340 protein-coding genes and 2 riboswitches (1 of these 342 cut by a window edge) are annotated in these 377,482 nt (G+C 64.9%); of the genes, 177 read left to right on the forward strand and 163 right to left on the reverse strand.

The genetic code is table 11. The features are described from left to right. The 9 genes from msrA to ATF69_RS10410 all read left to right on the forward strand — a co-directional run. Window positions 1-183: the end of a peptide-methionine (S)-S-oxide reductase MsrA gene (gene msrA / locus ATF69_RS10370; protein ID WP_146870873.1), read on the forward strand. It extends 360 nt beyond the left edge of the window; only the last 183 of its 543 coding nucleotides appear in the window; its start codon lies off the left edge, out of view; the stop codon is at window positions 181-183. Between the two features lie 210 nt (window positions 184-393). Then, window positions 394-819 (forward strand): transcriptional repressor, encoded by a 426-nt coding sequence (locus tag ATF69_RS10375; RefSeq protein ID WP_146871106.1) that lies wholly within the window; start codon window positions 394-396, stop codon window positions 817-819. Continuing rightward, window positions 816-1,499, forward strand: a complete 684-nt coding sequence (locus ATF69_RS10380; protein ID WP_146870874.1) for an ABC transporter ATP-binding protein — start codon at window positions 816-818, stop codon at window positions 1,497-1,499. The genes ATF69_RS10375 and ATF69_RS10380 overlap by 4 nt, the downstream gene beginning before the upstream one ends. Next, entirely contained in the window at window positions 1,496-2,734 is a 1,239-nt protein-coding gene (locus ATF69_RS10385; RefSeq protein ID WP_146870875.1) for an FtsX-like permease family protein, read from the forward strand. Before ATF69_RS10380 ends, ATF69_RS10385 begins: the two co-directional genes overlap by 4 nt. A 61-nt stretch (window positions 2,735-2,795) precedes the next feature. Further along, window positions 2,796-3,047 (forward strand): hypothetical protein, encoded by a 252-nt coding sequence (locus ATF69_RS10390; protein WP_146870876.1) that lies wholly within the window; start codon window positions 2,796-2,798, stop codon window positions 3,045-3,047. A gap of 41 nt (window positions 3,048-3,088) precedes the next feature. Beyond that, window positions 3,089-3,718, forward strand: a complete 630-nt coding sequence (locus tag ATF69_RS10395; RefSeq protein WP_146870877.1) for a DUF3299 domain-containing protein — start codon at window positions 3,089-3,091, stop codon at window positions 3,716-3,718. Window positions 3,719-3,773: 55 nt separating this feature from the next. Beyond that, window positions 3,774-4,235, forward strand: a complete 462-nt coding sequence (locus ATF69_RS10400) for a hypothetical protein (protein ID WP_244303700.1) — start codon at window positions 3,774-3,776, stop codon at window positions 4,233-4,235. A 314-nt stretch (window positions 4,236-4,549) separates the two neighbouring features. Next, a complete protein-coding gene (locus tag ATF69_RS10405; protein ID WP_146870878.1) occupies window positions 4,550-6,661 on the forward strand; it encodes a TonB-dependent receptor domain-containing protein in 2,112 nt (703 codons plus the stop codon). 309 nt (window positions 6,662-6,970) lie between these two features. Next, a complete protein-coding gene (locus ATF69_RS10410) occupies window positions 6,971-8,593 on the forward strand; it encodes a sensor domain-containing diguanylate cyclase (protein WP_146870879.1) in 1,623 nt (540 codons plus the stop codon). Between the two features lie 63 nt (window positions 8,594-8,656). On the opposite strand, the gene modC is transcribed toward ATF69_RS10410, so the two are convergent. The 3 genes from modC to modA are packed head-to-tail and all read right to left on the reverse strand — an operon-like array spanning window position 8,657 to window position 11,232. Continuing rightward, window positions 8,657-9,745, reverse strand: coding sequence for a molybdenum ABC transporter ATP-binding protein (gene modC, locus ATF69_RS10415; protein WP_146870880.1), 1,089 nt, complete (start codon window positions 9,743-9,745; stop codon window positions 8,657-8,659). Then, window positions 9,742-10,425: a molybdate ABC transporter permease subunit gene (gene modB, locus ATF69_RS10420; protein ID WP_146870881.1), complete on the reverse strand. Its 684-nt coding sequence runs from the start codon at window positions 10,423-10,425 to the stop codon at window positions 9,742-9,744. The genes modC and modB overlap by 4 nt, the downstream gene beginning before the upstream one ends. Before the next feature lie 39 nt (window positions 10,426-10,464). Further along, a complete protein-coding gene (gene modA, locus ATF69_RS10425; protein WP_208758717.1) occupies window positions 10,465-11,232 on the reverse strand; it encodes a molybdate ABC transporter substrate-binding protein in 768 nt (255 codons plus the stop codon). 95 nt (window positions 11,233-11,327) lie between these two features. Between modA and ATF69_RS10430 the strand changes: the two genes are divergently transcribed. Further along, on the forward strand, window positions 11,328-12,080 hold the full coding sequence (locus tag ATF69_RS10430; RefSeq protein WP_099730281.1) for a TOBE-like domain-containing protein: 753 nt from the start codon (window positions 11,328-11,330) through the stop codon (window positions 12,078-12,080). A gap of 48 nt (window positions 12,081-12,128) precedes the next feature. Here ATF69_RS10430 and ATF69_RS10435 read toward each other — a convergent pair whose 3' ends face one another. Next, complete coding sequence (locus ATF69_RS10435; protein WP_233193749.1) at window positions 12,129-12,464, reverse strand: DUF2845 domain-containing protein; 336 nt, start codon at window positions 12,462-12,464, stop codon at window positions 12,129-12,131. A gap of 200 nt (window positions 12,465-12,664) precedes the next feature. Between ATF69_RS10435 and ATF69_RS10440 the strand changes: the two genes are divergently transcribed. From ATF69_RS10440 to ATF69_RS10460, 5 genes are all read left to right on the forward strand, one after another. Next, window positions 12,665-13,390: a response regulator transcription factor gene (locus ATF69_RS10440; protein WP_056744825.1), complete on the forward strand. Its 726-nt coding sequence runs from the start codon at window positions 12,665-12,667 to the stop codon at window positions 13,388-13,390. Window positions 13,391-13,446: 56 nt separating this feature from the next. Further along, entirely contained in the window at window positions 13,447-14,784 is a 1,338-nt protein-coding gene (locus ATF69_RS10445; protein WP_244303714.1) for a sensor histidine kinase, read from the forward strand. Window positions 14,785-14,961: 177 nt separating this feature from the next. After that, the gene (locus tag ATF69_RS10450; RefSeq protein ID WP_099730279.1) at window positions 14,962-16,047 is read left to right on the forward strand and encodes an ABC transporter ATP-binding protein; all 1,086 of its coding nucleotides are present in this window, start codon (window positions 14,962-14,964) and stop codon (window positions 16,045-16,047) included. 59 nt (window positions 16,048-16,106) lie between these two features. Next, window positions 16,107-16,814 (forward strand): HAD family hydrolase, encoded by a 708-nt coding sequence (locus tag ATF69_RS10455; RefSeq protein ID WP_146870883.1) that lies wholly within the window; start codon window positions 16,107-16,109, stop codon window positions 16,812-16,814. 149 nt (window positions 16,815-16,963) lie between these two features. Continuing rightward, the gene (locus ATF69_RS10460) at window positions 16,964-17,920 is read left to right on the forward strand and encodes an AEC family transporter (RefSeq protein WP_146870884.1); all 957 of its coding nucleotides are present in this window, start codon (window positions 16,964-16,966) and stop codon (window positions 17,918-17,920) included. A gap of 48 nt (window positions 17,921-17,968) precedes the next feature. Here ATF69_RS10460 and ATF69_RS10465 read toward each other — a convergent pair whose 3' ends face one another. Together ATF69_RS10465 and pdxH are read right to left on the reverse strand one after the other, a co-directional pair. Continuing rightward, a complete protein-coding gene (locus tag ATF69_RS10465) occupies window positions 17,969-18,394 on the reverse strand; it encodes a DUF7684 family protein (protein WP_146870885.1) in 426 nt (141 codons plus the stop codon). 41 nt (window positions 18,395-18,435) lie between these two features. Next, on the reverse strand, window positions 18,436-19,077 hold the full coding sequence (pdxH, locus tag ATF69_RS10470; RefSeq protein ID WP_146870886.1) for a pyridoxamine 5'-phosphate oxidase: 642 nt from the start codon (window positions 19,075-19,077) through the stop codon (window positions 18,436-18,438). 103 nt (window positions 19,078-19,180) lie between these two features. On the opposite strand from pdxH, the gene ATF69_RS10475 reads away from it, so the two are divergent. From ATF69_RS10475 to ATF69_RS10490, 4 genes are all read left to right on the forward strand, one after another. Continuing rightward, entirely contained in the window at window positions 19,181-19,753 is a 573-nt protein-coding gene (locus tag ATF69_RS10475; RefSeq protein WP_146870887.1) for a TetR/AcrR family transcriptional regulator, read from the forward strand. Window positions 19,754-19,899: 146 nt separating this feature from the next. Then, the gene (locus tag ATF69_RS10480) at window positions 19,900-20,361 is read left to right on the forward strand and encodes a (2Fe-2S)-binding protein (RefSeq protein ID WP_146870888.1); all 462 of its coding nucleotides are present in this window, start codon (window positions 19,900-19,902) and stop codon (window positions 20,359-20,361) included. Between the two features lie 105 nt (window positions 20,362-20,466). Continuing rightward, window positions 20,467-22,659 carry a xanthine dehydrogenase family protein molybdopterin-binding subunit gene (locus ATF69_RS10485; protein ID WP_425291772.1) on the forward strand — a complete coding sequence of 731 codons (2,193 nt, stop codon included), beginning with the start codon at window positions 20,467-20,469 and terminating at the stop codon, window positions 22,657-22,659. 638 nt (window positions 22,660-23,297) lie between these two features. After that, on the forward strand, window positions 23,298-23,888 hold the full coding sequence (locus ATF69_RS10490; protein ID WP_146870890.1) for a hypothetical protein: 591 nt from the start codon (window positions 23,298-23,300) through the stop codon (window positions 23,886-23,888). 301 nt (window positions 23,889-24,189) lie between these two features. Here the strand turns inward: ATF69_RS10490 and ATF69_RS10495 are convergent, their stop codons facing one another. Continuing rightward, entirely contained in the window at window positions 24,190-25,410 is a 1,221-nt protein-coding gene (locus ATF69_RS10495; RefSeq protein ID WP_146870891.1) for an MFS transporter, read from the reverse strand. A gap of 347 nt (window positions 25,411-25,757) precedes the next feature. After that, window positions 25,758-27,308, reverse strand: a complete 1,551-nt coding sequence (locus ATF69_RS10500) for a carboxylesterase family protein (protein ID WP_244303701.1) — start codon at window positions 27,306-27,308, stop codon at window positions 25,758-25,760. Window positions 27,309-27,629: 321 nt separating this feature from the next. Between ATF69_RS10500 and ATF69_RS10505 the strand changes: the two genes are divergently transcribed. After that, entirely contained in the window at window positions 27,630-28,568 is a 939-nt protein-coding gene (locus tag ATF69_RS10505) for a LysR substrate-binding domain-containing protein (RefSeq protein ID WP_146870892.1), read from the forward strand. A gap of 795 nt (window positions 28,569-29,363) precedes the next feature. Here ATF69_RS10505 and ATF69_RS10510 read toward each other — a convergent pair. From ATF69_RS10510 to ATF69_RS10520, 3 genes are all read right to left on the reverse strand, one after another. Beyond that, on the reverse strand, window positions 29,364-29,603 hold the full coding sequence (locus ATF69_RS10510; protein WP_342212240.1) for a hypothetical protein: 240 nt from the start codon (window positions 29,601-29,603) through the stop codon (window positions 29,364-29,366). A gap of 2 nt (window positions 29,604-29,605) precedes the next feature. Continuing rightward, window positions 29,606-30,019, reverse strand: coding sequence for a hypothetical protein (locus ATF69_RS10515; RefSeq protein ID WP_146870893.1), 414 nt, complete (start codon window positions 30,017-30,019; stop codon window positions 29,606-29,608). 448 nt (window positions 30,020-30,467) lie between these two features. Next, complete coding sequence (locus tag ATF69_RS10520; protein ID WP_146870894.1) at window positions 30,468-31,703, reverse strand: alpha-hydroxy acid oxidase; 1,236 nt, start codon at window positions 31,701-31,703, stop codon at window positions 30,468-30,470. A 119-nt stretch (window positions 31,704-31,822) separates the two neighbouring features. On the opposite strand from ATF69_RS10520, the gene ATF69_RS10525 reads away from it, so the two are divergent. Continuing rightward, complete coding sequence (locus ATF69_RS10525; protein WP_146870895.1) at window positions 31,823-32,722, forward strand: LysR family transcriptional regulator; 900 nt, start codon at window positions 31,823-31,825, stop codon at window positions 32,720-32,722. Window positions 32,723-32,877: 155 nt separating this feature from the next. Here the strand turns inward: ATF69_RS10525 and ATF69_RS10530 are convergent, their stop codons facing one another. Next, on the reverse strand, window positions 32,878-34,629 hold the full coding sequence (locus ATF69_RS10530) for an IPTL-CTERM sorting domain-containing protein (RefSeq protein ID WP_158641482.1): 1,752 nt from the start codon (window positions 34,627-34,629) through the stop codon (window positions 32,878-32,880). Window positions 34,630-34,873: 244 nt separating this feature from the next. On the opposite strand from ATF69_RS10530, the gene ATF69_RS10535 reads away from it, so the two are divergent. Further along, window positions 34,874-35,425, forward strand: coding sequence for a nucleotidyltransferase family protein (locus ATF69_RS10535; RefSeq protein ID WP_056744854.1), 552 nt, complete (start codon window positions 34,874-34,876; stop codon window positions 35,423-35,425). Window positions 35,426-35,442: 17 nt separating this feature from the next. Here the strand turns inward: ATF69_RS10535 and ATF69_RS10540 are convergent, their stop codons facing one another. Together ATF69_RS10540 and ATF69_RS10545 are read right to left on the reverse strand one after the other, a co-directional pair. Next, window positions 35,443-35,967: a superoxide dismutase family protein gene (locus tag ATF69_RS10540; protein WP_056744856.1), complete on the reverse strand. Its 525-nt coding sequence runs from the start codon at window positions 35,965-35,967 to the stop codon at window positions 35,443-35,445. Window positions 35,968-36,066: 99 nt separating this feature from the next. Continuing rightward, the gene (locus ATF69_RS10545; protein ID WP_056744859.1) at window positions 36,067-36,660 is read right to left on the reverse strand and encodes a gamma-glutamylcyclotransferase; all 594 of its coding nucleotides are present in this window, start codon (window positions 36,658-36,660) and stop codon (window positions 36,067-36,069) included. Window positions 36,661-36,767: 107 nt separating this feature from the next. On the opposite strand from ATF69_RS10545, the gene ATF69_RS10550 reads away from it, so the two are divergent. Next, a complete protein-coding gene (locus ATF69_RS10550) occupies window positions 36,768-37,292 on the forward strand; it encodes an OmpA family protein (RefSeq protein ID WP_108498628.1) in 525 nt (174 codons plus the stop codon). A 111-nt stretch (window positions 37,293-37,403) separates the two neighbouring features. Here the strand turns inward: ATF69_RS10550 and gloA are convergent, their stop codons facing one another. Next, complete coding sequence (gene gloA, locus ATF69_RS10555) at window positions 37,404-37,817, reverse strand: lactoylglutathione lyase (protein WP_146870897.1); 414 nt, start codon at window positions 37,815-37,817, stop codon at window positions 37,404-37,406. After that, entirely contained in the window at window positions 37,814-38,365 is a 552-nt protein-coding gene (locus ATF69_RS10560; protein WP_056062768.1) for a PaaI family thioesterase, read from the reverse strand. Before ATF69_RS10560 ends, gloA begins: the two co-directional genes overlap by 4 nt. 73 nt (window positions 38,366-38,438) lie before the next feature. Here ATF69_RS10560 and ATF69_RS10565 point away from each other — a divergent pair, with 73 nt between their 5' ends. Genes ATF69_RS10565 through ATF69_RS10580 form a run of 4 tightly spaced genes read left to right on the forward strand, consistent with a single transcriptional unit; the run spans window position 38,439 to window position 42,114 of the window. Further along, complete coding sequence (locus ATF69_RS10565) at window positions 38,439-38,918, forward strand: MarR family winged helix-turn-helix transcriptional regulator (RefSeq protein WP_099730267.1); 480 nt, start codon at window positions 38,439-38,441, stop codon at window positions 38,916-38,918. Further along, window positions 38,908-40,170, forward strand: coding sequence for an MFS transporter (locus ATF69_RS10570; RefSeq protein ID WP_146870898.1), 1,263 nt, complete (start codon window positions 38,908-38,910; stop codon window positions 40,168-40,170). The genes ATF69_RS10565 and ATF69_RS10570 overlap by 11 nt, the downstream gene beginning before the upstream one ends. Before the next feature lie 32 nt (window positions 40,171-40,202). Next, entirely contained in the window at window positions 40,203-40,706 is a 504-nt protein-coding gene (locus ATF69_RS10575) for a MaoC family dehydratase (RefSeq protein WP_146870899.1), read from the forward strand. Between the two features lie 31 nt (window positions 40,707-40,737). Continuing rightward, on the forward strand, window positions 40,738-42,114 hold the full coding sequence (locus tag ATF69_RS10580) for an MATE family efflux transporter (RefSeq protein ID WP_146871109.1): 1,377 nt from the start codon (window positions 40,738-40,740) through the stop codon (window positions 42,112-42,114). Window positions 42,115-42,189: 75 nt separating this feature from the next. Here the strand turns inward: ATF69_RS10580 and ATF69_RS10585 are convergent, their stop codons facing one another. Together ATF69_RS10585 and ATF69_RS10590 are read right to left on the reverse strand one after the other, a co-directional pair. Then, window positions 42,190-42,987: an SDR family NAD(P)-dependent oxidoreductase gene (locus tag ATF69_RS10585; protein ID WP_146870900.1), complete on the reverse strand. Its 798-nt coding sequence runs from the start codon at window positions 42,985-42,987 to the stop codon at window positions 42,190-42,192. A gap of 78 nt (window positions 42,988-43,065) precedes the next feature. Continuing rightward, a complete protein-coding gene (locus ATF69_RS10590) occupies window positions 43,066-43,440 on the reverse strand; it encodes a helix-turn-helix domain-containing protein (RefSeq protein ID WP_146870901.1) in 375 nt (124 codons plus the stop codon). 67 nt (window positions 43,441-43,507) lie between these two features. Here ATF69_RS10590 and ATF69_RS10595 point away from each other — a divergent pair, with 67 nt between their 5' ends. The 11 genes from ATF69_RS10595 to wecB all read left to right on the forward strand — a co-directional run bounded on the left by ATF69_RS10595 (window position 43,508) and on the right by wecB (window position 50,643). Then, the gene (locus ATF69_RS10595) at window positions 43,508-43,813 is read left to right on the forward strand and encodes a single-stranded DNA-binding protein (protein WP_146870902.1); all 306 of its coding nucleotides are present in this window, start codon (window positions 43,508-43,510) and stop codon (window positions 43,811-43,813) included. Window positions 43,814-43,830: 17 nt separating this feature from the next. Then, entirely contained in the window at window positions 43,831-44,013 is a 183-nt protein-coding gene (locus ATF69_RS10600) for a hypothetical protein (protein WP_146870903.1), read from the forward strand. Beyond that, window positions 44,010-44,165, forward strand: a complete 156-nt coding sequence (locus ATF69_RS23100) for a hypothetical protein (protein ID WP_158641483.1) — start codon at window positions 44,010-44,012, stop codon at window positions 44,163-44,165. The genes ATF69_RS10600 and ATF69_RS23100 overlap by 4 nt, the downstream gene beginning before the upstream one ends. Then, window positions 44,165-45,124, forward strand: a complete 960-nt coding sequence (locus ATF69_RS10605) for a rolling circle replication-associated protein (protein WP_146870904.1) — start codon at window positions 44,165-44,167, stop codon at window positions 45,122-45,124. The genes ATF69_RS23100 and ATF69_RS10605 overlap by 1 nt, the downstream gene beginning before the upstream one ends. Next, window positions 45,124-45,330 carry a hypothetical protein gene (locus ATF69_RS10610; protein WP_146870905.1) on the forward strand — a complete coding sequence of 69 codons (207 nt, stop codon included), beginning with the start codon at window positions 45,124-45,126 and terminating at the stop codon, window positions 45,328-45,330. Before ATF69_RS10605 ends, ATF69_RS10610 begins: the two co-directional genes overlap by 1 nt. After that, window positions 45,323-45,535, forward strand: a complete 213-nt coding sequence (locus tag ATF69_RS10615) for a hypothetical protein (protein ID WP_146870906.1) — start codon at window positions 45,323-45,325, stop codon at window positions 45,533-45,535. Before ATF69_RS10610 ends, ATF69_RS10615 begins: the two co-directional genes overlap by 8 nt. Before the next feature lies 1 nt (window position 45,536). Beyond that, a complete protein-coding gene (locus ATF69_RS10620) occupies window positions 45,537-45,740 on the forward strand; it encodes a major capsid protein (protein ID WP_146870907.1) in 204 nt (67 codons plus the stop codon). 122 nt (window positions 45,741-45,862) lie between these two features. Continuing rightward, the gene (locus tag ATF69_RS23105) at window positions 45,863-47,524 is read left to right on the forward strand and encodes a virulence factor TspB C-terminal domain-related protein (RefSeq protein WP_158641484.1); all 1,662 of its coding nucleotides are present in this window, start codon (window positions 45,863-45,865) and stop codon (window positions 47,522-47,524) included. 4 nt (window positions 47,525-47,528) lie between these two features. After that, complete coding sequence (locus ATF69_RS10635) at window positions 47,529-47,828, forward strand: DUF2523 domain-containing protein (RefSeq protein ID WP_146870910.1); 300 nt, start codon at window positions 47,529-47,531, stop codon at window positions 47,826-47,828. Beyond that, window positions 47,825-49,015: a zonular occludens toxin domain-containing protein gene (locus ATF69_RS10640; RefSeq protein WP_146870911.1), complete on the forward strand. Its 1,191-nt coding sequence runs from the start codon at window positions 47,825-47,827 to the stop codon at window positions 49,013-49,015. The genes ATF69_RS10635 and ATF69_RS10640 overlap by 4 nt, the downstream gene beginning before the upstream one ends. A 458-nt stretch (window positions 49,016-49,473) precedes the next feature. Further along, window positions 49,474-50,643: a non-hydrolyzing UDP-N-acetylglucosamine 2-epimerase gene (gene wecB, locus ATF69_RS10645; RefSeq protein WP_146870912.1), complete on the forward strand. Its 1,170-nt coding sequence runs from the start codon at window positions 49,474-49,476 to the stop codon at window positions 50,641-50,643. A 51-nt stretch (window positions 50,644-50,694) separates the two neighbouring features. Here wecB and glmM read toward each other — a convergent pair whose 3' ends face one another. After that, the gene (gene glmM / locus ATF69_RS10650; protein ID WP_244303702.1) at window positions 50,695-52,080 is read right to left on the reverse strand and encodes a phosphoglucosamine mutase; all 1,386 of its coding nucleotides are present in this window, start codon (window positions 52,078-52,080) and stop codon (window positions 50,695-50,697) included. A gap of 309 nt (window positions 52,081-52,389) precedes the next feature. On the opposite strand from glmM, the gene ATF69_RS10655 reads away from it, so the two are divergent. Next, window positions 52,390-53,319, forward strand: a complete 930-nt coding sequence (locus ATF69_RS10655) for a hypothetical protein (protein ID WP_146870913.1) — start codon at window positions 52,390-52,392, stop codon at window positions 53,317-53,319. Further along, entirely contained in the window at window positions 53,316-54,134 is an 819-nt protein-coding gene (locus ATF69_RS10660) for a YaiO family outer membrane beta-barrel protein (protein ID WP_146870914.1), read from the forward strand. Before ATF69_RS10655 ends, ATF69_RS10660 begins: the two co-directional genes overlap by 4 nt. Window positions 54,135-54,154: 20 nt before the next feature. Here ATF69_RS10660 and ATF69_RS10665 read toward each other — a convergent pair whose 3' ends face one another. The 10 genes from ATF69_RS10665 to ATF69_RS10710 form a co-directional block, all read right to left on the reverse strand. Beyond that, window positions 54,155-54,967, reverse strand: coding sequence for a Crp/Fnr family transcriptional regulator (locus ATF69_RS10665; protein ID WP_235511583.1), 813 nt, complete (start codon window positions 54,965-54,967; stop codon window positions 54,155-54,157). Then, window positions 54,964-55,935, reverse strand: a complete 972-nt coding sequence (locus tag ATF69_RS10670) for a hypothetical protein (RefSeq protein ID WP_244303703.1) — start codon at window positions 55,933-55,935, stop codon at window positions 54,964-54,966. Before ATF69_RS10670 ends, ATF69_RS10665 begins: the two co-directional genes overlap by 4 nt. A 332-nt stretch (window positions 55,936-56,267) precedes the next feature. Beyond that, window positions 56,268-56,792 (reverse strand): hypothetical protein, encoded by a 525-nt coding sequence (locus ATF69_RS10675; RefSeq protein ID WP_146870915.1) that lies wholly within the window; start codon window positions 56,790-56,792, stop codon window positions 56,268-56,270. A gap of 398 nt (window positions 56,793-57,190) precedes the next feature. Continuing rightward, entirely contained in the window at window positions 57,191-58,228 is a 1,038-nt protein-coding gene (locus ATF69_RS10680; RefSeq protein WP_146870916.1) for a bactofilin family protein, read from the reverse strand. Then, the gene (locus ATF69_RS10685) at window positions 58,225-59,475 is read right to left on the reverse strand and encodes a glycosyltransferase family 2 protein (RefSeq protein ID WP_056745184.1); all 1,251 of its coding nucleotides are present in this window, start codon (window positions 59,473-59,475) and stop codon (window positions 58,225-58,227) included. Before ATF69_RS10685 ends, ATF69_RS10680 begins: the two co-directional genes overlap by 4 nt. A 445-nt stretch (window positions 59,476-59,920) precedes the next feature. Further along, window positions 59,921-61,657, reverse strand: a complete 1,737-nt coding sequence (locus ATF69_RS10690) for a SulP family inorganic anion transporter (RefSeq protein WP_146870917.1) — start codon at window positions 61,655-61,657, stop codon at window positions 59,921-59,923. 16 nt (window positions 61,658-61,673) lie between these two features. Continuing rightward, on the reverse strand, window positions 61,674-62,030 hold the full coding sequence (locus ATF69_RS10695; protein ID WP_146870918.1) for a protein tyrosine phosphatase family protein: 357 nt from the start codon (window positions 62,028-62,030) through the stop codon (window positions 61,674-61,676). A gap of 1 nt (window position 62,031) precedes the next feature. Next, entirely contained in the window at window positions 62,032-62,481 is a 450-nt protein-coding gene (locus ATF69_RS10700) for a YeeE/YedE family protein (RefSeq protein ID WP_146870919.1), read from the reverse strand. A gap of 32 nt (window positions 62,482-62,513) precedes the next feature. Beyond that, on the reverse strand, window positions 62,514-62,945 hold the full coding sequence (locus ATF69_RS10705; protein ID WP_146870920.1) for a YeeE/YedE family protein: 432 nt from the start codon (window positions 62,943-62,945) through the stop codon (window positions 62,514-62,516). Then, window positions 62,939-63,274, reverse strand: coding sequence for an ArsR/SmtB family transcription factor (locus tag ATF69_RS10710; protein ID WP_060984746.1), 336 nt, complete (start codon window positions 63,272-63,274; stop codon window positions 62,939-62,941). Before ATF69_RS10710 ends, ATF69_RS10705 begins: the two co-directional genes overlap by 7 nt. A 100-nt stretch (window positions 63,275-63,374) precedes the next feature. Between ATF69_RS10710 and ATF69_RS10715 the strand changes: the two genes are divergently transcribed. The 7 genes from ATF69_RS10715 (at window position 63,375) to ATF69_RS10745 (ending at window position 70,343) form a co-directional block, all read left to right on the forward strand. Then, a complete protein-coding gene (locus ATF69_RS10715; protein WP_146870921.1) occupies window positions 63,375-64,235 on the forward strand; it encodes an MBL fold metallo-hydrolase in 861 nt (286 codons plus the stop codon). Between the two features lie 46 nt (window positions 64,236-64,281). After that, window positions 64,282-64,662, forward strand: a complete 381-nt coding sequence (locus ATF69_RS10720; RefSeq protein ID WP_146870922.1) for a rhodanese-like domain-containing protein — start codon at window positions 64,282-64,284, stop codon at window positions 64,660-64,662. Window positions 64,663-64,747: 85 nt separating this feature from the next. Beyond that, complete coding sequence (locus ATF69_RS10725; RefSeq protein ID WP_146870923.1) at window positions 64,748-64,939, forward strand: YgaP family membrane protein; 192 nt, start codon at window positions 64,748-64,750, stop codon at window positions 64,937-64,939. 65 nt (window positions 64,940-65,004) lie between these two features. Next, complete coding sequence (locus tag ATF69_RS10730) at window positions 65,005-65,370, forward strand: carboxymuconolactone decarboxylase family protein (RefSeq protein ID WP_015014125.1); 366 nt, start codon at window positions 65,005-65,007, stop codon at window positions 65,368-65,370. Window positions 65,371-65,509: 139 nt separating this feature from the next. Beyond that, window positions 65,510-66,046: a putative pterin-binding protein gene (locus ATF69_RS10735; protein ID WP_146870924.1), complete on the forward strand. Its 537-nt coding sequence runs from the start codon at window positions 65,510-65,512 to the stop codon at window positions 66,044-66,046. A gap of 27 nt (window positions 66,047-66,073) precedes the next feature. Beyond that, a complete protein-coding gene (locus ATF69_RS10740; RefSeq protein WP_146870925.1) occupies window positions 66,074-69,160 on the forward strand; it encodes a hybrid sensor histidine kinase/response regulator in 3,087 nt (1,028 codons plus the stop codon). Further along, window positions 69,153-70,343, forward strand: a complete 1,191-nt coding sequence (locus ATF69_RS10745) for a response regulator (RefSeq protein ID WP_146870926.1) — start codon at window positions 69,153-69,155, stop codon at window positions 70,341-70,343. The genes ATF69_RS10740 and ATF69_RS10745 overlap by 8 nt, the downstream gene beginning before the upstream one ends. Window positions 70,344-70,370: 27 nt before the next feature. Here ATF69_RS10745 and bioB read toward each other — a convergent pair whose 3' ends face one another. From bioB to scpA, 8 genes are all read right to left on the reverse strand, one after another. Next, window positions 70,371-71,414 carry a biotin synthase BioB gene (gene bioB / locus ATF69_RS10750; RefSeq protein ID WP_146870927.1) on the reverse strand — a complete coding sequence of 348 codons (1,044 nt, stop codon included), beginning with the start codon at window positions 71,412-71,414 and terminating at the stop codon, window positions 70,371-70,373. Window positions 71,415-71,768: 354 nt separating this feature from the next. Then, a complete protein-coding gene (locus tag ATF69_RS10755; RefSeq protein WP_146870928.1) occupies window positions 71,769-72,158 on the reverse strand; it encodes a phosphopantetheine adenylyltransferase in 390 nt (129 codons plus the stop codon). 90 nt (window positions 72,159-72,248) lie between these two features. Further along, on the reverse strand, window positions 72,249-72,626 hold the full coding sequence (locus ATF69_RS10760; RefSeq protein ID WP_146870929.1) for a hypothetical protein: 378 nt from the start codon (window positions 72,624-72,626) through the stop codon (window positions 72,249-72,251). Between the two features lie 21 nt (window positions 72,627-72,647). Then, window positions 72,648-73,118, reverse strand: coding sequence for a VOC family protein (locus ATF69_RS10765; RefSeq protein ID WP_056744910.1), 471 nt, complete (start codon window positions 73,116-73,118; stop codon window positions 72,648-72,650). A 110-nt stretch (window positions 73,119-73,228) separates the two neighbouring features. Next, window positions 73,229-75,277, reverse strand: coding sequence for an acetyl-CoA carboxylase biotin carboxylase subunit (locus ATF69_RS10770; protein ID WP_146870930.1), 2,049 nt, complete (start codon window positions 75,275-75,277; stop codon window positions 73,229-73,231). A 21-nt stretch (window positions 75,278-75,298) separates the two neighbouring features. After that, window positions 75,299-76,831, reverse strand: a complete 1,533-nt coding sequence (locus tag ATF69_RS10775; RefSeq protein ID WP_056062687.1) for an acyl-CoA carboxylase subunit beta — start codon at window positions 76,829-76,831, stop codon at window positions 75,299-75,301. A 35-nt stretch (window positions 76,832-76,866) separates the two neighbouring features. Then, complete coding sequence (gene meaB / locus ATF69_RS10780) at window positions 76,867-77,895, reverse strand: methylmalonyl Co-A mutase-associated GTPase MeaB (RefSeq protein ID WP_146870931.1); 1,029 nt, start codon at window positions 77,893-77,895, stop codon at window positions 76,867-76,869. Then, window positions 77,892-80,060, reverse strand: coding sequence for a methylmalonyl-CoA mutase (gene scpA, locus ATF69_RS10785; protein ID WP_056062678.1), 2,169 nt, complete (start codon window positions 80,058-80,060; stop codon window positions 77,892-77,894). Before scpA ends, meaB begins: the two co-directional genes overlap by 4 nt. Window positions 80,061-80,203: 143 nt before the next feature. On the opposite strand from scpA, the gene ATF69_RS10790 reads away from it, so the two are divergent. Then, window positions 80,204-80,839 (forward strand): GntR family transcriptional regulator, encoded by a 636-nt coding sequence (locus ATF69_RS10790; protein WP_108497501.1) that lies wholly within the window; start codon window positions 80,204-80,206, stop codon window positions 80,837-80,839. Window positions 80,840-81,023: 184 nt separating this feature from the next. Next, window positions 81,024-82,877: an AMP-dependent synthetase/ligase gene (locus ATF69_RS10795; RefSeq protein ID WP_146870932.1), complete on the forward strand. Its 1,854-nt coding sequence runs from the start codon at window positions 81,024-81,026 to the stop codon at window positions 82,875-82,877. A 22-nt stretch (window positions 82,878-82,899) separates the two neighbouring features. Here the strand turns inward: ATF69_RS10795 and ATF69_RS10800 are convergent, their stop codons facing one another. Next, window positions 82,900-84,021, reverse strand: a complete 1,122-nt coding sequence (locus ATF69_RS10800; RefSeq protein WP_146870933.1) for a saccharopine dehydrogenase family protein — start codon at window positions 84,019-84,021, stop codon at window positions 82,900-82,902. Between the two features lie 168 nt (window positions 84,022-84,189). Between ATF69_RS10800 and ATF69_RS10805 the strand changes: the two genes are divergently transcribed. Beyond that, on the forward strand, window positions 84,190-84,639 hold the full coding sequence (locus tag ATF69_RS10805; protein WP_146870934.1) for an Lrp/AsnC family transcriptional regulator: 450 nt from the start codon (window positions 84,190-84,192) through the stop codon (window positions 84,637-84,639). A 225-nt stretch (window positions 84,640-84,864) separates the two neighbouring features. Here the strand turns inward: ATF69_RS10805 and ATF69_RS10810 are convergent, their stop codons facing one another. Then, complete coding sequence (locus ATF69_RS10810) at window positions 84,865-85,452, reverse strand: lysophospholipid acyltransferase family protein (RefSeq protein WP_146870935.1); 588 nt, start codon at window positions 85,450-85,452, stop codon at window positions 84,865-84,867. Between the two features lie 322 nt (window positions 85,453-85,774). Between ATF69_RS10810 and ATF69_RS10815 the strand changes: the two genes are divergently transcribed. From ATF69_RS10815 to ATF69_RS10825, 3 genes are all read left to right on the forward strand, one after another. Next, window positions 85,775-86,944: an alkane 1-monooxygenase gene (locus tag ATF69_RS10815; RefSeq protein ID WP_146870936.1), complete on the forward strand. Its 1,170-nt coding sequence runs from the start codon at window positions 85,775-85,777 to the stop codon at window positions 86,942-86,944. A 283-nt stretch (window positions 86,945-87,227) separates the two neighbouring features. After that, window positions 87,228-88,229 (forward strand): tRNA dihydrouridine(20/20a) synthase DusA, encoded by a 1,002-nt coding sequence (gene dusA, locus ATF69_RS10820; protein ID WP_244303704.1) that lies wholly within the window; start codon window positions 87,228-87,230, stop codon window positions 88,227-88,229. 40 nt (window positions 88,230-88,269) lie between these two features. Next, the gene (locus ATF69_RS10825) at window positions 88,270-88,809 is read left to right on the forward strand and encodes a GNAT family N-acetyltransferase (RefSeq protein WP_146870938.1); all 540 of its coding nucleotides are present in this window, start codon (window positions 88,270-88,272) and stop codon (window positions 88,807-88,809) included. Window positions 88,810-88,860: 51 nt separating this feature from the next. On the opposite strand, the gene ATF69_RS23395 is transcribed toward ATF69_RS10825, so the two are convergent. Continuing rightward, window positions 88,861-91,707: a bifunctional diguanylate cyclase/phosphodiesterase gene (locus tag ATF69_RS23395; RefSeq protein WP_146870939.1), complete on the reverse strand. Its 2,847-nt coding sequence runs from the start codon at window positions 91,705-91,707 to the stop codon at window positions 88,861-88,863. Window positions 91,708-91,921: 214 nt separating this feature from the next. Here ATF69_RS23395 and ATF69_RS10835 point away from each other — a divergent pair, with 214 nt between their 5' ends. From ATF69_RS10835 to rsxB, 3 genes are all read left to right on the forward strand, one after another. After that, entirely contained in the window at window positions 91,922-93,010 is a 1,089-nt protein-coding gene (locus ATF69_RS10835; RefSeq protein WP_099730208.1) for a GTP pyrophosphokinase, read from the forward strand. 205 nt (window positions 93,011-93,215) lie between these two features. Then, a complete protein-coding gene (locus ATF69_RS10840) occupies window positions 93,216-94,829 on the forward strand; it encodes a polyhydroxyalkanoate depolymerase (protein WP_146870940.1) in 1,614 nt (537 codons plus the stop codon). After that, a complete protein-coding gene (rsxB, locus tag ATF69_RS10845; RefSeq protein ID WP_146870941.1) occupies window positions 94,826-95,533 on the forward strand; it encodes an electron transport complex subunit RsxB in 708 nt (235 codons plus the stop codon). The genes ATF69_RS10840 and rsxB overlap by 4 nt, the downstream gene beginning before the upstream one ends. A gap of 43 nt (window positions 95,534-95,576) precedes the next feature. Here rsxB and ATF69_RS10850 read toward each other — a convergent pair whose 3' ends face one another. After that, complete coding sequence (locus ATF69_RS10850; RefSeq protein WP_146870942.1) at window positions 95,577-97,064, reverse strand: methyl-accepting chemotaxis protein; 1,488 nt, start codon at window positions 97,062-97,064, stop codon at window positions 95,577-95,579. A gap of 181 nt (window positions 97,065-97,245) precedes the next feature. Between ATF69_RS10850 and dapC the strand changes: the two genes are divergently transcribed. From dapC to ATF69_RS10880, 6 genes are all read left to right on the forward strand, one after another. After that, window positions 97,246-98,451 (forward strand): succinyldiaminopimelate transaminase, encoded by a 1,206-nt coding sequence (gene dapC, locus ATF69_RS10855; protein ID WP_146870943.1) that lies wholly within the window; start codon window positions 97,246-97,248, stop codon window positions 98,449-98,451. A 16-nt stretch (window positions 98,452-98,467) separates the two neighbouring features. Further along, entirely contained in the window at window positions 98,468-99,301 is an 834-nt protein-coding gene (gene dapD / locus ATF69_RS10860; protein ID WP_146870944.1) for a 2,3,4,5-tetrahydropyridine-2,6-dicarboxylate N-succinyltransferase, read from the forward strand. A 71-nt stretch (window positions 99,302-99,372) separates the two neighbouring features. Beyond that, window positions 99,373-100,536, forward strand: a complete 1,164-nt coding sequence (locus tag ATF69_RS10865) for a PilT/PilU family type 4a pilus ATPase (RefSeq protein WP_056062628.1) — start codon at window positions 99,373-99,375, stop codon at window positions 100,534-100,536. Window positions 100,537-100,698: 162 nt separating this feature from the next. Continuing rightward, on the forward strand, window positions 100,699-101,892 hold the full coding sequence (gene dapE, locus ATF69_RS10870; RefSeq protein WP_146870945.1) for a succinyl-diaminopimelate desuccinylase: 1,194 nt from the start codon (window positions 100,699-100,701) through the stop codon (window positions 101,890-101,892). Then, window positions 101,889-102,830: a 50S ribosomal protein L3 N(5)-glutamine methyltransferase gene (gene prmB, locus ATF69_RS10875; RefSeq protein WP_146870946.1), complete on the forward strand. Its 942-nt coding sequence runs from the start codon at window positions 101,889-101,891 to the stop codon at window positions 102,828-102,830. The genes dapE and prmB overlap by 4 nt, the downstream gene beginning before the upstream one ends. A 115-nt stretch (window positions 102,831-102,945) precedes the next feature. Then, window positions 102,946-104,985, forward strand: coding sequence for an ABC-F family ATP-binding cassette domain-containing protein (locus ATF69_RS10880; protein ID WP_146870947.1), 2,040 nt, complete (start codon window positions 102,946-102,948; stop codon window positions 104,983-104,985). A 477-nt stretch (window positions 104,986-105,462) separates the two neighbouring features. Here the strand turns inward: ATF69_RS10880 and phbB are convergent, their stop codons facing one another. From phbB to ATF69_RS10905, 5 genes are all read right to left on the reverse strand, one after another. Then, window positions 105,463-106,200, reverse strand: coding sequence for an acetoacetyl-CoA reductase (gene phbB, locus ATF69_RS10885; protein WP_116749814.1), 738 nt, complete (start codon window positions 106,198-106,200; stop codon window positions 105,463-105,465). A 251-nt stretch (window positions 106,201-106,451) separates the two neighbouring features. Then, the gene (locus tag ATF69_RS10890; protein WP_146870948.1) at window positions 106,452-107,234 is read right to left on the reverse strand and encodes an EAL domain-containing protein; all 783 of its coding nucleotides are present in this window, start codon (window positions 107,232-107,234) and stop codon (window positions 106,452-106,454) included. An 81-nt stretch (window positions 107,235-107,315) separates the two neighbouring features. Further along, window positions 107,316-108,755, reverse strand: coding sequence for a methyl-accepting chemotaxis protein (locus tag ATF69_RS10895; RefSeq protein ID WP_244303705.1), 1,440 nt, complete (start codon window positions 108,753-108,755; stop codon window positions 107,316-107,318). A gap of 177 nt (window positions 108,756-108,932) precedes the next feature. Then, on the reverse strand, window positions 108,933-110,111 hold the full coding sequence (locus ATF69_RS10900) for an acetyl-CoA C-acetyltransferase (protein ID WP_099730200.1): 1,179 nt from the start codon (window positions 110,109-110,111) through the stop codon (window positions 108,933-108,935). A 70-nt stretch (window positions 110,112-110,181) separates the two neighbouring features. Next, window positions 110,182-111,882 (reverse strand): PHA/PHB synthase family protein, encoded by a 1,701-nt coding sequence (locus ATF69_RS10905; protein WP_146870949.1) that lies wholly within the window; start codon window positions 111,880-111,882, stop codon window positions 110,182-110,184. 123 nt (window positions 111,883-112,005) lie between these two features. On the opposite strand from ATF69_RS10905, the gene ATF69_RS10910 reads away from it, so the two are divergent. Continuing rightward, on the forward strand, window positions 112,006-112,347 hold the full coding sequence (locus tag ATF69_RS10910; protein WP_146870950.1) for a hypothetical protein: 342 nt from the start codon (window positions 112,006-112,008) through the stop codon (window positions 112,345-112,347). On the opposite strand, the gene ATF69_RS10915 is transcribed toward ATF69_RS10910, so the two are convergent. The 3 genes from ATF69_RS10915 to ATF69_RS10925 all read right to left on the reverse strand — a co-directional run bounded on the left by ATF69_RS10915 (window position 112,267) and on the right by ATF69_RS10925 (window position 114,404). After that, complete coding sequence (locus ATF69_RS10915) at window positions 112,267-113,172, reverse strand: purine nucleoside phosphorylase YfiH/LACC1 family protein (RefSeq protein ID WP_146870951.1); 906 nt, start codon at window positions 113,170-113,172, stop codon at window positions 112,267-112,269. The two genes, ATF69_RS10910 and ATF69_RS10915, sit on opposite strands and share 81 nt — an antisense overlap. Beyond that, on the reverse strand, window positions 113,169-113,837 hold the full coding sequence (gene maiA / locus ATF69_RS10920; protein WP_056062603.1) for a maleylacetoacetate isomerase: 669 nt from the start codon (window positions 113,835-113,837) through the stop codon (window positions 113,169-113,171). Before maiA ends, ATF69_RS10915 begins: the two co-directional genes overlap by 4 nt. Before the next feature lie 111 nt (window positions 113,838-113,948). After that, window positions 113,949-114,404, reverse strand: coding sequence for a MarR family winged helix-turn-helix transcriptional regulator (locus ATF69_RS10925; protein WP_146870952.1), 456 nt, complete (start codon window positions 114,402-114,404; stop codon window positions 113,949-113,951). Window positions 114,405-114,525: 121 nt separating this feature from the next. Between ATF69_RS10925 and ATF69_RS10930 the strand changes: the two genes are divergently transcribed. From ATF69_RS10930 to ATF69_RS10940, 3 genes are all read left to right on the forward strand, one after another. Beyond that, window positions 114,526-115,221 (forward strand): fumarylacetoacetate hydrolase family protein, encoded by a 696-nt coding sequence (locus tag ATF69_RS10930; protein WP_146870953.1) that lies wholly within the window; start codon window positions 114,526-114,528, stop codon window positions 115,219-115,221. Between the two features lie 117 nt (window positions 115,222-115,338). Beyond that, window positions 115,339-115,890: an NUDIX hydrolase gene (locus ATF69_RS10935; RefSeq protein WP_015014179.1), complete on the forward strand. Its 552-nt coding sequence runs from the start codon at window positions 115,339-115,341 to the stop codon at window positions 115,888-115,890. Window positions 115,891-115,898: 8 nt separating this feature from the next. Further along, complete coding sequence (locus ATF69_RS10940) at window positions 115,899-116,132, forward strand: DUF1737 domain-containing protein (RefSeq protein ID WP_146870954.1); 234 nt, start codon at window positions 115,899-115,901, stop codon at window positions 116,130-116,132. A 55-nt stretch (window positions 116,133-116,187) separates the two neighbouring features. On the opposite strand, the gene ATF69_RS10945 is transcribed toward ATF69_RS10940, so the two are convergent. From ATF69_RS10945 to ATF69_RS10975, 7 genes are all read right to left on the reverse strand, one after another. Next, entirely contained in the window at window positions 116,188-116,595 is a 408-nt protein-coding gene (locus ATF69_RS10945) for a collagen-like domain-containing protein (RefSeq protein WP_146870955.1), read from the reverse strand. A gap of 246 nt (window positions 116,596-116,841) precedes the next feature. After that, window positions 116,842-119,136 (reverse strand): penicillin-binding protein 1A, encoded by a 2,295-nt coding sequence (locus ATF69_RS10950; protein WP_146870956.1) that lies wholly within the window; start codon window positions 119,134-119,136, stop codon window positions 116,842-116,844. A 118-nt stretch (window positions 119,137-119,254) separates the two neighbouring features. Continuing rightward, complete coding sequence (gene ligA / locus ATF69_RS10955) at window positions 119,255-121,342, reverse strand: NAD-dependent DNA ligase LigA (protein WP_146870957.1); 2,088 nt, start codon at window positions 121,340-121,342, stop codon at window positions 119,255-119,257. 14 nt (window positions 121,343-121,356) lie between these two features. Next, entirely contained in the window at window positions 121,357-122,472 is a 1,116-nt protein-coding gene (locus ATF69_RS10960; protein WP_146870958.1) for a cell division protein FtsZ, read from the reverse strand. 16 nt (window positions 122,473-122,488) lie between these two features. After that, on the reverse strand, window positions 122,489-126,013 hold the full coding sequence (gene smc, locus ATF69_RS10965; RefSeq protein ID WP_146870959.1) for a chromosome segregation protein SMC: 3,525 nt from the start codon (window positions 126,011-126,013) through the stop codon (window positions 122,489-122,491). 261 nt (window positions 126,014-126,274) lie between these two features. Next, window positions 126,275-127,339, reverse strand: coding sequence for a GGDEF domain-containing protein (locus tag ATF69_RS10970; protein WP_108499451.1), 1,065 nt, complete (start codon window positions 127,337-127,339; stop codon window positions 126,275-126,277). Window positions 127,340-127,479: 140 nt separating this feature from the next. Then, window positions 127,480-130,575 carry a bifunctional diguanylate cyclase/phosphodiesterase gene (locus ATF69_RS10975; RefSeq protein ID WP_146870960.1) on the reverse strand — a complete coding sequence of 1,032 codons (3,096 nt, stop codon included), beginning with the start codon at window positions 130,573-130,575 and terminating at the stop codon, window positions 127,480-127,482. A 115-nt stretch (window positions 130,576-130,690) separates the two neighbouring features. Between ATF69_RS10975 and ATF69_RS23400 the strand changes: the two genes are divergently transcribed. Then, window positions 130,691-130,813 carry a hypothetical protein gene (locus ATF69_RS23400; RefSeq protein ID WP_255424908.1) on the forward strand — a complete coding sequence of 41 codons (123 nt, stop codon included), beginning with the start codon at window positions 130,691-130,693 and terminating at the stop codon, window positions 130,811-130,813. A gap of 33 nt (window positions 130,814-130,846) precedes the next feature. Here the strand turns inward: ATF69_RS23400 and ATF69_RS10980 are convergent, their stop codons facing one another. Continuing rightward, on the reverse strand, window positions 130,847-132,298 hold the full coding sequence (locus ATF69_RS10980) for a short-chain fatty acyl-CoA regulator family protein (RefSeq protein ID WP_146870961.1): 1,452 nt from the start codon (window positions 132,296-132,298) through the stop codon (window positions 130,847-130,849). Window positions 132,299-132,432: 134 nt separating this feature from the next. Between ATF69_RS10980 and ATF69_RS10985 the strand changes: the two genes are divergently transcribed. The 10 genes from ATF69_RS10985 (at window position 132,433) to ATF69_RS11030 (ending at window position 143,697) form a co-directional block, all read left to right on the forward strand. Continuing rightward, a complete protein-coding gene (locus tag ATF69_RS10985; RefSeq protein ID WP_146870962.1) occupies window positions 132,433-132,828 on the forward strand; it encodes an acyl-CoA thioesterase in 396 nt (131 codons plus the stop codon). Then, window positions 132,825-133,982 (forward strand): bifunctional 2-methylcitrate synthase/citrate synthase, encoded by a 1,158-nt coding sequence (gene prpC, locus ATF69_RS10990; protein WP_146870963.1) that lies wholly within the window; start codon window positions 132,825-132,827, stop codon window positions 133,980-133,982. The genes ATF69_RS10985 and prpC overlap by 4 nt, the downstream gene beginning before the upstream one ends. A 33-nt stretch (window positions 133,983-134,015) precedes the next feature. Then, window positions 134,016-136,652, forward strand: coding sequence for a Fe/S-dependent 2-methylisocitrate dehydratase AcnD (acnD, locus tag ATF69_RS10995; RefSeq protein ID WP_146870964.1), 2,637 nt, complete (start codon window positions 134,016-134,018; stop codon window positions 136,650-136,652). Window positions 136,653-136,693: 41 nt separating this feature from the next. Then, the gene (locus ATF69_RS11000; protein ID WP_370107398.1) at window positions 136,694-137,965 is read left to right on the forward strand and encodes a PrpF domain-containing protein; all 1,272 of its coding nucleotides are present in this window, start codon (window positions 136,694-136,696) and stop codon (window positions 137,963-137,965) included. 80 nt (window positions 137,966-138,045) lie between these two features. After that, entirely contained in the window at window positions 138,046-138,912 is an 867-nt protein-coding gene (locus ATF69_RS11005; protein WP_146870965.1) for an isocitrate lyase/PEP mutase family protein, read from the forward strand. 106 nt (window positions 138,913-139,018) lie between these two features. After that, window positions 139,019-140,386 (forward strand): sensor domain-containing protein, encoded by a 1,368-nt coding sequence (locus tag ATF69_RS11010; protein WP_121942976.1) that lies wholly within the window; start codon window positions 139,019-139,021, stop codon window positions 140,384-140,386. Window positions 140,387-140,407: 21 nt separating this feature from the next. Beyond that, the gene (locus ATF69_RS11015) at window positions 140,408-140,728 is read left to right on the forward strand and encodes a hypothetical protein (protein WP_133246252.1); all 321 of its coding nucleotides are present in this window, start codon (window positions 140,408-140,410) and stop codon (window positions 140,726-140,728) included. 135 nt (window positions 140,729-140,863) lie between these two features. Further along, window positions 140,864-141,331 carry a CopD family protein gene (locus ATF69_RS11020; protein ID WP_146870966.1) on the forward strand — a complete coding sequence of 156 codons (468 nt, stop codon included), beginning with the start codon at window positions 140,864-140,866 and terminating at the stop codon, window positions 141,329-141,331. Between the two features lie 77 nt (window positions 141,332-141,408). Further along, window positions 141,409-143,256: an ABC transporter ATP-binding protein gene (locus ATF69_RS11025; protein ID WP_146870967.1), complete on the forward strand. Its 1,848-nt coding sequence runs from the start codon at window positions 141,409-141,411 to the stop codon at window positions 143,254-143,256. Between the two features lie 114 nt (window positions 143,257-143,370). Then, window positions 143,371-143,697 (forward strand): EthD family reductase, encoded by a 327-nt coding sequence (locus tag ATF69_RS11030; protein WP_108497174.1) that lies wholly within the window; start codon window positions 143,371-143,373, stop codon window positions 143,695-143,697. Window positions 143,698-143,731: 34 nt separating this feature from the next. Here ATF69_RS11030 and ATF69_RS11035 read toward each other — a convergent pair whose 3' ends face one another. Next, window positions 143,732-145,768, reverse strand: a complete 2,037-nt coding sequence (locus ATF69_RS11035; RefSeq protein WP_146870968.1) for a tetratricopeptide repeat protein — start codon at window positions 145,766-145,768, stop codon at window positions 143,732-143,734. 228 nt (window positions 145,769-145,996) lie between these two features. On the opposite strand from ATF69_RS11035, the gene ATF69_RS11040 reads away from it, so the two are divergent. Continuing rightward, entirely contained in the window at window positions 145,997-146,320 is a 324-nt protein-coding gene (locus ATF69_RS11040; RefSeq protein WP_146870969.1) for a helix-turn-helix domain-containing protein, read from the forward strand. 69 nt (window positions 146,321-146,389) lie between these two features. Here ATF69_RS11040 and ATF69_RS11045 read toward each other — a convergent pair whose 3' ends face one another. Together ATF69_RS11045 and ATF69_RS11050 are read right to left on the reverse strand one after the other, a co-directional pair. Then, window positions 146,390-147,382, reverse strand: a complete 993-nt coding sequence (locus ATF69_RS11045) for a Bug family tripartite tricarboxylate transporter substrate binding protein (protein ID WP_056644750.1) — start codon at window positions 147,380-147,382, stop codon at window positions 146,390-146,392. Window positions 147,383-147,482: 100 nt separating this feature from the next. After that, complete coding sequence (locus tag ATF69_RS11050; RefSeq protein ID WP_146870970.1) at window positions 147,483-148,580, reverse strand: lactonase family protein; 1,098 nt, start codon at window positions 148,578-148,580, stop codon at window positions 147,483-147,485. Between the two features lie 382 nt (window positions 148,581-148,962). Between ATF69_RS11050 and ATF69_RS11055 the strand changes: the two genes are divergently transcribed. From ATF69_RS11055 to ATF69_RS11070, 4 genes are all read left to right on the forward strand, one after another. Next, window positions 148,963-149,934 carry a Bug family tripartite tricarboxylate transporter substrate binding protein gene (locus tag ATF69_RS11055; RefSeq protein ID WP_146870971.1) on the forward strand — a complete coding sequence of 324 codons (972 nt, stop codon included), beginning with the start codon at window positions 148,963-148,965 and terminating at the stop codon, window positions 149,932-149,934. 49 nt (window positions 149,935-149,983) lie between these two features. Continuing rightward, window positions 149,984-150,895 carry a 5-dehydro-4-deoxyglucarate dehydratase gene (gene kdgD, locus ATF69_RS11060; protein WP_146870972.1) on the forward strand — a complete coding sequence of 304 codons (912 nt, stop codon included), beginning with the start codon at window positions 149,984-149,986 and terminating at the stop codon, window positions 150,893-150,895. A gap of 153 nt (window positions 150,896-151,048) precedes the next feature. Next, window positions 151,049-151,513 (forward strand): nuclear transport factor 2 family protein, encoded by a 465-nt coding sequence (locus ATF69_RS11065; RefSeq protein WP_056062526.1) that lies wholly within the window; start codon window positions 151,049-151,051, stop codon window positions 151,511-151,513. 76 nt (window positions 151,514-151,589) lie between these two features. Continuing rightward, window positions 151,590-152,555, forward strand: a complete 966-nt coding sequence (locus tag ATF69_RS11070; RefSeq protein ID WP_146870973.1) for a 2-hydroxyacid dehydrogenase — start codon at window positions 151,590-151,592, stop codon at window positions 152,553-152,555. Window positions 152,556-152,620: 65 nt separating this feature from the next. Here ATF69_RS11070 and ATF69_RS11075 read toward each other — a convergent pair whose 3' ends face one another. Further along, a complete protein-coding gene (locus ATF69_RS11075; RefSeq protein WP_108497416.1) occupies window positions 152,621-153,922 on the reverse strand; it encodes a M20/M25/M40 family metallo-hydrolase in 1,302 nt (433 codons plus the stop codon). Window positions 153,923-154,032: 110 nt separating this feature from the next. After that, on the reverse strand, window positions 154,033-154,899 hold the full coding sequence (locus ATF69_RS11080) for a LysR family transcriptional regulator (RefSeq protein WP_146870974.1): 867 nt from the start codon (window positions 154,897-154,899) through the stop codon (window positions 154,033-154,035). A 97-nt stretch (window positions 154,900-154,996) separates the two neighbouring features. On the opposite strand from ATF69_RS11080, the gene ATF69_RS11085 reads away from it, so the two are divergent. Beyond that, window positions 154,997-155,428 carry a nuclear transport factor 2 family protein gene (locus ATF69_RS11085; protein ID WP_146870975.1) on the forward strand — a complete coding sequence of 144 codons (432 nt, stop codon included), beginning with the start codon at window positions 154,997-154,999 and terminating at the stop codon, window positions 155,426-155,428. On the opposite strand, the gene ATF69_RS11090 is transcribed toward ATF69_RS11085, so the two are convergent. Continuing rightward, window positions 155,406-156,344, reverse strand: a complete 939-nt coding sequence (locus tag ATF69_RS11090; protein WP_146870976.1) for a LysR family transcriptional regulator — start codon at window positions 156,342-156,344, stop codon at window positions 155,406-155,408. The two genes, ATF69_RS11085 and ATF69_RS11090, sit on opposite strands and share 23 nt — an antisense overlap. Window positions 156,345-156,452: 108 nt before the next feature. Here ATF69_RS11090 and metE point away from each other — a divergent pair, with 108 nt between their 5' ends. Next, a complete protein-coding gene (metE, locus tag ATF69_RS11095; RefSeq protein ID WP_146870977.1) occupies window positions 156,453-158,834 on the forward strand; it encodes a 5-methyltetrahydropteroyltriglutamate--homocysteine S-methyltransferase in 2,382 nt (793 codons plus the stop codon). Between the two features lie 11 nt (window positions 158,835-158,845). Here the strand turns inward: metE and ATF69_RS11100 are convergent, their stop codons facing one another. Beyond that, window positions 158,846-159,811 carry a ketopantoate reductase family protein gene (locus tag ATF69_RS11100; protein ID WP_146870978.1) on the reverse strand — a complete coding sequence of 322 codons (966 nt, stop codon included), beginning with the start codon at window positions 159,809-159,811 and terminating at the stop codon, window positions 158,846-158,848. A 330-nt stretch (window positions 159,812-160,141) separates the two neighbouring features. Between ATF69_RS11100 and ATF69_RS11105 the strand changes: the two genes are divergently transcribed. The 6 genes from ATF69_RS11105 (at window position 160,142) to ATF69_RS11130 (ending at window position 167,567) form a co-directional block, all read left to right on the forward strand. Continuing rightward, the gene (locus tag ATF69_RS11105) at window positions 160,142-160,675 is read left to right on the forward strand and encodes a MarR family winged helix-turn-helix transcriptional regulator (RefSeq protein ID WP_099730170.1); all 534 of its coding nucleotides are present in this window, start codon (window positions 160,142-160,144) and stop codon (window positions 160,673-160,675) included. Between the two features lie 34 nt (window positions 160,676-160,709). Further along, window positions 160,710-162,188: an efflux transporter outer membrane subunit gene (locus ATF69_RS11110; RefSeq protein WP_146870979.1), complete on the forward strand. Its 1,479-nt coding sequence runs from the start codon at window positions 160,710-160,712 to the stop codon at window positions 162,186-162,188. A 63-nt stretch (window positions 162,189-162,251) separates the two neighbouring features. Beyond that, window positions 162,252-163,577: an HlyD/EmrA/EmrK family protein gene (locus ATF69_RS11115; protein WP_146870980.1), complete on the forward strand. Its 1,326-nt coding sequence runs from the start codon at window positions 162,252-162,254 to the stop codon at window positions 163,575-163,577. Window positions 163,578-163,593: 16 nt separating this feature from the next. After that, window positions 163,594-165,237, forward strand: a complete 1,644-nt coding sequence (locus ATF69_RS11120; RefSeq protein ID WP_244303706.1) for a DHA2 family efflux MFS transporter permease subunit — start codon at window positions 163,594-163,596, stop codon at window positions 165,235-165,237. Between the two features lie 230 nt (window positions 165,238-165,467). Then, entirely contained in the window at window positions 165,468-165,626 is a 159-nt protein-coding gene (locus tag ATF69_RS11125; RefSeq protein WP_007856361.1) for a DUF3309 family protein, read from the forward strand. Between the two features lie 261 nt (window positions 165,627-165,887). Then, window positions 165,888-167,567: a sensor histidine kinase gene (locus tag ATF69_RS11130; protein WP_146870981.1), complete on the forward strand. Its 1,680-nt coding sequence runs from the start codon at window positions 165,888-165,890 to the stop codon at window positions 167,565-167,567. 75 nt (window positions 167,568-167,642) lie between these two features. Here ATF69_RS11130 and ATF69_RS11135 read toward each other — a convergent pair whose 3' ends face one another. From ATF69_RS11135 to ATF69_RS11145, 3 genes are all read right to left on the reverse strand, one after another. Continuing rightward, the gene (locus tag ATF69_RS11135; protein ID WP_146870982.1) at window positions 167,643-168,224 is read right to left on the reverse strand and encodes an EF-hand domain-containing protein; all 582 of its coding nucleotides are present in this window, start codon (window positions 168,222-168,224) and stop codon (window positions 167,643-167,645) included. A 187-nt stretch (window positions 168,225-168,411) separates the two neighbouring features. Continuing rightward, the gene (locus ATF69_RS11140; RefSeq protein ID WP_146870983.1) at window positions 168,412-169,227 is read right to left on the reverse strand and encodes a sensor histidine kinase; all 816 of its coding nucleotides are present in this window, start codon (window positions 169,225-169,227) and stop codon (window positions 168,412-168,414) included. A gap of 115 nt (window positions 169,228-169,342) precedes the next feature. Continuing rightward, window positions 169,343-170,161, reverse strand: coding sequence for a LuxR C-terminal-related transcriptional regulator (locus tag ATF69_RS11145; RefSeq protein WP_082522434.1), 819 nt, complete (start codon window positions 170,159-170,161; stop codon window positions 169,343-169,345). A 475-nt stretch (window positions 170,162-170,636) separates the two neighbouring features. Between ATF69_RS11145 and ATF69_RS11150 the strand changes: the two genes are divergently transcribed. The 4 genes from ATF69_RS11150 to ATF69_RS11165 all read left to right on the forward strand — a co-directional run bounded on the left by ATF69_RS11150 (window position 170,637) and on the right by ATF69_RS11165 (window position 174,813). Beyond that, window positions 170,637-171,110, forward strand: coding sequence for a hypothetical protein (locus tag ATF69_RS11150; RefSeq protein WP_056062488.1), 474 nt, complete (start codon window positions 170,637-170,639; stop codon window positions 171,108-171,110). 151 nt (window positions 171,111-171,261) lie between these two features. Beyond that, window positions 171,262-171,690, forward strand: a complete 429-nt coding sequence (locus tag ATF69_RS11155) for a hypothetical protein (RefSeq protein WP_146870984.1) — start codon at window positions 171,262-171,264, stop codon at window positions 171,688-171,690. Window positions 171,691-171,805: 115 nt separating this feature from the next. After that, the gene (locus tag ATF69_RS11160) at window positions 171,806-173,518 is read left to right on the forward strand and encodes a DUF4384 domain-containing protein (protein ID WP_146870985.1); all 1,713 of its coding nucleotides are present in this window, start codon (window positions 171,806-171,808) and stop codon (window positions 173,516-173,518) included. Between the two features lie 35 nt (window positions 173,519-173,553). Next, window positions 173,554-174,813 (forward strand): SEL1-like repeat protein, encoded by a 1,260-nt coding sequence (locus tag ATF69_RS11165; protein ID WP_146870986.1) that lies wholly within the window; start codon window positions 173,554-173,556, stop codon window positions 174,811-174,813. A 170-nt stretch (window positions 174,814-174,983) separates the two neighbouring features. Here ATF69_RS11165 and ATF69_RS11170 read toward each other — a convergent pair whose 3' ends face one another. Further along, complete coding sequence (locus ATF69_RS11170) at window positions 174,984-175,886, reverse strand: LysR family transcriptional regulator (protein ID WP_146870987.1); 903 nt, start codon at window positions 175,884-175,886, stop codon at window positions 174,984-174,986. A gap of 1,295 nt (window positions 175,887-177,181) precedes the next feature. On the opposite strand from ATF69_RS11170, the gene ATF69_RS11180 reads away from it, so the two are divergent. The 10 genes from ATF69_RS11180 (at window position 177,182) to mmsB (ending at window position 186,366) form a co-directional block, all read left to right on the forward strand. Then, window positions 177,182-178,033: an aspartyl/asparaginyl beta-hydroxylase domain-containing protein gene (locus ATF69_RS11180; protein ID WP_146870988.1), complete on the forward strand. Its 852-nt coding sequence runs from the start codon at window positions 177,182-177,184 to the stop codon at window positions 178,031-178,033. Then, window positions 178,021-179,037, forward strand: coding sequence for a hypothetical protein (locus ATF69_RS11185; RefSeq protein WP_056745956.1), 1,017 nt, complete (start codon window positions 178,021-178,023; stop codon window positions 179,035-179,037). Before ATF69_RS11180 ends, ATF69_RS11185 begins: the two co-directional genes overlap by 13 nt. Then, complete coding sequence (locus ATF69_RS11190; RefSeq protein ID WP_342212243.1) at window positions 179,034-180,224, forward strand: ABC transporter substrate-binding protein; 1,191 nt, start codon at window positions 179,034-179,036, stop codon at window positions 180,222-180,224. Before ATF69_RS11185 ends, ATF69_RS11190 begins: the two co-directional genes overlap by 4 nt. A gap of 30 nt (window positions 180,225-180,254) precedes the next feature. Further along, on the forward strand, window positions 180,255-180,785 hold the full coding sequence (locus ATF69_RS11195; RefSeq protein WP_244303707.1) for a phage tail protein: 531 nt from the start codon (window positions 180,255-180,257) through the stop codon (window positions 180,783-180,785). A 263-nt stretch (window positions 180,786-181,048) separates the two neighbouring features. After that, the gene (locus ATF69_RS11200) at window positions 181,049-182,572 is read left to right on the forward strand and encodes a CoA-acylating methylmalonate-semialdehyde dehydrogenase (RefSeq protein WP_146870990.1); all 1,524 of its coding nucleotides are present in this window, start codon (window positions 181,049-181,051) and stop codon (window positions 182,570-182,572) included. A 198-nt stretch (window positions 182,573-182,770) separates the two neighbouring features. Then, entirely contained in the window at window positions 182,771-183,151 is a 381-nt protein-coding gene (locus ATF69_RS11205) for a lysozyme inhibitor LprI family protein (RefSeq protein ID WP_208758718.1), read from the forward strand. Between the two features lie 42 nt (window positions 183,152-183,193). Next, window positions 183,194-184,360: an acyl-CoA dehydrogenase family protein gene (locus ATF69_RS11210; RefSeq protein ID WP_146870991.1), complete on the forward strand. Its 1,167-nt coding sequence runs from the start codon at window positions 183,194-183,196 to the stop codon at window positions 184,358-184,360. 63 nt (window positions 184,361-184,423) lie between these two features. Continuing rightward, complete coding sequence (locus ATF69_RS11215) at window positions 184,424-184,927, forward strand: TfoX/Sxy family protein (RefSeq protein ID WP_146870992.1); 504 nt, start codon at window positions 184,424-184,426, stop codon at window positions 184,925-184,927. A gap of 34 nt (window positions 184,928-184,961) precedes the next feature. Beyond that, the gene (locus ATF69_RS11220) at window positions 184,962-185,363 is read left to right on the forward strand and encodes a DUF488 domain-containing protein (RefSeq protein WP_146870993.1); all 402 of its coding nucleotides are present in this window, start codon (window positions 184,962-184,964) and stop codon (window positions 185,361-185,363) included. A gap of 76 nt (window positions 185,364-185,439) precedes the next feature. Next, complete coding sequence (mmsB, locus tag ATF69_RS11225) at window positions 185,440-186,366, forward strand: 3-hydroxyisobutyrate dehydrogenase (RefSeq protein WP_280179005.1); 927 nt, start codon at window positions 185,440-185,442, stop codon at window positions 186,364-186,366. A 120-nt stretch (window positions 186,367-186,486) separates the two neighbouring features. Here mmsB and ATF69_RS11230 read toward each other — a convergent pair whose 3' ends face one another. The 9 genes from ATF69_RS11230 to gstA all read right to left on the reverse strand — a co-directional run bounded on the left by ATF69_RS11230 (window position 186,487) and on the right by gstA (window position 196,664). Beyond that, the gene (locus ATF69_RS11230; protein ID WP_146870994.1) at window positions 186,487-190,119 is read right to left on the reverse strand and encodes an EAL domain-containing protein; all 3,633 of its coding nucleotides are present in this window, start codon (window positions 190,117-190,119) and stop codon (window positions 186,487-186,489) included. 18 nt (window positions 190,120-190,137) lie between these two features. After that, window positions 190,138-190,548 carry a response regulator gene (locus ATF69_RS11235; RefSeq protein ID WP_146870995.1) on the reverse strand — a complete coding sequence of 137 codons (411 nt, stop codon included), beginning with the start codon at window positions 190,546-190,548 and terminating at the stop codon, window positions 190,138-190,140. Further along, window positions 190,545-192,395: a PAS domain S-box protein gene (locus tag ATF69_RS11240; RefSeq protein ID WP_146870996.1), complete on the reverse strand. Its 1,851-nt coding sequence runs from the start codon at window positions 192,393-192,395 to the stop codon at window positions 190,545-190,547. Before ATF69_RS11240 ends, ATF69_RS11235 begins: the two co-directional genes overlap by 4 nt. Before the next feature lie 273 nt (window positions 192,396-192,668). Continuing rightward, the gene (locus ATF69_RS11245; RefSeq protein ID WP_146870997.1) at window positions 192,669-193,349 is read right to left on the reverse strand and encodes a DsbA family protein; all 681 of its coding nucleotides are present in this window, start codon (window positions 193,347-193,349) and stop codon (window positions 192,669-192,671) included. Further along, window positions 193,346-194,332, reverse strand: coding sequence for a catalase family peroxidase (locus ATF69_RS11250; RefSeq protein ID WP_146870998.1), 987 nt, complete (start codon window positions 194,330-194,332; stop codon window positions 193,346-193,348). Before ATF69_RS11250 ends, ATF69_RS11245 begins: the two co-directional genes overlap by 4 nt. A gap of 2 nt (window positions 194,333-194,334) precedes the next feature. Next, on the reverse strand, window positions 194,335-195,435 hold the full coding sequence (locus ATF69_RS11255; protein ID WP_208758719.1) for an MBL fold metallo-hydrolase: 1,101 nt from the start codon (window positions 195,433-195,435) through the stop codon (window positions 194,335-194,337). Between the two features lies 1 nt (window position 195,436). Continuing rightward, entirely contained in the window at window positions 195,437-195,817 is a 381-nt protein-coding gene (locus tag ATF69_RS11260) for a nuclear transport factor 2 family protein (protein ID WP_108499404.1), read from the reverse strand. Beyond that, on the reverse strand, window positions 195,814-196,032 hold the full coding sequence (locus ATF69_RS11265; protein ID WP_056062421.1) for a tautomerase family protein: 219 nt from the start codon (window positions 196,030-196,032) through the stop codon (window positions 195,814-195,816). Before ATF69_RS11265 ends, ATF69_RS11260 begins: the two co-directional genes overlap by 4 nt. 11 nt (window positions 196,033-196,043) lie before the next feature. Next, window positions 196,044-196,664 carry a glutathione transferase GstA gene (gene gstA / locus ATF69_RS11270; RefSeq protein WP_235511613.1) on the reverse strand — a complete coding sequence of 207 codons (621 nt, stop codon included), beginning with the start codon at window positions 196,662-196,664 and terminating at the stop codon, window positions 196,044-196,046. 106 nt (window positions 196,665-196,770) lie between these two features. Between gstA and ATF69_RS11275 the strand changes: the two genes are divergently transcribed. After that, complete coding sequence (locus ATF69_RS11275; protein ID WP_146871000.1) at window positions 196,771-197,682, forward strand: LysR family transcriptional regulator; 912 nt, start codon at window positions 196,771-196,773, stop codon at window positions 197,680-197,682. A gap of 92 nt (window positions 197,683-197,774) precedes the next feature. On the opposite strand, the gene icd is transcribed toward ATF69_RS11275, so the two are convergent. Further along, a complete protein-coding gene (gene icd, locus ATF69_RS11280) occupies window positions 197,775-199,034 on the reverse strand; it encodes an NADP-dependent isocitrate dehydrogenase (RefSeq protein WP_146871001.1) in 1,260 nt (419 codons plus the stop codon). Between the two features lie 225 nt (window positions 199,035-199,259). Between icd and ATF69_RS11285 the strand changes: the two genes are divergently transcribed. Both ATF69_RS11285 and ATF69_RS11290 read left to right on the forward strand, forming a co-directional pair. Next, window positions 199,260-199,463 carry a hypothetical protein gene (locus ATF69_RS11285; RefSeq protein WP_056644838.1) on the forward strand — a complete coding sequence of 68 codons (204 nt, stop codon included), beginning with the start codon at window positions 199,260-199,262 and terminating at the stop codon, window positions 199,461-199,463. Window positions 199,464-199,655: 192 nt separating this feature from the next. Beyond that, window positions 199,656-200,195, forward strand: a complete 540-nt coding sequence (locus ATF69_RS11290; protein WP_121943011.1) for a DUF192 domain-containing protein — start codon at window positions 199,656-199,658, stop codon at window positions 200,193-200,195. A gap of 167 nt (window positions 200,196-200,362) precedes the next feature. Here ATF69_RS11290 and ATF69_RS11295 read toward each other — a convergent pair whose 3' ends face one another. Continuing rightward, the gene (locus tag ATF69_RS11295) at window positions 200,363-200,944 is read right to left on the reverse strand and encodes a superoxide dismutase (protein ID WP_056062412.1); all 582 of its coding nucleotides are present in this window, start codon (window positions 200,942-200,944) and stop codon (window positions 200,363-200,365) included. A gap of 209 nt (window positions 200,945-201,153) precedes the next feature. Beyond that, window positions 201,154-202,479, reverse strand: coding sequence for an exodeoxyribonuclease VII large subunit (gene xseA / locus ATF69_RS11300; protein ID WP_146871002.1), 1,326 nt, complete (start codon window positions 202,477-202,479; stop codon window positions 201,154-201,156). A 352-nt stretch (window positions 202,480-202,831) separates the two neighbouring features. Between xseA and ATF69_RS11305 the strand changes: the two genes are divergently transcribed. The 6 genes from ATF69_RS11305 to adk all read left to right on the forward strand — a co-directional run bounded on the left by ATF69_RS11305 (window position 202,832) and on the right by adk (window position 206,977). After that, the gene (locus ATF69_RS11305; RefSeq protein WP_056062406.1) at window positions 202,832-203,479 is read left to right on the forward strand and encodes a MotA/TolQ/ExbB proton channel family protein; all 648 of its coding nucleotides are present in this window, start codon (window positions 202,832-202,834) and stop codon (window positions 203,477-203,479) included. Window positions 203,480-203,484: 5 nt separating this feature from the next. Beyond that, entirely contained in the window at window positions 203,485-203,919 is a 435-nt protein-coding gene (locus ATF69_RS11310) for an ExbD/TolR family protein (protein ID WP_056062402.1), read from the forward strand. A gap of 5 nt (window positions 203,920-203,924) precedes the next feature. Then, window positions 203,925-205,025, forward strand: a complete 1,101-nt coding sequence (gene lpxK, locus ATF69_RS11315; RefSeq protein WP_146871003.1) for a tetraacyldisaccharide 4'-kinase — start codon at window positions 203,925-203,927, stop codon at window positions 205,023-205,025. 28 nt (window positions 205,026-205,053) lie between these two features. Next, on the forward strand, window positions 205,054-205,236 hold the full coding sequence (locus ATF69_RS11320) for a Trm112 family protein (protein WP_056062396.1): 183 nt from the start codon (window positions 205,054-205,056) through the stop codon (window positions 205,234-205,236). Next, complete coding sequence (gene kdsB / locus ATF69_RS11325; RefSeq protein ID WP_146871004.1) at window positions 205,233-206,063, forward strand: 3-deoxy-manno-octulosonate cytidylyltransferase; 831 nt, start codon at window positions 205,233-205,235, stop codon at window positions 206,061-206,063. The genes ATF69_RS11320 and kdsB overlap by 4 nt, the downstream gene beginning before the upstream one ends. Before the next feature lie 257 nt (window positions 206,064-206,320). Next, window positions 206,321-206,977: an adenylate kinase gene (gene adk, locus ATF69_RS11330; protein ID WP_056062394.1), complete on the forward strand. Its 657-nt coding sequence runs from the start codon at window positions 206,321-206,323 to the stop codon at window positions 206,975-206,977. A gap of 152 nt (window positions 206,978-207,129) precedes the next feature. On the opposite strand, the gene ATF69_RS11335 is transcribed toward adk, so the two are convergent. From ATF69_RS11335 to ATF69_RS11345, 3 genes are read right to left on the reverse strand one after another with little or no spacing between them, the layout of a single operon-like run. Beyond that, entirely contained in the window at window positions 207,130-207,600 is a 471-nt protein-coding gene (locus ATF69_RS11335) for a DUF6152 family protein (RefSeq protein ID WP_146871005.1), read from the reverse strand. A 29-nt stretch (window positions 207,601-207,629) separates the two neighbouring features. Beyond that, window positions 207,630-208,049, reverse strand: coding sequence for a hypothetical protein (locus ATF69_RS11340; RefSeq protein ID WP_146871006.1), 420 nt, complete (start codon window positions 208,047-208,049; stop codon window positions 207,630-207,632). Window positions 208,050-208,068: 19 nt separating this feature from the next. Then, window positions 208,069-209,028 carry an asparaginase gene (locus ATF69_RS11345; protein ID WP_146871007.1) on the reverse strand — a complete coding sequence of 320 codons (960 nt, stop codon included), beginning with the start codon at window positions 209,026-209,028 and terminating at the stop codon, window positions 208,069-208,071. Between the two features lie 83 nt (window positions 209,029-209,111). Here ATF69_RS11345 and lexA point away from each other — a divergent pair, with 83 nt between their 5' ends. Beyond that, window positions 209,112-209,786 carry a transcriptional repressor LexA gene (gene lexA, locus ATF69_RS11350; protein WP_056062380.1) on the forward strand — a complete coding sequence of 225 codons (675 nt, stop codon included), beginning with the start codon at window positions 209,112-209,114 and terminating at the stop codon, window positions 209,784-209,786. 1,065 nt (window positions 209,787-210,851) lie between these two features. Further along, window positions 210,852-211,859, forward strand: a complete 1,008-nt coding sequence (locus tag ATF69_RS11360) for a D-2-hydroxyacid dehydrogenase family protein (RefSeq protein WP_056746014.1) — start codon at window positions 210,852-210,854, stop codon at window positions 211,857-211,859. Window positions 211,860-211,988: 129 nt separating this feature from the next. Here the strand turns inward: ATF69_RS11360 and ATF69_RS11365 are convergent, their stop codons facing one another. The 4 genes from ATF69_RS11365 to ATF69_RS11380 form a co-directional block, all read right to left on the reverse strand. Further along, window positions 211,989-213,116, reverse strand: coding sequence for a branched-chain amino acid ABC transporter substrate-binding protein (locus tag ATF69_RS11365; RefSeq protein WP_056062370.1), 1,128 nt, complete (start codon window positions 213,114-213,116; stop codon window positions 211,989-211,991). Window positions 213,117-213,247: 131 nt separating this feature from the next. Beyond that, window positions 213,248-213,448 carry a hypothetical protein gene (locus ATF69_RS23275; RefSeq protein WP_225581307.1) on the reverse strand — a complete coding sequence of 67 codons (201 nt, stop codon included), beginning with the start codon at window positions 213,446-213,448 and terminating at the stop codon, window positions 213,248-213,250. Window positions 213,449-213,840: 392 nt separating this feature from the next. Continuing rightward, window positions 213,841-214,275: a DNA polymerase III subunit chi gene (locus ATF69_RS11375; RefSeq protein ID WP_146871009.1), complete on the reverse strand. Its 435-nt coding sequence runs from the start codon at window positions 214,273-214,275 to the stop codon at window positions 213,841-213,843. Between the two features lie 6 nt (window positions 214,276-214,281). Beyond that, the gene (locus tag ATF69_RS11380) at window positions 214,282-215,838 is read right to left on the reverse strand and encodes a leucyl aminopeptidase (RefSeq protein ID WP_146871010.1); all 1,557 of its coding nucleotides are present in this window, start codon (window positions 215,836-215,838) and stop codon (window positions 214,282-214,284) included. Between the two features lie 23 nt (window positions 215,839-215,861). Between ATF69_RS11380 and lptF the strand changes: the two genes are divergently transcribed. The 5 genes from lptF (at window position 215,862) to ATF69_RS11405 (ending at window position 220,716) form a co-directional block, all read left to right on the forward strand. After that, the gene (lptF, locus tag ATF69_RS11385) at window positions 215,862-216,968 is read left to right on the forward strand and encodes an LPS export ABC transporter permease LptF (protein ID WP_146871011.1); all 1,107 of its coding nucleotides are present in this window, start codon (window positions 215,862-215,864) and stop codon (window positions 216,966-216,968) included. Continuing rightward, window positions 216,965-218,074, forward strand: a complete 1,110-nt coding sequence (gene lptG / locus ATF69_RS11390) for an LPS export ABC transporter permease LptG (RefSeq protein WP_146871012.1) — start codon at window positions 216,965-216,967, stop codon at window positions 218,072-218,074. Before lptF ends, lptG begins: the two co-directional genes overlap by 4 nt. Before the next feature lie 22 nt (window positions 218,075-218,096). Beyond that, window positions 218,097-218,468 (forward strand): sirohydrochlorin chelatase, encoded by a 372-nt coding sequence (locus tag ATF69_RS11395; protein WP_146871013.1) that lies wholly within the window; start codon window positions 218,097-218,099, stop codon window positions 218,466-218,468. Window positions 218,469-218,540: 72 nt separating this feature from the next. Further along, window positions 218,541-219,482, forward strand: coding sequence for a CysB family HTH-type transcriptional regulator (locus ATF69_RS11400; RefSeq protein WP_056062356.1), 942 nt, complete (start codon window positions 218,541-218,543; stop codon window positions 219,480-219,482). A gap of 67 nt (window positions 219,483-219,549) precedes the next feature. Beyond that, a complete protein-coding gene (locus ATF69_RS11405; RefSeq protein WP_146871014.1) occupies window positions 219,550-220,716 on the forward strand; it encodes a pyridoxal phosphate-dependent aminotransferase in 1,167 nt (388 codons plus the stop codon). Between the two features lie 22 nt (window positions 220,717-220,738). On the opposite strand, the gene ATF69_RS11410 is transcribed toward ATF69_RS11405, so the two are convergent. Beyond that, window positions 220,739-221,641 carry a DMT family transporter gene (locus ATF69_RS11410; RefSeq protein WP_146871015.1) on the reverse strand — a complete coding sequence of 301 codons (903 nt, stop codon included), beginning with the start codon at window positions 221,639-221,641 and terminating at the stop codon, window positions 220,739-220,741. Between the two features lie 491 nt (window positions 221,642-222,132). Between ATF69_RS11410 and kdpF the strand changes: the two genes are divergently transcribed. The 6 genes from kdpF (at window position 222,133) to ATF69_RS11440 (ending at window position 230,303) form a co-directional block, all read left to right on the forward strand. Continuing rightward, the gene (gene kdpF / locus ATF69_RS11415) at window positions 222,133-222,228 is read left to right on the forward strand and encodes a K(+)-transporting ATPase subunit F (RefSeq protein ID WP_010458774.1); all 96 of its coding nucleotides are present in this window, start codon (window positions 222,133-222,135) and stop codon (window positions 222,226-222,228) included. Further along, window positions 222,225-224,018: a potassium-transporting ATPase subunit KdpA gene (gene kdpA, locus ATF69_RS11420; protein WP_146871016.1), complete on the forward strand. Its 1,794-nt coding sequence runs from the start codon at window positions 222,225-222,227 to the stop codon at window positions 224,016-224,018. The genes kdpF and kdpA overlap by 4 nt, the downstream gene beginning before the upstream one ends. Window positions 224,019-224,038: 20 nt before the next feature. Then, a complete protein-coding gene (gene kdpB, locus ATF69_RS11425; RefSeq protein ID WP_146871017.1) occupies window positions 224,039-226,105 on the forward strand; it encodes a potassium-transporting ATPase subunit KdpB in 2,067 nt (688 codons plus the stop codon). 52 nt (window positions 226,106-226,157) lie between these two features. Then, window positions 226,158-226,775: a potassium-transporting ATPase subunit KdpC gene (gene kdpC / locus ATF69_RS11430; protein WP_056746034.1), complete on the forward strand. Its 618-nt coding sequence runs from the start codon at window positions 226,158-226,160 to the stop codon at window positions 226,773-226,775. 67 nt (window positions 226,776-226,842) lie between these two features. Then, complete coding sequence (locus tag ATF69_RS11435) at window positions 226,843-229,557, forward strand: sensor histidine kinase (protein ID WP_146871018.1); 2,715 nt, start codon at window positions 226,843-226,845, stop codon at window positions 229,555-229,557. Between the two features lie 23 nt (window positions 229,558-229,580). After that, on the forward strand, window positions 229,581-230,303 hold the full coding sequence (locus ATF69_RS11440; protein WP_146871019.1) for a response regulator: 723 nt from the start codon (window positions 229,581-229,583) through the stop codon (window positions 230,301-230,303). A gap of 7 nt (window positions 230,304-230,310) precedes the next feature. Here the strand turns inward: ATF69_RS11440 and ATF69_RS11445 are convergent, their stop codons facing one another. Then, window positions 230,311-231,276, reverse strand: a complete 966-nt coding sequence (locus ATF69_RS11445) for a helix-turn-helix transcriptional regulator (protein WP_146871020.1) — start codon at window positions 231,274-231,276, stop codon at window positions 230,311-230,313. 94 nt (window positions 231,277-231,370) lie between these two features. Here ATF69_RS11445 and ATF69_RS11450 point away from each other — a divergent pair, with 94 nt between their 5' ends. Next, window positions 231,371-231,979 carry a glutathione S-transferase family protein gene (locus ATF69_RS11450; RefSeq protein ID WP_146871021.1) on the forward strand — a complete coding sequence of 203 codons (609 nt, stop codon included), beginning with the start codon at window positions 231,371-231,373 and terminating at the stop codon, window positions 231,977-231,979. Window positions 231,980-232,165: 186 nt separating this feature from the next. Here the strand turns inward: ATF69_RS11450 and rng are convergent, their stop codons facing one another. From rng to ATF69_RS11485, 7 genes are all read right to left on the reverse strand, one after another. After that, entirely contained in the window at window positions 232,166-233,656 is a 1,491-nt protein-coding gene (gene rng, locus ATF69_RS11455; RefSeq protein ID WP_056062322.1) for a ribonuclease G, read from the reverse strand. Between the two features lie 30 nt (window positions 233,657-233,686). Further along, window positions 233,687-234,301, reverse strand: a complete 615-nt coding sequence (locus tag ATF69_RS11460; RefSeq protein ID WP_146871022.1) for a Maf family protein — start codon at window positions 234,299-234,301, stop codon at window positions 233,687-233,689. A 264-nt stretch (window positions 234,302-234,565) separates the two neighbouring features. Further along, window positions 234,566-235,033, reverse strand: coding sequence for a 23S rRNA (pseudouridine(1915)-N(3))-methyltransferase RlmH (rlmH, locus tag ATF69_RS11465; protein WP_007858784.1), 468 nt, complete (start codon window positions 235,031-235,033; stop codon window positions 234,566-234,568). A 73-nt stretch (window positions 235,034-235,106) separates the two neighbouring features. Then, a complete protein-coding gene (gene rsfS / locus ATF69_RS11470) occupies window positions 235,107-235,970 on the reverse strand; it encodes a ribosome silencing factor (RefSeq protein WP_056746041.1) in 864 nt (287 codons plus the stop codon). A 184-nt stretch (window positions 235,971-236,154) separates the two neighbouring features. Next, complete coding sequence (gene hemF / locus ATF69_RS11475) at window positions 236,155-237,144, reverse strand: oxygen-dependent coproporphyrinogen oxidase (protein WP_099730118.1); 990 nt, start codon at window positions 237,142-237,144, stop codon at window positions 236,155-236,157. Beyond that, window positions 237,144-238,424 (reverse strand): phosphoribosylamine--glycine ligase, encoded by a 1,281-nt coding sequence (purD, locus tag ATF69_RS11480; protein ID WP_056062310.1) that lies wholly within the window; start codon window positions 238,422-238,424, stop codon window positions 237,144-237,146. The genes hemF and purD overlap by 1 nt, the downstream gene beginning before the upstream one ends. A gap of 114 nt (window positions 238,425-238,538) precedes the next feature. Continuing rightward, a complete protein-coding gene (locus ATF69_RS11485; RefSeq protein WP_015014275.1) occupies window positions 238,539-239,258 on the reverse strand; it encodes a YebC/PmpR family DNA-binding transcriptional regulator in 720 nt (239 codons plus the stop codon). A 79-nt stretch (window positions 239,259-239,337) separates the two neighbouring features. Between ATF69_RS11485 and ATF69_RS11490 the strand changes: the two genes are divergently transcribed. From ATF69_RS11490 to ATF69_RS11535, 10 genes are all read left to right on the forward strand, one after another. After that, complete coding sequence (locus tag ATF69_RS11490) at window positions 239,338-240,876, forward strand: helicase HerA-like domain-containing protein (RefSeq protein WP_146871023.1); 1,539 nt, start codon at window positions 239,338-239,340, stop codon at window positions 240,874-240,876. A gap of 191 nt (window positions 240,877-241,067) precedes the next feature. Further along, window positions 241,068-241,880, forward strand: a complete 813-nt coding sequence (locus ATF69_RS11495; RefSeq protein ID WP_146871024.1) for a glycine-rich domain-containing protein — start codon at window positions 241,068-241,070, stop codon at window positions 241,878-241,880. Window positions 241,881-242,050: 170 nt separating this feature from the next. After that, complete coding sequence (locus ATF69_RS11500; RefSeq protein WP_146871025.1) at window positions 242,051-242,893, forward strand: enoyl-CoA hydratase-related protein; 843 nt, start codon at window positions 242,051-242,053, stop codon at window positions 242,891-242,893. 196 nt (window positions 242,894-243,089) lie between these two features. Then, complete coding sequence (locus ATF69_RS11505) at window positions 243,090-244,064, forward strand: threo-3-hydroxy-L-aspartate ammonia-lyase (RefSeq protein WP_146871026.1); 975 nt, start codon at window positions 243,090-243,092, stop codon at window positions 244,062-244,064. A gap of 83 nt (window positions 244,065-244,147) precedes the next feature. After that, window positions 244,148-244,777 carry a uracil phosphoribosyltransferase gene (gene upp / locus ATF69_RS11510; RefSeq protein WP_056062295.1) on the forward strand — a complete coding sequence of 210 codons (630 nt, stop codon included), beginning with the start codon at window positions 244,148-244,150 and terminating at the stop codon, window positions 244,775-244,777. A gap of 300 nt (window positions 244,778-245,077) precedes the next feature. Beyond that, complete coding sequence (locus ATF69_RS11515; protein WP_056062290.1) at window positions 245,078-246,088, forward strand: BMP family protein; 1,011 nt, start codon at window positions 245,078-245,080, stop codon at window positions 246,086-246,088. A gap of 122 nt (window positions 246,089-246,210) precedes the next feature. Next, on the forward strand, window positions 246,211-247,176 hold the full coding sequence (locus tag ATF69_RS11520; RefSeq protein ID WP_146871027.1) for a 5'-methylthioadenosine/S-adenosylhomocysteine nucleosidase: 966 nt from the start codon (window positions 246,211-246,213) through the stop codon (window positions 247,174-247,176). Further along, window positions 247,177-248,733: an ABC transporter ATP-binding protein gene (locus ATF69_RS11525; RefSeq protein WP_146871028.1), complete on the forward strand. Its 1,557-nt coding sequence runs from the start codon at window positions 247,177-247,179 to the stop codon at window positions 248,731-248,733. It begins immediately after the preceding gene. Window positions 248,734-248,758: 25 nt separating this feature from the next. Beyond that, window positions 248,759-249,820, forward strand: a complete 1,062-nt coding sequence (locus tag ATF69_RS11530; protein ID WP_146871029.1) for an ABC transporter permease — start codon at window positions 248,759-248,761, stop codon at window positions 249,818-249,820. Between the two features lie 114 nt (window positions 249,821-249,934). Next, window positions 249,935-250,858 (forward strand): ABC transporter permease, encoded by a 924-nt coding sequence (locus ATF69_RS11535; RefSeq protein WP_146871030.1) that lies wholly within the window; start codon window positions 249,935-249,937, stop codon window positions 250,856-250,858. A 34-nt stretch (window positions 250,859-250,892) separates the two neighbouring features. On the opposite strand, the gene ATF69_RS11540 is transcribed toward ATF69_RS11535, so the two are convergent. Beyond that, complete coding sequence (locus ATF69_RS11540) at window positions 250,893-251,252, reverse strand: VOC family protein (protein ID WP_056062279.1); 360 nt, start codon at window positions 251,250-251,252, stop codon at window positions 250,893-250,895. Window positions 251,253-251,323: 71 nt separating this feature from the next. Here ATF69_RS11540 and ATF69_RS11545 point away from each other — a divergent pair, with 71 nt between their 5' ends. Then, window positions 251,324-252,598, forward strand: a complete 1,275-nt coding sequence (locus ATF69_RS11545; protein WP_146871031.1) for an amidohydrolase family protein — start codon at window positions 251,324-251,326, stop codon at window positions 252,596-252,598. 66 nt (window positions 252,599-252,664) lie between these two features. Here ATF69_RS11545 and ATF69_RS11550 read toward each other — a convergent pair whose 3' ends face one another. From ATF69_RS11550 to ATF69_RS11600, 10 genes are all read right to left on the reverse strand, one after another. Beyond that, on the reverse strand, window positions 252,665-253,798 hold the full coding sequence (locus ATF69_RS11550) for an ABC transporter permease (RefSeq protein WP_146871032.1): 1,134 nt from the start codon (window positions 253,796-253,798) through the stop codon (window positions 252,665-252,667). A 1-nt stretch (window position 253,799) separates the two neighbouring features. Further along, on the reverse strand, window positions 253,800-256,604 hold the full coding sequence (gene rbbA / locus ATF69_RS11555) for a ribosome-associated ATPase/putative transporter RbbA (RefSeq protein WP_146871033.1): 2,805 nt from the start codon (window positions 256,602-256,604) through the stop codon (window positions 253,800-253,802). Next, a complete protein-coding gene (locus ATF69_RS11560; protein WP_146871034.1) occupies window positions 256,568-257,638 on the reverse strand; it encodes an HlyD family secretion protein in 1,071 nt (356 codons plus the stop codon). The genes rbbA and ATF69_RS11560 overlap by 37 nt, the downstream gene beginning before the upstream one ends. Window positions 257,639-257,866: 228 nt before the next feature. Then, entirely contained in the window at window positions 257,867-258,505 is a 639-nt protein-coding gene (locus ATF69_RS11565; RefSeq protein ID WP_244303709.1) for a DUF1569 domain-containing protein, read from the reverse strand. Window positions 258,506-258,669: 164 nt separating this feature from the next. Beyond that, window positions 258,670-259,896 (reverse strand): GGDEF domain-containing protein, encoded by a 1,227-nt coding sequence (locus tag ATF69_RS11570; protein WP_244303710.1) that lies wholly within the window; start codon window positions 259,894-259,896, stop codon window positions 258,670-258,672. Between the two features lie 220 nt (window positions 259,897-260,116). Next, window positions 260,117-261,409 (reverse strand): hypothetical protein, encoded by a 1,293-nt coding sequence (locus ATF69_RS11575; protein WP_146871037.1) that lies wholly within the window; start codon window positions 261,407-261,409, stop codon window positions 260,117-260,119. Between the two features lie 169 nt (window positions 261,410-261,578). Further along, entirely contained in the window at window positions 261,579-262,340 is a 762-nt protein-coding gene (locus ATF69_RS11585) for a hypothetical protein (RefSeq protein WP_146871039.1), read from the reverse strand. 5 nt (window positions 262,341-262,345) lie between these two features. Beyond that, on the reverse strand, window positions 262,346-262,921 hold the full coding sequence (locus ATF69_RS11590) for a hypothetical protein (RefSeq protein ID WP_056746082.1): 576 nt from the start codon (window positions 262,919-262,921) through the stop codon (window positions 262,346-262,348). Further along, entirely contained in the window at window positions 262,918-263,214 is a 297-nt protein-coding gene (locus ATF69_RS11595) for a DnaJ domain-containing protein (protein WP_015014301.1), read from the reverse strand. The genes ATF69_RS11590 and ATF69_RS11595 overlap by 4 nt, the downstream gene beginning before the upstream one ends. Before the next feature lie 84 nt (window positions 263,215-263,298). After that, complete coding sequence (locus ATF69_RS11600) at window positions 263,299-264,012, reverse strand: YebC/PmpR family DNA-binding transcriptional regulator (protein ID WP_056062254.1); 714 nt, start codon at window positions 264,010-264,012, stop codon at window positions 263,299-263,301. 277 nt (window positions 264,013-264,289) lie between these two features. On the opposite strand from ATF69_RS11600, the gene ATF69_RS11605 reads away from it, so the two are divergent. Then, window positions 264,290-265,519 carry a nucleoside recognition domain-containing protein gene (locus ATF69_RS11605; RefSeq protein ID WP_099730105.1) on the forward strand — a complete coding sequence of 410 codons (1,230 nt, stop codon included), beginning with the start codon at window positions 264,290-264,292 and terminating at the stop codon, window positions 265,517-265,519. A 63-nt stretch (window positions 265,520-265,582) separates the two neighbouring features. Here ATF69_RS11605 and ATF69_RS11610 read toward each other — a convergent pair whose 3' ends face one another. The 3 genes from ATF69_RS11610 to sbcB form a co-directional block, all read right to left on the reverse strand. After that, entirely contained in the window at window positions 265,583-266,911 is a 1,329-nt protein-coding gene (locus ATF69_RS11610; protein WP_056746086.1) for a protein kinase domain-containing protein, read from the reverse strand. Between the two features lie 37 nt (window positions 266,912-266,948). Next, window positions 266,949-268,196: a cystathionine gamma-synthase family protein gene (locus ATF69_RS11615; RefSeq protein ID WP_146871040.1), complete on the reverse strand. Its 1,248-nt coding sequence runs from the start codon at window positions 268,194-268,196 to the stop codon at window positions 266,949-266,951. Between the two features lie 149 nt (window positions 268,197-268,345). Continuing rightward, on the reverse strand, window positions 268,346-269,794 hold the full coding sequence (gene sbcB, locus ATF69_RS11620; protein ID WP_146871041.1) for an exodeoxyribonuclease I: 1,449 nt from the start codon (window positions 269,792-269,794) through the stop codon (window positions 268,346-268,348). A 173-nt stretch (window positions 269,795-269,967) separates the two neighbouring features. Between sbcB and ATF69_RS11625 the strand changes: the two genes are divergently transcribed. Together ATF69_RS11625 and ATF69_RS11630 are read left to right on the forward strand one after the other, a co-directional pair. Beyond that, a complete protein-coding gene (locus ATF69_RS11625; protein WP_244303711.1) occupies window positions 269,968-271,389 on the forward strand; it encodes a lytic murein transglycosylase in 1,422 nt (473 codons plus the stop codon). Between the two features lie 157 nt (window positions 271,390-271,546). After that, complete coding sequence (locus ATF69_RS11630) at window positions 271,547-272,116, forward strand: YdeI/OmpD-associated family protein (protein ID WP_146871042.1); 570 nt, start codon at window positions 271,547-271,549, stop codon at window positions 272,114-272,116. 72 nt (window positions 272,117-272,188) lie between these two features. Here ATF69_RS11630 and ATF69_RS11635 read toward each other — a convergent pair whose 3' ends face one another. The 4 genes from ATF69_RS11635 to ATF69_RS11650 form a co-directional block, all read right to left on the reverse strand. After that, window positions 272,189-275,452, reverse strand: a complete 3,264-nt coding sequence (locus ATF69_RS11635) for an error-prone DNA polymerase (protein WP_146871043.1) — start codon at window positions 275,450-275,452, stop codon at window positions 272,189-272,191. Between the two features lie 19 nt (window positions 275,453-275,471). Then, entirely contained in the window at window positions 275,472-277,073 is a 1,602-nt protein-coding gene (locus ATF69_RS11640) for a DNA polymerase Y subunit UmuC family protein (protein ID WP_146871044.1), read from the reverse strand. After that, window positions 277,036-277,962 carry a translesion DNA synthesis-associated protein ImuA gene (imuA, locus tag ATF69_RS11645; protein ID WP_146871045.1) on the reverse strand — a complete coding sequence of 309 codons (927 nt, stop codon included), beginning with the start codon at window positions 277,960-277,962 and terminating at the stop codon, window positions 277,036-277,038. The genes ATF69_RS11640 and imuA overlap by 38 nt, the downstream gene beginning before the upstream one ends. Window positions 277,963-278,187: 225 nt before the next feature. Beyond that, window positions 278,188-279,498 carry an HD-GYP domain-containing protein gene (locus ATF69_RS11650; RefSeq protein WP_146871046.1) on the reverse strand — a complete coding sequence of 437 codons (1,311 nt, stop codon included), beginning with the start codon at window positions 279,496-279,498 and terminating at the stop codon, window positions 278,188-278,190. Window positions 279,499-280,028: 530 nt separating this feature from the next. Here ATF69_RS11650 and ATF69_RS11655 point away from each other — a divergent pair. After that, the gene (locus ATF69_RS11655) at window positions 280,029-280,316 is read left to right on the forward strand and encodes a hypothetical protein (protein WP_056746105.1); all 288 of its coding nucleotides are present in this window, start codon (window positions 280,029-280,031) and stop codon (window positions 280,314-280,316) included. A gap of 89 nt (window positions 280,317-280,405) precedes the next feature. Further along, window positions 280,406-280,702, forward strand: coding sequence for a hypothetical protein (locus ATF69_RS11660; RefSeq protein WP_056062211.1), 297 nt, complete (start codon window positions 280,406-280,408; stop codon window positions 280,700-280,702). Window positions 280,703-280,828: 126 nt separating this feature from the next. On the opposite strand, the gene ATF69_RS11665 is transcribed toward ATF69_RS11660, so the two are convergent. Both ATF69_RS11665 and ATF69_RS11670 read right to left on the reverse strand, forming a co-directional pair. Next, window positions 280,829-281,470: a CoA transferase subunit B gene (locus ATF69_RS11665; protein ID WP_056746107.1), complete on the reverse strand. Its 642-nt coding sequence runs from the start codon at window positions 281,468-281,470 to the stop codon at window positions 280,829-280,831. 43 nt (window positions 281,471-281,513) lie between these two features. After that, entirely contained in the window at window positions 281,514-282,221 is a 708-nt protein-coding gene (locus ATF69_RS11670; RefSeq protein ID WP_146871047.1) for a CoA transferase subunit A, read from the reverse strand. Between the two features lie 75 nt (window positions 282,222-282,296). Between ATF69_RS11670 and ATF69_RS11675 the strand changes: the two genes are divergently transcribed. Then, window positions 282,297-282,842, forward strand: a complete 546-nt coding sequence (locus ATF69_RS11675) for a PAS and helix-turn-helix domain-containing protein (protein ID WP_056067748.1) — start codon at window positions 282,297-282,299, stop codon at window positions 282,840-282,842. Window positions 282,843-282,880: 38 nt separating this feature from the next. On the opposite strand, the gene pcaC is transcribed toward ATF69_RS11675, so the two are convergent. The 11 genes from pcaC to ATF69_RS11730 all read right to left on the reverse strand — a co-directional run bounded on the left by pcaC (window position 282,881) and on the right by ATF69_RS11730 (window position 294,421). Then, window positions 282,881-283,267, reverse strand: coding sequence for a 4-carboxymuconolactone decarboxylase (gene pcaC / locus ATF69_RS11680; RefSeq protein ID WP_082522567.1), 387 nt, complete (start codon window positions 283,265-283,267; stop codon window positions 282,881-282,883). Between the two features lie 179 nt (window positions 283,268-283,446). Continuing rightward, complete coding sequence (gene katG, locus ATF69_RS11685) at window positions 283,447-285,648, reverse strand: catalase/peroxidase HPI (protein ID WP_146871048.1); 2,202 nt, start codon at window positions 285,646-285,648, stop codon at window positions 283,447-283,449. Between the two features lie 175 nt (window positions 285,649-285,823). Further along, a complete protein-coding gene (locus ATF69_RS11690; RefSeq protein ID WP_146871049.1) occupies window positions 285,824-286,741 on the reverse strand; it encodes an SMP-30/gluconolactonase/LRE family protein in 918 nt (305 codons plus the stop codon). A 21-nt stretch (window positions 286,742-286,762) separates the two neighbouring features. Continuing rightward, on the reverse strand, window positions 286,763-287,671 hold the full coding sequence (locus ATF69_RS11695; protein ID WP_146871050.1) for an amidohydrolase family protein: 909 nt from the start codon (window positions 287,669-287,671) through the stop codon (window positions 286,763-286,765). A gap of 3 nt (window positions 287,672-287,674) precedes the next feature. After that, window positions 287,675-288,631, reverse strand: coding sequence for a tripartite tricarboxylate transporter substrate binding protein (locus ATF69_RS11700; protein ID WP_108499564.1), 957 nt, complete (start codon window positions 288,629-288,631; stop codon window positions 287,675-287,677). A 40-nt stretch (window positions 288,632-288,671) separates the two neighbouring features. Further along, window positions 288,672-289,679 carry a tripartite tricarboxylate transporter substrate binding protein gene (locus ATF69_RS11705; RefSeq protein ID WP_146871051.1) on the reverse strand — a complete coding sequence of 336 codons (1,008 nt, stop codon included), beginning with the start codon at window positions 289,677-289,679 and terminating at the stop codon, window positions 288,672-288,674. Window positions 289,680-289,742: 63 nt separating this feature from the next. After that, window positions 289,743-290,681: an NAD(P)-dependent oxidoreductase gene (locus tag ATF69_RS11710; protein WP_146871052.1), complete on the reverse strand. Its 939-nt coding sequence runs from the start codon at window positions 290,679-290,681 to the stop codon at window positions 289,743-289,745. After that, on the reverse strand, window positions 290,678-291,364 hold the full coding sequence (locus tag ATF69_RS11715; RefSeq protein WP_005792824.1) for an RraA family protein: 687 nt from the start codon (window positions 291,362-291,364) through the stop codon (window positions 290,678-290,680). The genes ATF69_RS11710 and ATF69_RS11715 overlap by 4 nt, the downstream gene beginning before the upstream one ends. 56 nt (window positions 291,365-291,420) lie before the next feature. Further along, the gene (locus tag ATF69_RS11720; protein ID WP_146871053.1) at window positions 291,421-292,440 is read right to left on the reverse strand and encodes a Bug family tripartite tricarboxylate transporter substrate binding protein; all 1,020 of its coding nucleotides are present in this window, start codon (window positions 292,438-292,440) and stop codon (window positions 291,421-291,423) included. A gap of 12 nt (window positions 292,441-292,452) precedes the next feature. After that, window positions 292,453-293,373, reverse strand: coding sequence for an amidohydrolase family protein (locus ATF69_RS11725; protein ID WP_146871054.1), 921 nt, complete (start codon window positions 293,371-293,373; stop codon window positions 292,453-292,455). Between the two features lie 40 nt (window positions 293,374-293,413). Next, a complete protein-coding gene (locus ATF69_RS11730; protein ID WP_056067729.1) occupies window positions 293,414-294,421 on the reverse strand; it encodes a Bug family tripartite tricarboxylate transporter substrate binding protein in 1,008 nt (335 codons plus the stop codon). A gap of 134 nt (window positions 294,422-294,555) precedes the next feature. On the opposite strand from ATF69_RS11730, the gene ATF69_RS11735 reads away from it, so the two are divergent. From ATF69_RS11735 to ATF69_RS11745, 3 genes are read left to right on the forward strand one after another with little or no spacing between them, the layout of a single operon-like run. After that, a complete protein-coding gene (locus tag ATF69_RS11735) occupies window positions 294,556-295,401 on the forward strand; it encodes an IclR family transcriptional regulator (RefSeq protein ID WP_099730087.1) in 846 nt (281 codons plus the stop codon). Window positions 295,402-295,447: 46 nt separating this feature from the next. After that, window positions 295,448-296,029, forward strand: a complete 582-nt coding sequence (locus tag ATF69_RS11740; RefSeq protein ID WP_015014330.1) for a peroxidase-related enzyme — start codon at window positions 295,448-295,450, stop codon at window positions 296,027-296,029. A gap of 8 nt (window positions 296,030-296,037) precedes the next feature. After that, entirely contained in the window at window positions 296,038-296,751 is a 714-nt protein-coding gene (locus ATF69_RS11745) for a hypothetical protein (protein ID WP_099730086.1), read from the forward strand. Window positions 296,752-296,838: 87 nt separating this feature from the next. On the opposite strand, the gene ATF69_RS11750 is transcribed toward ATF69_RS11745, so the two are convergent. The 3 genes from ATF69_RS11750 to ATF69_RS11760 form a co-directional block, all read right to left on the reverse strand. Continuing rightward, on the reverse strand, window positions 296,839-300,000 hold the full coding sequence (locus tag ATF69_RS11750) for an EAL domain-containing protein (RefSeq protein WP_099730085.1): 3,162 nt from the start codon (window positions 299,998-300,000) through the stop codon (window positions 296,839-296,841). Between the two features lie 411 nt (window positions 300,001-300,411). Continuing rightward, the gene (locus ATF69_RS11755) at window positions 300,412-300,837 is read right to left on the reverse strand and encodes an acyl-CoA thioesterase (RefSeq protein WP_146871055.1); all 426 of its coding nucleotides are present in this window, start codon (window positions 300,835-300,837) and stop codon (window positions 300,412-300,414) included. A 20-nt stretch (window positions 300,838-300,857) separates the two neighbouring features. Then, a complete protein-coding gene (locus ATF69_RS11760) occupies window positions 300,858-301,640 on the reverse strand; it encodes an SDR family oxidoreductase (protein WP_121943065.1) in 783 nt (260 codons plus the stop codon). Between the two features lie 139 nt (window positions 301,641-301,779). Here ATF69_RS11760 and ATF69_RS11765 point away from each other — a divergent pair, with 139 nt between their 5' ends. Then, window positions 301,780-303,480, forward strand: a complete 1,701-nt coding sequence (locus ATF69_RS11765; protein ID WP_099730083.1) for an electron transfer flavoprotein-ubiquinone oxidoreductase — start codon at window positions 301,780-301,782, stop codon at window positions 303,478-303,480. Between the two features lie 93 nt (window positions 303,481-303,573). Here ATF69_RS11765 and ATF69_RS11770 read toward each other — a convergent pair whose 3' ends face one another. From ATF69_RS11770 to ATF69_RS11815, 10 genes are all read right to left on the reverse strand, one after another. Next, window positions 303,574-305,247 (reverse strand): methyl-accepting chemotaxis protein, encoded by a 1,674-nt coding sequence (locus tag ATF69_RS11770; RefSeq protein WP_146871056.1) that lies wholly within the window; start codon window positions 305,245-305,247, stop codon window positions 303,574-303,576. Window positions 305,248-305,378: 131 nt separating this feature from the next. Then, entirely contained in the window at window positions 305,379-309,032 is a 3,654-nt protein-coding gene (locus tag ATF69_RS11775) for a hydantoinase B/oxoprolinase family protein (protein ID WP_208758720.1), read from the reverse strand. A 47-nt stretch (window positions 309,033-309,079) separates the two neighbouring features. After that, window positions 309,080-309,628, reverse strand: a complete 549-nt coding sequence (locus tag ATF69_RS11780) for a hypothetical protein (RefSeq protein ID WP_146871058.1) — start codon at window positions 309,626-309,628, stop codon at window positions 309,080-309,082. A gap of 31 nt (window positions 309,629-309,659) precedes the next feature. Beyond that, window positions 309,660-310,625 (reverse strand): TRAP transporter substrate-binding protein, encoded by a 966-nt coding sequence (locus ATF69_RS11785; protein WP_146871059.1) that lies wholly within the window; start codon window positions 310,623-310,625, stop codon window positions 309,660-309,662. A gap of 42 nt (window positions 310,626-310,667) precedes the next feature. Continuing rightward, on the reverse strand, window positions 310,668-311,966 hold the full coding sequence (locus tag ATF69_RS11790) for a TRAP transporter large permease (RefSeq protein WP_208758721.1): 1,299 nt from the start codon (window positions 311,964-311,966) through the stop codon (window positions 310,668-310,670). Window positions 311,967-311,987: 21 nt separating this feature from the next. Then, on the reverse strand, window positions 311,988-312,497 hold the full coding sequence (locus ATF69_RS11795) for a TRAP transporter small permease (protein WP_056067705.1): 510 nt from the start codon (window positions 312,495-312,497) through the stop codon (window positions 311,988-311,990). A 111-nt stretch (window positions 312,498-312,608) separates the two neighbouring features. Next, window positions 312,609-313,574: a TRAP transporter substrate-binding protein gene (locus ATF69_RS11800; RefSeq protein WP_146871061.1), complete on the reverse strand. Its 966-nt coding sequence runs from the start codon at window positions 313,572-313,574 to the stop codon at window positions 312,609-312,611. Window positions 313,575-313,599: 25 nt separating this feature from the next. Next, window positions 313,600-314,394 carry a putative hydro-lyase gene (locus tag ATF69_RS11805; RefSeq protein ID WP_146871116.1) on the reverse strand — a complete coding sequence of 265 codons (795 nt, stop codon included), beginning with the start codon at window positions 314,392-314,394 and terminating at the stop codon, window positions 313,600-313,602. A 305-nt stretch (window positions 314,395-314,699) separates the two neighbouring features. Continuing rightward, a complete protein-coding gene (locus tag ATF69_RS11810) occupies window positions 314,700-315,611 on the reverse strand; it encodes a LysR family transcriptional regulator (RefSeq protein WP_146871062.1) in 912 nt (303 codons plus the stop codon). A 253-nt stretch (window positions 315,612-315,864) separates the two neighbouring features. Beyond that, complete coding sequence (locus ATF69_RS11815) at window positions 315,865-316,323, reverse strand: Lrp/AsnC family transcriptional regulator (RefSeq protein ID WP_056067700.1); 459 nt, start codon at window positions 316,321-316,323, stop codon at window positions 315,865-315,867. 447 nt (window positions 316,324-316,770) lie between these two features. Between ATF69_RS11815 and ATF69_RS11820 the strand changes: the two genes are divergently transcribed. The 10 genes from ATF69_RS11820 (at window position 316,771) to ATF69_RS11865 (ending at window position 328,890) form a co-directional block, all read left to right on the forward strand. Further along, window positions 316,771-317,742 carry a TRAP transporter substrate-binding protein gene (locus ATF69_RS11820; protein ID WP_056067699.1) on the forward strand — a complete coding sequence of 324 codons (972 nt, stop codon included), beginning with the start codon at window positions 316,771-316,773 and terminating at the stop codon, window positions 317,740-317,742. Window positions 317,743-317,867: 125 nt separating this feature from the next. Next, entirely contained in the window at window positions 317,868-318,362 is a 495-nt protein-coding gene (locus ATF69_RS11825; RefSeq protein ID WP_056067696.1) for a TRAP transporter small permease, read from the forward strand. Further along, entirely contained in the window at window positions 318,359-319,636 is a 1,278-nt protein-coding gene (locus ATF69_RS11830; protein ID WP_146871063.1) for a TRAP transporter large permease, read from the forward strand. Before ATF69_RS11825 ends, ATF69_RS11830 begins: the two co-directional genes overlap by 4 nt. A 5-nt stretch (window positions 319,637-319,641) precedes the next feature. Further along, window positions 319,642-319,747, forward strand: a riboswitch (glycine riboswitch). Window positions 319,748-319,760: 13 nt separating this feature from the next. Further along, window positions 319,761-319,889, forward strand: a riboswitch (glycine riboswitch). Window positions 319,890-319,938: 49 nt separating this feature from the next. Further along, entirely contained in the window at window positions 319,939-321,081 is a 1,143-nt protein-coding gene (gcvT, locus tag ATF69_RS11835) for a glycine cleavage system aminomethyltransferase GcvT (RefSeq protein ID WP_108498204.1), read from the forward strand. An 87-nt stretch (window positions 321,082-321,168) separates the two neighbouring features. Continuing rightward, window positions 321,169-321,543 (forward strand): glycine cleavage system protein GcvH, encoded by a 375-nt coding sequence (gcvH, locus tag ATF69_RS11840; protein WP_056067689.1) that lies wholly within the window; start codon window positions 321,169-321,171, stop codon window positions 321,541-321,543. Between the two features lie 114 nt (window positions 321,544-321,657). Further along, window positions 321,658-324,546: an aminomethyl-transferring glycine dehydrogenase gene (gene gcvP, locus ATF69_RS11845; RefSeq protein ID WP_146871064.1), complete on the forward strand. Its 2,889-nt coding sequence runs from the start codon at window positions 321,658-321,660 to the stop codon at window positions 324,544-324,546. A gap of 169 nt (window positions 324,547-324,715) precedes the next feature. Then, window positions 324,716-325,123: an FKBP-type peptidyl-prolyl cis-trans isomerase gene (locus tag ATF69_RS11850; RefSeq protein ID WP_108499303.1), complete on the forward strand. Its 408-nt coding sequence runs from the start codon at window positions 324,716-324,718 to the stop codon at window positions 325,121-325,123. A gap of 4 nt (window positions 325,124-325,127) precedes the next feature. Next, window positions 325,128-326,171, forward strand: coding sequence for a MerR family transcriptional regulator (locus tag ATF69_RS11855; protein WP_146871065.1), 1,044 nt, complete (start codon window positions 325,128-325,130; stop codon window positions 326,169-326,171). Between the two features lie 78 nt (window positions 326,172-326,249). Then, window positions 326,250-327,530, forward strand: coding sequence for an acyltransferase family protein (locus ATF69_RS11860; RefSeq protein WP_146871066.1), 1,281 nt, complete (start codon window positions 326,250-326,252; stop codon window positions 327,528-327,530). Continuing rightward, complete coding sequence (locus ATF69_RS11865) at window positions 327,520-328,890, forward strand: MFS transporter (protein ID WP_280179004.1); 1,371 nt, start codon at window positions 327,520-327,522, stop codon at window positions 328,888-328,890. Before ATF69_RS11860 ends, ATF69_RS11865 begins: the two co-directional genes overlap by 11 nt. Before the next feature lie 63 nt (window positions 328,891-328,953). Here ATF69_RS11865 and ATF69_RS11870 read toward each other — a convergent pair whose 3' ends face one another. Then, the gene (locus ATF69_RS11870) at window positions 328,954-329,610 is read right to left on the reverse strand and encodes an NAD(P)H-dependent oxidoreductase (protein ID WP_146871067.1); all 657 of its coding nucleotides are present in this window, start codon (window positions 329,608-329,610) and stop codon (window positions 328,954-328,956) included. 249 nt (window positions 329,611-329,859) lie between these two features. On the opposite strand from ATF69_RS11870, the gene ATF69_RS11875 reads away from it, so the two are divergent. Beyond that, window positions 329,860-332,061 (forward strand): PAS domain-containing hybrid sensor histidine kinase/response regulator, encoded by a 2,202-nt coding sequence (locus tag ATF69_RS11875; RefSeq protein WP_146871068.1) that lies wholly within the window; start codon window positions 329,860-329,862, stop codon window positions 332,059-332,061. Beyond that, window positions 332,048-332,710, forward strand: a complete 663-nt coding sequence (locus tag ATF69_RS11880; protein WP_146871069.1) for an RluA family pseudouridine synthase — start codon at window positions 332,048-332,050, stop codon at window positions 332,708-332,710. Before ATF69_RS11875 ends, ATF69_RS11880 begins: the two co-directional genes overlap by 14 nt. A 72-nt stretch (window positions 332,711-332,782) precedes the next feature. Here ATF69_RS11880 and ATF69_RS11885 read toward each other — a convergent pair whose 3' ends face one another. Next, the gene (locus ATF69_RS11885; RefSeq protein WP_056067670.1) at window positions 332,783-333,688 is read right to left on the reverse strand and encodes an EamA family transporter; all 906 of its coding nucleotides are present in this window, start codon (window positions 333,686-333,688) and stop codon (window positions 332,783-332,785) included. A gap of 75 nt (window positions 333,689-333,763) precedes the next feature. Between ATF69_RS11885 and ATF69_RS11890 the strand changes: the two genes are divergently transcribed. From ATF69_RS11890 to ATF69_RS11905, 4 genes are all read left to right on the forward strand, one after another. Next, window positions 333,764-334,279, forward strand: a complete 516-nt coding sequence (locus ATF69_RS11890) for a MarR family winged helix-turn-helix transcriptional regulator (RefSeq protein ID WP_099730068.1) — start codon at window positions 333,764-333,766, stop codon at window positions 334,277-334,279. Between the two features lie 39 nt (window positions 334,280-334,318). Continuing rightward, window positions 334,319-335,080, forward strand: a complete 762-nt coding sequence (locus tag ATF69_RS11895; protein WP_146871070.1) for an SDR family NAD(P)-dependent oxidoreductase — start codon at window positions 334,319-334,321, stop codon at window positions 335,078-335,080. 91 nt (window positions 335,081-335,171) lie between these two features. Beyond that, the gene (gene bktB, locus ATF69_RS11900) at window positions 335,172-336,356 is read left to right on the forward strand and encodes a beta-ketothiolase BktB (RefSeq protein ID WP_146871071.1); all 1,185 of its coding nucleotides are present in this window, start codon (window positions 335,172-335,174) and stop codon (window positions 336,354-336,356) included. Window positions 336,357-336,544: 188 nt separating this feature from the next. After that, window positions 336,545-337,528, forward strand: a complete 984-nt coding sequence (locus tag ATF69_RS11905; RefSeq protein ID WP_146871072.1) for a tripartite tricarboxylate transporter substrate binding protein — start codon at window positions 336,545-336,547, stop codon at window positions 337,526-337,528. Between the two features lie 68 nt (window positions 337,529-337,596). Here the strand turns inward: ATF69_RS11905 and ATF69_RS11910 are convergent, their stop codons facing one another. The 4 genes from ATF69_RS11910 to ATF69_RS23405 all read right to left on the reverse strand — a co-directional run bounded on the left by ATF69_RS11910 (window position 337,597) and on the right by ATF69_RS23405 (window position 342,745). Then, the gene (locus ATF69_RS11910; protein ID WP_099730067.1) at window positions 337,597-338,034 is read right to left on the reverse strand and encodes a universal stress protein; all 438 of its coding nucleotides are present in this window, start codon (window positions 338,032-338,034) and stop codon (window positions 337,597-337,599) included. Window positions 338,035-338,157: 123 nt separating this feature from the next. After that, window positions 338,158-338,937: a 2OG-Fe dioxygenase family protein gene (locus ATF69_RS11915; protein ID WP_146871073.1), complete on the reverse strand. Its 780-nt coding sequence runs from the start codon at window positions 338,935-338,937 to the stop codon at window positions 338,158-338,160. 122 nt (window positions 338,938-339,059) lie between these two features. Next, window positions 339,060-339,551 carry a hypothetical protein gene (locus tag ATF69_RS11920; RefSeq protein ID WP_056067657.1) on the reverse strand — a complete coding sequence of 164 codons (492 nt, stop codon included), beginning with the start codon at window positions 339,549-339,551 and terminating at the stop codon, window positions 339,060-339,062. A 203-nt stretch (window positions 339,552-339,754) separates the two neighbouring features. Beyond that, window positions 339,755-342,745 (reverse strand): EAL domain-containing protein, encoded by a 2,991-nt coding sequence (locus ATF69_RS23405; protein ID WP_146871074.1) that lies wholly within the window; start codon window positions 342,743-342,745, stop codon window positions 339,755-339,757. Window positions 342,746-342,841: 96 nt separating this feature from the next. Here ATF69_RS23405 and ATF69_RS11930 point away from each other — a divergent pair, with 96 nt between their 5' ends. After that, entirely contained in the window at window positions 342,842-343,216 is a 375-nt protein-coding gene (locus tag ATF69_RS11930) for a PilZ domain-containing protein (RefSeq protein ID WP_056067655.1), read from the forward strand. Between the two features lie 85 nt (window positions 343,217-343,301). Here the strand turns inward: ATF69_RS11930 and ATF69_RS11935 are convergent, their stop codons facing one another. Together ATF69_RS11935 and hrpA are read right to left on the reverse strand one after the other, a co-directional pair. Further along, a complete protein-coding gene (locus ATF69_RS11935; protein WP_146871075.1) occupies window positions 343,302-344,987 on the reverse strand; it encodes a long-chain fatty acid--CoA ligase in 1,686 nt (561 codons plus the stop codon). Window positions 344,988-345,140: 153 nt separating this feature from the next. Beyond that, window positions 345,141-349,280 (reverse strand): ATP-dependent RNA helicase HrpA, encoded by a 4,140-nt coding sequence (gene hrpA, locus ATF69_RS11940; protein WP_425291775.1) that lies wholly within the window; start codon window positions 349,278-349,280, stop codon window positions 345,141-345,143. A 359-nt stretch (window positions 349,281-349,639) separates the two neighbouring features. Between hrpA and ATF69_RS11945 the strand changes: the two genes are divergently transcribed. The 4 genes from ATF69_RS11945 to argA all read left to right on the forward strand — a co-directional run bounded on the left by ATF69_RS11945 (window position 349,640) and on the right by argA (window position 353,963). Beyond that, window positions 349,640-349,885 carry a hypothetical protein gene (locus tag ATF69_RS11945; RefSeq protein WP_146871076.1) on the forward strand — a complete coding sequence of 82 codons (246 nt, stop codon included), beginning with the start codon at window positions 349,640-349,642 and terminating at the stop codon, window positions 349,883-349,885. Between the two features lies 1 nt (window position 349,886). Further along, the gene (locus tag ATF69_RS11950; RefSeq protein WP_244303712.1) at window positions 349,887-351,998 is read left to right on the forward strand and encodes an AAA family ATPase; all 2,112 of its coding nucleotides are present in this window, start codon (window positions 349,887-349,889) and stop codon (window positions 351,996-351,998) included. Between the two features lie 34 nt (window positions 351,999-352,032). Further along, complete coding sequence (locus tag ATF69_RS11955; protein WP_146871077.1) at window positions 352,033-352,530, forward strand: hypothetical protein; 498 nt, start codon at window positions 352,033-352,035, stop codon at window positions 352,528-352,530. A gap of 86 nt (window positions 352,531-352,616) precedes the next feature. Continuing rightward, a complete protein-coding gene (gene argA, locus ATF69_RS11960) occupies window positions 352,617-353,963 on the forward strand; it encodes an amino-acid N-acetyltransferase (protein WP_146871078.1) in 1,347 nt (448 codons plus the stop codon). Here the strand turns inward: argA and blaACA are convergent. Continuing rightward, complete coding sequence (gene blaACA, locus ATF69_RS11965) at window positions 353,960-354,874, reverse strand: ACA family class A beta-lactamase (RefSeq protein ID WP_146871079.1); 915 nt, start codon at window positions 354,872-354,874, stop codon at window positions 353,960-353,962. The genes argA and blaACA overlap by 4 nt on opposite strands. A gap of 113 nt (window positions 354,875-354,987) precedes the next feature. Between blaACA and ATF69_RS11970 the strand changes: the two genes are divergently transcribed. Next, window positions 354,988-355,878, forward strand: coding sequence for a LysR family transcriptional regulator (locus tag ATF69_RS11970; RefSeq protein ID WP_146871080.1), 891 nt, complete (start codon window positions 354,988-354,990; stop codon window positions 355,876-355,878). Between the two features lie 87 nt (window positions 355,879-355,965). Here ATF69_RS11970 and ATF69_RS11975 read toward each other — a convergent pair whose 3' ends face one another. Beyond that, window positions 355,966-357,594: a GAF and HD-GYP domain-containing protein gene (locus ATF69_RS11975; RefSeq protein ID WP_146871081.1), complete on the reverse strand. Its 1,629-nt coding sequence runs from the start codon at window positions 357,592-357,594 to the stop codon at window positions 355,966-355,968. 91 nt (window positions 357,595-357,685) lie between these two features. Between ATF69_RS11975 and trhO the strand changes: the two genes are divergently transcribed. From trhO to ATF69_RS11990, 3 genes are all read left to right on the forward strand, one after another. Then, window positions 357,686-358,687 (forward strand): oxygen-dependent tRNA uridine(34) hydroxylase TrhO, encoded by a 1,002-nt coding sequence (trhO, locus tag ATF69_RS11980; RefSeq protein ID WP_146871082.1) that lies wholly within the window; start codon window positions 357,686-357,688, stop codon window positions 358,685-358,687. After that, entirely contained in the window at window positions 358,684-359,355 is a 672-nt protein-coding gene (locus ATF69_RS11985) for a glutathione S-transferase (protein ID WP_146871083.1), read from the forward strand. Before trhO ends, ATF69_RS11985 begins: the two co-directional genes overlap by 4 nt. 186 nt (window positions 359,356-359,541) lie before the next feature. Beyond that, window positions 359,542-359,760, forward strand: coding sequence for a hypothetical protein (locus ATF69_RS11990; protein ID WP_056067635.1), 219 nt, complete (start codon window positions 359,542-359,544; stop codon window positions 359,758-359,760). A 134-nt stretch (window positions 359,761-359,894) separates the two neighbouring features. Here ATF69_RS11990 and ATF69_RS11995 read toward each other — a convergent pair whose 3' ends face one another. From ATF69_RS11995 to ATF69_RS12025, 7 genes are all read right to left on the reverse strand, one after another. Continuing rightward, the gene (locus tag ATF69_RS11995; protein WP_146871120.1) at window positions 359,895-360,431 is read right to left on the reverse strand and encodes a disulfide bond formation protein B; all 537 of its coding nucleotides are present in this window, start codon (window positions 360,429-360,431) and stop codon (window positions 359,895-359,897) included. 56 nt (window positions 360,432-360,487) lie between these two features. Further along, on the reverse strand, window positions 360,488-361,612 hold the full coding sequence (locus ATF69_RS12000; RefSeq protein WP_056067633.1) for a sulfate/molybdate ABC transporter ATP-binding protein: 1,125 nt from the start codon (window positions 361,610-361,612) through the stop codon (window positions 360,488-360,490). Window positions 361,613-361,624: 12 nt separating this feature from the next. Continuing rightward, complete coding sequence (gene cysW / locus ATF69_RS12005) at window positions 361,625-362,527, reverse strand: sulfate ABC transporter permease subunit CysW (RefSeq protein WP_056746212.1); 903 nt, start codon at window positions 362,525-362,527, stop codon at window positions 361,625-361,627. Further along, window positions 362,524-363,393, reverse strand: a complete 870-nt coding sequence (cysT, locus tag ATF69_RS12010; RefSeq protein WP_056746214.1) for a sulfate ABC transporter permease subunit CysT — start codon at window positions 363,391-363,393, stop codon at window positions 362,524-362,526. The genes cysW and cysT overlap by 4 nt, the downstream gene beginning before the upstream one ends. Before the next feature lie 37 nt (window positions 363,394-363,430). Beyond that, the gene (locus tag ATF69_RS12015) at window positions 363,431-364,435 is read right to left on the reverse strand and encodes a sulfate ABC transporter substrate-binding protein (RefSeq protein ID WP_056067832.1); all 1,005 of its coding nucleotides are present in this window, start codon (window positions 364,433-364,435) and stop codon (window positions 363,431-363,433) included. A gap of 232 nt (window positions 364,436-364,667) precedes the next feature. After that, window positions 364,668-365,249 carry an RBBP9/YdeN family alpha/beta hydrolase gene (locus ATF69_RS12020; protein ID WP_146871084.1) on the reverse strand — a complete coding sequence of 194 codons (582 nt, stop codon included), beginning with the start codon at window positions 365,247-365,249 and terminating at the stop codon, window positions 364,668-364,670. Between the two features lie 138 nt (window positions 365,250-365,387). Continuing rightward, window positions 365,388-366,119 carry an AAA family ATPase gene (locus ATF69_RS12025; protein WP_146871085.1) on the reverse strand — a complete coding sequence of 244 codons (732 nt, stop codon included), beginning with the start codon at window positions 366,117-366,119 and terminating at the stop codon, window positions 365,388-365,390. Between the two features lie 204 nt (window positions 366,120-366,323). Here ATF69_RS12025 and ATF69_RS12030 point away from each other — a divergent pair, with 204 nt between their 5' ends. From ATF69_RS12030 to ATF69_RS12040, 3 genes are read left to right on the forward strand one after another with little or no spacing between them, the layout of a single operon-like run. Further along, window positions 366,324-367,238, forward strand: a complete 915-nt coding sequence (locus ATF69_RS12030; RefSeq protein ID WP_146871086.1) for a hypothetical protein — start codon at window positions 366,324-366,326, stop codon at window positions 367,236-367,238. 37 nt (window positions 367,239-367,275) lie between these two features. Then, a complete protein-coding gene (locus ATF69_RS12035) occupies window positions 367,276-367,881 on the forward strand; it encodes a sigma-70 family RNA polymerase sigma factor (RefSeq protein WP_167514345.1) in 606 nt (201 codons plus the stop codon). Then, complete coding sequence (locus tag ATF69_RS12040; RefSeq protein WP_146871087.1) at window positions 367,878-368,972, forward strand: ankyrin repeat domain-containing protein; 1,095 nt, start codon at window positions 367,878-367,880, stop codon at window positions 368,970-368,972. Before ATF69_RS12035 ends, ATF69_RS12040 begins: the two co-directional genes overlap by 4 nt. Before the next feature lie 103 nt (window positions 368,973-369,075). On the opposite strand, the gene ATF69_RS12045 is transcribed toward ATF69_RS12040, so the two are convergent. Beyond that, on the reverse strand, window positions 369,076-369,945 hold the full coding sequence (locus ATF69_RS12045; RefSeq protein ID WP_146871088.1) for an HDOD domain-containing protein: 870 nt from the start codon (window positions 369,943-369,945) through the stop codon (window positions 369,076-369,078). Between the two features lie 164 nt (window positions 369,946-370,109). Continuing rightward, window positions 370,110-371,057, reverse strand: a complete 948-nt coding sequence (locus tag ATF69_RS12050) for a LysR family transcriptional regulator (protein ID WP_146871089.1) — start codon at window positions 371,055-371,057, stop codon at window positions 370,110-370,112. Between the two features lie 132 nt (window positions 371,058-371,189). Between ATF69_RS12050 and ATF69_RS12055 the strand changes: the two genes are divergently transcribed. Continuing rightward, window positions 371,190-371,834: an FMN-dependent NADH-azoreductase gene (locus ATF69_RS12055; protein WP_146871090.1), complete on the forward strand. Its 645-nt coding sequence runs from the start codon at window positions 371,190-371,192 to the stop codon at window positions 371,832-371,834. A gap of 188 nt (window positions 371,835-372,022) precedes the next feature. On the opposite strand, the gene ATF69_RS12060 is transcribed toward ATF69_RS12055, so the two are convergent. From ATF69_RS12060 to ATF69_RS12075, 4 genes are all read right to left on the reverse strand, one after another. Beyond that, window positions 372,023-374,329: a putative bifunctional diguanylate cyclase/phosphodiesterase gene (locus ATF69_RS12060; protein ID WP_146871091.1), complete on the reverse strand. Its 2,307-nt coding sequence runs from the start codon at window positions 374,327-374,329 to the stop codon at window positions 372,023-372,025. A 285-nt stretch (window positions 374,330-374,614) separates the two neighbouring features. Beyond that, a complete protein-coding gene (locus ATF69_RS12065) occupies window positions 374,615-375,418 on the reverse strand; it encodes a MetQ/NlpA family ABC transporter substrate-binding protein (protein ID WP_233194296.1) in 804 nt (267 codons plus the stop codon). A 266-nt stretch (window positions 375,419-375,684) separates the two neighbouring features. Then, window positions 375,685-376,773, reverse strand: a complete 1,089-nt coding sequence (locus ATF69_RS12070; RefSeq protein WP_146871092.1) for a DUF6817 domain-containing protein — start codon at window positions 376,771-376,773, stop codon at window positions 375,685-375,687. Window positions 376,774-376,936: 163 nt separating this feature from the next. Beyond that, on the reverse strand, window positions 376,937-377,245 hold the full coding sequence (locus tag ATF69_RS12075; protein WP_056067613.1) for a hypothetical protein: 309 nt from the start codon (window positions 377,243-377,245) through the stop codon (window positions 376,937-376,939). Window positions 377,246-377,482: the final 237 nt, after the last annotated feature.

The following is a 377,482-nucleotide window of genomic DNA, read 5'->3' on the forward strand; positions in this document are numbered from 1 at the left end:
CAAGACAAGCTGTTTGGCGCGCCCATCACCACCGAGGTGAAGCCGCTCTCGAACTACAGCACGGCCGAGGCCTACCACCAGGACTACTTTGCCAACCACCCCAACGCGGGGTATTGCGCGTTTGTGGTGGGGCCGAAGGTGGAGAAGTTTCGCAAGACGTTTGCGCGGTATTTGAAGGGCTGACGCTGACGCGCTAGCAGCTGCCAAAAGGGGCGGGATCCGGGTCTTGCGCTTTGGGCTCAATGCCTGGAGGGAGCAAATTCGCTCAGAGCGAGGCCGCAGGCAGGCATAATGCAACCCGATTGCGTTATGCACCGTTCGTACGCGCCACCCATGTCCGCACCGCCTCTTCCACACGCACACGGCATCCAGCCCTGGTCCCTCCCAGTCGGAATGCGCGCCACCCGCGCCACACGGGCGTTGGCGGCAGTGTACGAAGCCCGGCCGGACGCGGCCCTGTCAGAGCCCGAGGTCGAGGCGGCCCTGGCTGCAGCGGGCGTTGCGGTCAACAAGGTCACGGTCTACCGCCTGCTTGACCGTTTTGCTGCCGCAGGGCTGCTGCACAAGCAGATCGATGCCGGCCGCGTGACGCGCTACGCGTTGGCCCCACAGGGGGAGGAGGGCGCGGCACCGCGGTTTGAATGCGACGACTGCCACCGCCAGTTTCGCCTGTCGCAGGGTTCTGCCAAGGTGCAAAAGGCGCTCCAGCAGGTGTTGCAGGCGCTGGCCACTGCGGGGCATGAGAGTCTGGCAGTGGACGTTGCAGTGCACGGGCGCTGTGCCGACTGCGCGCACCCGGCAGAGGGCGCTGCCGCATGATCCGCACCCGGGGGCTTTCCTACACCTATGCCACGGGTGGCGCCGCGCCGCTGCGCTTTCCGGATGTGGACCTGCGCCAGGGCGGCACGCTGCTGCTGCGCGGGCGCTCGGGCACCGGCAAGTCCACCTGGCTGGCGCTGATGGCCGGCCTGCGCGGTGCCAGTGGCGGCGACCTGTTTGTGGCGGGCACCCAGCTGGGCACGCAGCGGGGGGCCGAGATCGATGCCTGGCGCGCGCGCACCATTGGCTTCTTGCCGCAAAAGCTGTACCTCAGCAGCGCACTCACCGTGGCGGACAACCTGGCGCTGGCGTACTTTGCGGCCGGGCTGCCGCGTGACGATGCGGCCATCCACCGCGCGCTCACCCAAGTGGGTGTGGCCGAGCTGGCCGCCCGCAAGCCGCATCAGCTCTCCGGCGGGCAGGCGCAGCGCGTGGCGCTGGCGCGGGCCGTCCTTTTGGCGCCGCAAGTGCTGCTGGCTGACGAGCCCACGGCCAGTCTGGACGACGAGGCGGCGGCCGATGCATTGGCCCTGCTGCAGCACAGCGCCGCTGCCTGTGATGCCAGCCTGGTGATTGCCACGCATGACCAGCGTGTGGTGTCCGCCCTGGCAGGTGTCCAGACCCTCAATTTGAATGAAATCGGCACGGAGCGCCGGTTGAATATGCCTGAACAGCTATGAACTCAGGAGTATTCAAACTCGCCCGCCTGTCCTGGCGCTACCTGTGGTCCCGCCCGCTGGCCGCCGTGCTCAACCTGCTGGTGCTCACACTGGGCCTGGCCGCCATCACTTTGGTGCTGCTGGTGGCCACACAGCTCGACAAGGCGTTTGAGCGCGACCTGAGTGGCATCGACCTGGTGGTGGGCGCCAAGGGCAGCCCGCTGCAGCTGATCCTGGCGGGCGTGTTCCACATCGACGTGCCCACGGGCAACATTCCGCTGCAAGAGGTGCAGGCGCTGCAGAAGAACCCGCTGGTGGCGCAGGTCATCCCGCTGAGCCTGGGCGACAGCTACCAGGGCTTTCGCATCGTGGGCACCACGCCCGACTACGTGGCGCACTATGAGGCCCGGTTGGCCGAAGGCGCGCTGTGGCAGCAGCCCATGGACGCAGTGCTGGGCGCCAGCGTGGCGCGGGGCATTGTCAAAGCCAGCCATCAAGGCGGGCCGCTGGTGGGGGCCACCTTCATTGGCAGCCACGGCGTGGGTGGAGGAGGGCACGCCCATGGCAACCACCCCTACCGTGTAAGCGGCGTACTGGCGCCCTGCGGCTGTGTGCTGGACCGATTGATCCTGACCAGCACCGAATCCGTCTGGATGGTGCACGAGACCGCCACGGCCAACGATGCTGAAGACCTGGAAATCATGAAGGAAGAGCGTGAGGTGACCGTAGCCCTGGTGCGCTACCGCACGCCCATGGCGGCCATCACGCTGCCACGCCTGATCAACGGCGGCACCTCGATGCAGGCGGCGGCGCCCGCCATCGAGGTCACGCGCCTGCTGCGCCTGCTGGGCGTGGGTGCCGATGTACTGCGCGCATTCGGCGGCGTACTGCTGGCCGTGGCCGCGCTCAGCGTGTTCATCGCGCTGTGGAATGCCGTTCGCGAGCGCCGCGCCGACCTGGCCATGCTGCGCATGCTGGGCGCGCCGCCGGGCCGGGTGGCCGGGCTGGTGCTATGGGAGGCGCTGTGGCTGGCCGCGCTCGCGTCCATCCTGGGGCTGCTGCTGGGGCACGGCCTGGCCCAGGCCTTGGGCTGGGCACTACAGGCGCAGGGCTTGCTGCCGGTGACGGGCTGGATCTGGCTGCCCGCCGAAGCCGGGGTGCCGCTGCTGGCCGCAGGCGTGGCGGCCTTGGCGGCGCTGCTGCCCGCCATGCAGGCCTACCGCACCGATGTGGCCGACTTGTTGAGCCAGCCCTGATGCGGCCCCCCGAGTTCTGACCTCCATAAACCCTCTAGCCACTCAACCTGAAAGTCTTTCCATGAAAAAACTCTTCGCTGCTCTCGCCCTGGCCCCCATACTGCTCGCCGGTGCCCTGGCCCACGCGCAAGCCCACAACGACAAGGACACCCAGGAAGACGTCGCCCGCCACCGTGCCATGGCTGCCGCCCACGAGGCCGCCGCCAAGTGCCTGGAGTCCGGCAAGGGCCACGACCAGTGCCAGAAAGACCTGCAGGCGGCGTGCAAGAACCTGGCCATTGGAAAATACTGCGGCATGAAACACGCACATTGAGCGCCTGTTTTTTTGATGCTCGTTCGCCCGGAGTCCCCGCCATGTCCTGCACCTTGAAACCCTTGCCCATCCCCGGCCTGATGGCTCGCGTGGCTTGTCTGGCCGCCACGCTGGTTCTGGCAACCGGTGCGCACGCGCAGCAAGGCGGCGCCACCAAGCCCGCGCCGGGCGCTTTTGAGCGTGCCAAGGAAGGCGCGGCCGCAGCGCCAGTGCTGTCGTCGCCCCTGCCTGCGGGCGCTGGCACCGTCGTGCCATCGGGGTCGGGTGCGGGCTACCACAGCCCCAACAGCCCGATTGCCCCGCTGCCCCAGCGCAACGACGTGGTGCCCTGGTCGGTGCTGACCGACCTGAGCAAAAAGACCACCAAGGACGGCATCCTGCCCGTGTTCAACGATGCCCAGAAAGGCATGGACAAGACCACGCAGCGCATTCAGGGCTTCATGGTGCCGCTGGATGCCAAGCCCACGCAGACGCACTTCATCCTCACCTCCGTGCCGCTGACCTGCTCGTTCTGTACGCCGGGCGGGCCCGAGAGTATGGTCGAGGTCAAGGCCAAGACACCCGTGCGCTATTCGCTGGAGCCCGTGGTGGTGGAAGGCAAGTTCACCGTGCTCCCCAATGATCAATATGGCCTGTACTACCGCGTGGTGGACGCGGTGCCGGTGAAATAATCCCCGGCTTTGGCCGCTGCAGCCTCTGCCGCAATCCTTTCCCTTTTTGCCTGACGTGACCCGCGCCTTCCTTCGCCCTTTGCACCTGCGGTCCGCCGCCCTGCGCGGCGCAGCGGTGCGACGCCTTGCGTTGGCGTGGCTGCTGCTGGCATTGGTGGTGGTGCCCACGCTGGGTCGGCTGCACCAGGTGGTGCACGGCGGCGCGCTGGACCAGGCGCATGCTGGGCTGCTGGCCGCGCCCTCTTCGTTGCCCGGGCAGCCGGCGTGGGACCTGGCCCCCACTGCGCGCCCCGCTGCCACACCCGGCCACGGTCTGTGGCTGCGCTATCTGCTGGCCCACCACGCGCCGGTGGACTGCCTGTTGCTCGACCAGCTGGCGCTGGGCGACGCATTGCATGCCGCCCTGCTGGCGCTGCCTGCGGCCGATGCGCCGCTGCCGCCGGCCGTGCATGCGGCAGGGCGGGTGAGCACACCCCACATTGCGCTGTTCCATGCGCGCGGCCCACCGGTCGCCTGACGCGCAGCGCACCTCCAGCCCCACCTTCTCAGCCGGCGTCCCCGCTGTGTGCCTTGCAGTGCAACGCGGCGGTGTTGTGCCTGCTGGCGCAGGGCGCGGTATGCAAGCCGCTGTATGCAGGCCGATTTGGCGGCTGCCAGCGGCCGTACCACGGCGCGCCGCCCATCATTACTCCTGTTTTCATAGCTGCTAGCGCATATTTCACTATCGCTTGCAGCGGTTTTATTCATCAACCCGCGCCCAGGGCGCGGGTCGGCATGCGCAGGCGCGTTGGCACCGCCAGCGCCGCGCATGCCATGTTGCAGGCCACCACCATGACCCACACCTTTTCTACCCACCGCTTTGCTTCCCGCCGTGCACGCCCGGCGCTCCACCCTGTGGCCCTGGCGACCCTGCTGGCGCTGTCTGGCACCAGCGTTGCCACCCAGGCGCAGACTGCACCCGCGCCCGCTGCGGCGGCTGACGCTGCGCCCAGTCTGCCTGCAGTCACCGTGTCGGCCAGCGGCCTGCAGCTGGGCGCCAGCGACATGACCACCCCCGCCACCGTGCTGGAAGGGGATGAACTGGTGCGCCGCCGCGAGGCCACGCTGGGCGAAACGCTGAACAGCGAGCCCGGCATCACCAGCAGCCACTTTGGTGCGGGCGCCAGCCGGCCCATCATCCGCGGCATGGACGGCCCGCGCGTCAAGGTGCTGAGCGATGGCGCCGAGCTGCACGACGCCTCCACCATCAGCCCCGACCACGCCGTGGTGTCCGAGCCACTGCTGGCCACGCAGATCGAGGTGCTGCGTGGCCCCTCGGCCCTGGTTTATGGCAACGGCGCCGTGGGCGGCGTGGTCAACGTGCTGGACGGCAAGGTGCCCACCGCCATTCCGCAAAAGGGTTACGAAGGCAGTGCCGAGCTGCGCGCCAACTCGGGGGCGGGCGAGGGCGCCGGGGCCTTTTCGCTGACGGGTGGGGCGGGCAATCTGGCCGTGCATGTGGAGGGTGTGGCGCGGGATGCGGGCGACTACCGCGTGGGCAAGGGCTGGTCGGGCGGCAGCAAGGTGCTGGGCAGCTTCAACCGCACGGACACTGGCAGCGTGGGCCTGTCGTGGGTGGGCGACCAGGGCTACCTGGGTGCAGCCTACACCCGCCAGACCGCCAAGTACGGTCTGCCCGGCCACAACCACAGCTTTGACGGCTGCCACACCCATGGCGACCACCTGCACTGCGGCGCCCACGCGGACGACGAAGCCGACGGCCATGACCACGACGCCGCCGCAGGCGATGTGCCGGTGGTGGACCTGCGCAGCGAGCGCTTTGACGTGCGGGGCGAGCTGCGCAACCCGTTTGCGGGCTTCTCGGCACTGCGGCTGCGCGCGGGTGTCACCGACTACAAACACGACGAGGTCGAAGACGGTGCCATCAGCACCACCTTCAAGAACAAGGCCTACGACACGCGCGTCGAGCTGCAGCACGAGCCCATCGGCGGCTTCAAGGGCGTGATCGGCCTGCAGACCTCGCAGCGCAAGTTCAGCGCCGAGGGCGAGGAGGCCTATGTGCAGCCCACTGTGACCCGCAAGACGGGCCTTTTCGTGCTGGAAGAGTACCGCTGGAACGACTGGCGCTTTGAAGCCGCCCTGCGCCACGACCGCCAGACGGCCGAGGCCCAGACCAGCGGCATCGAGCGCAGCCACAACGGCACCTCGGCGTCGCTGGGCGCGGTGTGGAAGTTCACGCCGGGCTACCAGGTGGGCACCTCTTTCACCCGCGCCAGCCGCGCGCCGTCGGCCGAAGAGCTGTATGCCCAGGGCCTGCACATGGCCACCAGCACGTACGAACGGGGCAATGCCGACCTGCGCTCCGAAATCTCGCAGAACATCGATGTGAGCCTGAAGAAGACCAGCGGCGACACCACCTTCGGCGTGAGCGTGTTCCGCAACCGCATCCAGAACTACATCTATGGCCGCACCCTGGACGAGCTAGACGGCCTGCAACTGCTGCAGTACAGCCAGGCCGACGCCACCTTCACCGGCATCGAAGGCCAGGTGCGCCAGCGCCTCACACGCAATCTGGGCATCACCCTGTTTGGCGACACCGTGCGCGCCAAGCTGGACGGTGGTGGATTGCTGCCACGCATCCCGGCCACCCGCGCCGGTGTGCGGCTGGACGCCAACTGGCAGGCCTGGGAAGGCCAGGTGGAATGGGTGCAGGTGGCCCGCCAGAACCGCGTGGCCGACTTTGAAACCGCCACGCCCGGCTACGGCATGCTGAACCTGGGCGTGAGCTACAACGGCCAGTTCAGCAGCGGCACCCCCTGGCAGGTGTACCTGAAGGCCAACAACCTGACGGACCGCCTGGCGTACGCGCACACCTCGTTCATCAAGAACGCAGCGCCGCTGATGGGGCGCAACCTGACGGTGGGGGTGAAGGTGGCGTTCTGACGGGTGATGCCGTCGTGATGTGAGCGAGCCAGCGGCGGGGGAGGGCGTTGCTGGCTTGCACACCTCCCGTCCCCAAACCACCCAAATCACCGAGTCCAAAGGTGACTTGGATGCATGCCATACTCGCTTTGACGTGGTTGATTCTTCGATCCGTCAAGGCGACGCTGCCTCAGTCCCGGTGATGGCGCGCACCCGATTCGGAAATGGGATTGGCATCGCAGCAGGCCGCCCAACGCCGGGTTGCGCGACGCGCGAAGGACTTGTTCGGCGTGGCCGTGCATGAATCTGACCCATTTGCAATAGCCCTGCATGCCCATCACTCCCACGCCGTCCGCAAACCTGTTGCAACTGCTTCCTGAGGCGGTGGTGCAGACCGATGCGCTGTGGGAGATCACGTACCTGAACCCGGCGTGGCACAAGCTCACCGGCCACTCGGTGGCAGCGGCGCTTGGCAGGTCTTTGCTGGAGTTCGTGCATCCCGACGACGTCGGCACCATGCGCTCGGGCATGCCGGTGTTCCGCTTGCGCTTTGCCGACGCGGACTACCGCTGGGTGCGTCTGCAGTTCCACCCGGAGACGGATGCGGCTGAGCGGGTGATCAGCCGCCAGGGTGTCCTGATCGAGATCACCGAGGTCACCGAGCAGGTGCTGGTGGAAATTCGCCAGCGCTTTCTGCGCTTGCTGGAAACCATTGATGGCGTGGTGTGGGAGGCTGAAATCGGGGTGGGCAATACCTTTCTGAGCCCACAGGTCGAACGCTTGTTCGGCTACTCCGTCGAGGAGTGGCGGGCTGACCCGGGCTTCTGGAGGGCGCATGTGCATCCCGATGATCTGGAGGAGGCCTTGGTGATCGACGATGCCGCCTACACCGCCACGCACAGCCATGCCTACGAGATGAGCTACCGGCTGATTGCCAAGTCGGGCAAGGTCGTGTGGGTGCGTGACCTGTGCCGCGCAGTGGTCGAACCGGGTCGCCCGAACCGCATGATCGGCCTGATGATCGATGTCACCCAGCAGAAGAACACCGAACTCGATCTGTTGCGCTCCGAAAACCGCTATTCGCTGGCGACCCGCGGATCCAATGACGGTATCTGGTATTGGGACTTGCGAACGGACGCCCTGCATGTGTCCGGGCGCTTTCTCCAGATCGTCGGGCTGGGTAGCCGCGATCATGTGTACGACGGAGGCTGGCGCTTTCTCGAGCAACTGATTGATCGCGAGGATCGCGCTCGCGTGCAGGAGGCCTACCGCAGGCACCTGTCCGGAAACAGCGCGAACTTTTCGGTGGACTTCCGTGCGTTCCACGGGGCGGGGCGGCTGGTGTGGGTCAATTGGCGCGGGCTCGCCGAGTTTGAAGACGGTGTTCCCGTGCGCATGGCGGGCTCGTTGAGCGATCTGGCCGAGCGTGGCAGCTCCTACGACGCGCTCACCAACTTGCCCGGTCGGCCGTTGTTCCGCGATCGCCTCGCGCAACTCATCGCGCTGCACCAGAACGACGGGGTGAATGGTGATGGCGAGCCAATACGCGGTGGGGCCACGATGTTTGCCGTGCTGCTGCTGGACCTCAACGGGTTCAAGGCCGTCAATGACTGCTACGGACACCATGTGGGCGACCAGCTATTGCAACAGGTGGCGCGGCGGCTCGAATCCTGCGTGCGGGCGGTGGATCTGGTCGCCCGCATGAGTGGCGACGAGTTCAATGTGCTGCTGGAGTCCATTGACCCCGCTGAAGCCAGCCAACGGGCAGAGCAGATCGCCGCCGCCCTTGCCGCGCCCTATGTGATCGGCGAACACACCGTGATCAGTGGCGCGAGTGTTGGCTTGGCCACCAGCGCATCCAGGCTGGCGACGGTCGACGACTACCTGCGCGCAGCAGACACTGCCATGTACCAGGCCAAAAGTCAGTCATTGGGCGTGTGCGTGGCCCCATAGGGCGTTGCGGCCACGCCCGGCGAGGGCGTGATGATCCGGGCTACAGGGCCGCAGGTGGTCGCCTCAAGGAACAATCGCCACCGATTTGACCTGGGCCCACACCGCGCTGCCGGGCACCACACCCAGCGCATGCAGGGACCGGTGGGTGACCCGCGCGAGCAGAAAAGACTCCCCACAGCGCAGCCGCACCAGCGCCTGCGAGGGGTGGGCGTCGGGCGCGACCGAGTCGATCACGCAGGGCAGGTGGTTCTGGATGCTGGTCTGCGTGGGCTCCTGCATCGTCAGGCTCACGTCGCGGGCCAGCACCCGCAGCCGCACCGCCTGGCCCACCGGCAAGCCGCTGTCGCGCAGCCACATGGCGCCACCGGCAAAACCCACGCGCGCCAGGTGCCAGGCCGTGTCCCGCTCCAGCACCTGGCCGCGCAGCAGCGCGCCCGCGTCGTCGCCCAGCACCATGGGCAGGTGCACCGACGACAGCACCTGGTCCACTGGCCCGGCGGCCTTGACCTGACCGCCCTCCAGCACCACCAGGTGGTCGGCCAGCCGTGCCAGTTCGTCGGCAGAGTGCGTGACATACAGCATGGGGATGTGCAGCTCGTCGCGCAGGCGCTCCAGCCAGGGCATGATCTCCTGGCGCCGCGCCAGGTCGAGTGCGGCCATGGGCTCGTCCAGCAGCAGCAGGCGGGGGGAAGTTGCCAAGGCACGGGCAATGGCCACCCGCTGGCGCTCGCCGCCCGAGAGCTGGCCAGGCCGGCGCTGCAACAGGCGGCCGATGCCCAGCAGTTCGATGGCCGTCTGCAGCGTGGCCTCGGCCTGCGCAGACCGGGCGCGCTTCAGGCCATACCGCAGGTTGCCCAGCACGTCCAGGTGTTCGAACAGGCTGGCCTCCTGGAACACGTAGCCCAGCGCCCGCTGATGGGTGGGCAGAAACACCTGGGTGGCATCGTCCTGCCACACCTCGCCCGCCACCACCACCAGGCCGGGGTGCGCGCGCTCCAGCCCCGCCACGCAGCGCAGCACGCTGGTCTTGCCCGAGCCCGATGCGCCAAACAGCACCGTGATGCCGCTGCCGGGCAGGTGCAGGTCCACATCCAGTTCAAAGTCGGCACGCGGCAGCGCGAGCCGGATGCGCAGGTCGCCGGGCGCACTCACGGCAGCACCCGCGAGCCACGGTTCTTGAGCAGCGCCAGGCACAGCAGCACCACGAACGAGAACAGCACCATGCCGCCCGCCAGCCAGTGCGCCTGGGCGTATTCCATGGCTTCCACATGGCCGTAGATCTGGGTGGAGACCACCCGTGTCTTGCCCGGGATGTTGCCGCCAATCATCAGCACCACGCCAAACTCGCCCACCGTGTGGGCAAAACTCAGGATGGCTGCGGTGAGCAGGCCAGTGCGGGCCTGCGGCAGGGCCACGGTAAAAAACGCATCCAGCGGGCTAGCCCGCAGGGTGGCAGCCACTTCCATAGGACGACGACCCATGGACTCAAAGGCATGCTGCAGCGGCTGCACCGCAAACGGCATCGAGAACACCACCGACCCAATCACCAAGCCCGTGAAGGTGAACGACAGCAGGCCCCAGTCCATGGCCTGCGTGAACTGCCCCAGCGGCCCGGCGGGCCCCATCGCCACCAGCAGGTAAAAGCCGAGCACCGAGGGCGGCAGCACCAGCGGCAGGGTCACAAAGGCGCCCACGGGTCCCTTCCACCACGACTCGGTTTGCGACAGCCACCAAGCCAGTGGCGTGGCGATCAACAGCAGCACGAGCGTGGTGAGGGTGGCAAGCTGCAGGGTCAGCCAGATGGCTTGCAGTGCTTCAGGGCCCAGAGGCATAAAGGAAAAGGGCGGTGGCGTGGATGGGGTGTGAGTATCTCAGTGCTCGTAGCCAAAGCCGCGGATGACCGCCCGCGCCTTGTCGCCCTTAAGGTATTGCATCAATGCCGCCGCTGCGGCGTTACCCTGGCCCTTGGTCAGCAGCACGGCGTCCTGGCGCAGCGGGGTGTAGAGCGCTGCAGGGACGGCCCACACCGAGCCCTCCACCAGGCGGCCATCGGCCATCACCTGCGACAGGGCGACAAAGCCAAGCTGGGCATTCTGGGTGGCAACGAACTGGTGGGTCTGGGCAATGTTCTCACCCTGCACAAACTTGGGCCGCAAGGTGTTCAGCACGCCCAGATGGGTCATTACCTCCACTGCGGCGGCTCCGTAAGGGGCGAGCTTGGGGTCGGCCAGCGCGATCTTGTCGAAGGTGCCGGATTGGAGCACCTGGCCTTGGGCATCCACCAGTCCGGGCTGCTTGCTCCACAGGGCCAGCTTGCCAATGGCATAGGTGAAACGGCTGGCATCAACCGCCAGGCCTTCCTTGGCGAGCCTGGCCGGGGTTTCATCGTCGGCGGACAGCAACAGGTCAAACGGCGCACCGTTCTTGATCTGCGCATAGAACCGCCCGGTAGAGCCAAAAGCCAGCGTGGCCTTGTGGCCGGTGTCCTGCTCGAAGAGGCGGGCAATCTTTTGCATCGGGGCCGTGAAGTTGGCCGCCACGGCCACTGACACCTCGCCCGCATGGGCTGAAAACGCCATCGCCAACGAGGCGGCCAGGGACAACAGGAAACGCTTCACGACAATCTCGCTATTCTTCATTGGAATAGCGGGACTGTAGCATGTCAGCTACTGCGCTATTCCATTGATGAACAGCGATGCCTCAAGCGTCTGTACCACCCAGTTAACATGCCCGCATGAGCAATTCTTCACTGCCACTGGCCGAGGTGCTGGGCCACGAGGCCACGGACAAGCGCATCGACATCCTGCGCCGCATTGGCGAGGTGGGCTCCATTTCCGAGGCGGCGCGGGGCGCGGGCGTGAGCTACAAGGCCGCCTGGCAGGCACTGGAGACGCTGACCAACCTGGCCGGGGTGCCGCTGGTGGAGAAGGTGGTGGGCGGCAGCGGCGGCGGCGGGGCCGCGCTCACCCCAGCCGGCCAGCGGGTACTGCAGGCGGCCCATGCGCTGGCGGATGCACGCCAGCAGGTACTGGGCCGATTGAAGAGCGACGACGACGCAGCGACCGGCCGCGCCGCACTGGCGCTGCGCACCAGCATGCGCAACCAGTTTCCTTGCACCGTGGGCAAGGTGCGGGCCGTGGGAGGGCAGGTGCGTGTGCAGCTGCTGCTGGCGGATGGGCAGGCGCTGCATGCGTCCATCACGCGGGTCAGCGCCCAGTTGCTGGGTTTGAAGGCAGGGGTTGGTGTGCTGGCGCTGTGCAAGGCGACGGCGGTTCAGGTGGCCCCGGCCCCTGGCAGTCCCGCAGGCAATGCCATGGCCGGGGTGGTGCGGAGCGTCGCTCGCGGCGCCGCCCCCGAGGTGGTGCTACAGCTGCCCAGCGGCATCCAGCTGGTGGGCTTTGCCGCTGAAGGAGCCAAGGTTCGAGCGGGCCAGCAAGCCACGGCGGTTTTTGACGAATCCAGCATCGTCATCGCCGCGGCTTCCTGAGGGTTGAGGGCCTTCCAGCGCATTGGACAGGCGGGCCAGCACGCCCCGCTACCTGCTGCGATCGCCGTCGCGCACGGATTCGATCGTGCCGTTGTAGATGCGAACCACCCCCAGGAAGGTGCCTGGCCCCCGGTCGTACGTCCACTCTTCCATGGGCACACACTGGTTGGCCAGCACCGCTGCGGGACTGCCCGGGCGGTAGGGCGTCACCACCCAGCCCAGCTGCAGCATGGAAACGCACACGCCCTGGCGGTAGATGGGGTCACCACATTTTTGCAGCAGCGTCACGGGAGAGTCGCCTTTGCCCACCAGTGATCCATTGCAGCGCAGGGACTGCGAGGCCTGGGCCGGCAGCACCGTGCACAAGGCCAGTGCGGTTGCCACCAGCTGCAAGGTCCTTTGATGAAGGCCTGGCAGCGCTGTCTGGTTCCGGAGGTATCTCATGGAGGCGGTTTCGAAAATACTGCGCATTACTGTACAGCGGCACAGCCGTGGAGGGGTGTGCACCGCCTTTCGCTTCGCTTTCATCGCCTGTCCGTAGAAGCACAGTGGCCCCAGCCCGCCACAGGCGGCATGATCGGGGGATGAAACTGCTGTTGGTCGAAGACGATTTTGATCTGGCCGGGGCCCTGAGCCGCAGTCTGGTGGCCCGTGGGTTTGAGGTGTTGTGCTGCGCCGATGGCAAGGAGGCCCTGGCGGCTGCGCGGCGCACCGCGTTTGACGTGATCACGCTCGACCTGTCGCTGCCGGGCCTGGACGGGCTGGAGGTGCTGCGGCGCCTGCGCGATGGCGGCAGCACCACACCGGTACTGGCGTTGACGGCCCGCGCTGCCGTCACGGACCGGGTGGCAGGACTGGAGGCCGGGGCCGATGACTACCTGGCCAAGCCCTTTGACCTGGATGAGCTGGTGGCGCGGCTGCGGGCCCTGACGCGCCGCGTGGGGCGCGACGGGCAGTTGCGCTGCGGGGCGCTATACCGCGAGCCGGGCAGTGGCGTGTTCTACAACGATGCCTTGCCGCTGGAGCTGTCGCAGCGGGAGTCCGAGCTGCTGCGGCTGCTGATGTCGCGCGTGGACCGGGTGGTCAGCAAGGAAGAGCTGCGCACCCAGGTGTTTGCCAACACGGACGAGCAGGTGCAAGCCGACGCGGTGGAAGTGGTGGTGCACCGGCTGCGCAAGAAGCTGGTGGGCACCAACGCCGAGATCGTGACCTTGCGCGGCGTGGGTTACCTGCTGTGCGATGCCGACAGCATGGCCGCCCACAAGACGGACAAAGCCGACAAGTCCGATAAGGGCGGGGTGGCCCGGTGACGCTGCGGTGGTGGCAGCGGCGGCCCTGGCGGCCGCGGGGCGGCTCATTGCAGCGGGTGCTGCTGGTGGGCTGGCTGGTGCCGCTGTGGGGGCTGGTGGCCGTGATCTGCGTGGTGCAATGGACCTATCAGGTGCAGCATGACGCCACCGCACAAGATGAGGCCTTGCGCCAGGCGCTGGCGCACTGGCCTGCAGATCTATCAGCAGAGCCCGCCGCCTCCCTGCGTGCCCAACCCGTGCCCGGTGTCTGGTACCGCGAGAGCAATCTGGACGGCGAACGCCTGGCTGGCAGCGCCGATCTGCCGCGCGTGCCTCCCACCGAGGTGGTGCGTGACCCCGGTGCCGTGCACTTCTACCTGGCGCAGGTCGGGGACCAACTGGTGCGGGTGGCAGTGACCCTGTACCAGCCCACCGGGGTGAAGGAGGGGCAAGCCGTGGCTGCGCCCGTGGTGCGCCAGGCGGCGCGCCCGCTGGGCGAGCGCCTGCCGGGTGCGCGCCGCCTGCTGGGCGGTGGCTCGGGCCTGTGGTGGGTGGTCCTGCTGGCACTGGCGATGACCACCGTGGCGGTGCTGCTGGCGCGGGCGGCATCGGGCTGGTTGCGGCATGCGGATGTGTCGCTGATGCGGCCGCCCAGCGGCGACGTTGTGGGCACCGCAGGCCGCATCTACGAAGGCCCGTCGGAACTCGCTCCGGCCGTGCAGCATTTTGCCGAGCTCCAACACAGTCAGAGCCGCTGGATCGAGGAGCAGCGGCGCTTTCTGGCGGATGCCACCCACCAGCTGCGCACCCCCATGGCCGTGCTGCGCACCCAGCTGCAGGCCGCCATGGCGGGTGACATGCTGGTGGGCGATGCGCTGCAGCAGATGCTGCATACCGTGGACCGCGCCTCGGGCCTGGCCAACCAGTTGCTTAGCCTGAGCAAGGTGGAGCAGCTCAAGCGCATGGGCGAGCTGCCCATCGTGGACCTGAACGCGATTGCCCGCGAGGCCGTGATGGAGCTGGCACCGCTGATTGCGGCCAAACGGCTCGACTTTGCGCTGGAGGGCCCTGACACGCTGTGGGCACCCGGCGACGCAGCGCTGCTGGGCGAGCTGATGCGCAACCTGCTGGCCAACGCCATCCACCACACGCCCACCCATGGGCGGCTGGGTGTGCTGCTGCGCGACAGCACCGGGCGGCGCGAGGTGCTGGTGTGGGACGAGGGCCCAGGCATCGACGACGCCGTGCGGCAGCGACTGTTCCAGCCGTTTTCGGCGGGGAAGGGCGGGGTGGGGCTGGGGTTGTCCATCTGCCGGCAGATTGCCGAGGCGATGGGCGCCCAGGTCACGCTGTTCAACCGCATGGACGCGGGGCATGTCATCGGCGTGGATGCCGTGGTGGCCTGGGAAAGTTGATATGAAGCCCCTCTGTGTCGCCTGCGGCGCCTTCCCCCCTGGGGGACGCAGCCCTCGCTGCGGGGCGGCCCTTGCTCGGCTGCTCTGGCGCAGGGCGCGCCGGTTTCATGGGGCCCGTTGTCGTTCATTGAGCTTCCCATCGGCCTTAGACATGGCAGTCGCCAAAACGTACGCACCATGACGAACTCTGCGGGCCATCACGGCATTGAATTCAGGGATGTGTGCAAGCGGTATGGAGCATCGCCCGGCGCCCCGCTGGTGGTGGACCACATCAGCTTCAGCGTGCCGCGCGGCACGCTCACCACCATCCTTGGGCCGTCGGGCTGCGGCAAGACGACCACGCTGCGCCTGATTGCCGGGCTCGAATCTCCCACATCGGGCCGCATCTTCATCGACGGGCATGACGTGACCCCCCTCGGCCCGGCGCAGCGCAACGTGAGCCTGGTGTTCCAGAACTACGCGCTGTTTCCGCACATGAATGTCATCGACAACGTGGTCTACGGCCTGCATTTGTCGGGCCTGGGCAAACAGCAGGTGCGCGACAAGGCGCGTGCCATGCTCGACACCGTGGGCCTGCACGGTCTGGACCAGCGCAGGCCGCACGAGTTGTCGGGCGGGCAGCAGCAGCGCGTGGCCCTGGCCCGCGCGCTGGCGCTGGAGCCTGCCGTGCTGCTGTTTGACGAACCCCTGTCCAACCTGGACGCCCGCCTGCGCCGTTCCATGCGCGAGGAAATCCGGGCCCTGCAACAGCGCCTGAAGCTCACCGTGGCCTATGTCACCCACGACCAGTCCGAGGCCCTGGCCGTCAGCGACCAGATCGTGGTGATGGACCGGGGCGCCATCGCCCAAAGCGGCGTGCCCAGCGCGCTGTACGAGCAACCGACCTCCGAGTTTGTGGCCGGCTTCATGGGCGAGGCCATGCTGTTCGCGGCCCAGAACCACGCGCCCAGCCCGGGCAGCAATGCAGCCACCGGGTATGCGCAGCTGGGCCCGCTGCGTGTGCCGTCACCCGCCGCACTGTCCGCAGGCCCGGTCAAGATCGCCGTGCGGCCTGAGGCCTGGGTGATCGGCCCGGCCACATCGGCGGGCCTGGCCGCGCGGGTCACCCGCTGCACCTATCTGGGCAGCGTCATGGAATACACCTTTGCCAGCGCCCTGGGCGCCATTTTTGTGGTGTCGCCCCTGGTGGAGTTGCCGCTGGATGTGGGGGCCCCGGTCAGCCTGACGCTGGCAGACCACGGGGTGTCCGTCGTGGCCGGATGAGGCGGGCGACGTTTGCCCGTCACGCGCCACGCCGTTCACTGATACTTTTTTGATGAGCGATGCCCTTGGACTACACCGTTGCTGTTTTTGATCTGGACAACTGCCTGATGGATGCCCGGGCGGTGGGGCCCTTGTTCGAGCCCGCTTTCGAGGCTGTGCGGCAAGCCAACCAGGGCGCGTTGAGCCCGGACGCCCTTGAGCAAGCGCTGCAGGCCTGCTGGTTCACCGCGTTCGACCTGGTGGCTGAGCGCCACCATTTCACGCCCGCGATGCGCGCGGCGGGGTGGCAGCAGTTCAGCCAGATGGAGGCGAAGGCGCCGTTGCGAGGCTACGCCGACATCGAACTGCTGCCCCGCATCCCGCTGCGGCGCTACCTGGTCACCAGCGGCTTTCGGCGCCTGCAGGACAGCAAGATCGATGCGCTGGGAATCCGCCCGTGGTTCGAACAGGTGCTCATCGACGCGATTGACGCACCACCCACCGGCGCCGCGCATGGCAAGCAGGCCCTCTTTGAGCAGATCCTGGCCCGCGAGGGCTGCGCGCCCCGCCAGATGCTGGTGGTGGGCGACAACCCCTTGTCCGAACTGTCGGCCGGGCGCGCCCCGGGGGCCACCACCGTCCAGACGGTGCGGCCGGGGGTCGAACCCTGGCCTCTGGCCGACCACCGGGTGGAGGGGCTGCAAGGGCTGCTGGCCCTGCTGTCGGAGGATGCGCCCCGCGCCGCGGCAGATACGCCCCCAGCGGGCCCAGGCCGGGGAATTGACTGAAATCGGCGTCAAGCGCTAGTGGAATATGCGCTAATAGCTATTGAATATGTAGCAAGAAATGGGAGTGCGGTGGGCGCAGCACGCCGAGTCGGCAGAGATCATGGGAGACAATCGGCGCCCACCCTTGCCGACCTGGCGCGCTTTTCTCCGTGAACTCTCCTGTCTTCACCTCGCTGATCCCCGTCATTCTGTTCATTGCCATCGGCTTTTGTGTGGGGCGGCGCGGCTGGATACGCGCCGAGTCTGTCAAGGACCTGGCCAACCTCGTTTTCATGGTGCTCACGCCCGCGCTGCTGTTTCGCACCATGAGCACGGTGCACCTGGAAGACCTCAACTTCGGCCCTGTGGGCATCTACTTTGTGGCGTTTGGCGTGGTCTATGCGGCCTCTTTGGCGGTGCAGGGCTTCAACACGCTGGGCGCCGCCCGGGCGCTGGCCAACACCTTCAGCAACACGCTGATGATTGGCGTGCCGCTGGTGGGCCTGGTGTTTGGCGAGGCAGGGCTGGTCACGCTGTTCACCCTGATCTCGGTGCACTCGCTCATCCTGCTGACGGCCGCCACTGTGGTGTTCGAGCTGGCGGCCGCGCGCGAACATGCCGGGCGCCCGGGCGGGGTGCAGCAGCCCATGTGGCGTACCGTGCTGCAGGCCATCCGCAACGGCATCGTGCACCCTGTGCCGCTGCCCATCATCGCGGGCCTGCTGTTTGCGCAGACCGGGCTGGTGGTGCCCGAGGTGGTGGGCAAGCCTCTGCAGCTGCTGGGCCAGGCGCTGGGGCCGATTGCGCTGCTGCTGGTGGGGGTGACGCTGGCATTCACCAAGGTCGGCCACCAGTTCAAGGCCGCGCTGCGCATTGCGCTGGTGAAGTGTGTAGTGCACCCGCTGGTGCTGGCCAGCATGGGCTGGGCGCTGGGCCTGTCGGGCATGCCGCTGGCCGTGATGATCGTCGCGGCATCGCTGCCCGTGGGGGCCAACGTTTTCTTGTTCTCCCAGCGCTACCGCGTGGCAGAAGAAGAGGTGACCGCCAGCGTGGCGGTGTCCACCGCGCTGGGGCTGGTGACGATGCCAGTGGTGATTGTGGCAGTGACGCGATGGGGTGTGGGGTGACATCCGCAGCGGTGCGCATGTCTGCCGTTTAGCAGCCTGCCTAATCGGCTAGGCATTGCCGTACAAGCTGCAAATTCCTTCTTCTCGCGGCTCATACGCGATATGCAAAAGCAGCGTTGAGCGTAGCTCGGTAAATGGATGGTCTGCGAAGTGTTTGCAGAAATGCATGACCTCTTGCAGCGACTGATTCTCATGCCATGAGGTTAGGACAAAGCTCTCGTCCGGTATATCTCCACAATCAAACTGCTTGAGGTTGGCCCAGTCCACCGAGTCGTCCCAGGAACTGCAGCCAAGACCCCAGGCCATCATTTGTAGACATCCAGAACGTACCAGCCAGTCGCTCACGGCGTGCTGCCAGAGCGTTGACACTTCCGACTCGATCATGACGAGGGCGCGAAAGCTCCCCAGAGAAAGCTTGGGCAGCTCAGACTCCGGGTTGAGACAGAGGTAAACGACTTCGGATATGGAATCCACTTGGTGGCTTATCGCTGAGGCTCGCCTACGGCGGCCGAGACTCAGGGCGCCAGCCGCTCCCGCACCCAGTCGCTGCCATCGAGGCGGTAGCGCAGCCGGTCATGCAGCCGACTCTTGCGCCCCTGCCAGAACTCCCACTGGTCGGGCTTGAGGCGGTAGCCGCCCCAGTGTGGAGGGCGGGGCGGTTTCAGCATGAATTGCGCCCCGTATTTGGCCGCGTTGGCCACCAGCACGCTGCGGCCTGAAATGACCTGGCTTTGGGGGCTGGCCCAGGCGCCGATGCGCGAATCCAGGGGGCGGCTGCTGAAGTATTCCTCGCTTTCCTCGTCGCTGACCTTCTCCACCACACCTTCGATACGCACCACACGCTCCAGCTCCACCCAGTGAAACTGCAGCGCTGCAAACGGGTTGCCCGCAATCTGGCGGCCCTTGCGGCTGTCGTAGTTGGTAAACCAGACAATCCCGCGCTCGTCATAACCCTTGATGAGCACGATGCGTGTGCTGGGCCGCAGGTCGCTGCCCACGGTGGCCAGGGTCATGGCGTTGGGCTCGGGCACTTCGGCGCTGATGGCTTCCTTGAGCCACTGGTCAAACTGCTGCAGGGGGGCGGCGTGCGAGGCGTCTTCGTTGAGTTCGGCGCGCTCGTAGCTCTTGCGGAGGTCGGCGATGGAGTTCGTGGTCATGGCCACGATTGTGCATCCCTCGTACGATGTCGCATTGCGCTAGGGCCTGTGCAGTGGATTTTGATAGTGATCGAATTTGTGTTCGTTTATATTCCTGGTTCCGATGAAACCCAAAGATGACGAGAAACAGCGCGCCATTGCCCAGGCCACCTTTGAACTGGTGGCCCAGCGCGGCCTGAGCGGCCTGACCCTGGCCGACATTGCCCGGGCAGCGGGCGTGGCCACGAGCACGCTGTACGTGTACTACCCGTCCAAGGACGAACTGATCAGCCAGCTGTACCAGGACGCCAAGACCGTCACGGCCGCGCGCATCATGGACGGCATCGAACCTGGCATGCCCTACCGCGCACGGGTGCGCCGCGCCTGGGGTAATCTGCTGCGCCATCGGCTGGACCAATACGCCGAGGTGGTGTTCCAGGAGCAGTACTACAACTCGCCCTGGTTCACCCAGGGCAACCGCGAATTTTCGACCCGGCTGATGGCGGGTTTTTTTGCGCTGATGGAAGAAGGCCAGCTGCAGGAGATCCTCAAGGCCGTGCCCATTCCGCTGCTCACGGCCAGCCTAGTGGGATCGGTGCGGGAGACCGGCAACCTGATCCGCACCCAGGTGCTGCCCGATGACGAGGCCGTGCACCAAATGGCGTTTGGCCTGTGCTGGGACGCCATCAAGGCGTAAATTGTGCCGCTGCAGAAACTCGAATTTTGCGGTTTAATCGAATAGTTATTCTCTTAAAACAACAAAGCGGCTTGATGTGTGCCCGCGCCGCCCTACCGATTGCGCTGTGCCTTTGAGCGCTGACCTTCATCCCAAGGAGTCCCACGATGCCCACCCTCAATATCAACGGCAAAGACACGGCCGTGGATGCCGACGAATCCACCCCCATCCTCTGGGCCCTGCGCGACACGCTGGGCATGACCGGCACCAAGTTTGGCTGCGGCCAGGCGCTGTGCGGTGCGTGTACCGTGCACCTGAACGGCGCGCCGGTGCGGTCCTGCATCACGCCCATCTCGGCGGCGGCAGGCCAGAAGATCACCACCATTGAAGCCATTGCCACCGACGACAAGGTGGGCAAGGCAGTGCACGCCGCCTGGGTCAAGCACGACGTGGCCCAGTGCGGCTACTGCCAGAGCGGCCAGATCATGAGCGCCACCGCGCTGCTCAAGGGCAAGAAGAAGCCCTCCGACGCCGACATCGACGCTGCCATGGCCGGCAACGTGTGCCGCTGCGGCACCTACGTGCGCATCCGCGCCGCCATCCACGACGCTGCCAAGACCCTGGCCTGATTGAAGGAGACCACCATGCACTTCGAACCCCATGCCCTGCAGGGCCAGGCACAACATTTCATGCCAAAACACCTCCAAGCTTTAGTGGATAAAGCGCAGGGCGCTATGAATTCAGGAGCTTTTGATGCGTCGGAAGGTGTGGCTCGCCGCACCTTCCTCAAGGTGTCTGCGGCCTCGGGCTTTGCGCTGGGCGCGTTTCCGCTGGTGTCTGCTGCGCAGGGCGCAGCCGCTGCGACCCCAGCTGGCCTCAAGCCGCACGAGCAGCCCTCGGCCTTTGTGCGCATTGATGCCGATGGCACCGTCACCGTCACCATCAACCGGCTGGACTTTGGCCAGGGCGTGCAAACCGGCCTGCCCATGATCCTGGCCGAGGAGCTGGATGCCGACTGGAGCAAGGTGCGCAGCGTGCACGGCGACGCCAACCCGGCTTATGCCGACCCTGCGTTCGGCATGCACCTCACGGGCGGCTCCAACTCCATCAAGAACTCGTACACCCAGTACCGCGAGCTGGGCGCGCGCACCCGAGCCATGTTGGTTTCGGCGGCGGCCGCCCAGTGGGGAGTGGACGCGTCGGCCCTGCGCACCAGCAACGGCTTTGTGGTCGGCCCCGGTGGCAAGAAGCTGGGCTACGGTGCACTGGCCGAAGCCGCCATGAAGCAGCCCGTGCCTGAAAAGGTCGCACTCAAGGACCCCAAGCAATTCCGCCTGATCGGCAAACCCACCGGGCGGCTGGATGCCAAGGCCAAGTCGAGCGGCCAGCAGGACTACGGCATTGACGTGCGCCTGCCCGGCATGTTGACGGCCGTGGTAGCCCGCCCGCCCGTGTTTGGTGCCAAGGTGAAGTCCCTGGACGACAGCGCCGCCAAGGCCATCAAGGGCGTAAAGGCCGTGCTGCGCGTGCCCACCGACCGGGGCGGCGAGGGCGTTGCCATCGTGGCCGACGGCTACTGGCCCGCCAAGCAGGGGCGCGACGCCCTCAAGGTGGAGTGGGACACCAGCGCGGTCACCAAGCCCGACACCACTGCGCTGCTGGCGCAGTACCGCGAACTGGCCGCCAAGCCCGGCAATGTGGCCATGCAGGCCGACATGGCGCCGCTGGCGGGTGCACCCCACAAGATCAGTGCCGAGTTCGTCTTCCCGTACCTGGCGCACGCGCCCATGGAGCCGCTGAACTGCACTGTGAAGCTGGACGGGGACAAGGCCGAACTGTGGATGGGCACCCAGATGCCCGGCCTGGACGCGATGGCCGCCGCCAAGACGCTGGGTCTGCAGCCGCAGAACGTGAAGGTCAACACGCAGATGGCCGGTGGCGGCTTTGGCCGCCGCGCCATCCCCACCAGCGACTACGTGGTGGAGGCCTGCGGCGTGGCCAAGGCGGCCCACACCGCCGGCATCACCGCGCCCGTGCGCACGCTGTGGAGCCGCGAAGACGACATCAAGGGCGGCTATTACCGCCCCATGCAGGTGCACCGTGCCGAGATCGGCTTTGACGCCAAGGGCAAGATCCTGGCGTGGGACCACACCATCGTCGGCCAGTCCATCACCAAGGGCTCGCCGTTCGAGGCCTTCATGATCAAGAACGGCATTGACGCCACGGCCGTCGAGGGCATGAAAGAGCCGTACGACGTGCCGATGAAGCTGTCGGTGCACCACCCGGATGTGAACGTGCCGGTGCTGTGGTGGCGCAGCGTGGGCTCCACCCACACGGCCTACGCCATGGAGACACTGATCGACGAAGTGGCCCGCACCACCAAGCAAGACCCCGTGGCCTACCGCCTGGCCCTGATGGGCGACAAGCACCCGCGCCACAAGGCGGCGCTGCAACTGGCCGTCGCCCAGTCGGGCTACGGCAAGAAGAAGCTGGCCGCAGGCCGTGCCTGGGGCGTGGCGGTGCACGAATCGTTCGAGTCGGTGGTGGCCTATGTGGTCGAGGCCTCCGTCAAAGACGGAACGCCCAAGCTGCACAGCATCACCGCAGGCGTGCATTGCAACCTGGTGGTCAACCCCAAGAGCGTAGAAGCCCAGGTGCAAGGCGCCGCGCTGATGGGCCTGGGCACCTGCCTGCCCGGTGCAGCCATCACGCTCAAGGACGGTGTGGTGGAGCAGAGCAACTTCGGCGACTACGCCGTGCCCCGCATCACCGACATGCCGCAGCTGACAGTGCACATCGTGCCCAGCGCCGATCCGCCGAAGGGCATGGGCGAACCGGGCCTGCCGCCGCTGGCGCCGGCGTTTGCCAATGCCATCGCGCAGATCACAGGCAAGACGCCGCGCGAGCTGCCGTTTAAGTTGGGTTGATAAAGCTTGTTGGAATGAGAGCGCCGGGTTTGGGAAAACCCGGCGCTTTTTTTATGCCCCATCCATCTGCTTCAGTTCGGTGTCGACCATCGCATTGCTCTGGCTGTGTTTTGGCGCGCAGCTTTCGGCCTACTTCAAGCGGCAGGGAATTGGCTGCAATGCAGCGATTGCTGTCATCCAAACCGTGCCATCTAAGGCGCATTATCGGGCAGGAGCTGCCGCTGACGGTTTGAGAAAGCACTCGCTGAATGTTTGCATTCACTGGCAGCAGCAGGCCCTGAGTTCGCATGACGAGTCAAGCGCCTTAGGCTTTGCTCCATTTGCCATCCGGTTTACTGCGTCGGTATCGCGTTTGGACGATAGCGCGGCTCCTATATCCACGAGCTTCAGAGTATCTGGTCACAACGATGCCGAGCACTCTGCGATTAGTCCTCTGAACCAAAGCTGGGCGGGATGCGAGCCATTGCGCCGACGCAAAATCAGGTCAAATGCGATTTCAGGCAATGCGATCAGAGGCTGAAAAAACGCCAACTGGCGACCAGCCGGCGCCGGGCATGCTCGTCCGCCCCGGTCAGGCTAGCCGCCTTGCGGCCACCGCTTCAGGAAGAGCGTGTCTTGCCCATAACCAGAAGGTTACGATGAAAAGCCTCCTCGCTCTGCTGCTGGTCAGCGCCTGCTTCCAGGCGCAGTCCGCCGCCCTACCTCCCTGCGACAAGGCGGTGCGTTTCAGTGCGGCTTGGTTCGCCGACCCGGAAGTGGACAACGCCAAACCGGCCGCCGAACTGACGAAGATCGGCGCGGGCGCCGGCCGCAGCGGTACGCAACTCGGCCACGTCGTTGTCGAGACCAAGCTGGCGGTGATGCCGCAGACCAGTTGCCAGGGCGTCGTCGTGCGGCTGGATTACACCAAACCGGTGCTGCGCGTAGCCAGCGAGATCCCGCCGGGCAGCTGTGCCTATGCGCACGTGATGAAACACGAGCAGACGCATGTGCGTATTCACCGCGACATCGCGCGCCAGTTCCGCGAGCTGGACTATCCCTGGGCCTCGGGCAGCAGCAGCGCGGGCGTCCTGCTCTACGCAAAACAGGAACTCGACCGCCTGATGCAAGCCCAGGTGCTGTTCGACAACCCCGAGGAGTACGCCCGCAACTTCAGCGCGTGCGGTGGTGAGATCGGGCGGCTGGTGAAGCCCGCGGCATCTACCAAGTCGGGGAAGACATCGGGTTAGGCAACCGCCCTCCGCGAGGGCTGATTGGTCGCGCCTTGGGCTGGACCAGACTGATGCCGATGGTCAGGCTTGCTGCCGCCGACACCGGAGTGAGCCACCGCGCCGACCTTCGACTGCGCCCCTTTTTCCGCCCCCGCACCCAACAGGCGTGTGGGGATAGAGGCACTCGCGTGGCTCACGGGGTCGTCGGCACATGAGTCAAAAGTGGCTTACTTCTAGCCGACATCTTCGAGCGCAACAGCCTGAACGACGCTCGTTGTCCGGAGTGCTGCAAGTGAGGGGCGCTTAGCCCTGCCCGCCTTCAGGCCGGTTGTTTGAGGCGCACCCACAATGAAAGTGCAATGCCCACCACCGAAGCTACGCCCGTGACCGCCCAGGTGAAATGCCAGCCGCCCGCCAGACCCGCTACCCAGGCCACAAGCGGTGGACCCAGGAACTGGCCACAGGCTGAGCACTGCTGTACCCATCCCATCGTGGTGGACACCGTGTGCTCGCTGGGCGCCACCCGTACCGCCAGGGCAAACAAGGTGGCAGGAATCATCCCACCCACCGCCGAAAACGCCACCACAGCAGCGAAACGAAGGATCGGGCCATCTCCACCCAAGGGGCTGAATGCCACCACCGTGGCCAATGCAGTGCCGCCGAAGCCGATGACTAACAGATGGTGCGTGCGCCAACCCGCCCGCATCAAGCCACCGGCCACTAGGTTGCCCACCACGTTGGCCGCGCAGGCCAGTGCGGTCAACGCACCGGCGGCCACGCCGCTGACACCGGCCTGCATGTAGATGGAGGGCAGAAACCCGATGACGGCCAACCACTGGCAGGAGTACATACCAAAGGCCACTGCCACCACCCAGGGCCCGGGACTGGCCAGTGTCATCCGCAGCCGCCTCACCAGAACCAACACCGCAGGAGATGGGGGGGCAGTGTGCGGACGGGCCACGGCGGCTCGCCGGGCATCCGGCCCAACGGCCCAGGCCAACCAGAGCCCCGCGCAGCCCGCAACTACCCCCAGCAGCCCCCACCAAGCCTCCCAGTTCCACCAGGCCATGACCACAGGCCCCGTCAGAAGCGCCAGAGCAACGCCAGCGGGCATGTAGGCACCCCACAGCCCCATGAAGGCAGGCAGCCTCGCAGCAGGCACTAACTGCCGCATCAAGCTAGGCGCTGGGAGCACAACACACAGGAAACCCAACCCCTCCAGCGCCCGCAATGCGAGCAGGTCGGAAGGCTGGCGAGCCCACACTCCCGCCAAACTGGCGAAACACAATACGAAAAGCCCACACAGCATGGTGCGCCGTAGGCCGAAGCCATCGGCCAGCGCCCCGACCAGAACGCCCAGAAGCATGCCTGCCAGTTGGACCGCCGACAGCAGGAAACCTGCCTCGACCAGCGAGACCCCCAACGCATCCCCCAACACGGCAATGGCGGGTGGAATTTTGCCGATGTGCACGGCGGCAGCGAGGCCCGCCACAAAGACAGCGATAGGTGCGCGCAGCGAAAAGGAAATCAACGATCGCATTGCTTCAAGGCCTGGATACGGAAGGGGGCGGCGGACACGCAGTCGTCGTCCACACGATAGCAGGCAGCACCGCCACTACGAAACACCGCCGTCACTGGTGAGGCGTGTCATTGATCGGGCAGCCCCGGCCCAGCGTCGCGCTTGCAACAATCGCGGGCAGCGACGCATTCCACACCGACCACGCCGAGCGAATGACCTGTAGGCTTTGCGGCGCTCCAGGCCCCCCCGATTGGCGCACTCGCGCTGCGCCAGCTTAAAGAGTTAATCGTTGCCATCCGATCGCTGACATTTCGGGGAGCCCTAGTCCACGCGGCCCTGCCCGCCGAGTGACTTCGCGCCCTTTTTAATTATTGGTACCCCAAAAGGGCATCCCACACGCGCATCTGGGCGATCTTGGGCACCGTACCGAACGCGATGGACGAAGACGCTCCAGTGCCAATCAGCGCGGAGTTCGCACTACCGCTGCCGTAGCCTGGCCAGGCGGTGCCGTCCGCAAAAGTAGCAGTCCCGCTCTGGGCGAAGGTGGTCACAGCGCTCATCAAATGTCGACTGAGCTGCTGCTCTGCTGAGCCCGACCCGACTTTTTGACGGTAGTAATCAAGCCCATACGTGCCGAACAAGAAGGGCAACTCTGCACAATGTGGCACGCCCCGCCCCGGGGCTGGCAAGTCATGCATGAAGGTTCCATATCGCACGTTGGCGCCTTGCTTTACAAGACTGTCAGCATAGCGGACGCAGAAGTTGCGCAGGTTGCGATCACCGTTGATTTCAACCCACAGGTTACCCGGTGCTGAGGAGCGACCTTCGGCCAAGGCAGCATCCTGATAGGCAGCTATCACCTGGGAGGCCCGACTCGCAGAACCAGAAAGTGGCGCGACGAGGGCTGTGAGCGCCTCAATGGAGGAAGGCAGCGGAGCTGTGAGCGAGGCCTGCGTTGCTGGGTCGACTAAGTCAACAAAAAAAGATCCCTCGGTAAGCGTGTTCGTGATCAGCACCGGTACACGCTGGGGCCATCCCACCCGAGTCCAATCGGCGAACACGCTCTTCCCGTCCATCACGGGTGACGCCTTGACGCCAAAGCCGGATCGGAATGTAGCGGGCAGCGGTTGAGCGTTCAATGCCAACTCGGCCGCATGCAATGTGGCCGCAGGGATGCCCAACAACCCTTTGGGTGTGGTCTTGAGGGTCGTGGCTAGCAGTTCGGTGTAGCTGGCCGCGTCTTGAAGGGAGAACCCTGCAGGCGCCGCAATACCGGCAGAACTGAACAAAACAGCTTTGTGCAGCCACTGGCTCCAGACGGGATGCTGCGCAATCAATGCCGCGTTGACAGCGCCCGCCGATTGCCCTGCGAGGCACACGTTGCCTGGGTCCCCGCCGAAACGAGCAATGTTCTCGTGCACCCACCGCAACGCGGCCGCCTGATCCTGCAGGCCCCAGTTCGCAGCAAGTCCGGTTTCAGGATCTGTGAAATCTGGGTGGGCCAGGCTGGACATTGAACCCAAGCGGTAGTTGACCGTGACGACAACCAGTCCCTGCTCAGCGAGCCTCTGCCCGTCCATCAGGGGCATGCTGGTCGCGCCCGTGCGCCACGCACCGCCATGGAGCCACACCATCACGGGGGCCTTGCTGACGTCGCGAGGTGCCCAGATGTTGAGAGTGAGACAGTCTTCACTCTGCGCTTCAGGTTGCGTGTAGATCCAGGTCACATTCGCAGGGAGCGTCTGCAGGCTGGCAGGACCAAATGCTGTGGCTGGGGTCACCTGCGCTGTTGTGGGTGCATAGGGCTTTGGCGATTGAAACCGCAGCGCTCCAATAGGCGGACGCGCATACGGAATGCCTTTGTATACCGTCGTACTACCAAGCATAGTTCCGCTGAACTTACCGGATGTGGTGTCCACCACGGGCTTTTCATCGCCTCCGCCACCGCACCCTATTAACGAACCGGCAAGTGCCCCGGAGGAAACCTGTAGAAAGATCCTTCGCGTTGTCATCATGTCTCCTGGAATAGTTGGTCTAGATGTCAGTTGCTGACAAACTTATGCTAGATAACCAACCTTGCGGTGGCGAGACTCAGTGGTAGAACACCCCGTTGCAAAAACAGGCACATCGAAGAAGGCCTGGGCTGCAGCAACCTATGGCAAGCTGGGATTTGCACAGCGGTAGAGCTTGAACCTCAGGCGCACGCGTTATTTGCACAACGACGATGACGGATGGACCTAATGGACAACGTGTTGCTGGCTGTGGAAGACCTTCTGAGTTTTGTAGAGGTAGCCGACGCAGGAGGCTTCACCGCTGCCAGCAGGCGCACAGGCATACCGAAGTCGCGATTGAGTCGTCGCGTGGCGGCTCTTGAATCATTCCTTGGGGTTGCCCTGCTGCACCGCTATGCACGGCGGTTTGAATTGACCGATGTAGGGCAACGCATTTTTCTACATGGCCAGGCGGTGCGAGCTGAAACGCAAACGGCTATCTCCGTCGCACGTGAGAGCCTGGAGAGTCCCTGGGGACAACTACGGGTGGCTTGCCCAGCAGCCATTGCGGCATCCCTTGTTGGCCGAATAGCCCTGCAATTCAGCGCTCGCTATCCTCGCGTCACCCTGTCACTTCAAACCACGGACGGTCGTTTGCGCCCCTTGGACGACACAGTGGACCTCGTGATTCAGCCGACCACACAGCCTCTGACGGACTCCAGCCTTGTCGCCAGACGGCTGGCAACGGTCCCCTATGGGTTGTATGCAAGTCCAGCGCTCGTTACAGCGCTCAACATCCCGGAGACACCATTGGCACTATCCCGCTGCGCTGCTGTGGGCTGGAGTATTACTGCGTCACTGGCTCGCTGGACACTGATCGGCCCCCAGAACGAAAGTGCGGACGTTGAGCTGGACGTGCGCTTTGTGAGCGACAACCTGCTGTTGAACCGAGACGCAGCGCTTCAGGGGTTAGGGGTTGTGCAGCTTCCGAGGATCATGGCGGCCAGCTTTGTCGCGAGCGGACATCTGCTTCAGGTAGCGCCCGACTGGGTTCCCCCCGCGATGCACATCTACGCCCTTTATCCGTCGCGCCGCCACCTAACGCTGGCGGGCCGCTGCTTTCTGGATATGCTGGAAGACGGAATGAAAGATGTAGGAAGCACTTCAGGTCAGCCGCACTCGGCGTGAGTCAGCGATGCATCTATCGTGAGTGAGGTAAGCCGCAATAGCGGCCATCTTCGCGCCTGCGAGTACGCCACGATGAAGGTTCTAGATCGGCGTCGGTGGGCATTGCATTTCAGCTGAGCGAACGCGCCTTTGCGATTTGCGCACACGCGCTGGAGTCCGGCGCTACCCTAGCTGTGCCCGATGCACAACGCCCCCCCCGCCTTGAAGATAACCCCCTGGTGCCGGGCATGCGGCATGGCGCTTTTATGTCTGCGTGCCGCTCGTCGCGCCCGAGGAATGATCTGAAGCCAGCGCCCGATCGAAGTGAACTCGACAGCGTCGATGCCCTGCAAGCGCCGGGGGCCTACAGGCCTGGGATGAGTGCAACATTGGAGGGAAGGGTGGTTTAGTCAAGGTACCGTGTCATCGGCAGACACGCGATAAGCGTTCGGTCATGCCGTCTAAATGACCACCGATCAACCTTGACGATTGCCCCCTGACTACGCTGGCTATGTCAGTTCTTGAAGGCCAGAACATTGAGCGGCGATGTTCTTCACCGTCTGCTCCTGATCGCAGCCGTCGTTCGACGACTGCAAGTTGAGCGGCAGCAACCAGCCTATAGCGGTATCCGATCTCTCTCAACACCTTTGTAATCCGGAAAATGAAGACGCTTCAATTACCGTGCTTGGAAAGCATGCAAATCGGGGCAGGACCCGTGGCCAATTCTGCTTTTAGATTGCGGAGATTGTTTTGACAATCATCGCCTGTTGTGCGCGGTCGCCAATGGTGGGTGTTGCGCCATGTGCGTGGCGGCGTTCAGTACTTTAGGTTCACCCCCAGATCGCCCAGCTTTTTCGCAAAAGAGTCCCTGCGTTTTGCCGCCTTTGCCGCTGTTTCTGTGGCGGCTTGTATTGCCTTGGGGCCCTTGTTCGCAGCCGCTTGGATCAGTCCGAACTTGTGAGCGGCATCTGCCTCGGCCCGCTTGAATGTGGCAATCAGTTCAGCATGCGCAATGGTTGGATTCACATCGGCTCCTGTATCGATCAGCGCTGTCACGCTTAAATTTGGACGTTGGCGCGAAGCAAGGCCGTTCTCAATTCGCGCGTGGCCGGTTTGGAAATATCCACCTTTTGCGCCGCCAGATCGAACGAAGAGCCTGGCTTGATGCTGGCGGGCAGTATCTTTTTGGCTGGAAGCTTGGCAGGGTGGGTGCCTTTACCCGGGCACATGCGAACGGAAAACCCGAATTCTTCGAGCAGGCCTTTTGCATACAACTCCGCCAATTGATGAAACGATACGAAGGTGGAGCGTTTCACGTCTTTGAGTCCGGGCTGGCTGACGTCGCGAACGAGCTCGAATTTGCCCAGTGAATCGCGCTGTGTATCAGTGAAAGGATGCAGCAAGAAAGTCTGGCGAACGCCATCCTTTTTAGACACCAAAGTGTGCTCGACGGCTATATCGGTTAGCAGCATATTTTTTCTATCTCCGCGAGTTGCGGTTTGCACGGCCGCATCCGCCGGCGAGCCTCACCCAAAGTCGCAGATTTTGTTTTCGAACCCCGTCACCGGGGAGCACGATGCGGTCAAAAATCGCCCGCGGGGCGGGGACTTTAACTGAAGGGCCGCCCATGGCAGGTCCATAGTGCACGGCAAACACACCGGTTCGGGCCAAAAACTGCCTGCCAATGGTGGTCGAGTGAAAGTTCGAAATCAGCCCAAGGCCGTCTGTGGCGCTGCAGACCATTACTAATCAATGAAAAGTGCTGCTAGCGCTTTTCCGATAGGTGCTGACTGCTATCAATATTGAAGTGATCAACAGGATTTTTGCCTGCGCCGCCATCACTTCATTTCAAACTACGCTGATGGCGCTTTGCTCCCCAGCTTGATCAGGCCCCCGCAGGGAAGCGTGCGCCGCAGTCCGCTACGGTGCTCGGCGGTCCATGAGATGCTCTGGCCCCAGCGCTGCGCAGGAGGTGGCGCCCAGCATTGCCAAGTTGCGGTCCACCTCGGCGCGCAATAGATCGATGGCCGCTGTAACGCCTGCCTCGCCGTCCACTGCTGCTGCGTAGTTGAAGGGCCGCCCCACAAACACTGCCTGCGCGCCCAGCGCCAGGGCCTTGATCACGTCGGTGCCCCGGCGGATGCCGCCGTCCAACATCACTGTCATGCCGCTGCCAGCCTGCTCGGCAATGGCGGGCAGCACGCGCAGCGGGGCCACGGCGCCATCGAGCTGGCGACCGCCGTGGTTGCTGACGATGATCCCGTCCACCCCGTGCTGGCGGGCGAGGGCGGCATCCTGCGGGCTGAGGATGCCCTTGACGACCAGCGGGCCGCGCCACTGGCGGCGGATGTGGGCGATGTGGCTCCAGTCAAAGTGGTCACGCGCGGCAAAGTCGCGCTGTATACGTGAGGACAGGATGGGCGCGCCGCGCTCGGCAAACGAGTTTTCAAAATGCGGCATGCCGTGGTGTGCCAGCGTGCGCAGCAGTGTGCCTGCCAGCCAGCGCGGGCGCACCATGCCGTCCCACGCCAGGCGAAGGCTGGGGCGCAGCGGGGTGGAGAAGCCCGCGCGGATGTTGTTCTCGCGGTTGCCCGCCACGGGGATGTCCACCGTCACTACGAGGGTCTGCACACCGGCCGCGATCACGCGCCACAGCAAGGCATCGATGCGTTCGGGGGTGCCGGGCAGGTAGGCCTGGAACCAGGTGCCGGGGGCGGCGGCCATCACTTCTTCCAGCCGGATGAGGGAGCTGCCGCTTTGCACAGCCGGGATGCCCGCCGCTGCCGCCGCACGGGCGAGCACGATGTCGCCCCGGTAGGCCGATAGCGCCGCGATACCCATGGGCGCGATGCCAAAGGGGCTGGCATAGCGCTGGCCGAACAGGGTCACGCCCTGGTCGCGTTGGGCCACGTTGCGCAGCACGCGGGGCACGAGGGCGATCTCGCGGAACGCCTGGCGGTTGTCGTCCAGGGCCAGGTTGTCTTCCGCCGCCCCGGCCACGTAGCCAAAGATAGGGCGGGGTAGCACGCGGCGGGCAGCGGCTTCAAAGTCGTCTAGCGACAGCAGATGGGACGTGCGGCCACTGCGATGCGTTCCGTTGAAGGCGCTCCAGGCATTGGTGGGGGGCTGTTGGGGCGTGGTGGAGGGGGTGGGCATAGCGTGACTCCAGGCAAGAGCTAACGAGGGCTGGAAAGCAGTGTCCTGAAACCGCAATAATCAAGAAAGCGAATTTATTGCTAATAATTTGTTCTCCAAATTGAAAATACATTCACGACATGACCCTTAAGCAGCTCGAAGCCTTCTACTGGGCCGCCACCTGCAGCAGCTTTGCCATGGCTGCGGAGCGGGTGCACCTGTCGGTGTCCTCCCTGTCTAAGCGGATCGCCGAACTGGAGGCATCGCTGGGTCAGGTGCTCTTTGACCGCGCCGGGCACCGCGCGGCTTTGACGGAGTCGGGCACGCGACTGCTGCCCCTGGCGGGCGCGTTGCTGCAGCAGGCAGACCGTTTGCAGCAGGACATGGGTAGCACCACCGGCCTGCGCGGCCCCTGCCGCCTGGGGGTGGGCGAGCTGACGGCGATCACCTGGCTGCCGCGCCTGGTGGAAGCCCTGGCGGCGGTGCACCCGACACTGGAGGTGTCGGTGCACGTGGATGTGGGCGCTGCCCTGGCAGAGCGGTTGGACAAGGGCGAGCTGGATGTGGCCGTGATCGCCGGCCCCGCCAGCCGCAGTGCGCTGACCTCGGTGCCGCTGGCGCATGCGCGCTTTGCCTGGTGCGCTGGCCCTGGCGTGGCGCACGGCCTGCGCCAGATGGATGCCGATGCGATGCAGTCGCAACCGCTGGTAACGCTGCCGCAAGGCTCGGGGGTGACCCACCTCATCGACGACTGGCTGCGGCAGGCCGATGCACGCCCCGCGCGCAGATTGGTGTGCAACCACTGGGGCGCCATCGTGGGCTTGCTCGCACAGGGCAGCGGCATTGGCCTGCTGCCCGAGGGCTGGGCGCAAGCCCTGCACGCCAGGGAGGTGTTGCAGGTGTTGCCCAGCCCTGCGCCGCTGGGGTCGCTCGGCTATGCGTTGCACAGTCGGCGTGATGACCTGCGGCCGCTGGTGAGCATGCTGCACGGGCTGGCAGCGCAGCATGCGGATTTCACGGTGGCGAGTGGCGCGTTCTGAACTGCACCGTCGCAACCGTCACTTGAAAAACCGTAGGCATTCGGGGTGTACTCGGCTCAAAGCGGCTGCACAGGCCCGCTAGAACCTGACACCACTTGTCCGACAAAGCCAAGCCACCCTGCAGGGGGTTGGCATCGTGAGGTCGTGCTCACCGCTCAGCCGTTCGGTCGTTTTCGCATTTGCCCCATCCCCAACGTTGCAATGCAGCAAGCAACGAGCATTAGCGCCCATTGGCCCAATGTCGGGATAGACGTTGCCACGGGGGCCGCAACGGCTATGCTAAAACTCTGGGTGGTGGTGGCCTTAGTCTGACTGGCCAACGTTTGTGTTGCGCTGTTGTCAGTCACGGTAACGGAGAAAATCGATGTCCCTGCCGTAGTGGGTGTGCCTGAGATCACGCCGGTTGTCGGATTGAGACTTAATCCGTCGGGCAGGCTACCGCTGACACTGAACGCAAACGGCGGGAGGCCGCCAGAAATGCCAATTGGGACGTTGTAAGCCTGTCCTACCGTAGCTTGAGCCAAAGGAATCGTCCCCGAAGTGCCGCCTACAAAAACCAAGTCTGCTCTAGGGGTGACCGAATTGCTCTGCACAGATGGCTGGCTATTTCCCACAGCGTTGGTCGCCACAACGGAAAAGGTATAGGCCGTTCCGTTGTTTAAATTCGGGACGTTGCACGTTGTGGCGGGCGGTGCCCCGCTCACCGAACATGTTCCGCCAGGTAATCCGGTGACTAAATACGCAGTAATGGGCGCTCCTCCGTCGTCGCTGGGGGCCGACCAAGAAACTGTAGCTTGCGCGTTGCCAGGCGTCGCCACGGCGTTGGTGGGTGGAGCCGAGGGTGCTGCAGTCGCGCAGGTCACTTGCAGCGAGGAAACATCGCCACCAGACAACGTTCCAGATCCATTGATGACAGAACAAAACTGTGCTGGCGTTGTCGGCTGCGATGCCACAGTCACGGAATAGCTCGCTCCATCTGCCATGGCAGGAAACTGGAATGCGCCATTGCCGGTGATCAATAAGTCGTTGGCTCCGTTGAGTTGCAGTTTCAAGCCAGTACCGGCAAGTCCTGATACCGAACCGCCCACGATGTATGTGGGAGGAAGACACAGTGAACTGACATTGGAATCGACCCAATTAGATACCGTGCCGGTCAAGGCAAAGTTATTGAGTGTTCCTGGTGCTGAGCCTACGCCATCTGTCAAAGTGGTGACACCGACATTGTTACCATTGGCCGCACCTGCGTCAAAGGAATAGGAATGCGAGGCGCTAGGTGGGTAAATGCACTGCGTGCCAGCACGCAGAATCTGTGTCTCGGACAGCGCAGAACTGTATATGGCCATCCGGTCCAGGCTGCCTGCGAAATATTGCGCTCCCCCTGAACGCGATCCCAACGCCATTTGGCCGTCGATGCCTGTGGAACTCGATCCTCCGCTAACTCCCGGAGCCTGCACCCCGTTCACAAAGACAGAAAGAGACTGGTCCGTAGATTTCCACACCACCGCCACGTGAACCCAACTGCCCGAAGCCCCTATGGGGTTGACGGTTGCGACGGAGCGGGTCAAGCCGTTGGCAACAACATAAGCATAGATCGTTTCACCGGTATTGCGCGCGATCGAGACGTAGTTGGAACTATTTTGCTGCGCAAAGAGAATTCGCTGGAAGCTGGAAGTGCCGCCTAGACGGACCCAGGTCAAGATTGTGAAATCGCTGCTGGCAGGGTTTTGAAATGGCGCCGGCACGGACATGCTGACATAGTCATCCACGCCATCAAACGCCAAAGCGTTATCCGGCCCCGCGGGCTGGGCGCGAGCCTCTGTGTACAGGCAAGCAAGCAATACCAGCAAAGTGGCGAAAAATCGAACAGTTGAGGGAAGTACCATGAACACATTCTCCGGCTCAGTCATACAGGTCACTGATTCCGGGGAGCATTCCATCCAGGGGCCTAACTTTTGTCAATCCGCTAAACGGGTGAATTGACATTTTGGCAACCACTGTTTAACGCGCGAATGCGTCGAGCTGGCCCGAGGAATTCCTCCTTTTTATCGACTGAAGGAGAACATCAGGGTTTCATCCCGCAGGCGCGAAAAATGTTGGAATGGGAACATGGTTGCATCATGAAATAGTACGATTGCGACGTTGACTTCCGCCATGCTCCAGCACATACCTACCGTCCTCGTTCTCGCTTCCGGCCGGGGCGAGCGCTTCCAAAAATCGGGTGGAAGCATTCACAAGTTGCATGCCTCTTTGGCCGGTAAAACTGTGCTGCAGCACACGTTGTCAGCTGTTCGCGCCAGTGGTTTACCATGGCACGTGGAAGATGCAGGCCACCCAGGCATGGGGGATTCCATTGCCGCTGCGGTAGGCGCTACGGCTGATGCGCCAGGCTGGATGGTTTTGCCCGGAGACTTGCCACTGATCCGTCCTGACACCCTGCGCACCATTGCTGAGGCCCTTGCCGACTGCACCGTAGTTATGCCTGTGTACCAGGGCGAGCTCGGTCACCCAGTTGGGTTTTCGGCCGCATGCTTGTCCAGCCTGTTGGCGCTGACCGGCGAGCAGGGCGCCGCCCGTGTGGTGCGCGCGCAGGCGCAGCAGGGCAGGGTACGGCAGGTGGAGGTGGATGATGAAGGCACAGTGACCGACATAGACACCGTGCAAGACCTGGAGCGCGCCGCGCAGTTGCTGGCGGCGCGCGGGTAACGGCGACGAAGGCCGCTTTATTTGGAAGCAATCACCGCGCAAGCCAGGCGTGGTCCTGCGTTGCCGGTGGGTTGGGTCTTGTAGTCGTCGGGGTCGCGGTGAACGATCAAGCCCTTGCCGACGATGTTGTTGTCGGTGGAACCCACGCGAATGGTTTTCGACTCGAAGTTGAAGGTGGCAACACCGTTGGCATCGGCCTTGAGGCTGGGTAGATCACCCGTGTGGTGATCGCCGGCACCGTGGCTGCCATGCGGCTTGCCGCCAGGGTTGAAATGGCCGCCAGTGCTCATACCATCACCGCTGCTGCAGTCGCCTTTTTCGTGCACATGGAAGCCATGTTCCGCGCCTGGCTTCAGACCGCTGATGCTGCCCGATACCTTCACCACGTCGCCCGATTGCACAAAGGTCACCGTTCCGGCGGCGGTGTTGCCGCGGGTGGGCTCAAGTTTTGCGGTCGCGCTGGGGCCCGACGAATACGCAGCACAGCCCACCAGAGCGAAGGACGCGACGGATGAAAGCACAAAAGCAAAACGAGTGTTCATGACTCAAACTCCTTGATACGTTGAAAGAACGCGGTATTGAACCAGTTGCCAGGGGGCCATCGGCCAGCCAGCACCCTATGTATGCAGCAAAAGAGTGCACTATGCCTCTTTTTGGGCCAAGGCGATCAACCGAGCCAAAGCCCTGTCGTGGATGCCGTGCTTGCGCAACTCGTCATAGGTGGCCTGGGCGTAGTCGCGGGTGGTGCCGTAGCGTCCACAGGCCTGCTCGAAAATGCGGCAGTATTCGTGGTCGGGTAACTCGCCCGTGTGGTTGGGACTTTTGCGCGACAGGGTAAAGGCCAGCGCCCGCACCGGGCCATGGGGCGTGTGGCACACCAGCCAGCGCGGGTCGTAGACAGCGGTGACCATCTCGCGCTGCCACAGGTTGATCATCACCTGCCGTGCGTACGCCTTGTCCACGCGAAACACCATGCCCCGGCAGCTTCCGCCCGACAGCATGCCGAACACCAGCCCCGGGCACTCGGGCGTGCCGCGGTTGATACGGCTCCACATCTTGAGCGCCCGGTGCCAGCCGTGGACCTTGGCCGGGCGCCGCTCGACGTAGTCAAAATCCGGTCGCCAGATGAGCGACCCATAGCCAAAAATCCACAGGTCCTGATGGCCACCCCATTCCTGGAGGGCACGCTCCAGCATCGGCGCCGGGTCTCGCAGTGGGGCGGGCAGATTCGTCATGCCTTCACTCTACAATCGAAAGCTTTGCTGCAAGCGGCCGGGGCCTTGTTTTCGCAACGCCTGCATTGGCCGTCCAACCACTTTATTCATCACTACAGGGATCTTCCATGTCCAGCTCTGACGACGATAGCCAACAACGTTTTGCCCTCGGTTTTCTGTTTGCACTGATTGCGTTGGTGATCTCCGTGGTGGTGGGCACCGTGGTGGTCAAGCGTCTGGGCGCCAAAGCACCGGTCCGGCCTGCCGCCGTTGCAGCCAGCAACACGCCCGCAGCACCCGCCGTAGCCGTGGAAGAAGATATTGCCAGCGTGCGCGTGGAAAACGGCGTGGTGAAGTTCTACTTTGCCACCGCCAAGGCCGAACTGGCCGCGGGTGCCAACGAAGCCCTGGCCGACGTGGTCAAGGGTGTGGCTGAAGGCAAGAAGGCCGTCATTTCCGGCTTCCACGATGCCACGGGCGACGCAGCACTGAATGCAGAACTGGCCAAACAGCGCGCAGTGGCCGTGGCCGAAGCGCTCAAGGCCCTGGGCGTGGCCGAAGACAAGGTGGAGCTGAAGAAGCCAGAAGAAACCACCGCGACCGGCAGCAACGCCGAAGCCCGCCGCGTGGAAGTGACGCTGGGCGCCCTGTAAGCGCCGCCTGCTTCTCCAACAAAAAACCCGGCGCTGCCGGGTTTTTTTGGGCCAAATGGCCGCATGCGTTAGTGGAATATGCGTCAATAGCTATCTATTTGATAGCAAATATTACCGCAGGCCCTGGCCGCCTGCGCCTTCGGCGCGCTGGATCAACTCGATCTTGTAGCCATCGGGGTCGGTCACAAACGCGATCACCGTGGTGCCGCCCTTGACCGGACCTGCTTCGCGCGTCACGTTGCCGCCCGAGGCCTTGATCTTTTCGCACGCGGCATACGCATCGGGCACGCCCAGCGCGATGTGGCCGTAGGCCGTGCCCATGTCGTAGCTTTCCACGCCCCAGTTGTAGGTCAGCTCGATCTCGGCCTGGTGGGGGTTACCGCCCTCAAAGCCCAGAAAGGCCAGCGAGTATTTGTACTCGGGGTTCTCGGACTGGCGCAGCAGTTGCATACCCAGCACCTGGGTGTAGAAATCAATCGAGCGTTGAAGGTTGCCAACGCGCAGCATCGTGTGGAGGAATTTCATCCCTTCGATTGTGCAGGCAGATCGAAAACCAGACAGGTGGTGGTGGCGTGGGCATACAGCGTACCGTCCGGCCCCACCAGGCGCGCCTCGGCCGTGGCCAGCTGGCGCCCGCTGTGGATCACCCGGCCCTCGGCGCGCACGCGCTGTACCTTGGGCGTGATGGCCTTGACCAGGTTGATGCCCAGCTCGGCCGTGGTGTAGCCGCGCCCAGGTTCCATGCGCGTGTGGATGGAGCAGCCCAGGGCGGAGTCGAGCAAGGTGGCAAACCAGCCGCCATGCACCGTGCCCATGGGGTTCAGGTGCTCTGCGCGGGGTGTGCCCTGGAAAATGGCCGTACCTTCTCCCACTTCGACGATCAGGAAATCCAGCGTCTTGGCAATGGCCGCGTAGGGCAGCTCACCCCGCAGCATGGCCTGCATCTGCTGCAGGCCGTTCAGGTGAGCGATTTGCTCGCGGCGGGCCACGCCCGGACCGGGGCCTGCATCCAGCGTGGCCAGGATGTCGCGCTCCTGTGCCAGCCAGTCTTCAAGGTGGTTGTGCTGTGTCATGGGGTGTCCTGGTTGGTAGCGGGGTTGAAATGCATGAGTTGCATATGCAATTATTGCAGATACAATCAAATCCATGCAAGCCAACCCATCCACCCTGGCCCCTGTGCTGCCGCAGGGCTGCACCAACTTCAAGCTGCGCCAGCTGATGCGCCGCGTGGCCAACCACTACGACGCCGAAATGGCGAAATGTGGACTCAAGACCACGCAGTACTCGCTGCTGTCGCATGTGCTCAAGCTGGGCCCGATTCGCCCGGGTGATCTGGCCACGGAGATGAAGATGGATGCGTCCACGCTGACCCGCAACCTGCGCCCGTTGGTGGATGCGGGCTGGGTGACGCTGAGGGCGGGCACGGACGCACGCAGCCGCCTGGTGCACATCACCGACGCAGGCCGCGACAAGCGCGCGGAAGCGCAACGCCACTGGAAGGCCGCACAACTGGCGCTGAACGAGGCACTGGGCGTGGAACGCGTGATGGCTTTGCACGCGTTGGTGGACGACTCGCTCGATCTGCTGGCTGCACTGCCAGTGCAGGAGACTGCGCATGACGAATAACCACACCCCGCAGGCGACGGCAACCAAGCCCGCCGCACCGCTGGCCCTGTGGCTCGTGCTGCTGGCGGCCGCAGGCGCCTTTGCACTGACCATGGGCACGCGCCAGACTATGGGTCTGTTCCTGTCCGCACTCAACACCTCCACGGGCCTGGGCATCGGCAGCATCAGCCTGGCGTTTGCGTTTGGCCAACTGTGGTGGGGGCTGACCCAGCCGTTTGCCGGGGCTGTGGCCGACCGCATCGGCACGGGTCGTGTGATCCTGATCGGTGTGGCGCTGGTGGCGCTGGGCACCTTCATCACGCCGTATATGACCACCACGGCCGGGTTGATTTTTGCGATTGGCGTGTTGGCCGCAGGCGGCGCAGGCATGGCTGGGCCGTCTGTGCTGATGGCGGCCACTGCCCGGCTGGTGCCTGTTCAAAAGCGCGGGCTGGCCAGCGGCATCGTCAACGCGGGCGGCTCGTTCGGGCAGTTTTTGATGGCGCCCATCGCCATCAGCCTGACCGCCGCCGTGGGCTGGGCCAGTGCGATGCAGTGGCTGGGCGTGCTGGTGCTGCTGGCGCTGCCGGCGGTGTGGGTGCTCAAGGGCAACTCCAACGCCCTGGCGGCACAGGCTGCTGCGGTATCCGGCCAGAAGGCATTGACCGCGCGCGAGGCCATTGCCCAGGCCCTGGCCACACCGAGCTACCGGTATCTGGCGGCAGGCTTTCTGGTGTGCGGCTTTCACGTGGCGTTCCTGGCCACGCACTTGCCCGGCGTGATCGCAGCGTGCGGGTTGGCGCCCGAAGTAGGGGGCTGGTCGCTGGCGGTGATCGGGCTGTTCAACATTGTGGGCAGCCTGGCCATGGGCTGGGCGGTAGGGCGCTGGCGCATGAAGTCGCTGCTGTCGCTGCTGTACGCCACGCGAGGTCTTGCGGTACTGATTTTCCTGTTTGCTCCCAAGACACCGGCCGTGGTGCTGGTCTTTGCCGCCGTCATGGGCATCACCTTCCTGTCCACCGTACCACCCACGGCCGGACTGGTCGCCAAGATGTTTGGCACGGCCAACATGGCAATGCTGTTCGGCATCGTGATGCTGTCGCACCAGATTGGCGGATTCCTGGGGGCCTACCTGGGCGGCAGCGTGTTCCAGGCCACCGGCAGCTATGACTGGGTCTGGTACATCGACATCGTGCTGGCCGTGGGCGCAGCGCTGGTCAACCTGCCGATCCGAGAAGCGCGCGTGGCGCGCCCCGCCGCCAAGGCGGCCTGACCAACCACCTTCTCTCCACGAAAGCCATCGACATGACGCAGACCCCCGCCAGCAACGTTTCGACAGCCCCCACGTCCCCGATTTACCTGGACGACCTGTCTGTCGGCGACCAGTTCCAAAGCGGCGAACACGCCATGGACGAAGCGCAGATCACCACCTTTGCCGCGCAGTTCGACCCGCAGCCCTTTCACCTGGACGACGCTGCTGCGCGCGAGACGCTGTTTGGCGGTCTGGCCGCCAGCGGCTGGCACACGGCGGCCGTGACCATGCGCTTGCAAGTGACCAGTGGGCTGCCGATTGCGGGCGGCATCATCGGTGCGGGGGGCGAACTGAGCTGGCCCCGGCCCACGCGCGCCACCGATGTGCTGCATGTGGTGAGCGAGGTGGTGCAGATCCAGCCCTCCAAGTCCAAGCCCGACCGGGGCATGGTCACGGTGCGCAGCGAGACCCGCAACCAGCACGGCGATGTGCTGCAGCTGTCTACCGTGCGCATCGTGGTGCCACGCCGGCCTGCAGCCGGTGGGGCAGGGGCCTGATGTGACCGAGGCCCTGAATCCGCGCACCCGCATGCTGCTGGAGGCGCCCATTGCGCCCACCTTGCTGCGGCTGGCTGCGCCCAACGTGCTGGTGATGCTGGCGCAGGCGGGCGTCGGGCTGATCGAGACCTACTTTGTCGGCCAGCTGGGCACCGATGCGCTGGCGGGCATGGCGCTGGTGTTTCCGGTGGTCATGCTGATGCAGATGACCTCGGCGGGCGCCATGGGCGGAGGCATTGCTTCGGCCATTGCACGCGCCCTGGGCGCACGGCGGCGGGACGATGCCGACGCGCTGGTGCTGCATGCACTGGCCATTGCGGCGGTGTTTTCGCTGGTCTTTACCGTGGGCGTGGTGGGAGGAGGGCGCTGGCTCTACACCCGCATGGGCGGCACGGGCGGCGCACTGAATGCGGCACTGGTCTATTCCAACTGGGTGTTTGCGGGGGCGTTTCTGGTGTGGCTGTTCAACACGCTGTCGGCCGTGATCCGGGGCACGGGCAACATGGCCGTGCCAGCCTACGTCACGGTGCTGGGCGCGGTTGTACTAGTGCCGCTTTCGCCACTGTTCATCTTTGGCTGGGGCCCCATGCCGGGCCTGGGCATTGCCGGGGGCGCCATTGCGCTGATGGCGTATTACCTGATCGGCAGCGCAGTGCTGGCCGCATACCTGTGGTCGCCGCGCAGCCTGCTGCGGCCGTCGCTGGCGCACATCCGGTTTCGTTGGGTGCTGTTCAAAGACATCCTGCGGGTGGGTCTGGTGGGCACGGTGTCTACCGTCGCCACCAATCTGGCGATTGGCGTCACGACGGCATTGGTGGGTGGTTTTGGCACAGCGGCCATCGCGGGCTACGGCACCGCATCGCGGCTGGAATACCTGCTGGTGCCGCTGGTGTTTGGCCTGGGCGCGCCGCTGGTGGCCATGGTCGGCACATGCATCGGCGCTGGCCAGCGCGAGCGCGCCTTGCGCGCCACCTGGATTGGCGCGGCCATGGCGTTTGTGATGGCCGAGGCGATTGGCCTGTGGGCGGCAGCCTCTCCCAACGGGTGGCTGTCCCTGTTCAACAGCGACCCCGCCATGCTGGAAGCGGGTGCGCTGTATCTGCGCACCGTCGGCCCCGTGTACGGCTTCTTCGGCCTGGGCCTGGTGCTGTACTTTGCCTCGCAAGGGGCAGGGCGCCTGCTCTGGCCGGTGATCGGCAACATCGTGCGCCTGGCGGTGGCCGTCACCGGCGGCTGGCTGGCGCTGCGCTGGGGCGGTGGACTTGCCGCCGTGTTTGCAGCGCAGGGGGCGGCGCTGGTGCTTTACGGCTTGGTCAACGCCTGGGCGATAGCTGGCGGCGCCTGGTTCGGTCCGGTGGGCTGGCCGCGCAGTACCACCCGGCTGTTGCAGCGCATGCCACAGGCCTGAAAGCGATGAAAACAGCTGCTAGCGCTAGTGAATCATGCGCTTGCAGCTATCAAAAAAGGAGTGGCCAGAAGTGCGTCAGACCGGCACGGTGTAGTTGAGCGTCATGCGCCCACCGTCCACAGTCACGATCTCGCCGGTCACATAGCTGGCCGCATCGCTGGCCAGCCAGGCCACCACATCGGCAATCTCGGACGGCTCGCCCAGCCGCTTCATGGGCGTGCGGCTCATGATCTTGTTCTTGGCCTCATCGCTGGTCAGCACGGCCTTGGCGGCCAGCTCGGTGGCGATGGTGCCCGGCGCCACCGCGTTCACGCGGATGTTCTTGTCGGCCAATGCCAGCGCCATCACCCGCGAGAGCTGGTTCACGCCGCCTTTGCTCACGTTGTAGCTGGAGATATTGGGAATGGTCAGCACACCGTTGACCGAGCTCATGTTCACGATCGAACCGCCTCCCGATACCACCATGGCCCGCGCCACCGCCTGGCCGACCAGGAACGAGCCCTTGAGGTTGACCCGCAGCACCGCGTCAAAGTCGGCCTCGGTTACCTCCAGAAAGTCTGCCGCGCGAAAGATGCCCGCGTTGTTCACCAGCACGTCGATGCGCCCATGGGCCGCCAGGGTCTGGGCCACCAGTGCATCCACCTGCGATTTATCGCCCACATCGCAGCGCACATACAGCGCGCCCAGCTCCTGTGCCAGCGCCTGGCCACGCGCATCGTCCACGTCGACGATCACCGGCTTGGCGCCTTCGGCCGCAAAGCGGCGGACACAGGCCTCGCCAATGCCTTGGGCGCCACCCGTGACGATGCAGACGCGGCCCTGATGACCGAAGTGGATGGACGATGTAGAAGGTGCTTGGGTGGGAAGGTTCATGGACGGTGATGGTAGCGGCTTGAGCAAGAGGCAGCGCCGACGGCGCATTGGCGCTTCGTTGGGATGACATCGTTAATGTTAGATACGATGTATAGAATCGTTAACGTTGGCGTCATTCTTTGCTATTGTTTCCATAGCTGAAGTCGAGTCTCCGCTGTAGGAACACACCAACAGACCCGCCACGCCAGCGGCTATGGCCTTTCCCAATATCTCACGCAGCACGCCTTCCCGGCGTGTCCCTTTTGCGCTCTCGATCACCGCTGCGATCGCAGCCTCCCTCGCATCCTCTCCGGCGATATCTGCCAGCTCCGCCGCTGTAGCTGGTGATACGGCTCGTTTTCCTGATCGCATCAGCGACAGGTTAGGGCGCTCTATCCCCATTCGTTCCGCAAGTGCCGTATCGCTACCGCACACTTTTGAGGCTTTGTCAATAAGGTCTTTTACGGATTGCATGTATCACTCCTGATATCTGAGACTCTACCACTGTATCGATATTGATACAGCCACGGAGTTATCAAACATGATCCAAGTATCGGTGACATCGACCGAAGTGCGCAACCAACGCGGCACAGCCAAGGCAAGCGGCAAGGCTTACGACCTCAACTTTCAAACCGTCTGGTTCCACACTCACGACCGGGCAGGCAACAAAAACCCGTACCCCGAAAAGTCGGAAATCATCCTCGAAAAGAACGAACAGGGCGCCCCCCTGTTTTGGCCCATCGGTGAATACACCCTGGCGCCTTCCTCGGTGTACGTGGACCGCTCGGGCAATCTCGCAATCGCTCCGCGCCTCGTTGCTCTCAAGCCCAAAGCCGTCGCGGCCTGAGCATCATGCAAGAGGCCATGCACGCGGCCCGCTTGGTCGCTGCTCAATCGGCACTGCTCGCCCTGCTCATTGAGCAGCGGGGCGACCACATCGAAAACGTTGACGGTGTGTCCGTCACGCTCGCTTTTGACGGCGAGACAACCGGCCTCGATGTGATCTACACATCCAACGGCATGCCAGTGGGCGGTGAGGGCGCATGAGCGAATCCGCCCGCCGCGTCCTCGTTCTTCGCTACTGGCTTGAAGCCATGGAAGAGAAGGGCGCCACATCGTCCTACGCAGTCCAGCAGGTGTACATCACCGAGCCCAAGCTGCGTGAGGCCGCTTCGTTCGTCATCGGCTGGGGCTGCTGATGGTCGCCGCAGTTTCCAACCTCCTGCACTTCGACAGCACGCCCGGAATGGTGCGCGCTGCTCACGTTGCGCACGCCCGTTCGTGCGCTCGTTTCGAGGCGCAGCGTGTCCAGCAGGAGGCGCGCAGCGCCTCCGGGCTTGTCTCAGTATCAACAACTTGCACAAGCGGGTCTGTTGTTGTCGATTGGGCTGAAAACTGCATAACCATTGACCCCAAAGCCTCCCGCGTTACCCGCTTGCGCAAGGGCCTTGGTATCGCTGCGAAGCAGCTTCACAACCAGGGCGATAAAAACCAAACGATCTGGATGCAGACCCTGACCTACAAAGGCGACAACCGCCAATGGAGGCCAGAGCACATCAGTCGTTACCTTGATGCACTTCGCAAGTGGCACTACGCCCGCACAGGCTCCAAGGCCGTCCGTTACGCCTGGGTAGCCGAGCTTCAACAACGCGGCGTCATCCACTATCACGTGATTGTGTGGCTCGGCGCTGGACTGACCCCTCCCAAGCCCGACCAGCCTTGGCACAGCAAGGACCGCAAGGGCCTTAAGCAGTGGCACCCCCCTATGTGGTCGCACGGCATGTCTAACCGCCTGCGCTCAACCGCTCCAGTGGCCTACCTCATGAAGTACGCCAGCAAGATCGAATCCAAGAACGTTGGCACCTTCCCTCACGGTGCCCGAATTCATGGGGCAGGGGGTCTAGACACCTCCGGTCGTGCCATTCGTCGCTGGGTCCTCTGGCCTGCCTATGTCCAGTGCAATGCCTCAGTCGCTGACCACTTCAAGCCCGCTACTGGCGGCGGCTATATCAACGAATCGACCGGGGAAGTCCTCTTGCCTGAGTTCGCCCCAACTGGCGGCGGCTTCACCAGCTTTATCCGCATCAGAACCACTCCACGCCGTATCGACCCGGCTGGCCCTTTCTCCTGGCTACCAACTTCCACACAGGTGCATTGATGGAAATCGACCTCTCATTTTTCGCCCATCGCGTTGCAATGCTCGCCTGCCTTTCTGGCTTCGTCGGCGGTCTGCTGTTCGTGCTGGTGCATGGCGCAGTAGTCGCCCTCTCTGAGCGTCTGCGCTCTCGCGCACACCGTGCCGAACGCATCGCCCAGGCACGCATTCGCCAGCAGTCAATCATGCGGGCCATGCCACGTGGCTGACCCCACTGTTATCGAATGCCCCGGCACCTGCACGGTGACTGTGGTGCATGAATTAAGCCTCCCTCCGCTGCAACTCGATACAGCGGATGGAGCAGCCATCGCGGGCGCCGTCCTCGCGGTCTGGGCTGTCGGCTGGGCATTTCGCATGCTCATTCGCACCCTGAACATTGACGGCAATTCATCAACTTCATCTGAGGAAAACTGACATGCAAAAAACCTTCAATCGCTCGCTCGTCGCCGTTGTCGCTCTGGCCGGTGCTGCTGCTGCCAATGCCGCTGCTGTGGATGTGACCGCCGTCACTACAGACATTGCCGCACAGGCCGCACCTATCGCCGCTGTCGGCGCTGCCGTGCTGGTGCTCTACGTTGGCATCAAGGCGTTCAAGTGGGTGCGCAAGGCTCTGTCCTAAGCCCTCACTGCATCAGTCCCTGACCGGCCGGCAGGGGCCTTGCAAAAGCTCACGAGGGGTGAGCTTCTACAAGGTGCAAAACAAATGGGCCTCTTCGTCATCATCGCCATCCTGGGGGCCGCATGGCTGATCTTTACCGCCTGATCGTCGCGGTCCTCCTGCTGTGCTTCGGACCTCCCGCGTTGGCCGATGGTGGCCCCTTCCCTGCAACGCCTGGGCAGTGGAATACAGCCTATTGCAACTCCACCAATTTCCCTGTCGGTCAACTGGGCGCCGGTATCTCCGCCAGTTGGACGTGCAAGGCCACGGCTAATCCCAATGTGCAGGACTGCGGCTACACATACAACAACGGGTATTACGACGGCAAATGCACCCAGCAAAAGGGGCCGGACTCTTGCCCCTCCGGCTCAACCATGAGCACTAGCGGTTCTGGCGCCTCTGTCTGCACATGCGGCGCTGGCTTGGTCCCTTTCAATGGCGGTTGTCAGCAAAAGCCACAGTGCCCCGAAGGCACGCACGAAGAGGGCGGTGCATGCGTTCCAAACGACTGCAAACCCGATGAAACCCGCGTCAATGGTGTGTGCGTCAAAGACCCGCCGTGCCCTGCCGGTGAAACCCGCATCAATGGCGTGTGCAAGAAAAACAAATGCAAGGCGGGCGCCTCCGCAGGTGACTACACGGATCTGAGCGATAGCGTCACCTATCTTTGCGAAATGTCCGATGGCATGAATTGCCAAGTGCGTATCAAGCCCACCATCTGCGTCAAGATTGACGGCATTGAGAGCTGTACTGGTGCGGGCACCTTCACAGGTGCCACCTGCTCCGGTGGCAATGGAGGCACAGGCGGCGGCAATGGCAGCGGCGATGCTGGCGGAAACAATGGTGGCAATGGTTCTGGCCCTGGCACTGGTGGCGGCGGTAATGGTTCAAATGGCACTGGCTCTGGTGGCACAGGTACAGGTGGCGGCGGCACTGGCACAGGTACTGGCGGGGGTGGAACAGGCACAGGCGGCGGCGGCACGGGCTCAGGCGGGACCGGTAGCGGTGGTACCGGCTCAGGGGGCACCGGGGATGGTGGCACTGGCAACGGCGGCACCGGCACAGGCACCGGAAATGGCGGCTCCGGTCCGGGCTCCGGGTCAGGGGGGCCTAACTTGCCACCCCCCATCGTCATTCCTCCAGCTCCTGAAGGTGTTTGCCCTGACGGCTATCACAAAAGTGGCAATTGGTGCGTGAAGAACCCGGTTCCTCCCGATGGCAACGGCGGTTGCCCTCAAGGCTCCGTGAAGATCAACGGCAATTGCGTTTACACGGAACCTCCATCCGGTGGCGGTGGCGGCACCGGCACAGGTGGCGGCGGCACTGGCACAGGTTCAGGTAATGGTGAAGGCGAGGAGGGCAACGGCTTTGGCGGCTCCTGCATTTCTGGCTTCGCCTGTGAAGGAGACGCCATTCAATGCGCCATAGCGAAGGAGCAGTACGCCCGTAACTGCAAGCTGTTTGACGATACAAGCGCCGAATCTGACCTCTACAACGCCAACAAGGGCAAGACCGGCAACCAGACCGGCGATCTACCCGGAAACGAAACCATCAGCCTGAGCGGTCGCATCGACACATCGGACCCGCTCGGCGGTGGTGGCTGCATCGGAGATTTGAGCATCACCGTGTGGGGCCATGGCGTTTCCTTACCCCTTTCCAACCTCTGCCAGTACCTTGCCATGCTCGGCAATATCTTGGTGGCTGTGTCGATGCTCATGGCCGCCCGCATCGTCACAAGGGGATAACACCATGCCTATTTTTGTTGCTGCCATTGGCGGCATGTTGATTAACCTCGTTGGCACCCTCGCGGGCCGCATCCTGATCGCCTTGGGCATCAGTGTTGTGACCTATACCGGCGTGTCATCGTCCCTCGATTGGATGAAAGCCGGGGCGCTGGCCGCGCTCGGTGGCCTACCTGCTGAAATGATCGGCCTGATTGGCTTCATGAAAGTAGGGGTGTGCATCAGCATCATCACCAGCGCAATCGCTGCGCGGGCAGTCGTCAGCGGCATCAGCGGCGACAGCTTCAAGAAGTGGGTCATGAAATGATCTATCTGACCACCGGAGCGAACGGCGCCGGAAAAACGCTGATCACCCTGCGCGATGTGCGCGCCCAGCAACTCAAGGAAAACCGCCCGGTCTACTATCACGGCTTCGATATGGACGAGGCCAAGGCAGTGGAATTCGGCTGGCAGAAGTTCGACCCCAAGAAGTGGCAAGACCTGCCTGATGGCTCCATCTGCGTGATGGACGAATGCCAAAACGAATTCCCGCTCAGGCGCTCAGGCTCTGACGTTCCGGACTACGTGCAAGCCATCGCCCAGCATCGGCGGCGTCGCGGCTTTGACTTCTGGATGATCTGCCCGCACCCATCGCTGATTGATGTGTTTGTGCGTCGCCTGATCGACAAGCCTTCATGGCACCGCCACCTGAAACGGGCCTTTGGCGCCGATGTGGTGAGCGTTCTTCGCTTCTCAAGCCCGGACATGAAGTGCGAAGAACCCGGCGCAGGCGCACGCGGTGAAGTCTCGATGGTGGGCTATCCGAAGGAGGTTTACAGTTGGTATCGCTCGGCCAGCTTGCACACCGGGAAAAAGAAAATCCCTCGGGCCGTCTTTGTCCTGGCCGCGTGCGCCATCGCCGTTCCTGCGGCTCTGTACTTCGCTATCACTGGCGTTTACAAGAACGCCACGAAGCAAGCAAAGCCAGCTACAGAAACCATAGCAAACCAGCCAGGCACAAATGCCGCCGCTTCACCTAGTCAAAACCTGCGCCAAGTCGCCCAGGTGATGACCGCAGATGAATACATTGCGCAGCGTTCGCCCAGGTTGAAAGACTTCGCTCACACGGCACCGGCTTATGACGAAGTGACGAAACCGACAGAGGCGCCGTACCCTGCGGCGTGCGTCCAAATGGGCAAAACCTGCAAGTGCTACACCCAGCAGGCCACGCTATTGCAGGTCAGCGGGGCCGTGTGCCTCCAGATCGTGGCGCAAGGCTTTTTCATGGACTGGAAAACGGCCAGCAAGGGGGAATACAGCCACCGCGACAGGGGCGACTATCAGCAGGGCCGCAACATGCCGCCAACGGGCCAGCAAATGGCCCAAGCGGCCCCGGTTCGCACCGTGCCAGTGCCCGACCCAGCGCACAAGCATCCGCAGGTGCAATCGACGTCTGAATGGGCGCAAGGTCTTGCAGCGCGCAATGCACAGGTGCGCTCCAGCTTGACCCAGTGAGGCCGCTTCTTCATTGAGAGACAACGGGGACCCGGACCGGAGACCTTGTGTCGTAGGTTTGGGGCGGGGGTATGGGGCCGCAGGGCACCATGTAGGACCGTTGCACAACCCTTACCCCATAAAAAAAGCCCGCGATCTGCGGGCCACTCAATAAACCGGGTCAGTCTCAGCAAGTAGCCGCCGAGGATGCGCCACAGGGATGCAAGCGCAGCGCAGCCCGGAGGCGTACCGCAGCGCGGCGTAATAGCGAGTAGATACGATGTATATTATGTTAAATATCAAACACACACTCTGTGCGGTGTCGAACAGACACTCCACGACCCCCAACCGCACCATGCGTCGGCCTTGGGGGCACCTGCTGTGGCGGCGTTCTCCCAAGTCTTCCTTCCGAAAAGTCCGTCTGGACTGGTTCCAACGCCTCCCACCAAAACGCGAGCGCCGCTGCGTTGAAAGAACCCATGACCACTTACCTTGCGTGTTTAGGCACCCGCCCTGAGATCATCAAGATGGCACCGTTGCATCGCGAGCTAAAGCTGCGTGGCCACCGCGTGGTGGTGCTCCACACCGGGCAGCACGCCGAGGTGGCCGAGGTGCTTTACCGATTTTTTGATATGGGGCCAGACCTGCGCTTGGCACTGGAGCGGCGCACACCGAGGTTGGGCGACCTCACGGCGCTGTTGCTGGAGGGAGTGGACAGGCTGGTGGACGAAACCCAGCCTGATGTGGTGCTGGTGCAGGGCGACACGACGTCTGCGCTGGTCGGAGCGCTGAGTGGCTACTACAACGACAAGCCGGTCGCCCACATCGAGGCGGGTTTGCGCACAGGCACACGCGAGCCGTTTCCGGAGGAAAAAAACCGGGAGCTGATTGCACGGCTCGCCCACTGGCACTTCGCACCGACGGCGCGGACCCGGGACAACCTTTTGCGCGAAGGCATAGCAGACGCCTGTATCTCCGTCGTCGGCAATACGGTGATTGACGCGGCGCGCTGGACGCAGGAGCGCCTGCAGACCAATGCATCGTCCGCGCCTTCTGTCTTGTCGTCCGGTTTGTCTTCAGTGGTACCAGCCATGGTCGCAGAGTTTCTAGATCAGCAAATTAACCAGCGGCTTCTGTTGGTGACCGCCCACCGCCGAGAGAACTGGGGCGACCCCATACGCAATATCGCCACTGCCATCGGGCAGTTGCTGGCGGCCCATGGCGATCTGGTTGTGGTCTGGCCGCTTCACCCCAACCCAGCCGTCAGTCAGGCGGTGAGGCCGGTGATCGACGCATTGCCGGACGACCTGCGCCAACGGGTGTGTCTGACCGAACCCATGGACTACCCTGCCCTCATCAGCCTGCTGCAACGCTGTTACTTCACGCTGACGGACTCGGGCGGCATTCAGGAAGAAGCCTCTGCGCTGAGGCGGCCAGTGCTGATTGCGCGCGACAGCACCGAGCGGCAGGAGCTGGTGGAAGCTGGTGGTGCGGTACTGGTTGGCACAGACATCCGCCGCATGGTGACTGAGGCGGCACGCCTGCTGCGCGACGATGGGGCGTACCGCAGCATGCAGCTGGAAAGCAGCCCGTTTGGCGATGGCCACACCGCGCAGCACATTGCAGACCGGCTCTGCACGGTGGACTGACAGCGCTTGCGGCCCCACCGCCATCCAGGATGGTGCGGGGACGACGGCCGGTCAGGCGGTAGCTGTATCCAGCGCCGCGGGTGCGGTCAGCAGTTGGCTGACCTCTTTGGCAAACCGGCTGGCCATCCGCTGCGCCCTGAGTGCAGTACGGCACTCCACCAGCACCCGCACAACAGGCTCGGTGCCCGAGGCACGCAGCAGCACCCGCCCATCGTCGCCCAGCAACTTTTCGGCCCGCAGCTGGAAGTGGGGCATCCAGGTGTTGTCGGCCATCCCCGCACCACGGGTCACGGGCACATTGACCAGGCACTGAGCGTTCATGCGCAGATCGCTGCACAGCTGCGACAAGCTGCGCTGCGAGCGCTTCATGGCAGCCACCACCCGCAAGGCTGACATCACGCCGTCGCCGGTGCTGTGCCAGTCTAGCCCGATCAGGTGGCCCGAGCCCTCGCCGCCCAAGCGCCAACCCCGCTGCTTGAGCAGCTCCAGGACATGTCGGTCACCCACGGCAGACCTTGCAAAGTCCAGCCCACGGCGCAGCAGCGCTTGCTCCAGCCCCTGGTTGCTCATCACCGTGCCCACCACCCCACCCTGCAAGCCATCGTTGGTCTGGGCATCCACGGCCAGCACGTACAGCAGCTCGTCACCCGCATAGATGCGGCCCTCGCTGTCCACCATCACCAACCGGTCTCCATCGCCGTCCAGCGCCACGCCGACATCTGCCTGGTGAGCCAGCACGGCCTCGCTCAGGTGCTTGGGCGACGTGGCGCCCACGTTGTCGTTGATGTTCTGCCCATCAGGCGTGGCGCCCACCGCAACCACCTCCGCGCCCAACTGTCGGAACACCTCGGGGGCGATGCGGTGGCAGGCGCCATGGGCGGCGTCGATGACGATCTTCATACCCTGCAGGTGCAAACCTGCCGGCAATGCCTGCCTGCAAAACTGGATGTACAGATCGGAGGCCTCCGGCAGCAGGGACACGCGGCCCAACCGTGACGATGGCAAACAGACCATGGGCTGGACCATGGTGCGTTCGATCTCGGCCTCCATGCCGTCGGGCAACTTGTCACCTGTGGCCGAAAAGAACTTCACCCCGTTGTCCTCACAAGGGTTGTGCGATGCACTCACCACCACACCCGCCTGGTAGCCGCGCAAGCGCGTCAGGTAGGCCGCGCCGGGTGTGGGCAACTCGCCGCACATCACCGTGTCCACACCGGCCGCAGAAAACCCCGCCTGCAAGGCCGCCTCAAACATGGGGGCCGACCCGCGCGTGTCGGTGCCCACTGCCACCACAGGTCGCGGGTTCAGTCCCGTGTGCTGACGGCTAAGCAGCTGGCCGCAGGCGTGTGCCAGCCGCATGATGGTCTGGGGGGTCATGGGCTCCATACCCACTGGGGCGCGCACGCCGTCGGTTCCGAACATCTTTTGCGTTGTCATGGGTAGTCCTGTTGAATGAGATTCGCCAGATAACCCGCACCCCAGGCCAAGGCGAACACCGACGGTGGGGCCTTGGACCGAAACGGTCTGTGCGCTATCGAACCCGCCACGTTATGTACGGCATCGAACAGACAGCGCTGTGCCTACACGCTGACCATGGCTTTTCATGCCACGGATCACCCATTGACACCAGACTCTCTAGCTCCCAAGTGCCTTCATCTGTCACAGACCCACTCTGGCCTGAAGCGCTGGATAGGCAACGCTCTGGCGTGCTTCGTTCTTGCAGCACCACTTTGTACGTCGGCTGCTGTGCTCGATCTGGAGGGGTATGCCGATACCTCGGGCGCCATCTCGGTGCAGCACCAGGGCGACACGGTAGATCCCTACTTTGCCTTGCAGGCACTGTTGCTGGCTCACAGCCATGGGCTGGATATTTCCACGCCTGCCAAGGCCTGGGGCGCCTGGCTGGTACAGCGGCAAAAGCCCGACGCGACCTTTGACCGTTTTTGCCGCAACGGCCCTGTGTGGGCCCCATGTAAAACCGCCGATGCCGACGACTCCGTACTCGGCCTGTGGCTGGCGTTCATGGACAGCATGCCTGCCTCACAACGCAGCCAGGCCAGTTGGGTGCGCAGCCGCATGGCTACCAGTGCGGCGCTGGCCAAGTTGGTAGACCCCAACCGGGGAATTTACCTGGTCTCACCGGTGTACCAACATGGGTTGCTCATGGACAACCTGGAGCTGTGGGCCTACCCGCTCACCCACAAGGCGGCACAAAACGCGCGCCACCCCAACTTCACCAAAACTCTGGCGGTCGTGTTCTGGGACGATCAGCGCAAGCGCTACCTGGTTTCCACCCAGCCCGGACAGCGTGAGACCGCACATGCCTTCTACCCCGACGCCGTGGCGCAGATCTTTCCGCTGTTGGTGCGTTTTCCGCTGATCCCTGGTGGGGCGCCCGCGCATTACCGCCGCTGGATGGCTGAGCACCGCAACGAATGGCTGGCCCAGGTGAAGGACGACTTTGCCTGGGGTCTGGTGGCTGTGGTGGCACTGCAGCAAGGCGACATCCCCTCTGCCCGCTGTTGGCTTCGTACCGCCCTGCCCCATCGGCACGGCGCCCACTGGACGGTGACGGACGAAGTCGCCGCGCAAATCTTGCAGTCCAAGGCCATCACTGCCGCCGTGGACACAACTAACTGCACCAGTCCTCGTCACACCCCCGCACGGTCACCATGAACACCCACTACATCCACCGCCCTGTCCCGTCCCTTGTTCTGGCACTGGGGTTGCTGGCCCATGCCTTACCTGCAGCCCATGCGCAAGACGTTGCAGACCTGCCGGCCCCGGTCCGGCGCATTGAGGCCTACACCAGCCGCCACACCCTCACCAACGGGTATGGCAACTGGCATGAAGCTGGCGTGCGCGGCCAATGGGGTGTGAACAGCCAGTTGCTCGGCATGGAAATCGCCACCATGCGGCGGTTTGGAGAGTCGGGCCGGTTCATCGGGCTGTCGGACACTATGACCTGGAACGAAGACTGGTTCTCCATGCTATCGGTGGGCGCAGGCGATGGTGCTGCTTACCTGCCGCGCTACCGTGTGGACGGGTTCATCAACCGCAAGTTGCTGCCCACACGCCAATGGGTGGCCACCCTGGGGGCAGGTTACTACCGAGCGCCAGACGGCCACATCGACCGCAACATCAGCCTCGGGTCCACTTACTATTTCGATCTGCCGTGGGTGGTACAGGCAGAAATACGCTTCAACAACAGCTCCCCCGGTGGCGTGCGTACCCATCAGCAGTTTGTGGCGGCCACCTGGGGGCGCGTGCACCACACGCAGATCATTGCCCGCCACGGCTGGGGGGCCGAGGGCTATCAGGCCATTGGCAATGGGGTATCTCTGGTCAACTTTGACAGTCGCCAGTCACAGCTCACACTGCGGCAGTGGCTGGGCCCACAGTGGGGCATTACTGCGGGCGCAGAGCGCTACCGCAACCCCTACTATTCCCGCAACGGCGCCAAGCTGTCGCTGTTTTGGGAACTGCCCTAGGTTGTCCGAGCCTGCAGCGTCTAAGCGACAGCGCCTGACATGACCCGTTCATAGGTCTCCAGATCCTGGTCAAAGCACCCACAGCTTTGCGCCAGCAATGCCTCTCGGTCCAGCACAAGGATATGCCCGCGCGTGTACTGGATTACACCGCTCTCTTGCAGCTTGCCGGCCGCCAGCGTCACACCGGCCCGGCGTACCCCCAGCAGGTGCGCCAGCGTCTCGTGCGTCATCTGAATGTCGGGGGTGCGCAGCCGCGTTTCGCTCATCAGCAGAAACCGCGCCAGACGCTGCTCCAGCGAATGAAAGTGCCCGCAGGCCACCATCGTGCCCATTTGCGATAGCTCGACATACAGATAGCGGGTGGTCAGCAGGCTCAGCGTCCGGCTGGCCAAACAATGGCTGCGCCACGCATCCAGCTGGATTCGCCATGCCTGGCCTGCCCCCGAAACCACCGCATCAAAGGCCGAGGCCGTCACCCCAAGCCCTGCGCTGGCACCCAACATGCCCTCAAAGCCGATCTGTCCGGCCTCGAAGTGCCGCGCGCCCTCCAGGTTGGAGAGCAAAGAGATCATGCTGTTGGTGGGAAAGTACACATGGCTGAGTCGTTCACCCGCTCGCCCCAATACTTGCTGGCTTTCCAGTTCGACCCACTCGGCAACGGACAGCAGGCGCGACCGCTCTGTAGGCCGCAAAAGGGCCAGCAGTCGGTTCGCGAGGGATTGGTCGATGTGTGGCTTCTTGACAGCAGGACGGGATCGTTTTGAATTCTCGGAGGAGACGCCGTCTCTGTCTGTCTGCTGGCGTACATGGAGCTTACGCAGGCCCGCCCTCATGCCGCCGTGCTCCCGCCCAACACGGCTTTGGTGCGCAGATAGAAACCCAATTCGTTGATGGTGACCAGGCTGCGGTTGGCCGCAAAGGTTTTTTCAATCACCGCCAGTTGTGTACGCGCCTGGCTGCCCTGCCCTCGAAGCGCGGCAACGTACCCGAGGATGGCCCACGGGAAAGGGTCATAGCGCCCGATTTCCCAGCCTGGTGAGCGCGTGTTGAGACAGTTCCACCCTGCTGCAAACAGCCCGGTCAGCTCGCGCAATCCAAAGGCCTGCGGGTACACCTGACAAGTGGTGCCAGGGTAAAACTCTGCGCTGGGTGCCAGCGCGGCGTCGCTGGCCAAAAATGACTGCTCTGGGGCCTTGTAGAGCTGGCGCGCAATGCCTTCTGCGGTATTGGTCGCCAGCAGGTCATAGTAGTTGGCTTCAGACAGTTCGCTGCGCGACCGCAGCACCGCCGCAAAGTCGCGCAGACCTCGGTAACCTTCGCAGTTGTCCATGAGGTAGCCGCTGGCGTTGGTCTGGTTGCGCGGCGCCTGAAACACTGCAGTCAGCCCCGAAGACTTGGCAGTCAATGCCAGGTTGCGGTAAGCGATATTTTTGAGGGCCGCTTTGCGCGCCTCCCACCAGGCCCAATTGCCACTGGCCGCCACATAGCGCGACGCCAGGGACAGAAAGGTGGATGCATAGGCGTCGTCCGAGTCAGCCAGCACCTTCTTGACCACCGATGTATTGGCCCGGCCATAGGGGAACTCAATATCCGCAATGGTGCTGGTGGCAGGATCGGTGCTGGCCAGGTACAGATTCAGATACGGGAGGATGTATGTTTGCAAATCCGCCGCACTGAGCATGGGCACCAAGGGCAACAACCCCAGGTTGGCGAAGTACCAGTTCAGGCGTCCATTGGGCGCCAGCTCGTAGCCACCGGCATAGGGGCCCGACAGGATGCGCAATGCCTTGATTTCCGCCACTGCATCGATGGGTGCGGGAGCTTCTGACGCCCAGCTGGCCGAACACAAAAGCAGCCCAGCCCCCAATGCTGGCACCTTTTCTAGCAATGAACGACGCCGCATGTGCACGATCTCCGAACGCAAGCCCGGACACCGCTTTCAACATCTGGAGAGCAACAGCGCAAAAAGAAGCGCACTGCCAGGAAGGCCGACACCCCCGGGTGAAGGGTGGCGTACTTATTTTGCAGAAGATGCCTTCGATTTCTTCACTGCGTACGCAGGCGTACAGACAAGTGAACCTGGCGGCGCCGCAGAGGGTACGGCTGAACAGACCCGACAGGGGAATGAGCGCTCTAATGTGTAGCGGACAAGGGGGCCGTGCTGGCCGCCCATGCATACAGAGCCACAAACACCATCATGTCGAACAGCGCCCCGAAACACAGGTACAGCACTGGCATGAACACCACCGACAAGTGCTGCAGAACCAGCAGGTGCACCATGGCTTGCTGCGGCACCATGACCCCAAAGAACAACAAGATAAGCAGGGTATGCACGACCTTGGCCTGCCAGCTGATCTGCAGCGGGTAGTAGCCGAGCGCCATCAGCACCGGTATGGCCAGAATGAGCAGATAGCCAGCATCCAGCAGGTCCATGACATGGTTCAGCACCAAGTGCGGGAACGGCATCGGCGCAAACCAGAAGTACAGCAGCGCCAGCGCCTGCACCACGCACAGCACCCGCACCAGATACTGCCCGGGAAGCCATCGCCCTCGCAGGCGCAGTGCCAGCCCCCAGGCCACCACAATCAGCACGGCAGCCAGGGCAGCACCGGTGGTGATGGACAGCCCCAGGTCACTCGCGCCTGGCAACCAGCTCATTCCCAACAGGTCCTGGCGTGATGACACTGCCGCTGGCTGCAGCGGCATATGCAGCCACTGCGCCCAGGTGAGCAGGTAGCTGCGCCAAAAACCGTACAGAGGCTCCCGCAAAGCGTAGATCAGAGACAACCACACCACCGGCAGCCCCACTATTTGCAAAAGCAGCCATGGGTTGAGCCGGATGCGGCTGAGAGCACGGTGGGGCAACTGGTGCCTGTGGGTTTGTTGGGCCTGCGCCAACAGGCCGCGCGCAGCATTGAAAGCCAGCTCGCGGTCTTGGCGGCTGTGGGGAATAACGGTGGGATGTGGCAAGGGTAAGCCCTCTGTGGCGCTTTAGCGGATGGAACAATGCGAGGGTGCAGGCCACCGACCGGCCATGCAATGCGGGTGCGCCGCGTTCACGCCGACCACACAATGCCCAGTTGGCGGGCCCACACGGTGCCATGCGCCCGGGCGCCCGCCTCCGCCATGATGGTTTCTGCGCTGACGGTGGTGAGGGCCTGCGGCGAGCCCACCTGTACCCCAGCGCCGAGCAGGATGCCCGATTCGGACACCACGGGTCCGGCCACCTGGGCATGGTCCAGGAGCTGGATCTGCTTTTCACTGCATAGCGAGCCCTGCACCCGCGCGTGGTCGCCCATGACGATGCCGCCACGGGCTTTCACGTCGCCTTCAATCACGGTGCCAGCCCCAATGAGCAAACGCCCCGTGACCACCAGCGAGCCGTGATACCGGTGCGTGCGTGGCAGTTTACAGTCGCCGCGCACGAGCGTCACATGCTCGCTCTGGCGAAGAGCACCCTCCAACCGATCAAAGCTGGCCTCGATCAAAGGCGCGTGCTCCCGTTCAGGTTGCAGGGCCGCATCACCACCAAAGCGGATGTGTGGCGCCTGGATCCGCTCAAAACAGCAATCGGCCTCCAGCTCCACGGCGGTCGATGAAGACAGGCGCCGCAGCCCCGAACAGCCCTGAGCCAGATGCAGGGACGCGTCGGCATGTGCCCACTGCCCCACATCGCTACCCGCACCCAGCCGGATACGGCCCTGCGCCAATAGGCCCACAAAGCGGCTGCGGGCTGGTGCTTCGAAGTCACCATGCACGAACAGCGGTACAGCACATTGGATCGCTGTCTGCGGCTTGACCGAGCCGAGGCAAACCAGTGGCCGCAGCATGCCGGCCCAGTTCACGCCCTCCAGTGACACCGGCGCAAAATCAAACTCGTTGGCATAAGGACCCGGCACTTGCGCCTGGTGGGCCTGCACCAGCGCGCGGAACCGGTCAGCGAAATGGTCGATGTCGGTGGTGTAGTGCGGCAACACCTGCAACGCCTCGGTATCGGTGGGGTGCCGCCACTCGCGCCAGGTGGGACCAAAGGCAATCACCATCAATCCCGAGCTGATCAATACAAAGGCCAGGTAGAACAGGGCGGTGTTCATTGTTCGACGCTCGGTTGCCGGTAGCGCACGGTCTTGTCCCACACCATGTCGCGGCGCAGCAGCTTGTCCATCAACTGCCCCCACACCGATGACGATATGGCAAACAGGCTGATCACGAAGCCCAGCAGGCTTAGCGGCAGCAGCCGCAACCGCCTGCGTTTGCCGTCCAGCAGCACCGCTACGGCGATCTCAAAAAACGCGGCGAAGTTACCCAGCGTGCCATAGGCCATGAGCGCAAACAAGGAGATCAGCCCCGTTAGCATGTCCCCGGCATTGAAAAAATACAGGCCCAGCGCCAGCAGCCAACCCACCAGCAGCAATGGCGGCAGCACAAAAACACACAAAAGCAGCAGCCCGTCCAGGCGTTCTCGCCAGCTCAGGTAGGGACTGAATGCAAAGCGCAAGCCATAACGCACCATCACTTGGTTGTGCCCCTTGGCCCAGCGCTTGATCTGTTTGATGCGCACCTGCCAGTCCTGAGGCACCTCTTCATAGCACTCGGACCTATTGGTGTAGACAGTCTTCCAGCCGTTGAGCAACAGCCGATAAGTAATGTCCGTGTCTTCGGCCAGCGTATCGTCGTGCCAGCCGCCCACCGCAGCCACAGCCGAGCAGCGCACGCCACCCACGGTGCCGCCGTACTGGGGCACCAGGCGAAGGTTCATACGAGCCTGCTGGTCCACCTGGTAGCCGCCGCTTCGCTCCAGATCCAGCATGCGTGTGAGCAGGTTCACCCCCGTGTTGACCGGCACCACGCGGCCCATCACTGCCCCCACCTCGGGGTCGAAAAATGGCGCTACCAACTGCTTTAGCAGCCCACGGCCGGGCACATAGTCGGCATCGAAGATGATCACAATGTCGCCCTGCGCGTGCTGCAGGGCATCCTTGAGCGCTGCCGCCTTGCCTGGCTTGCCCTTGGTACGGTGAAACGGCACGATTCGCCCAGGGTAACGGCCTACCCAGTCATCGATGATGGCGCGCGTGCCATCGGTAGACCGGTCGTTGACCGGCACCACCTTCAGCCGGTCGAGCGGGTAATTGGTGTCCAGCAGGGCCTGCAAGCATCCAGCGATCACCTGTTCTTCGTTGTGGGCAGCGATGAACACCGTGATCAGAGGCCAGTCTGCCTGATCGATGTCCAGGTACGGGTGGCGCTGGTGCCCTAGCAGGCGGTTCAGTGTGAGCACTCCATGCCGGGTGGCATACACCATCATCACCACGATGATCATGGCCAGCAGCGCCGCCATGGTGGACAGCACCGCATATGCCACAGGGCCAGGCACCCACCGCTGACTGAGCGCTTCGATGGATTCAAGAGGCTGCGTCATCCGGGCCGCCCACGTACTGGCGCTGCCCAACAGGGTGGCAAATGCCGTCGCAAACCACAGCCACCGCGCCGGGGGAACATGGGGTGCAGCGCTGCGCTCGGCATCAACAAGCCGCCGGCTGTCTCGATTCAAGTGCATAGAACGCCTTTTGTTCCGACCACTGCTGGACCCTGTGCACAGGACGTGGAGCGGCGGCGTCTTGCGACCCCGTTACGTCACACCCTGCAGGGATGTGAGACGGAATGTAAGCAGCAGGCGGGGCACGGTCTGTTCGATGGCGAACACAGGCAAAGTCCAAACGCAAAAGGGCCGTGGATGGGGCTCAATGCACCCGTGCCGTCAGTCGCCGTCCACCCACTGCACGCTATCGAGCCAGCGATGGCGATGGGTTGGGCGAGACAGTCGCCTCGCGGTTTGCAAATTGGAACGCTGCATGGGTGCTCAGAAACACCCTGCCCTCCAAACGCAGCCCCAGCGGCGTGGTCTGCAGGCGGTCCAGCACAGGCCCTTTGACCTCTGCCAGCAGCAATGCCATGCCGCGCTGGGCCAGGCTGCGCTCCAGGTCGGTGAGCACACCCAAGGCTGTGGTGTCGATCTGGTTGATGGCCGAGCACACCAACAGCACATAGTGCGTGTCAGGCTGTGCCGCCACCAGAGACTCCACCTTATCGAGCAACGCGTCCGAATTGGCGAAATACAGGCTTTCGTCGACCCGCACGGCAATCAGGCCGGGTTCGGTAGTGACTGCATGGCGGGCGACGTTGCGGAAATGCTCCGTGCCTGGCACGCGCCCCACGACCGCAATGTGCGGATGGCTGCTGCGCCACACCAAAGTGCCCAGCGACAACGCCACCCCCATCAGGATGCCGACTTCCACGCCCAAAGCGATCACTCCCCCTGCGGTGGCCAGCAGGGCCATGGCATCCGCCTTGTCGTAATGCCAGGCCTCGCGCAGTGTCTCTAAGTCAATCAGGGACACCACCGCCACGATGATGGTGGCTGCCAACACGGCGTGGGGTAAATAGTGAAACAGCCCCGTCAACGCGGCAATCACCACCCCCATCAGCATGGCAGAAATGACACCTGCCAGGGGCGTGTTGGCCCCAGCCGCAAAATTGACGACCGAGCGCGCAAAGCCGCCCGTGACGGGGAAACCACCCGACAGCGCGCTGGCAACGTTGGCCGCCCCCAGGCCCAGCAGTTCCCGGTTGGGCTGAATGCGCTGCTGACGCTTGAGCGCAAGCGATTGCGCCACCGACACGCTTTCCACAAAGCCCACCAGTGAGATCAACAGTGCAGGCAACCACAGCGAGCCCACAGACGCCATCGAAACCGCCGGCAACCCGAGCTGCGGCAGGCCTTGGGGCACCGTGCCCACAATGCTGACCCCTGCCGTCTGGTCCCAGCGCATGGCGGCGACCAAGGCGGTGGACACCATCACCGCCAGCATCGGCGCCAGCTTGGATGCGATATCCGCCAGGCGGGGGGTGGCACCCAGGCGGACCAGCCATGGAGACAAGGACTTGCGCGCCAGCACCAGAAACAACACGCTGCCCGCACCAATCCCCAGCGTTAAAAGGTTGGTCCCAGGCGCGGCGTGGACCAGCTGAACCACGGTATCAAAGACATCGGTGCCGCCCGCCTTCACGCCCAGCAGGTGCTTGACCTGCCCCACAGCAATGAGCACAGCCGAGCCAGAGATAAAACCGCTGATCACCGGATGGCTCAGAAAATGGGCCAGAAAACCCAGCCGCAACACCCCAAACAGCAGCAACATGCCCCCGGAGAGCAGCGACAGCAACATGGCCAGCGCCACGTAGTCGGGCGAGCCAGCGGCAGCCAGGGGCTGCAGGGCGCTCGCCGTCATGAGCGAGGCCACTGCCACCGGGCCCACTGCCAGCGTCATGCTGGACCCCAGCGCGGCATACGCGATGATCGGCAGAATGCTGGCGTACAAGCCCACCTCGGGTGGCAAGCCCGCCAGCAGCGCGTAGGCCAGGCTCTGCGGGATCAGCATCACCGTCACGATCACGCCGGCGACCATGTCGCCGGAGAGCCAGGACTTCTGGTAGTTGCGGACCCAGCCGGGAATGAAGTTCATGAGGGTTCCCGGGTGATCAGGACGTTTCAGCGTCCAAGTTCTGCGTCAGCCCAAACAATTGGGCAGACCGGGCGCCCGAACGGCAAAACGCCAATGTGGGCTTGGGGGCAGAGATCAGGACCTTGTGCATGGCCTGCACCTGTTCTGGCGTGATAGAGCCGCTGACCACCGGCAGATATACATAGTGCAGCCCGGCCACCGTGGCAGCGCGCTCCATTTCAGGGCTGGTGGGCTGTGCGCCACCGCCCTCCCCGTCTGGCCGGTTATTGATGACGGTCTTGAAGCCTTGCTGGACCAAAGAGGCAAAGTCCGTGGTCGCCAGCTGCGGCGACACAGCGAAGTCAGGGGTCAAGGCAATGATTTGCAGCGGCATATCAGCGGGCTCCGGTCTGGGTGGATGGGGTACGGTGGGACATGCGTTCGGCCAGTTCGAACAGCCACATGCCTGCCAGCATGGCGATCACAAACACGATGGCTTTGGGCTGGCCCGCACCCGCCGAAACGATGGCCGGCCCCGGGCAAAAACCGGCAATGCCCCAGCCCGCGCCAAAGATGAGGCTCCCGACCACCAGACGGCGATCAATGTCGCGCGACGTGGGCAAGTGCATGGCAGCTCCCAGGAAACTGGTGGTGCGTTTCTTGGCCACGGCGAACGCAAAGACGCCCACCGCAATGGCTCCGCCCATCACAAACGCCAGCGATGGGTCCCACAAGCCAGCCAGGTCCAGAAAGCCCAGCACCTTGCCAGGGTCGGTCATGCCCGAAACGATCAGACCCAGGCCAAAAATCAGGCCCACCACAAACTCCGAAATACGATTTTTCATAGCGATCAATGCTCCGATGAATGGGGATGCGTTCAGGCCAGCGCGTGCCGGATGAGGAAGACGGTGACGAACCCGGCACCCATGAAGGCCAAGGTGGCTACCAGAGACCGGGGCGACATGCGCGAGAGTCCGCACACGCCGTGGCCGCTGGTGCAGCCCGATCCGTAACGGGTGCCGACACCCACCAACAGGCCAGCGATCACCACCATGCCCCAGTTCGCATCAATGCGCGGCTGCGTGGGGCCAAGCACCAGCCAGTAAAGGCCAGGCGCCACCAACATGCCCAGCACAAAAGCCAGGCGCCAGCCCATGTCACCCGCGCGGGGACGCAACAGCCCACCCACAATGCCGCTGATGCCCAGGATGCGCCCGTTGAGGAGCACAAAAAGCGCCGAGGCAAGGCCCAGCAAAACGCCACCGGCAAGGGCGGCCCAAGGGGTGAAATGGGTCCAATCGATCAGCATGGTTTGCTCTCCTGGGCGGGGCCACAAAATTGTTCAAACAGAACGTTCATCACCGCCAGGGCCTGGGGGCTGGCGATCTCGTAATAGATGTTTTTGCCTTCGCGGCGGGTGTTGACAAGGCCCTCCTCGCGCAAAACGCCCAACTGCTGCGACAAGGTGGGCTGGGAGATGCCCACCAGTTCCTCCAGCTCGCCCACCCGCTTTTCACCCTGCGTCAGCTGGCACAGCAGCAGCAGGCGGTCGGGGTTGGACAGAACCTTCATCAAGCGGCAAGCGCTGTCGGCGGACCTGCGCAAGGCTTCCAGGTCCATTTGTGCTTCTGCGTGCATGGTGGCGCGCTCCTTTTCAAATTCGATGTTGATATTCTATTGACTAACAATCTATCTGTCAATAAACTATCAATATCGAAATTAAACACGGAGCCCTTCGATGAAGCCCCAGATAGAAGCCTTCTTTGATGACGCCACCTGGACGGTGAGCTATGTGGTGTTCGATGAGCCCGGCGGCCACTGCGCGGTGGTGGATTCGGTGCTGGACTACGACCCGAAGTCGGGCCGCACCCGCACGCGGTCTGCTGACAAGATCGTGGCGTTTGTGCAAAGTCAGGGGTTGACGGTGCAATGGATTCTGGAAACCCATGCCCATGCAGACCATCTGTCGGCAGCACATTACCTTCGCGACAAGCTGGGCGGAAAAATCGCCATTGGCGCGTCCATCACGCAGGTGCAGGACGTGTTCAAGAAGGTCTTTCATTTGGAGCCCGAGTTCCGCCCGGATGGCAGCCAGTTCGACCAGCTTCTGCACAACAACGAGGTGTTCCACATCGGCCAGCTGGAGGCCCAAGCGGTGGCAGTGCCCGGCCATACCCCCGCATGTATGGCGTACCAGGTCGGTGATGCAGTGTTTGTGGGCGACACCCTGTTCATGCCCGACGTGGGCACAGCACGCTGCGACTTCCCTGGCGGCAATGCCCACACGCTGTACCAATCGGTGCGCAAGTTGCTCAGCCTGCCGGATGAAACCCGCCTGTTCATGTGCCACGACTACCCACCTGCAGGGCGCGCCGTGGCGTGGCAAACCACCGTTGCCGACCAACGGGCCAAGAACATCCATGTGCACGACGGGGTGAGCGAGGAAGCCTTTGTGGCGCTGCGCACCCAGCGCGACGCGACGCTGGAGATGCCCGTGCTCATCCTGCCCTCGGTGCAGGTCAACATCCGTGCGGGTGAAATGCCGCCGCCAGAAGCCAATGGAGTGACCTATCTCAAGATTCCCGTCAACGCGCTGTGACACGCTGCCGCATCCGCACCACCCTACCCACCGCAGGAACGCCGACATGAAAACAGCCCACGATCTCGTCACCGCCGCCAAGGCCCTGGTGCAAGAGGTCCCACTGGACCAGGCAGACGAAGCCATCCGCACCGCCGACGTGCTGATCGATGTGCGAGAGGCCGACGAATACCAAGCAGGACACATCCCTGGCGCGATTCACGCCTCTCGCGGGGTGCTGGAGTTCCGCCTCAGCAGCACACCCGAACTCAGCGCACGCGACCTCAAGGTGGTGCTGTACTGCAAGACCAGCGGCCGTGCCGCACTGGCCACGCGCGCCATGCAGGACATGGGCTATCTGCAGGTGCAGTCCATTGCCGGCGGCTTTGACGCCTGGGTGGCTGCAGGCAAGCCTGTCGCGGCGCCTGCATCTCCCTCATTCGACTGACCGTGCAGCGAGCGCATTTCGCGTTCGCTGCGCTTGTGCAAGCAGGGCCCATCCCGGGCCGCAACCTCAGAGCAAGGAAATCATCATGAACATCAACGTAGGAACCGTGGACCGCGTGCTGCGCGTCTTGGCAGGCCTGGTCTTGATTGCACTGGCCGCCACCGGCACGGTGGGCTGGTGGGGATGGCTGGGCGCGGTGCCACTGGCCACCGGCCTGTTCCGCTTCTGCCCGGCTTACACGCTGCTTGGCATCAACACCTGTCCCATGAAGAAGTAAACCGCCGGCAGGCGCCGGCACACGCAGAGGCCGGTGCCCTCAAGGCCCCAGCAAGGAACCATTCCATGAGTACGTTCGACCACACGAGCCTGATCCAGGGCATCAACGAAAGCCTGGCCACCTTCCGCAAGGCACAGCCTGACGCCATGCGGGGCTTTGCGCAGCTTGCGCAGGCCTCTATGGCGGAAGGGGCGTTGACCAGCAAGCACAAGGAGCTGATTGCCCTGGCCATCGGAGTCACCCAGCGCTGCTCCGGGTGCATCGGTTTTCATGTCAAGGCACTGCAAAAGCTCGGTGCAACCCGCGCAGAGCTGGAAGAAATGTTGGCCGTGTGCGTTTACATGGGCGGCGGCCCGGCACTCATGTACACGGCCGAGGCCCTGAAGGCCTGGGACACCATGGCCGCCGCCAGCGCCCCCGCCGCAGCCTGACGCCGCAGCCCCGCCACCCGTCCGCTGCCGTCGCACGCTCGACACCCCGGCAGGCCATCCGTCAAACCGATGGTGATAAATCGGTTTACATTTTGGGCATCTATCCGCGAGACTGTTACCAAAACAGGAGGGGGTGTCCATGCAATCTCATCGTCGTCATGGGTTGGAACGGGTGTTGTCCAAGGCATGGGCCGCATGGGTCATCGGCGCGGCATTGCTGGCCGCGAGCAACGCGCAGGCACTGGAGCCGCCCACCGGCCCTGTCGTCCTCACCATCGACGGCGCCATCACGCAGACTAACCGGGGCCCGCAGGCGCAGTTCGACATGAAGATGCTGGAGAAGCTGCCGCAGCACAGCTTCTCCACCCAGACCCCCTGGTACCCCAGCGCCGTCACTTTCACAGGCCCCTTGCTCCGCGATGTGCTGGCTGCGGTGGGCGCCAAGGGCACCAAGATCACGGCAGTGGCACTCAATGACTACAAGACCGAGATCCCGGCAGACGACGCCACCAAGCACGACGTGATCGTGGCGCGCCTGATGAACAACAGGCCCATGCCCATCCGCGAAAAAGGCCCGCTGTTCATCGTGTACCCGTTCGATACCAAGGCCGAGTTGCGCAGCGAGCTGTACTACAACCGGGCGGCCTGGCAGCTCAACGCACTGCACATCCGGTAGTCGCCCTCCCCGCCCCGGCCCACCCGTATGCTGCGCAGCCAACACATTCTGAGGCTCATCATTGCGGGGCTGGTGTTGGCCTATGTGGCCATTGCGGCTGTGCAATACAGCCAGTACCGCAGCGTTGAAGCCGTGATGCGGCGCGGTGATGTGAATGCGCTGTGGTCGTTCTTGCAGCTCAATGTGGAGTATGAAAAGCTCGACCACGCGCTGCACCAGTTCGAGCTGGACCCCACCAGCATCACCACGGACAAGCTGGAGCTGCGCTACGACCTGTTCCTGAGCCGGTTCAGCGCGCTGGAAAGCGGTACCTCGCGCACGCTGATGCAGGACGAGCCCATCTACAGCACTGCGCTGGCCGCCCTGCAGCGGTTTGTGGCAGCAGGCGACAGCTACTTTGGCGCCAGTGTGGACGCCACCTCCAGCCAGACCAACATGCGGCGCCTGCGCATTGAGCTGGATGGGCTGCGCGAGACGGTGCAAGAGCTGTCGCTCAGCGCTTCGCGCGTGTCGGCCCTGCTGGGCGACTCCCGCAACGCCGAGGTCAAGCACCAGACCTTGCTGACCACCGGGCTCACCGCGTTTCAGGCGCTGCTCACGTTTTTGCTGGCCTTTGCCATGGCACGGCAGTTCTTGCAGCGCGAAAAGGCCACGGCCCAGGCCATGGCGGCGCAGAACGAGCTGGTCGATGCCCTCAAACGCAACGAGGAGGTGCTGGAGGCGCGTGTGGCGGAGCGCACGGTGGAGCTGCAAAAGGTCAACGCGGCCCTGCGCGAACACGAGGACGAGCTGGAGATCGCCCGCGCCCGCGCGGAGGACGCCTCCCAGATGAAGTCGGACTTCCTGGCCAACATGAGCCACGAGATCCGCACCCCGATGAACGCAGTGATCGGCATGAGCCACCTGGCCCTGGGCACAGACCTCACGCCGCGCCAGCGCGACTACGTCGAAAAGATCCAGCGCTCCGGCCAGCACTTGCTGGGTCTGATCAACGACATCCTGGACTTCAGCAAGATCGAAGCAGGCAAGCTCGAAGTGGAAGTGGTGGACTTTGACCTGCGCGGCGTGCTGGACAACGTGGCCAACCTGGTCAGCGACAAATGCGCCCACAAGGGCCTGGAACTGCTGTTCGATGTGGACCCTGCCCTGCCCGATGACCTGCGCGGCGATCCGCTGCGCCTGGGGCAGATCCTGGTGAACTACGCCAACAACGCGGTCAAGTTCACCGACACGGGAGAAATCATCGTGCGCGTCACCGAAACGTCGCGCGATGACACAGGGGTGCTGCTGCGCTTTGAGGTGCAGGACACCGGCATCGGCCTGACGCCCGAACAGCAGTCGCGGCTGTTCCGGTCGTTCGAGCAGGCCGACACCTCCACCACGCGCAAATACGGCGGCACCGGCTTGGGGTTGGCCATCTCCAAGAAGCTGGCCGGGCTGATGGGGGGCGAAGTGGGCGTGCAAAGCCAGCCGGGGGCGGGCAGCACGTTCTGGTTTACCGCCCGTCTGGGGCTGGGCAACCCAAGCCATGCGCCCCTGCTGCCCACGCCCGACCTGCGCGGGCGGCATGTGCTGGTGGTGGACGACAGCGAGCAGGCCCGGCACATCCTGGGCGAGATGCTGGCCCGCATGAGCTTTACGGTCACCACGGCCTCTTCCGGTGAGGAGGCGGTGGCCCAGGCCCGCGTTGCGGAACAGGCCGGCCGCCCTTGCGAGATCGCGTTCGTGGACTGGAAGATGCCCGGCATGGACGGGTTTGACACCCACCGCGCACTCGCCCAGCTGCAGCAGCCACCCCACACGGTCATCGTGACCGCTGCAGGCCGCGACGACGTGCAAAGCGAGCTGGAACGCGCCGGGCTGTCGCTCATGCTGTCCAAGCCCGTCAGCCCCTCGCAACTGTTTGATACCGCCATGCAGGCGCTGGGTGGGCAGGCCCGGTCGTCCGACGGGCGTGCCGCACAGGCACCTCGGCGCGCTGCCCACCTTTCTGCCATTGCTGGAGCACGGGTGCTGCTGGTGGACGACAACGACCTGAACCAGCAAGTGGGTGCCGAGCTGCTGAGCGGCGCGGGCCTGGTCGTGGATGTGGCCCAGAACGGGCAGGTGGCGCTGGACATGCTCGCCCAAGGCTTCTACGACCTGGTGCTGATGGACATGCAAATGCCCGTGATGGACGGCCTGACCGCCACCCGGCACTTGCGCCAGAACCCCGCCTGGGCCCAGTTGCCCGTGCTGGCCATGACAGCCAACGCCATGAGCCGCGACCGCGACCTGTGCCTGGAGGCGGGCATGAACGGCCACTTGGCCAAACCCATCGACCCGGACGAACTGTTTGCTGCCCTGCTGCAATGGATTGCCCCACGGGGTACCGGCGCGAATGAAACAGACCGCTTAAACAGCGAACTTCAAGGGCAGCCAGCGGGTGACGCCGATAACACGCAAGCACGACCCCACCCTGCCCCCGCGCCTTCTGCCGATGACGCATTGCGGCACATCCCAGGGCTCGACGTGACCGCCGGCCTGCGGCGCGTGCTGGACAAACGCCCCGCCTACGAAGGCCTGCTGCGCAAGTTTGTGGCGGGGCAAGCACATGCCGTACAGGCCACGCGCACGGCCCTGGCCGCCGGGCAGCACGACGAAGCCCAGCGCGCCATGCACACACTCAAAGGCACAGCCGGCACCATCGGCGCCACTGCCCTCGCCGCCCTGGCGCAACGGGTAGAAGAAGCCATCGCGCAGAAGGCATCACCCGAACTGATGGAGCCACTGTTGCAGCCCGTGGAAGCAGCATGCCGGGCGCTGGTCATGGCGCTGCAACAAGCCCTGCCCGCAGAGGAAGTTGCGGACGCGGACACTGGTTCGGCCCTGCAGATCGACGCATCCGCTGCGCGTGCGCTGGTGGCGCAGCTCGACGCCTTGCTGTCCGACGACGATTCCGACGCCATCGAAATCTTCAAGGACTCCGCGCCCGCGCTGCAAGCCCTGCTCGGGCCCGCGTATGGCCAGATGAAGCGGTCGCTGGATAGCTACGACTTTGTGGAGGCACTGGCCATACTGCGGCAGGCCCCCATCGCACACCATGATTACAAGGAGGACCCGGTTCATGAATAGCCCATTCGCACCCAGCGGCAAATGCACGGTGCTGGTCGTAGACGACACGCCAGACAACCTCTCGCTGATGAGCGACCTCCTGCGCACCGACTACAAGGTCAAGCTCGCGCCCAGTGGCGAGCGTGCGCTGCAGATCGTGGCGGGCGACAGCAAGCCCGACCTGATCCTGCTGGACATCATGATGCCGGACATGGACGGTTACGAGGTGCTGCGCCGCCTGCAGTTCAATCCCGACACCGAAGACATTCCCGTGATCTTCCTCACCGCCATGAGCGCGGCCGAGGACGAGAGCATTGGCCTGGAGCTGGGCGCGGTGGACTACATCACCAAGCCCATCAACCCCGCCATCGTGATGGCACGGGTGCGCAACCACCTGCAGCTCAAGCGCGCGCGCGACTTTCTGGCTCAGCACAACCATTTTCTGGAGCAAGAGGTGGCCAACCGCACGCGCGCCATGGCCGAGCTGCAGGACGCCACCATTCGCGCCATGGCCTCGCTGGCCGAAACGCGCGACAACGAAACGGGCAACCACATCCGGCGCACACAGCACTACATGGAGACGCTGGCCCGCCACCTGCAGAACCACCCGCGCTTCAAGGAAGAGCTGACCGACGACGCCATCGAGACCATCTTCAAGTCCGCCCCGCTGCACGACATTGGCAAGGTGGGCATCCCCGACCGCATCCTGCTCAAGCCCGGCAAGCTCACGCCGGAAGAGTTCGAGATCATGAAGACGCACACCACCCTGGGGCGCGACGCCATCATCGCGGCCGAGACGGGCACCACGCTGGACAACCCGTTTTTCCGGTATGCCAAGGAGATCGCCTACAGCCACCAGGAGAAATGGGACGGCTCAGGCTACCCCGAGGGCCTGCTGGGCAACACCATCCCGCTGTCTGCGCGGCTGATGGCAGTGGCCGATGTGTATGACGCACTGATCTCCGAACGCGTCTACAAGCCCGCCTACTCCCACGAGCAGGCGGTAGAGATCATCCGCGACGGCCGGGGCAGCCACTTCGACCCCGACATGGTCGATGCCTTCCTGACCTTGTCCGAGGAGTTCCGGCGCATCGCCCAACAGTTTGCCGACGCCGAACCTGCGCGGCTGGCCGAGGTGGACCGCCTGGCCGCCGATCTGCCCATGGAACGCATCGAACTGACTTCGCGCGAAGAGCCGCTCTGAGTGGCTGTGCCCTGCGCGGGGGGGGCCTCAAGCGCTGTGGCTGTGCCCGTCCAGGGTGGTGGTCGTTGTGCGGTGCCCATTCAGCCCCAGCTTGGCCAGCAGTTGCACATCGGCATCCACATCGGGGTTGCCCGTCACCAGCAGCTTGTCGCCGTAAAAGATGGAATTGGCCCCGGCCATGAAGCACAGAGCCTGCACGGCATCGCCCAGTTGCTGCCGCCCGGCCGACAGGCGCACGCGCGCCTTGGGCATGGTGATGCGGGCCACGGCAATCACGCGCACGAAGTCAAATGGGCCGATGGGTTCGCTGTCGGCCAGCGGTGTGCCGGGTACGCGCACTAGGCTGTTGATGGGCACCGACTCAGGGTACGGCTGCAGGTTGGCCAGCTGCGCAATCAGGCCCGCACGGTGCACCGGCGCCTCGCCCATGCCCACAATGCCACCGCAGCACACGCTGATGCCCGCGTTGCGCACGTTCTGCAGCGTGTCCAGCCGGTCCTGGTAAGCGCGGGTGCTCACCACGTCGGTGTAGTACTCGGGCGCGGTGTCCAGGTTGTGGTTGTAGTAGTCCAGCCCTGCGTCTTTGAGCGCCTGCGCTTGGTGCGATTCGAGCATCCCCAGCGTGGCGCAGGTCTGCAAGCCCAGGCCCTTCACCGCACCAATCAGCGCGCTAACTTTTTCAATGTCGCGGTCCTTGGGCGCACGCCAGGCCGCACCCATGCAAAAGCGTGTGGCGCCAGCGTCCTTGGCGGCCTGGGCGGCACGCACCACCTCCTCCACTTCCATGAGTTTTTCGGCTTTCACGCCCGTGTCGAACTCGGCCGCCTGCGGGCAGTAGCCACAGTTTTCAGGGCAGCCGCCAGTTTTCACTGACAGCAGCGTGGCCAGTTCGATGTCGCCTGCGGGCCAGTGCTGGCGGTGCACGGTTTGCGCTTCAAACAGCAGGTCCATCAAGGGCTTATCGAGCAGCGACTGGATGGCCTCGACCGACCACTCACCCTGCACGGCCGGCGCAGGGACGGGGCGATGAATCTGGATGGGCTGGGGGGCGGAGAGGGTTGCATTGGCCATGGGTGGATTCCTTTCGAGAGCCTGCTGCTGCAAGCACCAGAGATTGCATCAGTGATCACACAAAGCGCCACATCACGGTGCTCCAAAGAGCCGCCCTGCGTCGCTATCACCATGATTTTGAAGGAGATTTTGGTGCAATTACCTTCAACATGGTCACAAAAGGTGCCACTGTTTCTAGGCCCACAACTGCCCCGATCTTTCCGGACAAAAACGCAGAAAAAAGCGGCCGTTGGCCGCTGTAGAGCGCACGTTAAAGCAGCGACAAAAACCGCCCGCACAACATGCTTCCAACGGGCGGCTTTGGCTTTCATCTTGCAGCAGGGGCCCGCTTGCGCGGCCCGAAGTTAGACCAAGTTAGATGCGGGCTGCGGCCCGCTCGGACCGCGCTCTGGCCACCGCGCCCGCAACCAGGCACACCAACGCCAGCCCGTCAGCCACCACAACGCGCTGCAAATGTGTGTTGAAGCCGCCGGTGGACCACGCCAGCAGCAGGAACGAGAGAACACTGACCACGCCCACAGTCAGCCCCAGCCACTGGTAGGCAGGCTTGAACGCCGCCCCCAGGCAGATGCCACCCACAATGCCAAACAGCACGGCACGGTGGCGCAACAGGATGAGGGTGTTCGGATCAGAAGGGGTTGTGCCGTAGAGGCTGGCCAGTGGCGCTGCGCCGAGCACGCCGAGCAATGGAATCAGATGGATGGCACCTGCGAGCAGCAGGGCCAGAGAAGCAATTTTTTGCATGGGCAGGCGACACCAAAGACAAGGTGCCGCTGTTGTAGCCCCCGTCGGGGCTGGCGACCATGACGTGCCCGGTCATGGACGCCGCGCGGTTCAGCGCCCCAGCATCTGCTCCAGCGCCTCGCGGATGGCGCGGGGTTTGTTGCCCCCATCATCCATTGCAGAGCATGTGGGGCTGCGCTCTACCTCCGGGCCGCTGGTGCCGACCCGGGCGAACAGGCGTTCGCAGTCGCAACGCAGCGTGGCCAGCGTCTTGCGAGACCGCTGGTGTTTCACTTCCGCCACCCAGCAGCGGTCTGCGCAGCCGCAAGACCGGTACTGCAAGGTTTCCCCCGCCCTGCCCCAATCGAGCGGATAGGCGCCGGTGCCACCTGCGGCTCCGGCCCCTTGCCCTGCCAGCGCCACCACGAGCGCGCCACACACCCTGGTGCCGACCCGAAGCGCACGCTGCAGAGAAAACACGGAATGCACGGGAGTTGGTGATCGCGCCGTTCAGCCCAGCGCCGCAATCACATCCGCCGGGGCTTGCACCAGCTCGATCAGCACGCCCTCACCGGCAATCGGAAACTCGTCATTGCTCTTGGGGTGCAAAAACGTGATGTCGTAGCCCGCCGCCCCCTTGCGGATGCCGCCGGGCGCAAAGCGCACGCCTTTGGCCGTGAGCCATTCAACCGCCTTGGGCAAGTCATCGATCCACAGGCCGATGTGGTTGAGCGGCGTGGTGTGCACGGCGGGCTTCTTGTCGATGTCCAGCGGCTGCATGATGTCCACCTCCACCTTGAAGGCGCCTTTGCCCATGGCCAGGATGTCTTCATCGACGTTTTCGCGCTCGCTCTGGAAAGTGCCGGTCTGTTCGAGGCCCAGCATGTCCACCCACAGCGTCTTCATCCGCTGCTTGTCGGTGCCGCCAATGGCCACCTGCTGGATGCCCAGGACCTTGAAGGGGCGTGGGGTTGTGCTCATGATTACTCCTGATTTGATAGCTACCAGCGCATATTCTTCTAGCGCTAGCGGCCAAAAAGACTAAAAAAGGGGCGCAAGGCCCCTCTGGATGGGTTGTGGGACCCTTGGGATCATTGGAATTCCAGGATCACCTGGTCCACCGCCAGCGACTCACCCTTGCCCGCCGTGATCTTGCCCACCACACCATCTTGGGCGGCAAAGAGGATGTTCTCCATCTTCATGGCTTCGATCACCGCCAGCTTTTCACCGGCCTGCACCTTCTGGCCGGGCTGCACCGCCACATCGACCAGCAGGCCGGGCATGGGCGAGAGCAGGAACTTGGACAGATCTGGCGGCGCCTTGAAGGGCATCAGCTTGTGCAGCTTGGCACCCAGCGGCGACAGCACCAGCGCATCGATCTGCGTGCCGTTGTGCGCAAGGCGCAGCGCCAGCGGGTTCTTGCCCACGCCGCGTTCCACCTGGGCCGTGAAGCCCTGGCCGTTGCATGCGCCTTGCACGCGGATCTGGCCCAGCGTGGCGGTGCTACTGATCTGATAGCTATTACCGCCCACGCTGATTGCGCTGGAGCCCGATTTGTCTTCAAAGTCGGATACCGTCACCTCGTGGTGCTGGTTCTGCCCTTCGGCGCCCAGCGTGACCACCACAAACTGCTCGCCCACCTTCACCTCGTGGCCGGCCAGTTGGCCGCTGATGCCGGAGGCGCGTGCACGGTAGCGGCGGTTCATGAACGCGGCCAGCGCCACCAGGAACAGCGGGTCGCTGTGCGGCACATCTTCGGCGTGGAAGCCCTTGCCGTAGTTCTCAGCGATGAAGCCGGTGTTGAAGTCGCCCGTCACGAACTTGGGGTGCGCCAGCAGCGCGGCCTGGAACGGGATGTTGCTGCTGATACCGCGAATCACAAAGCCGTTCAGCGCCGCGCGCATCTTGGCAATCGCATCGTTGCGGTCCGTGCCGTGCACGATGAGCTTGGCGATCATCGAGTCGTAGTACATGGGGATCTCGCCGCCCTCGTACACGCCCGTGTCCACCCGCACGCCCCATTTTTTGGTCGTATCGGACTGGAACATCGACTCCTCCGGCGGCTGAAAGCGCACCAGGCGGCCGGTGGACGGCAGGAAATTGCGGAACGGGTCTTCGGCGTTGATGCGGCACTCAATGGCCCAGCCGTCGCGCTTCACATCGGCTTGCGTCAGGGGCAGCTTCTCGCCCGCGGCCACGCGGATCATCAGCTCCACCAGGTCCAGGCCGGTGATGCACTCCGTCACCGGGTGCTCCACCTGCAGGCGGGTGTTCATCTCCAGGAAGTAGAAGTCCTGGTCCTTGCCGACCACGAACTCCACCGTGCCCGCGCTTTGGTACTTGACGGCCTTGGCCAGTTGCACCGCCTGCTCGCCCATGGCCTTGCGGGTGGCGTCGCTGATGAAAGGCGATGGCGCCTCTTCAATCACCTTCTGGTGGCGGCGCTGGATGGAGCACTCGCGCTCGTTCAGGTAGATCACGTTGCCATGGCTGTCGCCCAGCACCTGGATCTCGATGTGGCGCGGCTCCTGCACAAACTTCTCGATGAAGATGCGGTCGTCGCCAAAGCTGTTGCGGGCTTCGTTCTGGCAACTGGCAAAGCCTTCAAACGCTTCCTTGTCGTTAAACGCCACGCGCAGGCCCTTGCCGCCGCCGCCGGCCGAGGCCTTGATCATCACGGGGTAGCCAATGCCCTTGGCGATCTCCACCGCCTGCTCAGGGCCCGCGATGGCGTCGTTGTAGCCAGGGATGGTGTTGACCTTGGCCTCGTTGGCCAGCTTCTTGGACGCGATCTTGTCGCCCATGGCCGCAATCGAATGCGCCTTGGGGCCGATGAAGGCAATGCCCTCGTCTTCGCAGCGCTTGGCAAAGGCTTCGTTCTCGGACAGGAAGCCATAGCCGGGGTGCACCGCTTGCGCGCCGGTCTGCTTGCAGGCCGCAATGATCTTGTCGGCCAGCAGGTAGGACTCGCGGCTGGGCGCCGCGCCAATGTGCACGGCCTCGTCGGCCAGCTTGACGTGGCGGGCTTCCTTGTCGGCGTCGGAGTAGACGGCGACAGTCTTGATGCCCATCTTGCGGGCAGTAGCGATGACGCGGCAGGCGATTTCGCCACGGTTGGCGATCAGGATTTTCGTAAACATGTTCTTATGCTCCTTGTCCGCTCACAGTGGGATGTTGCCGTGCTTGCGCCACGGGTTTTCGAGCTTTTTGTCGCGCAGCATCACCAATGAGCGGCAGATGCGCTTGCGTGTCTCGTGCGGCAGGATCACATCGTCGATAAAGCCGCGTGCACCGGCCACAAACGGGTTGGCAAAACGCTGCTTGTATTCCGCCTCACGCGCGGCCAGCTTCACCGGGTCGTTCTTGTCCTCGCGGAAGATGATCTCCACCGCGCCCTTGGCACCCATCACCGCAATCTCGGCGTTGGGCCAGGCCAGGTTCACGTCGCCGCGCAGGTGCTTGGAGCTCATCACGTCGTACGCACCGCCGTAGGCCTTGCGGGTGATGACGGTGATCTTGGGCACCGTGCACTCGGCGTACGCGTAGAGCAGCTTGGCACCGTGCTTGATGATGCCGCCGTACTCCTGGCTGGTGCCGGGCATGAAGCCGGGCACGTCCACAAAGGTGACGACCGGGATGTTGAACGCATCGCAAAAGCGCACAAAGCGCGCGGCCTTGATGCTCGACTTAATGTCCAGGCAACCGGCCAGCACCAGCGGCTGATTGGCCACGATGCCCACGGTCTGGCCTTCCATGCGGGCAAAACCGATGAGGATGTTCTTGGCGTACTCGGGCTGCAGCTCGAAAAAGTCCCCATCGTCCACCGTCTTGAGGATCAGCTCCTTCATGTCGTAGGGCTTGTTGGGGTTCTCGGGCACCAGGGTGTCCAGGCTCAGATCCATGCGGTCGGCCGGGTCGTTGCTGGGGCGCACCGGGGCCTTCTCGCGGTTGTTGAGCGGCAGGTAGTTGTACAGGCGGCGCAGCATCATCAGCGCCTCCACGTCATTCTCAAACGCCATGTCGGCCACACCACTCTTGGTGGTGTGCGTCACGGCGCCGCCCAGCTCTTCGGCCGTGACTTCTTCGTGCGTCACGGTCTTGACCACTTCGGGGCCGGTCACGAACATGTAGCTCGAATCCTTGACCATGAAGATGAAGTCCGTCATGGCGGGCGAGTACACGGCGCCACCGGCGCTGGGGCCCATGATCATGCTGATCTGCGGAATCACGCCGCTGGCCAGCACGTTCTTCTGGAACACGTCGGCATAACCGCCCAGGGACGCGACGCCTTCCTGGATGCGCGCACCGCCCGAGTCGTTCAGGCCGATAACCGGCGCACCAACCTTCATGGCCTGGTCCATCACCTTGCAGATCTTCTCGGCATGGGTTTCAGACAGCGCACCACCAAACACCGTGAAGTCCTGGCTGAACACGAACACGAGGCGGCCGTTGATCATGCCGTAGCCCGTCACCACACCGTCGCCGGGGATCTTGTTGTCCTCCATGCCAAAGTCGGTGCAGCGGTGCTCGACGAACATGTCCCATTCCTCGAACGTGCCGTCGTCCAGCAGCAGCTCGATGCGCTCGCGCGCGGTGAGCTTGCCCTTGGCGTGCTGCGCATCAATGCGCTTTTGCCCGCCGCCCAGGCGTGCCAGCGCACGCTTTTTCTCCAGTTGATCCAGGATGTCTTGCATGGTCGTCCTTTGGTGAATGGGTTGGTGTCTACTATTTATTTGATAGCTGCCAGCGCATGATTTGATTGCGCTTGGAGCAGATTTCGTGCTGCAGTGGATGCCGCAATGCGCCCCGCGGCCACATCGGCCTGCATCTGGGGCAGCAGCTCGCGCACCTGCGGGTGCTGGCGAAACGCGAGCTTGAGGCCCGCGTCGATACGCTCCCACATCCAGGCCAGCGCCTGCTTTTCGCGCCGTGTGCCGATACGGCCATTGGCGGTTTGCAGCTGGCGGAACTGCGTCACGGCGGCCCAGAAGCAGTCCACGCCCTGCCCCAGCAGCGCGCTGATCTGCACGACTTTGGGGTGCCACAGCGTTTCGTCGTGGTGCGCGTTCTCGGGGTTGCCGTGCTGGCTCAGTAGGCGTAGGCTCGACGTGATCTGCGCCTCGGCACGCGTGGCGGCGTTCTTGTCGATGTCGGCCTTGTTGATGACCACCAGATCGGCAATCTCCATCACGCCCTTCTTGATGGCCTGCAGGTCGTCGCCCGCGTTGGGCAGCTGCATCAGCACAAACATGTCCGTCATGCCTGCCACCGCGATCTCGCTCTGGCCCACGCCCACGGTTTCGACGATCACCACGTCGTAGCCTGCGGCCTCGCAGACCAGCATGGCTTCGCGGGTCTTCTCGGCCACGCCGCCCAGCGTGCCGCTGGAGGGGCTGGGGCGGATGTAGGCCTTTTCGTGCACGGAGAGATGTTCCATGCGCGTCTTGTCGCCCAGGATGGAACCGCCCGATACGGTGCTGGACGGGTCGATGGTGAGCACGGCCACGCGGTGGCCTTGGCCGATGAGGTACAGGCCCAAGGCTTCGATGAAGGTGGATTTGCCCACGCCGGGCACGCCGCTGATACCCAGGCGGAAGGCCTTGCCGGTGTGCGGGAGCAGCTGGGTCAGCAGCTCGTCGGCCTGGGCGCGGTGGTCCACCCGCGTCGATTCGAGCAGCGTGATGGCTTTGGACATGGCCCTGCGTTGCACCGCCGCCGTGCCCTGCACCACCCCATCAAGAAGCGCCGCAGGTGTCACGCCACCGCCTTGCGAATCTGCTCCAACACATCCTTGGCGCTGGCGGGAATGGGTGTGCCGGGGCCGTACACGCCCTTGACACCCGACTCATACAGGAAGTCATAGTCCTGTGCTGGGATCACCCCGCCCACAAACACGATGATGTCGTCCGCACCCTGGTCCTTGAGCGACTGGATGATGGCGGGCACCAGTGTTTTGTGGCCCGCAGCCAGCGTGCTCACGCCCACGGCGTGCACGTCGTTTTCGATGGCCTGGCGGGCGCATTCCTCGGGGGTCTGGAAGAGCGGGCCCATGTCCACGTCAAAGCCCAGGTCGGCAAAGGCGGTGGCCACCACCTTGGCGCCACGGTCGTGGCCGTCCTGGCCCAGTTTGGCGATCATCACGCGGGGGCGGCGGCCTTGTTCTTCGGCAAAGGCGTTGATTTCGGTCTTGAGTTTGTCCCAGCCTTCGGCCGAGTCATAGGCTGCTGCGTACACACCGGTCACCTTTTGCGTATCGGCGCGGTGGCGCCCAAAAACCTTCTCCAGCGCATCGCTGATCTCGCCCACAGTGGCACGCAGGCGCACTGCCTGGATGGACAAATCGAGCAGGTTGCCCTCGCCACTCTCTGCGGCGGCGGTCAGCGCATCCAGCGCTGCCTGCACCTTGGCGGCATCGCGCGTTGCACGGATCTTTTGCAGGCGAGCGATCTGGCCGTCGCGCACCTTCATGTTGTCGATCTGCAGGATGTCGACCGGGTCTTCCTTCGCCAGCTTGTACTTGTTGACGCCCACGATCACGTCCTTGCCACTGTCGATGCGCGCCTGCTTCTCGGCGGCAGCAGCTTCGATCTTGAGCTTGGCCCAGCCGCTGTCCACGGCCTGGGTCATGCCACCCATGGCCTCGACCTCTTCGATGATCTTCCAGGCCGCGTCGGCCATGTCCTGGGTCAGCTTTTCCATCATGTAGCTGCCAGCCCAGGGGTCGATCACGTTGGTGATGTGGGTCTCTTCCTGGATGATGAGCTGCGTGTTGCGCGCAATGCGGGCGCTGAACTCGGTGGGCAGCGCAATGGCTTCGTCAAAGCTGTTGGTGTGCAGGCTTTGGGTGCCGCCAAACACGGCCGCCATGGCCTCGATGGTGGTGCGCACCACGTTGTTGTAGGGGTCCTGCTCGGTGAGGCTCCAGCCCGAGGTCTGGCAGTGCGTGCGCAGCATGAGGCTCTTGGGGTTCTTGGCCCCCGTGGCCTTCATGATGCGGCACCACAGCAGGCGCGCGGCGCGCATCTTGGCGACTTCGAGATAGAAGTTCATGCCAATCGCCCAGAAGAACGACAGGCGCCCGGCGAACTCGTCCACGTCCATGCCCTTGGCGATGGCAGTCTTCACATACTCCTTGCCGTCGGCCAGGGTGAAGGCCAGCTCCAGTGCCTGGTTGGCCCCGGCTTCTTGCATGTGGTAGCCGCTGATCGAGATCGAGTTGAACTTCGGCATGTTCTTGGCCGTGTACTCGATGATGTCGCCAATGATCTTCATCGACGGCTTGGGCGGGTAGATGTAGGTGTTGCGCACCATGAACTCTTTCAGAATGTCGTTCTGAATGGTTCCGGAGAGCTTGTCTTGCGAGACGCCCTGCTCTTCTGCCGCCACCACATAGCCCGCCAGCACGGGCAACACGGCGCCGTTCATGGTCATCGATACGCTGACCTTGTCCAGCGGGATCTGGTCGAACAGGATCTTCATGTCCTCGACCGAGTCGATCGCCACCCCGGCCTTGCCCACGTCGCCCGTCACACGAGGGTGGTCGCTGTCGTAACCCCGGTGGGTGGCCAGGTCGAACGCCACACTCACGCCCTGCCCGCCAGCGGCCAGCGCCTTGCGGTAGAAGGCGTTGGATTCTTCAGCAGTGGAAAAGCCCGCGTACTGGCGGATCGTCCAGGGCCGCACCGCATACATGGTGGCCTGGGGGCCGCGCAGGTAGGGTTCAAAACCCGGCAGCGTGTTGGCGTACGGCAGGCTGGCCGTGTCTTCGGCGGTGTACAGCGGCTTGACGGTGATGCCATCGGGCGTGACCCAGTTGAGGGCGCTGACATCGCCCCCCGGCGCCGACTTGGCTGCGGCCTTGGCCCAGGCTTCCAGCGAAGACGCGGCGAACTCTGGGGCGTTGTTGGTGGGGTTGTCACTCATGGCAAAAGCTACTCCGAAGATGGCGTTGGGGCGTCCAACACAGCGCACAGGCGGTGACCGCACAGGTGCAGTGGTGTGGCGGCGAGTTTACATCATTCATAATTATTGATTCAAAATATTCCGCCCAGCTTACAATCCACCCCATGTCTGCCCTCACCCTTACTCCCCGCGCGCTCTACGAAGAAGTGGCCGAGCAATTGCGCCAGCGCATCTTCCGGCGCGAACTGGAGCCGGGCAGCTGGATTGACGAACTCAAGATTGCCGAGGAATTCGGCATCAGCCGCACCCCCCTGCGCGAGGCGCTGAAGGTGCTGGCCGCTGAAGGCCTGGTCACGATGAAGGTGCGGCGTGGCGCCTATGTGACGGAGATGAGCGAAAAAGACCTGCGCGACGTGTACCACCTGCTCAGCCTGCTCGAGAGCGACGCCGCCGGTGTGGTGGCCGAACACGCCACCGAGGCGCAGTTGAAAACGCTGCAGGACCTGCACGCCGAGCTGGAAGCCGCCGTGGCTGATCGCGAAAAATTCTTCGCCGTCAACGAACGCTTTCACATGCACCTGCTGGAGATGGCCGACAACCGCTGGCGCAGCCAGATGGTGGCGGATCTGCGCAAGGTGATGAAGCTCAACCGCCACAACTCGCTGTTCAAGCAAGGGCGCATTGAAGATTCATTGAGCGAACACCGTGCCATCCTGGCCGCGATGGTGGCGCGTGACGCCAAGGCCACGGTCAAGGCTATGCAGGCGCATTTTGCGCAAGGGCTGGAAGCGGCAACCTGAGGTGCTGCGGGCCGTGCTGAACCGTACCCACGTGTCCGCGATCATTCCGCAAACAGGAACGCACCATTTGCAACACATGGGGTGATCGCTCGCAGCCCGGCCACGGCTTCGCTCGTTATCATCCTTCGGGTTTCCACCGAGGCCGTGGCGCCGCTCGCCACCGCAGCCTCTACCGCCGAGTTTGATGACTTCTACCCCCGCCGATATCGCCAGCGTGCAAACGCTGCCCCAGCTCCTGGCCTACCGCGCCGCGCGTACCCCCCATGCCGAGGCCTACCGGGCTTTTGATCCCGCCCGCCAGGCATGGGGCAGCCTGACCTGGGCACAAACCGCAGAGCGCGTGAGCACGTGGGCCCAGGCCCTGGCCGCCATGCAGTTGCCCCCGGCAGCCCGCGTGGCCATCTTGCTGCCCAACGGCCTCAATGCCATGTGCGCAGACCAGGCCACGCTGGCCGTCGGCGGAGTGCCTGTGCCTCTGCACGCAATCGACAACCCCGGCAGCATCGCCTACATCCTGGGGGACTGCGAGGCATCGATGCTGATCGTGAGCCAGGCCGAGCAATGGGAAAAGATCCGCGCCGTGGGCACGCCCTTCCCGGCCCTGCGCGCCGTGGTGATCACTGATGACGACGACGCGTTCAAGGCCACCCCGGCGTCGGGCGACAGCCCGGCCGTGGGCTCGCTCGCGCAATGGCTGACGGGCGCGGCACAAACGGACGCGTCCACCGCGGCCACAGGCCCGCAGGCCGATGACCTGGCGGCCATCGTCTACACCTCCGGCACCACCGGCAAACCCAAGGGCGTGATGCTGACCCACCGCAACGTGGTCAGCGATGTGAAGGCCGTGCTGGAGCGCATTGCACCCACAGTGGACGACGTGTTCCTGTCGTTCCTGCCGCTGTCGCACACCTTTGAGCGCACGGGCGGCTACTACCTGCCGATTGCGGCGGGCAGTTGCGTGGCCTATGCCCGCTCGGTGGCCCAGCTGGCGGAAGACCTGAAAACCATACGCCCCACCGTGCTGGTGTCGGTGCCGCGCATCTACGAGCGCATCCACGCCAAGCTCCTCGAAAAACTCTCGCCCACGCCCTGGAAGATGCAGCTGTACGAAGCCGCGCAGAACAAAGGCTGGGCCCGCTTCTGTGCCGTGCAAGGCCTGCCCGCCCCGGCAGCCAGCGAAGGCCAGGCCGCAGGCTGGATGGCCGCCTTGCCCTGGCCCGTGCTGCAGGCCCTGGTGGCCAAGCCTTTGTTGGCCCAGTTTGGCGGCCGCGTGCGGGTGGCGGTGAGTGGCGGCGCACCGCTGTCGCCCACCATTGCCAAGTGTTTTCTGGGCCTGGGGCTGCCGCTGATCCAGGGCTACGGCATGACCGAGACCGCACCGGTGGTGTCGGTCAACGCACTGGACGACAACGACCCCGCCTGCGTGGGCAAGGCCCTGCCCGGCGTCGAAGTGCGTATCGGCGACAACCACGAGCTGCAGGTGCGCGGCCCCATCGTGATGAAGGGCTACTGGAAGCGCCCCGAAGACACCGCACGCATCCTGAGCACCGACGGCTGGCTGGGCACCGGCGACCAGGCCGACATCGTGAATGGCCGCATCTACATCAAGGGCCGCATCAAGGAAATCATCGTCACATCCACCGGCGAAAAGATCCCGCCGGGCGACCTGGAACTGGCCCTGCTGGCCGACCCGCTGCTGGAGCAGGCGTTTGTGGTGGGCGAAAACCGCCCCTTCATCGCCTGTGTGGCCGTGCTGAACCCGGGCGAGTGGCAGCGCCTGGCGGCCGACCTGGGCCTGAACCCCCAGGCCGCTGACAGCCTGAACCACCCCAGCGTGCACCGTGCTGTGCTGGCGCGCATCGAAAAGAACACCGCCAGCTTTGCCCGCTATGCCGTGCCGCGCACGGTGCACCTGACGCTCACGCCTTGGACGATTGAAAACACATTCATGACGCCCACGCTCAAGCTCAAGCGCAACAACCTGATGGCGCACTTTGCCGAAGCCATTGAGGGCATGTACCAGAAGCCGGGGCGCTGAACCCCGGCTTGCCCAGGCTCCCTCAAAGCACCAGCTCGCCCTCCCGGGCGTAGGCGGAGCCAAAGCGGTTGGACAGAAAGTCCGCAAGCGCCACGGACTCCTGCCCGACAAAGCCCTGCTGCGGCAACTTGCCTTGCGCCACCAGGTCCAGCGCCGTGCAGATGCCTGCGGCCGTGGTGAGCTGGATGGCGCTCAGCGTGTGCCCAGCCACCAGCGTGCCCACGATACGGGCCGAGTACGAGTCCTGCACCAGCCGCCCGCCCTTAAGGCCTGATGCGGAGGCAAACACCACGATCACGTCCTGGTCCGTGGTGGGGATGGCGGTTTCCAGAATGTCCTTGAGCAGATCGCGCCGGTCGCGCAGGCGCAGGTCATTGAGCAGCAGCTTGAGGATGGCGTTGTGGCCAGGGTAGCGGATGGACTGGTAGTCCACCTGCCGCGCCTTGCCCGCCAACGTTTCTGTCAGCGTGCCCAGGCCACCCGAGGTGTTGAAGGCCTCGTACTCCACGCCGTCCAGCGCAAAGGTTTCCAGCCCCTCCAGCGCGGGCACCGTGGTGCGCACGCCGTCCACAATGGCTTCGCAGGGGTTGCAGTACTCGTTGATGAGGCCCTCGGTACTCCAGGTCAGGTTGTAACGCAGGGCACCCTGTGGGTAGCGGGGCAGCGCCCCCACGCGCATGCGCAGCGTGTGCAGCGTGTCAAAACGCCGGGCCAGGTCGTTGCCCACAATGCCGATGAACCCAGGCGCCAGGCCGCACTGAGGCATCAGCACGCTGCGGGCATGGGCCGCCAGCGTGCGGATGGTCTGGGTGCTGGCCACGTCCTCGGTCAGGTCAAAGTAATGCACACCTGCGCGTGCACACGACGTGGCCACGGGCACGGCGCGGTGGAACGGCAATGCGTTCAGCGCGGCAAAACGGCCGTCGATGGCGGCCTGCAGGCTCGCGTCGTCTGTGGCCAATCGGGTGGAAATACCCAAATTTGCCACCTCGGCCAGCCGCACCGGGTCGCGGTCCACCACCAGGATGTCGTAGTCGCCCGACCGCTGCAGCAAGAGCGCCATGGCAAAGCCGATGTGGCCCGCCCCCAGGATGGTGATGGGGCGGCGGGAGGTGGAGTGCGAGGAAATGTCGAAGGTGGTCATGGCAGTGCTCCCGGTAGTGTTCGCCGCACATGGCGGAGAGGTGTTGTGGATGCCTTGATGCTAGGCAACAGCGCTGTCAATGTGTAGCGTTCAAAACGTCGAAAGCTGTTCTTTGATTTGCCATAACGGCGAATATGATGGGCGTTATGACTTTTTGAGGAAATGCGCATGACCCAGTCCCTGGATGACACCGACCGGCAACTGCTCAGCCTGCTGCAGACCAATGCGCGCGAGGGCACGGCTACGCTGGCGCGCAAGCTCGGCCTGGCCCGCACGACCGTGGTGGCGCGCATCGCGCGGCTGGAGCGTTCGGGTGTGGTGGCTGGCTACGGGGTGCGGCTGGGTACGCGGCTGGACGCCACCACCGTGCGGGCCTGGTGCAGCATCAGCGTGCTGCCCAAGGCAGCGCCCGCCGTGCTGCGCGCGCTGGAAGCCATGCCCGAGGTCGAAGAGGTGTCGGCCGTGAGCGGGCCGTTTGACTACCTGGTGTTCTTGCGCTGCGCCAGCCACGAGCAGCTCGACACCCTGCTCGACAAGGTCGGCCAGCTGGAGGGCGTGCACCAGACGCAGACCAGCATCGTGCTCAGCCGCAAAATCGACCGACGACAGGTAGGGTGACATCCCCCTGAGCGGCTTACGCCGCTTCCCCCTTCTCTCGACTCGCTGCGCGATTCGGGACGGGGGACGCTGCCAGCGCGGCGGGGCGCCCCTTCATCGGCAGCCCTGGCGTACGCTGCGCCAATAGCCACCAGCGCGCTCAAAATCAAGCGCTGAACGCTATGGATACTGAAGCTACCAGCCCATATCTATCAAGCGATAGTGGCTATTTTCACAACCAGTGAATCAGGCATCGAACTGCGTCGGGTTCTTGCCCCGGATCGGCGCATAAAACGCCTTGATGCGCGCCATGTCACGATCCACATCGCCCGTGGGCTCAAACACCGGGCCCAGGCCGCCGACCTTGCAGCCATAGTCCACAAACGCGAGCACGATGGGCACGCCCGCCTGCTGGGCGATGAAGTAAAAGCCTGTCTTCCAGTGCCGCGTCTTGCCCCGCGTGCCCTCGGGCGGCACGATGAGCTGCATGGGTCCGTCGGCATCGCGCATGGCCTGGGCCGAGCTGGCGACCAGGTTGTTGGCCTGGCTGCGGTCCACCGGGATGCCCCCCAGCCAGCGCATCACCCCGCCAAACGGCGCCTTGAACAGGCTGTGCTTGCCCATCCAGTACACGCGCAGGCGCAGCGAGAACGCCAGCATCAGCGTGTACGGCAAGTCCCAGTTGCTGGTGTGGGGTGCGGCGATCAGCACGCTTTTGGCAGCATGGGCTGGCAAGGCGCCCTCGACCTTCCAGCCGGTGATGCGCAGGGTGAAGCGGGAAAAAGCGCGCAGGAGCGTGTTTACAACCGGCGTGTCAAAAATGGTGTGGTGCATGGGAAAAGGGGTGACAGAACGGAGCCCGGGGCGCTGACCCAGGCAGTGGGCGCTTGGCTCCACAGGCATCGAGAGCGCCGCGAGTATCGCTGATCGTGCCAATGTCCCACCTTGACGCAAGGCAAAGTGGAGCCGCCGCCGCTTGCATGCGCCCCTGTAGATTACTCCCAATTTCATAGCACTCAGGACAATCAACACTAGCGCTACCAGCCATTTTTTCTCCAATTTCCGGAGTAAAGGCTCCATGCCAAATAAAACTGGCGGTGGATCTCCACCGGTCCAGAATGCACCACCAGCAGGTCCGCGTTGTCGCTGCCACCCCATGCTGAGAACCCTATTGCCCACCACCCCGCCCTACCGCGACCGCAAGCGGTACGCATGGCTGCTGTCCCTGGTGGTGCCCTGCACTGTCGGCGTAGGCCCGGCACTGATGGCATGGACGGGCGAACCGCTGGTGCTGTGGGCGCCGGTGGCGTTTTTCTACCTCGTCGCCCCGTTGCTCGACGGGATGCTGGGCGTGGACCAGAGCAACCCGCCCGAATCCGCCGTGCCTGCGCTGGAAAACGACCGCTACTACCGCCGCATCACCTTCCTGCTGGTGCCGGTGCTGTGGGCGGCCTTCATCTTCAGCGCCTGGTGGGTGGCCACGCAGCCCCTGCCCTGGCATGGCGTGCTGGCGATGGTGCTGACCACGGGCACGGTGGGCGGGTTCTGCATCAATCTGGGGCACGAGCTGGGCCACAAGAACACAGCGCTGGAGCGCTGGCTGGCCAAGCTGGTGCTGGCGCCCACGGCGTATGGGCACTTCTTCATCGAACACAACCGGGGCCACCACCGCGATGTGGCCACACCGGCCGACCCGGCTTCGTCGCGCATGGGCGAGTCCATCTACCGCTTTGTGCTGCGCGAGATGCCCGGCGCCGCACGCCGCGCCTGGGCGCTGGAAAAAGACCGCCTGGCCCGCCAACACCTGCCGCTGCTGTCGTGGCACAACGAGATCCTGCAGCCCGCGCTCATCACGGTACTGCTGTGGGCAGGGCTGGCGCTGTGGCTGGGCGTGGTCATCCTGCCGTTTTTGCTGCTGGCATCGTTCTGGGCCAACTTTCAGCTCACCTCGGCCAACTATGTCGAGCACTACGGGCTACTGCGGCAAAAGGACGCCAGCGGCCGCTACGAACCCTGCCGCCCCCAGCATTCATGGAACAGCAACCACGTATTCTCCAACTGGGCCCTGTTCCATCTGCAGCGGCACTCCGACCACCACGCGCACCCGCTGCGCCGCTACCAGTCTCTGCGGCACTTTGACGATGTGCCGCAGCTGCCCATCGGCTACTTCGGCATGTTCACGCTGGCCTATGTGCCGCCCCTGTGGCGCCGCGTGATGGACCCGCGCCTGCTGGCCCAGGTGGGGCGCGACGCCGCCCACATCAACATCGACCCGCGCCAGCGGGCCGCGATCGTGCGGAAATACGGGTTGCAGGACCTGGGATAGAACGAGTGTGAATGCGCTGGCGACTGGGCACAGGCACCCTGCGGGCCGACAACCGCCCCTCCAACACTCCTCTATTGATAGCACCCGGAACAATCGGCACTAGCACCTGCGCCCGTTCTGACCCAAAACCCTCCGCTGGCGCCCATCACGCAGCCAGTGGGATAATGCAGGTTTCGCACCTGCAGCCCCGCAGCGCCCCTGACCAGAGGGGCGTTCTGCTGCAGAACATTCCCCTCCCCGCCTTCGCTGTTTGCCCGTGGAAACCACCCTGAGCCCCTGGCGCATGTCCGTCGCCCCCATGATGGACTGGACTGACCGCCACTGCCGTTACTTTCACCGGCTGCTGACGCGCCAGACCCTGCTGTACACCGAGATGGTGAACGCGGGCGGCATCCTGTATGGCGGCACCGAGCGCCACCTGCGCTTCAACGCCGAAGAGCACCCCGTAGCCCTGCAGCTGGGCGGCAACGAGCCCGACAAGCTCGCCCAGGCTGCCAGGCTGGGTGAGGAATGGGGCTACGACGAAATCAACCTGAACTGCGGTTGCCCCAGCGACCGCGTGCAGCGCGGTGCCTTTGGCGCCAGCCTGATGAAAGCCCCCCAGCTGGTGGCCGACGGCGTCAAGGCCATGAAGGACGTGGTCAGCGTGCCCGTCACCGTCAAGCACCGCATCGGCATCGACAAGGTGGAGGACTACGGCTTTGTGCGCGACTTCGTCGGCACCGTGGCCGAGGCCGGGTGCACCGTGTTCATCGTGCATGCGCGCAACGCGTGGCTGCAGGGCCTCTCCCCCAAGGAAAACCGCGACATCCCGCCGCTGCGCTACGCGGTGGTCCACCGCCTCAAGGCCGAGTTTCCGCAGTTCACCATCGCCATCAACGGCGGTATCACCGCCGACGCGGTGGTGCAGGAGCAGCTGCAACACCTGGACGGCGTGATGATCGGCCGCGAGGCGTACCACAACCCCTGGTGGCTGGCGCGCTGGGACCAGCTCTACTACGGCGGCGCCCCCTGCCCCCTGACCAGAGAGGAAGTGGAGCTGGCGATGGTGGAATACATGGAGCGCGAGGCCGCACAGCACGGCACCCCCTGGCCCCACATCGCCCGCCACATGCTGGGCCTGCGCCACAGTCTGCCCGGCGCCCGCATCTGGCGCCAGGTGTGGAGCAACCATCTGCTCAAGGACCGCCCCGCGCGGGAAGTGCATGCGCTGGCGATGCAGGCCTATGCCAGTGGAGCGTCGGAGCCGGAGACCACCCACGCGCAACCGGCGTTGTCGGTCTGATCTGAATCAGTGGCTGGTCTGAACTGTGACGCAGGCGGCCATGCAAACGCGCGCGAAAAATTCGTCCACGGTGCCGGCATGTTTACGCCCGCCCGTCGCGGCCGATGCCGCGAGGTTTGTTGCACTGGCCCGGCGCAGCCGCACGCTGCACGTGCCCTGGACTTCTGCCCCTTCAACCCCAGAAGCGTTTGCCAGCTATCTCGCACAAATGAACCTGCCCATGCACAGGGCGATGCTGGTGTGTACGCCGAACCAGCATGATGGCAGTGAACAGATCGCAGGGGTCTTCAACCTTTCCCAGATCGTGATGGGCGACTTTCGCAGCGCCTACCTGGGCTATTACGTCTTTGCAGGGTTTGAGCGCCGGGGCCTGATGGGCGTGGGTTTGCGGCATCTGTTGCGCTATGCCTTTGGCACACTGAAGTTGCATCGGCTGGAAGCCAACATTCAGCCCGGTAATGAGGCGTCCATCGCGCTGGTGCGCAGCTGCGGATTTCAGCAAGAAGGGTTTTCGCCCCGCTACCTCAAGATCAACGGTCGGTGGCGCGACCATGAACGTTGGGCTATCGTGGCCGGCTGAGTCTGAGAAGTTGTCTGCACTCGCCAGACCGCTTGCACATTGGGCTCGCTATCAACCTGAGGAGCGGGACTCCAGCCGCCCCACCCAGGCCGCCAGCGGCTCGGGCCGCCCGAAGAGGTAGCCCTGCAGGCACTCGCACTGGCTTTCGACCAGAAAGTCGGCCTGGGCGCGTGTCTCCACCCCCTCGGCCACCACGCGCAGGTTGAGATGGCGGGCCACCGAGATGATGGACTGCACGATGGCCGTGTCATTGGGGTCGTCGGGCGTGTCGTCCACAAAGCTCTTGTCGATCTTGAGCTCGTAGAGCGGGAGCCGCTTGAGGTAGGCCAGACTCGAATAGCCGGTGCCAAAGTCGTCGATGGAGAAACGCACGCCCAGCTGCACGATCTCGGTCATGCGGGCGATGGTGTCGTCCAGGTCTTCGATGAGCAGGCTTTCCGTCACCTCCAGGATCAGATGGGCCGGGTTGGCGCCGGTGTGGGCCAGGATGTGGCGCACGCGCTCCACAAAGTCGTCCTGGCGGAACTGCCGCTCGCTCACGTTGACGGACAGCGATAGCGCGTGCCCTGCCACCTGCAAGCGTGCCAGGGTCTCACAGGCCTGCTGGATCATCCAGTCGCCCATGCGCAGGATGAGGCCCGAGGCCTCGGCGATGGGGATGAAGCGGCTGGGCGGGACGTTGCCGCGCACGGGGTGGTCCCAGCGCATCAGCAGCTCGCCGCCCACGACGTTGCCCGCAGCGTCCACCTGGTTTTGCACAAAGGCGGCCAACTGGCCCAGGGTTTGCGCTTTTTTCAGGTCCTGCTCCAGCGCCAGGCGCTCCTGCACGTCGGCCTGCATCGCGGCTTCGTAAAAGCGGATGCGGTTGCGACCCAGGTCCTTGGCGCGGTACATGGCCGTGTCGGCCTCCCGCAGAAGGTCTTCCACACCCTCGCCCCGCTTGGGGAAGAGCGTGATGCCGATGCTGCCGGTGGTGCTGTAGAGGTGGGTGTCGATGGTGTAAGGCGCTTCCAGTGCTGTGCGCATTTCTTCGGCCACCAGCAGCGCAGCGCGCCCGGCGGACTCCATGTCCGACGCCACGTTGTGGACCAGCACCACAAACTCGTCGCCGCCCAGGCGCGCCACGGTGTCGCCCGGGCGTTGCAGCTGCGTGAGCCGCTGGGCCACCTGCATGAGCAGCATGTCGCCCACCGTGTGGCCCCGTGCATCGTTGATCTGCTTGAAGTTGTCGAGGTCGATGTAGAGCACCGCCCCCACCTGCGCGGCCTTCAGAGCGTTGGCCAGCGCATGTTCCATGCGGTCCAGCAGCATGCGCCGGTTGGGCAGACCGGTGAGCGCGTCAAAGTACGCCAGCTGGTGCGACCGCGCCTCGGCCTGCTTGCGTTCGGTGATGTCGCGCGACAGCGCGATGAACCGAGGTTCGTCGCCCGGGGCGGCGCTCTCCTTGCGCGCAATCGACAACTCGAACCAGTGGGTCACCCCGCCCAGCTCCAGCCGGAACTGGTGGCCTGACGAGTACCCGGTCTGGTGGGCCGCTTGCAGCGCCGCGTGGCAGCCAGCGGCGGCTTCGGGGGGGACCACATCGCGCAGCAGTCGGCCCAGAAACATCTCTGGCGGCACAGCCAGCTCTCCCGATCGCGCCGACCGGTAGTGGTGGATGCAGCCGTCCAGCCCCAGTTCGAACAACAGATCAGGAATGGCGCTGAGCGTGCTCTCCAGGTCATCCCGGGTGGCGCGCAGTTCGGCCGTCATGTCGCGCGCCAGTGCCACCGCACGCTCGCGCCCCGTGGCCAGCAGCCAAGTAAACCACGCAAGGATCAGGCTCAGCACCGTGCCCAGCAGCGCCACCGGGTGGTGCCCATCGTCCTGAAAGCGCTGCGCAAAGCCCGGTAGTGGGGCCATGTGCAAGGTCCAGCGGCGCCCGCCCAGCTCCAGCTCGCGCCGCGCTTGCAACGCCGGGGCGCCAGCGCCTTGGGCCGGTGTCTTCAGGTTGCTGAACAGCAGCGCGCCCGCTCCGGCACCGGCATCTCCTGGTCCGGTGCCGGGGGATGCCGCACCCGCGTCCGGGGTGCTGTCGGTGATCTGCAGGCCGATGTCCGCGTCAAACTCCCGGGACATGCCATGGATCACGTCCTCCATGCGAAACGGAGCGGACACCCAGCCCGCCAGTCCCTGCCGACGCCCTTCCACCTTGCTGTTGTCAGCGTCGGCGCGGTACAGGGGCATGTACATGACCAGCCCAGGGGCAGCGTTTTGCATCAGGGTCAGTCGCCCGGACAACGCCAGCGCTCCGGTGTCACGGGCCCGGTCCAGCGCCTCCTTGGCGGGGGGAATGGTCAACACATCCAGTCCCAGCGCCTTGAGGTTGGGCCCCTCCAGCGGCTCGATGTGGGTGATGGGTGCCAGCCACTCGCGCTCGCCGGGTGGGCGCACCGCGTACTGGTCAAAACCGCGCTGGCGCATGTCCTCCAGATGGGCAGCGAGCGCCTTGCCAGGAAACTGCAGAATCAGCGACACCCCCTGCAGCCCAGGACGGGTTGCCTGCAGCTGCAGCGCGCTCACATAGGCCTGAAACTCCTCGCGGTCGATGCGCTCCGAGCCCTCAAAGTAGCCCTTGACGCCGCGCAACACCACCTCGTAGGTCGCCATGCGGTCCTTGAGGTTGTAGGCAATCTGGTCGGCCGCCACCTCAAAGTTCTGCTCGCGCTTGGTCCTTGTGTTCTTTTCTTCGCTCTGCCAGTACAGGAAGGTCAGCCCCAGGGTCAGCAGCGCGATCAGTGGGGGCAGCACCACGGGCAACCAGCGGTGGTTGCTGGTGCCCGCAACCCCTTCAGACCCCCATGCCGCCTGCCCTGGCGCGGCGAGGTCATCGTTGTCGGGGGCTGGGTGAGGTGTCATGGTGGATGGTGTGACTTCGATGCACCGGCATCGTGCACCGGCGGTGCTGCCCCATTATGAGCATCTGTCCTGCGCCGAAAAGGGGCATTTGCGCGCAAACTGCACAGGCCGGGTCCCTGCATGCCGTTTATGCTCGCACCCGCTGGGCCAAGGGCTATGCGCCCGCACCCACTTCCCGTATCAACCCTGGCAATACCCACCACAAAGGCCTGGCATGGCATCGCTCGATTTCGACCTGGAGGAATCCCAATTTCGCAGCTGGTACACCGCGCAGGCGGTTGCGCTGGAAGACGCCTGTGCAGCGCTGACCGCGCGGGTGGCGGCGGTGGTAACCCAGGCGGGCGGCGTGGACATCACCAAGGTGGAGGGCCGCGTGAAGGATGTGGACGAATGCGTGCGCAAGTTCGTGCGCAAATACCGTCCGGCGCTGGAAGAGAGCAACACCCCCTACGACATAGAGACTTACATCACCGACCTGATTGGCGTGCGGGTGGTGTGCCTGTATGAAGACGAGCTGGAGAAGATTGCCCAGATCGTGCGCGCCCATTTCGCGGTGATCGACGTGACCGACAAGGTCTCGGCGGTGGAAAGCACCGAGGCGTCCTTTGGCTACAAAGGGCTGCACCTGGACCTGCGGCTGAGCGTGGCCGAACGCGACCTGCCGGAGCACGCGGCCTATGCAGAGTGGCCCTTCGAGCTGCAGGTGCGCACCATCATCCAGGACTCGTGGAGCGTGCTGGACCACAAGATTAAGTACAAAAAATCCATCCCGGGCCAGCTCAAGCGGCGCATCAACGTGCTGTCCGCCCTGTTCGAGCTGGCCGACCGCGAGTTCCGCCAGATCCGCGATGCCACTGCGGCCGAGCTGCTGCAGGCCCCCGACGAAACCGCCGAACCCGCAACCGATGTCGCCGCCGATTTGCAGGCTCCCACCCGCGCAGCCGCCACCAGCAGCGAACTGAACGCGTTCACGTTCTTGAAGATCGCCACGCATTTTTTCAAGGACTTCGAATTCGAGCCGTCCAAGGTCGATGGGTTTGTGGATGACATCCAGGCCTGGTCAGCCGGCATGACACGTGCGCGCTTTAACAGTCTCATGCGCGAGACGATCGGAGTGGTCAAACGCTACAAGCAGCACTTTGAAGAGCAAAACCCGCAGGGCAGCTTCAACCCGTACACCGTGATCCGGCACTGCCTGTATCTGAGTAACAAGACGGCGTTCCGCCCCGCACTGCGCAACTCGGCCCGCGAGTCGTTTGAAGCGTGGCTGAGCGACAACGCAGAGCCCAAAGTGCAGGGTTGAGGCGAAAATCGGCGCAAGCGCTAGTGCTAATTGCCTTAGTTGCTATCATTTTTGATAGCTTCGCAGCCTTCATCGACGAACCGGCGCTCCGCCCCTGGGGCCACGTCAATTTGTCGCATAGGCGACTGGACATTGGTGGTTTTACTCCATGCGCTTGTTACCAAGTGCTGCTATATTGCACTGCAACAAAACGGAGTTTCGCCCCATGCTGTACCACCTCTACGAAACCCAGCGCTCCTTGATGGAGCCCTTCACAGATTTTGCGCAGGCGGCTTCCAAGTTGTTCAGCAACCCCGTCTCGCCGCTGAGCCAGACCTCGGCAGCACAGCGCATGGCTGCCGGTTACGACCTGCTCTACCGCCTGGGCAAGGACTACGAAAAGCCCGCCTTCGACATCCACACGGTCGACGTGGACGGCATCGGCGTCGCTATCCATGAACGCATTGAGGTCGACAAGCCGTTTTGCGAGCTGCGCCGCTTCAAGCGCTTTTCGGACGACCCTGCCACGCTGACCAAGCTCAAGGGCCAGCCCGTGGTGCTGATCGTGGCACCGCTGTCGGGCCACTACGCCACGCTGCTGCGCGACACCGTGCGCACCATGCTCAAGGACCACAAGGTCTACATCACCGACTGGAAGAATGCCCGCCTGGTGCCGCTGTCGGAGGGGGAGTTCCACCTCGACGACTACGTCAACTACGTGCAGGACTTCATCCGCCATCTGCAGGGCATCTACGGCAACTGCCACGTGATCAGTGTGTGCCAACCGACGGTGCCCGTGCTGGCAGCCGTGTCGCTGATGGCCAGCCGCGGCGAGAAAACGCCCCTGACGATGACCATGATGGGTGGCCCCATCGACGCCCGCAAGTCGCCCACGGCAGTGAACAACCTGGCGACCAATCGCAGCTACGAGTGGTTTGAGAACAACGTGATCTACCGCGTGCCGGAAAAATTCCCGGGCGCGGGCCGCCGCGTGTACCCGGGGTTTTTGCAGTACACCGGTTTTGTGGCCATGAACCCGGACCGCCATGCGACCAGCCACTACGATTACTTCAAGGACCTGATTAAGGGCGACGACGCAAGTGCCGAGGCGCACCGCAAGTTCTACGACGAGTACAACGCCGTGCTGGACATGGATGCGGACTACTACCTCGAAACCATCCAGACCGTGTTCCAGGATTACAAGCTGGTGAACGGCACCTGGGATGTGCGCTCACCCGCTGGCAAGCTGGAGCGCGTGCGTCCGCAAGACATCAAGACCACAGCCCTCTTCACGGTGGAAGGCGAGCTGGACGACATCTCTGGCTCGGGCCAGACCGAAGCGGCCCACGACCTGTGCAGCGGCATCGTGCGCAAGGAGCAGCGCCACCTGGAAGCCAAGGGCGCAGGCCACTACGGTATCTTCAGTGGCCGCCGCTGGCGCGACATCGTGTACCCCAAGGTGCGCGCATTCATCCTGGAACACGAGTTGCCTGCCAAGCCCGCCACTGTGGCCACAGCCCCCACACCGGCCCCCAGGCTCGCCAGCCCTGCACCGGCCCCTGCCAAGGTTGCCAGCAAGCCCGCACCGGCAGCCAAACCCGCCGCCACCAAGGTGATCAAGGCGACCAAGGCGCCTACAGCAGCAGCCCAGCCTGCTCCAGTCCGCGCTGCGGCAAAGCCTGTGGCAGCCACCGCTGTGGCCACCCGCTGGGTACAGCCCGCTGCGGCGCCCACAGGTGCGGCGCAGGCGCCCACCGCTGATCTGGCCACGGCCCAGACCAGCGCCACGGCAGCGCCGTCCACCCGCAGCGGCAGCAAGAGCAAGGCGCGCAAGGCTTGAGCCACCCCGCCTTCGCCAGCACCACCCCATCCCACGCTGCCCTCACCGACCTGGCAGCGCGGATTGATGCCGCCCTGCCCCAGACGCAGTGCACGCGCTGCGGCTATCCCGACTGCGCCAGCTATGCGCAGGCCATCGCCCAGGGGGAGGCGGCCATCACCCAGTGCCCTCCCGGCGGTGCTGAGGGCGTGGCCCGCTTGGCCGCCATCACGGGCCATGCCGTGGCGCCCTTAAGCGCCGACCATGGGGTGGAGGCACCGCGCAGCGTGGCCTTCATCGACGAGGCGTGGTGCATTGGCTGCACCTTGTGCATCAAGGCCTGCCCCACCGACGCCATTGTGGGCTCCAACAAGAAAATGCACACCGTCATCGAGCCTTACTGCACAGGGTGCGAGCTGTGCATCCCGGTCTGCCCGGTAGATTGCATCCAGCTCGACAGCGCCAGCGGCATGGCCACCGGATGGGCTGCGTGGTCTGATGCGCTCGCGCTCCAAGCCAAACAGCGGTATCAGCAACACCGTCAGCGGGTGCCGCTGGAGGATGTAGAGGACGAAGGCTCCGGAGCGCAGGCCGATTCGACATCGGCCGCCACCCACAGCCCAGCCGCCGCTGCGGTGGCTGCCGAGGGCATGGAGGCACGCAAGGCGGCCATTGCCGCCGCCATGGAGCGCGCACGGCAACTGCGTGAAAAGGGAGCGCGCTGAGAACGGCACCTGGTCCGCTGGACCAGCAACCGCCTGTCTGCGGTTATCGCGCGGCCAGCGATTTGTACACGCCGCAGCCCACGTACCAGTCCCCCACCCGGCTCACGTAGGACATCTTGGTTTGCACCGCGCCGGTGGCCGGGTTGTTGATGTCGTACTCCACCCACCCCGGGGCGCGGTCGGCCTGGGTCACGATGTCGCTCACCAGTCGGTCGCCGGCGATGCCGGGGATGTCTTGCACCCGCGTGCCCACCTTGGCCGGGTTGCCACCAAAGGCCAGATAAGTCCCCCCGGCGTCCAGCACAAACACATACATGTCACGGTCATGGTAGGGCTGGGTCTTGTCGGTGATGCTGCGCAGGAATTGATCGCGCGAACTGGTCTTGTGCAGCGCCACCGCCTTGTTCACCAGAGCCACAGCCTCATCGGCGGTGCCCTGCTGCAGGCGAAACGCCGCCACCGCTTGCGACAGGGTGGACGCGCGGTGCTCCAGCGCCTCGGCCTGCGAGACCGCGTGGCCCACCATCTGGGCGTTGTGCTGCGTGATCTGATCGAGCTGCTGCACGGCGGAGCTGACTTCGCTCAGGCCCGTGCTTTGCTCGGCGCTGGAGCCGGAGATCTCGGTCATGCTCGCCGCCACACTGCGGATGCCGCTGGCCATGTTGGCAATGCCCTCGCCCGCCGACCGGATCAACCCGGCGCTGGCCTCCACCTGGCTGACCGAGGCGCTGATCAGCTCGCGGATCTCCCGCGCTGCGTCGCCCGAGCGCTTGGCCAGCGTGCGCACCTCGCCCGCCACCACGGCAAAGCCGCGGCCCTGCTCACCCGCACGGGCGGCCTCCACCGCAGCGTTCAGGGCCAGGATGTTGGTCTGAAACGCAATGCTGTCGATGACACCAATGATCTCGGTCATGCGGCGCGCGCTTTGCTGGATGGCCTCCACCGACTGCACGGCACGGGCCATGGCCTCGGCGCCGGTGTCGGCGGCCTTGCGTACTTCTGCGGCGCGGGCATCGGCGCTGCGCGCGGTCTGTGCGTTGTTCTGCACGGCCGACGACAGCTGCTCCACGCTGGCAGCCGTCTGCTCCAGGTTGGCCGCCTGCTGTTCGGTGCGATCGGCCAGCGACCGGTTACCTTGCGCCAGGCTTTGTCCCGCATGGGCCACCAATGCGGCATTGCTGCGGATATCGGCCACCATGGACGACAGTGTGAGCACCATGCGGTCCAGCGACTGGGCCATGGACCCGACCTCGTCCCGCCCATAAACACCCGCCCTGGCACACAAGTCACCGCGTGTGGTCTGCTCCATCGCATGCGCCAAGCCTTGCAGGTCGGATGCCAGACCCGCATACAACGCGCACAGTGCATACAGAACCACGGCGGCTGCCAATGCCACCGCCCACCACGGAGCATCCACGGCGGCCATCGCCAGGGCGCCAGCCATCACCACGCCCAGCGTCACCAGTTTGCCCGGCAGGTGCCACCTGCGCATCCACCAGAGCCCGGGGCGCAGCGGTAGGAATCCAGACATCTTGTCTCCGTTATCGTTTTTGAATGTGGGCCATGCTATGTGCCCGCTCTTACGTCGGATTGACAACTCGGCATGGGGTAAACAGTGCTTGACTGCGCACCTGGCCCCGCCCCTCGCCATAGACGGCGCGACACCCTGCACCGTGCCGTGGGCGTATGCCCTTCGCCCATAATGTCGCTCCATGAATCCCCTGCTCTCCCAACTCCAGCCTTACCCCTTCGAGCGGCTGCGGCAACTCTTTGCGGGAGTCACACTCCCGGCGGCTTACAGCCCCATCAGCCTGGGCATGGGTGAGCCGCGCCATCCTACACCGCAGTTCATCAAAGATGCACTCAGTAACAACCTGGGCGGACTGGCCAGTTACCCTGCCACCGCAGGCGAACCCAAGCTGCGCGAGGCCTTCACCCAGTGGATACAACAGCGCTATGCGCTGACCCTGGACCCGGGCACCCAGGTGCTGCCCGTCAACGGCTCGCGTGAGGCACTGTTTGCATTTGCGCAGACCATCATCGATCCCTCGCAAGGCCAGCCGCTGGTCGTCTGCCCCAATCCGTTTTATCAAATCTATGAAGGTGCCGCCTTGCTGGCGGGAGCCCAGCCGTACTACGCGGCCAGCGACCCCGGCCGCAACTTTGCGGTGAACTGGGACGCAGTGCCCGAGGTTGTGTGGCAACGCACCCAGCTGCTATTCGTCTGCTCCCCTGGCAACCCCACGGGCGCCGTGATGCCGCTCAGCGAGTGGAAGAAGCTGTTTGAGCTGAGCGACCGCTACGGTTTTGTGATTGCCTCGGACGAGTGCTACAGCGAGATCTATTTCCGCGACGAGCCGCCCCTGGGCGGCCTGCAGGCTGCGGCGCAGCTGGGGCGCGGCGACTTCAAGAACCTGATCTCCTTCACCAGTCTGTCCAAACGTAGCAATGTGCCCGGCATGCGCAGCGGCTTCGTGGCTGGCGACGCAGCGCTGATCAAGTCGTTCTTGCTCTACCGCACCTACCACGGCAGCGCCATGAGCCCCATCGTGCAGGCCGCCAGCATCGCTGCCTGGGGTGATGAAAAGCACGTGGTGGACAACCGGGCGCTGTACCGCAAGAAGTTTGCCCAGGTCACACCGCTGCTGGCTGGCGTGATGGAAGTCGCCCTGCCGGATGCCGGTTTTTACCTGTGGGCCAAAGTACCGGAAGCCCTGGGGATGGACGATGCCGAGTTCGCGCGCGCCCTGCTGGCTCAATACAATGTCACGGTGCTGCCCGGCAGCTACCTGGCCCGCGAGGCCCAGGGGAGCAACCCCGGCGCCCAGCGCGTGCGCATGGCCCTGGTGGCCGAAGCCGAAGAATGCGTGGAAGCTGCGCTGCGCATCGTGCAATTCATCCAATCCCGTACTGCCTGATCTGATCGACAACAACATGACCCAACAACTCCAAACCCTCATCGACAACGCCTGGGAAAACCGCGCCAGCCTCTCGCCCGCCGCCGCCCCTATGGAGATCCAGGACGCCGTCGAGCATGTGATTGCCGAGCTGAACAATGGCAAGCTGCGCGTGGCCACCCGCGAAGGCGTGGGACAGTGGACGGTGCACCAGTGGATCAAGAAGGCCGTGCTGCTGTCGTTCCGCCTCAAGGACAACGAGGTCATCAAGGCTGGCGACTTGGGCTTTTACGACAAGGTGCAGACCAAGTTTGCCCACCTGTCCGAAGAAGAAATGAAAGCCACCGGCGTGCGCGTGGTGCCACCCGCCGTGGCCCGCCGTGGCAGCTTCATCGCCAAGGGCGCGATCCTGATGCCCTCGTACGTGAACATCGGCGCCTACGTGGGCGAAGGCACCATGGTCGACACCTGGGCCACCGTGGGTTCGTGCGCACAGATTGGCTCCAACGTGCACCTGTCGGGTGGCGTAGGCATTGGCGGTGTGCTGGAGCCTCTGCAGGCCGGCCCCACCATCATTGAAGACAACTGCTTCATCGGCGCCCGCTCCGAGGTGGTCGAAGGCGTGGTGGTCGAAGAAAACTCCGTACTGGGCATGGGCGTGTACCTGGGCCAGAGCACCCCCATCTTCAACCGTGCTACCGGCGAAATCAGCTACGGCCGCGTGCCTTCGGGCTCGGTGGTGGTCAGCGGCAACCTGCCCAAGACGGCCGCCAACGGCACGCCCTACAGCATGTACGCTGCCATCATTGTCAAGCAGGTCGATGCGCAAACGCGCTCCAAGACCAGCATCAACGACCTGCTGCGCGACTGATTGACGGGGACCTGCGGACGGCCCGGGCCGTTCGCCCCACCGACAGAGACTGACAACAAGAGGGAAACACCATGAGCACGATGGAACGAATTCTTCGCCTGATGGCAGAGAAAAAGGCCTCCGACGTCTATCTGTCGGCCAACGCACCGGCGCTGATCAAGATCAACGGCGAGTGCGTGCCCATCAACAACCAGATCCTGCCGCCCGATGCGCCGCGCAACCTGCTGTCCGAAGTGGTTCCCCCGGACCGTATCGAAGAGCTGGAAGAAACCGGCGAACTCAATATGGGTGTGCCGCTCAGCGGCGTGGGCCGCTTCCGTGTCAGCGCCATGCGCCAGCGTGGCAGCTATGCGGTGGTGATCCGCTTCATCTCGCAACAGATTCCCGAGTTCGATTCCTTGGGCCTGCCCCCGGTGATGCGCGAACTCATCTTGGAAAAACGCGGACTGATCCTGATGGTGGGTGCCACGGGTTCCGGCAAGAGCACTTCGCTGGCGTCGATGATCGACACCCGCAACGAGGCGCTCACAGGCCACATCCTCACCATCGAGGACCCGGTCGAATACCAGTTCAAGAACAAGAAATCCATCGTCAACCAGCGCGAGATCGGCAGCGACACCCAGTCCCTGCAGACCGCCCTGAAAAACGCGCTGCGCCAGGCACCCGACGTGATCCTGATCGGCGAAATCCGCGACCGTGAAACCATGTCGGCCGCCATCGCCTATGCGCAGTCGGGACACCTGTGCCTGGCCACGCTGCACGGCAACAACAGCTACCACGCGCTCAACCGCATCTTGTCGTTCTACCCCGTCGAAGTACGACCCACCATGCTGGGCGACCTGGCATCGGCACTCAAAGCCGTGGTTTCCCAGCGCCTGGTGCGCAAGACCGACGGCGGCCGGGTGCCGGCAGTTGAAGTCATGCTCAACACCAAGCTGGTGTCCGATCTCATCGAAAAAGGCGACTTCTCGGGCGTCCGCGAGGCCATGGAAAAATCCATGGCCGAAGGATCGCAGACCTTTGAAGAAGCGCTGGCCCGCCTCATCATGGATGCGCAGATCGACCGCAAGGAAGGCATGGCCTACGCCGATTCGCCCACCAACTTGATGTGGCGCCTGCAAAACGACTTTTCCTTGGCCGCCAACGCCGCCAAGGCCCAGAAAGAAGCACGCGATGCACCCGACGATGCACCGTCGTTCACCGAGATCGTGCTGGACGTCAAGCCGGCGGCGTGATGTGACGTCCCTCGAGCGGCTTGCGGAGCCCTCCCTCAGGGGAATGACGCGCTCGCTGCCGAGCAGCTCTTGTTTTGCGGCTCTGGCCGGGGCCACGCAGCGCCAATGCCTGTACCCATGATCGCAGCCCGGCTGCCTGTCTCCATTCCCTGACCCCATCCCATGTCCCGTACCCTGCACCTGACTGAACAGCTCATCTCCCTGCCCTCCATCACGCCGGAGGACGCCGGCTGCCTGGATCTGCTGGCCGCACGGCTCGCTCCGCTCGGGTTTGTGTGCGAACGACTGGACAGTGGCCCCACAGACTTCCGTGTCAGCAATTTGTGGGCAAAGCGACCGGTAGCGCTAGTGAATCATGCCTCATCCGCTATCAAAACAGTAGTATTCGCAGGCCATACCGATGTCGTCCCCACTGGCCCGCTGGCCCAGTGGAGCAGTGACCCATTCGTGCCCACCCACAAGGACGGCAAGCTCTATGGCCGGGGTGCGAGCGACATGAAGACCTCCATCGCAGCCTTTGTGGTCGCGGTGGAAGAGTTCCTGGCCGCCACGCCCGCACCGCTGATCGAGCTGGCCTTTTTGCTGACCAGTGACGAGGAAGGTCCTTCCGTTGACGGCACCAAGGTCGTGGTCGAGCAGCTCCAGGCGCGTGGCGAAAAGCTTGATTACTGCATCGTGGGTGAACCGACCTCGGTCGAGAAAACCGGTGACATGATCAAGAATGGACGGCGTGGCACCTTGAGTGGCAAGCTCAGCGTCCGCGGTGTCCAAGGCCACATCGCCTACCCACAACTGGCCCGCAACCCCATCCACCAGGCCCTGCCCGCACTGGCAGAACTGGCTTCCACCGCGTGGGACAACGGCAATGCCTTCTTTCCGCCCACCAGCTGGCAGATCAGCAACATCCATGGCGGCACCGGCGCCACCAACGTGATCCCGGGTGAGGTGGTGATCGACTTCAACTTCCGCTTCTCGACCGAATCGACGGCAGAGGGGCTGCAGCAGCGCGTGCACGCCGTGCTTGACCGCCACGGCCTCGAATATGACCTGCGCTGGACGCTGGGCGGCCAGCCCTTCCTCACCACGCCCGGTGAACTGGTGGGCGCCGTGCAGCAGGCCATCGCCTCCGAGACGGGCATCACCACCGAACTCTCCACCACCGGTGGAACCAGCGACGGGCGTTTCATTGCGCAGATCTGCCCCCAGGTAATCGAACTGGGCCCGTCCAATGCAACGATCCACAAGATCGACGAGCATGTGGTGGTGGCCGATATCGAGCCGCTCAAGAACATCTACCGCCGCACGCTGGAGAACCTGCATGCACAGGCCCTGGCGGCCCAGGCGGTGGTCGCATGAGCAAGGCACCCAGCCACAACCCACCGGCAGTTGCAGGTGACACCGTTGGCGCACTGATCGAATGGGGCTCTCAGCAGCTGGAGTCGGCCGGCGTCTCGTTCGGCCATGGCACCACCAATGCGCACGACGAAGCTGCATGGCTCGTGTTGTGGCGCCTGGGCCTCCCGCTGGATAGCGACCTCTCCGATGCACCAGAGTCCATCAAAAACAAGCCGGTAGCGCCCGCAGAAAAGGCGTTGGTTGCTACACTTTTTGCAGAACGCATTGCCAGTCGCAAGCCTGCCGCCTACCTCACGCGCGAGGCCTGGCTCCAGGGCGTGCCGTTCTATGTGGACGAGCGCGCCATCGTGCCGCGCAGCTTCATTGCAGAGTTGCTGGTGGACGGCAGCGTGGACGATTTCCTGAGCGACCGCACCCATCGGGTGCTGGACCTTTGCACGGGCAACGGCAGCCTGGCTGTGCTGGCGGCGATGGCCTGGCCCGAAGTCGAAGTGACCGGTGCCGATATTTCGCCCGACGCCTTGGCCGTGGCGCGCATCAATGTGGACAAACATGGGCTGCGGGAGCGTATCACCTTGCAGTTGTCCGATGGACTGAGTGCTCTGCCCGGCCCCTGGGACCTGATCCTGTGCAACCCGCCCTACGTCAACGCCGACAGCATGGCCGTGCTGCCCAGCGAATACCGCGCAGAGCCCGAACTGGCCCTCGCCGGTGGCAAGGACGGCATGGACTTTGTGCGCCAGCTGTTTGCTGCCGCGCCCGCTTGCATGAGTGAAGACGCCGTGATCATTCTGGAGATCGGCAACGAGCGCGCTTATTTTGAGGCGGCCTTTCCGCAATTGCCGGTTTTCTGGCTCGATACCAGTGCAGGAGAAAACCAGGTTTTGCTGGTCACCCGGCGGGCGCTGGCTGCCCAAACCCGGCTCACGGCACAATAGAGCCCTTTACGCCACCTTTGGCAGCTGCAGCGGCTGTGCCGTTGGCAGTTGCGCTGGCCCCCAGAGTTTTGCATGCCACCCGCCTCGTGCGGGTGCGCTTTTTTCTGATTCCCGGATGATCACCCTCAAGAACGTTACCCTGCGCCGAGGCACGAAAGTCGTGCTCGACAGCGTGTCCACCACCATCAACCCCGGCGAAAGCGTCGGGCTTGTGGGCCGCAATGGCGCGGGCAAGTCCAGCCTGTTTGCGCTGCTCAGCGGCAAGCTCCATGAAGATGGCGGGGATTTTCACATCCCGTCGAGCTGGCGGATGGCCGAGGTCGCGCAGAGCATGCCCGAGACCGACCAGTCGGCCACCGATTTTGTGCTTGAAGGCGACACGCGTCTGGCCGAGGTGCAACGCCAGTTGGCCGAAGCCGAGGCCAGCGACGATGGGATGGCCATTGCCCATGCCTATTCTGACCTGCATGACGCCGGCGCGCACGATGCCGTGGCGCGTGCCCAGGCGCTGATCCTGGGCCTGGGTTTTCGCGTGAGCGAACTCGACCAGCCCGTCAACAGCTTCTCCGGTGGCTGGCGCATGCGACTGCAACTGGCGCGTGCGCTGATGTGTCCCAGCGACCTCCTGCTGCTGGACGAGCCCACCAATCACTTGGACTTGGACGCCCTGGTCTGGCTCGAAGCCTGGCTCAAGCGCTACGCGGGCACCATGATCGTGATCAGCCACGACCGCGAGTTCCTGGACGCCATCACCAACGTCACCCTGCAAATCCAGCAGGGCGAGTTGAACCGCTACGGTGGCAACTACAGCAAGTTCGAAGAGCTGCGCGCCCAGCAGCTCGAACTGCAACAGGCCAGCTTTGCCAAGCAGCAGGAGAAGATGGCCCACCTGCAGAAATTCATCGACCGCTTCAAGGCCAAGGCCAGCAAGGCCAAGCAGGCGCAAAGCCGGGTCAAGCAACTCGAACGCATGGAGAAAATCGGGCCTGTGCTCGCCGAGGCGGACTTCACTTTCGAGTTCAAGGAACCGGCCAACTTGCCCAACCCAATGCTGGCCATCAGCGACGCCTCGTTCGGCTATGTGGACGACGAGGGCACGCCCACCACCATTCTTACGGGCGTCAACCGTTCGGTGCTGGCGGGGCAGCGCATCGGCATCCTGGGCGCTAACGGTCAGGGCAAGTCCACGCTGGTCAAGACCATTGCGCGCACCATGAAAGCACTGGGCGGCAGCATCACCGAGGGCAAGGGCCTGAACATTGGCTACTTTGCCCAGCAGGAACTCGACGTGCTGCGCCCCAGCGAACACCCGCTGGAGCACATGATCCGCTTGGCCAAGGAGCTGGGGCCTGATGCCAAGCAACCCAGCCGGGAGCAGGATCTGCGCAGCTACCTGGGCAGCTTCAACTTCACCGGGGACATGGTCAAGCAGGCCGTTGGCACCATGAGCGGCGGTGAAAAAGCGCGCCTGGTGCTGGCCATGATCGTATGGCAGCGCCCCAACCTGCTGCTGCTGGACGAGCCTACCAACCACCTGGACCTGGCCACCCGCGAGGCCCTGGCGATGGCGCTCAACGACTTCGATGGCACTGTGATGCTGGTCAGCCACGACCGCGCCCTGCTGCGCTCGGTCTGTGAGGACTTCTGGATGGTGGGCCGGGGTGTGGTTGGCCCGTTCGACGGCGACCTGGACGACTATCAACGTTACCTGCTCGAAGAGTCCAAGCGCCTGCGCGAAGAAGCACGCCTTGCCGAGCAGGCGCTGGCCTCACAAGCTCCTGCAGCAGCGCCCGCCGCAACACCGGCACCCGTGGTCACGCTGGCCTCCGTTGCCGCGCCAGCACCGGCTCCCGCTCTGTCCCCTTCGCGTGATGGGCGCGAGCAGCGCAAGCTTGACGCTCAAACGCGCCAGCAGCTGGCCGAAAAGACCCGGCCACTCAAAAAAGAGCTGGAACAGATCGATAAACGCTTGACCGCCCTGAGTGCAGAACGCACCCAATTGGAGCAAAAACTGACGGAAGCCTTGCCTCCTGCAGAGATCGCCGAGTGCGGCCGGCGTTTGAAAGCCGCAAATGATGAAACGGAAAAACTGGAAGAGCGTTGGCTGGAAATTTCTTCCGAACTCGAAGAAATTTCAGCGGCATCGGTGGGCTAGAGATGTAAAGTCCTGTAAATTCTTTCCAGAATTTTCCGGACTTTCCATTGACCCGTCTCGCTTTTATGCTACCAAATGTGTAGCTATTTTTAGTGTGAACCTACAGGCTATTGCGGTTGCATTTTTTTGCGAAAGGTTGTCAACGGACTGTGGACCGCCCGCGTTGTTGGTACATCACAGGAGTTTTCCACCATGAATACCACCGCAATCTTGTCCGCTTGGCCCGAAGACGAACGCGACCGTAAGCGCGCACCGGCCCGCTTCTGAAAGCGCTGCGGCCTTGCCTCTGTTGTGTAGCCACACAGCGCACATCAAGCATAAACCATACCAAGGCATGAGAAATGTGGCCACATTAGCTCCATATTTCTCAGGTGGACCATAGCAAGGTCGGAGTTAACCTCCGCGATTCTTGCAAGTCCCAACAAAAAACCCCGCAGATGCGGGGTTTTTTGTTGGTCCAAGAGGACGGAACAGCCTTTAGCCCATGTGCAGGCCGCCATTGACCGAAAAGTCTGCTCCGGTGGCGTATCCGCCCTCTTCCGAGGCCAGCCAGGCGATGATCGATGCAATCTCGCTGGGCTCACCCAGGCGTTTGACAGGCACCGTGGCGACAATCTTTTCCAGAACATCCGGACGGATTGCCTTGACCATGTCAGTGCCGATGTAGCCTGGGCTTACCGTATTGACGGTGACGCCCTTGGTGGCCAGTTCCTGCGCCAGCGCCATCGAGAAGCCATGCATGCCTGCCTTGGCGGCGGAATAGTTGGTTTGCCCCGCCTGACCTTTTTCGCCGTTGACGGAGCTGATGTTGATGATGCGGCCCCAGCCCTTTTCCACCATGTCAGACACCACCTGTTTGGTGACATTGAACATGCTGTTGAGGTTGGTTTCGATCACGGCGTCCCAGTCTTCGCGCGACATCTTGAGGAACATGCGGTCGCGTGTGATGCCAGCGTTGTTCACCAGCACGTCAATGGTGCCGTGCTCTGCCTTGGTCTTGCCAAAGGCTTCCACGGTGGACTCCCAATCACCCACGTTACCGACCGACGCATAAAACGTGTAGCCCAGGGCCTTTTGCTCTGCCAGCCATTTGGCGTGGTCCCGTGTCGGGCCGCAACCAGCGATGACTTTGAAACCTTCCTTGTGCAGGCGCTGGCAAATGGCGGTACCGATGCCTCCCATGCCACCGGTGACATACGCGACTTTCTGGCTCATGTGATTTCTCCTTGTTAGTGATTGGCTCAGGACCCACTCTACCGAAGAAATTGGGCACTGCCGTGAAGGAAAACACTGAAGCCCTTTCCTTTTTGACATATCCACATGCGTCACACAGCTGACGCGAGGCACGCTTATCGACGCGTCACCGGCGTAGCGCCTTCAGATGCACCAAATGGAGGCAGCGGATTGGCTGCTGTGGACTGCGGCAGCCCCCAAGGACTGGCTTGAAATGCAGGCGCTGTGTTGCGCTAGACGTGCCGTGGCGCAAGCGGCAAGGATTCCCATCCCGGCTTGGCGAACAGATAACCTTGCTGGTAGCGAACGCCCACCGAACTCAGGTAGGCGGACTCAGCGGAGGTTTCAATGCCCTCCGCCACAATGTCGATGGACAGCCGTTGGCAGACCAGCGCAATGCCGCACACGATCGCCTGTCGCACGGGGTCCTGATCGATGTTGCGAATCAGCTCCATGTCGATCTTGAGCACATGGGGCTGAAATTGCACCAGCATGTTCAGCCCCGCGTAGCCCGCACCAAAGTCGTCGATGGCCGTAATGAGGCCCTGGCGCCGGTATTCATTGAAGATGGACTTCAGGTGTGCACCATTGCTGACCTGCTCGCCCTCCGTCACCTCGAACATGATCCGGTTGTGCGGAAAATCGAACTCTTCAGCCGCCTCCATGGTGGCGCGGATGCAGGTCTCGGGCCGATACACCGCATTGGGCAGGAAGTTGATGCTCAGTCGGCAGTCTGGCAGGCTGGCGAGCCCCAGGCGCGACGCTAGTTCAATGGCCTTGACGCGGCACGCCTGGTCAAACCGGTAGCGGTTGGTGTCATCCACCCACGACAGCACCGTACCAGCCGACTCGCCATCTGCACCGCGCACCAACGCTTCGTAGGCGAACGGGCGATCCAACTCCAGGTCCATGATGGGCTGGAACGCCATCGTGAAATCGAACGGAAGCTGCGTCTTGTCACGACAGGATTGGCAGCCCACGGGTTCGAAGGGTTGGGCAAAAATGGTCGCTGTCATGGAGAACCATGGTAACGCATCATTACAAAGCTGCAGCCTCGTGTTGCTACGAAGACCATAGCCCCAACGCGGCCCCAGCGACTAAAGCACGAAGACCGCCACCGCCTCGGCCAGCCGGTCGGCCTGGCCTTTGAGGGTCGCGGCGGCTGCAGCCGATTCCTCCACAAGAGCGGCATTTTGCTGAGTCATCTGATCAAGCAGGCCCACCGACTGATTGACCTGCGCTATGCCCGAGGACTGGTCTCTGGCTGCAGTATGAATCTCACCCATCATCGCGCTCACACGCTGGACCGATCCCACAATTTCGGCCATGGTACGGCCGGCATCATCAGCCAATAGCCCTCCCTGTGACGCCTTTTGCACCGATGCGCCGATCAAGCCCGAGATCTCGCGGGCTGCTTGTGCCGAGCGCTGCGCCAGCCCCCGCACTTCGGTGGCGACTACTGCAAATCCGCGCCCCTGCTCACCAGCACGCGCAGCCTCCACAGCCGCATTGAGGGCAAGGATGTTGGTCTGAAATGCGATGGAGTCAATCACTCCTGTGATGTCAGCAATGCGAGCTGAGCCTTCGTTGATATCACGCATGGCCCGCACCACTTCGCCCACCACGTCCCCACCGCGCCGGGCTACCCCTGCGGCCGACACCGCCAGCGTGTTGGCCTCGGCGGACGCAGCGGCAGTCTGCCCCACGGTGCCTGTCAACTGTTCCATGCTGGCAGACGTGGCTTGCAAACTACCGGCAGCATGTTCGGTGCGTACAGACAGGTCTTGCGCTCCGCTTGCGATTTCTTCGCACGCCACTGCCATGCCGGCTGCGGCCTGCTGCACGGTAGCTACGGTCTGATGCATCCGGTCCAGGGCATCCTTCAGCGCCCGCCCGCCTGGCGTGTGAACTGACAAGCGTGACATGTCCAACATGATGCGGTCACCGTGCGCCAGCGACGCCGTCAGACGTCGCAGCTCGGTGGATTCTTGAGCCGTCCGGCCCATCTTCACGGCCAGGATGACCTCCAACACCGTCTGGATCACCACGTACAGCGCATGCAACATCACCTGGCCCAGGTCAGGAGCGGTAATGCAGTACAGGCCAACCCCTGCCGCCTGAAGCCGATCAAACACAACATGGTGTACGGCGAACAATGCCGCAGCCCAAACAATGGGCCGCCAGTCCAGATACACCAGTAGCAGCGCCAGCGTCACGAAGACACCGAAATGGAACTCCAGCATGCCGCGAGCCAACTGGATATGCAGTGCAACCAAGCTAACCTGCACAAACGACAACACAAGACGCGATGCCAGCGTGCCCGGAGCCAAAGCATAGGCCACAGCGGCAACCGCACCCAACAGCAAAACTGCCGTCAACGCCAGCATCGAATCCACAAACTGCAAGCCCAGCGCAATGGCTGCCAGCGAACTCAGTCCAATAGCTGCCAAGATGACCCGGTCACCGAGCAAAGCGCCTGGGACCGGACCAGCTGCACGTTCTGAGAAATCCGCGGGGGGCGCAGAAAAAATGGACATAGAGATCAAAAATTAACCGTTATGTATTAATTGTAAACTATTTGGTAATTTTGTGACTATTCATTTCAATATTCGACTGGACAAAAAAAGGGCCGCATGTCAATGCGGCCTTTTTTTGTCGCCTGCTGCCCCGTCAATCAACAACCAGCCAGGGCAGTCCTGGCCGAGGCTTTGAGGTTAACGCTCTACAGCCAGCGACACACCCATGCCACCACCGATACACAGCGCGGCCAGGCCCTTCTTCGCGTCACGGCGCTGCATTTCGTGCAAGAGCGTGACCAGAATGCGGCAGCCCGACGCGCCGATGGGGTGGCCGATGGCGATGGCGCCTCCGTTCACGTTGACCTTGGCGGGGTCAATGGCCAGTTCCTTGTTCACAGCGCAGGCCTGTGCGGCGAAGGCTTCGTTCAGCTCGAACAGGTCCACGTCGGCGGCGTTCCAGCCTGCGCGCTGCAGGGCCTTGCGCGAGGCGGGCACGGGTCCCATGCCCATGGTGGCGGGGTCCAGACCGCTGGTGCCAAACGCAGCGATGCGAGCCAGGGGCTTGAGGCCCAGGGCCGCTGCCTTCTTGGCGCTCATCACCACTACGGCGGCGGCGCCATCATTCAGGCCCGATGCGTTGCCGGCGGTCACGCTGCCCGCCTTGTCAAAGGCGGGGCGTAGGCCGGCCAGGGCTTCGGCGTTGGTCTTGCGGTTGAGGTACTCGTCGGTGTTGAACAGGATGGGGTCACCCTTCTTCTGCGCCAGGCTCACGCCGACGATTTCATCGGCGAACTTGCCAGCATCTTGTGCAGCAGCTGCCTTTTGCTGGCTGGCCAGGGCCAGTGCGTCCTGCATATCGCGGGTGATGCCGTACTGCTTAGCCACGTTTTCAGCCGTGATACCCATGTGGTACTGGTTGTAAACGTCCCACAAGCCGTCCACGATCATGGTGTCGATCAGCTTCCAGTCGCCCATGCGCTGACCGTCGCGCGAGTTGGGCAGCACGTGCGGCGCCAAGCTCATGCTCTCCTGGCCGCCGGCCACGACGATCTCGCTGTCGCCCCAGGCCACCGCCTGGGCGGCCAGCATGACCGCCTTCAAACCGGAGCCGCACACCGCGTTGATGGTGAGTGCAGGGGTTTCCTTGGCCACGCCCGCCTTCATGGAGGCCTGACGCGCGGGGTTCTGGCCCACGCCAGCTGCCAGCACCTGGCCCATGATGACTTCGCCGATCTGGTCGGACGAAAGACCTGCGCGCGCTATCGCTTCACGGATCACGATAGCGCCGAGTTCGGTCGCAGGCGTCTTGGCCAGCGAGCCACCAAACTTGCCCACAGCAGTGCGAGCGGCAGAAACGATGACGATGTCTTCCATGGAATGTCCTTGTAGTGGTGAGTGGTGGTTCAGTGATTCTCGCAGCGCCAAAAGTCAGGACTTTTGCGTATCAGGCTTTCTGCTTGACATAGCGGCCGGGCGCGGGCTCGATGGCCTTGAACTTGGTGCCTTTGCCATAGGCCTTGGGCGCGGCAATCTGTTTGCCCGCATGGCTCTTAAGCCAGCCTGACCAGTCGGTCCACCAGCTGCCGGGGTGCTCGGTAGCGCCTTCCAGCCATTGGTCCAGCGTGCCTGGGAACTTGCCGTCGGCGCGGGTCCAGTGGCTGCGCTTGCCCTTGGCGGGTGGGTTGATCACGCCCGCGATGTGGCCTGAGGCGCCCATCACAAAACGCTTCTTGCCCGGCAGCACCTGGGTGGACGCATAAGCGGCTGTGGCGGGCACGATGTGGTCTTCGCGCGAGCCGTAGATATAGACAGGCAGCTCGAGGCTGCCCAGGTCCAGCTTTTCGCCGCACACGGTGAGCTTGCCCGGCTTGACCAGGTTGTTTTCGAGGTAGAAATTGCGCAGGTACCAGGCGTAGAACGGGCCGGGAAGATTGGTGCTGTCGCTGTTCCAGTACAGCAGGTCAAACGGCGGCGGCGTTTCGCCCTTGAGGTAGTTGCCCACCACGTAGTTCCAGACCAGATCGTTGGGCCGCAAGAAGCTGAAGGTGGACGCCAGGTCCTGCCCCTTCATCAGCCCGCCATGGCCCATCTGCATCTCGCGGAACTTGACGAACGCTTCATCGATGAACACGTCCAGAATGCCCGTGTCGGTGAAGTCAATCAGCGTGGTGAGGAAGGTGGCACTGGCCACGGGCTCGTCGCCGCGCGCTGCCAGCACGGCCAGCGCATTGGACAGGATGGTGCCGCCCACGCAAAAACCCAGCGCGTTGATCTGCTCGGCACCGGTGATGTTCTGCACTACGTCGATGGCGGCCATGGCGCCATCTTCCACGTAGTCGTCCCAGGTCTTGTGGGCCAGGCTGTCATCAGGGTTGCGCCAGCTCACCACGAAGGTGCGGTGGCCTTGTTCCACCGCGTAGCGGATCAGCGAGTTCTCGGGCTGCAGGTCAAGGATATAGAACTTGTTGATGCAGGGCGGCACCAGTAGGAACGGGCGCTCGTACACCTTGGCCGTGAGGGGCTTGTATTCGAGCAGCTGGAACAGCTCGTTCTCGAACACCACAGCGCCTTCGGTGGTGGCCACATTGCGGCCTACCTCGAACAGGCTCTCGTCGGTCATCGACACATGGCCCTGCGTGATGTCGTGCAGCAGGTTCTGCATGCCCTTGGCAATGCTCTCGCCCTTGGTCTCGATGGCTTTCTTCTGCGCTTCGGCATTGAAGGCGAGGAAGTTGCTGGGTGCCATGGCTGCCATCCACTGCTCCACGCCAAATCGGATGCGGGCCTTGGTCTTTTCGTCGGCCTCGACCGCCTCGGCCAGGCCCATCAGGGTGCGGGCATTGAGCAGGTAGGCGGCGGCTGAAAACGCTGCCACAGGGTTGCTGGCCCAGCCCTCACCGGCAAAACGTTTGTCCTTGACCTCGGGGGTGCCCTGCAAGCCCTGTGCCCAGAGGTCCTGCGCCTCTTTGAGGTATTGCTGCTGCAATGCCTGCAGCTTGGTTTGCGACAGCTTCAGCGGTGCGGCGGTGGGTACCTGCGCCCCCAGGTCCAGTTTCTGGAACGATTGCAGCGCCTGCGACCAGCTTTGCCCGAAAATCTGCTGGAACTGCTGGGCGCTCTCGGCCCAGGGTGATTCAGAAGTCATGCTCATTCCTCGATGGTTGGTCGCTCGCAGCGGCTGGGGCCTGATTTTTGTTTCGCGGGTTCATTGTTGCCCACCGCCATGGTGCATGGCAACGAATTCAACGCTTTCAGTGCACACAAACCAATGTACCTCATCGTCATCGCCTGGACCTACGTCACTCTCATGATGGCGGTGGCCGAGGCCACCAGTCCGCAGGGCACCGTGCTGGGCGCCGTCATCACGTTTGCGCTGTATGGCCTGCTGCCCATGGGCATCCTGGTGTACATCCTGGGCACGCCCTCGCGCAAGCGCAAGATCAAGGAACGGGAGGCGGCCGAACAGGCTGCGTATGACGCGGAGCAGGCTGCAGCCCGCGTGGCCGATACGGGAGCCGAGTCGGCAGCGTCAGCCGCGCCAGATGCAGGCGGCAAAGCGCCCGCTGCCGCCGAGGGCGGCGCTGTCACGGCGGTGCGAAAAGAACCTTGATGCCTGCGTGAAAGTGCACCACGGCGGGGTGCTGTCGTTGCCGTAAATGTGCGTGATGCCCATGGCACGCAGCCGCAGCCGGGCCAGCCCTGCCAGATCGCACAGGTACTTGCCCGGTGCGTCGGGATGGGCCACAAAACATGGAGCAGCCGCAGCGCCCAATGCGCCCGGCGCGTCGCAGAACGCTGCACGCACCTCAGCCCCTACCTCGAAAGCTGTGGGGCCAATGCAGGGGCCCAACCAGGCCAGCGTGTGGGCAGCAAGCTCTGAAGCGGCCGGAGAGTCTGGCGCAGATGCTCCGTTTTTGATAGCTATTGAGGCATGATGCACTAGCGCTTCATGGCAAAAATGCTTGAAAACCGATTCCAGCACGCCCTGCCCTGCGTGCCCGGCCAGCCCGCGCCAGCCGGCGTGGGCCGCAGCCACCACCTGGCCTGAGCGGTGGGCCAGCAGCACGGGCAGGCAGTCGGCCACCATGATGGTGCAGACGGCGCCGGGTGCGCTGGCCACGCAGGCGTCGGCCTCTGTGCCGTCGGGGGTGCTCGCATCCAGCAAAACCACGCCATCGCCGTGCACCTGGTTCAGGAACACTGCGCGGGCGTCCGGGGTGGTGGATTGCAAGGCGGACTGCAAGGTCTGCCGGTTGGCAGCCACTGCCAGCGGATCGTCGCCCACATGGGTGCCCAGGTTGAACTGGTCGTACGGTGCGCGGCTCACGCCGCCCGTGCGCGTGGTGCACAGCGCATGCACACCGGGCGGTGCGGGCCAGTCGGGCACCAGCCAGTCTGCGTGCTGGTTTGGTACCGACGATGACACAGGCGTCACGCTTCGTTGTCCGGGCAGGCCGAGGGCTGCGCCTGCTGGAATGCAGGCAGTGCCATGCAGGCGTCAAACACCCCCATGGTGAGTGGCAGGCCGTCCAGGCTGACCTTGAAGCGCTGGGCGTTGAAGATCTGGGGCACCAGGCAGCAGTCGGCCAGCGTGGGCGTATCGCCCCAGCACAGCACCGAGGGTGCCATGCCCTGCGCTGCGCGTTCTTGCGCCAGCAGCTCCAGTTGCCGCTCAAACGCCTCCAGACCGCCACGCACCCAGTGGTGGTACCAGGCGTTCTTGGCATCCTCATCCACCTTCAGGTCACGCACCAGGTACTTGAGCACGCGCAGGTTGTTGAGCGGATGGATCTCGCACGCCACCATCTGCGCCAGCGCCCGCACCCGGGCCCGGGCCAGCGGCGTGGCGGGCAGCAGGGCGGGTGTCGGGTGGGTTTCGTCCAGGTATTCGATGATGGCCATGGACTGGGACAGCGCCGTCCCCCCGTCGGTCACCAGTGTGGGCACCAGTGCGTCGCCAATGCGGCGCAGGTACTCGGGGTCCTTGTGTTCACCCTTGACGAGGTGCACAGGCAGGTAGTCATAGTCCAGGCCCTTGATCTGGAGCGCGATGCGCACGCGGAACGAGGCAGAGGAGCGGAAGTAGTTGTACAGCTGCATGGAAGAACGGTGCCTGTGATGGGGTCTGTGGGGATACGGAACCGGCGCAGCGTGGTGCCAGCACGCCGCAGATGGCAAGCCTCTGGGGCCTGAGAGCGCGGGACGTGCCGGTCAGGCTCCCGAAGTGCCTGCCGGGTCCTGGTGGTTGTATACGACTTTGGAGAGCAGCACCATCAGGTCGGCGCTTTCCTGGGCGGAGAGCGGTGCGGTCAGGCGTTCCTGCACCCGCTGGGCGGCGTCGCGCATCTGCAGGGCGGCCACTTCGCCTTCGGGGGTGATCCACAGCAGCTTGCGGCGGCGGTCGCGGGTGTCGGGCTCGCGACGGATCCAGCCGCGCTTTTCCAGTCGCCCGATCACCGAGCCGGAAGTGGCTGCATCGAACGCCACGCGGGCCGCCAGGGTGACCTGGTCTTCGCCCGGCTGGGCCAGCAGCTCGTGCAGGATGGCGAACTGCACCGGCGTCACGTCGAATCCGGCCGTCTCTTCCATGAAAAGTGCCACGGTCCGCTGGTGGGCGCGGCGCACCAGGTGGCCCGGCGTATTGTGGAAATCGAAGCTCTTTGCCATGGGCGCGAGTGTAGCGCCCCCCAGCAGAGGGTCTGCGCCCATGGCACACTGCCACACTGCGGCGCGCGCGGTACTGCGCCCGGGTTTTTGACAGCATTCCCAGAACCATTGAAAGGCAGACATGAGCTACGTGTTTCCTCCAGCCCCCGTGGTCAGCGTGCCCGTGGTGGGCAGCGGCGAACGGTTTCCGGTACACCGCATTTACTGCGTGGGCCGCAACTACGAAGAACACGCCAAGGAGATGGGTTTCACCGGCCGCGAGCCACCGTTCTTCTTCCTCAAGCCTGCGGATGCCATCGTGGTCGTCAACGCGGGCGAAGCCGGGCAACTGCCCTACCCCAGCCTGACCGCCAACCTGCACCACGAGATCGAGCTGGTGGTGGCCATTGGCAAGGGCGGCAAGAACATCCAGGCCACCGATGCATTTGCGCACATCTACGGCTACGCCGTGGGCCTGGACATGACCCGCCGCGATCTGCAGAACGACATGAAGAAACAGGGCCGCCCCTGGTGCATTGGCAAGGGCTTTGACGCCAGCGCGCCCATCGGTCCCATCACGCCGGCAGCCCAGGCAGGTGATGTGGCCAACGCGCCCATCTGGCTGCAGGTCAACGGAGCGGACCGCCAGCGCAGCACCGTGACCCAGTTGATCTGGAACATCGCCGAGACCATCGAGCACCTGTCGGCCGCGTGGGAGCTGCAGCCCGGCGACCTGATCTACACCGGCACCCCCGAAGGCGTGGGCGCCGTGGTGCGTGGCGATACGCTCGAAGGCGGCGTGGACGGCCTCACGCCTTTGCGCCTGACCGTAGTCTGAAGACCACCGGGCAGCCCTGCTGCCCGGCCAGGCAAACGCCGAAAACGCTACGATTTTCATAGCTGGTAGCGCATGTTTCACTAACGCTATAAGCCACTCTGACCCTCAAACCCCTGCATGACCTACCGCAGCCCCATCAAACATTGCCGCGCCTGTGGCACCGCCGTGGTGTACCGCCTGCCGGACGACGGCGACACCAAACAGCGTGCGGTCTGCCCCGCCTGCAACACGGTGCACTACGAGAACCCGCTCAATGTGGTGGGCACGGTGCCCGCGCTGCCCGATGGCCGCATCCTGCTGTGCAAACGCAACATCGAACCCCGCTGGGGCAAATGGACGCTGCCCGCAGGCTTCATGGAGCTGGACGAAACCACGGCACAGGGTGCGGCGCGCGAGACCGATGAGGAAGCCGGTGCGCAGATCGAGATCGGCCCCCTGTTCAGCCTGCTGAACGTGCGCCGCGTGGGCCAGGTGCACCTGTTCTACCGCGCCACGCTGCTCAGCGACCAGTTCAACCCGGGCTACGAAACCATCGAGGCGCGGCTGTTTGCCGAAGACGAGGTCCCCTGGGACGAGCTGGCCTTCCGCACCGTGAAAGAAACACTGGAGTGCTACTTTGCCGACCGCAAGGCGGGCACCATGGGCATGCACTTCATCGACATTGAGTAGGCCCTGCCATGACGGTTGCCACCTCCACAGCATCACCCGCAAACACCACGCAGGCCAGTGTGCCGCCCGATGGCCTGCCCGCCTACCGCCTGCTCACAGGCCCCGACGACGCCAGCTTCTGCCGCCGCGTGAGCGACGCGCTGGCGCTGGGCTATCGGCTGTATGGCTCTCCTGCGGCCACCTTCAATGGGCAGACCGTGATCGTGGCCCAGGCCATCGTTTGGCCCGGTACGGTGGCCTGACTGAGCGGCCAACCCATCAGGCCGTGGTCTTATCGCACCTGCCGCGCGCAGCGCATCAAGGCTTGGCAGGAATCACGATGACGGTATTGCCGTCGCCCGAGCTACCGGCACTGCCGGTGTTTCCGGTGTTGCCCTTGCTGCCGGTGTTGCCCGTATTTCCCTTTGCGCCCGTCGCCCCCGTGTCACCCTGGTAGCCGGTAGCCCCCTGCATTCCGGTCGCACCGGTGCTGCCCTGTCCTCCGGTGGCCCCTGTCGAGCCCATACTGCCTGTGGCACCGGTGTAGCCCGTATTGCCCTGGTTGCCCGTGGCTCCCGTCGCGCCGGTGTAGCCAATATCGCCAGTCTTGCCGGTGTAACCCGTGTTGCCGGTATTGCCTTGCGCGCCCGGAGGGCCCATGGGGCCGGTGCAGGCGCCCAGCGTCAGGGTGGCCAGTACCAGCAAGGTGGTGGTGATTGTTTTCATGGTGAGTCCTTTGGCGTTGCATGCAGTCCAACGACTGCATGCGCCACTGTGCGGGGCACCTCTGGCAGGGTCTGTTCGCTTGCGCGCTTAGTGCGGGCAACAAACGCTGGACGCAGACTTTGGCGACAACGTCCTACACCTCGCAAAGCCCCCTACCCAGGCGGCCTTGCTGGAAGGACCCAAGGCAACACCCACCCCATCGCGCCGAAGGCGCTGGTGTCACAGAAGCCCGGAAGACGCAACGGCCTATTCGCCCCCCACCCGGTCTTCCGCAGGCACTGGCGGAGATACAGAACCCGGTGGGTCGCTGGTGACCGGCGGCAAACCACCCGCACCCGCAGGCCTTGGCGGCATGCCAGGCACCGGGGGTTGCTGAGGGTCGGTACGGAACAGCCCCCGGATCCAGTCGCGCATGGTGCTGAGCGAGCTGTCGGGCGGTGGCGGCGGGCTGGTGTCGAACTCGTCCACAAACCGGTCGTTGCCGTCGATCACCTTGTTGCGGATGGCCTGCTGCATGAACTCGCCCACCATGGGCAACGCACTGCGCGCGCCCTGCCCCCAGTAGTCGCTGCGCAGCGTGATGCGCCCGTCATTGAAGCCAGCCCAGGCCCCCGCCACCACGCGGGTGTGCATCAGGATGAACCAGCCATCGGTGTTGTCTTGCGTGGTGCCGGTCTTGCCGGCTACGTCGGCCTGGATGCCATAGCGCGTACGGATGGCCGTGGCCGTGCCCCGGTCTACAGCACCACGCATGGTGTTGCGCAAGGTCTGCGCAGCCCGGGGCTGGAAGACCTCTTCGGGCACGGACTTGGCAAAAGTCTCCAGCACCTTGCCATTGCGGTCTTCGATACTGGTAATGAGCACGGGCTCCACATAGCGACCCAAGTTCACGATGCTGCTGTAGGCCGAAATCATTTCCTTGAGCGTGACCGGGCTCGTGCCCAGCGCCAGGGACGGCACCTCTTCCAGCTTGGACTGCCGCACGCCCAGGGCGCGCGCCACCTCGGCCACACGGGCCGGGCCCACCTGCTGCATGACCTGCGCGGTGATGGTGTTCTTGGAGAACGCCAGGCCATCGGCCAACGTCATGGGCTGGTCGCTGGGCGGGCCGCCATCGGTGGGCCGCCAGACGCGGCCACCGCCCAGCGGGATTTCGACGGCGGTATCCATCAAGGTGTCTTCGGGCGTGGCACCGTTGGCAAAAGCAGCGCCATACACAAACGGTTTGAACGTAGAGCCCGGCTGGCGGCGCGCTGCCTGCACGTGGTCAAACGGGTCTTGCGCAAAGTCGCGGCTGCCCACCCAGGCCAGCACATGGCCGGTGACCGGGTCTTGCGCCAGAAAGCCGGCCTGCACACGCGTCTTTTCGGCGCGCAGCTTGGCCATGAAGGCAGCGTCGTCCAGCAGTGCCTTCAGCGCGTCGTCGGGGGTGTCGCCCTTGTCCACGGCTGCACGGTACTCGGCGCTCTCGCGCACCAGGGTCTGCACCAGCTCGTTCTTGGGGCCCCAGCCGTTGCGCTGCGACCATGCGGTGTCGGCCACACCTTGCAATTGCCGGCCCTGCCGCGCCACCGCCTGGTTGGCATAGGCCTGCAGGCGCGAGTCGATGGTGGTGCGGATCACCAGGCCGTCCGAATACAGGCTGTAGCCCTTGCTGTCGGCCCAGTCGATGAGCTGCTTGCGCAGCTGGATCGCAAAATGCGGCGCCGGGCCCATCACCTCCGTCTGGCGTTCAAAGTTGATGCGCAGCGGGCGTTTTTGCAGGGTCTCGAACTGCTTGGCATCGAGCTTGCCGCGCTTGACCATCTGCGACAGCACCGTGTTGCGGCGGGCCTGCGCGCGCTCGGGGTTGAGCACCGGGTTGTAGTAGGCCGTGCCCTTGAGCATGCCGATCAGTGTGGCGCTTTCCAGGACGTTGAGCTTGTCGGCCGACTTGTCAAAGTAGGTGCGCGCAGCCATCTCGATGCCGTAGGCGTTGTAGAGAAACGGCACGGTGTTGAGGTAAGTCTCCAGGATTTCGTCCTTGGAATACGACGCCTCGATCTTGAGCGCAGTGATCGCCTCCTTGAGCTTGCGCGTGAGGGTGCGCGAGCGGCCGATTTCCTCCGGGAACAGGTTGCGGGCCAGCTGCTGGGTGATGGTGGAGCCGCCCTGCGGGTCGCCACGCAGCGTCAGCACCACCGACGACGCCGTGCGCCGCCAGTCCAGCCCGAAGTGCTTGTAAAAGCGGTGGTCCTCGGTCGCTATCAGCGCATCAATCACGTTGGGCGAGATCTGGTTCAGCTCCACCCACTCGCGGTTGGCCCAGCGGTATTCGGCCAGCAGCTTGCCGTCGGCCGACATGAGCTGCGCCGGCAGCTCGCTCTTGGCCTTGCGGATGTCGCTGATACCGGGGGTAAAAGGCACGAGCGCCAGCGTGAACACCAGCAGCGCAGCGGGCACCGCCACCACCGTCCACAACAGCAAACGCCGCACGGGCCGGGGAACCCAGGCCAACAGGCCCGCCATGCGGGCCCGGAAAGAAAGCAGCCACTTGTGCATCAATGAATCGCCGGGAAATAAAGGGTCGCTTCAGGACCGCGCCACCAGGGGCCGGTCAGGAAGGAGAAAGGGGATGGAAAACGCAAAAACAGAGTCGGGCATGGTGCACCGTGCTCCGTCAGACACCCTGGCCTGACAACAGTTCCAGCATGCCGGCTTCGTCCAGCACGGGCACGCCCAGTTCCTGGGCCTTGACCAGCTTGCTGCCGGCTTCTTCGCCCGCCACCACGTAACTGGTCTTCTTACTGACGGAGCCGGCCACCTTGGCGCCTGCGGCTTCGAGCATGTCCTTGGCCGCGTCGCGGCTCAGGGTGGGCAAGGTACCGGTCAGCACCACCGTCTTGCCCGCCAGGATCTGCGGGGCACGCTCGGCCACCGGGCCTTCGGGCCAGGTCACGCCGCAGGCACGCAGCTGCTCGACCACTTCGCGGTTGTGCGGCTGTTCAAAGAAGGTGCGGATGGCCTTGGCCACGATGGGGCCCACGTCGTTGACGGCCAGCAGCTGCTCTTCCGTCGCATCCATGATGGCGTCGAGCACTCCAAAATGCCGCGCCAGGTCCTTGGCCGTGGCCTCGCCCACATGGCGGATGCCCAGGGCAAACAAGAAGCGCGGCAGCGTGGTCTGCTTGGATTTTTCGAGCGCCGCCAGCACGTTCTGGGCCGATTTCTCGGCCATGCGCTCCAGCGCGATGAGCGATGTGAGGCCGAGGCGGTACAGGTCGGGCAGCGTGCGGATGACATTCGCGTCCACCAGCTGGTCTACCAGCTTGTCGCCCAGGCCCTCGATGTCCATGGCGCGACGCGCGGCAAAGTGCAGGATGGCTTCCTTGCGCTGCGCGGCGCAGAACAGGCCGCCGGTGCAACGGTGGTTGGCCTCGCCCTTTTCGCGCACCACGGCGCTGCCGCACACGGGGCAGGCTGCAGGCATGCGGAAGTTGGGCACGTAGCCCGTGCGCTTGCCGGGCATCACACCCACCACCTCGGGGATCACATCGCCCGCACGGCGCACGATGACGGTGTCGCCCACGCGCACGCCCTTCTTGCGGATCTCGAACAGGTTATGCAGCGTGGCGTTGGTCACGGTGACCCCGCCCACAAACACCGGTGCCAGGCGTGCGACCGGCGTGATCTTGCCGGTGCGGCCCACCTGCACGTCGATGCCTTCGATCTTGGTGGCAATCTCCTGCGCCGGGTACTTGTGCGCCACGGCCCAGCGCGGTTCGCGGGTCTTGAAGCCCAGGTCGCGCTGCAGCTGCAGAGAGTTGACCTTGTAGACGACGCCGTCAATGTCGTACGGCAGCGCATCGCGGCTTGCACCCACCTGCTGGTGAAATGCTACCAACTCAGTAGCGCCTACCGCAATCTGTACCTGCGCTGCGACCGGAAACCCCCAAGACTTCAGCGTCTGCAGCATCTCGTAGTGTGTGCGGAACACCGGCCCACCCTCGGCCGACGGCGTGATCGCGCCCAGGCCGTAGGCAAAAAAGCTCAAAGGCCGCTGGGCGGTGATGTTGGAGTCGAGCTGGCGCACGGCACCCGCTGCGGCATTGCGCGGGTTCACAAAGGTCTTGCCGCCCTGCTCCCGCTGGCGCTCGTTGAGTGCGTCGAAGTCCGCGCGGCGCATGTAGACCTCGCCACGCACTTCCAGCAGCGGCGGTACGCCTTCCGGCAAGGTCAGCGGGATCTGGCGGATGGTGCGGATGTTGTGCGTCACGTCCTCGCCCACCTCGCCATCACCGCGCGTGGCGGCCTGCACCAGGCGGCCATTTTCGTAGCGCAGGCTCATGGCCAGGCCGTCAAACTTGGGCTCGGCCACGTATTCGATGGCAGGGTCGGCATCGGTCAGGCCCAGCTCGCGCCGCACGCGCGCATCAAACGCCTGCGCTCCTGTGGCCTCGGTGTCGGTTTCGGTGTGGATGCTGAGCATGGGCACCGTGTGGCGCACAGGGGCCAGGCCGTCCATCACCGCACCAATCACGCGCTGCGTGGGCGAATCGGGGGTGACGAGGTCGGGGTGCGCAGCCTCCAGAGCCTGCAGTTCGCGGAACACGCGGTCGTATTCGGCGTCGGGCACGGTGGGCTCGTCCAGCACATAGTACTGGTGTGCCCACTGGTTAAGCTGGTCGCGCAGTGCTTTGATTTTGATAGCTGGCTGCGCTTTATCCACGGGCGCTGGGGCCGAAAAAAGATCCAAACTCTCGGTCATGGCCGCACCAGCGCTCAGCTAAACAGCCGCCGCGCCAGCACGGAACCTGCCGACAGGTCCCGCCCATCGAGCTGGTCGTACAGCAGCTCCAGGTCGGCAGCGATCGGGTCCATGGCCATGGCGGGCAGCGGGGTGCCGTTCTGGTCGCACAGCACACCGTCCATGGCCTGGCACAGGGCGGCGGCCACGTCGCGAAGGCGGGCAAAAGGCTGTTCGGTGCGGTGGACCTGGGCGACATCCAGGCTGAGCGTGATGTCGCGGATGGCGGACTGGTCCGGGTCGTCGGCCAATGCGGCCTGGGTGTCATAGCCCAGCGTGAGCAAGGGCGGCAGGCCCTGGGTGCTGGCGGGCAGCACCAGGCGGCCGGGCATGGCGCCGGGCACAAAGCCCAGGCGGGCGGCGTTTTGCTGCACATAACCGGGGCTCCACGCAGCCTGGCGGGCGCGCAGCATGAACATGAGCTGGGCGTCGTGGTCGCTGGCGAACTGGTCCAGTTCGCGGGCTCGGGCCACTTCTTGCAGCATGTCGGGGAAGTCGGGGGCGGCGTTGATGGCGTCGGCAAAAGCCTGGGCCTTGACCACGAACTCGGAGAACTCGATCTCGTTGAGCGCGCCCATGCGGTTGGCCAGTTGCACACCCGCCTGGAAGGACTGGTAGCGCTGGCCGGGTGCAGGCGTTTCCCACTGCTGGGTGGCTTCGTTCAGGCCTTCGATGGCAAAGGGCTTGCTGCCTGCGCGGCGGGTGGGCGGCAATGCGGCCAGCGCCGCGTCGCCCGACACCACGTGCTCGGGCTGCAGCGAGGCGATCACGTCGATGAGCGGGTCCAGCCCCGGGCGGCGCTCGGACGAAAACGGTGGCACGGGCAGTTGCAGGGCGTCGCCCGCGTCCACGGTGTGTTCCGACGGCTCCGGCCCCCGGTCCAGGCCGTGGAACTCGCTGGGTGGCATGGCACCGGTCGCGCCAGTGTCAAAGCCGGGCTCCAGGCGCTGCGCGGGCTCCGCCGCCGGTTCGTGCTCTGTGGGCAGGGCGCGCTTGGGCGCGTTGCGGCGCGAGGTCCAGGTGTTGTACGCCACGATCAGGGCCAGCACCAGGCCACCGATGATGGCCAGACTCAGTTGCAATGTGCTCATGTTTGAATGAATGGGTTCAAGCGTCCACCATCGACAAAGCGGACTCCATGTCCACTGCCACGATGCGCGACACGCCCTGCTCCTGCATGGTCACGCCGATCAGTTGCTCGGCCATTTCCATCGCGATCTTGTTGTGGCTGATAAACAGGAACTGCGTGCCCTTGCTCATGCTGGACACCAGCTTGGCATAACGTTCGGTGTTGGCGTCGTCCAGCGGCGCGTCCACCTCGTCCAGCAGGCAGAACGGCGCGGGGTTGAGCTGGAAGATGGCAAACACCAGCGCGATGGCCGTGAGCGCCTTTTCGCCGCCTGACAGCAGGTGGATGGTCTGGTTCTTCTTGCCGGGTGGCTGGGCCATCACCTGCACGCCGGAGTCGAGAATTTCGTCACCGGTGATGATGAGCTTGGCCTGGCCGCCCCCGAACAGCTCGGGGAACATGCGACCAAAGTGCGCGTTCACGGTGTCGAACGTGCCCGATAGCAGCTGGCGCGTTTCGCCGTCGATCTTGCGGATCGCGTCTTCGAGCGTGTTCATGGCCTCGGTGAGGTCGGCGGTCTGCGCATCGAGGAACACCTTGCGCTCGCTGGCCAGCTTCAATTCATCCAGCGCGGCCAGGTTGACGGCGCCCAGGGCCGCGATCTCGCGGTGCAGGCGGTCGATTTCGCTCTGCAGGCCGCCCATGCGCACATTGCCCTCCTCGATGGAGCGGGCCACGGCTTCCAGATCGGCCTGGGCGTCTTGCAGCAAGGTGGTGTATTGCTCCAGGCCCAGGCGCGCGGCCTGTTCCTTGAGCTGGAACTCGGTGATGCGCTGGCGCAGCGGGTCGAGCGCGCGCTCCAGCTGCATGCGGCGCTCGTCGCTGGCGCGCAGCTTGGTGGTCAGGTCGTCGTATTCGCTGCGCTGGGCGGCCAGTGCCTTTTCGCGCTCCATCTTCACTTCCAGCGCGGCCTGCAGGCCGCCTTGGGCGGCGGCGTCAGAGAGACGGGCGAGTTCATCGCGTGCACGCTGCTCTTCGTCGGCCAGGGCCTTGGCCTGTTGTGTGGCGGTTTCGATGGAGCGGTTGAGTTCGCCCCGACGCGCCTCCAGGCTGCGCTGCGAGAACGTGGCCTCCTGCGCCTGGCGCTCCAGCGTGCGCTGCTGTTCGCGGCAGGCGGTGAGCTTGCGTTCGGCCTCGATGACCTTGTCGCCCAGCTGGGCCTCGCGCTCCTGGCTGTCGGCCAGCTGCATGTCCAGCTCTTCAAAGCGTGCCTCGGCGGCCACGCGGCGTTCCTGCAGGTCGGCCAGCTGGGCTTCGACCTCGGCCAGGTCGCCGTCGATCTGTGCGCTGCGGGCGCGGGTCTGCTCGGCCAGCTGGGTCAGGCGCAGGGTTTCGACCTGCAGCTCGTGGGCACGGCTTTGTGTTTCGGTGGCTTCGCGGCGTGCGGCCACGAGGCGCTGCGAGGCATCGGCATAGGCAGCTTCCGCACGGACCAAAGCGGTGCGTGATTCTTCGGCGATCAGTGCCTGCGCGCGCAATTCCTTTTCGAGGTGCTCGATCTCCTGCGCGCGGGCCAGCATGCCGGACTGCTCGGAGTCCTGCGCATAGAAGCTCACGCTGTGCGCGCTGACGGCATGGCCTGTGGGCACAAACACCACTTCGCCGGGCTGCAGCGTGCTGCGGCGGGCCAAAGCGTCGTCCAGCGTGGGCGCGGTGTAGCAGCCTTGCAGCCAGTCCACCAACACGGCACGCAGGCCCGCGTCGTTCAGGCGCAGCAGGTCCGACAGGCGGGCATGGGGCGACGATGTTTCGGGGTGGCCCGCAGCGGGGGCGCTGTAGAAGGCCAGGCGTGCGGGCGGCGCATCGTTACCGCCGGAGCCCAGGAAGCCGCGCACCATGTCCAGGCGCCCTACTTCCAACGCAGCCAGGCGCTCGCGCAGGGCCGCTTCGAGCGCGTTTTCCCAGCCGGGTTCGATGTGGATACGGCTCCACAGGCCCTGCAGGCCATCGAGGCCGTGCTTGGCGAGCCAGGGGCGCAGCTTGCCGTCGGTCTTGACCTTTTCCTGCAGTGCCTTGAGGGCCTCCATGCGGGCCGACAGCTCGGCCTGGCGTGCGCTCTCGCTGTTAACTGCCTGCTGGCGGGCGCGGCGGTCGTCGTCCAGCTGGGGCACGGACTCCTGCAGCTCGTGCAGGCGGGCTGCGGTGGTTTCTGCGATCTCTTGCGCTTCTTCGAGCTGCTCGCGCAAGTTGGTCAGGCGGGCCTCATCGGGCGCGGCCAGCGCGTTGCGGTCGGTGCGCAGGCGTTCGAAGCGGGCGTCGAGCTGGCGGCTTTGCTCGTCAAAGCTGCGCTGCTCGGCAGCGAGCACGCCGATCTGCTGCTGCACCTGCACCACGGCAGTCCGTTGCTCGGCCGTGCGGCTTTGCGCCTGGCGCAGGGCCTCTTCCAGGTCGGGCATCTGCATGGCCTGCTCTTCGACCTGGGCGGCCAACAGCTCGGCGCGTTCTTCAGCGTCCACACCCGCACCGGCCAGGTTCTCCAGCTCGATGTCGGCCTCTTCCTTGCGGGTCTGCCACTGCGCGATCTGCTCTGCCAGTTGCACCAGGCGCTGCTCCACGCGCTGGCGGCCCTCGACCACGTAGCGGATCTCGGCTTCGAGCTTGCCGACCTCGGCTGTGGCTTCGTAGAGCTTGCCTTGGGCCTGGTTGACCTGGTCGCCCGCGGCGTAGTGGGCCTGGCGGATGGTTTCGAGGTCCGACTCGACCGCGCGCAGGTCGGCCATGCGCGATTCAAGGTCGTTCACGGCCTGCAGGCCGTCCAGGCGCACCTTGTTCTGCTGCTCCTCGGCCTCGGCCCGCTTCAGGAACCACAGCTGGTGCTGCTTGAGCGTCGCATCGGCGTGCAACGTGTTGTATTTGGCGGCCACCTCGGCCTGCTTTTCGAGCTTTTCGAGGTTGGCGTTCAGCTCGCGCAGGATGTCTTCGACCCGCGTGAGGTTCTCGCGCGTGTCCGACAAGCGGTTTTCGGTCTCGCGGCGGCGCTCCTTGTACTTGGAGACGCCCGCAGCCTCTTCGAGGAACAGGCGCAGTTCCTCAGGGCGGCTTTCGATGATGCGGCTGATGGTGCCCTGGCCGATGATGGCGTAGGCGCGGGGCCCCAGGCCTGTCCCCAGGAACACGTCCTGCACGTCGCGGCGGCGCACGGGCTGGTTGTTCAGAAAGTAGCTGCTGGTGCCGTCGCGCGTGAGCACGCGGCGCACGGCCACCTCGCCGTACTGACCCCACTGGCCGCCTGCGCGATGGTCAGAGTTATCGAAGACCAGCTCCACACTCGCGCGGCTGGCCTGCTTGCGGGTGGTGGTGCCGCTGAAGATCACGTCCTGCATGCTCTCGCCGCGCAGCTCGCTGGCCTTGCTCTCGCCCAGCACCCAGCGCACCGCGTCCATGATGTTGGACTTGCCGCAACCGTTCGGGCCCACCACGCCCACCAGTTGCCCGGGCAGCATGAAGTTGGTGGGTTCAGCGAACGACTTGAAGCCAGAGAGCTTGATCGAGGTAAGACGCACGGATCAGAAGGCGGATAAATGCAGGAGGGACGCGGGGGTCAACCAGGGCGCCGGTGCGCAGTCCCGGCGTAAAACACACCGGCAGGGCCGGGTGTGGGCAAGGCCGGAATGATACCGCGCCGCCTGCCCGCCCCCCGGCCTCCAGGGCCGAGGGTGGCGCCTGGGGGCACTGCACAGGCGAAAAATCGGCAAAAACGGCCTGATGCGCTAGTGTGATATGGCTTGTTTGCTATCAAATTTGATAGCCAAAAGCGGGAAACATCAATGCAGCACACACACCTGGTTACGTCCACCCGACTTGGCCTGGAACAGGGCTTCGTCTGCGCGGGCCACCGCCTGGGGCAGGTGCTGCAGTGCAGAGATTTCGCACGCGCCAATCGACACGGTGAGCTGCTCGGGATCGGTGATGCTCTCCACCGCGCGGCGCAGTTTCTCGGCCACCTTCAGTGCGTCGGGCAGCGCGGTCTGCGGCAGGCAGACCAGAAACTCCTCGCCGCCCCAGCGAATGATCTCGTCGCCACGCCGCAAGGTGTCGGTCAGCACCCGGGCCACCGCCTGCAGGGCCTTGTCGCCCGCGTCGTGGCCAAAACGGTCATTGATGCTCTTGAACCGGTCCAGGTCCATCAACAGGATGGACGAGACGGGCTCAAACAGCGAGGCGCGGTACACGCGCCGGTCGATCAGGTCCACCGCATGGCGGTTGAGCAGCCCGGTGAGCGCATCGTGGTAGGCGGCGCGCTGCAGCTCCTGGCGTTCGGCGGCCACGGTCATGAGGGAGCCGAACAGCTCGGCCAGCCCTGCAAACAGGCTGACGCCGACTTCATCAAAGTAGCCATCCCGGTCGGCATACAGCACAAAGATGCCGCTGTAGCCGTTGAAGGTGGAGGCGATGGGCAAGGCCAGCACGTGGTGGATGTCGTGGTGGCGGGCTGCGTCGCGCCAGGGCCCAAACGGCGAAAACTGCGACACCGTGAAAGGGCCTGCAGACTTGCCGTCCAGCGTGGTGAAGGCAGGGCCAATGCGGGTGAGCAGGTTGCGTTCGATGTTCAGCGATTCGGCATAGGCCGCCGCCGGGCCTGCAAACACCTGCGGGCGGATGGTGTGCGTGTCGGTCGGACCGAACCAGGTCCAGGCCAGGCGGATGTGGCTGGAGACATCCACAATGGCCTGGCACACCCCGCGAATGATCTCCAGCTCGCTGCGCCCCAGGATCAGCTTGGCCGAGCGCTTGAGCAGCATCTCGGCAATCACCGAGCGTTCGCGCTGCGCGTCAAAGCCCTGCGTCAATGGCGAGGGTGCGGGCGGCGAAGGCTTTTTGAAGAACATGAAGGCGGCAGCGGTGGAGCGCCTGCATCATAGGTGGCGCAGCCAGACTGCGGTTGCAAAGGGTTTCCGGCGGCGTGTTGCCACCTGCACTCCGCGCAACACACGCCACCCTGCGCCCGCCGCACGCCGCACGCCCCGCGTCATCCAAGGCGCCCATCCAGGGCGCCATTGGTTCGGCGCACCAGCGCCTCAAACTCCGCCACTGCCACGGGGGGGCTGAGCAGGTAGCCCTGCCAGGCGTGGCAGTGGTGGCGCTCCAGAAACTCGCGCTGCGCCTCGGTCTCCACGCCCTCCGCAATCACGCGCAGGCCCAGGCTGGTGCCCAGCGCCACCACGGTGCGGGCAATGGCCGCGTCATTGGGGTCGGTCAGCACGTCGCGCACAAAGCTCTGGTCGATCTTGAGCTGGTCCAGCGGCAGGCGTTTGAGGTAGCTCAGCGACGAATAGCCAGTGCCAAAGTCGTCCAGCGAAAAGCCCACGCCGTAGCCCTTGAGCTGGCCCATCTTGTCGATGGTGTCTTCCACGTCTTGCAGCAGCAGGCCTTCGGTCATCTCCAGCTTGAGCTGGTGGCCGTCAGCCCCCGCACCCGCCAGCGCCGCGAGCACTTGGGCAACAAAGCCGCTTTGGTGGAACTGCCGTGGGCTCACGTTCACGGCCAGGCTCAGCAAGGCAAGGTCGGGCTGCTGGGCCCATGCGGCCAGCCGCCGACAGGCTGCCTGCAGCACCCACTCGCCGAGCGGCAGGATCAGGCCGGTTTCTTCGGCCAGCGGGATGAAATGCGCGGGCGAGATGAATCCATCGCGCGGGTGCCGCCAGCGCAGCAGCGCCTCGGCCCCGGTAATGCGGCCGTGGTCGATCTGGGGTTGGTAGTACAGCTCGAACTGGCCCTGGGCCAGGCCCACCCGCATGTCCAGCTCCAGCGTGGCGCGGGCGCTGACCGCAGCCTGCATCTGGGGGTCATAAAAGCGCAAGGTGTCACGCCCCGCGTTCTTGGCCTGGTACAGCGCCAGGTCGGCACGCTTGAGCAGCTCATCCACGGTCTCGCGCGTGCCACTGTAGATGGTGACACCCATGCTCAGCGAGCTGTGGTGCGCAGCGCCATCGATCTGGTAGGGCTCGCGCAGCACACCCAGGATGCGCTGCCCAACGTCCTCGGCGCGCGCTGCAGCCTCCTCGGGGCTGTCGCCCAGGTCTTCCAGCACCACCACAAATTCGTCGCCGCCCTGTCGGGCCACGGTGTCGTCTTCGTGCACACAGCCGCGCAAACGGTGCGCCACCTGCAACAGCAAGGCATCGCCCCGGTCGTGGCCCCGGGTTTCGTTCACCGTCTTGAAGTTGTCCAGGTCCAGCATCAGCAGTGCACCACTGCGCTGGTGGCGCGCGCTGGTGGCCAGCGCCTGCTGCAGCCGGTCCATCAGCAGGCGGCGGTTGGGCAGGCGGGTGAGCGGGTCGTAGTAGGCCAGCTGGTTGATCTCTTCCTCGGCGGCTTTGCGCTCGCTCAAGTCCTGCATGGTGATCAGGCGCCCCCCCTCGACAAAAATGCCGGAAATCTCCACCGGCTTGTACTTGCCATCCGCACAGCGGATCGTGTACTCGGCCAGCGGGATCACGCCCAGGTGCCTGGTGTCGAGCAGCCTCTGGCGGATCGCGTCGCGCTCCGCAGCGTCGGGGTAGGCGCGCTGCCACCAGGTGTCGGTGTCGGGCACCTCCTCCTGCGTGTAGCCGCAGATCTGGACATACCGCTGGTTGCGAAAGCTGATGAGCCCATCGTCCTGCACCAGGCACAGGCCCATGGGCAGGCGCTCCAGAATGCTGCGCAGGCGTTGTTCATTGGCCCGCAGGTTTTCTTCCATGCGCTTGCGCGCAGTAATGTCCTGCACCACGGCAATGTGGTGGCCGGGCGCGGAGCCTGACGCCCACATCGACGACACAGTCAGGTCGCCCCAGACCTCGTGCCCGTCCTTGTGGATGTAGCGTTTTTCCAGCCGGTACTCGGGCACATCGCCGCTCTGCAGCCGCCTCACTTGCGCCAGGTCCGCTGCCAGGTCATCGGGGTGGGTGAGGCTCTGAAAGGTCATGCCCACCATTTCCTCCGGGCTGTACCCCAGGATGTCGGCGTAGCGCTGGTTGACGCGCACAAACTGGCCCGTGGCCGAGTCCACCTGTGCGACACCCACGGTGGCCTGGTTGAAGAGCGCACGGAACCGCTCCTCACTCTCGCGCCGGGCATCGTCGGACAACTGGGCGCGCACCAGCGCCAGGGTGCGCTGGCGCACCAGCAGGGCCACGACGGAAGCCAGCAACAACGACACCACTGCGGCCGCCAGCCCGGCCAGCCACGGCAAGCGCGTTTCCGACGCCGTCAGGAACGACCGGGTCGGGTAGAAAGTAAGCTGCCAGCGCCGGTCATGCACCCCCAGCTCACGCACCAGGGGCCGCACACCGGGCAGGCCCGGGGCCGTCTGCTCCAGCAGGGGGCGCACCATGGCATCGCCCGAGTCCGGGCGCACCGGCCCCAGGTCCGCCATGGCGACGGCGATGCCGTTCAGAAACCCCTGGCTGCCCAGCCCCTGCACCAGGTCATAGACCCGCAGGGTGGACGCCACCGCGCCCACAAAACGCTGCTCGGCCGTGCCGGCGGTGGGGTCGAACACCGGCACGCGGATGACGATGCCTGCGCGATGTGTTGTCTCCTGCAGCAGATCGAATGGAGCCGACACCACGGTCTGCCCGCTGTCGCGGCTGTAGCGCATGGCGGCCAGGTTGGCGGGCTGGGCACTGATATCCAGGCCCAGCACCCCTTCATTGCCGAACATGGGCCAGAGATACTCGGCCACGAAGTACTCGGCACGCTCGCCGGGTGGGTGGATCTTGAACTGGGGCAAACCGTCGGGTGATAACGAGGTATCCGCCCTCACCCTGGCCTCGTAGGCCTCGCGCTCACGCCCAGGCACCCAGCGCGTGAAAGACAGGTTGCGAACACCAGGGTAGCGCTGGCCCACCTCCATCTCGCTGGCGGCCCGTTCAAAGTCCAGGCGCGACAAGCGGGGGTTGGCCGTGAACAGGCCCCGCAGGCCGTTGACCACCTCGGTGTGACCGGCAATGCGCTGGCTCAGCGCCTCGGCAAACGCCCGCGTCTCCTGGGTGAAGCGCGCTTCTTCGATCTGCGCCATCGACGCGGCCTGGTGTTGCGCCAGCCACAGGCTCACCACCAACCCCAGAACGGCCACACCCATGCCCGCCACCCAATGCCGATAGCGGCTTGGGGGTGCCAGGGCAGCCAGCGGGGAAGAAGTGGAAGAAGTCAGAGACGTGCCTTTGCTTTGCTGGCCGGGGAGCCGACCAGACACCATGCAAATTGCGCAGGATAGCGGCAATCCAGCCACTGTGGAGCCAACATTTGGTTACGGCGAAAAATTTAAGAAAAAAGTGCCTCTAGCGCCACAGCGACTTACCTCACAAGCTATGAAATGATGAGCATATTTCGCCACCAGAACGACCACGGGTTTACCCGACAACCGCCCCTGGCGCCACGGGGTACGGCGCGAAACGGCTGCGGTTTTCATTCACATCCAACGCCCGCCCGATGGGCGGAAACGCGCGTTGCGGACAGGCATCGCGCTCACACACCTTGCAGCCCATGCCGATGGGCACGGCGGCCTCGGGGTTGGCCAGATCCAGCCCGCGTGAATACACCAGTTGCGGCGCGTGGCGGATGTCACAACCCAGGGCTACGGAGAACTCCTTGCCGGGCACACCCCAGCCGCCCCCGCTGCGCGACACCACGCGCGCCACCCACAGGTAGGCGCGACCATCGGGCATGCGTGCCACCTGCGGCACGATGCGGCCCGGCTGTGCGAAGGCCTCGTACACATTCCACAGCGGGCAGGTGCCGCCGATTTTGCTGAAGTGAAAGTGTGTGGCCGACTGCCGCTTGCTGATGTTGCCCGCGCGGTCTACCCGGATGAAGAAGAACGGCACGCCGCGCGCGCTGGGGCGTTGCAAGGTGGACAGGCGGTGGCACACCGTCTCGAAGCCCACGCCAAACTGCTGGCCCAGTCGGTCGATGTCGTAATGCGCCGCTTCGGCCGCCTGCAAAAAGGCCGTGTAGGGCAGCACCAGCGCCCCCGCAAAGTAGTTGGCCAGACCGATGCGCGCCAGCGCCCGGGCCTGGTCGCTCGACAGCCCAGCGCCAGCGGCCAAACGTTGCAGCTCGGCGCCCTGCTCCAGAAACGCCAGCTGCGTCGCCATCTGGAACGCGCGCTGCCCCCGCTCCAACCCCGCCGCCAGCTGCAGCAGCCCGGCCTCGGCCTGGAACACGCGCTGCGCATGGCCAGGCAGGTCGGCCACATCCACCACGCGCACCCCGTGGGCCACAAGCAGGCGTTGGGCCAGCGCCTCATCGGCCCGGCCGGGCAGCAGGCCCCATTCAACGGCACAGCGTTCGGCAGCATCGTCCAGCTCGGCAATGTGGTTCTGGCGTGCAAAAAAGAAGTCGCGCACTTCTTCATAAGCCATGGGCGGATGGTGGGCCACCGTGCCCTCGCCGTCCCGGTCATTGCCCAGGGCGGCCAGGCGCTCCAGCGCCTGACGGTGCCGCTGGTGCAACGCCAGCAGCGTGCGCGCTACAGCGGGCATGCCTGCGGCCAGCTCGCGGATCTCTGCCAGAGACACGGCATCGCCCGCGCCCTCCCCGCCCACCCCGGCAGGCAAGTCGGCCAGCACCTCGCGCAGGCCCGTGATGAGCCGCGCTTCATCGTCGTCTGAGAAGCGCTGCACGTCCACACCGAATACAGCATTGATCTTGAGCAGCACGGGCACCGTGAGCGGGCGCTGGTTCTGCTCCAGCTGGTTGAGGTAGCTGGCCGACAGGTCCAGCGCCCGCGCCAGCGCAATCTGGGTCATGCCGCGCTCTTCGCGCAGGCGGCGCAGGCGCACACCCATGAAGGTTTTTTTCATTCCATCTTTCTCGGTGCTCTTTGGTCGCACCCTGATCGCCATTCGCAATATTCGCAAATTGACGGGTTTTAGTTCGCAATCATTCGCCAATTCAGGGCTTACAGCGGGATGCCATTGTGCGTAAATTGCGAAGCATGACAACCCCCACTGGCACCGTCGAACTGACGGAAATCGTCTTCCCCGCAGAAGCCAACCACTACGGCACGCTGTTCGGCGGCAACGCCCTGCAGCTCATGGCCAAGGCGGCGTTTCTGGCAGCGCGCGGCGCCGCACAGCGCGATGTGGTGATGGCGGGCGTGACCGACGTGCGTTTTCTGGCCCCCGTGCCCGTGGGCCATGTGCTCACGCTCCGCGCCTGGGTCACCCGCGTCGGCCGCAGCTCGCTCACCGTGTGCGTGACCGGTCTGGCCGCCACGCTGGGCTCGCCCCAGGACGAAGTGCTGAAGGGAATTTTTGAAATGGTGGCGGTGGATGGCAAAGGCCGCCCCGCTGCCATCGCCAACGCATACGTAAACCAGGAGACCGCATGACTACCACCGTTGAAACCCCGGGCTTCAAGCCCAAGAAGTCCGTCGCGCTCTCGGGCGTGACGGCGGGCAACACCGCCCTGTGCACCGTGGGCCGCACGGGCAACGACCTGCATTACCGGGGCTACGACATCCTCGACATTGCCGAGGTCTGCGAGTTCGAAGAGATCGCCCACCTGCTGGTGCACGGCAAGCTGCCTACACGCGCCGACCTCCGGGCCTACAAGTCCAAGCTCAAGGCCCTGCGCGGCCTGCCGATGAGTGTGAAGCAGGCGCTGGAGCAACTGCCCGCCGCCAGCCACCCCATGGACGTGATGCGCACGGGCGTCTCGGCCCTGGGCTGCGCGCTGCCTGAAAAGGATGACCACAACCTGCCGGGCGCGCGCGACATTGCCGACCGGCTCATGGCATCGCTGGGCTCCATGCTGCTCTATTGGCACCACTGGGCCAGCTCGGGCCGCCGCATCGAGGTGGAGACCGACGACGACTCCATCGGTGCGCACTTCTTGCACCTGTTGCACGGCTCCAAGCCCAGCGCAGCCTGGGAGCGTGCGATGCACACCTCGCTCAACCTGTATGCCGAGCACGAGTTCAACGCCAGCACCTTCACCGCCCGCGTGGTGGCCGGCACGGGCAGCGACATGTATTCGGCCATCACCGGCGCCATCGGTGCGCTGCGGGGCCCCAAGCATGGCGGCGCGAACGAGGTGGCTTTCGAGATCCAGAAACGCTACGACAGCCCGGATGAGGCTGAGGCCGACATCCGCCGCCGCGTGGAGGCGAAGGAGGTGGTCATTGGTTTTGGTCACCCGGTCTACACCGTGAGCGACCCACGCAACGTCGTCATCAAGGGCGTTGCGCACAACTTGTCGCAGGAGGCTGGCAGCACCAAGATGTATGACATTGCCGAGCGGCTGGAGACCGTGATGTGGGAGGTCAAAAAGATGTTCCCCAACCTCGACTGGTTCAGCGCCGTGAGCTACCACATGATGGGTGTGCCCACCGCCATGTTCACTCCGCTGTTCGTCATCGCACGCACCAGCGGCTGGGCGGCACACATCATCGAGCAACGCATCGACAACAAGATCATCCGGCCGAGTGCGAACTACACCGGGCCCGAAGACCTGGCGTTCGTACCAATCCAGGACCGCAAGTAAAACCAAACGGCCGAAGCCCCCTGCCCCACGCTCATGAACACTCTGTATCGCAAGAAGCTGCCCGGCACGCAGCTCGACTACTTTGATGCCCGCGAGGCCCTCGAAGCCCTGCAACCGGGCGCCTGGGCCACACTGCCCTACACCGCCCGAGTCCATGCCGAAAACATTGTGCGCCGTGCCGATCCGGCCACCATCAACGACAGCCTGCGCCAGCTCGTCGAGCGGCGCAGCGACCGCGACTTCCCCTGGTACCCGGCACGCGTCGTGTGCCATGACATCCTGGGCCAGACGGCGCTGGTGGACCTGGCAGGCCTGCGCGATGCGATTGCCAAAGAAGGCGGCGACCCGGCCCAGGTGAACCCCGTCGTGCCGGTGCAGCTGATCGTGGACCATTCCCTGGCCGTGGAGTGTGGCGGGTTCGACCCCGACGCTTTCACCAAGAACCGCGCCATCGAAGACCGCCGCAACGAAGACCGCTTTCACTTCATCGAGTGGACCAAGAAAGCCTTTGCCAATGTAGATGTGATCCCGGCGGGGAACGGGATCATGCACCAGATCAATCTGGAAAAAATGTCGCCCGTGGTCCATGCCGACCGGGGCGTGGCCTACCCCGACACCTGCGTGGGCACCGACAGCCATACACCGCATGTGGACGCCCTGGGCGTGATCGCCATCGGCGTGGGCGGCCTGGAGGCCGAGAACGTGATGTTGGGGCGTGCATCGATGATGCGGCTGCCCGAGATCGTGGGCGTGCAGCTGACCGGCCAGCGCCAGGACGGCATCACCGCCACCGATGTGGTGCTGGCGCTCACCGAATTTTTGCGCAAGGCCAAGGTGGTGGGGGCGTACCTGGAGTTCTTTGGCGAAGGGGCAGCCAAGCTCACGATTGGCGACCGCGCCACCATCTCGAACATGGCGCCCGAATACGGCGCCACGGCGGCCCTGTTCAGCATCGACGAACAGACGCTGGAGTATCTGACGCTGACGGGCCGCGAGGCGGAACAAGTGAAGCTGGTCGAGGCTTATGCCAAGGCAGCGGGATTGTGGTCCGACACCCTCCAGGACGCTGTCTACGCACGCAACCTGGTGTTCGATCTGTCGAGCGTGGTGCGCAACCTGGCCGGCCCCTCCAACCCCCACGCGCGCGTGGCCACGTCCGACCTGACGGCCCAAGGCATCGCGGGCCCCTGGGCGATGCCCGCACCACAGGACGGCACGATGCCCGATGGCGCTGTGGTCATTGCCGCCATCACCAGCTGCACCAACACCTCCAACCCGCGCAACGTGATCGCCGCCGCGCTGCTGGCGCGCAACGCCAACCGGCTGGGCCTCACGCGCAAGCCCTGGGTCAAGACCTCGCTGGCGCCCGGCTCCAAGGCGGTGGAGCTGTATTTGAAGGAAGCGGGCTTGCTGGCCGACCTGGAAAAGCTCGGCTTTGGCATCGTGGCCTTTGCCTGCACCACGTGCAACGGGATGAGTGGCGCGCTGGACCCTGCCATCCAGCAGGAGATCATCGACCGCGACCTCTACGCCACCGCCGTGCTCTCGGGCAACCGCAATTTCGACGGGCGCATCCACCCCTATGCCAAGCAGGCGTTTCTGGCCTCGCCCCCGCTCGTGGTGGCCTATGCGATGGCGGGCACGGTGCGTTTTGACATCGAAAAGGACGTGCTGGCGGTGGTGAACGGAAGAGAAATTCGCCTCAAAGACCTGTGGCCCAGCGACGAGGAAATCGACGCCGTGGTGAAAACTGCCGTGAAGCCCGCGCAGTACCGCGCCGTGTACGAACCCATGTTCGCCATCCGACCGGGCGATGGCGAGCGCGTCTCGCCGCAGTACGGCTGGCGAACACAGTCCACCTACATCCGCCGCCCGCCCTACTGGGACACCGAGGGGATCGGTGCACTCGCCGCCCACCCGCGCACGTTGAAAGGCATGCGCCCGCTGGCCCTCCTGCCCGACAACATCACGACCGACCACCTGTCACCTTCGAACGCCATCCTGCGGGACAGCGCTGCGGGTGAATATCTGGCGCGCATGGGCGTGCCCGAGGAAGACTTCAACTCCTACGCCACGCACCGGGGTGACCACCTCACCGCCATGCGTGCCACGTTTGCCAACCCGCAGCTCGTCAACGAAATGGCCGTGGTGGATGGCAAAGTGAAAAAAGGCTCGCTCGCCCGCGTGGAGCCCGAGGGCCAGGTGATGCGCATGTGGGAGGCGATGGAAACCTATCTGAACCGCCGCCAGCCGCTCATCATCATTGCTGGCGCCGACTACGGCCAGGGGTCCAGCCGCGACTGGGCCGCCAAGGGGGTGCGGCTGGCGGGGGTGGAGGTGGTGGTGGCGGAGGGGTTTGAGCGCATCCACCGCACTAACCTGATTGGCATGGGGGTGTTGCCGCTGGAGTTTGAGGCGGGAGTCAACCGCATCACGCTGGGGCTGGATGGGACAGAGGTGTATGGCGTGGAGGGAGACATGCAACCCCGTGCCGACCTCACCCTGGTCATCCACCGCAAGAATGGCGAGGAAACCAAGGTGCCCATGACATGCCGACTCGACACCGCCGAAGAGGTCTCGATCTACCAGGCGGGCGGCGTGCTGCAGCGCTTTGCGCAAGACTTCTTGGCCAAGAATACAGAACCAAAAAAGGCTCTGGCGCCCGTCTAGCAATCGCCACGCGCTATCCAATTTGATATTTCTCCATGAGCATTTTCCCCGCACCACAGATCCGCATCCCCGCCACCTACCTGCGGGGCGGCACCAGCAAAGGCGTGTTCTTTCGCCTTGACGACCTGCCCGCCCCCGCCCAGCAACCCGGCCCGGCGCGGGACGCGTTGCTGCTGCGCGTGCTGGGCAGCCCTGATCCGTACGGCAAGCAGATCGACGGCATGGGCAATGCGTCGTCGAGCACCAGCAAGGCGGTGATCCTGTCGCGCAGCACGCGGCCGGGCCACGACGTGGACTACCTGTTTGGCCAGGTATCCATCGACCAGCCTTTTGTGGACTGGAGCGGCAACTGCGGCAACCTGTCGGCTGCGGTGGGGCCGTGTGCCATTCACATGGGGCTGATCGATGCGGCGCGGATTCCACAGAACGGCACCTTTCCGGTTCGCATTTGGCAGGCCAACATCGGCAAGACCATCGTCGCGCATGTGCCTATCACCCAGGGGCAGGTGCAAGAAACGGGTGACTTTGAACTGGACGGCGTGACTTTTGCCGCCGCCGAGGTGGCGCTGGAGTTCATGGCCCCGGCGGACGATGGCGATGATGGGGAAGCCATCTCGACAGCGCCGGGCCGCCCCAATCTGCTGAGGGCCCCCTCGGGGGGCAGCGAACCACACGCAGTGGGGAGCGTGGGGGCGTTATTCCCGACGGGCAACGTGGTGGACACCTTGGAGGTGCCCGGGGTCGGCAGCTTTGCCGCCACGCTGATCAACTCGGGTATCCCCACCCTCTTTCTCAATGCACAAGAGCTGGGTTACACCGGCACCGAGCTGCAGCGGGCCATCAACGGCGATGCGGCGGCACTGGCGCGCTTCGAGACGATCCGTGCATACGGCGCCCTGCGCATGGGCCTGATCCAGCATGTGAGCGAGGCCGCCACGCGCCAGCACACTCCCAAGATCGCCTTCGTCGCGCCTCCCGCCAGCTACACGGCCTCCAGCGGCAAAGCCATTGACGCCAAGGACATCGACCTGCTGGTGCGCGCGCTCTCCATGGGCCAGCTGCACCACGCCATGATGGGCACGGCGGCGGTGGCCATTGGCACGGCGGCAGCCATCCCAGGCACGCTGGTCAACCTGGCAGCGGGCGGTGGCGTGCGCAGCAGCGTGCGGTTTGGCCACCCCTCGGGCACCCTGCGCGTGGGGGCCGAAGCAACGCAGATCAACGGCCAGTGGAAGGTGACCAAGGCCCTGATGAGCCGCAGCGCCCGCATCCTGATGGAAGGCTGGGTGCGGGTGCCGGGCGACATTTTTTAAAGCAAAAATGGCTTGATGCGCTAGTGAATCATGCGCTAACAGCTATCAAACATATAGCAACCCAGCTCACCCCCCCAAACATGAACACCAGACAACAACTCAAAGCCCTGGCCCAGGCTCGCCGGGGCGTCATCGTGCCCGGCGCTTTCAACGCCCTCTCCGCCCGCGTGGTGGCCGACCTGGGCTTTGAAGCCCTCTACGTCACCGGCGCTGGCGTGACCAACATGTGGTTCGGCCTGCCCGACCAGGCCTTCATGGGCCTGACCGACATTGCCGATCACACCGCCCGCATCCGCGACGCGGTGGAGCTGCCGCTCATCGTGGATGCCGACACGGGGTTTGGCAACGCCCTCAACACCTACCATGCGGTGCGTGTGCTGGAGCGCGCGGGGGCCGACTGCATCCAGCTCGAAGACCAGGTCAGCCCCAAGCGCTGCGGGCATTTCAACGGCAAGGACGTGATCAGTACCGACGAGATGCTGGGCAAGATCAAAGCCGCCGTGGATGCGCGCCGCGACGCAGGCACCCTCATCCTGGCCCGCACCGACGCCTGCGCCACCCAGGGCTTCGAGGCCGCCGTGGAGCGCGCCCAGCGCTTTCAGGAGGCGGGCGCGGACATCCTGTTTGTGGAGGCCGTCACCACGCTGGAAGAGATCCGCGCCCTGCCCCAGCGGCTGGCCGCGCCACAGTTGATGAACATGGTGATCGGAGGCAAGACCCCCATCACCAGCGCCGAAGAACTCGCCGGCTTGGGCTATGGCCTGGTGCTGTACGCCAACGCAGCGCTGCAGGGCGCGGTGGCTGGCATGCAAAAGGCCTTGACCGTGCTGCGCGACGAGCGGCGCATTGACGAAGACCCTGCACTGGTCGCGCCGTTTGCAGAGCGCCAGCGACTGGTGCGCAAAGCCGACTGGGATACGCTGGAAGCGAAGTACGCCAGGCCTTAGTGTCCCCCCCCGGGGCAAGAACCCGTCGCGTTTTTGCCTCCAAGGCCGCACAAGCCTCCGGTGCCGGGCACAATGGGTCTTTCCAGCACACCGTGCGCGCTGCACCATGCAAAGCATTTCTTCGTTGAACCTGGTGGACCTGTTGCTCGACGCCGTCTGCATCGTGCGAGGAGACAGCTCGATTGTGTTTGTCAGTTCAGCGTTCGAGCGCATCTTTGGGTACACCCCCGACGAAGTGGTCGGCAAGCGCATGCTGGACATGGTGCACCCCGACGACCTGCCCGCCACGCAACGACAGGCCCACAACGTGACGCAGGGCGAGCTGCAGCTGCAGTTTGAAAACCGCTACGTGCGCAAGGATGGCTCCATCGCCCATATCCGCTGGACGGCCCGCTGGCTGCCCGACAAGCAGGTGCGGCTGGCCGTGGCCCACGACATCACCGCGCGCAAGGCCACCGAGTCGATGCAGGCGGTGATCTACGCCATCTCCGAAGCCGCGCACACCACACACAACCTGCAGGCCCTGTTCCAGCACATTCACCAGATCGTGGGCGGCCTGTTGCCCGCCACCAATTTTGCGGTGGCCCTGTACAACCCGCACGATGACCAGCTGAGCTTTCCGTACCACGTCAACGAGCACCTGCCCGCGCCCGAACCCATGGCGCTGGCCGAGGACCCGCGCTATGCGGAGGTGATCCGTGGCGGCGCCACCTTGCTGCTCACGCCGGACTCGTCGGTAGCAAAGGCCACGCACTGGCGCGCTGCGGCGCATGCCACGCAGGCGCCGCTGTATTGGCTGGGTGTGCCCTTGCAGACGCAGCGTGGCCCCCTGGGAGCACTGGTGCTGCAAAGCTACACCGAACAAGGCCGCTACACCGACAAGGACAAGGAGCTGCTGCAGTTCGTCTCCACCCAGGTAGCGGCCGCCATTGAACGCAAGCAGATGTATGAGCGCCTTGAACATATGGCGCAGTACGACCAGCTCACGCACCTGCCCAACCGCCAGCTGTTTCTGGACCGGCTCAAGACCGCCCTGGCCCGCGCGCGGCGCGACCAGACGCTGCTGTCGCTGCTGTTCATTGACCTCGACCGGTTCAAGGAAGTGAACGACACCCTGGGCCATGCCATGGGCGATCTGCTGCTGCAGCGGGTGGCGCAGCGGCTGCTCGAATGCGTGCGCGCATCCGACACGGTGGCGCGGCTGGGCGGTGATGAATTTGTGGTGCTGCTTGAAGGCGGCCAGGCCCGCGAGCACGCCTGTGCGGTGGCCGACAAGATACTCGCGGCCTTTGGTCAGGATTTCGACCTCGAAGGCCAGCGTCTGTACATCCAGCCCAGCATTGGCGTGGCCATCTACCCCGAGCATGGTGGCGAAGAGCACCGCCTGCTGGGCCACGCCGACGAAGCCATGTACCTGTCCAAGCGCAACGGCGGCAACCAGGTGCGGGTGGCGCTGGCGCCCCTGCATTCCTGATGTCCGTGATGCCAGTCCGTCTTGCACACGTCCGTCCCTGGCTCTGAGGCGACTTCGGTGGGGGCATACAACGGGACCAAGCCGCTTGTACTGCAGTGCGCGGTACGGTTGGGTCTGGCTGTGGCGGCCTTGCCGGTGGCCCTTGCCGTCACGCTGATGCTCTATCCGGTGTGGTCATGGGTGGAGCGCACGACAGGCATCGAAAGCGTGGGCCACAGCGGGCCGGCCAGCTGGTGCTATCTGGCCGTGTGGGTGCCCATGGTCACGGCCCTGCTGCTGCCCCCAATGTGGCGCCTGGCCAAGGCACTCTTGCACAAGCCACATGGCCACGCAGACACATAGGGGTTCTTGGGTCGAGGTTCACCGCCGCAGGCGTATCACCGCACAATGCGGCCTGGCATTCGCAACCCCCCGGCCGGATGCTCTGGCCCATCCCTGGGTCACTTCACCACACTCGGCGCCCAGCGCCACGCACCCATGCTCTACAACGCCTTGAAGCTTGTCCATGTCCTGTCCATCGTCGTGTGGGTGGGAGGCATGGTGTTCGCCCATTTTTTTCTGCGGCCTGCCGCGCAGTCGCTGGAGCCCCCGCATCGCGTGCGGCTGATGCATGACGTGCTGCAGCGCTTTTTTGCGGCAGTCACTGCCGCCGTGGTGCTGGTGCTGGGCAGCGGCCTGTGGATGATCGGCCGCGCGGCCAAGCAGGCCGTTCAGACGGGCGGTGTGTTCTCCATGCCACTTGACTGGACCATCATGGCCACGCTGGGCCTGGTGATGATGGCCATCTTCGGCCATATCCGCTTTGCGTTGTTCCGGCGCCTGCAGCGTGCTGTGGCAGCGTCGGACTGGCCCAGCGGCGCCAAGGCCCTGGGCAGCATCCGCAGCTGGGTGGGCGTGAACCTGGCGCTGGGTGTGGTGATCGTCGTGGTCACGCTGCTGGTCTAGGGTCTATTGATTGGATGGGCCCGCAGGCTGCTGCCCCGCGCGGCAGCACGCACCGCGTGGCCCCAGGAGTTTTGACGTTGTTCCGTTTCTTCGAAAGCCGGCTTCCCCCCTACCCCGCTGCAGAGCCGCACTTGCCTCCCAAGGCCTTTTTGGCCTTTGTGCGGGACGGCACCCGTGGCCTGCGTGGCTACGTGGCCGCCATGGCAGGTTTGTCCGCAGCCATTGCCATTTACGAAGCCCTGCTGTTTGCCGTGTTGGGCGTGGTGGTGGACTGGATCTCCACGTCCGCGTCTCCGGGCACGCTATGGGCCGAACGCAAAGCGGCGCTGATCGGCATCACTGCGCTGCTGCTGGTATCGGTGGTGCTGGTCGCCTTGCAGACCAGCATCAAGCACCAGGTGCTGGCCATCAACTTTCCGCTGCGGCTGCGCTGGAACTTTCACCGGCTGATGCTGGGCCAGAGCATGGCGTTCTACGCCGACGAGTTTGCGGGCCGCATCACCACCAAGATCATGCAGACCGCGCTGGCCGTGCGCGACATGATCTTCACGACCACCGACGTGGTGATTGGCATGGGCATCTACCTGGTGACCATCCTTGTGCTGCTGGCCGGGTTTGACGCGCGGCTGCTGCTGCCGTTTGCCGCGTGGATGGGGGCCTATGGCCTGGCCTGCTGGTACTTTGTGCCGCGCCTGGGCCAGGTGGGCAAGGCACAGGCCGACGCGCGCTCGGTGATGACCGGGCGCATCACCGACGCATACACCAACATTGCCACCGTCAAGCTGTTCTCGCACACGCGGCGCGAATCCGAATTCGCCCGTGCCGCCATGGACGCGTTCAAGCTGACCGGCTATGCGCAGATGCGCCTGGTGAGCCTGTTCGAGATCGTCAACCAGCTGCTGGTGGTGGCCATGATTCTCGGCGCGTGCGGCACGGCCCTGTGGCTATGGTCCGCCGGCGAGGTGGGGGCGGGTGCCGTGGCGGCTGTCACCGCGATGACGCTGCGCGTATCGGGCCACGCGCACTGGGTGATGTGGGAGATGACCACCCTGTTTGAAAGCGTGGGCACCATTCAGGACGGCATCAACACGCTGACCCGACCGCGCGCCGTGGTTGATGCCCCCGACGCCAAGCCCCTGGTCTTGACCCAGGGCGAGGTACGCTTTGAGGACATGAGCTTTGCCTACGGCAGCGGCCCCGATGCCCGTCCGGTCATCGACCGCCTCAACCTCACCATCCGCCCCGGCGAGAAGATCGGCCTGATTGGCCGCTCGGGCGCGGGCAAGTCCACGCTGGTCAACCTGCTGCTGCGCTTTCACGATGTGCAGTCCGGCCGCATCCTCATCGACGGACAGGACATTGCCCACGTGACCCAGGACAGCCTGCGCCGCCACATCGGCATGGTCACGCAGGACACCTCGTTGCTGCACCGGTCCATGCGCGACAACATCCTGTACGGCCGCCCCGATGCCAGCGAGGCCGACCTGCACCAGGCGGCCGCGCGTGCAGAGGCCGCAGACTTCATCGCCACACTCACCGACCTGCAGGGCCGCACCGGCTATGACGCCCATGTGGGCGAACGCGGCGTCAAGCTCTCGGGTGGCCAGCGCCAGCGTGTGGCCATTGCACGCGTGATGCTGAAAGACGCGCCCATCCTGCTGCTGGACGAAGCCACCAGCGCGCTCGACTCCGAGGTGGAAGCGGCCATCCAGCAAAGCCTGGACGGCTTGATGCAGGGCAAGACGGTGATCGCCATTGCCCACCGCCTGTCCACCATTGCCGCCATGGACCGCCTCATCGTGATGGACGCGGGCCGCATTGTGGAAGAAGGCACACACGCCCAGCTGCTGGGCCAGGGCGGCGTGTATGCCCGGCTGTGGGGCCACCAGAGCGGCGGGTTCCTGGGCGAATCGGAGGAAGACTGAGTCGGCGAGGACGGACACGAGCCGCCTGGGCGACACGCTGTCGCGCACGCGGCTGTGCGGCGGGTGTGTTGTCCCTACGGTGGCGGGTTTCAACCACCGGATGGAATCGCACCGATGATCAAAGTCACCGCCGTTTACCGCTGGCGTGAAGGCGCCACCTTCAACCACGACTACTACCACTCCGAGCACATGCGCATCGCCCGCGCAGCATTGCAGCCGCTGGGCCTGGTGCGGCTGGAGAGCGACCGTGTTCTCTACCCTGGCGAGCCGCGCCCGGGCCAGGTGGTGGCGCTGACCAACGCGTTCTTCAGCGACCTGAGGCAGGCCCAAACGGCCGCCAAGGCGACGATGGCTGAGCTGTCGGCAGACATTCCCAACTACACCAACATCCAGCCCGAGTCGTACTTTGCGCAGATGCTGGAGCACCCTGTGACCGCCTGACTGCCTCGGGGGTATGCGGTGGTTGGGTCCGCCACTACCCGCGTTCGCGCAAGGCCTTGAAGAGCAGACCCAGGCACACGCCCATGCCCAGCAAAGGGATGGCAGCCAGCGCGGCGACCACCGCGCGCGCCAGGGGCGACCAGTCAAAGTCGCGCGCTGTGCGCCAGGCGCCCAGCGCCGCGATCAGGCCCAGCACCACCATGCCCACGCGAAAGCTGGCCCCGGGCTTGAAGAAGGCCATGAGCAATGCCCCGTTGGCCACACCGATGCCCAGCGCGGCATGGCCCAGGTGCCAGGCAAACGCTGAGGTGGAGCGCCCGTAGCGGGCACCTTCATAGGCATCGTCTTCGTCCCCCTCATCCCCGGGATGCGTCTGACCCGTACGGCTGCGCGAGGGGCTGGGAGCCTGCGAGCGCGGAGTCTGGGGTTGGGGCGGCCTGGCTGCGGCTGGCGAGGGCTGGGCTCCATCACCGCGCCCCCATTCGCCTGCGGACAGGCCGGCCGCTGCCGCGATACCCACCGGCCCGATGGCTGCCCCGACCGGCGCCGGCAGGTTCGGTGCGAGTCCCCGCTCTTGCAGCACGGCACGCAGCCGCCCCGGCTCGCGCAGTGCCATCACCAGCGCCCGCACGGGCCCCTGCTCTTGCGGCTTGATGCGCAGGTCGACCACCTGCATGGTGGTGCCCCGCGTATTGGCCAGCATGAACAACGCCTTGGCCACCAGGGCATCTTTGGGACCGCCCTTGCCGCTTTCGATGAAGGTGCCCAGGTTGTAGGTGGCGTCGGCGTGGCCCGCCTCGGCCGCCTGGGCATACCAGGCGCGGGCCTGGGCCAGGTTCACGGGGCCGCCATAGCGGCCATGCTCATCGCTGGTGCCCCGGTGAAACGCGGCGTGCGGATCGCCCTCGCGGGCGTACCAGCCCGGCAGGTCGCGCAGGGGGTTGCCAGTCCACACCAGGGGCGCTGCGGCACCGGGTCCGGACGAAGCCGCAGCCATGGGCGCGAGGCTGAGGCCGCCGGGCGACTCTGACGCTTGCTGGGCCTGCTGCTTTTGCTGCACCCGCTGCCGCTGCTCTTGCGCAGCGGCGTTCCACTTGGCGGCTTGCTGCGCATCCGCCGGTCCACCCCAACCTCGCTCGAACATCACGGCCAAAAGGCGTTTGGCGGGTTCATGGTCCCAGTCCGCCGCGCGCTGGCACCAGGAGCGTGCGTTCTCAAAGTTCGGTTGCTCCCAGCCGATCACGGTCTCCAGCGCCTGCAGAAACGCGGCCACCTCATGGCCCTGGGCCGCCGCGGGCTCCAGTGCGTCTGCCGCTTCGATGCGCTTGCGCGAGTACAAGGCCAGTTGCTCGCTGCGGGCCACGGCGTCATCCACCGCCTTGCGCTCTTCGTCCACGATCTGCAGCAGTGGCTCGCCCGGGGCGGCCTTCAGCCGTGCCATCAGAGCCTGAACGCGGGCCTTCGCCTTGTCTGGAAAGCGCTCGTAGAAGGCTTGGGCGTCCTTGCGGGTCTCCGCATCGTGCGCGCCCATGAGCTGCAGTGCAGCCGCCAGGTCAAAGTGCCTGCGCTGGCCCATGGTGCCAAAACGCAGGGCCCGACCCAGCGCATACAGCGCATGGGGGTTGCCCCGCGCGGCCCAGCGCCGGTACTCGGCCCAGGCTTTGGCGTCATCGCCCGCCTGCCGCGCACGGACCGCATGGCGCACCTGCAAGTCGGGCTCCTCAGGGGCGTCGCCATTGGCCAGGTAGTGCACGCCACTTTGTGGGTCATACAGATTCAGGCCCAGGCGGGCCGCCTGCTCCCAGCCATCGTCAAACGGCGGGCCCCAATCCGGAAAGCGGGTGTTGATGCCGACGCCAAAGGTCGGGTCGGTGATGTCAGGACCACCGAGGTAAATGTCCCAGAACCCGGCAAAGCGCTGTTCGACGGCCCGGGCCCAGGCAGTGAATTGGGGGTTCATCGGCACCTGGGGGCCGGCCTCCACGCGCTCGTACTGCGCGTCCGCCTCGGCCTTGGTGGCGGGCCAGGGCCAATCAGCGGGCTTCTCCCAGATCTGGATGGTGTAACTCACGGCTCCCTCCTCGGATGCCGCTCGGAATGCGGCTTGTTGTTTGTGTTGACGCTCGTCAAGTGCGAGCAAATTCTAGAAGCGCCCTCCGCCAGCCTGCATCGCGGCACCTCTCTGTTTTGTCCAGTGATGTGCCAGCACCACACCCGGATATCTGCTGCCGTTTTGAGTAAAAATGGGCTGTAGCGCCCATACTCTATGTGCCAATAGCTCTTTTTTTTATAGCAAACCATGTCCCAGTCACCCATTTCCGTTATGGCCCTTGCGATGCCTGTGCCCACCGGCGAGCAGCTCAAGGCCGCGCGCGTTGCAGCCGGGCTCAGCCAGGCGCAAGCTGCCGAACTCATGGGCTACCCACTGCAGACCGGCAGCCGGGGCGGCGTGCAGTCGCGCACCTGGCAGGCGCTGGAGAGCATGACCGACGAGCGCAACATGCAGGGACCCGTGTTCGCGATGTTTCTGTTGCTCACCGGACAGCATCCCGATCTCGTGCTCGCACATCGCTCGCCATCGACGGACGCCCCCGCGAGCGCGCCAGCGCCCAACCCGCAATAAAAAAGGCGGAACGGCCCAAAGGCAGTTCCGCCAAGTCTCTACAGGAAGAAAACAGGATCGGCCGGGCGATCAGTCCACCTTGATATTGGCCGCCTTGATGACCTGCGCCCATTTGTCCACTTCGGCCTTCTGGAAGGTGGCGATCTGGGCCACGCTCATGTCGGCAGGCTCCATGCCAAAACCTTTGAGGCGGGTCTGCATGTCGGGCTGGGCGAGGATCTTGCGGATCTCGTCGTGCAGGCGGCTCACCACTGGGGTGGGCGTGCCGGCCGGCACAAAAATCGCCTGCCAGGACTGCACCTCGAAGTCCTTGAGCTCGGCCACACCCGACTCTGCCACCGTGGGCACGTCGGGCATGGAGGCCAGGCGCTTGGGCGACGTGACGGCAATGGCGCGCAGCTTGCCGCTCTGGATGTGCGGTGCGGCCACCACGGTGGTATCGAACATCATGTCCACTTGGCCGCTGATCACGTCCTGGATGGCGGGGCCGCTGCCCTTGTAGGGGATGTGCGTGAACTTCACGCCCGACTTGTAGGCCAGCAGTTCCACCGCCAGATGCTGTGAGCTGCCCGTGCCGGCGGACGCAGACGACAGGCCGCCCTGCTTGCCCTTGGCGGCCGTCAGCACGTCTTTCAGGGTTTTATAAGGGCTGTTGGCCGACACCACCAGCACCACCGGGTTGGTGCCGATCAGCGTGACGGGGCTGAACGACTTGATGGGGTCGTAGCCCAGCTTGGGGTACAGGCTGATGTTGATGGCATGCGAGCTGACCGTGCCACCCAGCAGCGTGAAGCCATCCGGGGCCGAGCGCGCGGCAGCCTCCGAGCCGATGCTGCCTGCCGCACCGCCCTTGTTCTCCACCACCACCGTGGTGCCCAGGGCTGTGCCGAGTTGCTGGCCGATCAGTCGGGCCAGGGTGTCAGTGGTGCCACCGGCGGCAAAGGGCACCACGTAGCTGATGGCTTTGCCGGTGGGCCAGGTGGTCTGGGCCATGGCGGGCAGCGCCATCAGCGCGCCTGCAGCTGCCAGGGCTGCGGATTGGACCAGGGTTCTGCGTTGCATGTGTTTGTCTCCTAGGGGCAATGAAAAAAGGGGGCAAAGAGCGAGGGCGCCTGCGGAGGCCTGTTGTCGGTGCAGCCTGTGAACGCGCGCCCTTACTCGCTCAGGGCATATCGACGATCTCGATCCAGTTGGGGTTCTTACCCACCGGAACGCGGGTGGGCACACCGGGAAGGCCTGTCGCGGGGTCAATGGGGTGCAGTGCGACGTGGTGCGACTCCTGTCCCGCTGCGATCAGGAAGCGACCTGACGCGTCCACCGCAAAACCGCGCGGCGTCTTTTCGGTGGGCACATGCCCCAGGGGCTGCAGCTGCCCGGTGGCGGCATCGACGCGAAATGCGCTCAGCGTGCTGGACGTGCGCTCCGACGCATACAGCGTGCGGCCATCGGGCGATAGGTGAATGTCGGCGGCCCAGGGCTTGCCCGCAAAACCTGCGGGCAATGCCGTGGTGCGCTGCAGCGGGCGCAGCGTGCCACGCTCCTTGTCGTAGGCCATCACATGCACGGCCGCATCCAGTTCGTCCAGCAGATACAGGTGGCGCTGGTCGCCGCTCCAGACGAAGTGGCGGGGGCCGGACTTTTCGGGCGCCACGGGGGTCAGCGCAGGCTCGTGGGCGGTGAGCTTGCCGGTCTCTGCATCAAACTTCCAGGCCGAGAGGTGGTCGCCACCCAGGCTGGTAGCAAAGACATAGCGGTTGGCTGCGTCCGCGTGGATGGCGTGCGCGTTGGGCGCGGTGGGGATGAGCTGCTGCACCGCTCCCACGACACCGTCCTTGCCAATGCTGTTGACCGTGATCTTGTGTCCGGGGTAGGAGGCTGCGAACAGCCAGCGCCCGGTGGCGTCGGTGTCGATATTGGCCATGCTGTCGGCCAACGGCGCCTCGCCCAGCTTGCGCAGCTTGCCGCTCGCCGGGTCAATGGCCAGGCTGACCACCCGAAACGGCTGCGAGCGCAATGCCACATAGAGCACGCGCTTGTCCGGGCTGACGGCCATGGGCATGGCAGCGCCGCCCAGTGCCGTGGTGTCCACGGTCTTGAGCGTCCCGGCGGCGCGGTCCAGCTCCAGCACCGACACATCCTGGCTGTCTGCATTGGCCACGTACACCCAGGTGGCTGCCTGCACAGCCTGTACGCCCAGCGCGGTTGCAACGGCCAGCATCACGGGCGCGACGCGGTGACGGATACGAAATGGGATGGTCATGCTCGGTCCCCTGGGAGTGCCTTCGGCTGGACTGCGACTCTGAAGCGCGCCCGCCAGTGAGGTTGTGGTGGTTCTGCTGCGCCCGGAGACGCCATTCGCAGGGCGATTCATTGCTGCAGCATCTGGTGATTGTGATATGTCGTCATACAACAAGGAATGCATTCTGACCCATCTTTAGCGCTGACAGAGAAAGGGATTACCCGAGGTCACTTACAACCTCGAAACACCCGCCAGTCAACAATCTCTGGATTTTTCTGGGCCAAAAATCTCAGTACAAACCCTGAAATCCCCCTAAACATGCACTGAATGACACCAGCATGGATTGCATATTTTTCGATCCAGTTGTACGATGACTAACAACACAAACACACGGAGACATTCCATGAGCCTGCAACGTCGCGCAATTCTTCTGGCCTGCACTGCCGCTCTGGCGGCAGCTTCTGCCACGGCCCAGACCGCTGAATGGCCTGCCAAGACACTGCGCATCGTGGTGCCCTACCCACCAGGCGGCAGCTCGGACATCATTGCGCGCTCGATCAGTCAGGCGCTGTCCGAATCGCTCAAGCAGAGCGTGATCGTCGAGAACAAGCCCGGCGCCAATGGCAACCTGGGTGCCGACTTTGTGGCCAAAGCCGAGCCCGATGGCTACACCATGCTGCTGTGTGATGTGGGCGCGCTGGCGATCAGCCCCTCGGTCTACACCAAGCTGTCGTTCGACCCCTCCAAAGACCTGCGCGGTGTGACCATGCTGGCCTACTCGCCCCACCTGCTGGTAGTGCACCCCTCGGTGCCGGTCAACAACCTCAAGGAGCTGATCGCCTACTCCAAGAAGAACGAGCTGAACTTTGCCGTGACGGCCACCGGCAGTGCTCCTCACCTTGCCGGCGTGGCGCTGGAGCGCGCCAGCGGCGCACGCTGGCAGTACATCCCCTACAAGGGCGGCGTCACCGCGATTCAGGACACCGTGGCCGGCCAGACCCAGGTGCTGATGAACGGCATGCTAGCCACCCTGCCCCAGGTACAAAACGGCAAGCTCAAGGTGCTGGGCGTTTCCAAGTCCACCCGCATGCCGCTGATCGGTGACGTGCCCACGATTGCCGAGCAAGGTGTGACCGGCTACGAGTCCGGCACCTGGCAAGGCGTGCTGCTGCCACGCGGCACACCCGATGCGGTCGTGCAAAAGCTCAACAAGGCGCTCATCACTGCCATCCGCGCACCCGAGATCCGCTCGCGCCTGGCCGGCCAGGGCGCCGAAGTGGTGACCATGACCTCCACCGAACAGGACCAGTTCTTCTCCAAGGAACGCGCGCGCTGGGCCAGCGTGGTGAAGGCCGCCAACATCAAGCTCGACTGAGCGCCACAGACACCCGTTTCATTCACCATCCTCTCCCGCTGCAATGACCATGACCGCGCAAGAACTCAAAACCATCATGGGCTCCGGCCTGCTCTCGTTCCCCATCACCGACTTCGACGAGCAGGGCAACTTCCGCCCCAAGACCTACATCGAGCGCCTGGAGTGGCTCGCCCCCTACGGCGCCAGCGCCCTGTTTGCCGCCGGTGGCACGGGTGAGTACTTCTCGCTCTCGGGCCCCGAATACAGCGAGGTCATCAAGACGGCCGTGGATACCTGCCGGGGGAAGGTGCCGATCATTGCCGGTGCCGGTGGCCCCACCCGCACGGCCATTGCCCATGCCCAGGAGGCCGAGCGTCTGGGCGCCCATGGCATCCTGCTGCTGCCCCATTACCTGACCGAAGCTGGCCAGGAAGGCCTGATTGCCCATGTGGAGCAGGTCTGCAAGAGCGTGAAGTTCGGTGTGATCGTCTACAACCGCGACCGCACCAAGCTCACGGCCGAGTCCCTGGCCATCCTGGCCGAGCGTTGTCCGAACCTGGTGGGGTTCAAGGACGGTGTGGGCAATATCGAGACCATGTCGTCCATCTACATGAAGATGGGGGACCGCTTTTCGTACCTGGGCGGTCTGCCCACGGCGGAGGTGTATGCCGCTGCCTACAAGGCGCTGGGCACGCCGGTGTATTCGTCGGCGGTCTTCAACTTCATCCCCAAGACGGCGATGGAGTTCTACAAGGCGGTGGCCAGCGATGACACGGCCACGCAGCACCGGCTGCTCAAGTCGTTCTTCATGCCGTACCTGGCCATCCGCAACCGGGTGGAGGGCTATGGCGTGTCGATCATCAAGGCGGGTGCGCGCATCGTGGGCCATGACGGCGGGCCGGTGCGGGCGCCGCTGACGGACCTCAAGCCCAGCGAGATGGAAGAGCTCAAGGCGCTGATTGACAAGCTTGGGCCGCAGTAAGCGCGGCCTGGCGCAGGGCCTGGTTCACCAGGCCCTCGTTTTTTGCTCCCATTGCAGACACCCCTACACCCCGGGCCCGGCCGTGCACAGGTCCGGAGGCAGTCGTGGCACGCCCATTCCCAAAACCCCAACACAACAACGGAGACAGACAAAATGTTCAAGCAAATCGTTCTCGCCGCGGCCGCTGCCGTGACCATTGCCGCGCTCGCAGGTTGCGCCACGGGTGCGGCAGCCACAGCCTCCTCGGCATCGACCGAACAGGCAGTGGCTGCCGCCGCAGAAAAGCTGCGCGTGGCCATGATCGACCCCACGCCCGCTGCACTGACCGCCCTCGTCGCCGACGACCTGAGCTACGGCCATTCGGGCGGCCGCGTGGACACCAAGGACAGCTTCATCGGCGACCTGATCGCTGGCAAGTCCGACTTCGTGACCATCGCCATCACCGACCAGACCATCAAGGTGGTGGGTAACACCGCCATCGTGCGCCACACCCTCACGGCCGACACCAACGATTCGGGCAAGCCCGGCAAGGTGCAGATCAAGATCCTGGGCGTGTGGCAACAGCAAGGGGGCCAGTGGAAGCTGCTGGCGCGCCAGGCCGTGCGCGTCGCGGCATGATGTAGACACATCGGGGCGGCTGTGTGCCGCCGTATGCCGCCCCTTGCATTTTTTGGCACTGTTGCCCCACGAAACCATGACCACGACTCCCCCTCGCATCCTGCAAATCGGCCGCCTGCCCCTTCCCGCACTGGAAGCCGAACTGGCTGCCCGTTACAGCGTCGCCTGCCTGGCCGACCAGCCCGATCCAGCGGCTTTTCTGGCGTCGCACGGTGCAGAGTTCACGGGGGTGGTGACCACCGCAGCCATCGGCCTCAAGGGCGAAGTCATTGCGGCATTGCCCAACCTTCGGGTCATCAGCAGTTTTGGCGTAGGTTTTGATGCGCTGGACATCGATGCAGCCAAGGCCCGTGGTGTGCAGGTGGGCTACACACCCGGCGTGCTCAACGACTGTGTGGCCGACATGGCGTTCGCGCTGATGCTGGATGTGTCACGCCACGTGGCCGCCAGCGACCGTTTTGTGCGCCGTGGTGAATGGCCGAAGGCCAGATACGCACTGGGCACCCGAGTGTCCGGCAAGCGGCTGGGCATCGTGGGCATGGGCCGCATCGGGCAGGCCGTGGCCGAGCGTGCGAGCGGGTTTCGCATGGAGGTGGGGTACCACAACCGCCGCCCGGCGCAGGAATGCGCACTGCCCTACTTCGAGTCGGTGACCGCGCTGGCGCAATGGGCCGACTACCTCGTGCTCACCGTTGCAGGCGGCGCTGCAACGCGCCACCTCGTCAACCGCGATGTGCTGGAGGCCTTGGGCCCCACCGGATTTCTCATCAATGTGGCGCGTGGCACTGTGGTGGACGAGGCGGCACTGATCGATGCGCTGACCGAGCGCCGCATTGCGGGCGCCGGGCTGGACGTGTTTGAGAACGAACCCAGCGTGCCCGCCGCGCTGATGGCGCTGGACAACGTGGTGCTGACACCGCACACCGCCAGCGCCACCCACGAAACCCGCCGCGCCATGGCAGACCTGGTGCTGGAGAACCTGGCATCCTTCTTTGCGACGGTCACCGTGCGCACGCCGGTGCCGGGCACGCCGGGCGCTTGAGCCCGCCACGGCGCCCTGTGTAACGCAGCTGCCCTCACAGGGAGGGTGTGGAGCAGCTCAGCGTGTCACTTCACGCGGTCGCGCGAGATGTCCATGATCATTCGCGTGGCGAGGTACAGGCGCGGCACGATGGTGTTGATCTGCACGTACTCCGCATCGTTGGAGTGCGCGCCGTAGCCCGACAGGCCCATGCCCTCCACCACCGCGCCCTTGGTCTTGAGCGCCGCAAACGCTGCGTCGGTGCCGCCGCCCGTGGCTTTCTCCACCACATTGAGCGACATGCCCAGCTCCTGGTAAATGACCTTGCCGTAACCCGCCACGCGGCGGGATGCGTCGCTGGCCTCCAGCGGCGGGCGGCGCACTTCAAACTTCACATCCACCTTGGATGCGGGCAGCAGCTTGCTCTTGACCTTCTCTTGCAGGCCTTTCTCCAGCCCGTCAAAGTCCGCCACACGCAGCGCGCGCGCATCGGCCTGGGCCGTGGCTTCGGCCGGAATCACGTTGCGGTTGGTACCTGCCTTGGACACCGTCCAGTTCAGCTTGAGGCCCTCGTCGGACTTGGACAAGTCCTTCATTTGCAGCAGCTGGTGCGACAGCTCATACAGCGCGTTCACGCCATCCTCGGGCTTGGCCCCGGCGTGCGATGCCTTGCCCTGCACCGTAAGGTAAGCCGCCCCAATGCCGCTGGTGGCCAGGCGCAGCGTGCCGTCGGTGCCGCCGCCTTCGAACGACAACACCACGTCCTGCTCGGACGCCACACGAGTGATGGTGCTGCGCCAGCCGGGCGAGCTGATTTCCTCGTCGCCGTTGATCAGCACGGTGAGCGTGCCGTAGTCCTTGAAGTTGAGCTTTTGCAGCAAGGCCACGGTGTGGATGATGAGCGCGATGCCCTGCTTGTCGTCCGAAATGCCCAGGCCATAGGCCTTGTCGCCATCGATGCGGAACGGCTGGCCTTTGAGCATGCCTTTGAGGTACACCGTGTCCATGTGCGCGATGAGCATGATCTTCTTGCTGCCCGTGCCCTTGAACACGGCCTGCACTGCAGGGCCCACCTTCTCGGGGGTGTCGTCGAGGCGGTAGATGTCGCTGGTTTGCAGCACATCCACCGTGCCGCCCAATTGCTTGAGCTGGCTGGCAATGCGCTCGGCGATCTGGTTCAGGCCTTCGATGTCCTTGCTGCCCGACTCGATATGCACCAGGTCACGCAGGGTGTCGAGCAGCGGCTGCTGCTCCTTCTGGGCCAGCGCATGGACATCAGCCACCGGCGCAGCGTGGGCCACGGCGGCGGCAAACGCCAGCGCCAGCGAGGCCATCAGGGGGCGGACAAACGAAGGGGCTGAGTGTGGGCGGCGCTGCGGATGGTGCATGGTGCGAAGGCTCGGTGAAAAGATGAGGAAAGCGATTATGGAGTCTTGCAACACCAATTTCAAACACTGATCCTCCTTGCAATGTTTCGGTCAGCGCCTGCGCGCCAGACTCAGCCCGCAGGCGCAAACACCTCGGGGCCCAGTCGTGACTTGTGGCCCCTGGGTTCAAACAGCCACATGCCATACAGCGGGAGAGATTCCGCCAGCCGCAGGGGCGCCACCAGCGTGGACGCGCCGCCCAGCAACGCAGGGTGCGGCACAACAGCCAGCAGGTCGGACTGCGCCACCAGGTGCAACAGGCTGGCAAAGTCGGGGCAGCGCACGGACATCTTGGGCACGGGCATGCGGCGCACACGGTGCGCTTCCGTCAACACATCCACCGGCCCGCTGACGCTGGGCCCCACACAGGCCCATGCAGCGCCCTGCAGTTGCACCAGCGACGGGGCCCGGGCCAATGGGTGGCCTTTGCGCGCATAGACCTGGGGATGCAACTCGTACAGGGGCCGCTCCACCACGTCGGGGTGCACAAACTTGCGCGGCTTGGGGGCGATGACCGCATCAAAGCGCCGCTGCAGCAGGCCGTCCAGCAGGCTGCCTTCATCGGCTGTCGCCATCTCCAGGGAGCGCCGGGCGTTGGGCAGGCACCAGCTGGCGTACAGCAGCGGCCCACAGACCAGCGCCGCTGAAGACGTGAGCCCCACCCGCAGCAGGTATCGGTCTGCCGCAGTCACCGAAGCGCGGGGCAGCGCCTCCACCCCTTGTGCCAGGGGCAGGGCCTGCACAGCCACGGCCCGGGCCAGGTCGGTGGGCACATGGCGGCGCCCCTCCCGCACCAGCAAGGGCTGCGCGAAGTGGGCTTGCAGTGCTTTCATGCCATGGCTGATCGCAGGCTGCGACACGCCGCAGGCCTTGGCCGCCAAGGCGAACGAGCCCTGTTCGATGACCGCGTGGAGGTATTGCAGGTAGCGCAGATACATAAACACCTTTTATGTATAAGCCACCATTGTCTCTTGTCGTGCGGCGCGGAGTTGGCGACGCTACGCACTCCACTCCACGCCCTTTGCATCGCCACGTATGAGCCACACCCCCATCGACACTGTCCGCACCTACCTTGCCCACCTGCACGCCAGCCACACCGACGGGCTGATTGCCTGCTTTGAAGACGATGGCGTGGTGCATTCGCCCTTTCTGGGCACCATGCGCGCGAGCGACTTTTTCCAAAAGCTCGCCCAGGCTTCCAGCGGCAGCGTGATCACCGTGCTGGATCTGTTCGTCTCCGCGCAACCAGACAACGGCGGCGCCGTGCGGGTCGCCGCCTACTTCCGCTACGACTGGACATTGAACGATGGGCGCGAAGTGACGTTCACCTGCGTGGATGTGTTCACCTTCGACGCGGGCAGCACCCGCATCCGCGACATGAACATCGTCTACGACACCCACCCGCTGCGCGAGGAGGTGGGCGACAAGTACGCGCCTGATCCGGTCACAACAGCTCCACGCCCTTGAGCGTCACAAAACTGGTCTCGCGCGTCACCTGCACAAAGTCCTGCAGGTACGGTTTGGCCGACAGGCTGGGCAGGCTGGCCGCGTGCAGCTCGCCGCGCAGGCCTTTTTCGCCAGGTCCTGCCGCAATGGGCCGCGCCGTCACATACCCCCGGTCCAGGTAGCTCTGCACCGCCCACAGCGGCAGCGCCGCCACGCCGCGCCCGCTGGCCACCAGCTGCAGCATGGCCACCGTGAGCTCGGTGGTGCGGCGCGGGGGGCGCACGCCGGCGGGCTCCAGCACCTGGCGGATCAGGTCCAGCATTTCGTCGGGCACGGGGTAGGTGATGATGGTCTGGTCGGCAAAGTCCTGCGCCACCAGGTGCGGCTTGGCCACCAGCGGGTGTGTGTTGGCCAGCAGCGCGCGGATCTCGAAACCAAAGAGCGCGTGATAGTCCACGCCTGCCTCATCACTATCCACCTCCGACACGATGGCCACATCGGCCCGGCCTTGGTGCAGCAGGCCCACGGGGTCGGCATGAAAGCCGCTCACGATGTCCAGCTCCACCTCGGGCCAGCGGGTGCGAAAGGCGTCCATCGCGGGCATCAGCCAGTCAAAGCAGGTGTGGCATTCCACCGCAATGCGCATCTGCCCACCCTGCCCCAGCACCAGGCGGGCGATGTCGCGCTCGGCGCCTTCCACCTGGGGCAGCATGGCATCGGCCAGGGCCAGCAGCCGCTCGCCCACGGCAGTGAACTGCGGCGGTACCGATTTGCGCTCGAACAGCTGCTGGCCGTAGCGGTCTTCCAGCAGCTTGATCTGGTGCGACAGCGCCGACTGCGTGAGGTTGAGCAACTGCGCGGCCCGCACCAGGCTGCCGCTGTCGCGCAAGGCCACCAGCGTGCGCAGGTGGCGCACTTCCAGAATCGACTGGTTCATTATTAATTTTCAAGTTGACCGACTAAAACTTTCGTTTGAATAATAAACGAGCCCGCGCGACCATCGGTGCCTTCATTGCATTGCTCCATTCAGAAGAAGGAAATCACCATGTCGCTCGCTGCTCCAACCACCCGCCGCCCTGTGCGCACGCACACCCTGGGCTTTCCGCGCATGGGGGCGCAGCGTGCGCTGAAATTCGCGCTCGAATCCTTCTGGCGCGGTGACAGCAGCGAGGCCGATCTGCAGGCCACGGCCGCCCAGTTGCGCCAGTTGCACTGGCAGGCGCAGGCCGATGCGAGCCTCGGCTTTGTGACCGTGGGCGACTTTGCTCTGTACGACCATGTGGCCAACCACATCCAACTGCTGGGCTGCGAGCCTGCACGTTTTGGCTTTGATGCCCACACGCCCGAGCTGGCCCGCTACTTTGCAATGGCACGCGGCGTGTCGGCCCACACCACACCTGACCACGCAGGCTGCAGCGCCGGTTGCACCGCCAAGCACCACACCGCAGGCCAGCCCGCACTGGAGATGACCAAGTGGTTCGACACCAACTACCACTACCTCGTGCCCGAGTTCAGCGCCCACACCCAGTTCCACCTGGCCAGTGAGCGCCTGTTTGCCGAAGTGGCCGAGGCCCAAGCACTGGGCCACCGCGTCAAGGCCGTGCTGCTGGGGCCGCTGAGCTTCTTGTGGCTGGGCAAATCCAAAACGGCGGGCTTCGACCGATTCAGCCTGCTGGAGTCCCTGCTGCCCGTGTACGAAGCCGTGCTGGCACGCCTGAAGGCCCAGGGCGTGGAATGGGTGCAGATCGACGAACCCATCCTGGGCCTGGACCTGCCCGACGTGTGGCGCCACGCCTTTGAGCCCAGCTACTGGCAACTCGCCCGCAGCGCGCCCAAGCTGCTACTGGCCACCTACTTCTCGCCCCTGGCCGAGAACCTGCGCCTGGCCTGCCAGCTGCCCGTGGCCGGCCTGCATGTGGACGCCGTGCGCGCCCCTGACGAACTGGTGGGCGTGGCCGACTGGTTGCCGTCGCACAAAGTGCTGTCGGTGGGCATCGTGGACGGCCGCAACATCTGGCGCACCGACCTGGATGCGGCGCTGGCCAAACTGCGCCCCGTGGCCGACAAGCACCAGGGCGAGTTGTGGCTGGCACCGTCGTGCTCTCTGCTGCATGTGCCGTTCAGCCTGCAGGCCGAGACGCAGCTGGATGCCGAGGTGAAGTCGTGGCTGGCGTTTGCGGTGGAAAAACTCGATGAGCTGCGCGTGCTTGCCACCGCCTTGTCGCAAGGCGAAGCGGCGGTAGACGACGAACTGCACGCCGCCCGCACCGCCCTGGCCGCCCGCCGCGCCAGCCCGCGTGTGCACCGCGCCACCGTGGCGGCCCGCATTGCCGCGGCCGCGCCAGGGGCCGATCAGCGCGCCAACGCCTTCCCTGCTCGGCAAAAGGCCCAACGCGCACGGCTGAAGCTGCCGCTGTTGCCCACCACCACGATTGGCTCGTTCCCGCAGACGGCAGAGATCCGCGCGGCCCGCGCCGCCTTCAAGCGCGGGGCACTGGATGCGGCCCACTACCAACAGAAGATGGAAGCTGAAATTGCCCTGGCCGTGCGCAAGCAGGAAGCCCTGGGCATTGACGTGCTGGTGCACGGCGAAGCCGAGCGCAACGACATGGTCGAGTACTTTGGCGAGCAGCTCGACGGCTTTGCCTTCACCGCCAACGGCTGGGTGCAGAGCTATGGCTCGCGCTGCGTGAAGCCGCCCATCATCTACGGCGACGTGGCCCGTCCCACGCCCATGACCGTGGCCTGGACGCAGTACGCGCAGAGCCTCACCGCCAAACCCATGAAAGGCATGCTCACCGGCCCCATCACCATCCTGCAATGGAGCTTTGTGCGCGACGACCAGCCCCGCGCCACCACGGCCGACCAGATCGCCTGGGCCATCCGCGACGAGGTGTGCGACCTCGAAGCCGCCGGCATCGCCATCATCCAGATCGACGAGCCCGCGATCCGCGAAGGGCTGCCGCTGCGCCGCGCGGGGTGGAAGAGCTATCTGGAGCGCGCCACGCGCGCCTTCCGCATCAGTGCCAGCGGCGTGCGCAATGACACGCAGATCCACACCCACATGTGCTACAGCGAGTTCAACGACATCCTGCCCGCCATCGCGGCCATGGATGCCGATGTGATCACGATTGAGACGAGCCGGTCGGACATGGAGTTGTTGCAGGGCTTTGGCGACTTCAAATATCCGAACGAGATCGGCCCTGGCGTGTACGACATCCACTCGCCCCGCGTGCCTGGCGTGCAGGAGATGGCTGCGCTGCTGGAAAAAGCCGCCGAGGTCGTGCCCGTGGAGCACCTGTGGGTGAACCCCGATTGCGGCCTCAAGACCCGGGGCTGGCCCGAGACCGAAGCCGCCCTGCGCCACATGGTGCAGGCCGCGCAGGAAGTGCGCGAGCGGTTGCTGGAAGAGGCGGCCTTGGCCTGACGGCCCCCGGTTCAGCCAGCAGCGCGCTTGATCTCGGCCAACTTGACCAGCACCTGCAGCGCGTGGTTCAGCGGCGTCGGCACGCCCAAGGCGGCGCCGCGCTTGACCACATAGCCATTCAGGTGGTCGATCTCGGTGGGTTTGCCACGCGCCAGATCCTGCGCGGTGGACGAATACTGCCCGGGCATGGTGCTGGCAATGCCGCGCACCGCCGCCTGCACATCGCCCGGAATCGTCACTCCGTCAGCAGCAGCTACCGCCAGGCACTCGGCCACGATGTCGGCAATCACCTGCGTCACGCCGGGCACCTGCACCAGCGGGCCGTAGGGCTGCTGCGACAGGGCCGACAGCGCGTTGTAGGCGCTGTTGAGCAGCAGCTTGGCCCAGAGCGCGCCACGCACGTTGTCTGACACCTGGGTGGGAATGCCCGCCGCCGTGAGCTGGCGGGCCACCTCGTCGCTGCGCGGCGAAGGTGCAATCACCAGCTCGCCCCGGCCATGGTGCACCACATGCCCGGGGCCGCCCATGGCAGTAGCCACATAGACCACAGCGGCTGCCACGGGGGTGCTGGCGTCCAGCACGGCGCGCACGCGCTCGTCGTTGTCCACACCGTTCTGCAAGGTCAGCACCAGCGCGCCAGGGGCCAAATGGGGGCGAATCTGCTGCGCGGCGTCTTCCGAGTCGGACGACTTCACGCAGAACAGCACCACGTCCGCGCCATGCACCGCGCTGGCCTCGGTGCTGGCCGCCAGGGGCACCTGCACATCCATCGCCGCCGTCTGCAGCCGCAGACCGTTGTCGCGCACGGCCAGCACGTGGGCGGGCCGCCCGATGAGCGTTACGGCATGGCCCGCCCGGGCGAGCAAGGCACCAAAGTAGCAGCCCACGGCACCCGCGCCCATCACGGCAAAACGCAGGGGCGGTGCAATGTCCAAGGCAGTGGGCAGGGAGGCAGATGAATCAGCAGCAGCGGTCATGGCGGTGTCCCGGTGGGCAAGTCACAGAAGGGGCGGTCAACAAGGCGCCCCACTATATAGGCGGCAGCCTGCGCACCAAAAATCAAGGGTTTTTGGGCTGATGCGCTAGTCGAACATGCCTTATCAGCTATCAAATACGTAGCAAATTGACATTCTGCAAGGCTGCTTTCAGGGGCGCACTCCCTTCACTCGCGCCATTTTCAGCACCGCGAACCCCCGTCCGTTACCTCCCGTTCGTGTGCTCCCACCCCGCTCAAAGGCCCCTCTCCAGTGTCAGGAATTTAATCAATGCAAAGACAATAATTGTCTAGTCAATTAAATTTCCCACCCATGTCAGCCCCTCCCGAACCCAGCCAAGCCCCCGCGTTCTACAACGCCGAGCACTACGACCCCAGCAAGCTGGTGCCCGAAAACAGCGTCGGCTACCTGATGCGCAAGGTGATGTCGTCCATCCGCACGCAGGCCGATGCCCAGCTGTCTTTGCACGAACTCACCTACGCCCAGTGGCTGCCACTGTTCAAGTTGTCCCTGTGCGAGACCGCCACCGTGGCCAGCCTGGCGCGTGACCTGGAGACCGACCCCGCCTCCATGACCCGGTCGCTCGACCGCATGGAGGCCAAGGGTCTGGTGGTGCGGGAGCGTTCCACCGTGGACCGCCGCGTCGTGCAGCTCAGGCTCACGGCCGAGGGTCAGCGCATTGCAGCCCTGGTGCCCCCCGTGCTGGCCGACGTGCTCAACGGCCACCTCAGCGACTTCAGCCATGACGAGTGGCAGCTTTTGCTGTCCATGCTGCGCCGCATGCTGGCCAACGGCGAAGCGCTGCGCCAGCAGACCCCCTCACCCACCGAACCCGCAGCCGGTTGACCCCGCCCTGTTGCCCTGCCCCCTGGAGATTTCCGTGACCGTCACTGCCCCCACCTCCCTGTCCACCCGCTCTGCCCTCGCCGCCCATCTGGCGGTATCGGCCGTTGCCCTGGCCGCCGCGCTGCTGCTGGTGGGCTGCGCCAACCCCGGCCCGGCCCACACACCGCTGGCGCAAACCACCCCGGCCGCCGCTGGCCTGACCGCAACCACCACCGACGTGGTGGCCACCAGCCAATGGTGGAAGGCGCTGGGCGATGAACAGCTCAACACCCTGATCGACACCGCCTTGCAAGGCAACCCCAGCCTGGCCGTGAGCCGCGCCCGCCTGGAGCAAGCCGTGGCCCTGAGCCAGGTGCGTGAGGCCGCCAACGGCCCCCAAGCCACGCTGGGCGTGGACGCCACCCGCCAGCGCTACACCGCCAACGGGCTGGTGCCTGCCCCGGTGGCTGGCAACACATACAACAGCGGCACCGTGCAGGCCACGCTGAGCTGGTCGCCCGACTTCTTTGGCCAGCACGCTGCCGAGCTGCAGGCTGCGCTGGGCCAGGCCCGCGCCGCCCAGGCCGATGCAGCCGCCGCCGCCAACACCCTGGCCGCCCAGGTGGGGCGCAGCTATGTGGCGCTGGCCCGGCTGGTGGCCCAGCGCGATGTGGCCACGCGCGCGCTGGAGCAACGGGAAGAACAGCGCAAGCTCACGCAAGAGCGCACCTCTGCCGGCCTTGACAGCCAGGTCGAGCTGACCCAGGCCCAGGCCGCTGTGCCCGATGCCCGCACACAAATCGAAGCGCTCGAAGAGCAGATCACCCTGGGCCGCCGCCAACTGGCCGTGCTGACCGGCCAGGCGCCCGACGCCCTGCCCCAGCTCACGCCCCGCCTTGCCGCCCTGCAGCCCACTGCCGTGCCCGAGGTGCTGGGTGCCGACCTGCTGGGCCGCCGCCCCGATGTGGTGGCCGCGCGCTGGCGCGTGGAAGCGGCAACGCAAGGTGTGAACAGCGCGCGCAGCGAGTTCTATCCCAACATCAACATCGGCGCGTTCATTGGCCTGAACTCGCTGGGGCTGGACCGGCTGTTCAACGGTAGCTCGCGCCAGATGGGCGTGACGCCCGCGCTGCGCCTGCCCATTTTTGACGGCGGCCGCCTGCGCGCCCAGCTGGGCGGTCGCGCCGCCGAGCTGGACGTGGCCATCGCCCAGTACAACGGCGCCGTGCTCGATGCGGTGAAGGAAGCCGGCGACGCCGTGGCCTCCATCCAGTCGCTCACCCGCCAGCAGGCCTTGCAGGACGAGGCCGTGGCCAGTGCCGAAAAAGCCTACCGCTTTGCGCAGGAGCGCTACCGCGCAGGGCTAGGCAACTACCTGGTGGTGCTCTCCACCGAAAGCCAGGTACTGGCCCAGCGCCGCCTGGCCGTGGACCTGCGCGCCCGCCAGCTCGACACGCGCCTGGTGCTGATGAAGGCCCTGGGTGGCGGCTGGACGGACGACACGGCCGTGCTGCACACCGCCGCCGCGCACTGACCGGCCCACCGCACCGTACTCATTCAAAAACACATAACAACACATTCCTGAAAGACCACAGCCATGACCGCCAACAGCGAACCCCTCACCGCCAACGAAGCCAACACCGCCCGCCGCCGCGGCCTTACCCTCATCGCCGCAGCCGTCGCGCTGGTGGCCATCGGCTGGGGCGGCTGGCACTGGGCCAATGGCCGCCATGTCGAGACCACCGACAACGCCTATGTGGCCGGCAACGTGGTGCAGATCACGCCGCAGATCGGCGGCACCGTGGTGTCCATCGGCGCTGACGACACCGACTATGTGAAGGCCGGCCAGTTGCTGGTCAAGCTCGACCCCGCTGACGCCCGCGTGGCGCTGGAGCAGGCCGAGGCCCAGCTCGCCCAGACGGTGCGCGAAGTGCGCACCCTGTATGCCAACAACTCCACGCTCAAGGCCCAGGTCAGCCTGCGCAGCGCCGACCTGGCCCGTGCCCAGGCCGATGCTGCCCGCGCCCAGGACGACGTGAACCGCCGCACCCCGCTGATGGCCAGCGGTGCCGTGGGCAAAGAAGAGTTCCAGCACGCCACCGCTCAGCTGGCCGCCGCCAAGAGCATCGTGGCCGCCGCCCAGTCGGCCGTACTGGCCGCACAAGAACAACTGGCCGCCAGCCAGACGCAGACCGAAGGCACCTCGGTCGAGCAGCACCCCAATGTGCAGCGTGCCTCGGCCCGCGTGCGCGAGGCCTACCTGGCCGTGCAGCGTGCCCAGCTGGTCGCCCCGCTGGACGGCCACGTGGCCAAGCGCGGCGTGCAAGTGGGCCAGCGTGTGCAGGCCGGCGCCCCGCTGATGACGCTGGTGCCGCTGAACGACCTGTGGGTGGACGCGAACTTCAAGGAAAGCCAGCTCAAGACCCTGCGCATCGGCCAGACCGCCGAGCTGGAAGCCGACGTGTACGGCACCAAGGTCACGTACCACGGCACGGTGACCGGGCTGGGCGCCGGCACTGGCGCTGCCTTTGCGCTGCTGCCCGCACAGAACGCCACGGGCAACTGGATCAAGGTGGTGCAGCGCGTGCCAGTGCGCATTGCGCTCGACCCCAAGGAAGTGGCAGAGCACCCGCTGCGCGTGGGCCTGTCGATGGAAGTCAAGGTGGACACCGCCGACCAGAGCGGCAAGACGCTGGCCGACACCCAGCGCACCACGCCCGTGGCCGCCACGGCTGTGTTCGACGAGCAATTCAAGGCGGCCGACGACGAAGTGGCGCACATCATCGCCGCCAACCTGGGCCGCAATGGCAAGGCCGCCTTGGCCGTGGCGTCGCCCAAGGTGAGCAGCCAGCCCGCAGTGCAGGCGCAAAAGCATGCATCGGCCCCGGCGCAGCCCGCCGTGCAATCCCCGGTGGTGCAGTAAGCGGGGTTGACCGAGCATGACTGCCGCCAACCCCACTGCAGACACCGCAGGCCAGGCCCCCGCTCCGGCGGCGCCTGCTGCGGTGTCGCCACCAGCAGCCCCCCCCGGGCCGCCTGCTGTCTATCCGCCGCTGCAGGGCACCGCCCTGCTGCTGGGCACACTGTCGCTGTCGCTGGCCACGTTCATGAACGTGCTGGACTCGTCCATCGCCAACGTTTCCATCCCGGCCATTGCCGGCGACCTGGGCGTGAGCCCCGGCCAGGGCACCTGGGTCATCACCAGCTTTGGTGTGGCCAATGCGATCTCGGTGCCGCTCACCGGCTGGCTCACGCAGCGCTTTGGCGCGGTGCGGCTGTTCACCATGAGCGTGCTGCTGTTCGTGCTGACCTCCTGGCTGTGCGGCTTTGCGTCGTCGCTGGAGATGCTGGTGTTCTTCCGCGTGCTGCAGGGCCTGGTGGCCGGGCCGATGATTCCGCTGTCGCAGACCCTGCTGCTGGCGAGCTACCCGCGTGCCTTGGCCGGCACGGCCCTGGCCCTGTGGGGCGTGACCACGCTGGTCGCGCCGGTGGTGGGGCCGCTCCTGGGCGGCTGGATCACCGACAACATCTCCTGGCCGTGGATCTTCTACATCAACGTGCCCGTGGGCCTGCTGGCCGGGGTGCTGACCTGGGGCATCTACCGCAAGCGCGAGACCCCCATCCGCAAGCTGCCGATTGACACCGTGGGCCTCAGCCTGCTGGTGTTGTGGGTGGGCGCGCTGCAGCTCATGCTCGACAAGGGCAAGGAGCTGGACTGGTTTGCCTCGGGCGAGATCATCACCATGGCCGTGGTCGCGGTGGTGGCGTTTGCTGTCTTCCTGGTGTGGGAGCTGACCGAAAAGCACCCGGTGGTGGACCTGAAGCTCTTCAAGGGCCGCAACTTCACCTTTGGTGCGCTGGCGCTGTCGGTGGCCTACGCACTGTTCTTCGGCAACGTGGTGCTGCTGCCGCTGTGGCTGCAGCAGTGGATGGGCTACACGGCCACCTCAGCCGGCATGGCGCTGGCGCCGGTGGGCGTGTTCGCCATCCTGCTCACGCCGCTGGTGGGCAAAAAGGTCGGCCAGTGGGACCCGCGCCGCATGGCCACGGGTGCGTTCATCGTGTTCAGCACGGTGCTGTGGATGCGTTCGCAGTTCACGGTGCAGACGGACTTCATCCACATCCTGATCCCCACCCTGCTGCAGGGCGCGGCCATGGCGTTCTTCTTCATCCCGCTGACCACGCTGACGCTGGCGGGTGTGTCGCCAGACCGCATCCCGGCGGCAGCAGGCTTGTCGAACTTTGTGCGCATCACCGCCGGTGCCATGGGTACGTCGATTGCCACCACGCTGTGGGAGAGCCGCGCCGCCATGCACCACGCGCACCTGACCGAAGGGCTGGTGCAAGGCCAGGGGGTGTTCGCGCAGACGCTGGACGGCCTGGTGGCCTCGGGCCTCACGCAGATGCAGGCGCTGGCGCAGATCAACCGGCTGATCGACCAGCAGGCATTCACCCGCGCGGCCAACGACATCTTTTTGGGCTCGGCCGGGTTGTTCCTGCTGCTGATCGGGCTGATCTGGCTGACCAAGCGCCCTGCGCGCAGCGGCGGTGCGGGCGCGGCAGACGCAGCGGGGGCCCACTGAGAGGTTTCGGCACAGGTTTGGAGAAAAAACAGCTGCAAGCGCTAGTCAAACATGCGCCTGCAGCTATCATTTTTGATATGAATCTGCGGGGTCTCGTCCGGGCACAACCCGCACATCCCACAGTGGGTGTCGGAAATCCCTGACCCAGTGGCGGGCGCGGCACCTGCGGGCAGTTCGCGGGGTGCACCCAACAATGCACTCACCGCAAACCACTCCAACAAGGAACTGCCATGTCACTCTCGCTGATTCTTCTGATCGTTCTGATCCTCATCCTGGTCGGCGCCCTGCCCACCTGGGGCCACAGCCGCTCATGGGGCTACGGGCCCAGCGGCGGGATTGGCCTGGTGGTGCTGATCCTGGTGATCCTGCTGCTGATGGGCCGGATATGACCGGTAGCTGAACTTCCGGTGCAGGCCACACAGCGCCTGCCGAGGAGAAGTTTTCAAATGCACACATAGGGCCCTTCCGAGGGCCCTTTGTCTTTGGCGCTTTGTAGGAGGGTGGCGCGGCATGGCGGCCACCCGGACTCGGCCAGAAACACGCAAATGATCAATTCGCAGCAAAAATACAATCAAATTGATAACATTGGCATTTTAATCATTTATTTGATATAAACGATAAATACAAAACATCGCCATACCGCCCAGACCATGCCCTCATCCCCCTACCCCGTTGGCAACATGCGGCAGGTTCAGATCCGTCTGCTGCAGGGCATCCTGTCAGCCAATGTGGCTTTTGAGTTGCTGTTGCTGGCGGTGGGCGCTACCGGGCTAGTTCCCTCCCCAGGGTCGTGGAACCTTGCCCTGGGAACTGGCACCGCGGTCATGATGGCGCTGTGGTGGGCCTTGCGCTGCTGGCCGCGGGTCTATGTTCCGGTGGCACTCATCCAGACCCTGATCGGGATGGCACTTTTTACCTATGCCCTGTGGCAACCCCTGGGGCACGAGCTGCGCGCCGTGTGGTTCCTGATTGGGGTGGGGGCAGCCTACCTGCTGCTGGGGCGGGCCGCGGGCGTCTGCTATACCGTCCTGACACTGGCGCTGGTAGTGGGTAGCAACGGCATGCAGAGCGCGCCGTATTCGCTGCATGCGCTCATCATCTTCACACTGGCGCTGTCGCTGAGCAGTTTGTGTTTTTACCTGTTCGTCGGTGAAGCCCTCCGCCTGTACCGGCACCTGTCCGAGCGGGACCAGCAGTACACCTTGCTGACCGAGGGCGCCGAAGAGGTCATCTGGCGGATCAACCCCGACATGACGGTGGCGTACGTGAGCCCCGCCGACGAACGGGCGCGCGGCGTGCCCGCCCGCGACGTCATCGGAAGATCCATCTTCAAGGCCCTGACGCCCGAGGGTGCCGAGGCACTGAGACAGGCAGTGCGCGAGCGGCGGCAACTGCTAACGCCGCCCATGCGCTGTGCCAATGGCAGCGTCCGCTGGTTCGAGATGTCCAGCCGCCTGTACCGCGACGCCTCGGGCCAGCCCGCCGGCTACCACAGCATCGGCCGCGACGTGACCGCCCGGCGGGAGCTGGAGCAGGCATTGCATGCCGAGCGCGAGCATCTGGAGGCTCGGGTCAAGGAACGAACGGCGGCGCTGTCTCTCGCCAAGGAAGCCGCAGAGGCTGCCCTGCGCACCAAGAGCATCTTTCTCGCCAACATTGGGCACGAGTTGCGTACCCCCATGACGCTGATCCTGGGGATGACCGAACTGGTGCGCAACCGCTCGCAGGATGAGCGCCTGAAGCCCGTGCTGAACAATGTGATGGATGCGGCCAAAGGCCTCATGCGCATGCTCAACGACCTGATCGATCTGGCTGCGCTGGAAACACGCCAGGTAGCGTTCCAGTTTGCGCCGCTATCGGTGCCAGAGCTGGCGGCAGATGCGGTGCAACTGCTGGAGCCGCAGGCGCGCCAAAAAGGCTTGCAGATCTTCCTGGCCCTCGATGGCGTGGGCACCGACGCCAGCCACGTGGGGGACGCAGACCGTATTCAGCAAGTGCTGGTCCACCTGCTGGACAACGCCGTGAAATTCAGCCTCTCGGGTCACATCCAGCTGACCCTGGAGACCGAGCAGGACACCCCTGATGCGACGGTGTGGCGGCTGCGCGTGACGGACGAGGGTATTGGCATTGCGGCCGGTGACCAGCACCGCATCTTCACGTTGTTCGAACAGGTCGACGGGTCATCCACGCGCAGCTTTGAGGGTGCGGGACTGGGGTTGGCGCTGTGCAAACGCCTCGTCGAGGGCATGGGGGGCAGCCTGGGGGTGGAGAGCGAACCGGGCAAGGGCAGCAGCTTTTGGGTGTCGCTGCCGCTGCCCAAGGTCACCTGATACGGTTCCAGCACCAATACGCGTGCTCACAGCACAGGTGGCATGTAACCGGTGCACCCTTACGGTTCAGGCTGTTCAGGCAGTCCGTGTCGAGGGCGCACGCCGCTCTGCCAGAGCGAACGCCGAAGTCAGCGCTGCAAACTCGTCCTTGGCCACGGTGCCATCGGCGTTACCCGCACGGTCCATCACCTGCAGCACGGCTTGCGCGAACGGATCGCTGCCCGCCTGCTGGCCTTTGGTGCGGGCCAGCCCCTTGAGGAATTCATCGTGGGTGATGACACCATCCTTGTCCGCGTCAAAGCCCGCCGTGAGCTGCTGCTTCTGATCCTCGGTGGCACCAAACCGGGTCAGCAACGCCTGGAAATCGTCCTTGGACACGGCCCCTGCCACACGGCCACCGGGCAGTGCTGCAGTGGCCTGGCCGGACGAACGCCCCACGGTCATCCCCGCGCCAGAAGGCTGGCCCTGGGTGGCCAGAGCGCCCTGCCCGGCCATCCCCGCCAGCGTCTGCGCCTCGGGGCTGAGGGTGACCACGGCCGAGGGCTCGGGTGCCACCGCCTCACCCCCACGCCGCGCGGACGCCTTGCCCGCGCCACTGGAGGCCGCATTGAAAATCATCGACGCTACCGATGCGAGGCCGGAAATGAGAGGGGACATCGCCATGAACTCCTGTGTGGCGACAGCCCGGTACCTTTGACCTGTCCGCAAGTCACCGCATCGCCCAGATGCACCAAGGGTAGCGGACAGCAGCCCGTACGGTGGGCGAGTAAGCCAACAGTTTTCACGCCAGTTTTGCGAATGGACAGCGGGCTGGAGGCTGCGCGCCCGGGAGTCGCACGTGATCCTAGGCACTCCCTCTGCCCGGCATCACCACCCGAATGCAGGTGCCCCCACCCGGACGCTGCAGCACCAGCAAGTCACCGCCCGCCATCTGCGCACGGTGGTTCATGCCTGCCACCCCATGGCCTCCCAGTGGGCTGCCTTCGCCAGCGTGAAGCAGCATGCCGCGCCCGTTGTCGCTGACCTCGGCACACCAGGACTCGGCACCCGCACGGTAACGCACACCCACCGAGACCTCGGTGGCGCCCGAATGCTGCAACACGTTGCTCAAGGCCTCCTGAACAATGGCAACCAGGTGCATGGCACTGTCGGCATACGGAAAACTGGACAACGGCGGAATTTGCACATCCCACACCATGCGAATGCCACGCCGATCGAGCACGGGCTGGATGCGGTGCCGGAGCCGGGCCAGGCGGTCAGCAAATGGCTCGTCCGCCGCATCCATGGAGTCCACCACGAGTCGCAGGTCCAGCATGCACTTGTCGAGCAGCGAACGGAGTTCACGCACTGCGGGCGGCTCGGTCTCCAGCAGCGCCATGGCAAAGACCAGCTGTGCGCCCAGGTTGTCATGCAAGTCCTGCGCAATGCGCCGCCGCTCTGCCGTCACCTCGGCACTGGCGCGCAGCCGCAGCCGGGGGCGCCACTGCAGGGCCCGCGGCAGTTGCACCAGCAGCAGGGCCCCCAGGCCCACCGAGATCACCAGGGCGGCCAGCTCCCACCATTGCCGATCCGACGGCCTCTCCTCGTCATAGCCATAAAACGCCGTCGCAAGGAGCGCCCACTGCAGCAGCCACATGCACATGCAAGCGATGGCGAACAACGGGGGACGTGTGCGAAACACCGCTCAATCCTGGCTTTCTGGGTGGCGTGGGCAACCGAGAGCACACCTGGTGACCGCACAACCCACACACGCGGCAGCCACCTGCATCACTCCGTCAAAAGAGCCCCCGCAGCGAGGCGAAGCGCACCGCCTGGGCACGGGTGCGCACCTGCAACTTGCGGTAGATGTTGCGCAAGTGGGTGTTGACCGTCATGCTGCTGATGAGCAGGCGCGCCCCCACCTCGACGCTGGTGTAGCCGCTGGCCACCATGCGCAGGATTTCCTTTTCCCGTGTGGACAGCCGATCTGCCTCATCGGGCTGCCGTCGCTTGTTTTCGGCCGAGTGGGTGCGGTCAAACCGCTGCAGCAACCGCCGCGCCAGGTTGGGGGTAATGGAGGCGCCACCATTGGCCACCTGCAACACGGCTTGCGAATAGTTGCCGAACCACGAGTTCTTGCCCACATACCCCGTGGCCCCCAGTTCGAAGGCCCGCAGGACCTGCTCGTCGTTTTCCATGACCGAGATCACGACCGTCTGGGCTGATGGGCGCACAGGCTTCACGTAGTGCAACAGGTCAAAGGCGTCACCGTCGCCCAGGTTCAGGTCCACCAGGAGCACATCAAAATCGTGATTCTTGATGGCCTTGCGTCCCTCGCGGACACTGCCCGCCTGCGCCACCAGCAACGTGCGGGCATCGGCCATCAGCTCCTGTGCAATCACCAGGCGGATGTGCGGATCGTCGTCCACCAGCAAGACCCGCACCGGATTGGCCTCCTGCCCAGTGAGGAAGGCGGGCCAGACCGATGGCGGATTGGAATAGGTTTCAAACCGGCCCGACGGAAGCGATGCAAGGTCGCGCGCACTCTGCTTTGAAAGCAACGCTGAAGACGTCAACGTTTGCGATGGTGTATCGACCTGCCAACTGCTGCTCATGGGTGAACTCCTGCGGACGTGGTGGTGGGCCCCGATGGACTGGGTCTTTCGGTGGACGCATCTGCATGCAACTCTTGCGTTCACATGCATGTTCTCCAACGCACTCATGCCCCTCTGTACGGCAGCGCACACAGTGCGCCAAATAAATTTCAAGGTCCAAATATATTTGGCAATGTTGCCCAAGTAGCAATTGGTTACTACCTGACTTTCTTCGGCCGATCTCATGTGGTGCGGGCGGCCAAGCCGCGCTGGCAAAGGCTTTGCGCGGGTCCAAGGGTTGAACCGCTCCGCTGTATGAGGTAGCCCGCCCGGCGTATTCGCACGAATCGCATCGGCTCGCACACTGAACTCCGACAGCGCCTAACGGCCACCGGTTCTCAAAAAAACCAGGCCTGAAAGCGCCGTCCAACCCCCTCTGCACCGCAGGTTCGCTGCGGTTGCAGCCAGTGTAGAAGTCATCCTTGAAGGATCTGTCATGAAAACCCTTGCTTTCATCACGCTCAGCGTCATCGCCTCCGCCGCCATGGCCACCGGTCCGGTCCCTTCCACTCCGGACATCACCATCACCGGCAATTCCACGCAGTCGGTATCCCTGACGTCGGTGTCCGTCAACAACAACTCGACGGGCTCGAAGAGCGAAGCCTTCCAGAACCTGGCCTCCAACACCGGCAACGTCACCATCAGTGGCAATTCGACCCAGACGGTAACGGGCTTTGGCGGCAATCTGACCAACACCGCCAGCGGCAGCGAAGCCTACGCCAGCCAGAACCTGTCATCCAACGTGGGCGAAGTCACCATCATTGGCAACTCCAGCCAATTCACCTCGATGATCAACTCGTCGGTCAATAACCTCTCCAGCGGCAGCAACAGCAAGGCGGTGCAAAACATCGCCTCCAACAACGCCTGCTTCACCTGCCAGCCCACCAAGCCCGCCGGCTGGCCCTACTGAGATCGGCACCAGCTCGGCTGGTGAATAGACCTGCGAGGGTCTGATTCCGGCAGCACATCAGTGCCCGGATGAGTTCGTGCCAGGGGCACACCGGCAAGGCTGCAAACAGCAGTGCGGGTGGGCCCCTCATTCTCACCATAGGAGGTGTTCCATGAACACACGTTTTCTGGCGCCATGCGCAGCTTTGCTCACGGTCTGCGGCCTGATGCCAAGCCCCGCGTGGGCACAGGCCCCCGGGGAAGACCCGGTCATCCTGACCAAGAAGCTCTCGGTCCAGATGCAGCCCACAGGGCCAGTGGCAGCCTCGACGGGACTGGACGGCAGCAACACCATGCCATCGTGGCTACGCGCCCGCATCGCCCGCTACGAAGCCAAGGCTTTCTCAGACGACACCACTGGCGTGCTGACCAACAACGACGTGGTCACCACTGCCAATGCACAGGGCATGCAAAAGACCTGCGTCCAGGAGGTGGGCAGCAACACCGTGTCTGCCAACACCACGGGATCGGCCAAGTACGGTCCCAACCAGGCGCCGCAGGTGGTGGTGCTGCGCGGCGATCTCGTCAATATCTGCAAATAACAGGCCAGGCGCCATGCGCCCGGCCGCCAGGAGAGAGAACATGCCGCCCACCCCGCCGAGCCCCGCCATGCCTGCATGCTCTCGCCCCCAGCGCCCACGCTCCCCACACCCTGTGATGCGCGCGATCCATGGAGCGCTTTGGCTTGTCGTCGGGCTGGGACTGGCTGGCTGTGCCACACCCAGGGACCCACGCAAGGACCAGGCCTTTCAGAGCCTGGCTTCCATCACCGACCGCCCCGTGGTGCGCCCCACACGCTCCATCTCCAGCTTCTCCGACTCGCTGATGTGCATGGACCATATGCTGCGCGATGCACAGCTGCCCACCACACTGATCACGAGCAAGCAGATTCCCGACTACTCCACCCGCGTCACCGTGGCCACCAAGGACATGGTGATCACGGCCCTGTCCCAGATGTCGCGCCTGAGCAATGCCTTCCGTTTTGTGGACTACGAGGTGGATATCGCGCGCCAGGACACGGTGCAGAACCTCACCACCATCCTGCTCAACAACAACCAGATGCAGTTGCAGCGACCCGCGCTGTACCTGTCGGGTGCCATCTCGTTCGTGGACCAGAACGTGATCAACAACCGGTTTGACGCCGGGCTCTCCGGCCCCCGCATCGACATGGGCTACAGCCAGAGCCGCAACGCCACCATCATCGGCCTGGAGATGCACCTGGGCGACTTTCGCACCCGCACGCTGATTCCCGGCCTGGACTCAGCCAACGAAGTCATCATTGGCAACGGCGGACAGGGCGTGGACCTGGCCGGGCGCATCGGCACTTATGGCGTTCAGTTCAACGTGGGGCGCGACTACACCCAGGGCTCTGGCAGTGCGGTGCGCACACTGGTGGACCTGGCCACCATCGAACTCATTGGCAAATGGGCCCGGGTGCCTTACTGGCAATGCCTGACGCTGGAGCAAAACCACCCGGACTTTCAGCGGCAGCTGCGCGACTGGTTTGACGAAGGCTCGCCCGCCGTGCGCACCCAGCTCATCACACGCTCGCTGATCAGCCGGGGCTACCTCGCCCCCGTCGCGCAACCTCTGCCGGACAACGACCCAGCGCTGCGCAAGGCCCTGGCGCGCTTCCAGGCGGACAACGGCATGGTGGTGACGGGCGTGGTGGACTTTGCGACCTACGAACGGGCGCTGCGCCACTTTGTCGGGCTGTCCGCAGACGGCACCCTGGCCCGCATTGGCTGGGCCAGCACGCACGCAGAGCCTGTGCCGCACATCGCCGCCAGTCCCGCCACTCGCGATGCGGCAGTGCAGGTGGTGAGCAGCAATCCGGGGGCGGCCAAGTACGGAGATCCACCGCCTGCGCGCAGCATCGATCTGCAGATCGAGAACGTGTTGCTGGAGCGCACCGCATTCGAGGTGGGGGAACAGGTCTTCCTGTCGGCCACCGTGTCGCGCGCCTCCTACCTGCAGTGTTTTCTGGCCGATGCCACCGGTACAGTCATCCGCCTGCTGCCCAACCAGGCCAACACCACCGGCTGGGTGTCTGCCAACCAGGCCATACGCATCCCCGACTGGATGAGCCCCAACCCCGGCTTCATCATGGACGCAGCCAGCCCCGGCACCGAGGGTGTGGCCTGCTTTGCCACCGACGAGGACAGCACGCCCCGTTTGCCCGAGGCGCTGCGCGGACCGCCGCTCAAGCCCATCCCGAACTACCGGGCGCTGGAGCGCTTGAACGAGGCCTTCGCCACCGCCTGGGGCACCGATGGCTACACCGGCAATGCCGTGTACTGGCAAGTCATTCCACGCCGCGCCCTGCCCGCCGCAGCCAGTGCGCCTACCCAACCCGCCCCACGCAAGTGACACACCGTCGGTAAAGCACTGCGCAGGCGAACGCGATGACCACCACCCCGGCGACCACGGCGCGCACGCATTCCACCCTTGGTGGGGCACACGCACCGCAGGGCATATGGCGCGCAATCCATGGCGCAGTGGCGCAGGCCTCGGGTGCAGCGTGCCTGGTAATGGCGGTGGTGACTGCTGCTCCTGCGCAGGGATCGGTGCGGGCGCTTCCCACGCCTGCGGAAATCTCCGACATCGATCGCGCCAGCCTGAACGCGGCGTCCCCCCAGGTGCCCGGGTCTGACGACCCCACGCAGGAGAAGATGTTGCAAAAACTTCGCAGCACCGCGCAACGCGATGGGGTGCCGACGCGCAAGCCGCGCGCCCCCCCTGCCCCTACAACGCGATCATCGGGCGACCTGACGCCTGCCGATGCGGCGTGGCTGTTGGGATTGTTGGCGTTGCATGGCCTGGCCATGCCCGCTGACCCGGCGCAGGCCCAGCACTGGTTTGAACGTGCGCAAATGCTCAGCCACCCTCTGGCTCCTGCGGGCCTTGCGTGGTGCCAGCTCAGCGGGTGCGTGGCAGCACCCAATCCTTCAACCGCCATGCACTGGATTGCGCTGGTGGGCCGTGCCGATCCGGGGCTTGCCAAATACCTCGAATGGCATGCGGCCAAGGCATTGGCTCCATTGGCCGAGCCCCGTTTGCCCTCACCTGACCGATATCCCGGCTCAGCGACCCCAGCGACGACCAGCCCATCGCTTCAAAAACTGTTGACGCAAGCTGTGCGGGCCGGCAACGCGCAGGCCGGCAACGAACTGGGGCTGGAGTTCATCGCCAGCGGCGATCTCGAACAGGCGATGGTCCAGTTTCAATCAGCGTCTGCAAAATCCGAGGCCGCCGCCGCCAACGCCCGCCTTCTGGCCCGCCGCATCCAGAGCGGTCCCAACGCCCGCACCCGATCAGCCCGCTACAGCGCTGCAGATTGGTACGCGGAGGCCCAGCGCTACCACCGCGGCGACGGCGTACCTGCCAACTACACCGAGGCCGTGCGCCTGTACCAGGTAGCAGCCAGCAGCGGCGACCCACAGGGCCGCAAGATGCTGGAGCTGATCTTCTCCAGACCCTTGCAAGGCGGCGCCATCGACGTCGCGTGGATGCAGCAGCTCGCCGGTCTTCACATCGGCACCAACAGCTCGCCCACCGGCACGACCACCGCAGCACCCACCAGCGGCTGGCAGCGCGAGCCCAGCCCGCTGTATGACCTGGTACCGCTGCAGTGGCGGACGCCGGGGCAAGTGTTGCGTCGATAGGTTGGCCCAAAAGCTGGGGACAAACACCCAATACCCGCCCCGACACGAGCGCCCTCGAAACCTGTCCTGGGCCATGGACTCCAGCCGCACAGGTAGCGCCCCCAAAAAAATCAGGAAATAGAATCCAACGGGCTTGTAGTGCTAGTCGAAATTGACTTATCAGCTATCAATTAAGTAGCAATCACCGCAGGCAACAACAACCCCTGCTGAGCCGCCACCGCCTCCCGCAAAAACGCCCACGTGGCCTGCATACGGGCCACGTGCTTGTTGTCACCGGGCATGGACATCCAGAAGGTGCGCTGAAAGCGTGCCACACCCGGCAGCACGGGTACCAGCGACGGGTCTTGCGCTGCCACAAAGGCGGGCAGCACAGCCAGCCCGGCCCCCACGCGGGCGGCTTCGTACTGGGCCAGGATGCTCGTGCTGCGCAGCGCGAAATGCGCGGGGCGGTGCAGTTCGTCCAGGATTTGCAGTTCCTTGCTGAACAGCAGGTCGTCCACGTAGCTGATGAAGGTGTGGCCCCGCAGGTCGTCCGGCGTGTGGATGGGGGCATGGCGCTGCAGGTAGCTGCGCGCTCCATACAGTTGCAGCACGTAGTCGGTCAGCTTCACGACCACCACCGCGCCACGCGCCGGGCGCTCCAGCGAGATGACGATGTCGGCCTCGCGGCGCGACAGGTGCACCAGGCGCGGCAGCGCCAGCAGGTCCACCACCAAACCGGGGTGTTCCGACGCGAACTGTGCCAGTTGGGGCGCTAGGATCAGGTTGCCAAAACCTTCAGTGGTGCCGATACGCACCAATCCATGCAGACCCTGGTGTACACCGGGAGCGGCACTTTCAACCACAAGAAAAGCGGCCTCCATCGCCTCCACCTGAGGCATCAGCTGCCGGCCGGCCTCTGTCAGCCGATGCCCTCCTGGCTCACGGGAAAAAAGGGCCGAGCCCATCTGGTTCTCCAGCGCCTGCAAGCGACGCGACACCGTGGTGTGCTCCACACCTAGGCGGCGCGCGGCGCCCGCAAGCGTGCCTGCGCGCGCCAACTCCAGAAAATAACGGAAATGATCCCAATCCATATCCGGATTGTGGCGCCCCGGGCCGAGACAACCCGGAAATCAAGCGCTGGTGCACTCGCACGACCGGTCAAAAAAGCCGACCAAAGACGCAACCCGGCGACGGCCCAAGGGCATCGGGAGATAAATCGCACAAAAATAATTTACACCGCATATTTTCTATTGCACACTGCGCTCGCGCCGAAGCTCGCAACAATGGAACAGCGAGCAATAACCAGAGCCCATTGGGCCAAGGCACCCGCAGCGGTTGCCAGCAATAGTCAAGTGCGAGGGAGGAAAAATGAAGACATTTGTGCAGCCCCAGAGGCTGTCCGCTGGCATGCACATGCCACACGCAGGGCAAGTCACCTGCCGCACTTAGCCATGGCCACAGGCACTGGCACACGGCCTCCCTTTTTTTGCGCCGCAGGCCCTGCGCCGGCTTGCGTTGTCCATCCGCATCCTTAGTCCCTGACCTTTATGAAACGCACCACTTTTCGTTACAAATCGCTGTGGGCCGGTCAAGCCTGCCTGGCATTGGCAACTTTTTCCGTCCACGCAGCGGACGTGAGCATCACACCGCCTCCCGGCGGCGGATTCGTGGTCAAGGGACCCGCCAATACCGAGCGCCTGCGTGTGCAAGACTCCGGCGAAGTGAGGGTTCCCAGTCTGTCAGGCACGGCCAACAACAATGCCAGCGTGCTGTGTTTTGACGGGCCTACGGGGCGCCTAGGCCAGTGCGCCCCCGGAGTAACAACAGGCGCAACGGGTGCTACTGGTGCCACAGGCCCGGCAGGTCTCACGGGAGCTACGGGTGCCACCGGCGCGACGGGTCCAGCCGGCCTGACGGGTGCAACGGGTGCCACCGGCCCGTCTGGGGCCACTGGATCCGCCGGTGCAACAGGTGCTACCGGACCAGCAGGAACCCCTGGTGCACAAGGCGTAGCGGGCCTGACTGGCGCTACCGGAGCCACGGGCGCCGCCGGTCCTGCCGGAGCTACAGGTGCGACAGGCCCCCAAGGTCCAGCGGGGAGTAACTCCATTGCCATCAATATTCGAACTGCAAGTGGCAGTGGGTCGGCAGACAGCTGCGCAGTGACCTCCTGCTGCAACGTGGGTGAAAAAGTCGTCGGCGGCGGGTACGAGGGCGCAAGCGGCGCTGCCGGAATTGACGCTGACGCTGTGTATGTGGCGGCCAACCGCCCCGTCGAGGGCGGTGCTTGTGCGGCCGGAGTCCAGGGCTGGTCGGTCCGACTCCTCAACTCCTACCGCGTACCCTCGTTGACCACAGCCTGCAGTTCTTACGCCATCTGCGCGCAATGACGTATCAGGACTCGTCGCTTGCCGACCTGCAACCCCATGGCCTGATGGTGCAGGGCATGCGGACCGCAAGGTTGCCTTGGCGTTTTGACGCGGCCACAGCCCTGGCCGAGGTGAATGCCCTGCCAGCTTCCCTCTGGCGTACCCATTTCAATGAAGGCCGCCATGACGGAGGTTGGCAGGCACTTGCACTGCGTTCCGCGCCCGAGGCTCCCATCGATGTCGTTCCCATTGATGTGCCAGCATCGGGCTATGCCGACACGCCGGCTTTGGAACAATGCCCTTCGCTGCGCGCGATGCTGGAAACCATGGCATTGCCCTGGAAATCCGTACGGCTCATGCAATTGCTGCCGGGCTGCGAAATCAAGGAGCACACCGATGTAGGTGTGTGTGCTGCGCGCGGTGAAGCCCGCCTGCACGTGCCGCTGCAAACCGGCGAGCAGGTGTTCTTCCATGTCGATGGTGAACGCATTCCGCTGCGAGCTGGCGAGTGCTGGTATGTGGATGTATCGCTGCCGCACCGTGTTCGCAACCGTGGCAGCCAAAACCGGGTGCACCTGGTGGCGGACGCCTCGGTGGACATGCGTCTGTTCGAGGCCTTCCGCGCCAGCGATGGCGGCGAGCCTTTGTCCGACCCCAGCGACCCGTGGAGCCAATTCATCCGGTTTCGCGACTTCGTGGGGGCGGATGCAGAGCGTTCCACAAGGCTCAGCGCCATCACCAACTCTGCCGAGTTCGTGCAGGAATCGGTGCGTATGGGGCAGGACGCAGGCTTTCAATTTGACGCATCAGATGTGGAGTCGGCCATGAAGGCCGGGCGCCGCGCGTGGGTGGAACAATGGATTCTGTGAACTTCAGCGGCTGGCGCCCTATCCGCTTTTACATCGCCAAAGGCCAGGTGATGGTGGACTGGATCCGCCTGCTCGATGAACCACTGCGCGAGCCCTTCTTCCAGCATGGCATCCAGAGTCATATGCTGCGCCCTTTCCATCTGGCGTTCCGGCGCCAGACGCCGTTGAGCGACCTGTTGGCCTGGCACGAGCAATCCCCAGGCCTTGATCCATCACTGGTCATCTTCCACGTTTCGCGCTGTGGCTCCACGCTCATTACGCAAACGCTCGCTGAAAGCGCACACCATCTGCAGCTGTCGGAGCCCGGTCCCGTGGACTTCCTCGTGCGGCAGGCACTGTCCAGCGGGCTGATTGACGAAGCACAGGTGGTGCGCGCGCTGCGCGCTTGGACCAGCGCCTGGGCGCAACGCTGCGACAGCGACAGCCCACCGCTGCAATCCATGAGCATCAAGCTCGATGCGTGGAACACAGACAAGGCACCGCTCTTTGCAAAAGCGTGGCCGGACGCCCCCTGGGTGTTCCTCACCCGGGAACCACTGTCGGTGCTGGTGTCGCAGATGCGGGAACGTGCGTTCTTCCTGATCCCCGGCATGGCAGGCTGCGGTGTAGATGGCCTCAGCCCCCACGAATTGGCCCTCATGCCCCCTGAACTTTATTGCGCCCGCGTGCTTGGGAACATTTACGAAGCCATGGCCCGAGAGTTCGCACCTTCGCGCGCATTGTTGCTCGACCACTCCCAACTGCCCGAGGCCATCGAGTCACAGGTACTCCCCCATATGCGCTGGCAGGTCTCGGCAGAGGAGCGCGCAAGAATGTGTGAACGCGCGTCGCGGCATGGCAAGCACCCTCACCAAGTCTTTGTCCCCGATACAGAAACAAAACATAGCATGGCAAGCGACCTCCTTCAGTCCCTGGCTGCGCAATGGATCGCACCTCACTACCAGAGGCTCCACGACCCACTGCGTACCTATGTCTCCATCAAGCCCGAGGAGGCGCTGCAATGATCGCAACGCTGCATCGACGACATTTCCTGGCAACGGGTGGAGCAGCGGCAGTCACAAGTGTGCAGGCTTCGGCTGCCGCCCTGTCCTCGCTTGGTGCGATACGCCCCCGGTGGCGCGTACTTGGCATAGCACCTACTTCCGAGAAAATGCCCCAGCTGGCCGAAGACTACCGCCAAGGCGTGGAGCTCGGACTGGCCCAGGCCGGCGCCACCGCCTTGCTTGAATTGAACTGGCTGTCCGCTGGGCCCATACCATCGGCGCCTGCCAAGGTGATCAACTCGGCGCTACAGGAAAGCAAAATTGACGCCGTAATGGGCTGGATTCCACCCTTGCTGGCAAAGAGAATTTCCCCAGCAACCCGGAAAGCCGGTGTGCCTCTGTGGATCAGTGATACGGGCGCGGACATAGTTTCGACCGCCGAGGCCCACTCGCTGACGGTTCGCCATAGTCTGGAGCTATGCGCGATGGCATCCGCTATTGCCGACAAGGTGTATGCGCAATGCGGTCCGCGAGCCTTCTTGTCCATGGGACGGCATGAGTCAGGCTTCGACTTTCTGCAGTCTTTCCAGAACCGCTGGCAAGCACTAGGCGGCAACGTCGTGGGGCGCCATGTTGCAAACCTGCCAGGGCTCTCCTCTGAATTCGAGGATTTGAAGCGGTCTATCGTGTCCCATCAGCCCGATGTGGTGGTTGCACTCTACTCGGGTCCGCAAGCGCAGCGCTTCACCCAGTGGTGGCAGGTCCATTCAACGTCTCTCCGCACCGAGTTGGCGGGCTTTCCCTGGCTGGCCGAACACACACAGGGGGTCCATGCATGGACCGTCGCTAGCTGGCCTGCCGCCGAGGTGGCAGAGTCCGGCTGGAAGGCCCGTTTCGCGCAGGCAGGCCTTGGGTGGACGGCAGCAGCGCTGCTGGGAGCGGAAGCAGGTGCCAGCGTAGGAAAGGCCCTCGCGGCAGCATCCGATACGTCAAGCGTCCATGAGCTATGGGCTGCGCTGCGTAAAGCCCCTCTTTCCGGCCCACGCGGAGAACGCCAGTGGACCAGTACTGCCGTGGACAGCGCCGGTCCGCTGTGGGAAGGTTCTGTACAAAATACCGACGCTTGGCGCCGACGCCAAGCCTACCCTCAATTCACCGCCCACAGCGCTGCACCTGGCGGCTGGGTCACGGGATACTTTTTGACTTGATAAGGAAGTTTTATGGCGACAGCTCCAATAATGGGTGAGATCAAAATGTTTGCGGGCAACTTCGCCCCAAAGAACTGGATGTTCTGCCAAGGCCAGCTTCTTAGCATTTCACAGAACAGCGCCTTATTCGCCATCCTCGGAACCACATACGGTGGCAACGGCGTATCAACTTTCGCCCTGCCTGACTTACGCGGCCGAGTACCTGTCGGCACCGGTCAAGGTCCGGGGCTGCCCAGCATGGACTTAGGAGAAGTTGCTGGCACGCCAACTCAGACGCTGACCATTAACAATCTGCCATCACATAACCACACGGTGACAGGCAGCGTCTCCGCTTCCACCAGCATAGGCACACTGACCGGGCCCGGCTCCGGCGCGGTGCCTGCTGCATCCAACCAGCGCAACGCGCAGTATGCTCCTGGTGCCAGCGCCGACACCACCCTGCCGGTGACCAGCCTGGCCACTGGCGCCACGGGCAACAATTCTCCCATTTCCGTCATGCAGCCCCACTTGGGCATGAACTACATCATCGCAGTGCAAGGCGTATTTCCGTCCAGAAACTGAGCGAAACCGACCCGCGACAGCAGGTGCAAAAAAGGGCAAACGCTTGTGTTTGCCCTTTTTGCTTTCTGGCGCCTAACCTGGCCCCCTCCGCATGGGGTAATGGCACCCCGCGGGGTACGCCACTGCCAAAATGGCAACCGCAGAAATGTGCATAAAAGCACATTGAACTTGCAAATCACAGCATTGTAATTACAAATTTGCACGGATAACATGCATGGACAGGCCTGCGCTGCGGGCCCTTTGCAACCCCCGGAGACAAACCCATGAACGCACCCACTTCCACGGCCGTGCTGGCCCCCACCGTCAAACTGTTGATCGGCGGCAAATTCGTCGAATCCAAGTCCACCGAGTGGCGTGACGTGGTGAACCCCGCCACGCAAGAAGTGCTGGCCCGCGTGCCCTTTGCCACGGCCGATGAAATCAATGCCGCAGTGGCCTCGGCCAAGGAAGCGTTCAAAACCTGGAAGAAGACCCCCATCGGCACCCGCGCCCGCATCTTCCTCAAGTACCAACAGCTCATCCGCGAAAACATGGCCGAGCTGGCTGCCATCCTCACGGCAGAGCAAGGCAAGACCCTGCCGGACGCCGAAGGTGATGTGTTCCGTGGCCTGGAAGTGGTCGAGCACGCTGCCAGCATTGGCAACCTGCAACTGGGTGAGCTGGCCAACAACGTGGCTGGCGGCGTGGACACCTACACCCTGCTGCAGCCGCTGGGCGTGTGCGCGGGCATCACGCCCTTCAACTTCCCGGCCATGATACCGCTGTGGATGTTCCCCATGGCCATTGCCACGGGCAACACCTTCGTGCTCAAACCCTCCGAGCAAGACCCCATGGTGACCATGCGCCTGGTGGAGCTGGCGCTCGAAGCCGGCATCCCCCCTGGCGTGCTCAACGTGATCCACGGTGGCGAAGCCGCTGTGAACGCGATCTGCGACCACAAGGAAATCAAGGCGATCAGCTTCGTGGGCTCCACCAAGGTGGGCACCCATGTCTACAACCGCGCCAGCCTCAACGGCAAGCGCGTGCAATGCATGATGGGCGCCAAGAACCACGCCATCGTGATGCCCGACGCCAACAAGGAACAGACCCTGAACGCCCTGGCAGGTGCTGCTTTCGGTGCCGCAGGCCAGCGTTGCATGGCACTGTCGGTGGTGGTGCTGGTGGGCGAGGCGCAAAAGTGGATCCCCGAACTGGTGGCCAAGGCCAAGACCCTGAAGGTGAGCGCCGGTGTGGAAAAAGGCACGGACGTGGGCCCCGTGGTGTCCTGCGCCGCCAAGGACCGCGTGCAGAGCCTGATCGAGCGCGGCATTGCCGACGGCGCCACGCTGGAGCTGGACGGCCGCAACCCCGTGGTGGCTGGCTACGAAAAGGGCAACTTTGTGGGCCCCACGGTGTTCAGCGGCGTGAAGCCCGGCATGAGCATCTACGACCAGGAAATCTTTGGGCCTGTGTTGTGCCTGTCGGCTGCGGCAGACATCGATGAAGCCATTGCCTTCATCAACGACAACCCCAACGGCAACGGCACTGCCATCTTCACCCAGTCGGGTGCGGCAGCCCGCAAGTTCCAGGAAGAGATCGACGTGGGCCAGGTCGGCATCAACGTGCCAATCCCTGTGCCCGTGCCCCTGTTCTCGTTCTCGGGCTCGCGCGCTTCCAAGCTGGGCGACCTGGGCCCCTACGGCAAGCAGGTCGTGCTGTTCTACACGCAGACCAAGACGGTGACGGCGCGCTGGTTTGATGACAGCACCATCTCGCATGGTGTGAACACGACGATTAGTTTGAAGTAACCCCCTGAGCGGCTTCGCCGCTTCCCCCTTTCTCTGCATCGCTTTGCGATGCGGAAGGGGGACGCAGCCAGTGCCTGAACCGGGGACTGGCGGCCCTTGCGCGGCTACCTCGCCTTTGTCCGCGCCGGTTTCAACCGCTGTGCGCGGTGGTAAAAGCGGGGCATGCAAACTTTTCAGACAACGATGCGGAGATGGGCCATGGTCTTCGGTGCTGCGTGCGTGATGCTGGTGGGTGCCGATGCCCACGCACAGGCCGGTGCCGCCTGCAAACCCGGTGGCACGGTGGAAGAAACCAACGCCTGCGCCGTGCAAGCCTTCCAGGCGGCAGACACCGAAATCGCCATCCTCTATGGCGACGTGATGCGCGCCTTGTCGGCCCACGAACGGCCCCAACTGCGGCAGGAGCACACGGCCTGGCAGCGCGAGCGCACCACGCGCTGCCAGCAGGCGCAGCGCAGCAATGAATCGCAACCCCAGTGGCCGCGCCTGTACCACGAGTGCCTGACGGCCGAAACCCAGGAGCGCCGCAAGGGCCTGATGCGCTGGCTGACGCTGGACCACCCGTCCGCCAAGCCATGAATCAGGCCGCCAGAACAACAAAAAGCCAAGAGACAGAACACCATGGACTTTGAACTCACCGAAGAACAACGCGCCTTTGCCCAAACGGCCCGCAACTTTGCACAAGCTGAGTTCGCACCCCACGCCGCGCACTGGGACGAAGAAGGCATCTTCCCGCGCGAGGCCATCGCCAAGGCGGGCGAGCTGGGCTTTTGTGGCCTGTACGCGCCCGAAGTCGCCGGTGGCCTCGCCCTGCCCCGCCTGGACGCCACGCTGGTCTTTGAAGAAATGGCGGCCGTGGACCCCAGCACCACCGCCTTCATCACCATCCACAACATGGCCACCTGGATGCTGGGCACCTGGGCCACGCCCGCCGTGCGCGACCACTGGGGCCCGCTGCTCACCACGGGTGAAAAGCTCGCAAGCTACTGCCTCACCGAGCCCGGCGCGGGCTCCGATGCCGCATCGCTCAAGACCCGCGCCGAGCTGGTCGGCAACGAATACGTCATCAACGGCGCCAAGGCCTTCATCAGCGGCGCAGGCAGCACCGACGTGCTGGTGCTCATGGCCCGCACGGGCGATGCGCAATCCGGCGCCAGCGGCATCAGCGCCTTTGCCGTGCCCGCCGACACGCCCGGCATCAGCTACGGCAAGAAGGAACAGAAGATGGGCTGGAACAGCCAGCCCACGCGCACTATCAGCTTCGACAACGTGCGCATCCCCGCCGACCACCTGCTGGGCCGCGAGGGCGAAGGCTTCAAAATCGCCATGAAGGGCCTGGACGGCGGCCGCATCAACATCGCCACCTGCTCGGTGGGCGCGGCGCAAGGCGCGCTCAACGCCGCCCAGCAGTACATGCAAGACCGCAAGCAGTTCGGCAAACCCATCGCCAGCTTCCAGGCGCTGCAGTTCAAGCTGGCCGACATGGCGACCGAACTGGTGGCCGCGCGGCAGATGGTGCGCCTGGCCGCCAACAAGCTCGACGCTGGTGCCCGCGACGCCTCCACCTATTGCGCCATGGCCAAGCGCTTTGCCACCGATGCAGGCTTTACCGTCATCAATGACGCCCTGCAGTTGCACGGCGGCTACGGCTACATCCGCGAATACCCGCTGGAGCGCCTGCTGCGCGACGCGCGCGTGCACCAGATTCTGGAAGGCACGAATGAAATCATGCGGGTGATCATTGCCCGGCGCATGCTGGATGGAGATGCCACAGAGGCCATCCGGTAGCTACAACATTCATAGCTACCCAGGCATATTGCACTTGCGCTACCGGCATTTTTAGCTCTCACCATGCCCACCCGCCCGCTGTCTGACGAAACCCTGCACCTGATCGACGCCGTGCGCACGGCGCTAGCGCACCGCAGTGACGTGGAAGAACGCGCCCTGTTTGGAACGCACGCCTTCTTCGTGGACGGCAAGATGTGCATCGCAGTCAAGGGCGAGGAGCTGCTGGTGCGCTTGCCGCCGGAGCGGCACGGCGAGCTGCAGGAAATGCAGAACACGCGCGAACTCTCACCGGGCGGGGGGATGAAGGGCTATTTCTGGGTGGAGCCCAATGGGTTTTCTACCCGGACGCAGTGGAGCTTCTGGATTGACGAAGCGCTGGCCTACAACCCGCACGCCAAGGCTGCACCGCCCAAGAAAAAAAGGGGTGCCGCCAAAGCCCAGCCCGCCACGCCGAAGAAAGTCACAGCAACAGGCGCGCGCACAAAAGGTGCCGCTGCCAAAGCCGCAAAGCCCCTCTCCAAAAAGCCGACCGCCAAGAAGCACAGCATCTTCGAAGCCGACGACTGACTCGCCCCTACACCCACCCACCCGGAGCCCCACCATGTCCCTTCGCATCGTCCGCCTTGGCACCCCGCGCGCCGCCGGGGAAGGCACCCGCATCGGCACCGTGCGCCGCCCGCCGCGTGGCGTGCCCAAGGCCGAGTTCGCCAGCCGCGACTACTACGACGTGTGGTACCCCCTGCTCTCCCCCAGCGCCGACCTCATGGCCCAGGGCCAGCAGGTGCCCACCGGCCAAGAAGGCGACAAGGCGTGGGAGGCATTCGCCAAACAGTTCCGCAAAGAACTGGCCCAGCCCGAGGCCAGCCGCACGCTCGACTTGCTGGCCGCGCTGTCGCGCCACAGCGCGATGTCGCTGGGCTGCTACTGCGAGGACGAAGCCCGCTGCCACCGCTCGGTGCTGCGCGCCGAGCTGGCCCAGCGTGGGGCCGACATCAGCCCCTAGATTTCAAGCTTTTTAGGCCGCTACCGCGCAATGGATAAGCCTTTATAGCTATCAAATTCATAACAAAGCTGCACCCATTCCCTTTCACCATCACAACGACATCAAGGAGCAACACACCATGAAAATCGCATTCATCGGCCTCGGCAACATGGGCGGCCCCATGGCACACAACCTGCACAAGGCAGGCCACGAAGTGCGCGCGTTCGACCTCTCCCAACCCGCCCGCGACAAGCTGGCCGCAGACGGCGTGCCCATCGCCGCCGACGCGAAGGCGGCAGTCGCAGGCGCCGAAGTCGTCATCAGCATGCTGCCCGCCAGCCAGCATGTGGAAGGCCTGTTCCTCGGCGCGGGCGAGCTGCTGGCCCAGTTGCCTGCGGGCACGCTGATCATCGACTGCTCCACCATCGCAGCCGCCACCTCCCGCAAGGTGGCCGAAGCCGCCAAGGCCAAGGGCGTGGCCTTTATCGACGCCCCCGTGTCGGGCGGCACCGGCGGCGCCATTGCAGGCACCCTCACCTTCATGGTGGGCGGCGACGCTGCCGACCTGGAACGCGCCCGCCCCGTGCTCGAAAAAATGGGCGCCAACATCTTCCACGCAGGCAGCGTGGGCGCAGGCCAAACGGCCAAGATCTGCAACAACATGCTGCTGGGCATTTTGATGGCCGGCACCAGCGAGGCCATTGCCTTGGGCGTAGCCAACGGTCTGGACCCCAAAGTGCTGAGCGAAATCATGCGCCGCAGCTCGGGCGGCAACTGGGCGCTGGAAAAGTACAACCCCTTCCCCGGCGTGATGGAAACCGCCCCTGCCAGCAAGGGCTACGCGGGCGGTTTTGGGACGGACCTGATGCTCAAGGACCTGGGCTTGGCGCAGGAGAACGCGATGGCGGTGAAGGCCGCCACGCCGCTGGGGGGGATGGCGCGCAATCTGTATGCGGCGCACAGCTTGGCAGGCCACGGCGCGCTGGACTTCTCCAGCATCATCAAGATGGTGCAAAAAGGCTGAAAGCAAATACGCTGAGGACCGAGGACTGGGGGCGCTGCTGATCTTTGCGGCCCCCTCATCCACCGAGGGCCTCACGCCGCACCCACCATGCCGACCTGCAGGTCGGCATTTTTTTGCCCGCTATTTCGCCATCAGGGTCTGGAGGAACTGCGCCTCAAACACCTCGGCAGGCACCGGCTTGCTCAGCAGATACCCCTGGATCTCGTCGCAACCCAGCAGCGCCAGATGCCGGGACTGGTCCTCGGTCTCCACACCTTCGGCCACTACCTTGAGGCCCAGCGAGTGCCCCAGGTTGACGATGGTGGACACCAGCGCCACGCCCTGCGGGCCTGAGGCCATGTTCAGGATGAAGGACCGGTCGATCTTGAGCGTATCCACCGGCAGTTTGGCCAGGTAGCTCAGTGACGAGAAACCTGTGCCAAAGTCGTCGATGGCAATGGTGATGCCCATCTCGCGCAGCGCATGCAGGCTGGCGGTGCTGTGCTGCACATCGTCCATGACCATGCTTTCGGTGATCTCCAGCTCCAGCCCTGCGGCCGCCCCTGCGTCGTGGGCCACGGCGTCGCGCACCTCGGCAATGAAGCCCCGGTGCCGCAGCTGCAAGAACGACACATTGACGGCGACCCGCAGGGGCGCCAGCCCCGCCTGGCGCCAGCGCAGGTTGTCGGCCAGGGCCTGCCGCAGCGCCCAGCGGCCCACGTCGTAGATCAGGCCGGTTTCTTCCAGAATGGGTATGAACTGCGCGGGCGGCACCAGCCCCCGGCGGGGGTCGTTCCAGCGGATCAGGGCCTCGGCCCCGGCGATGGCACCCGTGGCCAGGTGCTGTTTGGGCTGGTAGTGCAGCACAAACTGGCCCTGCTCCAGTGCGTCGCGCAGGCGGCCCTCCAGGCTCAGGGCTTCGGCCACGCGGGTGTTCATCTCCGAGGTGTAAAACAGCAGGCTGTCGGCCGAGGCCTTGGCCTTGTTGAGTGCCGCCTCGGCGTTGCGCAGCAGGGTTTCTGCATCGGCACCGTCCATGGGGTACAGCGCGACACCGGCCTTGGCCGCCATGCGCAGCTCCGTGCCGCCCAGCACAAAGGGGGCACCAAAACAGGCCCGCATCAACCCGTCCAGCGCCAGCGCCACCGCGCCCGCGTCACGCGCATCGGTCACGGCGATGCCAAAGCTGTTGACGCCAATGCGTGCTACGTCGTACGCATCGCCCGCCGCTTGTTGCAGGCGCTGCGCTACCTGCTTGAGCAGTTCGTCCCCCTCCTGGCGCCCCAGGGTGTCGTTGACGAACCGAAACCGGCTGATGTCCATGAGCCCCATGCCCAACAGCGCCTTGGCCCCTTCGCGCGGCCGCAGGTGCTGGCCGCTGCGCTCCAGGAACAGGGTGCGGTTGGGCAGACCGGTGATGTCGTCGTAGTACGCCAGGTAGTTCAGCCGCTCTTCCTTGTCGAGGTGGTCCATGGCAAAGCCGATGTCCCCCGCCAGCTCGGTCAGCAGGTGCATCTCGTCATCGTCAAAGAACCCGGCTTCGTCTGCAAAGAGGGCGATCACGCCCACCACCTCGTGCGCCACCAGCAAGGGCAACACTGCCATGGATGCCACGCCGCGCGCAGCCAGCTCCTGCGGCACCAGAATGCGCGGGTCGCTCTGAATGTCTTCACACACCGCGGCCTGCTGGGTGCGCACCACGCTGGCGCTCAGGCTTTCGCCCTCCCTGGGGGTTTCGCTGAGCCACAACCGGCGCCGCACATGCATGAGGAACTCCGCCCCGGCCCCGGCGAGCGCCACCGGCACCACCTCTTGCAGAGCATGGTCCACGCGGCCGATCCAGGCGATCTTGAACTGGCCGTGCTCCACCGCGACACGGCAGGCCTCGCGGAACAGCTCGTCGCGCTGGCGCACGCGCACGATCAAGGTGTTGATGCCGCTGAGCACGGCGTACACGCGGTTGAGCCGTTTGATGCGCCGCTCGGCATCCCGGCGCGCCGTGATGTCTTCTCCCAAGGCTGCCACCCCGGTCACCTGCCCGCCCACCGAGCGCAGTACGGTGTTGTTCCAGTGCACCAGGCGCCGCCCGCCAGAGCGGGTCAGTATCTCGTTGTCGTAGTGCCACGCCGACGGCCGATCGGCCAGCACGTCAGCAAAAACACTGCGCACATCGCCCATCTCGGGTGGAACGAACAGATCGAACCAGTTGCGGCCAAACACCTCGTCGCGCTGCCAACCCGTCAGGCGCAGCAGGTAGTCGTTGCAGTAGGTGATGCGCCCTTCGCAGTCAAGCATCAGCGAGATCATCTCGACCTTGTCGAGCATGTCGTTGAAGCGGCGGTCGCTTTCGTGCAGTTCTTCTTCGGCGCGCTTTTCCTTGGTGATGTCCTGGATGGTGTTGAACCAGCGGCCCAGCTCCCCACGGCCCGCCTCGTCCTCCAGCGGCTCCATCACCTGGCGCAAGTACAGCGGCTGGCCGTCGCCACGCAGGACCCGGTAGGTGAAATCCATGCGCGCGCCCAGGTGGGCGGCCTGCAGCGCATGGCGGCGGAACATGTCGCGGTCGTCGGGGTGCACCAGTGCCAGCCATTCGCGGGCCGAGCGGGGCATGGCGCTTTCGTCCAGGCCCAGCATGTCGGGCAAGGTATCGAGCCAGCTTTCGAAGGCGCCATCGGGCCCGCTGATGACGTGGGATATCTTGGCCAGCGCCTGGGCCCGGCGCAGGCTGGCCTTGTTGGCACGCAGTGCATCCACGGCCCGCTGGCGCTCTTGCACCTGCACCTGCAATTGGTCGGCGTGCTGCTGGATCTCCAGGTAGAGACTGCCGTTCTCATAAATGCGGCCCACCTGGGCGCCCAGGATGGCGAGGACTTTTTCGTCATCGGCGCTGAAGGCATCGGCCCCCAGCTTGTTGGCCAGGCACAGCCAGCCATAGGAGAACGACAACGACACGATGGGTGCGATCACTGCCGTGTGCACCGGGGGATAGCCTGCGGGCAAGCCGAGCGCTACAGGGTCGCCTCCGGCGTTCACCAGGCGCTGCGGGCGGCGTTCGGCCCGCAGCTGCCCCAACAGTCCATGCGACACCACAGGCAGATCGAGCGGTCCGTTCTGCAGGGCCGGGTCCATACCGCTGGTGCAGGTGATGGCACCGTCGCTGTGCTTGCGCACCACGCACAACACGGCGTACTGCGCACCCACCAGCTCGCGCGCACCTCGGCACACATTGGCCAGCAGCACCTGCGGGTCGCGCTCGGAGGCCAGCTGCAGGTTCAGATCGGTCAACGCGGACAGGCGCCGGTTCATGGCCTCCAGCTCGGCCATGTTGCCGGTGAGCTTGTCGGTCATCAACTGCAGGTGGCGGGTCTGAAAACTGTGCTCCAGCGCCACCGATGGCTGGTGGCGGATCTGCGTGAGCGCCTGCTCGATGGCGGCCAGGATGTCCTGCGGCTCGCAAGGCTTGAACAGCACCTGGGTCACACCGCAGGCCTTGGCAAGGCGCAGGGCTTCTTCCTCGTGATAGTGGGCGCTGCAAAAGATCACCTGCGTGGCCGCCAGGCCATGTTCAGAGCGCAGTTGCCGCACAAACTCAAAGCCGTCCATGGTCGGCATCAGGATGTCGGAGATCACCAGGTCGGGGCGTTCGGCACGGACCACGGCCAACGCCTCGGCGCCATCAGCCGCCTCCAGCGCCTGGTGGCCGCTGTGCCCGATGAGGGTCACCACCAGGGCGCGGTTCGCGGGGAGGTCATCGACGACGAGGATCTTTGCCATGCTGTACGTGCTGGATATTCAACCTGATTGGGGCGGAACCGGGTGGGCACCAGCCAAAAACGCCTCGATCTGCTGCACAAAGGTCTCGGGCGTGATGGGCTTGGACAGGTGTTCATTAAAGCCGACTTCGAGGGCCTTCTCGCGGTCGCCCGGCATTGAGAAGGCTGTCACCGCCACCAGTGGCACCACCCGCCAGCGTGGGCTGGCGCGCAGGCCGCGAGCCACCTCGTAGCCGTTCATCACCGGCATCTGCAGGTCGCACAACACAATGTCCGGACTCTCGGCCAGGGCCAGGTCCAGCCCCACGGCGCCGTTTTCGGCTGCCAGCACGCGGTGGCCAGCGGCTTCCAGCAGGTAGGTGACCAGCAGGCGGCTTGCGTCATCGTCCTCGATGACCAGAATGGTGGCGGGATGGATGGTGGTTGTCATGCCTGGGGCTCCGGCAATTGCAGAGTGAAGGTGCTGCCCAGGCCTTCGGTGCTGTCAAAAACCAGGGTGCCTCCCAGTGCTTCGGCCAGCTTGCGGCTCAGGTGCAAGCCCAGGCCTGTGCCCTCATGGTGGCGGCGGTCCGCACTCTCGACCCGCGAAAACGCCTCGAACAGCCGGGGCTGCTCCTGCAGCGGTATGCCTGGCCCGGTGTCCTGCACCCGCAGCTGAACGGCGCGGCCGGTGGGCAGCAGCAACTCCTGCAGCACCACATCCACCCTCCCCTGTTGCGTGAATTTGATGGCGTTACCCACGAGGTTGATGAGAATCTGACTGAGCGCGCGCCGGTCGGTGAGCAACAAGACATCCACCGGCGGCGCATGCACGGCAAAGGCCAAGCCCTTGCGTCGCGCCTCCAGTTCCAGTGTCGCAGACACTTCTTCGATCAGGGTCTTGCAGTCCACGGGCTCCAGGTTCAGCGTGACCTTGTTGGCGCTGAGCTTGGCCACATCTAGTAGGTCGTTGATGAGCGACAGCAGGTGCTTGGCGCCGGTCTGCACGATGCGCAACTGCTTGTCCTGTTCAGCATTGAGCGGGCCGGGCAGCTTCATGAGCAGCGTGCCGGTAAAGCCAATGATGGCGTTGAGTGGGGTGCGCAGCTCGTGGGACATGCTGGCCAAAAAACGGTCTTTCACCAGCGCTGCGTTCTCCAGCTCCAGGTTCTTGTCGCGCAGCACCTGCTCGATGCGCTTGCGCTCCGTTACATCGCGGATGGCACTGGAGACAAACAGGCCTTCCTCCGTCTCCAGCGGGCTCAGGCTGATCTCGACCGGAAACTCGCTGCCGTCTTTGCGCAAACCGTGCAGCTCCAGCCCGGCGCCCATGGATCGGGTACGTGGTTCGGCAAAAAAGTTGCGCCGGTGGTCGGGGTGGCGGGCGCTGAAGCGCTGGGGCACCAGCAACTCAATGGGCTGGCCCAGCAGCTCATCGCGGCTCCAGCCAAACAGTTTGACCGCCTGGGAGTTGACCAGCACGATGCGCCCTTCGCGGTTGACGATGACCATGGCGTCGGGTGCGGCCTCCAGCAGGTCCTTGAACTTCTGGTCTGCGCGCTTGCGGTCGGTGATGTCGCGGATGGCGCTCATCACCATGGTGCCCTCTTCGGTGTCGATGGGGCTCAGGCTGATCTCGACCGGGAACTCGCCACCGTCCTTGCGCAGGCCATGCAGCTCCAGCCCCGCGCCCATGGTGCGCGTGCGCGGCTGGCCAAAAAACCCACTGCGGTGGCCCAGGTGGGCACCCCGGTAGCGGTGGGGTAACAACACCTCGACCGCCTGGCCCAACAACTCGGAGCGGGGGTAGCCAAACACGCGCTCGGCCTGCGAGTTGACGAGCACGATGCGCCCGGTCACGTTGACCATCACGATTGCGTCGGGGGTGGATTCGAGCAGGTCGCGAAACCGCGCCTCCAGCAGCTTGGCATCGCGCTGCACCTTGAGCTGGGTGACATCCTTCTTGCTCGACAAGAAGTACAGCACCTGCCCGGCCGCATCGCACACGGCCTTGGTCGATACATTGACATGCACCAGCGAGCCGTCCTTGCGACGGCGCACAGCCTCCTGCACCGAAGTGCCCAGTCGCAGGGCCTCGGCACGGAAAAGGTCCTCTTCGTGTGCGCGGCCCTGGGGCACGATCAGGTCGAGGATTGAGCGCCCCTGCACTTCGGCCTGCGAATAGCCAAAGATCAGCTCGGCCGCCGGGTTCCACTCCAGCACCACGCCCTGGGGTGATAGCACCAGCAATGCATCGGGGTTTTGCTCCCAGTACCCGGCAGAAAAGTCAGTCGCCATGCGGCCCTCTCGCTTTCTGCTTCCTGGAGAGTCAGCTGCTCCAGGGACCTTCAACGCTCGCCACATTCGGCAAAGCACACATCAGGCTTATGCCAACAATGCCGAAGCGTCAGGCCATCTTAGGAGGGAAAGATTCAAAAAGCCAACTCTGAATTGCCAGCGCGATCATGCAGGCTGTGGGAAGAATCGGAAAGCATGCAACAGGGGCTGATCAATAGCGCTGCTGCACAAAGTGGGCATCACCATCTGTGGCGTTGCACATACTTTCCCCCGCTAGCCACGGGGTGTGACTGTCATCGATGTCTGATCCATCCAACGATCTATGGTCGCAAGCAACACGGGCGCTTTGGCAAAACCATCCACCAGGCGGACCAGGTGCTCGCCATGTTTGCCCAGAAGTGCGGGAAAGCTGGTGATGCCCCAGCGACGCGCTTGCGCAAAGTCCCTCTGAGTCACCTGGAGGGTTGCATCGGCCACGAAGCACTCCTGCAGCCCTTGGGCATCCAACGCCTGTACCGACAGAGCCTGAGTCACTACGGCGACCAGCACTTCTGGATCGGTCGTGTCCAAGCCGTCGGCATAAAAAGCCTTTTGCAGCGCCCGAAAAATGGCCAACAGGTTTGCACCCGGCTGACTGAGCCGAGCGGCAACCACCGCGCGACAGACAGGCTCTGTGTCGTATACAAAGCCTCGCCGAGCCAGGAGGGCCTCTCGGTCAAAGCTCAGGCCTGTCTGTGCTTCCACCTTCGCCCAGTGAAACAACCTCAAGCGCTTGCCGGCATCGTCCAATACCTCAGTAGCCCCTGCACGCAGACCACCAGTGACGATGTCGAGCCGCATTTCGGGCCGCTGGGCCAGTGCCTCGGACAGTTCTTGTCCGAAGCCGTAGCACCATGAACACATGGGGTCTCCCACAAACACCAAGCGGTGTCGCTCGCTGGCGGCGGCGTTCATTGGCGCTCCGCCATTCGGCGCCCGAATGAAATCCCATATGCGGCTGGACGCGCCAGCAGCACCGGGTCGGCAGAAGGTTCGATGCCATCCGGCAGAGCCAGGGGATTGAAAAGGACGGGCTCGCAGGTCGAAGACTCGGACAAGCTCTCAATCACCAGGCGCCCTGCAGTGACCTGCCGACGCTGTTCTGGCCACGCGACGGTCGGGTCGCTGGGATCGTCGGCGTCTTCAGCCAACTGCACCAAAAACCGGAAGGAAGCGGGTCCTCTGGCAAGTCGCTCCTTCAGCTCTGCCGCGAGAAAATCGTCGGGTAGCTGCATGCTCTGCTCCTCACTCAATCGCTGCTCTCCCGCCTCCGGCTCAAAACGCCAACGCACAAAGCGGCGTTGGTCATCCGGAGCCCGGAAGATGAATGCGTTCACGCCCCAATAAGGAGTCGTGACATAGCTCGCAGGCGCAGAACGCTCGGCCAGATATTTCCCCTGGCGCAACGACTCGGGGTGAGCCAGGTTGAATGCTGCCAAGCGTTCCGGAGATGGTTTGCCGGTCACCGGGTCCGGGACGCGGGATCGGACAAACGGAGCGAAGTCCGCCGGGTCCTTCACAAAATATACCGGAGCAGACAGGTTGGCCTGCATCCAGACTGCCCCATCGGGAAGGTCCAGCTTGAGCGACAGACCACGTGTTGAGCGGCTTTTGTCCGACGCGCCGGGATTGCCCCCACCCACCGAAAACCGAGCGAGGGCTGGCACTTGGGCTCCCGAAAAAGCAGTCGCTTTGCTCAGTGCTCGTGCCTCGGCAGTTCCGATGAAGAAGCCCTTCGCACACAGCCCCTTCGTCTGCGTACGACGCACGCCAGCGTGTTTGCCAAACAACGCCTCCAATGCGTCCACAGACTCTGTCAATGGTTGGGCTACTACCGCCATCGGCTGCCCAACGGCCAGCGCGAGCAACATGAGGTAGATGTAGTTTCTGAGTGCCATGCTCAATCCAGCCGCAGGCTCTGCTCCATGGTGAAGCACTGGTCCCAGATGTACACATCAAAAGCCGCCAGGCGAGAAGCCCACTTGGGTGTCAACGCGTTCACACATTGGGCCGCCACACGGTCTATGTAATTGTCAAAGACGGCCCAGGGGTTGGATTGGTCGCGGGCATCCATGCCCTCGCCCAAGGCCGTGTTCTGCAGTGCCTTGCCGGCAGCCTCTTTGAGATCTTGCAAAAACTCGTGTTGCATGGCGACATCGGTCTTGGTACCGGCGCGTGCAACATGGCCAGAAACCAGCCAGTCGAAGTCCATCGACTTGATCTTCTCGACCTGCTTGAAGTAGCCCGGGATGTCCTGCGCCAGCGCAAGGCGTCTCCACGGCATCCATCCGGGAAAGATGACGTCCACCACCATCAACGTACGTTGCTCAGGTGCCAGGATGAAGATGTTCCCCGGCTCATGACCATTGCCGTGGTACGAGAGGTCCAGGCGCTGCCCGCCCACTTTGAGGGTGTACTTGTCGCGGAAGGTGACGCCGGGCAGCGGGCGTTTGGGATCACGTGCACGCGCCAGGATGGTTTGGGTTTCTTCGTGCGCAATGATCACAGGTCGGCGCGGCAGCGTGGCTAGCAACTGCCCTGCTGCACCGATGTGGTCAACATGGGCATGGCTGTAAATGATGTGTGTGATCGGCTTGCCCGTGACTTCACGGATGGCTTTCGCGATAAATCCGGCCAGCGGGGGCGGTGCGTCAGCCAGCACTACGCCTTTTTCGTGCACCACGAACATCGCCTGGTAGACGTTGTCGGTCACCATGTACAGGCCGCGCCCCAGTTCCTGGATTCGATAACCCTTCGCGGGGTCAATGCTAGGTCCCTTGGCAGCTTCGGGGATTTCCATGTACTTGCCGGTGCGTGCACCAATGGCCGCAATCGCGGGCATTCCATGGTAAGGCTCCGAAGCAGCACACCCTGGGGCCGCGCACTCTTGGTGAGCCGATGCGCTGGCAGAAAAACCCAGCAGCAATGCAGTGACGCAATACAGCGCCAGCCCGCCCACTGAAGAGAGAAACGGCTTGGAGAAAGGTCGAAGAATATTCATGTCAATCTCTGATGTCGTAATGAAAGACCTTGGAGACGATCTGCCAGCGTCCGTCCAGCCAGAGCAGCGTCAGCAGGTCGATGAAATGTTTGGGCGCGATGGAGCACTGGAGTTTGGCCAGTGCCGTCACGGGGCCTACCAGGTCGATGGAGAGCACGCGGTCGGTACGCGCTTGGCCGCTCGCCGCAGGGGCTGGGCGAGCATCCACCACCGGGAAGTACTCGTCCATGCGCCAGAAGATGGGTTGCTCTCCCACCGCCGTGGCGTACAGGGCCTGCGGATGAAACACCTTGGCCAGGCGCGTTGTGTCGCTGTGGTAAAGGCCGTCGAGGTACAGCTCCAGCACCGAATGGATGGCGGCAAAGTCAGCGGCACTACTCATTGCGCACCGCCTTTCTTCGCCCGCTCACGCAGCACGGTCACGGTTTCGCCCGCGATGCCCCAGTGGTCGGTATCCACTTCTTCGATCACAACAAAAGTAGTGGCAGGGTTCTTGTCGAGCACCTGCACGACAAGGTCGGTAGCGCCCCGAATCAGCTGGGCCTTTTGCTCGCGCGATGCACCCTCGCGGGTGATCTGGATCTTGATGTAAGGCATGGGAGTATTCCTCAGGCTACGAGGCCTTCGGTCTGCATCGCGGCACGGACCTCGGGGCGGGCTGCCACACGCGCCATGAAGCTGCCGATGTGCTGCAGTTCCCCCAGGTCGATCTGCACAAACTTGGCCCAGCCGAGCACCACGAACAGATAGGCATCAGCGGCAGTGAAATCGCTGCCTGTGAGGTAGCTCTTGCCAGCCAGTTGTCCGTCGAGCCAGACCAGCTTCTTGTAAAGCACAGCAGCCAGCGCCTTCTTGGCATTGGCATCCACATCGCTGTGGAACAGCGGGGTGAAAGACTTGTGCAGTTCCGCCGTCACGTAGTTCTGCCACTCCATGACCCGGTAGCGCTCCAGACTGCCTGCGGGGGGCATCAGGGTGCGTGCGTCCGCCCGGTCCGCCACATATTGAGCAACTATCGGCCCTTCGGTGATCCGCGTCCCATCAGCAAGTTCGATCACAGGCACCTGGCCTTTGGGGCTGATGGCATAGAAGTCGCCGCCAGTGCTGGTGGTGTGTTTGTGGGTATCCACCTTCTCCAGCGTGAATGGCGTGCCGGTTTCGCGCAGAAGAATGTGCGTCGCCAGCGAGCATGCGCCGGGAGAGTAGTAAAGCTTGATCGAGTTCTGCATCTGGGGACTCCTTACGTCCGTGGTTGGTGATGCAGCAACTGTATTTGCGATGAAATTGACAATAAACTAGATTCATTTCAAATCACTAATTACATAAGAATCAACAATGAACCGGCAATTCGACAACCTTCGCCTGGGCAGCATTGAGTTGTACTGCCTGACGGCGCAGCACCAGGGGTTCACTGCGGCAGCCAAGGCCACAGGACTCACGGCGGCTGCCGTGAGCCGTTCAGTGGCACGGCTGGAGGAGCGTCTGGGCGTGCGCCTTCTCATGCGCACTACGCGCCAAGTGCGCCTGACGGAGGTTGGGCAGCGCTATTACGACCAATGCCGCCAGGCGCTGACGCAACTCAGCGAGGCAGAGCGTGAGGCGTCGGGCCAGCAACTCAAGCCAGCAGGCCTTGTGCGGATGAGCCTGCCCACTTCGTACGGCCACCATCGCGTACTGCCTCTCTTGCCCGCGTTCAGCAAGAAGTACCCCGACATAGAGATAGAACTGCAGTTGTCCAACCGTAACGTAGACTTCACCGAGGAAGGTTTTGACCTCGCCATCCGCGGCCGAACACCGCCAGATTCGAGCCTGGTGGCTCGCAAATTGGAGGACGCGGCCTTGATCGTTGTCGCAGCCCCGGCCTACCTAAAACGCCACCGCGCACCCGCTACACCAGACGAGCTGGAACGACATGAATGCGTGCAGTTAGTGCTGCCGAGCAGCGGGCAGGTCGTTCCCTGGTTGCTGGTGCACGAGGGCCAGACCATGGAATGGCCGACCCAGGGCAAGTTGCGCTGTGCTGATGACATCCTGGGTCAGGTCACGCTGGCCCGCGCAGGAGCAGGCCTGGTACAAACGTACCGTTTTCTGGTGGAGGAGGATCTGCGCAACGGCCAGTTGGTCGAAGTGCTGGCGGGGCATGCGGGCGCGTCACGCCCGTTCTCGCTGATCTACCCAGGCAACCGGCACATGCCCCTGCGGGTGCGGGTGCTCATCGACTATCTGGTACGCGCGCTGGGACGCTGAGGCGCAAACAAAAAACCCTGGCCCGAATGACGCACCAGGGTTCTTCTTTTATGGAGACGTTTTGAACCGCCCCGAAGCCAAGGCGGATGCGACTACATGTTGTCAATCATGACCTGCCCAAACCCCGAGCAGCTGACCTGCGTGGCGCCTTCCATCAGGCGGGCAAAGTCGTAGGTCACCTTCTTGGATGCGATCGACTTCTCCAGCGAGCTGATGATCAGGTCGGCGGCCGCTGCCCAGCCCATGTGGCGCAGCATCATCTCGGCCGACAGGATCTCGGAGCCAGGGTTGACGTAATCCTTGCCCGCGTACTTGGGCGCCGTGCCGTGGGTGGCTTCAAAGCAGGCCACCGAGTCGGACATGTTGGCGCCAGGGGCAATGCCGATGCCGCCCACCTGTGCCGCCAGCGCGTCGGAGATGTAGTCACCATTCAGGTTCAGCGTGGCCACGACCGAATACTCGGCAGGGCGCAGCAGGATCTGTTGCAGGAAGGCATCGGCGATGCTGTCCTTGATGGTGATTTCCTTGCCGTTCTTGGGGTTCTTGAGGCGGCACCAGGGCCCACCGTCGATGAGCTCGGCACCGAATTCCTTCTGTGCCAAGGCATAGGCCCAGTCGCGAAAGCCCCCTTCGGTGTACTTCATGATGTTGCCCTTGTGCACGATGGTCACGCTGGGCTTGTCGTTGTCGATGGCGTACTGGATGGCCTTGCGCACCAGGCGCTCCGTGCCCTCAATGGACACGGGCTTCACGCCCAGACCGGACGTGTTGGGGAAGCGGATCTTCTTCACCCCCATCTCGTCCTGAAGGAACTTGATGAGCTTTTTCGCCTTGTCCGACTCGGCCTCGAACTCGATGCCGGCGTAGATGTCTTCCGAGTTCTCGCGGAAGATGACCATGTTGGTCTTTTCAGGCTCCTTCAGCGGCGAGGGCACGCCCTTGAAATATTGCACAGGGCGCAGGCACACGTACAGGTCCAGCTCTTGGCGCAGCGCCACGTTCAACGAGCGGATACCGCCGCCCACGGGCGTGGTCAGCGGGCCTTTGATGGACACCACGTACTCGCGCAGCACCTGCAGGGTTTCATCGGGTAGCCACACATCGGGACCGTACACCTTGGTCGACTTTTCGCCCGCGTACACCTCCATCCAGTGGATTTTCTTTTTGCCGCCGTAGGCCTTGGCCACGGCTGCATCCACCACCTTGATCACGACGGGCGTGATGTCGAGGCCCGTGCCGTCACCTTCGATGAAGGGGATGATGGGCTCGTCCGGCACATTCAGGGACATGTCGGCGTTGACGGTGATTTTCTGGCCTTCGGCAGGCACCACGATGTGCTGGTAGGTGGTCATGGGTGGGGAGTCTCCGATGTGCGCCGAGTCTGATTCGGTCGATGAGGGGCAAAGCGAGGAAAAGAAGCACCGCCGCAGGCGCGCCAGTGTGGTTTCAAACCATTCTAATGACAAAAAATTTCGTCCAAGACCCTGTCAACGGGCCGCGCGCTGCTATCGTTGCGAGTGGAGCCGTACGGAATTCGTCCGGCCCTTCAACCTTCGTTCACACTGGAAACGGCATATATGAAAAAACTCCTCGCTGTCCTCGTGGCCGGTCTGTTCACTGCTGGTGCTTTTGCACAGGCACCCGCAGCCGCCCCTGCCACCACCGCTCCCGCAGCCGCTCCCATGACGGCCCAGGCAGCAGCACCGGCCACCAAGAAGGTCGCCAAGAAAAAGACCACCAAAAAGGTCGCCAAGAAGAAAACCGCCCACAAGGCCGCCTGATCGCAAGGCCTGACATACCCACCACGGGGCCCTCAGGCCTTCGCCGATTCAAAAACCGCCCGCTCCTGCGGGCGTTTTCTTTGGTGCTTCGCATACTCTGCGCACCGCCTGAACTTTTTGCGAGCGCTGCAGTCCGTCCCTGGCGCAGCTGCCGCACCCTGTGTTGTCTTTTTTTGCCAGAAAGTCCCGCCCATGACCGCCTCACGCGCCCTCCCAGCCTTCCCGCTCGCCGCCCTGCGCGGGGCGACCGGTGTTCCCAGCCGTGCCCGCCGCGCCGTCGGGGCCTGGGGGGTTTGGCTGGCGGCATGTGCACTGGCCGCGCCCGCTGGGGTCGCCCAGGCGCAGGAAGGCCCGCAGATGAACCTGCGGCGCGTGGAACTGACGGCCGGCATGCACCGCATCGACGCCCAGGTCGCCCTCACCCCCCAGGAGCGCCAGACCGGCCTGATGCACCGCAAGGAAATGCCCGCGCACGAAGGCATGCTCTTTGTGTTTGAGCAGCCCTCCCAGCAATGCTTCTGGATGAAGAACACCTTGCTGCCCCTGACGGCGGCCTTCGTTGCCGATGACGGCACCATCGTGAACCTGGAGGACATGAAGCCCCAGACACTGGATTCACACTGTTCGGCCAAGCCCGTGCGCTACGTGCTGGAGATGAACCAGGGCTGGTTTGCCAAGAAGGGCATCAAGGCCGGGGCCAAACTCAGTGGGACTCCGTTTGCCCGGCAGTGACGCCAAGGGCTTCTGATGCTACACATTCCATAGCAACAGAACCATAATTCACTAGCGCATCCAGTCGGAAACACTTCAAATTTTCTGCCGTGCAACAAAAAACGGCCCTCGGGCCGTTTTTTGTTGCCTGCGCGGTGTGAGCGCCACACCGCGACTGCGCGGGTCGATCAGGCGAAGTTGGCTTCAGCAAACTTCCAGTTCACCAGCTTGTCGAGGAAGGTTTCGACGAACTTGGGACGCATGTTGCGGTAGTCGATGTAATACGCGTGTTCCCACACGTCCACCGTCAGCAGGGCCTTGTCGGCGGTGGTCAGGGGCGTGCCAGCGGCGCCGGTGTTGACGATGTCCACGCTGCCGTCAGCCTTCTTCACGAGCCAGGTCCAGCCCGAACCGAAGTTGCCCACGGCGGACTTCACAAAGGCTTCCTTGAAGGCGGCGTAGCTGCCCCACTTGGCGTTGATGGCTGCGGCCAGCGCGCCGGATGGCTCACCGCCACCCTGGGGAGCCATGCAGTTCCAGAAGAAGGTGTGGTTCCAGATTTGCGCAGCGTTGTTGTAGATGCCACCGCTGGCCTTCTTGATGATCTCTTCCAGCGTCAGGGATTCGAACTCGGTGCCCTTTTGCAGGTTGTTGAGGTTCACCACGTAGGCGTTGTGGTGCTTGCCGTGGTGGTACTCCAGGGTTTCCTGGCTGTAGTGCGGGGCCAGGGCGTCGATGGCATAGGGCAGCGGGGGAAGGGTGTGTTCCATGGTGGTGTTTCCTCGTGGTTTGAAATTCTGGGACGCCGTCTGCAACGCGGGCTTTCCTGAGCAATGCAGTCGGACACAGCGCGAAGGGGGCATTGTAGGAACATCAGGTGACCTGTGCAGCATGTGGGCTCCCGGTTCCCCACCCACAACGCCACAAACCGCCGCTGTCCTACAAAAAAGCCCTGCAGCCCTCGCCCTCCGCAATCCGCTCACAGCAACCGTGGCTGCGACACAGTCACATCCACAGCGCCGTCGGCCAGCGTGGCCCGCAGCGCGTCGCCCGGCTGGGCCTGGCGCACGCTGGTCACCGCCTGGCCGCTGGTGTCGGTCAGCAGCGCATAACCGCGCTGCAGTACCAAGCGTGGGTCCAGCAGCTCCAGCCGCAAGGCAACGCGGTCCAGCCGCTCGGCGTGCTGCGCAGCACTGCGTTGCAAAGCCTGGGGCAATTGGGTTTCCAGTGTTTGCTGGCGTTGCGCCAGGATCTGCATTTTCAGGAGCACCCCATGGCGCATGCGCTGCGCAAGGCGCGCCAGTTGCAGCTGTTGGCGCGCCACCAGCCCTGAAGGACGGCCGAGGCGGGCTGCGGCCTGGTCCAGCCGCTGGTGGCGGGTATCCAGCTGGCGCTGCACACCATCGCTCAGCCGGCCCGCCAGCAACCCCAGCGCGCCCAGCCAGACCTCGCGCGGCTGGGCCACCAGCTCGGCCGCCGCGGTGGGGGTGGGTGCGCGCAGATCGGCGCAAAAGTCAGCGATGGTGAAATCCGTCTCGTGCCCCACCCCGCTGACCAGCGGCACCGGGCTTTGCACGATGGTGCGGGCCAGCTGCTCGTCGTTGAAGGCCCACAAGTCCTCGATGGAGCCGCCTCCACGGACCAGCAAAATCACGTCAATGGGCGGATGCCGGTTCGAATCAGCCCCAGGCGCCTGCTCCGCTTGCGCGAGCAGATACAGTTTTGATAGCGCCGCAATGATCGACGGCGGGGCGGCCACACCCTGGACCTGCGCGGGCACCAGCACCACCGGAATGTGCGGCACACGCCGGCGCAACGCCGTGACCACATCGTGCAGCGCGGCTGCGCCGGCTGACGTGATCAGGCCAATGCCGCGGGGCTGCAGCGGCAGCGGGCGCTTGCGCGCCGTATCGAACAGGCCTTCGGCGTCAAGCTGCGCCTTGAGCCGCAGGAACTGCTCGAACAACGCGCCCTGCCCCGCGCGCTGCATGCTTTCCACGATGAACTGCAGGTCGCCACGTGCCTCATACACACCGAGACGCCCGCGCACTTCCACCAATTCGCCATCGCGCGGCGAAAAGTCAAGCAACGTGGCTGCGCGTCGGAACATGGCGCAGCGCAACTGCCCGTTGGCATCCTTGATCGAAAAATAACAATGACCGCTGGACGCGCGCGAGAAGCCCGTAATCTCGCCGCGCACCGCGACAGGATTGAAGCGCGCCTCCAGGGCATCAGCAATGGCGCGGCACAGCGCGCCAACTTCCCAGATACGGGGCGCCGCTGCTGGGCTTGAGCGGTCAAACATGAGAAACGGCGCGCGTTGGCGCAGCGCCCCCCCTGCGAGTACTCCACAGTTTCGAGCCAGCGGGAGTTGCCATCAAACTGGGCACCCCAATCGGCTGCAAAACACGAGAGCACGTGCAAGCTGTTGATTTATATACATTTTTCACTGCACAATTTTTCATCAATCTGTTGCAAGCACGGCGCGAAGCCACTTTGCGAGGCTGTGGATATGGGTTGCCCACAAAGTTATCCACAGTTTTTGTGGGTGAGCGCGGTGATGGGTGGCGTGCGCGATAACGTAACGGTTTGTGACGCGGTGGCCGCCGCAAGCTAGGCCATAATCGCCGATTGCTTTCATCTGCGCGGAGAGAGATTTGCTGTCCATCATACAAGCCGCAGGCTGGCCCATCTGGCCCCTGATCGCGTGTTCCGTCCTGGGACTGGCACTGATTTTTGAACGTTTTCTGGCCCTGAAAACGGCCCGCGTGGCCCCCCCCAAACTCCTCGACGAAGCCATCACGGTGTCGTCCAAGGCCTTGCCCACCCCCGATGTGGTGAACCAGCTGGCCCAGAACTCGGCCCTGGGTGAAGTGCTGGCCAGCGGCCTGCGTACCCTCAACAGCAACCCCCAGTGCAGCGAAACCGACCTGCGCGCCGCCATGGAAGGCACCGGCCGCGCGGTCGCGCACCGGCTGGAGAAGTACCTGTCGGCCCTGGCCACCATCGCTTCAGCCGCGCCGCTGCTGGGCCTGCTGGGCACCGTCATCGGCATGATCGAAATCTTTGGCTCGCAGGCTGGCGGCGGCGGTGTGGGCCAGGCCATGGGTGGCGGCAACCCGGCCCAGCTGGCGCATGGCATCTCCATCGCGCTCTATAACACCGCGTTTGGCCTGATCGTGGCGATCCCCTCGCTGATCTTCTGGCGCTACTTCCGGGCCCGCGTGGATGCGTATCTGCTCACGCTGGAGCTGGCGTCGGAGCAATTCGTTCGCCACATCCTGCGCCTGCGCAAAGCCAAGTAAGCGCCATGAACTTTCGTCCCCGCGCCAAGGATGAGCCCGAGATCAACCTGATCCCGTTCATCGACGTGCTGCTGGTGATCCTCATCTTTCTGATGCTCACCACCACCTACAGCAAGTTCACGGAGCTGCAACTCACCCTGCCCGTGGCCGATGCCGAGCAGCAGCGCGACCATCCCAAGGAAGTGATCGTGTCGGTGGCCGCAGACGGCCGCTACGCCGTCAACAAGACCGGCGTGGAAGGCAAGAGTGTGGATGCCATCGCCCAGGCTCTGCGCAGTGCCGCCACCGCAGGCCGCGACAGCGTGGTCATCATCAGCGCCGACGCCATGTCGCCACACCAGTCCGTTGTCACCGTGATGGAAGCCGCGCGCCGCGTGGGCCTCACGCAGATCACGTTTGCCACGCAGTCGTCCGCGTCGGGACGCGCGGCCAGCCGCTGACGGGCATGGCCGCTTCCGGGCAGCAGCCGCCCCGGGCTTCGGCCCCGCAGGTCTCTCCGCCCACGGCCGAACAACGGCTTCACAACATCTGGCAGTCCCGGGGTCCTGCGGCTTGGGCACTGTGGCCCGTTTCCCTGATGTATGGCGCGTTGGTGGCGCTGCGCCGCTGGCTGTATCGCAGGGGCTGGCTTCGCTCCGAACACCCGGGCCGCCCCGTCATCGTGGTGGGCAACGTGATTGCCGGAGGCGCCGGCAAGACCCCGGTAGTCATCGCACTCGCCAAACACCTGCAGGCGCGCGGCCTGCGCGTGGGCGTGATTTCCCGCGGCTATGGCCGCAGCACGCACGACTGCCGTGCGGTGCTGCCTGACAGCCTAGCCAGTGAGGTGGGCGACGAGCCCGCCCTGATTGCCCGCAGCGTGGCAGCGGGTGGCACAGTGCCTGTGTTTGTGGCCCCGCGCCGCATCGCTGCCGCATGCGCGCTGCTGGCCGCGCACCCTGACACCGACGTTCTCATTTGCGATGACGGCTTGCAGCACCTGGCGCTGCAGCGGGACTTGGAGATCTGCATCTTCAATGACCAGGCCATCGGCAACGGATTTCTGCTGCCTGCCGGCCCGCTGCGGGAGCCCTGGCCCCGCGCCGTGGACATCGTGCTGCACGCAGGCAGTGCGCCACCGCACGGGACCACCGCGCCTGCATTTGAGCTGCAGCGTAGCCTGGCGCCCTATGCCCTGCGGTCGAACGGCCAGCAGGTGCCACTGGCCCAATTGCAGGGGCAACCGCTGCATGCGGTGGCAGCCGTGGCCAGGCCCAGCGAGTTTTTTGCCATGCTGCGCACCCAGGGCCTGGCGCTGGAGCGCACCGAGGCCCTGCCAGATCACTATGATTTTGATAGCTGGCAGCGCATATCCGACCAGCGCATGCAGCTTGTTTGCACTGAAAAAGACGCCGTAAAGCTCTGGACCCGCCATCCTGACGCACTGGCTGTTCCCCTGGTCGCGCAGATGGACCCGCAATTTTTTACCGCCCTCGATGCCTGGCTCCATCGAGTTGCGACCGGCCCAGGAGCCCAAAGGCCGCCGCTATCATCTGCCCCTGCCTGAACGAACCCTCCCGGAAAGCTCCTCCTCCATGGACCCCAAACTGCTTGAACTGCTGGTCTGCCCCGTCACCAAAGGCCCCCTGACCTATGACCGCGAGGCGCAGGAACTCGTGTCGCGCAGCGCGCGGCTGGCCTACCCGGTGCGCGACGGAATTCCGGTGCTGCTGGAAAACGAAGCACGCACCCTGACCGACGAGGAACTGGAGCAGTGAGCGCACCTGTGCCCGCCGTAGCCCACACCCCCTTCACCGTGCTGATCCCGGCACGCATGGCTTCAAGCCGCTTGCCAGACAAGCCTCTGGCCGACATTGCGGGCCTGCCCATGGTGGTGCGCGTGGCCCGGCGTGCTGCGCAGAGCGCCGCAACCCGCGTCGTGGTGGCGGCCGACGATGCCCGCATCCTGCAAGCCTGCGCAGTACATGGCGTAGATGCCGTCATGACGCGCGCCGACCACGCCAGCGGCAGCGACCGGCTGGCCGAGGCCTGCCTACAGCTGGGGCTGGACGGCGACGACATCGTGGTCAATGTGCAGGGTGACGAGCCGCTGATAGACCCCGGCCTCATCAATGCCGTGGCAAGCCTGCTGCAAGACCGTGATGGAAAGCGCCCCGAAGCCAGCATGGGCACCGCTGCCCATGCCATTGCGTCCCTGGCCGACTACACCAACCCCAATGTAGTGAAGGTGGTGCTGGACGCGCGGGGTCTGGCCCATTACTTCAGCCGTTCACCCATCCCTTTTGGCCGCGACCACGCGGGCACGGCCTGGTGGGAGGGCGCGGCACAGGCCGCCCAGCCCGGCGTCAAGGCACTGCAAGGCTTTGCACCGCTGCGGCACGTGGGCATCTACAGCTACCGCGCAGGGTTCTTGCGGAAATTTCCGCAGCTGGCGCCAGCACCGACCGAGGCGGTGGAGGCCCTGGAGCAGCTGCGCGCACTCTGGCATGGCCACCACATCGCCGTGCACCTGGCAGACGCAGCGCCCGGCCCTGGCGTGGATACGCCGGAGGACCTGGAGCGGGTACGCGCGCTGTTTCGCTGAAAGCTCTCTGGCGCCGCCGTGCGGTGTGCACTGCGGGCCCACTTTCAACGCACTGGGGACGTACAGCGGGGCGCCGTGGTGGGCACGTGGAGGCGCCGACCTAGAAACGGTCACCCATGTAAGTCAGCGCAAGGTGGTCACATGCTATCCTCAACTGTAACGAGAGCACCGCATCCCGGGCGCACAGAACGGCTTCAGGCGCCCTTCGAACGTCCCCGCCAGCGGCGCCACCCGATTTCTAACCTTCGAGGACATCCATGAGACTGATTCTGTTGGGCGCGCCTGGCGCCGGAAAGGGCACGCAAGCCACGTTCATCTGCCAGAAGTACGGCATCCCCCAGATCTCCACCGGCGACATGCTGCGCGCAGCGGTCAAGGCCGGCACCCCCCTGGGCCTGCAGGCCAAGGCAGTGATGGATTCGGGCGCCCTGGTCAGTGACGACATCATCATCGGTCTCGTCAAGGAGCGCATCACGCAGGCAGACTGTGCCAACGGCTTCCTGTTCGACGGTTTCCCCCGCACCATTCCCCAGGCCGACGCCATGAAGGCCGCAGGCGTCAAGCTGGACTATGTGCTCGAAATCGATGTGCCCTTTGACGCCATCATCGAACGCATGAGCGGCCGCCGCTCGCACCCCGCCAGCGGCCGCACCTACCACGTCAAGTTCAACCCCCCCAAGGTGGAAGGCAAGGACGACGTGACCGGCGAAGAACTGATCCAGCGCGAAGACGACAAGGAAGAAACCGTCAAGAAGCGCCTGCAGGTCTACAGCGACCAGACGCGCCCTCTGGTGGACTACTACAGCAACTGGGCCAAGGATGAACCCGCTGTAGCGCCCAAGTACCGCGCCATCAGCGGCACCGGCAGTGTGGACGAGATCACCGCACGCGCGCTGCAGGCGCTGGCCAGCTGATACATTGAACCAGGAGCAAAAAACCGTCTGACACACGTTGGGCGGTCAAGCCCCATCAAAGCGACGCACCGCACCAGGGCGTCGCTTTTTTCATGGGCCGCCTTGAAGCACGGCAGCCGCGACAGCCGCCTGCTGCGGGCGTGTGCGTTGACTCAGGCAGGACTGGACCGCAGGCCGTAGGCTTTGCCGTCCACAAACAGGTACTCGGCGCGCAGTACCGCCTCGCCCTTTTCGTCCCGCAGGCCAAAACCCACGACTGATACGGCGGTGCCTGGCTTGATCTCTGGCACCTGCCACGCCTGCATGCGGGTCAAAGGCGCCAGCTCAATCTCCCAGACGCGGTCCTTGCGGGTGGGGAGCACCGTTTTGGCCAGCAGCGCGCGGCCATCCACGGGCGCTGTCTGCGCGGGGATGGCGCGTTGCGCAAGGTCCGCTGGCAACCGGAGCGCAGCGGGCAGTTCCAGCTCCAGCTCTGCGTGCGGGTTTTGCCAGCGCACTTTCCGCGCTGTGCCCTCCAGATACAGCGGTCGGTCTGCATCGAAACTGCTCCAGCCATGGTGGGCGTGCCCCCCCAAAGGCAAGGCACTGGCGGCGATCAGCACATGGCGACGTTGCAGGCTCATACAGACTCCTGATGAAGAGGCGGTCGATATCAAAGATACGCAATCCAGCGGCCACAAGCCACCACCGCCAGCCAGACCATGGTGGATGCGAGCATCTGAAGGCGGGCCAGCCCGTCCAGGCGCGTGAGGGAATCACGTGCATGGAACCACGCCGCATTACAGCCCGCAAGCATTAACAACAGCATCTTCAAGGTAAAGGCGCGGTTGCTGAGCAGCTCCGCAGGCTGGGTGGCAAACATCAGCAGACCCGACGCTGCGGCCAATCCGAAGCCGCACAGCGCCACAGCGAGACCCAGCCGCGCGAGGTCTTTCACCGGCAGTGCCGCACCACGTCCGAACACCCGCAACTCCAGCAACACCAGATTGCCCAGCAACAGCGCAATGCCCACAATGTGGACGACTTCGAGCGCGGGATAAGCCCAGGCGTGTGTCTTGAGTGCGGTGAACACGGCTGGCAGTCCTTTTCGATCAATCCGCCCGCAGCAAATCCAGCATCAGAGCAACCCTCGCCTTGACCGGCGACAGGCCCTGCGAGGCGGGCAGCGCATCCCCCGGCTTGGGCAGCACCTGCCCCTCCGCGCAGCGGGTGGAGCGCACCACTCCCACCCCGGCGTCCTGCGCACGCACCAAAGCGGCCGCCAGATCGTAGTGGATCGTGCCATTGCCGGTGCAGGCCACCACCAGGCCCTGCACGCCCTCTCGCACCAGCGCATCTACCGCCCTGCCCGATGCCCCCGCATGGTTCATGACGATTTCCACCCACGGCCAAGCCACAGCGTTCACTATATTCTTCATAGCGCTATCGGCATGATTGACATGCGCTACCGGGCTATTGCATGCCCAGCGGACCACGCCCTCTTCCACCCATCCCAAAGGACCGGCCTCGCCCGAGCTGAAAGCATTGACGCGGTAGGGATGCACTTTTTGCACATGCCGAGCGCCATGTACTTCACCCGCAGCAACGGCCAGCACACCTGTGGCACCGGGTGCCAATACCGTTGCCACAGCGTCCAGCAGATTCTGGGGTCCATCGGGGGTCAGGGCTGTGGCGGGCCGCATGGCGCAGGTCAGCACCACGGGCTTGCGCGCATCCAGCACCTCGTGCAAAAACCACGCGGTCTCTTCCAGGGTGTCCGTGCCATGGGTGATGACCACACCTCTCACCTCCGGGTCGCTCAAATGGTGCGCGCACCGCAGTGCCAGCGTGCGCCACACCTCGCAATCCATGTCCTTGCTGTCGATCTGCGCCACCTGTTCTGCAGCCAAGGCGCCCCCTGCCAGGGCCTGCAAGCCTGGCACGGCCGTCAGAAGTTGCTCCACCCCCACCTGGGCAGCGGTGTAGCCGATGTTGTCCCCCGCCTGTGCAGAGGTGCCCGCGATCGTGCCACCGGTGCCCAAAACCACAATTTTTTGCCCACTCACTTGCATACTCCGAAAAACTGGTGAAAAATACAGTTACTGGATTAAAAAACAGTTGTTCGCCACTGTAACCGCCTGCACCGGAAATCACCATGCTCGACAACCCCAAACTCACCGCCCGCCAGCAGCAGATTCTGGATCTCATCCAGACCGCCATCGCACGCACCGGCGCGCCTCCCACCCGCGCAGAAATCGCGGCCGAGCTGGGTTTCAAGTCAGCCAACGCGGCAGAAGAGCACCTGCAGGCCCTGGCCCGCAAAGGGGTGATCGAACTGGTCAGCGGCACCTCGCGCGGCATCCGCTTGCGCGGAGACACAGTGCGCTCCATCAACGCAGCCCGTGGCAACCAATTCAGTCTGCCCATCCCGGGTCTGTCGCAGCTGGTCTTGCCCCTGGTAGGTCGGGTGGCTGCGGGGTCGCCCATTCTCGCGCAGGAACATGTGGACCAGACCTACAGTGTGGAAAACAGCCTCTTCCAACACAAGCCCGACTACTTGCTCAAGGTGCGGGGCATGTCCATGCGCGACGCCGGCATCATGGACGGTGACTTGCTCGCCGTGCAGTCCACCCGTGAGGCTCGCAATGGTCAGATCATCGTGGCCCGCCTGGGCGATGATGTCACCGTCAAGCGACTTCGCCGCACGGCCACTGCCATCGAGTTGCTGCCCGAAAACCCCGACTATCCCGTGATCGTGGTGCAGCCCGGCGAGCCTTTCGAAATCGAAGGGCTGGCAGTGGGACTTATCCGCAACACCATGCTGATGTAGCGTGTGCCCCAGGGGCCGCACCGTGGGTGGCGGGCGTTTGGTGAACGGATACAACCGATTCACCAGCCCTGCGGTGCAGGTCCCGTTGAATGCCAAGGCCTCTCAGGCATTGCTTGATGGATCGGCGGAGCAGCTGTCCGCACGGTCGAGGGATCAACTCGCACTGCGTCTGTCTGCACTGGTGTTCGACCACTTTGCAATCCTGCCTATGTTCACCCCCCGACTTTCGGAGTTTTCACATGGGAATTGCTTTGTTCACCCTGTCTGCTGTGCAGAACCCTCTTCGCAGTCTTAAAAAGCTGCTTGCCAACCCAGCCAGTGCACCCAAAGACCGACTGGACCTGCTGGCACAGCCAGTCGGCATGAGACGTGCCAGGCCAGGCAACGCCCCAGCATCGGCCTCCCGCAGCGACGACGCCCAAGCCCTGGTCCCCAGCAACTCCACAGAGCCACTGGCACAACGTCCATTGCGCGGAAATTGGCCCTTTACCGCCAAACCTCCAGTTCGAACGCCAGAAAGCCCGACCAGATCCGCTGCCGCCCACCGCTCCTTCCTGCCAACACACATGGCCGGCAGCAAACGACAGGCCTTTTTGGCGTCAGTGGGTGCAGACCACTGCCCACCACAATCCACCCGGGTGCTGCGCCGGGCCTCTGACACAGGCACCTGCCGCCTGGTAATTGCTGGCCGCATGGCCGATGTGTGCGCAGAGCTGGACCGCCTGGCAGCATCCGAGGCGCTCCGGGCCTGATTCGCAGAGCGCAGCAGGCGGCACGAGCGCCAAGCCCTCTTCTACGCCCCGCGCACCAAGGCTGCGGCAATGTCAGGCAGTGCTTGATCCGGAAACGTCTAACACCGGGGCACCGGCAGGACCAAAACTCTGCACCGAGCTGCAGCAGTCGTGGTGCATGGCACTCTCTGAGTCCGGACTTCCGTGCACGCGCAGGACAAGAAGTACGTCCACGGGGCTCATGCAGCACTCAGTCACCAAAAACCGCAGGCTTTGGTATGCCCAGCACGGCCACTGTGGCATTCCCCTGCGCCCGTCAAGGCACAATGTCGGCATGAATATTGTGATCCTCGACGATTACCAGGATGCAGTGCGCAAGCTGCATTGCGCCTCTCGGCTCGACGCATACACCGCCAAGGTGTACACCAACACGGTCAAAGGGCTGGGGCAGCTTTCGGTGCGACTCAAAGACGCCGACATCATTGTGCTGATCCGCGAACGGACCCAGATCACACGCCAACTGGTTGAAAAGCTCCCGCGGCTCAAGCTCATCGCCCAAACTGGCAAGATTGGGAGCCACATTGATGTAGCGGCATGTACCGAGCGGGGGATCGCGGTGGCAGAAGGGGTCGGCTCCCCTGTGGCTCCCGCCGAGCTGACCTGGGCCCTGGTGATGGCCTCCATGCGCCGCCTGCCCCAGTACATCTCCAACCTCAAGCATGGCGCTTGGCAGCAGTCCGGTCTCAAGACCGCGTCCATGCCCCCCAACTTCGGAGTCGGCAGCGTACTGCGGGGTAAAACACTGGGTATCTGGGGTTATGGTCGCATCGGACAACTGGTGGCCGGCTATGGACGGGCGTTTGGCATGAACGTGCGCGTCTGGGGGCGTGAAGCCTCACGCGCGCAGGCGCTGACGGATGGATACCAGGCCGCCGCCACGCGCGAAGAGTTTTTTTCGCAGTGCGATGTGATCTCGTTGCACCTGCGCCTGAACGACGAAACGCGCGGCATCATCTCGCTTGAAGACCTCTCGTGCATGAAGCCCACCTCGCTGCTGGTCAACACGTCACGTGCAGAATTGATTGAACCCGACGCGCTCATCGCAGCACTCAACCGGGGTCGCCCGGGCCTGGCGGCCGTGGACGTGTTTGAGAGCGAACCCATCCTGCAAGGCCACGCCCTGCTCCGCCTGGAAAACTGCATCTGCACGCCACACATCGGGTACGTGGAGCAGGACAGCTACGAGCTCTACTTTGGTGCAGCTTTCGACAATGTGGTGAATTTCATCAAAGGCACGCCTACCAACATCGTGAATCCTGGCTCGCTACAAGTCAGGCGCTAACAGATCAAACCGTTGCGGCGTTGGCAACGCTGACTACACCGCGCAATTAAAAAGGCTTCACGAGGGAAGCCTTTTTTTACGATTGCTGCAGGGCACCGAAATGCCCCGCAGCAGAAAGCAACACTCCAATTACAGAGGTGTCTTCTTGCCGTCCTTGTAGACGTACAGCGTGATCGCTGGGTTCTTCATTTCGCCGTTGGGTTCAAAGGCGATGGTGGAGGTCACGCCCTTGAAGTTGGACTTGGCGAGTTCGTTCACATACACCTTGGGGTCCACGGAGTTGGCGCGCTTCATAGCGTCCACCAGCAGGAACGTGGCGTCGTAGGTGTAGGGGCTGTACACCTGGAACTGGTTGGGGTACTTGGCGTCGTACTTGGCCTTCCAGGCCGTACCGCCAGGCATCTTGGCCAGCGAGGAGCCGCCTTCCGCGCAGATCACGTTAGCCAGGGTCTTGGCACCGGCAGCCAGCTTGGCGATTTCGGACGTGCAGACGCCGTCACCACCGAAGTACTTGACGTTGGCCATGCCCAGCTGTTCCATCTGGCGCAGCATGGGGCCGGCTTGAGGGTCCATACCACCGTAGAACACGGCATCAGGGTTCTTGGCCTTGATGGCGGTCAGGATGGCCATGAAGTCCGTGGCCTTGTCGGTCGTGAACTGCTCGTCCACCACCTTCATGCCCTTGGCCGTAGCGGTCTTCTTGAACACGTCGGCAACACCTTGGCCGTAAGCAGTACGGTCATCGATGATGGCAACGGTCTTGAGCTTCAGGGTGTCCACAGCGTAGAAGGCCAGACCAGCGCCCAGGGCGTTGTCGTTGGCGATGATACGGAACGTGGTCTTGTAGCCAGGCTTGGTCAGGTTGGGGTTGGTCGCAGCGCCCGTCACCATGGGGATGCCGCAATCGTTGTACACCTTGGAGGCGGGGATCGTGGTACCGGAGTTGAGGTGGCCGACAACGCCAGCGACCTTGGAGTCGCACAGCTTTTGTGCGGCAGCAGTGCCCTGCTTTGGATCGGCAGCGTCATCTTCAGCCTGCAGCTCGAACTTGATCTTCTTGCCGCCGATGGTGACGCCTTGAGCGTTCAGCTCTTCAATGGCCATGCGGGCGCCATTTTCGTTGTCCTTGCCGTAGTGGGCTTGGGCGCCGGAAACCGGAGCCACGTGGCCGATCTTGACCACCTGCTCTTGTGCAGAGGCCACACCAGCAACAGCCGCGATAGCAGCAACCACGGTCAGTTTCAACTTCAATTGCATATCAAATCTCCAGTAAAGATAAACGCTGAGAATCTTCTTGTGTCTCAACGCAGGCGAACATATCGCAATTTACGGGCCAGATCATTAGGGAACACGATTAAACGCAAGAGAAACCACAGGGGAATACCCTGTCATCCCTTGGACACAGGGGGCGCACCACTCGCCAGCTCGTCCGCCACCGCCTCGTACACCGCATGCCGCACCACCGATTCGATCTCTTCGCGCAGACGCGGAAGCACTGACCGCGTCTGCTCCTGCACCACTGTGGCGATTGCTTCGCGCAAGCGCTGGTCCAGCACTACATCCACGCGCTGCATGACGCGGTGCACCATGTACTCCTCCATCCCATCTGGCAAGGCGCGGGCCGCAACGGGCGCAGCCCCTGGCTTTGGGCCAGCAGGGGTGGCAGCATGAACCGCCGGGCGAGGTTGGACATGCGATACCGGAGAACGTGAAGCCTGGGGAGCAGCCACAGGGGTTGGCGCAGCCACCGGGGAGGCCACAGGACGCTCTGTGGCAGGGGGCACAGCGACCTGCGCCGCACTAGCCGGTCGCGCAGTGGGCAATGCAGGCCTGGCCAACGCCACAGACTGCGACGGCGACAGGACGGTGGTGCGGACCGCCGGATTTGAAGCCCCCGGCGCGAGGGGCGCCACGCCAGGCACCTGCACCACTTCGGTGAGCGTGGGTACAAACCGCGGAGGGGTTTTGGGTGGGAGCGCCATCAGCCCGCTTTCAACACCAGATCATGGCGGGTAATGGCGTAGCCCCGGGACGCGTAGTGGCGCCAGCGCGCACGTGCCTGGGCACGGTCGACTTCGTCCTGGGCGCTCACCACTTCGACCAGGCGGTCAAACCGGCCAAAACCTTCCGGGACTTCCGCATTCAGGTTCAACAGCACTTCGTGATGCGGTGCCAGGCGTGCATCCTGCGCCAGCAACACCGGAGAGGCCTGAACCAGCTCCTCGTCGGAATCGGCGTGGCAATGGGCCACAAAGTCCTGGGGGGCCAACAACCAGAGCATGCGGTCCAGCGCCTGAAGCGCATCCGCAGGCGCGGCAATGACCAAACGAGCCCCGCTGCGCTGCACCTTGCGCGCAAACCGGCATGCATAGGCCAGCTTGTCGGGTGCGTTGAAGTGAAAGGCTACCTCGGTCATGACGTGTCACGCAGCCTTGGGGCTGGAGGACCGCTTGGCGGCTGGCTTGCCCAAAGCTCCAGCAGCGGCCGTCCTGGTCACGGAGCGTGACACGGACTTGGGTGCCTTGGCTTGTCGGACCCGCGACCTGGACTGCTCCAGCACATAGTGCACCAGCAGGCCGACCGGGCGTCCTGTGGAACCCTTGGCCGCGCCTCCCTTCCAAGCAGTGCCCGCAATGTCCAGGTGAGCCCAGGGCATGTCGCCGACGAACTTCTGCAAGAACTTGGCAGCGGTAATGGAGCCACCCGCACGCCCCGCCACGTTGCCCATATCGGCAAAGTTGGTCTTGAGGCCGTCTGCGTAGTCATCGTCCAGCGGCATGCGCCAGCAGAGGTCTTGCGCGGCCTCACCAGCTGCCTGCAAGGACTCCGCCAGACCGTCGTTATTGGCAAACAAACCACTGCGTACGCCTCCCAAGGCGATCACGCAGGCGCCGGTCAGCGTCGCAATGTCTACCACGGCAGCAGGCTTGAATCGCGCTGCATAGGTCAACGCATCACACAACACCAGGCGCCCCTCCGCATCGGTGTTCAAAATCTCGATGGTCTGGCCGCTCATGCTGGTGACCACATCGCCCGGCTTGACGGCGCGCCCGTCCGGCATGTTTTCGCAGGCGGGGATCAGGCCCACCACATTGATGGCAGGCTGCAGTTCGCCCAGCGCGCGGAAGGTTCCCAGCACGCTGGCAGCGCCGCACATGTCGAATTTCATCTCGTCCATCTCGGGCGCGGGCTTGATCGAGATGCCGCCGGTGTCAAAGGTGATGCCCTTGCCCACCAGCACGATGGGCGCCTGGTCCTTGGCAGCGCCGTTGTAGCGCAGCTCGATGAAACGCAGGGGCTCTTCAGAGCCCTTTGCCACAGCCATGAAGGCGCCCATGCCCAGACGCGCCACCTCTGCCGGGCCATGGACCTTGCACTGGATGCGTGGCAGCTTGGCCAGGGTTTTGGCCGCATCCGCCAGCAGGCTGGGGGTGGCATGGTTGGCTGGGCGATTGCCCCACTCCCTCGCAAACTCCACACCAGCGACCAGGGCGACCCCGCTGTCAAACCCGTCACGCGCACCGGTGGCATCGGGCACACCCACCACACAGCGGCTCAGGCTGCGTGCCTCCACCTTGGTCTTGGTGGTGGTGTAGACATAGCTCACGTCTGCCACCGCCTGCACGGCAGCGCTGACAGACGCCGCCGGGGCTGCGCCGGCAAAACACAGCACCATGCGCTTGGTCTGGGGCGCCTTGATGGCACCACCCAGTGCCTGAAGCGCCTGGCGCGTTGCGCGCGCCGATCCATCACCCAACCCCACCAGCACCACACGGCGGGCGGCAACGGCAGGCACCTGATACAGCTGCAGGTGTTTGCCCGCCTTGGTAGTCAGATCTCCGTTCTTGAGTGCCAAGGCCGCCAGGGCAGACAGCGCGTCCTTGCCCGGCTTGAAGCCCTCGGGAAGCAGGACAATCAGCAGGTCGCATTTCTCCGACGCTGCCGCAGCAAGTTCAAGGGTCTTGAGATCAAAGTTCATAATTGGTGTTTTCCTTCCAGCCAATGTTATTCGATTCATCCATCCGCAAGGAGCTGGCGCGCAGCTTCGGCGCGACCCTTGTGGTGCTGGTGACCGTGGTCATGACCATGATGCTCATCCGCACGCTGGGCCAGGCCTCCAAGGGCAGTGTCAGCCCGTCCGACGTGATGCTCGTCATGGGCTTCACCGTCTTGGGGCAATTGCCCACCATTCTCAGCCTCAGTCTGTTCATTGCGGTGGTCGGCACGCTATCGCGCATGTACCGTGACAGCGAAATGGTGATCTGGTTTGCCAGCGGGCGCGGCCTCATCAGTCTGGTGCGACCCCTGCTGCGCTTTGCGTGGCCGGTGATGGTGGTGATTGCCGTACTGTCGCTGCTGGTGTGGCCCTGGGCCAACTCACAGATCCAGGAGCTCAAGACCCGCTACGAGCAGCGCAGCGACATCGACCGCATTGCACCGGGCGAGTTCCAGGAGTCGTCCAACGGTAGCCGGGTGTTCTTCATCGACAAGGACACCCCCGACACGCAGGCCGCCAACAACGTCTTCATTGCCGCCAATGACGGCAAACGCGAATCCGTCACTTCCGCCCGCAGCGCTCGGCTGGAGACCCAGGGCGGTGAACGCATGGCCCTGCTGAGCGACGGTCAGCGCCTGGAGACCTCGCGGGACAAGCCCGGCGTGAAGATCAGCGAGTTCAGCCTGTACGGCACCCGCGTCGGTAGTGCAGCACCCGGTGCGGCGGAAGAACTGGCGGTGAAGACACGCACGACCTACGACCTCGTGATGCGGCCGCTGCCGGCCTACCGCGCCGAGCTGGGCTGGCGGCTGGGCCTGGCACTGGCCGCGCTCAACTTTGTGCTGCTGGGTCTGGCTGTGGCCAGCGTCAACCCACGCGCAGCGCGCAGCACGAGCATGGTGTTTGCGCTGTTTGCCTTCATCGTTTACTACAACCTCATGACCCTGGGCCAGAGCTGGGTGGGCGCGGACCGGCTGGGCCTGACCAGTTTCATGCTGCTGCTGCACGGCGGCATGCTGACGGCCTCACTGCTGGTGCTTGCTGTCCGACACAACCACTGGACGATGGGCCGGCTATGGCAGTCCCTGCGCACCGGAGGGCAGTCCGCATGAAAACCATCCGCCGCCTGATCCACCGTGAGGCGCTGGGCGCCGTCACCTTCGTCACTGTGGGCTTTCTGGCCCTGTTCTTCTTTTTTGACCTGGTGGATGAGCTCCGCTGGGTGGGCCGTGCGGGGGAGGATGGCTACCAGCTATCGCACGCGCTGCTGTTTGTGGTGCTCAGCATTCCCAGCCATCTGTATGAACTGCTGCCCATCACCGTGCTGATCGGCACCATCTTTGTGATGGCCCGCCTGGCCCAAAGCTCGGAGTTCACCATCATGCGCACCAGCGGCATGGGCCCCTGGCGGGCGCTGCGCACGCTGCTCACGCTGGGTGGCGTCTTCGTGCTGCTGACCTTTGCGGTCGGTGACTACCTGGCCCCCCTGACGGACCGCACCGCCCAGCTCATCAAGGTGCGCTACCTAGGGCGGCTGACAGCAGGCGCCACGGGCGCATGGCTCAAGGAGCGGCAGCAAGACCACTCCTTTGCCGTCAATGTGCGCGCGCTCACCCCCAATGGCGGCATGCTGGACGTGCGCATCTTCGAGTTTGACGACAAGGGCCGCCTGGCGTCGCAGACACGGGCCGCGTCAGGGCAGTTCGGCTCGGATGGAGCGTGGACCCTGGAGAAGGTGCAGCGCAGTCACTTTGAACAGCAAAGCGACAAGAACGAGGCCCGCGTGGAGCACCTGGAAAGCCCCTCCCTGCAGTGGCCGACCAAGATCAGTGCCGACATGGTGGCAGCCTCTTTGCTCAAGCCCGATCGCATGGCCACGCTGGACCTCTTTCAGTTCATTCGGCACCTGAACGCCAACGGCCAGTCCGCCCAGAAGTACGAGATCGAGTTCTGGCGCAAGGTGTTCTACCCCTTGAGTTGCCTGGTGATGGTGGTGCTGGCGCTGCCTTTTGCGTACCTGCATTTCCGCTCGGGCGGCATCGCGGGCTACGTGTTCGGCGGCGTGATGGCGGGCATCAGCTTCTTCCTGCTCAACAACGTCTTTGGCTATGCGGGCAACCTGCAAAACTGGTCGCCATGGCTGACAGCGGCGGCGCCAGGCCTGATCTACTCCCTGCTCTCGCTGGCGGCCTTTGGCTGGCTGGTGCTGAGACGCTGACACCCTGACCTCGCCCCGCCCCATGACCCACGCCATCGTCCTGTTTGCCCACGGGTCCCGAGACCCCCTGTGGCGAGCCCCTATGGAGGCAGTCGCAACGCGCATTGCGTCCCAAAGTCCGGACCGCCGAGTTATCTGCGCCTATCTGGAACTGTGTGAACCCGCCCTGCCGGACGCCGTCCGGCAATTGGTGGCCGACGGGGCCACCGCCGTCACGGTGGTTCCGATGTTTCTGGGCACAGGCAAGCATGCCCGGGAGGATTTGCCCCTGCTGGTGCAGGAGCTGCGCACCGCCCACCCCGCCGTGCAATTCCACGTCCAGGCCGCCATCGGGGAGGATCCACGCATGACGGCCTTGATGGCAGAGATCGCCTGCGAAAGCCCGCCGCTCTGAAATTTCTGGGGTGCGGCTCATTCGCTTAGACGATTGCAGCATAATGATGCAATCCTTTAGGCGATATTCGATATGAATCTGCACCAATTCCGCTTCGTTCAAGAGGCTGCGCGCCGCAACCTCAACCTGACCGAGGCCGCCAAGGCGCTGCATACCTCGCAGCCAGGCGTCTCCAAAGCCATCATCGAGCTGGAAGAAGAACTGGGCGTGGACATCTTCGCCCGGCACGGCAAACGCCTCAAGCGCATCACCGAGCCCGGCCAGCATGTGCTCAAAAGCATCGAAGTCATCATGCGCGAGGTGGGTAACCTGAAGCGCATTGGCGAACAGTTCAGCGCGCAAGACAGCGGCACCCTCAGCATCGCCACCACCCACACCCAGGCGCGCTACGTGCTGCCGGTGCCTGTGGCCCGCCTGCGCGAGGCCTACCCCAAGGTCAACGTGAGCCTGCACCAGGCCACACCGCACGAAGTGGCCCGCATGATCATCGACGAGGTGGCCGAGATCGGCATGGCCACCGAATCCCTGGCCGATTACCCCGAACTCGTCACCCTGCCCTGCTACGAATGGCAGCACGTGCTGGTGGTGCCCAACGACCACCCTCTGGCGCAAAAGGAACGCATCGGTCTGGACGACCTCGCGCACGAAGCGCTGATCACCTACCACCCCTCATTCACCGGGCGCGGCAAGATCGACCACGCCTTCGCAGCACGCAAGCTCACGCCCCGCATCGTGCTCGAAGCCATCGACTCTGACGTGATCAAGACCTATGTGCGCCTGGGCCTGGGCATCGGCATCGTGGCCGAGATGGCCATGCGCGACGACCCGGTGGGCGACCTGGCCGTGCGCCCCGTGGGCCACCTGTTCGGCCAGAGCGTGGCCCGCGTGGCCTTCAAGCGCGGCGCCTACCTGCGCAACTTTGTCTACAAGTTTGCCGAGCTGCTCAGCGACCGCCTGAGCCGCGAGCTGATTGCCCGTGCGATGACGGGCCATGTCAACGACTACGAGCTGTGACCTCCGTTCAGCCCGTGAAGCACCCTGAACCCTTCCAGAATTCCCCCGTTTTCCAAGCTGCTGCGCCATGACCTCCACCACCGCCCGCACACCCGCCTTCCCCAGCAAGCTGCCCAACGTCGGCACCACCATCTTCACCGTGATGTCGGCGCTGGCCACCGAACACAAGGCGGTGAACCTGGGCCAGGGCTTTCCTGACTTTGAATGCGCGCCCGAGTTGGTGAACGCCGTCACCGCCGCCATGCAAGCCGGCCACAACCAGTACCCGCCAATGACCGGTGTGCCCGCCCTGCGCGAAGCCGTGGCCCGCAAGATCGAGGCGCTGCACGGGCGCGCCTACAACCCCAACACCGAAATCACCATCACGGCAGGCGCCACGCAGGCCATCATCACTGCCATCCTGGCCATCGTGCACGCGGACGACGAGGTGATCGTGCTCGACCCGTGCTACGACAGCTATGTGCCGAACATCGAGCTGGCCGGCGGCAAGGCTGTGCGCGTGCCGCTCACACCCGGCACCTTCCGCCCCGACTTTGCCAAGATCAGCGCGGCCATCACGCCCCGCACTCGCGCCATCCTCATCAACAGCCCGCACAACCCCAGCGCCACCATCTGGACGGCCGAGGAAATGCGCCAGCTGGAAGACCTGCTCGCCCCCACCGACATCCTGCTCATCAGCGACGAGGTGTACGAACACATGGTGTTCGACGGTGTCGAGCACCAGAGCGCCGCGCGCTTTCCCGGCCTGGCCGCGCGTGCATTCATCGTGTCGAGCTTTGGCAAGACCTTCCATGTCACCGGCTGGAAGGTCGGCACCGTGGCCGCCCCTGCCGCACTGACGGCCGAGTTTCGCAAGGTGCACCAGTTCAATGTGTTCACCGTCAACACCCCCGTGCAGCACGGCCTGGCCGCCTACCTGCAAGACCCCACGCCCTACCTGCAGCTGCCCGCGTTCTACCAGGCCAAACGCGACCTGTTCCGAGAAGGGCTGGCAGGCTCGCGCTTCAAGCTGCTGCCCAGCACCGGCAGCTACTTCCAGTGCGTGGACATTTCGGCGATCAGCGATTTGAACGAGGCCGATTTCTGCCAGTGGCTCACCCGCGAGGTGGGCGTGGCGGCGATTCCGTTGTCGGCGTTTTATGGCGACGGGTTTGACCAGCGTGTGGTGCGGTTCTGCTTCGCCAAGAAGGACGAGACGCTGCGCGCCGCGCTGGAGCGGCTGCGCAAGCTCTGATCCGCAGGGCCCTCCAGGGCTCTTACTTTGTCTGCCTTGCCAACCACACACCCGCAGCCGCCAGCGCCATCCCCGCCAGCGCCCAGCCGCTGAGCGTCTCGCCAAACATCGCCCAGGCGATCAGCGCTGTGGTGGGCGGGGTCAGGTAGAACAGGCTGGCCACATTGACCGCGCCGCCCCGGCGGATGAGCAGGTTCAACAGGCTCACGGCCCCCAGTGAGAGCACCAGCACCAGCCAGCCCAGCGCAAACACAAACTCGCCGGTCCACGATATGGCCATGGATTCGGTGGCGTAGGCGACGGCGGCCATGGCCACCGCACAGGGCAGGTACTGAATGACCGAGCCCGTGCGCAAATCGAACGAGGGGCAAAACCGCTTCTGGTACAACGTGCCCGCCGTGATGCCCAGCAGCGCGACCACCGCCGGCAGCAGCATGCCCAGCAAAGCACCCGCCGGCACGGTAGCCACCTTGCCGGCCACCACCAGCGCCACGCCGGTGAAGCCCAGGGCCAGGCCCGCCCACTGGGCAGGCCGCACCTTCTCGCCCAGCAAAGCCCCGGCCACCAGGGCTGTCAGCAGCGGCTGCAACCCCACCACCAGCGCTGTAATGCCCGACGGCAGCCCGCGCCCGATGGCCATGAACACCCCGCCCAGGTACACCCCATGCACCAGCAGGCCCGACACCCCGATGTGCAGCCAGGCCCTGCCCGACGGCGGCCACGGCGCATGCGCCACGGCGACCACCGCGAGCATGAGCACGATGACAATGGCAAACCGCAGCGCCAGAAAGGTCAGTGGCTCCACATAGGGCAGCCCCAGCTTGGCGCCAATAAAGCCGGTGCTCCAGAGCGCCACAAACAGCAGAGGGACGAGGGAATCGAGCGGACTGGAAGCGCTGGGACGGAGCGGTGTGGCCTGGGTCATGGAGAACAGAAGCGTGATGCAGGGTGGGGATGATCGCACCTTGCACACGCCTTTGCTTCAGGCCGATGCGAGCGTTCTCTTATGAACCATTGGGAGAACGGACAGACCTCAAGGTGCGCCACACCTGCCGAGCGTGCTGACGCCCGAAACCAGTGCGAGAACCGGCAAACCCGCGCTACAGGCAAAACTTTGAATAGAAACGGTCTGTAGCGATTGAATATCATGCGCATACAGCTATAAATTCAATAGCAAATTGCCATGCATATTTCTGCCAGCCAGGCCTGGCGCCCGCGCATCTTGATGCGATCTTGATACCCCACACCGCACTCTTGCGCCCATCTTGATGCGGCCGTTCCTAGCATCGGTCCATGTCTCAAGGAGGACGCTATGGACTGGATATTGATGGCGGTGGGAGGCCTGCTCTGGCTGGCCGTCTATGGCTTGGCCAAGGGTTGCGCGCTGCTGCAACGCCAAGCACAAGGGGGACGGTCATGACCAGCGGCTGGATGATTCTGGCGGCCGTGCTCGCCGCTGCGCTTTTGGTGTACTTGGTTGCCGTGTTGCTGCGGCCGGAGGACTTTTCATGAGCACCGGTGCCTGGCTGCAATTGGCGGTGTTTTTGGCACTGCTGCTGGCGCTGGCTTGGCCGCTGGCGCGTTACATCGACACGGTGATGGCGGGACGCTTTGCCCTCGGGCGGCGGCTGGAAGGGCCGCTGTTCAGGCTGGCAGACGTGCGGCCCGATGAGGAAACCGGCTGGCTGCGCTATGCGCTGGGCCTGTTGGTGTTCAACGGCCTGGGCGTGGTGGCCGTGTATGCGCTGCAGCGCTGGCAAGCCGTGCTGCCGCTCAATCCGCAGGGCATGGCTGCGGTGGCACCCGATTCGGCCTTCAACACGGCCATCAGTTTTGTCACCAACACCAACTGGCAAGGCTATGGCGGCGAGAGCACCATGAGCTACCTCACGCAGATGCTGGCGCTGACGGTGCAGAACTTTCTGTCTGCCGCCACGGGTCTGGTCGTCGTCATTACGCTGGTGCGCGGGTTTGCGCGGCATTCAGCGCAGAGCATTGGCAATGTGTGGGCCGACCTGACCCGCGCCACGCTCTGGGTGCTGCTGCCCCTGTCGCTGGTGTTGGCCGTGGTGTTTGCAGGCCAGGGCGTGATCCAGAACCTGTCGCCTTACACGCCAGTGCAGACGCTGGAGCCTGTCCACTACGACGCCCCCAAGCTCGATAGCGCAGGCCAGCCGGTGCTGGACGCCCAGGGCGCTCCGGTCACCGAGCCCGCCACACAAACCACCCAGACGCTGGCCATGGGCCCCGTGGCCTCGCAGTTGGCCATCAAGATGCTGGGCACCAACGGTGGCGGCTTCTTCAACGCCAACTCGGCCCACCCGTTCGAGAACCCCTCGGCCGCGAGCAACCTGTTGCAGATGCTGGCGATCTTCCTCATCCCCGCGGCGCTGTGCCTGGTGTTCGGCCGCATGGTCGGCGACGAGCGCCAGGGCTGGACCATCCTGGCCACCATGAGTCTGCTGTTCGTCGTGGCCGTGATCGCCACCACCACGTTCGAGCAGCAGGGCAACCCGCTGCTGGCGTCGCTGGGGGTGGACCAGGCGGCCAGCAGCCTGCAGGCAGGCGGCAACATGGAAGGCAAGGAAACGCGCTTTGGCATCGCCACCTCGGCCCTGTTCGCCGTCATCACCACGGCGGCCAGCTGCGGCGCGGTAATTGCGATGCACGACAGCTTCACCCCCCTCGGCGGCATGGTGCCCCTCGTGCTGATGCAGATGGGCGAGGTGGTGTTTGGCGGTGTCGGCTCGGGCCTGTACGGCATGCTGGTGTTCGCCATCATGGCGGTGTTCATCGCCGGGCTGATGATTGGCCGCACACCCGAGTACCTGGGCAAGAAGATCGAGACACATGAGATGAAGCTCGTCTCCATCGCCATCCTGGTCACGCCGTTGCTCGTATTGCTCGGTACCGCCGTGGCGGTGATGAGCGAGGCAGGCCGCGCAGGCCTCTCCAACCCCGGCGCACACGGCTTCAGCCAGGTGCTGTACGCGCTGTCTTCTGCCGCCAACAACAACGGCAGCGCCTTCGCAGGCCTGTCGGCCAACACCCCCTTCTACAACGTGCTGCTGGCCGTGGCCATGTGGCTGGGCCGCTTTGGCGTGATCGTACCGGTGCTGGCCATGGCCGGGTCCCTCGCCGCCAAGAAGCGCGCTACCGCCACCGATGGCACCTTGCCCACCCACGGCCCGCTGTTTGTGGCGCTGCTGGCTGGCGTGGTGCTGCTGGTGGGCTTGCTGAACTATGTGCCCGCCCTCGCGCTGGGCCCGGTGGTAGAGCATCTCGTGCTCACACCCCGTTAAGAAATGGCTGGGAGATTGTGATGACTCGCAAAACATTGACCCTGTTCGACCCCGCCCTGGTACGCCCCGCGCTGCTGGAGGCTTTCAAGAAGCTGGACCCGCGCGTGCAATGGCGCAACCCGGTGATGTTTGTGGTGTACGTGGGCAGCGCCTTCACCACCGCGCTGGCCGCCAGCAAGCCCGAGGGCTTCACCGCTGCCGTGGCGCTGTGGCTGTGGTTCACCGTGTTGTTCGCCAACTTCGCCGAGGCCATGGCCGAAGGCCGCAGCAAGGCCCAGGCGGCCTCGCTGCGCGGCCTCAAAAAGCAGACCTGGGCGAAAAAACTCGACGGCCAGTTTGACCGCACCACCCCGCGCACCGAAATGACCTGGCTGCCGCTGGAGGCCGCCAACCTGCGCAAGGGCGACGTGGTGCTGGTGGAAGCCGGTGACATCATTCCCGCCGATGGCGAGGTGATCGACGGCGTGGCCTCGGTGGACGAGAGCGCCATCACCGGCGAATCGGCCCCGGTGATCCGCGAATCGGGCGGAGACTTCTCGGCCGTGACCGGCGGCACCCGCGTGTTGTCCGACTGGATCGTGGTGCGCGTGGCCGTGAACCCCGGCGAGACCTTTGTCGACCGCATGATCGCCATGGTGGAGAACGCCAAGCGCCACAAGACACCCAACGAGATCGCGCTGACCATCCTGCTGGTGGCGCTGACCATCGTGTTCCTGGGCGTGGTGGTCACGCTGCTGCCGTTCTCGCTGTTCAGCGTGCAGGCCAGCGGCGCGGGCGAGCCTGTGAGCCTGGTGGTGCTGGTGGCGCTGCTGGTGTGCCTGATCCCCACCACGATTGCAGGCTTGCTCAGCGCCATCGGCGTGGCGGGCATGAGCCGCATGATGCAGGCCAATGTGATTGCCACCTCGGGCCGCGCGGTGGAGGCCGCAGGCGACGTGGACGTGCTGCTACTGGACAAGACCGGCACCATCACCCTGGGCAACCGGCAGGCCAGCCAGTTCGTGTCTGCGCCAGGTGTGACCGATGCCGCATTGGCCGATGCCGCCCAGCTCGCATCGCTGGCCGACGAAACCCCCGAAGGCCGCAGCATCGTGGTGCTGGCCAAGCAGAAGTTCAATCTGCGCGAACGTGACCTTTCCAGCCTGCAGGCGGTGTTTGTGCCCTTTACGGCGCAAACCCGCATGAGCGGGGTGGACTTGCCCGGCCCTCGCTTGCTGCGCAAGGGCGCGGCCGATGCCATCCGCAAGCATGTGGAGGCCCTGGGCGGGCGCTTTCCTACCGCCGTGCAGACGGCGGTGGACGATGTATCGCGCCGTGGCAGCACCCCGCTGGTGGTGGCCGATGGTGCCCACGTGCTGGGCGTGGTGGAGCTCAAAGACGTGGTCAAGGGCGGCATCAAGGAGCGCTTCGCCGAGCTGCGCCGCATGGGCATCAAGACCGTGATGGTGACGGGCGACAACCGCCTGACGGCCGCCGCGATTGCGGCAGAGGCGGGCGTGGACGACTTCCTGGCCGAGGCCACGCCCGAGGCCAAGCTGCAGCTCATCCGCAGCTACCAGGCGGCCGGGCAACTGGTGGCCATGACCGGCGACGGCACCAACGACGCGCCCGCCCTGGCCCAGGCCGACGTGGCCGTGGCCATGAACACCGGCACCCAGGCCGCCAAGGAGGCGGGCAACATGGTGGACCTGGACAGCAACCCCACCAAGCTCATCGAGATCGTGGAGACCGGCAAGCAGATGCTGATGACGCGCGGCTCGCTCACCACCTTCAGCATTGCCAACGACATCGCCAAGTACTTCGCCATCATCCCGGCGGCGTTTGTCACCACCTACCCGCAGCTGTCGGCGCTCAACTTCATGCACCTGGCCAGCCCCTCGTCGGCCATCCTGTCCGCCGTGGTGTTCAACGCTCTGATCATCATATTTTTGATCCCGCTGGCCTTGAAGGGCGTGGCTTACCGCGCAGTGGGTGCCGCCGCGCTGCTGCGCCGCAACCTGGCCATTTATGGGCTGGGGGGCATGGTGGTGCCGTTCATTGGCATCAAGCTGATTGACATGGTGCTGGCGGCCGCAGGTCTGACCTGAGCTCTTCCCATTCCTAAACGCAGCTCCCCGAATCACTGACAAGGAAAATCGTATGCCTATCCGTATCCCCCGCGACGACGTGCCCGCCAGCCCAGGCGGCCTACTGCGCCCTGCCCTCACGCTGTTCGTCGTGCTGTCCATCGTCACCGGCCTGCTCTACCCGCTGGCCGTGACCGGTGTCGCACAAACGGCCTTCCCGCACCAGGCCAACGGCAGCCTCATCACCCAGGGTGGCAAGGCAGTGGGCTCCGAGCTGATCGGCCAGTCGTTCACCGAGCCTGGCCACTTCTGGGGCCGCCCATCGGCCACAGCGCCCATGCCCTACAACGCATCGGCCTCGGGCGGCTCCAATCTGGGCCCCACCAACCCGGCGTTGACCGATACCGTCAAGGCGCGCATTGAAGCGCTCCGTGCCGCCGACCCGGGCAACACCCGCCCCGTGCCCGTGGACCTGGTCACCGCGTCGGCCAGCGGGCTGGACCCACACATCAGCCCGGCAGCCGCCGCCTACCAGAGCGAACGCGTGGCCCGCGCCAGAGGCCTGCCCGTGGGACAAGTGCAAGCCTTGGTGCAGCAGCACACCGACACCCCCTGGCTGGGCCTGCTGGGTGAGCCGCGTGTGAACGTTTTGGCCTTGAATCGGGCACTCGATTCGCTATCAAATAAATAGCTATCAGCGCAATTGATACTAGCGCTTGAGGCCTATTCGACATCAAATTGGTGGATACACTGTGCCCATGCAGGATCGCCCCGACCCCGACGCGCTGCTGCAGCGCATCCAGCAAGAGCAGGCCCAGCAGCAGCGCGGGCGGCTCAAGGTGTTTTTTGGCGCCTGCGCCGGGGTGGGCAAGACCTTTGCCATGCTGTCCGCCGCCCGGGCGGCACAGGCGCAGGGCCTGCCCGTCACCATCGGCGTGGTCGAAACGCATGGCCGCACCGACACCGAGGCGCTGACCGCACACCTGCCGCGCCTGCCGCTGCGCGCCCTGCCCTACAAAGACCGCACCCTGCCCGAGTTTGACCTGGACGCCGCCCTGGCCTGGGGCGCTGCGAACCCCGAGGGCCTGGTGCTGCTGGACGAGCTGGCCCACAGCAATGTGGCCGGATCGCGCCACCCCAAACGCTGGCAAGACGCCGAGGAACTGCTGGCCGCAGGCATCGACGTGTGGTCCACCATGAACGTGCAGCACCTGGAGAGCCTGAACGACATCGTCAGCGGCATCACCGGCATCCGCGTGTGGGAGACGGTGCCCGACCAGTTTTTTGACGCTGCCGACGAAGTGGTGGTGGTGGACCTGCCGCCCGACGAGCTGCTGGCGCGCCTCAAAGCCGGCAAGGTCTACCTGCCCCAGCAGGCAGAGCGCGCCGCTGCCAACTTCTTTCGCAAAGGCAACTTGCTGGCCCTGCGTGAGCTGGCCCTGCGCCGCACCGCCGACCGCGTGGACGACGAAATGCGCGCCTACCGCCGCGCCAGCACCACCACGCCAGAGACCGTGTGGCCCAACCGCGAGGCCCTGCTGGCCTGCGTGGGCACGGGCGACAACGCCGAAAAGGTGGTGCGCAGCTGCGCCCGCCTGGCCGCCCAGCTCGACCTGCCGTGGCACGCCGTGCATGTGGAAACGCCCGAGCAGCAAGGCCAGTCGGCCACCCTGCACCCGCAGGTGGAGCGCACGCTGAAGATCGCGCAGCAACTGGGCGCCGCCGCCTGCGCCGTGCTGCCCGCAGCCCAGCCCGCCCAGGCCCTGGTGCGCTATGCGCGCGAACACAACTTGGTGCGTGTGGTCATGGGGCGCAGCACCCGGCGCTGGCCGTGGCAGGCCACGCTGGCCGAGCAGATCGGACAAAGTGCCAGCGACCTGGACCTGTTGCAGGTGGGCACACTGCCTGGCCGGGACGCCGCCACAGACCGGAAAGCCCCCCGCACCAGCACCGCAGCCCCCCGCGCTGCATTCTGGCCCGGCTACATCGCCGCCGCCCTGGCCTGCTGCATTGCCGCCGTCATTGCCACACCGCTGGCCAACGTGCTGGAGCTGACCAACATCGTCATGCTGTTTTTGCTGGTGGTGGTGGGGGTGGCGCTGCGCTTTCGTCGCGGCCCGGCCATCATGGCGGCGTTCCTGGGCGTGGGGTTTTTTGACTTCTTCTTTGTGCCGCCCCGCTTCAACTTTGCGGTGAGCGACGCGCAGTACGTCGTCACCTTTGCGGTGATGCTGGTGGTGGCCCTGGTGGTGGGCCAGCTCACCGCCGGGCTCAAGGTGCAGGCCGAGGCCGCCACCGACCGCGAACACCGCGTGCGCAGCCTGTACGACATGGCGCGTGACCTGTCTGCCGCCCTGCTGCCCGAGCAGGTGGCCGAGATTGGCGCACGCTTTATCACGGGCGAGTTCAGCGCAGGCAGCACGCTGGTGGTGGCTGACGATGACAACCGCCTGCAGGTGCTGCCCGGAGGCACCGCCCCCGTGGACATGGCCGTGGCGCAATGGGCATTCGAGCGCGGCGAGCCCGCAGGCCGGGGCACCGACACCTTGCACTCCAGCCCCACGCTGGTGCTGCCGCTCAAGGCGCCCATGCGCATCCGTGGCGTGCTGGTGGTGGCCATGCCCCACGGGCAGGTGCCAGGCGTAGAACCGCGCCGCCTGCTGCAGACCTGCGCCTCGCTGCTGGCCATTTCGCTCGAACGCATCCACTACATCGACGTGGCGCAAAAGAGCACCGTGCAGATCGAGTCCGAGCGGCTGCGCAACTCGCTGCTCTCGGCCATCTCGCACGACCTGCGCACTCCGCTGGCCTCACTGGTCGGCCTGGCCGAATCACTGGCCATGGTGCAGCCGCCCCTGCCTGCCCATCAACAAGAGTTGACCGGGGCCATCCAGCAATCGGCCCAGCGCATGAGCGCACTGGTCAACAACCTGCTGGACATGGCCCGCCTGGAGGCTGGGGCCGTGCAACTCAACAAAGCCTGGCAGCCGCTGGAAGAAGTGGTGGGCAGCGCCCTGGCCGCCAGCGCCCCCGCCATCGCGGCGCACCGGGTCGAAGTGACTCTACCCGACGACCTGCCGCTGCTGCAGATCGATGCCGTGCTGATTGAGCGCGTGCTGGTCAACCTGCTGGAAAACGCCGCCAAGTACACCCCCGCCAGCACGACCATCCACATCAGCGCGCAGCCCCAAAGCGATGTCGTGGCCTTGAGCATCACCGATGAAGGCCCCGGCCTGCCCAAAGGCCGCGAAGAGTTGCTGTTTGAAAAGTTCGAGCGCGGCGCCCGCGAGAGCGCGACGCCCGGTGTGGGCCTGGGGCTGGCCATCTGCCGCGCCATCGTGCAGGCGCATGGCGGCAGCATCCGGGGCGATACGATCCACAACGCACAGGGCCAGCCTGCAGGTGCGCGCTTTACGCTGCTGCTGCCACGCGGCACACCGCCCACCGACCTGGGCGATGACGCCGACGCCTGACACCTTTGCATCCATGCCATGCCATGACCGACCTGCCCACGCACATCCTCATCGTTGAAGACGAAGCCGATATCCGCCGCTTTGTGCGCCTGACGCTGGAGACCGAAGGCCACACCGTGCACGAGGCCGCGACCCTGCAGCGCGGCCTGATCGAGGCCGGTACCCGCCGCCCCGACCTGGTGGTGCTGGACCTGGGCCTGCCCGATGGGGATGGCGTCGATTTGATCCGAGACCTGCGCACCTGGTCGGCCATGCCCATCATCGTGCTCTCGGCCCGCAGCGCCGAGGCAAGCAAGATCGCGGCGCTGGATGCCGGCGCCGACGACTACCTGGTCAAACCCTTTGGCTCGGGCGAGCTGATGGCCCGCGTGCGCGCGCAGCTGCGGCGCAGCCAAAGGACATCCGGCGCCGAAGCCACACCCGTCATCCAGTTCGGCCCCATCACCGTAGACCTTGCCCGCCGTACGGTGGAGCGCCGCACGCAAAGCAATGGCGAAGGCGATGGCAGCGAGACCCTGCACCTCACGCCCATCGAATACAAGCTGCTCACCTACCTGGCCTCCCAGCCCGACCGCGTCATCACCCACGCCCAGCTGCTCAAAGCCGTGTGGGGCCCAGGCCATGCTGAAGACACGCACTACGTGCGCGTGCACATGGCCAACCTGCGCAAGAAGGTGGAGGACAACGCCTCCATGCCCCGGCACTTGCGGACTGAGGCGGGTATCGGGTACCGGTTCGTACCTTGACGCCAACTCACGAACTGCGTGCACCAGTGCAACGCAACGCACGCTCCCCCGCCACGCGCAGCCGCTCCTGCAGCGACGCGGGCGCCAGTACCTCAAACTCCACATCCAGCGCCATGAGCCAGAACACCAGCGCATCGCTGGCCGCGCATTCCAGCTGGCACTGCTGCCCATCGGCCAGCGTCGTGACCACACCGGCCGACTGCGGAATGCGCCGCGCCATTTCTGCATAAGGTGCATGCAGCACCACCCGCGCCTGGTCGGGGTGCGGCGCTGTAGTGATGGAGCGGGACACATACGCCTTGAGGTCGCCGCCGTCCGGCCCGGGGCGCGGCGGAAAATGCGCGCCGACTTCGGGCTTTGCCACCATGCGGTCGATGCGAAAGGTGCGCCAGTCGCCACGGTCGCAGTCCCACGCCACCAGGTACCAGCGCATGCCGGTGTGCACCACGCCCTGTGGCTCCACCGAGCGCTGGGTAGCGCGCCCCTTGCCGTCTTCGTACGAGAAGCCAAGCCGCAACTGGTCGCGGCAGGCAGATGCCAGCGTGGCCAGCAACGTGGCCTCCACCACGGGCCCGGTGCGGTCCAGCGGCAGGATGGTGGAGCGCAACGCGTCCACCTGCTCACGCAGCCGCAGGGGCATGACCTGCTCCAGTTTCACCAAGGCACGCAAGGCGGGCTCTTCAATGCCGCCCACGGCTCCCGCAGTGGCGGTGCGCAGCGCAATCGATACAGCCAGGGCTTCTTCATCGTCGAGCAGCAACGGGGGCAACGCCTGCCCCGCGCGAAAGGCATAGCCGCCCGCCACGCCACTGCTGGCCTGCACCGGGTAGCCCAGCTGGCGCAGGCGGTCGATGTCGCGCCGCAGCGTGCGCGGATGCACTTCCAGCCGCTCGGCCAGCTCGGGGCCCATCCAGTGGCTGCGGGTTTGCAACAGGGACAGCAGGCGCAACAGGCGTGTGGAAGAACTGAGCATGCCGCCACTGTACGTTGAATCGAGGACTGAAATTGTCCGCAATGGTTCTTACAGTGACTCCACCTTTTCTTCCATCACGACCAAGGAGTTTTCCATGTCCATCGTCCTTTACTGGCACCCCATGTCCAGCGCCACCCCGATTGCCTGCGCACTCACCGAGCTGTGCGTGCCCCACGAGCGCGTGAAGATCGACATCCGCACCGGCGAGCAGCGCCGCCCCGAATATCTCGCCCTGAACCCCAACGGCAAGGTCCCCACGCTGACGGTGGACGGTGCGCCCATGTTCGAGGCCCTGGCCATCCACCTGTGGCTGGGCCACCGCTACGGCATCGAGCGTGGCCTGTGGCCTGCCGCCGGCACGCCCGAGGCGCTGCAGGCGCTGTCGTGGTGCACCTGGGCGTACGTGACCTATGGCACGGTGCTGGTGCGCCTGCAGTTGGCCACTCAGGGCGAAGAGGCGCTGCGCAGCCCTGCCCATGCACAGGCAGCCACAGCGGGGCTGAACGACCTGCTCACCCTGCTGGATGCCCGCCTGGCCGCCCAGCCCTGGATGCTGGGCGCGGACTATTCGCTGGTGGATCTGGTGGTGGGCTCGGTGCTGGGCTACAGCGTGTACCTGGGTGCACCCGTCAATGCACACCCGCATGTGCAGGCCTGGCTGGCGCGGGTGCAGGCGCGCCCTGCGATGCAAATCGAGGCCTGAGAGGCTGAGAGTCTTTTATCCACGCCCGCCTTGCACGCCAAAAAGCCCCGGCTCTTCGTTGCAAATGCTCGCCATAGCCCGAGCTATGGCTGTGCTTTGCGCCTCGATCCGAGGCGTTTTCGCGCGCCTTTCGGGCTCGGCTAAAAAACTCTCAGCCTCTGAACGCGCAGTTGATCAACGCTGCTGCTACAGCAACACGATGTCGTACTGCTCCTGCCCCATCGCGCTTTCGGCCTGCAGCGAGATGGGCTTTTTGATGAAGTCCGAGAGGCCGGCCAGGTGCTGGCTTTCTTCGTCCAGGAACAGCTCCACCACCCGCGCGGACGCCACCACGCGGAACTCACGCGGGTTGAATTGGCGGGCTTCGCGCAGGATCTCGCGCAGGATGTCGTAGCACACGCTGCGCGCGGTTTTTACGCTGCCCTTGCCCTGGCACACCTCGCAGGGCTCGCACAGCATGTGTGCCAGTGATTCGCGGGTGCGCTTGCGCGTCATCTCCACCAGACCCAGTTGCGAGAAGGTGCCAGATGACATGGTCTTGACCCTGTCGCGGGCCAGCTGCTTTTTGAACTCCGACAGCACGGCCTGCTGGTGGTCGTCCCGCACCATGTCGATGAAGTCCACGATGATGATGCCGCCCAGGTTGCGCAGACGCAGCTGGCGCGCAATGGCTTGCGCGGCCTCCAGGTTGGTCTTGAAGATGGTGTCGTCAAAATTGCGCGCCCCCACGTAGCCGCCGGTGTTCACGTCGATGGTTGTGAGCGCCTCGGTCTGGTCCACGATGAGGTAACCACCCGATTTCAAATCGACCCGGCGGCCCAGGGCCTTGGCAACTTCCTCATCGATGGAGTACAGGTCAAAAATGGGCCGCTCGCCCTTGTAGTGCTGCAGCTTGCCAGCGGCTGCGGGCATGAACTCCTGTCCGAACGCGCGCAGGCGCTGGAACTGCTCCATCGAATCCAGGCGGATGGTCTGCGTGTGGTCGCCCACCAGATCGCGCAGCACGCGCTGCAGCAGGTCCAGGTCCTGGTGCAACAGCGACATGGCGGGCAGCTTGAGCGATGCCTCCTTGATGCGCGCCCAGGTCTTGCGCAGGTAGGCGATGTCTTCGGCCAGCTCGGCATCGGTGGAATCTTCGCCGTTGGTGCGCAGAATGAAGCCGCCGCCACCGCCCGTGGATTTGTCGCCTACCAGCGCCTGCAGCCGCGCGCGCAGCGCATCGCGCTCGGCGGGCGGGATCTTCTGCGACACGCCCACATGGTCGTCCTGCGGCAAAAACACCAGCAGGCGACCGGCAATGCTGATCTGCGTGGACAACCGCGCGCCCTTGGTGCCAATCGGGTCCTTGATGACCTGCACCATGAGCGCCTGGCCCTCGAACACCTGCTTTTCGATCGGTACCTGCGGCTCGTTCTTGCGGGCAAATGCGGGCGGCTCGCCATCGGGCTGGCGCTGCCACACGTCAGCCACGTGCAAGAAGGCGGCACGCTCCAGCCCGATGTCGATGAAGGCCGACTGCATGCCTGGCAGCACGCGCGAGACCTTGCCCAGATAGACATTGCCGACCAGACCGCGCTCCAGCGTACGCTCGATGTGCAGCTCCTGCACGGCGCCGTGCTCCACCACGGCCACCCGGGTTTCCTGGGGGGACCAATTGATCAGGATGTCTTGTTGCATGGCGTTGTTGTTGTCTTTGGTTGGCGTCGCTCAGATCGCAAAGCCCGCTGCGCGCAGCAGCTGCGCGGTCTCGTGCATCGGCAGCCCCATGATGCCCGAATAGCTGCCCGCCAGGTGCTCCACATAAGCCGCCGCCCGGCCCTGGATGCCGTAGGCGCCTGCCTTGCCCAGCGGCTCGCCCGTAGCCACATACGCCTCGATCTGCGCAGGTGCCATGGGCGCGAAAGTGACGCGCGATACCGACAGGGCCGTCAGCCGTTTGGTGCCTACCTGCAGAGCCACGGCGGTCAGCACGCGGTGCTCGTGCCCTGCCAGCTCGGTGAGCATGCGCGTCGCATGGGCGGCATCGTCTGGCTTGCCGTAGATGGTGCGGCCCAGGGCCACGGTGGTATCGGAACACAGGATGGGCGCATCCGGTAACTGGCGCCGTGCACGCCGGGCCACGGCCGCGTCGAGCTTGAGCGCCGTCACGCGCTCCACGTACGCTGTGGGCGCTTCGCCAGGCAGCACCACCTCGATGGCTTCAGCGTCTTCGGGCTCATCGCCATCCACGTTGGGCAGCAGCAGTTCGTGGCGCACGCCCAACTGTTCCAGCAACTGGCGGCGGCGCGGGCTCTGGGAGGCGAGGTAGATGAAGTCGGGCATGAACGGATTGTGAATAAAAATCGGCTAGGGATGTCCTGCATCACCCTCGCAAGTCGGTGGTAGTGCGGATCGGGATAGGCCGCAAGGCGTCTTTTTGCAGCCAATAGCCGGGCTATTGGCAAGAAAAGCAACGCAGCGGACTGCCCGAGGCCGCGCTATCACAGACCGCGGGGAGTGATGCAGGACATCCCATACGCTTATTCATCAAGCGCTAGCAGCTATGAAAACAGGAGTAGCACAGACCATCATCACAAAGGGTCTGCTTCATTCACGATGGTAAGGATGCCCGGCGTTCACCGACCAGGCGCGGTACAGCTGCTCGATGAGCAACACCCGCACCATGGCGTGGGGAAGGGTGAGGTCGGACAGGCGAATGCGTTCGTGCGCGGCCTGGCGAAAGGCGGGGTCCAGCCCGTCGGGGCCACCGATGACCAATGCCACATCGTCACCGCCCAGTTGCCAGCCCTTGAGCCGTTCGGCCAGGGCCTTGGTGGTGAGGTTGGTACCGCGCTCGTCCAGTGCCACCACGCGCGTGCCACGCGGAATGGCGGCTTCGATGCGCTCGCGCTCGGCGGCATAGAGCGTCTCCAGCGTCTTGGAGCCGCGCGGCTCGGTCTTGACGGCCTTGAGCTCGACCTTGAGTTCAGGTGGAAAACGTTTGGCGTAATCGTCGTACGCGGTCTGCGCCCAGTCGGGCACCCGCTGACCGACCGCCACTATCAGCAGCTTCATGGATCAACCTGGATGCGTGAGGGAGTCACCGCTGCCGCGCGCAAGCGATGGAGCGCGCGGCAGCTAAAACGGATCAGCCCTTGCTGCGAGCAGGTGCCTTCTTGGCCGCGGGCTTGGAGCCCGATGCGGAGGCTGGCTTGGCAGCTGCGCGCGCAGGGGACTTGGCAGCTGGCGACTTCTTGGCCGCAGGCTTCTTGGCGCCACCGGGCTTGACCACCACCGTCTTGACAGGGGTCTTGGTGGCTGCGGGCTTCTTGGTGGCAACTGCGCCAGTGGTCTTGCTGGCTGGCTTGGCGGTGCTTGTCTTGGCAGCCGATTTGGCAGGTGCAGCCTTGGCCGCAGTTTTTGCAGCGGGCTTGGGGGCTGTTTTGGCAGCAGTCTTCGCAGCGGTCTTGGCGACTGCCTTGACGGTGGCCTTGCCCGAACGGGCGGCTACGGTGGGGGCCGCCGCCTTCTTGGCGGGCGCCTTGCCTGCCGCCTTGGCGTCCGACTTGGCCGCCTTCTGGGCCGACTTCTTCTCGGCCAACTCTGTGGCCGCGCTGGACACCGGCTTGGCTGCGCCGAGCTTCAGGCGCACGGGGGTGTCGCCCCACAGCTCTTCCAGGCGGTAGTACTGGCGGATGGCCGGTTGCATGATGTGAGCCACAGCCGCGCCACAGTCCACGATGATCCATTCGCCGTTGTCTTCGCCTTCGATGCGGGGCTTGGAGAACCCAGCCTCCTTGACCGCGTCGCGTACGCTGGCGGCCAGGGCCTTGGTCTGGCGGTTGGAGGTGCCCGATGCCACGATCACCCGTTCAAACAGCGGCGAGAGATGCTCGGTGTTGAAGACCTGGATGTCTTGCGCCTTGACGTCTTCCAGGCCATCAACAATGGCGCGCTGGAGTTTGGTGACGTCTTTTTTGGCAGCGGTTTCCGATTTGGTGGAGGTGGTCATCAGGCGGTGAATAGAGAGGGAATGGAATCAATATAGCGTGCAACGCATCGCGCAGCCAGCGGGCTGGGCCTTGAGTGTTGCGCGGGTGTTGTGCTGGAGCGCTGCAGCAATATGAGGTGATTTTGACCTCTTGCGCTCATGTGAAAAGCGCTGGCAGCTATTGAAATTATAGCTTTTGTGTTTTTCAGGCCATTGACTGCGCTGCGCCAAGGCCTTCAGTCAGCCAGTCGCGCCGCACCAAAAAGCGCTGCGTGAGGTCGGCTTCGGCCGAATCGGCTGCGTCAGAGCGCTGGTAAGACCAAGACACGAGCGGCGGCATGGACAGCAAAATGGACTCGGTTCGCCCGCCCGACTGCAGGCCAAAGTGTGTACCCCGATCCCACACCAGGTTGAACTCGACATAGCGGCCCCGGCGATACAGCTGGAAGTCGCGTTCGCGCTCGCCGTAGGGCATGCCCCGACGTTTCTCGACGATGGGCAGGTAGGCGCCCAGAAAGGCATCGCCCACCGACTGCGTCATCGCCAGGCTTTGTTCAAAGCCCAGCTCCGAGAAATCGTCATAGAACACGCCGCCCACGCCGCGCTGCTCGCTGCGATGCTTGAGATAAAAGTACTCGTCGCACCATTGCTTGAAGCGGGGGTACTTGTCGTCGCCAAAGGCGCTGAGCGCATCGCGGCAGGTGCGGTGAAAGTGCACCGCATCCTCTTCAAACCCGTAGTAAGGCGTGAGGTCCATGCCGCCGCCAAACCAGCAGGTGGGCGCCTGACCGGGGTGGCCGGCGGCGATCATGCGCACGTTCATGTGCACCGTGGGCACATACGGGTTGCGCGGGTGGAACACCAGCGACACGCCCATGGCCTCGAACGGCGCACCCGCCAGCTCGGGCCGGTGCTGCGTGGCCGAAGGCGGCAGCTGCGGGCCGCGTACGTGGCTGAAGCCGCAACCCGCGCGCTCGAACACGCGGCCGCCTTCCATGATCTTGGTGATGCCGTCACCCTGCAGCGGCTCGCCGGGCGGCTTGCTCCAGGCATCGGCCAGAAAGCGTGCGCCGCCCTCGCCTTCAGCGGCTTCCACGGCTTCCAGCGCATCGGTGATGCGGGCCTGAAGGCCCACCAAGTAGCCGCGCACGCGGGTCACCGTGTCGGAGGAGTTCAAGGTCTGAGCGTCTGCCATCAGCTCTTCAGGGCACGGAAGCCAATGTCGCGGCGGTACTGCGCGCCATCAAACTGGATGCCGCGTGCCACGTCATACGCACGCTGCTGCGCCTGCTTGACGCTGTCGGCCAGCACCGTCACACACAACACCCGGCCACCGGTCACGCTGACCACACCATCCTTCAGCTGCGTGCCCGCATGGAACACCACGGCATCGTCCGCCTCAGCCGGCAGGCCAGTGATGGGGTCACCCTTGCGCGGATTCTCCGGGTAGCCATGGGCGGCCATGACCACGCCCAGCGCGGTGCGGCGGTCCCATTGCAGCTCCATCTGGTCGAGCTTGCCGTCAGCGGCAGCGGCCATCACATCGCTGAAATCGCTTTTCAGGCGCATGAGGATGGGTTGCGTCTCGGGGTCGCCCATGCGGCAGTTGAATTCGAGCGTCTTGGGCTGGCCCTTGGCGTCGATCATCAGGCCCGCATACAAAAAGCCGGTGTAAGGAATGCCGTCCTTTTCCATGCCACGGATCGTGGGCAGGATGATCTCGCGCATGGCGCGGGCATGCACATCGGCCGTGACCACGGGCGCGGGCGAGTAAGCACCCATGCCGCCGGTGTTGGGGCCTTCATCGCCGTCCTTCAGGCGCTTGTGGTCCTGGCTGGTGGCCAGGGCCAGCACGTTCTTGCCGTCGCACAGCACGATGAAGCTGGCTTCCTCGCCTTCGAGGAACTCCTCGATCACGACCCGCGCGCCGCCTTCGTTGTGCGTCACGCCGTATTTGTTGTCCACCAGCATGAAGTCCACGGCGTCATGTGCTTCCTGAAGCGTCATCGCCACGACGACGCCCTTGCCCGCTGCCAGGCCGTCGGCCTTGATGACGATGGGTGCACCCAGCCGGTCCACAAACGCGTGGGCGGCGACCGGGTCGGTGAAGGTGTCGTAGTCGGCCGTGGGGATGCCATGGCGGCGCATGAAGGCCTTAGAGAAGGCCTTGGAGCTTTCGAGCTGTGCTGCCGCCTTGGTGGGGCCGAAGATGCGCAGGCCGTTGGCACGGAACTCATCGACCACGCCAGCCGCCAGTGGGGCCTCGGGGCCGACCACCGTCAATGCGATCTTCTCGGCCTGGGCCCACGCGCGCAGTTCGCGCACGTCGGAGATCGCCACGTTTTCGAGCTTGGGGTTCAGGGCCGTGCCACCGTTGCCGGGTGCCACAAACACCTTGGTCACCTTGGGGGACTGGCTCAGTTTCCACGCCATCGCGTGTTCACGGCCGCCGCCACCAATCACAAGTACTTTCATAGGAACCTTTGGTGAACCCTGCCCACAGCGCTGCGCTGTTGGACGGGACTCGGGGGAATATCAGTCGGAAAACAAGTCAGGGCAAGAAAAAAGCGGTGCCCCACTGGCGCAGAGTCACAGCGCCGCGTTGTGGTAGACCTCCTGGGTGTCGTCCAGGTCTTCCAGCACATCCAGCAGCTTCTGCATCTTGGCGGCGTCTTCGCCGGTCAGCTCGATCGTGTTTTCGGGCCGCATGGTCACGCCCGCCACTTCGGCCGTCAGGCCTGCGGCCTCCAGCGCGTTCTTTACCGCTTCAAAGTCGGCTGGGGCGGTCAGCACCTCCACCGCGCCGTCTTCGTCGGTCACCACGTCTTCAGCGCCTGCCTCCAGCGCCACTTCCATCACCTTGTCTTCGCTGGTGCCGGGGGCAAAAATCAGCTGGCCGCAGTGCTTGAACTGGAACACCACCGAGCCTTCGGTGCCCATGTTGCCTCCATGCTTGCTGAACGCGTGGCGCACTTCGGCCACGGTGCGCACGCGGTTGTCGGTCATGGTGTCGATCATGATGGCTGCGCCGCCAATGCCATAGCCTTCGTAGCGGATTTCTTCGTAGGTCAGGCCTTCGGCGTTGCCCGTGGCCTTGTCGATGTTGTACTTGATGCGGTCGGCGGGCATGTTGGCCGCCTTGGCCTTGTCCACCGCCAGGCGCAGGCGGGGGTTGGCTGACAGGTCGCCGCCACCGGCACGGGCGGCCACAGTGATTTCACGAATGATGCGGGTCCAGATCTTGCCGCGTTTTTCATCCTGGCGCCCTTTGCGGTGCTGGATATTCGCCCATTTACTGTGTCCTGCCACGAGAAGTCCTTTTGTATTGATTTAATCTAGTCGGTGGATTTTACTTTTTGCCGAACCCGTACCCCCGAGGAAACCCGAAATGGCCGAACCCCTGCTGATTGCCAAGCACGACACGATTGAATGCCACCTGCTTCCCGGCCTGGCCAACCGCCACGGGCTCATCACCGGAGCCACCGGCACGGGCAAGACCGTCACCCTGCAGACCCTGGCTGAGAACTTCTCGCGCATCGGCGTGCCAGTATTCATGGCCGATGTGAAGGGCGATCTCACGGGCGCCAGCCAGCCCGGCAAGATTGGCGACAAGCTGGCCGGCGTACTCAAGGAGCGGGGCCTGGACCTGCCCACGCCCCTGGCCTGCCCCACCACGCTGTGGGATGTGTTTGGCGAACAGGGCCACCCCGTGCGCGCCACCATCTCCGACATGGGCCCGCTGCTGCTGGGCCGCATGCTCAACCTGAACGAAACCCAGCTGGGCGTGCTCAACCTGGTGTTCAAGATTGCCGATGACAACGGCCTGCTGCTGCTGGACCTGAAGGACCTGCGCGCCATGCTGCAATATGTGGGCGACAACGCCAAGGACTTCACCACCGAGTACGGCAACGTGAGTGCCGCCAGCGTGGGCGCCATCCAGCGCGGCCTGCTGCAGATCGAGCAGCAAGGCGGCACGCAGTTCTTCGGCGAGCCCATGCTCAACATCCAGGACTTCATGCAGACCGTGGACGGCCATGGCGTGGTGAACATCCTGGCGGCCGACAAGCTCATGAATTCGCCGCGCCTGTATGCCACCTTCCTCTTGTGGATGCTGTCCGAGCTGTTCGAGCAGCTGCCTGAGATCGGCGACCCCGAGCAGCCCAAACTGGTGTTCTTCTTCGACGAAGCCCACTTGCTGTTCAACGAAGCGCCCAAGGTGCTCATTGAGCGCATTGAGCTGGTGGTGCGCCTGGTGCGCTCCAAGGGCGTGGGCGTGTACTTTGTCACGCAGAACCCGCTCGACATCCCCGATAGCGTGCTGGCGCAGCTGGGCAACCGCGTGCAGCACGCGCTGCGCGCCTTCACCCCCCGCGACCAAAAGGCCGTGAAGGCCACGGCCACCACCATGCGGCAGAAACCGGGGCTGGACATTGAAACCGCCATCACCGAGCTGGCCGTGGGCGAGGCGCTGGTGAGCTTTCTGGACGCCAAGGGCCGCCCCAGCGTGACCGAGCGCGTGTTTGTATTGCCTCCCGGCAGCCAGTTGGGCCCCATCACCCCGCAGCAGCGCCAGGCCCTGATGGCCAGTTCTCTGGTCGCGGGTGTGTATGAAAAGGCGGTGGACCGCGAGTCGGCCTACGAAAAACTCAAGGGCCGCGCCGCCGAAGCCGGCGGGCAGGCGGGTAACGCAGCGGGCGGGGGCAACGGCAAGGTGGCCACCGGTGCGCCCGCCGAAGAAGGCGGCGGCCTGCTGGGTGGGCTGAACGACGTGCTGTTTGGCAGCACCGGCCCGCGCGGCGGCAAACGCGACGGCCTGGCGCAGACCATGGCCAAGTCCGCCGTGCGCACCATGGGCACCACGATCGGCAAGGAGATTTTGCGGGGCGTGCTCGGCGGCATCTTTGGCGGCGGCAGCAAGCGCCGCTGACGCCGTTGGGACGGCGCCCGGCGTCATAGACGGGCGCCACAACACGCCTGCGCCCCTGGCGGCTTGCCTCCCCTGCCAAAGCGCACCCCCAAGCGCCTGTGACTGTTTGGCGACACTGCGCAATTCGTCACAAATCAGTCACATGACCGCCGTGAAATCGCCATACACAACAACAAAAAGAAGGAGGGACGATGACACGCATTGAAAACGTTCTGCTGCGCTGGGGCGGCAAGGTCATGCTGCTGGCCATTGGGGTGTGGGTGGCAGCCATCCTCGGGATCTTTGCAGGCGCCTGGCGCCTGCGCTGGCCCTGGGTTCTGTACTTCATTGCCACCGTGATATTCACGGCGCTGGTGATCCAGTGGACCAACGCAGTGCGCCAGCGCTACATCCGCGAGGCTCCCCTGCCCCGCTTTCTGCAGCGCAAGCTGCGCGAAACCTACCCCCACCTGAGCACCCGCGACTGTGAGCTGGTGGAACGCGGCCTTCGCCAGTTCTTCATGGCCTGCCTGCGCAGCAACCAGCAGTTTGTGGCCATGCCCTCCAAGGCGGTCGATGCGCTGTGGCACGAATTCATCCTGCACACGCAGGCGTACAAACTGTGGTGCCAGAACGCACTGGGTTTCTTTTTGCACCACACACCCGCCGAGGCGCTGGGCCACAAGGCGCGCCACAACGACGGCCTGCGCCGCTGCTGGTACTGGGTGTGCAAGGAAGAATCCATCGACCCCAAGGCGCCCAGCCGCCTGCCCCTGCTGTTTGCACTGGACGCCAAGTTCGCGATTGCCGGAGGCTTCAGCTACGTGCCCGACTGCTCCGACATTGCCCGCAAAAGCGACGCGGGCGGCAGCGGCGGCGACAGCTACTGCGGCACCAGTTTTTCGGACGGCAGCTACAGCGGCAGCTCGGGCGACTTTGGCGGTGCCGAGAGTTCGGATGCAGGCAGTGACGGCGGCGGGGATGGCGGGGGCGACGGCGGCGGTTGTGGTGGCGGCGGGGACTGAGCGCCTGGTCCACCGGCCCCACGGGCGGCACAACGCCAACCCCAATCACTCTCTTTTTGATAGCTACCCAGGCATGATGCACTAGCGCATGCAGCCAAAATGGCCTGAAATCACGCCCAGTCACCCAGGCGACGACCGGGCCTGCACCCACCGGTCTACAGTGGCACCCCATGAACACCCTCACCTGCTTTTCCCTCAGCATCACTGACCACGTGGCCCATCTGGTTCTGAACAAACCCGAGGCCATGAACACCATGCATCCCACCTTCTGGCGCGAGCTGGACGCGGTGCTGGCCCAGCTGCACCAGGCGGGCGAGGCGCGGGCGCTGGTCATCAGCAGCACCGGCAAACATTTCAGCGCCGGGATGGCGCTGGAGACCTTTGGCGGCGCCATCACGATGGACGACCAGAGCCCCGAAGGCCGGGCCGCCATCTTCGACCTGCTGACCGACATGCAGGCCACCTTCACCCGCATCGACAACCTGCGCATCCCCGTGATCATGGCCATCCACGGCGGCTGCATCGGCGGCGCGGTGGACATGGTCACCGCAGGCTGCATCCGCTATGCCACGCAGGATGCGTTCTTCTGCATCCAGGAGATCAACATCGGCATGGTGGCCGACGTGGGCACGCTGCAGCGCCTGCCCAAGCTCATTCCGCTGGGTGTGGTCAAAGAACTGGCCTACACCGGCCGCCGCCTGAGCGCCGCCAAGGCCCTGGACTATGGCCTGGTCAACGAGGTGTTCGACACGCAAGAGGCCATGCTGGCTGCCGCGCTGCAGTGCGCCAAAGAGATCGCGTCCAAACCCCCGGTGGCCATCTGGGGCACCAAGCAGGCCGTGAACTACGCGCGCGACCACAGCGTGGAAGACAGCCTGCGCCAGATGGGCTGGCTGCAAGGCGCCATCTGGAGCAACCAGCATGTGCGCGAATCCGTCACGGCCATGAAGCAAAAACGCGCGGGCGAGTTCCCGGCGCTCACACCGCTGCAACGGTTCAGCGAGCTGGGCTGAGCGCCGTCGGGCCGCGCCATGCGGCCCGAATTGTGGTGCGCGCACGGGCATGTGCCACATCAAAATGTATAGCTGCCCAGGCATGCAGCACTAGCGCTTGCAAGCCCTTTTGCTTGAAATGGCGAGGCAAAGGGCTATCATCAGGTCTTAAGGGGTTTGACCGTCTTCCAGCCCTGTCCACAAGGATGCCGCCACCATGACGCTGCCCAGCCTGACCCCACCCACCTATGACGATGTGGCCGCTGCCGCGCACCGGCTCAAGGGCATGGCGCACCGCACCCCCGTGCTGCGCTCCAGCACCGCCGACGAGCGGCTGGGCGCGCAGCTGTTCTTCAAGTGCGAGAACCTGCAGCGCACCGGCGCCTTCAAGTTCCGGGGCGCGTTCAATACCCTGGCCCAGTTCACCGATGAGCAGCGCGAACACGGTGTGCTCGCCTTCTCGGCGGGCAACCACGCGCAGGCCATTGCACTGTCGGCCCGGCTGCTGGACATGCCTGCCGCCATCGTCATGCCCGAGGACGCCCCCGCCTCCAAGATGGCCGCCACGCGCGACTATGGCGCCCAGGTCGTCACCTACAACCGCTACACCGAAGACCGCGAGGCCATCAGCCGCCGCCTGGCGCTGGAGCGCGGCATGACGCTGGTCCCCCCGTTCGACCACCCCCATGTGATCGCGGGCCAGGGCACGGCGGCCAAGGAGCTTTTTGAAGAAATGCCCGACCTGGACTACCTCTTCGTCTGCGTCGGTGGTGGCGGCCTGCTTGCGGGCAGCCTGCTGGCCGCCGAGGCCCTGGCTCCGCAATGCCGGGTGGTGGGGGTGGAGCCCGCAGCGGGCAACGACGGCCAGCAGTCGGTCAAGGCCGGGCATGTCGTGCAGATCCCCACGCCCCACACCATTGCCGACGGCGCACAAACCCAGGCGCTGGGCCAGCTCACCTTCCCCATCATCCAGCGCTTGGCCGACGACATGGTCACCGCCACCGACGAGCAGCTGGTCGAGTCCCTGCGCTTTTTTGCCGAGCGCATGAAGATCGTGGTCGAGCCCACAGGCGCCCTGGCATTCGCCGGGGCCCAGCATGGCAACGTGGACATCCATGGCGCGCGCGTCGGCATTCTCATCAGCGGTGGCAACGTCGATTTGTCGCGCCTGGCACGGTTTCTGGCAGACTAGCCCCCACTTTTTCACTCACCGCGCGGCAGAGCGTGCCTGATCATCAGCGCAAAGGCCTCTGCCCTTCTCCTTTCAGGTTCCCCATGAGCAACGTCACCGTCATTACCCACCCCCTCGTCCAGCACAAGCTCACGCTGATGCGCAAGAAAGACGCCAGCACCAACAGCTTTCGCCGCCTGCTGGGCGAGCTGTCCACGCTGATGGCGTACGAAGTGACCCGCGACATGCCGCTGCAGGATGTGCAGATCGAAACCCCGCTGGAGACCATGACCGGCAAGATGATCGATGGCAAGAAGCTGGTGCTGGTCTCCATCCTGCGTGCGGGCAACGGCTTTCTGGACGGCATGCTCAACGTGGTGCCCGGCGCCCGCGTGGGCCACATCGGCCTGTACCGCGACCCGGCCACGCTGCAGCCCGTGGAGTACTACTTCAAGATGCCGTCCGAAATGGACGAGCGCGACATCATCGTGGTGGACCCGATGCTGGCCACAGGCAACTCGGCCGCCGCCTGCGTGGACCGCCTCAAGAAGCTCAACCCCCGCTCCATCAAGTTCGTCTGCCTGCTGGCCGCCCCTGAAGGCGTGGCCACGCTGCAGAAGGCGCACCCCGACGTGCCCATCTTCACCGCCGCCATCGACCGCGAGCTGAACGACCACGGCTACATCCTGCCGGGCCTGGGCGATGCGGGTGACCGAATTTTTGGCACCAAATAAGCGCACACCGGCAGCGCCCGTGCACCAGCCACCGCAGGGCCTGCCGCCCAGCGGTGGCTTTTTTTTCATCACCGGGTCTCTCTGCGTTGCGTAACAGCCCATCGGGAGCCCTACCCTGGTGGGGTGCCCCAGTCTGATTTCAGCATGCGCTGGACCCATGCACCATTTTTTTACCAACTGGTGGCTTTCCTCTGGCAGACTTGCCGCTGGTTTGCAGTTACACAGCCACCGACTGGCGCGCTCCTTGCTTGGTAGCAGCACACCCAACCTCCTTGTTTGCTTGTCTGAAGGAACTCCACCATGACCACTCGCCGCATCTTCACCGGACGCCTGCTCTGCACCTCCATGGCCCTCTCGGCCGCCATGGCGATGGCGCCCTCTTTGGCCTTCGCGCAGTCCAAGATCAAGGTCGCGGCGATCTACACGGTGCCTTTTGAACAGCAATGGGTCAGCCGCATCCACAAGGCCCTCAAGGCCGCCGAGGCACGTGGCGAGATCGAATACAAGGCCAGCGAAAACGTGAGCAACGCCGACTACGAACGCGTGATGCGCGAGTACGCCACCGGCGGCAACCAGCTCATCGTGGGCGAGGCCTTTGCGGTAGAAGCCGCCGCCCGCAAGGTGGCCAAGGACTTCCCCAAGACTTCGTTCCTGCTCGGCTCCTCCGGCAAGCCGCAGGCGCCCAACTTCAGCGTGTTCGACAACTACATCCAGGAGCCCGCTTACCTCAGCGGCATGGTGGCTGGCGGCATGACCAAGACCAACAAGATCGGCATGGTGGGCGGCTTCCCCATCCCCGAAGTCAACCGCCTGATGCACGCCTTCATGGCGGGCGCCAAGGAGACCAACCCCAAGGTCGAGTTCACCATCACCTTCATCAACAGCTGGTTTGACCCACCCAAGGCCAAGGAAGCCACCTTCGCCATGATCGACAAGGGCGCCGACGTGCTCTACGCCGAGCGCTTTGGCGTGAGCGACGCGGCCAAGGAGAAAGGCAAGCTCGCCATCGGCAACGTGATCAATACGCAAGAGCAGTACCCCGACACCGTGGTGGCATCGGCCCTGTGGCACATGGAGCCCAGCATCGAGCGCGCGCTCAAGCTGGTCAAGGACGGCAAATTCACCGCCGAGGACTACGGCCCGTATTCGATGATGAAGCACAAGGGCTCCGAACTCGCGCCCCTGGGCACCTTCGAGAAGAAGGTGCCGGCCGACATCGTCGCCAAGGTCAAGGCAAAGGAGGCCGACATCCTGGCCGGCAAGTTCACCGTGAAGGTGGACGACAGCCAGCCCAAGTCCACGGCCAAGTAAGCACCGGTGCAGCGGGCGCCTTGCCCGCGTCCTCAACTTCTGTGCACAGGCCACCCCAGCAAAGCGGTGGCCTGTTTGTTTTGATGCTCACCGCTATTGCACCCCGACAAGGCTGACCCACCATGTTTTCGCATCACACCACCAAGCCGACTCTGACAACCCGGTGCACCCGCCTGCTGGGCGCCCTGGCCCTGGCCGCCGTGGTCGCGGGCTGTGCCGCCACCTCGCCTGGCAAAACAGTCGTGCGGCTGGACGACACGCCCCGCATCGCCGTCATCTCCGCCTTTGCGCCCGAGCTGACCGTGCTGTTGCCCCAGGTGCAGCAGCCTGCCAAGCACAGCATCAACGGCGTGGAGTTCACCACCGGCACGCTCGAAGGCAAGCCTGTGGTGGTGTTCCTGTCGGGCATCAGCATGACCAACGCGGCCATGAACACCCAGCTGGTGCTGGACCGCTTCCACGTGAGCCATGTGGTCTTCAGCGGCATCGCGGGCGGCGTGAACCCTAGCCTGCACATTGGCGACGTGACGGTGCCCGCACAGTGGGGCCAGTACATGGAATGGCTGATGGCGCGCGAAGAGCAGCCCGGCCAGTACAGCGCCCCCGCGTGGATGAAAAGCGAGCTGACGATGCCCGCCTTCGGCATGATGCACCCGCGCCCGGTGGAGGTGCGATCGGCCGCCAACCCCCAGCTCAGCAAGAAGTTCTGGTTCGAAGCCGACCCCAAGATGCTGGCCACCGCCCGCAGCCTGCAGAACGTGGGCCTGGAGCACTGCCTGGCCGCCACCTGCCTCAAGCAGCGCCCGCAGCTGGTGGTGGGCGGCAACGGCGTATCGGGCCAGGCCTTTGTGGACAACAAGGCCTTCCGCGAATACGCCTTCAAGACCTTCGGGGCCAACGTGCTCGACATGGAAACCGCCGCCACCGCCATGGTCGCCCACAGCAACGGCGTGCCCTACATCGCCTTCCGGTCGCTGAGCGATCTCGCCGGTGGTGGTGATGGCGAGAACGAAATGGGCACCTTCATGGGCCTGGCGGCCGCCAACTCGGCCAAGGTGTTGCGGGCGTTTCTGGCGGCGTGGAAGTAGATGGCCTCCACCAACGCCCCCGTCCTGAAACTGTCGGGCATCACCAAGCGTTTTGGCAAGCTCGTCGCCAACGACGCCATCAGCCTGACCCTGGCACGCGGCGAGGTGCTGGCCCTGCTGGGCGAAAACGGCGCAGGCAAGTCCACGCTGATGTCCATCCTGTTCGGGCACTACGTGGCCGACGAAGGCAGTATCGAAGTCTTCGGCCAGCCCCTGCCGCCCGGCCAGCCGCGTGCAGCGCTGGCGGCGGGCATTGGCATGGTGCACCAGCACTTCACGCTGGCCGACAACCTCACGGTGCTGGACAACGTGCTGCTGGGCAGCGAGCCGCTGTGGCAGCCTTTTTCGCGCCGCAGCGACGCCCGCGCCAAGCTGCTGGCGGTGTCGCAGCAGTTCGGCCTGCCAGTGAGCCCCGATGCGAAGGTCGGCAGCCTCTCGGTGGGCGAGCGCCAGCGCGTCGAAATCCTCAAGGCACTGTACCGGGGCGCGCGCATCCTGATCCTGGACGAACCCACCGCCGTGCTCACCCCGCAAGAGAGCGAGGCACTGTTCGACACCCTGGCGCAAATGGTGGCGCAGGGCCTGTCCATCATCTTCATCAGCCACAAGCTGGGCGAGGTGCTGCGCGTATCGCACCGCGTGGCCGTGCTGCGCCAGGGCAAGCTGGTGGCCGAGGCGCCTGCGCAGGGCACCACCCAGGGGCTGCTCGCGCAATGGATGGTGGGCCATGCGATTGAGGCGGCAGAGCGCCGCCCCGCCAAGAATGTGGGCGAGCCCATCTGCACCCTGACCAACGTCAGCACCGGCCCCACGGGGCGCGACCAGCTGAACGATGTGTCCCTCACCTTGCGCGCAGGCGAGATCGTGGCGGTTGCGGGCGTGAGCGGTAACGGCCAGGTGGCGCTGGCCGACCTGCTGTGCGGCGTGCGCAACGCCACCACCGGCCAGGTCACGCTGCGCGGCGCACCGCTGCAAGCACGGCCCGCGTGGCTGGTCAGCCAGGGCGTGGCCCGCATACCTGAAGACCGCCACGCCGTGGGGGTGGTGGGCGACCTGCCGGTGTGGGAGAACGCCGTGTCCGAACGCCTGCGCGGGCCTTGGTTTGCGCACCCTTGGTTCCGCGCCTTCTGGGTCAAGCGCCGCGCTGCGCGCCAGCATGCACGGCGCGTGGCCGAGACCTTTGACGTGCGCGGCGGCGGGCCGGACACCCCCGCCCGGTCGCTGTCGGGCGGCAACATGCAAAAGCTCATCCTGGGCCGGGCGCTGATGCCGCCGAAGGACGCAGCGGGCTACACCGCGCCTGCGCCCCAGCTCATCGTGGCCCACCAGCCTACTTGGGGGCTGGATATTGGTGCGGTGATGTTTGTGCAGCAGCAGCTCATCAACGCACGCGATGCGGGAGCGGCCGTGCTGCTGATCTCGGACGATCTGGACGAAGTGCTGGCGCTGGGTGACCGTGTGGCCGTCATGCACGACGGACAACTGAGCGAGGCGCGACGCGCCGAAGACTGGACACGCGAAGCCATCGGCCTGGCCATGGCGGGCGCTGCCCATTGAGCGACAACAACAAGAACAACCCAGCATGAGACTTGAAAAACGCAACCACACCTCCCCCGCCGCCTACGTGCTGGCGCCGGTGGGCGCCGTGGTGTTCACATTGCTCGTCAGCGCCCTGCTGGTGCTGTGGGCTGGCGCGCCCGTGGGGCAGACCTATGCGCTGCTGCTGCAGGGCGCCTTCGGCTCGGTGTTTGCGCTGACCGAAACCCTCACCCGCGCCACGCCGCTGATCCTGACCGGGCTGGCAGCCGCCGTGGCCTTTCGCGCGCGGCTGTTCAACATCGGGGCCGAGGGGCAGCTCTATGCCGGGGCGCTGGCCGCCGTGGCCGTGGGCGGCATGCATGGGGGCACGGGGCTGGAGTGGTCGCCCTATCTGCTCTTCCCACTCATGATGCTGGCGGCCGCGCTGGCGGGCGCGGCGCTGCTGCTGGGCCCGGCGCTGATGAAGGCGCGGCTGGGCGTGGACGAGGTGGTCACCACACTGCTGCTCAACTTCATCATGCTGCTGCTGGTGTCAGCTCTGCTCGATGGACCGATGAAAGACCCGCTCTCCATGGGCTGGCCGCAGAGCGTGGCACTTCAGGGCGACCTGGAACTCTCCAAGCTGGTGCCTCAGACGCGGCTGCACACGGGCCTGCTGTGGGCCGTGTCGCTGGCCATGATGCTGTGGGCGCTGCTGGCACGCACGGTGCCGGGGTTTGACATTCGTGCTGCGGGGGCCAATGCACGCGCTGCTGCCTTTGCGGGCGTGCCTATCACCCGCACGGTGGTGCTGGTCGCCTTGCTCTCCGGCGGGCTCGCAGGCTTGGCCGGCGCCATCGAAGTGGCCGGTCGCACTGGTTATGTGACGCTCGACATGTCGCCCGGCTACGGCTACAGCGGCATCGTGATCGCCATGCTGGCCGGACTGCACCCGCTGGGCGTGATTGCAGCGGGCACCTTCGTGGCGGGCGTGCTGGTGGGGGCTGACAGCATGAGCCGCGCGGTGGGCGTGCCCACCTACATTGCGGATGTGATCGTGGCGACTTCGCTGATTGCGGTGCTGGTGGCCGGGCTGCTGACGCAGTACCGCGTGCGGTGGAAGTGAAGCAGCCATGACAACCCATACACAGCACAATTTCAAGCCAAATAGGCCTCTAGCGCTAGTGAATCATGCGCCAGATGCTATCGAAATGAAAGCAAATTTCCACGGAGCAGCTGCATGACCGAACTGCTCGACATCCTAGCCAACCCCGCGTTCTGGATTGCCACCCTGCGGGTCGCCACCCCGCTCATTCTGGGCACGCTGGGGGTTTTGCTGTGCGAACGCGCCGGGGTGCTCAACCTGGGCATTGAAGGGATCATGGTCGCTGGCGCCTTCACTGGTTGGCTCACGGTGTACACGGGCCATGGACTGTGGGCCGGGGTGCTGGTGGCGGCGCTCACCGGCGCAGTGTTTGGATTGCTGCACGCATGGCTCACCGTGGGGCTGGCGCTGTCGCAGCATGTGTCCGGGCTGGGCATCACGCTGCTGGCCACGGCGCTCAGCTACTACGGCTACCGGGTGAGCTTCCCCAAGGTGAACACGCCACCCACCATCGAGCCCTTTGCACCGATGGAGTGGCTGGGCATTCCCATCCTGTCGGCACAAACCCCACTCACGCTGCTGGCCCTGCTGCTGGTGCCGCTATTGGCCTGGGTGCTGATGCGCACCCCCCTGGGCCTGGCGGTGCGCATGGTCGGCGAGAACCCGCAGGCGGCCGAGGGCCAGGGCATCTCCGTGGCGGCGATGCGCACCGGCGCCATCGTGGCCGGGTCGGCGCTGATGGGCGTGGCGGGCAGCTTCCTCACCCTGTCGGCGTTCAACGCCTTCTTCTTCAACATGATCAACGGGCGCGGCTGGATCTGCGTGGCGCTGGTGGTGTTCGCATCGTGGCGGCCCGGCAAGGCGCTTCTGGGTGCGCTGCTGTTTGCCTTCTTTGACGCGCTGCAGCTGCGGCTGCAGCAGGCGGGCGATGCGTGGCTGCCGTACCAGGTGTATCTGATGCTGCCGTACCTGCTGTCCATCCTGGCGCTGGTGCTGGTGGCACGCAAGGCGGCGTATCCACAGGCGCTGATGAAGCCCTACCGCAAGGGGGAGCGGTGAGAAGATGCGAACGAGCCCACCACGCCCGATTCATTCACACCCTCTGGTCGGACCACACCGCAAACTCGTTGCCGCTGGGCTCTGTGAAATGAAAGCGCCGTCCTCCCGGAAAGTCGAACACCGGCTTGACCACATGGCCACCCGCCGCCTCCACCTTGGCCAAGGTGGCTTCAAGGTCAGCGCTGTAGAACACCAGCAAGGCGCCGCCAGTGGCTGGGGTGGAACACAGGCTGGCGCGGAAGAAGCCGCCGTCCAGCCCCTGGCCCGAGAAGGCCGTGTATTCGGGGCCATAGTCCACAAAGGTCCATGCAAAGGCCTTTTCAAAGAACGACTTCGTGGCGGGCACATCGCACGCGGCAAATTCGACGTAGTTCAGCTTTTCATGTGCGTTCATCGGATGACCCTTTCTTCTTGAGACCCCGCAGTGTGCCAGCGCGTCCCGACGAATATCTACACTCCCCCACCATGCTCGACCTGCTCATCACCCACGCCAGCCTGCCCGACGGCCGCCAGAACATGTCCATCGCCGTGCAAGGCGGCCGCATCAACGAAGTGACCGAAGGCCTGCAAGCCCCCGCGCATGAGACGGTGGATGCCGGTGGCCTGCTGGTGAGCCCACCGTTTGTGGACGCGCATTTCCACATGGATTCGACCCTGAGCTACGGCCAGCCGCGCGTGAACGAGAGCGGCACGCTGCTCGAAGGCATTGCGCTGTGGGGCGAACTCAAGCCCACGCTGACCCACGACGCCATCGTGCAGCGCGCGCTGCAGTACTGCGACATGGCCGTGGCGCGCGGGCTGCTGGCCATCCGCTCGCACGTTGACACCAGCCACCCCAGCCTGCTGCCGGTGGAGGCGCTGCTGGATGTAAAGCAGCGCGTGGCGCCCTACCTGGATTTGCAGCTGGTGGCTTTCCCGCAAGACGGTGTGCTGCGCGCGCCCGGAGGGCTCGACAACCTGAAACGCGCTCTGGATATGGGCGTGGACGTGGTGGGCGGCATTCCGCACTTCGAGCGGACCATGGCCCAGGGCGCCGAGAGCGTGAAGATCCTCTGCGAGCTGGCTGCCGAGCGCGGCAAGCGCGTGGACATGCACTGCGACGAGAGCGACGACCCGCACTCGCGCCACGTGGAAACCCTGGCGTATGAAACCCAGCGCCTGGGCCTGTACGGCCGCGTGACGGGCTCGCACCTCACCTCCATGCACAGCATGGACAACTACTACGTGAGCAAGCTCATCCCCCTGATGGCCGAGGCCGACCTGGGCGTGGTGGCCAACCCGCTCATCAACATCACCCTGCAAGGCCGCCACGACACCTACCCCAAGCGCCGGGGCATGACCCGTGTGCCCGAGCTGATGGCTGCGGGCCTGACGGTGGCGTTTGGCCACGACTGCGTGCTGGACCCCTGGTACAGCGGCGGCAGCGCCGACATGCTGGAGGCCGCGCACATGGGCCTGCATGTGGGCCAGATGACCAGCCAGGCCGCGATGCGGCAGTGTTTTGATGCGGTGACGGTGAATCCCGCCAAGCTGCTGGGGCTGGAGGGCTACGGTATCGCCCCCGGCTGCCATGCCGACCTGGTGCTGCTGCATGCGCGCAACCCGGTGGACGCCATCCGCCTGCGGGCCACGCGCCTGGGTGTGTGGCGGCGTGGCCAGCGGGTGGCCAGCAGCCCGGCGCCCGTGGCGCAGCTGAACCTGCCTGGGCGGCCCGGCAGCGTGGATTTTGCGTCCAACTAGCCTCAAGCGCTAGTGGATTATGCCTTATCAGCTATATATTCGATAGCAAACACGGTCATCCTGACATCAGGCCATGCGCGCAATCGTCTTGCGAAACCGCGCCAGCGCCAGGCTGAACAGCACCGCCCCTATCCCCAGCAGCCACACCAGCGACGGCCACACCGCCGCCCAGCCCGCGCCCCGGTAGAGGATGGCCTGGGCCAGCTCGGTGAAGTGCGTGGTGGGCGCCAGGGCCATGCCGTACTGCACCCACAGCGGCATGCTCTCGCGCGGGGTGACGCCGCCCGACAGCATCTGCAGCGGCATCATCACCAGCACCATCAGCAAGCCAAACTGCGGCATGCTGCGCGCCACCGTGGCCATGAAGATGCCCATGGACGTGGTGGCAAACAGATGCAGCGTGGCCCCCAGCAGGAACAGGGGTACCGAGCCTTCGATCGGCACACCAATCGCCCAGCGGATCACCGCCGTGAGCGACACCCAGGTAGCGACCAGCACCACCAGCGCCATGGCCCAGACCTTGGCCAGCATGATCTCGCCGGGGGTGACGGGCATGACCAGCAGGTGCTCCACCGTGCCATGCTCGCGCTCGCGGATCAGCGCGGCGCCGGTGAGGATGATGGAGAGCATGGTCACGATGTTGATCAACTCCATCAGCGAGCCGAACCACGCGGGGTTGAGCGCCGGGTTGAAGCGCGAGCGCACCGTCAGCTCGATGGGCTGCTCGGCCACGGTGCGGTCGCGCTGCACGAACTCGGCCACCTCCAGCTGCACGATCTGCTGCACCGCCCCATTGGCCGCAAACGCCTGCCCCATGCGCGTGGCGTCGATGTTGAGCTGCACCTGCGGAGCCCGGCCCGCCAGCACGTCGCGCTGGAAATGCGAGGGGATGTGCAGCACCAGCGTGAAGCGGCCTGCGTCCAGGCCCGGGTCCACCTCGCGCATGCTGATCATGGCGGGGCGGGTGAACTGGGGCGCGTAGAACGCGGTGGCGATGCGCTGGGACAAGGCCGAGTCGTCCTCGTCCACGATGGCAATGGGCACGTGGTGCAGCGTCTCAGGCTGCGCCATGCCCGCCGAATACACCGCCAGCGTGGTGGTGTAGACGATGAGGAACAGCATGGCCGGGTCACGCCAGAGGCTCCACAGCTCCTTGATGCCTAACCGAAAGATGTTGGACCAGCGGCCACGCAGCGCCATGTCAGGTCTCCTGCTTGCGTAACAGCAAGATCGCAGTACCGACGATGACCGGCACCGCCACCAGCATGGGCCAGAACTCGGCCTGCAGATCCTGCAGGCCCAGCGCCTTGTTGAACACACCCCGGCTGATGGTGAACATGTGGCTGGCAGGGTAGACCTCGCCCACCCAGCGCGCAAAGCCGGTCATGGACGACACGGGGTTGATGAGCCCGGCGAACTGCACCGCCGGGATGAGCGTGCCCACCATGGCGAAGAACATGGCCGCAATCTGGCTGCGCGTAACGGTGGAGGCCAGCAGCCCCATGCCCGTGGAGCACAGGCTGAACAGCACGGCACCCAGCGTCAGCGTGGCAAAGCTGCCGGTGATGGGCACACCAAACACCGTCACAGCCGCCAGGCACATCAATCCGAAGTTGAACAGCGCCAGCAGCACATAGGGCAGCTGCTTGCCCAGCATGAATTCAGTGCACGTGGTGGGCGTGACATACAGGTTGATGATGGAGCCCAGCTCCTTCTCGCGTACCACGGCCAGGGCCGTGAGCATGGCGGGCAGCATCAGCAACAGCAGCGGAATCACTGCGGGCACCATGGATGGCAGGCTGCGCACGTCGGGGTTGTAGCGGTAGCGCGGCTCCACCTCCAGCAGGCCCCGGGGCACCACGCCAGTGTGGCTGCGGCTTTGCTCCACCAGCCACTGCTGGTGCAGGCCCTGGGCGTAGCCGATGACGGTTTCGGCGCGCTGGGGCATGGCGCCGTCCACCCACGCGCCGATCTGTACGGGCTGGCCGCGTGCCACGTCGCGCGCAAAGCCGGGCGGGATCTCCAGCGCCAGCGATATTTCGGCGGAGCGCATGCGTGCATCCAGCTCGGCGTAGGTGGCAATCGGCGGCTGCTCGGTGAAGTAGCGCGAGCCCGCCAGGTTCAGCGTGTAGGCGCGGCTCAGCGCGGTCTGATCTCGGTCCAGCACGGCAAAGCGCAGGTTTTCCACGTCCATGCTGATGCCGTAGCCCATCACGAACATCAGGATCAGCGAGCCCAGCAACGCCATGGCACCACGCACCGGGTCGCGGCGCAGCTCCAGCGCTTCGCGCCACTGGGTGCTGTGGATGCGGGCCAGGCTGTGGCGCAGGCGGGTGGGCCAGGCGGGGGCGTTGGGAGTGGGCGCCGGGGATAGCGCAGTGGGGGTCGAAGCCGCCACGGACACAGGAGCCGGGGCCGTGCCCGCAGCATCTTCCAGATAGCCGATGAAGGCTTCTTCCAGCGTGGCGGCGCCGCGCTTGGCCACGATGTCCTGCGGCGCAGCGCTTTCCAACACGCGCCCTGCGTGCATCAGCGAGATGCGGTCGCAGCGCTCGGCCTCGTTCATGAAGTGGGTGGAGATGAAGATGGTGACCTTGTCGCGCCGTGCCAGCTCCACCATCAGGCGCCAGAAGTTGTCGCGTGCCATGGGGTCCACGCCCGAGGTGGGCTCATCCAGGATCAGTAGCTCGGGCTGGTGCACCATGGCCACGGCCAGCGACAGGCGCTGGCGCATGCCCAGCGGCAGTTTCATGGGCAGTGCGCTGCGGGCGGCCTGCAGGTCAAAGCGCTCCAGCATGGCCGACACGCGCCCTGGCACCTCGGCCTCGGGCACGTGGAACAGCCGGGCATGCAGCACCAGGTTCTGCTCCACCGACAGCTCGCTGTACAGCGAAAACGCCTGCGACATGTAGCCCACCCGCCGCCGCGTGGCCATGTCCTTGGGGTCCACCGGCTGGCCAAACAGCCAGGCCTGGCCTTCGCTGGCGGGCAGCAGGCCGGTGAGCATCTTCATGGTGGTGGACTTGCCGCAACCATTGCTGCCCAGAAAGCCAAAAATCTCGCCGCGCTGGATGCGAAAGCTCACGTGGTCCACCGCCACAAAGTCGCCAAACCGCATGGTGAGGTCGCGCGCCTCGATGGCCACATTGGCGGCGTCGTCTGCCTGCGACCGGTCCAGCGGCGGAATCTGCACCACCTGGTGGCCCCGGCGCTTGGCCTCGGGCAGCAGTGCCACAAAGGCCTGCTCGAGCGCATCGTGCCCGGTGCGGGCCATCAGCTCGGCAGGCGTACCCGTGGCCAGGATGCGCCCTTCGTCCATGGCCACCAGCCATTCAAAACGCTGGGCCTCTTCCATGTAGGCCGTGGCCACGATCACGCTCATGCCCGGCCGCGCGGCGCGGATGCGGCCGATCAAATCCCAGAACTGCGCGCGTGCCAGCGGGTCCACGCCGGTGGTGGGTTCGTCCAGAATGAGCAGGTCCGGGTCGTGGATGAGCGCGCAGCACAGGGCCAGCTTTTGCTTCATGCCGCCCGAGAGCTTGCCCGCAGGCCGCGCCAGGAACGGGTGCAGGCCGGTGCTGCGCGTGAGCTCATCGATGCGCCGGCGACGCTCGGCCGCGTCGTGCCCGAACAGGCGGCCAAAGAACTGAAGGTTCTCTTCCACCGAGAGCGTGGGATACAGGTTCTTGCCCAGCCCTTGAGGCATGTAGGCGATGCGGGGGCACACCCGGCTGCGGTGGCGGCTCTGGGACATGTCGCCGCCCAGCACCTCCACCGTGCCCTGCTGCACTGCACGGGCGCCCGCCACCAGCGCGAGCAGGCTGGACTTGCCCACGCCATCCGGCCCGATCAGGCCCACCATGCGGCCCGCGGCCACTTCCAAATCGATGTCTGCGAGCGCCACCGTGCGCCCATATCGCTGGCCCACGCCACGCAGGCGCGCCACGGGTGCCACGCTGCCGGGGAGATTCACTGGTCGGCCTTGATGGCGAGGTTGGCGGGCCATTCCACGGCGGGGTCAACCCGCAGCCAGGCCACGCCAGGCAGACCGGTCTTGACCTGCTCCTGGTGGCGCAGCAGCAGCGCCTTGTCGATCTGCGCGCGCACGCGGAACATGAGCTTCTGGCGCTCGCTGGCGGTCTCCACCGTCTTGGGCGTGAACTGCGCGGTGCTGGCCACAAACGACACGGTGGCCGGGATCACAAAGCCCGGTGCGGCATCGAGCACGATGCGCACCTCGCTGCCCAGTGCTACCCGGCCCGCCACGGTCTCAGGCAAAAAGAAGGTCATGTACACGTCGCTCAGGTCCACCAGCTGCAGCACGCGCGCACCTGCGCCCACCACCTCGCCGGGCTGCACCACGCGGAACTGCACCCGGCCGTCGCGCGGGGCCTTGAGTTCGCTGTCGGCCAGCTCCACATCAATGCGCGCCAGCGTGGCCTGAAGCGCACGCACATTGGCCTCGGCACTGGTCACCTGCGTGCGCGACGCGCCAATGCCCGCCTGTGCGGCCTTGGCCTGGGCCTTGGCAGCCGTCACAGCGGCTTGCTGGCTGCGCACCTTGGCACGGTCATCGTCGAGCAACTGGCTGGAGAAAAAGCCTTCGCGCGCCAGCTGCTCAGACCGCGGCAGGCGGCGGCGGGCGGTGTCGAGGTCGCTCTCGCGCTGGGCCACCACGGCCAAGGCGGCCTGGTAGTCGCTCTCGCGCTGGGCCACCTGCACCTGGGCACTGCTGATGGCCAGTTGCGCCTGCTGCAGCCGGGCCACGGCCTCTCCGCGCTGGGCCTGCAGGCTGTCGATCTGCATGCGGGCCAGGGGCTGCCCCGCCTTCACAAAATCGCCCTCGGCCACCAAAACATCGAGCACACGCCCCGCCAGCTTGGTGGACACGGCAATCTCGGTGGCCTCGATGCGGCCATTGCCACTCACAAACCCAGGGCCGGGCCCCTTGGGCTGCCAGGGCGCCCACCGCACGACCAGCACGGTGCCCAGCAACAACAGCGCTGCGGCGGCCGCATAAATTTTCCACTTGCTGCCCATGGCTCTGATCCCTTTTGATGCGGAGGCAGGAGCGCATTTCCAGTCACGTCAGCAAAGGCGCCTCACCTCAAAATGCATCGTAAGCGCAGCGCCTTCATGGGCTGCTTGGGGTCAGTCGCCTCGCTTGACTTGCATCAATTTGGCTGCAATTGCGTGGGGCTTCCGCCTGCGGCACAAGCTTGCCGCTGCGGGTTCTGAGAGGCGGTGCGTCGGTTGCCGGAGACTGCCCTACCCGCGCCCATCGAAGGCCGACAGGTGGTTGGCCAGGTGCATGGCATGCGCTTGCTCGTACTGCGACTGGCTCAGTGCACCATAGGCAAAGTGAGGCTGCAGCGCCCCCGTGTGGATGGCAAAGTCCTGCACCGCCTGGCGCAGGCGGGCCATGGCGGCCGACGTGTCCGTGGCCTGCGCATCCAGCGCGGGGGCGCCCGGGATAGGCTCTGCCAGGTTGTGGCTCATGCGTCCCCGCAGGGCAAACACCTTGAAAGCTGCAGCCCCCAGGGTGTTCTGGAACAGCGCAGATTTGGGCAACGGAAAACCTTGCAGCGAGTATTCAATGCTCTGTGCGCAATGCACCAGCGTCTGTGCCCAGGTCCAGGCCGTGGCGGGTTCCAGCGCGTGGACGGAAGCTGCGTTCAGCCGCTCGGCCTCGCGCATCGCATCGTGCAGGGTGGCAAATACCAGCTGCCTGTCGTTGTCCGGCTGGTGCAGAAAATACCCAGCAGCACCAGCCGCTGCGAGCGCCACCCCCGTGCCGATGGCCAGAAACGCCCTCCGGTCGGGCGCTGCCGGCGGCGCAGAGGGCGAGGGGTGCGTGGCTGTGGGGGTAGCGGCTTTGGGTGCGCCAGAAGGGGGTGGAACTGCCATGGGGTTGTCTGCCCGCATCACCGGGGGTGGTGTGAAAGCGTTGATTGTGCCGGGCAGCGTCTGCCTTGTGCCCCCTCCAGCCATCACCAGGGTCGGGCAGCCGACACAGCCCGCCATGGCGCAGGGCTGCAAGGCCTGGGCGCCTTCCCGGCGCTCCGCTGCGCCTAGGCCGCCAGGGTAGTTGGTGCGGCCGGCGCGGGGGTTGCAGTAACGGGGACCAAGGGCGATGCTGGGGCCACCGTCATCTCCACCCGGTTGCGCCCCCGCTCCTTGGCCAGGTACATGGCCTCGTCCGCACGCTGCAAGGCCGTACCCGCCGACTCGCTGCCCGCGCACAGGGTGACGCCAACACTCACCGTGAGCGCAATGCTGCGCTGCTCGGTCACCACAGGATGTGCCTCTACCATGGCGCGCAGGCGCTCGGCCACCGCGATGGCGCCACCGGCCCCTGCATTGGGCAAGAAGATCGCGAACTCCTCACCCCCCAGGCGGCCCATCACGTCCTCCTTGCGCAGGCAGCGCTGGGCCAGCATCACAAAATGGCGCAGCACATCATCGCCCGCGCGGTGGCCCCAGCTGTCGTTGACCTTCTTGAAATGGTCCAGGTCCATCACCAGCACGGGCAACGTCGTCTGCGTGCGCTGGGCGTTGCTGATGGCCTTGTCCAACAAGGTCAGAAACGCGCGGCGGTTGAACACATTGGTCAGCGGGTCCACCTCGGCGAGGTGGCGCAGTTCGTTGGTGATGAACTCATTGGTCAGCATCAACGCGCCAAACGCCACCAGCACCAGCGCCATGGTGGACTCCAGCACCACAAACTGCGACAGCGCAGCCACCATGCCCGTTTCGGGTTGCGACGCATCGGCCGGTGCGGCCAGCTTGAACAACAAGGGCCGCACCAGCAAAAACACGCCATGCACACCCACCGTGCCCGCAAACAGATACCGGGCCGGAACCTTGCGAAAGCCACCTTTGGCCATGGTGTGCGCAGCAAACAGAAAGCACGTGCCCGGCACCAGCCCCGACAGCACAAAACGCACCCCCAGATGGGGCTGCACCACGGTGAAATACGCCACCGTTACCAGCAGCAGCACCATGGCAACCGCAGCCATGCCATGCCGCAGCGGCGCTCGTCCCATGTATTCACGCGCACCCAGCAGGCACAGGTAGGCCGTCAACGCAATAGAGCCCTGCGCCAGCAATACCGAAGGCAACTGCGGGACATGGTCGCGCAACATCAGGTTGGCGCAAAACACGGTGGTGCAAAACAGTGCTAGCGCCCACAAGCGCAGCCCTGGGATGTTCCTGTTGAAGAACCACACGGCAGACAGCACAGTGGTAACCAGCGCTGCAAGGATGGCCGCTACGATAACGAGGGTGGGACTGTGCACTGTGGGAAGGGACGGAGCAATCGGGACTGGCCAGGCAACTTCATCTTGCATGCGTGGCAGCTATGGCAAGCCAGGCAGATGGGGCCCCTCATCAACGTGAACAATGGTAACCGAGAGCATTGACCGCCACGCGACAGTCTGCGGGCAGCAATGCAGTCCTTGAGCCAGCTGCAGGGGTCCCTCCGGCCGCACCTCCTCGCGTGGCGGTTGGGAGCACCTGTCAACCCACCACGTGGCATTCGCGCCGCAGCAGCGCCAGCGCATCGTGCATCTGGTAGTCGCGGTCGCTGGTCAGCGTAGCCTGCGCGTCTTGCAAAAAACCAGACCAGAGAGCCAGGTAGTCCTGCTGGAAGGCGGCAGCCGCGTGGCTGCGGATGAAGTCAGACGCCAGCTCGGGCTGCAGGCCAGACTTGCGGATCTTGCGCACCAGGCTGGCGGCGGTTTTTTCGGTGAGCAGCGTCTTCTTGGGCGCACCGGCGGCCAGGCACAGAAACAGCGTGAGCAGCGAGTGCTCATCGTCGTTGCCCCCGGTCGCCTTGGTCCATGTCTTGCTGGCAGGCTGTGGAGGCTCATCGTCGTCCTCCAGCACATCCAGGCTGCGGTGAAAGCTGTCCACTTCGGCCAGAGGGTCGTCCAGCAGGAAGTAGCTTGCCCTGAAGGCGCCCATGGGGCGCAGCAGGGTGCGCAGCGGCGCAGCGGATTGCAGCAGCTTGGGCAGGTCGGCCAGCACGGTGGCGCATTGGGCTTGCAGCACGTCACGCAGCTCTGCCGGCACGCCGGCGGGCAGGCGCAGCGCCGTCGGCAGGGGTGCCTTCTTTTTGCGCAGTGCAGTCACCAGCTTTTCAAACACCGGGGCGCTGGGCCACTCACTCGCCGCCATGGCCTTGGGGTTCAGCGCCTGCATCAGCAGCCCTGTGCGGATCACGGCCTCGGCGTCGGCCCCGGCGGTTTCCAGCTCGTCGGTATCCAAGTCGTACTGCGCGGCCAGCCACTCGGCGGCGGCGATGGCCTGGGCGATGTGGCTGCGGCGGGCCAGCTCGGCGCGGTAGTCGGCATGGCTGCGCAGCGACCAGGCAGCCAGCAGTGGGGTTTCGGCATCCGCATAGCCGCCCATGCCGAAGTTGCTGCTCTCGGGCATGGCGATCAGGCGCTTGAGCATGTCCGAGCCGCCTTTGGAGCGCGACAATAAGGAGTTGTCGCGCAGCGACACCGCCGCCTTGGCCAGATCACCGGCTGTGGTCTCCAGCAGGTACAGGCTGATCAGGTTGACCATGCGGTCCCGCGCCTTCTCGATCTCCGGGCGCAGAAACTCGCTGCCAAAGTAACGCGCGATCTGCACCATGCCCTTGGGCGCATCGGCATTGATGGCCGCCAGCCGGTCCGCGTCAATCAGGCCGTGCTGCACGCCGTAGACCAGCGCCTTTTCAAAGAAAGGGCGCGCGTCGTGCAGTTGCAGGGCATTGGCAGTAGCGACTGGTGCAGAAATTGAGGAAGGCGTGGGAGGCACGGTCATGTCTGAATCTATCGCGCTTCGCGCTGCTCATGGGCTATGAAACTGGCGCGGCCCATACCAGGACCGCCGCGCAAGGGCAGCCCCGCCGCGCTGGCGGTGTCCCCCTTCCCGAATGGCACAGCCATTCGAGAGAAGGGGGAAGGCGCGAAGCGCCTCAGGGGGTTGTTCACTAAATGGCAGACTCTTCGTCGGAAGCCCGTGCGGCAGGCGTGGCCTTGCCGCGGTCGGTTTCGCTGGTCTCGAACTTGCCATCGTCTTCTTCGGACGTCTCTTCGCCCTCTTCCAGTCCCTGGTCAAACGCGCGGGCCTTGGCACGCAGCACCAGCAGCATCTCGATGAACAGGTCGCGGCACTCATAGCGCAGCAGCCAGGCCATCTGCATCCAGTCGCGGTCGGCCACTTCATCGAGGTCGATGCGCGGCTGCACATAGCCCGAGGCCAGCAGCTCGTCGTCGCTCAGTGTGACGCCGTAGTCTTCGGTGGCGTCAAAGGTGCCGGTGCGGGCAAAGGCCTCGATGCGGCTCCACTTTTCGGCAAAGTAGTTGGCCAGGGCCTCGGCGCCACCCTCCAGGTCGCCAATCGCGGTGAGGAACTCCACCGGGTCGGCATCGTCGCGGAAGACCACGGCGTTGACCATGTTGCGCAGGTGGGTGTGGGTGAGGTCCTTGTACTGCTTTTCCAGCACCATCGCGCGCGCAAACTGCTCGGGCGTGACCAGCATGTTGACCACGGACGCCTTGGAGTCGTCGTACTCGTGCATCACGGCCAGGATGTCCTTGGGCGCCAGCTGGTCCAGCACCACCATCAGCGCGCCGTCGCCATCGCTGTCGGCCAGTTCGGCCAGCGCCGACTCGGCGCCCACGATGTCACCGGCCGCAATGAGGCTGGTGGTCTTGGTGATCAGGGCCAGGTGTTGGTTGCTGCTGCTCATGGTCGTCATTCCTTGCGCTCAAAGCCCACATCGGCCAGCCAGTTGGCGCTGGACTCTTCGCGCGTACGGCTGTTTTGCGGGTCCACCGCGTCGTCGGCACTCAGGGCGCTGTAGTCATCGTCGTGTTCGGCGGCATCTTCACCATCGTCCTCGGCATCGCTGTCGCCATGCGACGCTGCAGCCGGAGCCAGGCGCGCGTGCTGTTGCAGGTATTCCAGGCCGGCGGCTACCGTCAGAAAGCGTGCGCCCTGGGGCTCGCGCAACACGGTCTGGGCCAGACTCATTGCCCAGGGCTCCAACGCTACGGCATGGGTCAGGCTGTGCCAGTCGGGCAGCTCGTTCACCGGCAAGCCCAACAGATGCTCCAGTGCAGCCGGTTTGGTAAAGCGAAAGCCCCGGTGAAAGACCACGGCCACCATTTCGGGGGCCAGTTCCATCATCTGCACCAAAAACGCCATCTCGTTGCGCTTTTCGGCCAGGCGCTTGCGCAGAACGTCGTTGCCCTCGGAGTCGGACACCAGGTCGTCCAGCTCGGCCTGGTAGGCCGAGCGCAGGTCATAAAAATAGGGAGAAAGTTTCACAGGGCGGAAGGATGAGAAAGAATGCGTGCGCTGTAGGCCTGCCAGATCTCCTGGGCGGTCTGCAGCGGGTCGTCCAGCAGATTGCGGCGGCGGTTGTCGTCATAGGCCTGGCGGGCGTCGTCGTCAGACAGCACCTCATAGGCCTTTTGCACCTCGGCAAAGCGCTGTGCGGCGTCGGGCGCCGTGTTGCGGTCGGGGTGGTAGAACGAGGCCTTCTGGCGAAAAGCCTTCTTGATGTCCGCCAGCGACGCGTTGGCCGCCAGCCCAAGGGCTGCGTAGTGGTCAGCAGTCATGAAACAGTCAGTCCGTCCGTCAAAGCCAGGGGCGCCATCCAGGACACCCTCTTCAGCACCTGTGCCGGCGCCTGCGCGCGCACATCAACCACCCAGGCTCACAAACACGTTTTGCACGTCGTCGTTCGAATCGATGGCCGCCAGGAAGTTCTCAACCTCCTCCAGCTGCTCAGCCGTGAGGTTGGCGGGGTTCACAGGGTTCTTGGGCTTGTACCCCAGCTTGGCGGACAGCACCGTGAAGCCGTGGGCGGGCAGCGCGCGGCTGACCAGGTCGAGGTCGGTGGGGTCGGTCCAGAAGGTGGTGGTGCCCTCTTCGTCGCCCGCTTCAAAGTCCTGCGCACCGGCCTCGATGGCGGCCAGTTCGGGGTCAGCGTCGGGGGTGGCGGGCTCGGCTTCGATCATGCCGACATGGTTGAAATCCCAGGCCACCGAGCCTGAGGTGCCCAGTTGGCCCTTGCGGAACAGCACGCGCATCTCGGGGGCCGTGCGGTTCACGTTGTCGGTCAGGCATTCAACCATCACGGCCACCTGATGGGGGGCAAAACCTTCGTAGATCACGCGTTCGTAGTTCACCGCGTCCGCGCCGGTGCCCGAGCCCTTCTTGATGGCACGCTCCAGCGTGTCCTTGGGCATGGAGGCCTTGCGAGCCTGCTCCACCACCAGGCGCAGGCGGGCATTGCTGGCCGGGTCGGCACCGCCGCGCGCAGCCACGGTGATTTCCTTGACCAGCTTGCCAAACAGCTTGCCCTTGGCGTCGGCCACCTGTGCCTTGCCTTTTGCTTTCCACTGCGCGCCCATGATGGATCTCTTTTCCTTGATGTGAATGCGGCGCGCTGGGGCGCCGTGTGTGGGAGTTACTGCAGCCATGCAGGAGCCGCCGGGAGGAAAAACGCCTCCCGAACAGCCCCCAGAGGATGGGTGTGCAACTTCCGACCGAACCCTATAGGGTACCACTGACCACTATGGACACTTTCGTTGTCCTTCCGCCACGCTCTCCGCCAGTTGCACGCAGCGGTGCAGTTAACCTCGGCGACATGCGCAAAGCTCCTTCCTTTGACCCCTGCCCGGTGCACTGATGCTCAACACCCTTTGGCTGGGCTTTTTCCTCACGGCGGCCATCGCGGCCCTGGCCCAATGGCTGGTGGGGGGCAACGCCCAGATTTTTGCGGCCATGGTCGAAGCGCTGTTTGCCATGGCCAAACTGTCGGTCGAGGTGATGGTGCTGCTGTTTGGCACCCTCACGCTGTGGCTGGGCTTTTTGCGGATTGCCGAGAGGGCGGGCCTGGTCGATGCCCTGGCCCGGTGGCTGGCCCCACTGTTCTTGCGCCTGATGCCGGGTGTGCCCCGGGGCCACCCTGCTCTGGGCCTGATGACGCTGAACTTTGCCGCCAACGCCCTCGGGCTGGACAACGCGGCCACGCCCATGGGCCTGAAGGCCATGAAGGCCCTGCAGGAGCTGAACCCCGAGCCCGACACCGCCACCAACGCACAGATCCTGTTCCTGGTGCTCAACGCCTCGTCCCTCACGCTGCTGCCGGTGACCATCTTCATGTACCGCATGCAGCAGGGTGCGCCCGACCCGACGCTGGTCTTCCTGCCCATCCTGCTGGCCACGTCTGCCTCCACCCTGGTGGGGCTGCTGAGCGTGGCCGTGGTGCAGCGCCTGCCGCTGTGGAGCCCCGTGGTGCTGGCCTACCTGCTGCCCGTGGCGCTGGTGCTGGGCGGGTTCATGGCGCTGCTGACCACGCTGAGTGCCGCCGCACTGGCATCCCTGTCGTCGCTGCTGGGCAACCTCACGCTGTTTGCGCTGGTCGTGCTGTTTGTGGCGCTGGGCGCGTGGCGCAAGGTGCCGGTGTACGAGGCGTTTATCGAGGGCGCGCGCGAAGGCTTTGACGTAGCCAAGGGTCTGCTGCCCTATCTGGTGGCCATGCTGTGCGCCGTGGGCGTGTTCCGGGCCTCGGGCGCGCTGGGCTACGTGCTGGATGGCATCCGCTGGTGCGTGACCACGCTGGGCGCCGACGCCCGGTTTGTGGACGCGCTGCCCACCGCCCTGGTCAAGCCGTTCTCAGGCAGCGCGGCGCGCGCCATGCTCATCGAGACCATGCAGACCCAGGGCGTAGACAGCTTCGCCGCCCTGGCCGCCGCCACCATCCAGGGCAGCACCGAGACCACGTTTTATGTGCTGGCCGTGTACTTTGGAGCGGTGGGCATCCAACGCGCACGGCACGCCGTGGGCTGCGCGCTGCTGGCCGAGCTGGCGGGCGTGGTGGCCGCCATTGTGGTGTGCTACCGATTTTTTGGATAGTTTTTGCTGGTAGCGCTAGTGCAATATGCCTTGGCAGCTATCAATTAAGTAGCAATCAGAGCATCAACCGCCAGCGGGCCCTGGCGCAGCCACCAGCTCCCACTCAGCCAGCTGCTCGTTGGTGGCAATCAGCCGCCCGACCAGCAGCTTGATGAAGGCCTTGTCAAAGCGCGACTGCAAATCCTCCGACGCCTCGCGCAGCGCAGGGTTGCGCACCTTGAGCACCAGCACCTCGGTCTCGGCCACGGCGGTGGCGGTGCGGATGCGGTTGTCGGGACGCAGGTAGGTCATCTCGCCCAAGGTCACGCCGGGGCCCAGCGTGCTGAGGTTCCAACCCTGGCGGCTGACGGCCACCTGGCCTTCGATGAGGATGCAGAACGAGTCGCCGGGCGTGTTCTCGCGCATCAGCACCGTGCCCTGCTCCAGCCGGCGCCAGCTGCCCAGGCGCATCAGCTCCCACAGCGCCACGTCGTGAAAGTCGGCAAAAAACGGCAGCGCCCGCAGGCGTGCAAAGCGCTCGGCCTCGGTGTCCTGCGACTTCTGGCGGGGCAGGCCCCGGTGCGCCGCCAGCAGCGCCTGGGCAAAGTCGGCCCAGGTGGCAAAGCGGTCGGCGGGCTGCTTGGCCAGCGCACGCAGCAACACCTCGTCCACATGCGCAGGCAACGACGCCCGCAGCAGGCTGGGCCGGGTGGGCGTCTCGTTGCTGATCTTGTAGAGCGTCGCGAAGTCGGTGTCGCCATCAAACGGGCGGCGGCCGGTGAGCAGCTCGTACACCACCACGGCCAGCGAAAACATGTCGCTGTGGTGGGTGAGGTCCTGCTCGCGCACCTGTTCGGGCGACATGTACGAGGGCGACCCCACCAGGCCGGACAGCTGCGTGGCATCGCTGCGCAACGACAGGGCGGCGCCAAAGTCGGTCAGCTTCACATCGCCGCCGCGCGCCAGCATCAGGTTGGCGGGCTTGATGTCGCGGTGCACCAGGCCCTCGCGGTAGGCGTATTCGAGCGCGTTGCAGCACTTGAAGGCAATGTCCAGCACCTGGGGCACGGGCAGCAAGGTGTCGGGCGTTGCAAAGTCGGACAGCGGCTGGCCGTCCACGTATTCGAGCACCAGATAGGGCGGCAGCGCTTCTTCGTCCGCATCCAGCAGGCGCACGATGTTGGGGTGGCGCAGGCGGCCCGACAGCGCGGCCTCGTTGCGCAGCAGCTTGCGGTAGCGCTCGGCCTGCTCGGGCACCTTCAGCAGGTGCGCGTGGGTCTGCTTGATGGCCACCTTGCGGCCCCGGAAGCCGTCGAGCCCCAGGTACACGATGCCACTGGCGCCCCGCCCCAGTTCACGCTCGATGCGGTACTTGCCGATGTTGGCGGGCGGTGCAGAGGTGGCAGTGGCCATGGCGGGCTCCCGGTCAGGGTGGGCAGTTCAGGTGGGGTCAGGCTCCGGCCAGCGCCTGCTCAAAGTCGGCCAGCAGGTCGTCCGCCTCTTCCAGGCCCACCGACAGGCGGATCATGCTGTCGGCAATGCCCATGGTGGCGCGCACGGCGGGGCCGGCCTCCCAAAAGATGGTGTGCGCCACCGGGATGATCAGCGTGCGCGTGTCGGCCAGCCCCGTGGCTTTGATGGGCAACTGCAGGCGGTTGCACACGGCCAGGCACTGGTCGGGGTTGCGCAGCTCGAACGACAGCAGCCACGAGCCCGCCTTGAGGTGCTTGCGCGCAAAGGCGTGCTGCGGGTGCGAGGGCAGCATGGGGTACAGCACGCGCGAGACGGCCGGGTGCGCCTCCAGCCGCTGCGCCAGCGCCAGGGCGGTGGCACTGGTGCGGTCCATGCGCAGCGACAAAGTCTCCGCGCCCAGGGCCAGCTGGTGGGCGGCGTGGGACGACAGCGTGCCGCCCATGTCGCGCAGGCCCTTTTTGCGCAGCTGCTGCAGGCCCCAGCCCTTCGCGTCGCCCTTGCGGTAGGCCGCAAAGATGTTGGGGTAGCCCGACCAGTCGTACAGGCCCGTGTCGGTGATGGCGCCGCCCAGCGCATCGCCCTGCCCGCCAATGCTCTTGGTGAGCGAGTTGACCACCAGCCCCGCGCCCACCGTGGCTGCGCGGAACAGGTAGGGCGATGCCACGGTGTTGTCCACCACGTAGAGCGCGCCATGCGCCTTGCACAGCGCGCCAATGCCTTCCAGGTCGGGGATCTGCGTGCCGGGGTTGGCAATGGTTTCGACAAACACCATGCGGGTGTTGGGGCGCAGCGCGGCAGCCACATTGGCCGCATCGGTCACGTCCACCGTGGTCACTTCAATGCCCAGGTCGGCCAACGTGCCGAACACGCTGTTGGTGTTGCCAAACACGAACTGGCTGGCCACCAGATGGTCGCCCGCCTTGAGCAGGGTGAGGAACACCGCGCAGATGCCCGCCATGCCGGTGGAGAACACGATGGAGCCGTGACCGCGCTCCATCTGCGTGATCTTGGCCTCCAGCGCCGCCGTGGTGGGCGTGCCCTGGCGCGCGTAGTTGAAGCCGCCCTTGGCGGTGCCCTGGAAGACGGCGATCAGGTCCTCGACATTCTCGTAGCCGTACTGCACCGAGGTGTGGATGGGCTTGTGGATGGCCCCGTGCTCGGCGCCGCCCAGGCGGTCGGCATGCACGATCTGGGTGGTGAAACTGTGGTTCTGCGGTGTCGTCATAAAAATCTGCGCTGTTTCTGCGTGGCTACTTACAAGACGGGGCGATCACTACTGGCGCGCCCTGATGCCAGTGCACCCGTGGAACTGGCTTTGCCAGGCCACCGGGTGCGTCCCCCTCCGGGGGAAGGCGCGCAGCGCCTCAGGGGGAGTCATCGCTCCGGTGCGATGTGTTCAGCGTAATCGTACAAGGCGCCCAGAATGTCCTGCGTCCGCTCGTCGTCGGCGGTCTCCGAGAGTTCGTCGATTTCGGTGAACAGCTGCTCTACCGTTCGCGCCCCGCCCTGCCCGTCGAACAGGCAGGCGGCGCGGTGCGCCTCCCAGCGTTCCTGCTCCTCGGGCGACAGCGTCTGCGGAAAGTTGCGCGCCCGGTAGCGCCACAGCAGCTCGGCCAGGCGCGGGTCATCAAAGTTCGCACGCGCCTTGGCCAGTTGGTCGCCGCTCAGGGTGCGCAGGTCGTTCAGCAAGCGCCGGTCGTTGTTGCCCACAAAACCGCCGTACAGGTCCTGGTCCACATCCGGTGCCGGCTCTTGCGGGCGGGCAAACACCGCCGGCCAGATGCCGCTCATGTCGGGCAGCGCGCGCGCCACCTCGGCGTGCTGTGCGGCCTGGGCCAGGTCGATGCCCCAGCGCTGCGCCAGCGCGGGCGTGAGCGTGTTCACATTGCCCACCACCATGGGCGACTTGTTCAGGTGGATGGTCTTGATGGGCAGGCGCGTGACGCCCTCGGGCAGCGCGTCGGCCTTGCTGAACATGCGCAGGCGGATGTCCTCCACATTCAGCGTGGCCAGCTCGCGTGGGTCGTGGGCCAGGTCCCAGGCGATCAGCTCGTTCTTGTTGGTGGGGTGGCTGGCCAGCGGCCACATCACAGCCAGGCAGCCGCGCTCGGTGGGGAACATGCCCGAGACATGCAAAAAAGCCCGCGCCGTGGCCGTGGTGGCGGGCAGGCGCAGTTCGGCGGCCACACGGTCTTTCTTGTGCAGGCTGAGCGCAAAGTCAAACAGCTTGGTGTTGTGCTGGCGAATCAGCCGTGCCAGCGCAATGGTGGCGCGCACGTCCGACAGCGCATCGTGCGCGGCATCGTGCTGCAGGCCGTTGGCCTTGGACAGGTGCTCCAGCTTGAAGCTGGGCGTCACGCCGTCTTCCTTCTTGGGCCAGGTGATGCCGTCGGGCCGCAGCGCATAGGTCATGCGCACCACGTCCAGCAGGTCCCAGCGGCCGCACTGGTTCTGCCACTCGCGCGCATAGGGGTCGATGAGGTTGCGCCAGAACATGAAGCGCGTGATCTCGTCGTCGAACCGGATGGTGTTGTAGCCCACGCCAATGGTGCCGGGCTGGGCGAACTCGGACTCGATGCGCGCGGCAAACTGGTGCTCGGGCACACCCTGCTCCAGGCACTGCTGGGGCGTGATGCCGGTGATGAGGCACGACACCGGGTCGGGCAGATAGTCGTTGGCGGGCTGGCAGTACAGCATCAGCGGCTCGCCGATTTCGTTCAGCTCGGCATCGGTGCGGATGGCCGCGAACTGCGCGGGCCGGTCGCGGCGCGTGTTGGCGCCAAAGGTTTCGTAGTCGTGCCAGAGAAAGGTGTGGGGCGCCATGGTCGGTAGGCTAACAGGGGGCTGCAGGCGGAGGCTCGCGCACGGCGGGCGGGGCGCAAGGCGATAAAGCCGCCACTGTAACCGCATTTTTCAGTGTTTTTGGCCGCAAGCGCTAGTGGAACATGCGCAAGCAGCTATCAAAAACATAGTAAATATATTCACCATACGGACTGATGCACATTCGCCCCCTGTACGCGGGCTGGCACGCGGGACAATGGCGCATGCCCAGTTTCATTGCTTCCCATTGCTCCCTGGGGCGCGCCCCCGCCCTGCCCGTCGCCGCTTCCCACGCCCCCACAGGCGTTGCCGGAGTGGCCCTGGCAGCTGCCCTCGCCCTCGCCCTCGCGGGCTGCGCGTCAGCCCCCAGCCCCACCCCCACACCCGCAGCAAAACCTGTGGCTGCGGCCACACCGCCCACAGCTTCACCCACCACAGCCGCCACACCGCCACAGGCCAGCCCCGATGCCGACCACACGGCCGGCTTTGCCCAATGGCTGAGCAGCTTTTCGGCCCAGGCGCTGGAGGCCGGCATTCGCCCCGCCACTGTGCGCGACGTGCTGGGCAAGGCGCAGTGGCAGCCCCGCGTGGTCGAGCTGGACCGCGCCCAGCCCGAGTTCACCCGCACCCCATGGGCGTACCTCGACAGCGCCGTCTCCCCCCAGCGCATCGCCCAGGGCCAAGCGCAATTGGCGGCGCATGGCGCCGCGCTTCAAGCGGCAGCCGCCCGCTACGGCGTGCCGGCCAGCGTCATCACCGCCATCTGGGGCATGGAGAGCAACTACGGCAGCAACTTTGGCACCTTCCGCACGGTGGATGCACTGGCCACCCTGGCGTATGAAGGCCGCCGCCGCGCCTGGGCGCAGACCGAGCTGCTGGCAGCGCTGCGCATCATCGACCAGGGCGACATCGCCGCCGACCGCATGATCGGATCGTGGGCCGGGGCCATGGGGCACACCCAGTTCCTGCCCTCGGTGTTCCTGGCCTACGCTGTGGATGCCGACGGCGACGGGCACCGCGACATCTGGGGCAGCGTGCCGGATGTGACGGCTTCCACCGCACATTTCCTTGCCCGGTCGGGTTGGAAATCTGGCGAGCCTTGGGGGGCCGAAGTGCAGTTGCCCCCCACGTTCGACCACGCCCGCGCCGACCCCGCCGTGCGCCAGACAATGGCCCAGTGGGAGTCCGAAGGGCTGCGGTCCATCGACGGGGCGCCGCTGCCCGATATGGCCGGGGCCTCCATCGTTACCCCTGCGGGTGCACGGGGCCCGGCGTTTCTGGTGGGCAACAACTTTCGCACCATCCTGCGCTACAACAACTCGGTCAACTACGCGCTGGGCGTGGCGCTGCTGGCGCGGCGGATCGACGGCGGGGGGCCGGTGGCCGCCCCATGGCCCCGCGACATCGAGCCGCTGTCGCGCGCACAACTGCAAGCCCTACAAGAAGCCCTGAACCGCAAAGGCTTTGCCGCAGGCACCCCCGACGGCGTGATGGGCCCCGCCACCCGCGCAGGCCTGCGCGGCTACCAGCGCAGCCTGGGCACAGTGGCCGACGGTTATCCGACGCTGGAACTGCTGCAAAAGCTGCAGGCGCCCTGAAGACTGGCAGACCGGAACACAGATGCGCTGCCCTGTTCACTAAGCGGGTGTGCTGATGAGGAGTCGCCCTCACCAAGGTAGCCCAGGGGTGCCATGCGCTGCAGCCACTGGGTATGGGGAAATGCTTTTCATCCGTTAGGATTTTTGTCAACGCACCATGACTGATCCCAAACTGACCTTCGCGACGCAATCGGAGTGGGATGCCTGGCTGGAGGGCCATGGCAGTACCTCGCCCGGCGTGTGGCTGCGCGTGGCCAAGAAGTCTGCCGAGCAGCCCACCGTCACCTACTCACAAGCACTGGAGAGTGCTCTTTGCCACGGTTGGATTGACGGCCAAAAGCAGTCGGAAGACCAGCACTATTGGCTTCAACGCTTTACACCCAGAACCCCCAAGAGCATCTGGTCCAGGATCAACAGGGAAAAAGCCGAGGCGCTCATCAGTGCCCGCAAAATGCGGCCAGCTGGCCTGGCCGCCATCGAACGGGCCCAGCAGGACGGACGATGGGATGCGGCTTACGCGTCAGCGCGCACGTCTACAGTCCCCGACGACTTGCAACGGGCCCTGAATGCCAACCCCCAAGCCCAGGCGTTTTTTGCAACGCTCAATAGCAAAAACAGGTTTGCCATCTTGTTTCGCATTCAAAGCGTCAAGAAGGCCGAGACACGCGCAAGAAAAATCGCTGAATTTGTTCAGATGCTGAGCAATGGCGAAAGGCTCCACCCCTAGGAGCCGTTGGCCATCTCCCAGGAATGGCAAGCAGGCGCCCGGAGAAACGGGCTGGAGCTCATCTGCACGCACTCAATGGAAATCCCGGCTCCCCTGTAGCGCCTGCCCCATGCGGCCCAGTAGGGGCGTCAGGTCCTTGAAGCGCTGGGCCACCAGGTGGCGCACCACCGCCGTGCTGCCGGGTGGGCCGGCGCTGCATTGCCACACCCCTTCCACCGCCAGCAGCTGTGACCGCAGCAGCGCATTGCGCCACACATCGACCAGGGCGGGCCAGACGATGACGTTGACGGGGCCGGTTTCGTCTTCCAGCGTGACGAACATGGTGCCCTTGGCGGTGCCAGGGCGCTGGCGCACGGTGACGATGCCGCAGGCGCGCACCTTGCGGCCGTGGGCGGCGCTGTGCAGTTGCAGGGCGGTTTGCAGGCGCCAGCGGGCCAGGCGGGGGCGCAACAGGGCCAGGGGGTGGCGGCGCAACGTGAGGCCAGTGGCGGCGTAGTCGAACAGGATTTCTTCGCCCTCGGGCGCCTCGGGCAGTTGCAGCGGGGCCTCGTGCACGGGCACGTCGCGCCACAGGGGCGGCGCGCTGTGCTGGGCGGCGGCGTCCCACATCTGCTGGCGCCGGTGGCCCGACAGGCTGGCCAGGGCGTCGGCGGCGGCCAGGGCTTGCAGGTCTTGCTGGCTCAGTTGGGCGCGCAGGGCCAGGTCTTCGGTGCTGGCAAAGGCGGGACCTGTGGCGCGGGCGTGCAGCAGGCGCCGGGCGGCATCTCCGTGCAGGCTGCCTACCATCCGAAGGCCCAGGCGCACGGCGGGCTGGGGCAGCGGCGGTGCGCCCAGGCCGCGTGCGGGGCGCAGCGGCTCGGGGTTGCCCTCCAGCGTGCAGTCGGTGTCGCTCACGGTCACGTCGATGGGCAGCACGCGCACGCCGTGGCGGCGGGCGTCCTGCACCAGTTGCGAGGCGCTGTAAAAGCCCATGGGCAACGAGTTGAGCAGCGCCGCCAAAAAGCACGCGGGCTCGTGGCACTTGAGCCAGCTGCTGGCATAGGCCAGCAGCGCAAAGCTGTGGGCGTGGCTTTCAGGAAAGCCGTATTCGCCAAAGCCCAGCATCTGCTGGAAGATGCGGTCGGCAAATTCGGCGGGGTAGTCCCTGTCTTTCATGCCTTGTTTGAGAGGCTCTTCAAAGCGATGCACGCCCCCCTTGCGCTTCCAGGCGGCCATGGAGCGGCGCAGGTCGTCGGCCATGCCGGGGGTGAAGCCCGCCGCGATCATGGCGATCTGCATCACCTGCTCCTGGAAGATGGGCACGCCCAGCGTGCGCGCCAGGGCGTCCTCCAGCTCCGGCTTTTCGAGTTGCAGAGGCTCGCCCTTGCGCCGGCGCTCGCGCGCCTGCAGATACGGGTGCACCATGCCCCCCTGGATGGGGCCGGGGCGCACGATGGCGACCTCGACCACCAGGTCGTAGAACTCGCGCGGCTGCAGGCGGGGCAGCATGCTCATCTGGGCGCGGCTTTCGATCTGGAACACGCCCACGGTGTCGGCGGCGCAGATCATGTCGTAGGTGGCAGGGTCTTCGCGCGGGATTTCCTTGAGACCCCAGTGCTCGCCGCGCAGGGCTGCGCGCAGGTTGAGGCAGCGGCGCAGCGCGCTGAGCATGCCCAGGGCCAGCACATCGACCTTGAGCAGGCCCATGTCATCCAGGTCGTCCTTGTCCCACTGGATGACGGAGCGGTCCTTCATGCTGGCGGGCTCCACCGGCACCAGCCGCGTGAGCTTGCCCTGGGTCAGCACAAAGCCGCCCACATGCTGGCTCAGATGGCGCGGAAAGTCCTTCAGGTCGGCAGCCAGCTCCAGCCACAGCCGGGCGATGTGCCGGTGCAGCGACACGCCCACCGCCTGGGCCAGCTCCTGCAGGCGGTCGGTGGCAAAGGTTTCGTCAAACCAGTGGTGGTCTTTGGCAAACGCATCGACCAGGGCGGGCGCCACGCCCAGGGCCTTGCCCACGTCGCGCAGGGCGCTGCGTGTGCGGTAGCAGGTGACCACGGCGGCGATGGCGGCGCGGTCGCGGCCGTATTTGTCGTAGATGTACTGAATGACCTCTTCGCGCCGGTCGTGTTCGAAGTCCACGTCGATGTCGGGCGGCTCGCTGCGCTCCTTGCTGATGAAGCGCTCGAACAGCAGGTGGGACTGCTCGGGGGCCACCGCCGTGATACCCAGCACGTAGCAGACCACCGAGTTCGCCGCCGAGCCCCGGCCCTGGCACAGGATGCCCACGCTGCGCGCAAACCGCACGATGTCGTGCACGGTCAGGAAATACATCTCATACCCGCAGTGCGCGATCAGGTCGAGCTCTTTGCGGATCTGCGCCTGCACGCCCTCGGGCGCGCCCAGCGGGTAATGGCTTCGCACCCCCAGCTCTACCAGCCAGGCCAGTGCCTGGGCAGGTGTCATGCCCTCGGGCACGGTCTCCAGCGGGTAGCGGTACTGGATCTCACTCAGGCTGAAAGTGCAGCGCCCGGCCACGGTGAGCGTGGCCGCCAGCAATTCGGGCGGGTAGATGCCCGCCAGCCGCACGCGCTGGCGCAGGTGGCGCTCGGCGTTGGGCTGCAGCGCAAAGCCGCACTCGGCCACGGTGCAGCCGCGCTTCACGGCGGTGATCACGTCCTGCAGCGGCTTGCGCGAGCGGGCGTGCATGTGCACGTCGCCCGCCGCCACCAGCGGCAGCTGCAGTGCAGCGCCCACGCGCTGCAGCGTGGCCAGCCACAGGCTGTCGTCGGCGGCCTGGTGCAATTCGACCGCCAGCCACACATGCGGAGCCTTTTGAGAGCCTAACTGGCCGGTAGCGCTAGTGATACATGCGCTGATTGCTACAAAATCAGAAGCATCAAAGCGCTGACGGCATGGTGCCAGCAGCAGCTCGCACCCCTGCAGCAAGTGCCAGGGGCTGTCCGCCGCCACACGGTATTGCCCCTTGGGCGCGGCGGCACGGGCGGCGGTGATGAACTCGCACAGGTTGCCCCAGCCCTCGGCATCGCGCGCCAGCGCCACCAGCCGCAGGTCACCCCACAAAAACTCGCTGCCCACGATGAGGTGCAGGCCACATTCCTTGGCCGCCCCCCAGGCACGCACCACGCCGGCCACGGAGCATTCGTCCGTCAGCGCCAGCGCCCGGTAGCCGAGTTGGGCAGCACGCGTGACCAGCTCTTGCGGGTGCGATGCGCCGCGCTGAAAGCTGAAGTTGGACAGGCAGTGCAGCTCGGCATAGCCCGGCAGCTCGCCCGCGCCCGCTGCGGGGCCTGGCACCGCAGTGGCCTGTGAAGGATGTCGGCGCGTCAAACCCATGGACAACCACCCTGCCCGCTCACCCAAAGATTCCGTGCAAGAACCAGCGGTGTGGGCGAGCCACCGCTGGCGTGCCGTCCAGCGCAGGCGCCAGGCGCTCGCGAAACACCCACACCAGTCCCGCAACGTCGTTATGGGCCACAAAGTAGTCGCGCAAGGCCAGGTCTGCGCAGGGGCGTGCTGGGTCCACAGCGTCGTCCATGGCAGACCACCAGCCCGCCTCCAACCGGTGGGGCCCGGCCAGCAAGCGCAACAGGCCGTGGTGGCAGGGGCGGTTGCCCTGCACGGCCAGCTGCCGGGGCGGGTTCAGCAGCCAGGTGGGCAGCAAGGGGGCATCCGGGACGATGCCCTGCGAAGCACCGTCCGCACGCGCGGACACAGGACCGGTGGGTGTCCGCGTGGCTGCATTGCGCGTCGCAGCGGCGGGCATGCCCAGCACTTCAGCGGCCGGTCGCCATTGCTGCATGCGTTCGGGCCGATGGTCGGCCAGCAGCACCGGGGCCACCACGTGGTCGGCCCCCAGGCGGGCAGATAGGCGCTCCAGCAGTTGGTGCAGGGCCTCGCCGGGGGTACCGGCCGGGTCGGTGCTGCCATGGCTTGTGGGGTCACGCCCGCCCACCTCCCCCGGGGGCAGCAGGCTGGCACTGCGGTGCGGCAACGGGGCCGCGTCGAGCAGCCGCAGCGTGATCTGGTTGACCGGCGCGGCCAGCGTGGTGCGCGCCAGGTTTTCGGCCAGCAGGCGCCGCAGGTGCACCAGGTCGTGGGAGGCCTGGGCGGTGCGCACCTGCAGCGCCTGGGTGGGGGGCAGCGCCACACCATCGATGCGCCGCAGGTCGTGGCGCCAGGCCAGCTCCAGCGCCAGCACGCCCTGCTGGCGCGCCTGCAGCCAGGCCTGGAGGACCGTGAGGCTGCGGCTGGCGCTCCACAGCAGTGCGTCAGCCGACGCGGCCAAGGCGGGCAGCTCGGTGGTCAACACAAACTGCTCGGGCAGTTGCAGCCAGGCATGGGCCTCGGGGGCATCGCCCAGGGCCTGGTCCAGCACTTGCAGCACGCCCGCCCCCAGGCGCCGCGCCACGCCCGCGCGCGGCAGCGCCCGCAGCGCCCCCCAGGTGCGGCACCCCATGCGCTCCAGGCTGGCCACATGGGGACGCAGCGCCGTCAGCGTGTGCAAAGGCAGGTTCTCTGCCCTGCCCTCCGGCGGGCAGATGCGCCCTGCCAATGCCATGCGCAGCCTGGCCTGAGCGACCAGAGCGGTGGGGCCTGTGCCCCACACAGTCGGTGCATGGGGCAAAGGAGCTGTGGTCGATCCAAAGGAATGGGCAGGCTCTTCAGCGCTGCGGACGGGTGGGGAGGCGACGCCCTCCCCTTCGCATCGGGCCGACGCATCGGCCCAGGCTTGCAGCACCAGTGACTGCAGCGCATCGCGCCCGCCCCACAGGCGTTCGGTGGTGGACACCTCCAGCAACACCGCCTCGCCATCGGCCAGCGCCACACGCGGCGTGAAGCGCAAGGCCCACCAGCCGGCCGCGGCGTTCAGCACTCCGGTATTTCTATCCGTGCCTGTACCCGCCAAGGCGGCGGCCTCATCGCACCAGGGCAATGGCAGGGCGATCCAGTGCATGCCTGCTCCCTTCTGGCCGGCCTCCGGGTCGGCCTCCTGGCTCGCATACGGCCTGGACTGGGGGCACATGGCGCGCCAACGAACCCGCCAAGGCCCCGGCCACATGGGCGGCTGCAGCCTGGCGCCCCGCCACCTGGGCAATGGCAGCCTCTTGCGCAGCGCGGCGCCGCTCGGCCTGTGCCACCAGCACCTTCGCCAGCTGAGGGTGGCAGCCCGGCAGTTGGAGCGCCTGCGCCAGCGGAGGCCCCCGGCGCTTGAGGATCCGCACCTGCATGCCGGGGGCTGCTGCGGCATCCCCTGGCAAAGCCAGCCCCTGCACCTGCAGCCGCAATTGGGCCGGCGACGCCTGAGACACCTGTGATGCGGGCCCTGGGGCGTCGACCGGACGAAACACCCACAACAATTGTTGCTGCTGGGCCGCCGCCAATTGCAACCGCCGCAAGGCGGCAGGCTGCGCCTGGGGCAGCCAGGCCATGACGGCCACCACGCCCTGGCAGCGCAGCGCCTGCTCGGCCGCCCACAAGGCGACCATGGGGGAGTCGGCATGCACCACACACACCCGCTCTGCCCGCAACCCCTGCGACTGCAGGGCCGGGCCAAAAGGCTCGAACGGCGGCGCCACCAGCACCACGGCCCCGCTCTGCCGGGCCGTGGCCTGCACCAGTGCGGGCAGCACCAGTTGCCATTCGTGCAAGCCCGCCAGGGGCTGCAGCACTTCGCTCAGGGCCCCCACTGGCCAGCCGCCACCCGGCAGCTGGGCATCCAGCGCGGCATGGCCCGAAGGCAATACGCGCTGCGCGCTGGCCCCCAGCGCGTCGGCATGCCACACCCCAGGCACGGGGATGGGCAAATCGGACGCAACCCGCAAAGAGGGGCGTGGCGCAGGCATGGTGGTGGGAGAAGTTGAGGCAACACGAATACTGTAAATATAACCAGTATTTTGCCGAATGGGTGAACCTGGAAGCGAAGACCCACCAAGGACATCGGTATGAGGAGGCCGACGCAGGCCAGGGCTTGTTCACACTATTTTTGCCAATGCGAAGGCCTCCCCCGCCACGCCAATCCAGGCGCGCGACGACGCCGAGGCCTTGGCGGGGTCAATCCGAAAGTCTGCTTACAGCGTACGCATCGCCCAATCGCACCAGTCCGCCACCGCCGCATCGGCGGGCGTGGCACGGTCCGAGAGCTGGGGCCAGCGGCGGTGGCTGGCGTTCAGGATGCTTTGCAGTTGCCAAAGGGCCTCGCGCCCCACCAGGGCGACCTCGGCCATGCCAATGGCGTCGCCTTGCAATTGCGCCAGCAACTCGCCCTGGTGCCGGGGGTGCGAGCCCGCTTCGATCAGGGCTTTTTGCAATGCCATGAGGCGGGAATCGGTAAACGCAAAGGCAGTGCCCGCAGGAGACTTGGCCGCCGTGTCTGGGGGCAAGGCCGCCTTGAGTTGGTCCCAATAGGCAAAGGCTTCGGCCAGCAATTCGATCTGGCGGGGCGCATCGTTACCCAGAGGCATCAAGGCCGATTCGCGGGCCACTTCCTCCTGCAGCAGCGGCAGGATGAACGCCACCAGTGCCGAAGGAAACTTGCGGTGATTGAGCCGCAGCACCAGCGACAGCCGCTGCGCGGGCATGTCGTCGTATTTCTCGTAGAAGGCGGCCACCACTTCGGCCAGTAGCAGGATGCGGCCCATGGGCGTGATGTCCGCCCCCAGCAAGGCGCGCGGATAGCCGCTGCCGTCCATGCGCTCATGGTGCTCCAGCACAGCGACCTCGGCAGCACGTGGATAGGCCTGCGTGTCGCGGATCATGAGCATGGCCGAGATGGGATGGGCCACCAGGTGCTTGCGCCCTACCCCCACCACCTTGTGGTCCGGGTCGTCCCAGGCCGGGTCCATGTGCAGCACCCCCAGGTCATGCAGCAGCGCAGCAGCCGCCACCGTGCTGCAATCGCGTTCGCTCAGCCCGCTTTTGACCGCCAGAAATACCGCCACGGTGGTCATCACCAGACTGTGCTGGAACAGCGTGGGCCGCTGGTCACGCATCACGGTGAGCTTGCAGGCCATGGCAGAAGGCAACGGCAGGGACCTCAGGGGCGCCAGCAACCGGGCACCTGAGCCCAGGGCCTCGGCCAGCATGGCGGGCAGGGTTTCCTGCTCGATCAGCATCTGGCCCAGGGCCAGCAGTGATGGCACGTCCACCGGGTTTTCGATGGACAGATGGCGGTCAATGGGTTCGCGCAGCTTGTGCTGCACCAGGCGGTCGTACAGACGGCTGTCGATGCGCGCGCCCTTCTCCACCAGCTTGATGCCATTGTCGGTGTAGATGGCAGCATCTGCGACCACCGTACGCCGGTCGGCCATGTCGGTCAGCGCACGCAAGTAATGGGGACTGTCAGCGTCCTCGGCATCCGCTGAAAGAAGAATATCGGTCATGCAAGCAACACAAATCGTTACTTCGCACTATAGGGGGTTCTCTTGCGGGGCACTGACTCGCGTGACGCGATACCGACATGCAATCTTGATGCACATCAAGCAGCAGGCGCTGCTACCCGTGCTCGTTTTTTGCCGCATGGCAGAGATCACACGTCCGGATCCCCATGACCAAGACCTGGACCCGCCCGGGCTCGCCGGGGTGACAAAGCCCCTGTCACCCCAATGTCATTGTCCCAAATAGGCGTCAGGGTTTTCATTCAACAATGTCGCCGATAGCCTGCTTTTTGGTGATCCCGGACAGTCAGGCTTGGGTAAACCCTGAAAAGTTCCGCGTTGATTGTTCACAATACTGGAACAGTTAGTTCGCGACCCGGTGGTTTTTCTCTGCACCCCACCGGCGTACAGTTCATCCCATCGATGAGCCGAACCCGCAAGGCGACTCACCGAACCCGGTCCCAGGCAGCTTTCTTTGTTTTTGGCGCTTTGTCCCGGTTTTTTGAGCCGCTTCTTTAACTTCAAGGATTTCCATCATGAACAACACCGCACGTTTCCTGTCTATCGCCGCTGTCGCCGCTTTCGCTTCTTTTGGTGCCCAGGCTGACGAAGCCGATGCTTCGCAGTTCGCCACCAAGTTTGAAACCAACCGCACCCGTGCTGAAGTGGCTGCAGAAGCTGCTACCGTGGCCCAGACCCGCTCGATCGAGCCCGCTGGTTCGCGTGTGGTGACTTACAAGTCCACGGCCGACCGCGCTGCCGTGCGTGCCCAGGCTGCTGAAGCAGTGCGTACCGGCCAGATTTCTTCGGGTGAGCGCGGCTGATTCACCAGGGGCGGCTGAATCTGCCGCCCTGGTTGCGCCGTATCTCTCAGTACCCAAGTCCTCTTTTTAGAATTTTCCGGAGTTTCACCATGAACAAGTCTGTCCGTTTCCTGTCCGTTGCTGCTGTCGCCGCTTTTGCCGCTTTTGGTGCCCACGCTGATGAAGCCGATGCTTCGCAGTTCGCCACCAAGTTCGAAACCAACCGCACCCGTGCTGAAGTGGCTGCCGAAGCTGCTACCGTAGCCCAGACCCGCTCGATCGAGCCCGCTGGTTCGCGTGTGGTGACCTACAAGTCCACGGCTGACCGTGCTGCTGTGCGTGCCCAGGCTGCTGAAGCCCTGCGCACGGGCCAGATCTCTTCGGGCGAAATCGGCAACGCGATGTAATTGCCAAAGGCCCCATGCGGACCGCATGAGGGCTTTGTGAAAAGTGCCAATGCAAAAGGCCGGGGCCCTGTGAGGGGCCCCGGCCTTTTTTGTGATGCCACTCCACTGCAGGGGTGGCTCAAATGCTTATGGGATCAGCTTGACGCCGGTCTTGGCCTGCAGGGCCTCAAAAGTCACGCCGGGAGCCAGCTCCACCACCTTCAGGCCCTGGGGCGTCACGTCCATGACGGCCAGGTCGGTGATGATGCGATCCACCACACCCACGCCCGTGAGGGGCAGCGTGCACTGGGGCAGGATCTTCAGGTCTTCGGTGCCATCCTTCTTGCGCGCCACATGCTCCATGAGCACGATCACGCGCTTGACGCCAGCCACCAGGTCCATCGCGCCACCCATGCCCTTGACCATCTTGCCGGGGATCATCCAGTTGGCCAGGTCGCCCTTTTCGCTGACCTGCATGGCGCCCAAGATCGACAGGTTGATCTTGCCGCCACGGATCATGGCAAACGACTGGTCGCTGCCAAAGATGGACGAGCCCTTGATGGTGGTCACGGTCTGCTTGCCGGCGTTGATCAGGTCGGCATCCACTTCGTCTTCGGTGGGAAACGGGCCGATGCCCAGCATGCCGTTTTCGGACTGCAGCCACACCTCTTTGTCGGCAGGCACAAAGTTGGCCACCAGCGTGGGGATGCCAATGCCCAGGTTCACATAAAAGCCGTCTTCGAGTTCATGGGCGGCACGGGCCGCCATTTGGTCTTGACTCCACGACATAGATACTTCTCCAGCTTGTTCTGTACGGTTGTGCGGCAGCGGCTCAGACGCCCGCTTTTTCGGTGATGGTGCGCTTTTCAATGCGCTTCTCGGGCGTGGCGTTGTGCACGATGCGGTGCACATAGATGCCAGGCAGATGGATTTGGTCAGGCGCAATGGCGCCGGTTTCCACCACCTCTTCCACCTCCACGATGGTGATCTTGCCGGCCGTGGCCGCAGCGGGGTTGAAGTTGCGCGCCGTGAGGCGGAACTGCAGGTTGCCCGACTTGTCGGCACGCCAGGCCTTGACCAGCGACACATCGGGCACCAGAGAACGCTCCATCACATAGGTTTCGCCATCGAACTCGCGCAGTTCCTTGCCCTCGGCCACGATGGTGCCCACGCCGGTCTTGGTGAAAAAGGCCGGGATGCCCGCACCGCCCGCACGCAGCTTTTCGGCCAGCGTGCCCTGGGGGGTGAACTCCAGCTCCAGCTCGCCAGCGAGGTACTGGCGCTCGAACTCCTTGTTCTCGCCCACATACGACGAGATCATTTTCTTGATCTGCCGGGTCTCGAGCAGCTTGCCCAGGCCAAAGCCGTCCACGCCCGCATTGTTGGAGATCACGGTCAGGTTCTTCACGCCTGAACCGCGCAGCGCGTCGATCAAGGCTTCAGGAATGCCACACAGTCCAAAGCCGCCAACAGCCATGAGTTGGCCATCTGCAACCACGCCCTTCAGGGCCTCGGCTGCGGAGGGGAATAACTTGTTCACCACGATCTCCTTATGAATGGGATGCGCTACGATACTACGTACTTAAATAAGTAGTTTTCCGTAAAGATTAGCACTATGGACGTTGATTACCGACTGGCTTTCGACATGGCCCCTGTGGGGCTGGTGCTCTCGCGCAACCGCACCATGGTGGACTGCAACCGCCATGTCTGCGAAATGTTCGGCGCCTCGCGCGAAGTGCTGATCGGCCAGTCGTTCCAGATACTCTATCCCAGCGCCGACGAATATGAGCGGCTTGGCGCGCACATGGAGCCCATCCTGAACGCCAAGGGCCACTATGCGGACAACCGCATCATGAAGCGCGCCAATGGCGAAGTGTTCTGGTGTCACGTGTCTGGCCGCGCACTCAACCGCGATGCCCCGCATGAGTCCGGCATCTGGAGCTTCGAAGATCTGAGTTCGCAGCGCGCCGTGAAGGCGGAGCTGACGGGCCGTGAGCGCGAGGTAGCCGCCCGCCTGCTGGAGGGCCTGACCTCCAAGGAGATCGGTCGGGCACTGGAGATCAGCCACCGCACGGTAGAAATTTACCGCGCGCGCCTCATGCGTAAGTACAACGCCTCCACCGCCGCCGACCTGGTGCACAAGCTGCTGGCAGGCGGCTGAACCTGCCCTCGAAGGACAGCACTACCGCCTTTTATTGCCTACTTGGCCGGGCCGTCGATGACTTCAGCGGCGGTGCGAAACGCCTCTACCGCCGTCGGCAGGCCACAGTAGACGCTGGCGTGCAGCAGCACTTCCTGCAACTCCTCCGCAGTAGCGCCATTGTTCAGCGCGCCACGCACATGACCCTTAAGTTCATGCTGCTTGCCCAGCGCGATCAACATGGAAACCGTAATGAGACTGCGAGTCTTGCGGTCCAGCCCGGGCCGCTGCCAGACATCGCCCCACGCATTGCGCGTGATGTATTCCTGAATGGGCTGCGTGAAAGAGGTGGCGTTGCCCAGCGCACGGTCCACAAAATCGTCACCCATGACCTCGCGGCGGGTGGCTAGGCCTTTTTCGTAGTCTTTGGTCGGGGTTGGTGTCACGCGGGCTCTCCTTGAAGGGTTGGAAACATCAAGGCCCGATGGTAGCGAGCGAACGCAGGGCTGCCACCGCGCAAACAACAGAACGCCCGGCACATGCACTGCACACGCCGGGCTTCATGGCTTCGTGAACAGCTCGCCCCATGCCATCCCCTGACGACATGGGAGCAAGGCCTCACTGATCAGGCGCTGGCACCGCCTGCGGTCAGGTCAAACCGGTCCAGGTTCATCACCTTGGTCCAAGCCTTGACGAACTCCTGCACAAACACTGCCTGCGCATCGCTGCTGGCATAGACCTCGGCCAGCGCACGCAACACCGAGTTGGAGCCAAACACCAGGTCGGCCACCGTGCCGGTCCATTTTCTGGCACCTGTGCTGCGATCCACCCCTTCCATCACACCCGCTGCGCCCGCCGACTTCTGCCATTGGGTGCGCATGTCGAGCAGGTTCACAAAGAAGTCATTGCTCAAGGTACCGACGCGCTGCGTGAAGACACCATGGGTGGCCTGCCCCACGTTAGCACCCAGCACGCGCAGGCCACCCACCAGCACCGTCATCTCGGGCGCCGTCAGCGTGAGCTGGTTGGCGCGGTCCACCAGCAGCTCGGCCACGGCGCCTTCCAGGCCAGGGCGCACGTAGTTGCGAAAGCCATCGGCCACGGGCTCCATCACCTCGAACGACGGCACATCGGTCTGCTCTTGCGAGGCATCCGTGCGGCCAGGCGTGAAGGGAACGGTCACGTCCTGCCCTGCCTGCTTTGCGGCAGCCTCCACGGCAGCGCCACCGGCCAGCACGATCAGGTCCGCCAGCGAGATCTTCTTGCCGCCCGTCTGCGCCGCATTGAAGTCGCGCTGGATGGCTTCGAGCTGGCCCAGCACCTTGGCCAGTTGCACAGGCTGGTTCACTTCCCAATCCTTCTGAGGAGCCAGACGGATGCGCGCGCCGTTGGCGCCGCCCCGCTTGTCGCCGCCCCGGAACGTGGAGGCAGAGGCCCAGGCCGTGGATACCAGTTCCGAAATCGACAAGCCCGATGCCAACACCTTGGCCTTGAGCGCAGCGATGTCCTGCGCGTTCACCAGCGCATGGTCCACGGCAGGCACAGGGTCTTGCCAGACCAGCACTTCGGCGGGTACCTCCGGCCCCAGATAGCGGGCACGCGGCCCCATGTCACGGTGCGTGAGCTTGAACCAGGCACGCGCAAATGCATCGGCAAACTGCTCGGGGTGCGCCAAAAAGCGGCGCGAGATCTTTTCGTAGGCCGGGTCAAAGCGCAGCGACAGGTCGGTGGTGAGCATGGTGGGCACCAGCTTTTTCGACGGGTCGTGTGCGTGCGGGATCGTCGCTGCAGCCCCCTTGGCCGTCCACTGGTGGGCGCCTGCCGGGCTCTTGGTCAGCTCCCACTCGTAGCCGAACAGGTTTTCGAAGAAGTTGTTGCTCCACTGCGTGGGCGTGGTGGTCCAGGTGACTTCCAGGCCGCTGGTGATGGTGTCACCACCTTTGCCAGAGCCATGGCTGCTCTTCCAGCCCAGGCCCTGGTCCTCGATGCCTGCGCCTTCGGGCTCCTTGCCCACCAAGGCCGCGTCTCCTGCACCGTGGGTCTTGCCAAAGGTGTGGCCGCCAGCAATCAGCGCCACGGTCTCTTCATCGTCCATCGCCATGCGCGCAAAGGTGTCGCGGATGTCGCGCGCGGCGGCGATGGGGTCGGGGTTGCCGTTCGGGCCTTCGGGGTTCACATAGATCAGGCCCATCTGCACAGCAGCCAGCGGGTTGGCCAGGTCGCGCTCACCGCTGTAGCGCTTGTCGCTGCCCAGCCAGGTGGATTCAGCGCCCCAGTACACGTTTTCATCGGGTTCCCACACGTCAGGGCGTCCGCCGGCAAAGCCAAAGGTCTTGAAGCCCATGGATTCGAGTGCCACGTTGCCGGTCAAGATCATCAGGTCGGCCCACGAGATCTTGCGGCCGTACTTCTGCTTGACGGGCCAGAGCAGGCGGCGCGCCTTGTCCAGGTTGGCGTTGTCGGGCCAACTATTGAGCGGCGCAAACCGCTGCTGCCCTGCCCCTGCGCCGCCACGTCCATCCGCCAAGCGGTAGGTTCCGGCGCTGTGCCAGGCCATGCGCACAAACAGCGGTCCATAGTGGCCAAAGTCTGCGGGCCACCAGTCCTGCGAGTCGGTCATCAGTGCGCGCAGGTCGGCCTTCACGGCAGCAAGGTCGAGGCTCTTGAATTCCTCGGCGTAATTGAAGCCGTCTCCCATCGGGTCGGTGAGCGGGGAATTCTGGTTCAGGGGGCGGAGATTGAGCTGGTTGGGCCACCAGTCGGCATTGCGGGGGCCCGTGGGCACGGCCTTGGTGTGGTCAAAGGGGCATTTGGCTTCGGTCGTCATGGGTCATCTCCTGTGAAATCGCGTCGGCAAAACGTATCGACAGGGCAGATGGTAGGAAGCAAACGATGACAGGTAAATTGAATCGATTGAATCTCATCAATAGCCAATATCAATAAAACACCTTCACTCCATTGATTTCACTGCGCCCCATGGATTCATCAAACAGGAGGCCGCTTTAACGTAAGTGAGCCAGCGGCAGTCCAGGAGCCCCCATGTCAGCCCTCAGGATGCGCCCATGGGTCGAGTCGGTGACATACACCGTGGTACGCACTGCCCCGCCAAACACCAGGTTGGTGGTCGAACTGCCCGGTGCGCCGCGCAACACCTGCACGGGCTCGGCCCGGTGGTTCAGCACCCACACATAGCCCAGGCCCGGGTTGGCCACCAGCAGGTGACCTTCGGCATCCACGGCCAGACCATCGGGGCCGCTGGGGCCATACGAGGTGAAGAATTGGCTGACCTTGGCCACGCTGCCATCGGGCAGCAGCGGCACGCGCCACACACAGTTGCCGCGCGTCACGGCCAGATACAGCACGCGGCCGTCGGGCGACAGGGCCACGCCGTTGGGGCTGGGCACGTTGTGCAGCAGCAAATCGAGCTGGCCGTTGGGCCGCAGGCGATACAGGCGGCCACTCGGGTCGTGCAGGCCGCTTTGGCCCTGGTCGGTGAAGTAGAGGTTGCCTTCGGCGTCAAAGATCAGGTCATTCACGCCCTTGAAGCGCTCGCTGTTGCGGCGCTGAAGGTACGGTGTGACGGCACCCGTGGTCACGTCGAGCTGCATCAGACCGTTCTTGTAATCGGTGATGAGCAGCATGCCGGGCTTCAAGAACTTGAGACCGTTGGGCTCGCCGTCGTACTCGGCCACCAGCGCCCAGTCGCCCTGCGGGTTGATGCGAAAGACCCGGCCCCAGGGGATGTCGCTGACGTAGAGGTTGCCTGCGTCGTCGAACACCGGGCCCTCCAGAAACGAATCGGTGATGGTGCCGCCCCGGTTGGCGTCGGCCCAGTCGCTGCGCTCGCGGCGGCGAAAGGGCTCGGGCATGGAGGTGAACAGGTCGAGATCGCGGACCTCAGGGGCTTGCAACAAAAACATGGTGGGGTCTTTCCAATTCGTTCAGGCGGCGGGAACGGCATCGAAACCATACAGCCGTGCCGGGTTGTCGACCAGGATGCGGTCCATGGCCGCGTCGCTGCCAGCCCAGGCCTGCAGCAGATCCATCAAGTCGGCATCGTTCACAGTGCCAGGCGCCTCCGTGGTGTGTGGCCAGTCGCTGCCCCACACGAGGCGCTCGGGCGCGGCCTGCACCAGGGCCTGGCCCAGCGGCAGGGTGTCGGCGTAGCTGGGGCCATGCACGGTCGAGCGCATGTAGGCGCCCGAGAGCTTGACCCAGGTGTTGCCACCATCGAGCAGGCCGCGCACCACGCCGTAGGCCTCGGCGGCCGGGCCTTCGGCGGGATCGATGCGGCCCAGGTGGTCGATGACCACGGGCACAGGCAGGGTGTGCAACTGCGGCGCTAGGACGATGAGCTGCTCCGGCTGCGCAAAGATCTGGATGTGCCAGCCCGCGCACGCCGGGTGCTCGGCCACCTTGCGCGCCAGCGTGGCCAGCATGGCGGGCGTGGTGGTGCCCCACGATTGGGGCGAGACGAAATTGACGCGCAGCCCGCGCACACGGCGTGCAGCCAGGTGGGCCAGCTCGTCGGCGCTCACGTCCTCGCCCACCACGGCCACGCCGCGCGCAGCGTCGCCCAACTGATCCAGCGCATCCAACGTGCAGGCGTTGTCGGTGCCGTAGGTCGATGGCGTGACCACCACCGTGCGCGTGGTGCCCAGGCGCGCCTGCAGCTGCCGATACACCGCCACGGGCGCCACTGGCGGAGTGCGCGGCCAATGGGCTGACGGCGCAAAGCACGGGTCAAAGATGTGCATGTGGCTGTCGCACGCGCCGGGCGGCAACTGGCGCTGCGGGCGGTTTAGGCCCACGGAGTGGGGCACGGGCGTGGTCAGCGCTGGCAAAGGCATGGGTCAGTCGAGTTTGATATTGCCCTTCTTCACGACCTCGCCCCACTTCGCGTCTTCCTTCTTCAGGAAGGCGGCAAAGTCTGCGGGCGTCGAACCGATGGGCTGGGCGCCCAGGTCGGCGAGGCGCTGCTTCACTTCGTCTTCTTTCAGCACCTCTTGCAGGGCCTGCTGCAGTTTGGTGGCCACGTCCGCAGGCACGCCCGCAGGCAGGAACACGCCGTTCCACTCATAGGCCTCGTAGCCGGGAATGGCCGCCTCGGCCACCGTGGGCACATCGGGCAGGCGCTTGGAACGCTCGGGCGCCGACACGGCCAGCGCACGCAGTTTGCCACCCGCCACATGCGGGTAAGTGGCGGCCACGGTGCCGAACATGAAGTCCACCTGGCCGGCCATCACGTCGGTGATGGCGGGGCCACCGCTCTTGTAGGGCACGTGCACCATGTCCAGGCCCAGCTTCTGGGCCATCAGCTCGGCCGCCAGGCGCTGCACCGTGCCGCTGCCGCCTGAGGCAAAGTTGATCTTGCCCGGCTGCGCCTTGGCCTTGGCGATCAGCTCGCCCACGTTTTTGTAGGGTGCATCGGCCTTCACGATGAGCACGTTGGGCGCCAGCAGCACCAGCGACAGCGGCTGCAGTGCGTTGGCTGCATACGGCATCTTGGGGAACAGGTGCGGGTTGATGGAGTACGGCGTGGCGTCGTACAGCATGGTGTAGCCGTCTGCCGGGGCCTTGGCCACGAAGCTGGCGCCAATGGTGCCGCTGGCACCGGCCTTGTTGTCTACGATCACGCTGCCACCCAACTTGGCGCCCAGGCGGGTAGCGACCACACGGGCCACGGCATCGGCCGCGCCACCGGGGGCGTAGGGCACGACGATGGTGATGGGCCGCTCGGGGAAGGCGGCGTGGGCCACGCCAGCGGCCAGGGCGCAGGCGGCGATCAGGGGTTTGAGGAAGCGAAACATACCTGTCTCCAATCAGTTCTGGGTTCTACAACAGGGCCGCTCAATCTGCTTTGAGATCGAGAGCTTTGGCAATCTGGCTATACGTCGCAGCTTCGCGGGCCACACGGGTCGCAAAGGTATTGCCACACACCGATTCGGCATCCATCCCCAGGCCGCGCAGCTTGTCAGCGGCCGATTCGCTCTTGGCAAAGTCGGCGGCCGTGCGCTCCAGCGCCTGGGCGATGGGCTCGGGCACGCCTGCCGGGGCCAGCACGCCGTACCACACGTCGGCAGCGTAGTTGCCACCTCCTGCCTCGGCAAACGTGGGCACCTCGGGCACCAAGGCAGAGCGCTGGGGCGCGCCCACGGCCAGCGCACGCAGCTTGCCGCTCTTGATCTGCGGCAGCACCGAGCCCAGGGTGGCAAAGGAGCTGTCGAGCTGCCCGCCCATCAGGTCCGTCACCACGGGCGCGGCGCCCTTGTAGGGCACGTGGTTGAGCTGCAGGCCCTGGGCGCGGGCAAAGATCTCGGTGGCAAAGTGGCCTGAGCTGCCCACCCCTGCCGTGCCTGCGGTCACACGGCCGGGCTCGGCGCGGGCCTTGGCCTGGTAATCGGCCAGTGTCTTGACCGGCAGGCTGGGGGCCACCACCAGCACCGTGGGGCTGCTGGCCACCGTGCACAAGGGGCGGAAGGACTTCACCGCATCGAACTTGACGCGGCCCTGGTACAGCGCCGGAATCATGGTGTGGTTGGTGGCGCCGAACAGCAGCGTGTAGCCATCGACCGGGGCGCTGGCCACGGCCTGCGCGGCAATGATGGTGCCCGCGCCGGGCTTGTTGTCGATGATGAACGGCTGGCCCAGCGCCTTGCTGGCGTGGTCGGCAAAGGCGCGCGCCACCACGTCGGTGGGGCCACCGGCGGCAAAGCCCACCACCAGCTTCACGGGCTTGGTCGGATAGGCTGCTGCGCCCGTTTGCGCGCAAGCGGCGCCAGACGCTACAAAAACAATAGCTGCCAGCGCATGATTGACTAGCGCAAGAGGCCTATTTTTCTTGAAATTGCGTGCCATGGTCTGTTGTCTCCTGTGCGGCCGGGCACCCTGCCCGGCCATGTTCTTGGGGCAGGCCGGCGCTCAGGCGACGGCTACTGCATGCGGTGCACGTGCCAGCACGGCCAGCAGGTTCTTCGCCGCGCCCACGCCCATGTTCACGTAGGCGTCGCTCGTCACGCCGCCGATGTGCGGGCTGAGGATGAAGTGCTTCTCGCCCTGGAAGGGGTGGCCCGCCGTCATGGGCTCCACCGCAAAGCTGTCGAGCCCGGCCGCCATGACCTGGCCCGAGCGCACGGCGGCGAGCAGATCGGCCTCGTCGATCAGGCCACCACGTGCCGTGTTCACCACAATCACGCCGCGCTTGCATTGCGCCAGCGTGGCGGCGTTCAGCAGGTTGCGGTTTTCGTCGGTCAGCGGGCAGTGCAACGAGATGGCATCCGATTCGCGCCAGATCGTCTCCAGGTCCACCGCCTGCACATAGGCGGGCAGGTTCTTGGCAAACGGATCGAAGCCGATCACGCGCATGCCCAGGGCGTCGGCCATCTTGGCAAAACGCAGGCCGATGGCGCCCAGACCCACCAGGCCCACCGTGCGGCCACCCAGCTCCAGGCTCTTGTGCGTGGCCTTGTCCCAGTGGCCAGCGTGCATGCGCGCATCGAGTTGCACCACCGACTTGGCGCAGGCCAGCAGCAGCGCCAGGGCCTGCTCGGCCACGGCGGCGGCGTTGGCGCCCACGGCGGCCACCACCTCAATGCCACGGGCCTTAGCAGCCACCTTGTCGATGGTGTCGGTGCCGCTGCCGTGCTTGGAAATGACCTTGAGCGCGGGGGCTGCGTCCATCACCGCAGCGCCCACCTTGCCGTAGCGCACGATGATGGCCACGGGGTTGTGCGCACCGCACAGGGTCACCATGTCCTCTTCCGTCGGCGTCTTGCCTGCGTAGACGATCTCGTAGCCTGTGAGCAGATCCAGGGCTTGTTGCGCCAGGTCGGCGCCTGTGACGATGATGGTTGGGCTCACAGCGATTCCCCTTCCTTCAGCACACCCGCAGCGCGCAGGGCGGCGGGCAGCCATTTCGAGGCCGTGTCGCCACGGGCAATGGCTTCGATGCGGGCGGCTTCGTCGGCCACCTTCTTGTCGGCCAGGGCCAGCATGGCGGGGGCTTTTTCGCGCTCGATGACGACCACGCCGTCGGCGTCGCCCACCACCAGGTCACCCGGGTTCACCACCGCGCCACCGGCGCTGATGGGGTGGTTGATGCGGCCGGGCACGTACTTGGTGGGCCCTGCAGGGTTGAAGCCCGCGCTGAACACGGGGAAGTCCAGCTCCAGAATTTCCAGCTTGTCGCGGATGGCGGCGTCCACGATCACACCCGCCAGGCCGCGCTTCTTGCAGGCGCTGAGCATCAGCGTGCCCATCAGCGCCGCCGTCTGGTCGCCCTTGCCGTCAATCACCAGCACATCACCCGGCTGGGCCAGGGCGATGGCGGCATGGATCATGAGGTTGTCGCCGGGGCGCACTTCCACGGTGAAAGCGGGGCCTGCCACCTTCATGGACTGGTGCACGGGCGCCACGCGGCCATGCATGGTGCCGCGGCGACCTGCCACGTCGGCCAGGATGGCGGCTTGGTAGGTAGCGGCCTGGGCAACAACGTCGCCGCTCACGCGGTCAATGGTGCGGATGATTTCAGGGAGTTGGCTCATGGGAGTGGTCCGGTTGAACGATGGAATGAAGAAAGGGAATAAGAGAACTGCGGTGCTCAGTCGGCTTTGATGCCGCCTTCTTTGATGACCTTGGCCCACTTGGCAGAGTCGGCCTTTTGCAGGTCGCCCAGCTGCTGGGGCGTGCCGCCCACCAGCGTCACGCCCAGCTTGTCGGCCAGGGCGATGAGGGCGGGGTCTTTCAGCGTGGCGGCAATCTCGCGGTTCAGGCGCTGCACGATGGCGGCGGGCGTCTTGGCGGGCGCAAACACGGCCTGCCACTGCTCCACCACAAAGTCCTTGAGCCCCGCCTCGCCCATGGTGGGCACAGCTGGCAGGGCCTTGAGGCGCTGGGCAGACGTGACGGCCAGGGCGCGCAACTTGCCCGATTGCACATGCGGCAGTGCAGCGGCTGCGGGAGCAAACATGAACTGCACCTGCTCGGCCAGCGTGTCTTGCAGCGCGGGGGTGTCGCCCTTGTAGGGCACATGGATGAAGCGCGCGCCGGTTTGCTGCTGCAGCAGCTCGCCCTGCATTTGCAAGATGGTGCCGTTGCCGCCCGAGGCAAACGCCAGCTTGCCCGGCTGGGCCTTGGCGGCGGCCAGCAGGTCGGCCACGGTCTTGAAGGGCTGGTTCGCGCCCACCACCAGGATGTGGGGGATGGTGCCCACGGTGATCACGGGCTCGAACGCCGTGATGTGGTCGTAGGGCAGCTTGGCCATCAGGTGTGGCGCAATGGCCTGCGGGCCGATAGAGGTGCCCAGCAGCGTGAGCCCGTCTGGCGCCGCCTTGGCAACGTAGGCCGCGCCAATGGTGCCCGTGGCCCCAGCCTTGTTGTCCACGATGACGTTGGTGGACAGGGCCGCGCCCAGCTTGAGGGCGATGTTGCGGCCCAGCACATCGGTGCTGCCACCGGCGGGGTAAGGCACCACCCAGGTGATGAGCTTGCCCGCAGGCCAATCGTTTTGCGCCCAAGCGGGCAGCCCCGTGCCCACACCAGTGCCCGCAAGGGCCAGGGTGGTCAGAAGGTGGCGGCGCTGCGCGCCGTGCGTGGATAGGGGAGATACCAAAGAGGTCATGGTGCAAGGCCCTCAGACAGGGGTGGGGGATGAAGAAGTCGAGACCGGCGGGAAGCCGTAAAGCGCGGCAGGGTTGGTGACCAGCACGCGGCGCAGGGCATCCGCACCGGCCTGATCGCACCAGCGCGCCAGGGTGTCGATTTGCAATGCGTCGTCCGGCACGGGGTGCAGGCCAGCGCTGGCAGTGGCATGGGGCCAGTTGCTGCCCCACAGCACGCGCTCAGGCGCCGCACGCAGGTAGCTGACGGCCAGTGCGTCAAGCGCCGGGTCGTCCACCGCGTGGGTGGCGCTGACGATGTAGCCGCCCGAGAGCTTGACCCAGGCCCTGCCCTCGCCCATCAGCTGCAGCAACAGTGCGTGGGCTGGGTGCTTCCCGGCTTGCTCGGGTGCGATGCGGCCCAGGTGGTCAAACACCAGGGGCACAGGCACGTTGCGCAGCACATCGCCCAGCGTGGCCAGCACATCGGACGCCATCAGCAGCTGCAGATGCCAGCCCCAGGGCGCAATGCGCTGGGCAAGGGGCAGGATGGAGTCCACCGAACCCGTGACGCCCAGCGACAGGTTCAGCCGCACGCCGCGCACGCCCGCGTCGTGCAGGGCCTGCAGCTGGGCATCGCTCTCGCTGCCATCGATCACGGCCACGCCCCGGGCCTGCGTACCCAACGCGGCCAGGCCCTGCAGCATGCAGCGGTTGTCCGAACCGTAGGTGGATGGCGTGACCAGCACCGTGCGCTCGGTGCCCAGGCGCTGCTGCAGCGCGCGGTAGTCACTGGCCGACGCATCGGGCGGCAACAGCCTGGCGCCGGGCGCAGCAGGAAAGCGCTGGTCGTACACATGCACGTGGCAGTCGCACGCCGCCGCAGGCAGTGCGGTACTGGGCGCCGTCGTTCCCAGCGAGAACGGTACGGGCGTGACAAGGCGATCGCGGGTCATGGCGATGGGCAGTCAGCGGGGGATGAACGTGGCGGCTCGATCAGTCCAGGCTGGCGCCAGAGTCCTTCACGATCTTGGACCAGCGGGGCACTTCGGTGCGCAGCAGTGCCGCAAACTGCTCGGACGTGCCCCCGAGGATGTCGCCGCCTTCGGAGCGCAGCTTGTCCGCCACGTCCGGTTGCTTGAGGGCCTGGTTGATGGCCTTGTTCAGCTGCGCCACGATGGCTGCAGGCGTGCCCGCAGGGGCCAGCACACCGAACCAGGTCACGGCCTCAAAGCCCTTGAACCCGGACTCCGCCAGCGTGGGCACATCCGGCAGCTGCGCGGAGCGCTGGGCCGAGGTGATGGCTATGACCTTGAGCTTGCCATTGCGCACATGGCCCAGCAGCGTGGGCACGGACGACATGTACAGATCAATCTGCCCGCCCATCAGGTCCGTCATGGCCTGGGCCGCGCCCTTGTAAGGGATGTGGCGCAACTGGATGCCAGCAGCGTTCTCTGCCAGTTCCCCGGCCAGATGGGCCACGGTGCCGTTGCCCGAATAGCCCAGCGTCAGGGCATCGGGCTTGCCCTTGGAGGCAGCCACCACATCGGCAAAGGTCTTGAAGCGCGAGTTGACCGGCACCGCCATCACGATGGGCGAGGACGACACCAGCGCCACCGGCGCCAGGTCCTTGAGCGGGTCGTAGGGCAGCTTCTTGTACAGCGTGGGATTGATGGCGAGGTTGCTGGTCTGCCCCATCACCAGCGTGTAGCCGTCCGGGTCGGCCTTGGCCACAGCGTCCACCCCCAGGTTGCCACCGGCGCCGGGGCGGTTGTCCACGATCACGCTCCACTTGTTCTGGTCGGCCATCTTCTGCGCCACGGCGCGGGCGATCATGTCGGTGCCACCGCCGGGGGGGAACGGAACAATCAGGCGGATGGCCTTGGCGGGGTAAGCCGTCTGAGCCTGCGCAGCGCCGTGGGGCACGGCCACGGCCGCAAGGCCCAGGAAAGCGGCGCACAGGCGCGCACTCAAAGAACGTGAAAGCGATGAAAAAGCGGTCATGGATTTGTCTCCGTTATGGTGGTTCGTCACGCCGGTCTGCAAGGGCCTGTTCGGGCCTGGCGCCGTGGTGTGCGAATGTACGCACGCGTTTCAACCCATACAATGCAGTTGCACACAATGAAACGAATTGCGCCATGAGCAACCCACCCTCCTCGCCTGTGCGCCCTGCCTCGCGCAAGGCCACCACACCGGTCGCCACCACCCCGGTGGCCGATGAGAGCGCAGATGCGCAAGCCAACGCGACGGCCAAGGACAGCGGCGGCGTGATCGCTGTGACACGTGCACTGCAGGTGCTGGAGGCCTTTGCACTGGGCGAATCCAGCCTGTCTCTGGCAGAGCTGAGCCGCCGCTGCAGCCTTCACAAGACCACCGTGCTGCGCCTGGCCCGCACGCTGGCGCAATCCGGGTTCATGGTGCAGCGCGAAGATGGCGACTGGCGCCTGGGTCCGGCAGCAGGCTGGCTGGGTGCGCGCTACCAGGCAGGCTTTGACGTGCAGAACGTGCTGGAGCCCGCACTGCGTGAACTGACCCTTGCCACGGGCGAAAGCGCTGCGTTTTACGTGCGTGAAGGCAATGTGCGCACCTGCCTCGTGCGGGTGGAAGGCCCGCAGGCGCTGCGCCACCACGCCCGCATGGGCGAAGGACTGCCGCTGGACAAGGGCTCACCGGGCCGCGTGATCCTGGCGTTTTCGGGCGAGCCGGGCAAAGCCTATGAAGAGATCCGCAAGAAGGGCTACCACTGGTCCATTGGTGAACGGGAACAGGGCGTGGCCACCGTGTCGGCGCCGGTGTTTGGCATGCACTGGCGGCTCATGGGCTCGGTGTGCATCTCAGGCCCGGCCTCGCGTTTGCCCGCCGAAAAGCTCGAAGCGCTGGCACACACCGTGGTCGCTGCAGCGACACAGTTGTCCTACGCACTGGCAGGGAGTTCGGCCGCGCCGGCCCATGCCCCCGTGCGGGCGACGCAATGGCATCCCTGATACTTGCATCCGTTATCCACCCCACACAAAAACCGAGGAGACTGCCGTGAGCCGCTACCCCTTCCCTGACCTGAACACCCTGCCCGAGGACATCCGCGCGCGGATTCTTGAAGTGCAGGAGAAGGCGGGATTCATCCCCAACGTGTTCCTCGCGTTTGCCCGCCGACCAGCGGAATGGCGTGCATTCTTTGCGTACCACGACGCGCTCATGCTCAAGGAAGAAGGCAGCCTGACCAAGGGCGAGCGCGAGATGATCGTCACCACCACCAGCGCGGCCAATCAGTGCCTGTATTGCGTGGTGGCGCATGGCGCGATCCTGCGCATCTACGAGAAGAAGCCGCTCATCGCCGACCAGGTGGCGGTGAACTACCGCAAGGCGGACATCAGCCCCCGGGAGCGGGCCATGCTCGACTTCGCCATGAAGGTGTGCCAGAACGCCCACGAGATCGACGACACGGATTTCGAGGCCCTGCACCCCCATGGTTTCGATGACGAGGACATCTGGGACATCGCCGCCATCACGGCATTCTTTGGCCTGTCCAACCGCATGGCCAGCTTTGCGGGCATGCAGCCCAACCCAGAGTTCTATCTGATGGGCCGTGTGCCCAAGGCCAAGCCTGCGGCCTGATCCAAACCATGCGCTCCGCACGAACGATCTGGCTTTGGGTGCTGGCCGCCCCTGCGGTACAGGCCGCAGGGTTTGGGCCACCGGAGGGCACGCTGCCCCTTCACCCTTTGACTGTGACCGTGCCCGCTGGCGCGCTGTCGCCGTTGCGGTCCGCCTCGCTCTTCCGCGAAGAGTCCAGCACGGGGGCGGCGCCCACTTACTACCTCGGTGCGGGTGTTGCAGGCTCGCGCCTGCAAATCCCTGACTCGCCGGGCGCTACGGCGTGGCAGGTCGTACCCACCGCCGATTGCGTACGCCTGGAGCCCGTGCCCCCCGCACTGCTGCACACCCCATCCGTGCAGGCAGTGCTGGTGCAACAGAATCCGCTGCCCATGGAGTGCGCTGCGGCCTTCGAGGGGAGCTGTACCAGCCGTGACGACAAACTGCGCATCACCACGACCTTCGAGGGCCGGCGCCGCGCGGCGCGCGTGGGTGGCGGCTTTTTCGGCACCGAAGGCACCATAGACACCACCTTCTACACGGGCGTGCGCACCCTCAGCATCGAACACCTGCCCAGCCGTCTTGTGCTGCGCCTGCAAGAACGCCTGAACAACAGCAACGGCTACAGCGCACCGCAGACAGCCATCCGGTATTTGCCAGAGCTGCAGCGCCTTTTGCTGCTGGGCGCCTCAGAGGCACAGGGCATGCCTCTGGCGCAATGTGTTGCCCTGCCCCCACGATAAAGGTCGTCCCACTGCGACTCAACGGACCGATACCCGCGCGATGCTCCTCAGGACCTCAGGACCTCAGGACCTCAGGACCTCAGGACCTCAGTCCGGCAAGTCTGCATCGGTCTCGCGCACCCAGGGCTGCTGCGCCCGCCACTGGTCCAGCCAGCCCGGTACCTGCTGCGCGGGCATGGGCCGCGCAATGCCATAGCCCTGGCCCAGCACACAGCCCATGGCCAGCAGCGTGCGGCCGTGGTCCACGGTCTCCACACCTTCGGCAATCACCTTGCGGTTGAACGCTTTGGACAGGCCCACCACACCCTGCACAATGGCCAGGTCGTCGCGGTCTTCGAGCATGTCGCGCACAAAGCTCTGGTCGATCTTGAGCAGCTCTGCAGGCAGCTTTTTCAGGTAGGTCAGCGACGAATAACCGGTCCCAAAATCGTCCAGAGCAAACCGCACGCCCAGTTCGGCGCATGCGTGCATCAGGCCAGACACCTGGGCCATGTCCTGCAACGCGCTGGTCTCCACAATCTCCAGCTCCAGCGCCGACGAAGGCACCGAGGGATGCACGGCCAGTGCCAGGCGCAGCTTGTGCACAAAGTCCTCTTGCTGGAGCTGCTTGGAGAACACGTTGACGCTGACCGGCATGCGCAGCCCCACCGCCAGCCACTGCGCCATTTGCGACAGGGCCATGTCCAGCACCCGCTCGCCAATCGCAATCGCCATGTCGTGGTCTTCAATCACCGGCAGGAACTGGCTCGGGGCCAGCAGGCCCCGCTGCGGATGCAACCAGCGGACCAGCGCCTCCATCCCCACCACCTCACCCGTCTGCATGTTGACCTGGGGCTGGTAGTACAGCACCAGCTCCCGCTGCGCGATGGCGGTGGCAATCTGCTCCAGGCTTTCGCGCTTGATCCGGATGGCTGCATCGCTGGCCACATCAAACAGGTGGAACCGATTCTTGCCCGCCTGCTTGGCCAGGTACATGGCCTGGTCGGCATGGCGGATGAGCTGCTCCGAACTGGAACCATCCTGCGGGTAGATGGTGACGCCAATGCTGGCAGACACCTGCAGGGATTGCCCGCTTACCAGCAACGGCTCGGCCGCTACCTGCAACAGCCGCAACAGCAGGGGCTCGCAGTCCTGCTCGGCTGTCAGGTCGGTCATGACGGCCACAAACTCGTCCCCACCAATGCGCGCGAGCGTGTCGCCATCGCGCAGCGCAGACCGCAGACGCTTGGCAATCGCCACCAGAAACTCGTCGCCCGCCGCATGGCCATACCGGTCGTTGATGTCCTTGAAGCCATCCAGATCCAGAAACGCCACCGCCAGCGACTTGTTGCGACGCACACAGTGCGCCATGGCCTGCTGAAGCCGGTCGGCGAGCAGAACGCGGTTGGGCAGGTGCGTCAGCATGTCAAAGTGCGCCACCTCGGCCAGCTGCTCGTTGATGCGGCGCATCTGCGCATTGGCAGCCTCCAGCTCGGCCTGGCTGCGCAGGCGCTCCGTGATGTCGCGAACGATCATGCTGCTGTATTGGCGCCCTTCACTGTCCCCATAGATGCTGGAGCTGATCTCGGCGGTGAAGTGGCTGCCATCGCCCCGGACCATGGTCAGCAGGCCGGCCGCCTGCCCCCTCTGCTGGCGCTGTACCAGCAGCTCCTGCAACCGGGGGTCGGCAGGGTCGGCCAGCCCCGTGCGCCCCCGGGCGATGATTTGTGCCTCGCTCAGGTCAAACAGTCGGCAAGCCGCCTGGTTCACGGCCAGCACGGTGCCGTCGGGTGAGGTCAGCAACACGGCGTCCATGCTGTTGTCAAACAGCGCCTGGAACTTGAGTTCGCGGTCCTGCAGCTGCGACGTCAGCTTGCGCCGCATGGTGATATCGACAAAGGTGACCACGATCTTGTCGAGCGCTCCCACCGGCGTGAACCAGGGGTCGGCACGGCACAGCACCCAGCAGATGTCGGCGTCTTTGGAGCGAACAATGCCCACCACGATGCCGTTGACTGGTTCGCGGGTGGCAACCACGCGCGAGGCTGGGTAGTCAGACACCGGCATGGTCTGGCCTTCCTCGTTCAGGAAGGACCAGGCCGGGTCAATCAGCTGCTTGCCGGTCATCTGCTCAAAGCTCAGCCCCAGGAGGTTGCTGGCCTCGGCGTTGCACCGCACCACCGCACCCGTCGCATCGTGGATCACCAGGCCCGTCATCAGGTTGTCGATGAGCGACCGCTGCTCGGTTTCACTGTCGCGCAGCACTTGTTCCACCACCAGCCTTTGCTGCGCACTTTCGCTCTCGCGGCGCGCCAGGCGCAGCGACACAAACTTGATGAACGTCAGCAGCAGGGCCGTCAGCGCCAGTGGAGTGTCGATGCTGCGGGCCCATACCTGCCAGAACCGGCGCTCGGACTGGCCCACAAACACCGTCACCGGAAGCTTGTCGAGCCGGTGAAACAGGTTCACGAAGTTCTGGCCGTTGAGCAGCGCGTTGGGCCCTTCTACCCGCCCTTGCACCGGAAACTGTTGTTGCGTGAGATACCGGATCAACGCCCCGGCACGGCGCGTGCCGTATACCTCGTCCTTGGTGACTGCGGCGGGCACCGGAAACCGGGTCATCAGATAGCCATCGTCACGCAGCACGCCCACGGTGAGCTGCTGCACCAGCGGCGCGTCTTTCCAGAGCGACTCCAGAAAATCCACAGGGAATACATCGGTCAACACGGCCTGCGCCTGGCCATTTTGATCCCGCAGCACATAGCGCAGGGTGAAAACCCAGTCCTTGTCCAGCGCATCGCGCTGCGGCCGCCCCAGGTAGATATCGCGCAGGTCCCGGGCATCGCGCGCAAAGTCCTGAAAGCTGGGTTGAGCAGCCAGACTGGGGAGGCCCTGCAGGCTGGGCGTGTGCGACGAGGCCAGCAATTGGCCGTTCATGTCGCTCACGTAGGTCTGGCTGACTTCGGGGCGGTATTTGAGGTAATCCACCAACAACTGCTGCACCTGGGCCAGGTTGTCGATCCCCCCGGGTGAGATCGCAATGGTCTCAGCCAGGCTGAGCATGCCCGCGCGCTTGGAAAGAAAGAAGGTGTCCAGCGTCCGCGTGAGCAGCACCAGGTTGGACTGCATGTGCTCCTCTTCACGGTCCCTGACCTGCCCCCATTCGTCAAAGGCGTACAGGCCAAACATGAAGAGAACCGACGCGATGACCAGATTGGTCACCTTGTTGATGCTGCTGGCAGCCGCGCTTGCTGGGATGGTTGAATTCATTCAGAAAGCACTAAGCAGCACGTCGGTGCGGTTGGAAATCCCCTCCCCGGCTCTATTCGTTTTCTTCTATCGTTGCCGAAGTCATCCTAACAGGTAACAAAAAGAACCGGAGGTTGAATGAGAAGGCGCGGTATGGGGTCGGCGGTATGGGCACAGTGCTCCGCGCCTCGGCGCCGGTGGGGCCGTATTCACGGGCTACCGCAGGGCCACCAGCAGATGGAAGAAGTGGCACGGGTGCTGGGTGCGGGCAGAGGCTTGCCTTCCACCGTGCCGTCAAACCACTGGTGCAAATCGCCCAAATACTATCTTTTTAATAGCAATCAAGGCATGTATCACATGCGCTACCGGCCGAATAGCCCAAAAAATGAGCCACCAGCCCCCGCCACAGGGCTCAAGTGACGGGACGGACGGTCAGCTGGCCGTCACCAGCGTCCGCATCCAGTCGGGCAGCGGCGCCGCCTTCTGCTGCGGAAAGTCCACCCAGATCGTCGTAGCTCCGCCCGCTGCGCATATCACGCCCGGCTGGTCCACGCGCTCCATCGTGCCCCAGGTCTCGAACGTGGTGCGGCCCGGGTCGCTCACGTAGAGCTTGAGCAACACGTCGGCCGGGTATTCGAGCTGCTTGTAGAAATTGCAGAACGCATTGACGATGACGGGCCCCTGTCCGCGCGGGTCGGGGTTGCAGCCCACCGACGCCATCCACTCAATGCGCGCGGTTTCCAGGTACCGGAAGTACACGGTGTTGTTGACATGGCCCATCGCATCCATGTCGCCCCAGCGCACCGGGAACCGCATCTCAAAGACCAGCTTCTTGACCTCAGGGATTTCGATCTTCATACCCGCTCGTGCCCCAGGGATCAGACCGCGAAGCCGTCGTCGGCTGCGATCACCGCGCCATTCACAAAATGGCTCTGGTCGCTGGCCAGCATCACCAGCAGCGCATCCAGGTCCTGCGGCTGGCCCACGCGCTTGCGCGGCAGCATGTCCATGAGCTTCTTGCCCTGCTCGGTCTGCCAGTGGTGGTGGTTGATTTCCGTGTCGATGTAGCCGGGGCAGATCGCATTCACGTTGATGCCGAACCGGCCCCACTCCAGGGCCATCGCCCGGGTCATCTGCACCACGGCGGCCTTGCTCATGCAATAGGCGCCGATCTGCGGCAGCACCTTGAGGCCCGCCATCGACGCGATATTGATGATGCGACCGCCGGTGAAGCTGCCCGGCGCTGCACCGCGGGAGCGGGCCAGCATGCGCTTGCCCACCTCTTGCGCCACAAAGAAGGCGCCCTTCACATTGGTGTCGAAGATGAAGTCATAGTCCTCGGGCGTCACGTCCTGGATGCGCTGCGTGGTGCTCACGCCCGAGTTGTTCACCAGAATGTCGATGGACCCCATTTCGGTCTCGGCATGGGCCACGGCGGCCTTGATGGAATCGTGGTCGGTCACGTCCAGCTCGATCACATGGGCGTCACCGCCCTCGCCTTCGATGCGCGCGCGCAGCTCCTTGAGTTTTTCCACCCGGCGGCTGGCCAGCACGACGCCTGCGCCAGCGCGGGCCAGAGTGCGGGCAAACTGCGCGCCCAGGCCGCTGGAGGCGCCCGTGATGAAGGCCACGCGGCCGGACAAGTCGATGCTGTATGCCATTTAGAGTCTCCCTACTGATCAAAATAGAACGGTCGTTCGATTGTCTATATTCCGTGAATACAATCAGTCGCCAGACAGACAGGGCGCGGTCGGCGCTCTGTAGAAAATAATCCATTATCAAACGCCCGACGAGAAGCCCATGACCAACGAAGAAATCCTCGCCCAATACGGCCCCCGCGAATCCATGGAATACGACGTGGTGGTCGTTGGCGGCGGCCCTGGCGGCCTTGCCACTGCGATCCGCCTGAAGCAACTGGCGGCCGAAAAAGGCCAGGACGTCTCGGTGGTGGTGCTCGAAAAAGGCTCTGAACCCGGTGCACACATCCTGTCGGGCGCCATCATGGACCCCAAGGCACTCACCGAGCTGATCCCCGACTGGAAAAAGCGCGGCGCGCCCCTGAACCAGCCCGTCACCGACGACGCCTATATCTTCCTCAGCGAAAAGTCGGGCTTTCGCGTGCCCAACATGTTCCTGCCGCCGTTTGCCCACAACCACGGCAACTACATCATCAGCCTGGGCAACCTGACCAAGTGGCTGGGCGAACAGGCCGAAGCCCTGGGCGTGGAAATCTTCCCCGGCTTTACGGCCGCTGAAGTGCTCTACAACGACAACGGCTCCGTCAAGGGCGTGGCCACCGGCAACATGGGCGTTGGCAAGGATGGCGAGCCCACCGAGAACTTCCAACTCGGCATGGAACTGCTGGGTAAGTACACCGTTTTTGCCGAAGGCGCACGCGGCCACCTGGGCAAGCAGCTGATTGCCAAGTTCCACCTCGACAAGGACCGCGACCCGCAGAGCTTCGGTATTGGCGTGAAGGAACTGTGGGAGATCGACCCCAAGAAGCACCAGCCCGGCTTTGTGATGCACACCGCCGGCTGGCCCATGGAGAACGACACCTACGGCGGCGCCTTCCTGTACCACCTGGAGGGCAACAAGGTGGCACTGGGCTTCGTCACGGGGCTGGGTTATGCCAACCCCTACCTGAGCCCGTTCGAGGAGTTCCAGCGCTGGAAGACGCACCCCAACGTCCGCTACTACTTCGAAAACGAGAAGGGCGAGATCACGGCCAAGCGCTTGTCCTACGGCGCACGTGCCATCAACGCCAGCGGCATCAACGCCCTGCCCAAGACCGTGTTCCCAGGCGGCGCACTGGTGGGCTGCAACGCGGGCTATCTGAACGTGGGCCGCATCAAGGGCAGCCACGCCGCCATCAAGACCGGCATGCTGGCCGCTGAAGCCGCCTACGACGCCGTGGTGGCAGGCCGCCAGCACGACGAACTGACGGCCTACCCCGAAGCCTTCGAAAAGAGCTGGTTGCATACCGAGCTGAACAAGGACCGCAACTTCAAGAACTGGTTCAAGTACGGCCTGACCACAGCCACGCTGATGAACGGCTTTGAGCAATTCGTGCTGCGCGGCCACATCCCCTGGACGCTGCACCGCGACAAGCCCGACCACGCGTACCTGAAGCCTGCCGCCGAGTGCAAGCCCATTGTCTACCCCAAGCCCGATGGCAAGCTCACGTTTGACCGCCTCTCCAGCGTGTTCATCAGCAACACCAACCACGAAGAAAACCAGCCCGCCCACCTCACGCTCAAGGACCCGAGCGTGCCGGTCAATATCAACCTGGCCAAGTACGCCGGCCCCGAGGCGCGCTACTGCCCGGCGGGTGTGTACGAGTTTGTGCCGGACACGACCAAGGGCGGCGATGCCCAGCGCCTGCAGATCAACGCGCAAAACTGCGTGCACTGCAAGACCTGCGACATCAAGGACCCCACACAGAACATCGTGTGGGTCACGCCGGAAGGCGGCGGTGGCCCGAACTACGCGGGCATGTAAGCACCGTCAAAATTCATAGCACCTTGCGCTTGAAGGGCCTGCACTGCAGGCCCTTTTTTATGGAAATCAGTCCGATCTGCAGCGCAATACCCCTCATGCAGCTGCGCGTGTGAGCTGAAACTGCCCCATCGCACCCGCCAGCCGGTTGGCCTGGTCCTTGAGGCTCTGGGCCGCTGCGGCGCCCTGCTCCACCAGCGCGGCGTTCTGCTGCGTCATATGGTCGAGCTGGTCCACCGCCTGACTCACCTGGCCGATCTGCGTGCTCTGCTCGCTGCTGGCCTCGTTGATCTCGGACATCAGCGTGGTCACACGCTCCACGCTTTGTACGATGTCGCCCATCGTGGAACCTGCTGTCACCACCAGCCGGGCGCCGTCACTCACCTTGTCCACGCTGGTGGAGATCAGCGCCTTGATCTCGCGCGCCGCATTGGCGCTGCGCCCGGCCAGGCCCCGCACCTCGCTGGCCACCACGGCAAAGCCGCGCCCCTGCTCGCCCGCACGGGCGGCTTCGACGGCCGCATTGAGCGCGAGGATGTTGGTCTGGAACGCAATGCCATCGATGATGCCCACGATGTCGGCAATCTTCTTGCTGCTGGCATTGATCTCCTCCATGGTCTTGACCACCTGGCTGACCACTTCGCCGCCTTTGCTGGCCACCTCGGTGGCGTTGAGCGCCAGCGCATTGGCCTGGCGGGTGCTGTCGGCATTGGCGGCCACCATCTGCGCCAGCTGGGCAATGCTGGCCGCCGTCTGCTGCAGGTTGCTGGCGGCGTGCTCGGTGCGCATGCTCAGGTCGGTGTTGCCCGCTGCTACTTCGGAGCTGGCCACATGGATGGATTCGCCCGAGTCACGCACCTCGGTCACCACGTAGTGCAGCGACTCGACCATCTTGTCCAGCGCCGTGAGCAGCTGGCCGATCTCGTCGGTACGCTGGGTTTGCATACGCACTGTGAGGTCGCCCCGCGCCACCACAGCGGCCGCCTCGGAGGCCTGGCGCAGCGGCAGCACGATGGAGCGCCGCAGCAGCCAGCCAAACAGCGCCGACAGCGCCACCACCACCAGCACGGCCACGGCGCTGACCCATTGCGCACGGGACGCGTCGGCAATCATGCTGTCGCCCGCCTTCAGGGAGGACTGTTCGGACGCTGCAAGCAACTGGTCGATGGACCGCAGGTATTGGGTCAACGCGGCGGCGTGCTCCTGCAGCTCTTTCTGGCTGATGATCTTGGCTTCCAGGGCGTTTTGCACCAGTGCGTCCCGCAGCGCGGCATATTTCTGGCGTTCGGCCTGGGCCTGTGCCCACAGCGGCCTCGCGCTCTCGCTGGAAGACGCCTTGGTCAGCGCTTCATCAATGCGCTTGCGCATGGCGTCTTCGGCGGCGATCTGATTGCGCATTTCGGCCACCAGGGGGAACACATCGGACGACAACGTGGCCCGCAATGCAATCTGGCCGATGTAGACCGACTGGGTTTTCCAGTCGCGCACGGTGCGCTCAATGGGCAATTGCTCCGTGGTCAGCAACGTGGCCTGACGGCTCGTGTCCTGCCCTGTGAGCCAGGTGGTGGCCCCCAACAGCGCCACCGCAAAGCCCAGGATGCCAAAGCTGGCCGCCAGCTTTTGCCCCACGCTCAGAGTCCGGCGGTGCCGCGCAGCTGCAGGGCTCTGAGCGGCAGCGTCTGGCACGGCACGGTGGAACTCCGCGTCGGCCGGTGCGGCGGAGAAGGCGGCGCCGCCAGGCGCCCCGGAAGTGGCGGGCAAATAGTTCATGAGCGTTCTCCTGTTTCATTTCCCGCACCGTGCGGGGGTGGAATCCGGCGGAGCCAGCGACGTGCACCGTGCGCCGCAGCAGATTCCCGGCACTCAGCGCCGACCCCACAGGGGGTCAGCAATCCATCACGTCAGGACGTGACACATTCGCCAAAGCCGCCACCGCCGGGGGTAGCGATCTCGAACACATCGCCGGGCTCCATCAGCGCCGCGCCAATGTGGCCCAGCTCCTCCACCTGGCCGTTGGCACGCAGCACGCGGTTGGCACCAGGCCTGCCGGGCTGGCCGCCCGCCATGCCAAAGGCCGGGTTCAGTCGCCCGTTGGACAGGATGCTGGCCGTCATCGCCTCCAGGAAACGCACGCGCCGCACACCGCCGTCCCCGCCTGCCCAGCGGCCAGCACCGCCCGAGCCGCGCTGGATCTCGTAGCTGTCGAGCACCACCGGGAAGCGGAACTCCAGCACCTCGGGGTCGGTCAGGCGCGAGTTGGTCATGTGGGTCTGGACCACGCTGGTGCCGTCAAAGCCGCGCACCGCCCGGCCCGAGGCGTCCAGCACCGCGCCCGCACCGCTGCCACCGGCAATGGTTTCGTAGTACTGGTACTGCGCATTGCCGAAGGTGAAGTTGTTCATGGTGGGCTGGCTGCCCGCCATCACGCCCAGGGCGCCGAACAGCGCGTTCGTGATGCAGGTGGAGGTCTCCACATTGCCTGCCACCACCGAGGCCGGCGGGTTGGGGTTGAGCATGGAGCCTTGCGGAATGATCACCTGCAGGGGCTTGAGGCACCCGGCATTGAGCGGGATGTCGTCGTCCACCAGCGTGCGGAACACATACAGCACGGCCGCCATGCACACGGCGCGCGGGGCGTTGAAGTTGTTGATCTGCTGCGGGCTGGTGCCTGCAAAGTCGATGACCGCGCTGCGCTCGGCCACATTGACCTTGACCGACACGCTGATCTGCGCGCCGTTGTCCAGCGGCAGGGTGAAGCTGCCGTCCTTGAGCTGGGTGATCACACGGCGCACCGACTCTTCGGCGTTGTCCTGCACATGGCGCATGTAGGCCTGCACAACATCCAGGCCAAACTGGTCCACCATTTTCGACAGCTCCTGCACGCCTTTTTCGTTCGCCGCGATCTGTGCGCGCAGGTCGGCCAGGTTCTGCTGCGGGTTGCGGCTGGGGTATGGCGTGGTGCCGCCGCCCGTGGCCAGCAGGGTGCGCACCTCCTCTTCCAGAAAGATGCCCCGATCCACCAGCTTCACGTTGTTGATCTGCACACCTTCTTCATCAATGCGTGTGGAGAACGGTGGCATGGACCCCGGCGTGGTGCCGCCAATGTCCGCATGGTGGCCCCGGCTTCCCACATAAAACGTGGGTTCGTTGCCCTCGGCCACGTACACCGGGGTGATCACTGTCACATCGGGCAGGTGGGTGCCGCCGTGGTACGGGTCGTTGAGCATGTACACGTCGCCCGGGTGCATCTTGCCCGCGTTCTCGCGGATCACGGTCTTGATGCTCTCGCCCATGGACCCAAGGTGCACGGGCATGTGGGGCGCGTTGGCGATCAGGTTGCCGGCCACGTCGAACAGCGCACAGCTGAAGTCCAGACGCTCCTTGATGTTGACCGAATACGCCGTGTTCTGCAGTTGCAGCCCCATCTGCTCGGCGATGTTCATGAACAGGTTGTTGAACACCTCCAGCAGCACCGGGTCCACCGTGGTGCCTGCGGCGTACTGCACCTTGCGGGCCGTCACGCGGTCCAGCACCAAATGGTCCAGGTCGGTCAGGCGCGCAGACCAGCCGGGCTCCACCACGGTGGTGGTGTTCTTCTCGGCAATGATGGCGGGGCCGGGGATCACGTCGCCGGGGTGCAGGTCCTCGCGCACCACCAGGGCCGCATCGTGCCAGGCACCGCCCGAGTACATCTTGACCACCTCGCGCTGCGGATGCTTGCGGTGCGGGTGCACGGGCAAGCGCGGCTCGGCGGGGGCGTCACCGGCAATCATGGCCTCGACCGACACGGCCTCCACCACCAGGCCCTTGCCCGCCATGAGGAACGCAAAACGCTGGCGGTAGGCGGCCTCAAAGGCCGTCTGGATGCTGGCCATGTCACCAAACGGCACGACCAGGGCCGAGTCCGTGCCCTCGTAACGCACATGCACGTTGTGGCGCACCTGCACGGGGTTGGTGCTGACCTGCTGGCGCTCCAGCTCGGCCTGCGCGGCAGAACCCAGCGTATCCAGGCGCTCAGCGATCAAGGGCAGAGATTCAGCCGCCAGCGGCATCTCCACCGCTTGCTCGCGGATCACGGTCTGGTCGGCCAGGCCCATGCCATAGGCGCTGAGCACACCCGCCAGCGGGTGCACGAACACGCGCGACATGCCCAGCGCATCCGCCACCAGGCAAGCATGCTGCCCACCGGCGCCACCAAAACACTGCAGGGTGTAGCGCGTCACGTCATAACCGCGCGCCACGCTGATCTTCTTGATGGCGTTGGCCATCTGCTGCACGGCAATCTGGATGAAGCCTTCGGCCACTTCTTCGGGCCTACGCTGCGTCTGCGCAGCAATTTCTTCAAATCGCGCGCGCACCGCATCGGCGTCCAGCGTTTCGTTGGCTGCGGGACCAAACACACTGGGGAAGTAACGGGGCTGCACCTTGCCCACCATCACATTCGCATCGGTCACGGCCAGCGGGCCGCCGCGGCGGTAGCTCACCGGGCCCGGGTTGGCGCCTGCGCTCTCAGGGCCGACGCGAAAACGGGCACCGTCGTAGGCCAGCACCGAGCCACCGCCAGCCGCCACCGTGTGGATGCTCATCATGGGGGCGCGCATGCGCACGCCCGCCACGTGGGTCTCGAACTCGCGCTCGAACGCACCGGCGTAGTGGCTCACATCGGTGGACGTGCCACCCATGTCAAAGCCGATGACCTTTTCATGCCCGGCCAGGCCCGCCGTGCGCGCCATGCCCACAATGCCGCCTGCGGGGCCAGAGAGGATCGCGTCCTTGCCCTGGAAGGTGCCCGCATCGGTAAGACCACCGGAGGACTGCATGAAGAACAGCTTGACGCCCGGCATCTCGCTGGCCACCTGCTCCACGTAGCGGCGCAGGATGGGAGAAAGGTAGGCATCCACCACCGTGGTGTCGCCCCGGCTCACGAACTTCATCATGGGGCTGGTTTCATGCGAGGCGCTGATCTGCGTGAAGCCGACCTCCTTGGCAATACGCTTTGCTGCCTGCTCGTGTTGCGTGTAGCGATAGCCGTGCATGAACACAATGGCCACGCTGCGCAGCCCGCGCCCGTACGCCGCCAGCAGGTCACCCCGCAGGGTGGCTTCGTCAAGGTTCTGCAACACATCGCCATGGGCACCCATGCGTTCGCGGGCCTCGATCACTTCGGTGTAAAGCAGCTCGGGCAGCTGGATGTGGCGGTCAAACAGGCGTGGGCGGTTCTGGTAGGCAATGCGCAGCGCATCGCGAAAGCCGCGTGTGGTGACCAGCAGCGTGGGTTCACCCTTGCGCTCCAGCAGTGCGTTGGTGGCCACCGTAGTGCCCATCTTCACGCATTCCACCAGCACGGGCGTCACGGGCTCGCCAGGCTTCAGGCCCAGCAGGTGACGAATGCCTGCCACGGCCGCGTCCTTGTACTGCTCGGGGTTCTCGGACAACAATTTGTGGGTGGTCAGCGAGCCATCGGGTCGCTTGGCCACGATGTCGGTGAAGGTGCCGCCCCGGTCGATCCAGAACTGCCAGCGTGGGGTGTGCGTTTGGGGTGTCATGGTGGTCATGTGTAGTGGCTCCGAAATAGAAAGTTGAAAAAGAGGTAGCGATGTGGCTAGGCGATGGCAAGGCTGGCGGGGGCCAGCCTTTGCATGACCTGCCACACGGCAGGAATGGGGGGCGCGGTGGCCAGAGCCCGCTCGACGGGGCACCAGGGACCTGCCAGCGCGGCAGCCCAGGCCATCACGGGCAAGATGTCGGCGGGTGGCAGCGTCTGCATGGTGTCGATCACGATGCGCAGCTCTTGCGCCAGGCGGTTGCCGGGAGCAAATCGCCAGTGGTACTGGCCGCCTGCCACACACACGGCGCGGTTGTCCTTGGCCGTCATGGCAGACAGCCACAGGCAGTGAAAGTCGGCGCAGGCCGGTGCCGGAGGCTCCGTCAGGCAAAAGGTGTAGGCGTTTTCATAAGCGCGGCCAAAGTTGCGCACCAGGGTCTCGGCAATGGCCTCGCGGCCCAGGGTGCAGGCCAGGGCCTGCCCATCGCCCTGGCGCATCTCCATCTGCAGCAGCGCGCCACCGGCAAAGGCTTGCGCGATGAGGTGCGGGCGATTGAGATCCTTGGCGCGCAGGTACATCTCGATGGTGTCCGAGGGCGTGTGCATGGTGCTTCTCCTGAAAGGCGTGCAGGAAAGGTCAGCGCTGCGTGTAGTACGGGATGAAGATCTGGTTGGCCTCGCTGCCCACCGAGCGCACCCACTCGCGCGAGAACCGTTCGCCCAGGCGCTTGAGTTCGGCATCAAAATCCGCTGGCGCACGATCCACCTTGATGCCCTTGCGTTGCAGCTCGGCCACCGACTCTTCGGCCACCGCAGCGCTCATGGCCCAGCCGCGCGTCTCTGCCTCGGCGGCAGCCTTGGTGACCTCCTGGCGTGTGGGTGCAGGCAGTGCGTCAAAAGCCTGCAGGTTCACAAAGACGATGTTCTTGGGAAACCAGGCGTTGATGCCGTAGTACTGCTTGATCTGCCCCCAGACTTGGTTCTCGACCCCCGTGAGGGCCGAAGTGATCATGGAATCGAGCTTGCCAGCCGACAGGGCCTGGTTGACTTCCACCATGGGCACATCCACGGGCGTGGCGCCCAGCAGTTCGGCAATGCGCACAGTCCCGGGGTTGTAGGTGCGCATGCGCGTGCCCTTGAAGTCGGCGGACGAGCGCACGGGGTTGATCGAGAACAACCCCTGCGGCGGCCAGGGCACCGCGTACAGCGCCTTGAGCCCCTTGCTGGCCATGTGCGACTCGATCAAAGGGCGCTGCACGTCCCACATGCGCCGCGCGTCCGCATAACTGCGCACAACGAACGGCACAGCATCCGCCCCGGCGATGGGGATGTCCCGCACCAGGTTGGTCATGATGGTCTCTCCCGCCTGGGCCTTGCCCTCCTGCACGGCCTGGTGGATATCGTTCAGCTTGAACAAGGCGTTGTTGGCGTGGACCTCGATGCGCAGAGCGCCTGCCGAGGCACGCTCCACATCCTGCGCAAACTGCACGAGATTGCGGGTATGAAACGACTCCGCGCGGTAACCCGTGGCCAGCTTCCACTGGGTCTGGGCGTGCAGCACCGGGGCCACGGCGAGCGCGGCCAACAACACCAAAGTTTTCATGGGGAACTCCTGCGCGGACGTTTCAGGCGTGGGTGCTGGGGGTCAGCCCTGCATCTGGCGTGGCAGCCAGAGCACGACATCGGGCACGAAGTACGTCATCACGACGGCCACAATCATCAGAGCGAACAGAGGCAGCGCCGTGCGTGCGATCCAGGTCACTTCGCGCCGCGTCATGCCCTGCAACACGAAGAGGTTGAAGCCCACAGGAGGCGTGATCTGCGCCATCTCGACCACCAGCACGATGAAGATGCCGAACCACACCAGGTCAAAGCCTGCAGCTTCCACCGTGGGCAGCAGCACTGCGATGGTCAGCACCACCATGGAGATGCCGTCCAGGAAGCAGCCCAGCACAATGAAGAACACGATGAGCAGCAGCATCAGCGCAAAGGGCGACAGGTGCAGCGCGCCGATGAACTCGGCCAGGTGCCGTGGCAGGCCAATGAAGCCCATGGCCAGCGTGAGGAACGCGGCACCCGCCAGGATGAGGCCGATCATGCAGTACACGCGGCAGGCGGCGACCAGCCCTTCCTTGAAACGATCCCAGTTCAGCGAGCCCTCAATCTTGGCCAGAATCAACGACCCGGCCACACCCAGCGCGGCAGCTTCGGTGGCGGTGGCGATGCCGCTGTAGATGGCGCCCAGCACCACGACGATGAGCGACACGACCGGAATCAGGTGGCGGGAGGCATACAGCTTTTGCACAAAGCTGAGGCGCGCGTCAGGCGCAGGCACCTTGTCTTTGTTGAACAGGGCCCACACGACGATGTAGCCCATGAACAGAGCAGCCAGCATCAGCCCCGGAATCACCCCTGCCAGGAACAGCTTGGAGATCGAAACGTTGGCCGCCACGCCATAGACGATCATGATGATCGACGGCGGAATTAGCAGACCCAGGGTGCCCGCACCAGCCAGCGTGCCCACGGAGATATCTTCGGGATAGCCGCGCTGCTTGAGTTCAGGCAAGGTGATCTTGCCGATGGTGGCGCAGGTAGCGGCCGACGAGCCCGAGATCGCGGCAAAGATGGTGCAGCCCACCACATTCACATGCAAAAGGCGGCCTGGTAGGCGCTCCAGCCAGGGCGCCAGGCCCTTGAACATGCTGCTCGACAGCTTGCTGCGGAAAAGGATCTCGCCCATCCACAAAAACAGCGGCAGAGCCGTCAGTGTCCAGCTGGAGGTAGACCCCCAGATGGTCAGCATCATGCTGTCGCCCACCGGGCGGTTAGTAAAAAACTCCATGCCGACCAAGGCCACTGCCAGCAGTGACAGGCCGATCCACAGGCCCGATCCGAGCACTGCGAACAGCACCACGATCAGACCCAAAGCAATGATGACGTCCATGATGAGTTCTCCTGGATCGGGTTATTCGGAACGGGCTGCTTCGGACACAGCCATGAACGCCACACCCTGGAAGCGCAGCACCAGCGCATGGGCAAACGCCAACGCAAAACCAATACAGCCCATGGCCATGCTGATCTGAGGAATCCACAGCGGCGAGGCGTCGGCTGCCGGCGAGATGTCATGGGTGATGTAGGAGATCCACACCGACCGCACGGCATAGCAGGCGATGTACACGGACAACACCAGCGCACTGACCAGGCAGAACCACTCGAAGGCACTGCGCCAGCGGGCGGGCAGCCTGTCCAAGATGAGCGTCACGCGGATGTGATCGCCGTTTTGCAGCGTGCTGGGCAGCGCAAAGAACAAGGCGGCAGCAATGGCGTAGCCCGCGTATGCGTCGAGTCCGTCAATATTGAGATGGATGACTTCGCGGGCAAAAACGCCCAGCGTGACTGCGCCGAACGCAGCCAGCATCGACAGGCCGGACAGCAGCATCAGCAGCCTGTAGAAATTTCGGACGAGTTTGTCCATGGCGTACTCCTGTAACGCTTGAAAAAGAGGGGGATCGGTAACGAGATTGCGGGGGTAGCGCGCGGCGCGCTACCCGGCCCCGTGGGGGCCTTCAGACACGTTCAGACGCGACTACTTCTTGCGGTAGGCGTCGATGATGGCCTGCCCCTCGGCCCCCGCCGACTTCACCCAGTCGGCGGTCATGGATTCGCCGATGCTCGCCAGCTCCTTCTTGATGCCGTCGCTGGGCTCGGCCACCGTCATGCCCTTGGCCGACAGCTCCTTGATGAATTCCTTGTCCACACGCTCGCTGGTGGCCCAGCCGCGTTCTTCGGCGGCAGCTGCGGCTTTGAGCACGGCGTCCTGCAGGGACTTGTCGAGGGCGTCAAAGGCCTTCTGGTTCACCACCGTGGCATTGCGCGGCAGCCATGCGCTGACGGGGTAGAAGTACTTGACCTGTTCGTACAGCTTGGACTCCACGCCGCTGGCGCTCGATGTCAGAAAGTTCTGCACCGTGTTGGTCGCCAGGGCCTGGCCCAGCTCGGACAGCTGGATCGTCACGGGCTGCGCCTTGAGCAGCTGGGCAATGCGCGTGGTGGCAGGGTTGTAGGCGCGCATCTTGGTGCCCGCAAAGTCTGCGGGCGTGCTCACCGGCTTGAGCGAATACAGCGACTGGCCGGGCCATGGCACCGAGAACAGCACCTTCACGCCCTGTGCGGCGAGCAGCTTCTCTTGCGCGGGCTTGGCGGCCAGGTACAGACGCTTGGACTCTGCGTAGGTGGTCGCCAGGAAGGGGATGGAGTCCACCCCAAACAACGGGTTCTCGTTGGTGGCGCCCGACAGGATGAACTCTGCCGAAGGCACCTGCCCGGTCTGCACCGCACGCTTGATCTCGTTGGCCTTGTACAGCGAACCACCGGGGTGCAGGGTGATCTTGAGCTTGCCGCCAGTGAGCTTGTCCACTTCATCGGCGAACTGCTGCACGTTTTGCGTCTGGAAGCTGTTGGCACCGTAGCCGGTGGGCAGGTCCCACTTGACCTGGGCCTGGGCCGCACACACGCTGAGGACAGCCGTCATACACAGTGCAAATTTTTTCATGGGGAGACTCCTGGGGGTAAGCCGCTTAGAAGCTGGCGAGTTGGTGGTTAAGAAGATCGGTGACCAGCATGCAACCCGGGGCGTGGGTGATGCAGAAGGCCGGCTGGGCATTGAGGATGGCCGATTGCGGTGTCACGCCACAGGCCCAGAAAACAGGGATCTCACCGGGCATCAGCGCCACGGCATCCCCGTAGTCGGGATAGGCCAGATCGGCGATGCCGATGAGTGCCGGGTCACCGATATGCACAGGCGCGCCATGCACATTGGGAAACCGCGAGGTGACCTGCACAGCCCGAATCACATCTGCTGCAGGCATGGGACGCATCGTCACCACCATGGGGCCACCGAAGGGGCCAGCGGGCTCGGTTTGCACATTGGTGCGGAACATCGCCACGTTCTTGCCTTCGTCAATGTGGCGCAGGCGGATGCCTGCCTCGATCAACGCGGATTCGAATGAGAACGAGCAGCCAAGGATGAAAGTGACCAGGTCTGGCCGCCAGAGGCTGGCGATGTCCGCCACCTCTTCCGACATTTCACCGTGACGCCAGATGCGATATAGCGGCACATCGCTGCGAATGTCGATGCCCTTGCCCAGTGAAGGCAAGGTGAACTGTCCGGGCTCGCTGACCGCCAGCACAGGGCAAGGCTTGGGGTTGCGTTGACAGAACCGGAGGAAGTCACTGGCAAGCACCTCGGGGAGGATGACCACGTTGCCCTGGACATGGCCATCCGCGAGACCACTGGTATGCGATGTCCACAGGCCCTTGCGGATGGTGTCACGGACATGGATCGGGTTGCTGGCACCTTCGTAACCAAACACCGCGAGCGAATTTTCTTGAACGAAGTCCACCGTTTTTCCTTGCATTGAGAAATGTCAATTGCATGACGTTGGGCAGATTGTGTTGGGCGGTGATGGCCCCTGGCAAATTCAAAAAATTTCTATCAGCTCATCGATTTTTTCCATGCACTTCATTGGGGAGAGTCGAACCAACTTGGTGCCAAGGGAAAACCCTGGGAGGGAATTTACGGGTAAACCCTGACATCAACGAATCCCTGGATTGCAGGAAAAAATGGCATGCGCCGCGCACACCCGACAGGGTGCACCGAAGCTTTTTGACGAAAGGCTCAGCCCTTGCGAGGGCGGCGGGCTGGCGCGGGCTGTTGCTGCTCAATGAAGTCCAGCGCCGACCGCACCACGGCCTCCATGGCGGGTGACGAGGGGTCTTCGCGGTAGCTCACATGGATGGGCAGCGGCCGCAGTGCGGTGTCGCAAGCCAGTGCCCGCAGGTCTGGAAACGCCAGCAGGCGCTGCACTGCCAGGCGCGGCAAAGTGGCCACACCAAAGCCGCCCTGCACCAGCTGCACCATCGCAGAAATCGACGAGATGGTGTGCACGCAACGCGGCTCCACCTGGGCCTGGCGCAGCGTATCGAGAAGGGACACGTGCGGTTGCGAGCCACGCTGGAAAGTCAGGATGTCAGCGCCTGCAAAGTCTTCCAGCGCATAGCGACGCTTGCGATGCGTTTTGCTGTTGCCCACAAACACCATCTCCATGGGCGTCACCGCCTGGCTGCGGATGCCATCCGCGGCCGCCGGCAGGGCTGCGAAAACGGCATCCAGCGTGCCGCGGCGGATCTGGTCGAGCAACACGGGGGTGGTTTCCACCGTCAGCTCCAGCTCCAGCAGTGGGTTGTCCTTGCGCAGCTGTTCCACCCACGGAATGAGCCACGAGTGCAAGACCGATTCGATGGCCCCCAGGCGGATCGACACCTCCAACGGGCCGCCTGATCCCATCTCGGACTTGAGCTGGCGTTGCAGCTCCAGCATGCGCTTGGCATACACCAGGAACCGGGCACCGGCCACCGTGAGCTTGAAGTGCTTGTCACGCCGGTCCAGCAACAGCACGCCCAGCTCCTCTTCGAGTGCGGAGATGCGGCTGGACATCGCGGACTGGGTCAGGAAAAGCCTCTCGGCGGCGCGTGTCACGCTCTTGAGAGAGGCCACCCAGTAAAAGGCTTCGACAAAACGCAGGTTCATGGTGTTTTTCGGAAGGGCTGGGTGTGCCTGTGTACCAACGGCTTTGCGCACTGCCCAGACGGGCGCACTGTGATGGTGCGCGGTGTCGGAATCCACATGCCTTTTTCCGGCAAACACCGCGCTGTAAAAGCCATTGTGCCGTCGCATTTCAAGGACACAACGCAGAACTGCTCGCAGTGGGGGCGCTAGCTAAAAGTGCGTTGCCAGTTTTCTGCAAGGAACCTGTGGCGTCTTGCCACGCCACACCACCGGCCTATCCGGTGAACAAGGGCAGGTCTGCCTTCTTCAAGGTCCGCAGCACAAAGCTGGAGCGGCTGTGCCGTATGCCTTTGATCTTGTAGAGCTTCTCGCGCAGCAGGCGCTCGTAATCGCGGGTGTCCTTGACGACGATGCGCAGCAGGTAGTCGTAGTCACCGGAGACAAGGTGCGCCTCGATCACTTCGGGAATGCTGGCCAGTGTCTCGCCAAACTTTTCGAGTGTGTTGTCGGAGTGGCTGTCGAGCGTGACCTGCACCAGCACCGTGTCGGCCAGGTCCAGCGACTGGGGGTTGATGCGCACCGTGTAGCCCTGGATGACACCGGCCTCTTCCATCTTTTTGATGCGCCCCCAGCAGGGCGACGGGCTCAAGCCCACGGCCTGCCCTATCTCTTGCAGGCTGGCGCGAGCGTTGGCCTGCAAGACAGCGAGAATTTTTCTATCCAGTCGATCCATCGACCTTATTATTCAGCAAACCAACGAAATGCAGAAAATTATTCTGCATCTCCAGCAGAATGCACCAAATTCAGCAAATTCATCTGCAACACCCGGCGCATACTTCTTCCATCAAGGCGCTCTTACCGGAGCGCACAAATTGACAAGGCCCCGGCTGGTTACCGCCAGCACGGGGCCCTTGGCATTCCAGATGCCTCCCCAAATTGAATAGCCGCTTGCATCCGTCGGCGGCATGCGTCCTGTGTACGAACCTCGGCGCCCCATTCCAAAGAGGTGTCGCCAATGCAACTGCAAACGCGGGGTTGACCAGTTGATAAGCACGCTTACCAGCACAAACCCGGATGCCTGCAGCCATGCTGCACCGCCATAATTTGACTGAGGCCAGGGGTGGCTCTGCAAGGAGCCCAAGTGCCCCGTTCCCCTGCCCCAATATCAACAGGAGACACCATGCAATTGACCAAACTCGTCGTTGGACTGAGCCTTGCGCTCGGCTTTGTGGCCACCGCTGCTGCGCAGACCACTATGCGCATCAGCATCTCGACGGCCCAGAACTCCCACCAGGGTGTAGCCATCGACACGTTTGCCAAAGAGGTCGAAAAACGCACAGGGGGCCGTTACAAGGTACAGACCTTCTACAACGGTGCACTGGGTGGCGAGCGAGAGTCGATTGAAGCGGTGCAGCTGGGGACACAAGAGCTGGCGTTCAGTTCTACAGGCCCAGTGCCCAACTTTGTGCCTGAGACCAAGATCCTGGATGTCCCCTTCCTGTTCCGCGACAAGGCCCATGCACGCGCGGTGCTGGATGGACCCATCGGCCAGGACCTGCTGTCCAAGTTTGACGCCAAGGGTTTCAAGGCGCTGGCATGGGCCGAGAACGGCTTCCGCCACATGACCAACAGCAAGCGCGACGTGAAAGAGCCCGGTGACCTGAAGGGCCTGAAGATGCGCACGATGGAAAACCCCGTGCACATCGCCGCCTATAAGGGCTTCGGCATCATCACCACGCCCATGGCCTTCCCTGAAGTGTTCACGGCGCTGCAACAAGGCACGGTGGACGGCCAGGAGAACCCGCTGTCCGTCATCATCTCGGCCAAGTTCGATCAGGTGCAAAAGCACCTCACGCTCACTGGCCACGTTTATTCGCCCTGCATCTTCGTGATGAACAAGGCAGCTTTCGACAAGCTCTCGGCGGCCGACAAGCAGGCGTTCATTGACGCAGCCAAGGAAGGCACCAAGGCCAACCGTGCACGCGTGGACGAAGACGACGCCAAGGGCGTGGCCGACCTGCGCGCAAAGGGCATGACCGTGATCGACAACGTGGACAAGGCCAAGTTTGTGGCGGCACTGGCCCCCGTCAACGCCGAGTTTGAAAAGCAGTTCGGCAAGGCTGCCATCGACAAGATCCGCGACGTCAAATAATCCTGTTCATTGCTATTACCTTTGTAGCTGATAACGCCCGTAGCCATTGCGCTATCGGGCGTTTTTATTCTTGAACGATCGATGGTTCTGATCACCTCCCACCTACCCATGGTTGGCACCGCCCCATGAAAAACGCTTTTCTTACCTTTGAGCGATGGACCACCTTCATCGCCATGCTGGGCGCTTGCGCCATGCTGACCCTGGCTTCGGCCCTGGGCATGTTCCAGATCGTGACCCGCTTTGTGCTGGAGCAGCCTGCTGAATGGACCGAAGTGCTCATCCGCTTCAGCCTGATCTGGATGGTGTTCCTGGCTATTCCGGCCGCGTTTCGCCAGGGCGCGATGGTGAGTGTGGACGTGCTGTACCGCTGGAGTCCGCCGCGCATCAAACGGGTGCTGGACTGGGTGGTCGCACTGGCAGCCCTGGTCCTCATCGGCATCATCATCTGGTACGGCTGGGACTATGCACGCCGGGGCGGCGTGCAAAGCATGGCCGGGCTGGAATCCGTGTCCATGTTCTGGGCTTACCTCGCCATGCCTGTGGGTGGCCTTTTTTGTGTGGTCGGCATCATCGGCAACCTCATTGATCCCCTGCGTATGGAACTGGAGACTGCTCAATGAGTTTGGTCATGATTTCAACGATGGTGCTGTGCTTTGCACTCACCGTCTCAGTGGCTGTGTCCATCGGTTTGGCTTCCATCCTGGGCATCCAGGCCTCCAATGCGAACATGCTCATCTCCGTCAAGGAGATGTTCGGAGCCATCAACAAGTTTCCTTTGGCAGCCATCCCCTTCTTCATCCTCGCGGGCAACCTGATGGAAACTGGCGGCATCTCGCGCCGTCTGGTGGAGTTTGCCAAGAGCATCGTCGGCGGTGTGCAGGGCGGCCTGCCCATGACCTGCGTGCTGACGTGCATGATCTTTGCTGCCGTGTCGGGCTCGTCGGTCGCCACTACGTTTGCGATTGGTGCCATCCTGATCCCGGCGCTCATCAAGCACGGCTACCCCACGAGCTATGCGGCAGCGCTGCAAGCCACCAGCGCAGAGCTGGGTGTGATCATCCCGCCCTCCATCCCCATGATCCTGTACGGCGTGAGTGCCGAGGTGTCGATTGGCGAACTCTTCATCGCTGGCTTCGGCCCAGGGCTGCTCATCAGCGCCGCGCTGATGCTGTTTGTCTGGGTGTATTGCAAATACAAGGGCTGGGGCAAAAACGATGGTGATGGGCGCATGCCCTTTGGCAAGGCCACGCTGCAGGCGGGCTGGGCATTGCTGATGCCCGTGATCATCCTGGGCGGCATCTATGGCGGTGTGTTCACCCCCACCGAGGCATCGGCCGTTGCAGTGTTCTATGCCTTGATTGTGGGTGTCGTGATCTACCGCGAGATCAAGCTCAAGGACCTGTTCGCCATTCTGCGCAAGTCGGCCATCTCATCGGCAGTGATCATGTTCATCATTGCCAACGCGGGGCTGTTTGCGTTCCTCATCACGCGGGCTGGCGTGCCAGACGCGATTGGCAGGTGGCTGGAGGCAGTGCTGCAGTCCCCCGCCCTCTTCCTGCTGGGCGTGAACGCTGCGCTGTTCGTGATTGGCATGTTCATCGAGACCAGCGCGGCAATCATTGTGCTAGCCCCCATCTTGGCGCCTGTGGCCATGCACTTCGGTATTGATCCTGTGCACTTCGGTCTCATCATGGTGGTGAACCTGGCACTTGGAATGATCACGCCGCCTTTTGGAGTGAATCTGTTCGCAGCCTGCACGGTGGCCAGAATCTCTCTGGACCGGATCATCAAGCACCTGCTTCCCTTTGTCGGAGTGATCCTGGTGTGCCTGATGATCATCACCTATGTGCCATCGATCTCGCTGGCACTTCGGGATCTGGTCTACGCAAAGTAGTTAGAATCGACGGGTCAGGAGAGAGTGCTCCGTCTTGTCCTCAGGACGCGCAGCACCGCCGAAGGCGCAGGCACCCGCCGAACGCTCAGGCAAAAGGACTGACAACCGCCCGCAGCGATGCGGGCGTTCCCTTGCTGGAGAGAGATGGCCCCACAGTAAAACTGTGTGCAGGCCATCCACCGAAGGAGCAAACCGCACGGCCAGCCAGGGCGCTGCGGTGAATCTCTCAGGTAAAGCGGACAGCAGGGCAAATCCCGTGACCACGTTGATGGTCGCGGCCCCCATTTGCCCCGGAGTCCGCCATGTCAGCCACCGCCCCCCTGCTCACTACGCCCCTGAACGCCCTGCACATCGAGCTGGGTGCCCGCATGGTGCCTTTTGCAGGCTATTCCATGCCCGTGCAGTACCCCGCAGGCCTGATGGCCGAGCATGTGCACACCCGCACCGCAGCCGGCCTGTTTGACGTGTCGCACATGGGCCAGCTCAAGCTTGTCGGCGCCGACGCTGCTGCGGCGTTTGAAACCCTGGTGCCCGTGGACGTAATCGACCTGCCCGTGGGCAAACAGCGCTACGGCCTGCTGCTCACCGATGAGGGGACCATCATCGACGACCTGATGTTCTTCAACCAGGGCGTGGTGGATGGCGAACCCACCCTGTTTGTCATCGTCAACGGCGCCTGCAAGGTCGGCGACATTGCCCATATCCAAACCCGCATTGGCCAGCGCTGCAAGGTGGTGCCCATGCCGGACCACGCCCTGCTGGCGCTGCAGGGCCCACAGGCCGCCGTCGCCCTCACCCGCCTCGCGCCCGGCGTGGAGAAGCTGGTGTTCATGACCGGTGGCGCATTCAACATTGCTGGCTGCGACTGCTTTGTGACCCGCAGCGGCTACACCGGCGAGGACGGTTTTGAAATCTCGGTGCCCGCCGCGCAGGCCGAAACGCTTGCCCGCGCCCTGCTGGCGCAGCCCGAGGTCAAGCCCATCGGCCTGGGCGCTCGCAACTCGTTGCGCCTGGAGGCTGGCTTGTGCCTGTATGGCAATGACATCGACACCAGCACCACGCCACCCGAGGCCGCACTGAACTGGGCGATCCAGAAGGTCCGCCGCACCGGCGGCGCGCGTGCGGGCGGCTTCCCGGGCGCCGACAAGGTGCTGGCGCAAATCGACAACCCTGCCAGCCTTTCCGCCAAGCGCGTGGGCCTGGTGGCACTGGAGCGTGTGCCGGTGCGCGAACACACCGAACTGCAAAGCACGGACGGCCAAAAGATTGGCGAGGTCACCAGCGGCCTGCTGGGGCCCACCGTGAACGAACCCGTGGCGATGGGGTACGTCACGCCCGCCTTTGCAGCCATTGGTACCCGCGTCAACGCCATCGTGCGCGGCAAGGTGGTGCCCATGGAAGTGCGCGCCATGCCGTTTGTTCCCGCCAACTACTACCGCGGCTGATTTCGCCAGGCGCATCGACCGGACTGCGCCCGCACCCGCTTACATTGCAGATTCCTTTACTTTTTTCCTTTGCTTGAGGAGCTTCCCATGACGATCAAATTCTCCAAAGACCACGAGTGGATCAACGCCGCTGATGCCAACGCCTCGGTGGTGGGTATCACCGTCCACGCGCAAGACGCGCTGGGCGACGTGGTGTTTGTGGACCTGCCCGAAGTGGGCAAGAGCTTTGCCCAGGGCGAAGTGGCCGGCGTCGTCGAATCCGTGAAGGCCGCCGCCGATGTGTACATGCCCGTCACCGGCGAAGTGGTGGAAGTGAACGAAGCCCTGCGCGCCGACCCGTCGCTGGCCAACAGCGACCCGCTGGGCGCTGGCTGGTTCTTCAAGGTCAAGCTGGCCGACGCGAGCCAGCTCGACGCCCTGCTGGACGAAGCCACATACACCGAGTTCGCCAAGAACGCCTGATCCCTGCCAATTGAGAGGGCATGGCGCCGGGCCATGCCCGGCACGCCGCCCTGCTGGGTGCGAGCGCTCTCCCCGGCAACGCCCCCAACCCGCTGCGACCTACGAGACTGCCCCATGCTGATGCAATCCGCCCCCCCCCTTGGCGCGCTTGAAAACGCCACCGAATTCCTGCCCCGCCACATCGGCATCGACGCGGCCGACGAAGCGCACATGCTGTCGGTGATCGGCGAGGCCTCGCGCCGTGCGCTCATCGAATCCATCGTGCCGCGCTCCATTGCACGCAGCCGGGGCATGGACCTGCCTGCGCCGCTCACCGAAGCGGCCGCATTGGCAGAACTCAAGGCCATCGCGGGCAAGAACCAGCTGCTCAAGAGCTTCATCGGCCAGGGCTACTACGGCACGCACACGCCTGGCGTCATCCTGCGCAACATTCTGGAGAACCCCGCCTGGTACACCGCCTACACGCCCTATCAGGCCGAAATCTCCCAAGGCCGCATGGAGGCCCTGGTCAACTTCCAGACCATGGTGTGCGACCTGACGGGCATGCCGATTGCCAACGCATCCATGCTGGACGAAGCCACCGCTGCCGCCGAGGCCATGACGCTGGCGAAGCGCTCGGTCAAGAGCAAGAGCAACGTGTTTGTGGTGGCAGGCGACGCGCACCCGCAAACCATTGAAGTCATCCAGACCCGCGCCAAGCCCCTGGGCCTGGAGGTGCGCCTGGCCAATTCGGCCGAGGAATGGAACACCCTGCTGAATGGCGATTACTTTGCCGTGCTGGCCCAGTACCCCGCCACCAGCGGCCGCATTGACGACCTGCGCGCCGACGTGGAAAAGGCGCATGCCAAGCAGGCCGCCTTCATCGTGGCGGCCGACCTGCTGGCGCTGACGCTCATCACCCCGCCCGGCGAACAAGGTGCCGACATCGTGGTGGGCACCACCCAGCGTTTTGGCATGCCCATGGGTGCCGGTGGCCCCCACGCTGCCTTCATGGCCTGCCGCGACGAATACAAGCGCAGCCTGCCCGGCCGCCTGGTGGGTGTGAGCGTGGACGTGCATGGCAAACCTGCCTACCGGCTGGCGTTGCAAACCCGCGAACAGCACATCCGCCGCGAAAAGGCCACATCCAACATCTGTACGGCCCAGGTGCTGCCCGCCGTGATCGCCAGCATGTATGCCGTGTACCACGGCCCCGAAGGACTCAAGCGCATCGCACAGCGTGTGGCCAGCTATACCGCCATCCTCACGCAAGGGCTACAGCAGCTGGGTGCGCCTGTGCGTGCACAGGCCACGTTCGACACCGTAAGCCTGCACACCCAGGGCGCTACACAATCCATAGCAACCAAGGCAATCAACCTGGGCGCCAACCTGCGAATTTACTTTGAAGAGTACCTGTGCATCTCGCTGGACGAGACCACCACACGCGCCGACATCGAGTTGCTTTGGAAGATCTTCGCCAAGGACGGCCAGGCGCTGCCCACCTTCGACGCGTTTGAAAAAGGTGTGGAGCCGCTGATCCCCACCGAGCTGCGCCGCACCAGCAGCTACCTCGCACACCCCGTCTTCAACACCCACCATTCCGAAACAGGCATGCTGCGCTACATCCGCCAGCTGTCCGACAAGGACCTGGCACTGGACCGCAGCATGATCCCGCTGGGCTCGTGCACCATGAAGCTCAACGCCACCAGCGAGATGATCCCCATCACCTGGCCCGAGTTCGCCAACGTGCACCCCTTCGCCCCCGCTGACCAATTGGTGGGCTACAAGGAGCTGGACGAGCAACTGCGCGCCTGGCTGTGCCAGGCCACAGGTTACGCAGGCATCAGCCTGCAGCCCAACGCGGGCTCGCAAGGCGAATACGCCGGCCTGCTGGCCATCAAGGGCTACCACGAATCGCGTGGCGAAGGACACCGCAACATCTGCCTGATCCCCAGCAGTGCCCACGGCACCAACCCCGCCAGCGCCCAGATGGTGGGCATGCAGGTGGTGGTGACGGCCTGCGATGCCAATGGCAACGTGGACCTGGTGGACCTGAAAGCCAAGTGCGAACAACACAGCGCCAACCTGGCCGCCGTGATGATCACCTACCCCAGCACGCACGGCGTGTTCGAGACCAGCGTCAAAGAGCTGTGCGCCCTTGTGCACAGCCACGGCGGCCGCGTGTACGTGGACGGTGCCAACATGAACGCCCTGGTGGGCGTTGCGGCCCCCGGCGAGTTCGGCGGTGACGTGAGCCACCTGAACCTGCACAAGACCTTCTGCATTCCCCACGGCGGTGGCGGCCCCGGCGTGGGCCCCGTGTGCGTGGTGCAGGACCTGGTGCCCTTCCTGCCGGGCCATGCCACGGCGGGCGTGCCTGGTGGCGTGGGTGCCGTCAGCGCCGCGCCGCTGGGCAACGCAGCCGTGCTGCCCATCAGCTGGATGTACATCCGCATGATGGGCGCCGAAGGCCTGCAGGCTGCTACCGAGACCGCCATCCTGAGCGCCAACTACATCAGCGCGCGCCTCAAGGACCACTACCCCACGCTGTACGCGAGCGAGAACGGCCATGTGGCACACGAGTGCATCCTGGACCTGCGCAGCCTGAAGGACACCAGCGGCGTGATGGCCGAAGACGTGGCCAAGCGCCTGATTGACTACGGCTTCCACGCGCCCACGCTGAGCTTCCCGGTGCCCAACACGCTGATGGTGGAGCCTACCGAGAGCGAGACGCTGTCCGAGCTGGACCGCTTCATCGACGCGATGATCGCCATCCGCGAAGAGATCCGCCAGATCGAAGCAGGCAAGCTGCCGCAGGACAACAACCCGCTCAAGAACGCCCCGCACACCGCAGAAAGTCTGCTGAGCGGCGAGTGGAACCGCCCCTACACCCGCGAGGCAGCTGCCTACCCCGTGGCTGCGCTGCGCAGCAACAAATACTGGTCGCCAGTGGGCCGCGTGGACAACGTGTGGGGTGACCGCAACCTGAGCTGCAGCTGCATCCCGGTGAGCGACTACGCCTGACCCTGCAGCGAAGGCCACGGCGGCAAGGTCTGCCGCCACCGCCATTGCTCTTGCAAGCCCTGGAGCCCGCTCGCCCAGGGCTTTTTTCGTTGGGGGCCCGTACAGGCAGGTGCAGGAACACGCATAAGATCGCGGGCTGCGTTGTGATTCACCCTTTTAGGAGCCTCCTTTGCGAAACCTCTTGTGCCTTCTGCTCGCCACCGCCGTGATGGCTCCCGCCGCCATGGCCCAGACCTCCAAACCCGTCACCACGGCCAGCGGCCTGGTCTATGAATCGCTCAAAGACGGCATGGGCGAATCGCCCAAGGCCACCGACACGGTCAAGGTGCATTACAAGGGCACGTTCCTCGACGGCAAGGAGTTCGACAGCTCCTACAAACGCGGCGAACCCACCTCGTTCCCACTCAATGGCGTGATCCCTTGCTGGACCGAAGGCGTGCAGCGCATGAAGCCGGGTGGCAAGGCCAAGCTGACTTGCCCCCCCGGCATTGCCTACGGTGCCCGGGGTGCGGGTGGCGTCATTCCCCCTAACGCCACGCTGAATTTCGAGATCGAGCTGATCTCCGTGGGCCGCTGACCCCATGCTGCTGAAGGTCGGCGACCTCGCGCGGCGCACCGGCCTCACGGTGCGCACGCTGCACCACTATGACGAGGTGGGGCTGCTCAAGCCCTCGGGCCGGTCGGACGCGGGGTACCGCCTGTACAGCCAGGCCGACGTGCAGCGGCTGCATGGCATCCAGACCATGCGCCAGATGGGCCTGGCGCTCAACGACATTGCCGAGCTGCTGGCGGGCGAAGGGGTGGCACCCCAGCGCATCATCGGCCAGCAGATCCGGGCGCTGGACCAGCAGATCACGCAGGCCACAGAACTGCGCGGGCGCCTGACCATGCTGCGCGACGGCCTCATGGCGGGTGCTGAGCCCGACATGGGCAACTGGCTCGAGGCGCTGGCGCTGATGACCACCTACGGCAAATACTTCAGCACCACCGAACTCAAGCAGATCTTCACCAACTGGAGCCTGATCGAGGCCGACTGGCTCGTTGTCAAAGACCTGGTGCGCAGCGCCATGGACCGCCAGCTACCGCCTGATGCGCCCGAGGTGCAGGCACTGGCCTACCGCTGGATGGCGCTGATGCTGCACTGGATGGGGGGCGACCTGGACCTGCTGGACCGCTGGGGCCACATGTTTCGCACCGAGCCCAGCGCGCAGGGGCGCAACCACGCGCCGCCCGGCGACATGATCGAATACGTGGAAACCGCCATCAAGCTGCGGCTGGCGCTGCTGGAGAAGTACCTGACCCGCGACGACCTGCGCACGCTGGGCCATGTGCCGCACACCGCATGGGCGGCACTGGAACATGACGTGCAACAGTTGCTGGACCGCCAAATCCCCACGAACCACACCGACGCAGCGGCTGCGGCCCTGCGCTGGAACACGCTGTTCAACCAGCTGACCCGCGGCGATGCGCAATTGCGCCAGAAGCTGCTCACAGCGTCGGCCAACGAGCCGCTGCTGCAGGCGGGCTCGCCGCTGAGCGCGCCCGTGCGCGCCTACCTGCAGGCGGCGCTCGCGCTGGCCACACCCTCTCCCGCCCTGGCTGCGACAGTCGCTGCGCGCCGCTGAGACACTCACACCGTCTGCAAAAAAACCGCTGGAAAGTGCTTGACCCTCACGCAACGTGAGGCCCCACAGTCGGTCCCCATGAACGGATTGACACCCTCTTCCAGCCCCTCCGCCCCCACCCGGCGGTTGCACGCCCTGGACAACCTGCGCGCCACCATGATGTGGCTGGGCATCGTGCTGCATGTCTCGGTGCTCTACATGAGCCGGCCATCGCCTCTGCCCTGGCACGACGACCGGTCCAGCCCCCTGGCAGACCTGCTGGTGGCGGTGATCCATGCCTTTCGCATGCCCTTGTTTTTCATCCTCGCCGGGTTCTTTGTAGCGGCGCTGGTCCAACGCCAGGGGCTGGCTGGCATGGTGCGCAACCGCCTGCGCCGTCTCGGTCTGCCTTTTGCGCTGTTCTGGCCGCCGCTGTTCGTGGCCTGTGCGCTGCTCGGGCTGATGTTCCTGCACCGCATGGCCTATGGCACCTGGGGTGTAGACCGCAGCCTGCTGCCCCGAGGCCCCAACGTGCCCCAGGGCCCAGCCACCATGCACCTGTGGTTCTTGTGGATGCTGCTGTGGCTGGCGCTGCTGACGCCCGTGGCATGGAGGGCGGTACGCGCATTGCCCGCAGGGCTGCAGCAGGCCCTGCAACGCGGTGCCCTCTGGCTCGGCGGCACACCTGCGGGCCTGCTGATGCTCACGCTGCCCCTGGCGTGGATTGGCGCGGGCTACGACCACGGCATCGTCACGCCCAGCGGGTCCTTCCTGCCACCGCTGGCGGAATGGATACACAACGGGCTGTTCTACGGCTTTGGCCTGTGCCTGCACGTGCACCGCAAGGCGCTCATGGCGCGCTACGAACGGCACTGGCCTGCGCTGGCCGGCTTGGGGCTGGTGGGCTTTCTGGTCACTGCACTGCTTTCGGAAGTGCTGGCTCAGCCCGAAGCATCGGCCTTTGTGCTGGTGCTGGTCACCGGGGCGTTTACCGATCTGCTGGCCGCGCCCGTATCGGCCACGCGCCACCTGCAGTTCTGGATGGCGCTGGCCTACAACAGCGCGTCGTGGCTCTGGAGCTTTGCGCTGATCGGGCTGTTTCTGCGCCATGTCGGCCAGCCCCGCGCCTGGCTGGCCTACCTGGCCGACAGCTCGTACTGGGTGTACCTGGTGCACCTGCCACTCACGATCGGCCTGGGTGCGCTGCTGTACGGCCTGCCCGCTCCAGCCCTGGCCAAGATGCTGATCAATGTGCTAGCCACGACCGCCCTGTGCCTGGCCAGTTACCACCTTTGCGTGCGTTTTACCGCTGTGGGCCGCTTGCTCACGGGGCGCGCGCACACCCGTCATTCTTTGGGAGACCTCGTTCATGCGACCTGACACCTCACCCCGTCCCGCCCACCCACCCGGCGCAGGCCCTGCAATCCCACCCGCAGACCCGCGCGCCGCGCTGCTGCAGGACCCCAACTTCCGCTGGATGATTGGCGGCTCTGCCCTGTCCATGCTGGGCGACCAGTTCACGCTGATCGCACTGCCCTGGCTGGTGCTGCAGATGACCGGCGACACGCTGGTGCTGGGCACCGTGCTGGCCCTCATCAGCGTGCCGCGCGCCTTGTTCATCCTGATCGGCGGCGCGCTGGTAGACCGCCATTCGCCCAAGCAGGTGCTGATGATCACCAAATACGTCAACCTGGTGCTGCTGGCCGCGCTGGGGGGGCTGGTGTTTGCGGGCACGCTGTCGTTGTGGATGGTGTACGCGCTGTCGCTGGGCATTGGGCTCGCCACGGCCTTCAGCATTCCGGCGGGCACGGCCATGATGCCGTCGGTGGTGGCACGCCCCCAGCTGCAGGCCGCCAACGGCATCAGCCTGGGCCTGCGGCAGCTGACGATGTTCCTGGGGCCCTTGCTCGCAGGGCTGTTGATTGCACTGTTTGGCGCCGGTGGCGCAGCCCAAGCCGCCGCGGATGCGCCAGCACACGCCAACGCCACTGGCATCGGCATCGCCTTCGCGCTGGATGCGCTGAGCTTCGCCGTGTCGGCCTGGACGCTGTCCAAGGTGCAGACGCGTGCGGGCCTTGCGGACCTTTCCGCCCCCACGGCCGCGCCACAGGCGGTGCTCGCTTCGGTGGCGCAGGGCCTCGGTCACTTCTGGCGTGACAGCGAGCTGCGCACCTGCTTTTTGTATTGGAGCGCCATTGCCCTGTTCATCATGGGTCCCATCCATATCGCCATTCCGGTGCTGGCCAGCAGCAGCCCGCAGCTCGGTGCCGCTGCCTTCGGCATCATCGTGGGCGCCCATGGTGCGGGCACGCTGCTGGGCATGGTGGTGTCGGGCATGGTGCCCCGGCTGCGGTTCGGCAGCCTGGGCATGACCATTCTGGCGTTCGACGCCATCATTGGCGCGCTGTTCATGCCACTGGGCCTGATCACCGCCGTGTGGCAAGGCGCGGCGCTGATGCTGGTTATCGGACTGCTCGGCGGCTTCATGCAGGTGAGCGTGTTCACATGGATCCAGCACCGGGTACCCCCCGCCCTGCTGGGCCGCGCGATGAGCCTGTTCATGTTCATCTTCATGGGCCTTGCGCCGATCTCTGCCGCCGTGACGGGCTGGGTGATGAAGAGCATCACGCTCACCCAGCTGTTCGCGGCCAGCGGCGGAACGCTGGTGGTGCTGGCGGCACTGGCCTTTGTGCTCACACCCATGCGCCGCGTGACGGATGCAGCGCCCGCCACACGCTGAGGCTCCCCACGCAAAAAAGGCTGGACCACTGTCCAGGCTTTTTTGTGCCTGAGGAGGAGATCCTCAGACTTCGGTCACGAACTGCTCGCGGGGACGGCGCACCTTCTTCAGGCTCACCAGCCAGTCGCCTTCGTCGGCGCGGTAGCCCAGCGGCAAGATGGCGACGCTGCGCAGGCCGCGCGCACGCAGGCCCAGGATTTCATCCAGCGCGTTGGGATCGAAGCCTTCCATGGGCGTCGAGTCTACTTCTTCAAACGCCGCAGCGATCAGGGCTGCGCTCATGCCGATGTAGGCCTGGCGGGCTGCGTGCTGGAAGTTCACTTCGGCATCGCGCTGGGGGTAGCTGCTGAGCAGCATCTGGCGGTAGTTTTCCCACCCTTCGTTCTTGAAGCCACGCTGGTCATTGGTCAGGTCGAACATCATGTTGATGCGGTCGGCCGTGTAGTTGTCCCAGGCCGCAAACACCAGCAGGTGCGAGCCGTCGGTGATCTGGGCCTGGTTCCAGGCAATGGGCTGGATCTTGGCGCGCACAGCGGGGTCGGTCACCACGATGATCTCGAACGGCTGCAGGCCGCTGGAGGTGGGCGCCAGGCGGGCGGCTTCAAGAATGCGCTCCACCTTCTCTTGCGGCACCTTCTTGGCGGGGTTCATCTTCTTGGCGGCGTAGCGCCATTGCAGCTTGTTCAGCAGGGGTTGGGCGAGAGTGGTGTCTGTGGTCATGGCAGCGTCCTGATAGAAGTTGTGGATCAAGGGATGTATCGATGGTGGAACTGTAGGCACCCCACGGTGGTTCGGTAAGCCCTGCCAAAGAAACGGATTGTTCGCAATTCATCAACAATCGACCCACAAGCGCTTTGCAACCGCGCTCTGATGGTGCAGCCGCCATTGCGTGGTGCCAGATGGGCAGGCGTACACTTGAGAAAGCCTGGGCGAGCGCCCGGGCACGCACCCGGCTGACCGCGCCCCTTCATGAGTGAACCCGACCTGTCTTTTCTGGACCCTGCAGGCCGCCAGCCAGCAGCCGCAGAGCACATGCCTCGCCCGCCTGTCCCCCACTCCCGCACACCCGGCGCTTCGGCGGAGGGCCTGGTGGCCGAGCTGCGCGCCTACCAGGCCGAGCTGGAAAACCAGAACAAGGTGCTGCGCTACAGCCAGGCCGTGGCCGAGAGCGCGTACGAACGCTTCGAAACCCTGTTTGCCAGCGTGCCGCTGGCCCTCATGGTGGTGGACGACCACGACATGGTGGTGCAGGCCAACTCCATGGCGCACCGCTCTTTCCAGCCCACCGAGCGCGACCGGCCCCTGACCGCGCTGATGCCCTTTGTGTGCCCGCAAGATGCCGCGCGCGTGCGCGAAGCCTTTGCCCAGGCGCAGGACCTGGGGCACAGCGAAGTCAAGGAGGTGGTGTTCACCATCAGCAATGCCACGCGTATCACTGGCGACCTGCACATTGCCCACATCGATGCACCGCAGACCAGCGGCCCGCCGCTGTCGCAGTTTTTGTGCGCGGTGATCGACCAGGGCCCGCTGCTGGCCGAGCGCCAGGCCTTGCAGCACAGTGCCGAGACCCTGCAGCAGCGCAATGAGCAGATCCGCGCCAGCGAAAAGCGGCTGGAGGCCGTCATCAACTCCGCGCTGGACGCCATCATCTGCGTGGACCAGCACCAGCGCATCACCGTCTTCAACCCCACGGCGGCGGCGCTGTTCCAATGCAGCGCCAGCGACGCGCTGGGCAGCACGCTCGACCGCTTTTTGCCCGACGCGGCGCAGGCGCTGGCATTTGCCCAGCTCACCACGCAGGCCCTGCTGGGCGAGATGACGGCCCTCACCGCCAGCGGCAAGGAGCTGGCCGTGGAAGTGAGCGTGTCGTTCGAGCGCCATGCCGACGGCGAAACCACCACCGTGTTTGCCCGCGACCTCACCGGCCGCAAGAAGGCCGAGGCGCACCGCAACGAGCTGGAGGCCCAGCTGCGCGAGTCCCACAAGATGCAGGCCGTGGGCACCATGGCGGGCGGCATTGCGCACGATTTCAACAACATCCTGGGCGCCATTCTGGGCAATGTGGAGCTGGCCAAGGCCGACTGCGCAGCAGGCTCGCCCGTGCTGGAGAGCCTGCTGGAGATCGACAAGGCCGGCCGCCGCGCGCGCGACCTGGTGCGCCAGATCCTCACCTTCAGCCGCAACGAGCCCCCGCAGCGCTCGGCCGTGTCGCTGGCCGAGGTGGTGCACGACACCGAGCGCCTGCTGCGCGTGACCTTGCCTCCGGCCATCGAGCTGCACATGCAACTGCAGGCGGGCCTGCCGCCCGTGCTGGCCGATGCCACGCAGGTCGAGCAGGCCCTGCTCAACCTGTGCACCAACGCCGTCCATGCCATTGGTACCGAGCGCGGCAGCATCCATGTGGAGGCCGCCACCGTGCAGCCTGACCAGCGCCTGACCGAGCGCCTGGGCCTCGCGCCCATCGACTACGTGGCCCTGACAGTGCGCGACACCGGCCCCGGCATGGACGCTGCCACGCTGGAGCGCATCTTCGAGCCCTTCTTCACCACCAAGCCCGTGGGCCAGGGCACCGGCCTGGGCCTCGCGGTGGTGCATGGCGTGATGCGCACACACGAAGGCGGGGTGGATGTGCAAAGCGCGCCGGGCCAGGGCAGCCGGTTCACGCTGTACTTTCCGGTCGCCACCGGTGCGACTGCTGGTGCGCAGCCCAGCCCCGCCGCGCAGGCCTTGCCACTGGCCGCCGCAACGTCTTCACCGGAGCCTGCAGAACCACCCGGCGGTGCGCCTGGCAAGAAGCACCATGTGATGTACGTGGACGACGACCAGGCCCTGGTCTTCCTGGTGCAGCGCCTGCTGCGCCGCCGGGGCTACGAGGTGAACGGCTATACGGACCCGCACGAGGCCACGGCTGCGTTGCGGGCTGATCCGCAGGCCTACGACCTGCTGGTCACCGACTACAACATGCCCGGCTTCTGTGGCGTGGACCTGGTGCGCGAGGCCCGCCTCATCCGCCCCGACCTGCCTGTGGCCCTGGCCTCGGGTTACGTCACGGCCGAGATCGAACAGGCCGCACTCGCCGAAGGCGCGCAAGCTCTGATCCACAAACCCAATGACGTGGAAGAACTTTGCGCCACCGTGCAGCGGCTGATCGTGGGCCATGACCCTGCCTGAACCCGTGGCAGATGGCGTACAGGCGCTGTACGAAGACGACGACCTGCTGGTGCTGTGCAAACCCTCCGGGCTGCTGTGTGTGCCCGGCCGGGGCCCCGACAAGCAAGACTGCCTGAGCGCACGCGCACAGCAGCGCTGGCCCGGCGCGCTCATCGTGCACCGGCTGGACCAGGCGACCTCGGGCCTGGTGCTCATGGCGCGCCACATCGACGCACAGCGGCGCCTGGGCCACGCGTTTGCCGAGCGCCAGGTGCACAAGCGCTACCAGGCGGTGGTGCAAGGGCTGCTGGGCACAGCGGGCGGCGACTGGAGCGAGATCGACCTGCCCATTGCCGCCGACTGGGAGCGCCGCCCGCTGCGCGTCATCGACCACGCCGTGGGCAAACCCAGCCTGACCCACTGGCGTGCACTGGCGCAAGACGCTACGGCGCAGACCACGCGCATCGAGCTGGAGCCGATCACCGGCCGCACCCACCAGTTGCGCGTGCACCTGGCCGCCATCGGCCACGCCATCCTGGGCGACGGACTGTATGCCGATGCCGCCACGCAGGCACAAGCCCCGCGCCTGCTGCTGCATGCCAGTCACCTGGCCTTTGCGCACCCCACCACCGGGGAGCAGGTAGCGCTGGAGTGGGCGGCCGATTTCTAGCCAAATGGCCCGACAGCGCTAGTGGAACATGCACCAATCGCTATCCATTCAATAGCAAACAGGAGTTACTGATCAGCGCCCGCCCGGCGGCACGGCGCGCGACATGGCCCACTGCACGGCCAGGATGCTCGCCAGCACCACCAGCATGCCCACCAGCGATACCCCCGTCATGGCCTGCCCCAGCAGCGCCCAGCCCAGCAGTACCGCCGTCACTGGGCTCAGCAGCCCCAGCGACGACACCGCCACCGACGGCAGGCGCGCAATGCCACGGAACCACAGCGCATAGGCCACCAGCGCGCCCGCCAGGCTGAGGTACAGATAACCCGCGATGTGGGTGGCGGTGAGTGCGGGCAAAGGCGGGTCCACCGCCCAGGCCACCGGCGCCAGCATCACGCCGCCCGCCAACAGCTGCCAGCCGGTAAACGCCAGCACCGGCAAGTCAGACCGCCAGCGCCGCGACCAGAACGTGCCCGCTGCCATGCACAGCGTGCCCACCAGCGCGGCAGCCACGCCCACCATGTCCCAGCGCGCACCGGGTGACAGCAGCAGCGCCGCCATGCCCAGCACACCCAGCGCCCCGGCCGCCAGCGCCAGTGCGGGCGGGCGCCGGTGGTCCAGCGCCCAGGTCAGGCCCATCACCACCAGCGGGCCCACGGCGCCCACCACCGCAGCCACGCCACCGGGCAACCGGTAGGCCGCCACAAACAGCAGCGCCTGGAACACGCCAATGTTCAGCGCCGCCAGCACCATGAGGCGCCGCCACCCCACCCAGTCGCCCCAGGCCGGCCAGCGGCGGCACCACAGCACCAGCAGCAAGCCCGCGGGCAAGGTGCGCAGCAGTGCGGCGGTGAAGGGCCGGTCGGGCGGCAGCAGCTCGGTGGTGACGATGTAGGTCGAGCCCCAGATGACCGGTCCGAGCGCTGTGGTGAGCGCATCCAGCCAGGTTGAGGAACTTGCAGAAGCACGTGAAGCAGCCATATATTTATCTTCAAATCAAGACAAAAACTCTACCATACAATCTCGAATTCAAGACAAATCAACCACCACAAGCCCATGGCCACCCCACGCCAACCCGACGCCGTCGACGCCATCCTGGCCCAGTGGAAGCGAGAGCGCCCCGACCTGGACGCGAGCCCCATGGGCCCCATCGGGCGCATCAAGCGCTGCGCCGCGCTGCTGGAGCGGCGGCTGGATGAAACCTTTGCCGAATTCGGCCTGAGCCGCTGGGAGTTCGACATGCTGGCCACGCTGCGCCGCAGTGGCGCGCCCTACTGCCTGGCGCCGACCACGCTGTTCTCCACGCTCATGGTCACATCGGGCACCATGACGCACCGCATGGCCAAGCTCGAAGCCCAGGGCTGGATTGAGCGCCTGCCCAACCCGGCCGATGCCCGCAGCTCGCTGGTGCAGCTCACGCCCCAGGGGCTGGAGCTGATCGACCGCGCCGTGGAAGCCCATGTGGCCAACGAACACCGCATCCTTTCCGACCTCAAGGCGGCCGATCTGGCCGAGCTGGATGCACGGCTGGCCATGCTGCTGTCCGCTTTGGAGTCACGCAGAGGCCAGTGAAGACACCCGGCCCTGTGTACTGCGCAGTAACATGGCGGGATGCCTCAAAACCACCTCTACATCCTTACCGGCGCATCGCGCGGCATGGGCCTGGCCATGGCTCAGCAGCTCTTGCGCAGCGGCAATACCCTGATCTGCATCGCCCGCAGTGCCAACGATGACCTGACCGCCGAGGCCCGGGCCGCAGGCGTCGCCATCGAACAGTGGCAGCAAGACCTGTCGCAGGGCGAGCAGGCGGCCCACAAGCTGCAAGCCTGGCTGCAGGCCCAAGGCCCGCAGGCGTTTGCCAGCGCCACCCTCATCAACAACGCGGGCATGATCCCGCGCATCGCCCCGCTGTCGGCCAGCGACGCGGAAGACCTGGCCACCGCCCTGCGCGTGGGGCTGGAGGCGCCCATGCAGCTCACCGCTGCCTTCCTGGGCGCGACGGACACCTGGACGATGCCACGCAAGGTGCTCAACATCTCCTCGGGCCTCGGCCGCCGGGCCATGGCCTCGCAGGCCGCGTACTGCGCCGCCAAGGCGGGCATGGACCATTTCACCCGGTGCGTGGCGCTGGACGAGGCCATCAAGCCCCATGGGGCCAAGGTATGCTCACTGGCTCCCGGTGTGATCGACACCGACATGCAGGTCCAGCTGCGCGGCGCCGACCCGGCCGCCTTCCCGGACCGCCAGAATTTCGCCAACCTCAAGACGGGTGGCCAGCTCACATCGCCTGCCGACGCCGCCACCCGCGTGCTCGCCTGGCTGGAGCGCGCAGACTTCGGCACCAACCCGGTGGCCGACGTGCGCGAGGCGTGAGCCCATTTACTCCTACTTTGATAGCTGCAACCGCATGATTCACTAGCGCTTGCAGCCGTTTTGACCTGAATTTCTCTGAAAGGACCTCCCCATGACCCGTGAAGTCGTCGTCGTCAGCGCAGTGCGCACCGCCATTGGCACCTTTGGTGGCAGCCTCAAGGACGTGCCCCCCACCGAACTGGGTGCACTCGTCGTGCGCGAATCGCTTGCCCGCGCCAACGTGGAAGGCAAGGACGTGGGCCACGTGGTGTTCGGCCACGTGGTCAACACCGAGCCCAAGGACATGTACCTGTCGCGCGTGGCAGCCATCCACGGCGGCTGCGGCGAAGGCACGCCCGCCTACAACGTCAACCGCCTGTGTGGCTCGGGCCTGCAGGCCATCGTCAATGCCAGCCAGTCCATCCTGCTGGGGGACACCGACGTGGCCATCGGCGCCGGTGCCGAGAACATGAGCCGCGTGCCCTTTGCCAGCCTGAACATGCGCTGGGGCGCCCGCATGGGCGACACCAAGATGGTGGACATGATGATCGGCGCGCTGCACGACCCCTTCCACAACATCCACATGGGTGTGACGGCCGAAAACATCGCCGCCAAGTGGGGCATCAGCCGCGAAGACCAGGACAAGCTGGCAGTCGAGAGCCACAACCGCGCCGAGCGCGCCACGCAGGCCGGTGTGTTCAAGGACCAGATCGTGCCCGTCACCTTGAAGAGCAAGAAGGGCGACGTGTTGTACGCCACCGACGAGCACTTCCGCCCCGGCGCCACGATGGACGACCTGGCCAAGCTCAAGCCCGTTTTCATCAAGGAAAACGGCACGGTGACGGCTGGCAACGCCTCCGGCATCAACGATGCCGCCGCCGCCGTGGTGCTGATGGAAGCCGGTGCCGCCAAGGCCCGCGGCGCCAAGCCCCTGGCCCGCCTGGTGGCCTACGCCCACGCGGGCGTGGACCCCAAGTACATGGGCATCGGCCCCGTGCCCGCCACGCAGCTGGCGCTGAAGAAGGCCGGGCTCACCGTGGCCGATCTGGATGTGATCGAAGCCAACGAGGCTTTTGCCGCCCAGGCCTGTGCAGTGACCAAGGACCTGGGCCTGGACCCGGGCAAGGTCAATCCCAACGGCTCGGGCATCTCGCTGGGCCACCCCATCGGCGCCACCGGTGCGCTCATCACCGTCAAGGCCATCCATGAGCTGCAACGCATTCAGGGCCGCTATGCGCTGGTGACGATGTGCATTGGCGGCGGCCAGGGCATTGCGGCGATTTTTGAGCGCCTCTGACCTGCACGCGGGTGCGCACACTGCCATCGCCACCTGCGATGCTGCCACCTGCTATTGGCAACGCGAGCGCCACAGTCGATCAGCGATCATTGGCGCCCGCTGCCCCAGATCAGCCGGGCAACCGCAGCCGCACCCAGCGGCCTGGCGGCGGCCCGCACACCACTGAACCGATGGAGACACCTCTCACCATGATGCGCACCCTGCTTTCCTTCACCGCCCTCGCCTTCGCGCTGGGCACCACGGCCCACGCCCAGGCGCCTGCGCCCGCTGCGGCATACCCCGCCAAGCCCATCCGCCTGATCGTGCCCTTCCCGCCCGGCGGCGGCACCGACATCCTGTCGCGCCTGGTGGCCACCAAGCTCACCGAAAGCGCCAAGTGGACCGTGGTGGCCGACAACCGCGCCGGCGCAGGCGGCACCATCGGCATTGGCGAGGCCGTCAAGGCTGCGCCCACGGGCTATGACCTGGTCATGGGCCAGAAAGACAACCTGGTGATCGGCCCCTGGCTGTACAAAAACCTGCCCTGGGACCCCACCAAGGACCTGACCGCCGTGGCCCATGTGGCCTACACGCCTGTGGTCATTGCCACCAGCGCGAACTCCAAGTTCAAGACGCTGGCCGACGTGGTGGCTGCTGCCAAGGCAGCGCCCGGCACCATCACCTACGGGTCGCCCGGCAACGGCACCTCGATCCATCTGGCAGGCGACCTGTTCGAAAAGGCTGCGGGTATCAAGCTCAGCCACATCCCGTACAAGGGCTCCAACCCTGCGCTGATGGACGCGCTGTCGGGCAACGTGGACCTGCTCATGTCCTCGGTGCCATCGGCCATGGCCCAGATCAAGTCGGGCAAGCTGCGCCCGCTGGCCGTGACATCGGCCAAGCGCAGCTCGTCCATGCCCGAAGTACCCACCGTGTCCGAGTCGGGCTTCAAGGACTTTGATGTGAGCACCTGGTACGGCGTGTTTGCGCCCGCAGGTACGCCGGCCACCGTGGTGAACGTCGTCAACGCAGAAATCAACAAACTGCTGGCCACCCCGGAAATGAAGGCCGCCATCCACGCCCAGGGCGCCGAGCCCGAGGCCATGTCGACCGCTCAGTTCAACACCCTGCTCAAGACCGACTACGCCAAGTGGAAGGGCATTGTGGAAGCCTCCGGCGCAAAGATTGAGTGACCCCCTGAGGCGCTTGCTGCAATAAAAAACGGCTCCGAAAGGAGCCGTTTTGCATGGGGCAAAAACAATCAGTCCCGCACCACCAACACGGGGATGTGCACCACACCCAGCACACGCTGCGTAACGCTGCCCAGCACCAGCTTTTCCAGGCCACGGCGGCCATGCGAGCCCATCACGATGAGGTCGGCGCCTGTGCTCTCCAGCGCGCGCAGGATGCCGTCGTGCACCGCATGCCCCTCGCCCACCACGGTGGTGACCTGCACACCCGCATCGGCCATGGCCTTCTTGGTGGCGTCCAGCGCGGCATTGGCCTCGGCTGTGGCGGCGCTGATGTATTGCGCCTGGCCGTAAGCAAAGTCGGCGCCCACGCCGGTGAAAGGATACGGGTCGATCACATACACCGCCGTGACGGCGCTGCCAAAGGTCTTGGCCAGGCCTGCGGCCTTGGACACGGCCAGCATCGAGGTCTTGGAACCGTCGACAGGAACCAGAATGTGTTTGAACATGGTGCTACTCCTTGAATGAGGGGTGGGACCAGGCTTGTGGCCTGACCATGGGCGACAGTGTGAACCGCCACCATACCCCGCATCTTGATTCGCATCAAATCGGATGCACTTCTGCCGCAGTGTTCAGGCCCCGGACGGCGCCAGCCCCACCACGTCCGCGCCCTGGAAGTTTCCACGGCGGCAGGTCACCACCAGGGTGTCGCGGTAGCCTCCGTCCGTGAGCGGCTGGATGGGCGTGGACTCGTGGATCATGCGCGCGTCGTCGAGCAGCAGCAGAGACCACGGCTGGGTCAGCGTAAAGCGCTGCCCGGCTGGGCCGTTGGCCTCGAACACCCGCGTCTCACCACCCTTGACGCCCTCGCGCCCCACCAAAAAAACCGCAACCAGATCCACCCCGTCGCGGTGGGCACCTTCGGGTGTGGGGCGGCCGATGCCGTCGGTGGTGTCGATGCGGAACTGGTGCGCCTCTACAAACCAGGGCACCGGTGCCTGCGGCCCGGCAAACACGGCGTCCGACACGCCCGCCAGCGCGGCCAGCAATTGCTGCCACACGGGCTGCGCCACGGTGGCGGGCTCCATGGGGGCAAACCAGCGCTCCATGCCGCCGTGCAGCGCGTTGTACTCCACGGGCTGCCAGTGGGCACGGTGCGGCACCTGCTCCATCCGGCCCTCCTGCAGCACAAAGCAGGCGTGGCGACGGCGGCGGTAGCGGCCACCGTCCTTCAGGAATTCATCGGGCGGCAAGGCTGCCCAGTCGCTGTTGAGGGCCAGCAGCGCCGACAGGTCAGCGCCTACCCATTCGGCAACGGCCTCAGGGCTGAGCACGGCAAAGCCGCTGCTTTGCAGCTGGCTGGCGACGTCAGCCGGTGTAGTGAAAGGGGGAGAAAAGGAGACTTGGGCCATAGAGGCCCGAGCTTAACCGCAGCCGCCACCACAGGTTCTGCGATGGCGCAAACAGGGTGGGTGCAGTGTGGGGGCCGCATCCGGATCCACGCAACCGGCCAGCCCCCGTGGTCGCAAGCCGCTCAGTCCCGGTTGCCATGGCCCTTGCCACGGCCTTCACCCTTGCCATGCCCGCGGTCATGGTCACGGTCGTGTTTGCCGCCGCGTCCACGGTCGTCATCCCAGCGATGGTCATCGCGCCCGCGCGGACCCTGGTACGGGTTGCCACGGCGTGGGGGCGGCTCCTGCACAAAGTACACCGGCTGGCTGCAGGCGTTGTAGCGAGCGCAGTGTTTGCCCCAGTTCTTGGCATGGCCGGGCGGCACATACAGGTAAATGGGCGCACGCGGCACCACCACAGCAGGGCGCTGGATGATGACGGGCTCTGCGTAAATCAGCGGCGGTGGCGGTGCATTGCCAATGTTGATGCGGCCATACACGCCGGGTGCCAGTTCGCCCCCCACGGTGGCATTGACGTAGGCCTGCGCATGCGCGCCGCCCGCCAGGCCGAGGAGCGCGGCCGCAGCCGCACCCGAAACAAGAAGACGGATCGTGGGAAACATGGTGTTTTTCATGGAAAGCTCCTGCTGACTGCCACACCGTGCACGCAAACAGTGTGTGCACAGGGAGGGCGGCCCTGTGTGAGTCACAAGGCTTCCTGTACCTTACACCTTTCAGACGCTACAAAATGTCAGCCAATGGCGACAGTTGTTGGCGCGAGTGAGGTACCGCAAGGCCTTGGCTGTCGGCGCCCAAGCCCGATATACGTCCACCGGCATCACGACGCCGTTGCACTGGCAGCCGCCTGCAGCAGTGCCTCCGCCGGCCCGGGGCGCCCGAACAGGTAGCCCTGCCAGGTGTGGCAGCCCAGCCCGGCCAGCATGTCGCGTTGCTCCTGGGTTTCGACCCCCTCGGCAATCACCCCCAGGTCCAGGCTCTGGGCAAGGGTCACGATGGTGCGGGCAATGCTGGCGTCATTGGCGTCGGTGAGCAGGTCGCGCACAAAGCTTTGGTCGATCTTGAGCTGGTCCAGTGGCAAGCGCTTGAGGTAGCTCAGGCTCGAATAACCCGTGCCAAAGTCGTCCAGCGAGAAGCCCAGGCCCGACGCACGCAGGGTGTCCATGCGCTGGATGGTGTCCTCCACATCGTCCAGCAGCAGGGTCTCGGTCAACTCCAGCTTCAGCCGGTGCGGGTTGGCGCCGGTTTCTTCCAGCACGCCCAGCACTTCGTCCACAAAGTGGCTGTGGCGGAACTGCCGTGCGCTCACGTTCACGGCCAAGGTCCAGTGGGCAGTCTGCGGGTCGCGGGCCCACTCCACCAGTTGCAGGCAGGCCGTGCGCAGAATCCACACGCCCAGCGGCACGATGAGGCCCGAGGCTTCTGCCACTGGGATGAACTCGGCGGGCGACACCAGCCCGCGCTGCGGGTGCTGCCAGCGCACCAGGGCCTCGGCGCCCACAATGCCGCGCTGCTGGTGGATCTGCGCCTGGTAATGCAGCAAGAATTGCCCTTCGCGCAGGCCGTCGCGCAAGCCCGCCTCCAGCAGCGTGCGCGCGGTCACATTGGCCTGGGTGCGCGGGTCAAAGAACCGCAAGGTGTTGCGGCCTGCGCCCTTGGCTTGGTACATGGCCATGTCGCCGTGCTTGAGCAATTCGTCCACCGAGCCACGTGCATCGGCATACAGCGCAATGCCTATGCTGCAAGAACTGTGGTGCGAATGGCCGTCGAGCTGGTAGCTCTGACTGAGAGCCTGCAGCACCGTGCGCCCCACTGTTTCGGCCTGGGCGGCCGCTTCATGCGCCTGCGGGCTGAGCCCCTCCAGCAGCACCACAAATTCGTCTCCACCCAAACGCGCGACGGTGTCGCCCATGCGCACGCAGCCCCCCAGGCGTGCGGCGACCTGGCGCAACAGCTGGTCGCCCAGCTCGTGGCCCTGGGTGTCGTTCAGGTCCTTGAAGTTGTCCAGATCCACAAACAGCAACGCACCGCTCGCGCCTGAGCGTGCGCTGGCGGCCAGGCTGTGTTGCAGGCGGTCATTCATCAACCGACGGTTGGGCAGACCCGTGAGCGAGTCGTAGAAGGCCAGCAGGCGGATTTCTTCTTCGGCAGCCTTGCGGCTGGAGATGTCCGTCTGCGTACCCACGTAATGGGTGATCTCGCCGCGTGGCGAGCGCACAGTGGTGATGGTGATCCAGGCCGGATATTCGGTGCCGTCCTTGCGCCGGTTCCACACCTCGCCCTGCCACATGCCGCTGGAGTGCAAGGTGTTCTTCATGGCCGCATAAAAAGACGCGTCCTGGCGGCCCGAGTGCAGCAGGCGCGGCGTCTGGCCCACCAGCTCGTCCACCGTGTAGCCGGTCAGCCGCGCGTAGGCCTGGTTGGCTTTGAGGATCCTCTGGTCGGGCCCTGTCACGATCATGCCCTCGAACGACTCAAACACCGTTGCAGCAATCTGCAGCGATTCTTCGGCCTTGCTGCGCTCGGTGATGTCGGTCGAGATGCCACACAGCGCATAAATGCTGCCATCCGCGTGGCGCAGCGGAATCTTGATCGACAAAAACGCGCGTGTCTCGCCCGTGGCGGCGGGCGTGTTCACCTCCTCCGCCTCCAGCGTCTCACCGTCCTCCAGCACCCGACGGTCGTTGGCCCTCAGCCGTTGCGCCGTGGCTGCATCGAAAAACGCCGCATCGTCATGGCCCAATACCTCGTGCGCCGGCCTGCCAAAGTAATGCAGCGTGTGGTGGTTGGCGTACTGGTAGCGGTAGTCCTTGCCCTTGATGTAAATGAACGCGCCAACACTGTCCAAAATGGTGGCGAGCTTTTGCTCGCTGTCCCGCAAGTGGCGCGTACGCTCTTGGACCTGGCGACGCAAGATCGCAACCATCAACGCAGCCAGCAAGCTGAACGCCACCAAGCCCGCAAGCCCCCGCCACACCCAGGGGGAAATCTGCACGCCAGGGTCTTGCCCGCCCCAGTGGCGCATCACCTGGGCATAGGCCGGGTCGGCGCCACTGCGCCAGTTCTCGACGGATCGGTCAATGGCCGCCAACACATCTGCATTGCGACCGGGGCCGGTCGCAAAGAACAGCGTAGCGGGCTGGAACACAATGCCCGTGTCCACCACGCCATATCGGGCCGAATGGAAATTGCCGAACAGATGGTTGGAGATGACCGCATCGGCCTCGCCCCGCTGCACCATGGCAAACGCATCTATCAGGCTGGGCGCATCCACCAAAGTCACCTGGATGCCAAAGCTGTCCACCATGTTCAGGAATGTGGACCGCTGCACGGAGCCCTTGAGCACCGCGACCCGCTTGCCCTGCAGGTCAAACAACGAGTAGATGGGCGCGCCTGATGTGCGGTAGATCTGCGACCAGCTGTGCAGCACTGGCAGGCGGTGAAAGTCGTACAGGATCTCGCGCTCGGGCGAGCGAGCCACATCGGGCATCAGGTCGAGCCGGCCCTCGCGCAGCGCATCCAGGCAGTCCTGCCAGCTGCAGGGCACATATTTGATGGTCCACTGCTCGCGCGCAGCCACCAATTGCAGCAGATCCACAAAAATGCCTGCGGCCTTGCCGTCGGCATCCGCAAACACCTTGGGTTCGTTCGAGTACACCCCCACGCGCAGCTCGCGGGGCGCCGCAGCAATGCTGGCGCTGGCCGTCAATACGGCCGCCCACACAATGCCTTTGAGCCACGCGGCCCAGCGCCGCACCAGCCAGTTCACGCCAGGTTTCACACCGGACCCCACAGGTGATGGAGAAACCATGTTAACGAATGCTTGCAAAAACCTCCAAAAATTAACTACCGTGTGCCGGTTGGGGTAGCATGTGCCCAACCCCCCCGCCCCGCCCAGGAGACAGCGATGCCCCATGAACGCCGCCACTTCGTCCGCGTTGGTTTTGATGCGCCGGCCCTGCTGACCACGGCCACCGACGCATTCAGCGTGCATGTGCTGGATTTGTCGCTCAAGGGCGCGTTGATTATGGTGCCCGCCCAAGCCACGCTGGGGCAAGGCACGTTGTGCCAACTGACCATCCCCCTGGCCGACACGGGCAACCACATCGCCATGTCCACCGAGGTGGCCCACGTGCAAGGCCTGCACACCGGGCTGCTGTGCAAGGGCATTGACCTGGACAGCGTCACCCACCTGCGCCGTCTGATCGAGCTGCAACTGGGCGACCCCGCCCTGCTGGAGCGGGACCTGGGCGAACTGACCATGGCGGGCGCGGCGCACTGACGGCCGCCGCAGGGCTCGTCACCGCCGCCGCAGCGGCACCTCTTTTCTTCTTGGCGCGTTTGTCAAACCGGCGGGCGCCGATCCGTCACTGCGCTTCCTGCTCCTGCAGCGCGCGCCACATCACTTTGCCGCTGCCGCTCTTGGGCAATGCCGGCACAAACTGCACGAGGCGCGGCACTTTGTAGACGGCCATGTTCTCGCGGCACCAGTCGATGATCTGCTGCTCGGTCGTGTCCTTGTGGGTGGCGCGCAGCACCACCACCGCCTTGACTGTCTCGCCCCGGTAGCTGTCCTTGGCCGCGATGATGCAGGCCTCCTGAATCGCAGGGTGGCGGAACATAAACGCCTCGACCTCGGCCGGCCACACCTTGAAGCCGCTGGCATTGATCATGCGTTTGAGCCGGTCGGTCAGGAAGAAGTAACCGTCCTCGTCCATGCGCCCCAGATCGCCCGAGCGGAAGAACCGTTTGCCCTCGAACTCGATGAAGGCTGACGCCGTGGCATCGGGCCGCTTCCAGTAGCCCTCGAACACCTCGGGGCCATGGATGATGATCTCGCCCTGTTCGCCCACGGGCAGCTCCTGCAGCGTGTCGGGGTCGATCACCCGCGCATCGGTGCTCATGAACGGAATGCCCAGGCACTGCTGCTTGGGGTGGTCCGGCGGGTTGGCGTGCGACGGCGCCGCCGTTTCGGTCAGGCCATAGCCCTCGGCATACCTCAGGCCATATTGCTCCAGAAGGCGCTGCGCCACGGCCTGCGGCATGGCAGCTCCGCCACCGCCGATATAGGCCAGGCTGGAGAGGTCATAGCTGGCAAAGTTCGGACTGCCCAGCAGGTCGATGACCATGGTGGGAATGTTGGTCCAGGTGGTGACCTGGTAGCGCGATATCAGGCGCCCGGCCAGGTCGCGGTCCCAGCGGGGCATGATGACCAGCGTGGCGCCGCAGTAGATCGACGTGTGCATCACGCTCACCATGCCGGTGATATGGAACATGGGGACCACCGCCAGCGTCACATTGTCGGCAGACCCATTGCCCCACAGGCTGGCGGCCACCGTGTTGTGCATGATGCTTTTGTGCAGGTGCATGCAACCTTTGGGCAGCCCCGTGGTGCCGCTGGTGTAGGGCAGCAGCGCCAGATCGGCCGGGCCTACCAACAAAGCGGGGGGCGCATCAGTACAAGCCAGAGCATCTGCCCAGGCGTGGGCTTGCCCACCCTCCAGTGCCGGCAAGGGGTGGCGCGTGCCCAGCCAGTCCATCCACGCCTCGGGCGGCGCATCCATGCCGATCACGGCCACATCAAACGCATCCGAGAACTGCGTGACCACCAGATGCGCCAGGCGCTCACCAGGAGCCAACGCATTGCTGGCCTTGGCCATCTCGGGGGCCAGGTCACCGGTGGTGATCGCCACCTTGGTGTCGGGGTCGGTGATGTAGTGCTTGAGCTCCTCGGCCCGGTTCATGGGGTTGACGGGCACCACCACCGCGTTGGCCCGCAGGATGGCAAAGTGGGCCATTACCAGCTGCGGGCAGTTCTGCATGCACAGCACCACGCGGTCGCCCCGCTGCACGCCCAGTTGCGCCAGCCTGGCGGCCAGGCGCTCAGCGCTCTCCATCAACTGGCGGTAGCTCGTCGTGCTTCCAAAAAACACCAGCGCCGCCTTGTCGGGGTAGCGGCGTGCATTGGTGGCCAGGTTGTCCCACAGCGAGGTGGCAGGCAGCGTGATGGACTTTGGCAAACGACGGGGCCAGAACTGGTAGTGAGGGCGCATGGGCAAACAGTCTCCTTGTTTCCCGCAGCCTAGATGGCCCACCTGTACCAAGCAAGGGGAATGCCCCCATGATCGTCACCCATGTGACGCATGGCACCCCGCCGAAGGTCGGGTTCCATGCGCGCTGTTCACGCAGGCATGCCCCTCCCCATCTCAGCTCTGAATCTGCGCCCACAGCTTGTCCAGCCGCTTCACGCTCACCGGCTGGGGCGTGCGCAGCTCCTGCGCGAAGAAGCTCACGCGCAGTTCCTCCAGCAGCCAGCGCAGCTCTTGCATGCGGGCATCCACTGCGCCCTTGCGCTCGGCGACCAGGCGCCAGTAGCGCTGCTCTTGCGGGCGCAGCTCGGCCAGCTTGGCGGCGTCGCGGGCGGGGTCGGCGCGGTATTTATCAAGCCGCAGGGTGATGGCCTTGAGGTAGCGGGCGTAGTGCGCCAGTTGCACCCAGGGGGCCACAGCGATGAAGTTCTTGGGGACCAAGCGTTGTAGCTGCTGCAGGGCGTCCGCTGTCGCGTCGGGCGCGTTCTTCGTGTCTTTGATCTTGCGGGCGGCGGCTGCGTATTCGGTGAGGATGGTGGCGGCCAGACGCGCGACCTCGTTGGCGATCAGCGTGAGGCGGCCCCGGCCTTCTTCCACGCGGCGCTTGAAGGCGTATTCGTCGGTGGGCAGCGGGTCGAGCAAAAAGGCGCGGTCCAGCGCCACGTCGATGATCTGGGTGCGCAGCTCTTCCTGCGTGCCCAAGGGCATGAACGCTACGGCCATTTTCTGCAGATCGGGGATGTTCTTTTCGAGGTACTTGAGGGCGTCCTTGATCTGCAGCGCAAACAGGCGGCGCAGGCCCGCGCGGTGCTTGGCGGCGGCCACCTCGGGTTCGTCGAAGACCTCGATGGTCACGGCGTCGCCGCCGTCGATGAGGGCCGGAAAGCCGATCAGCGTCTGGCCGGCCTTCCTGATCTCCATGAGTTCGGGCAGCTCGCCGAATGTCCAGGTGGTGTAGCGCTGGCCTGCAGGGGTCGATGGTGCAGCGGGTGCGGAAAGCGTCGTGCCGCCTGGCTTGGCCGCTGGGCCTGGCCCGTTAACTCCTGATTTGATAGCACCCCGGGCATGATTTTCTAGCGCTTGCGGCGCTTTTTGCTTCAAATCCGCTGCATCGGCGGCTGTACTGCCCAATTTGAGCCCCGCCAGCGCCTGGAACGCGCCCCGCGCCTTGGCACCCCACTCGGCCTTGAGTGCGCCCAGGTTGCGGCCATGCCCCAGCTGGCGGCCGTGCTCGTCCACCACGCGGAAGTTCATGAACAAATGGGGGCTGAGCATGTCGAGCTTGAAGTCGGCGCGCTTCACGTCGAGCGAGGTTTCGTCGCGCACCTGCTTGAGCAGCACCTCGGTCAGGCTGCAGGTGCCAAAGCGCTCGGGTGCGCCCAGCAGCTCGGCCAGGCGCGTGGCGCTGTCGGGCAGCGGCACAAAGCGGCTGCGCGGGCGCTGGGGCAGGCTTTTGAGCAGGGCCTGGATCTTGTCTTTGAGCATGCCGGGCACCAGCCACTCGCAGCGCTCGTCGCTCACCTGGTTGAGCACAAAGAGCGGGATGGTCACGGTGATGCCGTCACGCGCATCGCCGGGCTCGTGCAGATAGCTTGCAGCGCAGTCCACACCGCCCAGGCGCACCGTCTTGGGAAAGGCGTTGGTGGTGATGCCGGCGGCCTCGTGGCGCATCAGCTCCTCGCGGGTGAGCTTGAGCAGGTCGGGTTGCTTTTTGCTTTCTTCGCGGTACCAGGCCTCAAAACTATGGCCGCTGCACACCTCGGGCGGCAGTTGCTGGTCGTAGAAGGCGTAGATGAGTTCGTCGTCCACCAGCACGTCCTGGCGGCGGGACTTGTGCTCCAGCTCTTCCACCTTGGCGATCATCTTCTGGTTGGCAGCCAGGAAGGGCAGGCGCGTCTCCCAGTTACCGCCCACCAGGGCTTCGCGGATGAACACCTCGCGCGCAGCGTGCGGGTCCACCTTGCCAAAGTTCACGCGGCGGTTGTTGTAGACCACGATGCCGTAGAGCGTGGCGCGCTCCAGCGCCACCACCTCGGCGGACTTCTTCTCCCAGTGCGGATCCAGCAGCTGCTTTTTGAGCAAATGGCCGCCGATCTGCTCCAGCCACTGCGGCTCGATGGCGGCGATGCCCCGGCCAAACAGGCGCGTGGTCTCCACCAGTTCCGACGCGATGATCCAGCGGCCGGGCTTTTTGTTCAGGTGCGCGCCAGGGTGCTTGTAGAACTTGATGCCACGCGCGCCCAGGTACCAGTCTTCCTCGTCACTCTTGCAGCCTACGTTGCCCAGCAGCCCGGCCAGCATGGACAGGTGCAGCTGCTCGTAGCTCGCGGGTTGCGTGTTGATCTGCCACTTGTGCTCGGTCACCACCGTGAGCAGCTGGGTGTGGATGTCGCGCCACTCGCGCAGGCGGCGGATGCTGATGAAGTTCTGGCGCAGCAGCTGCTCGTACTGGCGGTTGCTGAGCTTGTGGGTGGCGGCTGGGGCCACAGCGGCGCTTGCGGGTGCAGGTGCAGGAGGCGCTGCCGCTGGGCTGCCCCCGCCGCCGCGCTGCGCCACCGGCAGGTACGCCTGCGAAGGCGCCTTCTGCGCGGCCATGGCCTTTTGGGCGCGGGCCGACGGCAGGCTGGGCGCCCCGCCCCGGGCCTCGTTGATCCACTTCCACAGCTTCAGATACCCGCTGAACTCGCTCTTGTCGTCGTCGAACTTGGCGTGCGCCTGGTCAGCCTGCTGTTGTGCCTCCATGGGGCGGTCGCGCACGTCCTGCACGCTCAGAGCGCTGGCGATGATGAGCACCTCGTCCAGCGCCTTGCGGTCGCGCGCCTCGATGATCATGCGGCCCACGCGCGGGTCCAGCGGCAGGCGCGACAGCTCCACACCCATGGGGGTGAGTTCGTTCTCATCGTCCACCGCACCCAGCTCGGCCAGCAGCTGGTAGCCGTCGGCAATCGCGCGGCCCGAAGGCGCCTCGATGAACGGGAACTGCGTGACATCGCCCAGGTGCAGCGACTTCATGCGCAGGATGACGCCCGCGAGCGAGCTGCGCAAAATTTCGGGGTCGGTAAAGCGCGGGCGGCTGTTGAAGTCCGCCTCGTCGTACAGGCGGATGCAGATGCCGTTGGCCACGCGCCCGCAGCGGCCCGCGCGCTGGTTGGCCGCGGCCTGGCTGATGGGCTCCACCAGCAGTTGCTCCACCTTGCTCCGGAATGAATAGCGCTTGACGCGCGCTGTGCCTGCGTCGATCACGTAGCGGATACCCGGCACCGTGAGCGAGGTCTCGGCCACGTTGGTCGCCAGCACGATGCGGCGGCCGGTGTGGCCGTCAAAGATGCGGTCCTGCTCGGCCTGACTGAGGCGCGCGAACAGCGGCAGCACCTCGGCATTGCGCATCACGGGCTGGTGCGAGAGGTGCTTGCGCAGGTGGTCGGCAGCCTCGCGGATCTCGCGTTCACCGGGCAAAAAGACCAGGATGTCGCCCGCCGCATTCCCCTGCCACAGCTCGTCCACGCCATCGGCAATGGCCTCGTTCAGACCGTAGTCGCGGCTCTCTTCAAACGGGCGGTAGCGCTGCTCCACCGGAAAGGTGCGGCCCGACACCATGATGACCGGGGCCGGACCCTTGGCGCTTTCAAAGTGCTTGGCAAACCGGTCCGCATCAATCGTGGCCGAAGTGACGATGACCTTCAGGTCCGGCCGGCGCGGCAGGATCTGGCGGATGTAGCCCAGCAGAAAGTCGATGTTGAGGCTGCGCTCGTGCGCCTCGTCGATGATGATGGTGTCGTAGGCCTTGAGCAGCGGATCGGTCTGCGTCTCGGCCAGCAAGATGCCGTCGGTCATGAGCTTGACGGACGCATCGCGCGAGAGACGGTCCTGGAACCGCACCTTGAAGCCCACCACGTCGCCCAGCGGCGTGTTCAGCTCTTCGGCAATGCGCTTGGCCACGCTGCTGGCCGCAATGCGGCGTGGCTGGGTGTGGCCAATCAGCTGCCCTTTCTGTCCCGGCTTGGCATTGCACTTGCCACGGCCCAGCGCCAGCGCAATCTTGGGCAGCTGGGTGGTCTTGCCCGACCCCGTTTCACCGCACACGATGATCACTTGGTGCTTGTTGATGGCCTCCATGATCTCGTCGCGCTTGCCCGACACCGGCAACGACTCGGGGAACGTGATGCGCAGCGGCGCTGGCGGCGCGGCGGGTGCAGATACGGGTGCTGGAGCAGGAACGCGGGACAACGCAGGCAAACGCGGATCAGAAGAGGACATAGGCCCGCATTATCGATAGCAGCACCCTGCCCCCTGCGCTGCATCTGTGCTTTTGGTACGACATTTCGCCGCGTTTTCAGCGCTTTTCGTTGCCAAAGCCCGCCAGCGCCGCCAAAATCGTGCCCATTCTTCGCAAGCCCCTGTTCAGCGCCACCCTCGGCGCACGGCCCGAACGAACCCCTGGAGGTCCCCGACATGTCTGCCCTTTACGCCGCACCCGTCTGACCACAGTCCACCGCCCCGGCTGGACTGTGCACACACAGTTCAGCCATGGCAAATGCACCCGCGCACTCTTTCACGCGCTCCGCAAGCCCTGGCTCCATCGCCGGGGTTTTTTGTTTGTGGAGTACGTGCACACCATGAGTGCCAAAAAACTGTCTCGGGCCTTCGCCCAGGGTGAAATCAAGAAGCTGCGTCGCATGAAGCAGCCCCTGGTGCTGAAGCTCGAAGCCTCGGGCCCGCCCCGAAACCCTGTGGCCGCAGCGCTGGCCCAACGCAGCCTGTCCAGCGCGGCAGGCAAGCACGTCCGAACCCGTGGGGCCCAGCGCCGTGCGGACAACGTCGCTCTGCGCAAGGCGATCCAGAACCCCTTTTTGAACGATTGACATGAATCCCTTCAACAACCCACTGCCGCCACACCAGCGGCATCCCACGCCGCATCCGGCGCTGGCCGGTGCGCCAACGCTGGCAGCTCATCCATCCCCGATGCAGTCAGCGCACCCTGTGCGTGCCCAGGCCACCGCGCCCCTCACACCGGTTGCCAGCAGCGCAGAGCTGGCCCAGCGCCAGCAGGCTTTGGCCCACGCGGCGTTGCAACTGAAAGCCGAGCTGTTCGGCATCGACGATGTGATCGACCGCGTGATCAATGCCATCCGCGCCTGGTACGTGCTGCCGCAGCTCATCACCCGGCCGGTCATCGTCTGCCTGTGGGGCCTGACCGGCACAGGCAAGACGCAGCTCACGCGGCGGCTGGCCCAGCTGCTGGGCTTTTACGACCGGTTTGTGGAAGTGCAGATGGACGGCTTCAGCCACGGCGCGAGCTACCGCAGCTCGTCCATCTCGGGCATGCTGGGCGACTCGGGCATCCACGAGGGCATGCCGGGCATCCTGGTGCTGGACGAGTTCCAGCGCTTTCGCACGATTGACACCAAGGGCGCCGACGTGAAGGTGGAGCGCTACCAGGACGTGTGGACACTGCTGTCCGACGGGCGCCTGCCACCCGCGTTGAGCGCACTGTCCAACATCGAGCGCAAGCTGGCCGATGCGCACTACGAGGCTGAGCGCGCCGAAGATGGCGATGACGACCGCGCAGGCAAGAAGCCCTACCGCTTTCAACTGGACGCCTGGGATGCGCAAGAACTCAAGCGCATGCTGAAGCTGCAGGAGCCGCTGTCCGCCATCATGCAGTGGCCGCCCGCCAAGGTGCAGGCGCTGTTTGCCAACTTTCAACAGTCCAGCCATGCATGGGAGACCGACTACAGCAAGCTGCTGGTGTTTATGTGCGGCAACCTCGACGAGATGTACCACGAGACCGCGCAGCGCGTGGAAGACTGCGACACCGATGCCGACATCTTTCACCGCCTGACCCGCAAGCTGTCGCTCATCGATGTGAAGAAGGCGCTGGGCGAACGCTTCAAGCCCGAGCAGATCGCGCGGCTGGGCAATGAACATGTGGTCTACCCGTCGTTCAGCAAGGCGACGTATGAGCGCCTCATCCATAACCTGTGCACACGCTATGTGGACGATATTGCAGCGCAATGCGGCGTGCGGTTTGCCATCGGGCAGGATGTGCTGAGCGAGCTGTATGCCAACGCGGTGTTCCCTGCGCAGGGCACGCGGCCACTGTTCTCGTCGGTGCATGCGATCCTGAGCGCCAACCTGGTCAACGCGGCGTTGTGGGTGGTGCAGGAGCAGCTCTCAACGGACCAGGAGTTCGCCATTCACCTGGCGCCCGACAAGCGCCACCTGCTGGTGTCGGGCCAAGGACCGGAGGGCGCAGTTCAGGCCGCGTTTGCGGTGACGCTGGAGCTGAACCGGCTCAAGCAACGTGCCAATGCAGACTTTCGTGCCCTGCTGGCGGTGCACGAGGCGGGTCACGGGCTGGCGTACTGCGTGTTGTTCGGCCACGCTCCGCAAGAGGTGAAGATCAACATTGCCTCGTTCGAGGGCGGCTACAACAGCTTCTCCAGCCTCAAGGCCACCACGCGCCAGAACGCGCTCGACATGATGTGCGTAGGCTTGGCAGGCCGCGTGGCAGAAGAGCTGGTGTTTGGCGAAATGGCCTGCACCACGGGCGCCGAGCAGGACTTGAAGCAGGTGACGGCCGAGGCAGCGCGCTACATCCGCCACCATGGCTTTGGCGCGCGGCTGGCCCGCACCGATGTCACCGTGGAGATGGACAACCATGTCAACACCGACATCGGCCCGAGCAACAAGGCCATCGAGGCGCTGATGCAGCAGCAATACCAGCGTGCCCAGGCGCTGCTGACCACGCACCATGAGGCACTGGGGCGCACGGTGGACGCCTTGCTGGCACACGGCACCATCGCCCCTGCGGAGATGGTGGCGCTGCTCCAGGGCTGCGGCATTGCGCTGGCGCCCCCCTCAGATGCCGCAGGCACCCTGCCCGAAGAAGGCCTGGTGCTGGAGCCTTTTGGTGCCAAACTCAGCGCGTTTCGCGCGCGCGGGGCGGCATCCGCTGCACCCCAGCTGGCGTAACACCCAGCACGAAGGCGAAGGACCAAGGATCAAAATGGCCAGCGGGTTTTCCGAGTCCGGTGACGGGCTGCACTACGCCGAGCACATCTCGGTGCCGATGCGCCTCTTTGTGGGCACCATTGCGCTGGGCATGTTCCTGATTCCTGTTCCCTTTGTGATGCACGCCACGGCCCGGACGCCGTGGCTGCACCTGCTGTTGGCCGCCGCGTGTGTGGTGGCGGCCTGCGCCATGGGTGCGCTGTTTTTGGCGATTGCTCTGGGGCGGGTGCTGACGCTACATTTCGACCCAGCCAGGCGCCAGGTGCGGCGCACCTCGCGCTGGCCGCTGGTGGGCCGCACTGTGCACATTGCGTTTGATCGCTTTGCACCACCAGAGGTGGTGGAACGCACCTCAGAAGACGGCCCCTACCATGTGCTGCGCCTGACAGTGCGTGGCGAGCGCCCCATGCACCTGGGCGGGTTTGACCGGCGGGAAGATGCCGAACGCTGGCGCAGCCGCATCGCAGCGCTGTTCGTCGGTCACCCTGGCTGAGCGTGCAAATCCCAGCACCCGGTCGCTAAGGACACTTATCATTCGCTCCTCGCGCATTACCACCACTGCCCCAAACACCTTTCTCCATGTCCGCCGTCTTCAATTTCACCTTCGTCCCCTGGCTCCGCTCGGTGGCGCCCTACATCCACAAGTTCCGCAACCAGACGTTTGTGATCGGGCTGACGGGTGAGGCGATTGCGGCCGGCAAGCTGCACAGCATTGCGCAAGACCTGGCACTGATCCAGGCCATGGGCGTGAAGATCGTGCTGGTGCACGGTTTTCGCCCGCAGGTGAACGAGCAGCTGGCGGCCAAGGGGCATGCGGCCAAGTATTCGCATGGCATCCGCATCACTGACTCTGTGGCGCTCGACTGCGCGCAGGAGGCCGCCGGGCAGTTGCGCTACGAGATCGAGGCAGCGTTCAGCCAGGGCCTGCCCAACACGCCGATGGCGGGCGCCACGGTGCGGGTGATCTCGGGCAACTTTCTCACGGCGCGGCCCGTGGGCATTGTGGATGGGGTGGATTTTCAGCACTCGGGCCTGGTGCGCAAGGTGGACGTGGCCGGCATCCAGCGCACGCTGGACATGGGCGCGCTGGTGCTGCTGTCGCCGTTTGGCTTTTCGCCCACGGGGGAGGCCTTCAACCTGAGCATGGAAGAAGTGGCCACGAGCGTGGCCATCGAGCTGCGGGCCGACAAGCTCATCTTTTTGACCGAGGTGCAGGGCATCCGCATGTCGCCCACCGAGCCCGAGAGCGACGACAACCCCATCGACACCGAGTTGCCGCTGGCCGCCGCGCAGGCGCTGCTGGCCCAGTTGCCCCCGGCGCAGCAGCCCACCGACACGGGCTTTTACCTTCAGCACTGTGTGAAGGCCTGCAAGGCCGGCGTGGAGCGCAGCCACATCCTGCCGTTTGCGGTGGACGGCTCGCTGCTGCTGGAGGTCTATGTGCACGACGGCATCGGCACCATGGTCATCGACGAAAAGCTCGAAGAGCTGCGCGAGGCCACGATTGACGACGTGGGCGGCATCCTGCAGTTGATCGAGCCCTTCGAGAAGGACGGCACGCTGGTCAAGCGCGACCGCACCGAGATCGAGCGCGACATCGCCACCTACACCATCATCGAACACGACGGCGTGATTTTTGGCTGCGCGGCGCTCTACCCCTACCCCGAAGCCAAGACGGCCGAGATGGCTGCGGTGACGGTATCGCCGCAAAGCCAGGGCACGGGCGACGGCGAAAAGCTGCTCAAGCGCATCGAGCAGCGCGCGCGCCTGCTGGGGCTGGACAGCATCTTTGTGCTGACCACCCGCACCATGCACTGGTTCATCAAGCGCGGCTTCTCCCCCGTGGACCCGGACTGGCTGCCCGACGCCCGCAAGCGCAAGTACAACTGGGACCGCAAGAGCCAGGTGCTGGTCAAGAAGCTCTAAGAGCGGGTGAAAGTCTCGCGCGCGGCCGCCACGGCGCGCGCCACCTGCGCAATCGCCGCATCCCGCTGCTCCGGCGACGCCTTGGAGCGCGTGAGGTAACAGGTCACCAGCACCGGCGCGCCGCCGCCCGCGGGCCACAACACGCCAATGTCGTTGGCCGTGCCGCTCTCGCCCGCCGTGCCCGTCTTGTCGCCCACCTTCCAGCCCGGCACACCGGCACGCAGGCGCTTATCGCCCGTGCTGGTCTCCACCAGCCAGCGCTGCAGCCAGGCCCGGGACATGGAGCTGAGCGCGTTGCCCAGCACCAGTTTCTGCATGGTCTGCAGCATGGCCAGCGGCGTGGTGGTGTCACGCGGGTCGCCCACGGCAGCCTCATTCAGCGTGGGCTCGGTGCGGTCCAGCCGCGTGACCTCGTCACCCAGCGAACGCACGAACGCGGTGAACCCGGCCGGGCCGCCATGGCGGGCCAGCAGCACATTGGCAGCGGTGTTGTCGCTCAGGCTGACGGTGGCAGAGCACAGCTCACCCACCGTCAGGCCGCCACCATCGCCCGCGCGCGGGCCGCTGACGGGCGAGTACGCCACCACGTCGGTGGCCGGGTAATGCACGCGCGCTTCCAACCGCTCCTTGCCCTGGTCCACCAGAGCCAGCATCCAGCCGGCCAACACCAGCTTGAAGGTGCTGGCCATGGCAAAACGCTCGTCCTGCCGCCAGCCCAGCGCCAGGCCCGACCCGGTGTCCAGCATGGCCACCCCCAGACGGCCCTGGGCGGCGCGTTCGATGCTGGCGAGGGCATCGTTCCATGCGCTGGCGGTCTGCTCGCGGCGGTCTGAGTTGCTGGCAGCTGCACAACCCCATAAAGGCATGGCCGTGGCGGCCATCAAACCCAAGGAAAACTGTCTTCTTTGCATATCGATTGAAAGCGTAGTGGGGAACAAGGCCCGAACAATACGAGGGTTCAGCCCCCAGCACCATCGACAATAATTGCCAAAAGCCCCAAGAAAAACTTTGACCTTTTGGCAATATGCACCTGCCGCTCAACGCCCTGCGGGCCTTCGAGGCCGCGGCCCGCCACCTGAACCTCACGCGCGCCGCCCAGGAGCTGCACGTGACCCAAACCGCCGTGAGCCAGCACATCCGCAAGCTGGAGGACCGGCTGGGCAAGCCTCTGTTCCGCCGCCTGCCACGCGGCCTGGCGCTGACGGACGAAGGCCAAGCCCTGCTGCCGGTGGTGGTGGAATCGTTTGGCAACCTGCAGCGCGCCCTGGAGAAGCTGGGCGACACCCGCCCGCGTGAGGTGCTGACCGTGGGCGCCGTGGGCACCTTCGCGGTGGGCTGGCTGCTACCCCGGCTGCGCGACTTTCAGCAGACCTGCCCCTTTGTGGACCTGCGCCTGCTCACGCACAACAACCGGGTGGACATGGCGGGCGAAGGGCTGGACTACGCCATCCGCTTTGGCGACGGCGCATGGCACGGCACGCAGGCCGACCGCATCATGGATGCGCCCATGTCCGTGATGTGCTCGCCCGCCTTGGCCCGTGGCCTGCGCACGGTGGCCGACCTGGCGCGCCAGCCCTTGCTGCGCAGCTACCGCACCGACGAATGGACGGCCTGGTTCGAGGCTGCGGGTGCGCCCTGCCCCGTGGTGCGTGGCGCGGTGTTCGACTCGTCCCTGACGCTGGCCGAGGCGGCGGCGCAGGGCGCGGGCATGGCACTGTTGCCAGTGAAGATGTTCGCGCGCGAACTGCAGCAGGGCCGCCTGGCGCAGCCCTTTGCACAAGAGCTGCACCGGGGCGCCTACTGGCTGACCCGCTTGCAATCGCGCACCACCACGGGGGCCATGGCGGCGTTCCGGGACTGGCTGATGTCACAGGCCAGCGTCACAGTGGGTGCCGGGACTGAAGAATTGGGATGATTTTGGCCGGTAGCGCTAGTGGATCATGCGCCAGAAGCTATCAATTACATAGCAAACGTACGCCGTGATGCACGGGGTGCAGCGGTGTCAAAACCCCATCGCCGCCACATCCACCCCGTCCACCTGCCCTGCATCCAGAAACTGCTGGCCATAGCGCAGGTACACCCCTTCGCGCACAAACACCTCGAACAGGTCGGGGTCGATGTGCCCGTTGTCCCGCATCCTGCACATGATGGCCAGCGCCTGCGACAGGGTCATGCCACTCTTGTAGGGCCTGTCTGCGGCCGTCAGCGCCTCAAAGATGTCGGCAATGCCCATCATGCGGGCCTGCAGCGACATCTGCTGGCGCGTGAGGCCACGCGGATAGCCCTTGCCGTCCATGCGTTCGTGGTGGCCCCCAGCGTATTCGGGCACGTTTTGGAGGTGGCGCGGCCAGGGCAGCGTCTCCAGCATCTTGATGGTGGCAACGATGTGGTAGTTGATGGTGTCGCGCTCGGCCTGGTTCAACGTTCCGGACCGGATGGTGAGGTTCTCCACTTCCTCCCCCGTCAAAAAGCTCGTTTGCACACCCTGCGGGTTGCGCCAGTGACGCATGGCGGCAATATCGCGCACACGCTGCTGGTCTTCGGGGCGCATGGCCTCGGTGCCGGTGTTGCTGCGGCGCAGAAACTCGCGGTCTTCCTCCAGCGCATGGATCTCGTGCTGCAGGGCCTGCAGCTCCTGGCCTTCAGCCCGCGCGTCCACCACCGCACGCAGCGCCAGCTGGCGGCGCAGCGCGGCCAGTTCGGCATCGCGCTTGAGCACTTCAAACCGCGTGTCCACCAGGCCGATGCGGTCGTAGATGGTCTGCAGCTTGGTGGCCTTGTCCACCACGTGCACAGGCGTGGTGATCTTGCCGCAGTCGTGCAGCAGGCCCGCCATCTTGAGCTCGTAGCGGTCGCGATCGCTCATCTTGAACGCGGCCAACGGCCCCTCGCGGGTGGCATCCACAGCCTCGGCCAGCATCATCGTGAGGGCGGGCACGCGCTGACAGTGGCCGCCGGTGTAGGGCGATTTTTCGTCGATGGCCAGGTTGATGAGGTTCACGAACGACTCGAACAGGCGTTCGAGCTGCGTGATGAGCAGCCGGTTGGTGAGCGCAATGGCCGCCTGCGAGGCCAGCGACTCGGCCAGGCTCTGGTCGGCCTGCGAGAAGGTGATGACCTCGCCCGTGTCCGGGTCGCGCGCATTGATGAGCTGCAGCACGCCGATGAGTTCGAGGTCGTGGTTCTTCATCGGCACCGTGAGGAACGACTGCGACCGGTAGCCCGTGCGCTGGTCAAACGCGCGTGTGCCCGAAAAATCAAACCCTGCCGCGCTGTAGGCGTCGGCAATGTTCACCGTGCGGTCGTGGATGGCCGCGTGGGCCGCCACCAGCGAATCATTGGGCCCGCCGTCGGCCGTGCGCAACGGTAACAGCGGCAGGTCGATGGGTTTGCCCGTGGTGCCCCCCAGGTTGATGCCCAGCGAGTCGGTTCGCAATATCTCGAACTTGAGCGCCGACTGGTCTTCCGTCACGCTGTAGAGCGTGCCGCCGTCGGCCCCGGTGATGGTCTTGGCGGCCTCCAGGATGTTCTCCAGCAGCCGGTCGATGTCCCGCTCGCGCGAGAGCGCAGCGCCAATGCCGTTGAGCTGCTCCAGCCGACGGAACAGATTGAGAGTGGATTCCTTGCTCATGCGACCACCTTGCAAGCAGCGTTGGTAACCCCGCATCGTAACGAAAGGTGACAGCTATCATCCCCCTTCCTGTTTCAAAAACGCCTTTTTCGTGGACTCGGTCACACCCCGCTATCTCACTGCCGCGCTTTATCAGTTTGTGGACCTGCCAGACTTTGCCGCCCTGCGCGAGCCCCTGCAGTCCCTGTGCGACGCGAACGGCGTGCGCGGCATGCTGTTGCTGGCGCCCGAGGGCATCAACGGCACCATTGCGGGCGAACCGCAGGGCGTGCATGCGGTGTTGGCCTGGCTGCGCAGCGATGCGCGCTTTGCCGCCCTGCAGCACAAGGAGGCGCTGGCCGAGCGCATGCCCTTCTACCGCATGCGCGTGCGCCTCAAGCGCGAGATCGTCACCCTGGGCGTGCCAGGCCTGAACCCCGCACGCAACGCAGGCACCTATGTGAAGCCCGAAGACTGGAACGCCCTCATCGACGACCCGGGCGTGGTGGTGGTGGACACACGCAATGACTACGAGGTGGGCATTGGCACGTTTGAGCGCGCCATCAACCCGCACACGCAGACCTTTGCAGAGTTTCCGGCCTGGGTAGAAAAAGAGAAACAACCCGGCGGCGTGCTGGCGGGCAAGCCCAAAGTCGCCATGTTCTGCACTGGCGGCATCCGGTGCGAAAAGTCCACCGCGTTCCTCAAGTCACAAGGCTTTGACGAGGTGTACCACCTGGAAGGCGGCATCCTCAAGTACCTGGAAACCGTACCCGAAGAATCCAGCCGCTGGCACGGCGACTGCTTTGTGTTCGACGAACGCGTGTCCGTAGGCCATGGCCTCGCACCGGGCCACCACCAGCTGTGCCGATCCTGCCGCATGCCGCTGGGCGAAGCCGAGTTGCAATCACCGCACTACGTGCCCGGTGTGAGCTGTCCGTATTGCCACGGCACCCGCACACCCGAGCAGGAACGCGCCCTGGCCGAGCGCGAGCGGCAGATGCAGCTGGCCCGGCAGCGTGGGCAAGAGCACATCGGCGCGCAGCAACCCGGCCGCCCCACACGCGCTGTGGCCAAGCACGCAGAGGACGATGGCATGGATGGCACAACATGACCGCCCTGCCCGTCCTGTACTCGTTCCGCCGCTGCCCCTATGCCATGCGCGCCCGCCTGGCCCTGGCCGTGAGCGGCCAGGTTTGCGAACTGCGCGAGGTGGTGCTCAAAAGCAAGCCCCAGGGGTTGCTGCAGGCATCGCCCAAGGGCACGGTGCCCGTGCTGGTGTTGCCCAGCAGCCAGGTGCTGGAGCAGAGCCTGGACATCATGCTGTGGGCGCTGCGACAACACGACCCTGAAGGCTGGCTCACCCCCAGCCATGGCAGCCTGGAAGACATGCTCGCGCTGATTGCTGAATGCGATGGCCCGTTCAAGCAGGCGCTGGACCGGTGCAAGTACCCCAGCAGATACCCGGACGCTGACATGGACGCGGAACACGCCCAAGCCGTGGCCTGGTTGGGTGCGCTGGAGGCGCGTCTCTCACCACATCGGCCTTACCTGTTCGGCACCCACGCGGCCCTGGCCGACATGGCGATTGCGCCTTTTGTGCGGCAGTTTGCAGGCATTGATGCCGACTGGTGGACCGCACAGCCGTGGCCCCGCCTGCAGGCCTGGCTGGCGCAATGGCAGGCCAGTCCGCTGTTTGGCCAGGTGATGCCCAAACTGCCCGCATGGGTTGACGGTACACAAGGCGTACCGTTCCCGCATGGCACCGGTATGCCAGGCTGAAGCTGTCGCACTGGCCCGCTTGAGATTGGTGCTTTGGGTACCATCTCTTCTACAAAACACCATGCTCCGTGACGCTAGAGGTTGCCACGGAGCAACCCCTCTTCGCTTCATGCAAAGCACAGCCTCCTCAGGGCTTTACCGCGCAGAGCCATCTCCAAGCCACCCCATCGACCCTGTAGCCCCTGCATGAAAATCATCGACGAAATGTTGAACCTGGACCTGCTCACCCACGAGCAGCACCTGCAAATCAGTGCATGGATCGCGCGCTCCGCGTCGCCGGAAGAGATATTGCAAATGCCTGCGCCACTGTGGCAGGCCGTAGAACGCGCCAGCCAGACCATGGGCATCAACGAAGACCTTCTGCGTCCGCCCTCGCTGGACGCAGGGGACATGGTGCTTGGATAGCCAACCTTGTGCGCTTTCATGCGACCAGGTGGGACTGCGCTCGGAGCAGGAACACCGGCGCTGGCAGCCCTTCCCATAACGAAAAAGGCGCTCCCTGGAGCGCCTTTTTCATGCAAGCCCATGCCTCACAGGCATCAAGCCATCGAATAACCAGAGCCTCGCTTGTTGCCACCCTTCAGCGCCCGCACCAACACAGCCAGCAGCACCAAGCCAAACCCCACGAAGCAGATGAACGACCAGTTGGCAATCGAGCCACCCAGGAAGGTCCAGTCGATCGCAGTGCAATCGCCCGAGCCCCGGAAGATCATGGGGATGGCGCGGCTGATGGGGTAGTTTTCGATCATGCCGTAGAAGTCGCGGCCGCAGGTAGCGATCTCCGGCGGGTACCACTGCAGCCAGCTCTGGCGAGCCGCCACAAAGGCGCCAAACCCGGCAGTGATCACGGCCAGCAACGCCCAGGTCATCCACCAGCCCCGACTGCCTCGCGCACTCGCCAGGGCCGTGAATACAGCAACACCAATGAGCGCGTAGCGCTGCACGATGCACATGGGGCAAGGCTCCAGGCCCACCACATGCTGCAGGTACATGCCAAACGCCAGCATCGCCACACAGGCCACGCTGACCAGCGCCAGCACGCGACGCGGGGCCTGATCAATCCAGTTCAACACCATCATTCTTGTCCCTCGAAACCGCAGGTTACACAGAGAGGCCTCGAAGGAGAAGCAACTCAGATACCGGCGGCGTGATCCAGAAAAACGCGGGCGCGGCGTGGTGTCACCACCAGCGTCTCACCCTCCTTGAAACCCATGTCCTTGAACTGCTGCGCAGGGATCTGCGCTTCGATCAGGGATTCTGGGGACGCATTGTCCGCTGGTTTGTGATCGTCGGTCGGAATAAGTTCCAGGCGCGCAATGGGGCCCACCACAATGGCGCGGCTCAGCTGGGCCACGATGCCACGGGGACGGCCTTCGGCGTCCAGGCCCGCGCCAGGGGAGTAGCGCTCCACGTCCAGGTCGTGCGGGCGCACATAGGCAAAGGCCTTAGCGTTCTGCGCCGCCTGGTGCTCGGGCGAGTCGAGCTGCATGCCGTCCAGGTGCACCAGGCCTTCATGGGCGCGGCCGTGGAACAGGTTCACGTCGCCCAAAAAGCCGTAGACAAACGGGCTGGCAGGCTGGTCCCACACCTGCTGGGGGGAGCCGCTTTGCTCGATCTTGCCCTGGTTGATCACCACCACGCGGTCCGCCACTTCCAGGGCTTCTTCCTGGTCGTGGGTCACGAAGATGCTGGTCACATGCAGCTCGTCGTGCAGGCGGCGCAGCCAGCGACGCAGCTCCTTGCGCACCTTGGCGTCCAGCGCGCCGAAGGGTTCGTCGAGCAGCAGCACCTTGGGCTCCACCGCCAGCGCGCGAGCCAGCGCAATGCGTTGGCGCTGGCCGCCAGACAGTTGCGAAGGGTAGCGCTCGGCCAGCCAGTCCAGCTGCACCAGCTTGAGCAGGTCCATGACCTTCTTCTTGATCTGTGCTTCGCTGGGGCGCTCACTGCGGGGCTTCACGCGCAGGCCAAAAGCCACGTTCTCGAACACCGTCATGTGGCGGAACAATGCGTAGTGCTGGAAAACGAAGCCCACGTTGCGTTCGCGCACATGCACGTCGGTGGTGTCTTCGCCGCTGAAGTGGATGGTGCCCACGTCGGCCGTCTCCAGGCCCGCGATGATGCGCAGCAGCGTAGTCTTGCCGCAGCCCGAGGGGCCGAGCAGCGCAATGAGTTCGCCCGAGGCAATGTCCAGGCTCACATCGCGCAGCGCCTGAAAGTCGCCAAACTGTTTGCTGACGTTACGGATTTCAATGCTCATGTTCTGTTTCCTTCACACGCCAGCGGGCGCGGGGCGCTCGGGCGGCAATTCGGCGGCGGCCTTCAGGGCCTGCTCGTTGCGGTGTTCGGCAATCGTCTTGATGACCAGCGTGACCAAGGCCAGCAAGGCCAGCAGCGAGGCAGCGGCAAACGCGGCCACCGATTGGTACTCGTTGTAGAGAATCTCGACGTGCAGCGGGATGGTGTTGGTCTGGCCCCGGATGTGGCCGGACACCACCGACACCGCACCAAACTCGCCCATGGCCCGCGCGTTGCACAAGATCACGCCGTACAGCAGGCCCCACTTGATGTTGGGCAAGGTCACGTACCAGAAGGTCTGCCAGCCGCTCGCGCCCAGCACGATGGCGGCCTGCTCCTCGTCGTTGCCCTGCGCCTGCATCAGCGGGATGAGCTCGCGGGCGATGAACGGAAAGGTCACAAACACGGTAGCCAGCACGATGCCGGGCACGGCAAAGATGATCTTGATGTCATGCGCCTGCAGCCACGGACCAAACCAGCCTTGCGCGCCAAACATCAGCACATAGATCAGGCCCGCCACCACGGGCGACACCGAGAACGGCAGGTCCACCAGCGTGGTCAAGAAGGCCTTGCCTTTGAACTCGTACTTGGCAATGCACCACGCGGCTGCCACGCCGAACACGAGGTTCAGCGGCACGGCAATCAGCGCGGTGATCAGCGTGAGCTTGATGGCCGACCAGGCATCGGGCTCGCGCAGGCCTTCCAGGTATGCGCCAAAACCCTTGCGCAGCGCCTCTGCAAACACGGCGGCCAGTGGCAGCACCAGGAACAGCAGCATGAAAGCCAAGGCGATGGCGATCAGCGTGTAGCGGACCCAGGGCGCTTCGGTCGTGCCCGCCTGGGCGCGGCGAATGGTTCGGGAGTTGTTGCCGCTCATGCTGGTGCCCCCGCGTGGCGGCGCTGCCAGGCTTGCAGCGCGTTGATGATGAGCAGCAGGATGAAAGAGATGACCAGCATCACCACAGCCACGGCGGTGGCGCCTGCGTAGTCATACTGCTCCAGCTTGCCGATGATGATGAGCGGCGTGATCTCCGACACCATGGGCATGTTGCCCGCGATGAAGATCACCGAGCCGTATTCCCCCACCGCCCGCGCAAACGCCATGGCAAAGCCGGTGAGCAGTGCGGGCGTGATGGAGGGCAGGATGACCTTGGTGAAGGTCTGCAGGCGCGTGGCGCCCAGGCAGGTGGCGGCTTCTTCCAGCTCCTTTTCGGCGTCTTCCAGCACGGGCTGCACGGTGCGCACCACAAACGGCAGGCCGATGAAGATGAGCGCAATCACAATGCCCGCAGGCTTGAACGCAAGCTGGATGCCCATGGGCTCCAGAATGCTGCCCACCCAGCCGTTGCCTGCCAGCAGGGCCGTGAGCGAGATACCTGCCACGGCGGTGGGCAGCGCAAACGGCAGGTCCACCAGCGCATCCACGATCTTCTTGCCCGGGAACTTGTAGCGCACCAGCACCCACGCGATCAGTAGGCCAAACACCAGATTGACCAGCGCCGCGAGAAACGATGCGCCAAAGGTCAGCCGGTACGACGCCATCACGCGCGGCGCGCTGATGGCCGCCCAGAACTGGTCCCAGGTGAGCGTGAAGGTCTTGAAGATCAGTGCCGACAGCGGGATCAGCACGATGATGCTCAAGTAGAAAAGGGTGTAGCCCAATGACAGCCCAAAGCCAGGCAGCACGCGCTTGGGCGCGCGCCGTCCGGCCGGGGCTGCGGCCACAGCGGTCGCAGTGGTCATAGATGCAGTGGTGAGTCGGGAAAAGCGCTCGGCCTATTTACTTGGCGCCGGGCGTGTACAGCTTGTCGAACTGGCCGCCGTCGTTGAAGTGCACCTTCTGCGCTTCGGTCAGGGAGCCGAAGTACTTGGCCACCGTGAACTGCTTGAGCGGCTTGAAGGTGTCGGCGTACTTCTTGAGCACGGTCTCCGAACGGGGGCGGATGGCGTGCTTGGCTGCGATCTCTTGCGCTTCTTCCGAGTACAGGTAGTCCAGGTAGGCCTTGGCCAGCTGGGCCGTGCCCTTCTTGGCCACGGTGCGCTCCACCACGGCCACGGGGTTTTCAGCCACCACGCTCACCGAAGGGTAGATGGCATCGACCTTGCCCGCGCCGAACTCGCGGTCGATGGAGACCACCTCGGATTCGAAAGTGATCAGCACATCGCCCTGGTTGCGCTGCAGGAAGGTGGCCGTGGCATCGCGGCCGCCCTTGGCCAGGATAGGCACGTTCTTGTACAGCTTGCCGACAAACTCGGCGGCCTGCGCCTCGGTGCCGCCCTTTTCACGCACGGCGCCCCAGGCGGCCAGGTAGGCATAGCGGCCGTTGCCGCCGGTCTTGGGGTTGACCACGATCACCTGCACGCCGGGCTTGATCAGGTCGTCCCAGTCCTTGATGTTCTTGGGGTTGCCGTTGCGCACCAGGAACAGCATGGTCGAGGTGGTGGGCGATGCGTCGTGCGGGAACTTCTTGGCCCAGTCCTTGGCAACCACGCCGTTGTCCGCCAGAAACTGTACGTCGGTGGTGGTATTCATGGTGACCACGTCAGCAGCCAAACCGTCGTTCACGGCACGGGCCTGGGCGCTGGAGCCGGCGTGCGACTGGTCGATCTTCACGTCCTGGCCGGTGGTCTTCTTGTAGTGCGCAGCGAAGGCCACGTTGTAGTCCTTGTAGAACTCGCGGGCCACGTCATACGACACATTGAGCAGCGAATTTTGAGCGGCAGCCATGCCGCTCGCGGCCAGGGCCAGAGAGGCCAGGAGGGTCTTGAGTTTCAAAGAAGTCATGGTGAAGTCGCCCAAAAAATGCTGGAGATTCCGCATTGTGCGGACCACCCCTTAAAACTCAAAAGAATATATTCTTGTTAATTAATCGAGAATTGGCATATAAAGATCTCAAAGGGCGTGCCGGGGCCATGACCCCAAACCGCACATCAGCAGCCCGGGGCCGGACATTTCGGGTCCTGCAGGCTCCAAGCGCTGGTAACACATGCGCCGAAAGCTATCGATTAGATAGCAATCAGGCGGCGGCCGGAGAAACCTGCGAGTACCCTGCAGCTGGCTGGATGGTGCTGTGGTCGCCCTCCAAAGACTGCAGCAACGCCCAGCCCAGCGGCCATTCGCCATGGCCCGAGTCAATATTGATATGCCCCGCGTTCTGCATGCGCACAAACTCGCTGCCCCAGGCTCTGGCATAGGCGCCCGCCAGGCGAATGGGACAAAACGGGTCATTGCTGCTGGCCACCACGATGCTGCGGTAAGGCAACGCCGCGTAGGGCACGGGGGCAAAGTCGCTCAGGATGGCGCGGCGCTCGGGGTCGGCAGGAGCCACCAGCAAGGCGCCGCACACCTTGGCTGCAGCCTCCGGCCCCATGTGGGTGGTGGCAATACAGCCCAGGCTGTGTGCCACGATCACTACAGGGTGCGTTGCGGCCAGTACCGTCTTCTCCAGCTGACTCACCCAGGCTGAACGCGTGGGCGTGATCCAGTCGTCCTGCACCACGCGGCGCGCGTGGGGCAGGCGCTCGGCCCACAGGCTTTGCCAGTGGCCGGGGCCCGAATCGCGCCAGCCGGGGACGATGATGATGGAGGTGGTGGTCACAGGCAGGGATTCTGCGAGCCAGCCTTTAAAACCCAAACGACTTAATTCTTGTTATTTAATCGCCAAATCATCTAATCACAGACAATCCGGAGACAAAAAATCGCATGCGCTAGTGTCGTCCGCTGCAAGCCATCCCATCTAATCGTCGGCCAGCAAGCGCTTCAGTCGCTGGGGATAGTTGTTGAGGAAGTCACGAGTTACCGCGTAGTGCTCCGTGTCCTCGAAGGCCACTTCGGACAGACCAGCGCCATCGAATTGGATGATCTTGGCGTTGGGATAGGACAGCAGGATGGGGGAGTGCGTGGCAATGATGAATTGAGATTTGTCTTCCACCAATTGGTGGATTGCATACAGCGCAGCGAGTTGGCGGTTGGGTGATAAGGCTGCCTCGGGCTCGTCCAGCAAGTACAACCCTTTGCCCTGGAACTTGTGCGTCAGCAGCGCCATAAACGCCTCGCCATGAGACCGAGCATGTAGCGATTTTCCGCCGTAGTTATCCAGGTAGCCAACCTCATCCATGTAGGTGGCCACATTGAAGAAGCTCTCAGCCCGCAAGAAATAACCATCTTGCGGCTTGCGGTAGCTCCGCGCCAACCGCAGCACCTCATGCAACGATGATTCTGAATCCGCCGTAGCCAGTCTGAAATTGCGAGTGCCACCCTCCGGGCTATAGCCCAGGGCCAACGCGATGCCCTCTAACAACGTTGATTTCCCAGAACCGTTCTCCCCCACAAAGAAGGTTACGTCCGGGTGAAACTGCAGCAGACCCAGTTCTCGGATCGAGGGTACGTTGTAGGGATAGGTTTCGTAGTCCACATCTGCATCTGGGCGGATGCAAGCGCTTTGGAGATAGGGTTTGGCGGCAAGCATGCGCTCATGCTAACGGGCCGCGCTGACTTTTAGCTCACTGGGCAAAAGGTCTCTTCGATGGCCCCCAGTCTTCCCGCGAAATGGCCAAGTGGCCCGAAAGAGATAAGCCCCAAAGAACATTTTTAGATTTTTTGCATCCGCTCAACCCCATTTAGCTATCCCGTTCGTTTCACCCAGCACCACCACTTTTTTGATGGAGCTGCCATGAAACCCCGCCTTCTCACCCTGCCCGCCCTCGCGACACTGGCCGCGTTGCTGGGCCTGAGCCACCTGCCTGCCCATGCCATTGGCCGCCTGGCCGATGTCACCATCGTGGACCGCGACACTGGGACCACGTTGCCGGTGCACTACGCCCAAGGCGAGTACTGGGTGGCCGGCCGCCCGGGCGCGCGGTATGCCATCACCGTGCGCAACCGGCTGGGCGAGCGGGTCCTGGCCGTGCCTTCGGTGGACGGGGTCAACGTGCTCAGCGGCGAAACCGCTGCGTGGGACCAGGGCGGGTATGTGTTCTCGCCCTATGAGCGTTACCAGATCACCGGCTGGCGCAAGAGCAACAGCGAAGTCGCTGCGTTCGAGTTCTCGCACATTGCCAACTCGTATGCCGCCCGAACAGGCCGCCCCGGTCACGTGGGCGTGATTGGCGTGGCGCTGTTCCGCGAACAGCCACCGGTGCCCTCGCCCGCCGTCGTCCCCGAGCCATACAGCCAGCGCCGTGATGGCAGCAACGGGAGTGCCAACAGCCTGGGGCGCTTGCGCGAAGAGCCTGCCCCTGCGCTGCCCTCTGCACAGTCGGCACCCGCACCAGCCGCCGCCGCACCGTCGCCAGCATCAGAGGCCGAGTCCTCGGCGCGCTCGATGTCTGCCGACAGTGCGGCCAAGGCTGCGCCTATGCCGTCGGCCAAGCTGGGAACGGCGCACGGCCAGCGCGAGACATCCGTTGTGTCGCACACCACTTTCACCCGGCTGCAACTCCGCCCCAACGAAATCATCAGCATCCGCTATGACAGCCGCGAAAACCTGATGGCTGCGGGCGTGATCCGCGAGCCCATCGCGCGGCCCCCTGTGCCCCGCGCGTTTCCGCAGTCCGACAACCTGTCGTACGTTCCCGACCCGAGGTAGGCCTTGAGAGCATCTACCGGTACGCTCCCGATGGTGCATGCGGGCCTCGCATAATCCGCGGGTGCCATCCGCCCCGCCCCACGACGATGCCGACGAGACGCTGATGCTGCGTTACGCCAGCGGCGACCTGGGTGCGTTCGACCGGCTCTACGCCCGGCACGAGCTGGCCGTGTGGCGGTTCGTGTTTCGCAGCGTGAAGGTGCAGGCCGTGGCCGACGACCTGCTGCAGGACGTGTGGTTTGCGGTGGCGCGCAACGCTGCCCGCTACGAGGTCAAGGCCAGGTTCCGAACCTGGCTGTTCACCTTGGCACACCACCGGCTGGTGGACCACCTGCGTACCGCCAAACACCATGCCAGCCTGGATGCCAGCGACGACGATGCGCGCAGCCTGGCAGACACGCTGGTGGCGGACTCGGGCTTCGGGCCCGTGCGCCAGCTGCAGTCGCGCGAGCAGGCCGCCGCGCTCATCGCCGCCGTAGAGCAGTTGCCGCCAGAGCAGCGCGAGGCCTTTTTGTTGCAAGCCGAAGGAGACCTGAGCGTGCAGGAGATTGCCGAGGCCACCGGCGTGAACTTTGAAACCGCCAAGAGCCGCCTGCGCTACGCGCGGGCCAGCCTGCGCCAGCACCTCAAGGAGTTTGTATGACCCGGCAGGATGACGAACTGGTCCGGCGCTACCACGAGGCCAGCGAACAGGAAGGCGCCCGCCCCGGCGCGCATGTGCGTGATGCCGTGCGTGCGCATGCACAGATGGTGGCAGCGGCTGCGGCATCAGCCACCCCGGTAGCAGCCCCTGCCGCCAACCAGGCCCGCTGGAAGATTTCGGCCCTGGCCACCTTGGCCGTGGTGGGACTGACTGGCTTGCTGATGCTGCAGTTTGAGCGCGGCACACCCGAAGAGCGGGACACCGCTTTCAGCCACCGCCGGGCCGAGTCGCCTGCGCAGGCTCCTACGGCCCCTGCGCCTGCCCCTGCGGCCACACCGACGCTCCCGCCACCGGCAGAGCCCCCATCGGGCACTCCGCCTGCGCCGGAAAGCACGCAGAAAAGTACGCGGAACAGCACCGGCCCGTCGGCCGACGCCATGCCCCCCAAGCCCGCCACGGTAGCCCCCCCCGCGCCTGCGCAGACACCAGCACCCGTCCAGCCCGTAGCCAAGTCGGCTCCTGTGTCGCCTTCCACTGAGCAGGAAGCCCTGTCAGCACCTCGCGCCGCCGGGGCCGCCTCCGGCTTCCCCGCATCACCCCCCATGCCCTCGACGGCCGCAGCCCCCCGCGCCGAATCCAGTACCGAAAGGCGCGAACGCGCATCAGTCTCCCCTGCACCAGCCCTTCAAGAAACCGCTCCGGCTGCCCCCGCCGCAGCAGCTGCACCAGCCACCCGCGCCCCGCTGGCGGACTCTGCAGCGCGCGACCACCAAGCGGCTGCTACAGCCCCTGCCATGTCAAAAAATCTGGGCGCGGCCTTGCCCGTCACCATCTGGGAGGCCGCCCGCACGGGCCAACCCCAGCAGGTCGAAGCCCTCGTGCAACAGGGCACACCAGTGGATGCCCGCGACCCCGGAGGAAAAACCGCCCTGATGCTGGCCGCCTTGAACGGCCACACCGCCACTGTGCAGCGGCTGCTGGCCTTGCGCGCCAACCCGGCGCTGGTGGACCGCGAAGGTCTGAATGCGGCACAGCTCGCGGCACAACGGGGGCACACGCGCCTAGCGGAGCTGCTGGAAGCGGCCCGCTGAAAAGCGCACCGGCAGGTCTCGCAGAGCCCGCGTGATGTCCGCAGGGGGCGGGCGTAGCTGCCCCGCTCGGCGATAGGGGCGAGTCAGTTGCTCGTCGGAATCATCAGAACCGCACTGCCTCAAACGCGGGGTGCAGCGCGTCGATCCAGTGGTCCAGCTCGTCCTGCGTCACATGCAGGTGGTCCATGCAGGCCTGGCCGTGTTGGGTCCACTCGCGCGTGGGGGCCAGGCCGTCGTGCTGGTTGACCAGAAACTCGGCCAGCAACCCCAGCGCCACCAGGTGCCGCACGGTGGGATCAAACTGCTCGTCGTTCAGGCAGGCAAAGTCGTGGTGCAGCCAGATGGCCTGTGCCACGTCGCCCGGCAGGTGCCAGGTGCGCGCCACGATGGCGCCCATCACCGCGTGGTCGGTGCGGTGGCTCGCGTTCTCGGTCTGGGTAAAGGTGCGGTCCTTGCGCGCCAGGGCCTCGGTCACGGTGCCCGCGTAGCCCCGCACCGCCTTCACCAGCACCGGCATGCCCACATGGCAGAACAACCCGAAGCTGTAGCCCAGCCCTGGGTCCAGGCTGTAGAGCTGGTGGCCGATGTGCTCGCACGCAATGGCGCGGCGCTGCGAGCTTTCCCAGAAATGCTCCAGCAGCGGCGAGCGCACCTGCAGCGCATTGCGCGTGATGAAGGCAGACAAAAGCTCCACGGCCGGCTGCAGCCCCAGTACCGTCAGCGCCATGCCCACGGTCTGCACCGGCTGGGCCAGGCCGTACAGCGGGCTGTTGGCCAGCCGCATCACGGCGGCGGCCAGGGCTACGTCGGAGGATGCCAGTTGCTCCAGCGCGGTCGAGTCCAGCTCGGGCGCCACCACGATCTGCTGCAGGCGCAGCAACGATTCGGGGCACGGCGGGATCACGATGGCGCGCACGGCAGGGTGCACGCGGGCTTGCCGGATGTCTTGGTCGATGGGGTGTGGAGCGGTCACAAAAAGTCCCCGGGCCGCCGCGTGTGCCGACCACACGGACGGGCGCAGCCCGCACAGTTGCAATTCGTTGCATTGTGGCGCCAAAAAGTGCTTTGCCCACCGAACCCGTGCACAAGCGCAGGCTTTGCGCCCAGCGCCTCAGAACCTGCCCTTTGAACAGGTTCTCAGATATTGGCGCCGTCGAGCCCCTGCAGGGCCTGCCGCGTGCTCAGGCTGCTCCGGCCGGGCATGGCCTCGCCCAGGTAGTCCAGAAAGCGCCGCACCGCGGGCGACAGCCCCCGGCGGGAGGGGAACACGGCATGCACGATGGCGGGCGCCGGCGCCCAGTCGGGCAGCACCCGCACCAGCTTGCGCTCGCGCATTTCTTCCTGGCACATGTAGTCGGGCATCCAGCACACCCCCGTGCCGGCCACGGCAGCGTATTTGAGCGTGAGCAGGTCGTCCGCCACATAGCGCGGCGTGTGCTGCACCACCTGGTGCACGCCGCCCGGGCCGATCAGGTTCCAGGTCGATCGGCCATCGGGGGCCGACATGGCGATGCTGTCGAGCTTGGCCAGGTCGTCCAGCGTTTGGGGCGTGCCCTGGCGGATCAGCAGCTCGGGGCTGGCCACCAGGATCTGCGTGGTGTGGTCCAGCCGCTTGACGACCATGCTACCGCTGTCGTCCACCGAGGGACGCACGCGCAGCGCCACGTCGATGCCCTCTTCCACCAGGTTGACCGCGCGGTTGCTCACCAGCATGTCGATGCGCACCTCGGGGCAACTGGCCAGGAACCGGGGGATCAGCTCGGCCACCACGGTCTGCGCCAGCGTGACAGGGCAGCTCACGCGGATGGTGCCGCGCGGTACGGTCTGCACCTGGGCCACCGTGTCGGCCGCCGCCTGGGCCGATTCGCGCATGGCCTGACAGTGGCGCAAATAGGCTTCGCCCACTTCGGTCAGCGAGAGCTTGCGGGTGGTGCGCTGCAGCAGGCGCACGCCCAGCTGCGTTTCCAGGCCGGACACCCGGCGCGACAGGCGCGATTTGGGAATGCCGAGCGCGCGGCCCGCAGCGGCAAAGCCACCGCGCTCCACCACTTCGGCGAAATACAGCATGTCGTTGAGATCTTGCATGGGCTTCATCGTCCTATGGATAGAACAATCTATCGCAAGTTCACTACCTTATCAACAAATTGATCCATCCCCACAATTCATCCCATGGCCACACGCTGTGGCTCCGATCCACAGAACCCCAGGAGTTCCCTCATGCAACTGCTTCACGTCGACTCTGCCATCACCGGTGATCAATCCGTGTCCCGCCAACTGACTGCCCGCACCGTGACCGCCTGGCAAGCCGCCCACCCTAGCACCACCGTGCAATACCTGGACCTGGCCCAGCAAGCGCCTTCGCACCTGTCGGCCCAGTCGCTGGGGTTCCGCACCGGCCAGGCCGCTGCCACCGAGGCAGAGTGCGCTGAAAACGCACTGTCCGAAGCCCTGGTGAGCCAGTTCCTGGCCTCCGACGTGATCGTGATTGGCGCGCCGCTGTACAACTTCTCCATCCCCAGCCAGCTCAAGGCCTGGATCGACCGCCTGGCGCAAGCGGGCCGCACCTTCAAGTACACCGAGAAGGGCCCCGTGGGTCTGGCCGGTGGCAAGACCGTGATCGTGGCCTCCACCCGTGGCGGCGTGTACTCGACCAGCGAAGGCGGTCAGGCCATGGAGCACCAGGAGAGCTACCTGAAGGTGGTGTTCGGCTTCTTCGGCATCACCGACGTGCGTTTTGTGCGTGCCGAAGGCGTGGCCATGGGCCCGGACGCCAAGGCGGCCGCACTGGCCTCGGCCAACGTGGAAATTTCCACACACACCAGCGTGGCGGCCAACCAGGGTCGCGTGTCGCAGGCCGCCTAAGCCCAGCGGCAACAACGGCGCGCAGGGCACAAGCCCTGCAAGCCCCCCCAAAACCCGGCCCTGTGCCGGGTTTGGGCTTTTATCAGGGCAAAACGGCCGGATGCGCTAGTGGAACATGCCTGAGCAGCTATCATTTTTGATATGCCACACACGGACCATGCCGCCCCCACGCCACACCGTGCCAGCAGTCACTGCGCAGCGGGCGGCGCCTGCCGCTGCAGCCATTGCTCGGCCAGTGGCCCGGGCGCCAGGGCCGGTGCAAACAGCCAGCCCTGAAAACGCTCGCAGCCCATGCGGATCAAAAACTGCAGCTGCTCCTCGGTTTCCACACCTTCGGCCACCACCTCCAGGCCCAGCGTACGGGCCAGCGCGTTGACGGTGGCGCAGATCTCGCGGTCGTTCACGTCCACCACGATGTCGCGCACAAACACCTTGTCGATCTTCAGCTCGCTCACCGGCAGGCGCTTGAGCTTGATGAGCGACGAGTGGCCGGTGCCAAAGTCGTCGATAGACAGCGCAAAACCCGCGTTCTTCAGATCGAGCGCGATGGCGTACAGGGACTCGTCCAGCAGCTGCGACTCGGTGATCTCCAGCACCAGGCCGGCGGGCGCCACCCCGGCGCGCTGGGTCACGCCCAGCAGGGTCTGGGTAAAACCCGGCTCACGCAGCTGGATGGTGGAGACATTGACCGACACCACGGGCACCTGCCAGCCCTCGGCACGCCACTGCGCCATCTGGCGGCAAGCGGTCTCGAACACCCACAGCCCAATGGGCACGATGAGCCCGCTCTCCTCGGCCAGCGGGATGAACTCGTCGGGCGGCACCGCCTTGCCATCCACCGACCAGCGCAGCAGCGCCTCGGCACCCACGGTCTGGCGCTGCTGGTTGAGCTGGGGCTGGTAGACCAGCGCGAACTCGCCCGCCTGCAGCGCGTTGTGCAGGCGCCGGCGCAGCTCCAGCCGCCCGCGCGTGATCTGCGTGAACTCCTCGATGTAGAAGCGGTACGAGCCCCGGCCTGCACTCTTGGTGGCGTGCAGGGCCGAATGCGCGTGGCGCACCAGCTCCACGCTGTTGGCCGAGTCGTCCGGGTACAGGCTGATGCCCAGGCTGGCACCCATGTACTGTGCGCCCACCTCCGACAGCTCCCAGGGCTGCGCCAGGCCCTCCACCAGCGAGGCCGCCAGCTGCGCCAGCTCGGTGCGGGACGCCGGGCGCAGCAGCATCACCGTGAACTGGTCATTGGCCAGCCGCGACACCAGGCCCTGCCCCGCCAGCAGCTGGGTGATGCGTTGCGCCACCTCGCTCAGCAGCGCGTCGCCCACGCGGTGGCCATAGGTTTCGTTCACGCTCTTGAAGTGATCCAGGTCGATCAGCATCAGCGCCACGCGGCGGTTGGTGCTGTGCGTGTCGCGGGCGGCCTCGGCTACGGCACGCTCCAGGGCGTCTTCAAAGTAGCGTCGATTGGGCAGGCCGGTGAGCGCATCAAAGTGCGCCACGCGGTACAGCTGCTCCTCGTTGCGCAGCACGGCGGCCTCGGCCGTGCGCAGGCGGTTGAGCAGGCTCACCACAATGGTCTGGCGCAGTGCGGCCAGCAGCAGCACCAGCAGGCAGCACACCAGGATCAGCGCCTGCATGCCTGCCCTGCCATCGGGCGCCACAAACAGCAGCACCAGGGTGATGGCCGCCAGCGTCATGGACAGCAGTGGCACGTAGTTCATGACCTGGTCGCACTGGCGGCGGTAGGCCGCATCTGCCGACATCTCAAACCGCAGCCAGCGTGCACCCCAGCCCAGCACCAGCGCCGACACACTGAAGCTGGCGTTGAACCAGATGCCCGGCTGCACCGTGTTGCTGATGACCATGAGGTTCCACTGCATCCAGCTCAGGCCAAAGCCCAGCAGGCCCAGCAGCACCAGCGCATGGGACCGGTCGATGCGCACCCCCACCGTCGGAACAGCCAGCGCCGTGACGCCCGCCGCAGCGAGAAACCCGGCCGGGTACAGCACCAGCACCGTGCCCACGGCCAGCGAGTCCACCTCGCCCGAGGGCAGGTAGATCACCAGCGTGAACGCCAGCAGCGCCAGCACCGTGCCGCCAAAGTCCAGGGCCGCCGGGTAAGCCCGATCGCGCGACAGGCGCGCAAAAGTGGCGCGGATGACGGTGGCAGCCCACAGCGGCCCCCCCGCCAGAAACAGCAGGTCGGCGGGCGCGGGGAATGGGTTCCAGTCCAGCGCCACCTGCACGTTCCACACCATTTGCCCCAGGGCCACCAGCACCGCAAAGATCAGCAGGCCGGTGTGCAGCGCGCGGTCGGTGGGCGGCGCCAGCCACCAGCCACGCCAGGCCCAGAAGGCAGACAGCCCAAACGCCAGCGTCCAGGAGGCGTTGTCCAGAAACAGCCGCACACCCGGGGCCGGTGCCCACAGCGACGCAACGAACAACAGCGTGGTCGCACTCAACCAGACCGCTGTGAGGATTCGTTCCGCGAAGGGCATGGTGGAGGGATGGTGTTACTGGACGTTACCCTCTCATTGTGTATGCAAGCGCGACACCACAGTTTTCCCAGCGCAACGCAGGGGAATGGTGTTGGCGGGCCGCTATCATTTAGATAGCTATTTGCACTTTACGGAAAAGCGCAAAACGCCAAAAATACTTGGATGTTTGACTGCTGTTGCAGTCGCTTTTCCCGCCCCCTCTCCCCTTGCGGGAGAGAGGACGAAGCAGCAACCAGTCCGCAGAGCCACAGCGCCCTTCATCGCAGGGCGCATTTGCGATCAGCTTCAGAAGCCTGGCAGCACCGAGCCCTTGAATTCGGTCTGGATGAACTTCTTGACTTCTTCCGAGTGGTAAGCCTTCACCAGCTTGGCCACCCAGGGCTTGTCCTTGTCGGCTTCACGCACGGCGATCAGGTTGACGTAGGGGCTCTTGGCGTTTTCTTGTGCAATGGCGTCCTTGCCAGGGTTCAGGCCAGCCGACAGCGCAAAGTTGGTGTTGATGGCCGAGGCGTCCAGATCGTCCAGCGAACGGGGCAGCTGGGCGGCGTCCAGTTCAACAAACTTGAGCTTCTTGGGGTTGCTCACCACGTCCAGCGGCGTGGCCTTGAGGCCCGCGCCGTCGCGCAGCTTGATCAGGCCCTTGTCCTGCAGCACCAGCAGCACACGGCCGCCGTTGGTGGGGTCGTTGGGAATGCCGAACTTGGCGCCTTCCTTCAGGTCTTCCAGTTTCTTGACCTTCTTGGAATACAGGCCGATGGGGAAGTTGACGGTGTAGCCCACCGACACCAGCTTGTAGCCACGGTCGGCCACTTGCGCATCGAGGTAAGGCTTGTGCTGGTAGCTGTTGGCGTCCAGGTCGCCCGCAGCCAGCGCGGCGTTGGGCTGCACGTAGTCGCTGAACTCGACGATCTGGATCTTGAGGCCGTCCTTCTCGGCAACCTTCTTCACCTGCTCGAAGATCTGGGCGTGGGGGCCGCCGGTCACGCCCACCTTGATGGGCTTGTCCTGGGCCATGGCGCCGGACGAGAAAGCGGCAGCAGCGGCCAGGGCCAGGGCGGATTGCAGGAGAAGGCGCTTGTTGTTGTTCACAGGGAAAACCTTTCGTTGAGAGATGGTTCGCATCCTAGGGTTTCCCCGATAAAACTGGAACAACTAAGTTTTCATTTCATTACAACCCATTCGAATAAGAAGACAAGGCCCGTGCCCCCACGCCCACCTCATGAAACTGGCGCGCGCCCGGCGAGGGCAGCCGAGCAAGGGCCGCCCCGCAGCGAGGGCTGCCTCCCCCTTCCCGAATCGCGCAGCGATTCAAGAGAAGGGGGAAGTGGCGCAGCCACTCAGGGGGATGTTCCAAGTCACCCACGCAGTGCCACGTTGTTCAGCTTGTCCAGCCGCTCGGGCCAGGTGCCCTCCACCGTCGCGCCCTGCAGCAGGATGCGCGTCCAGGCCACCCAGGCGTCCCACTGCACGCGCTTGTCCCACGCATTGCCCCAGGCGCTGAACAGGTGCAGTGCGCTCTCGGCAGCGGCCTTGGCGTCGTCCTTGCGGCCAGCGGAGAGGTACAGCTGGGCCAGCACCATCTGCGGCTCGCCCACCCAGGGGTTGTGGCGCACGGCGCTTTCCAGCACGCCGGTGGCCACGTCCAGGTCCACCAGCGGCTGGTCTTGCTGGATGACGGACCAGTACAGCGACGTGGCCGCCGCCTCGTTGGCGGCAGACAGGTGCTGCGTGCAATGGGCAAACACGGGCGGCATGGGCAGCACGTCCTTCAGCCCCGGGTGCTGCAGCGCCTTGGCCAAGCCATTGATCTGGTGCACCATGCGCCCCGACGGTCGCATGGGCCCGGGCCAGAGCGATGCAGCCCAGTGCGCCTTCTGGTTGCGGTGTTGCACGTCCGGAAAGCGCGAAAAGATGTCGTCCTGCCAGCTGAACCACTGCTCGATGGTGTCGGCCATGCTCACGATGATGAAGGCCGCCACCTCGTAGGGCGTGAGCACATGGTCCTGCCCGTCTTTTTGCAGCACCAGGCTGCCGTCCGCCTCCAGCGCATGGGCCAGCACTTTTTGCACAAACTGCGTGCGCGACTGGGTGCAGAACAGGTAGACCAGGTGCTCGGCCGACTCGCCCGCAATCTCGCGCACCCGGGCGCGCTCCTTGGCAGGGTCGAACTTCACCAGGTCCACAAACGCATTGCCATACACACTGTGCAGCAGCCCCAGCAGGCGCACGTCACGCGGCTGCTGCCACACCGTCAGCGTGCGCGTCACACCCACCAGGTGGTGGCGAAACGTGCCCGCCTTGTGCCAGTCCTGCCCCACATTGCGCGCGAGCACCGTGGGCAACACGGGCGCCAGTTCGGGGTCGCGGGTCAGCCACTCGTCGTCCAGCAGCGGCAACGCGCGGGCAAACAGGACAGGGTCCAGGGGGTGAAGCGGCAAGGTCATGGGGTGGTGTCTCCGACGTTGAGGGTGCAGGGAATGCAATGTACACACAGTATCTGCCCACACGGCAGGTGCGCAAGCACGGGGGCGACCCGGCCCTCACACCCAGCACGCGCCTGCACTGCGGCTCGGTCAGCACCACTGCGTGCTGCGGGCTTTCAGCCTCTCAGACCAGCCGCACCTCAAAGTACGCGCCCTCGCCTTCTCCCAGATCCCGGAACCCGGCCTGCCGGGCTGCCACGCTGGCCTTGCCCCAGGCCTTGAGCAGGGTGAGATCGCCAGGAGACACCACCTCAGGGGGCGACTCCTCCAGGCTCTGCATGGTGTCCAGGGCGGCCGCCACCTGTTCGGGGCCGCCAAGCTGCTTTTCCAGGGCCCTGGCGTACCGGGTTTCTGCGGCAATGCGCTCCTTGGCCGGGAGTTCCTCGGGGTAGTCGCGCAGGGTGACGGCGTAGGTGGATTCGATGACTTGCATGGCGCTGCTTCTCCTGTGGTTTGATACTGTATGAATATACAGTTTTTTCCAACAAAACTCGAGCGCCGAAAGATCCCACACGGAGCGCGGGAGGATGGAAAGATTGTTCTCAATACTGGAACAGTTAGTTTGCGACTGTGTGGTTTTTCCCTGAACACCATCGGCGTACAGTTCATCCCATCGATGAGCCGAACCCGCAAGGCGACTCACCGAACCCGGTTCAGGAATGGTTTTTGA

Source organism: Acidovorax delafieldii, assembly GCF_007993815.1.
In the GTDB taxonomy this organism is placed as follows: Bacteria; Pseudomonadota; Gammaproteobacteria; order Burkholderiales; family Burkholderiaceae_C; genus Acidovorax; species Acidovorax delafieldii.

What these genes read in the sequence shown, in the direction of transcription:
- ATF69_RS10375 (WP_146871106.1), top strand. Translation starts at nt 394, where the DNA reads ATGCGCGCCACCCGCGCCACACGGGCGTTGGCGGCAGTGTACGAAGCC.
- ATF69_RS10380 (WP_146870874.1), top strand. Translation starts at nt 816, where the DNA reads ATGATCCGCACCCGGGGGCTTTCCTACACCTATGCCACGGGTGGCGCC.
- ATF69_RS10385 (WP_146870875.1), top strand. Translation starts at nt 1,496, where the DNA reads ATGAACTCAGGAGTATTCAAACTCGCCCGCCTGTCCTGGCGCTACCTG.
- ATF69_RS10390 (WP_146870876.1), top strand. Translation starts at nt 2,796, where the DNA reads ATGAAAAAACTCTTCGCTGCTCTCGCCCTGGCCCCCATACTGCTCGCC.
- ATF69_RS10395 (WP_146870877.1), top strand. Translation starts at nt 3,089, where the DNA reads ATGTCCTGCACCTTGAAACCCTTGCCCATCCCCGGCCTGATGGCTCGC.
- ATF69_RS10405 (WP_146870878.1), top strand. Translation starts at nt 4,550, where the DNA reads ATGACCCACACCTTTTCTACCCACCGCTTTGCTTCCCGCCGTGCACGC.
- ATF69_RS10410 (WP_146870879.1), top strand. Translation starts at nt 6,971, where the DNA reads ATGCCCATCACTCCCACGCCGTCCGCAAACCTGTTGCAACTGCTTCCT.
- modB (WP_146870881.1), bottom strand. Translation starts at nt 10,425, where the DNA reads ATGCCTCTGGGCCCTGAAGCACTGCAAGCCATCTGGCTGACCCTGCAG.
- modA (WP_208758717.1), bottom strand. Translation starts at nt 11,232, where the DNA reads ATGAAGAATAGCGAGATTGTCGTGAAGCGTTTCCTGTTGTCCCTGGCC.
- ATF69_RS10430 (WP_099730281.1), top strand. Translation starts at nt 11,328, where the DNA reads ATGAGCAATTCTTCACTGCCACTGGCCGAGGTGCTGGGCCACGAGGCC.
- ATF69_RS10440 (WP_056744825.1), top strand. Translation starts at nt 12,665, where the DNA reads ATGAAACTGCTGTTGGTCGAAGACGATTTTGATCTGGCCGGGGCCCTG.
- ATF69_RS10450 (WP_099730279.1), top strand. Translation starts at nt 14,962, where the DNA reads ATGACGAACTCTGCGGGCCATCACGGCATTGAATTCAGGGATGTGTGC.
- ATF69_RS10455 (WP_146870883.1), top strand. Translation starts at nt 16,107, where the DNA reads ATGCCCTTGGACTACACCGTTGCTGTTTTTGATCTGGACAACTGCCTG.
- pdxH (WP_146870886.1), bottom strand. Translation starts at nt 19,077, where the DNA reads ATGACCACGAACTCCATCGCCGACCTCCGCAAGAGCTACGAGCGCGCC.
- ATF69_RS10475 (WP_146870887.1), top strand. Translation starts at nt 19,181, where the DNA reads ATGAAACCCAAAGATGACGAGAAACAGCGCGCCATTGCCCAGGCCACC.
- ATF69_RS10480 (WP_146870888.1), top strand. Translation starts at nt 19,900, where the DNA reads ATGCCCACCCTCAATATCAACGGCAAAGACACGGCCGTGGATGCCGAC.
- ATF69_RS10485 (WP_425291772.1), top strand. Translation starts at nt 20,467, where the DNA reads ATGAATTCAGGAGCTTTTGATGCGTCGGAAGGTGTGGCTCGCCGCACC.
- ATF69_RS10490 (WP_146870890.1), top strand. Translation starts at nt 23,298, where the DNA reads ATGAAAAGCCTCCTCGCTCTGCTGCTGGTCAGCGCCTGCTTCCAGGCG.
- ATF69_RS10495 (WP_146870891.1), bottom strand. Translation starts at nt 25,410, where the DNA reads ATGCGATCGTTGATTTCCTTTTCGCTGCGCGCACCTATCGCTGTCTTT.
- ATF69_RS10505 (WP_146870892.1), top strand. Translation starts at nt 27,630, where the DNA reads ATGGACAACGTGTTGCTGGCTGTGGAAGACCTTCTGAGTTTTGTAGAG.
- ATF69_RS10515 (WP_146870893.1), bottom strand. Translation starts at nt 30,019, where the DNA reads ATGCTGCTAACCGATATAGCCGTCGAGCACACTTTGGTGTCTAAAAAG.
- ATF69_RS10520 (WP_146870894.1), bottom strand. Translation starts at nt 31,703, where the DNA reads ATGCCCACCCCCTCCACCACGCCCCAACAGCCCCCCACCAATGCCTGG.
- ATF69_RS10525 (WP_146870895.1), top strand. Translation starts at nt 31,823, where the DNA reads ATGACCCTTAAGCAGCTCGAAGCCTTCTACTGGGCCGCCACCTGCAGC.
- ATF69_RS10530 (WP_158641482.1), bottom strand. Translation starts at nt 34,629, where the DNA reads ATGACTGAGCCGGAGAATGTGTTCATGGTACTTCCCTCAACTGTTCGA.
- ATF69_RS10535 (WP_056744854.1), top strand. Translation starts at nt 34,874, where the DNA reads ATGCTCCAGCACATACCTACCGTCCTCGTTCTCGCTTCCGGCCGGGGC.
- ATF69_RS10540 (WP_056744856.1), bottom strand. Translation starts at nt 35,967, where the DNA reads ATGAACACTCGTTTTGCTTTTGTGCTTTCATCCGTCGCGTCCTTCGCT.
- ATF69_RS10545 (WP_056744859.1), bottom strand. Translation starts at nt 36,660, where the DNA reads ATGACGAATCTGCCCGCCCCACTGCGAGACCCGGCGCCGATGCTGGAG.
- ATF69_RS10550 (WP_108498628.1), top strand. Translation starts at nt 36,768, where the DNA reads ATGTCCAGCTCTGACGACGATAGCCAACAACGTTTTGCCCTCGGTTTT.
- gloA (WP_146870897.1), bottom strand. Translation starts at nt 37,817, where the DNA reads ATGAAATTCCTCCACACGATGCTGCGCGTTGGCAACCTTCAACGCTCG.
- ATF69_RS10560 (WP_056062768.1), bottom strand. Translation starts at nt 38,365, where the DNA reads ATGACACAGCACAACCACCTTGAAGACTGGCTGGCACAGGAGCGCGAC.
- ATF69_RS10565 (WP_099730267.1), top strand. Translation starts at nt 38,439, where the DNA reads ATGCAAGCCAACCCATCCACCCTGGCCCCTGTGCTGCCGCAGGGCTGC.
- ATF69_RS10570 (WP_146870898.1), top strand. Translation starts at nt 38,908, where the DNA reads ATGACGAATAACCACACCCCGCAGGCGACGGCAACCAAGCCCGCCGCA.
- ATF69_RS10575 (WP_146870899.1), top strand. Translation starts at nt 40,203, where the DNA reads ATGACGCAGACCCCCGCCAGCAACGTTTCGACAGCCCCCACGTCCCCG.
- ATF69_RS10580 (WP_146871109.1), top strand. Translation starts at nt 40,738, where the DNA reads ATGCTGCTGGAGGCGCCCATTGCGCCCACCTTGCTGCGGCTGGCTGCG.
- ATF69_RS10585 (WP_146870900.1), bottom strand. Translation starts at nt 42,987, where the DNA reads ATGAACCTTCCCACCCAAGCACCTTCTACATCGTCCATCCACTTCGGT.
- ATF69_RS10590 (WP_146870901.1), bottom strand. Translation starts at nt 43,440, where the DNA reads ATGCAATCCGTAAAAGACCTTATTGACAAAGCCTCAAAAGTGTGCGGT.
- ATF69_RS10595 (WP_146870902.1), top strand. Translation starts at nt 43,508, where the DNA reads ATGATCCAAGTATCGGTGACATCGACCGAAGTGCGCAACCAACGCGGC.
- ATF69_RS10600 (WP_146870903.1), top strand. Translation starts at nt 43,831, where the DNA reads ATGCACGCGGCCCGCTTGGTCGCTGCTCAATCGGCACTGCTCGCCCTG.
- ATF69_RS23100 (WP_158641483.1), top strand. Translation starts at nt 44,010, where the DNA reads ATGAGCGAATCCGCCCGCCGCGTCCTCGTTCTTCGCTACTGGCTTGAA.
- ATF69_RS10605 (WP_146870904.1), top strand. Translation starts at nt 44,165, where the DNA reads ATGGTCGCCGCAGTTTCCAACCTCCTGCACTTCGACAGCACGCCCGGA.
- ATF69_RS10610 (WP_146870905.1), top strand. Translation starts at nt 45,124, where the DNA reads ATGGAAATCGACCTCTCATTTTTCGCCCATCGCGTTGCAATGCTCGCC.
- ATF69_RS10620 (WP_146870907.1), top strand. Translation starts at nt 45,537, where the DNA reads ATGCAAAAAACCTTCAATCGCTCGCTCGTCGCCGTTGTCGCTCTGGCC.
- ATF69_RS23105 (WP_158641484.1), top strand. Translation starts at nt 45,863, where the DNA reads ATGGCTGATCTTTACCGCCTGATCGTCGCGGTCCTCCTGCTGTGCTTC.
- ATF69_RS10635 (WP_146870910.1), top strand. Translation starts at nt 47,529, where the DNA reads ATGCCTATTTTTGTTGCTGCCATTGGCGGCATGTTGATTAACCTCGTT.
- ATF69_RS10640 (WP_146870911.1), top strand. Translation starts at nt 47,825, where the DNA reads ATGATCTATCTGACCACCGGAGCGAACGGCGCCGGAAAAACGCTGATC.
- wecB (WP_146870912.1), top strand. Translation starts at nt 49,474, where the DNA reads ATGACCACTTACCTTGCGTGTTTAGGCACCCGCCCTGAGATCATCAAG.
- glmM (WP_244303702.1), bottom strand. Translation starts at nt 52,080, where the DNA reads ATGACAACGCAAAAGATGTTCGGAACCGACGGCGTGCGCGCCCCAGTG.
- ATF69_RS10660 (WP_146870914.1), top strand. Translation starts at nt 53,316, where the DNA reads ATGAACACCCACTACATCCACCGCCCTGTCCCGTCCCTTGTTCTGGCA.
- ATF69_RS10665 (WP_235511583.1), bottom strand. Translation starts at nt 54,967, where the DNA reads ATGAGGGCGGGCCTGCGTAAGCTCCATGTACGCCAGCAGACAGACAGA.
- ATF69_RS10675 (WP_146870915.1), bottom strand. Translation starts at nt 56,792, where the DNA reads ATGAGCTGGTTGCCAGGCGCGAGTGACCTGGGGCTGTCCATCACCACC.
- ATF69_RS10680 (WP_146870916.1), bottom strand. Translation starts at nt 58,228, where the DNA reads ATGAACACCGCCCTGTTCTACCTGGCCTTTGTATTGATCAGCTCGGGA.
- ATF69_RS10685 (WP_056745184.1), bottom strand. Translation starts at nt 59,475, where the DNA reads ATGGCGGCGCTGCTGGCCATGATCATCGTGGTGATGATGGTGTATGCC.
- ATF69_RS10690 (WP_146870917.1), bottom strand. Translation starts at nt 61,657, where the DNA reads ATGAACTTCATTCCCGGCTGGGTCCGCAACTACCAGAAGTCCTGGCTC.
- ATF69_RS10695 (WP_146870918.1), bottom strand. Translation starts at nt 62,030, where the DNA reads ATGCCGCTGCAAATCATTGCCTTGACCCCTGACTTCGCTGTGTCGCCG.
- ATF69_RS10700 (WP_146870919.1), bottom strand. Translation starts at nt 62,481, where the DNA reads ATGAAAAATCGTATTTCGGAGTTTGTGGTGGGCCTGATTTTTGGCCTG.
- ATF69_RS10705 (WP_146870920.1), bottom strand. Translation starts at nt 62,945, where the DNA reads ATGCTGATCGATTGGACCCATTTCACCCCTTGGGCCGCCCTTGCCGGT.
- ATF69_RS10710 (WP_060984746.1), bottom strand. Translation starts at nt 63,274, where the DNA reads ATGCACGCAGAAGCACAAATGGACCTGGAAGCCTTGCGCAGGTCCGCC.
- ATF69_RS10715 (WP_146870921.1), top strand. Translation starts at nt 63,375, where the DNA reads ATGAAGCCCCAGATAGAAGCCTTCTTTGATGACGCCACCTGGACGGTG.
- ATF69_RS10720 (WP_146870922.1), top strand. Translation starts at nt 64,282, where the DNA reads ATGAAAACAGCCCACGATCTCGTCACCGCCGCCAAGGCCCTGGTGCAA.
- ATF69_RS10725 (WP_146870923.1), top strand. Translation starts at nt 64,748, where the DNA reads ATGAACATCAACGTAGGAACCGTGGACCGCGTGCTGCGCGTCTTGGCA.
- ATF69_RS10730 (WP_015014125.1), top strand. Translation starts at nt 65,005, where the DNA reads ATGAGTACGTTCGACCACACGAGCCTGATCCAGGGCATCAACGAAAGC.
- ATF69_RS10735 (WP_146870924.1), top strand. Translation starts at nt 65,510, where the DNA reads ATGCAATCTCATCGTCGTCATGGGTTGGAACGGGTGTTGTCCAAGGCA.
- ATF69_RS10740 (WP_146870925.1), top strand. Translation starts at nt 66,074, where the DNA reads ATGCTGCGCAGCCAACACATTCTGAGGCTCATCATTGCGGGGCTGGTG.
- ATF69_RS10745 (WP_146870926.1), top strand. Translation starts at nt 69,153, where the DNA reads ATGAATAGCCCATTCGCACCCAGCGGCAAATGCACGGTGCTGGTCGTA.
- bioB (WP_146870927.1), bottom strand. Translation starts at nt 71,414, where the DNA reads ATGGCCAATGCAACCCTCTCCGCCCCCCAGCCCATCCAGATTCATCGC.
- ATF69_RS10755 (WP_146870928.1), bottom strand. Translation starts at nt 72,158, where the DNA reads ATGCAAAAAATTGCTTCTCTGGCCCTGCTGCTCGCAGGTGCCATCCAT.
- ATF69_RS10765 (WP_056744910.1), bottom strand. Translation starts at nt 73,118, where the DNA reads ATGAGCACAACCCCACGCCCCTTCAAGGTCCTGGGCATCCAGCAGGTG.
- ATF69_RS10770 (WP_146870930.1), bottom strand. Translation starts at nt 75,277, where the DNA reads ATGTTTACGAAAATCCTGATCGCCAACCGTGGCGAAATCGCCTGCCGC.
- ATF69_RS10775 (WP_056062687.1), bottom strand. Translation starts at nt 76,831, where the DNA reads ATGCAAGACATCCTGGATCAACTGGAGAAAAAGCGTGCGCTGGCACGC.
- scpA (WP_056062678.1), bottom strand. Translation starts at nt 80,060, where the DNA reads ATGAGTGACAACCCCACCAACAACGCCCCAGAGTTCGCCGCGTCTTCG.
- ATF69_RS10790 (WP_108497501.1), top strand. Translation starts at nt 80,204, where the DNA reads ATGTCTGCCCTCACCCTTACTCCCCGCGCGCTCTACGAAGAAGTGGCC.
- ATF69_RS10795 (WP_146870932.1), top strand. Translation starts at nt 81,024, where the DNA reads ATGACTTCTACCCCCGCCGATATCGCCAGCGTGCAAACGCTGCCCCAG.
- ATF69_RS10800 (WP_146870933.1), bottom strand. Translation starts at nt 84,021, where the DNA reads ATGACCACCTTCGACATTTCCTCGCACTCCACCTCCCGCCGCCCCATC.
- ATF69_RS10805 (WP_146870934.1), top strand. Translation starts at nt 84,190, where the DNA reads ATGACCCAGTCCCTGGATGACACCGACCGGCAACTGCTCAGCCTGCTG.
- ATF69_RS10810 (WP_146870935.1), bottom strand. Translation starts at nt 85,452, where the DNA reads ATGCACCACACCATTTTTGACACGCCGGTTGTAAACACGCTCCTGCGC.
- ATF69_RS10815 (WP_146870936.1), top strand. Translation starts at nt 85,775, where the DNA reads ATGCTGAGAACCCTATTGCCCACCACCCCGCCCTACCGCGACCGCAAG.
- dusA (WP_244303704.1), top strand. Translation starts at nt 87,228, where the DNA reads ATGTCCGTCGCCCCCATGATGGACTGGACTGACCGCCACTGCCGTTAC.
- ATF69_RS10825 (WP_146870938.1), top strand. Translation starts at nt 88,270, where the DNA reads ATGCAAACGCGCGCGAAAAATTCGTCCACGGTGCCGGCATGTTTACGC.
- ATF69_RS23395 (WP_146870939.1), bottom strand. Translation starts at nt 91,707, where the DNA reads ATGACACCTCACCCAGCCCCCGACAACGATGACCTCGCCGCGCCAGGG.
- ATF69_RS10835 (WP_099730208.1), top strand. Translation starts at nt 91,922, where the DNA reads ATGGCATCGCTCGATTTCGACCTGGAGGAATCCCAATTTCGCAGCTGG.
- ATF69_RS10840 (WP_146870940.1), top strand. Translation starts at nt 93,216, where the DNA reads ATGCTGTACCACCTCTACGAAACCCAGCGCTCCTTGATGGAGCCCTTC.
- ATF69_RS10850 (WP_146870942.1), bottom strand. Translation starts at nt 97,064, where the DNA reads ATGTCTGGATTCCTACCGCTGCGCCCCGGGCTCTGGTGGATGCGCAGG.
- dapC (WP_146870943.1), top strand. Translation starts at nt 97,246, where the DNA reads ATGAATCCCCTGCTCTCCCAACTCCAGCCTTACCCCTTCGAGCGGCTG.
- dapD (WP_146870944.1), top strand. Translation starts at nt 98,468, where the DNA reads ATGACCCAACAACTCCAAACCCTCATCGACAACGCCTGGGAAAACCGC.
- ATF69_RS10865 (WP_056062628.1), top strand. Translation starts at nt 99,373, where the DNA reads ATGAGCACGATGGAACGAATTCTTCGCCTGATGGCAGAGAAAAAGGCC.
- dapE (WP_146870945.1), top strand. Translation starts at nt 100,699, where the DNA reads ATGTCCCGTACCCTGCACCTGACTGAACAGCTCATCTCCCTGCCCTCC.
- prmB (WP_146870946.1), top strand. Translation starts at nt 101,889, where the DNA reads ATGAGCAAGGCACCCAGCCACAACCCACCGGCAGTTGCAGGTGACACC.
- ATF69_RS10880 (WP_146870947.1), top strand. Translation starts at nt 102,946, where the DNA reads ATGATCACCCTCAAGAACGTTACCCTGCGCCGAGGCACGAAAGTCGTG.
- phbB (WP_116749814.1), bottom strand. Translation starts at nt 106,200, where the DNA reads ATGAGCCAGAAAGTCGCGTATGTCACCGGTGGCATGGGAGGCATCGGT.
- ATF69_RS10890 (WP_146870948.1), bottom strand. Translation starts at nt 107,234, where the DNA reads ATGACAGCGACCATTTTTGCCCAACCCTTCGAACCCGTGGGCTGCCAA.
- ATF69_RS10895 (WP_244303705.1), bottom strand. Translation starts at nt 108,755, where the DNA reads ATGTCCATTTTTTCTGCGCCCCCCGCGGATTTCTCAGAACGTGCAGCT.
- ATF69_RS10900 (WP_099730200.1), bottom strand. Translation starts at nt 110,111, where the DNA reads ATGGAAGACATCGTCATCGTTTCTGCCGCTCGCACTGCTGTGGGCAAG.
- ATF69_RS10905 (WP_146870949.1), bottom strand. Translation starts at nt 111,882, where the DNA reads ATGACTTCTGAATCACCCTGGGCCGAGAGCGCCCAGCAGTTCCAGCAG.
- ATF69_RS10910 (WP_146870950.1), top strand. Translation starts at nt 112,006, where the DNA reads ATGTACCTCATCGTCATCGCCTGGACCTACGTCACTCTCATGATGGCG.
- maiA (WP_056062603.1), bottom strand. Translation starts at nt 113,837, where the DNA reads ATGCAGCTGTACAACTACTTCCGCTCCTCTGCCTCGTTCCGCGTGCGC.
- ATF69_RS10925 (WP_146870952.1), bottom strand. Translation starts at nt 114,404, where the DNA reads ATGGCAAAGAGCTTCGATTTCCACAATACGCCGGGCCACCTGGTGCGC.
- ATF69_RS10930 (WP_146870953.1), top strand. Translation starts at nt 114,526, where the DNA reads ATGAGCTACGTGTTTCCTCCAGCCCCCGTGGTCAGCGTGCCCGTGGTG.
- ATF69_RS10935 (WP_015014179.1), top strand. Translation starts at nt 115,339, where the DNA reads ATGACCTACCGCAGCCCCATCAAACATTGCCGCGCCTGTGGCACCGCC.
- ATF69_RS10940 (WP_146870954.1), top strand. Translation starts at nt 115,899, where the DNA reads ATGACGGTTGCCACCTCCACAGCATCACCCGCAAACACCACGCAGGCC.
- ATF69_RS10945 (WP_146870955.1), bottom strand. Translation starts at nt 116,595, where the DNA reads ATGAAAACAATCACCACCACCTTGCTGGTACTGGCCACCCTGACGCTG.
- ATF69_RS10950 (WP_146870956.1), bottom strand. Translation starts at nt 119,136, where the DNA reads ATGCACAAGTGGCTGCTTTCTTTCCGGGCCCGCATGGCGGGCCTGTTG.
- ligA (WP_146870957.1), bottom strand. Translation starts at nt 121,342, where the DNA reads ATGACCGAGAGTTTGGATCTTTTTTCGGCCCCAGCGCCCGTGGATAAA.
- ATF69_RS10960 (WP_146870958.1), bottom strand. Translation starts at nt 122,472, where the DNA reads ATGAGCACATTGCAACTGAGTCTGGCCATCATCGGTGGCCTGGTGCTG.
- ATF69_RS10970 (WP_108499451.1), bottom strand. Translation starts at nt 127,339, where the DNA reads ATGTTCTTCAAAAAGCCTTCGCCGCCCGCACCCTCGCCATTGACGCAG.
- ATF69_RS10975 (WP_146870960.1), bottom strand. Translation starts at nt 130,575, where the DNA reads ATGGGTGTGGCCGTTCTGGGGTTGGTGGTGAGCCTGTGGCTGGCGCAA.
- ATF69_RS23400 (WP_255424908.1), top strand. Translation starts at nt 130,691, where the DNA reads ATGCAAATTGCGCAGGATAGCGGCAATCCAGCCACTGTGGAGCCAACA.
- ATF69_RS10980 (WP_146870961.1), bottom strand. Translation starts at nt 132,298, where the DNA reads ATGAAAAAAACCTTCATGGGTGTGCGCCTGCGCCGCCTGCGCGAAGAG.
- ATF69_RS10985 (WP_146870962.1), top strand. Translation starts at nt 132,433, where the DNA reads ATGACAACCCCCACTGGCACCGTCGAACTGACGGAAATCGTCTTCCCC.
- prpC (WP_146870963.1), top strand. Translation starts at nt 132,825, where the DNA reads ATGACTACCACCGTTGAAACCCCGGGCTTCAAGCCCAAGAAGTCCGTC.
- acnD (WP_146870964.1), top strand. Translation starts at nt 134,016, where the DNA reads ATGAACACTCTGTATCGCAAGAAGCTGCCCGGCACGCAGCTCGACTAC.
- ATF69_RS11005 (WP_146870965.1), top strand. Translation starts at nt 138,046, where the DNA reads ATGAACACCAGACAACAACTCAAAGCCCTGGCCCAGGCTCGCCGGGGC.
- ATF69_RS11010 (WP_121942976.1), top strand. Translation starts at nt 139,019, where the DNA reads ATGCAAAGCATTTCTTCGTTGAACCTGGTGGACCTGTTGCTCGACGCC.
- ATF69_RS11020 (WP_146870966.1), top strand. Translation starts at nt 140,864, where the DNA reads ATGCTCTACAACGCCTTGAAGCTTGTCCATGTCCTGTCCATCGTCGTG.
- ATF69_RS11030 (WP_108497174.1), top strand. Translation starts at nt 143,371, where the DNA reads ATGATCAAAGTCACCGCCGTTTACCGCTGGCGTGAAGGCGCCACCTTC.
- ATF69_RS11040 (WP_146870969.1), top strand. Translation starts at nt 145,997, where the DNA reads ATGTCCCAGTCACCCATTTCCGTTATGGCCCTTGCGATGCCTGTGCCC.
- ATF69_RS11045 (WP_056644750.1), bottom strand. Translation starts at nt 147,382, where the DNA reads ATGCAACGCAGAACCCTGGTCCAATCCGCAGCCCTGGCAGCTGCAGGC.
- ATF69_RS11050 (WP_146870970.1), bottom strand. Translation starts at nt 148,580, where the DNA reads ATGACCATCCCATTTCGTATCCGTCACCGCGTCGCGCCCGTGATGCTG.
- ATF69_RS11055 (WP_146870971.1), top strand. Translation starts at nt 148,963, where the DNA reads ATGAGCCTGCAACGTCGCGCAATTCTTCTGGCCTGCACTGCCGCTCTG.
- kdgD (WP_146870972.1), top strand. Translation starts at nt 149,984, where the DNA reads ATGACCGCGCAAGAACTCAAAACCATCATGGGCTCCGGCCTGCTCTCG.
- ATF69_RS11065 (WP_056062526.1), top strand. Translation starts at nt 151,049, where the DNA reads ATGTTCAAGCAAATCGTTCTCGCCGCGGCCGCTGCCGTGACCATTGCC.
- ATF69_RS11070 (WP_146870973.1), top strand. Translation starts at nt 151,590, where the DNA reads ATGACCACGACTCCCCCTCGCATCCTGCAAATCGGCCGCCTGCCCCTT.
- ATF69_RS11075 (WP_108497416.1), bottom strand. Translation starts at nt 153,922, where the DNA reads ATGCACCATCCGCAGCGCCGCCCACACTCAGCCCCTTCGTTTGTCCGC.
- ATF69_RS11080 (WP_146870974.1), bottom strand. Translation starts at nt 154,899, where the DNA reads ATGTATCTGCGCTACCTGCAATACCTCCACGCGGTCATCGAACAGGGC.
- ATF69_RS11085 (WP_146870975.1), top strand. Translation starts at nt 154,997, where the DNA reads ATGAGCCACACCCCCATCGACACTGTCCGCACCTACCTTGCCCACCTG.
- ATF69_RS11090 (WP_146870976.1), bottom strand. Translation starts at nt 156,344, where the DNA reads ATGAACCAGTCGATTCTGGAAGTGCGCCACCTGCGCACGCTGGTGGCC.
- metE (WP_146870977.1), top strand. Translation starts at nt 156,453, where the DNA reads ATGTCGCTCGCTGCTCCAACCACCCGCCGCCCTGTGCGCACGCACACC.
- ATF69_RS11100 (WP_146870978.1), bottom strand. Translation starts at nt 159,811, where the DNA reads ATGACCGCTGCTGCTGATTCATCTGCCTCCCTGCCCACTGCCTTGGAC.
- ATF69_RS11105 (WP_099730170.1), top strand. Translation starts at nt 160,142, where the DNA reads ATGTCAGCCCCTCCCGAACCCAGCCAAGCCCCCGCGTTCTACAACGCC.
- ATF69_RS11115 (WP_146870980.1), top strand. Translation starts at nt 162,252, where the DNA reads ATGACCGCCAACAGCGAACCCCTCACCGCCAACGAAGCCAACACCGCC.
- ATF69_RS11120 (WP_244303706.1), top strand. Translation starts at nt 163,594, where the DNA reads ATGACTGCCGCCAACCCCACTGCAGACACCGCAGGCCAGGCCCCCGCT.
- ATF69_RS11125 (WP_007856361.1), top strand. Translation starts at nt 165,468, where the DNA reads ATGTCACTCTCGCTGATTCTTCTGATCGTTCTGATCCTCATCCTGGTC.
- ATF69_RS11130 (WP_146870981.1), top strand. Translation starts at nt 165,888, where the DNA reads ATGCCCTCATCCCCCTACCCCGTTGGCAACATGCGGCAGGTTCAGATC.
- ATF69_RS11135 (WP_146870982.1), bottom strand. Translation starts at nt 168,224, where the DNA reads ATGTCCCCTCTCATTTCCGGCCTCGCATCGGTAGCGTCGATGATTTTC.
- ATF69_RS11145 (WP_082522434.1), bottom strand. Translation starts at nt 170,161, where the DNA reads ATGAGCAGCAGTTGGCAGGTCGATACACCATCGCAAACGTTGACGTCT.
- ATF69_RS11150 (WP_056062488.1), top strand. Translation starts at nt 170,637, where the DNA reads ATGAAAACCCTTGCTTTCATCACGCTCAGCGTCATCGCCTCCGCCGCC.
- ATF69_RS11155 (WP_146870984.1), top strand. Translation starts at nt 171,262, where the DNA reads ATGAACACACGTTTTCTGGCGCCATGCGCAGCTTTGCTCACGGTCTGC.
- ATF69_RS11160 (WP_146870985.1), top strand. Translation starts at nt 171,806, where the DNA reads ATGCGCGCGATCCATGGAGCGCTTTGGCTTGTCGTCGGGCTGGGACTG.
- ATF69_RS11165 (WP_146870986.1), top strand. Translation starts at nt 173,554, where the DNA reads ATGACCACCACCCCGGCGACCACGGCGCGCACGCATTCCACCCTTGGT.
- ATF69_RS11170 (WP_146870987.1), bottom strand. Translation starts at nt 175,886, where the DNA reads ATGGATTGGGATCATTTCCGTTATTTTCTGGAGTTGGCGCGCGCAGGC.
- ATF69_RS11180 (WP_146870988.1), top strand. Translation starts at nt 177,182, where the DNA reads ATGACGTATCAGGACTCGTCGCTTGCCGACCTGCAACCCCATGGCCTG.
- ATF69_RS11185 (WP_056745956.1), top strand. Translation starts at nt 178,021, where the DNA reads ATGGATTCTGTGAACTTCAGCGGCTGGCGCCCTATCCGCTTTTACATC.
- ATF69_RS11190 (WP_342212243.1), top strand. Translation starts at nt 179,034, where the DNA reads ATGATCGCAACGCTGCATCGACGACATTTCCTGGCAACGGGTGGAGCA.
- ATF69_RS11195 (WP_244303707.1), top strand. Translation starts at nt 180,255, where the DNA reads ATGGGTGAGATCAAAATGTTTGCGGGCAACTTCGCCCCAAAGAACTGG.
- ATF69_RS11200 (WP_146870990.1), top strand. Translation starts at nt 181,049, where the DNA reads ATGAACGCACCCACTTCCACGGCCGTGCTGGCCCCCACCGTCAAACTG.
- ATF69_RS11205 (WP_208758718.1), top strand. Translation starts at nt 182,771, where the DNA reads ATGGTCTTCGGTGCTGCGTGCGTGATGCTGGTGGGTGCCGATGCCCAC.
- ATF69_RS11210 (WP_146870991.1), top strand. Translation starts at nt 183,194, where the DNA reads ATGGACTTTGAACTCACCGAAGAACAACGCGCCTTTGCCCAAACGGCC.
- ATF69_RS11215 (WP_146870992.1), top strand. Translation starts at nt 184,424, where the DNA reads ATGCCCACCCGCCCGCTGTCTGACGAAACCCTGCACCTGATCGACGCC.
- ATF69_RS11220 (WP_146870993.1), top strand. Translation starts at nt 184,962, where the DNA reads ATGTCCCTTCGCATCGTCCGCCTTGGCACCCCGCGCGCCGCCGGGGAA.
- ATF69_RS11230 (WP_146870994.1), bottom strand. Translation starts at nt 190,119, where the DNA reads ATGGCAAAGATCCTCGTCGTCGATGACCTCCCCGCGAACCGCGCCCTG.
- ATF69_RS11235 (WP_146870995.1), bottom strand. Translation starts at nt 190,548, where the DNA reads ATGACAACCACCATCCATCCCGCCACCATTCTGGTCATCGAGGACGAT.
- ATF69_RS11240 (WP_146870996.1), bottom strand. Translation starts at nt 192,395, where the DNA reads ATGGCGACTGACTTTTCTGCCGGGTACTGGGAGCAAAACCCCGATGCA.
- ATF69_RS11245 (WP_146870997.1), bottom strand. Translation starts at nt 193,349, where the DNA reads ATGAACGCCGCCGCCAGCGAGCGACACCGCTTGGTGTTTGTGGGAGAC.
- ATF69_RS11250 (WP_146870998.1), bottom strand. Translation starts at nt 194,332, where the DNA reads ATGGCACTCAGAAACTACATCTACCTCATGTTGCTCGCGCTGGCCGTT.
- ATF69_RS11255 (WP_208758719.1), bottom strand. Translation starts at nt 195,435, where the DNA reads ATGAATATTCTTCGACCTTTCTCCAAGCCGTTTCTCTCTTCAGTGGGC.
- ATF69_RS11260 (WP_108499404.1), bottom strand. Translation starts at nt 195,817, where the DNA reads ATGAGTAGTGCCGCTGACTTTGCCGCCATCCATTCGGTGCTGGAGCTG.
- ATF69_RS11265 (WP_056062421.1), bottom strand. Translation starts at nt 196,032, where the DNA reads ATGCCTTACATCAAGATCCAGATCACCCGCGAGGGTGCATCGCGCGAG.
- gstA (WP_235511613.1), bottom strand. Translation starts at nt 196,664, where the DNA reads ATGCAGAACTCGATCAAGCTTTACTACTCTCCCGGCGCATGCTCGCTG.
- ATF69_RS11275 (WP_146871000.1), top strand. Translation starts at nt 196,771, where the DNA reads ATGAACCGGCAATTCGACAACCTTCGCCTGGGCAGCATTGAGTTGTAC.
- icd (WP_146871001.1), bottom strand. Translation starts at nt 199,034, where the DNA reads ATGACCACCTACCAGCACATCGTGGTGCCTGCCGAAGGCCAGAAAATC.
- ATF69_RS11285 (WP_056644838.1), top strand. Translation starts at nt 199,260, where the DNA reads ATGAAAAAACTCCTCGCTGTCCTCGTGGCCGGTCTGTTCACTGCTGGT.
- ATF69_RS11290 (WP_121943011.1), top strand. Translation starts at nt 199,656, where the DNA reads ATGACCGCCTCACGCGCCCTCCCAGCCTTCCCGCTCGCCGCCCTGCGC.
- ATF69_RS11295 (WP_056062412.1), bottom strand. Translation starts at nt 200,944, where the DNA reads ATGGAACACACCCTTCCCCCGCTGCCCTATGCCATCGACGCCCTGGCC.
- xseA (WP_146871002.1), bottom strand. Translation starts at nt 202,479, where the DNA reads ATGTTTGACCGCTCAAGCCCAGCAGCGGCGCCCCGTATCTGGGAAGTT.
- ATF69_RS11310 (WP_056062402.1), top strand. Translation starts at nt 203,485, where the DNA reads ATGAACTTTCGTCCCCGCGCCAAGGATGAGCCCGAGATCAACCTGATC.
- lpxK (WP_146871003.1), top strand. Translation starts at nt 203,925, where the DNA reads ATGGCCGCTTCCGGGCAGCAGCCGCCCCGGGCTTCGGCCCCGCAGGTC.
- ATF69_RS11320 (WP_056062396.1), top strand. Translation starts at nt 205,054, where the DNA reads ATGGACCCCAAACTGCTTGAACTGCTGGTCTGCCCCGTCACCAAAGGC.
- adk (WP_056062394.1), top strand. Translation starts at nt 206,321, where the DNA reads ATGAGACTGATTCTGTTGGGCGCGCCTGGCGCCGGAAAGGGCACGCAA.
- ATF69_RS11335 (WP_146871005.1), bottom strand. Translation starts at nt 207,600, where the DNA reads ATGAGCCTGCAACGTCGCCATGTGCTGATCGCCGCCAGTGCCTTGCCT.
- ATF69_RS11345 (WP_146871007.1), bottom strand. Translation starts at nt 209,028, where the DNA reads ATGCAAGTGAGTGGGCAAAAAATTGTGGTTTTGGGCACCGGTGGCACG.
- lexA (WP_056062380.1), top strand. Translation starts at nt 209,112, where the DNA reads ATGCTCGACAACCCCAAACTCACCGCCCGCCAGCAGCAGATTCTGGAT.
- ATF69_RS11360 (WP_056746014.1), top strand. Translation starts at nt 210,852, where the DNA reads ATGAATATTGTGATCCTCGACGATTACCAGGATGCAGTGCGCAAGCTG.
- ATF69_RS11365 (WP_056062370.1), bottom strand. Translation starts at nt 213,116, where the DNA reads ATGCAATTGAAGTTGAAACTGACCGTGGTTGCTGCTATCGCGGCTGTT.
- ATF69_RS23275 (WP_225581307.1), bottom strand. Translation starts at nt 213,448, where the DNA reads ATGGTGCACCGCGTCATGCAGCGCGTGGATGTAGTGCTGGACCAGCGC.
- ATF69_RS11375 (WP_146871009.1), bottom strand. Translation starts at nt 214,275, where the DNA reads ATGACCGAGGTAGCCTTTCACTTCAACGCACCCGACAAGCTGGCCTAT.
- ATF69_RS11380 (WP_146871010.1), bottom strand. Translation starts at nt 215,838, where the DNA reads ATGAACTTTGATCTCAAGACCCTTGAACTTGCTGCGGCAGCGTCGGAG.
- lptF (WP_146871011.1), top strand. Translation starts at nt 215,862, where the DNA reads ATGTTATTCGATTCATCCATCCGCAAGGAGCTGGCGCGCAGCTTCGGC.
- lptG (WP_146871012.1), top strand. Translation starts at nt 216,965, where the DNA reads ATGAAAACCATCCGCCGCCTGATCCACCGTGAGGCGCTGGGCGCCGTC.
- ATF69_RS11395 (WP_146871013.1), top strand. Translation starts at nt 218,097, where the DNA reads ATGACCCACGCCATCGTCCTGTTTGCCCACGGGTCCCGAGACCCCCTG.
- ATF69_RS11400 (WP_056062356.1), top strand. Translation starts at nt 218,541, where the DNA reads ATGAATCTGCACCAATTCCGCTTCGTTCAAGAGGCTGCGCGCCGCAAC.
- ATF69_RS11405 (WP_146871014.1), top strand. Translation starts at nt 219,550, where the DNA reads ATGACCTCCACCACCGCCCGCACACCCGCCTTCCCCAGCAAGCTGCCC.
- ATF69_RS11410 (WP_146871015.1), bottom strand. Translation starts at nt 221,641, where the DNA reads ATGACCCAGGCCACACCGCTCCGTCCCAGCGCTTCCAGTCCGCTCGAT.
- kdpF (WP_010458774.1), top strand. Translation starts at nt 222,133, where the DNA reads ATGACCAGCGGCTGGATGATTCTGGCGGCCGTGCTCGCCGCTGCGCTT.
- kdpA (WP_146871016.1), top strand. Translation starts at nt 222,225, where the DNA reads ATGAGCACCGGTGCCTGGCTGCAATTGGCGGTGTTTTTGGCACTGCTG.
- kdpB (WP_146871017.1), top strand. Translation starts at nt 224,039, where the DNA reads ATGACTCGCAAAACATTGACCCTGTTCGACCCCGCCCTGGTACGCCCC.
- kdpC (WP_056746034.1), top strand. Translation starts at nt 226,158, where the DNA reads ATGCCTATCCGTATCCCCCGCGACGACGTGCCCGCCAGCCCAGGCGGC.
- ATF69_RS11435 (WP_146871018.1), top strand. Translation starts at nt 226,843, where the DNA reads ATGCAGGATCGCCCCGACCCCGACGCGCTGCTGCAGCGCATCCAGCAA.
- ATF69_RS11440 (WP_146871019.1), top strand. Translation starts at nt 229,581, where the DNA reads ATGACCGACCTGCCCACGCACATCCTCATCGTTGAAGACGAAGCCGAT.
- ATF69_RS11445 (WP_146871020.1), bottom strand. Translation starts at nt 231,276, where the DNA reads ATGCTCAGTTCTTCCACACGCCTGTTGCGCCTGCTGTCCCTGTTGCAA.
- ATF69_RS11450 (WP_146871021.1), top strand. Translation starts at nt 231,371, where the DNA reads ATGTCCATCGTCCTTTACTGGCACCCCATGTCCAGCGCCACCCCGATT.
- rng (WP_056062322.1), bottom strand. Translation starts at nt 233,656, where the DNA reads ATGCAACAAGACATCCTGATCAATTGGTCCCCCCAGGAAACCCGGGTG.
- ATF69_RS11460 (WP_146871022.1), bottom strand. Translation starts at nt 234,301, where the DNA reads ATGCCCGACTTCATCTACCTCGCCTCCCAGAGCCCGCGCCGCCGCCAG.
- rlmH (WP_007858784.1), bottom strand. Translation starts at nt 235,033, where the DNA reads ATGAAGCTGCTGATAGTGGCGGTCGGTCAGCGGGTGCCCGACTGGGCG.
- rsfS (WP_056746041.1), bottom strand. Translation starts at nt 235,970, where the DNA reads ATGACCACCTCCACCAAATCGGAAACCGCTGCCAAAAAAGACGTCACC.
- hemF (WP_099730118.1), bottom strand. Translation starts at nt 237,144, where the DNA reads ATGGCAGACGCTCAGACCTTGAACTCCTCCGACACGGTGACCCGCGTG.
- purD (WP_056062310.1), bottom strand. Translation starts at nt 238,424, where the DNA reads ATGAAAGTACTTGTGATTGGTGGCGGCGGCCGTGAACACGCGATGGCG.
- ATF69_RS11490 (WP_146871023.1), top strand. Translation starts at nt 239,338, where the DNA reads ATGGCCGAACCCCTGCTGATTGCCAAGCACGACACGATTGAATGCCAC.
- ATF69_RS11495 (WP_146871024.1), top strand. Translation starts at nt 241,068, where the DNA reads ATGACACGCATTGAAAACGTTCTGCTGCGCTGGGGCGGCAAGGTCATG.
- ATF69_RS11500 (WP_146871025.1), top strand. Translation starts at nt 242,051, where the DNA reads ATGAACACCCTCACCTGCTTTTCCCTCAGCATCACTGACCACGTGGCC.
- ATF69_RS11505 (WP_146871026.1), top strand. Translation starts at nt 243,090, where the DNA reads ATGACGCTGCCCAGCCTGACCCCACCCACCTATGACGATGTGGCCGCT.
- upp (WP_056062295.1), top strand. Translation starts at nt 244,148, where the DNA reads ATGAGCAACGTCACCGTCATTACCCACCCCCTCGTCCAGCACAAGCTC.
- ATF69_RS11515 (WP_056062290.1), top strand. Translation starts at nt 245,078, where the DNA reads ATGACCACTCGCCGCATCTTCACCGGACGCCTGCTCTGCACCTCCATG.
- ATF69_RS11520 (WP_146871027.1), top strand. Translation starts at nt 246,211, where the DNA reads ATGTTTTCGCATCACACCACCAAGCCGACTCTGACAACCCGGTGCACC.
- ATF69_RS11525 (WP_146871028.1), top strand. Translation starts at nt 247,177, where the DNA reads ATGGCCTCCACCAACGCCCCCGTCCTGAAACTGTCGGGCATCACCAAG.
- ATF69_RS11530 (WP_146871029.1), top strand. Translation starts at nt 248,759, where the DNA reads ATGAGACTTGAAAAACGCAACCACACCTCCCCCGCCGCCTACGTGCTG.
- ATF69_RS11535 (WP_146871030.1), top strand. Translation starts at nt 249,935, where the DNA reads ATGACCGAACTGCTCGACATCCTAGCCAACCCCGCGTTCTGGATTGCC.
- ATF69_RS11540 (WP_056062279.1), bottom strand. Translation starts at nt 251,252, where the DNA reads ATGAACGCACATGAAAAGCTGAACTACGTCGAATTTGCCGCGTGCGAT.
- ATF69_RS11545 (WP_146871031.1), top strand. Translation starts at nt 251,324, where the DNA reads ATGCTCGACCTGCTCATCACCCACGCCAGCCTGCCCGACGGCCGCCAG.
- ATF69_RS11550 (WP_146871032.1), bottom strand. Translation starts at nt 253,798, where the DNA reads ATGGCGCTGCGTGGCCGCTGGTCCAACATCTTTCGGTTAGGCATCAAG.
- rbbA (WP_146871033.1), bottom strand. Translation starts at nt 256,604, where the DNA reads ATGGCCCGCCAACCTCGCCATCAAGGCCGACCAGTGAATCTCCCCGGC.
- ATF69_RS11560 (WP_146871034.1), bottom strand. Translation starts at nt 257,638, where the DNA reads ATGGGCAGCAAGTGGAAAATTTATGCGGCCGCCGCAGCGCTGTTGTTG.
- ATF69_RS11565 (WP_244303709.1), bottom strand. Translation starts at nt 258,505, where the DNA reads ATGGCAGTTCCACCCCCTTCTGGCGCACCCAAAGCCGCTACCCCCACA.
- ATF69_RS11575 (WP_146871037.1), bottom strand. Translation starts at nt 261,409, where the DNA reads ATGACCGTGCCTCCCACGCCTTCCTCAATTTCTGCACCAGTCGCTACT.
- ATF69_RS11585 (WP_146871039.1), bottom strand. Translation starts at nt 262,340, where the DNA reads ATGAGCAGCAGCAACCAACACCTGGCCCTGATCACCAAGACCACCAGC.
- ATF69_RS11595 (WP_015014301.1), bottom strand. Translation starts at nt 263,214, where the DNA reads ATGACTGCTGACCACTACGCAGCCCTTGGGCTGGCGGCCAACGCGTCG.
- ATF69_RS11600 (WP_056062254.1), bottom strand. Translation starts at nt 264,012, where the DNA reads ATGGGCGCGCAGTGGAAAGCAAAAGGCAAGGCACAGGTGGCCGACGCC.
- ATF69_RS11605 (WP_099730105.1), top strand. Translation starts at nt 264,290, where the DNA reads ATGCTCAACACCCTTTGGCTGGGCTTTTTCCTCACGGCGGCCATCGCG.
- ATF69_RS11610 (WP_056746086.1), bottom strand. Translation starts at nt 266,911, where the DNA reads ATGGCCACTGCCACCTCTGCACCGCCCGCCAACATCGGCAAGTACCGC.
- ATF69_RS11615 (WP_146871040.1), bottom strand. Translation starts at nt 268,196, where the DNA reads ATGACGACACCGCAGAACCACAGTTTCACCACCCAGATCGTGCATGCC.
- sbcB (WP_146871041.1), bottom strand. Translation starts at nt 269,794, where the DNA reads ATGGCGCCCCACACCTTTCTCTGGCACGACTACGAAACCTTTGGCGCC.
- ATF69_RS11625 (WP_244303711.1), top strand. Translation starts at nt 269,968, where the DNA reads ATGCACATTCGCCCCCTGTACGCGGGCTGGCACGCGGGACAATGGCGC.
- ATF69_RS11630 (WP_146871042.1), top strand. Translation starts at nt 271,547, where the DNA reads ATGACTGATCCCAAACTGACCTTCGCGACGCAATCGGAGTGGGATGCC.
- ATF69_RS11635 (WP_146871043.1), bottom strand. Translation starts at nt 275,452, where the DNA reads ATGGGTTTGACGCGCCGACATCCTTCACAGGCCACTGCGGTGCCAGGC.
- ATF69_RS11640 (WP_146871044.1), bottom strand. Translation starts at nt 277,073, where the DNA reads ATGCACTGGATCGCCCTGCCATTGCCCTGGTGCGATGAGGCCGCCGCC.
- imuA (WP_146871045.1), bottom strand. Translation starts at nt 277,962, where the DNA reads ATGCCTGCGCCACGCCCCTCTTTGCGGGTTGCGTCCGATTTGCCCATC.
- ATF69_RS11650 (WP_146871046.1), bottom strand. Translation starts at nt 279,498, where the DNA reads ATGACCGATATTCTTCTTTCAGCGGATGCCGAGGACGCTGACAGTCCC.
- ATF69_RS11655 (WP_056746105.1), top strand. Translation starts at nt 280,029, where the DNA reads ATGAACAACACCGCACGTTTCCTGTCTATCGCCGCTGTCGCCGCTTTC.
- ATF69_RS11660 (WP_056062211.1), top strand. Translation starts at nt 280,406, where the DNA reads ATGAACAAGTCTGTCCGTTTCCTGTCCGTTGCTGCTGTCGCCGCTTTT.
- ATF69_RS11665 (WP_056746107.1), bottom strand. Translation starts at nt 281,470, where the DNA reads ATGTCGTGGAGTCAAGACCAAATGGCGGCCCGTGCCGCCCATGAACTC.
- ATF69_RS11675 (WP_056067748.1), top strand. Translation starts at nt 282,297, where the DNA reads ATGGACGTTGATTACCGACTGGCTTTCGACATGGCCCCTGTGGGGCTG.
- katG (WP_146871048.1), bottom strand. Translation starts at nt 285,648, where the DNA reads ATGACGACCGAAGCCAAATGCCCCTTTGACCACACCAAGGCCGTGCCC.
- ATF69_RS11690 (WP_146871049.1), bottom strand. Translation starts at nt 286,741, where the DNA reads ATGTTTTTGTTGCAAGCCCCTGAGGTCCGCGATCTCGACCTGTTCACC.
- ATF69_RS11695 (WP_146871050.1), bottom strand. Translation starts at nt 287,671, where the DNA reads ATGCCTTTGCCAGCGCTGACCACGCCCGTGCCCCACTCCGTGGGCCTA.
- ATF69_RS11700 (WP_108499564.1), bottom strand. Translation starts at nt 288,631, where the DNA reads ATGTTTCGCTTCCTCAAACCCCTGATCGCCGCCTGCGCCCTGGCCGCT.
- ATF69_RS11705 (WP_146871051.1), bottom strand. Translation starts at nt 289,679, where the DNA reads ATGGCACGCAATTTCAAGAAAAATAGGCCTCTTGCGCTAGTCAATCAT.
- ATF69_RS11715 (WP_005792824.1), bottom strand. Translation starts at nt 291,364, where the DNA reads ATGAGCCAACTCCCTGAAATCATCCGCACCATTGACCGCGTGAGCGGC.
- ATF69_RS11720 (WP_146871053.1), bottom strand. Translation starts at nt 292,440, where the DNA reads ATGACCTCTTTGGTATCTCCCCTATCCACGCACGGCGCGCAGCGCCGC.
- ATF69_RS11725 (WP_146871054.1), bottom strand. Translation starts at nt 293,373, where the DNA reads ATGACCCGCGATCGCCTTGTCACGCCCGTACCGTTCTCGCTGGGAACG.
- ATF69_RS11730 (WP_056067729.1), bottom strand. Translation starts at nt 294,421, where the DNA reads ATGACCGCTTTTTCATCGCTTTCACGTTCTTTGAGTGCGCGCCTGTGC.
- ATF69_RS11735 (WP_099730087.1), top strand. Translation starts at nt 294,556, where the DNA reads ATGAGCAACCCACCCTCCTCGCCTGTGCGCCCTGCCTCGCGCAAGGCC.
- ATF69_RS11745 (WP_099730086.1), top strand. Translation starts at nt 296,038, where the DNA reads ATGCGCTCCGCACGAACGATCTGGCTTTGGGTGCTGGCCGCCCCTGCG.
- ATF69_RS11750 (WP_099730085.1), bottom strand. Translation starts at nt 300,000, where the DNA reads ATGAATTCAACCATCCCAGCAAGCGCGGCTGCCAGCAGCATCAACAAG.
- ATF69_RS11755 (WP_146871055.1), bottom strand. Translation starts at nt 300,837, where the DNA reads ATGAAGATCGAAATCCCTGAGGTCAAGAAGCTGGTCTTTGAGATGCGG.
- ATF69_RS11760 (WP_121943065.1), bottom strand. Translation starts at nt 301,640, where the DNA reads ATGGCATACAGCATCGACTTGTCCGGCCGCGTGGCCTTCATCACGGGC.
- ATF69_RS11765 (WP_099730083.1), top strand. Translation starts at nt 301,780, where the DNA reads ATGACCAACGAAGAAATCCTCGCCCAATACGGCCCCCGCGAATCCATG.
- ATF69_RS11770 (WP_146871056.1), bottom strand. Translation starts at nt 305,247, where the DNA reads ATGAACTATTTGCCCGCCACTTCCGGGGCGCCTGGCGGCGCCGCCTTC.
- ATF69_RS11775 (WP_208758720.1), bottom strand. Translation starts at nt 309,032, where the DNA reads ATGACCACCATGACACCCCAAACGCACACCCCACGCTGGCAGTTCTGG.
- ATF69_RS11780 (WP_146871058.1), bottom strand. Translation starts at nt 309,628, where the DNA reads ATGCACACGCCCTCGGACACCATCGAGATGTACCTGCGCGCCAAGGAT.
- ATF69_RS11785 (WP_146871059.1), bottom strand. Translation starts at nt 310,625, where the DNA reads ATGAAAACTTTGGTGTTGTTGGCCGCGCTCGCCGTGGCCCCGGTGCTG.
- ATF69_RS11790 (WP_208758721.1), bottom strand. Translation starts at nt 311,966, where the DNA reads ATGGACGTCATCATTGCTTTGGGTCTGATCGTGGTGCTGTTCGCAGTG.
- ATF69_RS11795 (WP_056067705.1), bottom strand. Translation starts at nt 312,497, where the DNA reads ATGGACAAACTCGTCCGAAATTTCTACAGGCTGCTGATGCTGCTGTCC.
- ATF69_RS11800 (WP_146871061.1), bottom strand. Translation starts at nt 313,574, where the DNA reads ATGAAAAAATTTGCACTGTGTATGACGGCTGTCCTCAGCGTGTGTGCG.
- ATF69_RS11810 (WP_146871062.1), bottom strand. Translation starts at nt 315,611, where the DNA reads ATGAACCTGCGTTTTGTCGAAGCCTTTTACTGGGTGGCCTCTCTCAAG.
- ATF69_RS11815 (WP_056067700.1), bottom strand. Translation starts at nt 316,323, where the DNA reads ATGGATCGACTGGATAGAAAAATTCTCGCTGTCTTGCAGGCCAACGCT.
- ATF69_RS11820 (WP_056067699.1), top strand. Translation starts at nt 316,771, where the DNA reads ATGCAATTGACCAAACTCGTCGTTGGACTGAGCCTTGCGCTCGGCTTT.
- ATF69_RS11825 (WP_056067696.1), top strand. Translation starts at nt 317,868, where the DNA reads ATGAAAAACGCTTTTCTTACCTTTGAGCGATGGACCACCTTCATCGCC.
- ATF69_RS11830 (WP_146871063.1), top strand. Translation starts at nt 318,359, where the DNA reads ATGAGTTTGGTCATGATTTCAACGATGGTGCTGTGCTTTGCACTCACC.
- gcvT (WP_108498204.1), top strand. Translation starts at nt 319,939, where the DNA reads ATGTCAGCCACCGCCCCCCTGCTCACTACGCCCCTGAACGCCCTGCAC.
- gcvH (WP_056067689.1), top strand. Translation starts at nt 321,169, where the DNA reads ATGACGATCAAATTCTCCAAAGACCACGAGTGGATCAACGCCGCTGAT.
- gcvP (WP_146871064.1), top strand. Translation starts at nt 321,658, where the DNA reads ATGCTGATGCAATCCGCCCCCCCCCTTGGCGCGCTTGAAAACGCCACC.
- ATF69_RS11855 (WP_146871065.1), top strand. Translation starts at nt 325,128, where the DNA reads ATGCTGCTGAAGGTCGGCGACCTCGCGCGGCGCACCGGCCTCACGGTG.
- ATF69_RS11860 (WP_146871066.1), top strand. Translation starts at nt 326,250, where the DNA reads ATGAACGGATTGACACCCTCTTCCAGCCCCTCCGCCCCCACCCGGCGG.
- ATF69_RS11865 (WP_280179004.1), top strand. Translation starts at nt 327,520, where the DNA reads ATGCGACCTGACACCTCACCCCGTCCCGCCCACCCACCCGGCGCAGGC.
- ATF69_RS11870 (WP_146871067.1), bottom strand. Translation starts at nt 329,610, where the DNA reads ATGACCACAGACACCACTCTCGCCCAACCCCTGCTGAACAAGCTGCAA.
- ATF69_RS11875 (WP_146871068.1), top strand. Translation starts at nt 329,860, where the DNA reads ATGAGTGAACCCGACCTGTCTTTTCTGGACCCTGCAGGCCGCCAGCCA.
- ATF69_RS11880 (WP_146871069.1), top strand. Translation starts at nt 332,048, where the DNA reads ATGACCCTGCCTGAACCCGTGGCAGATGGCGTACAGGCGCTGTACGAA.
- ATF69_RS11885 (WP_056067670.1), bottom strand. Translation starts at nt 333,688, where the DNA reads ATGGCTGCTTCACGTGCTTCTGCAAGTTCCTCAACCTGGCTGGATGCG.
- ATF69_RS11890 (WP_099730068.1), top strand. Translation starts at nt 333,764, where the DNA reads ATGGCCACCCCACGCCAACCCGACGCCGTCGACGCCATCCTGGCCCAG.
- ATF69_RS11895 (WP_146871070.1), top strand. Translation starts at nt 334,319, where the DNA reads ATGCCTCAAAACCACCTCTACATCCTTACCGGCGCATCGCGCGGCATG.
- bktB (WP_146871071.1), top strand. Translation starts at nt 335,172, where the DNA reads ATGACCCGTGAAGTCGTCGTCGTCAGCGCAGTGCGCACCGCCATTGGC.
- ATF69_RS11905 (WP_146871072.1), top strand. Translation starts at nt 336,545, where the DNA reads ATGATGCGCACCCTGCTTTCCTTCACCGCCCTCGCCTTCGCGCTGGGC.
- ATF69_RS11910 (WP_099730067.1), bottom strand. Translation starts at nt 338,034, where the DNA reads ATGTTCAAACACATTCTGGTTCCTGTCGACGGTTCCAAGACCTCGATG.
- ATF69_RS11915 (WP_146871073.1), bottom strand. Translation starts at nt 338,937, where the DNA reads ATGGCCCAAGTCTCCTTTTCTCCCCCTTTCACTACACCGGCTGACGTC.
- ATF69_RS11920 (WP_056067657.1), bottom strand. Translation starts at nt 339,551, where the DNA reads ATGAAAAACACCATGTTTCCCACGATCCGTCTTCTTGTTTCGGGTGCG.
- ATF69_RS23405 (WP_146871074.1), bottom strand. Translation starts at nt 342,745, where the DNA reads ATGGTTTCTCCATCACCTGTGGGGTCCGGTGTGAAACCTGGCGTGAAC.
- ATF69_RS11930 (WP_056067655.1), top strand. Translation starts at nt 342,842, where the DNA reads ATGCCCCATGAACGCCGCCACTTCGTCCGCGTTGGTTTTGATGCGCCG.
- ATF69_RS11935 (WP_146871075.1), bottom strand. Translation starts at nt 344,987, where the DNA reads ATGCGCCCTCACTACCAGTTCTGGCCCCGTCGTTTGCCAAAGTCCATC.
- hrpA (WP_425291775.1), bottom strand. Translation starts at nt 349,280, where the DNA reads ATGTCCTCTTCTGATCCGCGTTTGCCTGCGTTGTCCCGCGTTCCTGCT.
- ATF69_RS11945 (WP_146871076.1), top strand. Translation starts at nt 349,640, where the DNA reads ATGAGTGCCAAAAAACTGTCTCGGGCCTTCGCCCAGGGTGAAATCAAG.
- ATF69_RS11950 (WP_244303712.1), top strand. Translation starts at nt 349,887, where the DNA reads ATGAATCCCTTCAACAACCCACTGCCGCCACACCAGCGGCATCCCACG.
- ATF69_RS11955 (WP_146871077.1), top strand. Translation starts at nt 352,033, where the DNA reads ATGGCCAGCGGGTTTTCCGAGTCCGGTGACGGGCTGCACTACGCCGAG.
- argA (WP_146871078.1), top strand. Translation starts at nt 352,617, where the DNA reads ATGTCCGCCGTCTTCAATTTCACCTTCGTCCCCTGGCTCCGCTCGGTG.
- blaACA (WP_146871079.1), bottom strand. Translation starts at nt 354,874, where the DNA reads ATGCAAAGAAGACAGTTTTCCTTGGGTTTGATGGCCGCCACGGCCATG.
- ATF69_RS11970 (WP_146871080.1), top strand. Translation starts at nt 354,988, where the DNA reads ATGCACCTGCCGCTCAACGCCCTGCGGGCCTTCGAGGCCGCGGCCCGC.
- ATF69_RS11975 (WP_146871081.1), bottom strand. Translation starts at nt 357,594, where the DNA reads ATGAGCAAGGAATCCACTCTCAATCTGTTCCGTCGGCTGGAGCAGCTC.
- ATF69_RS11985 (WP_146871083.1), top strand. Translation starts at nt 358,684, where the DNA reads ATGACCGCCCTGCCCGTCCTGTACTCGTTCCGCCGCTGCCCCTATGCC.
- ATF69_RS11990 (WP_056067635.1), top strand. Translation starts at nt 359,542, where the DNA reads ATGAAAATCATCGACGAAATGTTGAACCTGGACCTGCTCACCCACGAG.
- ATF69_RS11995 (WP_146871120.1), bottom strand. Translation starts at nt 360,431, where the DNA reads ATGGTGTTGAACTGGATTGATCAGGCCCCGCGTCGCGTGCTGGCGCTG.
- ATF69_RS12000 (WP_056067633.1), bottom strand. Translation starts at nt 361,612, where the DNA reads ATGAGCATTGAAATCCGTAACGTCAGCAAACAGTTTGGCGACTTTCAG.
- cysW (WP_056746212.1), bottom strand. Translation starts at nt 362,527, where the DNA reads ATGAGCGGCAACAACTCCCGAACCATTCGCCGCGCCCAGGCGGGCACG.
- cysT (WP_056746214.1), bottom strand. Translation starts at nt 363,393, where the DNA reads ATGACCACTGCGACCGCTGTGGCCGCAGCCCCGGCCGGACGGCGCGCG.
- ATF69_RS12015 (WP_056067832.1), bottom strand. Translation starts at nt 364,435, where the DNA reads ATGACTTCTTTGAAACTCAAGACCCTCCTGGCCTCTCTGGCCCTGGCC.
- ATF69_RS12025 (WP_146871085.1), bottom strand. Translation starts at nt 366,119, where the DNA reads ATGCTTGCCGCCAAACCCTATCTCCAAAGCGCTTGCATCCGCCCAGAT.
- ATF69_RS12030 (WP_146871086.1), top strand. Translation starts at nt 366,324, where the DNA reads ATGAAACCCCGCCTTCTCACCCTGCCCGCCCTCGCGACACTGGCCGCG.
- ATF69_RS12035 (WP_167514345.1), top strand. Translation starts at nt 367,276, where the DNA reads ATGCGGGCCTCGCATAATCCGCGGGTGCCATCCGCCCCGCCCCACGAC.
- ATF69_RS12040 (WP_146871087.1), top strand. Translation starts at nt 367,878, where the DNA reads ATGACCCGGCAGGATGACGAACTGGTCCGGCGCTACCACGAGGCCAGC.
- ATF69_RS12050 (WP_146871089.1), bottom strand. Translation starts at nt 371,057, where the DNA reads ATGCAAGATCTCAACGACATGCTGTATTTCGCCGAAGTGGTGGAGCGC.
- ATF69_RS12055 (WP_146871090.1), top strand. Translation starts at nt 371,190, where the DNA reads ATGCAACTGCTTCACGTCGACTCTGCCATCACCGGTGATCAATCCGTG.
- ATF69_RS12060 (WP_146871091.1), bottom strand. Translation starts at nt 374,329, where the DNA reads ATGCCCTTCGCGGAACGAATCCTCACAGCGGTCTGGTTGAGTGCGACC.
- ATF69_RS12070 (WP_146871092.1), bottom strand. Translation starts at nt 376,773, where the DNA reads ATGACCTTGCCGCTTCACCCCCTGGACCCTGTCCTGTTTGCCCGCGCG.
- ATF69_RS12075 (WP_056067613.1), bottom strand. Translation starts at nt 377,245, where the DNA reads ATGCAAGTCATCGAATCCACCTACGCCGTCACCCTGCGCGACTACCCC.